The sequence below is a fragment of the Gottfriedia sp. ABJ_BB2_2 genome (assembly GCF_055484705.1).
Genome location: NZ_JBVFKR010000001.1, coordinates 288,356 through 749,728 on the forward strand (window position 1 = coordinate 288,356; position 461,373 = coordinate 749,728).

The following is a 461,373-nucleotide window of genomic DNA, read 5'->3' on the forward strand; positions in this document are numbered from 1 at the left end:
ATAGAATCGTTTTGTTTTCTTTTATATATTATTACTTTTGGTCAACTTTCTTTTTCCAAATACCAAGAATCAGAGCTGTAATAACAGAACCGATGAGTATAGCTAGTAAATACATGAAAGGTTTATTAACTAAAGGAATGACAAATGCCCCACCATGTGGTGCTGGTAAAGTAATACCAAATGCCATTGCTAAACCACCGGCAATTGATGAACCGATTACTGAGCTGACTATCACTCTGATCGGATCTGCCGCAGCGAATGGAATTGCTCCTTCAGTAATGAATGAAATTCCCATAATATAGTTAGTTACACCAGATTTGCGTTCTAATTCTGTAAACTTTGATTTAAAAATAGTTGTTGCTAATGCGATCCCAAGTGGTGGTACCATCCCGCCTGCCATAACAGCAGCATGAGGACCGAAATTTTGTGCAGAAATTGCAGCAATTCCGAATGTAAAAGCAGCTTTGTTGATTGGACCACCCATATCTACAGCCATCATACCACCTAATATTAATCCTAGTAAAATAGCATTTCCACCACTTAAACTACTTAGCCAATCCGTTAAAGCTGTATTTAAAAATGTAACAGGTGGATTTACAACAAGCTCCATTAATACACCTGTAATTAATAATCCAAACACTGGATAAAGTAAAACTGGTTTCATACCTTCAAGCGATTCTGGTAGTTTTGAAAATAGTTTTCGTAAACCAATTACAACATAACCTGCTAAGAAACCAGCAACTAAACCACCTAAGAAACCAGCACCAGCATTAGCAGCTAAAAATCCACCGACAACACCAGGTGCGAACCCTGGGCGATCTGCAATTGAACTTGCAATAAAACCAGCGAGAATTGGTATTAAGAAGCTAAATGCACCAGCCCCACCTATTTTCATTAATAATTCAGCAATAGGACCTTTTGTATGAATTCCACCAAATGCAAAAGCTAATGCGATTAGAATACCACCACTAACAACAAATGGTAGCATATTACTTACACCATTCATTAAGTGTTTATAGATACCCGAGCCTTTTTCCTTAGAAGCTTCGTCACTATTTCCTTTATCCGTTCCTTTAAATATTGGTGCATCTTGTTTCACAGCACGTTCAATCAATTCTTTCGGCTTACGGATTCCTTCTGCAACAGGTACTTGTATGACATGTTTACCTTCAAAACGATTGACATCAACATTTTTATCAGCTGCGACAATAATCGCTGTTGCTTTTCTGATTTCATCTAATGTAAGTTCATTTTTCACACCAGTTGAACCATTTGTTTCTACCTTGATATCTACATTTAGTTCTCTTCCTTTTGCTTTTAATGCATCTGCGGCCATATACGTATGTGCAATACCAGTAGGACAAGCAGTAACTGCAAGAATAAGAGTCTTTTTAGAATGAGTTGAAATAGACACTTCTTCTTGATGAATAGCATCTTCCTTTTCATTAATTAATGCAATCACTTCTTCTGCGTCGGCTGCACCTAATAATGAACTTCGGAATGCCTCATCCATTAATAAAGTGGATAATCGAGATAAAGTTTCTAAATGTGCATTATTTGCTCCTTCACTTGCTGCAATCATAAAAAATAAATGCGCAGGTTGTCCATCTAATGAATCATATTCAATACCTGAATTAGAGCGACCAAATGCTATTGCCGGTGTTTTAACTGCAGAAGTCTTGGCGTGTGGTATCGCAATTCCTTCACCGATACCAGTTGTGCTTTGAGATTCACGCCCTAAGATTGCTTCAATAAATTGATCTTTATCATGTAATCGGTTCGTTTCAAATAATACATTTGCTAATTCATCTATCACTGATGCTTTATTTGCAGACTGTAAATTGATGAGAACTGTATCAATTTTTAATAAATCAGTTATTCTCATTTTCTCTCCACCTTATCTCTTTTCGATCTTCACTTGATCGATAAGTTCTTCAATTTTTTCTCTATTTGTTAAATCTGATGAAAAGGCTGTTGCACTTCCTGCTGCAACTGCTGTTTTAAATGAAGTTTCTTTATCATTGGTTTTAACGAATGTTCCAATAAAACCAGCAACCAGTGAATCTCCAGCGCCAACAGAATTAATAACATTACCTTTTGGTACATTTGCTACAAAAATATCTTTTTCTGTAATAAGAATTGCACCCATTCCTGCTAATGATATACCAACATTCTTTGCACCTAGCTCAATCAGTTTTTTAGCGTATGGAATTGCTTCTTCGACAGTTGAAATTGTAACGTCAAATAATTCGCCAAGTTCGTGATGATTTGGTTTAATAAAAAATGGCTTATGTTTTACGACATCTAATAAAGCCTTGCCGCTTGCATCTACAACAATGTTTACGTCTTTTTCATTTCCCCATCTTGCAATTTTTTCATATAAATCCGCTGATAATGTACTCGGAATACTACCCGCCAGTATTAAATAGTCTCCAGGTTGAATTTGTTCTAATTTCTTAAAGAAATCAATTTCATTTTGTGTTGAAATTGGTGGACCCTGTCCATTTATTTCGGTTTCATATTCTGACTTTAATTTAATATTGATACGTGAATCCCCATTAACTCTTACAAAATCAGATAATACACTTTCACTTTTTAATACGTTTTCAATAAAATCACCAGTAAATCCACCTATAAAACCAAAAGCAATACTATTTACATTTAGTCTTTTTAAAACTCTTGATACATTTATTCCTTTACCACCAGGGAATTTTTGTTCACTGCTCATACGATTGATCTGGTCAATTTGAAAATGATCAACGTGTACGATGTAATCAATTGATGGGTTAAGCGTTACAGTATAAATCATTTATTTCACTACCTTTATTAATGTTGTAAGTTTCTCATATGTTGTTGTTAGTTCTTCGTCTAGTTCATCAGTAATGATATTAGCTTCATTAATATCAGCGATTTTTGCGAATGAAGTTTCAGAGAATTTACTATAATCAGCTAGAATAAATTTTTTTTCTGAGTAAGAAATGGCTGTTTTCTTCACAAATGCCTCTTCCGGATCTGGTGTCGTATAGCCGTACTTCGGATGAACACCGTTTGTTCCAATAAAACATTTATCAAAACGAAAACTTTGAAGATTTTCAGCGGCCATATTTCCGATCAAAGCTTTTGTATGCCCTTTCATTTTCCCGCCTAAAAGATAGGCAGTTACTTCATTTTCAAACAAAGCTTCAACATGCATTAAACCATTTGTGACAACAGTAACATCTAAGCCTTTAAGTAAAGGAATCATTTCAAAGGTAGTACTTCCTGCATCCAAATAAATGCAATCCCCTTCATTTATTTGTGAAATGGATAATGAAGCAATTAATTTTTTGTTTTGAACGTTTTTGGTTGTTTTTTCTGTCATGCTTAACTCTGTTGCTTTACTATTTAATGATGCTGCTCCACCATGTACTCTCTTTATTAAATGTAAGGATTCAAGTTCAATTAAATCACGACGGATTGTTGATTCAGAAGTGTTTGTAACTTCAACAATATCTCTTAGTTTTACGACTCCGTGTTCCTTCACCATGCTAATAATTAGTTGCTGTCTTTCAGGTGTTAACATATGAATCATCCTTTCGATATGTTTAGTATAAAGTAGCATTATCAAAAATTCAATCAAAAACTTTCAAAAACTATCATTATCATTCAAATGTGTTCAAATTTATAGAATTTTCATAATATATTAGTGAAATCTTTATCTTCTCATGGCAATATTTGACAAATATTGCTAGTTAGATTTGGTACGATGTAACTAGAATTGATTTTTAATTTTAGAAATGAGGGAATGACAATGAAAGAAAATATTCAAATCCGAAACGAACTTTTTGAAGCTGTTGGAGGTTTATCAAATGATCAGTTAAATCAAAAAGTGAATGACGATAAGTGGTCGATTATGCAAGTATTAGATCATTTATATCTTATGGAAGCTGGACTAGTAAAAATCATGACAAAAACATTTAACACAGCACCTTCTGAAGTAATTTCAGAAAAGCCGATCCATTTAACACTAGATCGAACTCAAAAATTTAATGCACCAAACTATTTCGTACCAACTAATGAATTTGTAACACTTGAAGAAATGAAGCAAAAATTAACGAATTCTAGAAATGCATTACATACGTTTGTAGAGGAAACCAAAAATCATCAACTAGAGGACAAAGGATTTCCGCACCCTGCTTTTGGTCAAATGAATTTAAAACAGTGGATTCCATTTATAGGATTACACGAAAAACGCCATCTTGAACAAATTAACGACATTAAAAATCAACTATAAAAGAAAAGGATGTTTACAAATATTGTAAACATCTTTTTTTTAAAACTAATTCTGATTAATTTTAATTAATTCTTCTTTATAAAGTTTTAATATTTGATCTTTATGTACTTCTAATTGATTGCTAACTTGCGAAATTGAGTAACCAATAAATAAAGGAGATACAACAAAACGAGGAATGACTTTACAAATGATGTTTCCATTCCATTTATAAAAAAATAAATTATAACTATTTAAACCATCATAAAAATTGTTTAATAAATAGTGTATAACAATCTGTAATAACCTAGCCATATCAGATAAATATGAGCGATCTTCAATTATGATATTAAACTCTCTAAACCCCATCATAGGATGTGTAGAAATATTCAATTCCACGCCCTGTTTTGATATAATTTTGATTCCTTCAAAATAGATATCCGTTATTTTCTTCTTATAATCAATATTTTTCAAACCAACAATTTGCATATGTGGATGGTTTAATGTACCACCAGATAATGGCCCATGATTTTTATAAAAGATGACAGATTTAAATTCTTCTGTTTTCTCCATTTCATCCCATTTTTGAACCGCGAAATTCAATAACTCTTTCATGTGGCTTTCTGTATATTTAGAAATATCCCCATTGCAATCATCACTTTCGATAATAACTGTTTGTAATGTATCCTCAAGTGTAGGGAATTTATTCTTTAGATAAATGATTGAACCAGAAGTATCTATTATATCGGTTAAATTTTCTCGATCACAAAATGGACATTTCGTTGTTTTATTGACAATATTTTCTGGTTTTTTAATACCTATATCCATTTTAAACTGAAGTATTTCATTTTGAATATCCATCCTAATTTTCCCCTTTGTACTTATTGAATTAAATACAACCTATTATTTTTTCTCGTTTTTACATTGTTCTAAATGATTTTAAAAAATATTTTCTGTTCAATTCAAATCATTACATAAATGTCTTTTTATATAGTAGTTACATGATAGTTATTCCTTAACCATTTTCTTCAATCATTTTGTCATATGAATTCATTCTATCCAATTTCATCATATAAAATGGAAACACTTTATTTCAATATTTACGCTCAAAAAAAATAGATAGGAAATTCCATTCAATAAGCAATAAAATTTTCCTGCCTTGAGTAGTATGCTTCATAAAATGATTTCAAACTTCTTTATTACTACCTGCATTAATTTGTAAATTAATCAAATACTATTGATGATATTCACTTGAATATCAGAGATATCCAATACTTCATCAGAGGTGAATCAAACATGACATTAAAAAATCATTTGGATCCACAATCTCAGAAGTTTTACCATAACTGGACAAGACCAAAGCATGCGAAGTCTCAAGTTAATGGACATACGATGATTTCACAAAATACAATCATCTTAAAAAGTAATGCTAAGGCCCACAGATGGTAATGGATAAATCAAAAAAGAAGACTATTTTTAGTCTTCTTTTTAATTAAGATTATTTATTTCAAAATAAATTCCATTTATAAAGAGTAATGCACCACATAATTTTTTGATCCAACTACCTCTATCATTCGGAAAATTAAAAACCATGACTATCGTCATGGCTGTTGACTTTATTTATTCGTACCGTGTTGTTTCGTTGGTAGCTTTTCATTAGGTGTACCATTACCTTGATGTTCTTTATTTTTTTGGTCTTTTCTTTGTCTTTCGTGAAGTTTTTCAACAAACTCATGTGTATCTTCCATATCATAACCTCCTTACTAGAATCTCAAGGTTACTTTAACCAAACCTATGTAAAACAATTCATTCTAAAACCGTTCAAATATTGTTCTGTTATGTATAATCTAAGAAAGAAAATTCAAGAGTAAAATAACACTCTTAACAATCAATATTGATTGAGCGATTCCAAATAATATGCCAGTGATGATTCGCAAACTATTATTACTTTCTCTCCACTTCCATTTTTGCGTAAAACCGTCAATAAGGAGTGGTATCATTAGTAATGGAATGAACCACCAATTTATCATTTGGGATTGTATAAATAATAAAGGTAAAATGAAATATCCAAGTAATATGCCAGAGCATCTCGCACAAAGTGGGAATGTATAATTAGATATTTTAATCGAACGATCTATTCTGCGATGACATGGTATCCATTGGAATAAAATCAATTTATATCCCCCCACATTAATTCGAACAATCAGGACTACAGTCACAATCTGGCGTACAGTCTAAACCGCCTTTTTTAAACTTGAAATCCAAAAAATCGCAGTCAGGTATAAAAGCATCACTACAATCGATGCAATCGCAATCTTTCTTATACTTATGTTTTCTTTTTCTTCGCTCATAATACATAATTATAAAAAGCAAGAAAATAATACTACCAATTAGAAAAAGCACTCCTTTTAAGACAAACCCTTTTATCAGTAATAATATTCCTAATACAAAAAGTATTATAAAAATACTTAATAAGAAAAATACCAATTTATCCCTACTTTCTGCACTTTACATAAAAAGTATTTCGTTTGTGCTAATGCCATAACAAATACTGAACTTTATCATTTGGACTTTTGCAAGAATGCACCAATTAGAATAAATACTGCTGAAAGCACATGCATAATCCAACCAAGTCCAGGAATCCACGCTAAACAAGAAGTAATAATTCCAAAAATATTACCATATGCCGTAAAACCAGCTTTTTTTGCTAATGCTAATGTAATAATATGAATGATCAGTGCTACAACGAGTGGAAACCATCCAAATCCTAAAACGATTGAAGCACCAATGATCGGAATCCCCAAAATCGCTTCATAGCCACCAGATATAAATTTTAACGTTCTTACGTTTGAATTCATAAAGATTCTCCTTTTAAAAAGTAATTTGTAAAATTTAGCCAATACCAAATTTAATTGTAGAGTAAAATGAACTGTATGAATAGGGTTAATTTATAATATATCGAATAGAAAAAAGCGCATAGAGTCAATTGAATTTTTTTTATCAATAAAAAATGACAACTAAATTAGTTGCCATTTTGTTTGTTATTTATTAACAGAATTATTTGTTGTTAATTATATTGTTGTAAGAAAGCTCTTAAGGTTGACGCTACTGCATGTGCATCTTTTAGTTGAGCATTTGTAAATGTCAGTGCAGTTTTCTTTTCGTCTAAGCCCAGAGATTCTTGTAATAATCCAGCTAAACCGCGGTGTGCCCCTGCTTTATCCACAGCGACTCTCATAAATAAACCGTCTTTATTTGGTTCAATCATACATTCGATTTCATCGAAGCGCCATTCTCTTTTTGAGTTAGGTACGAATTCCCATTCTTGATAGAAACGGCCATCTTGAGCTTCTACTTCCACTTGGCGTAATCTGAAGCCTAACAATTTAAATGCTTCTACAAAGTTTGATAATTCTTCATGAGCATTTATTTTTAAATAATCTACATCAGTAGGATCGAAACTTAGATCAATATCTAAATCAGTTTCAATCCATACTTGCCCATGGCCGATTGTAATTGGAGCATAGTATGGTAATTGGAATGAAAATGGAATAGATCTTTGTTCATTTGCTCCTATAATTAAGTTTCCACTAACTCGTTCTTCATGTAATTGAATTTTTACAGATACTTCGCCATCTCCACTTTTCTTTTTTGCATAAGCTTTTAATTTAAGTGCGATATGGTTAATTTCTTGAGCTACTGATCCACCATTGATTTCTACTGTTCCTTCAACTTTTTTTCCTGGATATAAATCTTTTGTATGTATAATTGTATTTACTGTGGCTGCGCCAATCCCAAGTCTTGCTAAAACTTTTTTAAACATCGTATCCCTCCATATTTTAGATGACTACATTCTCATTATATATTACTATGTTAAGATTTAATATTCTTTAAATAGCAATCACATAAAAATAAAATATTTCTTTTAGACATGCATAATTTACTTTTTTATTAGACAAGTTCTTGATCTCTTAAGCATATTCTATTAATAAAAAAGAGATTAGGGGGAACAATTATGCATTTCGTTGTCATTAAGAAAAAATGGATTCTTTTTAGCTTCGTTTTCATCGTTATGGGTTTAAGCGCATGGTATTATCTATTACCTAAATCGGCGGAAACGACAACAAAAGAAAAACCATTAGAAACTGTTGAGATACATATGGTCACAGGTGAATTTTCTACCAAGTTAGATAATGGTTCAGAAATTGAGGCTTATCGCTGGGACCCTGGTACGATCAATGTTGAGGAAAATCAAAAAGTTCTCTTACAATTACATGGTATTAATGGAATGGAGCATCATTTTCATATTGAAGGTACAAATGTTTCAGGAGTTGTAAAAAAAGGCGAAACAACAGAAGTTAGTGTACAGTTTAAAAAAGAAGGAACTTATCGTTTAATTTGTGATACGCACTCAACAACAGCTGACGCAGCTCCAATGATTGCTTATATTGTTGTAGATTAATAGGTATGTTAAAGATAGTATTGTTTAAATTACTATCTTTTTTTCTTTTTAATTCATACTTACCTTTCATGCTCATATTAATGAGTTGAAACGATAAATAATCATCAACTTTCATTTTTCTCTACTTCATCAAAGATTACCCATTAGAAGGGAATGATTTGAGTGTTGGAATGGGCGAGTATTATTTTAACTGTTCTATTATCAAGTTATGTCATCATTGTCGCAACTAAAAAGAAAAATAAACTGTCATGTACAGTAGGAAAAATGGCCAGTATGACAAATTCTATGATGGCAAGTGTTACGATTGGAACAGTCTTAGGAATCATGTTTCGATCGACAGATTTGTCCATTCCCACTATTATCTCCATCGTGATAGGAATGTCAATTGGATTTTTAACAGGCAAGCCAATCTCACAAATGGCAGCACTAGAAGGGATTACTGCAGGAATAATGGGTGGAATGATGGGAGCTATGTTAGGGATAATGTTACAAACAACTTATATGGAACTCATGATGTATTTTCTTGACGTCATCTATGTGATTGTTATGATTTTACTATTAAAAGTAATAGATAAGGAAGCAAATAAACAAGATGAAGACATTAAATCATATAAAACGATCTAATATATTGAAAAAAACACTCCTCATCCCTTTACTTTCATAAAAAATGAGAATGCTTGATAAAATGTTGATTTCACAAAAAATAAGAAGACCAAATCAAATACGATTTGGTCCTGTCCACTTATTACATTACTATTTATATTATTGTAATTTTAAGCCTAAGTTATTTATTTTTATTAGTGTTTTTGTAGATTAAATACTATCTTGTAAATGTGCCATGTCACATAATATTTTAATGTTTACATCCTCATTTTCAACATCTATTTCTATATGAGTCAAACTCGTTCCATGTACAAATGGAATATCCCAAAGTTTTTCAATAGGTACATTTTTAAAATATGCAATTATAGTCGCAACGATGACAGCGTGTGTAACGATTAATACATTGCCATCTTTATTTGTTTTGATGATATTTTTTAATACTTTTTCAACTCTTTTTCTTACATTACTTAGGCTTTCTCCATTATGCGGTTGATGGTCATATGAACTTGGCGATTCCCATAGTGATGAAAACTCATTTTCAAATCGTTCATTAATTTCAGCCTTCGTTTTCCCTTCCCAATCACCAAAATTTATTTCTCTTAAATTTTCATCTTGTATAATCGGAATGTCTTTATCACCGGATAAAATTTTAGCAGTGTTAAATGCTCTCATACTCGGACTTGAATAGATAGACTGATAACGAATTCCAGATATTTTTTGACTAAGTGCAATCGCATCATTAACACCTTTTGATGTTAAAGGTGAGTCCTTCCATCCTTGTAAGCGATGTTGAATATTCCACTCTGTTTCCCCGTGTCTTGTTAAATAAATATGTAACATTTTATATCCTCCGAACATGCACTATCGATAAACCTATTATCATTAAAACAATTATATTTTTATCTAAGTAAATTTAATGAATTAGCTATAATTTCTTCGTTCATTCCACTTCATCGCATCCTTCATACCTTCTTCTATTGATAAAGACGCGGACCAATTTAATAGTTTATTTACTTTCTCTACATTTGCAAATGCACCTGCAACGTCACCTAATCTAGGTTCAGCTTCAATTTTTTCAATTGTTTTTCCATATACACTTTCAAAAATAGAAATAAATTCTTTTACTGTGATCCCTTCGCCTTTTCCAATATTTAAGACTAGATACGGTTTTTGTGGTTCATCAGATAATTCAAATGCATTTTCAAAATTTTCAACAGCTTTTACGTGAGCCATTGCCAAATCCCAAATATGAATATAGTCTCTTATGCCAGTTCCATCTTTAGTTGGCCAATTAGTACCCGTAATCTTAAATAGTTCCCCTTCTTCTGAAACAGATTTTAATAACTTACCAAGTAAATGAGAAGGAAATTTAATTGTTGCACCTGTACGCATTTTCGGATCAGCACCAATTGGATTAAAATATCGCAATGACATGCCTCTTATTCCATATGCATAGCAAAAGTCTTCGAGAATCATCTCTGTCATATATTTAGTTCTTGCGTATGGACTTCTAGGATTTAACGGTGATTCTTCTGTTACGACTAAATCAATTGGATCATCATAAATTGAAGCCGAAGAACTATATACGATTTTGTGGTACCCAAATTCTTTTAAGTTTGTAAATAATGCAATTGATTTTGTCACATTTTCTGTATAATATTCACTAGGATCCTTTACAGAATCAGGAACAACCGTCATTGCTGCCAGATGAATTGTAAAATCTATATCTGGATGCTCGGTAATAATTTTTTTAAGTAGCTTCTTATCAGATATGTCTCCTTGATAAAAAATCTTACCGAAAGTAAATTCTTCACGATCGTTTTTGTCTAAAATGACTGGAACATGTCCGTTATCAATTAAAGCATAACAAACTGTACTTCCTATATATCCAGTGCCACCTGTTACTAATATTTTCATATGTATTTCTCCTACTTTTGTATAAAATTCATTTTATGATATTACTTAGCTGAATTTCTACGCTCAAATAACAACCCTGCGATTATTCCTAATAAAATATTTGTAATAAAAATTGGTTGAAATGGAGCTGATTCTGAGATTATAAAAGTTAACACACCTGCAATAACTCCCCATAAAATCGGCATAGAATTTTCTCCCTATAATAATTAAAATTAATTTGGTCAGAAATGAGTATATCACTTTAATATTGTACTAGAATGATTTCGTATAAACTGTTTATTTTTTGTCTCTGTTCAATTTTCACTCAAACAAGTATTGAATGAAAATATTCACCATATTTTACCACGAAATTCTTATTCCTTAACTGATTATTCTTTAAAAATGCTTACAGATTTCTTAAATTAGGTTGTTTGCATTTTAATATTATTTATGGCGGCATATTTTAAATAAGCAATTGTTAGTTTTATTATATCAATCGGATTCAATAAACCTTTTAATCAGCTTAAATATAGTCATGTAAGCTTTAATAAATGAGTCAAAAAAACGATTCAAAATAAGAATCGCCTGTAATTGCTATTACTACTTCATTTTTTATAAACCCATACTTCTTCATCATGATATTCGTCACAATTAGGTATAAAACCAAAATTTTCATATAAATTCTTGGCTAAATGATTATCTTTATGAACTGTCAATCGTATTTCTTCACAGATTGAAAATTTATCAAAAATCCATTTTACGATTTCATGTAAAGCGGCTTTTCCAAAACCATTTCCTTGAAACTTTGAATCTATTAAAAAGCCATTAATCCAATACATATTTGTAGAATCCTCTTCGTAAGCAAACATGATAAATCCTACTAATTCTTCGTCATGATAAATAGAAAAGGGAATATATTCAACATGATCACCATCTGGTTTTATATAAATTTTTGCTAAAGAAACCGACACTGATGGAACAAAGTTGCTTTGTTCCTTATTAACAGTAAGATTTAACGCTTTTTCCCAATTACCTCGTGTAACACTTTCTAAATGAATATTCATTTACACACCTTCTTTTAATTAGATGACGGGACAGCGAAGTATTTTAATGGCTCTTTATCATATTCAGTAATCGTTCCAAGTGCACGTAATACTTCCTCAGCAAATTTTAAATAATTGGATCCCGTTGCTGTAATAACTTTGTGATCATTCACTAGATAATCGTCCTGTTTATTTTCCCAATTTAATACATTAATGTACTCTTTATCATCCATAGAAAGAGAAGCTGTATAGCTTATTTCATCTAAAATACCTGCTGCTCCTAATAGCGCTGGTCCACCGCAAATTGCAGCAATCAATTTATTGTTAGTGTAAAAATCTTTAATCAACGAAAGTAGTATTTCATTTTCTAATAAAGGGTGAGGTGATCCTCCAGGAATTAATAAAGCCTCATAATCATTACTATTAACCTTTTCAACAGAGTGATCTGCTAATATTTTTAAATTTCCTGCAGAAATAATTGGTTTATCATTATTATTTATAGAAACAGTTTCTAATTGTATTCCTGCGCCCTTTAAACAGGTTATTAATATTGAGACTTCAAATTCTGCAAATGAGTCATAAACAAACAATAATACTTTTCTCATTATTCAATTCTCCTTAAATAATAGTTTTAAATAACACTTCAACAATAAATAATACCACAAAATATTCATTTTTCTAATTAATCTGACTACTAATCTTAAATAAAGTTAAAATGATTTATTTATTAGAGAACTGAGAAAATCCCGCTTTTTTTAATCTTTTTTCATAAAAAAATGTAATCATACCATGTAAAATCACTGCAATTAAAAACAAACAGATTGAAGCAACTATGATAATTTTTTGCAAAGAAACGCAATTTGTTAATGCACCAAAGAGTATTGTAAAAATAATGATGAAAAATGCTTGTAATAATCCAAATAGACTCCCCACTCTGCCCATTATTTCAACAGGTATTTGTTTTTGATAATACGTATCAAATCCAGTATTTGCAAAGGCAAGTGCAAAAGATAGTAAAAAGAATCCTAACGAAGCACTTTTAAATTCACTTGAAAATGCATAAATGATGTAACCACATGATAAAAATATAGATCCATAACCTATTAATTTAGTAGATTTGAAACGATTTGTAAAAATTGAATTAACAACTGAACCAAACACAAATCCAATTCCAGCTATACTAACTAGAAAACCGTATTTTGTATTAGATAAATTCAATACTTCTTTAGAAAATGCTGCCTCTAATGAATCAATGGTTTTTGTCATGATGATGATAAAGTAAAAAAGAGCAAAAACGCATAACATTTTAATTTGTGATCGACAAAATGTAATTACTATATTCCAATCTTTTTTTAGAACTTGATATCCAAATTTTGAATTGGAGAAATCTAGCTCTTCTTCCTTCTCAATGTTTGGTAAGAACATAGTTAATACGCCCGACAAAATTAATGCAATACCATTGATGATGATTGCAAATGCTGGTGTTCCCATCATAAAAAGTAACCCTGCAACCGATGGACCAAGTACAAATGCGCCAGAACCTATTAAACTACGGAATGAATTAAATCGCTGTCTCATTTCTTCTGGAACAAGCTTGGTCAAATAAACCATTGACGCTTGATAAAAAATGTCGCCAGCCATATTAATCAAAAATACACAAATATAAATAAACCATAAAGACGAAATCAAAGGTAAACATATGATAAATAATGCTCTAATAAAATCTAAAGCCAACATTACATTTCGTTTATTGATTCGATCAATTATGCTACCGCTCCAAAAATTAGTACATAGAGTAGCTAATGGTTTTAAAATATATAATAGTGAGACAGCAAACGCTGAAGAAGTTGTATCAAGAATAATTAGATTTAGAGCTATGAAATAAATCCAACCTCCAATATTTGAAAGTCCAATACTTGCTAACATAATAAAAATGGATTTCTGACGTTTGAAATAATTCCTAATATACATCCTGTCCCCCCTTAACAAAATTTTTCCTTTCCAACAAAAAAAACCTCACCTCCAAGACTAATGTCTTGGGGACGAGATTTGAAAGTCGCGGTACCACCCCAGTTTGTCAATATGTCACCATATTAACCTCCTTAGGTATTTAAATAAATACCTATGCTCTATAACAGGAGCACCTGTCACACTATCCTCTAATCATTCCGATTCCAATGTGAAGCTCAGAGACTTGCTTCAATCAATCAATCTTACTCCTTTTCAGCTTAACGGAGCTCTCTGTAAAGACATCATTTATCTACTCTTCTCTTCATCGCTAAATAATTTTTTCAATATTACCATTAATTTGATTAATAGTAAATTACTATTTAGAATTTTTTAAGTTAGCTGTTATCTTAATCATTAACTTCTAACTTTTTATTTCTATTTTTATCTAAAGATTTAATTAATTATTTAATAAAATTATAATTACAAAATTTTCGTTTAAAAATTGCATATTTTTTAGAGTTTAGGAAAAAACAACCATGGGAATATCTGTGATTTTACTTAAATTATTTCTGTTTATCAACCAATATGAAAGTACATATTTTTCTATTCAGATTGGTAACGTAATAACGTTTCTAATAAAATTAATTTTTTAAAAAGGAGACTATCATGAAAAAAACATTAGTTTCAGCTTCAATCATCGCTGCATTTGCTGTAGGATCTCTTACTGGAATCAATAGTAGTAGAGCCAATTTGCAAAAAAGTACTCAAGAACATTTAGTAATGGCTACAAACTGGTTCCAAACATCAGCAGAAAATAAGGCATTGCAAATTCAATCGTATAATGTTGCAAAAGAAGAACTTGCAGAAACTATGATGAAAAAGAATGCTAAGGAAAAGAAAAATAAGAAAAAAGGTAAACCAGCAGCAGTTGTTTTAGATATTGATGAAACAGTACTGGATAACTCGCCTCACACTGCATGGACAATTAAAAATAACGCTGCTTATCCAGAGGGTTGGGCTGAATGGGTTCAAATGGCTAAAGCGGATTTAATTCCAGGAGCAAAAGATTTCTTATTAACAGCTAAAAAATTAAAAGTAGATATTTATTATGTTTCTAACCGTACTGAAGCAGAACGAGCAGATACAGTTAAAAATATGAAATTACATGGTTTACCAAATTTAGATGAAAAGCACCTATTATTAAAATCTACTACATCTCAAAAAGGACCGAGACAACAAGAGATTGCGAAAACACATGAAATTGTGATGTTAATTGGAGACAATGCAAACGATCTTTCAGATATTTTCTATAAAGCAGATTTACATACTCGTTACAATAACGTAGATAAAATTGCTAAAGATTTAGGGGCTAAATATATTCAACTTCCAAATCCGATGTATGGTGACTTTGAAGGTGCAATTTATAACTACGACTTTACAAAGACAGAAGATCAAAAAGCAGCTGATCGTTACAACGCTTTAAAAACAATGAAATAAATAATTTCTAAGGGTTAGTGTGACTTTATGCTCCACTACCCTTTTTTGTTTTGTTAATTGCTATTCATCATTTACTTTAGGCATTATCCAAATAAATTTGTAATAAATTAATAGTAAATACAAATCCAAGTATGGGGGTCATTTCATGCCTTATATTGAAATTAACGCCAATACGAAACTACATTATGAAGAGTTTGGTGAAGGTCAACCTGTCATTTTTATACACGGTGTGATGATGAGTAGTAAATTTTTCTATAAACAAGTACCCTATTTTAAAGAACATTATCGTGTGATTACGCTAGATTTACGTGCTCACGGACAGTCAACGCATGTAATGGATGGACACACTGTTGCTCAATATGCTAAGGATTTGAAATACTTTATCGATAAGTTAGAATTAAAAGATGTCATTTTAGTTGGATGGTCAATGGGTGCATTTGTTCTATGGGACTATGTAAATCAGTTTGGTACAAATCAAATAAAAGCATTAACAATCGTTGATCAATCTGCGTCAGATTATATATGGCCAGATTGGGAATATGGTGCATTTGATTTCAATATCTTAAAAAATGTAATGCAATCTATTCAGGAAGATCAACATACGTTTAATAGCGAATTTATCTACGGTATGTTTAAAGAAAAACCTGATCCGAATGATCATAAATGGATATTAGAAGAAATGAACCGATTGCCAGCTGCAATTGCAAGTACGATCTTATTTAATCAAACTGCAGTAGATTATCGAGATACATTATCAAATGTAAATGTCCCAACTTTAATTTGCTTTGGGAGCGCTGGCTTCTTTCCATTAGCGGCAGGTGAATTTATACAAAGTAAAATGAAAGACGCTAAGTTTGTCCCTTTTTATAATAGTAGTCATTTATTATTTTTAGAAGAAACGGATAAATTTAATGCTGAACTAGATTTATTTTTTAAAAGTTTACCACAAAAAAAATCATAATAATAAACTAAAAAGCGATTCTATGAGGAATCGCTTTTTCATTCTACCTAAATTATTTAAACCAACCTTTTTCCTTTGACTGTTTAATTGCTTCAATCCTATTTTTAACCTCTAATTTATCTAAAATCATTGATATATAGTTTCTCACTGTGCCAGTTTTTAAGCTTAATTCATCAGCAATTTCTTTTGTGTTTTTACCGTCTGCCACAAGATTTAATACTTCTATCTCGCGTTCAGTTAAAGGATTCTCCTCGCTATACACATCGTCCATTAACTCCGGAGCATAGATTCGTTTTCCGTTCATAATACTGCGAATTGAGCTTGCTAATTCCTCACTAGGACTATCCTTAAGTAAATAACCCTTTACACCAGCCTTTAATGCTCGTTGAAAATATCCTGAACGAGCAAAAGTTGTTAATATAATGACTTTACAATCAAATTTTTTTAATTCTTCTGCTGCTTCAAGTCCAGTTTTATTTGGCATTTCAATATCCATAATGCAAATATCAGGTTGCAATTGATTTACAAGTGAAATGGCTTGTTCTCCGTCAGATGCTTTTCCGACAACTTCCATATCGTCTTCTAAATTTAACAAAGAACCTAAGGCCCCTAACAGCATTCGCTGATCTTCAGCTATCACTATTCGAATCATTTAAGTTACTCCTTTTCAATCTGTTTTACATCAATTGGTACTTTCATTATTAAAGTCGTCCCATTTTGGTTTATAACATCTAGAGAACCATTTACAAATTCAAGTCTTTCTCTCATTCCAATCAAACCGTAACCTTTTGTGAAATTCTCTTTTGATGTGCACCCTATCCCATTATCCATAACGTTTATGATCAGTTCATTTTTAGTTTGATGTAAAGAAATTGAACAGGTAGTTGCTTTACTATGCTTGACTACATTTGTAACTGCTTCTTTTAAACACATACTCACAATATTTTCAGTTAAAAGTGATACATTCGTAAGCGTCGTCTCTACATCACTTTCAAATTCGATTTGAGCTGCTAATAAAATCTGCTTCACTCTTATAATCTCGTCTTTGATGCGAATACCTCGCATCTGAGATACTATTTTCCGAACTTCATTTAACGCTGTTCTTGCAGTTTGTTGTACATCTTTTAATTCATTTTGTGCTTGTTCAGGATCTTTTGTAATTAATTTACGTGCTAAATCACTTTTAAGTCCAATCAAGGATAATCTCTGTCCGAGCGTATCATGTAGATCTCTGGCTATTCTTTGTCTCTCCTCTAACTTTACGAGATCAGAAATTCTTTTATTGGCATCAACAAGTTTTTCTTCTAATTGACCTCTTTCATTTCGACTATGGATACTAAAAGGTAATAAAATTACACTGATCCATGTAATAACAACAAATGGTAATTGTTTAATCATAAAATCTTCTTGAAATATGATTGTTAGGTTGATAGAAATTGTTGTGATTACTAGATGAATAATATATAAGGTTAAAAAAGTAACGCGGTTTTTCTTATTACCAATTAAATATGCGTTAAAAAAAGCAAAGTATACATAGCTAAATTGAATCGTCATAATGATTGAAATACTAATGAGGATGCTTGACCATAAATAAATTGACCAGCCTTTTGAAACGTATGCGATTCTATAAAGTACGAAAAATAATACTGTAAGAATGACTCCATAGACGATTTCAAACGTCGAAGGTGATGAAAGAAATATAAAATAAAATGGCAAGATACTTAAAACAGTCCAAATATATGGAGAGATTCCAGTACTTTTTAAGAAAAGCAAATATCTTTTTAACATGAAGTTGTCCTCTTTTTTTGAAGTGAAAAATTGAATCTTTTTTTAATTTTAACATAATTTCAGACTGTTCGTTTTACTTTAAATTTTTGATTCAAAGACATAAATCAAAAGCTCAGACAGAGTCTGAACTTTCGCGATTTACGTTATACATTGCTTTTAATTCTTTAAAGCTAATGAATTTTTTGTTTTCCTGATCCCATAAACGGAATTTTAAAGATGATAAGCTCGTTTTAAGTGTAATTGTTGGTACGTTTTGTAGTGGTAATGTGTTGTTATGCACATCTTCTAAATGATAATTTGGAACTCTTGGGCTTAGATGATGTACATGGTGATAACCAATATTTCCTGTTAACCATTGCAATAATTTTGGAAGTTTATAAAATGAACTTCCTTCAACTGCTGCTTTAACATAATCCCAATTTTCGTCTTCTTCGAAATAAGTATCCTCAAATTGATGTTGTACATAGAACAACCATATACCAAGTGCTGCACTTACAAAAAAGATCGGCCCTTGAATGATTAAAAAGTTTTCCCATCCGATTTGAATGCAAAATAATGCTGATAATCCTACGATAGCGATATTTGTTATATAAGTGTTTAATCTTTCTTTTAATTTTGCATTTTTTGCATTAAAACGATTTGCAAATAGTACAATGTAAATTGGTCCAAATCCAAACATAACAAGTGGATTACGGTAAAGTCGATATGCAAGCTTCGTCCAAGTTGATGCAGATACATATTCCTCAACAGTTAAAACCCACATATCACCAACGCCTCTTTTGTCTAAGTTACTACTCGTTGCATGGTGAATTGAATGACTATGCTTCCATTGACTAAAAGGGAATAAAGTAACAATTCCCGTGATAGTTCCTAAAACTTTGTTAGCTGTCTTATTTTTAAAGAATGACTGATGACAGCAATCATGAAAAATAATAAAGATTCTAATTAAAAATAAAGCTGCTGCTAAATCAAAGATCAATGTTAAAAAAATTGAAGTGGATAAACTTTTATAAGCAAGAATCCATAAAATAATAAATGGTACAAAGGTGTTAATCATTTGCCAGATACTAGCTTTTAGATTTGATTTTTCATAAGGAATAATTTGTTTTCGCAAATTTTTTTGATTTTGTTGTTGTGACATTTACTATTTCCTTCCTCAAGTTCAATACTTAGTTTCAAGATGTAATCCTAATTATAAATAGTAAGACATTACATTGGTAGTAGCATGCGTCATGTGTTCGATATGACAAATGTCATATTTCAGGTAATCGTTTACAAATTTTATACAGTTATTGACACAATATAATTTTTATTTTTTTCCACATATTTATGCTATTAAATTAAAATTAAATAGTGCATATCAAAATTTACTTCATTTAAAAAAGCAATACTTTTATAAGTATTGCTTCTTGTTAATTATAATTAAATCATTTCCACTTTCTTATATTTTTTAATTTTTCCAAAAGGTTTAAAGTACGTAACAATCGTCATCACTGTCATACAAACTAGATTAAAGCTACCTGTAATGATTAAAGATAACCAAGATGTCTTAAAATCTTCTGATGATAATGCATCTATTCCAAACTGGTTCGCTAATTTTATTAATAATGCAAACCAATCATTTATAAAAAAGATCCCTAAGAGGATAATTAAAATCGTTAATACAAGTTTAATCACAACCCAATAATATTTTACAAGACCCCATTGAGTCCAAATAGACAATAATATACCTGTAATGAGTGTAGCAAGTGCTGGAAATTTTAATAATGTTTCATCGATAATATGCATGCTTGATAAAGTATAAATTAGTTGATTCCCATTTTCAGCATTTTTCAAGTAAAACCCTAATAAAATAAGACTTAATGTTGCCCCGAACCAAGCGCAAAATGATAGAACATGTATACTTACTAAAATATTTTTTTTTGTTAAATTAATTTTCTTTATAGCCATATTTGTTCCTCCATTATTTATTTTTATGTCTCAAATCTTAATAGATAAATATAAAACAACTATTATGAAAACCTTAAATATTTCTTAAATAAAAATCAGTTAAAGTTTTCTGATTAAAGCTCTTTTATTGCATATCATTCTAAACATAAAAAAAACCACCAAACATTAGAGTTTAGCGGTTTTTACATATTTGATTTAAAGCGATATCCCGCGCCCCATACGGTTTCAATATAATCTGGATTTGAAGGATCTTTTTCAATTTTCTCTCGTATTTTACGGATATGCACGGTCACTGTAGAATTATCACCAATCGAATCAAACCCCCATATCCGATCGAATAAATGATCTTTACTAAACACTTTATTCGGATTTGAGGCAAGAAAGGTTAATAAATTAAATTCTTTTGCCGTGAAGATTTTTTCCTCTCCTTCAACGAAAATTTTACGAGACTGTTGGTTGATTACTAATCCTCTAACTTCTAATTGGTTGTCATTTTGATCTTTTTGTACTAAACGATTATATCTTGAGAGATGTGCCTTTACTCTAGCTACTAACTCACTAGGGCTAAATGGTTTGACAATAAAGTCATCAGCACCTAAACCAAAACCACGTATTTTATCAATATCCTCAGTTTTAGCTGATACAATTAAAATTGGAATCTCTTTACTTTCACGAATTTTTTTACATATTTCATATCCATTCAAATCTGGTAGCATGATATCAAGTAATATCAAGTCAAATTGTTCACGAAGTGCTTTGTTTAAACCTGTTTGACCATTTGTCTCAATTTCAACTGTCATTCCATTAATTTCTAAATAGTCTCTTTGAAGCTCAGCGATACTTTCGTCATCTTCAATAACTAAAATTCTGTTCATTCTATCTCCTTAATACCAGTGACCTTATTTAATGTAATATAGATACTTGTATATTCCCCTTCTTCACTTTCTGCCCAGACTTGTCCACCATGTTCTTCAATTATTTGTTTTACAATTGCAAGGCCAAGACCAGATCCACCACTCATTGAGTTTCTAGATTGATCAACACGGTAAAACTGATCAAAAATATAAGGTAGTACTTCATTTGAAATTCCTTTTCCATTGTCATTACATTGAATAATTACTTTTTCATTTTCTTCCATTAACTTTATTGATATATTTTTTTCTGACTTATCCAAATATTTTAAACTATTTTGAATGATGTTTGTAAAGACACGCTTAAATTGTTCTCTAGCCATAACAACGTTAATATCATTATTTTTGCTTACATTTTCATAAGTTATCATGACATGAATATTGTCTAATTCAAACTGTAATTCTTCTATCCGGTCTATTAAATAATGATGAATATTAACCTCTTCAAAATGAAATGGTACCCGCTTTAAATCTAATTTTGAATATAAGAAAAGCTCATCGATTAAATGATCCATGTGTAGAGTTTTAGAATGAATGGTTTGAATATACCTTTCCATTTTCTCTGGTGTATTTGCAATACCATCTCTGATGCCTTCTACATAACCTTTTATTGAAGTCATAGGCGTTTTAAGATCATGAGATATATTGGCTATTAATTCTTTGCGATTTTGTTCATACTTTTGTTGTATGTCAGAGGATTCTTTAAGGCTATGTCTCATTAATTCAAAACTTTGAGCTAGCTGACCAATCTCGTCCTTACGATCAGGCTCAATTTGAAAATCCATATTACCTTCTCGAATTTTTTTTGCAGCATCATTTAAACCTCTTATTGGTTTAATGATACTTCTTGATACAAAATAAGACAGTAAAGCATTTGTAATCGCAAAGATCGGGATGATAATACCAAAACGGAAAAAATAAAATGCATGTGGCCGATGACCGCTGTTTGTTGGATCAAATGAATTGAGGAAAAACATATCTAAGATAATTTGTAACAGAATAAAAGTTAAAATTGGAATAACAATCATTGCAATATTTGAAAATATTAACCGTTTTCGAATTGACAACCTACAACCCACTTTCTTGTTTACATATTTTACATGTAAATGTCTTAAAACTATTGTAAATCTTAATAAAAAAAAATTAAATGGACCTTATCCAAATCTTAAATAATTCTTAAATCTGCTCACTATAAAAATTAAGATTACAATTAATATATACTTAAAAAGAGCCTCACATAAGTCAGTTTGACATGTGATGCCTCTTTTTAAGTAAAGTTATGAATTGTCAACTGACTGATATTTTCATTGTTATCTAATTTTTTATAATGGTAATGTTTAACGAATGAATTTTAAATACATAGTTATTTAACCATTCGCCCAAACAATCACACCCAATTCCTCATACTTTATAAAGATTGATAATGAAGGAGTTGATATGAATGGATTATTTTCCACACTATAGAACGTTTCCAGGTTTCCCTGGGCAACCGGGTCAATTTCCGGGTCAACCTGGGCAGTTTCCAGGCCACCCAGGTGGTGGACAACAAGGTGCACCAACATCTCCTCCACCATCTTTTACACCTCAACAACCAGCTGCAACTGCATTTGCGGTAGATCCCGGAGCAATTGCAGGATGCCGATTTAGAAATACTTACGTATGGCTAAATAATGGTGAAGCATTTTGGTTTTTTCCGACATTTGTAGGAAGAAGATCAGTTGCAGGATTTAGATGGTTCGGATTTTTCTGGGCATACTTTGGAATTGATACAAACCGCATTAGATCGTTTACTTGCTTCTAAAAAACTATAAAAAATCCTTGTGCCTATAGCTCACAAGGATTTTTTTTTTAGTATTAGGCAAATATTTCATTGTTGATCTGATAAAAATGAACTTTGTTTCTTCCATTTAATTTCGCAGTATACAATGCTTTATCGGCGTAATCGATTGCAACTTCCTTTTCAATCGATTTGTTAGGAACCAATGACACCACACCAATACTAATCGTAACGAATTGATTAACACCTGAGTTCACATTTGGAATTTTAAGTTCTAGGACACTCTTCCTTATTTTTTCAGCTATTTCGTTTGCACCATATTCATCCGTATCACATACTACAATGAATTCTTCACCGCCAAAACGTGCACAAAAATCCGTAGTATTATCCACTATTTTAGAAATGGTTCTTGCAACAATTTTTAAACACTTATCGCCTTCTAAATGACCATATGAATCATTAAACATTTTAAAACAGTCTATATCAAAAATGATTAGTGAAAACGGCTTTTGTGATGCTAGTGCTTCATCCCATTTTAATTTATACATTTCTTCAAAATAACGTCTGTTAGGAATTCCTGTTAAACCATCAGAAATCGATAGTTGGTGAAGTAATTTATTAGCCTGTTGTAATTTTCTTTCTATGTTTTTTTGCTCAGAAATATCTCTAAATACGACCATGGTCGCTTCAGTACTTTCATATATAATATTAGACTCGGAGAATGATAAATCTACACCTTTTCCATCTAAACGAGTATATGTACTATCTTCTTGCACGATAAGGTCAGGATTTTGACTAAATTTTTCAATGTTATCAAATGTTCTTGATTTTAGATTTGTTAATAACTGAAATATATTAAGACCAATTAAATCATTTGATGTATCTGTACCTAATAATATTCCTGCTTTTTCATTCGCTAACATGATCATTCCATTCTTATGTACAAAAATCCCATCTGGTGAGGTTTCTATCAAGGTTCGATACCTTTCCTCACTTTCTTTTAAAGCGACCTTTATTTCTTCATTTCTATTTAAAAAGCTGATAAACACTGCAATCAGTATACCACCTATCAAAACAAAACTTTCACAGATCGGCATGATTGGGTAAAGTGGATATGAATTTTTCATATTTTGATATAAGAAGAACGAACTACTTAAAATCATTACGATTAGAATCATATTCATCCATTTAATCCAGTAATTTTTTACATACTTCGAAATGAATCCACTCATAATCACATTAATGGTAATCGTAATGAGTGCGAAAATTGACCCTTCATTAATTCCGAAGTATGACAAACGAAATGCTACAATGATGAAACCGGTCATGATAGCTGCTCTAAAGCCTCCAAAATACGCTGCTGATATAATAGCAAGTTGTCTAAAATCTAAGATGTTATTTTCAAATACACGAATTCCAAACAATATTAAGATATTGCCGAATACCCCATGTATCATACCTACTATAATATGATACCTATTTGGGAATCTTAGGCGTAATATGTTTTGAAGTCGATGAAAGCCAAACAAGAAAAATATGAATAAGGAAAAATTTAAAAATAAATCTCTGATCATCTTTAGCACCTATTTACATTTAATATAGCTGTTTTGAATACATTGTTCCTTTTGGAAAATCGTAAGTTGACGAAAATTCCTATTTAGCAACACACATCCATAAAAAGCTTTTAAAAATTATTACTTGTTCGATTTGAACTGCAAACAAGATTTTAAAGAAAGAGTCCCATCAAAACGGTATCATTGTAACGTCCTTCAATAAACGTATCTTCTTTTATGACGCCTTCAATCTCAAAACCTAGTTTTTTATATAATCGAATGGCTTTTGTATTGTCCTTATTACAAGTCAATTGAATTTTCCTCGTAATCGTATTTTGTTTTGCCCATTCAATAAGGTAGTCCATTAAACTATTACCTAATTGTAAACCCCAATACTCCTTTTTAATGACGATGCCTAATATTCCAACATGCATTGTACGTGCTGATTGATTAGAATGAATCGACGCTATACTTATGATTTGTTCATTTAATGTTACCAGTAGAATGATTGTATTTTGCTGTTCTTTAGAAGTAGTTAAGAAAGTTTCATATTCTTCTAAATCTCTTTTAAATTCATTTCCTCCAAAAGATAGAAAGTTTGTTTCTCCTCCGACTATATTATAAAAATCAATAATCGATTGAGCGTCATCTTTTGAAGCTTCGCGAACAGTTACAATCAGATCGTTTTTTAATTTTATTTCGAACATATTTATGACTCCTTTTCAAACAAAAAAGAGCCGCAATTGCAGCTCATACCTTCTAATTTTAATGGTAAATTATTTTTCATTATTTATCATATCATATTGTAAATGATTTTCCATTTTATTCTCTATCAATTTTTTCTTTTCACTTGTAATGACTACCAAAGCAGCACCAAGTAAAACAACTGCTCCACCAACTAATTGTAATAATTTCATATTTTCATTTAAAAGAATTGTAGAAAAAATTATCGTAATAACTGGTTCGACCATGCTTAATATTGCACTTTTTGTTGGTCCTATTAATTTAATGCCTGCAAAAAATGAGGCCATTGAAATGACACTCGAAATGATTGAAATACAAAGAATCGATAACCAACCCACAAAACTAAAATGAAATTGAAGTGTATTCGTAGTCAATCCAACAATTAAGAATGAAACTGCCGCAAATAATGCGATAAACGCACTTGTCACTAAAGGTGGAACTTGTAATGTCACTCTACCACCTACAATAATATAAATTGAATAAATAATAGCTGCACCTAATGCTAGTAAAATACCAAATACATTCATATGATCTGTTGGAGTCCCTAAAACGAAAAGTATACCAAAAAGCGAAATAATCATTGAAATGACCATAAATTTTGTTAATTTCTCTTTATTTACAAAAAATGAAAGGATTGCAACAAAAACCGGATATAAGTATAAAATCAATGCTGCTAAAGATGCAGGTATGTACTTAATTGAACTAAAATAAAAACTAGATTGTAAGGTATACAATATACTACCTAGCAGAAAAAACGTTGTGATTTGTTTCTTCGTGATTGAAACGAATCCTTTTTTCAAAAATAGATAACTAAAAAAGATGATTGCAGCGAATGAGAATCGCAGAAATAACAATGTATTTACACTAACTTGATGGTCATATGCATAAATTGCAAAAATAGGCATCAGTCCAAATGCGGTCGCTGACAAAAGAATTAAAAAATATCCTAAATACATCGATATTCCTCCTAGTTTATGTAATCTGATTAAGTATTTTGAATTTTTAAATTAATTAAAGTGTAACATACCTAATTCTATTTACAATTCAAATTTTTTGATCACATATAAACATGCGATTAGTAATTTAACCTTACAAAGCGTAAAATAATAATATAAATTCATAAAGGATTGGTGAAGATGGAATTATTAGGACTACATCATGTATCATTACTTACTGGAAAAGCAGAAAAGAACTTTGAATTTTATACAAAAGTATTAGGATTGAGACTTGTAAAAAAGACTGTAAATCAAGATAATACATCTAGTTATCATTTGTTTTATGGAGATGCCAAAGCGAATCCTGGTACAGAAATAACTTTTTTTGATATTCCGGGATTAGGTAATACATATCATGGTCATTCTAGTATTTCTACAACATCATTACGTGTACGATCAACAGAATCATTACATTATTGGAATAGCCGATTTAAACTGTTAGGAATTCATCATGAGGAAATCAGTAAAAGAGCGAATCGTGATACTCTTGCTTTTCAAGATTATGAAGGAACACGACTAATTTTAGTTGCAGATAATGGAGAGCCAGGTGTCCCAGCTGGAATTCCGTGGAATCAAACAGATATTCCGACAGAGCATGGAATAGTAGGATTGGGACCTGTAACCTTAACAGTAAAGGATGCTGCACCTACAATAAAAACGTTAACTGAAGTTTTAGGTTTCAGGCAAATCGGCACATATCCATCCCCTGCTGAAAATCAGCCTGATATTGAAGTATTAGCTACAGGAATTGGAGGTTCTGGTGCAGAAGTTCATGTAGAAAGTCGCCCAGATCTACCAAGAGAAAGACCTGGACGTGGAAGTGTTCATCATGTTGCCTTTCGAGTGCCAAATGAAGAAGAATTTAACAAGTGGGCTGAAAAGATTGAATCATTAGGTTTTATCAATTCAGGAAAAGTCGAAAGATATTACTTTAAAGCATTATATTTTAGAGAACCAAATCATATACTATTTGAATTATCTACCGATACGCCTGGATTTGCAGTAGATGAAACAATGGAATCTTTAGGAGAACAGCTAGCTCTACCTCCATTTTTAGAGCCAAAAAGAGCAGAAATCGAAGCTAGTTTACGTCCATTAGAATTTTAATCAATGAAAGCTAAAGAGAAGACATTGTATATGCAGTGTCTTCTCTTTCACTAAATGAATCCTTTAATCCCAATAATTCTCCATTAATTCAGTTGACCATTTTGGTTGTTTTATTTCACCTTTGGGAAGAAATTCTTTCATTATTGGTTTGATATCAATGATTGGTGTTCCATTTATTGCATCCAATCCTCTCACCGTAATTTTACGTTCATTATGACTCAATAGTTCGACTGAAGTTAGGCCTAATTTATTTGGACGATTTTTCCCTCTTTGAGAAAAAATCCCAACTTTCGGATAACTTAGATTATTCCTAGGATGTCTAGCATTATATTGAATTTTATCATCTGAAACTTTATCAAAATAAAAAATAATCTCTAAATGAGAAAAATCGGTAATCCCGCTAAGTGCTAATTCACTGACTTCTTCAACTAATTCAATTTCAGATATGATAGTACCCCAATGATCATCTTCTATTTCTTTTCTAGAATTCTTCACATAAGCAATTGGTTTAATTGTAAATGACATAAGCGTTTCTCCTATCGTTTAATATAATTTGATTATACAGAAATTTTACAGGATTCGCATAATTATACTCTACTTCATTTAACATTCGATATTAATGCCCCTAGAACCCTACACTTCAAAGTATGTAAAACGTATTTTTTATAAGAAAAAGTATGCCTTTACCGGCATACTTTTTTTGAAATTTATCCTCTGCTTTTCATTTTTAATGGCGCATTTTTCATCATTGGGAATGTTAATGACTGGAGTAGCATTCCAACAATACCTAAAATAGTAAAAGTCATTAAAACATTCGTGTCTAATATCCACCCAAAGATTGTTGAATTATATCCAGTTATTGAAGATAACGTAATGAGGATACTGATACCTACTAGTAAAATTAGAAAATTTAATACACCTAGTCTTCTAATCAGAACTGCAATTAGAGACGATATTCCAAGAATGAAAAATCCAATCATTAAATCAATCCAATAATAGGAGAAAAAATGATAATTGTTTGAATACCATTGACCTGCATGAAAAAATTGAAATTTGTTTATACCTCTATCAAATAATAAATTCATGATTAAATATAGAACATTCAAAAATGTAATACTACATACAACCATAAGAGAAGCCATCACATTATATGACTTTAAAAATTGTACTCTTGTACTCCCAAGTCCAATTGCAACCTGAATTGGAATGACTAGACCTGCGACTGCAAATGTACAAATACCGCCAAAAGTTGGCCCAAACAATGCAGCTTCCGTTCCTGAGGGAATGTTAAACATAACACTTATTAGAAGATAGATGAGTGATAATCCTAATGTAATTGTGGAAAATAACATAAAATACCAACGCAAATCATCAAATATTAATAGATAAGTACCCTTAATTGAATTCATGATTTCACCTCAGTCTTTTTACTCGTAACATTTATTAAATAATCTTGTAAACTAGCTTTTTCAATTGTTAAACCATTTTCTGACGCGATTGATTTCCAGTGATTAGAAAAGCTTTCATCTAGCATTACTTTAAGTGTTGAACTGATTCTAGATGATTCGATTATTCTTGCATTAGAAGTAACCTTTTCAATCATTTCACCTTTACCAGATAAAATAACCCCTTTTTCTCTCATTTCTTCAATTTGTTCGTGGAATAAAACTTTCCCATCTTGGATTACAATAAGTGATTCACAAAGTGGTTGAATTTCCTCTATATGATGCGTGGAGATTAAAAATAAACGAGGATGTTCTTCGTAACTCTCTAATAATGCATCATAAAATTGTTTTCGTTTTACTGCATCCAAACCATTTGTAGGTTCATCTAGAATTGTAATTTGAGCATTGCTTGCTAAACCTAAAATGATTTGAGAAGCAGATTTCATCCCTTTTGAAAATTTAGAGATTTTTTTCTTATACGGTAGTTCAAATAGATCGATGAGTTTTTCGGCAAACTTTTGGTTCCAATTTGGATGAAAATAGCGACCATATTTACAAACGTCTTCTATTTTCCAATTTTGACCAAATGGATGATTTTCTTGTATATAACAAATATTTTCTAAAGCCTTTAAATTATTATATGGTTCTTGACCTAATACATTTATTTGACCTACTAGTGGTTTGGAGTGCCCTGCAAGTAAACTCATTAATGTTGTCTTCCCAGATCCATTTCTACCCCATAAACCAATAATGCTTGGTTCCGTTTCATGTAAATTAAAATTTGATAAAACTGGTGTTTGATGATAACCATAAGTCAAATTTTTTACTTGAATCAATCTATACTCCCCCTATTTTGAATCCATTTTTGTTTTAATTAATTCAATGACCATTTGTTCATCAAGATGAATTCGATTTGCTTCTTTTAATAAAGGTGCGACATATTCTTCATAAAATTGCTCTTTTCGCTCTATCATTAATTTTTCTTTTGCTCCTTTAGAAACAAACATACCAACACCTCTTTGTTTATAAATGATTTCCTTGACAACCAATGCTTGGAGACCTTTTCTAGCTGTTGCAGGATTAATATTATAAAAACGTGATAATTCATTTGTTGAAGGAACTTGCTCCTCCTCCTTTATTCTGCCGTCAATAATTTCATCCATAATTAATGCGGCAATTTGCTGAAATAATGGCTGAGATTCATCTAATGTTGGTTTCATTAGCAGCTTCCTTTACTTGTTAGTTATTTGGTTAGTTACTCATGTAACTAACTATACTACCTAATAAATGATATGTAAAGACTTTCGAAAAAGTACGCCTAAATGAAAAAAATCTATTTTCAATTTGAAAATAGATCTGCAGTCTGCATGACAAACGCTCGATATCTTAACTTCCGTGCTCATAGCGGAGGTAACGCCGCTCCAAATAGGCTTATTTAGTTTTTTCTTTACATTTACAATTCTTATTTTAATGATGATAGCCCTACTCCAAAATGAAGTAGGGCCAAATTTTATTAAAAATGTAAACGGATAAGATCCCTTAAAGTTGATTGATAACTTTCAAGATCATAGTTAGAATTATTGACAACTTCCATTTTTATACTAAGTTCTTCTAAGATGTTTACTTCTAGCTGTTTTCTTGCCTCAAGAATCCTTAAAGTACCTTCTAATCCCGTAAAATTATTTTTACTTCCAAACGCTTGGTTAGCATAATAATTTACAAACCCTTCAAACCATTCTTTTGGTCTTTCGTTAATGGCCTTTTTAAATGAAAATGTTAGATCATCTTGATTAACATATAGTAATAATGGATTTAGACATTCAATTACATTTTCTAGCGATTTTATATATTGAATGACATTTTCTTTGCTTGTATTATATTTAATCATTCCAACTGTTATTGGATTTTGAATAAAACAACATTCAAATATCGTTATTTTTTCGCTTTTTTGTGCTTTTTCAGCAAATGCTTGCCATCTTTTTTCGATTAAATGTTGATTTTGCTTAAGGGGTAATTCATATATATCTTTATTCATTAATGCATCTAATAATTCAGGTGTAAGTTTTATACCTAATATATGTTGTAGTTTTTGATAAGGAATTAAATACCCAGATTCATATTCTTCCATATGAAGTTTAATTATTTCACTTTGATGCTCATGTTCTATTAATAATTGTTCCATTTCTGACTTCGTAAAGAAAGCTACGCCTTCAAAATCAGCAGGATGATTTAAATCACCTTCTAAGAAAAGTTCTGCTTCTACATTCAGTTCTTTTAAAATGTCATATACTAATCTAGCAGTAGTTGACTTTCCAAAACCTGGTAATCCCTCAACCAATATTAATTTTGTTTTTGTGCTCAATACAGTGTCCTCACTTTAACTTTTATTTTCTTTTATATTAAGTTTGTATACTCCACTGTATTCACCTCAAATTAATTTAATATACTACTAGTATACTAGAATACGCTTCCATTAATAAATAAAAATTTGATGTCAATTCAATATTTCAGCGTTACTTATTTCAAGTTTAAAGCTAATTCAATATCATCTAGTTCATTTTTTATGATCGGCAATATCGTTTCTAAACAACCGTTATCAAATGGTGAAATCATACTGGACTCTTCTATTATCGTTAAAAACGAATTGCTACCTCCAGCTTTACAAATTTTAAGAAATTTAGAGAAAGCTACTTGCTCATTCGCTTTAAATAATGACCAAAGTTGGAAGGCACAAACTTGAGCTATTGCATAATCAATAAAGTAAAAAGGTGTTTTATAAATTAGTGTCTGCTGTTGCCAGAATCCACCTCTTTCCAAATAATCATTTCCTTCATAATCGCGAAAAGGCAAATATTCTTTCTCAATGTTCCTCCACTTTGCTTTTCTTTCATTTGGAGTCAGTTCTGGATTTTCATAAACAATATGTTGAAACTCATCAATAGCAACACAATAGACTAACCAGTCAAGTGCTTCATGTAAGTGCAGATATTTATATTTATTCGCGTCTTTTCCGAAAATTCGATCAAGCGATTTCCATCCAAAGAGCTCCATACTCATTGAGAAAATTTCACACGCTTCATATGTGGGATAATGATAGTCAACTAATTCTAAATTTTGACTAGAATATAGTTGAAATGCGTGACCTGCTTCATGAAGAAAAACCCGAACATCATCGGAAGTTCCATTGAAATTGGCAAAAATATAAGGTGCTTTATATTTAGGAATATATGTGCAATAACCCGCTCTCGCTTTATCAATTCTAGTCTCTACGTCTAAAAGATTATTTGATTCCATAAATTGATAAAATTCTGCTGTTTCAGGTGAAATCTCTTTAAAGACATGTTGAAATTCATGAATAATCCATTTGATATCTCCATTAGGTTCGGGGTTTCCATCTTCAAACAATATATCTAAATCATAATAATGTAATATTTCAAGCTTTAAACGATCTTTCTGATTTTCTTTCAAATTTATTAACAAAGGAACGATTATTTTCTTCACTTGCTTTCTAAAGATACGAATCATTTCTGAATCATAACCAATTCTTAGCATGCGTGCATAACCTAATTCAATAAAATTTTTATAGCCTAACTTTTGAGCAATTTGTGTTCGCTTTTTAACTAAATGATTAAATATTTGATCTAATTCTTCTTCATGCTGTTCATAAAAACCATATCTAGCATGAACTGCTTGCTTTCTTATATCCCTATTGGTATTTTGTGAATACGCTCTTACTTGAGTTAAATTCATCTCTGTCGAAAGAAAATTTATTCTTGCAGATGAAATAAGTTTCGTATATTGACTAACTAATCTATTTTCTTCCACTAGATCTTCAATAATGTTTGCAGAAATTGTTTTCGTATGTAGCTCCGCAAGAGAAAAGAATTGTTTCCCAAAAATATCTTCTAATTGTTTTCTATAACCACAGTTCACAAGATTTCTAAAATAATCGATTAATAAATTTTGATATATAGGATAAGATTCATCATAAAATGTTTGTTCCGCGGAATAAAAAGAATCACTTGTATTTCTCATGAATTGTAAATAAGCCAGATTCATCATACTTTCGAATTTTGATCTTAGCTGATTTATTTCACGAATGATATTACTTAATTCTTCGGTATCATTTGACCGCTTGAATTGAAAAAGGAGTTGGTTTATATCTTGTTCCAATTTTTTAATATTTGGCCTTTCATATTTAAATTTCTCGAAATTCATTCTTTTTCACTACCTTTTGTATTTTATTGGCTGTATTCAACTCATTCACGAAACCCTCTACCAATCACCTTTAATGTTTCTGCATCAATATAAACCACAATATCACCTAAAATTTCTTCATTTTTTGTACTATATGTCACTTTAAAAACTTCATTCCCATCATATTTATCATTTACTAATCTAGCAGTATCTTTTGATACGAATGTTTTCTGAACCATACCTTTCGCATCATCATTCCTTAAATCTTTTATTTCATAACTTGTTAAATCACCTTTAGCAATTTTTTCTGCTTTTGCAGCTTCTGGAGAAATTTCTTTTGGTACAACACATTTTGTTTGTTTCGTATGTTGACCATATTTATTTTCATGAATATCTCGAGAATTCCATTCAATTAATCCAAGTGTTAAGATAAAAAAAATAATGATAAAGATAAATTTTAAATTCATTTAGTTCCCCTCCGATCAGTAAGGAATATATCAATATTTATTCCATATGAAATATAAAATTTCCTTTTATTGGAAGTGCACTTTCATTTAAGAACTTTTTGGCAATAATGAAGGTACTATAACTTTTTTACTATGTTGTTTCATCGAGAGAGTAATTCTTGTATAATAGAAAAGATGTGAAATAATTAACTTACTATTTTTGTTTTTAGAAAGGACTTTATAATAGATGGCAAATAAAGATTTAATCAACCAAGTTGCAAAGCGCCGTATTTTTGGGATCATTTCTCACCCGGATGCTGGTAAAACAACTTTAACCGAAAAATTATTATTACATGGTGGAGCTATTCGTGAAGCTGGTACTGTAAAAGCACAAAAAAACTCTAAATATGCAAAATCTGACTGGATGGAAATTGAGAAACAACGTGGGATTTCTGTTACTTCTTCAGTTATGCAATTCGAATACGATGAAAAAATGGTATCAATTATGGATACTCCGGGTCACAATGATTTCGGCGAAGATACATACCGTGTACTAACTTCTGTTGATAGTGCAGTGATGGTAATTGATGCTGCTAAAGGGATAGAGGCGCAGACGAAAAAGCTTTTCCAAGTATGTCGTATGCGTGGAATTCCAATCTTTACATTTATGAATAAATTAGATCGACAAGCAAAGGATCCATTAGAATTAATGGAAGAACTTGAAGAAGTTCTTGGAATGCCTTCTGTAGCTGTAACATGGCCAATTGGTAGTGGTATGCAATTTGAGGGTGTATATGATCGTCTTGAAAATGAGGTTCACCTTTTCAGAAAAGATGAAGTCATTAAGCTTGGAAAAGATGGTGTTCATGGACCTGAATTAGAAGCTCATCTAGAAGCAACAAACCTTGAGAACTTAAGAGATGAAGTTGATCTTTTAGAAGGTGCTGGGAATGAATTTAATCTTGAATTAGTACAATCTGGTGAATTAACACCTGTATTTTTCGGGACTGCATTAGTTGATTTTGGTGTTACACCATTCTTAAATCACTTCTTAGATATGTCACCTGCTCCTGGTCCACGTAAAACAATTAATGGTGAAGTCAATCCGACAGATGAAACATTTAGTGGGTTTATCTTTAAAATCCAAGCAAATATGAATCCGGCACACCGTGACCGAATTGCATTTGTACGTATTTGCTCTGGTGTATTTGAACGAGGAATGAACGTAATGCTTTCTCGTACTGGAAAACAAATCAAACTGAGTCAATCTACGCAATTAATGGCAAATGATCGTGAGACAGTTGATAAAGCATTTGCTGGGGATGTAATTGGTATTTATGATTCGGGAACATATCAAATTGGTGACACAATTACGGCTGGGAAACAAAAATTATTCTTCGAGCCATTACCTACCTTCCCACCAGAATTATTCTTACGTGTAAGCCCGGTAAACTCATTAAAGTCTAAGCACTTCCATAAAGGTGTCGAGCAATTAGCCCAAGAAGGTGCGATTCAAGTTTATAAAAATGAATTTAATGAAGTTATCCTTGGAGCAGTTGGTCAACTTCAATTTGAAGTATTTGAATATAGATTAAAAAATGAATATGGTTCTGATATTCGTAAAGATCATGTTGATTATAATATTGCACGATGGGTAAAAACTGATGATGTAAAAGGTTTAAAAAAATATCAAGATATGCGTAATATGCTTGTATATGACCGCTTTGAACGTCCTTTATTCCTATTTGCAAATGAATTTACATTCAATCGATTCCAGGAACGCCATGAAGAGCTTGAGCTTGTAGAAGCACTTGATGTGAATAATGAAATCGCTCCAGAATAATCAAAAAAGTGGCTGAATCATTCAGCCACTTTTTTATGCCTTTTTTGAAGAATAATTTATAGTCGATTGTTGTTTAGGCTCTTTTATCGATAAATAAACAGCTAAAATAATTAACAAACTACCTACATAAAATGAAATTTTTATCGATTCGTTCAATAAGAAAAAGCCAAAAATTGTTCCGATGAGTGGTTGGAAAAAGAAAAACAATGAACCCGTAGACGTATCAATAAATTCAAATCCTTTATTCCACAAATAAAATGCCCCAGCCGTAGCAATTGTTCCTAAAAATATAACACCCATCCAAATCCAAAAGTTAAGTGATAATGAACTAGAATTTTGAACTTGTTCAAAAACTGTAAATGGAATTGTAAAAATCACACCAAATACAGTAGCCCATGTAGTAACTGTTAGAGAAGAATATTTTTTAGTTTGTGCTTTACTTAAAACTGTATATAATGCCCATGTTATTGCTGCTCCAAATAAGATAATATTACCATAATAAGCACCGTAATCTGTGTTTCCTGTTGGTATACCAATCACTACGATTACACCTATTGTCGCTAACACCAATGAAATGATTTTACGATTATTTATTTTTTCTTTTAAAATGAGAAATGCAAAAAATGAAATCAATGCAGGTGAAGCTGACGTTATTAGAGATCCCATTGCAGCTCCAGAAAGCTTTGTTCCGATAAATTGAAGACCGATTGAACCTGAGTAGCCAACTAAACCAATAATTGCAATTGGTAATAAGTCTTTCTTATCTATCTTCCATGAATTTTGAATGATACAAATAATTCCTAAAGTAACTAGCGCTAATAAAAATCTCATTTCAAGTAAAAGCCATGGTGAAATATGATCTAATACAACCTTACTGACAACATAAGTCATACCCCAAATACTTGCAGCTGAAGATAAATAAACTGCACCTTTAAAGAAACTCATTCCTTTTTCTCATCTCCTACCCTACTCCATTCATTTTTTGTTAATTCGAAAACAAATTCGTTCACTATTTGACCTTTAAAGTGACTATTTTCAATTTTTTTCAATAGACGAAATCCCATTCTTTTTAGAAGTTTGATTGAGGAGTCATTCTGTTCAACAGCGATCGCTTGTATATTCTCCTTATGCAAAACGTTAAATAGATGATTAATTAACCCTTTTAATGCTTCTTGCGCATAGCCTTGTTTTTGATATTGTGGATCTAATGTGAATCCAATCTCAGTTGTATTTAGTGGTAGCTTTAGAGTATGGATACCAAAATCTCCTATCAGTCTTCCACTTTCCTTATGTTCAATTGCTACTTGTACCCATGAGTCTGGAATATTTGGGATTGCAATTTTTTGTTTTTCAATAAAAGTATTTGCTTGTTCGTATGTATAATTCTGCCAACCTTGATATTTTGCGACATCAGGATTAGCTCGATATTGATAAAAGTATTCTAGATCTTCATCTTTAAATCTTCTTAATTTTAATCTTTCGGTTTCAAGTTCAATAAAATTTTGTACCATGTAATCACCTCTAATGTTAAAAATCAATTCACGCTAGCTTTTTTATTATACTTTGAAAATTCAAAATAAGTATATCGATTTTATCATCATAACACGGCTCGTATAAAAAGATTGTTAAAATTGATAAAATCTTCTTACATTTCTTCAAATGAACCTCCAGTCCTTCACTTTTCTACGTCCATTTTTACGCATTAATAAACAAAAAAATACTGATCATTAATTGACCAGTATTTTATAGTTAATAGTTTGTTACTTTATTAAATGGCGTTTGAATAATAATTGGTTTTTTAGTTGGGTCGAGCCATTTTAAGATAGAAATTACATTTGTTTTAGAAGTTGCAGTACAACCTGCTGTATAACCAGAAGATCCAGCAATGTGGAAGAATATAGCACTTCCTTTATCAGGTGTTCTTGTTAGATTGTAATTGATCACAAATCCATAATCATAAAGGCTAATATTCATCTTTTCAGCACTATTCCATCTGCCATTGTTTTTAGAAGCTAATTGCCAAGTATTATAAAGTGTACTTTTGGAATCGTCTACCCACACATCATCAGCTGTTATTTTTCTATAAGGTAATTTCGTACCTGGATTACTCTGTCTTCCGAATGCTTTTGTGATCGTATATTTTCCTTCTGGGGTTTCATTATCACCTTCATGTTTATTAGAAATCATTCCATTTTTCCCAATAACGCCTGCAAATGTATTACGTTTTTTCCAACCACTTTCGTATTTTTCGAATGTCTCAATCACAACATTTCTTGTACTTTCATTATCTGCAGTAACAATAATTAGTTGTTTAGACGTACCAAGTGTTTTCATATTATTTACAGTTGAAGATGCTATTCTACTTGTAGACTTTCTGATATATTTACTTGAAGCCCACCCAGTTTTTGTACCAGCAGTTATTTTATACCAACCAGTTTTACTACTTATAATGCTTACAGTAGCACCTTTTTTAATTGTGCCAACAACCTTATAATCAGTACTAGGTCCACTTCTGATATTTAAGATAGTAGCAGTTACGGTACCTTTAATGGTAGCTGCTTCTACAGTTTTAACATTAGACGCTATCATATTTAGGTTTAATAATCCACCAGTAAATATAGATAAGGCTAATGCTGCTTTTAAAATTCGTTTGTTCATGCGATCGCTCCAATATGTATTTTATCTATGTTGCCTGAGCTTTCATTATACATAATTAATGTTTACAAACTGAGGACATTTTCATTACAAATTAATGTTCAAAATGCTTTTTACATTTTCTAGATAAAAAAACAGAAGCTCGTTTAAGCTTCTGTTTTTGAAAATATATTAATGACCAACCATCATGCTTGATTTTGTTTCTTCATCAAGTTCACCTTGATCAATATCACTTACCACTGGTTTACGTAAGATAATTGATAATACAGCACCTGCTAGAGCAATTCCTGCCGCTAGTAAGAATGTATCGCCGTATGCAGAAATCATTGCTTCTAAAGGATTTGCGATCTTCGTCATATAATCCTTTGTACTAGATGTTAGGAATCCAGCCATACCTGCAACCGCAAATGAAACCATTACTTGTTGTGCTGCTGATGTTAAAGATGTAACTCGACTTACTAAATGTCTTGGAGCAGATTGTAATACGTGAGTATTGATTGCCATCATTGAAATACCCATTCCAGCACCCATCATTGCAAGTGTAAGAATAATAAAGACATTTGTTGATTCAAGTGTGATTGTGGAGAATAAATATAATGAACCTGTAATCACTGTTAAACCAACTAATGCAAGTGGTCTTGCACCAACTTTATCATATAATTTTCCACCGATTGGCATCATTAAAGCAGATGCAACAGCTTGTGGAAGCATAATTAAACCTGTTTCAAAAGCGCCATAGCCTTTTACAGTTTGTAAATATAAAGGAACAATTAAGAATGAACCAAATAATGCGATTTGCATGATCCATGTAATTAAGATACTTCTTGTAAAATCAGAAGACTTAAACACTCTAAGTTCTAAAAGTGGTTGTTTTTGTCTTAATTCAACAATGATAAATAATAATAAAGCTACTCCACCTATAATTAATCCTGTTAATGTCCCAGTAGATGTCCAGCTAGTAGAACTTTCACTAACACCATAAGCTAACATTGAAAATGCGATTGGTGCAAGGATGATTCCAAATTTATCTAGTGAAGGAACTGTTTTTGTTTCGAAATTCGGTAAATATTTCATACCAACGATCAAAGCAATAATACCTATTGGTAAATTAATTAAGAAAATCCAGTGCCAAGTTGAGAATTCAACAAACCAACCTGAAATGACTGGGCCTAATGCTGGAGCTAATAGCATTGGGATTCCAAGCATTCCCATAATTGAACCCATTTTTTCTGGAGGTGCTAAACGGAAAATAATAGCCATACCAATTGGTGCTACCATTCCTCCACCTAATCCTTGAATAATACGATAAATAATAAGTTGTTCAGGTGACTGTGCTACTGAACATAACACTGAACCGATTGTAAAAAATAATATTGTAATTAAAAAGATACGCTTTGCACCAAAACGATCTGACATCCAACCTGCAAGAGGAATAACTGCAGATAAAGCTAATGTATAACCAGTAATCGTCCACTGCATTGTATCCAAGTCAGATTTGAAATACTCTACAATTCCTGGCATAGCTACGTTTACTACAGTACTATCTAAAATAACCATGATCATACCAATAATTACCGCCATTACAGGACCGATAATTGTTTTGATATTAAAAGGCGTTTCTACAGCCTCATTTGTCTTATTCATATGCCAACCCCATTTCCCCTAATATATAAAACATAAATAATGACATTCTGAAGTACTTTACCATAGATTTATGAATTGAATATGAACTGATGTTTTCTAATTATGAAAACAGAAAATTAATCATACAAAATAATACGATAAAAGTAAACAACAAAAAGTGTACTTGAACAAAGAACAGTATATAAGATTAGTTAGTTTACTTCAAGTATATTTTTGTTAATTTATTTAATAAAATTGTTGATTTATTTATTGCACCCTATCTGCTTATTCTCTTGTGTGTATCACTTAAAATCAAATTATTAACTAACTTATCGATCGATTTACAACTTTTCATTCAAATAAAAAATAAAATAGCCCCTGTAAAAAAATTACAGGGCTATTGTTTACTATATTATCATTTATCAATAATATTATTTATTTTTTACGTATTTAATCATTAAATTTGCAATTGTATGCTGCTCTTGCTCATCTGCAACAGTCCATAAATCCTTAAGAACTTGCTCTTCAGCATTTTTAGGATCTACTTCATTTGCTAAATAATCGCCTAAGCGATAAGCCATTTCAGAAACAGCTCCATCAGTAAGTCCTTTTTCGTTTGAAGCATCTAAACGATTACCTAAAAAATCTTTCCATTGATCCCAATTATCTAAAATTGACATTTTTTTCACCCCACCAATGTATTTGTAAAGATTACATAAATACTATTTACTTATTTAGAACTAAATATGTATGAATTATTGTCCGGGGAATATTTTCAGAATATTAGGAATACTTTCGACATAAAACAACCAATTTCATTTAAGTTCAACGAAATTGGTGTTTAAGTGCGTTTTGTGTTAGTTTTTGTCTGAATTCATAAAGAAAATTGCTAATGTTCCTGGCCCAGCATGTGCGCCAACTGCAGAACCAATCGAATGAATAATGAACTCTTTACATCCAAACATCTCGCTCATTGCATTTTTTAATTCGGTTGCTCTCTCAATATCATCACCATGGGAAATACCAATCAATTGATTAGATAAATTTACACCCCTAGACTCCATTATTTCAAGCATTCTTTTTAAGACTTTTTTTGATCCTCTAATTTTTTCTAATGGAATTAATTTCCCATCTTCAACATGGAGGATTGGTTTAATATTTAATAAATTACCAACAAATCCAGCAACTTTACTTACACGTCCACCTCTAACTAAATATTGTAAATCATCGACAGTAAAAATATGTTCAATATGATTGATTGAGTGATGAATTTGATTCATTATTTCCTCTTTAGACTTACCTTCACTAGCAAGGATTGCTGCCCTAACTGCAGCTAAGCCTTGTCCAATTGATGCACATTTTGTATCAACAATTTCTAAATCAAATGCAGGGAATTCATCAACAATTTCGTTTTTCACCATAACTGTAGATTGATATGTACCTGATAATTCAGATGAGAAGGCTAAATAAATACAAGGAATATTCTCTTTTGCATATTTTAAAAATGTACTATGTATTCGATCATAAGATGGCAAAGATGTTTTAAATACTTTTCCATTTCGCATTTCTGAAAATAAAGTCGATGAATTTAACGTCTCACCATCTAAATACTCTTTTTCATCTTCAGAATATACACGTAACGGGATCACATCGATTTGATATTGTTCCAATACTTCCTTAGGCAAATCTGCTGCGCTATCAGTTATTATTTTTACATTCATACTTCTTACCTCTATCTTTTTAATTTTATCTTTATTTTCTCATAAAATTGCTTAAATGAATAAAAAAATGTTTTTTAATTTTAAATATATCGTCAAAGTTGTTATAAATAAGTATTTACTATCAATTTTTTTACATTTTAATGTTACATTTCTCAATATTGATGATCTTATTCTCGTATTATTTTGGGTAATAACCATAATGAGGAGTTTTAATTTCCTCTTCCGATTCTATTGAATTGGTTACAGCTAATACGATAAGAATTGAGCCTAAAACTTGTACCCAACTACCAAAAAATAATAGTTGTTCTCCAATCGTGTCATGATCATTAAGAAGTGCGACATTACCTATGCCATCAATAAGTGCTCCTATCGCAATTAATTCATTTCCGAAGACTTCAAATTTTACTAATACACCTTCCTCATGTCTAGCACCTTTTGCTTCAAATGATGCACCTATTGTTTGGATGACACTTCCTAAAGCATTTAATCTTTCGCCTTGTTCGATTGCGCCACTGATTTCTAGTTCCGTTGCAAGTGTATTAGTTGCATTTCCTGCAGCTTGAATCCAACTGCCTAACAAAATTGTTAATAAATGCTCATTATTTCCTCTTTCACTTTTAATTAATTTTTCTCTACCAACTGACTGAATTGAATTTCCAAATGCTTCTATTGCATTTCCTTTTGCAAACAATTTTTTTCCAAAGTTTGTGCCTATATGATGTTTACTTGTAACGCCTACAGCTGAGGTCACTGTTCCAAATAATAAAAACCATGCGCCAGTTATAATAAGCTCCTCACCTGCATTCCTCATTCTTACACCTCCAAATGTATGTAGATATTTATCTTATTCAATATAAAATTTAATTGACAATATTTAATGTATTTAATATTAATATTTTGAATAAAGCTATGGTAAGACAAGTACTATCATTAAAATTAAAAAATTTTTTCAAAAAAAATTGAACTCTAATCTAATGTTAGAGTTCAATTTCATATTTACTGAATTCGGTTTTTAAACGCTTCTTCTGTTACAATATAATCTTCTTCACGATCTTCATGTTTGCGATCTTCTGGTTCTACAAGTGAACCTTGTGGATGAGTCGGTTCATGACCTTTTTTCTTATGATTAAAATGCTTCCCACGCGCCATTTTTTATTTCCTCCCTCTACAAAATAAATCATTAATAATATGGTTATATAGTTGTTATTTTATTGATGGTAAATGTTTCAATGAGTACGTGTCCAAATATTAGTACATTTAGTAAATAATGGAATTCAAACTTTTCTAATGATAAAAGAATTGATAAAATGAGAAGATAAAAATGAAGTTGAGGTATTTGGATGGATAAACAAATTGCAATACATATCGCTAACCAAATTGATCATTGGACGAAATCAAATCAGTCTTTATATGAAATCCAAAAGATTGAATCTAAATACAATACATTAATGAATTTCCAGCAATGGGCTGATGGCAAGCCTGTTATTGCAGCATATCATTTACAAAAAATTGAAGAAGAAAATTATTATTTATTATTAATTGATTGGCATAGAAATGATCAATATTATCTGGTCATATATGTAGGAAACAAATCAACGACTGCAGCAGAAATTAGAGAAGTAAAAAATCTAAATGGGAAAGACCATTTAGTTTGGAAATATAATCCACTTAAACGCGATGGTAAAAATGCTGAACGAAAAGCTTACTTTAAACAAGTTTTTGGGTCCCTTTTCGTTGAAATTCCATTACCTGATACAAAAGATAAAATTGAGGATTTCTTTCATCAAATTTATCAATTATGTAGAAATCGACAAAAAGCTGATCGTATTACAGAAGTTTTTGACTTTTAATTAAATAAAGAACAAATCAAAAAAAACAAATGAGTTAAATATTTCATTAACCCATTTGTTTTTTATTACTAACTAATTTTTAATATTTATTGTTTTCTTTACGGTTAAACATTCAAAGAATGCTTAAATGTTGAAGCTTTATTTAAAAGAAAAGGTGAAATCATAAACCCGATACCCATTCCAGCTAAATGTCCAGTTAAGCTAGATGAAGGTATAATAAATGAAGAAATTAAACCGATTGCTATAAATGTTAAGATAAATTTCCGGTCATCGAGTAAAAGCATACTCTTTCGAAATAAAATGATGAATAGATAGATTCCTAAAAAACCATACCCAACTCCTGAGGATCCCGAGCTCACAATATTTGATGAATAGACTAAATGAAGTACAATCCCTGTTAACAAAGCTGCAATTAAATAAAAGAATAAAAATTTTACAGATCCAATTGCGCTTTCTAATGGCCTTCCTAGAATAATCATGAATGTCATATTCATAAAAAAATGAGTATAATTTCCATGCATAAATGCATATGATAAAAGTCTCCAAAATTCACCATGTTTCACTAAGTCGTATTGATAGCCACCAAATTTTAAAATATTTTCCGTTGTATATCCCCCGGATATCGTTGTTAGTAATGCTATAAATGAACAGATACTAACCATAATCGTAATGATTGGATATTTTTTAATAAACGTTTTAAAATCTTCTCTAACTAAAAACATTCGAAGTCATCCTTTCAGGAACATTTCAACATTAGGCTTAAATCATTTCTTTTACATTTAATTCGACATTTATGATGTAAATTCCTATTTCCAAAATCTGCATAATATTATTAGATAGATAATTTTACCTTCTATTAAACCTACACATTATTTTTCATTGTTGAAAATATTTCCTGAATAGCTTCAATGGTATAAATGAGTCAATATACTTTGCGCAATTAAACACAACAACTAATTTTTGCTCTGGTGAAACGATAATATATTGACCTCCATATCCCATAGCAAAAAAGATTTGAGGATTATTTATTTTTAGTTCTTCATTTAATAAAACCCACCAATGATATCCATAAGAACCAACATGATCATACGTATGATATTTCGCTGTAGTTGATTTGTCTATCCATTCACTAGAAACCACTTGTTTTTCTAACCAAACACCTTTTTGCATCATTAAAATACCGATTTTTAACATATCTTTTGTAGCCAAGCTCAATCCAAATCCACCAATATTAATTCCTTTTGAATCTTCATGCCAGACATATTCTTGAATCCCTAAAGGCTTAAATAGCATGGTTTCTGCAAAAATTGATAATTTAGTTTTAGTTGCTTTTTGAATAATTGCACTTAAAAGTTGAGAGGCACCAGAATCATAATTCATTTTTTCTCCAGGCTGAGCAATTATTTTTTTCTCTAAAATATAGTTAATCCAATCCATACTATTGATCATCGGAAATGGTCTTCCATTCCATGCGCCCCATTCGGGCCATTCATAACCAGCAGTCATTGTTAATAAATGTTCAATTGTAATATCCTTTTTACTTTGATCAATTGTGGGAAAATACACTGAGATCGGTGTTTGAACACTCTCAATGATACCTTTATCAATTGCAATTCCAATTAATATGGATAGGATACTTTTTGTAACTGAATTAATTTTAAATAACTTTGACTCACTCTTTAGATTTTTATAATATTGAAAAGAAACTTCACTTTCCTTATAAATCAAGCAAGCTGAAATTCGTTCTTTTTTAATTTCATTTTCTAATTCTTTAAATATTGATGTAAAACTATTCAAATTCTGTCTCCTTTTAGTCAAATACGGTTTCTTTATTTGGATCCCTTAAATATTCAAAGAGTAATTGAATTTGAGATTCTGTTACTCTACTTACTGATAATTTAGGTAATGCATGTACTGAAAAAAAATCAATTTCCTGGGTTTCAATCCCTATTATCGGTTCTCCACCTATTATGTCACATTGAATAAACATTTTATAGTAATGATAGGCTTGAGGTGGATGTGGATGTTTATTCATATCAAGAATTGCGAGCAATCTTTTTGCTTTCACTTCATACCCTGATTCTTCTTTTATTTCTTTTATGATATTTTCAGAAGCCGATAAACCGACATCACAAAATCCACCTGGCAAAGACCATTTATTGTCATTTTTTTCTCGTACTAGCAAGATTTGATTGTCTTTAAATACAACTCCTCTCACATCAACTTTTGGCGTTTGGTATCCCTTATCTTGATGAAATAAATTTAATACTGACTCCATCTCTAATTCACTATATTCTGATAAAATTTCAGCACTTAGTTTTTGTAATTGCTCATATCGCTCAATGTCAAATACGTCTTTAGAGAAAGCTAATCCATTTTTTGAAATCGATTGAATTTTCATTGCCCATTCTATCCATTTATGACTCATTTTTAGACCACCTTATTGTTAACTTCGATCTGTTTAAAGTTTTTCCTTGTTTAATTCTCAGTGTTCTTTATAATTGGATCGAGAAGTAGACTTAAATCGCATTGCCGACATTTTCTTCCTGTGCTGTCACTTCAATCTTTCCAATCATTGTTTAAAGATAATCCACAAAAGCAATTTAATAAAAAAAGCTCTATATAAAATATGAGCTTTTGTACAAATTGTATAGCTTATTTAATTAGTTTATCGTCTAAAGTTAATATAATTGGACAATGATCACTTCCCATTATATTAGAATGTATTTCTGAATTTACTAAATTACTTTGAAGTCTGTTCGAGATGATGAAGTAGTCAATTCGCCAACCGATGTTTCTTTCTCTAACCTTATTCATATATGACCACCAAGTATATGATCCTTCTTTTGTAGGATTCACATATCGGAATGAATCAGTAAATCCATTTTCTAGAAGTGTTGTCATTTTCCCACGTTCTTCTAGTGTAAAACCAGAATTTTTACTATTTGATTTTGGATTGGCAAGGTCTATTTCTTGATGTGCAACATTTAAATCCCCACATAAGATAACAGGTTTATGAGCATCTAGTTTTTTTAAATATCCACTAAACTCATCTTCCCAGCTTAATCGAAAAGGTAGTCGGGCTAAGTCTCTTTGAGAATTGGGTGTGTAAACATTCACCATATAGAAAGTATCAAACTCTAACGTTAGTACACGTCCTTCAATATCTTCTTCTTTTCCATTAAAACCATAATATACATTTAGAGGTTTGTGTTTGGAAAAAATAGCAGTTCCAGAATATCCTTTCTTAACAGCGGAATGCCAAAACTGATGATACCCTTCAAAATCTAGCGTAATCTGATCTTCTTGGCATTTCGTTTCTTGAATACAAAAAATATCTGCATCTTGTTCATTAAAATACTCTAAAAATCCTTTTTGTACACATGCTCTAATTCCATTTACGTTCCAAGAAATAAATTTCATACTTTCTTCTCCAATTTTCGTTTCGGTTTTACAAGTGATGATCTATATTCAAATTGGTTGATTTGGCCAAAATATATATTGGTTTTTTCGTATAAATCTTCCAAGCTAATTATTTCATTTTTCATTGTAAGATGTAGAAAAATTCGTGCACAAGCTTCTGCATCTGCTAAAGCATGGTGATGATTTTTTAACATAATCCCAAATTGATTAGATAATACATCTAAAGAATATCGACTTTGTTTCGGTAAAACTTTTTTGGCTAATTGCAGAGAACATAATAAATTATTTTCAACAGACGGAATACCATACCTTGATAAATTATCCTTTAATGCATATCCATCAAATGGTAAGTTATGAGCTACTAATGTTTTTCCTGACAGTTTATCTTGTATCGAGCGATAAAATTCTGGAAAAGTAGGAGCATCCATTACATCACCTGGTCTAATTCCATGAATTGAAATATTCATAGAATAAAATTCTTCTTCTGGGTTTATTAAAGAGTAGATTTGATCAACAATGACTCCATTTTCTACAAATACAAAACCAGCCGCACAAATACTATGACGATTATAATTGGCTGTTTCAAAATCAAAAGCGACAAAAGAATTCATTATACAACTTCCCCTATATGTTTTAATAAATCTATTATAAACCGTTTTTCGTAAACATGCATTTTTTGTGAGGATAATACTGTATTCTTACAATTTCGTGCCATTTCATGTACAATATATAGATTATTATTTTCATAGAACAAATTCAGTTAAAAAGGATGTTGAATATGAAATATGCTTATATAATCGTTCAAATCGGTTTTCTATACTGTTTAAACTTTATCGGTATTACGATACAAAACAAATTTCATTTAATGATCCCAGGTAGCATTATTGGTATGTTTATATTATTTGCTTTACTAAACATCCCTATATTTAAAGAAAAATGGGTTCGAGAAGGAAGCAATTTTTTAAATAAGCACTTAACATTATTTTTCATTCCAGCAACAGTAGGTATCATTCAATATTCTTCTTTATTTAAAGGGTCAGGACTCATTTCAGTTATGATTGTCTTAATCAGTACGATTATTACAATGGTTTTTTCCGCTACATTAAGTTACTTTCTTTCTTCTCGTAAAGATCAGAAAAAGGAACTGTTAGTAAGGAGAGAGTTGAATGGCAAATAGTATACTGTTTATCGCTATCACGATTATTTTGTATTTATTAGCAAAAAAACTGTATTCACATTATTCATTTCCTTTACTTGTCCCAATTACGACATCTACCTTTGTCATTATACTTTTCTTAAGTAATTTTCATGTATCATATGAAAGTTATATGAATGGTGGTAAATGGATTCATATGATGCTAGGACCAGCAGTCGTGTCATTTGCTTATCCATTATTCGAGCATAAAGAACGTTTGAAGACTCATTTTCTATCTATTATTATCAGTGTTTTTACTGGAACAATCATTGGTTTAATTTCCGGGGTTTGTTTATCGATCTGGTTAGGGTTAAAGAAAAGCGTGATTCTATCATTAGCAGCTAAATCTGTCACTACACCAGTTGCGATGAGCATAACATCAATAATTGGCGGAATCCCATCACTAACAGTAGTATATGTCATGATTGCAGGAATTTTTGGAGCGATATTTGGACCTTATATTCTAATACTTCTTAAGATAGATCACCCAGTTGCGATTGGCGTTGGATACGGCCTTGCCTCGCATGGGATTGGTACTGTGAAAGCAGCTGAATATGGGGAAGTTGAACAAGCGATCAGTTCAATCACGATGACTTTGAGTGCTATTTTCGCTTCATTAATCTGTCCGATTTTTATCCATTTTTTCATAAAATAAATAAAAAATGCCACAGCTTGTGGCATTTACTTTTTTTTCGTTTACCAAGGTCTTCCCCAATATCCCCATCTAGGTCTTCCCCATGGTCTTCCCCAGTAACCCCAAGGACGATAATAATATGGATAGCCCCAAGGACCCCACCATCCCCATGGTCTAAATGCTCCAAAAGCTGCAGCTCCAAGTAAGAATGGAAAGAAGAAGAATCTCTCATCTTGATTTTGTGGATGTGTTCCTGTTGGATAATATGTTTGTTCAAAATTTTGTTGATCTTGATACATTTTATTTCACCTCCATACTATTTAGAGTACGAAGGGATGTGTTATTATGAGCAAGTTCGACTATCTAGGCAAACATACAATTACCTTAACTTTGCCTACTTATTATCTATATTAATCTCTTATACATTTCATATTGAGCCAATGTTTCTTTTTGAAAACCTAATGATGATAAAAACCCTTCCAAATGACTATTATTTGGAAAACCAGTTGAGAATGCTTTACATTTTAAATGTAAAAATGCTGTTTGTATTAGTTTTGTAGCAATTTGTTGATTTCTAAAATTTTGATCCACATATAAGAAACTGATTTTACCATTAGAATGTACTGCAGTAGCCCCTACAATTTGTTGGTCCTTATACGCCTCGAAGTAAGCAACATTAGGTGCCTTTTCTAAATATTCCACATCATTTTGCCAATTAATATGGTAGTTCCATCTCTTAACAATTTGAGCAAATGAATTGAAATCAACTTGATGGATTTCACACTCAGCAGTTGGTTTCAATTGTTCAAAATCTGTTAAATCTTTTTTACTAAAATATGAAATATCATAAATTTTTTCATAACCTATATTCTTATAAAACTTTATTGCTCGGTCATTCCCTACAATAACCTCAAGGAACAATTGTTTGCATCCGTGTTTTTTGGCTTCATCTTTATGTAAATCAAATAACTTTTGACTTACACCTTTCCCTCGATAATCTGGACTAATGGCAAGTGTACCACATCTCATTGTTTTCATATTTTCATATTCTTTCATACCACCCAAAATGACCCCAACTGCTTCATTTTCATGTATGGCAACAAAAGAATTTTCTAAATGATTGCCTTCTGGTCCAAAAAAATTGGCTATAAATTGTTCCTTGGATAATTCGAACTTTACGATATAATCAGAAAATCCAATTGAAAAAGCATTATATACAAAATCAATATCTACTTCTGAGCATCTGAAGTACTGAATAGTTTTTAATTCAACATCAGTTACTTCATTTTTAATATTTGTTTCCATTTTATGAGCACCCCTAAAATTTGATTTTACTTACTAACAACTAATTCGACCTCTTGTTTTAGTGTTGGATCATGATCAAATTGAAACATCTTTCTTGAAAATAGAATGATCGAGATGACTAGAATAATAGCTATCATACTACCATGAAATAACCATACAAGATGTGGCATTGTCATGACTTTTAATAATAGTGATGATGCGACAAATCCAAGTGTAAAACCTAGTCTATTTAATAGATTCGTTACGCCAAATATTCTTCCTCTAATTGTGTTTTCAGTTTGTTGAATCATCGATGAGAAGTACGTCCCTGCTGCAGCATCAAACAGTCCAGTGAAGAAAGCAAAAAATAAGATAAATGCTAGTAAATTTGCAGATAAAAATAAGATAAATCCTGTAGACATTAAAATTGAAGTACCAAAGTAGATGAGCAGAAAATGTTTTTTTAGCCAATCAAATTTAGGAATTAACCACGTTGAGATGATTCCACCAATCCCCCATATTCCCCAAATTAAACCTTGATATAAAGTAATATGGTCTGTACTAAGCTCTTCTGCCAAGATTGGTACACCAACATTATGAGAACTAGCAGTAAACGTTTGACATAAGAAGACAATAAAAATCAATAAAAGTAGTGGTCTTAAAAAAACATAGTTTTTAACTTCCTTCAAATCGGTGATCCACTCTCTCCAATTTGAATTCCCACTATTTTTTACACTATTTTCCCATTTAAATAAAAATAAAACATATGCTGATAAAAAATAGGAAAATGCATCAATCCCAATGATGACTCTGTAATCTACAACTGTAGACAATAATGCTGAGCCCAAAAACCCTATTACCATACTAATTGCAGCCAACCTAGAAATAAAAGCATTTACTTGTAATATTTTTTCTTCGCCGAATATTTGTGGGATTTCAGCACTGAAACTTACTGTAAAGAAACTCCCTAAAGCGCCTAACGTAAATGCAATCACTGCAAACATGGTAGGTGAAGGAAAAAAGCAAAGTATTAAAATACATAATCCTCTTGTAATATCACTAAATATCATTAATTTCCGTCTATTATATCGATCAGCTATTACACCTGAAAATAAGCTTGTGATGATTCCACCGCATACTCGAAGTGCTAATATTGCTGCTAACCAAGTTGTACTCTTGGTCATAGAATAAATTACAGCATTCATCACAACCAATTCCATCATATTTCCAATATCTGAAAAAGCCTTCGTGTATAAAAAATATACTTTTTTCCCCATTGTATCTCCTTCACCCTTATCAATTACTCACCCATTTAACAATGCAATGCTAAATAGATTAATTTTACTTGAACAGAATTCATATTTATCGCCTCCTTTAAATAAAACTGACTGTTAAGTTTATTTTATCTTATAAACATTGTATGTCAAATAAAAAAATTTAACATACTAAATTTTCAGTTTTCTTAATTTTATTTTTTAGGTAGCAAAGTTAATACTTCACTACCTAAATTTTACTTATTTCGTTAAAATATAGTTCATAATCATTTCTTCGGTTTGTTTAAATTGTTGTTTATATAATTCGTCTTCTTCAACAACTGAATAATGAAGACAAATTCCATCGATATATGCCCAAAAAATACTGGAAACAAGATCAGCTTGAATTTCTTTTTTAAATTCACCTGATTTCTTACCTTGTTCAATTATTTCATTCATAAATTGTAAATATTGCATTTTATATCGATCAAGCATAATGCTCTGAAGATTTTCATGCCTTGCAGAATTGATCCAAAACTCCATATGCACTCGAATTAAATGACGCCATTCCTCAGTAAGCGTAATTTCACGATACATTTTGAATAGCGTTCTCATTTTATCAGTTGCTGTTTCACAGTTTTTGAAATGCTCATTAATTCTTTCAAATGTAAGTTTTGTTCGTTCTTGCATTAATTCTAAATATAGTTCTTCTTTACTTTTAAAATAGTTATAAATTAATCCTTTACTAGTTTTAGAATATGCAACGATATCATCCATTGTTGTAGAATGGAAACCTTTCTCTCCAAAGCATTTTAAGGCGCTTTCTAATAAACTCTCTCTTTTGCGTTCTTTGTAATCATCAGAAACCTTAGGCATTAATTCTAGCTCCTTACATTTTATGAATTAAACTGACTATTTAGTTTAGTTTAACAATTCATACTATATTTTTCAATAGGTCAAATTTATTAGAAGTTTTTAATTAAAAAAAGTGACTTTACAAATTTAGGTTGTAAAGTCACTTTTTTGATTAATTTTGATCAAGTTTTGCTTGTACTGAAGCTAACTTACCTTCCATTGTACTCTTTTTGTCCCTACGATCATCTATTCTGATTGTAGTAGCAACTCGTGAAATACCATTTTCAAAAGGTACTTCATGCATTTCCTGAACAACTTGAAGAAGTATTGGTAATTCACCTTCAATAATTGTGTTCATCGGAGTCAATTGATACTTTACTTTACCATCATACTTTTCTAAAACCTTATGTATATTTGCCACATAAGCACTCACACTTGGCGTTTCTGTACCAATTGGCACAATTGAAACATCTATAATAGCCATTTTTCATCTTTCTCCTTTCAGAGTAAACATCTTGTTGCATTCATATATTACCATGATTTGATAAAAATGGAAAAATTAATAGCCTTTTTCAATCACAACTTTATTTTGAACAATCTCGCCTTTTTCTAATTTTGACAATGTATCAACAAAACATTTTACACCATCAATTGGAAGTGTTACTGCTGAAATATGAGGGGTAATGATTACATTAGACATCTCCCACAATTCAGAAGTTTCAGGTAACGGTTCGATACTAAAAACATCTAAAACAGCCTTTCTTACACTGCCATTTTGAAGTGCATTTATTAGATCAACTTCTGAGACTGTTGCTCCTCTACCGACATTAATGAAACCAGCACCATTTAAATTCTTAAAAGTAGACTCATTGATAATATTTTGTGTCTCTTTTGTAGATGGTAGAACACCAATTACCCAATCTGTTTGTTCTAATATCGTATGTGCGTTTTGTAATGTCACAACTTTTTCAAAGAAAGGTTTTTGTTCTCCGCTCATTGATACACCATATACCTTCATACCTAATAAGGATAAAGTTTTTCCAATATATCCACCAATTTCACCTGTACCATAAATAACAACTTTTTGTTCTTCTATTGATTTAGGAATATGAAACTCCCATTTACGTTCTCTTTGTAATTCAGAAAACTGCTCATGTAATTGAGCATCTTGTAATATGTAACTTAAACAGTACTGACTCATTTTTGCGCCGAAAACATCAATTGTTCGAGTAAGTAATACTTCTTTATTCCAGTCTAGTTTCATAAAACTATCAACACCTGCTGCTAAAGAGTGCACCCATTTAATATTTCCAAATTCAAAATTAGGAGTTGGTCTAAAACCAACAAATGTATCAGCCCATTCATAATCTTCTTTTGTAACCTGATCTTCAGGTAAAAAACGAAACTCTTTTACTATATCAAAAGATTCAATTAGCGTCTTTAGTTTATGATGTAATTTACTTGTTACCAGTATTTTTTGTGTTTCCATTTTGCCAACTCCTTCTCTCTCTTTTTACTTATTGTTAATTTTAACATAATTTTTTGAAAAGAATAAAAAAAGAACCCTTTTATGGAAAAGAGTTCTTTTTTTGGATAAATATTCTAATATGAATATATAAACATCGTGATTTCTGGAAGTTTATTCATCGATATGTATTATTATACTTCTAAATCATTTCCTTCTTCTATGATATGGAATAATAAATGTACTAAATGATGAATAGAATTTGACTCTTCTAGTTCAACTTCTTCTTGATCTTCAGTTTCATCAATGAATTCTAAATCATTTAAATAAAGTGCCATAAATTCATAGTAATCCTTCATTGCAAATGAGTAACAAGCAACTGGCTCTTCTTCCTCTTCTTCAAATTGAAGTAATAAGTGTGATACATTGCCATCTTTATCTTCTGCATCAAAAAATACAAAAAAGCCAATATTTGTATCAATCTCAAATAAATGTCTAGTGCCACCTATAGTTGCACTGTGATATTCTTCATCATTCAGCTTTTGAATTTGCATATTGTCGACATTGTCTTCTTTGTGAAAAGTCACATTAAATGATTTCATTTTTTTATCTCCTTATGTACATAAATTAATTGATATTAAATCCTTCTTTATGTAACATACCCTATTTACTAGTAATTATTTCCACAAGTTTAAAAATGAATATAGGGCAAAATACAAAAAAAGGAGTGAACTACTATGAGTAGAAGAAATAAAATTTTAGTGCCTGAATCAAGAAAAGCTTTAGATTCACTAAAGGCAAAAGTTATGAATACAACAAGCCCTGAAGATGCTAAATTTGAAGCTGCCAAAGAAGTTGGGGTTCCGTTAGCTGACGGTTATAACGGTAATCTAACATCTGAACAAAATGGAAAAGTTGGTGGCCGAATTGGTGGAAACATGGTCAAAGAATTAGTAAGAATGGCTCAAGAAAATTTAAATAAGAAACAATAAACAAAATTGATCTTTTCTTATATCACTAGTCTTCATCTTTAATATCTGGATCTTCAGGTATTGGTTCATTATAATAATCTGCAATCATTTTTTTCATTTTTTCAACTTGATCCAAATGATTATTAAATTGCTCTTTATAAATTAAAAATTGCTCACCATCATGAACAGCTCTTATTTTTTTGGCTTGAATTAATTGTTTTATATAAGCTACATCAAGTGATAAATATTCTGCAGTTTCTTCAATTGTTAAATACATGGGAATTCTCCTTAAAAAACATTGTTCGCTCTATTTTACCATAAATTGACTAATTACTATGACTTTAATGGTCAAAAAGCAGGGAATAACTGTAATATGAACAAATTGAAAAAGACATTGGGTATGAGTTTCCAATGTCTTTTTTAACTTGTTACCTTTATGTTCTACATATAAAGAGAAACTGAAAGAAGTCTCTCAAGTCGACACTATGATTTTTTAAATCTTCCAGGTGTAAACTTTTCGCTGGCCTTGAAGTTATAAACAGGTTTAATAAAGCTGGCAATCTCGCATGTTTCTTCAATTTTCTCTAAAATTTCATTCATTGGCTTGTAGGCCATTGGTGCTTCATCAAGTGTCTCTTTAGAAACTGATGTTGTCCAGACACCCTCCATTGTTTTATGAAAATCGTCTATGTTTAAGGTTTTCATTGCTTTTGTGCGGCTTAAGATGCGTCCTGCCCCATGTGGAGCAGAGAAATTCCAATCCTTATTACCTTTACCCACTGCTAGTATTGAACCATCTCTCATGTTCATTGGAATAATGAGTCGTTCTCCTTTTTGCGCAGAAACTGCCCCTTTACGTAAAATCAAATTCGCAGTATCAATATAATTATGCACCGTATCGAAGCGATCCATCTCCTCAAATTCCATATTCTCGATGATGGCTCTTGCAATCTCTTCACGGTTTGCTTTTGCGAATGCTTGAGCTAATTTCATGTCGTGCATATAATGATGGAAGTCCTCACCTTCCAAATATGCTAAATCATTTGGAATCACTGGATTTTTTTCTTTGTAGCTTTGAATGACTGTTTGGATTTCTTTTTCTTTATTCTCAGCTTTTAATTGTCCAATAATTTTCGTTAAATCATGATTACGAATATTTGAGATAGCTACTTTTTGATAGTATGTTGCAATCTTTGCCCCAACATAACGGCTGCCAGTATGAATCGTTAAATAATGGTGACCATCGGAATCTACAGATACTTCGATAAAATGATTGCCACCGCCTAGCGTTCCCAAACTATAAAGACTTCTATTCTGGCTCAGTATGTGCTTAGCCTTAAACTCTTGTGTGGCAGGAAAATTCGTATTTATAAATCTTGCCGTCTCATCTGTATGGAGCTCATGTCCGCTTGGGACGTATGTTCGGATGACGTTATCAAGCTTATTAAAATCAACTTTATTATTTTGAAGCTTGACAGTAAGGACACCGCAACCGACATCGACACCCACAAGATTAGGGACCACCTTATCTTTTAACTGGATGGTCGTTCCGATTACGCAACCTTTTCCAGCATGATAGTCTGGCATGATACTAATCTTTGTATCCTTTAAAAAAGCTTGATTACATAGCTCTTGTATTTGCTCAATCGCCGTTTCCTGTGGATAATTGGAAAACACTTTTGCCTCTGTTTGCGTCCCCTTTATATTTATCACTAGTTTTCCCTCCTCAAAACGCAGATTACAACTAGGCTATCATTTTAAGAACAATCTGACAACGAGTTTTGTGCGAAAATTTAAACCTAAAATGTTTCTCAACATTCTGACCCAATTATTGAGAAACGTAGAACACCTACCACTGCACATTACATTCATGACAATATCATCCCCTCTTGAATGTAAAGCTTTTCAAAATGGAAAGTATACTTGACATTATTTGAATACCAGCATAAACTCGCATTATGGAAAGTAAACTTTCCATAAAAATAAGGGGTGAACTTGTTGAACAATCGTTTAGAAGAAATCCGCAAGCAACGCGGAATTAAGCAAGAAGAATTAGCAACGGCTCTTGAAGTGTCAAGGCAAACTATCGGTTCACTGGAAAACGGACGCTATAACCCATCTATCCTTTTAGCGTTCAAGATTGCTCGTTTTTTCGGTATGAGTATAGAAGAAATCTTTATTTATGAGGAGGATGAAAATATATGAAAAAAACTACTCCGATTTATTTCCTTACCGCGCTAGGAGTAGCACTACTAGTAGGTGGACTTTACTTCATCAAAACAGTTGAAGATCCCCATGGTTTCCTGAGAGCGTTGCCATATATCTGTGTTGGGCTGGGCAGTAGCATATTCGGTCATGGCATGGGAGAAATTATCGTTCGAAGCGCTATGAAGAAGAATCCCGCCGCAGCAAAGCAGCTAGAGATTGACCAGAAAGATGAGCGTAATTTGGCAATCGCTAATCGTGCAAAAGCCAAAGCATATGACATGATGGTTTTTGTGTTTGGGGCCTTAATTATTTCATTTGCCTTAATGGATATAGATTTAATATTGCTGTTTCTATTGGTTTTTGCATATATGTTTTTCGTTGGTTATAACACATACTACCGTTTCAAGTACTATAAAGAGATGTAAAATATCCTTTTTATTTTTCTTTCTATTTTATGCTTTAGATATGTAAAGTCCTTATAGAACTTAAGTATGCGCTAGTTCTATAAGGACTTTACAATAAATTATGACAGTTGGGCTTGAAAACAATGTAATTAATTGATAGGTTACTTATCAGCTTTTAAATTGTAAATCGGTTTCATATAGAACTCAATATCAACTAGTTCAGTAATATGTTCGAGTATTAACTTTGGTTTTTTATATACCATCGGGGATTCATCAACAGTATGTTTGTTTACAGATGTTGTGAATACACCTTTCATTGCCTTTTGATAAACGTCTAAATCTACTTTATGAGCTGCGTCTGTTCGGCTCATAATTCGACCAGCCCCATGTGGTGCTGAATGATTATAGTTACTTGAACTTTTACCTTTTCCAACAGCACATCCGTATGCCATATTAAATGGTATGATTACTTCTTCGCCTTCAATAGCCGATATTGCTCCTTTTCTAAGGATATTGTTTTTAATATCGATATAATTGTGAATCGATTCGATCTTTTTTATATTATTAAACTCAAGTTTAAAATATTTTTCGATGATGATTCTAGCGATTGTATCTCGATTTAATGAAGCAAAATGTTGAGCAATCGAAAGATCCCTAATATACGCTTCTTTGTCTTCCTTTTTGGACAAATATTCAAATCCTTTATAACTTTCTCCGAATAATTGCTTCATATTTTTTTTCGCCACATTCATGTGATGTTGTGCAATTTCGAATCCAAAATGTCTTGAACCCGTATGGATTACTAGCCAATAATGGTTACTTTCATCTCTATCAATCTCGATAAAGTGATTACCAGAGCCAAGCGTTGCAATACTACTCATCACATATTTGTAGTTGAAACCAAGTCTCTTTATCGCTTCAGCAATCTCTAGCGGTTCTATTACTGGTTCATCGTGGATATTTGATCCAATCGGAATATTTTTCCGAATAAACTTATCAAGCTTTTCGCACTTTACCGATTTCATACGTCCAAGATGAAACGCACTAACTCCGCACCCAATATCCACTCCAACGATTGAAGGAATAATAAAATCATTCAACGTCATTGTAAAACCTACCATTACGCCTCCACTAGACATATGACAATCGGGCATGACAACGATGTTTGAATCTGAAAAACATTCCGTATCTAATATCGTTTTTAATTGTGAAATAACATTTGTATCTACATAATCCAGTAGAATTTTCCCTTTATTGTGTTTTCCTTTCAGTTCTAACATGTAAAATCCTCGCTTATATTTTTCTAGATTAAAAGTTGTTCCTTCTTCCTAGCACGGCAGTCTTTAATGAGAATTATAGCATCTCTTATTCAACTAAACTTCTAAAAATTAAATAAACAATGAGTCACCTAAGCAAATTCAACTAACATGTCAATTAACAAAATAGAGGATGATCGAATCATGATCATCCTCTATTTGTACAACTAAGGCATGCGTTTGATTTATACGAACAAGATTTATTAACTATTTTTTCTTTTGAAAAGATATATTAATAATCCTATCATTAAAAGTGGCGTCGTCACGATGATAATTGGCAAATATGCAGTAATGTAAGAAAAATATGTAGCAGATTCTGAAATTTCCAACCGAAAACCTCCTTTTATCAAATTTAATAATTATTTATATCTATTATATAGTTAATACATAATTCCCTTTTTTATTAACTATCCTTCCAATAACGTCTTTTAAATATATGAATACATCATCCAAAAACCAATATCCACAAAACCTATTCTCTTATAAATTGCTCCTGCTGAAGGATTATCATAGAACAAACAAAGTTCTTTTCCTTCTTCTAAAAGTTGATGACAAAGCACAAACATGCACTTTGTTGCATATCCCCTCTTCTTATAATTTTCAAGTGTAGCGACCGCTATAACCATTGCTGACAAAGAATTTTCTGCTGCTGTTGAAGCTGTTGATACCATTTTTCCATCTTCCTTAATAAAAAATGAGCGTGATGTACCATCAGACAATGTTCGATGTTTTCTTTCTACAGTAATGATAGAATCATTAAATTCCGGAACAGACTTTAATAATTGAACAAGAGCTTCTGCATCCTGGGGAGATGCTTGCTCGACATTTGAAAATTTCGCAATATTTTTATTCGATGCTAATTTAGCACACTTAGCGTAATATGTTTGCCTTTTTGTTTTTAGTTTTTTATTAAGGTATGGCTCAATTTTTTCAGTGATTTCCTTTAGACCTGACATGAACTTAAAATCAGGATCATTAGACATAATCTCTGCGAATTCCTTAGCATTAAATGAATTGGATGCATATGGAATATAGTTTTCTTGATATTTTAACAACACTGCAACAAGCTCACCGCTATCGTTAAACTCTCCCCAAACTTTTTGAAATTCTTGGTCATATCCGTAAGCCTCAATATCACCGATAATAAATAAATTTTCAGCACTTCTTGGCTTCAATAAATTAAAACAATCCTCATGATCATTTTGAGATAGTCTTCTGATCATTGTTCTCTCCCCCTTTAAATGAACTTTCCACTTAAAATATTCCCATCATTTTACAGTAAAAAAATCCTACTGAAAAGAACTTTTTTAATTATTAAAAAACTTGAAAGAAGCTCCTATCACTAAAACTATTTATAAAACAATTTGAGTTTTTATCTAAAATGGCTTTCTTTCTTTATTTGTAGCCAGTCTATTTGTAGAGTCTTCGAAGTACGAAAACAAAGGACAATCTATATAATCTACTCTCATAAAAGTTATTTCTACAAGGTAATTTCTATTCCTAAGTTAGCTAAAAACTAAAAAAAAGCCACGTTAGTGACTCATTTTCTGAAATTAATGCATGCATTAGTTGATTGACCATTCGAGGAACAACTAATGCAATACATACGTTCAGTTTTTCGTAATTAAAGTATTTTGATAAATAACGTTGATAACTTATGCATGTGATAGTTCTATAAAATCTTGTTTAATATTCAATGTTTATTTAAGAAGTTTACCATTTCGTTTAATGCTTTTTGGAATGATTTTTCATTAAATTTGGAAGAGTATGGGTCACTAAATCCGTGATGTCCATTGTATTTATATATTTCTATATTCTTTATTTGTAATCTTGAGATTAACTCATCCACACTAAAGGATTCTTCCTCTTCCGGAAAAAATAACATTGTATTGCATACTGGCACTAATTGAGTGTAATTCCTAATTCTAGATCCATAATATCCCACAACCCCATCAAGACATTCTTCCTCGCTACACAACCAAGCAACAGTTGCTCCAACACTAAATCCAATAAGATATATTTTCTCATATTTATCTTTTACATTGACTAATAAATTCTTTATTTTATCAGAAGCGGCAGAGAACCCTACATTCTCCATAAAATCGTAATAAGCAATCTCCTCTTCTGAATAATCAAATGATTGTTCACGTTCTAATAGGTTAGGACAAATAACATCAAAACCCTTTTTTGATAATAGATCACAAAAATACTTTATATGTTGATTAATACCATAGATTTCGTGTATCAAAATAATCAATTTATCTGATTTTTTCAGTATCTTTAGCATTTTTATCCCCCATAATAGTGATTCTATAATTATATAATTGCAATTATATCATTTCTAATTCAACAGATATCAACATAACTGTCAATCCACTTTTATATTGTGTAGTGTTAAATAAGAGCTTATATAGTAATAATTTAGTAGAAATGTTTTCTCATATGGGATTTTTGTTTAACAATGAAAAAAGCCCTACCTATATTTATTAGATAAGACTTTTCATTAAAGTTAATTAAAATATATCGTCTGCTTTTTCCTTGTTTTTCGAAAAAAGAAAAAAGATTACTTTTCTCTTTTAACGGACGATTCCTCGAACACTTAAAAACATTAATAGATTCTTTATGGCTCTTTGAGCTGTTAATAAGGCTTGATCAGCGTGTGAATGAATAGTTCTTACAAAGGCAATTCGAGAATAGGAGCTTTTCAGTTTGCTAACGTGAATTCCATCTGAAATGAGCTGACTAAATTCAGCAACCCCCTCCATATTTTTAATCTCATCTTTATTTTGAATCGTTTCAAGTACTCCATCAAAATTAACAAATGAATACCAAATAGCGGAAGTCTTTCTTTCCTCATTCACCGAATTTAAGTGATTGACTAGCTTTTCTTTTATCGGTATACCAGCTTCTTGTTCTACTAAATAATGAATGCAATCAATTCCGATAGAATCATAAATTAATTCTGGTAATTTATCACTAGGTGGTCTTAGTTGTGTTTCAATGATTTTAGGTCCATCAATTGTATAAATGATATCAGTGTGTGTAATACCATATTCAATATTTAAAGTATCTAAAAATGTAAATGTATATTGTTTAATTTTATCTTCAATATGAATTGGTAAATCCGCTGGAAAAACATGACCAATCTCAACTTTGCTATCTTGATCTACATGCTTTTCTACAATACCAATCATAAAATGTTCACCATTTTCCGAAATAACCTCAACGCTGAATTCTTGTCCGACTAAAAGTGGTTCAACCATTAAAGTCGAATAATCAAGACGCGGTGCTGCTGCTGATTCAGAAAATCCCATTGCTTCCTCAATGTCGTCTTCAGTATAAATGACAGAAATACCAGTACTTGCTTTCCCTTTTGATGGTTTTAAAATTAATGGATAACCAACCTTACTAGCAAATGTTTTGATTTCCTCTACTGAATTGACAAGTTCACAAGGAATATCTTCAAACTGTAACGCCTCTAATCTTTTTCTCATTGAATATTTATTATTAACCCAATCAATTGTACTAGGACTATGGAACGGAATATTAAGTGCTTCTGCAATAACACATGCTTTATCTTGATCCAATTCTTCAAATGATGAAACGTGGTGTATTGGATTTATGCTATGAAGATTTTTTGCATATTCTATCCACATTTCCGGAGTAGAATCATCCTTCATCACAATAATTGACTCATGACAGTGTGCTCTATGTAAAAACGGTAACTCAGATGCTCTACAAATAACGCTAGTTCGAATAGTAGAATGTATCTCACTTAGTTTAGAGGAATAATTAGATGTACCTATGATTAGTATATGTTTTTTTGCTTCGACTAAATTTTCCATTAAAAATCCTCCTTTGAAAAACAATTTAGATACTGAATATTTAGTCATATTATTCTATTTATATACGATACAGCCTAAAATAATATGAATATTGGCGAAAAAACGATATTTTTGTAGAAAAATATACAAATAGCTCATGACTTTTATTAATAATTAGACTAAAATAGAATTAAATTTCTGTAAATTGGGGTTTTGGAGTGGAATATATGTTCGATAAAGGATCAATTATTCAATATTTTCGTCAAAAAAAAGGTCTTACACAAGAAGAACTTGGTCATGGAATCTGTTCGAAGACTCATTTAAGTAAAATTGAAAGAGGTCTTACTGAAGTTTCTGATGAAACTATTTCCCTACTTTGCGCTCGAATGGGATTTGATATTGATGAAGAAATTGACATGCTTAAAAAGGTTGAAAAGATGCTTGAATCCTTGCAAAAACTGATTATTTTTCAAGATAAAGAAAAAGCACATGCCGTTATTAGCGAACTGGAAAAGCAAGAATTTAATTACATTACACCATTACATATTCGATATTTATTAATAAAATCTAGACAATTACTATTAGATCATCAATTAGAAGATGCTAAAAAAATATTGTTCTCAAAAGAAATTCAAAATTATAAAATACCCCAACTTGAGAAGAATTTACTAAATCATACTCTTGGCATATACTATATACAGACATATGAACTACATAAGTCAATTGAGTTTTTAAAAAAGGTATCTTTAGAATCATATAATAATCCCGAAATTCATTACCATCTTGCATTAGCATACTGTCATCTAAACGCACATATTTCTTCATATCATCATTGTCAAAAAGCAAAGGAATTTTTTGTACATACAAATAATTATCAAAGATTACTAGATACTGAGACAATTGCTCTAATACTTCTTGAAGAAGAAACACATCTTCTTTTCAGTGAAATAGAAGCAAGATATGAAAATCTACTCGACTCAGTTAGAGTCATAAAAGATCAAGAAAGGGAAGCGTTTTTATTACATAATTTTGCTTACCAACTATATAAATTTAAAAAATATAGTGAAGCACGTACTTTCTACGAACGCGCTCTGACTTTAGCACCAAAAGAAAATGTAAACTATCTAACTGCTCTTTTTGGATATATGCGTTGTCTGTATGCAGGGAATTTAGCTGATGAAGTTACTATTAAAGGGATTATTAAAGAAGGCATTGAAGAAGCTAAAATTAAAAACTTGGATTATTATTTTATGTTATTTTCGCTATACCACTATAAATTAAATAATGACGAATTATTATATTTTAATTATTTAAAAGATAGTGTTTTACCATATTTATATGAAGTCAAAAATAAAGAATTTTTTGTTCCTTTATCAAAAGAATATATTCAATATTTGATTTCTAAAAATGATGGGCATTCTTTACTAGAGTTTTTAAGTATTTATCAAATTAACTATACATTGGAGGACTAAGAATGAAAAAATTAATTTTAATTGTAGCCTTATCTGTAATTGTTACTTCATTTACATTCTTATCAAATGATTCAAGCTCTAATTCAACTGCAGCACTTTCTAATTATGAGAATGATTTTGTTTATCCTTTAAGTAATCGTATTTTACCTGGAGGCTGACAAAAGCAAAACACGAATCAATCGATTCGTGTTTTTTCTTTTTTAATAAGCCTTACCCCAATATACCATTGTTTCTGCCTTTTTACCGCAGCATATACACTCTTCTGTGATTTGCTCTTGTTCAAATGGCATACATCTAGAGGTTAAGCCAGCCTCTTCTTTAATTTTTTCTTCGCATGCTAAATCTTTACACCACATTGCTTTAATAAAGCCTTGTTTTTCATCGCTTAATTTTTTTAGTTCATTTAACGTTGTTGCTGTATATGTTTTTTCTGTTCGATTATTAAGTGCCTTTTCATATAAAGATTGTTGGATTTCTTTCAATAATGTTGTAATAGTTTCTTCTAAAGAATCTAATGATACAAATATTTTTTCACGAGTATCTCTTCTTACTATAACCGCTTGGTTTTTTTCAATATCCTTTGGTCCGATTTCAACGCGAACTGGGATCCCTTTCATTTCATATTCATTAAATTTCCAACCTGGCATTTTATCAGATATATCGATTTTCACACGCGCAACTTTTGTAATTCGTTTTTGAAGCTCTTTCGCTTTTTCAATTACGCCTTCTTTATGCTGTGCGATTGGAATGACCATTACTTGTGTTGGTGCTACTTTTGGTGGTAACACCAATCCACTATTATCTCCGTGAACCATGATGAGTGCACCGATTACCCTAGTAGTCATCCCCCATGAAGTTTGGTGAACATATTGCCTTTTAGAGTTTTTATCTGTGTATTGGATATTAAAAGCTTTCGCAAAGCCATCTCCAAAGTTATGTGATGTACCACTTTGAAGTGCTTTTCCGTCATGCATTAAACTCTCAATTGTATAAGTTGCCTTAGCTCCAGCAAATTTCTCTTTTTCTGTTTTTTGACCCTTAATAACTGGAATTGCCAAAAAGTTTTCTAAGAAATCTGCATAAACATTTAGCATTTGAATTGTTTCTTCTTGTGCTTCCTCAGCTGTTGCATGAGCTGTATGGCCTTCCTGCCATAAAAATTCAGTTGTTCTTAAGAAAGGTCTTGTTGTCTTTTCCCAACGAACAACAGAACACCATTGATTATATAGTTTTGGAAGATCATTATAGCTTTCAATCACTTTCGAATAATGTTCACAAAATAATGTTTCTGAAGTTGGTCGAACAGCAAGTGGCTCTGCCAATTCATCATGCCCACCATGTGTAACCCATGCTAGTTCTGGTGCGAAACCTTCTACATGATCTGCCTCTTTTTGTAATAATGACTTTGGTATAAACATTGGCATATATACATTTTCATGATCAGTTTGTTTAAATTGCGTGTCTAATTCTTTTTGGATGTTCTCCCAAATCGCATAACCGTATGGTCTTAAAATCATACATCCCTTTACACTCGAATAGTCTACTAATTCCGCTTTTTTTACAATGTCTGTGTACCATTGAGAAAAATCTACGTCCATATCTGTAATCGCTTCTACAAATTTTTTTGTACTCATTTTTTCTACCCCTTATCAAATTTTTTATACAAAAAAACGCCGAGAATAATCGAAAGGGACCATTCTCGGCGTTACCACCCTAATTATTATGTAGAATTATAAATGATAAATAAGATAAATAAAAAACGCCATGAATGACCTAAAGGGACCATCCATGGCGTTACCACCCTACTTATTATGTAAATTACTACATAATCTCTTAATATCTTTAACGGGAAAACCGCTGTAGCCTACTCTAGTTCGGTACAGTGACTCCAAGGCTGGTTCAGTCTACATACTTTAGGAATTTTCACCATCCATTCCCTCTCTATAAAAGCTGTTAAACCTACTATTCCTTTTCTAAGTCGTTTATTAATTTAAAAATATAATACGTTAAGTTAAATCATCTGTCAATGAGATGATTACCCATTTTTACAGTTTTTTCTACATTTCCTTATATATTGCTTCATCTTTTACATTTTTTGAACGTTTTGGCATCGGAATTTCAGATAATAACATACCACCAACGATAAATGTTCCACCGATTAATGTATGTGATGTTAAAGTTTCTCCACCAAATACTACTGCAGTAATCGCAGCAAAAACAGGTTCTAATATAAAAATAAGCGCAGCTTTTGTAGATGAGATATGTTTTTGTGCAAACATTTGAACCCAAAACGCGATACTTGTACAAAAGATTGCAGTTACGATTACAGCAAATATAAATGTAGAGTTAGTAAATAAATCTTTTGATAATGGCGCATTCGGAATTTCGAAAATAAATGCAGCGATTGTACTAAAAATACCAACTGTTGCTAATTGAATTGTTGTAAATGTTAGAGCATCCATTTGTTTCGTAAATTTACCTGTTAAAATGATATGAATGGCAAATGCAATTGCTCCAAAAAGGGTTAATACATCACCAATATTGACTGACAAACGATTTCCTAATGTTAAAAAGCTTAATCCAAAAAGTGCAATAAAACAAGCAAGCACGGTCGCCCAGTTCGAGCGTTCGCGATAAAATAAATATAAAAAAACTGGAACTAATACAACACATAAGCCAGTAATAAACCCTGATTTAGATGATGTTGTATAAATAAGGCCAAAAGTTTGGAGTAAATAACCGGAAAACAACATAAATCCGATTCCGCTAGTTATAAGAACCTGTTTTAAAGTGATAGCATTCTTATGTTTTCTTCTTAGTAGAAAAGGTAAAAGGATTAATGTTGCAAGGATGAAACGAAATGCATTAAATGTGAACGGTTCTACATACTCAATTGCATTTTGTACTACGACGAATGTTGTCCCCCAGAGTAGTGTTACAATGATTAGTGAAATGGTAGCAATTCTTTCAATTTTCAATCTCTCATACCCCTTTTCTTTGACTCTACTTCCCCAATTACAGAAAAAAGAGATGTGACATAACACATCTCAGTAATTATGATTTCAATTAGTCGTCTCAAATAATTATATACTTTATTTTACCATAATGTGAGGGCTTTTTGTCTTAATGTAAACAAATTTCGCTTGTTTTATCATTAGGTCAATTCACTTATAAAATTCGCACTATCTTCACATTGACTGAAATGAGTCACCTATCTATACTTAATTACAGAATAAAGAAAAAGGTGATCTTATTGGATTTTGAAATAACATTTCTATCATTTTATGTAGTAACAGTTGAAGGTAAAGGAGATCAAACTGATAAACGTTATAAACATTTTCAAACAATAGATGAGAATATGTATGAAGAAAGTGCCCTAAAAGCCTTTTTAGACGGTGAACTTGCTCGAATTGTTAATCGAAAAGTTGAACGTCATGCTAAAAATGATACTGTTCCTACTAAACTAGGACACTTTATCGTAGAAGAAAATCATTCACTGGATTCAAATCCAAACTATAATTTATTTCAAAGAATTCGACATGCAAAAACAACTGAAGACTTTAAAGCTGCAAATGAAACATTAGTGATTAATTATGTTGATACGAGTGCAGTTCGTGGTGGAGCATTTTTAGTGATACAAGCAAAATTAAGAAAGTATTACGATGATCCGATAGTGTTTGTATTAAAATGCGATTTTGAACCTAAGGTTGCATCCATTTCAGATGAATCTACTTTAATAAAATCGGTAGAAATGGCGATTACAACGAAAAATATGAAATCAATTCAATACCCATATATGGAAGAATTAGGATTATTATCTGAAAGTGAGCTAAAAATTCATCAAGCTTCTCACGCTCGATATTTTGAGGACTTTTTAAAATTTGTATCCTATGCTGAATCTATGCCAGAAATTGTAAAATCACAAGTTATGACGATGGTTTATGATCGAATCGACGAAGTTTTTGAAGAAGAAAGCGAAGAAAGGCAACAATTTGAAGCAGCAATGGAGGTTTGGGCTGCAAGCCCTAAGCGAGAAATTCAAGAGCACTTCTCTTCTGAAGAAGTGATTGAAGCGGCAGCACAAATTGTAGAACATACACCTGAAATTGAATTAGCATTTAAGGCTGATCACTTTTCAATAAAAGGAATGCTAGCAGACTTTGGAGAAAATTTACACATCTCAAAAGTAAATGGTCGCTATGTTGTCATGTTAGAAGCCGATACACTACAATTTGAAAAAGGCTTCTCCCCTATTGAATTTTTAAAACCTGATGAAATTCATCATGTTATTGATAAGATTAAACAAAAATAAAAGAGCCTAATGGGCTCTTTTTTGAGTTAACTAATATAAGTAGTAATGATTGATGTCAATAAACAAACGATAAACAAATGCCTCAACTTTACAGGTTTGTTATATCTACCAAGTACCTTTGACAAAATTTTTTCAAATAAACTTAATACTATTATGAAAATAAACAAAATGAAAAGAAAGTAAGAAAGATTTAAATACCATTTAGAAAAATGTCCAAAATCAATAAAATCTGATTTAATAAATAAAAGCATTAAACCATACACAATTAACCAACTGATATCTAATCCTTTTTTATCTCTTACAAATATACTTTTTAAAAATTGCTTTGCATTAGAAATATTACTCACCTCCAAAGAAGAGATTTTAATTTATATGAAAAATCATCTTAGGCATTAGCCGTTTCCATCCACATTTTGCCTACATATTGTATTTTGTATTACCGAAAAAGAAAGGAGCGACTCATTTATGTATCAGTATCCTAATTACTATCCGTATAATCAACAAACAGTATATCAACAACCTCAATATAATCAATACTCGCAAGCTACTTGGGAAGACCAATATGATATAGACAGACAACCACAGCAAATTCAAAATCTAACTAGACGAGTTAATGAATTAGAAAGACGCGTAAATCAACTAAATCAAACTGTTAATCGACTTCAACAAACTTCAGAGCGTCATACATTCCGTTTAAATAGGTTGAATCAACGCTTACGTAGAGTTGAGCAAAGATTAAACATTCCTTTTGCTGCAAGTGAAGATGGATTTTAAAAAACGAAAAACTATAAAAAGAGAGTGCGATACTCTCTTTTTTTTAATTTAATTTTATTGTACTTTTCATTAGTTCAATGACTTTATCTATATCTTCTTTCGTTACCCAATAATGAGTTGCAAATCTCATGTTCCCATTTTCATCAGGTGCAAAGATGGTGATATCATTTTCTTTAAATATTTGTTCGATTTCTTCTGGGGTTCTATTCGATTTTTCAATTTGAAAGAATACTAAATTAATATGATTGTTTGTTGAATCTACCTTAATTCCTGGAATTTCTTTTAATCTATTTGCTAAATATAGAGCATTTTCATGATCTTCATGTAGTCTAGTCGTCATTTTCTCAAGTGCTACGATTCCAGCTGCAGCTAAAAATCCAGATTGTCTCCATCCACCGCCTAATAATTTACGTTTTTTCTTCGCTTTTTCAATAAATTTAGTACTTCCGGCTAATATCGAACCTACTGGAGCACATAAACCTTTCGATAAACAAAACATTACACTGTCACTATACTGGGTGATTTCTTTCACATCTGTACGTAAATATGTTGCAGCGTTAAAAACTCTTGCACCATCTAAATGAATCGGTATATTTTTTTCTTTGGCAATACAATATACTTCTTTCATATAATCAATATCAACTACTGCACCATTGGAATATGCATTTTCTAAACAAATTAATGAAGTTTCAGGAAAATGCAAATCTTCAGGACGAATTGACTGTTTTATTTTTTTAAGCTCCATTTTCCCTGATTCTGTTTGAAGAGTTCGTAAATGTACACCAGCAATAATTGAAGCAGCCCCTACTTCGTGTTCAAATATATGACAGTCTTCACCTAAGATAACCTCTGTCCCACGATTACAATGTGTAAATAAAGCCAATTGATTCCCAAATGTGCCACTTGGGACAAAAAGTGCAGCCTCTTTACCAACCATAGATGCCGCTAGTTTTTCTAGTTTTTGAACCGTTGGATCATCACCATAAACATCATCTCCAACCTCTGCATTAAACATTGCCTGTCTCATTTCATCAGTAGGTTGTGAAACCGTATCACTTCTTAAATCAATTACACGAGATTTCATCATTTTTTCTCCCAACTCATTAAATTTCAGAATTATCTAAAACGACCTGTCAGACGCATCGAGATTGTTCGTAACGTAATAGTACTCATTAATTTCTTTGTACTAGTTTAGTAAGTTGTTACGAAAAGTCTAGTTTTTTTTCATATTCAGCTAACCCAATGCGTATCAATTTTTCAGTTACTTCTTCGATTCCTAAATGGTGATTTAATGCAATTTGCTTTATTTTCATTTTCATGGAATCTTCAACAAATGTTGTGACTTGTTCTTGATTACTTGAAAAAATAATAAATCCTGGTCTAGAAGATAATTTCCCTTCCAGTAAACAGTTTTGCAAGATTTCAAAATCTTGCTCTATGCGATCAGCTTGATATTGTAATTTAACTGGTTTTACCTCTGCAATGATTGTGTTCCCTTCAATATATATGTTCATATTTTGTATGCCAATTTTTTGATAAAAGTTATCAATTATACTAAAAATAGGTGCATTAATCGATTGAGGAAAAGGGAAACGAAAAATGATATTCCCCCTTTTTGTACTATGTTTAACTTGTTTCAGTTCATAAGCTCTATAAAAGCCACGTTCAATAAGCTCCTCTTTATTTAGAAATTCGCCCATATTTGTTTTTGCTACACTATCTCCCGTATCATTTAATTCAATGATTCTTGCTTTTTCATTTGAATCGCTTTTTATATATAATCCAAATAAACAGTTTGCAAGATCCTTCGAGAAGTACGTTTTTCTATTTTGATTACTTCGCAATGTCAATTGAAGTTTGTGAACTTCATCAGCAGGGATAAACGAAGTAAGTCTACCTTTAATATACACCTTTTCAGATGATAATTTACCAGATTTTATGTATTGATGAATTGTTGCTTTTGATACATTTAATTGATTAGCTGCCTCTAATACTGTTATTCCTGTTGGTCTTTCTGTTACAGAATGTAATCTAGTAATCTCGTCACGATAAAATTTCATCGTTCCATCTATTTGCCAATCCTCATAAACTAGTTTCAATTTACCATTTTTCACATAATTATATATTGTTTGTTTTGACAAACCCAGCATTTCTACAGCTTCATTTGTCGTCAAAACTTCTCTTTCGAATTGTACATTTTCTGACATGGTATGTACCTTCCTTTTATCATTTACAACTTATTTTAGTCTATTATATCATAGATATTTAACAAAATATTACTTAGTAGTTATAGGTAATTATATTACGTATATTTATTTATAAATAATTAAATATATAAAGTTTTATTCAAATAGAATAATATTGTATTTTTCTATCTTATAACAAAGATATATAATATAATTGGTAAATAACTAAACTCAATTTCTAATTGATAAAATACTTTTAAATACATACTAACTTTTTACTTCTAATACAATCTCAAGGGGGTGAATTTCATGTTACCGCTTAATCCTTACCTTAAAACTACAGTACTTCCAACTACATATGATGACACAAACATCGTTGAACTATTGTTGGATGAAACATACCATCTAACTCTTTTCCAAACAAAATTAGAAAATGAAAAACATAATCGCTCATTTTTTGAAGGATTTTCAGATTTAGAAATGATTTATTATTACGTTCATCAACGGAAAGATATTCAAACTTCAAAGCAAAGAAAACATAGTACAAAAATGGAATACATAAGAGAATTACTCCAATTTTATAAATATCTAATACAAAGTGAAGATTTTATCCGTCAAGATGTAGAGATCTATCATGAAACTTCCCTTTTTAAAAATTTAAAACAAAGGCATATTGAAGCTTATCAGCAATGGCTTTCTACCTATCAATATGATCAAAAGAAAAATGTATATCGAGTAACGACTCTTTCTAGAAAGCTAGTTATTTTAAAAAGTTTTTTCAGATTTCTATTGGATTCAAACTACATTCAAGAAGCACTTTTTACTCGTATTTTAGATGCGAAAATTACAAAGGATGATCTACCAAACCGCGATTTAGAAGAATCTGAAGTAAAGGCTTTGTTGGAATTTTATAAAAGTAATATTCTAAAATCTACTTTAATTAAACTTTTAGCGACAACTGGAATGCGAATCCGTGAGCTTTCTGAAGCAAAATGGTGTAATGTTTCAAAAGATACAAATGGATATTGGTTGCAAATAATTGGAAAAGGCAATAAGAAACGTGAAGTTAAGATATTGAATCATGTTTATATTGATCTATGTAGTTTAAGAGAGCGTCGAGGTTTATCAAATCTAATTAGCAAAACAGATTCCAATCCCCTTTTTCCTAATAAAATGAATCAGCATTATTCTTTTAAATATTTATCTAACTTTGTAGTTGATATGGTAAAAAATTCGAATTTGCCATTTGTAACAGAACGTAAAGACACCAATAATATAAGTCCTCACTTTTTCAGACATCATTATGCATGTCGTTCCATTGAAAAAGGTGCAAGTATTTATCAAGTTAGTCGTAGCTTAGGACATGAAAGTATTCAAACAACTGAATTATATTTAGCGAAAATGATGAATCGACAACAACATGCTAGTAATGTGTGGGATGAAGATGAATATTAATCTTTAAATTTTTCCTTTCTAGTAATCGTTCCAGAAATCAAACTGAAAGCCTAGGAATAATCCTAGGCTTTATTTGTGTATTCAAAAGATGAATCAATTTAAAAAGCTACTTACAATATTTCTACTTTTGTATCTTTTGTGATACCGGCAGCATTTCCTTCATCAACATCAACATGCATCTCAAGGGCAAATTGTTCATTTACTCTTACAAGTACGTTATCAAAGATTAGACCGCGATCGCCTTCTACTTTAACTTTGACAATATCTTTATCAGAAACACCAAACTCTGCAGCGTCTTTCGTATGCATGTGGATATGCCTAGCTGCTGCAATTAAACCATTTTCAATTGTCACTTCACCTTTTGGACCTACTATTTTACATCCCGCAGTATTCTTAATATCACCTGAATTTCTTAACGGTACTTTTACACCCAGCTTAAATGAATCTGTAATTGACACTTCAATTTGTGTTTCGTTTCTTACTGGTCCTAACACTCGTACACCAGACAATGTACCTTTATTTCCAACTACATCCACCTTTTCTTCTGCGGCATATTGTCCAGGTTGTGATAGGTCTTTCCATACTTTTAATTCATAGCCTTCTCCAAACAAAATATGTAAGTGTTCTTTAGTTAGATGTATGTGCCTATTCGATACACCAACTGGTATTTTTTTATTCGTCACAATACCCCTCCTTTTTTTCTTCTAGACATTCAAAATTTTTTGGCTTACTTATGACAGTTTTAACCACCTAAAATATTTCTAAACATTCACCATATCCCCTTTTAGTTTACATAATATTATTATTTGTGTATTATCACTAACAATTTCTCAAGATTTTAGAATAGTATTTAAATATAACAAAAATATCTGACACTTTAATGAGGTGTATACATGTCTATTCAAATTAATGCTTCTACAATTCAAATTGTTCCTTGGACAAGCTCCGATCTACCTTTACTTTATTTATTAAATACACCTAACATGATGAAATATCTTGGAGGACCAGAATCAAATCAACAGATTTTAAGACGTCACAAGCTTTATCTTGAAATGGCTAAACAACATAAAGGACAAATGTTTACCATTGTCATCCAACCGTATCAATTAAAAGTTGGTTGTGTAGTTTATTGGGAACGAGTTTGGCAAAACGAAAAAGTATATGAAATGGGATGGAATGTTCTCTCAAAATATCAAGGTAATGGAATTGCCACATTAGCAGTTGAAAAAGCTATTGCATCCCTTTCTCAAAATGCAAAATATCGTTATTTACATGCTTTTCCGTCAATCCACAATTTACCATCTAATGCAGTATGTCGTAAGCTAGACTTTTCTTTGATTGGTCAATGTGACTTTGAATATCCTCCCGGAAGCTGGATGAAAAGTAATAACTGGAGATATAAGTTGTATTAATAAATTAAAGAAGTTAACTCAAAATGAATTAACTTCTTTTAATTATTAAAATATGTTTAAAATTTATAGTTTTCTTACTTTTTATAATATAATGAGTTTACATGACTTTTTATCATGTAAAAAAAGCTGAACCAAAATTAATTGGCTCAGCTGATCTTTTAAAGTTATTCAAAATAAAATAAAGCATCGTGAGAAGTATTTGTTTGATAATAGTTCATTAATTCTTCTACTGTTATACCTCTTACCTCTGCTATATCATTAAAACTCATATCATAATGATAAGAGAGTTCATGAAGAGATAATGCAGGGTCATTAGCCAAATTTAAATAATCAGGTGTATTATTATCAAATTGTTGAGACATACTCATCACTTCCTTTAACAGTTTCTTACTATCATTCCCAAAAAAATACATTGTTAGTCAATAAATAACAAAGTATGCAATTGATAAGAACAGTTCTGTTAAAACAGTGCTAAATATATAAGTAGGTGATTAGATGATACAAACGATTTTACATGGGGTATTATTAGCATTTGGGTTAATTTTACCATTAGGTGTGCAAAATGTATTTATTTTCCAACAAGGTGCAAGTAGTAAAAAATTGATCAATGCGTTACCAGTAGTGATTACTGCCTCTATTTGTGACACGATCTTAATTACGCTGTCTGTGACTGGGGTATCTGTTTTAATTTTAGCTTCACCTTATTTAAAGACTGCTTTACTTGTATTTGGAATTTTATTTTTACTTTATATGGGATGGCAAACTTGGAAAAGTAAACCTAGTGCTATTGAGTCAAATCAGGATTCGTTTCCAATCAAAAAACAAATCCTATTTGCTACTTCAGTCTCACTTTTAAATCCACATGCCATATTAGATACAATTGGTATCATTGGTACTAATTCATTACAATATGAAGGAACTGAAAAATTCATTTTTGCTTTCACATGTATTCTTGTATCATGGATTTGGTTTGCTTCTCTTGCTATTGCGGGTAGAATGGTCGGTAAAATTGATCAAACTGGCAAAATCATGGGAATGATCAATAAAATTTCGGCCATCATTATTTGGGCTATTGCTATCTATTTATTGACTTCACTTTTTCATACATAATAATCGAAATCCCCCACTCATTAAAGTGGAGGGATTTTTATTTATCAATATGAATCTGTTCAGCTACCCGTTCTTCAAGTAAAATGATTAATTCTTCATCCATATATTGATAATCATCAGGTATATCGAGATTAACAATTTTTTTATCATTCAATAATATTCCGAATTTATCTCTAATTCTTCTCATATGCTTCTTTTCCATGACAAAAATGATATCTGCCCAACCGATATGACCTTCTGTTATTTTAATTCTTGCACCTTTCTCCGTACCAGCTGAACTTGCTTGAAAATCATTTCGTAGATGAAATATTTTCTCGGCAGTAGGACTTCGCCATTTGTTCTTACTACAAATAAACAATAACTTAATAACAATTCACACCTTATCATATAATTAATCGTTTAATTCTAGATTAGCTTTACATACTTACATTTTAAGTGGTTTCGATAGCTTTTACTATCTGTATATGGCCTAAGTGATGCTTACTATGCCAAGCATACAAGGCTACTAGATAATCTACACTCATCGTTATGTTACTTTCGGGATGGAAAACGGTTCTTTTAAATTGTTCTTCCGTTAAAGATTGAATCAAATTTACATACCGTTTGTGTACACCTTCTAGGATTTGAAGCGAACTTTCTACATCAATAGCTGAATCACTTAGCTTTATCCATTCATTTTCATCATAGGGCTTAATCGTAGGATTTTCTTCAGTCAAAGCCAATTTTATACGAATGATACTATTCATATGACTATCAGCTACATGATGAATGATTTGTTTTGGAGTCCAACCACCATCACGATAAGGTGTATTCAGTTGCTCGTTTGAAAGAGAATTTATAAGATTTGAAAATTCTTTCGGTGCATTCCTTAATATTTCGATAAATTCCAATCGAATTTCTTTTGAATAGACTGCTGGTTCTAAAAATCTTCCAATCGGATATTGTAGCTTCTCCATATTTCATCCCCCTATTTGGTTAAGTTTTCTTTCTTAAGTATTTATTAACAACAAGTAATACATGAAAATAAAGTAATGCAGCAGGCACAGTTATGTAAAGTGTTGAAAGTGCTGATTAAGGATTAAAATCTTTCGTGTTTGCTAATAAATCTAAACTGATTGCTGCAACTACATACATTAAAAATTGAAATACGTACTTGCTTCTAATTCTTAAAGTCTTTATTAACAAATCGACTAAATATGACCAGCTGATCGCAAATACTAAATAAACAAAACTGCTCATATATAATGCAATCATAAAAATTGGAGCAAAAAGTAAACTAAATAAAAGTGCAGATATAAGCGCTGCAATTATCTTATGGAATAAATTCTTCATTGATGTAAATACCTCTATGAGTTGAAATTAAATGATTAAAAAACAACAAAGCCTACGTAAGACTTTGTTGTTATAAATTAAAGTGTATTAAATGTATCAGTTAGTACCGGTACGATTTGTTTTTTACGAGATACAACACCTTTTAATAGAGCTGTATTGTTTTCTAATGTAACATTGTAAGCTTTTTCTACAGCGTTTGTTGCAGTACCTTTTACAACTGCAATTGAATCATTTGTTAAAATATCAGTTACGACAAATAAGAACAAATCTAAACCTTTGTTAGATACAATGCCTTCAAGTACAGCTTCTAATTCTTGTTGACGAGCAAGTACATCATTTGTATCAACTGCATTTACTTGAGCAATTTCAACTTTATAATTACCCATTTGGAATTCTTTAGAATCCAATGATACTAATGTTTCGATGGATTTGTCTGCAAGGTTCGCACCAGCTTTTAGCATGTCTAACCCGTATTCTTCTGCATTCACTCCAGCAATTTCAGCTAATTCTTTTGCAGCAGCTATATCTTGATCTGTACAAGTTGGTGATTTGAATAATAATGTATCTGAAATAATAGCTGAAAGCATTAAACCTGCAACTTCTTTCTTAATTGATACGTTATTTTCTTTATACAACTTATTTAAAATTGTAGCTGTACAACCAACTGGTTCGCAACGATAGTAAAGTGGATCACTTGTTTCAAAATTTGCAATACGGTGATGATCGATTACTTCAAGTACACGAACTTCTTCGATATCATCAGCACTTTGTTGACGCTCGTTGTGATCAACTAATATAACTTGATTCGTTTCTGTAGCAACTTTTTCTACTAAACGAGGTGCATCTGTTTTAAATGTATCTAACGCAAATTGAGTTTCAGCACTTACAACGCCTAAACGGATTGCCTCTGCATCTACCCCTAAAGCTTTCTTTAATTCAGCATAAGCAATTGCTGAGCAAATTGTATCAGTATCTGGGTTTTTATGTCCGAAAACAAGAATTTTTTCCATCGTAATTCTCCTATCTTTTTCATTATATTATGTTGGAATATTAATTGTTTTTATGTAAATATGTAATACCAAAGCTTTTAATGATAAAAACGGATAGAAAAATTTGGCTATTACATAAAACGCTTCAATAATAATACCATATCAACTAAAAAAAGAATAGCCAAATTGACTATTCTATACTAGTTAAGACTCTGATTTTTTATATGACATTGTTTCCGTAATTGGCTCATCTTTTGGTAGCCATTCAATCGGAATATCGTCCGCTGTATTAAGATCCTCAAGTAAAAGTTCATCTAAATTTTGATGATTAGTTACTTTACCTTTTGCTGATTTAGATTTTTTCATTTACCTTTCTCCTTCATCTATTTAACGTTTGTAATCTTTAATAGTTTATGGAAAGGTAGGCATCCTATTAATTTATTTTACATTTTTAATAATAATTTCAGGAATAGCAATGTTTTTGCGTGGTTTAATATTATCCATAATAATGTCAGCGATATCATCCGGATTCATCATTTTAGACGTTTTGTCTTGATCAAAAATACCTGCCCAAAAATCTGTGTTCATTCCACCCATATATGCTGCAAAAACAGAAATAGGTGTTCCTGTTAATTCAACAACTAAACTTTCAGTGAATCCCTTTACCCCAAATTTGCTAGCACAGTAAACTGATTCTGTCGCTTTTCCGATTAAACCTGCTGTCGAAACGATATTTACAATCGTACCACTATTTTGTTTTTTCATCTGTTTAAGAACTTCCTGTGAACAAAAGATAGTTCCTTTTAAATTGATATCGATCATATTATGTATGTCTTCTTCACTTAATTCTTCAGCTAAATCAAATGAACCTACTCCAGCATTGTTAAATAAAAGATCAATCTGTCCATATGTTTGAGTGATTGAATCAAATACTCTTTTTACATCACTTAATTTTGAAATATCAACAGTATGTATTGAATAATTATTTGGTAGTACTCTTCCGATATCTTTTAGTTTATTTTCTGTACGCCCTAACAAACAAATATGCGCACCAATATCTGAATATTTCTTTGCTAGTGATGCACCTAGACCACTTCCAGCACCAGTAATAACGATTACTTGATTTTTCAATTCAATTCCAACTTTCTGTTCAAAGTTAATTTATAAAGAAGTATTTACTTATAGCAATTAAACCAAAACATGATACAATTGTAAAAGTGTTTGTTTAGGAGGTCGATCAAATGAATACGACAAAAAAGGGAAAAATATCTCACTTTTTCACACTACTAATCCCAATTCTTGTAACTCAAGTGACATTATTTTCAATGTCATTTTTTGATACGATTATGTCTGGTAATAGTAGCCCACAAGATTTAGCCGGCGTTGCAATTGGTGTTAGTATTTGGGCTCCAATTAGTACTGGACTCACTGGAATTTTAGTCGCTCTCACTACAATGGTAGCTAATTTGAATGGTGCAAAGGAAGACAATAAAATTGCTCCGCTCGTTATGCAAGCTCTTTATTTGGCAGGGTTTCTTGCAATTTTCATTATCATCGTTGGAATGTTTACAATTCAACCAATCTTAGATCATATGAATCTAGAACCTAAAGTTCATCGAGTTGCACTTCATTTTATTTTCGCATTATCTTTTGGAATTTTACCTTTATTTTTATACACTGTTCTTCGTCAATTTATTGATGGATTAGGTAAAACAAGAACAACCATGATTATTACAATTGTGTCTGTTCCGATCAATGTAATTTTGAATTATTTCCTCATTTTTGGTAAAGCTGGTTTACCAAGACTTGGTGGAGTTGGTTCTGGTGTTGCATCTGCGATTACGTATTGGATCATTTTTGGTTTAGCTATTTATATTGTACAAACAAAGGAACCTTTTAAATCATTCCGTATCTTTAAGAATTTTGTTTCGGTTTCAATTGCAACTTGGAAAAGTATCTTAAAGCTTGGTGTACCAATCGGTTTAAGTATCTTTTTTGAAGTTAGCGTATTTGCAGTAGTTACATTATTATTAAGTGAATTTGATACAGAAACAATTGCCGCTCACACGGTAGCAATGAACTTTGCAAGTATGCTGTATATGGTACCACTTAGTATCTCAATGGCATTAACAATTGCTGTTGGATATGAAGTAGGTGCGAAGCAATTTCAAAATGCCAAGGAATACAGTAAGATCGGTTTAATAATGGCTTTATTAATAGCATCCTTCTTTGGTATTATTATCTACTTCTTTAGATATGATGTTGCAGGTTTATATACAAATGATTCGTCAGTTCAAGCTTTGGCTGGTGGTTTCTTAATATTTGCGATTTTGTTCCAATTATTTGATGCGTTCGCTGCTCCAATTCAAGGTGCATTAAGAGGCTATAAAGATGTGAATGTAACATTGCTAATGATGATTTTGGCATATTGGATCATTGCCCTACCTGTTGGGTATGTATTAAAAAATACAGAATTAGGCGCAAAAGGTTATTGGATTGGCTTAATTGTTGGTTTATCAGTGTCAGCAATCACATTAACTTACCGATTAATTCAATTACAAAATCAAAAGCTGAAACTAGCAAAAGATATAGCGTAAAAAATAAGACGTTTAATTCTCAATTGAATTGAACGTCTTATTTTTTGCTTAACACAGTGGTTGTAAGTATAGAAGTAAAATAAATGATGAAAATATTTCTGCGGAGAATATTTGTTTAGTAAGGAATATATACCGTATTTCATATCATATTTGGTATGAATGAAACTAGAATAACTTTTTAAAGTAAAAAGGATAGCCTATTTAGCTATCCTTCAATTCGAAATATGAACTATCTTGCTCGATGAACGGTCAAGTTAACTTTCTTAGTTTCACAAACAAAAGTGGAAAGATGCACAGGGTCATCATTTGAATCAAAAGCAATCTTTACAATTTTATAAAGATTTGAACCAATATCGCAATCTAATAATTTAGCATAGTCTGATGTTGCACCGATGACATCAATTATTTTATCATTTGAAACGATTTCTGTACGATATTCATCTAACAGTATTTTATATGTAGATTCATCTTTGGCAATTTTTTGTTCTAAATTTGGAAAACGCAGTAATGAATAGTATGCAATATCATAAAAAAGAGGATGATCATTAACATACATTAACCTTTCTAATTCTAATACAGGACTACCCTCTTCAATATTAAGACGATTGGCTACCTCATAAGAAGCTGCAATGATTTCACTTTTCAAAATTCGTGAGTTAGGGATCATCCCTAGTTGATGGCTAAACTCCGAAAAACCACTTACAGATATCAATTCATTATGAAATTTCTGATTTGTCACAAAAGTCCCTCTGCGTGGAATACGTGTCAAAGTACCTTCTTTTACTAAATCTTCAATTGCTTTTCTTATTGTAATACGACTTACATTATAAAAATCACAAAGCTCAGCTTCTGTAGGAATTTGTTCTTCAGGTTTATACTTGCCTTCCTTTATATCATCTTGTAGCATCTGTCTAATTTGCATATATAAAGGTAGAGTAGTTGAAGAATTTAATTTCATTTATCTTCATCCTTTTCCAATCTATTCATTTATAGATTGATTATACATCGATAACTTGATTACGTCACCATGCACCAAAATAACTAATTGTTTTTGCGGCTGTTTCTGATCCTAATTTTAAACATTCATCGATCTCATATCCTTTTAATCGACCAAATAGGAATCCGGAAATAAATGAATCTCCAGCCCCCATTGTATCAACCACAATTCCTTTAACGACATCACACTTATAAAATTGTTTTCCATCATAGGCTAAAGATCCATTTTCTCCTAATGTAGCTACTACTACTTTTGACCCTAATTTAAAAACATCCTTTAGAAACTCTCTGATAAAAGAGTTGTCATTCGTATATGAGAAAAATGAATAATCAACAAAACATGGTAATGTCTTGACTAGTTCGTGATGTAACTGATCAGAAAAATCGAATGAAGTAATTAATCCTCTTTCTTTAAACATTGAAAAATATGGATCCACATGCCCCCAGATACCTGCATGTACTAACTGGAATGTTTCTATGTAATTCATCTCTTTTGCTGTTAGAGAAAACTCCGCCATAACGCCTTCATCATATTTTCCAAACTGACGATCATTATCAACTAATTCGACATATGTTATAGCTGTATGACCTTCTTTTGTTGAAACAAAAGAAGTATCCACACCCCTACTTTGAATCGCTTTAATCATCTTATCACCATATGCATCAGTTCCGACCCAGCCTATATATGCTGAATCTACACCTAAACTCTGTAAATACACGCTTACATTAACTGGATTTCCACCAGGATATGCTTCACCTCTATTTTGATATACGTCCATACAATTATCTCCAACAGTTACGATTCTCACGTTTCCCCCTACTTCCACATATTATTTTTATTAAACTTTCTCATCAAGATAAATTAGTAAAAACTGTTCTCATTTTACCTTATTTGTTATGTCTTGTATTGTAACAATATATCACATTGTTCACAATCTTTTTTTTATAAAATATCATGATAAAATCCACATTTTTTCTTCTCTCATTCATCCCATACATTGCTTTTGTTAAATAGAAGAATAGACAGTTTTATCCTAATAAAATAGGAAGTCAGTTTATATTACAAACTAACTTCCAGCATTGATCTTTATGTTAAATTAAAAGAATAAAATACAAATCAGTCCATTTTTCTATACTCGTTTTACTCAATATACCTTTTAATTGTCTGGTTATAAATTACTTCTGCTAATTCTTTTTCAACATCAAACCTATTATTGCTTTGTAGGTTGAAATTTGCACCATTTAATACAAAAATAATGCCAAACTTCTTTTCTTCATTCCAATATAAATTACTAATCAAACCATATGCCTCACCAGCATGTCCAAACATCTCTTGATATTCAGACAGAAAGTCATGACTAATATGTAAACCTAATCCCATCTTAGAGAAAAAATGGTTCTCCTCTTCTCTATTCCAGTGAACTGATTTCATCAAATCCAACGTCTCAGGCTGAAGCAATCTTGTTTCATTGTATGTGCCATTCATTAAAGCTCTTAAAAACTTACTTAGCTCAAGTGCAGAAGTACGTAACCCTCCCTGAGGTTCAAATAAACCTCCGTGCGTACCCGGTAGATAATTTTTCAATGAAGCTATGTCAAATTTCTTTTCAGTATTGTCTTGAATTGTAAGCTTATATTTTTTCGTATTTTCATCTATTTCATATAAATTTCCAAATTCTTGGTTCTTTTTCATCCCCGCATATGAAAATGAAACATTCTCCATTCCGATTGGTTTAAATATATTTTCTGTTATAAATGAATCGAATCGCATACCTGAAACTTTTTCAATAATTGCACCGCAAATAATCGCACCAATATTAGAATATACCCAATTGATCGAAAGACCCGGCTGCCAATCTCCCCAAATTTGATGAGTATAGTATTTGCCTCCTGGTACTAATAGTTCTTTAAGGCTTACACTATGATCCGACTGACCATCCTGAATATATTTCGCATAAATACTATTAGATTCCTCATCTGAAGTAAGTGAAGATGTGTGTGTTAACAGCTGTTTTAATGTGATGATCGTTTTTGGATGATTTGGATTCCTTACTTCAAAACCAAGATAGTTACTGATATCAGCATCTAATTTTAATTGTTTTCTTTCAATTAATTGCATGATTGCCGTTGCAGTGAATAATTTTGAAATGGATGCAATTCTAAACATTGTATTTTCCGTTACTGGTTGATTCATTTCAACATCTCGATCACCAAAGGAATCAGACCAAATTATCTTGTCCTTATAAACAGACACTGCTTGACAGCCAATTATTTTATATCGTTTCATAATACCATCTATTTCTTGATAAAAAACTGTTGATCCATCGTTTGTGTTTGTTTTATGATTCATTTTTCTCTCTCCTGTTCAATAATTAATTGTATGATTAAATCGTTATTTTAAAGGGATTTTCTGTCACGAAAAATATTTTTTAAATGAAGCGTTTTCAAAACTATTTTGATATTGTAATAGAAACTTCATGTTGATAAAATGATTCTTATGAAATTGTTTGTTAGGGGATAGAGGAGAATGATTTTAATCGAGGTTTTTGTATATGCAGGAATTATAGCGGCTAGTATTTCTGGTACTTTAGTCGGTATTCAAAAGAAATTGGATTTATTTGGTGTTGTTTTTTTAGCTGCATGTACAGCTTTAGGTGGAGGATTAATTCGTGACATTATTTTAGGTCAATCCGTGCCTACCGCATTTGTAAAGCCTCAATACTTTATTGTAAGTACAGTCATTTCTATTTTAACATGGCTATTTTATCAACGTACATTACAGTTTCAAACTACTTTAATACTAACTGATGCAATTGGACTTGGTGTATTTACAGCTGTCGGTGCGTATTCTGCAATTGACCATGGATTAAAAGGCGCATTCTTAATTGTTTCAATGGGATTAATTACTGGAATCGGTGGTGGAATTATGCGAGATGTGTTCGCAAGGGAAATACCACTTGTTTTCCAAAAAGAAATTTATGCAATTGCTGCAATTATCGGCTCATTCTCCATACTATTTACAAGTGAAATGTTCTCAAAATTATCATCTCTATATATTTGTTTTGTCATTACAACGCTAATTAGAATCATTGCGGTTCGTTACAAAGTAAATTTCCCAATTCGTAACGTAAATGACAAATCATTCCATATGGAATAAAAATATACATTTAATGGCCCAAAACTAGTGTCTACTAGTAGTGGGCCATTTTTTATTAGAAACTTTTTGATTCTAAAAATTCTTTGTATAAAATTTCTTTTTGTACATATTCTTTTAATTCATCAATCACTTCAGAAACTTTTGTAAATGCATCCTCTTTAACAGTAAAATCATTTTCATTGAAATCAACTGGATCTAAAACTAGCTGTTTTGGAATCGCATTTCCATAAACACCTCTTACTACAGTTCTTGCATTATTTAGAGCATTAATGCCACCTTTTCCTCCACCAGCAACGGCCAATAAAGCAGTCGGCTTTTTCTTAAATGGTTCAGATCCAAACAGCTCGATTAAATTTTTCAATGTTCCGCTCATCGCATTATTATACTCAGGCGTACATAGCACAATTCCATCTGCTTGTATTAGCAAATTTCGAATTGATTTTACAGCATCTAATTCTTTTTGTTCAGCTTCGCCATTATATAAAGGTAATTCACCTAAAGCTAAATCTACTAAAGAAAAATTAAATACATCCACGATTTGTTTTGCTAATACACCAGTTCGTCCAATTGCTCTTGGCGAACCATTTACTACGACAATATTCAAAATAATTCTCCTCACTCTATTAAGATGATGTACAAGATTATGTTTCGACACCTTTTCTAAAAATCCTTCTATAAATCTTATATTAATATTATAAAAGAAGAATTTTGAAATACCATGTTATTCTATTTTAAATGAGAGATTTGTCTATAAATATATGAAGGTTGTATAAATATCATTATTGAATATAGATATTAAAAGGTAAAAAAACGGAGGAATCTATATGAAGAAACATTTTGGGAAACTATCTATTCTCTTCCTTTTAGCTGATATATTATTCGTACTTTCCATACATGGTAAGTATATAAATCATACATTTGCATATGTAACGATATTGATTTTATTTCTACTTTCGGTTTTATCAGCGCTTTATAGTAGTGGCGTATGGAAAACAATCACTTTAACACTTCTTTCCATTCTATTTCTGGTGATACTAGGATATTTCGTATTAGGAGTTTTGGCATTTTTATAAAAAATCGTTTAGAACAAAAACAATTTACAACGATTTAGTAATTGATACTTCAACCTATTTTCTATTATACTTATTTGACAGAATATTTAAATTAAGAAGGTGATGTCATGACAAAACAAGAAGTCAACAAAAAAGCGACCATTAGTATTATCATCGCAATGGCTATATTTGGAACTATTGGTTTTATTACGCCAAAAACGGGCTTAAAAGCAATTGATTTAGTATTTATTCGATGCATTTTTGCAAGTATTTTTTTATTTTTAGTTTGGTTTTTAACTGGTTTACATAAAAATGAAATCTATCATAAAAAAGATATTTTTCTATCACTGATTAGTGGCGTCTTATTAGTTTGTAATTGGGTTTTTCTATTTAAATCCTTTGAAAATTTATCAGTGACCATTTCGATCTCTATCTACTATTTAGCACCAGTCATTTTATTCTTAGTAGGAAGCCTAATTTTTAAAGAAAAAATAACGATTATACCGCTACTTGGTGTTTTTAGTAGTTTTATTGGTTCAATTCTACTATCAGGTATTAATTCAGATTTCACTTTGAAAACACTTCTATCTTCTGGTGTTATTTGGGCATTTCTTGCTGCAATTTTTTATGGTTTTTTAATGATCGTTAATAAAGGAATAACTCAAACAAGTGCCTATTTTACTACACTTTTACAAACTACTTTAGGCTTTATTTTACTTCTCCCTTTTGTAAAATTTAGTGCATTTCAAAACTTACATATTGAGAATTGGACATTTATTTTAATTATTGGATTCGTACATACCGGCGTAATTTATGCGCTATTTTTTGGTAATATTCGATTTCTTCCAGCAAATACGATTGCAGTCCTTACTTTTTTAGATCCAGCAGTAGCTATTGTTTTAGATACTATGATAACAGGCTTTAAACCAACCTCTCTTCAAATTGTGGGAATCTTCCTTACATTTTTAGGGATTGCATTAATCATGTTGCTCAATTCTACAAAAAAAGAAGTTAGAAATTCATCAAATAAGATTGCTAATTGATCATAAATTAAGTAAAAAGAAAGACAACTTCATTGTCAAATTATACTAAAAGTACTATAATAGTATCATTAAGAATATACTAAAAGAGATGTGCTGCATACACATCTCTTCCGAGTAGTAATTGTAAAGTTGCTTCCCTCGGACCTAGTGAATATAGCCACCACATCCATTCGAGGGGTAGGGTGGTTATTTTCTTTTATTCAAAGAAACGACGATACCGATTACACTCAAGATTACAGTCGATGTTATTCCAATACTTTGGATTATTAATGTTGCAATCTCATAACCATTCACCATATCACCTCCCTTCAACCGAAGAAAGGCACCTACCACAACTCTACTCTACCTAATTTTACCATAAAGAATCTTAGAATACCAGAATATATGTTCTGTTTTTTCCATAATAAACTGTTCAAATTTACTAGACTGATAAATTTATAGTTATAATACTGTACGTTACCTACCGTTTGAAAAAGAGTTTATCAATTTCAGCATTTATTCCGTTAATGTTATTCTCCCAATTTCATTACCTATTAGAAGTCCCACCTACCTCAATTCCCTAACCTTTCCATATATAAACAAACTATATTTTTGAAATTTCATTTCTAATTATTTTCAAAATAATTGAAATTTTATTTCAATTTTATATAGACAATACTTTCCAGTTTTGGTAGCTTTATATTATGTAAGCGCTACTAATTTAATAGAAAGCTAGGTGGATTACTTATGAAAAGAAGAAAGATTGGGAAATATGTACTTGCTTTATCAGTCGGAACATCATTATTACTACCAAATTTTCCAACTGTAAAGGCGGAAACATTTTCACAAAACATGATTCCTCCTAAACATGAACTACGTGCTGCTTGGATTGCTTCTGTTACAAATATTGATTGGCCTTCTAAATCAGGTTTATCGGTACTGCAGCAAAAATCGGAGTTTATTAAACTATTAGATGATGTTGAAAAAATGGGAATGAATTCAGTTGTTGTACAAATTAAACCAACAGCAGATGCATTTTATCCTTCCCAATATGGACCTTGGTCTAAATATTTAACAGGAACACAAGGTAAGGATCCAGGATATGATCCTCTTGCATTTATGGTCGAAGAAGCACATAAACGAAATATTGAGTTTCATGCATGGTTTAATCCATATCGTATTACGATGCCCCGCTCGACACCAGGAAACGCAACTTTAGAAGACTTAAATACATTAGCAGAGTCTCATCCTGCTAGAAAACATCCAGATTGGGTTATACCTTATGGCTCTCAGTTGTATTTTGATCCAGGTATTCCTGAAGCTCGTCAGTTTATTGTTGATGGGATCATGGAGGTTGTGAGTAAATACGATATTGATGCAGTCCATATGGACGATTATTTTTACCCATACCGCATTGCAGGTCAAGAATTTCCAGATCAGTTATCTTACGAAAAGTATGGTAAAGCTTTATTTACAAATAAAGACGATTGGCGACGTGACAATGTAGATGAGTTTGTAAAAGAGGTTAACGAAAGCATAAAGCAAGTAAAACCTTATGTTAAATTCGGAATTAGTCCATTTGGAGTATGGCGTAATATCGCTAAAGATCCAACAGGCTCAAATACAACTGCTGGTCAAACGAATTATGATGATTTATTTGCGGATACAAGAGAATGGATAAATAATGAATATATAGATTATATTACCCCTCAAATTTACTGGAATATTGGGTTTGAACCGGCAGCTTATGATATTTTAGCAGATTGGTGGACAAAGGAAGTCGAAGGGAAAAATGTTGATTTGTATATTGGACAAGCAGCTTACAAAATTAATGCCAATAATGAAGCATGGGCAAGACCAAACGAACTACCAAATCAAATTGCGCTAAATCGTCAAATCCCACAAATAAAAGGTAGTATGCATTTTTCAATAAAAAGCTTAAATAATAATCCACTAGGCATTAAAGATCGTTTAAGCCAAGTTGAGTATCAAACAAAAGCTTTGATCCCTTCAATGCCTTGGATTGATAATCATGCCCCAAAGAAACCGAAATTTAAAAAAGCGACAAGAACCGCTGAAGGAAATCTACTTACTATTCAAAATAACCCAAGTGATAAAGATGTTACTTATTATGTTGTCTATCGTTTTGAAGATACAAATGAATATAATTTAAACGACGCAAGAAATATTTTAACGACTGTTCGTAAATCTGTTGAAAAAGAAACTACTTATCTAGATCGTACAATATCACAGGATAAAGACTATACTTACGTAATTACAGCAGTTGATCGAAATCACAATGAAAGTAAAGAAACAAAAAAAATAATTGTAAAGGCAAATAAACATTAAAAACTTGTCCTTTACTATAAAGATAAAGAGCTTCCAACAGTGGAAGCTCTTTTTTAAAATTGAAAGGTATCTAACTTTATATTCCAGCTTTCATAATCGCCGCTTTGATCATGAAATAACTTATATCAGAATGAAGCTCTTCTTTTATTGGTTTTAGCTTTTCACTTCCAACCACTTTAATCGCAGCATTTATTTCTTCCTCTATATGAATTGGTAATATTTCATGCCAATCAAATGAAGTATCCTCGACTGCGCCTTGAAGTATATGACTTTCAATCGTTACGGGATTTAACCCTCTTTTTTTTGCAATTTGTTTAATATCTATACCTTCTTTATATAAATCATATGAAATTTCATGTGAAGGAATTTTCTCTTTCATTGTAGGGATGATAGGTTGAACTGTTTGTTCAATTTGATTCGCTACTTTATATGCCTTTATTAATTCAATAAATTGCTTACCAAAACGTTGTTGTTTTTGTAGCCCTACCCCTTTAGCTTCTAAAAATTCTTCGTCTGTTTCAGGAAGTATTTTACATAAATCTCGTAGAGTGCTATCAGAAAAAACAACAAATGGTGGTACAGCTAATTCAGTGGCAATTTCTTTACGCAATGTACGTAATTGTTCAAATAACTCACTGTTTGTAGTAGTTGCTTCAACGATAACTTCCTCTTTTTTCATTACCTGAACCTTATTTAAAAGCACTTCTCTACCTTTATTTGTTACCGTTAATAAAGGAAATTTCCCATCGGTTACACCTATATATTGTTCCGACGTTAAAAAGTCGATTAAGTCTCCTACATTTTTTGCTGTACGATTTTTTAAGAGTCCGTATGTTGATAATGTCTGGAAGTTAAAGTCTAGTAATTTTTTATTTGACGACCCTGTTAATACTGATGCAACCATTGTTTTACCAAATCGTTCACCCATTCTGATAATACATGATAAAACGATTTGAGCATCTTTTGTAATATCAATAGAGTTGCGTTGATCAATACAATTACTACATTTCCCACAGGTTTGATCAGTTTCGTCTCCAAAATAGTGAAGAATAAAAGCTTGTAAACATGTTTCTAGGTAACTATAATCCTTCATTGATTGTAGTTTTTGTATTTCTTGTTTTTCTCTATTAAAATCATGAGTAGACTGCTCGATTAAGAACCTTTGAATTTGTACATCTTGCGCATTAAAAAGTAAAATACACTCACTTTCTAATCCATCACGACCTGCTCTTCCAGCTTCTTGATAGTAACTTTCCATGTTTTTAGGCATTTGATAATGAATGACGTATCTCACATTCGATTTATCAATCCCCATCCCAAACGCATTTGTTGCTACAATGACATTTATATCATCCTGAAGGAATGCATCCTGTTGTCTTGATCTTTCAACATCGCTTAAACCTGCATGATATCTTCCTACAGAAACACCTTGTTTTTTCAATTGTTCTGTTACTTTATCTACTTCTTTTCTTGTTGCAGCATAAATAATTCCAGCTTCATTTTTATTCTTTTTCACATAATTAGTAATAAAATCAAGTCTATTTTGTCCTCTAATGACTTTAAAAGACAGATTTTCTCTTCCAAACCCTGTTATAATTGCACTTTCTTCGTCTATACCTAATTGAGTACAAATATCAGATTTTACATGCGGAGTAGCCGTTGCAGTTAGTGCTAGTATTGTAGGATTAGATGGTAATTCAGAAATTAAATCTTTAATTCGTAAATAACTTGGTCTAAAATCGTGCCCCCATGATGAAATACAATGCGCCTCATCTACTGCCACTAGTTTAATAGGTAATTGCCTTAACTGATTTATAAAAATTTCAGATTCAAGACGTTCTGGTGCAATATAAAGAATCTTATATTCGCCAATGCTTAAATCCATCAATCTTTCATCTACCTCATGATATGAAAGTGAACTATTGATAAATGTGGATGGAATTCCTACTTGATGTAGGGAATCAACTTGGTCTTTCATTAAAGAGATTAGTGGAGAAATGACGAGGGTAACTCCTTGGAGTATTGTCGCTGGAATTTGGTAACAAATTGATTTACCTCCACCCGTTGGCATGATGCCAGCGGTGTGTTGACCTGACAAAACTCTTTCGATAATTTGTTCTTGTCCTTTTCTAAAATGATCATATCCAAAATATTCCTTTAAGTTCTTCCTTGCTAAAGTTAACATGCGCTCCTCCTCTTTTTAGATTATTTTACTTCACTTATTGTACTACATTGTAATAGTTGTTAACATTTTTCTTAACCCAATTTCAAAATTTGTATTATCTTCTTTTTGACGTTTTTTAGGTCCTTTAACTCTTCCACCTGCATTACGAATTTTCTTAGAAACATAGCGAGAATGAAGGAGAGAATCTATGTTTTCGTTCGTATATTGATGACCATTTTGATTTAATACATATGCTTGCTTAGATAAAACCATGGCAGCAAGTCCATAATCCTGTGTAATGACTACATCACCTTTTGACACTCTATTCACTAATGCAAAATCCACTGCATCTGCGCCTTGTGAAATAATAATTGTTTCTGCTCCTTCTCTTTGCATAATATGGGCTGTATCGCATAGTAAAAGTACAGACACACCGAACTCTTTGGCGATCTGAATCGTTTCGTTTACAACAGGACATCCATCTGCGTCAATTAAGATTTTCATTTATTCTTCCTCTTTCAATTGATCTATTAGCATTTTTAATTCTAAATCTGATAAAGATCTCCATTTTCCAACTTCTAAATCCTCTAATTGAATGTTCATTATACGAATCCTCTTCAATTTTACCACTTTAAAGCCGAAATGCTTTGCCATCTTTCGGATTTGACGGTTTAAACCTTGTGTTAAAACAATACGAAAAGTTTGTTCATCTACTCTCGTCACTACACACTTTTTTGTTGTTATATCACCTATTGGTACACCGTTAGACATACTAGTTATAAATTCATCATCAAATGGCTTATTAACCGTCACGATATATTCCTTTTCATGTCCATTTTCACTATGTAGGATTTTATGTGCAATTGGTCCATCGTTTGTTAGTATAATTAACCCCTCTGAATCTTTATCTAGCCTGCCAACAGGAAATAATCTTTTCGGATAATCAACAAAATCGATAATATTCCCCTCTACAGTTTGTAATCCTGTACAAGTGATCCCAACTGGTTTGTTTAATATGATATAATCCTTTTCGTTTGATAATTGGATAACTTCACCATTTATTTCCACGATATCTTGACTGGCCACCACGCTATTTTTTTCGGCTATAATGCCATTTATTCTAACCTCACCAGCAGCAACTAGTCTTTCTGCTGCGCGTCTTGAACAATAACCTGATGCACTAATAAACACATTGATTCTCAAAACAATTCCTCTTTTTCATAACTTTTCTATCATCATAACAAAAAGTGTTGTGACAATACAGCTCTCACAACACAACAAATGTTTATTTATTAAATAATAATGGGAAAACCCAAAAGTCTTAAGAACCATTTTTTTAATTAATCAATTATGAAATATATTGACTAAATTCAGTGTGGCTACGTTCTTCTGCAATATGGATTGGTGTTTTTCCATTATGGCTTTTGTAAATTTTTGCGCCATTTTCTATTAATAGTTTTGCAATTGAAATATTCCCCTCGAACGCAGCGATATGTAATGGCGTATGTCCTTCACTATCTTTGATATTACAATCTGCTCCGTTAACAAGTAAATACTCAATCGTTTCTATTGACTTAGCCCCTGCAATTGATGCGTGAAGTGCAGTATTTTGAGGGATGAATGAAATGTTCGAATGTGAAACTGCATTGATTTCTGCACCATGTGATACTAAAGTTTTAACAACTTCAATTTGTCCATAATGAGCTGCAATGCCTAATAAAGTTAAGCCATTTTCATTCTCTTTATTTACTAAAACTGGTTGCTCATTTAATAGTTCATCTAATAATTCATGGTCTCCAATTTCAGCAGCTTGAAATAAGCTTGATAAAACTTCTTTCATTAATATCGCCCCTTTTTTATCTGTTGGATTTCTAAATGTAAATGTTTTAAGAATTTTCCAACTCTATATTTCGTTTTCTCGCATTCTCTATATCTATTGCGACTAATTTTATGTAGTCTCCTTGCTTTGCTTGAGAAAGCTTTGATAAATCAGAGTGAATAATCGTACCTAATGTCACATATCCACCAGTCGTTTGACAATCTGCCAGGAGAATGATAGGTTGCCCACTTGGTAATATTTGAATTGTACCAAATGTCGTACCCTCTGAAAGTATATTAGCATTAAACTCTTGGTTAATTTTTTCATTCGTACTTACATACATGCCCATCCTATTACTTGTTCCTATTAGTAAATTTGTGGACAATCGATTAATTAAATCAGTGGGTAGCAAATTAAAATGCCCACTCTTAATATAGTGAACTACTTTTTTATTCGAATAGTTTGGGTGCCACTTATTACTCAGGCTTATTAATTCACGCTTTTCAGTGCTGTAACCATGAATCATCATTCCTTTATGAATAACCAAACCTAATTTGGCAAGAGCATAAGAAGATTGGCTCTCAAAATCTACTTTACTACAAATCCCGTTTGGTACTGCAATGTAACTATAAACACCACTTTTTGCACCGTGAAAAGTTAACATATCATTTTGTTTCAATCTAATAACTTTATACATTGGAATTGTTTGGCCATTAATTGTAGGTGCTAGATCCGCTCCTGTAATAACAATATCTACATCGTGACAAACTTTTAAAATCGTACCTCCCATCGCAACTTCAATACTAGCTACATCACGTTTGTTTCCTAGCAATATATTGCCAATTTGATAAGCTAATTGATCCATCGCTCCAGAAACAGGAATGCCTAATTGTCTAAAATTCATTCTGCCCATATCTTGGATTGTAAGTAGTACTCCGACATTTAAAACTTCAAATAGTGAAATCAATGTCATTTACTCTCCAACTGTTTTGACGGCTATTTGATGTTGATGAAAGATTTTACGTAATTCAGCTGCAAGCTCCGTCCCTATCGCTGAATCACTATGTAAGCAGATTGTATCAGCATCTAACGTGATAATTTTCCCTGAAATTGTTGTAACTGTATTGGTTGTTACGATTTGAAGTGCTTGTTCTACTGCTACTTTCGTACTCTTATGTACAGAATAAGGCAGGCATCGATCGACGAGTGAACCATCCTCCTCATATGTACGATCGGCAAATACTTCAGAAGCATACGGGATATTCATTTCGATTGCTGCTTCGATTAGTTTACTTTTTGAAAGTCCATATAAAATTAAAGATGAATCAAAAGATTTAATTGCTTTTATGATTGCCAGTGCTAGTTTAATATTTTTTGCTGCCATATTGTATAATGCACCGTGAGGCTTTATATGGTGTAATTCTATTTTATGAGCTTTACAAACTGAAGATAGAGCACCTATTTGATAAAGTACTAGTTTATATACCTCATCTTCTGTAAAAGTCATCTCTCTGCGACCAAAACCAAGTAAATCTGGAAAACCTGGATGGGCCCCAACCGATATATTAAATTTTTTTGCAAGCTTAACCGTTTCATACATTGTAAACGGGTCTCCAGCGTGAAAGCCACATGCAATATTTGCTGAAGAAATATGAGGCATCATACTTTCGTCATCTATTTGATACCTACCAAAACTTTCACCAATATCACTATTCAAATCAATTTTCATATTCTTCCTGCACTTCCTTCTTCAGTGAAAATGAACCTTCTTTCATTGATTTTTCTATTTCTGCATATTCAAACTCATTAATAGCTTTAAAACGCAAGAAGCTACCTGGTTGAAACAATACTTTATCATCAAAATGATTTGAAAAGATCGTAATCGGTGTTTGGCCGATAATATTCCATCCACCAGGCGATTCAAACGGATAGATCCCAGTTTGTTCCCCAGCAATCCCAATAGCCCCTTGTCGAACAAGTTTAGGCTTTATCAATCTAGGTGTAGCTAATTTTGAGTTTAGACCTCCGAGATATGGAAAACCTGGCAAAAAACCAATCATATAAATACGGTATAAGTTTTCCTGATGCATCTGAATCACTTCATTAAGTGAAATCTGATTATGCTTCACGACATTCTCAATATCAGGACCATAATGCTTTCCGTAGCATACAGGAATTTCATATATCATTTTCTTATGTTTCATATGTAAAGTTTGCAAATTAAAAATTTGCTCTTCAACTTCTTTCTTTAATTCGAAAAATGAATATGAATACGAGTCATAATATAAGGTAACTGAATGATAGGAAGGAACAACTCCAGTAAATTTATGCTTCAATTTATGTTTTAAGTGGTTTGAAATAATATGTACTAAATCATTCGTTTCATCTGAAATCGAATCTCCTAAATAACAAACAATACCGGAACATCCAATTGGATGAATTGATACATTAATTTTCTTCATTTGTACTAATTACGTTTATGGCTAGCTTAATTGCATTTGTTAAATCTGTTTGTGACCAACCTGGTAAGTTTTTTTGTATAACCGCTAATTCATGAGAAGCTGGAATATGAATAAACCCACTTGGAATTGATTTTTCTTTTTTCTTTAACTCATTAAGTATTTGGTACATTATGTTATTACATAAATAAGTTCCTGCTGAATTCGAAACTTCTGCAGGGAAGTGATTGTCATTTAAATGATCCACAATTGCTTGTACGGGTAAAGTTGAAAATAAGCCATCTGGCCCTTCTTCATCGATTTTATTACCAATAAATTTATTTCCTTGATTATCTGCTGCACCATCATTGCAATTAATCGCAATACGTTCCGGAGTAATTTTATAGCGACCTCCAGCTAATCCTAAAGAAATAACTGCATTTGGATTGATTTCATGAAAATACTGAATGAGAAGATCTCCAGCGGATTGAAAATCAACAGGTAAAATTTTACCGATAATTTTATATTCACCTATATATTGTCCATCTAATTCTTTCACAATATTTTCCGTTGGGTTAATCGGAAAGTTTAAAAAAGGTTCAAAACCTGTTAATAGTAACGACTTCAAACTTATCAAAACCTTTCAAAAAAATGTATTGATGCAATATTCTACAAAAGAATTGGATTTCCCTTTCAATCAGTGATAAATACTGGTTTTCATTCATTTTTTATTTAGTTAAGAATCTAATGATCTGTGAATGGAGTTAACAATATTTAACAATTGTAAAATAGATGTAACAAAGACAACTTCTATACACATAGGATTAATTGATGATTATCATTATGATTCTATGGGGAGGAACGCGATTGATCAGAAAAATATTTGCGTTGTTAATGTTAACTTGTCTAATATTTGTAACTATAGGAATAAAGCCAAGTGAAGCGGCTGGCAGTCAATTTGTGATCATTAATAAATCAACAAATCAGCTAGCTTATTATGAAAGCGGGAAATTTATTAAAGTGTTTAAAGTAGCTACGGGTAGGAAACCTTCTTACACTCCTGAAGGTAAGTTTAAAATTGTAAATAAAATTGTAAATAGGCCATACTATAAAGAGGGTATTCCCGGAGGTGACCCTCGAAATCCACTTGGAAACCGATGGCTTGGTTTAAATGCTCGAGGTACATGGGGCACAACCTATGCCATTCATGGAAACAATAACCCTAGTTCAATTGGAAAATATGTTAGCTCTGGTTGTATCCGAATGTATGATAATGAAGTAGAATGGTTATTTGCTAGAATCAAAGTAAATACGCCCGTAGTCATAACAACATCTACAAAAGCTTTTAACACAATTGCAATAGCAAATGGATATAAGGTTACTGGCACAAATCCACCTATCCCTACTACAAATGTGGGAATATTAAAAATAGGCAGTCGTGGTACTAGTGTGAAATCGCTCCAGAAAAAACTTACAGCTCTTGGGTACAGTACAAAAGGAATTGATGGAATTTTTGGTTATCAAACAGATCAAGCTGTACGCAGATTTCAAAAAGACCATAAGTTAAAAGTTGATGGAATCGTTGGAGCTGCAACGATAAAAGCACTTGGCGGGTTATAAATTGAGCACATATTAGAGGAGAAACCTCTATTTTTTTTGCAAAAAAAGAGTTGCCTGTAGCAACTCTTTTGTTTGAAATATTGATTTAAAGTTGTGAAGTTTTAGTCAGAAATTTAGTAAATGCCTCAACAATCAATCCATGATCTTCTTCCTGAGACAAACCAGAAACTGTAATTACGCCAATGACACCTGTTCCTATTACAGCAATTGGAAATGCTCCTCCATGAATTGCATAGTCAAATGGACTAACTGAATAAAATTCAAAATATGATCTGTTTTTCATCTCGTTATATAATCGCATATAATATGAACTGTGATGATGACGAAGCACTACATTTGATTTTTTCTTAATCCATTCATCTTGGTCTGGCGTTGTGCCATCCATTGCGTGATGGAAAATAGTTTGCCCATTCTTCACGATATGAATAGAAACAGCTTTATTGATTTTTTTAGTTGATTCAATGATCGATAAGCCGATTTCTAGTGCATCTTCATTAGAAAAACACTTAAATACAAGTTTTTCTTCCTGTCTTTTGATGATGTCAAGCTTCTCTTGAATATTGGTATTTTCCACAGTAAACGCTCCTTGAAAAACAATTTAATCTAAATAGATTGCTTTCTTTTCTAAACTGCTTTTTTGTGCTGCTTTAATGATTTTTATTACTAATAAACCTTCTTCTCCAGTAACTGGTACACTTTTTCCTTCATTAATGCTTTCAGCTATTTTTTGATAATACGTTAAATAAGAACCATGTTTTGTTTCAATTGTTTCCGATTTAACTGTTTCTCCATCGATCGTATTGAGCATACCGTAAAATTGAGGTTCATCAGCCCCCCATGAATCATCCAATGGTTTTTTACCAGTTTTTAGTGCATCTTCCTGTCCATCTATTCCGTACTTTATAAAGCTTCCTTTACTTCCATATACCTGAAAACGTGGACCATTACTCGGAACGATTGAACCAGAATGTAAAATGACTCGTAGCTTCTCGTACCCTAATGTAAGATGGAAATAATCATCCGTTTCGCCATTTTCTCTTTGAGCAAAAACATCCGCTACAATAAATTTTGGCATCCCAAAGAGTTGTAGTGCTTGATCAATTAAATGTGAACCTAAATCATACAATGTACCAGATCCTGGCCCTTGCTTTTCTCTCCATCTATCTCTTACCTCTGGTCTGAAGCGATCAAAATGTACCTGATATGTATTAATCTCTCCAAGCGCCCCATCACTCACTAGTTTCTTAACAGTTAAATAATCATTATCCCATCGTCTATTATGATAAACACTTAAAAGTAGATTCTTTTCATCTGCTATTTTGATTAAATCCTCTGCCTCCCACGTTTCTACCACCATAGGCTTCTCCAAAATAACATGCTTACCGGCCATTAAGCTTCGTTTTGCCATTTCATAATGCAACCCGCTAGGTGTTGTAATAACAACTAAATCAATCGCTGAATCTTCAAGAACCGCTTCTAAACTTTTCACTACTTCAACACCGCTCAGATCTTGCAGTACTTTTTCCTTATTGGAACTTACAACTTTTTTAACCTCGAATTCCTCTAAAACACTTAATAATGGTGCATGAAAAGTAGCACCTGAAAGACCATATCCAACTAAACCAACATTAATCTTTTTCATCTTATTCACTCTCTCCTTCTTCTTCCGTAATAATTAAATGTACATTATTTTCTATTATCTTTTTCATCACAGCTTCATCTGGCTGCGTATCTGTAACAATTACATCAAAATCAGTAAGATCACAAACCTTGTGTAGAAATGTTTTTTCAAACTTTGACCGATCAGCTAGCAAAATAACTTGTCGTGCACGGCTCATCATTTTTTTCTTTAAGAAAGCTTCTTCTTCATCAGGTGATGTTGCGCCTTCAGAGCTAATACCACAAGCACCTATAAATAGTTGATCAACCATAAAGTCATTTAGTGTTTCAATCGTTCTAGGTCCAGTTAGATTTCTATTTTTTCTATTAAACTTTCCAGGAAGTAAGAAAGTTGGAATTTCGGTATATTCCCCAAATAAATCAACAATATCGATTGAATTTGTGATCACATTAACACGTTTGTTTTCCATGAATTTTGCCATAAGAGCACCAGTTGAAGATGCATCAATCAACAAATCATAATGATCGTTTATTAAGAAAGAAGCACTCTGTGCAATACGTTCTTTACTAGCAGTCACTGTTCGTTCTTTGTAATGAATTAAATTCTTATTAGCTGATGGAAGTGTCGCTCCACCCTTGATTCTGATTATTTCTCCACGGTCCTCAAGTTTGACAAGATCTCTTCTTGCTGTATCTTTTGACACACTAAGCATTTCACATATCTCTTCTAATGAAATACTTTTATGAGATGACAAATACTTTTTAATCAATGATAACCTTTGTTCTTGATACATAGACAATAGCCCCTTTAAAAATCTCATTACCTGATCATAAGCTTGAATTCTATTATATAGGATATATCACAATTTTTCTATGATAAAACTTAAATAACTTAAGTTTTTTAAGTCGTTTAAGTTATTTTTTTGAAAATAGATGTAGAGATGTTAAAGGATTGAAAGGGTAAAAAGAGCAAATAGAACTAAAATAATATTTAGACATAATGAAAGCTCAGAGTTATTTATATACCCTGAGCTTTTTTGATTCTTTATACTATGTAATTTTAAATGGTATTTAATACTATACATTTAATAGACTATGAAAATAGTAATTTGCATCATTAAATGAGTCATATAAATCAATAAATTTATTCACAGAATATAAAAGTGTGACTGCAATCAAACAAATAAAAAATATCTTTGGCTCATTAGGAATGATGTTTCCCTTCCTTTTTACCAAGAAAATAGTAATAATAATTAAGACTAAATATAAAATACTAAGAATAAATTCTAATTTTAGTAAACTAAGATCATTAACCGTTTTTCTAAAACGATCTAAATAATCAGCATTTTCTTTAGTCTCTATGATAAAAAACACATTATCTTTATGACCAATTTTCCATTTATATTCACTTTGTTCTTGTGTAATTTGATATTGATATCCACCTGCATTTTCTTCACGTAAAACGATAGTTGCACTCGCAAGTGTACTCGGAACATTCTTAAGGAACAAAATAAAAAAGATTAATACAAAAATCACTTTTTCCTTCTTCAATAAACTCACCTATTGCTATATTTATATTTATTTAACTCGGGCAAAGTGCCTATTACAATTGACTACCCATATCAATCATTTTCTGATTAACTTACTTCATTTTCGTTCACATGAACTTCACTCATTTATATTGCGTTATCAATTAAGGATTCGAACTTTGAATATGTAGAAAATCCTCGATTTGCTTTTTATGATGTTGATCATGCTCACTAAAATCTTCAATTAAATAGTAAAACGTATAATGCTGATCCGTATTTGGAATATGTGTTTTTCCATTCATGGAGATTTGTTTAAGGGCAAATTCCTGATGTTCATTAAAACATTTAACAAGATTTTTTCTAGATATTATTGCTTGAGTGATGACTTCTTGAATTCCTTTATCTAATACTAGTATTGCAGATTCATGGTTATAGTCATGAAAATTTGGGAAATTTATTGTACCACTTTCTAAAATAGAAGGAATTCCCACGTTCAATAAAAATTCATCCCATCTATAAAGATGAGCAATAATTTCTTTCACTGAAAATTTCCCTTCAGCAATTGGTTTGTTCATTAGCTCTTGATCACTTAATGGCAATGATTCATACCATTTAATTAAACTATTTAATTGAAACAATTGATCGTTCATTTCAATCTCCTTTTTTGTTTATAATCTATACGCTTATTTCCAAAACAAAAGTTGTTGCTCAATATTTTCTCTCGTTACATAATTTTTTTGCATTGCAAAAGGACAGGCCAAATTATATTGTTTTATTTCATAATTCACTTCATTAATTAATTTTGAAATGATTGAAGAATGTTCTTTTGTGTTAATCTGCGATACAATATGTTCAAGCTTTTCAAATATTTTTTTCTGCTTAGATAACCAATCTGGCTTATATCCTGATCTTTTAATGACAGTTGTTAATAAGTCATCCTTTAAATGTTCTTTTGGTAAAGGTTTTCCAGTTCCAGGTAAATTGTCAAATCCACCTTCTTTTTCATGACGCTTCACAATTTCATCTAACCAGTCTACATATTTTTCATTATCACTCATTATAATGATCACCTCGATTAGTTAATACTGTAATAGATTCGATTAATTTCTATAATTTTCCTTTTTTCAATTTTACAAAACAAGTTTACTTTATGATTTTTTGTCATTTTTGTGAACACTGAAAGTTTTAAATTCTAGATTCATTGATGAATTGTATTAAATAGTTAATTCTATTAAATTTCCTTCCGGGTCTTCTATTACACTCTCAAAATAACCATCTCCAGTCACACGTGGACCATTTACAATAGAGTAACCATCATTTTTTAACCTTGCTGTCATTTGATTAACAGAGTCCTCACTCCCTAAAGAGATAGCTATATGAGCCCAACCCAATTGATTACTCTTATTTTGTTGATCAATACCTACCTTACGCATAATTTCTAATCTTGCTCCTGTATGAAAAGTTAGAAAGTAAGATTCAAACTTCTTTTCAATATTGTGATATTTAAGGTTTGACTTACAATTAAAATACGTTTCATAAAACGCCTTCATACGATCCAAATCATTAACCCAAATTGCTACATGTTCAATTCGCATTCAGTTTCACCTCATAAATTTCAGAATTCGTTAAGTTGTTAAACAAAAACATGCGTTAGATTAAATAGTTTCTTTTTCAACTGGTGAATAGTTAAAATCCCCAAGAATCAACTTTCCATTAAACCTTTTCTATCTCTAATTAGAGTCCTACTCCATTTCATTGACGTTTATAATTTATTAAATTCTATTATTAAGGATAAAATTCCTGGTACTTGTAAAACTAGAGGTTTGCTCAACAAATAGACCAAACCTCGACCTTGTCCTTCCTAGATTAATAAGAAAATACAAAGAAACCCCATTTCAAAAGGAATTTAAAATGAGGTTTGTCTACAGTACTTGTACAATTGAGTTAATGTTTCTAATGTACATCATTGTGGAAGAAAATCTGCAAATTTTTGAATAGATGTTGGCATGCTTTTTAATAAAAATGAGGATAATCTGATTACCCCTAAATTTACAAACGCGAATACTTATCCTTATTTGACTTTGAAACCTTCATGCTCAAAAGTTTCTAGACTTATTGATATCGGTTTCCTAAATATCTTTTCCTGTACGTCTTGCCTTGGTCTGGAATATCAATGAAACCTTGTGCGCCCCAAACTTTATGCTCTGTAATTTTATCAATACTTCCACTTAGCTCTACTGTTTCTTTCATTTCAATATCATCATCTTTTGGAATGTCCATATCCATTGATGTATCATCCTTTCCTTATCGTCAAAATTTGTTCGATACACATTAAAAATTTATGTGATAATACTATAGTTTTCTCCCACAATTCATTCTTATTCCACTAATCTGCCAGAACGTAAATTGGGACCTTAGAATAACAATCACCCTATCATTTACTTTCCTGCCTATTTGCAAAAAAAAGACTGCTAAAGCAGCCTTCTTGATTTTAAACTATCACATACATACTTTAATTTGGTATAAATGCTTCGACCTCGTTTGACAATATAGATGTATCCCATGGAAGCCCAAAATAAGTTTTCCCGTCAAATTGGATATTAAATTGATATGCTACTGGTTCACCTGTATATAAAATAATATCAAAATTGGTTGGGTTACCTTTTGTTGTATCAGGTTGGAAATTCGAATTTTCTTTGCTGTTATTCAAAATTTTTAAGAAGACATTCAATTGCTCTTTGTCTTTTATCTCAGTTATCATATTCCCTTTGGCTGCATTGCCTTGATAAATTTCTATCGCACTCACTTTTTCTATTGGTACATTCTGAAATTCCCATCGATTGTTTGTTTTATCTTTTGAATAATAAACTCTATACCCGTTTATTGTACTCTTATCTTTTACGGCGATTAAATCAGAGTTTCCTTTAATCGTATAAATTTTTGTTCCTTTCTCATGAAATGCAGCATCTCCATTCTTGATCTTGTATCCCGAATTCGTGACATTGTCTGCAACTTTAAACTTTACTTTTCCTAATTTTTTATCAATGAACTGCTCATCGGCTAAAATGCCTGTTCTGATTCCCTCGTATACTATTCCATCCCATTTCACAAAGTCTACCCATTCAATGACTGATTGACCACCTATTAGGTTAGATCGACAACCAATTAAGAGAAATGGCAATAAGATAAAAAGCGCTAAGAACTTATTTAAACGACTCATCAAATCCCCCTTACACAAACAGCTTAGCTTATTTTTCTTTTCAACTTGTCTTATTGTTTTACATACGCTCAATTTCTTTTTTTTAATTTCTTTCTCAAATGCTTTGGTTAAAAAGAAGATATGTATTGTCTATACGTTAAACTAATATAAATGAACAATTTTCTCTCAAGCTTGTCTAATTGGGAACTTAGAGTTAAATGCATTTTATTTATTACAACATACACCAGCATAACGGATCACTTCCACCACAATGAGGGCAACATCCTCCTGAATAAGTAATTCTAACTTGATCTGAATGAAGTACATAATAATCAGTAATTGGTTTAACGCCAGGGACCGCTATCCCGCCTGGTATCGTCGGCTTATTAACCTCACGAACAGTCATTTCCGACCACTTACCGCTCCATGAACAAATACTGCACTGTAATATTTCTTCCGAAAAGTCCGAAGCATTACGGATGACAATAATACATTCTCTACTATAAGTATGACAATTAGGACAATCGTGTACTTTCATGAAACTCCCCTCTCGTGAAATTTGAATCCATTCATGCACCTTCTTTTATTATTCTTTTATACAGCCAATTTGTCCTTTTTATTAAAAAGAGGATAATCAAATGATTACCCTTCAAATATAAAAACTCATACATAGTTTTATAAAAATCAAATTCCATTTTATAGTTTTAAGATTTTTGGGTTTACTAAAATTTTTCTCCAGTCATAATTGACATAAAATCCTTATAAAACCCTTCATAATCTATGCCTACTGCAATATGTTGTTGTGGTCTCCCATCATATTTCTCAGGAGTATCAGTTACTCGAAAATCTGCAATACTTTGACCTCTAGCCACATCGGTTGTATCAATTACAACAGCAGATTGATAGAATGTAAATAAATCGCTACGAATGACTGCCATAAGAGTTACCGCATCATGAACAGGACTACCCTGAATGCCAGGTACTTTCTTTTGATAAAAGTTGAAATAATAGAAATCTAATAGTGGTTTTATAAGATCAGTTTTCCCTTTAGAGTGAATATAATTGACCATTGAAGGCGTAACAATGGCATTTTGCGTTACATTTAAAGGAAAAATATATGCACCTTTTACATACTTCATAACGATATTAGCTGCTATCGGGTCTCCATAAAAATTCGCTTCTGCAATTGGTGTAACATTTCCTGGATATAGAAAGGCCCCTCCCATGATATAGTAAGAATTTACACTTTTCATCAGATCTTCGTATAAGATAAACAGGGTGGCTAGTGAGGTTAATCTACCAGTAGTCACGATAATTAATTCATTCTTATACTTCTCAATCAAATCGATAACTTCACAAAAGTTTTCTAAGCTCTCAAATTTTAAACCTGGATCGATTGGACCTAAACCGAATGTACCATGTATTTCTGGGTAAAAGGTTGGGACATCTCCCGTCATTGGATTCTCAGCACCTCCAAAGACTTTAATATCTTCTTTTCCAGACCTTTTAAGTAAAAAACGAACATTCCTAGTCGTTTCTTTTTTAGATACATTTCCATATTCCGTCACAATTCCAATTATATCAATATCCTCTGTTAATCGTGCATAAACCAAAGCAATCGCATCATCAATCCCAACATCTCCGAAGAATAACACTTTCTTCCCCATTAGCTTAGCTCCCTTTATATCAAAACTTCATAATAATTCTTTTAAAATTTATTCCTTTGATATAATGGTATGTTGTTATGTATTTGAAAAGTATCATAAAACATCCTATATTTTTACTTCTGCAATTTTTAACTTACTTAACTGTTAGATTAATTTTTTTAGTTTTTAGTAGAAAATCGATAATAAAAAAGTGCTGCCAATGGCAGCACTTTTTGTACAACTAACTCATGATGGTATCAAATAGGCACATTTTAGAACTCGTAATCGTGAGCATGTTCTAATATTAGATTTTAAGAACCATTATCTATATTGTAAACAATTTATTTAAATTTCTAAGTTTTCCCTTATCACGATTTACAAACAAGCTTCTAATGCAAGTTTCATCATTTTATCAAAAGAAGTTTGTCTTGCTTCAGCACTAATCTCTTCATGTGTAACTAACGAATCTGAGATAGTAAGTAAAGAAGCTGCTTTCTTTCCTAATACTTTCGCATTGTGAAATAATGCATAACTTTCCATTTCTGTACAAATACACTTATGGTCATTATAAAAATCTACAAAATTTGGAACTGAACTTTCATAATAAAAGACATCACTAGAATGTATTCTTCCTTTAATAATTGGCGTATTGATCTGCCTTGCAGTATCTTCAATTTTGTTTGTTAATGTTTCGTTAGGGTACTGAATGTCACCTTCTACTCCTGCTTGAGTCTTAGCGAAAGTTGATTGACTCCAAGCACTGTCTACAAGCACAATATCATGAATATTAAGTTCATCTGTATAAGCTCCTGCACTACCAACACGAATAATATTTTCTACATCATAAAATTTATATAGTTCGTATGAATAAATTCCTATACTTGGCATTCCCATACCAGATCCCATAACAGATATTTGTATTCCTTTATAAGTTCCTGTATAACCAAACATATTACGAACAGTATTAAATTGTACTGGATTTTCTAGATATGTTTCCGCAATATATTTCGCACGTAGTGGATCTCCTGGCATTAAGACTGTTTTTGCGATTTCTCCTGCTATGGCAGTATTATGTGGCGTTGTCATATTATACTCTCTCCATTTCTATTCTTTTAATTTACTTAACCAACAAAACCTAGACAACTAATATTCTCTCAATTCACATGGTAATTTATTTGTAAAAAATAATGCATTTGTGCATATGTATTCGTTTACAAAATTGAACAAGCACAAAAGGTTCAAAACACTTCATTAATACCACGAAATACAGTTGTATACTTAGTTGTCTACTTTCGTTCAACTAAATTATATTTAAAGATAATAAATAAAGCAATAAAAACTTAAACTCACACAATATTTTTAACTTATGAAATTTTAAGTACTTGATTTAAGAAAATTTGATCGTATTGGCCATTTCCACTTAACAGACAAGTTTGCGAATAATTCATAACTCGATATAATACTTATAAGGAGTGTTGATATGTCCGTAGAAAATAAAAAAAAATTACCTCTATACGTAGAGATTTATGAAAAATTATTTAAACTAATTAATGAGGGAGTCTATCCGATTGGAAGTAAACTCCCTTCAGAACCAGAGCTTTCTAAGATGATGAATGTTAGTAGAATGACCTTAAGACAAGGATTGGGTTTACTAAAAGAGGACGGTTATATTGAAACAATCCATGGACAAGGGAATTTTATAAAACAAAATGTGAACATAAGAAGTGTTGGCTTAGAAAAAATAGATAATTCTGTTTTTCAATGCTGTACAGAACCAATTGATGATATAGATGCTTACTTAGAAGTAAGTTTTTCAGATGATTTTGATTACGTTAAAAAGATTTTTAATAAAGAATCATCAGTCATGATTAGGTTTAATAGATGGTACAAGTCTAAAAATAAAGTAGTCGCACATGCTTATACAATGTTTCCAAGTGAGACCGCTTCACTATATCAAATGAACCTAAACGACCAGCAAAGTGTCCTTAAAATGCTTGAAGAAGATATTTATAAGCTAATTCATTCATCAACGATTGAAATAAAATATACAGAATCAGTGCTTCCTTCTTCAAACCATGAATTACATTCAAATAATCATTTATTCGTACTACTGATTGAAAATCTACATGACTCAATGGGGAATATTGTACTTAAAAATAAGATATATATCCCTATCGAACTTAGTTCAATAAAAATTAATCGAATAAACAAATAGTGGAAAAAGCAGTTTATAAAGACATTAGGATATATCTGTAAGTTTTGAACTTTTGAACCGATAACATAAAAAAACAGCGAAAAATCGCTGTTTTTTACTTTGATAATACATAAGAATCTTGCTTTTCCTTCAATAAATCTGTTTTCCCATCAACTTTATTCACAAAATCGAAATCATTTAATGAACCAAAATCCTTATCAGAATTCTGTTTTAATTGTTTAGCAGGGACCGATTGGTTGTTAATGATTCTTTCAATGCCTAATTTGATTAAATTAAAGGCAAATATTGTTATGATAAAAGCGACACTCGGACCAACAATTACCCAAGGATCAATTGATAGTTCAAAGAAATTACTACCAATCATTGCTGCCCATTCATTTGCCTTTGACATATCTCTTCCATCGCCATCGTCTATGAATAATGTTACGGCTCCTCCGATAAACAATCTAAAAACACCGAGTTGAGTTAATAAGAATAGTACCTGAATCGTTTGTTGAACGAAAAGTAACAAAATTCTTGTACGTAGAAACGGGAATACATGTTTTCTTCTCAGCCACATATTACCTGCACCAATAACTTTTGAACTTAAGATAAAATCACTTTTCAAAAATTCTTTTACCTCGTCTCCTATCGTACTAGTTAAAATCGGTATGGCAATAAAAGATAACAATATTAATTGAAGGGTGATTGTTTTCATCTGATTTTCACCAATTCCAATTTGAAGCATTTGAAAAATTGGAAGTACGATGATAACTGCAGGTACAAAACGAAATGCATTGATGAAAGGATTCACAATTGTTTCAAATTTCTTTCCTGTAAATCCATAAAATATTCCAAATAATATACCGAATACAACGCGAACTAAGGCAACAACTAATGCTATTGCAATTGTATACTTTGCCCCATCTACTACCATCCAAAATACATCTCTACCAAACCGATCAACACCAAATGGATAGGTTAAGCTTGGTGGATATCCATATGTCCCAATCATTTTTCCTTCATCATTATAAAGAAACGTTGGCGGTGGTTTCAGTGTATCTTTTATAAAGTATGTATATATGAAACTAAATGCAATTAATCCGACAATGATAAAGCAACCAATCAAAATTGGTAAGTAATGTTTCAAATTTTTCATACGGATTCACTTACTCCTCTCAATCGATTAACGATATATTTAAAGATTACGTCTAATATAAAGAAAGGAATAAATAGTAAAACAAGTGACATGAAAAATATTTCTGGAGAGTTAGTATTTTTGAATAAGAATGAAAAATACCCTTTCATGTTTAATAAAAATTCTACAATAAATAAATTAGAAATAATCACCCAAAAAATTAATTTTGTATTTGTAAATAGGGTAATTGTAACGTTTCTTAAAATATGTCTAACTAATATCCAAGATTTAGATAAACCTTTTGCTCTTCCATATTCTACATATTCTTTTATTTCTTCTTCATTAATTGATAAGTAAATCATTAGAAATAATTGGATTGTTGGAATGATAGAAACGACAAAAATTGGGAGTATATAAACTTTACTCTCAAGACCCGCTACAGGATCAATAATCATGACACCCGTTTTTTTGAAAATCCAAAATAAGAAAATTTGTAAACCTGCAATCATTACAACATCTGGGGCTGATTGAAAGAAAAATAGCAAACTATGAATTATTTTTTTTACTATTTTAGGAGCAATGTATGTAATGTACGAAAGAAGTAAAGCTGCGATGATTGAGCAAATGAATGCACAGAATAAAATCGTTAATGAATAAACATAAGGTTCCTTCAAAACTGTATAAAATGGTACATAGATTAACTCTTGCACATTCATAAGAACTTCTAAATCTTTAAAATAAAAAAAGCTCCAGAAAAATATTTGTAATTGATTCCATAATTCAGTTAACCGTTCTCCTTTAGGTAAAAAAAGACTAAAAGATAAAGCAGTAATGAATCCAATTCCGACAATCGTTAACACAAATTGAAAAAAATGTTTTGTGATTAATTTACTAGTTTGTATCATATCCGCTTACACAATCTATTCATATAAGTTGTGTATCTACCCTCCTACTTCTAATTTTAAGGGTTTTTCATCAAAGAAAACATCTCCTCCTTTTAAGAGAGATCCATACTTAATAAAAGTCCCATATAACTTTATATAAAAATAGTTTTCATGATTCTTTTTGTCTTTTTGATAACCAAAAGCATTGTTTCTAATATTTTGACCATATTCTCCATAAATCGATTGAATTTCTTTTGTTTGTTTTTCAGGTTTAAAAAGTATCTGACCTTCTAAATTTTGCTTACCAACAACAAAAGCTATCCTTTTATCAACAGACCCTTTTTCATCCGTTACTAAAGTAGTTTCATAAACTAATTTTTTGCTATCTAGATCTTTAACGATGAAATCTAATTTTGCATTTTTTGGAAGAGAAGAAGTTACTTGAAAAGTAAATGTTTTCTCATCAAATTCCCCACTTGGTCTAATTTGTAAACTTTTAGGTGGCTTTTTAATTGTGCATGCCGTGAGTACCGTTACAGCAAACAACATGATCAGTATATTTCTGAATTTCTTCTTCAAATGGTAACTAACTCCTTTCTAACAAACTTTAAAAATATGACAAATTGTTACAATTTTGAAATAGATACATTTAATTTTACCAAAATTATGACAAAAGTTGCACAAAAAGTTATTTAAATTTTCTATTTTATCGAATAATTTTACACAGGTTGTCCATTTATTAAAGTATAATAGACTCGTAAGAATACATTTTTGAGGAGGAATTTTGATGGAAAAAACATTAGAAAAACGCCTAAATCGTTCAGAAGTACCTACTGAAATGACATGGAAGCTTGAAGATTTATTCCAAACTCGATTAGAATGGCTTGATGCATTAGAAGAAATAGAAAAAGATTTAGATCAAATCAATACTTTTAAAGGATCAGTTATTTCATCAGCAAACACTATGGTTAATGCCCTTTTAGCATATGAATCTATTATGCTTAAATTAGTAAGAACTGGTACATATGTAAGTCTTCGTCAGTCTGAAGACGGTACAAATTCTCAAAACCAATCAGATAGCCTTCAATATTCTGCATTAAGTACAAAAGTAAATACAGCTTTAACATTTATTCAATCGGAACTATTGCAATTAGATGAAGTATTATTTGAAGCGTATTTAAATGAAGAAAAAGAATTAGAAGTGTTCAAATTATCTGTTGAGGAAATTCTAAAGTCAAAACCACATCAATTACTTCCTGAAACTGAAGAAGCATTAGCTGCTCTTGGCGAAGTTACTTCTGCACCCTACCGTATTTATCAAACAAGTAAAGCAGCTGACTTAACATTTGATTCTTTTGTTGATGAAAATGGTAAAGAATTGGAAAACTCCTTTGCAATGTTTGAAAATTTATATGAATTTTCTCCAAATCATTCAATACGAAAAGATGCTTATCAATCTTTCACAAAGACTTTAAATCAATACAAAAATACATATGCTGCAGTATATGCTACAGAAGTAAAAAAACAAGTTGCTTTAAGTAAGTTACGCAAATATGAGAGTGTGACTCATATGTTATTACATTCGCATAAAGTAACTTTGGAAATGTACCATAATCAACTATCTGTTATTTTCAATGAATTAGCCCCTCATATGCGTAAACTTGCAAATTTAAAGAAAAAACAACTTGGACTTGATACATTACATTTTTATGATTTAAAAGCACCATTAGATGTAGATTTTAATCCAAATACTACATATGAAGAAGCAAAAGAAACTATTTTGAAATCATTAGAAGTAATGGGTCCAGAATATTTATCAATCATGGAAAAAGCATTTGATGAGCGCTGGATTGATTATTCCGATAATGTAGGTAAATCTACAGGTGCATTTTGCTCAAGCCCTTATGGCGTTCACCCTTACATTTTAATTAGCTGGCAAGATAATATGCGTAATGCGTTTGTACTTGCTCATGAACTTGGTCATGCGGGACATTTTTATTATGCAAATAAATATCAAAGAGTCGTAAATACACGCCCTTCTATGTATTTTATCGAGGCACCTTCTACATTTAATGAAATGTTATTAGGACAGTATTTACTTAAAAATACAAATGATCCACAAATGAAACGTTGGGTTATCCTTCAATTATTAGGTACTTACTATCATAATTTTGTTACACACCTGTTAGAAGGTGAATTCCAAAGACGAGTTTATGAGCTTGCAGAAAAAGGAACTCCTTTAACAGCTAATACTTTCTGTGAAGTGAAAGGAAATGTGTTAAAAGAATTCTGGGGTGACGCAGTCGTTATTGACGAAGGCGCAAGTTTAACTTGGATGCGTCAGCCTCATTATTATATGGGATTATATCCTTACACTTATTCTGCTGGATTAACTGCATCTACTGCGATTTCAAGAAGAATTGCTAGTGAAGGTAAACCTGTTATCGATTCATGGATTGAAGTCTTAAAAGCTGGTGGATCAAAAAAACCTGAAGAATTATTAAAAATGGCTGGAGTAGATTTAACAACTAGTGCGCCAATTAAAGAAGCCGTTGCATATGTTGGTTCATTAGTAGATGAACTAGATTCTTTGTTATAAAACAATCAAAAAACACCCAAATTATGATCTAATTTGGGTGTTTTTCTCATACTTATTTTTTACTTTTGGCTAGATTTCCATTTCTATATAAAATAAATCCGATGCAACCAAATAGGACTGGACCTAATACGATTGGTAAATACTCCAATAAAGTTGTACCAGGTGCAGGAATTAATGTTAATAAAATTGTGCCTACAACCGACAACATTCCAACTAAGGCAACCGTAATTGCAACTTTGTTATTTTTTATTTTAAATGGTCTTTCAATACTTTTTTCTGTCATTCTAAGCTTGATATATGCACTAATTAAGAATACATAAGGAATAAAAAATGCTAGAGTTGACATTAAGATTAACATATTTAATGCAGATGAAACACTTGGTACAAATGCAGAAAGTAATAAGATAAGCGTTACTGCAATCGCCTGTCCCTTCACTAGAGTAGCAGGCATCCCATCTTTATTTTTTCTCAATAGTTTTTGAGATAATACTTCCTTTGCACTTTCCGCAATCATTACACTAGGATTTAATATTAAAAATGAAAGTGAACCAACAAATGCTAAAACGAAGCAAATACCTAAAATCTGTGATAGTGAAAAATTAAGACCAAATTGATTCGTGATCTTATCAGCAAATAAATACAATGCTGTTGCTGTTTGGTCTGAAGAAATTGTAATGACAAATTGGAAAGCAATCGTTGCTAGTATATAAACTGTTGCAATAATAATTGATGTAATAAAGATTGCTCTAGGAAATGTTTTTTGAGGATTTTTTACATTACCTGCAATTGTTCCTAACATTTCCGCTCCAGAAAATCCAAACATTAATGTAGATAAAAACATGATTGTACCAAATGATAAATTATTTGGCATAATTGTTTCACTTGTAAAGTTTGTAGCACTTGTCTCCCCGCTGAGCATACTATAAATTCCAAAACCAAAAATTAATATTGCTGGTACTAAAACACCTAATGGTGCTCCGATTGAAGCTAGTCTCCCACTCATCTTAGTCCCTTTTAAAGTTAATAAAGTGACAATCCAAAATATAATACTAGATATAATGGCTGTTTTCATCGGATTATTGGCGATGCCTGGTTGATTGATACCATATGCAATGGCAATAGTTGTTGTTAATAAAAGTGATGGATAGTACGTAAAATTTGCGATCCAAAAAAACCATGAACATAAAAATGAAGCTTTTTCACCAAAAGCTTTACGAACCCATACACCCATTCCGCCTTGATTTGGATAAGTAGTAGATAATTCTGCAACTATTAATCCTAGTGGAATAAAGTAAATTAATGCTGCAAAGATCCAATAAAACATTGCAGATGGTCCGATTGTTGATGCAAATGCAATATTTCGTAATCCAAGGATTGAATTTATGCTTAGAAATGATAAGGCTAGTACACCTAATTTTTTTGATTGACCCATGTTGTTAACACCTTTCAAATAACAAATCTTTAATTTATATTTCACTCGAATTATTATACATATGCGTTAATATAAATTCAATTGTAATATTATTCCAAAATACTAAATTCTAAGTATTGGATAAAGAAAAAACAACAAAAAAAAGAGAAGAACGGATCTTCTCTTTTACAAACTTAAATATTTATTCAACATAACGAATAATATCTGATACTTCCTTACGAGCTAATTTTTTAGCTGCTTCAGAAGGATAACCTAGTGAAATAACCATATTGATTTCACGGTCTTCTGGAATTTCTAAGTAATCTCTTAGCTTATCTTGCGCTAGTAAAACTGGACCTGTCATTGGGCAAGTACCTAATCCTAAAGCATGAGCAGCTAACATTAAATTTTGTGATGCTAAGCAACTACTTTTAATTCCTTCTTCTGTCCATACTTCTGGTTCAACAAATCCAATTGGATCAAAGATTTTTGTTCGGAATTTAGACTCATACGGTGTAGCTAAACAAATAATTAAAACTGGTGCTTCACGAAATGCTGTTGCATACGGACCAAAAGAACGAACTAACAACTTCCCTTCTTTTTCTAATCCTTTTTCTTTTGCTTTTTCTGCGACTTCGTGTAATGAATCCCATGTCATTTCTTCAATCTTTTTAATTTTATCAGTGTTTTTAATAATAATAAATTCCCAAGTTTGAGAGTTTGTGTCACTTGGAGCATAACGTGCACAATCAATAATTTCTTCAATGATTTCATTTGAAACTGGCTGATCAGTATATTTACGAATACTTCTTCTACCGTGAATAATTTCTTTAAATGAATTGTAGTCCATATTTCCACCCTTTATTGTATATGCTGATCTTCATTCATCCCCTGATGATTCACTAATTCATAGTAAAATCCTTGATGATTTAGTAATTCGTCATGTGTACCTCTCTCTACACACATTCCGTTTTGTAAAACTAGAATTTGATTAGCATTTTTTATAGTATTTAATCGATGTGCAATAACAAAGCTAGTTCGACCTTCCATTAATCTTAGCAATGCTTCTTGTATTTTAATTTCAGTAATTGTATCAATACTACTTGTCGCTTCGTCTAAAATTAAAATTGCAGGATTTGCTAATATGGCTCTTGCAATAGAGAGAAGTTGCTTTTGCCCTTGACTAATTTGCCCGTCATCTTGCTGTAAAATTGTATCATATCCATTAGGAGTTTTGGTGATAAAACTATGGGCATTTGCTAGTTTTGCAGCTTCCATTACTTCTTCATCTGAAGCATCTAGGCGACCATATCGAATATTTTCACGAATGGTACCCTTGAATAAAAATGAGTCTTGAAGTACAAACGCCATTTGTTCACGCAAATTCTTCCTTGAATAATTTTCAATTTTCACACCATCTATGAGTATATCACCACTATTGATTGTATAAAAGCGTGAAAGTAAGTTTACAATCGTTGTTTTCCCTGCACCAGTTGGTCCAATTAAGGCAATTGTCTCTCCTGAGTTCGCCTTAAATGAGACATCTGTTAAAGTATTACTATCTTTTCCATATGAAAAGCAAACATTCTTAAACTCAACATCACCTTTAATTTCTTTACGGTGATCGGTAATATTTGCTTCATCGATTGCTTCAACATCTTCATCAAGTATTGAAAATACACGTTCTGCTCCTGCAATTGCAGAAAGAAGCGTATTAAATTGATTTGATAAATCATTTAAAGGTCTAGTAAATTGTCTTGAATACTCAGTAAAAATAACAATTGTACCAATCGAAATAATGTCTTTAAATGCAAAATATCCTCCAATACCTGCTATTATTGCAAAGCTTGCATTATTTAATACATTCATAAACTTTGGAATGAAGCCTGCAAAAATCAACGCCCAAAATCCTGACGTTTTTAGTTTTTCATTTTTAATTAAAAAATCACGAATCATTTTATCTTCTTGAGAGAAGGTTTTTATAATTCTCTGTCCTGAAATAGTTTCTTCGATAAACCCATTCATTTCACCTAAATTTCTTTGTTGAATCTTATACAATTGTCCAGTTCGATTTGTAATCCACTTAATGCCAACTACTAATATAGGTACAATTGACAGTGTTAAGAGTGTCAAGAGCGGACTGTAATAAATCATGACTGATACTGTTCCGACTAAAGTCAATATACTAGAGAAAATTTGGATTACAGAGCTGTTTAAGGTTGAACTTACATTTTCTAAGTCATTTGTGACACGACTCATTAATTCACCATGCTGTCTTTTTTCAAAAAATGATATTGGCAATTTATGAAATTGTTTAAATAACTCTGTTCTCATTTTATTAACTGTATTTTGTGCAATTTCAATCATCCAATAGTTTTGTAGAAATAATGATGCCGAATAACCTAAATAAATAAAAATAAGCGAAACAATTAACATACTTAAACCATGTAAATTATTTTTAATAATGAAATGATCGATTGCATATCCAACTAATACCGGTCCAAGTAAACCTAAAACAGAACTGATTAAAACTAATATCAAAACTATGCTTAGTTTTGCCTTCATGAATGACAAATAACTCCATATTCGTTTTAATGTTCCAGTTACATTTCTTGCTCTCGACTTTTCTTTTTCATTTTTCTTTAGTTGCAACGGTATATGTTTATATTGGAAAGGTTTAGTTAGCTCCTTTAACATTTGGAATTTCCTCCCTTCCATATTGTGAATAATAAATCGCTTTATAGAGTTTAGACGATTGCAGCAGTGAATCATGCGTACCTTCTTCAACTAAGCATCCATCATCTATAATTAATATTTTATCTGCATTTTTAGCGGAACTGATTTTTTGTGTGATGATAAAAATCGTACAATCATATTCCTTTAATGAATGAATTAATTTTGCTTCTGTCTTTAAGTCTAAAGCACTCGTACTATCATCCAGTAAAAGAATACTAGGTTTTCTTAATAAGGCTCTTGCAATTGCAAGTCTCTGTTTTTGGCCCCCAGATAGATTTACGCCCTTTTGTCCAATTTTACTTTCATATCCATTAGGGAAGGAAAGGATTGTTTCATGTATTTGAGCATGTTTTGCAGCAGTGAAAACTTCTTCATCTGATGCATTTTCTCTGCCCATTAATAAATTCTCTTTAATCGTTCCAGTAAATAGTAATGCTTCCTGAGGAACATAACCAATTTGACCGCGTAGCTCCTTGCTGTTCATTTTACGAATATCTTGATCATCGATTAAAATGGTCCCTTCGTTTACATCGTATAAACGTGGAATTAATTGAAATAAAGACGTTTTGCCTGCTCCAGTAGACCCTAAAATCGCAATTGATGTTTTCGGATGGGCAACAAAAGAGATATCTTGTAATACATCATTATCTGTATTTGGATAATGAAATGAAACGTCATGAAATTGAACTTTTCCTTCAATTCGATTTCTTAATTTATTTCCTTCATTCTTCTCAATAAAGTCTTCTTCAATTGTAAGTACCTCTTCTATTCGCTCTGAAGATGCTCTAGCTCTTGAAAATGCCATGATAATAAATGAAAATACAGAAAAAGTTGAGGTAATTCGTGAAATATAGTTAACTATCGCAACAATTTCACCAATATTAGATTGATTTGAGTGAACTTTGCTATTTCCATACCACAATACGACTAATATTGAAGCATTCATAAATAGCAATAGAACTGGCATTGTCACTTCCATCGTTTTCAGAGCAGTAGCGGTTTTTCTTTTTAGATTATTGTTAATGACTTGAAATCTTTCGTCTTCGAAATCATTTCGTACAAAAGCTTTAATTAACTTCATTCCCATTAAATTTTCTCGTAGTACACTATTCACTGAATCTACATTTTCTTGTACTCTCTTAAACAGCTCTCTACCTTTTTGAACCATCCAATTTAAGAAGAAAAATAGGATTGGCAATATAAAAAATAATATAAACGAAAGTTTCCAATCTAAAATGAGTGCCATTACAACACTACCGACAACCATAAGCGGTGCCCTTAGGATGATTCTTAAACTCATAAACACAGTATTCTGTAATTGTGTTACATCATTTGTAAGTCGAGTAATTAAGGAAGATGTAGGTAAAAAGTTAAAGGTTGTAAATGAGAAGGTTTGGACCTTTTCGAATAATGACTTTCTTAATCCAAAAGCAAAACTTTGACTAACATGCGTTGAATAAAATGTATTCAATACTCCGCCTATAAAAGCGACAATAGATAGAATCAACATGACTATTCCCCATTTTGTTACGTAGGCCAAGTCATTATTTAAGATCCCTTTATCAATAATTTTCGATAGAATATATGGTTGATATAGTACTACTATTAATTCGACAAGTAGAAAAAATATCGCAGAACCCATTGTTAGGCGATATGGTTTTAAAAATGTTAAACTTTTCATCATTTAGTCACTCCCTGACTAAAGAGGCAATCATTAAAACCCCTCCGTGTTTTCTTATCTATTTTTAATAAAAGCAATACAAATAGGAAAAGAACTCGTAATCAAACGAGTCCTCTTCTCCAAAAAGATATCATTTAAGTAAGGGATAAGAATTCTTCAACGTCTCTTAACGAAAGTTTTACTGCACTTTCCCAGAAATCTCGTTTTGTTAAATCCACACCTAAATGTTTTTGTGCCAATTCTTCAACTGTCATAGAAGCTGTATCTTTTAAAAGAGCAATATATTTCTGTTCGTAGCTTTTCCCTTCTTCTAACGCTTTCGCATAAATACCTAATGAGAATAAGTATCCAAACGTATACGGGAAATTATAGAAAGGTACGCCAGTAATATAGAAATGAAGCTTTGATGCCCAAAAATGTGGATGGTATTCTTCTAAAGCTCCGCAATATGCCTCTTTTTGTGCTTCTTCCATTAATTCATTCATTCTATTTTTGCTAACAATGCCATTTTTACGTTCTTCATAAAAACGTGTTTCGAATAAGAAACGTGCGTGAATATTCATATAAAATGCAACACTACGTTGAACTTTATCTTCTAATAATGCTAAGCGTTCTTCATTTGTACTTGCATTTTTTACTGCTGCATCAGCAACAATCATCTCTGCAAAAGTAGAAGCTGTTTCAGCTACATTCATCGCATAATATTTATTAAGTGTATGCACGTCCTTCATTGCATATGAATGGAACGCGTGACCAAGTTCATGTGCTAATGTTGAAACATTAGAAGCTGTGCCAGAGAACGTCATAAAAATACGAGATTGGCTGCTTTCAGGGAAACCAGTACAGAATCCTCCTGGACGTTTTCCAGAACGGTCTTCAGCTTCAATCCATGAATCTTCAAATGCCATTTTTGTAAAATCAGTTAATTCGTCACCGAAGTGTTTGAATTGATCTAAAATAAATTCTGCACCTTCAGAATAAGAAACACTTGAATCTGCATCTGCTACTGGCGCATCTAAATCATACCAGCTTAATTTTTCAACACCTAATAATTTTGCTTTTCGCTCTAAATATTCTACGAAGGGAGCTTTATTGTCAATAATCGCGCCCCACATTGCATCAAGTGTTTCTTGGCTCATTCTATTAATTGAAAGCGGCTCTTTTAGTACATGATCCCAACCTCGTTGTTTGTAAACACTTAAACGGAATCCTGCTAAATGGTTTAAGATTTTAGCAAAGTAATCTGCTTCACTACCCCAAGTTTCTTCCCATTTACCAAAGATCTCCTGACGAACATTACGATCTTTAGCTGAAAACAGATTTGATGCTTGACCTACAGATAATGCTTTTCCTTCATGCTCGATTTGCATTTTACCAACTACAGTATCGTACATTTGACCCCAACCATGGTATCCATCTACTGAAAGTGCTGTAATTAACGACTCTTGTTCTACTGATAATAATTCTTTTGCGTTTTGACGACGTTCATTTAATACATATGATATTTCTTTAAAATCGTCTCTTTCTAAAATTTCAGTCCATACAGAATCATTTACCTTTGTTAATTGATCATGGAACGTTGTTAAAGTCGTAGAGAATTTCGCATATAATGCAGTCAAAGTTCCTCGAAGCAAATTCGCTTTTTGATCAGCCATATTTTGTGCTTGTAAACAGCTAACAAACCCACTAGCTTGTGATAATTTTTTTCCAACTGTTTGAATGTTAACAATGATATTATGTAATTCTTCTACTTCATTACTATTATTTGGAGCAGTAAATTGTGAAACTTGGTGTTCAAGATTTTCTAATAGTCTACTAATCTCTTCTATGTATAATGCAAATTCTGGAGACTCGCTCCCGCCCTTAAAAAAAACATCTAAATCCCACGTTAATGAATACGTATTCGTTGACATACTATCCCACCTTTATTGATTATGTATTTACATTCTACATTATACATTATTCTAAATATTTAGTCTAATTATCTACTTGAGCAAATTAATTGATTACTATTTTTCTTTATGTCGAAACTGTAAGGCTATTTACACCCTCTTCCATATATTGCTAATATGTCAAAAGTAATATATTTGTAATATAATCTAAAAGCTCTTGAAATCTAACTGTCACATTTCCATGGTAAAGTATGAAACATAGAAATAGACAGGAGCGAAAAATATGAAAAAAATGATAACATGTTTTGTTACTACTGTTTTTCTAACAATGGGATTTACAAATCATACATATGCGTACTCTTACAAGGTTAAATCTGGTGATACTTTATCGGAAATTTCAAAAAAACATAAGGTTACTGTATCTCAATTAAAATATTGGAACAAATTGAAAACAGACCGAATTAACATTAATCAAGTACTACAAATTAAACCAGCTAAGAAAAGTACAACAAAGAAAACAACTTCAACAACTGCAAAACCTGTTAAAGTTTTAAAAATGAAAGCGTCTGCTTATACAGGAAACTGTAAAGGTTGCAGTGGTAAAACAGCAACGGGACTTAATTTAAAAAAGAATCCTGATTTAAAAGTTATTTCTGTTGATCCTAAAGTTATTCCATTAGGTTCTAAGGTTTATGTTGAAGGCTACGGTTACGCTATCGCAGGCGATACTGGTGGAGCACTTAAAGGCAACAAAATTGACGTATTTATCCCAAATCAGAAAAAAGCCCTTAATTGGGGAGTTAAAACAGTAACTGTAAAAGTATATAAGAAATAATAAAAAACGAGCCATTAGTATTGGCTCGTTTTTCTTGTTCTTAATCCATTTTTATTCAAATCAAAAAGCTTGCGTTCTAACTCATTTAGGAATTCAATGCGTTTTTCTTCATTTGAAAGAATTTCATTCATATTACATTTTAATATTAATTTGCGAATACTTTTCCTTTGTGCCATTTCAACCGTATACATTTTATATGAGTCAAACCACGGCTCAACTTCAAGTACAGCTATTCGTCCTAAGACTAACTCTTCGTTTTTATTTCGAATTGGAAAACCCAGTTTTTCAAATAGTTTGCTAAACGGTTTTTCAATTAAAAAGTGGAAAATAACTTCAAGCAAAATCTCAGCAAAGAATCTAAAAATCATTCCAATTACAAATCCGCCTATTCTAAGTAGCACTTCAAACATGAAAATAACCTCGATTTTATTTATATAAATATATATCTATCTTATCATTTTCATTTAAAGTTGCTAGTAATATTTCATTGATTTGAGCATTGTATGTATTCTTTAATTCTGCGATTAACCAACTTGTATCCTTGTTTATTTTCGTCAAAACCTCTTGTTCAATAGCGCCATCTTTAATGATTGGTTGATTAAAATGGAATGGTTTCTCTTTTAATTGAAGATCTTCTCGTGTTGGGTGCTCATATTTCGGATATAAAAATGTTGAAATAAAACCTCCAGCTTCCCAACAAGCTAACGCAACCTTCTTCGGATCGTCAATTTTTTCCTTTCTAAGCTCTGAAAGTAGTTCATCAATGGTAATTCGTGCTTTTTTTAAATTTTTATATTGTATTTCTCCATTAGAAATAAGATGCAAGGGATGTGGATTGACATAATGTTTAAACTTATTTGATCTAAAAGTTAAATAATTACACATTAAATATAAGATGACTAATACTCCTATTGAAATAAAAGAATCTGTTAATGATAATTGTTCATCTGATAATGGATGTGCAATGATATTTCCTACAATGAGGACGATGACAAAATCAAGCAATCTCATTTGCGAAATCGTTCTTTGCCCTAATATTTTCACACTAATTAACATAAAAATAAATCCTACAGCTGCTCTTAAAGTCCAGTCAAAAAAAGTTAAAGAATGATCACTAAATAAAAAAGACAAAGTTCTACCTCCGATGGTTTAATCAACCTTAGTATCAGAATAATTAAGCAAACTATACTACATAATAAACTGAATACATCTAATGTTTGGAGCTGATTTTTGTGGAAGATAAGAAATTAACAATAGCTGGAACTGATATTGAAGAAGTAAAAAATCAAAATGCAAATTCAGGCTTAACGTATAATCAAGTGAAACAATTACTAGCTGATCAATATAATAAAAAGCCAAACAAATAAAACCACTCATTCATGTGTACTGCCCCTATTTGTTAGCTTTAGTCTAACAATAGTTAGCAATGCATAAATGAGTGGTTTTTTAATTCATTTGCACAAAATGTACTACCTTAGCACCAGAATTTTCAACAGACAATTCGCTTACTTCATAGTGAGGGAATAAATTTCCAAAAAATTCTTTGGCATTTTGACAATATTCTTTCTCTACAAAAGCAAGGATTGTTGGTCCAGCACCGCTTAATACGTGACCATAAACATATTGTGGGAGTGTTTGATTTTTTAATACTTCTAATTCATTTACGATTTTACTTCGATATGGTTCGTGAAATAAATCCCGTTTCATCATATCTCCTGCAAGTTTCCAATTTTCACTTAACAATGCAGCAACGAGTAAATTACTAAAGCTACTAGATAAGATTGCATCTTTGTGAGGAATTTCCTTAGGTAAAATATTTCTAGCATGTTTAGTTTCTAATTCATATGACGGGATGATTGCAATGACTGAAACTTTATTTATAGTTGAATGTTGAATATATGCCTTTTTATCTATATAAGTCCCAATTACCAATCCACCATAAATTGATGCCCCAACATTGTCCATGTGTCCTTCCATGGATGTTGCAATTGATAGTTGTTCCTCTAACGTTAAGTTTAGATGACATAATTCATTCGCTAATAATATCCCACCTACAATTGCTGAAGCACTACTTCCAAGACCTCTTGTTAATGGAATATTACTCCTAAGCCTCATATGGCAGGTTGGTAAATTTTGATTATATTGTTTTGCTACCTCAATGGCCGTCTGAAAAATTAAATTGGATTCATCAGTCGGAATACCTGTTAAATATTCACCGATTGCCTCGCAGCTAAACGAACTATGTTGAAAAACTTCTATATTTAAAAATCTACCTAAAGCTATTCCAATTGAATCAAATCCAGGCCCTACATTCGCTGTACTAGCAGGGACTGTGATTTCAAATCGCTTTTTCATACTGTTACCACACCTTGTAAATGCTCTGCTACTATTTTTTGGTCATTTGGTAATAAAATTGGTTCAATTTGATTCGATTGGATAGCGATATCAGGATCCTTTAATCCATTTCCTGTTAAAATGGCAACAACTTTTGATCCACGTTTGATCAAACCATTCTGAATGTGTTTATAAACTCCAGCTATACTTGCACATGAACCTGGCTCAGCAAAAACACCTTCTTTTGATGCAATCAATTTATAAGCTTCGAGTATTTCAGCGTCTGATACGCTATCAATTTTTCCATCCGACTGATTGATGGCATTAACGGCTTGCTCCCAGCTCGCTGGATTTCCAATTCGGATTGCTGTCGCGATTGTTTCAGGATTTTCAACTTTTTGATTATTTACGATTGGTGCAGCCCCTTCTGCTTGGAACCCATGCATTTTTGGCAAAGAGTACCCTTTTGCATGGTTGTATTCAAGGAAACCTTTCCAATAAGCAGTTATATTACCCGCATTTCCAACTGGAATCGCTAAAACATCAGGCGAAGCATCTAATTGTTCACATAATTCAAAAGCGGCCGTTTTTTGACCTTCAATTCGATAAGGGTTTACAGAATTAACTAGCGTAATTGGTTCAGTTTCACTTATTTTTCTAACCATTTGTAATGCATGATCAAAGTTTCCATCGATACTAATAATATGGGCTCCATACATGACAGCTTGCGCTAATTTTCCATAAGCAATTTTGCCATTTGGAATAATGACGATACATTTCATGCCAGCTCTTGCTGCGTATGCCGCAGCAGCTGCTGAAGTATTACCAGTAGACGCACAAATAATTGCAGTACTACCTTCTTCCTTTGCTTTTGCAACTGCCATTACCATACCACGATCTTTGAATGATCCAGTTGGATTTAGCCCTTCTAATTTTACATAAAGCTCTATTCCCCATTCATTTGATAATGTAGGTAAATAAAGCAAAGGCGTATTTCCTTCATTTAAAGTTAGTAGTGGTGTATGTTCATTAACTGGTAAAAAATCTGTATATCGATTGATTAATCCTTTATACATCTCATTCTTCACCTGCAATTCGATAATAACTTCGAACTTCATCTACTACATCTGATGATTCTAAATCTCGAATGACTTTCTTAAATGCAGCACTTGAAGCTTGATGAGTCACTAAAATAATTTCAGCTAACCCTTGATGTTTTAAAGGTACTTGAATGATTTTTTCAAAACTGATATCACACTCAGTAAATAGAGACGTTATTTTTGCAAACGATCCTAATTGATCTTGAACTGTAAATCGGAAAAATGATTTAAAATGAATTTCATGATCATCTTTTAGCTCTTTTGGATATTGTGGTAATACTGCACTTGTTCCATTTACACCTAAACGCATATTTTTCATAACAGCAACTAAATCAGATACGATTGCAGTGGCAGTTGGTAAGCTTCCTGCACCCGGTCCATAAAACATCGTTTCGCCTACCGCTTCTCCATATACATAAACTGCATTAAATTCATTACTAACCGATGCTAATGGATGACTATGAGAGATTAAAGTAGGTCCAACACTTACTTCAATTCTATTTTCACTTCTTTTTGCATAACCGATTAATTTCATTGTATAACCAAAATATCTTGCATAATCAATATCCTCTGCCGATACTGAACTAATTCCTCTAACTTGAACATCTTCAAGCTCGACATCCATTGAGAAACCAAGTTTTGAAAGAATTGTCATTTTCCTTGCTGCATCAAGTCCTTCAACATCAGAGGTTGGATCAGATTCTGCAAAGCCTAGTTCTTGTGCTTCTTTTAAAACATCTTCATATGGTCTTCCTTCATTGCTCATTTTTGTTAAAATGAAATTCGTCGTACCATTTACAATTCCCATTAGCTTCGTCACACGGTCAGCTGCTAATCCGTCTACTAAACTACGAATAATTGGAATACCACCTGCAACGCTTGCTTCATAAAATAGATCACATTTATTTTCGTTTGCTACTCTTAACAACTCAGTACCATATAAAGCCATTAAGTCTTTATTTGCCGTTACAACATGTTTTTTATTTCGAAGAGCATGGAGAATGTATCTTCTAGCGTCTTCGATTCCACCCATTACTTCAACGACAACATCAACATCAGCATCATCTAATATTTCTGTCGCATCTGTCGTTAGTAAGTCTTTTTGAATCGTAATTGCACGTTCCTTCTCAAGATTCTTTACAAGTACTTTTTTAACCTCGACAGAACAACCAATTTGATGAGCTAAGCGATCTTGGTGGGCTTCTACAATTTTGACAACCCCACTACCAACAGTTCCTAGTCCTAATAAACCGATAGAAATACAGTTCTTCATGATAACTCCTCCGTTTTAATTTTAGATATAATTACCATTATGGTAATGTTTTTTGAAAATAGCAATGATAATTTTAAATTTTCTAATAATTTTACATTCTTTTTGAATTCTTTGTGAAGTATTTAGATAGCTTTACAATGTATATGGCGTTTCCTGATAAACATAGTAATTTAACCAATTTGAGAATAAGAGATTACCATGACTTCTCCAACGGACAATTGGTGGGTTTGCAGGATCATCATTTTGATAGTAATGTTTAGGGACCTGAATTGCTAAGCCTCTTTGTCTATCTCTATCATATTCATTTTTTAATGTGTTCTCACAGTACTCACTATGACCAGTAGCAAAAATTTGTTTCCCATCCTCACTTGAAACTAAATGTACACCAGCTTCATTAGACATACTTAAAATTTTCAAACCACTTACTTTATCAATATCCTCTTTTTTAATTTCAGTATGTCGAGAATGTGGAACATAATACTCATCATCAAACCCTCTTACAAGGTTTACAAAACGGTCTTCTAAAGTATGTGGAAAAACACCAAACATCTTTTGCTCTAAAGCGTGTTTAGGTATGCCATAATGATGATACAAGCCGGCTTGTGCGCCCCAACATATATGTAGAGTTGAGGTGACATTTTCCTTTGTATATTCCATTATTTCTTTTAATTCAGACCAATAATCCACCTCTTCAAATTCTAACGTTTCAACTGGTGCACCGGTTATGATAAAACCGTCATATTTCGTATCTTGTACCTGAGAAAATGTTTTATAAAAACTAGTTACATGTTCCTCAGAAATATTTTTAGGCTTGTATGATTCTGTACCAATTAATTCAACATCAACTTGTAATGGAGAATTTGCGATTAATCGTAGTATTTGTGTTTCAGTTTCTATTTTTGTTGGCATAAGGTTTAAGATTCCTATATTTAAAGGACGGATATCTTGTGTTTCAGCGCGTTCTTTCGTCATATAAAATACATTCTCTTTAGATAACACTTCAGTAGCAGGTAAATCCTTATTTATGATAATTGGCATGTTTTTAATCGCTCCTAATGTAGAATACATAGATATTTGGCAGAAATAGACATCAAATCATTTCTATTTACTGCCAAATTTTGATTATTTATATAGATATTACAGTATTCTAATTTGTTACACTGAGAAGTATCTTCCGTCTTTATGTGAGAATACCATTGCTGTTACTGATGCTTCAGGTAGCATCATAAAGCCCTCTGTCAGATTAATACCGATTTCATTTGGATTAATTAACTTAAATAATTTCTCTTGATCCTCTAAATTTGGACATGCAGGATACCCAAACGAAACTCTAATACCTTGATATTTAGCTTTAAATCTTTCCTGCATTGTAAAATCAGCTGCGTCTGGGAACCCCCATTTTTCTCTCATTAACATATGCGTTTTTTCTGCAAGACCTTCTGCTAGCTCTAAAGCTAAGGAAAATAAAACATGACTTTTTAAATATTCTCCTTCTTCCTTCCATCTTTCTGCAATGTTTCTCACCCTTGGTCCTGAAGTAACTGAGAAAAATCCAACATAGTCCATTTTTTCTCCGACAGGGTTTAAGAAGTCACTTATACAAAGACCTGGCTCCTTACTTTGTCGAGGAAATTGAAAACGTTCAATAGGTTTTGAAGTAATAGAATCATAAATAACCACGTCATTTCCTTCGCTTTGTGCAGGGAAGAATTGATAGATTACTTGACAGTCAAAATATTCGTTTCCATCTCTTAATAATTCTTGAACTAATTCATATAATTCCTGACCTCTTTCTTGTTTATCCCATTTACCTTTCACACCTAAATGGTGCCCAATCAACATTTGATAGTTTATAAATGGCGCAACTTGTGATACAGGAATATTTTTAATGACAGTCTTCTTTAATGATGACGGAACCAAACAATCAGACGGTTGAATGTTTGATCTAGTTGTATTTATTTCTAATTGAGGTAATTCATTCAATTGATTATCATTTTTTATTACCTTTTTATTTTCTATTAAACTTTGACGCTCAATTGGATTGACGATTTTATTTGCCAAATCTAAACCTGTCATCGCATCATTAGAATAAACAACTAAACCATCATAGATTGGTTGAATACGATTATCTGTAAACTTTCTTGTTAGTGCTGCTCCACCTACTAAAATAGGTGTATCAATACCTGCATTTTTCAAATCTCCCGCTGTAATCACCATTTGTTGGGCTGATTTGACTAATAAACCTGATAAGCCAATAATATCTGGTTCATTTTTACGAATTTGGGTAATTAAATCATCTGGTCGAATATTGATTCCTAAGTTGATTACCTCAAATCCATTGTTCGTCAAGATAATATCAACTAAATTTTTACCAATATCATGAACATCACCTTTAACAGTAGCCAAAATCACTTTACCTTTACGTGAACTCTCAGAAACTTCCATAAATTGTTCCAAAAATGTTACGGAAGCCTTCATGACTTCAGCGCTTTGTAATACTTCAGCAACGATTAGTTCATTATTGTTAAATAATCGTCCAACCTCGTCCATACCTGTCATTAATGGTCCATTAATGATATTTAATGGTGTATCACCGCGATCAATACAAAGTTGCAAATCATCAATTAAGCCTTGCTTCGAACCTTCTACAATGCATGCTGCCAGTCTTTCCTCAACTGGTAAAAGTTCCTTCGGTTTTTCTTCCTTTTTTACAGAATGACGAAAATGCTCTACAAATCGATCTAATGTTTCTTGAGATGTATTAAATAGTAGTTCTTCTGCTAATTCACGTTCGACTTGGGGTATTGATGCAAATCTTTCTAGTTTTTCAGTATTTACAATTGCATAATCTAAACCAGCTTTCGTTGAATGGTATAGAAAGACTGCATTTAATACTTCACGCCCACTGTTTGGAAGACCGAATGAAATATTACTTAATCCTAGAATCGTTAAACACTCAGGTAGTGCTTCTTTTATCAAACGTATGCCTTCAATCGTCGCTTTTGCAGAACCAATGTATTGAACGTCTCCAGTTCCTACTGGAAATACAAGTGGATCAAAAATGATATCTGAAGGTCGAATATGATATTTTTCAGTTAATAATTGATAACTACGTTTAGCGATTTCTAATTTACGTTCCGCAGTTACTGCCATTCCATCTTCATCAATCGTTCCGACGACTACCGCAGCACCATACTTATGAATTAATGGACAAATTTTTTCAAATCGTTCTTCAGCATCCTCTAGATTAATAGAGTTAATAATTGCTTTACCTTGGATATAAGTTAATGCGAGTTCAATTACTTTTTCATCAGTTGAGTCAATCATAATTGGAACTTTTATTTTATTAACCAATTGTTTTAGGAAATTTTCCATGTCAGCTAATTCTTCACGGTCAGGATCAGCCATACAGACATCAATAACATGTGCACCTTTTTTAACTTGTGCTCTGGCGATTTCAGCAGCTTCCTCATATTTCCCATCAGCGATTAAATTTTTAAATTTTCTAGAACCTATAACATTCGTTCTCTCACCAACAAATAGTGGTCTCATACTATCATCATAAATTAGTGATTCTAATCCACTAACCGCATGATCTGTTCGCTTTTTTAATTGACGCGGTTTGATTCCTGAAATAGCTTCTTTCATTGCTTTAATATGATCTGGTGTTGTGCCACAACAACCACCTAGTATATTGACCCAACCTTGTTCGGCAAAATCACGTACTTTGTATGCTAATGACTCTGGTGACTCATGATAATGTCCATCCTCATCTGGTAATCCTGCATTAGGATAACAAGATACATATGTTTCAGAAAGCTCAGATAATGATCTTACATGGTCTCGCATAAATTCAGGACCAGTCGCACAGTTTAATCCAATTGAAATTGGTGAAATGTGCTCAATCGCTAAATAAAATGCATCAATAGTTTGGCCAGCAAGTGTAGTACCCATAGGTTCGATTGTTCCTGAAATCATTACCGGAATTGTTTTGTTTAATTCTTTAAAAGCATTACTAATCCCGATACAAGCAGCTTTAACATTTCTCATATCCTGACATGTTTCAACTAAAAGTAAGTCAACTCCACCATTTAATAGTCCAATTGCTTGACGAAAATAAGCAGTAATTAAGTCATCAAACGTTACACCACCAGTGACACTAATTGCTTTTGTAGTTGGGCCCATTGCACCAGCTACAAACACATTTTTTCCAGAAGAATGTACAGCAGCTTTCGCAATTTGTGCAGCTTTTTCATTTAATTCGATATCTAAATGCTGCAAATTGTAATCAGATAAAACGATATTTGTTGCACCAAATGTGTTTGTTTCGATAATATCTGAACCAGCTAGTATATATTCTTCATGGATTTCTTGAATGACATCTGGACGAGTGACAACTAAATATTCATTACATCCTTCTAGTTCTTCACCTCCAAAATCATCAGCTTGTAGGTTTCGTTGTTGAATCATCGTTCCCATAGCTCCATCTAGGAGTAGAATACGTTCGTTTAATGCTGCCTCTAATGCTTTCATAATTGAATCTCCTCTTTTTTACGAGTTTTAGTGTATTGGATTAGTTCTTCAGTAATTTCATATTTTAAGAATGGAGTAATCAAGTAGATTCCATTAAATTTATCAATTGCATAATCTACAAGTTCTTTTGCAATTTTTTTGCCTTCTTCAATTGCTAATAAAGGATCATTGATGTCAATTCGATTTCTAACCTCATCAGTTAATGTAATACCTGGTACCTCATAATGAATAAAATCAGCGTTCTTTTTACTAATTAGTGGCATAATCCCAATAAATATTGGCTGATTGATATGTCTAGTGGATTCATATAAACGATCGATTGTTTCTAAATCATAGACAGGTTGTGTTAAAAAGTAATCTGCCCCCGCTTCAACCTTTTTCTCTAGTCTTTTAATGGCAGCATCCATTTTCCTAACATTTGGATTAAATGCAGCGGCTACTGAAAATCTAGTACCGTTTCCTAAACTTTTACCGGAATACAGTCTACCTTCATTCATTTCTTTGATCATGCGAATGAGTTCAAATGATGCAACATCATATACCGATGTAGCACCAGGGAAGTCTCCTACTCTTGCAGGGTCGCCTGTAATTGCTAAAACTTCATTTAAACCTAAAGTCGATAAACCCATTAAATGTGATTGAAGGCCAATCATATTTCGATCACGACAAGTTAAATGGGTTAGGACAGGTATATTTAATCGTTGTAACATGGACGCAATTGCTACATTAGATATCCTTGGTGAAGCTAATGGATTATCTGCTAATGTAATCGCATCTGCTCCTGCGTTATTTAAAGCCTTAGCCCCTTCAAAAAAACGTCTGGTTTGTAAAGTTTTTGGTGGGTCCAGTTCCGCGATTATCGTTGTTCTCTGTTTTGCTTTCTCAGCTAGTGTTTCATTTTTTTGTTCAGGCTGCTTTGGTATTTTTATTGTAATTGTTCGATTGTTGATTTCTTTTTGTGTGACAGGCTTTAAATTATCTATTTTATTGCGAAGTGCGGCAATGTGTGCGGGTGTTGTACCACAACAACCACCAATCAAACGAACGCCTTGTTCAATAAATGGTTTTGCCATATCTTCAAAATATTCTGGATTCGATTTATATACGTACTTACCTTCTTCATACAAAGGAAGACCTGAGTTTGGAAATGCTGACAAAAATCCTTTTTTCGGTAAAGCAACCGTATTTAACGATTCAATCATGTGTAGTGGTCCTAAATGACAATTAATTCCTACTACATCTGCTCCTAAATCAACTAATTTAGGGAGAATTTTTTCTATATATTGACCGCTTTGCATCACACCGATTTCTTGTAATGTTACTTGGGCAATGATTGGGATGTCTGTACGTTCTCTTAATAAGGAAACAGCATCATATAATTCATGTTCATCATAAAAAGTCTCTAGCATGATGCCATCTACGCCTTCTTCTAGTAAGGCAGAGGCTTGCTCTAACAACATGATTTCTCTTTCTAACGGAGTCGCAAAAGTTGAACCGATATATTTCATTCCACCAATACCACCAAGTATTAGTGCTCTTCCTTTAGAAGCTTCTCTAGCATTTCTGACAGCCATTTGATTGATTTGTTTAACTAGTTTTTCCAATCCATGTTGTCTTAGTTTTCCAGCATTTGCACCATAAGAATTTGTTTGAATGACCTCTGCACCAGCGTTAATATATTGTTCATGAATATGAATAATTCGATCTCGTTCAGTAATATTTAATTCTTCAAAACAGCTATGTAACCCCCCAGAATATAACAGAGTACCCATAGCTCCATCACCTAATACAATTCCATTATTTAATTTTTCCAACAAGCCCAAGCGATCACTTCCCTTACAAAAATAAAAACGCCATTCTTTCTAAAATGAAAGAATGACGTTATCTACAATCCACGCCTTATCTCTCATGTTAAAAACATGCTGGATTTAGCACTTTTTAGCTAAAGCTAAAGTTGCCGGGTTTCAAAGGGCCAGTCCCTCCACCACTCTCGATAAGGAATATTCAGTTATTTTTTAATATGACTAGTTTACTATAATTAACCAATTAAAGAAACATATTTTATGAAAATTTGAAAAATGGACATAATTTACTATTTTATGATAACACTAGTTTACATAATAATATTATTTGTTATGATAATGAGCCAATGCAAGTAAAGGATAAATATATTGATAACTATGGTAATGAATATAAAAACCACCTGGTAGACCTAGACCCGTAGGATATGCTAATTCTTTTTGTGTTTTTTGTTTTTGTGCCAATAAATATTGAATCCCTCTTTTTATCACTTCATCATCTTTATCTAGAATCGTTAATAAAGCGTCAACTGCCCATGCCGTTTGACTAGGGGTACTGTACTTTAGTGGTACATAACATTTTTTTACAGCCGAATAACCAGACTCTCCCCATCCTCCATCTTGATTTTGCACACTGATTAGCCATTTTGCAGCCTTTTGAATTGCTTCATGATTCTTTGGGATTCCGATTGATCTAAGACCAGTTATAGCCGCCCATGTTCCATAAATATAACAAATTCCCCATCTACCATACCAGCTACCATTTGTTTCTTGGTGCTCTAAAATCCACTCTATCGCTTTTTCAACCTGTTCATCTTCTTGCTTAATTGTAGTGTAGTTTCCAATAAACTCTAAAACGCGGCCAGTCAAATCAGCTGTAGAAGGATCAATGATAGCATCCTTGGCATTTTCAATTGGTAAATACGTTAACCATTTATTTGTGACGTTTTTTTCAAACGCGCCCCATCCACCATCATGATTTTGCAAGCCTAATAAAAACTGAATACCTTTTTGCCATTTTTCAAGTTGGGTTGGGTCTGACATAGCACTTCTTGTTAGCGCTCTTAACGCTGCACTTGTATCATCATTATCTGGTATAAATGAATTATCTTCCGAAAATCCCCATCCTCCAGGATTGATTTTTTTAGCATGTATTGACCAATCCCCTCTTAGTACTTGCTGTTTTTTATTTAAATATTCAACTGATTTTTTGATTAAAACATCTGTTGAGGGAACGCCTGCTTCTTGTAATGCATAGGAAAGTAACGCCGTATCCCAAACCTGTGAAGGTGAATTTTGAATATGGATTCCATCTTCGGTTTCAAATGAATATGAGATTAAACCACTTAATGCTTGTTGAATTTCTTTTGAGCTAGTTTCATAGCCAAGCGCCAATAAGGCGTAAATCATATAAAATGTAGAACTAGCGTAGCTATAAAATGTACCATTTGTTTCGATTCTGTCTAATATAAATTTTTCGGCTTTTTCATATCCTTTATTTTGAAAATATAGCGGATACGAAGCAAGCTTCTTACCCTCTTCTACTAAAAAATGAAAAAATGAATCTCTCTCATCATCAAACCACTCTATCTCTTCATTCGAATGTAAATGATTTAGATGAATTGTCTTATCAGATTTGGCTATAAATCGTTTATTAATACATAGAATCATTGGGATTAAATGAACTCGGGCATAACTACTTAGTTCAAATAAACTGAGAGGAAAATTGTTTGGGAGTAGAAAATAACTCATCGGAAAATGAAAGAATATTGGATATGGAATGAATCCATGTATCGCTAGTATCATTTTTGTCATAAAATGTACTTTTCCAATACCGCCATTGGTTTGAATAAAGGTTTCTGCTTTCTTCATACTTGGATGGTCTTTTTCATATGTTTTAGATACTAATAATGCAATATAAGCTTGAACGGTGGCAGATAGATTTCCATTTTTTTCATCTTCATATAATTTCCATGAGCCATTTTCTTCTTGTAACTTGATTAAGCGTTTTGCAATTTTTTCACATAACTCTTTTTCTTTATCTAATAAAGTTAAATCATTTAAAAGAATTAACATAAAGCAATCTGTTATGATTGAACCTTCAAAACAATATTCCCAAGATCCATCTGCTTTCTGATGTTCTCTTATTATATTAATGCGCTCATTTAGGTTTTGTAAGACTTCTTTCTCGAGGTCCAACTGTTTCACCTCAATCATAAAAAGATTTAAGTATGATATTTATCCATTCTACTCTTCTTTTCACTAGATTCTCCTTCAATGTCAACCAATCTCTTATTCTTTACTTTAATTTCAGAAATCAAGCTCAAAATAAACACAAATAGACTGAAAGGGAACACAATGATTTTATAGCCAAACAATGTAAAAGAAGGAAGAATATCTAAAAAATAACCTAAAGAAAATAAAACAATGACTAGTAATATATTAACTCCTATTACAGTGAGTAAAGCTTTAAATGCTGAGTTTAAGCTTATTGAATACTTCAAAATGATCACACTCCATTACAAATCTATGTTGATCATATGAGAATCATGAATGCAAAAACCATTTTCGTTAGGAATATGTGAACGTTTGTGAGACTATATAAAAAAACTCGTAAACAATTTGTATTGTTTACGAGCTCTTTTTATCGATTCAATTTAACTTTTTCAACTAGAAAATTTAATATGACATGGGCAGCAATTCTACTTGTCATATCACGGAAATCAATCGTTGGATCTAATTCTACAATATCCATCCCACATACTTTTGGATGAGATGCAACATAACAAATACCATCGATCAAAGTTTGACTATCCATTCCACCAGGGCCAATTGCTGGACAGCCTGGTGCAAATGCTTGATCAAGCACATCCATATCAAGACTAATATAAATAGCATCAACTTCTTCTGCTAAACGATTTACACTATCCTGAATAATTTTTTGAATACCTAAATCACGCACATCACGCATTGTATATATTGTGACACCATGATTAATACCAAACTCAGTATAAGGTGCACTATTGGAAAAATTACGCAAACCAATTTGAATTAAATGCTCACCATTTAATATACCTTCATCTATTAAACTACGGAATGGCGTTCCATTTGACCTGCCACCATCATTTATATTTCTTAGATCGTGATGTGCATCAAATTGAATGACCCCAATTTTCCCTCTAGCTTCTGCGAATGCAGAGATGCTTGGAAAGCTAATCCCATGATCCCCACCTAAAATTATCGGAATCGTATCTTTAAATTGGTTCAATAGCTCAGCAATCGTTGATTTAATACGATTTCTCGATTCTTCAAAATCAGTGACATGCATCGTGATATCACCAAAATCCGTAACGCGTAACGTTTTCAAGTCTATTCCATCTTCAATATGATACGTACTATAGCTACTTAGCATTTTTCGAATGGTTGAAGGTGCAAAGCTAGCTCCTGAATGACTAATAGAAGTTTTCGATAATGGAACCCCTATGATTGAAAAATTAGAAGCATCTTTTCCATCCCAAGCAGTAACTATTTCATTTGCTTTTGTAACAGATGAATCAATGAAAACTGCATCTCCTGCTTTTTTAAGATGTGATAGAGACATCATATACACCTCTATTTACAACTAACTTTCCATTCTTAAAGACTGATTCAACATGATTTACACCAAAATGATATGGTACATACGTGTAATTAGGCGCATTCCAAATAACAACGTCAGCCATACGTCCAACTTTAAGTTTACCGGCTTGTTCGCCGCGATTAATTGCATAGGAAGAATTAATCGTGACAGCATTCCAAATTTCTTCAGGTGTCATTTTTAACTTTAGCATAGCAATTGTCATGATCAATTGTAAATTCTCTGTCGGACAGCTACCAGGGTTAAAATCAGTAGCCAATGAAACAGCGGCATTTTGATCAATCATTTCTCTTGCCGGTGCAAATTCAGGTTTATTTAAATAGAAGGTTGTACCCGGTAAAATAACAGCAATTGTGTTACTATCACCTAGCATTTCTACCCCTTTAGATGATGCGCCACATAAATGATCAGCTGAAGTCGCCCCAATTTCTGTTGCCATTTCTGTTCCACCAAGTGGGTCTATTTCATCTGCATGAATTTTAACTAAGAATCCTTTTTCTTTTGCCTTTAAAAGAAATTCTCTTGATTGTTCAACAGAAAATACACCAGTTTCTGCGAAGATATCAACAAACTCTGCAAGTTCTTCTTCTTTAATTTGGTCTAAAAGTGACAGCATTTTTTCTAAAAATGCTTCTTCATTACCTTTATAATCCTTTGGTACTGCATGTGCACCTAAAAATGTAGAAACGATATCAATAACATGCTCAGATTGTAACTCTTTTGCAACTTTTAATTGTTTACATTCTGTTTCCTCATCAAGACCATAACCACTTTTAGCTTCAACTGTAGTAACTCCGTATGAAAGCATACGATTTAAATGTTGAATTGTTTTTTGTTTTAGTTCTTCATGAGATGCCAATTTTGTTTGACTAACAGTAGAGTGAATACCTCCACCCATTTCTAATATTTCTAAATATGATGCACCTTGTAATTTCAAGCTTACTTCATGCTCACGTGATCCTCCAAAGACCACGTGAGTATGAGGATCAACTAATCCAGGCGTAACTAATTTACCTTGGCAATCAATTACTTCATTTGCTTCGATTTTACTTTCATTCATTTGGCCAACATAAATAATTTGACCATCTTTCCATGCAATTTCAGCGTTTTCTATTACTGGTAATACGTTCATCTCTTTGCCACGTACTGGACCGTCACCGTGATCCATGGTCACAAGTTGACCAATATTTGTTAATAATATATCTGCTTTCATCATTTACACCTACTTCATCATTGGGATATTTACGCCTTTTTCTTTCGCCGTTTCAACTGCTAAATCATAACCAGCATCTACGTGACGAACAACACCCATACCAGGATCCGATGTTAATACTCTTTCAATACGTTTTGCAGCTGCATCTGTTCCATCAGCAACAATTACCATACCAGCATGTAAAGAGTAACCCATTCCTACACCACCACCGTGATGTACACTTACCCAGCTTGCTCCATTTACTCCATTAATCAGCGCATTCAGAATTGGCCAGTCAGCTACTGCATCACTGCCATCTTTCATACTTTCTGTTTCACGGTTAGGAGATGCAACTGATCCACAATCAAGGTGATCGCGTCCAATTACGATAGGCGCTTTTAATTCCCCATTTTTAACCATTTCATTAATGATTTTTCCAAATTTAGCGCGTTCACCGTATCCTAACCAACAAATACGTGATGGTAAACCTTGGAATGCAACCTTTTCACGAGCCATACGAATCCAGTTACATAAGTGTTCGTTATCTGCAAACTCTCGAAGAATTACTTCATCTGTTTTGTAAATATCTTCTGGATCTCCAGAAAGAGCTACCCAACGGAAAGGTCCTTTTCCTTCACAGAATAATGGACGAATAAATGCAGGTACAAACCCAGGGAAATCAAATGCATTTTTAACACCTTCATCAAATGCTACCTGACGGATATTATTTCCGTAATCAAATGTAATTGCTCCACGTTGCTGCATTGCTAACATTGCTTCAACATGTACAGCCATACTATGTTTCGCTTGTTTGATCATTTCATCTGGATTTTCCTTACGAAGTGTTTTTGCTTCTTCCAACGACATTCCAATTGGCAAATATCCATTTAATGGATCATGAGCTGAAGTTTGGTCTGTAATTAAATCTGGTACAAAGTTACGTGCTACTAATTCAGGTAAAATTTCTGCTGCATTACCAACTAAACCGATTGCAAGTGCTTTACCTTCATTTTTAGCTTCTGTAGCAAGTTGTAAAGCTTCTTCTAATGAATGAGTTAGAACATCACAATATCTTGTATCGATACGACGTTGAATTCTCGTTTCATCTACATCAATACCAATTACAACTCCACCATTCATTGTTACTGCTAATGGTTGCGCTCCGCCCATACCGCCAAGTCCAGCAGTTAGTGTGATTGTACCTTTTAAGCTGCCTCCGAAGTGTTGTTTAGCCGCTTCTCCAAATGTCTCGTAAGTTCCTTGAAGAATTCCTTGCGTTCCAATGTATATCCAGCTTCCTGCTGTCATTTGACCATACATCATTAATCCTTTTTCATCTAATTCACGGAAATGCTCCCAAGTAGCCCATTTAGGTACTAAATTTGAATTCGCTAATAATACACGTGGTGCATCTTCATGTGATTTGAAAATTGCGACCGGTTTACCCGATTGAACTAATAAAGTTTCATCATTTTCTAGCTTTTTTAATGATTCAACAATTGCATCAAAGCTTTCCCAGTTTCTTGCTGCTTTCCCGATACCACCATAAACAACTAAATCTTCTGGTCTTTCCGCTACTTCTTCATCTAAGTTATTTAATAACATACGAAGTGCTGCTTCTTGAACCCAACCTTTTGTATTTAATTCAGTTCCAGTTGGTGCTTTTAGTGCTCCTTTAATCAGTTCCATTTGATTACCCACCTTTTTTTATATTTGTTTTTGTCCTACAAAACGATCTGAGACGAAATTTTCTTTTAAATAACTAGTTAATTTTTCAATATCAGTTGAAAACACACGATCCTTCGTGATTGACGGTACAGTTTTGCGTGCATTCTCCATAAACCTACGTGTAATGACAGACATTTTTTCAACACCTTTATACTCAACGCCTTGCATTGCACAAATACATTCTATAGCTAATACTCTTCTTGCATTTTGCAGAATTTGATAAGCGTGACGTGCCCCAATTGTTCCCATACTTACATGGTCTTCTTGGTTAGCTGATGAAGGAATTGAATCTACACTCGCTGGATGTGCTAACGTTTTATTTTCAGATACTAAAGCAGCTGCAACATATTGCATGATCATTGCACCAGATTGTAAACCTGGCTCTGGACTTAAAAATGCAGGTAAATCGTTTAATTGAGGATTAACTAATCTCTCAATTCTACGTTCAGAAATATTTGCTAATTCTGCGATACCTAGTTTGAAGAAGTCCATTGCAAAAGCGATCGGCTGACCGTGGAAGTTTCCACCTGAGAATACATCATCACCAAATAATAATGGATTATCAGTTGCCGCATTCATTTCTATTTCTAATTTTTCTTTCACATAATTAAGTACTTGCCAGCTCGCTCCATGAACTTGAGGAATACACCTTAATGTATACGCATCTTGCACACGAATTTCACCTTGCTTTGTCGTTAACTGACTTGTCGATAGAATATTTCTATAACGCTCAGCTACTTGAATTTGTTCCTTGAATCCACGAGCAAAATGAATTCTTTCATCAAATACATCTGTAATTCCTTGTAAGGCTTCAAATGTAATAGAAGAAATTAATTCACTTTGGTAAGCGAATTCCTCACCTTCGATGTACGTTAAAATGCCCATCGCTGTCATTGCTTGCGTACCATTTATTAAAGCTAATCCTTCTTTAGCTTCTAAAGTGATTGGTTGAATTCCTTCTTTTGCTAATGCTTCTTTTGTCTCCATTCGGTTTCCTTTATAGAAAACCTCACCTTCACCAAGTAAAACAAGTGCTAAATGAGATAAAGGTGCTAAATCTCCACTTGCTCCAAGTGATCCTTGAGATGGAATCACTGGATGAATATGAGCATTTATTAATGAAAGTAATTTTTCAACAACAATTAAACGAACACCAGAATGTCCTTTTAACATTGTATTTGCACGAAGAACTAACATCGCTCGTGAGACTAACTCAGGGAATGGCTCACCGACTCCACAAGCGTGTGATGCGATCAAATTATACTGAAGTGCAGAAACATTTTCCTTTGCAATAAATACATCACTAAATTTTCCAAAGCCAGTTGTAATCCCATAAACAACTTCGCCATTATCAACGATTTGTTCAACTTTTTCTCTGCATTTTTTTACAGCATGTAAGCTTTCATCACTTGCTTGCACATAAACATTTTCAAATAAAATTCGTTTCATTTGATCCATTGTTAAACTATTTCCAGTTAACGTAACCATTCAAAGCACCTCCAAATTTGGTCAAAAAACACAGAAAGAGGCTATGCAACGTAAATAATCATTTACGAAACATAGCCCCCTATAATCTCTAATACACTATGGGCATTTAAATATGATTGATACCAAGACCGGCAGATTCATGCTCAGATCCTTTGATCGGCGCACCGATTGTACCGTATAACGCTACAGCAATCCAGTCACCTTCATTAGCATTTTTATAAGGCTTTCCTCTAACAACAGCAAATCTAAGTCCAACTGTTCTGAGAACGCCACCTAATTGCAAATGACCTCTTGTGACACCTTGAATTGCTTCTAAAATTGCATGATATAACGAATGAACTTCCCTATACAAAGCACCATTTATTACACCATTTTGTTTGGCAGCGGTTTCAATTGCAGCTACAATTTTTTGTGAATCCATTGTACCAACCTTGCCAACACACCAAACGACATTTTCATTCAGATTAATTAGTTCTTCTTCTTCAGTCAAAGCAAGCATCATTGCTGTTCGACCAATTCGTAGACTTTGCTCTGCCATGTGCTATTACCTCTTATGCTTAATCTCTAATAAACTAGTATCTATTTCAAGTATATGCTAATAATTAATAAACTTCAATATTTTCAGATTATTATTCTGAAAAAAATCGCAGTTCGTTCATTACAGCGATTTTTTATAGACTTTATCGAAGGTTTCTTTTTAATATTTTGCCTGTACTATTTTTAGGTAACTCGGCTACAAAATAGATTTTCTTTGGAACTTTATAATGGATTAAATATTTAAGACAAAAGTTTTTAATTTCTTCCTCTTTAACATCTTGGTTCACTACAATGTACGCACAAACACTTTCTCCTACTAGTAAATCAGGCTTGCCTACAACTGCAGCTTCAATAATATTTGGATGTTTATATAACTGTTCTTCTATTTCTCTTGGATAAACATTATATCCATTCGTTATAATCACGTCTTTTTTTCGGTCTAATAAAAATAAATATCCATCTTCATCCTTCTTACCAAGATCGCCTGTTTTGAACCATCCATTCGTAAATGCTTTCTCAGTTTCTTCTACTTTATTGTAATAACCCATCATCACATTTGGACCTTTTGCTACTACTTCTCCTAATTCACCAACTAAAACTTCTTCGCCTGATTCGTTGAAAATTTTTGTTTTTACACTCGGTAAATCAATTCCAACTGAGCCTGGCTTACAAAGTCCACCATAAGGATTAAATGTTAACACTGGTGATGTTTCAGATAAACCATAACCTTCTAATATATTTAACTGCAACTTTTCTTGTAATGATTGCAGTAGCTCAATCGGAATAGAAGAACCACCCGAAATACAAGCTCTTAAACTTGTAAAATCTTCAGCAGAGACATTAGATAATTGATTTATATAATTATAAATTGTTGGAACAGCTGCAATTAACGTAGCTTTTTCATTTTTTATGATCTCTACTAATTCGATTGGATTAAATTTAGGCACGATGATTGTTGTTGCACCATTTAATAATATCATATTGACACAAATTGTTAAGCAAAAAGAGTGAAACATAGGAAGTACCGCAATCATTTTATCTGATTCATGTAGTTTGATCATCGAAGAAAAATCTTTTACATTTTCAATTACATTACGATGTGTAATGATTGCCCCCTTTGGATTTCCAGTTGTCCCTGAAGTATATAAAATAACTGCAGGATCATTTTCGCTGAAAACTGGGCTAGTAAAAGAAACAGTACTATTTTTTTGATTTACTTGTTCGATTGCAACGACGTGCTCACAATTTGGACATGAACTCTTTACACTCAATAATTTAACTTCTTGTTCTTCTTTTGAAATGATCATTTTAACATTCGCATCATTTAAAATATAAATTATTTCTGTTTCTGTGAATGCCGGATTTAAAGGTATAGCAATGGCCCCAAGCTTTAATACTGCTAAATATGCCTGAATGAACTCAGGTGAGTTACCTAGTAAAATAGCAACCTTATCATCCTTTTTTATATTTCTATCGATTAATTCATTAGCAAAACAATTTGTTTTTAACATTAATTCATCATAAGTTGAACTCACACTCTCATATACATATGCAATATTCTTAGCTTGACTACTATTGGCAATGCTTTCAATTATATTATAAATATTCATTTTCTGTTCATTCCTTATTATGTATTCATAGATTGTTAATGTATTGATAGTTTATCATTTTTTGATAAAATTTAAAAAGTTACTATAGCAAGAACTAATATTACTAACTCATTATTAAATATGTTTTTTCAAACTAAATAGCCCCGAAAAAATTTCAAAACAGCATCCTTCTTGAACACAACCAAAATTTTATCATATTTCTCAAGTAGCATTATTATGTCGTTCATCAATTAAACTAGACTTTTCTTTTAAGAAAAAAGTAAGAACACAACAAATGAAAAGAAGAACCAATACGAAATAAACTGAATGAATCCAAGTAGATTGACTCCCTTTCACAATTTGCATGGCTGCAATAACAATGACTGCTCCGAGATTCCCGGCCATTAATAACAGACTTGTGGCTGCACCAGATTGTTTTTCACCTATAAACCCTTCGGTAACTGAAAGTAATAATGCAAAAGCAGGTAAGAAAAAAAATCCTAGCAAACTACCAAGTATCAGAAGTAGTGTGAAATGACCATTTGTACAAAGAGGATAAGTTAGTAGTAATGGAAAAATGACTGTTAATAAGATAAACGGTTTTCTCTTACCAACTAAATCAGAAAGTATTGGAATCATAATCGAACCGATGATTCCACCAATGATGATTGAACCTCCTACTAAACCAGCTTGTTCAGAAGAAACACCATAGGGTCTTAAAATTTGTTCGATCCAAGAGGTTACCCCATTAAAAACACCTAATCCTAAAAATGAGATGACATTAAGTAGAATAAACTGCTTATTTTTAAATAAAGCAAATTGGTCACGAAAACGAATACTAGCACTGATATCAATTTCCTGTACAGTTGTCGGATTCGGAAAACCAATACAGAAAAATATGAGTGTTGAGCTGACTGTTAGAATAGCCATGATCAATAAAGTTTGTTGAAATCCAAATTGAACGACAAAATAGGGTGTCAATGCGAGTGCGAATGCCATACCAATAAACATTCCCACAGTCCCTATCCCAGTAGCAGTCGCTTGTTGATTCTTAGGAAACCAATCAACAACTAACCTAGAAATCGCATTAAGAATATAAGGCTGTCCGATCGCAATACCAATTTGTCCTATAAGTATAATTGAAAAACTAGAATCAATAACTCGTAGACAGGCAAATACTGACATAAAGATTCCACCAATTAAAATACTGTATCTATATCCCCTACTATCAATAACTTTACCTGAATGGATAGATAGTAAAATATAAATTAGAGGAAACACTGTTAAAAGCCAATTAATATCTGATTCTGATACATTGTAATGAGTTTTTAAATAAGATATTAGAGGGGCAAAATTCAGCCAAAGCATTTGACTAACTCCTGCTAGTGATGCAAATGCCAATAAAACCGTCCAACGATTAGAAAGTGGTTTAAATAATTTAATAGGATTCAAACTACACACATCCTCGCGTTATATATATTCATATTTGAATATATGACTTGTTACAACTTGTCTAATACCTTTTAAACTATTATTTTATTTGTGACTAAAATGGAAGAACAAAAGTTTGGGTCTTTTCGAATTAGTCTCATTTTACAGATGATTTTTATATCACTTTTTCAAAAAAAAAAGCATTACTCCCTGTTGACTTGAAGTGATGCTTAAATGATGTTCCTGTCAACCAAGCCGATCAAACACTTATAATCGTGGAGAGTACTTTGTATATAAGTTATTTTCTTTTTGTGATTATCTTATGATCCTCTTATTTTTCTTCATACTCAATGAATGAATCAAAACCTGCTTTTTTTAATTCCTCAACTCTTTTTTCCGCATTTGCTTTTTCTTCGAATGAACCCGTAACAACTTGATAATAACCTGTCTTTGTGTCTGTTGATGTCTTCTTTTTTAATTTAAATGCTTTTGCAATGCCTTCAGCTGTAGCGGTCGCTAATCGTTTTAAATTCTCATCACTTTTTAACCAATTCGCATCTTCTTTATTATCGATGAATAAATTTTCAAGTAAGATTGCGGGCATTCTTGTTTCTCTGAGTACCGCAAAATTCGCTTCCTTTTTTCCTCGGTCATAAAATGCTAGCTGTGAAATAATTTCATCATGAATGATAGAGCGATAATTAATTGTATTGCTTGAAACACTCCCATTGTAAATATAACTTTCGAAGCCATGTCCTCCACCAGCATTGACATGAATTGAAACAAAATAATTCGCACCCCAATCATTAGCTAAGTCCGCTCTTTTATTTAATTCAATAAAAACATCTGAGTCTCTTGTCATTTGTACACTTACATTTTCATAGTCGTTTATCAGGATAGACTTTAGTTTCTTTGCTACATTTAAGACAATATCCTTTTCCTTTAATCCGTTCGCCGCTGCTCCCGAATCACTTCCTCCATGCCCTGGATCAATTGTAATTTTCATTTACTTCCCCCTATTGATACTTAATTTCAAGTGTTATTTTCCCTCTTAAAGCATGTAATAGGACTATTATGTCCTGTTTAGGCCACAATGTAGTTTGCGGTTTTCCTAAAAAGATGACGATTTGTAAGTGACTCCATCTTGATATTGAATTTTTGGTGTCAAACAATGAAAAATATCGCTTGTCTACTCATTTTATGTTTGTCAGATTCTTGTGGTGAGTAGAATTTTAAAATATAGTCCTGTGTATGTACATTCTAAAAGTTTAAAAACTGCACCTAAATTGTTAGATAGTTAACAATTTAGGTGCAGTTTAAGACAAGTATCTTTTATTTTCTATTACAAAACATTTAGAATAATCTTCTATATTCAACTAATATTCCGAAGAACCTACATTTCTAGGAAGGGTAACAAATGGGCTGTTTACTTTATTGCTTACCTTCAAATTTTGTTCCATTGTTTTATACCATTAATTAAAAAAAGATCTTCCATGAAGATCCTTTTTTTATACCTCTATACGTATCATTACTCATCATTTTCGCGTTTTTTAATTTGTAAAAGTGTATCTGTGATGGTTTTCAGTTCCTCTTTAAGTCGGATGGTTTCATTTGCTACTCGATCGGATGAAGTTTCTTTTATTGTCTTGTTTAGTACATCTACCACTTTACGTAACTTTCCGATGGTTTGTTCAAGTTGAACAGTTGATGTGGTTTTCATCATTTCCACTCCTTGATTCGTTTTACTTTTAGCATACCACAGTTTATTTTATATTGGATAAACACGATTTTCTAAGCCTCTTTTTAGAAATATAAAAAATAGCTATCTGTTAAATAGAAGGCTATCATTCTTTTTGAATATTAACTACTACTAGATACTTCTTGTGATTGCTTATAAGTACCCTTCTGACTAAACGCTACAATAATAAAACTAACAATGACAAGTAAAAACCATGAACTGATTTTTCCAACGTGGACGATTTGCCAATGGGCATGTTGATCTGGATATTTCCATGCTCCAAAAAATGTGGCTATATTTTCAGCAATCCAAATGAATAATCCAATTAAGAAAAACGAAATGACTAAATGCATCCTTAATACTGTTTTTTTCACTTTAAATTGTACTGTCGTTTTGAAAAAAACAAATGGTAAAATCAGAATGAAAAGCCATCTTAAGTCGTAAAAATAATGATGGGTAAAAAAGTTTAAGTAAATAAGGGTACCAAATATAAAGACGATGAATGGGTTTGGGTAATTTATTAGTTGTATATGCATCCTTTTCCAAGCTTGGCAAATATAACTTCCAACACTTGCATACATAAATCCACTATAAATTGGAACATCCATAATTCTAAGATACGATTGCTCTGGATATGACCAAGACCCCATACGTACTTTAAAGATTTCGAGTATTAATCCGATTAGATGGAAAATACAAATCATCAAAAATTCCTTTTTCGTCTCAAATTTGGTCAGAATAAACACAATTTGTATCAATAAGCAAACGATAAAAATAAAATCATATCTTGGTAAATTTGGAATTGTTACTAACTTTGATATTGCCAATGTAGCAAATATGAGTACAGGAAATAGACAAGATAGTGCCTCTTGAATCGTAAATTCAATTAATAGTAAAAAGTAATTTGACAATCTAGTTTTTGTTTTCATAATAGAATCCCTATTTTCTTTTAATTTAACAATTTTTTAATATATAATGTTATAATTTTAAAAAAATATTATCTTTTTAAGTTAGAAGGTGAAGTGTATGTCACAACCAATTATTAGTCAAAAGACGAAAAAAAATGCAGCTAAAATTGGGATAGCACTCGCTTTTATTGGAGCAAAATTCAAACTGATACTGCCCTTATTAAAAGCTGCTAAGTTTATGTCGTTTTTAAGTATGATTTTCTTTCTATTTACTTATGGATTAACATTTGGTTGGTATTTTGCATTTGCGATATTATATTTGTTAATTTGTCATGAAGGTGGGCATTTAATTGCCGCGAAGAGAAAGGGTTTACCAACTTCCCCTGCCTTTTTTATACCATTCGTCGGTGCCGTCATTTCTTTAAAGGAAATGCCAAAGGATGCAGTTACAGAAAGTTATGTTGCTTTTGGTGGACCACTTGTAGGTCTTATATCAATTCTTCCTGCAATCCCTTTATATCACTACACACATAATGAGTTCTTTGGTTTGGTTATTGCACTTGGTTGTATACTCAACTTGTTTAATTTAATACCAATTTCACCCCTAGATGGAGGTAGAATTTTAAGTGTATTGCCACCAATATTTTGGTTCATTGGCATTATGTTAATGTTAGTATATGTGTTTTACAACCCTAATTTTATCGCATTTTATATCATTTTCTTAGGTATCATGACGTTTATTAAACGTGTAAGAGAATCATTTACATTAAAAGTGATAAACGAAAAAATTAAGCTTTACGAACATACGATTAAACAATTTCAATTTGGTATTTTTAATTATCAATACGATCTACAAGTAAAGGATAGCTTTTTCTTTCCCTATTTTGAAGATCAAAAAAAATTAGAACATGAACTTCATAAAGAAAGATACTATATCAACAATTTCATTAGATCAGTTGGAATTAAAGTTGAGCAAACCGATAATGAGTGGCGTAGTCATATTGATCAAAAAATAGATGAAATAAGAAAAAATAAAATCCAACCTTTGTTTAAGGAAAAAGAAACGCTTGAAACATATTACGTAACAAGTAATCGTAAAAAATGGCAAATTTTCCTTGCTTATATCCTACTTGCTAGCTGTTTAACCCTGTTAGGCTTTTGGGGCTATGGTTTAATCGAGAATGTAATGATGTAAATATGGATCTAAATTTATATTGAGAAATGAATTTCAATTCATTCCTCTAATAAAACGCTTGGATTATAATAGTATCCAAGCGTTTTATTTTTTTGTTCAAAAGAAAAACAATCTATTTTACACAATAAGTTATTTTCGAACCGTCAATACTAAGTATTTTCAGCATCCTCATCAATTTGATACTCTAAAATATCTCCAGGCTGGCATTCTAATGCTTTGCAGATTGCATCTAATGTTGAAAATCGAATTGCTTTTGCCTTCCCATTTTTCAATATAGAAAGATTTGCCATCGTAATCCCAACTCGGTCTGTCAGTTCTGTAACACTCATCTTCCTCTTAGCTAGCATCACATCAATATTAATTATAATTGCCATGTTATTCACCTCAGACTATTAAGTCATTTTCAGATTTTATATCGATGGCTTCTTGTAAAAGCCTCTGAAGTACAGCTGCAAAAACTGCAATCACCATTGAAGCAAATATAATGACCAATCCAATTAATATGATACCAGGTGCGTCGTCTTTCTCTGCAATTAGATAGTAGATTGGCATTCCTAAAGTAATAATGGCACTAATTGCGATTGCACAAGATTTTATATTTTTTAATGCTCCTACAGATAATTCCGAGAATGCTTTGTTCTTGTCAATATAAATTAACAGTTTAAAAGCTTGGACAAGAGCAAAGTAAAATGGGATCGCGCCAGCATACAGATCAATAAAAACAAGATATTTTAGATAAGACATATTCGGATACAATTTTACAGCAAATCTTGCAATTTCTGGCACTATAAATATACATAAAGCTAGAACTGGTATACCAATCAGAACTACCGCTATTTTTAAGAAGAGCGTTGACACTTGTTTCATAAAAGCACCTCACTTATTTATTTTCATTTTGAATTTATCACACTATTTATCGTTTTACAATAAATATTTATTTATATTTATAACATTTTTATTGTTTAAAAAGCAAATCGGCTTAAATATACAATTTTCCCTTATTAGAAAACCTAATGAAAATAATTTGATTCGAAAGTATGTGAGCTTAGAAAAGTGTTGCAGGACAGATGTTATCTCGGAAAATATAAAAAAGATGTCTCATTGTCATAAAATCGACTATGAGACATCTTTTTTGTTTATTTTTCTTATAAAACTTTGATTTGCTTTAATTCAAATAATATCTCGCGTATAACTCTTTAAAAACAAAAATTGCATTATAAAACTGTTCATTATATGAATCCTCATCTTCCAAACTCCAACAAGTTGATAAAACTGAATGAGCAAATCCCCATGATAATATCCTTTTTTTATCTAAAGTCAATTGTTCAACCAGGAGATCAATTCTCTGATCAATGACAGTTAGTATATCTTTGTTTTCAAGGTTATTTAATAAAAATTGGATAGTGTCGTATTCTCTTTCACCAATTAAACCTTTTGGATCAATTGCCATCCATGTGTCTTTACTTGCTTTTAAAATATTATAATGATGTAAATCGCCATGTAATAAATAAATTTCAGATTGAGTACTTATTAACTCTTCGAATGTATCTACAGCTTCCTGGATTGTTTCTATCTTAATTGGTCCGATTCCTTCAGGATTTTGTTCAGAAATCCTTATTAAGCTTTTTTGACGATCAGTAATTGATTGCACATTACAGTTTTTCGGGACTGGTTTCCATAACTTTTTCATAATACATGAAGCAATTAAAACCGCTTCTTCTTCACTCTTTATTGAAATTAATGTATCACCTGGTATCAGTCTTTCAATAATGAGTATTCCCTTTTCGAGATCGTAATCTAATAACGAAACCATGCCACTTCCATTAAATTCTTTTAGAGCTGAAACCTCAGAAAAAAATTCTTCATTTGGAACAGTAAGCTTGATAACTATATTAGAACCATCTTCTAATATAGCAGGTGCAACAAAGTTATACGATAATTCAAAAGGTGGCATAATTCGCATTTTCCATCGTTCTTCACAATCATTTATTAAACGATCGAAATTTGCTAGCCACTTCTCTCCTTTTTCCTTATGTATATCTGTAATTGTTTTGACAAATTTTGAAGGTAAGTGAATCATATGAGCTCCTTTTATGAATTACTAATGATTAATGACCAGTACTTTCATAATGTTTTACACCAAAATTCCAAAACTTATATGCTACAGCAAAACTAATGATTGCGACCAATGGTGTGACAAAAGCTAAAATTGTAACGCCTTGTTCATCTAAAAAGTAATTTGCTGGATAAAATGCTGTAAATCCATAAGGTATAATCCAAGTAATTACTAATGTAATAGATTTATGATATATATTTACTGGGTAACGTGCAAATTCACTTAATCCGAAAACTGATACAACAATTGGTAAACTATCAACCATCCAAAATGAAAAAGTGATGAAGAATAAATTAATTGCTACAAATATCATTCCACTTGAAATGATAAATAAGATTAGCATTCCAATTTCAGTCATACCCCAATCTATTCCTATATGGCTAGCAGAATAAAGTAATATGATGATACCAATGATCAATTGGCCAAAACCGTCTTGCTGAAACCGCTCTGAAATGACTTGAAATAAAGGATTGACGGGTCTTAATAATAATCTTTCAAAGTTACCAGAACGTATATATTGCCATCCTAATGTCCATAAATTATCAAAAAAGATGTGATGAATTGATCTCCCTAGAAATGCGATCGCAAAGATAAATAGGATTTCATAAAAAGTCCATCCTTTTAATACTTGAATATTGCTAAATATAATTTTCAAAAATATAATGCTAATTCCCTGTTGGATAACCGTTGAGAACATACCAATCAAAAAATCTACTCGGTATTCAAGCATTACTTTGATATGTTTACTAGCATAATGGAGATATAGTTTTAAGTATCGAATAAAGTTTTTCATTACTAACCTCCAAATATTGTAATTTTTCGAATCGCAATAGACCATAGAAATCGAAGCAGTGCATACATGCTAATTAACCAAAAAATTTGAAGTCCAATTGAAGAGATTATTTGATTTGGATCATGTATTTGACCAGTAAAAATAGCCGTAGGAATATAGACCATTGCTTGAAATGGCAAGAACTGACTGACATCTTGAAACCAGTTAGGAAATAAGCTTAACGGAATTAATGCCCCAGAGAAGAATTTTATAATGGCTTCCCTTAATACCCTGACTCCCCAAACATTTACTGTCCAAAAGGCGACAATTCCAATCATTAAATCAATTTGTGCTCCTATTAATACACCTAGTACAAAACTAATGATGAAGTATAAATAAGTTACTATATTAGTAGGAAATGATAGCGATAAAAATAAGAAAGCGATTGCAATAATCGGTAATGTCGCGCGGAAAAATGAACTTATTTTTGAACCTATATCTAATGCTATCATTTTATTTAACATATGATATGGTTTTAATAGCTCCAATACGATACTTCCATCTTTTATTTGTCTAGCCAGACCATCGCCAACACCAGAAACATATTGTTCAATAATCATTGCTACCACAATGTAGGTTAGCATTGACTGAAAACCAATTCCTTTAATTGAATCATTATTTTCATAGACTGCAAGCCAAAAATAATAAGTGATTAACAGTCTTAAAATCGCCGAACAAGTTTCAGCCCAATACCAAGCTGTATAGGCCGAATCTACTTTCATTTGTGATTTTGCTAGTTCCCAGTATTTGACCATGAACTAGCACCTCTTTCATATATCTCTTTTACAATTGCTTCAATTCCAGGTTCTGTTAATGTAAAATCCTGAATTGTAAATTTTGACATGATCTCTTGAATGATATCAGTAGCGGATACGTTTGCACTATTGAACGCTAGAATATAACTATTTGGTTGTCCTTCAATTTTTTCAACCTTTATACTATCTGATAAATTACTTGGGATTTGGAATACTTGTTGTTTATCAATTTCAATTTGAATCATTCTGTTGTAAGTAACACCTTTTTTTAATTCTTCTAACAGACCATCAAACATAATTGTCCCTTGATCGATAACAATAATTCGATTACAAAGTTCCTCAATATCTTGCATATCATGTGTCGTTAAAATAATAGTTGTTTTATATAGGCGGTTCATATCTTTAATAAACTGACGAATTTTTTCTTTTACAACAACATCTAATCCAATTGTAGGCTCATCAAGATAAACAATTTTCGGATTATGTAAAAATGCAGCTGCTAGTTCACAGCGCATTTTTTGTCCTAAAGAAAGTTGTCTAACAGGAATATGTAATAATGGCTCTAAATCTAAGATTTCTTTAAATAATGCTATATTTTTTTGAAAATCTTGTTCGGGAATTTCATATACATGCTTTAATAACTCAAATGACTCTTGCACGGGAATATCCCAATATAATTGTGTTCGTTGACCAAAAACTGCTCCAATTGTATAAGCGTTGTTCATGCGATCTTTATAAGGTACAATTCCATTTACAGTGATAGACCCTTCATCTGGTGTCAACACGCCACTGATCATTTTAATGGTTGTAGATTTCCCAGCACCATTTGAACCAATATAGCCAACAATTTCTCCTTCGCTAATATGAAAATTAACATCTTTTACAGCTGTTTTTATTTCATAAACGGGTTTAAATAAAGCTTTGATGAACCCTCTTAAACCAGGGTCTCTTTTTAGGATCCGGTAATGTTTCTTTAAATCCTTAACTTCGATCATTTTGTCACCTACTTACCTTCTTCATTTAGTAAAGTCTATTAAATTAGTTGTTCCTTTAAAGCATATTCCTCGATTAGGCGATTATTGACATAATGTCCTTTTGCATAATCAATGATGTATTCTTTAATATTTGGAAATAAAACAATTTCATTTAATTTAGATAATGGAACCCATCGCACGCCTGATTGATTCGGGTCAGGATTAATTGGCATCGTTGGGTTCGATCCTTCTTTCAAATAACATCTGAACATTAAGCTTAATCCGTGAGGCTCATGTGATCGCCCTGTCATATGTGGCGCATTTTCTGAAACAAATACAAGCTCTCCGACTTCTACTTCGACGCCAGCTTCCTCGTATGCTTCTCTTTTTACAGCATCCACGATTGTTTCACCTGGTTCAGTTCCTCCTGCAGGTAAATTAAAGTGAACCCCATCTTCATCAGTAAATTCAATTAGTAAAACTGAATCGTTTTCGATAATTAAAGCACAAGCTCTTACTCGAATATGATACATTTTCATCCCTCCAAATACAGTGGTTATTTCATTATGTTTGAACCTGGTAAAATTTTCAATATATTTTTACAATAACATAAAAAAGCCTTGCACTGGCCTAATCGCCTGTACAAAGCCTTCTCTTTTAAATTACCTGTTCTGTGTTTAAACAAATTTGAGTCATTACCTCTTTGATACAGAAAACCGCTTCGTCTATTTCTTCCTGGGATATTGTTAAAGGTGGCAATAATCTTAGTGTGTTGGCACCTGCAGTTCCTACTATTAATCCCTTATCTAATAGCTGCTCGACAAGTATACTTACATTTTGATTACATTCAATCCCAATCATTAACCCTTTTCCGCGTATATCTTCAACTATTGGGAACTGTTCTATCATTTCACTTAATTTATTTTTTAAATAGTCACCTTTTTCTTTTACATTCACTAGAAACTCTGTTTGATTGATAATATTAACTGTTTCATAAGCACTTGTCATTGCTAAATAGTTACCACCAAATGTTGAACCGTGTGACCCATATGAAAACGCAGATGCTAATTTTTTATCGCCAATTAAAGCGCCCACCGGAATGCCATTTCCTAACCCTTTTGCTAACGTAATGATATCGGGCTTTAATGGTGTTTGTTCATAGGCAAACATTGACCCTGTTCTGCCAATTCCGGTTTGTACTTCATCAACAATGAGTAATAGTTCATACTTTTCACAAAGTGCTGCAATGCCTTCAAAAAAGTCTTCTTCACCAACGATTACACCACCCTCACCTTGAATGATTTCTAAAATGATTGCACCTGTATTTTCTGTTATTTCCGCCTCTAAAGCCTCTAAATCATTAAATGGTACATAAGTAAAGCCATTCAACATATCTCCGTAGCCTTCATGAATTTTTGACTGACCTGTTGCAGCCATTGAACCGAAAGTCCTTCCATGAAAGCTTTGTTGAAAGCTTATGATTTGTGATTTCCCTGTATATTTTCGTACTAGTTTAATAGCAGCTTCATTCGCTTCTGTCCCGCTATTACAAAAGAATGCAAGCCCATTTTCAAATGATTTACATAAAATTTTAGCAACTTCTTCTTGTTTTTTAATTGTAAAGAGATTTGAAACATGCCAGAGTGATTCGATTTGTTTATGTAAAGCACTTACTATTTTTGGGTGACAATGACCTAAATTACAAACTGCAATTCCACTTAAAAAATCCAAATAGCGTTTATTTTGATCGTCAATTAAATAGGAACCATTTCCATTAACAAAATGGATATCTTTTCTTTGGTAAGTTGGAAATAAATTACTCACTAAATACAACTCCTTTTGAAAACACAGTTCCATTCATTGATCCATCTTCATTTAAGAAGTTTTCTCCCACAATTGCTACTGATTGTACCTCATTCAAAGCTTCAATCGCACTTTGTACTTTAGGGATCATCCCACCAGTAATTGTCTTATTTTCAATTAAAGCTTGAACTTGATCCTTCGTAATCTTATCGATACTTTTCCCTTCACTATTTAAGACGCCATTTGTATTCGTTACATAGCAAAGTACTTCAGCATTTAATGCTTTTGCAATACTTTTTGCTGCTAGATCTGCATTAATATTATACTTTTGACCAATTTTATCAACACCAATTGGAGAGATTACTGGAAGATAATCATTAGAAAGTAATAATTCTAGTAAACTTGTATTTACATTCTCTACTTCTCCAACCCATCCTAATTTTCCTTTATCATATAATGAAGCTTCTAAAAGTAGATTGTCACAACCTGAAAGCCCAATTGCAGATAAATTAAATTGATTACACATAATGACTAAATCTTTATTTGTTTTGCCATTTAACACATATTCTACAACTTCTAAAACTTCATTTGATGTTTTACGAAGGCCGTCTTCCATCTCTACTGGAATTGAAAATTTTAATAGTAAATTATTAATTAACGGACCTCCACCATGAACAATGATTACTTTTTTACCGTTTCGATGCAGTAGATTAATATGTTCAAAAAAAGTATTTGATAAACCTTGTATTAAACTTCCACCTAGTTTGATAACAACAATGCTCATTTTCTTCCTCCTTACGTTCGATAACTTGCATTTATTTTGACATAGTCGTACGTTAAATCGCAGCCCCATGCTGTTCCACTCGCATTGCCATCATGCAAGTGAACATCGATATAGACAATTTCAGATTGTAAAGCAGCCTTCGCTTCAGTTTCATTAAATGCTACAGGTTTGCTATTATATAAAACAGTTACGCCATTTATTGAAATATCAATCTGATTATATTCGCCTTTTAGTCCACTATAACCAATAGCACCAATTATTCTTCCCCAATTGGCATCTTCTCCGTAAACAGCCGTTTTCACTAAGTTCGAACCTACTATTGTTTTTGCAATGATATTTGCCATTTTAGTATTTGATGCACCATTGACATTGACTTCAATTAGTTTTGTTGCTCCTTCTCCATCTCTAGCAATTTTTTTCGCTAAATCTTCACAAACTAGTTGAAAACCTGCTTCAAAGCTTTCCCAATCTGAATGATCCTCGGTTAATGCTTCATGTTGAATAGCACCATTAGCTAAAACTAGGACCATATCATTTGTAGACGTATCACCATCGACAGTAATTTGATTAAACGTTTTATCAGTTACTTTTTTTAATAAACTTTGTAATTGTTCAGAACTAATTGTCGCGTCCGTTGTAATAAACCCCAGCATAGTTGCCATATTTGGATGTATCATTCCTGAACCTTTTGCTGTACCTGCAATCGTAACGGTTTTCCCATTCACAAGAACTTCATAGCAAGTATGCTTAGAAACAGTATCGGTTGTTAATATTGCATTACCAAAGTTTTCACCATCTTCAGCTTGATTTCCAATTGATAGTTTTTTGATACCATTGTTCATTTTCTCCATGCTTAAAAATTCTCCGATTACTCCTGTCGAAGCGACCCCAACTAAATGTTCTGGTATATCAAAGTGCTCTGCACACCACAACCTCATTTGATAAGCATCATCTTCACCTTTTTTTCCTGTACAAGCATTCGCACAGCCACTATTCACTATTACAGCCTGAAGTGTATTGTTATACGCAATGCTTTGTTTTGTAATAGCAATTGGAGCAGCTGGAAATAAATTTTGCGTATAAACAGCAGCAACTGATGATGGTTTATCAGAATAAATGACGCCTAAGTCCATTCTTTTATAACGAAATCCTGCATGAACACCTGATGCAAAAAAGCCTTGTGGCGTTGTGATTGTGCCATTAATTTTTTTTATTTTTTTCTCTTTAGTTATCAATTCCACTCTCTCCTTATGGGAATACAGGCATAAACATCAAACCGGTTTCTTCTGGTAAACCAAGCATAATGTTCATGTTTTGAATAGCCTGACCTGCAGCTCCCTTTATTAAATTATCTATCACTGAAATAACAGTGATTCTATTTGTTCGCTCATCAAATGCAGGATAAATATCACAAAAATTAGAACCATAAACATCCTTTGTACATGGAATTGAATCTCTTATTCTAATAAAAAGTGAATCTTTATATATCTCTCTATACAATTCTTTTAATTCCTCATTAGAAATCAACGCTCTAGCAGTTGAATATGTTGTAACCATTATTCCCCGAGTCATTGGAACTAAATGTGGAGTGAACGTTATATAGTTTTCATTTGGATTGATTATTGATAAAAATTGTTCAATTTCTGGAATATGTTGATGGTCATGAATTTTGTATGCAGCAAAATTATCATTTCTATTTGTAAAATGAGTGACTTCATTTGAGCCTTTTCCAGCCCCTGATATACCAGATTTCGCATCAATAATAATTGAATTTTCTACAATTAGGTTTTCCTTTATTAGAGGTGCGATTGCTAATATAGACGCTGTTGGATAACATCCTGGATTAGCGATAAAATTAGAATTTTTTATCTCTTCTTTATTCCATTCTGCCAACCCATATGTAAAATTTGCTGCTTTAGAAAAACAAGGATGATTTGATTTATACCATTGATTGTATTTCTGCTCTTCTTTTAATCGAAAATCACCTGAAAGATCAATAAGTTTCACATGATCTTCACTTATATTCATGACAAGTTCACTACTGACACCATGTGGTGTGGCTAAAAAAACGATATTATTTTCATTTATCGATTTATCTGTATCCCATTTCTGTATTGGTCCGTTTACGATTGATTTTACATGTGGGTAATACTCGGATATATCATTCGCATTACTTGTTAATGCATAAAAATTCAACTGCTCTATTTTTGGATGCATATGTAGCATGCGAATTAACTCAAGCCCACTATAACCACTTGCACCTACAATACCTACTTTCATCTTTTATCCCCTTTGATATAAATTTATATTCTTCATTATAGTTATGAATAATTATAAAATCAATTGTATTTTTATTAAATTTTAAAAATGAAAAAAGATTAACCATTTTAAATGATTAATCCATTGTTATTTACTTTATATATTCATTAATGTGTTTTAAAGAACATTTCAAAATAAAATTTTCTTTCTTATAAATAAAACTCCACTAATTTTGCAATACGTTCTTTCATACGGTCTTTCCAGGATAAATTATTTAAATATTTTTCAGTTACTTGAAAGGTCTGATGAAACTCATTTTGTAATTTTGGTTCGACTGATTTAATAAATTCTTGATCATAAATATAACAATTTATTTCATCAGTTAAATGAAACGATCGCGAATCAAAATTTGAGGTTCCAATCATCAGTAGAGAATCATCTATTTTCATTACCTTTCCGTGGAATATGCCTGGTTTATATCCATAAACTTGAATACCATGCTTGATTGCTTGTCTGATATACTTGACTGCTGCTTGTTCAACTAAAATCGCATCAGATTTATGAGAATATAAAATTTTGACATCTACTCCTCTTTTAGGTGCGTCGAGTAAAGCATCCCAAATTACTTTATTATTAGGGATAAAATAAGGGGAATATATGGTAATTGATTGTTTAGCATTTTTAAATAGTTTTACATAATCATCCTGTATACCAAGTTTCGTATAAGAAACGAATTGGTGCTCACTTTTTCCGGCTTTTGATGTTATTTCCATTGGGCTGATTGGTTGAGACGTATTTCTTCTCCAATCTTTTACGAATTGATCCTCCAATCCTTTAACACCACTACCAACTAGACGAAGCTGTACATCTTCCCAATTCTTTAATTTCTTGTTTTCACTTATATACTTTTTACCTATATTGAAGCCGCCAATATAACCGATTTCACCATCAATAATCGTCATTCTACGATGGTTTCTATGATTGATGGATGAAAAAAAGTAACTAAGTGTCGGTTCATTAAAATAGGTAAAATGAACTCCATGGGCCTTCAATTCTTTTCTTTCTTTGTTTGATAATAATAATCCACCTAAACGATCGACACTATAATAAACAGGTATGCCCTCATCACTTTTCTCTTTTAAAATATCTAAAAATTGATGAGAAATTGTATCATTGGAAATTGAAAAAAAGTATATATGTACAGCTTGTTTTGCATTCTGAATATCAGTGAATAATTGCTTATTAAATTTTTTACCATTCGTATAAATTGATAAATCACTATAACCTATTGGGTACTTTACTGGCTTCTCTGCATTTATATTTTTCCTCATTGCGAAATGCATTTCAATTTCATGTAATGCTAAAAAGATGATTAGTAAACTAAAAATTGTTAACAACAAAACTTTCAAAAATCTAAATAACTTTTTCATCAAATTCCTCTAATCTTTTACAGGATATAGAGTATTTTTTGAAAATATTGGTTATATTATCCAAAGATTTTTTTATTTTTTTCGTTAATTACTTTGGTTGCATTCTAATTGCACCATCTAGTCTGATTACTTCACCATTCAGCATAGGATTTTCAATGATACTTTTCGCTAAATGAGCGTATTCCGATGGTTTACCAAGTCTAGAAGGAAAAGGAACCATATTTCCTAATGATTCTCTTGCTTTTTCTGGTAACACATCAAACATAGGTGTTTCAAATATACCAGGAGCAATACTCATAACTCGAATCCCGTACCTTGCTAATTCCCTAGCAATTGGTAAGGTCATTCCAACAACACCGGCTTTAGATGCACTATATGCTGCCTGACCAATTTGTCCATCAAACGCTGCAACAGAGGCAGTATTAATAATAATACCTCTTTCACCAAATTCATTTGGCTCATTTTGAATCATATATTCACTTACTAATCTGATTGCATTAAAAGTTCCAACTAAATTTACATTAATTATTTTTTGAAACGATTCAAGTGCATGTATTCCTTCTTTTTTGATGACTTTTTCACCTGTTACAATTCCCGCACAATTTACTAATGTATTGACTGGACCAAAATCGCTTTGGATTTTATCGATAGCTTCTCGAATACTTTCCTCTGAAGAAACGTCTGTTTTCACAAATAAAACATGATCTTCCCCTAGTTGATTAATTAATTGATTTGCTCTTTCTTCAGACAAATCAAAAATTACAGCTTTACCACCATTTTTTACAATCTCAATGACTGTTGCTTCACCTAAACCAGAAGCACCACCAGTTACTACAGCACGACAATCTTGTATTTTCATTTCAATTCCTCCAATCTATTAATCTAATCTTTCAATGATTGTTGCATTTGCCATTCCATGACCTTCACAAATTGCTTGCAAGCCATATCTACCGCCAGTTTTTTCAAGTGCATTACATAAAGTAACCATTACCCTTGCGCCACTCGCACCTAATGGATGACCTAATGCAATTGCGCCACCAAACACATTTAACTTTTCAAACGGTACATTGAATTCCTTTTGCCACACTAAAGGCACTGTTGCAAATGCTTCGTTTATTTCAAATAAATCAATTTGGTCGATTGTTAATCCAGTTTTTTGAAGTACTTTATTTGTGGCCTGGATTGGTCCCGTTAACATTAATGATGGATCTGACCCTACAACTGATCTGCCAATAATTCTAAATTTAGGTTTTAATCCTAGCGCCAGTGCTTTTTCTTTACTCATCAGTAATAGACCAGCAGCACCATCACTAATTTGACTCGCGTTACCTGCTGTTATCGATCCGTCTTCTTTAAATACCGGTTTTAAAGATTCTAATTTTTCAACTGAAGAGTTTTCTCTTGGACCTTCATCTTTTAATACTGTAACCATTTCATTTTCTTTATCTTTTACAACAATGGGAATGATTTCTTTTTCAAAATAGCCTTTATTTTGTGCTTTTAACGCTTTTTGATGACTATGATATGCAAATTCATCTTGTTCTTCGCGTGTTACATTCCATTTCTCATTCATTCTTTCAGCAGAAATCCCTTGATTGAACTCACCAAACATCTTTTCTAATTTTTCATTCCATTTTGATCCTTTTAAATTAGAAAACATTGGAACACGAGTCATACTTTCAACACCAGCAGCAATGACGATATCCATATCACCACTTAAAATCGCTTGTGATGCAAAATGCACTGATTGTTGACTTGATCCACATTGACGATCGATTGTTACACCTGGTACTTCAATCGGTAGGCCTGCAACTAAAGAAGCGACTCTTGCAATATCCCCAGCTTGTTCACCGACTTGGGTAACGCATCCCATAATGACGTCATCAATTTCTTTTGAATCAAATTCATTTCTAGTTACAAGCTCTTTTAATACAAATGCAGCTAAATCATCAGACCTTGTTTCACTAAAAATTCCGCCTCTTTTTCCGATTGGGGTTCTTAATGCATCAACAATCACTACTTCTCTCATACTATTTCTCCTTTTTATAGCAAAATTTAGTTTAATCCCATATTTTTTGCGATGATAGTTTTCATAATTTCATTTGTACCAGCGTAAATAGACATAACTTGAATGTCTCTAAATCGTCTAGCAATCTCGTATTCTTCCATATACCCATATCCACCATGTAATTGTAGACATTCTGAAGCTACTTTTTTGCCTAAATCTGTGATCCACCACTTTGCCATGGATACTTGCTTCACAATATCTTTTCCTTCCATATGTTCCATAATCAGTCTCTCAATAAAAGTCCGGCCTATTTCGATCTCAGTTGCTAGTTCTACTAGCTTAAATTGAGTATTTTGAAATTGTCCGATTGATTTTCCAAAAGCTTTTCTATTTTTAACATATTCAGTTGTTACTCTCACCATTTCTTCAGATGAAACAAGTGCTTCTAATGCTACTACTAAACGTTCCTGTTGTAATTTATCCATTAGATAATAAAATCCTTTTCCTTCTTCACCTAAAAGATTTTTAACTGGAACTCTTGCGTCTTGGAATATTAATTCTGCAGTATCTTGACTATGAAGTCCTACTTTGTTTAATTTTTTACCTCTAGAAAATCCTATCGTATCCTTTTCGACTACTAGTAAGCTGATCCCTTTATAAGCAGGCTGAATTGATGTATCTGTTTTCACTGCAATAATAACTAAATCTGAATGAATACCGTTTGTAATAAATGTTTTTTCGCCGTTTACAATATAGTGATCACCTTGCTTGATCGCTGTCGTTTTAATATTGGCCAAGTCAGATCCAGCACCTGGTTCTGTCATCGCAATTGCAGTTATATATTCGCCTGAAATACATTTTGGAAGCCATTCCTTTTTCTGTTGCTCATTTCCATACGCGTCGATATAAGGAACAACGATATCATTATGGAGAGATACACCAACTAAACTTGATCCAACCTTTTCTAGCTCTTCGATGATAATAACAGAGTAGCCAAAGTCTGTGTTTAAGCCTCCATATTCTTCATCAATATATGGACAGAGGAAACCTTCATTTCCTAATTTTAACCAGAATTCCCTTGGGACTATCCGATTTGCTTCCCACTCTTCGTAAAATGGTACTGCTTCTTTTTGTAAAAATTTTCTAAGAGACGTGCGAAAGATTTCATGCTCTCTTGTTAAGTAAAGTTGTTTCATAATTTTGCCTCCTAATCAAAAGTAAAAATAAAACGCTTACATTACACAAAATACTAAATATTACAAATTTTAAATTTGTTAATATCTTATGATTGAGTATTCATTTAATGAATGTACTATAAAAAAAGAACTGAAAATGATTCAGTTCTTTCTTTTTATTTATAAAGAGAACTCAATTGCAATTTTACCAAATTGATGACCTTCACCCATATGTATTAACGCTTTCTGTAAATCCGAGAAAGAATATACGGAGTCAATTACTGGTTTTATATTATGTTTTTCAAAAAATGCCAACATTTGTTCAAATTCTCTAGGGCTACCCATTGTTGTACCTCTAATATCCATATTTTTAAAGAATATTTTAGGTAATACTGTATGTGGTACAACTCCATTTGTTGCTCCATACGTTACGATTCTTCCACCTTGGGCTGTAACATCAATTATACGATTAAAAGATTCGCCACCTACACCATCAATTGTTAAATTTACCATTCCAATTTGGTTTCTAAGTTTTTTGTACCAATCTAGATCCTTATAATTAAATCCAGCAAATGCGCCAAGTTTTTTTGCTTTTTCGATTTTTTCGTCACTGCTAGATGTTACAATCACTCTCGCTCCATGTGAAGCGGCAATTTGTAAAGCATATAATGCTACACCACTACCGATTCCAGGAATTAAAACTGTATCAGATTCTGTTAATCCACCTCGTGTAAATAACGCGCGATAAGCCGTTAAAGCTGCTAAAGGAATGGCTGCCGCTTCTGACCAGCTCAAATAACTTGGTTTTTTCTTAACATTTTCTTTATGTACAATGATGAACTCTGCAAATGTGCCATTCTGAGGCATACCAAGGACATTAAAATGCTCGGAACAAATATCATCTCGTTCGCCCCAATTTATACTTGGATTAACGATGACTTCATCACCTACAGCTAGTTCATTTACTTCTTCGCCAACTTCGACAATTTCTCCTGCTCCATCAGAACCTAAAATTGAAGGTAATTTCATTCCAGGATACATGCCATGTGTAATAAAAAAGTCACGCCTATTTAAAGCAGCTGCTTTTATTTTAATACATACTTCATTTGGTTTGATTGTTCCTAGATCAAAATCTTCTAATTTTAGTGAGTCAGGACCTTTCGTCTCTCTCAATACGTAAGCTTTCAAAGCAATCACTCCTATGAAATTAATTTTAAACCATTAATGGCCAATAAAAAAGATGATAAAGAATACGTTTTCTTTACCATCTTATCAAATAGTCGGACGAAAGTTTCATGCAAAGTCTTTATTTAAGAAAAAAACGGCAAGTGTTCCAGGACCTGCATGTGCACCAACTGTTGCACCAATTGTTGTTATGACAAAATCCTCACAACCATAACGTTCTTTAATCATATTCTTTAACAAGTTTGCACCTTCAATATTATTTCCATGAGTAATCCCGATTAATTGATTTTGCAGATCACCGCCTCGTTCTTCCATAATTGAAACAAGACGTTCCTTCGCTTTCTTTGTACCTCTAGCTTTTTCGATTGGTGTTAGGATTCCTTCTTTTAAATGCAATACTGGCTTTATATTTAGCAAACCACCTATAAATCCTTGGAACTTACTAACACGACCACCTCTTACAAAATATTGTAGATCTTCAACAGTTACAATATGTTCCATATGTCTTGAAGCCATTACAGCATAATCAATAATCACATGTTTAGTAGCATTTTCTTGTGCCATTTTTGCAACCTCAATCACAACCAAACCTTGGCCTAGTGCACCACATTTAGTATCGATAATATCAATATCCCATTCTGGATATTCTTCTAACAATTCATTTTTTACTAAAACCATTGATTGATGAGTTCCTGATAGTTCAGAAGTTAAAGATAGATGTACTACTGGAATATTTAATTTAGCATACTTTTCAAAAGTTGAACGAATGGATTCATATGACGGTAAAGATGTTTTAAAAACTTTTCCTTCCTTCATTTCATTTAGTAGCCTCTCTGGTTCAAGTGTTACACCATCAAAGTACTCATTACCCTCTTCATCAAACACCCTAATTGGTATCACATCGATGTCATATTGTTCGTAAAGCTCTTTCGTTAAATCAGCAGCACTATCCGTAATAATCTTTACTTTCATTATAGAACCCCTTTAACATATTATTTATACCTTATATTATTACATGGTACTAAAAGTGTTGCAAACTTATTTTGGTTTTCATTTCATTCGTTTTAGTACGGTAATTGAAATTTCTAATTATGCCATAAAAAAATGCTCAAATATAGACTGAGCATCCATTACAGTAAATGAAATTTTCTAACAGCATGTAGCATTTTAGATATTAGTAAAATACTATTTGGATAAAAAGAATATCCCTAATGCACTCGGACCTGTATGTACTCCAACTGCTGAACCAACTGAATTGATCATTAGGTTTTGGTTACCTATCGATTTCTGTAATTGGTCTATAAAATTTACCACTAACTCATCCCGATCTCCATAAACAATACCGACTACTTCATCTTGATTGTCACTTTTTCGAAGTTTCATAATTTCAATGATTCGATTCAGTGCTTTTTTCCGACCACGAACTTTTTCTAATGGTTTAAATTTCCCCTCTGCTACTTCCATGATTGGATTGATATTTAACATGCCTCCAAAGAATCCCGCAAATTTTCCAATTCTTCCACCTCTGATTAAGTACTGCAAATCTTCTAAAGTGAAAATATGATTTATTTTTTGAATCTTTTCATGTAATTTACGAATGACTTCATCTAGAGAATTTCCATTTTGAATATTTTTTAGCAAATCCACTACTAAAACCCCGATTCCTAAAGAAACTGATCGTGAATCTATTACTTCTATTATTGCATTTGGATATTTTTCTAAAATATCTAATTTTACTACCTGGGCAAAATTATAAGTTCCCGATAAATCACCAGAACACGCTAAATAGATCGTTGCATTTCCTTCTTCACAATTTTGACTCAGTGCTTCGTATATTGACTCATAAGAGGGTAATGATGACGAAAAGCGCTCTCCATTTTTCATTCGTGATAAGAGTTCTGTAGGTTTTAAAGTGATTCGATCTGTATACTCTGTTTCTAATTCATCGTAAATCCTCAGAGGAATGACTGTTATATCATTTTGCTGTGCCAATTCCTCAGGTAAATCTGCCGAACTATCAACAATTACATGAATGTTCATTGTAAACCCCTCTCAATTAAACAATGATTTTATTTAAATATTATTGGTATAGCAGGTGAAATATTCAATAGAAAACGGCTAAAATAAATTAAAAGTGGAATTGCTCTTTATTAGAAACTCTTTAAAAAATATTGTTGAGAGTCGTAGGCTTATTAACTTTTTCATGGTAGGTCTAGAACCTTTAATAAAGATTGATAAAATTAAATTAGAAATTCTTTTAAATATTTAACTAATTCTTATTGTAATAAAGATATATTGATTGATAAATAATCTACTTCTAAATACATTCGTTTATTGATATAAAAAAAGGTAAAATCACTTCTATTTTAGAAGAGATCTTACCTTTCTAATTAACAAAACTTTCGATAACATCTGTTAAAGTGAATTTTCAACTGTAGTTGTTACTGAGACAATATTTTTTTATAAACTGATATGATACCGCAATGTAATCCTTCATGATACATATTATAACGGAGTAACTGTTCCGGATTATTTAAACCAAGTCCTATTGAAGTCATAAGAGTTGGTGTACTTTCATTTAAGCGACCAGTTAGCGCCTCACGAATTCTAACCCATTGTTCCCTCAAAAGACTCTCAAGCTCTGGTAACGTTGGTAATGGAACCGACTTGTCTATTTCATCTAATGGCGACTTTCCATTTGGAAAGCGATCTACAAACCCTTCCGGCAGATTCATAGGAAGATTTAATTTTAAAAACGCCAAGAATTCAGTTACAGTATAAATGTGACCAAGCTGCCAACGGATGTTATTGCGGAAACCAGTTGGAATTTGATCAGCTAACTCTTCTGTTATGCCCTCCATAATTTTTAATGTCTCAGTTCTGATAGCTTCTAAATCGTCAAAAAGAATTTTTTCCATTTATATTGCTCCTCTACTTTTTTATCAATTTTAGTAATTATCTTGTTTTCAAACATATTACAACATTACTTTTCAAATTATTGCTTAATCATATTGTTTACAAATACTGACCGTTTAAATTTACTCTTGAAAAGTTTAGTAGTCTGCTTTTGAATATTACATGTTAATCAATTGACAAAACGCTTTGCTGCTTCCTCAGCTTCATGGTAAGCATTTGCTAAGATCTCTTCTTCATTTAACAAAGCGGTACCTTGTGCTCTTATAAGCTGATAATCCTCTACTCCCAAGAAGTTAAACATAGATTTTAAATACTTATGGGCAAAATCAACATCTGTATACCAGTCATTATTCGTATAAATCGCACCACTTGCTTGGATAACCAATAATTTACGATCATCATACAATAATCCCACAGAACCAGATTCTGTATATTTAAATGTCTCACGTGCAATCATAATATTATCCATATAATCCTTTAATTTAGATGGAATATTAAAATTATGAAGAGGCATAGCAATGACATATTGCTTTATATCTTTAAATTGCTTTAATATTTCACTCATTCGATCTATTTTTATCTTCTCTTGCTCATTAATTGGTGTTGCTTCTCTTAGCTTACCCCAAGCAGATAAAACTGTTGCATCTACCATAGGGATATCATCGTTGTATAAATTTACTTGTTCAATTTCAACAGTAGGTTCCATACTTTTAAGTTTTTCCTTGAAGTAATCTAACAATTTCAAACTAATGGCTTCTTTAGAATTGAAATCAGGATGTGCATTTATTATTAGTACTCTGCTCATTAATTATGTCACCTCGTGTTGTTTTTGATTAATTAACGACTATATTTATCGCCGATTAACCTTATCTATAATATAAGCTCTACTTTTATTAATGTCAACGAAAATTTAGGTGATTTGTCTTAGGAAAGTTTCCCTTCTATATATTGTTTTGATTGCCATATAGAGTTTACATCCATTACCAAAACTAAGTTATTATTAACACAGACAATTAAATTTAATACAAATGAACATTACCCATTAATAAAAAAACAAGTAGCAAAATTCTACTTGTTTTTTTATTATTCATTAAAATAAATTAAACAAACTGGAGACTAACTCAAATAAATACAGATTATTTCAAATATTGCACACATTTAACTATTAACCTATTTTGCTTTTTATAAACCCGTTTTTAATTAATTTTATAACCAAAAGAAGTGGTATATAAATATAAATAAAGTAAAATCCTACATTTCCATTAAAATTTGCAAGTTTGTCTACACTTTCAAATTCCTTTAAACTAATCGAAGTGACGCCAATTAGAAAAAGAAAAACTCCTATTGATACTTTTGGTTTGATTGCAAATGTTCGTTTAGCTATTCTAGAGCATGACCATAACGATAAACACATTGGAGGTAAAATTACTAACAACCATATAAATATAAAGATATATTCAAACCTTTCCACAAATGAAAATTGTACGATTTTTACCATCATTAAAGTGGCCCAAGGAATATGTTGTAATACCTCTTGATTAAAATATAGAAATGATACGAACGTGATAATTAAATAAATAAAAAGTGAATAAAAAGTTCCAATGTGTGCCCACTTAGGAACTTTACTTGAACCTTTCAAAAAAGGAAAATACATTAATATCCATTCAAAACCAAGAAAAAGCATGAAGGAAGCTTTTGCTGATTGCAATAGATCCTTAATTGAATGACTAAAAGCAGGTAGTAAATAAGTAAAATCCATATGCTTCATTGGAAAATATATTAAACCAAATAAAAAAGAAGGTATAATAACTCCCCAAAAACTAAAACCTGCTATATTACGAAAACCATTTGATACGATATAATAAAGTGTTAAACCCAAAATAATGCTTAGTTGCCAAGTTTTTATTGTTGGATATACCCATTCTTGAATGATTTCTATGTAAGTTCGGAAAATGGTTAAATTCGATAACAAAAAATAAATTAGTACTAATAAAGACAATATATTACCTAATATCTTTCCAAAACAATAATGGTGAACAGCAACTAAATCATTATTGTTTTCATCCAATAACTTAAAAATAATAAAAAGTACAATATGAATAGAAACTCCGGTCATTATTAAAGAAATCCATGCATCCTGTTGAGCATTTTTACTAATTATCGATTGATAATTTAAAAGACCTACACTAGTTTGTGAAGCATGAATTAAAAAGAATGTGAAAAAAGTTGATACTTGAAATTGTTCTTTTACCTTGACGCCCACTATTTTCCCACACCAACTTGTCTAAAAATAATTTTTGTTTGTACTTCAAAATTTAATTTAGGATATATATTTTGATAGAAGTTATCTTCATTCCAACCCTTTTGTTTAATTCTATAAATTCTTCCAATTCCTAAAGGATCAACTTTATTTTTTTGGAACGACTTTAATAGATGTTCTGCTTCTCTAGAAATCGAATACTGTATATTATTTTTTAATGAATTAAAATCACTTTTATTTTGTAAGTCAATCCATTCAGGTAGTTCCTCAATTCTTATATTTAATACTAATTTTAGTTTTACCTTTTCAATATTTTTATTGCGAATAATATGTTTATTGTGTTTACCATAAAGAGTCTCGAATCCAAAATTTGTTTTATGCCCGTTCATGTTCAAATTGAACTCATATTTTCCATTTTTGTTTCTATCAGACATAAACTTTAGTAATAATGCTTCTTTGTCAGATATCATATATTGCAATTTATCCTTTTTAAAAATTGCAATACCATCAACGAAAATCTTTCCTTTTGGATCAAGATTTAGAGTAGGAAAATACATGTCTATCCCACTACCATAATGCTGATCAAACATAGTATGAAGGTCAATATTTGGAATTCCGCCATTTTCAATACTATTATCGATTATATTTTTCAAGTAGACAGGGCTTTCTTTAAGTGATGTTTCTAGTAATTTATCTAATGACCCTCTAGAAACGGCTATTCTAATAACACCTATTTTGGGATCCTTACAGACTGAGTCTAATAATTGTGATATACCAGATTTACTCAGTTTTTCACTTAACAACATTACCCTGACTTGTCCCATTTCTAAATGGCTTTGTATTTTAGCTGCTAGCTTACCTTTTAATGAAGAAGTGTTCTTTGCATATGCTGTTATTAGAGTAGGTTTATTTACTTCAGTATAGTTTGGGAATACAACACTTGCCTTTATCAAACCTTTTTCTCGATCAAATCCTACATTATGCATTAAAGAAACTTCATCGACAATACTTCTTGGTATACAACCTGAAAGCAGAAGAAGAGATAATAGAACACAAAACATTTTAACACTTGTGTTACTCCTCATTTATATCACTCTTTTTCTTATTTTTTTTAGGTTTATATCTTAAATTTTTATCAGTTTTTAAATATTCTGCCCTTTCATTTATCATGCTATAAGGCGGTCTAATAAAACTATCTTTAAAGCTATTTACTCGAAAAGGGTGTAATGGAACCATATAAGGTGTCCCAAAAGACTTTAATCTGAACAAGTGGCTCAGCATGATGGTAATTCCTAGAATAATACCTAATCCTCCTAGAATTGCGGAAAGTATGATAAAAGGAAACCGTAACAATCTAATTGTATTCGACATCGTTATGGTTGGTGTAGTAAAAGAAGCTAATGCAGAAAGTGCAATAATGATTAGCAAAACATTACTAGTAAGAGATGCCGCCACAGCTGCTTGACCAATTACAATGCCACCAACGATCCCCAAAGTTTGTCCAATCTTTGTTGGCAATCGAGCACCTGCCTCTCTTAACAGTTCAATTGTTACTTCTAAAAATATAACTTCCAACAAAGGCGGAAATGGTACATTTGCTCTAGAAGAAATTAGTGGACCTAATAAATCAATTGGAATCATTTCGTAATGAAAAGTTACTACGGCAACATAAAATGATGAAGAAAAAATTGAAAAGAAAATACCAAGTATTCGTATTAAACGAAATAACGAACCAATAATCCAGTTGTAATAGTAATCTTCTGAAGAGATAAAGAAATCGAGAATTGTTGATGGACCAGATATCGCGTATGGTGAACCATCACAAAATATTGCAACCTGACCACTGGAAATAGTATAAGTTATTCTATCTAACCTCTCTGAAGACAAATAAATTGGAAAAGGCGTATTAGAATTATCGCTAATAATTTGTTCTAAAACTGTTGTATCCCAAACTATATCAAAATCTATTCCTTTCAGTCTTTTTTTCACCGTTTCTATATGTTTTTTATTTGTTATCCCATCAAGATAAACAATCATTACTCTTGTTTTTGACATTGTACCAAGGACTATTTCTTCGGTAACAAGTAAAGGGGATTTTATTTTCCTGCGTAGTAAACTAATGTTTGTGTCTAAGTTTTCTACAAAACCGAGTTTAGGACCGGTAACACTAAATTCATTTTCTGATTCATTAAATTGTCTAAGACCAATTAATTGATTACTTATATTTAGTAAGATACAATCTTCTATTTTATCTTCAAATTTTAGTAATACATAACCATTATGTATCTTATCCTCTATTTCTTTTACATCGCTAGTCTTAACAACCTCTTCAAGGGGAAGTTGCCTATAAAATTTATCTTTGTCTAATTTTTTTTCTAGATTGTTTTCATATTTATCAATGTATGGAAGTAAAATTTTTTGCATAGTATTATGATCAATTAATGTATTAAAGTATGAAATAGAAAGTGAAGAACCAAAAACTATTTTTTTTATTTCTGTAAAGTCATTCGATTTTTTAGCACTTGTGATTACATCTGTAAGAGTTTGATGGTTAACTATAGGATTTTGATTATTATTTTTCTTAAACATTCATATTACTCCCTATATTTGTTATCAGTTAGTATACTTAATATAAAAAAATGTATTCGAATACATATTCATACTTTTATTAATGGTTTGTGTTCTAAAATGAATCAATACCGCGTCTAAAAAACACAAAAAAAAGACAAAACACTTTCCTAAGAAAATGTTTTGTCTTTACTTTATACTCTAACCGATTCATATTGTTCGATTTTATCTTCAAATTGCATTGTAATGGCAATATCATCTAAACCATTAAGCAATTTATCCTTCCAAACGGAATCAATTGTGAATTCATAGTTGCCAAATGGCGTTTTCACTAACTGATGTTCAAGGTCAATTTCAATTTCTTGATCCCCTTTTAATGTGACAAGTTTTTGACGAATAGTATCATCTAATACAATTGGAAGCATGCCATTTTTTATGCAATTATTATAAAAGATATCTGCAAAACTACCAGCAATAACGATGGTAAAGCCATAATCATTTAGAGCCCAAGGCGCGTGTTCCCTAGAGGAGCCACAGCCAAAATTATGTCCACTAATTAATATTGTCGCTGTCTTTCTTTCTTCATTATTTAATACAAACGTTTTATTAGGGCTACGATCGTCATGATATCGCCACTCGTCAAACAAGAATTCTCCAAATCCTGTCCGCTCGATTCGCTTTAAGTATTGTTTTGGTATAATTTGGTCAGTATCGATATTATCTAACATAATTGATACAGTGGTTCCTTTATGCGTACGTAACGGTTTCATTTGTTTGCTCCTTTCGAATGTCAATAAAATGACCATGTACTGCGGCAGCAGCAGCCATGACTGGACTTACTAAATGGGTTCTTGCCCCTTTTCCTTGTCTTCCTTCAAAGTTACGATTTGAAGTAGAAGCACAGTGCTCTCCAGCAGGTACTTGATCTGGATTCATTGCTAAACACATTGAACAACCAGCTTCTCTCCATTCAAATCCTGCTTCAATAAAGATCGTATGCAAGCCTTGCTTCATTGCAGCGTTTCGTACTTGTTTAGACCCTGGTACGACTAAAGCACGTACGTTTGAATTAACCTTTTTTCCTTTAATATAAGCAGCCGCTTCTTCTAAATCTGATAATCTTGAATTTGTACAAGAACCAATAAAGACATGTTGTACTGGAATCTCTTTTGGTGTTATTTCAGGCTGTAAGCCCATATATTCATATGCTCTCTCATCGTTTTCATCCTTAATTGAAGGAAGAGCTCCATCAATTCTAACTCCCATACCAGGATTTGTTCCCCATGTTACATAAGGTGCAAGTGAAGATACGTCAACAAAGATCTCTTTATCGAAATTTGCGCCTTTGTCAGTAAATAGTTTTTTCCATTCAACCAATCTTTCATTATATGAATCAACTGTATATCTTCTATCTTTTAAATATTCAAATGTCTTTTGATCTGGTGCGACAAGCCCTGCTTTTGCTCCACCTTCAATTGCCATGTTACATAATGTCATTCGCTCTTCCATTGACATATTGGAAATTGCTTCACCATAAAACTCAATAACATGCCCTGTACCCATTGAAACGCCATAAGTCGCTAATAAATGTAGAATGATATCCTTCGCATAAACACCTTTTGGAAGATTTCCTTCTAAACATACACCCATCGATTTAGGTTTTACCTGCCATAAGGTTTGAGTAGCTAATACATGCTCTACTTCACTTGTACCAATACCGAATGCTAGTGCACCAAATGCACCATGTGTTGAAGTATGGCTATCACCACATACAATTGTTTTTCCAGGTTGCGTTAATCCAAGCTCTGGTCCAATTACGTGGACAATACCTTGTTCCTCATCAGTAATATCTGCTAGAGGAATATTAAATTCTTGGCAATTATTACGTAATGTATCCATTTGCTGCTTTGCAATCATATCAGTAATGACTAATTGATTTTCTGTTGGCACATTATGATCCATCGTTGCAAAAGTTAAATCAGGTCTTCTAACTTTACGGTTTGATAATCTTAACCCTTCGAATGCTTGTGGAGAAGTTACTTCATGAACTAAATGTAAATCGATATACAATAATTGTGGTTTACCTTCTTCACCAGTAACGATATGCTGTTCCCAAAGCTTATCAAATAACGTCTTTTTCATCGGTTAACTCCTCCTACTGCAAATGCTTCAATGTGTGAAATAACATGCTTCGTAAATTCAGTCGTTGTTGTATCTCCGCCTAAATCACTAGTTAAATAGCCGTTATTAAATGTTTTTACAATTGCTGATTCAATTGAATTCGACTCTTCAAATAAGTTAAAGTCACGTAACATCATCGATACAGATTTTAACATTGCAATTGGATTTGCTTTATTTAATCCCGCAATATCTGGAGCTGATCCATGGATTGGTTCATATAATGAAGGACCGCTTCCTGAACGGCTTGCTGATGGTAACATTCCTAAGGAACCAGTTATCATAGAAGCTTCATCACTTAAAATATCTCCAAATAAGTTTTCAGTAACAATTACATCAAATCGCTTTGGATTTCGGATAATTTCCATTGCTGCGGCATCTACTAAAACATGTTCAACTTCAACTTCTGGATGCTTACTACTCATTTCATTGACAATTTTTCGCCAAAGCTTACTAGATTCTAGTACATTTGCCTTATCTACAGATGTTAATTTCCCTTTTCTAGTTTTCGCTAAACTGAAAGCATATTCTACAATTCTTTCAATCTCATCCCTTGAATAAGATAATGTATCTGTTGCCTCATTTTCAGTATGGAAACGAGGTTCAGAAAAATAAATTCCACCTGTCAACTCACGTACAACTACAAAACTTACATCCTTTACTCGATCCGACTTTAACGGTGAGTAATTAATTAGCTCATCGTACACTTCTACTGGACGAATATTTGCAAATAAGTTTAATTCTTTCCTTAAACGAAGTAATCCACTTTCCGGTCGTTCAACTCCTTGGTCCCATTTAGGGCCACCGACAGCTGCAAGTAGTACAGCGTCGGCAGTTAAACAATTTTGTAAAGTTTTACTTGGTAAGGCTGTTCCTGTTTCATCAATTGCATGACCACCAAATAAGTTATGAGTAAATGTAAATTGATGATTAAATGTTTCAGCAATTTTATTTAACACCTCAATTGCTGAAGCCATAATTTCCGGACCTATTCCATCCCCTTCAAGACATGCAATGTTTACGTTCATTTTAAAACCTCCGTTTCACTCCATTTACTAATAATTCTCATCAAATCTTCATTGGTAATGTCTTTCTTTTTATCTGTTAATGCTTTAAATTGAATGAATGCTTCATTAATAATTTCTGTGGAAAATTCATAGCCAAGTTCTTTTAATCTATCAGTAAATGCATGGCGTCCTGAATGTTTTCCTAACACTAATGAATTTGTCGAAAGACCGATTAAAGATGGTGGGATAATTTCATATGTTGTTGGTTCTTTTAATACGCCATCTTGATGAATGCCTGATTCATGTGCAAATGCATTAGAACCTACAATCGCTTTATTTTTCTGGACAACCATACCAGTTAGACGACTAACAAGTTCACTTGTTTTCGTAATTTCATGTAAACGTAAATTGGTATTTTTTCGATATACATCTTCGCGAATATGTAGCGCGACTGCAATTTCTTCCAATGCAGCATTACCCGCTCTTTCCCCAATTCCGTTTACTGTACATTCTACTTGTTTTACCCCTGCCTGAATTGCAGCTAGAGAGTTTGCAACTGCCATACCAAGATCATCATGACAATGACATGAGAAGATTGCTTTGTCGTATGAAGGAACGTTTTCCTGTAAATATTTAAATAAATCATAGTACTCAGATGGATTTATATAACCTACCGTATCAGGAATATTAATCACATCTGCTCCTGCATTAATTGCAGTTTCAACAAATTCAGCAAGAAAAGCACGATCACTACGACATGCATCCTCTGCGGAAATTTGGACTTTTGGAAAGAAAGATTTTGCAAGTTGGACACAATGTTTAGCAGTCTCCAAAACTTCGCTTCTAGTCAAATTCAATTTATGTTTCATATGAATATCACTTGTCGCTAAGAAAATATGAAGTCTTGGTTCTGCAGCCTTTTTTAGGGCATCCCATGCTGTTCGAATATCTGAATCCTTAGCTCGAGAAAGGCTTGAGATGGAGACAGATCGAATCTGTCTCGCAATCTCTTGTACTCCTAAAAAATCACCTTCCGATGAAGCAGCAAAACCAGCCTCAATGATATCAACACCTAAAGCCTCGAGCTGTCTCGCAATTTCGAGCTTTTCAAATCGATTTAAATTAACCCCAGGAGATTGTTCGCCATCACGTAATGTTGTATCAAGAAACTGAATTTTACTCATAAAGTTATTTCACCTCGACTTTTTCTTTTCTTTGGATAAATGGCATCATTGCACGTAATTTTTCGCCTACTTCTTCTAATTGATGATGTTTTTCGCTTTCATTCACTTTATTAAATACAGGTCGACCATTTTTATTTTCATTAATCCATCCTTTTGCAAATGTCCCATCTTGAATTTCTGCTAGAATGTCTTTCATTGCTGCTTTTGACTCATCCGCTACTACTCTTGGTCCAGATACAAAGTCACCCCACTGTGCTGTATCCGAGATTGAGTAACGCATATAGCTCATGCCGCCTTCGTACATTAAGTCGACAATTAGTTTCAATTCATGTAAACACTCGAAATATGCAACCTCTGGCTGATATCCTGCTTCGACTAATGTTTCAAAACCAGATTTTACAAGTGACGTTACGCCACCACATAGAACTGCTTGTTCACCGAAAAGATCTGTTTCAGTTTCTTCTTTAAATGTTGTTTCAAGCACACCTGCTCTTGTTGATCCAATGCCATCAGCATAAGAAAGTGCAACTTCTTTCGCTTCTCCAGTTACATCTTGATAAACAGCAAATAATGCTGGTACAGCAGCACCGTCTACAAAAGTGCGTCGTACTAAATGTCCTGGACCTTTAGGTGCTACTAAGAATACATCTACATCTGCTGGTGGGACAATTTGATCAAAATGTACGTTAAACCCGTGTGCAAAAGCTAGTGCATTTCCACTTTGTAAATATGGAGCAATTTCATTTTCATAGACTGCTGGTTGATGCTCATCTGGTAGTAGAATCATTACTACATCCGCTACTTTTGCAGCCTCTGCAACTGTCGTAACATGTAAGCCATCATTTACTGCAGCGTCCCAAGACTTCCCAGGTCGACAACCAACTACTACTTTATGTCCATTTTCATGTAAATTTAGTGCATGCGCATGACCTTGTGAACCGTATCCAATTACTGCAACTGTTTTACCTACTAATACGTTTTGCTTTACATCCTCACCATAATAAACTTTAGCCATTTTCCATTACCTCCGAATAATTTTTTAGTTTTTTAGTTTTTTAGTTTTTATTTTTAATAAGAGAGTAGCTTTTGGGCATGCTCCTTATGTTTAGCAGATCTAGTAAATGCTGTTACGCCAGTTCGGGCGATTTCCTTCACCTCAAACGGTCTTAATAGCTCAATTAATGCTTCCACTTTTTCTGAGTTCCCTGTAACTTGAACAACAATTTGATCTCGACTTACATCAATAACTGAGGCTCGAAACGGTTCAATTAAGCTATAAATCTCATTTCTTGTATTAGCATTTGTACTAACTTTAATTAATGCTAATTCTCTAGCAATCACTGAATCTTCAGTTATATCAGCTACTTTTATCACATCAATTTGTTTATGAAGCTGCTTAATTAACTGTTCGACTTGCTGTAAATCTTCAACATGTACCACAAATGTAATTCTCGAAATATGATCTTGTTCTGTATGACCTACAGAAATGCTTTCAATATTAAATCTTCTTCTTGAGATCACACCAGTAATACGATTTAAAACACCACTGTTGTTTAGAACTGTTGAAGTAATCACACGTTTCATTATTTCACCCCTTCCATCTCATGTATTCCTTTACCTGGAGGAACCATCGGTGTGACAATTTCTCCTTGGTGGATTCGACAATCAATTAAAACTGGACCATCGTATTCAATCGCTTCTTTTAATCGTGTTTCCAATAAATCAGGCTTCGTAATTGTGATTCCTTTAATTCCATATGCCTCGGCAAGTTTCGCAAAATCAGGTTGGCAGTCGATTAGAGAACTAGAGAAGCGTTCATTATAAAAAGCAGATTGCCACTGTCTAACCATACCTAGTGCTGCATTATTTAGAATCAAGACTTTCACTGGTAAATTGTGTTCCTTCATAATACTTAGCTCCTGCAATGTCATTTGAAATCCAGCATCACCTACAATGGCAACAACCAATTCTTCTGGGTGGGCAAATTGTGCACCAATCGCAGCAGGTAAACCAAATCCCATCGTTCCAAGGCCACCTGATGTGATCCATTTATGTGGCTTTTCTAGTGGGTAATATTGTGCTGCCCACATTTGATGTTGCCCTACATCAGTTGAGATGATTGCATTTCCATTTGTCATTTTGTGTAAGTGTGATAAAACAGTTTGTGGTTTGATCACTTCATTGCTCTCTTCAAAATGATAAGGAAATGCTTCTTTTCTATTTTTTAATAAGTTCAACCATTCACGATGATTTTCTTTCCCACCTTTTTGCTTCAATAAGACCTTCAAAACCTCTTTCGCACAACCAACAATTGGAATGTTAGTAGTGATTACTTTATTGATTTCAGCAGGATCAATATCAATATGGGCAACAACTGCATTCTTGGCAAAATGATCTAAATTTCCTGTTAAACGGTCATCAAACCTAGCTCCAATATTGATGAGTAAGTCACTTTCATACATTGCCATATTCGCTGTATACGTACCGTGCATTCCTCCCATTCCTAGGAATAATTCTCCATTCGCTGGGTATCCGCCAAGTCCAAGTAAAGTATGGACGACTGGCAGATTATATTTTTCTATGAATTCAGTAAATTCTTTCGAAGCATCAGCATGTAAAATACCTGCTCCTGCTAAAACGACCGGTTTTTCTGCACTTTCAATCGCTTGTAGTAATTTTGTAATTTGAATAAAATTCGGCTCATATGTTGGCTGATAACCTGGTAAATTGACTTCAACTTTTTCTTTAAGTGAGCCTAACTCAACCATCATATTTTTAGGTAAGTCAACAACGACTGGGCCGGTTCTTCCTGTTGAAGCGATATGAAATGCTTCTTTAACGATTTGAGGTATATCTTCTACATTTCTAACTTGATAATTGTGTTTTGTAACTGGCATTGTAATACCGATGACATCAGCTTCTTGAAATGCATCTGTACCGATCACACTTGTTGCAACCTGACCAGTAAATACGACAAGCGGTAAAGAATCCATCATTGCATCTGCTAATCCTGTTACGACATTTGTTGCCCCAGGACCACTAGTTGCAATGACCACTCCAACTCGGCCACTCACTCTTGCATATCCTTCAGCTGCATGAATTGCACCTTGTTCATGCCTTGCTAAAATATGCACAATGTCAGCATCATAAAGTGCATCATATAGAGGTAAAACTGCACCTCCAGGATAACCAAAAATCAGCTCCACATTTTCTTCTTTTAGCGTTTCAATTAATAAATTTGCACCGGAAATTTGTTTTGGTAGAGTTTTCATCGAATGATGACTCATCTTCTTTTTCCCCTCCTAATTTTTCCTTTGTTTTTTCCAATAAAAAAAAGCCATGACTCCACACTTCAGCAGATGCTGAAGGGGCGAAAGACTTTTCGCGGTACCACCCTTCTTCTTAGGTTAAAATAACCTAACTTTGGGATTTTGGATAACCAAAATCTGGCGATAACGTTGCCAACGTCCAGACTTACTTAAAAATATTTCAGTCTGTCACTCAAGAGTGAGTTTCATTAGACAAGGTCATCGGTTCTCACCAGCCACCGACTCTCTGAAGATCCTTGACATAACTACTTTTCTCTTTCATTGCTTTCATTATATTTTTAAAATTCCACCTGTATTAGCGGATGTAACTAGCTTTGCATATCTTGCTAAATATCCTGTTTTTACTTTTGGTTCCGGGAGGATGAATGAATTCTTTCTTTCATCCAACTCTTCACTAGGTACTGATAAAGTTATACTTCTTGATAATAAATCAATGATAATTTCATCACCGTCTTTCACGTAAGCAATCGGACCACCTTCAGCTGCTTCCGGTGAAATATGACCAATTGCAATTCCTCTAGTTGCACCTGAAAATCTGCCATCAGTGATTAAAGCTACACTTGTGCCAAGCCCTCTACCAACAATTGATGAAGTAGGTGCAAGCATTTCGGGCATTCCTGGACCGCCTTTTGGTCCTTCATATCGAATGACAACAACATGACCTTCTTTTACAAGACCTTGATCAATTGCGTCAACTGCTTCATCATGTGAATCGAAACAAATCGCTTCTCCAATAAAAACTTGAATTGAAGGATCGACACCACCGACCTTAATAACTGATCCATTTGGAGCTAGATTTCCATGTAATATAGATAATCCACCAGTTTGACTATATGGATTTTCCTTTTTACGGATTACTTCACTATTTAAAATGAAAGCATCTTCTACATTTTCAAGTAATGATTTACCTGTGATTGTGATTCTTTCACTATGAATCGCACCAGGTATTGTTGTTAACTCTTTTATAATTGCTGGTACACCACCAGCTAAGTGAACATCATGCATTGAGTAATGCGATGCTGGACTAATTTTTGATAAATACGGTACTCTTCTAGCAACTTCATTAATGTCCTTCATGTCATACTCAATACCAGCTTCGTTTGCGATGGCCATTAAGTGAAGTACTGTGTTTGTTGAACCACCCATAGCCATATCTAATGCGAAAGCATCATCAATCGCTTCTTTTGTAATAATATCTCTTGGTTTAATATCATTTTTAACACAATCCATTAAATGAACTGCTGCTTCTCTAATTAAATCATGTCGTTCTTCACTAGTTGCTAGAATTGTTCCATTGTATGGGAGCGCTACACCAAGCATTTCCATAATGCAATTCATTGAGTTTGCTGTGAACATTCCAGAACATGATCCACATGTAGGACATGCAGACTTTTCAATATCCAATAGTTCTTCTACACTCATTTTTCCAGATTTAAATGCACCGACGCCTTCGAATACTGAAGCAAGTGATAGTGCTTTACCATCTTTTGATAAGCCACCAGCCATTGGACCACCTGATACGAAAACTGCTGGTACATTCGTTCGAACAGCTGCCATTAACATACCTGGTGTAATTTTATCGCAGTTTGGCATATAGAATACCCCATCGAACCAGTGTGCATTTACAACTGTTTCAGCTGCATCTGCTATGATTTCTCGACTTGGTAGAGAATATCTCATTCCGATATGTCCCATCGCGATGCCATCATCAACACCAATTGTATTAAATTCAAACGGTACACCACCAGCGTCTCTAATGGCCTTTTTTACTACATCTGCCATTTCTCTTAAATGAATATGACCTGGAACAATATCAATATATGAATTACATATAGCTATAAACGGTTTATGAAAATCTTCTTCTTTTACACCAGCAGCTAAAAGTAAGCTTCTATGTGGTGCTCGATCAATACCTTTTTTTATCATGTCACTTCGCAAATTGTATCACCCTTGTTTTACGTAAATTTTTTCTCCATCTTCTACTACTAATTGACGAAATGCTTTTAATAAACGATTTGTATGTGCTCCGGGTTTACCTGTTCCAATAACACGACCATCAACTTTAGAAACAGCAATTACTTCAGCCGCTGTACCTGTTAAAAATACTTCATCGGCTACATAAACATCATGTCTAGTAAATAACTTTTCTTCTACGATAAAACCTAATGTCTCACCTAATTCCATGATGGCATTTCTAGTAATTCCTTCTAAAGCACCTGCTGAGCTTGGTGGCGTCACTAGCTTATTTCCTTTGATTAAAAAGACATTATCTCCAGAACCTTCAGCTACATAGCCTTGATCATTTAACATCAGTGCTTCTTGCACACCAGCTAGTTTTGCTTCAATTTTTACTAATATATTATTTAAGTAGTTTAATGATTTAATTTGAGGATTTAACACATCACTTCTATTTCTTCTAGTAGGTACAGTAACAATATCAATTCCATTTTCATATAGTTCATCTGGAAATAAAGATAATTGTTCTGCGATTATAACTAGATTTGGTTTTGGACAAGAGTCAGGATCTAAACCGAGGTTTCCCTCTCCTCTTGAAACGACGAGTCGAATATATCCACTATGTAAATTATTACGATTAACTGTTTCAACGATAATCTCAGTTAATTCTTCAATGGAATACGGGATCGTTAGCAAAATAGATTTCGCAGATTCATATAATCGAACTAAATGCTCTCTTAAGCGAAATACATTTCCTTCATAAACTCGTATTCCTTCAAATACTCCATCTCCATATAGATACCCGTGATCATATACAGATACTTTTGCTTCATGTTTTTGTACAAACTCACCGTTTAAATAAATCTGTTGGGCTGTCACGTTAAATCCTCCTAAAGTAGAGTTAAAATTATTAGTACTTACTTTATGCCAATCCAATAAATTAATCAACAAGTTTTTAGAAAATTTAAAATTCATAAATTATTCACAAATGGTACAAATACTGGTATATCAACAATGAAAACCTTTACATTTTTTTAAAATAATTTTTCGACAAAAAACTACCCTTGAAACTATGAGAGAAATAATTTATTATAGGTTTACTTTATACAGAATTTTCAGTTAATTAACGGAGGGATAAAAAATGGCTACTTTACACATTAACGGAACGATCAATGAAATCAATGAAGTATTAAAGGTAATGAGTAATCATTTTGATTTTCAAATGAAAAATCAAAAATCACCTACAAACGACTTTTTTGTTGAAACATCATCTAAAGAATGGGAGATTGATTCCTTTGTCAGTGAAATGTTAACTGGAGCTTATAATGATTAATAAGTAATTTTTCCTATATCATCATAATAAAAAAGGGATGTTCATTATTGAACATCCCCTTTTTCAAATCAATTATTGTAATAATCCTTCATTCTTTAAGAACTCTTTCGCAACACTTACTGCAGTTTTTCCATCTACATTTACTTGATAATTCATGTTTCTCATCTCATCATCACTAATTCTATTTTGTAATTTATTTAGTACTTTTTCAATCATTGGATACTTTTCAATTGTTTCACTTCTAACTAGTGGTGCACATTGATACGGCGGAAACAATTCTTTATCATCTTTTAATACTTTCATATCATAACTATCTAACTCACTATCTGTAGAATAAGCATCAATAATTGAAATTTCACCTGATTGAATTGCTTGATAGCGTAATTTTGGTTCCATTGTCTTTAAATTTGGCAAATTTAATCCGTACAGCTTCTTTAAACCGAGATAACCATCTTCACGATCTGAAAATTCTAATGTAAACCCAGCTTTTAATTGGTTCGCATATTTTACCGCATCAGATATTGTCTCTATTCCATTCTGATTGGCTACTTTTGTTGGCATTGCTAAAGCATAAGTGTCGTTAAATTTCATCGGTTCTAAATAAGTCATTTGATATTTTTTAGCTAAACCATTTTTAGACTGTTCATAAACTTCACTGGCATTTTTACTAACAGCATTTTCTTTCAAAAACGTCGATACTACAGTACCTGTATATTCAGGGTATATGTCGATATCTCCATTTTTCAGCGCATTAAAAACAAAAGTAGTTTTTCCGAAATTAGGCTTTACTTCAACTTTTAAATTTGTTTCATTTTCAATCATTAACTTATACATGTTCATGATAATCTCAGGTTCTGCTCCTAATTTACCCGCTATCACAATATCCGTTTTATTCCAAGCTTGGATCGTGATTGGAGAGATACATAATGCTAAAATGATAAAACCAGTTGTAACCATTCGTAATGAAAAACTTTTGAAGCTTGATTTTTCTAATAGTTTTAATAAGAAATCAAAGATTATCGCTAAGAAGGCTGCTGGAATCGCACCAATTATTATTAAATTCATATCGTTCCGATCAATACCGAGTAATATCAAACTACCTAATCCACCTGCCCCAATGAGTGCAGCGATCGTTGCAGTTCCAACGATTAAGACCATTGAAGTACGTACACCTGCCATAATAACAGGTAATGCTAATGGTAACTCCACTTTTACGAGTTTTTGAGAATTCTTCATTCCCAGTCCAGTAGCAGCCTCCAATAAAATTGGATCAATCTCCTTGATACCGGTATATGTATTCCGTAAAATTGGTAAAAGTGCGTATATACTTAATGCAATGACAGCCGGAATTTTTCCAATACCAACTAACGGAATTAATATTCCTAATAAAGCTAAGGAAGGAATTGTTTGGATGATCGCTGTACTGCCAATTACGTATTCCGATAAAACTTGCTTTCTTGATAAATAAATACCAAGTGGGACAGCAATTACAATCGCAATCATTAATGACAAAAGAGATAATTGAACGTGTTCAAACAAAGCTGTCACTAATTGCTCTTTCCTATTTCCAAAGGTATTCAAAAATGAAGTGAGAATCATAGTGATATTCCACCTTCCACTACATTCTTTTCCCTATACCGTCGTATAAATTGTTCAACAAGTTGATTTTTGGGTTGATTGATCAATTCTTCCTTTGTCCCAATTTGCACAAGTTCACCATTAAACATGATACCAATTCGATCTCCAATATAAAATGCCTCATCCAAATCATGTGTAACGAATAAAATTGTTTTCTTAATTTTTTCTTTTAATAACTTTAAATCCTTTTGTAATAGTTCACGTGTCAGCGGGTCTAAAGCACTGAAAGGTTCATCCATTAATAACACACTCGGATCTGCAGCCAACGCTCTTGCAACCCCTACTCTTTGTTGTTGCCCCCCTGATAAGTCTGCAACAGATCTTTGCTTAAATTCCTCAGGTACTAAATTTACTAATTTCAATAATTCGTCGACCCGCTCTTTAATCCGATTTTTATCCCACTTTTTTAACTGAGGTACAATCGAAATATTTTCTTCAACAGTAAAATGTGGAAACAATGCGATTTGTTGCATCACGTAGCCGAAGTCTCTTCTTAATTCATACACATCGGATTCAATTATATTTTCATTATTAAACAAAATCACACCTTCAGTTGGATTCAGTAATCTGTTTAATAATTTAACTGTCGTCGTTTTGCCACAACCACTTGGGCCAATTAATACTACGCATTCTCCCTTTTCGATCGTAAACGATAAGTCTGAAACTGCATATTTACCATTTGAATGTTTAAAGGATATCTCTTGAAATTCAATCATTGTTGTCCTCCCAAACTTTATACTTACTAAATATATAGTTTATGGACAAGTTTACTTATGCTACTTATCCATAAAAATAGGACATAGTAACATAAATTTTAAAATCTATTGAATATTAATTGAATTTTTTTATTTTAGTATAGTAATTGGAAAATATATTTGATAGAATGAAATCTACTTTTTATTTGAACTATAGATTGAGGTGAATTGTTTGAATTATTTAACAAAGAAAGAAATTTTATTTATGGGTTTTATGCTATTTTCAATGTTATTTGGTGCAGGTAATCTAATCTTTCCTGCGTATTTAGGACAAACTGCTGGTGAGAATGTTTGGCAAGCAGTTGCTGGCTTCATTATTTCAGATGCAGGACTTGCAGTACTGGCTTTTATTGCAATTGCGAAATCGGGTTCATTCGATACATTAGTGAACAGAGTAAATCCGATTTTTGCCTTACTTTTTCCTTTAGCAATTTATTTATCAATCGGGCCAGGACTTGCCATTCCACGAGCAGGTAGTTTAGCTTATGAAATGAGTATTAAACCATTTCTATCAAATTCAATCGAATCATCGCCAATCGGGTTAATGATTTATACCATTGTATTTTTTAGTATCGTTTATTGGTTTGCGAAATCTCCTTCAAAATTAATAGACAGGTTTGGCAAAATTTTAACGCCATCTTTGCTTATCTTAATTATCATTGTATTTATTAAAGCTTTGTTTACAGATTTATCAAGCTTTAACGACCCCACATCAGTCTATAAATCTCATCCTATTTCTCAAGGATTTTTAGACGGTTATCAAACAATGGATGCGATAGCTGCATTAATATACGGAATTGTGTTTGTTAATATTTTCAAAGGTAAAGAGATTAGTAATCAGAAATTACAAGTTAATTACTTGGCGATATTTGGGATCATTTGTGGCGTTCTACTAATGCTTACTTATTTAATCATTGCCTATTTGGGTGCTTCTGCACATATATCTGGTACAGTCGATAACGGTGCGATTGTATTAAGTACTGTTTTACATCAGTTATTTGGTAATAGTGGAACTATTGTTTTAGGGCTTATTTTTACGCTTGCATGCTTAAGTGTATGCATCGGTTTAATCACTTCTTGTGCACAATATTTTACAAGTATCTTTCCAAAATTAACTTATCTAAACTGGGTTGTCTTATTATGTGCGATTAGCGCCATTGTTGCGAATCTTGGTCTTACTCAAATTTTAAAAGTTTCAGTTCCTGTACTTGGTTTGTTATATCCAATGGCAATTGCTTTAATTGTACTTGGGTTAGTCCACGATAAAATTCCATTTAAAGATCGTCCTGTATATGTGATGACAATAGGTTTTGTTGGTTTATATAGTTTCATTGAAATGATTAATCATACATTTTTAAATGATACACTTTCTGATTCTTTAGCAATTATTCCAATGCAAAGCCAAGGTTTTGGTTGGGTACTCCCTGGTTTTATTGGGTTTTTGATTGGAGCTTCCATGAAAAGTAAAAATAATTCAAAACCGAATATTAAAAATGTAGCATAAAAAAAGTCCTAGTTAACGATAAAAGTTAATTAGGACTTTTTCTTATATTTCTTGTAATTGTTTTCGAATTGATCCTTTAATTAATAAGGATGAGTTCAATTCACTAATATTCTTTTGCCCTGATAATGCCATTGTTAGATCAAAGTCAGCAATGATATTTCTCATGACATGAATGACACCTTCTTTACCTCCAAGTGCTAAACCATACATAAACGGGCGACCAATTAATACAGCGTCAGCTCCAAGGGATAATGCCTTAAAAACATCTGCTCCTCTTCTAATTCCACTATCAAATAAAATTGATATTTCCCCTTTTAACTCATTACTAATCATTTCTAATGCGTCTAAAGAACTAATCGTTCCATCAACTTGTCGTCCTCCATGATTTGAAACAATGATTCCGTCCATCCCATACTCATAAGCTAGTTTTGCATCTTCTTTATGCAAAATACCTTTTAGTAAAATTGGTAAGTTTGTTTGCTTACGCAGGAAAGCTAAATCTTCCCAAGTAAGTGATGGGTTTCCGAATAATCTCGTCCAAAGGAGAATGGCTGATTCAATATCATCCTTAGGGGATACATTTAATCTTGAACAAAAAACTGGGTCTTCTAAGTAATTTGCGATGCCTTGTCCTTGTAAAAATGGTAAGTATGCATGTTCAATATCCTTTTCTCTCCAACCCATCATTGGCGTATCTAATGTTACGACGATTGCTTCATACCCACTTTTTTCAGCTCGTTTGACCATACTTGCAGTTATGTCCATATCATTGCTCCAGTACAGCTGGAACCATTTTGGCGAATCATCTAATACATCTGCTATTTTCTCTAATGAAAAACTTGCTGCAGTACTCGCAATATAAGGGATATTCAATGCAGCGGCTGCTTTAGCTGCCTCTAACTCACCATTTGGATGTGCAATCGTCTGAATCCCAATTGGAGCAAATAGGATTGGTGATTGATAAGTTTTTCCAAACAACTTGACACTTATATCACGCTCAGCTACATTTCGCAACATTCTTGGTACGATTTTCCACTGATCAAATGATAATCTATTTTCCTTCATTGAACGTTCTTTACCAGCTCCACCGGCTATATAATAAAATGAGCTTTCATCTATTTTTTCATGTGCTAATTGTTCCATTTCTTCAAAAGAAACAGGCAGTTCACTCTTTTTTCCACTACTATAAACTTGAAATTGAACATTATTTCCATAGTTACTCAACACGTACACACCCTTAGAATACAATTTTTTGTAAGCGTTTACTAAATTCTAAACATATTACTAAATTCCCTCTATTTTTGAGTGTAAATAATTCGACATACCTCGTGAATTGAAGTGTCATATTTACACTATTTAGTTCATAAAATGATTAAACATTTGACTATGAACGGTGGTGTTGTGAATGAAACACACTGATTGGATAAAACTAAGTGTTAGACTTGCTTATGAAAATTTACTAAATAAAAATGGCGGACCTTTTGGGGCTATAATTGTCAAAGATGGTAAAATTATAGGAGCTGGTGTAAACAGCGTGACATCCTTAAATGATCCTACAGCACATGCTGAGGTCCAAGCAATTAGAGATGCATGTTTAAATATCGGAACCTTTACTTTAAAAGATTCTGTTTTGTATACTAGCTGTGAACCTTGTCCAATGTGTCTTAGTGCTGCATATTGGTCTAGAATCTCTAAAATTTATTACTTCTTTACAAAAAAAGAGGCAGCTGAAATCGGTTTTGATGATGCCCATATTTATAATGAATTGTCGTTACCGTATGAAGATCGCTCAATTCCTAGTGAACATGTATTCATTCCAGTACTTGATAAAGAAAATCCGTTTCTTGTTTGGATTAACGATGAAAGTCGTACGAATTATTAATTATGTTCACATAAAAAAGGTTGTCACTATCAATGACAACCTTTCAGACAGCCCGCTAAACAATCGTTTTCTTCGTTGCTTCGCCCGCTTGCGGTGCTCATTACCTACACAAAGGCAACTCCGCTCCTATTGTGGCACCTGAGCCTATAAAGGCTAGTGTTTCAATCAGTCTGATTCTATAATTTTCTACTTTGTTTACAAACCTACTTAAGTTAATCGTATTTCAATGATTGTATTTGTAGTCGTTGTTGTTCCATCGTGTATTTTACAATTTTTTGTCTATCTTGATTAGACAAATTACTATACATTAATGAAATTAACTGCATTTCATTTGATTCTGACTCATGTATTCTTACTATTGTCGATTCAACTTTAACTTCTTCGTTTAGTGACTTTTCAAATTGTAAATTCATTTTTAATACCACATTCTGATTTACTTGTAATGGAATTGACTTCGGAATATGAATCGCAACTCCTCCAGCACTGATATCCTGTGATAAAGATTTAATTGACGTAAACTCTTCCTCAATTGGGAGAATAGTAATTTCGGTTGAAGATGGAATGCGAAAGAATCTTCTTCTTTGCTCGATTACCAATTCATTCTCGTTTGGTTTTGTGAAAACCATTACAGGGACAGTCTCATGTAATGTCTGGATATATGTTATGCTACAGGAATAAAGTACTGATTTTTTAGTTAGGAATAAAGCTTTAAAAGCTGAATTTCTTGAAAAAATAGCATTTCTACCAGTCATTTCATTAATTGGTATTTCTAAATGAAGTTGTTTGTCAAGTAAATCTACAAGTCTTGTTTTATAATATAAAATTTGATCATCGATCTTTTCTTCGATAAAGACCGTATCTCCTATTGATAGCACGTTATACATCCTTCCTTAGATAAAAAAATTACTACATGGTTATATAACGTTTATCGGCATAATTTATTAATTATTAATAAAATGTTCATTCCTCTTTATCAATTAGTTCATTTTCCTCTTGTTTTTTATTTTTCCAAATTTTATATTTCTCTATGTCTGTATTTAACTGTTTAAATGTGTAAGCTAAAATTGTAGCATCATCCAAAAGTCCCAATCCTACTAGGAAATCTGGTAATGCATCTATTGGACTAACGAAATATAGTAATGCTGCAATTACAGTTAATATTGATTTAGTAGAAATATCTCGATAGCTACCGTTAATATAGGCTTTAAATAGGTCAATAAATAAAATAACTTTTTCCCAAGCATCACCTAGCGCACCTTTTTTCTTTGGTGCTAGTTTCATTGCTCTTTGTAGTAAATCAGTAGACTTTTCTTTATTTCCAAGATAGGAAGAGGCTTTTTTTAAGTATTTTTGAAAAAATGTATTTTTATCTTCATTTGACATAGTTACTCCTCCTTTTTGTTTTAGTTTATCAAATTGTATACTAAGTGAAAAGTAATAAAAATCTTTACATTTTAAAGGAACAAATAAACTTTTTGAACTTTTGGGCAGTCCCCCTATATTGTAAAATTGTAGTTTAATTTCTTCTGATTGCACTAAAAACAAAAGGACCAAATCATAAACGATTTGGTCCTTTTACTACTTTACTTTAAAAGGTCAGTAGTTTTTCATATTATTTTTTATATAATGATTCTACTTGTTTTTGTAATTCTGTGTTCTCTAAGAATTCATCGTACGTACATTCTTTGTCAACTAAACCGTTCGGTGTTACTTCGATGATACGGTTTGCGATTGTTTGAATGAACTGGTGGTCATGTGATGTGAATAGAGCAGTTCCTTTAAACGCAATTAGACCATCATTTAGTGCTGTAATTGATTCTAAGTCTAAGTGGTTTGTAGGATCGTCTAATACAAGAACGTTTGCTCCGCTAAGCATCATTTTTGATAGCATACAGCGAACTTTTTCTCCTCCAGATAGAACCGAAGCTTTTTTCATTACTTCTTCTCCAGAGAATAGCATACGACCTAAGAATCCACGAAGGAAGCTTTCTGACTCATCTTGTGGAGAGAATTGGCGTAACCATTCAATTAAATTCATGTCGCTGTTTTCAAAGAACTCTGAGTTGTCTTTTGGGAAAAATGCTTGAGATGTTGTAATCCCCCATTTAAATGAACCAGTATCAGGCTCCATTTCGCCCATTAAAATTTTAAATAATGTCGTAATTGCAACATCATTTTTACCAACAAAAGCGATTTTATCACCTTTATTTACAGTAAAACGAACATTATCTAATACTTTTACTCCGTCAACAGTTTTAGATAGACCTTCAACTGTTAATAAATCATTTCCAACTTCTCTTTCAGGTGTAAATCCAACGAATGGATAACGGCGTGAAGAAGGTTTAATATCATCTAACGTAATTTTGTCTAATAATTTCTTACGAGAAGTTGCTTGCTTTGCTTTTGATGCATTTGAACTAAAACGAGCAATAAAGTTTTGAAGCTCTTTAATCTTCTCTTCTTTCTTTTTGTTAGCATCGCCCATTAATCTTTGAGCTAATTGGCTTGACTCGTACCAGAAATCATAGTTACCAACATAAAGTTGAACTTTACCAAAATCAAGGTCCGCCATGTGCGTACAAACTTGGTTTAAGAAATGTCGGTCATGCGAAACGACGATAACTGTATTTTCAAAGTTAATTAAGAAGTTTTCTAACCATTGAACAGCTTTTAAATCTAAGTTATTCGTAGGCTCATCTAATAAAAGAATGTCTGGTTGACCAAAAAGAGCTTGAGCAAGTAATACTTTTACTTTTTCGCCTGCTTGTAATTCACTCATTTTTTTATCATGAAGTGCTTCCGTAATTCCTAAGCCTTTTAATAAAATTGCAGCTTCAGATTCTGCTTCCCAACCATTTAACTCAGCAAATTCACCTTCAAGCTCAGCAGCTTTCATTCCATCTTCTTCTGTAAAGTCTTCTTTCATATAAATCGCATCTTTTTCTTTCATGACTTCATATAGACGAGTATGACCCATAATAACAGTTTGAAGTACTTCAAATTCTTCATATTCAAATTGGTTCTGTTTTAATACTGCTAAACGCTCACCTGGTGTAATGATAACATCGCCCGTAGAAGGTTCGATATCTCCAGATAAGATTTTAATTAGCGTAGATTTACCAGCACCATTTGCTCCAATTAAACCGTAACAGTTTCCAGGTGTAAATTTTATATTAACATCATCAAATAATTTTCTGTCCGCAAATCGCAAACTAACATTACTAAGTGTAATCATTGTTTTCCTCCAACTCTCTTTTGCTCTACTCTTAACAATACCATATTTTTTAGTAAAATTAAAACCTTTCTACAAGACTTACCTGTTATACGATGAAAAGTTTACATAATCTGATACAAATTTTTATAGTAAATATTTTCGTTTTTCACAAACACTCTATATAATAATCTTAAAGTAAAAATAATGAGGTAAGATGATGGCTCAAAAATTATATTATGTAAAGCCCACATTGAAAGAATGGACAACTTCCATCGTTGATATACAAGAAATAGATGGACTTTACCATGTTAAATTAGAAGATTCTGCATTTTATCCTGAAAGTGGTGGCCAGCCATCTGATTCTGGGACAATTGATGGAATTGAATGTATTGAATGTATTGATCATGACAGCGAAGTTATTCATGTTCTAAAAGAAAAACCGAGAAATGAAAATGTGAAGTGTATCATTGATTGGAATAGAAGACTTGATCATATGCAGCACCATAGTGGCCAGCACCTTCTTTCTGCTGCGATTATCGATTTATATGATATTCAAACGATTAGTTTTCATCTTGGTAAAGATACAGTCACAATCGATTTAGATACACCAAGTCTTTCATCAAATCAATTAATTGAGATTGAACTAGCAGTTTATCAAAAAATTATCCAAAATAATGAGATTAAAACATATTTCGTCAAAAAAGATAATCTCGATTCATTACACCTTCGAAAATTGCCAAAGGTTAATGATGAAGAAATTCGAATCGTAGAAATAACAGATATTGATATTTCAGCATGCTGTGGTACACATGTAAAACAAACTGGTGAAATTGGGTTACTTAAGTTGATGAAAACCGAAAAAGTTAGACAATCTACTCGCCTTCATTTTAAATGTGGGAATCGTGCACTTGAAGAATTTCAAAAAACAAATCACATCGTAACGAGCATAAATTTATTATTTAATACAAATTCGGATCAATTAAAAGATAAAATTGAACAAACCATTTCCGAATTAAAGGAAGCTCAAAAAGAAATTGATCGTTTAAAGGCGATGATTTTTGAATCAATCTCAAATGAATGTTTAGTTAATGCTAAAAACGGAATAATTTTCCAAACATTTACTGAAGAAGACATGAAGGATTTACAGTTACTAGCAAAAATCATACATAGTAAGCAACCTTCCATTATTATTTTTACAAGTTTAAAAGACAATAGACTTTTATTTTTGAATCAAACTGGCACTGAACTGCATTGCGGAAATGTCCTTAAAAATATTCTTTCTCAAATAGATGGAAAAGGTGGAGGAAGTGCACAACAAGCACAAGCAACCTTTGAATCTTCATCTAAATTAAATGAAGCAACTTATTTACTGCTTAATCATCTTGATTACGAGATAGAGGAATAAGTGCTTCCAACAGTCTGGCGACAAAACACTTCTTTCTTGATTCAGAGAGTTGAAACCTAAACTCCTCTTCTCAAGTGAATTTACATCTCGAAAAAAGCAATTTTTTATCAGCCTATAAACCAAATATTGAACTAATTTACACACAGTTTTAGAAGCTAAAAGGCTTCTTTTTTTTAACATTTTTTAATAGTTTTAATAGTTTTTTTATCCTATATTTGAGATAATAGCTAAAGTCTTAGAAATATATTTAGAAAAAGAGGTTTTAATAAATGTGGAGAAACCGTAACGTTTGGATTGTTCTAATCGGAGAATTTGGAGCAGGAATCGGATTATGGGTTGGAATTATTGGGAATCTAGATTTTATGCAACAACATGTCCCTTCCGATTTCTTTAAATCTCTTATTCTCTTTTTTGGATTACTAGCTGGTGTATTTGTTGGTCCATTGGCTGGTCGATTAATTGATCAATATCCAAAGAAAAAAATATTATTGATTAGCGGCCTTGGTCGAACATTAAGTACAATCATCATGTTTAGTGCGATTCATTATGAAAATATTATTTTTATGGTTTTATTTTTAGTTTGTTTACAAATATCGGCGGCATTTTATTTTCCAGCACTACAAGCTGTTATACCACTTATTGTGAAAGAAGATCAGTTGTTATCACTAAATGGGATTCATATGAATATTGCCACAATTGCCCGTATTGCTGGGACATCAATTGGTGGCATTTTAGTTGTCGCAACAAGTTTAACAAATGTTTATGGAATTAGTATGCTAGCATATGCATTTCTTTTTATCATGACATTCTTCTTACGTTTTGAGGAACAATCGAAAGTTCTAACATCAACAGAGAGTAAATCAAAGGAATCAAAACAAAAAGAAGGATTTACGGAAATATTTCGTTTAATTCGAAATACGCCAGTTGTCTTCAATTTAATCATTTTAAATATTATCCCCCTGTTATTTATTGGCGGTTTTAATTTAATGGTAATTGAAATCAGTGATCTACAACATAATGATTCAATCAAAGGACTTATTTATACATTTGAGGGTATATCGTTTATGCTCGGTGCATTTATCATTAAACGATTAACTAAAAAGTTCTCAAATACAGGGTTATTATATTTTTTCACAACACTGGTAGCATTTGCTCATTTAACACTATTTTTTGCTAATATTCACTGGATGCCAATTGTTTCATTTTCACTCTTTGGATTGGCAGTTGGATGTTTCTTCCCTGTTTCATCAACCCTATTCCAAACATCAATTGACAAATCATATCACGGTAGACTTTTTTCGTTTAGAAGCATGTATGAACGAGTCATGTTTCAAGTTGTATTATTAAGTACTGGCCTGTTTTTGGATACGATTGGACTACGATACATGGTACTCATATTTGGTGCTGTTTCATTAATCATAATTTGTAAGTTATATATAAATGAAAAAAAATACAAACAGGCAGAAGCGTTAAAAGATCCACAAAATATATCAGTCTAATAAAAAAGATGAATACAGTTAGTTGTATTCATCTTTTTCTGAGTGTAGAAAAATACAATTGTCATATGAAAGTAATATGTATAATGCAAAGAGTCATATCAATTATGACTGTAGAGATGGTAAAAAATGGGTTCAAATTATTATTAAGTTGTTTTAAAGGTTGATATTCCCATTTAATTTTATCAAAAACGTTAATAAAATCTTTTTTTAAGTTGATAGTTAGAGTTATCTTTAATGAAAAATCTTTTTTTATGAACAAGTTGATTGGAACGGAAGGATGATCGACTCCTGTGGGAAATGCGGGAAGCCTGAGACCCCGCAGGCCTGCCGAGGAGGCTCAGGTCTCGCCCCTAGGAAAGCGAGCAACCTGTAGTGGAAATCAACCTGATAATACTTTTTTATTGACAAGTTTATATTTCAACAAATTCAAAAAGATGAATAATCATTAGGTATTCATCTTTTTCTAATTTTAATATCCATAAGCTTTTAAAAACTCATTCACACTTGAAAATAAAGTAACGACTTCCCAACTTTTTTCAAATTCATACGCAGTACAAACTTCTCCGGTTAACTGGTTTATAAATATAACATCGTCTGTTTCATCTTCGAATCCTATGATTAACCAATTTTCATCCCATTTGATTTTTCTGCTTAAATCTTTCACAGCTTCTTCTAGGTTTTCTTCATTAATAAAGTAGATTGTCATATTTTCATTTGATACTTCATTTACACCAAGCCCATTAATTCTTGCAAACCATTCGTTTTTCAATTTCAATTCCCCACTTCCAATAAAGAAAGCCTGTAATCAAAGAAATGATAACAGGCACTCTTTTTTTACTGTTGCGCTTTATTTTTTTTTGACTCTGCTAAATTTGACTTATCTTCATAGTTAGGTTGTTTTTGTCCAGCGTTATTTGTTCTGCCGCCTTTTCCACGTCCCATTTTATATCGCCTCCTTACTAATTGCTATAAAATATTTTGTGCAATTAATAGAAGACTATCCGAAAGAAATTATAAAAAGAAAAAGTACAAAACACATTGAATAAATAAAATGATCCAGTATCCAAAAACGAATTTTGGATGCTTTGTTTTGTGACGGAAATAGTACATTGCTAAAATCGATCCGATTGAACCACCGATAATCGCTAATAAAAACAAGATCCGTTCAGGAATTCTCCATAGTTTTCGTCTTGCACGGTACTTATCGATTCCCATAACAGTATAAGATAGTATATTCACAATGATTAAATAACAATAAAAATAGTTCATTTTATATCCCTCAAAACTTCAGTCATTTTGCAACCTTTGCTAATTTGCTTCGAGTTGTTTGTATTAAATCATTCACATTCAGTTCAAGTTGTATACCTATCTTTCCACCACTAACAATGATCTCATTTAATTGGTCCGCGGATTGTTCAATAATAGTTGGAAATTGCTTTTTCATACCAATCGGAGAACATCCTCCACGTACATAACCAGTGTTCGTTAGCAAGTCCTTTACTGGTAATAATTCCAGCTTTTTTTCTCCAGCTACTTTTGCTGCTAGTTTCAAATCTAACTCTTTTTCTACCGGAATAACAAACACATAAATTGATTTAGATGGCGTAATGGACACTAATGTTTTATAAACCATTTCTGGTTCTTTCCCAATTTTATTTGCAACAGATACGCCGTCAATCTTTCCATCAGTTATTTCGTATGAGTAAGTTTGATATTGTATTTTTTTTGAATCTAATATTCTCATTGCATTCGTTTTACTTCCTGACATTTTAGCTCCTTTCAATGCATTCAAGCACATAAATCAAACTTATGCTGACATTGATTGTTTTTTATTTTGCTTTTTAAATTTTTGTTCAATTGATTTCATAAATGGTGTATTTGAGATAGAGAAGAATAAACATGCTACCCATATAAAAGTAAAAGAAATCATATCAGTATGAGTAAAGCTTTCACCGTACAATAGTACACCAATCAATAAGCTTATTGTAGGTGAGATAAACTGTAAGAAACCTACATATGTGTATGGGATTAATTCTGTTGCTTTTCCGAAAAATAATAACGGTAAAATTGTTACGAAACCTGCACCTATCAATAGTAGTTGTTCAATTGGTGCACTTTTAATGAAACCAGCATCCCCATTTGCCGATAAGAATATGAAATAAATAAGTGCTACCGGAAAAATTAATAAAGTTTCAATTGTTAAACTAAAAAAAGCTTCTATTTTCAGTAATTTCTTTAAAAGTCCATAAAAAGCAAATGTTAAAGATAAACATATTGCTATGATCGGTAATGTGCCAGAAGAAATTGTTAAGTACCCCACTCCAATCGTTGCGAGACAGACAGAAAAAATTTGCCAAAACGATAATTTCTCTTTTAACACAATTACTCCAAGTATTATGCTAACTAATGGATTTATATAGTAACCTAAGCTAGCATCTAAAATATGATTTGAGTTAACTGCCCAAATATATAATAACCAATTTGTACTGATTAACAATGAAACCAGAATCATTGAAAACAAGACCTTTTTATTACCAATGACTTGTTTCCATGTTTCTTTGAATTCGGTTACTTTTCTAACTAAAAATATAAAAATCAGTAATGTTACAAATGACCACATGATTCGGTGTGTTAATATTTCAAAAGGTGCAATATCTTGTACAAGCTTCCAATAAATTGGTAAAACGCCCCAAACGACATATGCAAATACGCCATACACTATCCCTTTCATGGTTGAGTTCATAGTTTCCCAGCTTTCTTTTATTTATTATTGAGCAAGTTCAACTTTTTTTTCTTCGGAATGTAATTTCGGTAAAAACATTACAAAAACAAACGTGATTACACTAAATATTGCCATTAAAAGGGTAATTGTTTGAAAGCCTTCCGTAACTGCATTTTTAATAGATTCAGATACCACATGTTCTCCAGGTTGACTATGTGCACCTAAAACTAATTTCTGACCATTTAAAAAGCTAGATGCTTTTAATGTGAAAATTGTACCTAATATCGCTACTGTAATTGTCTGACTAAATGTATTTAGAAAAGAATTCGCTGCAATAGCAATTCCTCTTTGATTCGTTTCAACTGCAGAAGAAATGATGATCATATAAATTGGAAATGATAATCCAAAACCTAAGCCTAAAAAAGCATTACAAACATAAACAAATAACTCTACATTATGCAGTTCATATAACCCTAATGAACCAATCATACAAAAGAAAGCCCCAAATAATATGATTTGCTTTGCCGATAACTGTTTAATCAATCGTCCGGATAAGAATGAGCCGATTGTCCAGGAAAACGATAATGGTATTAACATTAAACCTGACTCTGTAGCACTTTTTCCAAAGACACTTTGATTAAATACTGGTAAATACACTTCGATGCCAATTAATAATGCGTGTGCAACAAACATCGCTGCATATGTGACGACTAAATTTTTAATTTTAAATAGTGATAAAGGTAATAATGGTTCAATTGCTTTAGATTCAACAAAAAGAAACAGGACAAATAAAATGATTGCAATACTAAATAAAAATATTAGATTAGGAGAACTCCAATTCCCCTTCTCACCACCTACTACTAAAGCATATAAAACTGATAGTGTACTGATGATAAATAAAATTGTACCTAAATAATCAATCGAAATGCGTTTATTTTGTTCAATTTTTTGATGATAAAATTTCCACAAAATATAAGTAGACAACATACCAAACGGAATATTAATAAAAAAGATAAATCTCCAAGAAATAAAATCAACAAAAAAGCCACCAACTAATGGCCCTATTACACTTGAAACAGCCCATACTGCACTAATAAAACCTTGAACCTTTGCACGCTCCTGATATGGATATAAATCTCCAATTACTGTCATTGTAAGCGGCAAGGCTGCTCCAGCACCAATGCCTTGAATTGCTCGAAAAGTTATTAACTGCCCCATATTTTGTGCAAAACCACACAAAATTGAACCTATTACGAACATAAGTATTCCGAAAATCAGTAAATTTTTTCGGCCATATAAGTCAGATAGCTTCCCATAGATTGGGGTTGTAACCGTCATGGCTAACATATAAGCTGCAAAAATCCAACTCATTAAATTTACACCTGATAGATCTGACGTAATTGTAGGAGTAGCAGTCGTAATGATTGTTCCTTCAATTGCTGCTAATGTCACTGCTACTAGTAATCCAACAGTAACATACTTTCTATTTGTTTGTTTTAATTCCATAGTCGCTATCTCCTTTCAATTTTTAAAAAATGATTGCTCTTAAAATAATAGAAGCCCAAATGAGCTTCTAAAATGTAAACTTATTTCCAATTTTCGTTAATGAACTCATCTCTACCAGACATCGCACGATCTTCTTTATAGTGCTTTGGATTTTTCTTATGGTAATCTTGATGATATTCTTCAGCTTCATAGAATGTAGATGCTTGCAAAATTTCTGTTACGATCGGCTTCTTAAAACGTGAACTCGCAATTATTTCTTCCTTTGATGCTGTAGCTTCCGTAAGTTGAGATTCATTATGAATAAAAATGGCAGCTCGATATTGAGGGCCTCTATCTTGGAATTGTCCATCTGCATCAGTTGGATCAATTTGTGGCCAAAATAAATCTAATAATTTACGATACGGAAATACTTCATCATCAAATGTAATTTGAACGACTTCATAGTGCCCCGTGCTACCTTTTTTCACTTCTTCATATGTGGGATTTTCCAAGTGTCCCCCCATATACCCTGACACAATACCGTGTATGCCCGGTAGGTCTTCAAATGGTGTAACCATACACCAGAAACATCCACCTGCAAATGTCGCTTTCTGTAACATTTAAATATCCTCCTTTAAACGTCTTAGTTTACATAATATTTTTATGTATAACTACATTTTTTCTTATACTTTATCATATCGCTTTTACTGTTTATTTTAAATATTTTAGCTCATATTTCATTGATTTTTTAATGACCAATCGTAAACTGATCCTTAATCGTGTTTCAATCAGCTTAAGAATCAGATTATATATATTTCTAATCTAAAATTTCGTATAAATCAGTATCAAAAGAAGGTTATCATGCTTTCCTGTTGAATGTTAGATTAACAACTGTTTTGAAAGGGTGAAAATCATTGACTGATAACAAATTACAAAAACTACTATACGTTCAGCGCGAGTCAAGGATTCAGCTGCGCTATTAGATATTCAACGAGAAGTTGTTGCTGAAGGCCAATACTTTATTTCTATTTCTGAAGAATTTAATAAAACTGTTGAAGAACAACAAGTATGGGTAAAAAATAGTCTAGAAAATGATAGAGAAACATTGTTAGTAGCCGAAGTAAGTGGTGAAATCGTTGGATGGATTTGTTTTAATACACAGAATCGTAAACGTTTATCACACACAGGCTCGTTAGGGATTATGGTAAAAAAGGAAATGAGAAACGCAGGAGTTGGTAGATTATTATTAGAAGAATTACTATCATGGGCTAAGCAGAATCCATTTATAGAAAAAGTGAGCCTAGCTGTGTTTGCTACAAATACAAGAGCAATCACATTATATAAAAGCTTAGGGTTTGTTGAAGAAGGACGTAATATAAAAGAGTATAAACTAAATGAACATGAATATTTGGATGATATACTGATGTGTATATTCGTTTAATGTAAAAAACGAAAAGGACCTAATCAGGTCCTTTTAAAATACTTTTTCAAAAGGAGCGAATGTCCTAATCTTTTAAACCTTTTCCATCGAGGATTTGAGGTATATACTTTTCTACTCTTGATACTCGAGTTTTAGATTGTTTTGGTGCTGCAAAATAAAGAAGATATGCTCTCTGGCGACCAGGCGTTAATTCTTCAAAGGCAGTTTTCAATTCAGGGATTTCTTCTAACTTCAGTTGGAATTCTTCTGGAACTATGTATTCTGTATTCTTTTTAAACTCGACTTCCAGCCCGGATTTTTCAACTTCAATAGCTTCAAGAATATATGCCTTTATGATTGCTTCTATATCACTTATTTGTTGAACATTCGTAAATCGAATTTGGCGAGCCGCCTGTACATTCTCCGTTTGTTGGATTAAAATCCCCTTCTCATCCTTTAATAAGGCACCTTTGTGAAATAAAAGAGCACAATATTCTTTAAATCCATGAATTAAAACAATATTTTTATCTTCAATAGTGTAACAAGGATGCATCCATTTAAAATCTTCAGTCAGTTCACAATCAAGGACGATTTTTCTTAACATTTCAAATTCTGCCTGCCAATTTTTGGCTCTACTCAAAAATGCATCAACTTTGGGATTTAAATTTATTTCTGTCATAAAACACCTCATATTCATTCTTCTAGCAATTTCTTAAATAATTTTAATATACTTCAGCATTTGGATTGTCGATTGCTTACAAACATGTTTCCATCAAGTTCTATATCTTCATCTTTAAAAATTGTATCTACTTTTGAATTTTACTATACATATTTTTATTATTCTACTTGAATTCTTGTTAGTTTTTGAAAAAAATAATAAATAAAAAATGGTAACTAATTAAGATTAGTTACCATTTTTTGTAGTTCTCAAAATAGTGAACTTACTAAGCTGAGATCGATTGTTTTTTATTACTGATCTTTGTTCCTACAAATAACCAGATCACAAATACTATTAAAATGATCTGCGGAATTGCACTTTCGAATGAAGGATAAATCCCAATTTTAGGTATTGTTGGTAGTTTTGTAGACATGTGATTTGGTAAGTACCCAATTCCTTGTAGTGCATGTATACTTTGCCCGATAAATTTAAACGTCAAATAGTAAATACATAAGCTTGCAATTAAGAAGAATGGTTTTAATGGTATTAATTTGCTACCTTTCAAAAGGATGAAACCAATAACAATTAATATCAAGATACCTCCTGCAAATCCAATCAATAATTCTTTCATTGAAATTGATGAACTCATCCCAATGTAGAATACTACAGTCTCTGCACCTTCTCTGAAAACTGCAAAAAACGAAAGTAAGCTAATTGATAGAATTCCTCCACCTGCTAATGCAGCTTGTGCTTTTTCTTTCATTGTTTTGCCATATGCTTGTTGATTTGATTGTTTATGCAACCAAAGTCCAACTGTTAGCATAAAGACAACGGCAATTAAACCGGATACCCCTTCAATTAATTGATTGCTAATACCAGCGGAAATTTTAGATAATAAAAACTGGAATAATGCACCGGCAATTAAGCTTGCAACAACCCCAAAGGCACCACCAATGAAGATCCATTTTCGAGCAGAAACTTGATTATTTTTTGAAACTAAAGCTAGTAAAGCAGAAATAATAATCAAAGCTTCTAATCCTTCACGGAAAACAATTGTTCCAGCATCAAACATCGAATATGAATTTTTCTCCGTAGCCATATTTAAGTTTGATTGAATCTGTTTTAATGTTTTCATCGTTTGATTAGAGTTTGGTTGATCGGATATTTGTGATAAAGCGATTGTTGTATCATTTTCAATTTGTTTATAAAGTTCCATTGAATTAGCTTGAACAACTACTTCAACATATGGCCAATCCTGAACGAACTCAGTAAAAGCGTCTTGTGCTTTTTTGGGTTCATCTGAATGAATATACTCAATCGTTTGGTCAATCAATCCAATCGCTTTCTCAATACTTACCTCTTTATCTGAATCAGTTGTTGGATGATTTAAGACATCAATTAATTTCATTAATGTACTTGTTACTTTTTTACTGTCTTGCTCTGTTGAAAATAATGCAGATCTAGTTGTAATCATATTTGATTCAATTGCACCGTAGAAACCAGCATTCGCTTTTCTTAAATCATTCTCGATTTTATACCATTCAACCTCAAACAATTTATATTGTTTTTTTGCTTCAATCCAATCTGAATCAATTGAATAAGTCTGAACTTTTTCAAGATGGAATGTTAGTTTGGTTAAATCAATTTGAGATAAATCTTTTACCTCATTCGTATTTTCAATCCATTTTTCTGTCTCAAAAGCAATATCACGAATATCTTCAGTAATTGCTGTAATATCATTACTATCCAAATCTTTTAGTGCATTATTTACAAGTTTATTTAATTGATCAGTTTTTTCTTCCTTTACAATTAAACTTTGTATCGATTGTAAATCTGCTTTCACTTTATCTTTCTCACCGTTTTTAACTTCGGTTAAGGAATTCCCAATGTGAGAAAGTACTTGTTCTTGAGCGTCAGTTTCTGCAAATATTTTTTGAATTGGACTATTAATGAATACAATAAATAGTAAAGTAATTAAAACCGTTGTAATTTTCTTCATTGTTTTCACCTAGAATAATCCTTCTCCAATATAACTGCCCTTCTTTACACCGCCAAAACATGCAAAGACCGCACTTCCATTATGTTCAATATATTCATTTAATAAGTCCATTTTTGCTAATTTTTCTTGTAAAGGTATAAATTGTTTCTCAATATCTTTTTGGAAACTTACAAATAATAAACCTGCATCTAGTTTTCCTGTTTGAATATCTAATCCATCTGTATATGAATAAGATCTTCTTAAAATTTTCACTTTACCATTTCCTCTAGCTAGAGCAACGTGAGAATCAGCGGGAATCATTAAATTACCATTTACATCTTTTTTCTTTACATTTAATTCTGCAAATTCGTCCTTTTCGCCAAGAGGTGCACCAGATTGTCGATGACGTCCAAATGTAGCTTCTTGATCATTTAAAGTACTTCGATCCCATTCCTCTACTCGAATACGAATTCTTCTAGCCACTAAATACGAACCACCAGCTAACCATGTTGGCGTATTTTCATTTTGAATCCAAACATGCTTATTCATTTCATTTTTATCTTTCGGGTTTGGATTTGCAGTACCATCTTTAAATCCCATTAAATTTCTTGGGGTACTTCCAGATGGATCTGATCCTGCTGAACGTTGAAATCCATGTTGCATCCATTTTAACGAAACAATTCCGCGGCCAATTCTAATTAAATTACGAAGTCCATGAAATGCAACTTGTTGATCATTTGCACAAACTTGAACAACAACATCTCCACCATTCCATTCTTCTCTTAAATCGTCACCTGGAAAATGTGGTAAATCCTTTAATTGACTTGGTCGTTTTGATTGTAGTGATAGTTTATCGAAGAAACTAGGTCCTACACCAAAAGTGAAAGTCAGTTTCATAGGTTGAAGTCCAATCGCTTCTCCCGTATCTGCTGGAGGGGAAGACAATACATCTCCATCTCCAATCTCTTTTCCTTCACTAAGTGTAGCAGCCGCTTCCGTCCATTTTTTAAATAACGCTTTTATCTCATTTTTTGATGTCGTTTCTAGTTGAAATGATGCTAAGTACATGAAGTCTTGAGCAGGCGTAATAATCCCTTGTTGATGCTCACCGTAAAATGGAAGAAGTTCACTTGCGTCCACTTTATTTGGAGTAAAAAAATTAGTTACTTTATCAGTAGCAGCCTCTATACCAGTTGCACCAATTAATAATCCCGCTCCGCCTACACCGATTAACTTAAGTGCATCTCGTCTAGAAACTTTATTAGTTTCTAAGTTTGCCATATTAATTTACTCCTAACGTTGAACCAACTTGAGAAATAGGTTCTGCAAGCGCATCAACTTGTTGTGCTAGCTTCTTCACTTCATCTTCTTTTAACTTCGTGTAATCGATATATTGATCACCATTTTTATATGAGTCCAATGATGCCATTAACTCGTTAAAACGGTCATCAATTGTAGTCGCTAACTCAGCATCTTTTTCCTTTAATTTAGGTAGAACTAATTCAATTACTTTGTGAGAGCCTTCAACGTTTGCTGCAAAATCAGCTAAGTCTGTATGAGAATATCGTTCTTCTTCTCCTGTAACTTTTGAAGAAGAAACTTCATTTAATAATTCCACAGGACCTGTTACAAATAGAACTGGATCAATTTCAACCGTTTCTACTTTCGCACGTAAATAATTTGCGTCCTTCATTAATTGTTCAGTATATTTCTCTAAACCTTTTGTTGTTTTATCCACCCATAATACTTGTTCGATTTTGTGGAAACCAGTCCACTCCTCTGCAGGTACATCACCTTCACGTGCATCTATTTTCGGATCTAAATCACCAAAAGATTCTGCAACTGGCTCAATTCTTTCGAAATATGATCTGCTAATTGGGTATAAACGTTTTGCTTCTTCTATATTACCTGCATTGATTGCATCTACGAATAATTGAGTTGATTTTACAAACTCTTCCGTTTGTGAAACAACAAAGTCGCGATAACTATTAATCTCAGTATCTAGCTTTACTTTTTCTACTACATTTGTATCTTTTTTAACTTTACTAGTTTCTTCAGCTTTTTGTGAGCACCCCGCTACCATAAGGCTTGTTGCAATTGAAAGTGCGATCAAAGTTGTTTGCTTCTTCATTATTTTATTCCTCCAGAATGTATCATACTCTTTTGATTGTATGTATTGAAAACCATTATCATCTAACATCATATTATAATTGATAATAATTTTCAATTAAAATTTCATTAAAAAATGACAGAAAGTTACTACCTCCTGTCATTTATAAATTATCCTAAGTTAAATAACTTTCCTAAATATGCATTTACAAACAAGTTATTTGGATCTAGTTTGCTTCTAATTTCTAGAAATTGTGATAAATGAGGATATAGCTTATGCAATTGATCTAATGTCATACTGTGCATTTTCCCCCAATGTGGACGTCCACTATAGCTTTGGAGAATTTCTTCTATTCGATGGAAATAATCTTGATGTGGCATTCCTTTATACATGTGAATGGCAATATAAGCAGAATCACGTAAAGATGCGGGACTGATCATAAAATGATCACCTTTTACAAACCTACATTCAATTGGAAAATGAACATTGAATTTATTTTTTAAGATTTCCTCTTGAATCTCTTTCGTTGCATCAATCATTCGTGCTTTTGGAATGCTATATTCCATTTCATTAAATTTTACATCTCGTACTGTAGAAAACAGTTGAAAACTTGGTCCTACCATTTTAGAGTTTGGTACATTTTTGGCACTTAATCTACTAATCATCCTACTAGTTTTAGGTATATTTCTACTAATTTCACTTAAAAACCAGAAAGCTTTATTTTCAATTGTTGCCACTTTCCATTTTTCGAATTTAAATGAATGATTCTTAGTTCGCGTTTCATTCATCAGTTTTACTTGTATATTTTTTGAATAAGGAAACATATAAAATTCAAAATGCTCATTTTCATTTTTCATTTCATTTAGCTGATGATATAAATCATTTGTTTGAATTTTTTTACTTTCATATCGATAAGTTGTTGCAGGCTTAATCCTAATCTTCATTTTTACTACAATCCCGAGTAGTCCTAGTGAAACACCAATTGCTTTAAATAAGTCTATATTTTTTTCTTTCGAGCAAACTAACACTTCTCCATTAGGTATAACTACTGTTAGTTCTTCAATTTGTGTGGCTAAGATTCCATGCTGTATACCAGTACCATGTGTGCCTGTTAAAAATGCTCCGGCAAGAGATTGTACATTTATATCACCTAAATTTTCTTGTGCATAACCTGATTGATATAATTCTTGCCCAAGTCTCTCTAATTTAGTTCCAGCCCAAACTTCAGCTATTTGCTTCTCTTTATCTATTGAAATAATACCTTGTAAAAGATCTAAGGATACGAGGAAATCAGTTGTGGATATTAATGGGGTAAAGGAGTGACATGAACCTACTACTCTTATTTTCTTATTTTCTATGTTTGCTTTTTTAACAATCGAAACAACCTCTTCTATTGTAGATGGTGTAAATATATGCTGTGGATTAAACTTCACACTACCAGACCAATTTTGCCAATAACCGCTTTTCATCGGAAACACCCCTTTTCTCCTGTATGTTGTAAAACTATCGATGCTTCGCTATGGTTTATGGTGAATCACAATTGACAAAACGTAATATGTTTTAGGACTTGTACATTACTAATAGGATAATCCAGCTTGAATTTTTTCAGTTTAACTTCTTTACAGTATCAATTTTATTTGGATTAAAAGCATCTTCATTAAGAAAAAACATGGCATGAATAAGTTTCAAATTCGGTCTCTTCGACCAATTATTCCGTTGCAATTTTTTACTAATTTATGCAAAAAAACTTCGTAAAAGAATAAAAAAATTACATGGAATACAATCCATGTAATCTTAATAATCTATAAATCCTTTTAATGTTCGTAATGTATTTGGACTATTTAATCTAGCGGTAAAAATAGACTGATTCATCGTTTGGTGACAGTAAGGGTGTCCATACCAAAGGATCTCATTATCTATTATGATGAGCGGTTGCACAATTTCTTTATGAATAAATTTCCACTTTTTTTGATTTTCATAACTATTCTCACTAATAAAAGTGATTGGTACGTCAATTTCATTCAATAATTTTCGAAATTCATTAGACATTAGTGACAAGTTTGGCATAGATACAGTTAAACTTTTTTTGATATTTCGTAGATCATTTTTAAATTCTTCGTTCCAATCAAATTGATGATTCGGAAAGAACTTTAATCTTTTAGAAATACTATGTGAAAAGACTTTTTCAAATTCATTTTTTTCAATTTTATATTTATGCTCCATTTGATATTCTATTAATTTACGAACTGTTTTCTCGCGGTTTGTCTTTTGCTTCATAAATGGGATATCAGTTATATGAATAAATTTACCTTTGGCCCTCGTTAATGCTACATTAATTAATCGATCACTATTTTGGTCCGTTAAAATATAACCTGGAGAATATTGTGGCTTTGTATCAACTGTATCAAATATGATTACATCACATTCTGAACCTTGAAATCGATGCACTGTTGCAATTTGAATTGGTAAGTCTTTATATTTTGTTTTTCCAATAATATCTTTATGGAGTTCAGCTAATAGTTTTGATTGAGCTCTATACGGTGTTACAACGCCAATCGACTCAACCCCATCTATTATACTTGTGAGCATACATTGTGTGGCAATAATAGCTGAACCTAAATTGTATCTAGAGTTAGTATTTGTATCCTTCATAGCATATGTGTTTAAAAACTGTGCGTTTACTAAACAATTTGCTTTCATGGGGAATGGGCGGTGTTTGGAAATCTCTTCCCTCTTCTTAACAGATGGATGATCAAATACTAATGAATGATATATTTCCATATTGGTAAATCCAGATATATTCGGATGCATCCTTCTTTGCTTGTTCAATAGAACAAGATTTTCTAAGCTTTCACCATTATTTATTTTCTGAACAATCCCTGCATGATGAAATAAATCTTCCTGAAGCCATTTTTTTACATATTGATTTTGATAGTTAGAAGCAATCGGTGGTAATTGTTTAAAATCCCCACATACAACGATTCTTTTTGCTAATGTAGAAGCAAATGCAATTTGTGGTGTATAAGCCATACTAATTTCATCAACAATGACTAAATCAAATTGACGCAAATAGATTAATGGATCAATTGAACATTTTGATAATGTAGTACCTACTACCTTTGCTTGATCAATCAATTCTTTTTCTTTCTCTCGAATCTCAGCCCGAAGCTTATTCAGCTTATTTTGGATTTTACTTAACTCGTGTAAGTCACCTCTTGAAGCGACTCCTCTTTTTGCTTTTCTAATCATTGCAGATTTTCGATCATCCAAATTTTCTAGCTCAATTTGAACAGACTGATCCTCTATTTCGACAAGTTTAGATGAGAGTATATCATCATGTTGAAGCAGCACTTCATCTTTTGTATATCCATAACGAACAATATCTCCACTTTTCCATTTTGCTTTTTCTTCAAGCTGACCTATCACATTTTTCATTAAAACATCAACTGCAGCATTTGAATGCGCGATCACTAAGACAGATTTATTTTTTTCATAATGCTTTAAAATCATATTCGTTAAATTATAAGATTTACCAGTACCTGGTGGCCCCCAAATATAGGTTGTTGCATTATAGAACGAACGATAAATACATTCCTTTTGGAGAGAACTACCAGCTTTTAATTTTTCTAGATGTTTTGGCCTAGAATTTGCGTTCATTAGTCTCATAATTCGTTTTTGTTTGTCTCTATAGTCTTTTATTTCATCAAGTCTCTCTATTAATTGTTCTAGTAACTCCCAAGGCTCACTGAATAATTCAGCATATGGTATGTTCGACTTAAGATTTTCATTTACTTTAATTTCTAATTGTAATCCTTTACTAGACAGGATTTCGCCTTGATAATCTTGATTTTCAATTTTTATACGGACTGGCGTTCCATCCGGTACAAACACTTCAGAGTAGACAGTAAATAAGATAACTGTACTTTGACCTATTTCATATAGTGGTGTACCTTTAGTTAGTAAATGTCCTCTTCCGCCATGAAATTTCAAGAAATTCCGCTCAGCTTCTAATGCGATTTGCCATTCTTTTATTAATTCCTTCACATCGTTTGTATGTTTTACTTGCATCTCTTTCACCTAATTTGTTTTAAATTCCAAAAGTAATCTATTCGTAATTAAACAATCATACACTAGTTTTTCAAATAAATTAAATAAATTCATATGCAACAGTATGTAAATCATATTTTCATGAAGTTTTTAAAATATTCTTTCGCCTCTATATGTTGTATGATGTATTCATCAATAAATAAAGGATGGTTTTGCCAATGAGAGCAGTTCAAATAAATGTAGATTCAAAAGCATTATTTATTGGAAATGACAGAATGCCTACGATTGGTGAAGATGAACTTCTCATTAAAGTTCAAGCGACCGCATTAAATAGAGCAGATATTCTTCAAAAATATGGTAAATATCCCGTTCCTCCAGGTGCTTCACCAATATTAGGATTAGAGATGTCAGGAGTAATTGAACAAATTGGTAAATATGTTACTAATTGGAAAATTGGTGATAGAGTATGTGGTTTATTACCAGGTGGTGGTTATGCCGAGTATGTATCTCTTCCCTCACAACTTGCCATTCCAATCCCGGATGATATGTCTTTTGAAGAAGCAGCAGCCATTCCTGAAGTTTTTTTAACAGCATATTTAAATGTATTTGAACTTGGTCGATTAAAGGAGAAAGAAACTGTGTTAATTCATGCTGGGGCAAGCGGTGTCGGAACTGCGGCAATTCAACTTGCGAAAGAATTTGGTGCAAACTCTATTATCACAGCTGGAACACAGGAAAAATTAGATGCCTGTCTACAATTAGGAGCAAATCATGCCATCAATTATAAAAATCAAAATTTCCAAACGGAAATTGAAGATATAACCAATGGCAAAGGCGTAGATTTAATTTTAGATTTCGTTGGCTCAGATTATTTCCATCAAAATATTCAATCATTACATACGAATGGACGGTTAATTTTAATCGGAACAATGAGTGGATCAAAGATAAATGATTTCAATCTATTACCGTTACTAATGAAACGAATTTCTATTATAGGTAGTACTCTACGTTCACAAACACTTGATCAAAAGATTCATTTAACAAATCAATTCATAGAACATGTGATACCATTAATTAAATCTAAAAAAGTAAAACCGGTTATCGATTCAATTTTTAGTTGGAACGAAGTAAACGATGCTCATAACCGAATGGAAAAAAATCTAAATATCGGCAAAATTGTCTTAAAAATAGATTAATACGAAAATCATGCTCTGTTAATTCTGTTAACGGAGCATAGGATAAAAAAGAAATAAAGGGGATTATCATGGTATTACTAGGTTCAATTGTTAATGCAATCGCAATTATTATCGGTTCATTACTAGGTTTATTTATTAAAAGAATTCCTGAACGAATGAAAAATTTAGTTACACAATCAATCTCTCTTGTTATTATCGTCTTGGGAATTACATTAGCGATGAAAACGAATCAAGTTTTAATTGTCATATTCAGTTTAGCTCTAGGGGCTGTGGTTGGAGAATGGCTAGATATTGAAGAGAAATTAGATAAACTTGGGCATTTCATTGAGAGTAAAGTAAAAACGAAAAATGAAGGATCTATATCAAAAGGTTTTGTAACTTCAACATTACTTTTCTGTGTTGGAGCAATGGCGATTTTAGGAGCACTTGATAGTGGTCTTCGGAGCAATCATGAAATCTTATATACAAAATCATTGATGGATGGATTCCTATCAATCATCTTAACTTCTACTCTTGGCATTGGTGTTTTATTTTCATTTATTCCTGTATTTTTATATCAAGGCTTCATTGCAATTTTTGCTTCATTTGTTCCGAATCTTGTAACAGAGCATTTATTAAATGCCATTATTGCTGAAATTTCGGGTACTGGCGGGATCCTATTACTTGCATTAGGTTTAAACTCCCTTGGCGTAATCAAAATAAAAATTGGTAATATGTTGCCCTCAATTCTATTTGCACTACTATTTGTTTGTATCATTCAATACTTTTAATATAATTATAGAAAAAAGTGAAGTAGACTGTTTAATCTACTTCACTTTTTATTTACTAAAAAACTAGTTCTATTTATTTAATTACTTTTACCATATGATCCTCATCGTAGAATACACCATCAACACTTATCGCTCTCTTTTCTACTCCGAAGCTAACAAAATCTAAAGACTCATATAATTTTTTTGCAGGGATATTTGTAGAAATAACTGCTAATTCAATTTGTAGTATATCTTCAATTAAAACCGCTTGATTTATTGCATATTGAAGTAATTTTTTTCCTAAACCAGTACCTCTTTGACTAGGTGTTATATACATCCCCCAGATCGCACCTTTATGCTTCATCTTCTCAGCTCGCTTTTGAAAAAAACCTACAACTCCTACGAGCTTATTATTTTCAAAGGCTCCTATAATAAAATTATCATCTGTAGATGGAAAGATTGCTTTATGTTGCTCATATGTCTTAGTTGTATATTCTATTAAACTTTCACCAAACGCTTCAGGCGATAATGTTAACCCTTCACTTCTTAATTCAATAAATTCATCCAAATCTTCAATTGTTAATCTTTTAATTTCCATCTCATGTTCTCCTTTTAATATGGAATTTCACCTTTCAAGATCGGTATAATTAGAATGATGAAAGAAATAAATAAAACGACCCAAAAAAAGTAGCCCCTAATTCTTCTCTTTAACTGTTCCGAATTCCAAATTAGTAATCTGATAAGTGATTCAATCCCATAGATGATAAAACTAACACTAAACCATATCACACTGATATTCCCTAAAAATTGAACATCATTTATTTGATAAAGCTGTCTGATGATTACATTTGTTGTGATTGATCCGATGAGTAAAGCTAAAAATACTTCGAAGATTGTCCAATAGTAACCTTTCAATTGATCCATTTAAATACCTATCCTCTCACCTAGACAATGTATTCATTTTTAATTTTATGTGAAAACATCTACCTTCAATATAACATATAATTCAGAATGTTTAGTATATGTTTTTAATGCATGTTAACTAACTTGATTTCCTATCTATATTAGGAAAGAAAATTAGTTAAAGTTACTTATTCTATGTTCAGATAAATGTAAGGAAATCACGAAAAAAAAGACCTACCAAAGATGATTGATAAGTCTTTACATTAAATTTTTCACTTCACAGATACGATCACATTTTTATCGAAATTAATTTCATTTCAGTCATTTCTTGAATTGCGTATTTAATCCCTTCTCTACCGTATCCACTTTCTTTCACTCCACCATATGGCATTAAATCCACTCGAAAAGTTGGTACATCGTTAACGAGTACACCACCTACATGCAGTTTTTTTGTTGCATAAAGCGCACGATGGAGATTTTCAGTAAAGATTCCCGCTTGTAATCCATATCTACTGTTATTCACTTCATTTATTGCTTCATCAAAATCGTTATACGAATTTACGGATACAACTGGTCCGAATACTTCATTACAAGAAACCTCGCAAGTATTGCTCACATTGGCTAATACAGTTGGAGAATAAATACGTTCACTGATGATGTTTCCACCTGTAATTAACTTTGCACCATCTTCTAATGAGTTTTTCACCCACCGATCAATTCTTAATACATCTTGCTTTGTAATTAATGCGCTAATATCCGTTTTCAAATCTAGTGGCGAACCAACGACTAATTTTTCAACAGCTACTTTCATTTTACGTAAAAATTCCTCTGCCAGTGATTCGTGTACATAGATGCGCTGTAATGAAATGCAAACCTGACCATTATAAATAAAGGCACCCCATACACAGCGATTGATTAATTCATCCGATAAATTTACACCTTCATCAATGATTAATGCAGCATTTGATCCAAGTTCAAGCGTAACTCTTTTTAATCCAGCTTTATTTTTTAATGAAATACCTACTTCCGGACTTCCCGTAAAAGTAATTGCTTTCACATCTGTATGTTTAACGAGAGCATCTCCAATTTCAGAACCTTTTCCAGTAATTAAATTAAAAGCACCTTTAGGTAAATCAGTTTGATCAAGCATTTCTGCTAAAGCATAAGCAGATAAAGGTGTTTGGCTTGCTGGCTTCAATACGATTGTGTTACCAGCTGCGATTGCAGGTCCGACTTTATGTGCAACTAAATTAAATGGGAAGTTAAAGGGTGTAATCGCTCCAATTACGCCAATAGGCTCTCTAACAGTATATGTTATCCTTCCTTCTCCACCGGCTACAGCATCTAATGGCAAAGTTTCACCATATATTCTTTTCGCTTCCTCTGCGGCTATCTTATACGTCGCAATTGTTCGATCAATCTCACCTAATGCTGCTTTTAAAGGCTTTGCAGCTTCCAATGCAAGAATCTCAGCTAATCTACTTCGGTTCGCTTTAAATTGCTCTACTAATTGCTCTAAAATCACACTTCGTTCAAAGGAGCTGAGTTTTTCCATGTCATCTCTTGCTTTTTTTGCAGACGTGATTGCTTCTTCTAATTGTTCCAAACTAGCTAACGGAATTTCAGCTAATTTTACATCTGAATGTGGTGCGAATAGTTCAACATGATTGATTCCATCTATCCATTTACCATTTATATAAAGTTTCTTCCTCAATTTATTTCACCTCGGTTTTATGCTTGCCACTAACTTGATGTAAAGAATACTTTAGTATTTCTAGACCCTCTTTTAGTTCCTCATCAGAAATGGTTAAAGGAGTTAAAAAACGAAGGACATTACTATGAACACCCGCACTTAAAATGATTAATCCATTTTCATAACAAGTCTTTGTTAGTGCAGCTACAAATTCTTTGGCTGGTTGACGAGAGATTGGATCAACAAATTCAATCCCGACCATCGCTCCAAGTCCTCGTACATCATAAATAATTGGTAATTCCTCTTTCAATTCATTAAAGCAATTTTTAATTGTCATTCCAATAGTATTTGCTCTTTTCCAAAGTTTTTCTGTTTCAATTTGCTCTATTACCTCAAGTGCTGCAACACATCCTAATGGGCTCCCACCATATGTTCCACCAATTTCCCCTGGCGAAGGAGCGTCCATGATTTCGGAACGTCCAGTAACTGCACTAATAGGTACACCGGCAGCGATTGATTTAGACAATGTAATCAGATCAGGTTCTATTTCAAAATAAGTCGAAGCAAATAATTCACCAGTTCTACCAAAACCAGTTTGTATTTCATCAGCTATAAATAAAATTCCATGCTTTTTACAGATTGAAAATATTTCTTTTACAAAACGTTTAGGTGGAACAATAAATCCACCCTCACCTTGTACAGGCTCCATAATTACAGCAGCAACTTCATCAGGTGATACCTCAGTTAAAAGAAAATCATTAAACTGATGAATACAAAAATCAACATACTCTTCCTCAGTCTGACCATTTGGACGATTTGCTAGATAAGGAAATTGTGCTTTATATGTAGCTGGAGCAAATGGGCCCATTTTATATTTATACGGTTTTACTTTACTTGTTAATGACATTCCTAGCAGTGTACGTCCATGGAAACCTCTTGTAAATGAAACAATCCCGGAGCGTCCTGTATACTTTCTTGCAATTTTCACTGCATTTTCAACGGCTTCTGCACCACTATTCAATAAGATAGTTTTTTTAGAAAATTTACCTGGGGTTATGTTTGATAGTTTCATTGCTAAATCAATATATGGTTTATACATCCCTACATGAAAGCAAGAATGAATGAATTGATCTGCCTGCTGTTTAATCGCTTGTACCACATGCTCTGGTGTATGACCTACATTAAGTGTACCTATTGCACCTGCAAAATCTAATAAATTATTTCCATCAACATCCTCTATGATTGAACCATGGGCTTTTTCAACGAAAACGGGAGTATTGTTACCAACACCATTTGGTACATAATGGTTTCGTAATTCGATTAATTTTTTTCCTTTTGGGCCAGGAACACCAGCAGAAACATTTGTATATTTTCGATTGATGGCCATCTTTCATTCTCCCTTCAATTTTATTCACAAAAAGAAGTTTCATATATAAATTAGGCTTCATTCTAATATACTCGCATTTCAATTTTTCAGAATGGATAGATAAAAACTTATTGTTATAGTAAGGGAGTACATTCAAAAAATACCGCTCTATATGACAGAGCGGTAAGTTTAAATCATTAATATTTCTCTAATATCTTCTTCTGTTAGCATAGTGGAAACTTTGTCATCTGAATCAATGATTTCTTCAACCAGTTCTTTTTTCTTAGATTGAAGTTCATTCATTTTTTCTTCAATTGTACCTCTGGCAACAAGTTTAATTACCTGCACATCATTTTTCTGTCCGATTCGATACGCACGATCCGCGGCTTGTTGCTCAACTGCTGGATTCCACCATAAATCGTACAAGACTACCGTATTTGCCCCAGTTAAATTTAACCCTACCCCACCAGCTTTTAATGAAATCAAAAAGAAATTACATTCACCATCGTTAAATCGATTACACATTTCTAATCGCTTTTCAGAGCTTGTGCTCCCATCAAGATAGAAAAATTCATCTCCATTAATCGATAACTCCCTACCAATTAATTCAAGCATTTTCGTAAATTGAGAAAATATCAATACTCTTCTATTCGCATGTTTCGATTCTTCAACAATTTGCATAAGCTGCTCAAATTTTGCAGAACTTCCTTTGTACCCTTCAATAAATAATGCAGGATGACAACAGATTTGCCTTAACCTAGTGATCCCAGCAAGTATTCGAATTCTCGTTTTTCCGAATGATTTATCTTTATCTAAATGCTTTAGTGTTTCTTGACGTAGCTTGGCTAAGTATGCTGCATACAATTTTTTCTGTTCAGGTAATAATTCCTCTGATTCAATCAACTCTACCTTTTCTGGTAACTCTTTCAGCACATCTTCCTTCATTCTTCGTAATAAAAATGGACGAATTCTGTGAGCAATTGTCTTCTTAGTTAAATTGCTATATTCTTTTAATCCTTGAAACAGCTCTGGAAAGACAACATGATAAATTGACCAAAGCTCTTCAAGTGAATTTTCTACTGGAGTCCCAGTTAGCCCAAAACGATGCTTTGCATGAAGCTTTTTAACAGCTCTTGCAGTTTGTGTTAAAGGATTTTTAAAGTTCTGAGCCTCGTCGAAAAATACTGTATGAAATGTTTGTTTTTCGTACCATTTAACATCTTTTCGTAAGAGTGGATAAGAAGTAATTATCACATCAATAGTAGAAATATCTGCTTGTAGTTTCATTCGATCAGTCTTAGTGCCGTCCAATACAAGCGTTTTAATACTTGGTGCAAATTTATAAAATTCACTTAGCCAATTATAAGTCAAAGAGGAAGGACACACGACAAGGACAGGTAATTTTTTGCTTCGAACTTCTTTCAATATCGATAAAATAAATGAAATACTTTGCAATGTTTTACCTAATCCCATATCATCAGCTAAAATCCCACCGAATCCAAAATTTGCTAATGTTTTCATCCACTTATAACCATATTTTTGATAATCTCTTAAAATCGGCTCAACAGATTCAGGTATTTGAAAATCAATTTTTCCGGGATTATGAATTTGATCTAAAAACTCATGAAATGATTTTTCTAAATCAAATGAATTTAGATTCTCTCCAGAATCAATTATTTGTAGACCTTTTACAATCGGTAAATTCAAGCCGCTTAACAGATCTTCTTCTTGGTTTGGAACTTCTTTCAAGAAACGTTGGATTTCTTCAAATTCTCTCGTTTCAAGTGTAAATAAAGTCCCATTTTTCAATCTGTAATATTTTCTTTTTTCTTTTAATGCCGTAATAACTTCACGTATTTCATTTTCAGAAATACCGTCCAATTTAAACGTAAATTCCAGCCAATTTGTTCGTTCTTTTTTTACTTTTACATTTATTTTAGGGAATGAATTTCCTCTAAATATTCGATTTCTCACAGCAGTAGTAGCATGTATTTGGACAAACTTCTCTAGTTTTGGGATTTTATGATGCAAAAAGTCATACTCTAATTCTTCGTTATGCAAGTAATAGCCACCATCAGTTTTTGAAAATGAACATTCTTCCATTAACTGTAATATTTCATATTCCTTTTCTTCATCTCGCACTAAATTTGAATGTTTGATAAAATCGCGTTGGTCTAATGGATTTATTAAAATATGATCATAATGAAAATCTAGCCCTGCAAGTAAACGATTTTTCACACGATCTAAATATAATTTTGCAACTAAAGGAGGCCTGTCGAAATTCTTTAAAAACGCTTCGGAAATTTGGACTTCACCTAGTCTTTTCAAGCCTGGTATGACTGTTTCCATAAAAAATGTAATTTGCTTTGTTGGTATCGGAATAATGGTCGTACCTGAATCATGTAACATCGATTTTAATTCTGTTAATCTGATGAAATCTTCACTTTTCAGCTTGTAGAACTTCCCCATCGTGAGTACGTAAGAATAAGCATTCAATAATATGACATCTTCCAAACCGTACACATTTAATTGGAAATCTTTATTGTTGGCTTCAATAATATCAAATTGTAATGGCAGCAAATGAGCTGCAATTTGTAATTCATGATAAGATTTGTCAAGCGTTTCCAATTTTACTATTGATACTTTCAGTAATGAGTAAATTAACTGTTCCCAAGATGTTGTTGGAATAAATAATGTACCATGATTACTTTTCGAAAAAGCCTGATCATGAATATGCTCCAAAAATGATTTTTCGTCGTCCATTAACTGGATCAGTAATTTCAAAACATCATCTGTCTCTTCTAAAAAACAATGAAGATTTGGATCATAAGTAAATAACTTTGAAATTTGCGTAGGTTGTCCATTTTTAACATTCTCCAAAAACTCTCGTATCTTTTCCACTTTCGAGGGGCCAATACATATTTGAATCCCACATATATGACTGCCATTTTTTAAAGAAATAACCTGTAACGTAAATTCTGCATTGATGGTTTGTCTTGTTTCAAAAAGTCGTTGTTGTCGACTTGCTCGACTCGTTTTTTTGTGATTGAATAACTGAACAAGTCCTTCAGTAAGGTTTGAGTTTGATGAATCGAATTGAGCAAAATTGATATTCGTGCTCGGAGTTGTCCCTTTCTGAAGATGATCACAAACTGCAATTAATACAGCTGCAATATGCTGGCAATCTCTTTGATACGAAGCAAGTGATGGACAACTACATGTTTTATGAAAGGTTTCAAGATCTTGATCATCTCTTTTAATACTCACTTCAAAATCTTCAGTGCCTTTTACAATCGCATGACTTTCATCTATATTAAATTTTTTAAATATTACTTTATTAGCGCGAAAAAAGGATTCTCCTCGTTTGAAGGAGACTTCACCACACATTTCTTTAATTTTTTTATGATTTAATGTACTAACCAAATGTGCTTCTCCTCCTTACCGTTTTGTAAAACCATTATTCTATCTTACCATTTCTAATTCACAAGCTACATTTTTAAAGCTGAAATTCACAAAAAAAATTAAAATGATGAAAATCTGATACTAAAGTTAAATATGTGTTAATTGATTCCAACCCCAAAAACAACAATTTTTAAGAAAAGAACTTATAAAAAATGAAACCTATGGATTTCCATTTTCGAATGCTACTTTTCCATAGAGATATGATGAATTATATTGTCATTTCTTTAAAATGAAATAGTTCAATAAAAAAAGCAACTAATCTCTAAGTAAATTAGTTGCTTTTAGAATATTTATTTTATTTTTATTAAACATTTTTCTCGGCATTGCGTTTTACTTTTGTTCAACAATGCCATGTCTAAATGCATAAATAACGGCTTGTGTACGATCAACTACTTCTAATTTTGTCAGTATGTTACTTACATGGGTCTTGACAGTTTTTAATGATACAAAAAGTGCATCAGCTATTTCTTGATTTGATTTTCCTTCAGTCATTAAATGAAGTACTTCTTGCTCTCTTGCAGTTAAATCATCATGCAATTCACGATGAGTCGATTTTCTCATGCGATTCATCATTTTACCAGTTACAACAGGTTCTAGTACAGAACCTCCTTTATGTGTTGTACGAATGGCATTTGCGATATCACTTGCTCTAGATGTTTTCAACATATAACTGATTGCACCAGCATCGATTGCTGGGTATACATTTTCATCATCTATAAAACTCGTAACGATGATAATCTTCGCTTCTGGCCATTTTGCGATAATTTGTTTTGTCGCTTCAATCCCGTCCATAACTTCCATTACTAAATCCATTAATATAATATCGGGTTTAGTATTTAGTACCAGTTCAATTCCTTCTTTTCCGTTACTTGCTTGACCAACTACTTCGATATCGTTTTGCGTACTCAGATATGTAGAAACACCCATTCGTACCATTTCGTGGTCATCTACTAATACTACTTTAATCACTTTAAGCACCTCTATTCAATTACTGGAACTTTTACTTCAATTTGAGTTCCTCGATTTGGAATACTAACAATTTTTGCAGTACCTCCAATTTCAGAGGCACGTTCGCTAATAGACTGAATTCCATAAGAACCTGTTTTTCGTTTTTCAATATCAAAACCGATTCCATCATCAATCATGCGTACTAAAACAAAATCTTCAATACTTCTAATTCTAATTTCAAAAGTCTTTGCATTTGCATGTCTAAGTGTATTTGATAAAGCCTCTTGTATAATTCTGAATAAATGATCCTCAACACCTTTTGATAGTGAGATATCATCGATTTTCCATTTTAACTGGAGAGCTTGACGATTTGTTAAATCTGCTAGTAGCTTTTCTACACCTTCCTTTAAGCTTTTCCCTTCTAATTGGACAGGTCTTAAATGAAGTAATAAAGCTCTCATCTCAGATTGTGCATTTACAGCCATTTTTTCAATATATTGCAGTTGTTCTTGGTAGGTTGTATCACCTAATTCATTAATAGCAGAAATCATCATTGATATTGCAAATAATTGTTGGCTTACTGAATCGTGTAACTCTCGTGCTAATCGATGTCTTTCTTTTGTAACAACATCCTCAATTGTTTGTGATTCAATTAACTTCTTTTCATCTACTAATTTTTGAACAGTTTTTCTCGAATCCTCAATCTGTTTGGAAATTTTTAGTAGATTTGATTCAATATCATTCTCGATTGATCGAATGGAATGATTAGATTCCTTGTGATAAGTACCGTTTTCTGCTTTAATCATCCCAGTTATCAGTGCTTTTTCATTATGACGAATTGTACTAAGAACTGCTGTACTATATACGATTGCAATGATAAGAATCGCGATGAAAATGATTAATAATAAAGATAATTTCCCGATTTTATATATCATTAATTTATCAAATAGCGTTTGATCAATGAAATAATAAACAATACCACAAATTAATGCGCTGGAAGTCAGAGATGCCATACAGATTGATAAAAATATTCCCTTATCTATTTTCATCTGTTTGTCACCTCTATTTTTCCAGCAGCTAGTGACGTAATGATTTTTAATTTTCTTGATGCTTCTTTATAATCATTTGTAGTGAATTTGCAATTTTTATTAAACCCCTGCAACTCATTTTTTAAAATATTAACTTTTCCAAATAAAGTTGAATGATGTATGGATAACTCTACATCATATGGTATATATAATGTGATGTTTCCAATCAAACCATTGATTGCTAAAACTGTTTCACCTTCAGGTATAAAAGAATCAGTTAAATCAATCTCAACATCACCAATTCCAAAATAATAATCAACATCATCTAATTCAAATGTCGTATCATTTTTCATTCGAATATTTGAGAAGAAACGGTTAGAAATTACTGATTTCTCTTCAAATACCCCTGGACTTGTTTTCTCTTGTATGAGCGGAATCGTTAATTTTTCATTTAATTTTGAGTTGATAAAAATTAAATAACCTATATAAATGACGATAAATGCTAAAACACCTAAAATAGACTTCAATTGAAATACATTGCTAATAAATAAAATAATCCCACCAAAAAAAGCTATATTTGCTGAGGTTGATGGATAAACTTTTCGTTTTTTTGCACCGTATTGAATTAAATATATACCGACTCCTGCTGCAATAATTGCAAATGGATTTAAAAACAAATCAAATAAAAGCCCTATACCTGCAATGATAAATAATATTCCAATTAACTCATTGCTAGACAATCGTCTTAAATGCTTTAAATGCTTCATATTGCTCTCCTCTATTCACTAAACGTAACTTGTTAATAACAACTGAAAGCAAATTGTTAGTAACGCTTGTAATATGTAGTTTATCTATTTTTACGTAAATCGTTAACAACCTTAAGTATTGTTTTTTCTCAGTCTAAAGTCTGAGAGAAATTTGTAATAATCTACTGAATATAAAATATGGTTTTTCAAAAAGAAAAAGAAGAGTAGTAAACTCTTCTTTATTTATAAGATTTCGTATTCATCATCTTATGCACTTTTTTCCATTTGTCTTTTTCAATCCGTGCTAATGAAGCATCTTGCTTTCTTTCTGCATATGCCAACTCTCTCATCAATTTTCGATAACTAGTTAATCTTTGAGCGTCTAACACACCATTTGATATGGCTTCATTCACAGCACATCCAGGTTCATTTTCATGTTTACAATCGGAAAACTTACATGATTTCGCTAATTCATCTACATCAGAAAAAGTTGAGCTTATATGATCTTCTCCACCCCATAATTGAAGTTCTCGCATACCTGGTGTATCGATCACCATTCCGCCTGTTGGTAAGAAGAATAATTCACGATGGGTAGTCGTATGCTTGCCTCGATCATCGCCTTCACGAACATCCTGCGTAATTTGTATCGATTCTCCAATTAATGCATTTAATAATGTTGATTTACCTACACCAGATGAACCTAAAAGGGAGACTGTCTTCCCTTCTGTAACCAGATTCTTCACTTCTTCAATACCTTCACCGTTTGTACTGTTTACAGTAAAAACTGGAACTCCAAATGCAATTTCTTCAACTTCTGAAATTCTAGAAGCTAGATCATCACATAGGTCTTTTTTCGTTAGAACGATAATTGGGTTAGCTCCGCTTTCATATGCAACTAACAAATAGCGTTCTAATCTTCTTATATTAAAGTCATTATTTAAGGCCATGACTAAAAATACATAATCGATATTCGCGGCAACTACCTGTTCTTCCGTCTTTTCGCCTGCGGACTGTCTTGAAAATTGACTCATCCTAGGTAACACTTTTTGAATAATCGCTTTATTTTCGTCTTTAAGTGGCTCAATAACTACCCAATCTCCTACCGACGGATAATCACTTTTTACTTTTGCTTGAAATTGAAATTTTCCAGAAACTTCACCGTTCAATTCATTTTCACCATCATGTAATTTATAAATTTGTCTTTGTTCAGAAATCACACGAGCCACAATAGTAGATTGATCTTTTTCTCCAAATACATCTTTCCAGCCTAATTGTTCTAAATTCATTTTGTCCTCCTGAGTATAAGGACAATAATGAAGAATTACTTCATTTCTTGTCCCCTTGTAATTGCATTCTTATTTAGTAAACTCATTGAATTTCCCATATAACATCACTCCGTTTCATTAAAATTACTATTAGTATATCCAAATTTTAGAAAATCGTCCATATGAATTAATTGAATATTAAAACAGACTAAATACTTATTTTATAATTCTACAAATTCCGACATTTCCAATTATTTACTTTTATTAAAAATTATTAATCTAAGATAACAAAATTAAGAAAACCCTTGAAATATTTCAAAAACTTATTATTATTTAAATATAGGTCTTTTAGATTAGACATGTTTTGCCTTTTCTTTTGTGAAAAGTACTGATATACATATGTTTTTGCATGAAAAATCAGTATTGCAAAATTTGTCTGACAATACAAATTACTTTACAGTGTTGTGTTGTTTTGTGTTATACTACAAAAGTATTTATTATCCATATTTTTACACAATTCAAACAATTGAATTTTGTTTGTATGATTCTGTTTATATAGTAAGATCATCTTTTTTTAGGTGAAATTGTCGAAATTTGTAGAATTTAAATTATTTTTTACACCAAATTGACAGAATAGTGTATGAATTTGCGACAATAAATATTCAAACAGAAAACGACACAGAATAGCACTTAAGAGGGAGGAATTAAAATGAGCGTAGCGACTCAAAACGTATCATCAAATGAGCAACAACAAAAAACGAAACATCCGCCTGGCCTTTACTTACTTTTTGCAACAGAGGCTTGGGAACGCTTTAGTTATTATGGAATGCGTGCACTATTGGTTCTTTATTTGACAGCAACAATGGTTCAAGGTGGACTTGGATTTAAAGATGCATGGGCTCTTCAACTTTATGGATTATTTACTGGACTTGTTTATTTCACACCAATAGTAGGTGGTTGGATTACAGATAACTTTATTGCTAAGCGTACTGCTATCACTCTTGGTGGTATCATTATGGCACTTGGTAATATTACATTATTTGGTATCCATTCTACTACAGGTTTATATATTGGATTACTATTATTGATCATCGGTAATGGATTCTTCAAACCAAATATTTCAACTCTAGTAGGTGAATTATACGAAGGTGATGACCCACGTCGTGATGGCGCATTCACGATTTTCTATATGGGTATTAACTTAGGTGCTTTATTTGCACCATTAGTAACAGGTTATTTAGCACAAACATTATTCTTTGACGCTAATGGCCCTGGTAAAGCAGACGACCTATTCGGTTATAGATATGGTTTCTTAGCAGCGGCTATTGGTATGATTATTGGTCAAATTATTTTCAACCTATTAAGTAAAAAATACTTAGGTGATTTAGGAACAAAACCAAATGTAAAAGTTTTAAAAGAAAAAAATACTGTAGATAAGAGTATTCCTCTAACGAAGAAAGAGAAACAACGTACAACAGTAATTTTTATTCTAGCTGCATTCGTAGTATTTTTCTGGGCTGGATTTGAACAAGCTGGATCATCTTTAACATTATATACTGAGCGATTTATTGATTTAAAAGTTGGTAATTTTAATGTTCCATCAGCTTGGTTCCAATCAGTTAATCCATTATTCATCATTATCTTTGCACCAATTTTATCAACAATTTGGATTAAATTAGCATATTCAGGTGTTAAAATCAGTGTACCAGCTAAAATGGCAATGGGTCTAATTCTTTTAGGAATCGGATTTATTTTTACAATTTTAGCTGCTTTAAAAACTGGATCTGATCCAGAAAATATCACAGTAAAAGCAAATATGTTATTTATGGTAATGACATATTTCTTCCATACTATTGGTGAGTTAGTACTTTCACCTGTTGGTTTATCAGCAGTTTCACGTTATGCACCACTTAAACTTGCATCACTTTTAATGGGTGTATGGTTATCATCAAGCTTTATCGCAAACTTAGTTGCTGGTCAATTAGCAGCATTTACAACTACTCTTGGTATTCTTCAAGTATTCGTAGTTGTTGGTGGAGCAGCAATCGTTGTAGGCTTAATCTTACTTGCAATTTCTCCAAAATTAGCAAAAATGTTAGACTAATATTCAAAACAAAAAGCACTCGAAAATTTCGAGTGCTTTTTTTATTTTCCAGTGCTACCGAATCCGCTTGTTCTTTCTTCTCCAGCAATATCATCATCAGTTAATAAAAACTTTTGGAATACCGCTTGTCCAATTCGCTCACCTTTTTGAATAATAACAGGTTCATTTGTAACATTTAAAAGCTGCATCATAATATGCCCATCATTTGATGGATTACTGTAATAATCCGAATCAATGACCCCTACTCCATTCCCTTTTAATAAACCTTTTTTTAAAGGGGTTGAAGAGCGTACGTATAACGCTAGGAATTCATCTCTTTGCATATATGCTTTTACACCAGTGCCAACAAGTTTAAATTCATTTGGTTGAATGATTGTATCTTCAATACTTTCAATATCGTAACCAGCTGCGTGTGTTGTCGCTCTCTTCGGTAAATTAACGCCTTCCTTTTCAAAACCTTTTGCTATTTCAAAACCACGAATCTTCTCCAAAGTTTTCACCCTTTACCATATATTTCATTCCCTAGTTTAACATAAAAATGTTCAAGTATGAGTGATATAGAATTTTTAATGTTATTGTAAGAGTAATAACATTTACTTTCCTATTTGGTAACCTTCAAATCGTTTTCCTCCAAACGGTTTTAATGCCAATTCAACTACGTTTATGATTCCATTCTTTTCACCTGTTTGAAAATAGTTCTGAAATGCTTGAAACATTTCGTTCGTTAAGTCTGGATTAAAATGATCCATTTCTCGATAAATCCATTTTGATGAGCCCACCCAATGCTGGTTAGTCCTTAAAATGAATTCATGTAATTTATCTAGTAACGTAGCTGCAATACAAATACTTTCATTTACATGTTCTGAACCAATAAAATCATCAATTAGATCAGATAAAACATATTGATTGAATTCTATTGTCTTTTCATCCCATTTTGGTGGTCCAGCAAGCATCGTTTCTTTTGCATGTTCAACTAATTTTTCAATTTTAGGATGATGTTTTATCATCATACCTTCAGCTAGCATTCTTGGCAAAGTCGGTCGCGCTCTCTTTATATCGCTATCAAAAAACGGTTTATATGATTCTAAATCGTATACAAACACTTCAATCATCCACTCATATTTAATCACGGATTCACGATATGCATTTACTCTTTTTTCAAAGACCACAATATCTAAATCTGACGTAGATGTTTCTTTTCCGCTCATAACACTTCCGCTTAAAATTGCACCTAAACAATCTGAAAATTCTGTTTGGATAAACTTCTTTGCTGCCTCTATTGCTGATACTCTCATTTATAATGCCCTCGTTCATTCTGATATTTGATGTATTGATTGATTTTGATTATAGCTTTTTATAAATTTTTAAGACAGTCTCTATAAGTAGTATGAGTGCCTTTACAATAAAATAAATGAACACAGATTTAAAAATCGCTCCAATCACAGCGATTCCAATTGGCCCTGATACTTGACCAGTCGACCCAACAGAAGATGAGTTAATGATACTAACAGTAAAAATTGAGATGATGATTGAACCAATTAAATAAAGTATATTTAATAAACTTAATGTACTTAGCAACGGATGTTGAATATGATTATTCGGTTTTTCCACTTCTTTATTTCCTATCGCACTATTTAGACAATCATAGCAAAGAAATTCATCATTAAACTGTTTTCCATTTTCTATAACTGATGTAAATTTATTACATCTAGAACAGTTTTTATTTAACATATTTCATTCTCCAATCTAAAAAAGAATGTGTTTTACACATTCTTTTTTGAACATTGATAATAATCTTGTGTGTCATATTGTTCGAAGCCACAGTCAGTATATAATTTCTTTGCGTTTTTATTCTCTAAAGCAACTTCTAGATGTATCTCATTTCCTGTTTTGTTTTCCCGTTCTATAATTTGTAACAATGTATTCTTACCATATCCGAATCCTTGATACTTTGGTAATACCGCAAAACCATAAATCCAGCTTTCTTTATGTTCTCTTTGAACACTCAGTTTTCCGATTTTTTCACCATCTACCTCTATTATGAAACATTTACGATTTGGCTCATTTAAAACTCGTGCATTAAATGTTTGAGCATCCTTCACGTCAAAACCAAAGCACTCCACATCGATTCTTGAAATCAATTCAAAATCTTCTTTTGTAGCATCTGACAGATTAATAATTGGTTCAAAAGATTGTACATCTCTATCCTTCCAAACCATTTGATATTCTGAGAATGAATAGTCACATTTCTGAGCTTTTATAAACTCTTGTGCTGTAGTAGAAGCCGCTGGTGCATTCAGTAAGATTGATGTTGCATTCCTGCTACTTTCAAGACCTTCATTTAGTAATGATGTAAATATACCTTTTCTTCTATACTCCGGATGTACCATCCCACAAATTTCTACTTTTGTACCAAAATAATATTTACCTAAAAACCCAACTAATTTGTCCTCATCATAATAAAAGAAATCTTCTTTAACATCATTAGTTCTGTTTCTAAGCATATCCCAATTTAATTTTAATTTAATTTGATCATAGCTCTCGCAAGCTTCTTGCAATTCTTTTATTTGTACTTTTAACAACAAATTTTTCACCTTCTATTTTAAAATTACGTCACTCTCTTAATTTCAACAAAAATGAATTTAGTCCTTCTTGATTATGTACATTTCCAAAAATGAAAAAACATTACTCCTATATAGAAGTAATGTTTTTCATTTTATCTGTTAGTCCTAGGATCTACTTCAAACCATTCTGACATCGATAAGTTCGTTGTTTTATCCTCCCAATCGTCAATCGATAAATCTTCATAATTTTGCTCTAATTGATTTAAATCTTTTTGAATTGTTTGGTCGCTATTATTCCCATTTAATGTAGTCTGATTTAGAGTATGTTCTTGATTTGTTTGTTCATAAGCGTCTTGTATATAGCTCTGAGCTAAAAAGCTTTCATCATATGAATTAGAAACATTTGTATTACTTATATGATTTGCATTGGTCTGATGATTTGAGACACTTGCTGAATATTGTTCAGGGATTACATTTGGCATTGGGTTCAACTCTGAATCATCTTTGCGTTTCTTAGCATTCTTACTTAATCTGCTTTGTTGGTTATGATCATTTTGATTCTTTCTGTGTTCCTCTTCGTTACCGTTATTAAATATATTTGAGGCATACTCCTCTACATTATGAAGAATACTTTCTGCCCATTTATGCTTTTCTTCATGATGTTCCTGATTTTTGTGATGATGATTCTGTTTTTCGTTATGACCTTGGTCGTGTTGTTGATGTTCTTGATTTTGATGATTATGATCCTGGTGACTATGCGAAAACTCTTCTCGATTGATCATAGATAATGTGGATTTTAAGTCCTTTTCAAGACTCTCAATTTGATGATCAAAACTATGTAATTGTTTTTTCATACTATCCATATGTGACTCTATTTCATCAATTCTTTTATTAATTTTGTGCATGTTCCGTTGATGTTCATTTTTCTTTAAATCAAATTGTTCTAAAAGCTTATCAAAAGAAAGATCCATTTACACTCACCTATTTCATTTTTTAATTAGTATGTGTAAATAGACAATAATTATATGAAAAAGTGGATGTTTTTCTTCAAAAAATATCGATACATAGTAAGAATTAAGTTAATAAATTTCATCATTTTTGAACTTCTTTTTTTATATTCATTACATATATGTTATTCTGAAAATATAATTTAGCATTAAGGGGTTGTTGGTCATTCGTTTAAATAAGTTTATTAGTGAATCCGGAAAAGCATCAAGACGTGCTGCGGATAAATTAATCAGTGAAGGAAGAGTCAAAATAAACGGTAAAGTTGCAAAAATCGGTAGCCAAGTTGAGCCAGGTGATGAGGTAATCGTTAATGGAGAACATATTCGATTAGCACGAAATAATGTTTATATTGCATTAAATAAGCCGGTTGGGATAACAAGTACAACAGAAAAAGGTGTAAAAGGTAATATTATTGATTTAGTGAATCATCCACTAAGGATTTTTAATATAGGTCGACTTGATAAAGCCTCTGAAGGCTTAATTTTACTAACGAACGATGGGGATATTGTAAATGAAATTTTACGTGCTGAGAATAAGCATGAAAAGGAATACATCGTCTCAGTTGATAAACCAATCACGCCTGCCTTCTTAAAAGAAATGGCAGCAGGAGTTAAAATCTTAGGAACAAAAACACTACCTTGTGAAATTAAACAACTTTCAAAATATGATTTTCAAATCATCTTAACACAAGGTTTAAATCGACAAATTCGTCGCATGTGTGAAGCGCTTGGTTACGAAGTGTATCGACTACAACGTATACGAATCATGAATATTCATTTAAACAATTTACCAATTGGACAATGGAGAGACTTAACAAAGAAAGAAAAAACACAATTATTTAGAGAACTAAATTACGAGCCAAATGAATGGTAACATTCAATTTTTACATAAAAGCTTAAAATTTTTCATATCTAACTAAGGTTTTACATCATAAAAATAAAAAAAGGGTGAAACATTATGTAAGACAAATATGTTTCACTCTTTTTTTCTGGATCAACAATTGCTTAGAAGTCTAGCAATTATTGCTCAGCAAATACTTTTCCGATATTTATATTCTAATGCCACATCTGATTTTATTTTTTCCTCATTCTGTTTAATTTAATAAATCTTTATTTCCAGAATCCTTCGTAAAAAGAAACCCAATCTTTAATTTCTTCTAATGGAGCTGCATTTAATCGATACCGTGTTTCTCTACCTACTTTACGGTCAGCAACTAAACCAGCTTCTTTAAGGATTGCCAGGTGTTTTGAAACAGCAGTGCGCCCCATTTCAAATTGTGGAGTTAATTCGTGAAGAGGTAATTCATCTGCTTCTGCCAATAAACGAAGTATTTTACGCCTTGTTGGGTCAGCGATGGCTACATAAACATCACGCTCTTGATTTTTCTCGTTCAAAATCACCCTCTCCTTTTTATCGGACACCTATTAGTGTCTTTATTATAGGACACTAAAAAGTGTCATGTCAATTTTGTTTTGACAGTCTGAATTTGTTTTATTCTAATATGTACATTCTTTATTACATGTTCAATAAATTAAGGCTTTAAACCGATTAAATCCTTTTATCTCAAAATTGCCAAATAAAAAGAGTTGCTATAATCAAAAACAACTCTAGGTTTACTTGCTAATTTTATCGTTATATTCATTATAAACTTTTCAAATATACTACAACAATCTCAGGTCTATTAAACAATCTCTGCGGAATAATACTATTACCTAATCCTCTGTTAACAATCATTGTTGTATTTTTCATTTTGTATTTACCTGAAGTATATTTTGGCAAAACCCCTTGATTTGGCGCAACAACTCCACCAACAAATGGAATCCTAATTTGCCCACCATGTGCATGTCCTGAAAGAACTACATCAAAATCATAACTTGAATACAGCGAAAGTAATTCAGGTCTATGCGATAATAATACATTAAATTCACTCTCATTCATTTTCGTATTAAGTGAATGCTTTATATTAACCTCCGCCTGTTGTTCTTCGGTTAAATATTCGTTACCTACCTCTTTTTCTGCGGGGTCATTAATACCAAAGATTTGAATTGATTTACCCTTACGTTCTAAAACTAGACTTTCATTTTTTAACACTTTAACACCTAAATTTTCCAACTTACTCTCTAAACCTTCATATTTACCTGACCAATATTCATGATTTCCGGTTACAAAATATACTGGCGCAATTTTAACTATCTTTTCCATCAGCTTTAAACTATATTTTTCTACATATTTCTTAGAGTCAATTAAATCCCCAGTAAAGACAATCATATCTGGCTTTTCATTTTTGATTTTTCTTACTAGCTTGATCTGATCTTGTCCGAATTCTTTTCCATGAAGATCTGATAATTGAATGATTTTATAGTTATTAAACTGTTTCGGAACCTCACGCGATTTTATAGTTGTCTTATTCACTTCAATTGCATTATTTTGATAGTAACAAAACAATACAACTAACAAGAGAAGAATTAACAGTAAGATTATTTTTTTTCGCTTAATCTTTTTCACTTTTTTACCTATTAACCTTTCATGTTAAGCTATGTCTACCCAAGTAGTCTCTCCTATTTCATCTATAGACTTTAGTTAAATAAGCTTGTATAAATAGATACAAAAATATTAAATCCACCCACAAGTAAATACATTATTGAATTAGACTTTCTTCTTTCTTGAAAGTACATTACTAAAAACATTCCCCCCATAAATAAAAGCATATATGGAATCATAAAAAAATTCTGCGTTATTAATGAAAAAATTGCTAATGCTACTGCAATGATTCCAAAGGTTATTCTAATTATTTTTAACATAGTTTACTCTCCAAAATCTTCTGAAATATATAATTGCATATTAGTCTAATATTGGTTTTATACTCCTTTAAAAAAATCTCATATTACTTACTATATAATAACATTGTTTTTATTACAGTTGAATTCAAGTAAGACACTAAACTCATTTCTAATTTTCTATTTACCTGAAAAAGAAAAAACTGCAAAAACAGTTTTTTGAACAAACATATGATTTTCAAGTTCTTTAATTGTCAAGTTGTGCGTTCCCTTTTGGCAAACTCTCATTATTTAAGAGTTTTGAAAACTTAACAATTCATTCCCATCCGATCCTATAAACGATATGGCGAATCTAGTCCATTTAAACTGGTTTTTCCAGTTTTTTTGTCATGATAAAGTCTACTTGTTCTTCATCGCCCATAAAGAAAGAGTGGGCTCCAGTTTGAACAAATCCCATTTTTTTATAAAAAGCGATTGCCTTTTCATTCTTTTCCCATACGCCTAACCAGATTTTACTTTTATTTAGTTCCTCGGCAATTTGTATTGCTTTATTTAACAAATATTTACCAAGCCCATGCTTTTGATATTCCTTCTTAATATAAATCCTTTCAATTTCAAGGGATTCATCACCCATTTCTTCTGATTGGGCATCATTCGTATTGACCTTTAAATATCCAGTGACTTCATTATTAAGAGAAATTAAAAAGAATTGTGATGAAATATTAGACAACTCTTTTTCAACTTGGTTTATGTTAAATGCTTTCTCTAAGTAGGCATTCATATTTTCAGTTGAATTTTGATTCTTAAATGTCTCATTAAATGTTTCATAACTAATCTCTTGAAGTATACGTGAATCAACGATGTTACATTTTTTTATATTTATTGTCATAAAAATTTTTTCACTCCTTTAATACATTTACATTAAAAATCCTTATCTTTAATTTATCTTATTTTTGTTGTATTTACAACAAAAAACTTACAATAGAATAATAATCATTACTATAAACCATAGAATTCCTTAATGGACTATCCTAACAAATACATAAATAAAAAAGCAGCCAATCAGCTGCTTAGATCTGCAATTAACTCATGCTTTAGTTGAATTAGAAATTTCATTTAATAATGTAAATTCTAACTTCATTTATCCGATATATTCTAGAGTATCCACTTTAGATAAGTGCGGTAAAAGTTAAAACAAAGTTGTTTTATCATAAAGTGTCCTAAACAATTTAAAGAAGTTGAAAAATAGCGGATAGTTTTATAGTTTTATCTTCATTTGTTGAAAATGACTTTATCACCCTGTAAAACCCAGGATCAAGCGGTTTTGATAACATTGATGAACCAATTGTTATCTTTTCATCTTTTTGAACAGATTGGTTTATCGTCAACCCAATTTGTTCAAATCCGACATCTTTTCGGAATTTGACCTCTTTCCATGATTGTGATTTTTCATCGAACTGTTCGATTAAATACGTTGTTCCGTAAACTAATGGATCTCCATTATTAACGATAGAAAGAGTAATAGCTTCGGTTCCAGATGGATAATATTGTCCGTCAAGATTTATCGATACCTGAATCTCTCCATCTTGTATCGTATCTGGAATGGAATTATGAGTAGAATTAACAAAGGATTGAAACATTTTCTGACTAAATACATGTTCATCCGAATTAGTGGAACAAGCGGACAGGCAGCAGATCAAACTAATAATAAGAATCCAACCTTTTTTCATCTTTATTCACCTCTATTGTAGACAAATTCTACAGAAAAGAAGAAAGTCCTATCTAGATTTGTTTCATTGATACATTTTGGATGGTAATTTCACTTCTATTTCTTTCATATTTTGATATGCTCTTGTGATATTTTTTTACTGTCTTAATAATGATAATTTTGTTAGCGACCATTGATCTTGCTCAACTAATGCATGAGTTAGTTTCATCTACTCTATGGAGCTGACTGGTCGACTCACATTAATAAAGACTTTTTATTTTACATAATTTATATAGATAATTTTGTCCGCGTAATTGATCCTGATTGCGTTTACTCAACATGTTTTTTATTTCATTTATTGCTAATTTAGCCTTATGAGAGTCTCTTTCATTTAATTGTTTAATTATATTTTTAATATTAATAAGCTCGTTCGAGTATACTGCATTTTGAGTTATTTTCATTAAGTAAATTTTAAACAATTGAAATGAATTGAATAATCGATAATTGTTATTTGGATCTCTTATCGAATAAATATATCCTTCTTTTTCCCAAAATCTTATTGTAGACGTGGATATTTTAGTATCTATAGAGATTATCTGAGTCGTTTTAAATTCTTCTAACATTCCATTGCTATCAACTGACTTTTCATATAATCTAATTGCTTTTTGTAAAGTAGTTTTATCATGATGAGTTTTTACCTGTTCATAATTAATCAGCCATAGCGCAGATTCTAAATCATTTAATTGAATTTTTTTTAGCACCTCAGTCGTTGTTTCCATACCAAAGCCTGGAGACATTGCTAAAATACATTCAAAATATGCAATATGTTCCTCAGTGTAAATCCGATAACCTGTATCTGTTCTTTCAGTAGGAGGTATGAGGCCTTTTGCTTCATAATTTCTTAAAGTACTAGTACTAATTCTTAATTTTTTAGCAAGATCTATAGGTCTAATATTTTTTTTCATAATTACTCCATTATTGTTTAATATTTTACTACATTATAAAGTTTTTATTTTAGAAGTCTATTATATCAGTATTAATTTATTTAAACTTTAGCATTCGCTTTATTGTTGTAAGATGGACTTGTAAAATAAAATATTTGGAGGTCTTCATATGACAAATGGATTTTTTAATGAGACTATGACAATTTTTGAGGTAGGAGAAGTATTATCAAATTATGTAAATAAACAATGGGAAAATATTCTTGATGAAAATCGAGAAGAATTAGAAACACTTTTTCCTGAATTTGAAGATGCGACTTATGGAATGTATTTAGATAAGCTTTTACCTCCTATTTGGAAAGATCTTGTAAAATGCGGATTTCAATCAGCAGAGGAATCAAAAGAAGATGATTTTGTCATAGCAGGCTGTTTAAATTTTCGTCATTCCATTGAAAAAGCAAAATGGGGCAGACCTAATCATGAAAAACGTATTTTTTGGATTGTGATTAAGAATAAACTGGAAAATAAAATTGGTACATTACTTTTTGAACTCTCCCATTCACATGTAGAGTTTCACATTCCTGCAAAACCGATATTTATTCCTTTTGAAAGTACAGAAACAGACGAAATTAAATCTTTAATTCTTTCAATTAATGATATTTAATTCAAAGGCTGTAACTATTATTAATCAAAACTTAAGTTCGTAAATGATTTCAATTTAGTAATTCTGAACTCGTTATATTTACAGTTTGGTAGCATAACGGTTATTAAAAAAGGAACATATTCCGATTTAGAATATGTTCCTTTTTTGTATATACCTTCAATCTGGAAAATTAAAAAATATTCAAGGAGTTTTCTAATTTCAAAGTCCATCCCATAAAACTTTTATTTTCCCCTCAAATTAAAAGCTAAAAATAAAGAACTGATACCTGATACAAATTGAATACTAGATTGAAACCAAATTAATTTATAATTAAGGCCATTACCAATAGGCCCGACTTTTGGAGTATATGCATAATAAATAGTCCAAATAGATAAAAACACTAATAAAGTGCCGCATAGTAATAAAATCCATTTTTTCATTTTATCCACCTCAATAAAGCTATAATCGTCATTCATTTATATATTCCACTTGTAAAATTCAATTCCTTTTATTGAAGAGAACACAACGGACAGTTCATTTAAAAGATAAATATTTTATACCGGTTTCATTTGTTCAAAAAGCAATTTTCCACTATTGATTTTGAATAAATAAAAAAGCATCCAGAAATAAATATGGATGCTTTTTGGTCTACGCTTAGGTAACTCAATAGACTTAGATGTGATTCAGGATTATTCAGCTGTTGCTTTATTTCCCATCGCAATCGAGATTCTATTCCAGCTATTAATTTGGTTTATTAATACGACAAGATTTACATATTCTTTTTCACTAAAGTGGTTTCGAATACGATCATATAATGCTTCAGGCACTCCTTTATTTGGGATCAATGTGACATGTTCTGTTAACTCTAGGGCTACTTTTTCTGAATCTGTGTAGAAAGTACAATCATGCCAAGCACTTATACAAAATAAACGTTGCTCTGTTTCTCCCATTTTTCTTGCTTCAGTTGTATGCATGTTAATGCAATATGCACAACCATTTATTTGTGATGCACGTATTTTTACTAGTTCTCGAAGTTTACGGTCGATGCCTGAGGTTTTTGTATACTTTTCCATTTCCATCATAATATTTATTGCTTCTGGCGCAAGATTATAATAATCAACTCGTTTTTCCAATTAAATGACCCCCAAGAATTTTATTTTGTTATTAATTGATATGAAAACTGATTGAAGTTTCATTAGCGATAATATCAATCGCCGATTAACAATATCTATATTATGTCATATATAAGATTATGTCAACATGAATCTTTTAACCGGTAAACTTCAATATCAGTTGTTTGACAAAGAAATAAAACATATTTAAGATTAATGAATATAATCTGATTTAAAAAAGAAGGTGTCTTAATGCAGTATAGCGTTGGTGTTGAATATGCACTTCACTGCCTAGTTTATTTAATAGATAATCCTGATGATTCTCCGATTGGAATAAAAGATTTATCATCATTTCAAGGTGTTTCAGATACATATCTCTCAAAAATTTTTAGTAAATTAGCTAAGGCTGGAATTGTCAGTTCAGTACCTGGAGTAAAGGGTGGTTTTAAACTTTCAAAATCTCCTGATGACATTTCATTTTGGGATGTAATTGAAGCAATTGAAGGACCAAAGCCTATATTTCAATGTAAAAACATTAAGGATAATGGATATTTATATAGAGAAAAAGGCTGTACACCAGGTACCTCATGTACTATTAATTTAGTTATGCTCTCTGCAGAAGAAAAAATGCATGAATACTTACGTGGTAAAACACTTTCATGGTTAAACAATGAACTAGAGAATGTCTTACCTAAGGAAATTCGTGAAGAAACTCGGAAATATTTTACAAAGAGCACAATATAAAAAAACCTCTCATGTAATTCCTAAACTAAGTGGAATTTAGAGAGGTTTTTTATTTACGTTTTTTCAACTTTAAGATTCTAATGTTTTATTTCCTCCAAAAAGTTGAACATTCTGTCTTGTCTAGAATATTAAACTCGATCATGTTCTCAATCAATTTGTAATCAACTTCACTTCCCCATGGAATACGTACCAATTGTTTTGTGTGATCATAGCCAGCTTGTACAATTTCATCAGAAAAGCGATTGATTCCTACCGTTTCAGGGGCAACAGCTAAGTGTTGTTTCGATATGCTAAACCCTATAATATATGTACCATGATCGGTAAACATTGGTTGATTCCATGCAATTTTAGGCATTAAATTTGGAAATTTATTAATCACCCAATTCAAAACTTCTTCCGTTCGTTCCCGATGCAACGGGTTATCAATTTTTTCTAAAAACTCAGCAAAAACTTCCATTTCATTCACTCCTAACATAATAATTAATACCCTACTCCATAAAGCCATTTTTTATAATTTAAAGGACATCACTAATTTCTTATCCTAATCATATCCAACGTCATGAAACAGAGCAACTATTTAACAAAATAGTTATGTCTTTTACAGTTAAACTTTATATAAAAGTGAAAAAAAGATGCCTTGGTGGCATCTCCAATATAGATTGATTATTTCCAACATAAGACAATTTCTTAAATGTATTAATATTGTTTAAATATGATCTTTCCTTCTATCACCTTTTGATTTTTTTGGTTTGTAGCGTATACAGAAAAGTGCATCCTTTCTCCGTCGTTCTCTTTTAAAAAAGCATTTAGTGTAATGCTGTCATCAATAAACACCATGTTTTTAAACCTGATGGTATAATCTTCAATGAATCCATTTTCTATATAATCTGAGAAAAGTTTTGATAAATTTCCCATTGTCCACATTCCATGAGCAATGATTCCAGGAAGACCTGCTTTTTTAGCTTCTTCATCAATTGTATGGATCGGATTAAAATCACCAGAGGCACCAGCATATTTGATTAGATCCATTCTTGAAACTGGCTCTAAATTAACTGATTTGAGTGAGTCACCCGGCTTTAGTTCGGTTAAGATTGTCATACTGAAAGCACCTTCCTTACTTCTTCAGTAATGATGACTACTGCATTAGATTGAAATATGACTTGCCCTTTTTCATCTTCCCCGATATCTGAAACGACTAAAAATCCCATAAAGCCATGATTTCCTTTTTTTTCGTAATAATCCTTAATTTTGGTATAGCAAGTAATTTTTTCGCCAACAAATAACGGTCGTTCATAATGAAATGACTGTTCTCCATGGATTAATCCAACATTGGGTAAATGGAAATCTTCAATGATTCCATAGTCAAATACTCTCGGAAAAGTAGGTGGAGCTATATTTTGTTTATATCTAGATTTTTTTCCATATTCTAGATCCACATAGATTGGATGTAAATCTCCAATCGCTTCTGCAAACCTTTTGACCGCTCCTCGTTCAACGGTATTTTCTACAGCTTTTGAGCGTTTTCCAATAAAAGCTTTGAACATCACTTTCACCTCTTTCAATAGTATTTACGCTTTTGGCCCACCTGCCACATAAAGTACCTGACCATTTACGTAAGAAGATTTTTCATCGGCAAAAAATGCGACTGCGTTTGCAATGTCTTCAGGCTTCCCGCCTCTACCAGCTGGAATTTGACTTAAACTAGCTTCAATTAATTGTTCATATGTAATTCCAATGCGACTAGCTGTTTCTCTTGTCATCTCCGTTTCAATCAATCCAGGCGCAACTGCATTTGTTGTAATTCCAAATTTACCTAGCTCGATTGCTAGTGTTTTTGTAAGCCCTTGTAGCCCAGCTTTTGCTGTTGCGTAATTTGCTTGACCTCGATTGCCAAGTGCTGAAGTAGATGAAATATTGATGATACGACCATACTTTTGTTTTACCATGTATTCCTGAGCAGCACGAACAACATTAAAAGAACCTTTCAAATGAACATCCATTACCGTATCCCAATCTGAATCTGTCATTTTAAATAATAAGTTATCTCGAATCACGCCAGCATTATTAACAACGATATCTATTGATCCAAAAGTATCATAGACTTCCTTCATCGCAGTTTGAACTTCACTTCCGTCTACAACATTTGCTTTCTTCGTATAAATCTCAAACTGTTTTAAATCTTCAGCAGTTTGTTTTAACGCTTCAACATTCACATCAATGATTGCTACTTTTGCCCCTTCGTTTGCAAATAATTCTACAATCGCTTTGCCTATACCACGACTTCCACCAGTAACAAACGCAACCTTCCCTTTAAATCTTCCAGCCATACATTATCCCTCCATCATTTATTAAACAAATTGACCTACCTTCACGTGCCCTTTTAATAGATTTCTAGAGATGATTAATCGTTGAATTTCATCCGTTCCATCATAAATTCTCCATAATCTAGCCTCACGGTACCATCTTTCAATTGGTAATTCTCTCGTGTAACCAATTCCCCCATGAATTTGAAGGACTCGGTCTACAACCTTATTCCCCATATTTGAGCCATATAGTTTAGCAATGGATGCTAAATGGCGATTATCTTCACCTTGATCTAAAGTAAATGCTGCATTTAATACTAGCCATCTTGCAGCTTCAATTTCTACAGCTGAATCTGCAATTTGCCATTGAATTGCTTGACGTTCAGCAATTGGTTTTCCAAATGTTTCTCTTTCCTTTGAGTAATCAATTGCCATTTGCAACAAACGCTCAGCTGCACCAACTGCCCTTGCCCCAACAATCCATCTCGCAAAGCCAATCCATTCAAGCCCTAGATTGTAACCTCCATTTAATTCGCCCAAAATGTTTTCCTCAGGTACACGCACATTGTCAAAAACTAATCCAGCAGGTCCCCATTCGCCCATCGTATGAATGTATTCAGATTTCCAACCCATTTCACGGTCTACAATAAAACACGTTACACCACTTCGTCCTCCAGAGGCATGATGTTTTTCTTTATCTGTAATAGCAATTACCATTACAAAATCAGCTTCATTTCCTCCTGTAATAAACGTTTTTTCTCCATTTAAAATATATTCAGAACCATCTTTTATTGCAGTCATCTTAATATTTTGCGTATCAGAACCAGCATTTGGCTCTGTCATCGCAAAACATGATTTCTTATCACCATTAATAGTTGGTATTAAGTACTTTTTCTTCTGTTCTTCATTCGCATAAAATAGGATATTATCTGCAAAGCCTCCAAATGTAAACGGTACAAATGTTTTTGAAATTTCCATATAGACGATCGCTAACATCATTTGACCCAAGTCCGCTCCACCATACTCTTCTGGTGTATTAATTCCCCAAAATCCTGCTTCCTTTGCTTTTAATTGAAGGTCTTTTATAACTTCGGGAGATAAACTTGGTCGCCCTTCTCTTTCATTACGTAATACTTCATTCTCTAGAGGAATTAATTCTTTTTCAACAAATTTGCGTATCGTTTTTTGAATCATTCTTTGTTCATCTGTTAAACGTAAATGCATTGTCAATTTCCCCCGTTCCATTTGTTTTTCTGTTTATCCTTTTATCATTTTCAAACGCTAATTATTTTTTAGGCTCTAAAATAACTTTTCCTACTGTTTTCCTTGCTTGCATTAGTGTGTGTACATTCGCTGCTTCGCTTAATGGGAAAACTTCTCCAATTGTTACTCGAATTTTTCCTTCTGCCAAATACGTAAATAATTCATTTAAACTATGATTTATTAATTCTACTCTTCTCATAAGTGGTGGTAAGAAAAAACCAATCACCGACTGATTTTTAGCCATCAATGAAGAAGGATAAAACTTACTTTGTTGTCCACTTGCAACACCGTAAATAACAAGTCTTCCAAAGTATGCTAGACATTTTAAAGTCTTATAAAACACATCGCCACCAGCCATCTCAAGTGCAACATCTACACCTTTTCCATTTGTCGCTTCAAGCACTTTTTCTTCCCAACCATCTTCAGTATAGTTGATGAGTACATCAGCGCCCATTTCTTTCGCGAGTTGTAATTTCTCACTCGTACTAGCAGTTGCAATCACTTTTCCAGCACCAAATAATTTCGCCAGCTGAACTGCTAAAGTCCCTACTCCACCGGCAGCAGCGTGAATTAGCACAGATTCACCGGGCTCTAGCATCCCCATTGTTTTTAAAATATGGTACGCACTTAACCCTTGAACTGGTAAAGCTGCTGCTATTTTAAAGTCCAATTCAGCAGGAATAGGAATAATTGATCTCTCATCTGAAATTGCATACTCTGCATATCCACCAGATTCCATAATTGTCACAACTCGGTCACCAGGTTTTACTTTTGTTACATTTTCGCCTACTTCTACAACAAAACCAGCTACTTCTGCACCCGGAACATATGGCAAATTTGTTTTGACAACATACTGTCCTTCTCTTCTAGCTGTATCAGCATAATTGACAGCAGATGCATGAACTTCGATTAACACTTCTCTACCTTTTGGGACTGGTCTTTCTAATTCAACTCTTTCTAATACATCAGGACCTCCGAATTGTTTAAATTGAATCGCTTTCATTTTAACCCCTCCAATATGTTATCTTCCTGTAAAGACAGGCTTACGTTTTTCTTTAAATGCAAGAACTCCTTCGTGATGATCTTCTGTTGTTATCATTAGAGTTTGAATCATTCGTTCCTTTTCAAGTATCTCATCTAAATTCGAAGTAAAAGATTGGTCGATTAGTTTTTTCATCATGCCAAATGCTTTACCGGGACCAACTGATAATTTATGAGCATATTTAACTGTTTCTTCTTTTAATTCTTTTGCGGAAACTAAAAAATTAACTACTCCTAATTGAGCCATTCTTTCTGCAGAAACTGCTTCTCCACTAAAGAAAAATTGCTTTGCCAAATGAGGTCCAATTAATCGGGGTAAAAAGTATGAGCCGCCTCCGTCTGAAATAAGGCCGACTTGTGAGAAGCTTAAAGCAAATTTACTATCGTCAGAGGCAATAATCAGATCACAAGCAAGTGCTAAATTAAAACCCGCTCCAGCTGCAAAACCGTGAATTGAAGCTATAACTGGCTTATTTGACTCTTTGATTGCTTTAATACATTTATTTAGTACGCCAATATGTTCATACACAGCAGTGGTATTCGTATTTCCCATTGTTTTCACATCGCCACCTGCGCAAAATGAACGACCAGCTCCAGAAATAACGATTACTTTAATTTCAGGATTATTCTCGGCTTCTAAAATAGAATTTGTGATTCCTGTTAACATCTCTAGATTAAAAGAATTTAACGATTCAGGTCTGTTTAACGTTAAAAATAAGATACGCTCTTTTATTTCAATTAATAAAGACTCATTCATTTAATCATTTCTCCTTATCGTTTATTGTGATTAGGGAACGTTACTTGATGCCCTAACGTGATTAGGGACTCAGCAAACTGTTCAAACTTTGCAAAACGTTGATCATTTGTTTGCCCCATTTTAAATCGATAATAAATTTGCTGGACAATCACAGCTAGTTTAAAATACGCAAATGCAAGATAAAAATTTATATTGGAAACACTTCTTCCACTTTTCATTGAGTAAGCTTCTATGAATTCGGCTCTTGTCATAAAACCATCATTTATAGTAACTGGAGGCTTACCAAGTCCATATTTCAACAAATCTGGATCATCATTTTGTATCCAGTAACTCATCGCAACACCTAAATCTGCTAGTGGATCACCAATCGTTGTCATTTCCCAATCAAATAAACCGACCATTTCTGTTAAATCCTGATTAAACATTGAATTATTTAACTTGTAATCATAATGGATGATTGCCGCGTCGTGTTGATGTGGAACATGTTGATCAAGCCACTTCATCAGTTGTTCGACTTCTAAAATATCACTTGTTTTTGCTCTGTTATACCTAGTGATCCAACCTTGAACCTGTCGTTCCATAAAATTAGTCGGTTTACTAATTTCTAATAAATTTGTTTTTTGAAAATCAATTGAATGTAGCTCAACAAGTTTATCAACCATTACATTGGAAATTTTTCTGCAATCTTCTTTTGATACGTTTAAATGGTCAGGAAATACGGTATCAAAAACTTCACCTTTTTTTCTTTCCATTATAAAAAATGGACTACCAACAATTGTTTCGTTTTCTGAATATAGAATAGGTTTAGGAGCGATAGAATAATGCGGATGAACCTCTGATAAAATTCGAAATTCCCTGCTCATATCATGAGCTTTTGGTGCAACGGGACCAAGAGGTGGACGTCTAAGAACTGCTTCCCATTCTCCGACTTTCAGTAAATAGGTAAGATTAGAATGACCTGCCGAAAACTGCCTTACACTTAGCTGCTCATTTGGCAATTCATTTATATGTTGATGTAAGAATTCCTGTAAAACTGGTAGATTTAGTTCCTCCCCTTTACGAATCTGTATCGTTTCGGACTCTACTCTCTCAGCCATCATACTCCTCCTACTGAATCTATTTTTATCATTAATTTTCTAAATGATTTTCTAATTGAGATCGAAATAAGTCTGGTATATTTTCACTTCTTTGTTCCTGAAAATTAAAGTACACGATGATTGCATTTGCTTTTGCAATTAATACATTCGTTTCTTCACAAGAAATGTCATGCTCAAGCTGAAAACTTTTATTACCTATTTTTGAGATATATGTAGAGATTACTAGTTTTTGATTAAAGTAACCTTGACTTATGAAATCACATTTCGTTGAAGCCAATATGAAATTCCAGTCCTGTAGATTCATTCCATAACCAAGTTGTTGAAAAAATTTAATCCGCGCTTCTTCCAAATAAATGAAGTAGCTCGTATTGTTTATATGACCAAGCGCATCTGTTTCACAAAATCTAGTCGTGATTGTTAATTTTTCCATTTTACCCCTACTTTTTTATTAGTCTATGATTCAAAAGGAAATACTAACTAGTCGGTATGTTAAATGTTTGAAAAAGGTAGGAGAGATGACCTCTCCTACTACTAAACTTCAATACCTTTAAAAACCATTTCAGTAAAAATTTCTGCTAATTGATGATCGTCGATTGCCCCTTCAGGATTAAACCATTGATAGCTCCAATTTGTTATTCCTAAAATCCCAAAGGTAACAATTGGTACATTTAAACTTTCTCTTAATTCCCCATTTGCAATTCCTTCATTTAACAAGTTTTCAATATTAAATCGATATTGATCCCTCTTTGGATTAATTTTATCCAAGCTTTCAGGACTTAAATGTCGCATTTCTCTGAAAAATACTTTTGCACTTGCGCCTTGTTTTTTGATATCAAGTATTGATAAATGAATAATACTAAACAGTTTTTCTTTAAAGCTTTTGTCATGATCATCAAGTATGTTCATTTGTTTCGTTAATAGGTCATTAATATAACGAAGGTGAATTTCCATCAAAAGCTCCTCTTTACTTGAAAAGTAATAATAGAAAGTGCCTTTCGTTACGCCAATAGATTCGACGATATCCTGAATGGAAGTGACTGTAAATCCTTTTTTATCAAATAATTGTATTGAGTGTTCTGTAATTTTCTCTTTCATTGGAAATCCTCACAATCTAAAAAAATATCACTTGAATTATACCATAATCTATTCTGGTGAAAGTTAAAAAAACAGAATGTTCTATACTTTTAACATTGTACAAATTCTAACATTATACTGTTTTAGAATTTTCCGTTTCCCTTAATGCTCTTCTTAATATTTTTCCAACATTTGTTTTTGGTAATTGATCACGAAATTCAATCACTCTTGGTACTTTATAAGATGAAAGATTACTTTGGCAATATTGTAAAATCTCATCCTCAGATGTATTTGCTCCTGCTTTTAATACTAAAACAGCTTTTACTGTTTCACCTCTATACGTATCTGGTACACCTATGACTACTGCTTCTTGAACACTCGGATGTTCATATAGGATTTCTTCAATTTCACGTGGATAAATATTATATCCACTTGCGATAATCATGTCTTTTTTACGGTCTACAATGGATAGATACCCTTCATCATCAACTCGTGAAATATCGCCAGTAAATAACCACCCATCTTTTAACGTATGAGCTGTCTCCTCAGGCATATTCCAATATCCTTTCATGACCTGTGGACCTTTAACAATTAATTCTCCAATTTCACCAACTGGGACTTCAATCGTACCTGTTGCTAAATCTACAATTTTATAATCAGTCGAAGGTAGTCCAAATCCAACTGTACCTGGTTTACGTTCTGCGAATGCAGGATTACAATGTGTAGTTGGTGATGCTTCTGATAGTCCATAACCTTCTAGTATTTTTGCGCCGGTTTTCTTTTCAAATTGATTAATTAATTCTACGGGCATTGGTGCACTTCCACTATTGCAAACTTTAATACAGTCAATTCCATATTTTTCTGCATCTGGATGGTTAATAATTGCAACATACATTGTAGGTACACCAGGAAATAGCGTTGGTTGTTCATTTTTAATTGTTGTTAGAACCTCCATAATGTCAAAGCGTGGTAGGATGATCATTTCATTTGCCATTAGAATTGAGAGATTCATACTAATGTTCATACCATAAACATGGAAAAATGGAATAATGGATAAACTACGCTCCTTTGCAATCTCAATACTACCTTTAAAAAATTCTTGCGATTGCATCACATTTGCTAATAAATTGCGGTGAGTAAGCATTACCCCTTTGGATCTCCCTGTCGTCCCACCTGTATATTGAAGAACTGCGATGTCTTCACTTGAGTCTATCGAAACAGGTAAAACGATTCCGTTTCCTTCAGTTAAAAAGTTTTCAAATGTTGTATGATCATCAAAACTTTCTTCTGTTGGGGTTAAATTGACGACAATAACCTTTCGGAGCTTTGTTTCTGGTAAAATTGCCTTTACTAGAGGATAAAGACTTCCTAATACTATGATTGCTTCAGATTCAGAATCATTCAGCAGAGCTTTTAGTTCTCGTGCGACACTCATAGGATTTACCTGAGTTACGATTGCACCTGTCGATAAAATACCATAGAAAGCAATGACATATTGAGGACAATTCGGCAACATAATGGCTACACGATCGCCTTTTTGGATACGGTTTTGCTGCAATGATGAAGCAAATGCCGTAACGGCGTTTTGAACTTCATGAAATGACATTTTCTTATGATAAAAAGTAATACTGGTATGATTAGGATATTTTGAAACAGTATCTTGTAAGATTTGTGGAATTGTTTTGTCCGGTATTGTGATTTCTGGTGCAATATGCTGTGGATAGTGGGAATACCATATTTTATTCGAATTCATTTTATACCCTCCAATGTTATAAAAATCTATTCATTACATGAAATATGTAAACCTTAAAATATTAATCCCCCACCATCAACAGGAAGTGTAACACCTGTTATAAAAGAGGCTTCATCAGATGCTAAAAATAACGCGGCAGCTGCAACTTCTTCGGGATTCCCAACTCTTCCAAGTGCATTGGCTTTAGAAATAATCGGCCATTTTCGTTCATCTTTTTTCCACATTTCGATAATATTTGTATCAATTACACCTGGGGCTATAGCATTTACTCTAATTTGATATTTTCCATATTCTAAAGCTGCATTTTGTGTTAATAAAACAACCCCACCTTTAGATGCATTATACGCACTGACTAGTTTTCTACCTTTTAAACCTAGTAAACTAGAAGTGTTAATAATGACACCCTTTCCTGATTTGATTAACTCAGGCACAGCATATTTAATTCCTAAAAATACACTTTTTAAATTGATATCGATTACTGAATCCCATTCGTCTTCTTCTAAATCTACACTCCGAACCTCAGAGTTACCAACACCTGCATTATTAAACAAAATATCAAGTCCACCATATTGCTCTACAGTTGCACTTATTAAGTTTTGTACGCTATTTTTATCACTAACATCAGTATGAATAAAAATGGCATTTCCATTTTGCTCTTGAATGAGTCGTGCAGTCTCTACACCAGTTATTTCATTTCGATCTGCAATGACAACCTTTGAGCCTTCCTTTGCAAACCTGATAGCTGTAGAGCGACCGATTCCTCCTCCACCACCAGTTATGATTGATACCTTATCCTTTAATCTCATGATTCACCACCTATCATTTTTATTTTTCAATCGATACAAATTGATTAGATGTTTGATATTTTCGTAGTTCAAGTTTAGCAAGCTGTGCACGGTGTACTTCATCTGGTCCATCAGCTAAACGTAATGTTCTTGCATTTGCCCATTGTGCTGCTAGTGTAAAGTCATTTGATACACCTGCTGCGCCAAAAGCTTGTATCGCACGATCAATCACATTAAGAGCCATTGAAGGAGCTACTACTTTAATCATCGCAATTTCCGCCTTAGCGGCTTTATTACCAACTGTGTCCATCATATATGCAGCCTTTAAGGTTAGTAATCTAGCTTGCTCAATTTCAATTCTAGAGTTAGCAATCCACTCTTGAATTACCCCTTGATTTGCAATTGGTTTTCCAAAAGCAACTCGACTTTGTACACGCTTACATAAGTCTTCAAGTGCTCGTTCCGCTGCACCAATTAATCTCATACAATGATGAATTCGACCAGGACCTAATCGCCCTTGTGCAATGGCAAAACCTTTTCCTTCACCCAAAATTATATTACTCTTCGGTACTTTTACATTCGTAAAGGTAATTTCTGCATGTCCATGTGGTGCATGATCATACCCGAAGACTGGTAGCATTCTTTCAATCTTTACTCCTGGTGTATTTAAGGGAACAAGAATCATAGACTGCTGTTCATGTCGATTTGCCTCTGGATTCGTTTTTCCCATTAAAATTGCAATCTTACAACGCGGATCACCTGCACCTGATGACCACCACTTTCTCGCATTTAAATTGTAGTAATCACCATCCTTTTCAATGCTCGCTTCAATATTCGTAGCATCAGAGGAAGCAACATCAGGCTCAGTCATTGAAAAACAGGAACGAATCTCGCCTGATAGTAAAGGTGTTAGCCATTCTTCTTTTTGTTCTTCTGTCCCATATTTATCTAACACCTCCATATTTCCTGTATCTGGTGCACTACAGTTAAATATTTCAGGACCAATTAATGAGCGCCCCATAATTTCACATAAAGGTGCATATTCTAAATTTGTTAATCCTGCCCCGTATTTACTTTCTGGCAGAAATAAGTTCCAAAGCCCTTCTTGTTTAGCCTTCGCTTTTAATTCTTCAATAATCGGAGGAACATCACTCCATCTTGTTTCTTGTTGATTTAATTGCTCTTCATATAAGTTCTCATTTGGGTATACATATAGTTCCATGAATGTTTTCAATCTGCCTTGAAGCTCTTGTACTTTAGATGAAAATAAAAAATCCATTTCCTCATTCCTTTCATACTAACTAGTCGGTATGTAGTTATTTTTCATTACTTATATTCTACGTTAGTATCTTATTTAAAAGCAGTCTTCTCGGAATGTCTCACATCCACAATCCTTTTTCCACTTTCTAACATCGGAACAACGGTGAAAATACTTTTTTGGTTAACAAAATTTAGTTCTTCCTCGTATCCATACTCCAGCATCATTTTCCCAACTCTAGATTCTGCTAAAATATCAATCTCGTTTTCTTTGGAACCTCTATAAAAATGTAATGCAGCTAAAGAAGCATCCGTCATTTCAAAATGATTAGATGAACTTAATAAGCAATCAATAAAGTAACCCGCTCCATAAAAGTCTTCCAAATTAAAATGGCCAAATGAGCCTGCACAAACTAAAACAATCGTTTCATGATCACTTGTTTGATGAATATGATTAACAACTGATTGACTATTCAAAATCGAAGCAGCATATACTTTTTTCGCAGTCTTAGCTTTTTTTAGTGCAATCGTTCCATTTGTGGTTGATAAAATGATTGTTTTACCATTTACTACATTTCTTAGCGCTAATGGATTAGGTGATAAAAAGCCTTCTAAAGTTGTACCATTATATTCTCCAATTAGAATTTTATCATTATGTTTTATTCCCTCTGCGATTTCCATTGCTTCTTTTCCATCTAGGACAGGAATTACTTCTTTTGCACCAAATTCCAAGGCTGCAGTGATTGTAGAGGTTGCAAGTAAAATATCGAAAATAATAACTGTTTTATTTCCATTTAATTTTTGTTGATCAATTTCTTCTTTTTTCATTAATAAATGAATTTTCGCCATCATTAAACTCCTTTTTTATAACAAGAAATCTCAACAATTTACATAACTGAAGAACCACCGTCTACTACTAAAATCGCTCCTGTAACAAAGTCTGAAGCTGGTGCAGCTAAAAATAGCGCTGCGCCTTTTAAGTCATTTTCAGAACCGAACTTTCTAAGAGGTGTTCCCTCCAAGATTTCCTCACCACCATGTGCTATCACATCTTTTGACATCTTAGTTGGAAAAAAACCTGGTGCGATTGCATTTACATGAACACCACGCGAGCCCCATTTGACTGCCAAATCTCTTGTTAAATTAACAACTGCTCCTTTACTTGCACTATAGCCCACTGCATCTAAATATTTTGGATTTGTACCTTGCAATCCTGCAACAGATGCAATATTGATGATTTTCCCCTCATTTTGTTCAAGCATTACTTTCCCAACTGCTTGAGACATAATAAATGTTCCAGTCACATTTACATTTAATACCTTATGCCAGGCCTCTAACGGCATATCTTCAGCAGGTGCACCCCATGAAGCTCCACTATTATTGACTAATATATCAATTCGGCCAAATTTTTCTTTTGTTTGTTTCACTACATTTTGAACGTCTTCAGGATTTGTTACATCACATTTTAAAGCTAACGATTCAACCCCAATGCTTTTTAATTCTTCACTTACTTCTTTACATGCATTTTCATTTCTAGAACACAAAACAACATTTGCACCTGCTTCAGCGAATCCTTTTGCAATTTGCTCTCCTAGACCTCGACCGCCACCTGTCACAATTGCCACTTTACCTGTTAAGTCAAACAATTCTTTTACATGCATTCATAAACCTCCCAAAAACAAAATTTTAAACCTAATGTATGGATCAAAGCCGTAAAAATAAAACATACAATAAAATACTAACCAGTCGGTATGTTGTAATTTCATCATACAAAATATATTCTGAATATTCAATAAAAACTTTCTTTAAACTTATGTTAATTACGATTTATACACTTATATTCATTTGAAGGACAATCCATTCTAAATGTAAAAAACCATTTCTAAAAATGTAGAAATGGCTTTAGTGTGTAAACAAATTATATAAATTGATACAAATGGTATTTAACATTAATCTTCCAAAGATAGATGATTGATGACATCTTCAAGGGACTTTTCAGCCATTGAAGAGAGACGCAGACTATAATCTTCAAACCCTAAATGAGCAGTCACGCTGTTTGGTACGATTACGCAATGTAAACCAGCCTTACGTGCTGCTAGTAAACCATTTAGTGAATCCTCAAATGCAATTGCTTCTGTGGCATCTATTCCTAGTGCATCAATAGCTTTCAAATAAAGCTCCGGATCTGGCTTGACGTCCAAAACATCTTCTTTTGTTTTAATCACTTCAAAATAATCATATACATGTAGTTGCTTTAGAAAACCTTCAACCCATGCTCGTGAGGAACTAGATGCCAATCCAATTTTTAGTCCTGCTTGTTTTGCAAAAATTAAATAGTCTTCAACACTTTCTCTTAAGACAGGATCTCTTAACTTTACCTGTACTAACTCTGAGACTTTACTTTCTAAATTGTCTCTTTCAAAAGGTATTGAACAATTTTCTTCAATATATGAATATAGTACATCATCATGTGTACCAACCACTTCTGAGAATTTTTCAAGTGTTAATTGTATCTCATAATCTACCAAAACTTCTTTATATGCTTCAAACCATACAGATTCTGTATCAATAATTAGACCATCAAAGTCAAAAATAATTGCTTTAATCACCTGTTATCCCCCTCTTTTAAATCAAGATCGATACCTATTTAGTTTTAATAGAATCCTAGATAATGTTTCCTTAATTGCTTCATCTTGAGAATCAACTCTAAAATATAGGCTACGTAAAAAATGCTTAGCATTTATTTTTATAGAATAGTCAGTAATATAAACACCTGTTTTATTAACATACTGGAATTGTTCAATCCAATCACAAATTTCTTCACTAGATAATACATTACGTTTTAAAATTGAATGAGCTGCTGTTACTAATCTTTCGTCTTCTTCACAGTCAAACACATTTTGAGATTCCATTGCTCTTAATGAAATAATGTTCAAAATTGTTCTTATATCATTTTCGTTTAAATCATTACATTTTGCAAGTTCATCTAAGCAATCCGCTAAATGAGCTACAGAATGAGCCCAGCCTTTTTCTTCTACATAACCACGGACATCATGTTCACCTTTCGCAAATAAAAACACTTTCTCTTTAACAAGTTCTAACTCTTCTAATGGAATGAATTGTTTTTCATTATGCATCATTAAAATAACCGCGATTATTAAGACTGAAAATGCCCTCGTAAACACTGAATCTTTTTTAGTTTCACCTAAGCCGTACAGTAAATGTTCATCGTCTATACAAACCTGTAAAAATTCTCTTAATTCGTCAGTTCTGAATACACCATTTTTGATCCACTTAGAAAACGTTGAGTAAATTAAATCGTCTCGCAAATAAGGATTAACTGAACCAATGTGATGTAGCATTTGTTTTGCGATTTCATATTGACTTTCATTTTTTGGAATCATAAAATCATTTTTACTTATATTTTCTAGCTTATCTAATAAATACTGTTCATTTTTCATTTGATCACCTATACACTTTTCACTTTTTATTTAATGTGAACGAATTTATTTTCTTTCAAAATGAATTATGTTTGAGATTTTGCAAACAAATCGTTCCATTTTTTCCTACAGATCAATCATTCTCTATCCCAATCAGTTTTCAATAAAGAATAGACAAATACATTATGTGATTCTCCATTTTGATAGATATATCCCCGTAGTAGCCCTTCTTTTTGAAACCCAAATTTTTCAATTACTTTCGAGGACGCAATATTCTCAGGAAATATCACAGCACCAATACGAAATAATGAAAGCGTCTGAAAGCAATATGTAATTACTTCATTAATGGCTTCCGACATTATTCCTATACCCCAAAAAGTTGGAAGTAAATCATAACCGATTTCTGTTCGCTTACCTGAGAGTGATAAATTATTTAACCCAATTGTCCCGATTAAACGACCTGATTCCTTCTCGACGATTCCCCAGCGCATTCCAAGTTTATTTTCAAACCTAGTTCTGAAAGATTCTATCATCACTTTGGCTTGTGATTCATTTGTAAAAGGACTCATCCCATAATATTTCGTAACAGCTTCATTAGAGAAAATTTGATAGATTTCATCAAGATGTTTATCTTCTATTTCTATTAACATTAAACGGTTTGTTTCTAAAATTGGAAAAGTCATCAAATCACTCCTTATAAATTTTTTTGTTTGTTCTTTTATATAAAATTTTTGTACATCTAATCTTGACTGCTTTCTTTCTTTAGGATTAACATAGTCAACAATCACTATGGGGTTTCAATTTTTCCATCTCTCTCCAAAGCAATACATGTTCCACTACAAATAATCATTTTCATCTGTTTATGTTAAATTTTACCATACACTTACGAATATTGGTTATTTTCAAGAAATTCAACATAAAAAAGACGATTACAAAAGTAATCGCCTAAGTTTAAAGCTAATATATAAATCAAAATATATGTGATTCAGACTGATTTAACACACTTTTCTTTCAAGGTGCAAAATCTGAAGAAGAGCGGAGTTACCTTAAAAGGTAATGAGCACCACCGCAAGCAGGCGAAGCAACAAAGAAGCGTGCGTTTGTCAATAGTCCTGATCAGTCCACTATTTTAGCAAACTCATCTAATGTTGTTGAATACTTAATATAAATTCGAGGTAATAAATAGTTTTCGTCTTTCTTTCCTTTTTCTACGTACAGTTCTGGGATGGTTGTAATTCCATATGTATAGTATTTCTTAGTCTCTTCAATCACTTTTTTATCGTAAAAACTATAAGGATAAGCTAAAGCAATTACTGGCTTATTCGTAATGGTTTGTATTTTCTTTTTTGATTCATTTAATTCATACTCATAATTCGTTATTTTTGTTAAATTAGGATGGGTAGCAGTATGAGATTGAACCGAAAAGATTCCCGAATCGATCATCCTTTTCAAATCTGACTTTGACAATCTATTTGACCAATCAATATAATCAGAAATAACAAAAAGCGTTGCAGTTGGTTTAAATTTATCATCCTTCAATTTTTGTAAAATCGAAAAAGCAATTAAATTATTTTTATAACCGTCATCGAACGTAATAAAGATCGGTTTTTTTACTTTATAACGATCCTTCCAATTTTCAAAAGTTAATAAAGTGAAATCATGTTGTTTTAAATATGTCATCTGTTTTTCAAATTCTTTAGGATGTACGTAAAGATCCTCTACACCATGTCCCGAAAATTCATCAATTGAATGATAAATGAGGATCGGTATTTTTTTCTCTGCAAATACCTTCGAAGGCAGAAAAGTAATAACTAGTAAAAATAACAATAGTAAAATCTTTTTCATAGAATTCCTCGCTCTTCATTTTCTTCATGATTATTATTCCTAATATCCAAAAATCTATTATGTTCTTTGAAAGATGATCGAGCGAATCTGATAAATTGAGTAAAGTGTCATACAGTGAAATCGGATGTTATTAACTTTGTATAAATCCCATAAAGAAAGCAACTCTATTATTTCTACATAAGAAAAAGACATTGAATAAATGTTCAATGTCTTATTTCAATATATTTTTTACATTAATAAATGCTAATACTACATGGATTCTGCAGCTTTTTCAAATAACGTACTTTGTTCAATAACACCACAGGCACCACATTGGACTAAGTATTCAGGTCCTTTATATGGGATATAAAATGGGTCTAACCCACCTGAGATATATTCTTCTTGTTCAATATCACCACTTTGTGCATTTAACTTTACTGCTTTAGGGTGTTGTTCAATTAAATAAAATCTTGTTTTATTTGTTTTACAGCGTGGACATGCTAATTTAGACATATTTTCACCTCATTTTATTCATATAAGGTTACTTTTCCATATTTTTACTAAGTTTATTCATTTATTTACTTAATTTTCCTTCAAATACGATTTTTCTACCTGAAGGTTCAATTTCCATTTTACCATTAATCATTTGTTCTGAGAAAATTGGCACTTCCATTCTTTTTACTGGTGTATAGCCTTCTGCTTCCATTCTCTTTAAACAGTCATTAATTGTTTCATGATCTAATACTTCAAATTTTTTCTTACTCATTGTATTAACCTACTTTCTAACTAAATTTCATGCTATAAATCTTATGTAGAAAAAACCTTACTTCTATTTAAGAGTAAGGTTTTTAGCTTAATATTTTAATTTCTAAGTCTTGATAGGAATCTTAACGCTTCAACATAAATCCAAATGACAGTTACTAATAAACCAAATGCACAATACCATTCGAAATGTTTAGGTGCGCCATGTTTTATACTAGATGTAATCAAATCAAAGTCTAAAAATAGATTAAGTGAAGCAATGATTAAGATTGCTAAGCTTACAATTAAGCCAATCGTACCTGATTGGTGCATAAATGGAACTGGTACATGGAATAGCTGTAGAATCATTGTTAGTAAGTAAAATATCAAAACGCCAATTGTTAAACCAATTACGATTGATCTAAAACGATGTGTAACTTTCACAATACCAGTTGCGTAACAAATTAATGTACCAGCAATAATTGCAATTGTTAATAATGCAGCTTGTAAAACGATCATTCCATAAGTTGCTTCATATACTGCTGAAATGTTACCAATTAAAATCCCTTCAACAGCAGCATAAATAGGTGTTGTAATCGGAGCAATTCTTGGAGAAAAACTTGTTACTAAACCAATGATAAAAGCAAATATTAAGCATCCAATAAACACTTTTGTACTTAATGTTCCAGTTGCAGTTAAATAGTAAGAGTAACCCGCAGTTGCGATTAACATAATTAAAGCAATTAACGCTTTACGAATCGTCCCACCCATTGTCATTGCTTTTTCCGAGTGCCTAGATTTTGTTAATTGTTCAGAATTTAAGATAGGATTCGAACTCCTCATCGAAACTCCTCCTTGTTTTTTTATACATCGATTTTACCATTTTTAGTATATTAATGAAAATTTAAACAAGCTTTAATAAAATATATGAAAAAAGATGCCCAAAAGGACACCTATTTTCGAAAAAAGTATTAAAACTTTATTTTATTAGCTAAGAAAGATTGAAGTTCACTAATTGCTACACGAGTTTGTTCCATTGTATCACGATCACGAACTGTAACTTTTTTATCTTCAATTGACTCAAAATCGTAAGTGATACAGAATGGTGTACCAATTTCATCTTGACGGCGGTAACGTTTACCAATTGAACCAGTTTCGTCGAAATCTACATTGAAATCTTCAGCTAATGCCGCAAATACTTCTTGTGCATTTTCAGATAATTTTTTTGATAAAGGTAAAATTGCTGCTTTATATGGCGCTAATGCTGGATGTAATCTCATTACTGTACGAGAAGTTCCATCTTCTAGTGCCTCTTCTTCATAAGCATCAATTAAAAATGCTAAAGTAACACGGTCAGCACCTAATGATGGCTCAATACAGTAAGGAACATATTTCTCATTTGTAATTGGATCATGATACGTAAAGTCTTCAGTTGAGAACTCCATATGCTGTTTTAAATCATAATCTGTACGAGAAGCAACACCCCAAAGCTCGCCCCAACCAAATGGGAATTTGTATTCGAAGTCAGTCGTTGCATTACTATAATGTGATAATTCATCTTCACTATGGTCTCTTAAACGAAGATTATCTTCTTTCATACCTAATGATAATAACCATTTATTAGCAGTTTCTTTCCAATACGTAAACCATTCAAGCTCTTCACCTGGTTTACAGAAGAATTCAAGCTCCATTTGTTCAAATTCACGAGTACGGAACGTGAAATTTCCTGGTGTAATTTCATTACGGAAGCTTTTTCCAATTTGAGCGATACCAAATGGTACTTTCTTTCTCATTGTACGTTGAACATTTTTAAAGTTAACAAAAATACCTTGAGCTGTTTCAGGGCGTAAGAAAATTTCATTTGTACTTGACTCTGTTACACCTTGGAAAGTTTTAAACATTAAATTAAATTGACGAATATCAGTAAAATCATGACTTCCGCAATCTGGACAAGCAATGTTATGTTCTTGAATTAACTTAGCCATTTCAGAAAATGGTAGGCCATCAACAATAATTTCCATGCCTTTTTCATCAAGTGCATTTTCAATTAATTTATCAGCACGATGACGAGCCTTACAATTTTTACAATCAATCATAGGATCGTTAAAATTACCAATATGACCTGAAGCTTCCCAAGTACGTGGGTTCATTAAGATTGCAGCATCTAACCCAACATTATAAGGACTTTGCTGAACAAATTTTTTCCACCAAGCTTTTTTAACATTGTATTTTAATTCAATACCTAATGGACCATAGTCCCAAGTATTTGCTAAACCACCATAAATTTCTGATCCTGGAAAAACAAATCCACGATGCTTTGCATGACTTACAATGACTTCCATTGACTTTTCTGACATTTTTTTGCCTCCAATTTTTCATTCGATTCTATTTGAAAATGCAAGAATGAAAATAAAAAAGCTCTCATCCTTAGGCATTTTCTGCCTAGGGACGAGAGCTGTATATGCACCCGCGGTTCCACCCTAGTTGACAATTTTAGAAATTGTCCACTTTCAAACATAACTCAAGAATGCCTTTCACTAAAGGTTTTGATTGAGCTTCCACCGTCCTCAATTCGCTATGCAAATATTGCTTTAGTTACTTCTTTCCGTCATCGTTATAACTTATGTAATAATAATATGGTCTTAGTTTATCAAAGTGACAACTATTCCGTCAAATATTATTATTTTCATTTGTGTATGAAATAATACCATGAATTTTTAGAATATTTAATGGGAATCATTCATGTAAAGATAATATCTTTACAGTATTCTGATTAATTGGTATGATAGAAAAGTTGTTTTAAAAATATACCTATTTTCTGAAGAAGGGAGTGCTAGTTTTGAGTAGCAGCATATTTTTTAAGAAAAAGAAACGATCAGCAGTATTGCTTGATAAACATCATTCCATTCGTTTATTAAAAACGAACAAAAAGCGAATCGTAAATAAAAGAAATAATAAAATAAAAGGATTCGAACAAATTTTAGTTAAAGAATTAAACGATGAAATGATTTCAACTTCAAATAGTACGGTAAATGAAATTTCTGAACAAAAAGGAAATATCACGATTGAAAAACTTCCAGTAACATTTCTTCTAAAGCTTGGAAAAGAGTTTTTCTCAGATTTAGAAGCAGTGAAGTACTATTATAATAGCAATCAAGAAAACTATTATAAAAATCGTAGTTTACTAGAAGAAACTTTACAATCTTCTATTAATCAATCAAATGATGATGTTCAAGCAAAGATTATGGAATTTATTGCTAACAAATAATACATCAAAAAAGTGCCATTTGTAACTTATACAAATGGCACTTTTTTTTAAGCTAAGTAAGCTTTCTTTATTTCTTCATTATTCATTAATGTTTTACCTTCACCAACCATTTGAATTTCCCCTGTTTGAATTACATATCCACGATGGGCAATCTGTAAAGCTTGGTAAGCGTTTTGTTCAACTAGTAAAATCGTCATCCCTTGCTTATTCAATTGCTCGATGATCTCGAATATTTGTTCAACAATAATTGGCGCAAGTCCCATTGATGGTTCATCTAGCATTAACAATGACGGCCCCATCATTAATGCTCTTCCAATAGCAAGCATTTGTTGTTCTCCACCACTCATCGTACCACCCTTTTGGTTAATACGTTCTTTCAGTCTTGGAAAATAATCAAACGCCATTTCCATTCTGGCAGCAATTAATTTTTTATCTTTTACAGAGAAAGCACCCATTTCTAAATTTTCTTTTACGGTTAATTTAGAAAAGATTCTTCTTCCTTCTGGTACGTGAGCAATCCCTTTTAAAGCAATCTCATGAGATTGTAGTTTAACAATGTTCTCACCTTTATAAATTAAATCTCCAGTTTTTGGTTTCACTTGACCACTTATTGTTTTTAAAGTAGTAGATTTTCCAGCACCATTACTTCCAATTAACGTAACGATTTCACCTTCATTTACATCAATATTAATATTTTTCAGTGCTTGAATACCACCGTAAAAAGAGTTAATTTCTTTTAATTGTAATAGTGTCATTTTTTTTACTCCTTTCACTATGCAGTAGTCACTGCACTTTTTCCAAGATATGCTTCAATTACTTTTTGGTTATTTCTGATTTCTAATGGTTTTCCTTCTGCAATCTTTTCACCATGATCTAAAACGAAAAGGTATTCAGAAATTTCCATTACAAGCTTCATATCATGCTCGATCAAAACGATCGTTAAATTTAAATCATCTCGCATTTGATAAATTAAATCTGTTAGTTCCTTTGTTTCCTTTGGATTCATCCCAGCAGCCGGTTCGTCTAACAGTAGAATACTTGGCTTTGATGCTAGAGCACGTGCGATTTCCAAACGTCTTTGTGCACCATAAGAAAGACTAGATGATTCTTCGTTATATACATCGCTTAAACCTACATATTCTAACCATTTATAAGCCTCTTTCATTGCAGCCTTTTCAGCTTTTTTGTAGCTTGGTAAATGGAATAATGTAGAAAATATACCGTATTTTAAGTGTTGATGCATACCAACCATCACGTTTTCTAATGCCGTCATACTACTAAAAAGTCGAATATTTTGAAACGTACGAGCAATCCCTTTTTTAGACACAGCGTGAGGCTTTAATCCAACTAAGCTTTCTTCACCTAAAAGGATTTCTCCACTTGTTGGGGTATATACACCCGTAATCATATTAAAAAATGTTGTTTTACCTGCTCCATTTGGGCCGATTACCGCGGTAATTGAACCTTTTTGAATTTCGATATTTACATTATTAACAGCAGTTAATCCACCGAAGCTTTTCGTTAAATTATTTGTTTTTAACATTATGTTTGCCTCCTCTCCTAAACTGAAACTGAACGTTGGTTTTCATCTACTTCTGTTAAATCTACTACATCTTCTTTTGGCACCATCTTATTTTTGGCAGGCAATAAACCTTGTGGTCTAAAGATTGCTACTAGAATTAAGATTAAACCGAATATCATACGTTGCATTTTAGAAGGAGAAAGCGCTGATGGAATATCAAGAACGCCATCTAATGTTAATTGATTTAAATAGTTCGTTACTTCTGTTAAAACTTGTAAGTTAAGGATTGTAACAAGTGATGCACCTAAAATTACACCAGGTACACTACCCATTCCACCTAGAATGACCATTACTAGAATTGTAATTGACTCAAGTAATGTAAAGTTTGTTGGGTCAATGAACATTTGTTTCGCTGAGAATACAACACCCATCATACCTGAGAAAGATGCACCAATTGCAAATGCAATTAATTTTGTTCTAACTAAATGTATACCTGAAGCTTGCGCAGCAATTTCATTTTCACGAACAGCTTGCCATGAACGTCCAAGCTTAGAATCTTGTAATCTCGTAACGCCTAAAATAACAACTGCTAGAACGATCAGTACTACATAATAGAATTGACTTGAATCACTAATAACGTAACCAAATATTGTTGGTGAAGGAATTGAAGAAATACCTTGTGCCCCACCTGTAATATTGACTGGTTTATCTAAGTTATTAAATACAATACGAATAATTTCACCAAATCCAAGTGTAACAATAGCTAAATAATCCCCTTTTACACGAAGAACTGGAATTCCTAATAATACACCCGCAATTGCTGCTATAATTCCACCAATGATAATGAAAGCCCAAAATGAATTTCCAGTGAAAGGTAGAATGTCTAACTTTAAAAAGTTTGTAACTTGATTTGTTGAAAAAATAGCATAAGTATACGATCCAATCGCAAAGAATGCTACGAATCCTAAATCTAATAAACCAGCAAGACCAACTACTACATTTAATCCAAGTGCCATTGCTACATAAATTCCAACTAGCGTTGCAACACCCATATATGATTCAAATGCAGAACCTTGAGATGCTGCAAACGGCATAACAATCGTAAGAATCAGAATGCCTAAGCTCCATTTAAGCTTAACTGGAAAATTCGTTTTATATAATAGAAACAGAGAAAATAAGATTAATAAAAACGCAGTTACCGATTCTTGTAATAAAAACAGACCTAATACTGTTACAACGATATAGGAAGTTAAGAATATTGCTTGTAGCTTATTTGACTGTTTTACTTGTGCAAATAAATTATTCATACTTTTCACCTACACTTTCTCTGCCACTGGTTTACCGAATAAACCTTCTGGCTTAAAGATTAGGACAAGAATTAAGATACCAAAAGCAAAAACGTCTTTATACTCTGAAGGGAAAATTCCGTGTGTGATTGTTGATAAATTTGCCGCAGCAAACATTTCAATAATACCGATTAAAAATCCGCCTACCATCGCACCGCGAATATTTCCGATTCCTCCTAATACAGCTGCTGTAAATGCTTTTAACCCTAAAATAAATCCGATATAAGGATCAATTGTGTTATATTGTAAAGCAAAAAGAACGCCTGTTGCCCCACCTAGTGCCGAGCCAAGGAAGAATGTTAAAGAAATGACTTTATTTACATTCACAGACATTAATGATGCTGTTTCACGGTCTTGTGCTACAGCACGCATTGCAGTTCCCCATTTTGTTTTATTGATGAAGTAATCTAATGAAATCATCATTACAACTGCAACAACAAGGATAATAATCGATGCTGATTTTATTTGGGCATTTCCAAACGAAGAAAGGATAGAACTAGAATGGATTTGATGTTGTCCAGCAAATAGTGATGGACCAGTAATAATGTAATTTCCTTCTTTTAATTCAGCAATAAAACGAACGATATCTTGTAATAAGAATGAAATACCGATTGCTGTAATTAATGTAATTAGTTTTGGTGCCTTTCGGAGTGGTCGATATGCGACACGCTCGATCCCCATTCCGAGGAAACCTGTTAATACTGAAGCGATGATCAAAACAATTGCTAATAATAAAATTGCTGGTATACTACTTAAAAACCCAATTCCAGTAAAAGTAATTAATACTGCTGTACCAATAAATGCACCTGCCATAAATATTTCACCGTGGGCAAAGTTAATCAATTCAAGTATTCCATAAACCATTGTGTATCCTAGCGCAACAATTGCATAAACAGCCCCTAAGACAAGTCCATCAATTAATACTTGAGGCAATGTATGGATGATTTCATTCATGTACGTACCCTCCTATAGATAGTAAAATTCAATATTTCTCTTTCCAAAAATTGACAAGTTTTTTACGATATTTAGAGAAAAAGAGTATCACGATTTACGAGATACTCTTTTCTTTCACTAACATCCTTCAACCTTCATCGTCGTTCACAATTTTCATTGCTTTCGGCTGATTGGAGGTAATTTTAGGCGTTAGCTTTACTAATTATTTAGTAACTTCGCCTACTTGAGTACCAGGGTATTTAGCTTCTTTGAATGTATAGATAAATACTTTAGCGAATTTGTTGTCCCCTTTATCGTCAAAGCCAACTTCAGTTACTACACCTTTATAATCTTGAATTGCACGAACTGCAGCTGCTACATCTTCACGAGATGGAGTTTTACCATCGCTGCTTTCAATTGCGTCTTTTAAACCTTCTAATAATACGCCAGCTGAATCATATCCGTAAGAAGAGAAAGACTCAATGTTTTTCTTAAATTTCGCTTTATAGTCTTCAGCGAATTTTTTACCGTTATCAGTTTTTAATGTATCTCCAGCTACTGAAGTGTAGTAGAAGTTTTTAACAGCATCTCCTGCGATATCTACTAAACCAGAAGAGTCCATTCCGTCTCCACCCATGAATGGCATATTTAATTCTTTATCACGAGCTTGTTTTAATAGAATTCCACCCTCAGCGTATAGACCACCGAAGAATACTAGATCAGGATTTTTTGCTTTTACGTTGTTTAATACTCCGTTAAAGTCTTTATCTCCAACTGAAATACCTTCTTCACCTAGAATTTCAGCACCTAATTGCTCAGCAGCAGCTTTAAACTCATTTGCTAAACCAGTACCATAAGCTGTTTTGTCTTGAATGATAAAGATTTTTTTAGCTTTTAAAGTGTTGACTGCGAACTCTGCTCCAGCAGGTCCTTGGAAATCATCACGAGCACAGATACGGTTAACTACGCTTAATCCACGATCTGTTACTTCGTTAGCAGTATTTGAAGGTGATACCATTACAAGATGATCTTTTTCATATTTTACTGAAGCTGGAATTGCAACACCTGAGTTTAAGTGTCCAACAACACCTAAAATTGCTTTATCAGCACCTAATTGCTCAGCATTTGCTACACCTTTCTTTGGATCCCCTTGATCATCATAAGGAACAAGTTTCAAATCAAAGCCTAATTTTTTGAATGCTTCTTTTTGATCATCTAAAGCTAATTGAGCACCTAATTTAATTGAATCACCTAAAATTGCATTATTCCCAGAAAGTGGTGTATTTGTTGCAATTTTGATAACTGTATTTCCATCTTTCTCACCACCATTGTTACAGCCAGCTAAAATACCCGCTGCTAATGATGCAGATGTTAAAATTGCAAAACCTTTTTTCAAAACCATTATGTACTTCCCCCTTAATAACTTATTTTTTAGAAAATTTCAAATACTTAAGAAAATAGTAAGCGAAATTTTTGTATTAAACAAGTTCTTTTGGTTCAAAATATTTCGACAATTCTGTCGATTACTTGTTATTTTAGGAATTTTTTACCATTTGATTGCCAAATATCCCCTTATTTCTTTATAAATTAGACTTAGGAAAAGCCATATTTATTAGATAATTTCAAGTATTTTGCTCACAAATATTTTTTTTGAACTCTCGTGATATTTTTCGACAAAAAAACCTATTCCAGATGAATGGAATAGGCATTTTTTTAGTTATTTTCTTCTTTTTTGTAACGAATGATTGTTTTAATCTCTCCCGCTTCATCTGTATCCATTATAAATGAACCGTTACTATATTGATCACTATGACGAATTCCAGCAGGATCGACCATCTCAAATTGGCCTGATTTACTTAACAATGCGAACATATCCTTCTCGTTAATTGTATAAACCCCAATTAACTGGTGAGGATTATTTTTCAAATCTCTAATGATTTTCGCACCTCTAGTCCCTCTTGAACTTTGAGGTATTGTATCTAATTTCATTTTCTTCACTGCTGCTCTATGAGTTGCACAAAAAATGTCTTTTACAGTCTCTGAAACGATATCAGCAGAAACTACGAAATCTTGATCTTTTAAGTTAATTCCTTTAACGCCACCTGCTCTTAAACCTTGAACACTAATTTCATCTACATTAAATAATAGCGTATAGCCGTTACTTGTCGCTAATATAACGCGATCTGTCTCACCGGAAACGCCTGCATAAATTAATGCATCATCATTTTTGATCGACATACCAACAAGTGGTTTCGAATATCTTTGGACTTTTAATTGACTAATACTTGTACGTTTCACAATACCATTTTTCGTCACAAATAATATAAAATCTTTATTTTCTTCAAAATTATTTACAATCGTTGCCGATAAAATGGCTTCATCACGCTCAATTGGTATGATGTTGGCTATATGTTGTCCCATATCCTTCCATCTGATATCTTGCATTTCATGTATTGGTAAATATAAATAATTCCCTTTTGAAGTAAACAAAATTAAAGTATCTGTCGTAGTACTTTCTTTTTGATAGATTAAACGATCTCCTTCCTTCATTCCATAATCCTTACCATTTGAGGCAGAATAAGATCTAGGAGTTGTACGTTTAACATATCCTTCGCTTGTAACAGTGATGATGACATCTTCTTGAGCAATAATGTCTTCTCGAACGATTTTAATTTCTTCAATTTCACCTTCGATTGAAGAACGACGATCATCTGCATATGTTTGCTTAATTTTCTTTAAATCAGTTTTAATAACTGATAAAAGCTTTGTTTCACTGTTTAGAATGGTTTCTAATTGCTCTATTTTCTTGTTTAATTCCGCTGCTTCTTCTTGTAGTGCCGTGATATCTGTATTTGTTAAACGATATAACTGTAACATCACAATTGCTTCAGCTTGTTGTTCTGTAAAACTATACTGAGCAATTAATTTATCTTTTGCATCACGTTTATCGTTTGCAGAACGAATAGTTGAAATAACTTGATCAAGAATAGATAAAGCTTTCATTAACCCTTCAACAACATGTGCTCTAGCTTTTGCTTTTCGCAAATCATACTTAGATCGATTCGTAACGACTTCTTTTTGGTGCTCAATATAAGCATCTAAAATAGCCGGTAATGACATTTGCTTTGGCGTACGATTATAAATCGCAACCATATTAAAGTTATAAGGAATTTGAAGCTCTGTATTTTTATATAGATAATTTAAAATGGCTTCATTATTCGCATCTTTTTTTAATTCAATGACAATTCGTAGGCCTGTGCGATCGGTCTCATCACGGACCTCTGTAATTCCATCGACTTTTCGATCAAGACGGACTTCATCTATTTTTTTCACTAAATTTGCTTTATTTACTTCAGCTGGAATTTCAGTAATGATTAATGCTTGTTTCCCACCACGCAAATCTTCTGTATGAACTCGGCTTCTAATAATAATTTTGCCTTTACCAGTTTCATACGCTTTTTTAATCCCATCGACACCTTGAATAATACCGCCTGTTGGGAAATCTGGACCATGAATAACAGTCATCAAATCATCAACAGAACAATTATTACGATCAATTCTCATAATTGTCGCATCAATTACTTCTCCAAGATGATGAGAAGGTATTTCTGTCGCATAACCTGCAGAGATCCCCGTACTTCCATTCACTAATAAATTAGGGAACATTGAAGGTAGAACAACCGGTTCCATACTAGTGTCATCAAAATTTGGTACAAATTCTACTGTTTCTTTATCGATATCACGCAATAGCTCACTTGCTATTGCAGATAATCTAGCTTCGGTATAACGCATCGCAGCTGGTGGATCCCCATCAATACTACCGTTATTACCATGCATTTGAACTAGTACATTTCTTAATTTCCAATCTTGGCTTAATCGTACCATTGCATCATATACAGATGTGTCGCCGTGTGGGTGGTAATTACCGATTACATTACCGACAGTTTTTGCTGATTTACGGTAAGGCTTATCTTGTAAGTTTCCTTCATAAAACATTGAGTATAAAATACGTCTTTGAACTGGCTTTAAACCATCTCTTGCATCAGGTAATGCACGTTCTTGAATAATGTATTTACTATATCGTCCAAAACGATCACCTAAAATATCTTCTAAAGGGATATTATATAACTTTTCTGATGATACCATCAGTCTTCGCTCCCTTCTGAGTCAACCTCAACTTGTTCGTTATTTAAAATTTTATCTTCTTCATCTAAATCAAATACAACATTCGATTCAATCCATTTTCGTCTTGGTTCAACCTTATCGCCCATTAAAGTAGTTACACGGCGGTCTGCTCTAGCAGCATCGTCTATTTTTACACGAATTAGTGTTCTTGTAACAGGGTCCATTGTAGTATCCCAAAGTTGGTCGGCATTCATCTCTCCAAGACCTTTGTATCGTTGTAAAGTATACCCTTTACCAACCTTCTTAATTGCATCTTGTAAGTCTACTTCAGACCATGCATATTCAATGACTTCTTTTTTACCTGTACCCTTACTTACTTTATATAAAGGAGGCAGCGCAATATAAACTTTGCCTGCTTCTACTAAAGGTTTCATATAACGGTAGAAGAATGTTAGTAATAGCACTTGGATATGTGCTCCGTCCGTATCCGCATCGGTCATGATAACGATTTTATCATAATTCACATCTTCTAGATCAAAGTCAGAGCCAACTCCGGCTCCAATTGCATGAATGATTGTATTAATCTCTTCATTTTTCATGATATCAGCTAATTTTGCTTTTTCTGTATTAATAACTTTACCACGTAAAGGTAGTATCGCTTGAAAACGACGATCTCGACCTTGCTTCGCACTTCCGCCTGCTGAGTCACCCTCTACTAGGTAAAGCTCATTTTTTTGTGGATTTCGCGATTGAGCAGGCGTTAACTTCCCACTTAATGAAGTTTCAGAACGTTTTCTTTTTTTTCCACTTCTCGCTTCTTCACGTGCTTTTCTAGCCGCTTCTCTAGCTTGAAATGCCTTAACTGCTTTTCGAACTAGTGAAGTAGCAATATCTGGATTTTCTTCTAGAAAATATGCAAGTTGATCAGAAACAACCGAGTCTACAGCTGATCTCGCTTCACTAGTTCCTAGCTTTCCTTTTGTTTGCCCTTCGAATTGAAGTAGCTCTTCAGGAATTCTAACCGATACGATTGCCGCTAATCCTTCACGAATATCCGCGCCTTCAAGGTTTTTATCTTTTTCTTTTAAAATATTCACTTTTCTAGCGTACTCATTAAACGCTCTAGTAAGTGCCGTTTTAGCACCTACCTCGTGCGTTCCTCCATCTTTCGTTCGAACATTATTTACAAAAGATAGCATTGTTTCTGAATATCCATCGTTGAACTGAAAAGAAAATTCAACCTCGATTTTATTTTGAATCCCATCAAAGAATACGACAGGATGAATAGTTTCTTTTCCTTCGTTTAAGTAACTAACAAACGCTTCGATACCGTTTTCATAATAAAACTCTTCGAAAGCATCGTGTCGTTCATCTTTAATTGTAATTTTTAATCCTTTTAGTAGGAATGCAGACTCTCTTAAACGCTCACATAGCGTATCAAAATTATAGTTAGTTGTACTAAAAATGGTTGGATCGGGTTTAAATGAAATCGTTGTACCAGTTTTTTTCGATTTTCCAACAATTTCTAATGAAGTAACTGGTTTACCACCATTTTCAAAACGTTGTTTGAAAATAGATCCATCACGATGGATTTCTACAACAAGCCACTCTGATAATGCATTTACAACTGATGCACCAACTCCGTGTAAACCACCACTTGTTTTATAGCCGCCTTGTCCAAATTTTCCACCTGCATGCAGAACAGTTAAAATGACTTCAGGAGTAGGCTTGCCCATTTTATGCATTCCAGTTGGCATTCCTCGACCATGGTCTCTCACAGTTAAGCTATTATCTTTATGTATAATCACATCTATTTGAGTTCCGTGACCAGCTAACGCTTCATCAACGGAATTATCTACGATTTCGTAAACTAAATGGTGTAGACCTCTACTATCTGTGCTACCAATGTACATTCCTGGACGTTTACGTACTGCTTCTAAACCTTCCAGTACCTGTATCGCATCTTCGTTATATGCTGTTTCATTCTTTGCCAACACCATTTCTCCTTTCAATATTACACCTTACATAAGAACATCCGTTCCATTATATCATATACCGGATTAAAATGTTTCTTCTAATCGTTCATGTTAATGGTTTTTTCGCCAACTTACAAGTCGTTGAAGAAAAAAATAGTTAAATTGTCCTTTTTTTATCGTTATTTTTCTAAAAAGTTAAAATTTTTTAATCTTTCTAATTTTATCGTATTTTCTCTTTAGAAACTAAAAACTCACTGGGGTACAGTGAGTTTCTTAGACAAAGTAAAAAACAGATATTCAGACTGTCTGAAAAGTGAGTTTTCGTTCTATCTTGTCATAGCATGTTCTACTTTAATACAACGATTCATAATAACTGTTTTTCCATTTGCTTTAAGTAGGTCATAAGCTTCTTCATTTTCTATGCCTAGCTGAGCAAAAAAGACATCACAATCAATTTTTAGAAAATCCTGTGCAACTGGCAATAAATGCTCTGGTCTTCTAAAAACATTTACAATATCTACTTTTTCTTTAAGATCTAATAAACTTGGTACTGCTTTTTCTCCTAAAACAGTGTCAACAGTAGGATTGACTGGAATAATTTTATATCCAGCGTCTTGCATTGCTTTACTTACCATATAAGACGTTTTAGATGAATCCGCTGAAAGTCCAACAACTGCAATTACTTTACTGTTTTTTAGAATTTGGCCTATTTCTTCTCTTGATGGGTATTTACTCATTAACAAATCACCCTTTCATTTACATAAATAAGCGAAAAGAGCAATCTCTTCGCTTATTGGTTATATATTCATCTTATTTTGTAAAAAATTACCTGTCAATTACTTGATGCTAATGTTAACGTTATATCTTGTTTTTTACCATCACGATAGAATGTTACTTTTAATTTATCGCCGACTTTTTTATGAGAATATAGGTATTCTCTAATTTCAATCACATCTTCAATAGGTTGGTCATCTAATTCAACAATAACGTCTAATTGTTGTAAACCTACCTTCGCTGCAGGAGTACCTGGGTCCACATGTGTAACTACCGCACCCTTTGTAACAGATTCAGGTAATTTTAGAGATTCTTCAATATTAAATTGTGGAATTTCTTCTAAAGCTTTTAAACCAACACCCATTACTGGACGTGTTACTTCACCAAATTTCTCTAGTTGGTCAAAAACCGGTTTTGCAATATTAATTGGAATTGCAAATCCAATCCCTTCTACTGATTGCTCTGCTATTTTACTCGAGTTAATACCGATTAATTCACCCTTAGCATTAATTAACGCGCCACCACTATTACCTGGATTAATCGCTGCATCTGTTTGAATAACTTGTGTTTGATAATCTGCAACTCCATCACCATCAATATCTTGTGGGATTTCACGGGCTTTACTACTTACAATACCTTGTGTTACAGTGCTTTCTAAAAACCCAAGTGGATTCCCGATTGCAATTGCAGTTTCACCTACATTTATTTTTTCAGAATCTCCTAAATTAGCAACATTTGTTACATATTTTGCATCAATTGCTACGACTGCTAGATCTAATAATTCATCAGTTCCAACTAGTTTTGCATCTACTAATTTACCATCTGCCATTTTAACTTTTAATTGTTTTGCTCCTGACACAACATGGTTATTTGTCGCAACTAATGCTTTATTTCCTACCTTTTTATAGATTACCCCTGAGCCAGAACCAGCCTCCTGAGTGTCCATAGAGAAAGGATTAGAAGATTGATAATTATTAACACCCACAACAAATTTACGAGCAGTTTGAATTGTTGAAGTAACATCTTCACGTGACACGTTAATTACTTGTGCTGGAGTTTGGTTTTCATTACCGATTTCCGAATCATTTGTCGTATTAATTAAATTTGGCGAAACAAGTGAAATCGTCACTGCTCCAATTACAGCACCAATAAAACCAGTTAATACGTGTGATCCGCCTCTTCTGCCCTTATTATATCGTTTATGATTGTTTTGATGATCATTATTTTCATTTCTTAAATCTGTTTCATCATAATATCCCATATTTTATTGCCTCCAATATGTAATAAATTATCTTGATATTAATTTACCCTAGCAATGTGTATTTACTGTGAACTTTTTAATGTATTTTGGAATTTTTTTAGAAAAAATGAAAATTCCACTCCATTTTCTTTATTATGGACGTTAATTTTTGAATGATGTAAATCTACAATTGTTTTAACGATGGCTAAACCTAAACCTGTTCCACCGCTTTGTCTATTTCTAGATTCATCAATTCGATAAAAACGATCCCAAATTTTATCGATCTTATCAGCTGGGATTTGATTACCTTCATTAAAAATAGAGATGTTTACTCGATCATGTTCATCTTTTAAGTTCACAATAATATCACTTCCAGGTTTACCATAATTGATTGCATTTGAAAGGATATTAATCAGTACTTGCTCAATTCTTCTTTTTTCACCACTAACAGCTATATCTTCTTCTACATTAGAAATAAGTCTACATCCATTATCTGTTGTTTTATGATCAAAGATTCTATTTATCACATTCTCGACAGAGTCTACTATTAAGAAAGGTTCACTTTTCAGCTTGTAAGTACCTGATTGAAGTTTTGATAGTTCTAACATATCTACCACTAAATCATTCATACGATCTACTTCTTCGAGTATTACATCTGCATAATAACCATTTTTCTCAATGTTTAATCCATCTTTTAAACCTTCTGCATAACTTTGTACAATGCTTAGCGGCGTTTTAAGTTCATGGGATACACCACTAATAAATTCTTTTCTAATTTCTTCAAGCTGTTTTTCTTTTTCAATATCTTTTATTAATCTTTCATTTGCCTGTTGTAGATTATCGATTGTAGATGCAAGATTTTCAGATAATGTGTTAATTGATTTTGACAGTTCCCCAATCTCATCTTCTGACTGAATTTTTATTTTCTCATTAAAATTTAACTTCGCTAATTGATTCGTAACAGCATTCAATTTTAGCAATGGTTTTGTAATGACCTTCGAGTAATAAAATGAAACGACGATAATTAGTAATAAACCAACCATAAACGCGTATAAATAAAAATCTTTTAATACATACATCGCCTCGTTAACAGGCTGAAGTGATGTCATCGCAAATATGACTTCATTGTATCCTTGCTCATTTTTTAAAGGATAAATCAAGACTTTATTGTCTAATCCATTCACCTTATCTAAATAATTAAAGGTAATTGGAAAATCTTTTTTCGTATAATTAGAAAAGTCTTCATTACTCTTTGTCCATTCTGTGATTGCTTGCATTAACGAGTTCATTTGAGCTGAATAAGAATATTGATTTGCTAAAGGTAGGTGTAAATCAACTACTTTACCTTTTATTTCAATATTAATGAAATCATCCAGATTATTATCTTGAGTTGACAAATTCACAGGATTAGCTGATGGATTCTCTTCCTTCCATTCACCAAACTTTGTTTTAATATACATTGGAATAAAATAGTCATCTTGTATGTATCCGCGTATGACGATATTCTCGTTTTCTTTTATTCTCAAACTTAGGATTTCTTCAATCTGATCAGAATACAATAAATTATTTAATGGTACATATACTTTTTTACCTGAGGTTGTCTGAACTGTTAAATCAAAATTATTCTCAGCTTTTAAAACACCTTTACGATCTAATACCGCCAAAGAAGTATTATATTTGGTAAAAAATCTAGTTAATTCATTTTGAAACTGTAAGTCAGATAAATTTCCTTTTTCATATGCATGAACAAAATCCTTCAATTCTGCAGAAACAATATCAATTTTCCTTTTTGTATAAAAACCTTGTAGAAAAACAGATTGTCCAACAAACACAATCATTAAAAACACAATTAACAAAACGGTTATTGATAAAAAAAGTTTACTTACGATACTCTTTTTCATCGATTACTCCTCAAACTTATAGCCAACTCGTATGACGGTTGTAATATGTTTTGCTTTCTCTCCTAATTTGTGACGAAGTTTTTTTATATGTGTATCTACTGTTCGTCCATCACCAACATAATCGAAGCCCCAAATACTATTTAATAATTGGTCTCTCGTTAGAACAATGCCTTTATTTTCAATTAAATACACTAATAATTCGAATTCCTTATGAGTTAAATGAAGTTGTTCTCCATTTATATAAGCTAATCTTGATGAGGTATTGATCGTGATTCCACAAATCGTTTTTGCATCAGAATCTTCCTCTTTCATTTCCAACGTTCGTCTTAGAACACTTTTTGCCTTTGCAACAAGTATTTTTGGACTAAAGGGTTTTGTGACATATTCGTCGGTTCCCATTTCAAACCCTAGTAATTGATCTTCTTCCTCAGATCTAGCTGTTAACATAATGATTGGAATGTTCGATTTCTCTCTTATATACTTACACACATCTAAACCATCTATTTTTGGTAGCATCAGATCTAAAATGATTAAATCAATTTCATGTTCATCAAATTTTTTGATTCCTTCTTCACCATCAGCTGCCTCAATCACAATAAAATCTTCATTATGAAAATAATCTTTTACGATTTCCCTTAACCTTTTTTCATCTTCTATTAATAAAACAGTTGAGCTCATTTAGTTTCACTTCCATTTTTATTTTGAGATATATTACCATGTTATCATAATTATTTGAATCATTTCGAATAGAAGCCTTTGAAAAAGATTTATTAACGACCATTTCAAAAATCTATTTATTCATTTCAACATGTGATAAAATGAAGGGATAATGCACTTATATTATTACGTTTGTAAAGGAGCTAGAAAATGAGCTTGTTCATTATTGTACTAGCCTATTTAATAGGCTCAATTCCGTTTGGATTGGTGATAGGAAAATCCTTTTACGGAGTAGATATTCGCCAACATGGTAGTGGGAATTTAGGCGGTACGAATACATTTCGTACATTAGGTAAAAAAGCTGGAATTATCGTAACACTTGGAGATATATTAAAAGGTACGTTAGCAGCATCATTACCAGTTTTATTTCACTATTCTGGTCCTGAGTGGTTTAGTCCATTATTAGTCGGTTTATTTGCTGTTATAGGGCATATGTATCCTATTTTCGCAGGTTTTAGAGGTGGGAAAGCAGTTGCTACATCAGCTGGATTATTATTATTTGCATCACCTATATTGTTTCTAGCACTTTTAATTTTCTTTATCTCTTGCTTAAAAATTACAAAATATGTTTCACTGACTTCAATGTTATCTGCGATTGTAGGTACAATTGGAGCATACTTCGTTGGTGATCGAGTATTATTTATTATCATGATTGTATTGACAATCTTTGTTGTATATCGTCATCGTGCAAATATTACAAGAATTATCAATAAAACTGAACCAAAAGTATCTTTTTTGAGTAAAAAGAAATAGACATACAACGTTTTAAAAACCTTACAAATGAGTAAGGTTTTTTATTGTTCTCTGTTCATACACATTGGGAAAATATACTAGTTTTATCAATGTTCATTATGTAGATTATATTCTAATGAAGGGCTATTGCAGTTCAGTAGGAGGCTATCATGAAATATCATCCGTTTGTTTACTTTTCCGCATTAAAATGGTGTTCATTCGGGTTTGAATTATTTTTTGGAATGCCGATTTTTGGCCGCTTTCTTGTATTAATTACTGCTAATATTCTTCCACTCATTTTAGGAATTGTTTACTTGATCACATTATACCTTGCTAGAAGTCATGGCCAATTTACGATTGGCTCCATTGCAGGATTAATTACTCTTTTTATTGAATACATTTCACCTTTAGCATGGATTATGCATCTCATTACAGCTGTTATTTTACTATTCGAAAGTAGTCAAGCCACAGTATCGCTTAATAAGCAAGAGTATTTAATAAGGGATGACGATGAAGATGCGTTCCTAATAGAAGCATGAGTGTTCTGTAAAATAAAAGGTAGAAGGAAAAAACCTCCTACCTTGAGACTACCTGACAAACGCTCGCTTTCTTCGTTGTTTCGCCAGTCTGTGGTGCTCATTACCGTCTAAGGTAACTAAGCTCCTCATCAGGCTTTACGCCTTGAAAGACAAGCGTTATCTTGCAGTCTGATCATCTTTTTTTGCTTTCTCATCAAACTAAAAAAGGCAGAAGGAAAAACCCTTCTACCTTTTTTAGTTTATACCATCGCCTTTTCGTATGCTTCATACCAGTCAGGGAAGGATTTTTTAAATTTGATTGGTCTGAATGTATCCTTTGCTACTAAAACATGTGTAGAGCTTCCGATACAACAAATTTCGCCTTCTTCATTTAAAATCTCATAGTCATATATAACTTTGAGTGGACTTAATGATTTGATTTTTGTTTTAATCGTCGGACTTTGACCATAGCGTAAACTTTTTTTATACGATACATTCAAATCAATTACAGGAGAAATCACCCCTTGTGCTTCCATGTCCGCATAATTAAATCCTAGTTCTTTTATTAGGGCAGTACGTCCAATTTCAAACCATACTAAATAATTTGCGTGATAAACGACACCCATTGCATCTGTTTCTGCATATCTAACTTCAACCTTTTTTTCCGAAATTAACACCATACTCACCTCATATTCTTCTATAGAATACTTTACCAAAAAATACATTTTTGTTCTATTTTTAAACCTCGTGTAAACCGTAGGTGATATAATATAACTAACGGTAAAGGAGGTTTCATTCTTGAAAGTTATAATTGGTTCAGTCTTGATCATCCTTCTTTTTTTATTAGGTATATGGCTCATCCTATCTCCTACTTTTCAAAAAATAGGAGAAAAGTCAGTAAAAGTTAAAAACATATTAAAGGACAAGGAGGAAAAAAAAGAATGAATGTTCAACCAGTAGAGCAAAAAAAGTCATTCTTCACGAGAAAAGTAATAGGTGGGATTATCGCTGGAATTGCACTTCTTTCTGCAGTTGCAATACCTGCTTTATTTATTGAAAAAATAACACCTGGTTATGTAGGGGTCGTTTATTCTCCTAATGGAGGGATACAAAAAAATACATTATCACAAGGATGGAATTTTGTAGGATTATTCGATAAGGTCACTGAATACCCGATTCGTTTACGTACAGTTGAATATAAAGATGTTGCACTAGCTACTTCTGATGGAAAACGTATTGAAATGGACTTATCCTATACATATAAAATTGATCCATCGAAGGTTGTATCAATGTTTAATGAATTTGGACCAATTGCGATTGAAGAAATAGAAGATACATATTTAAAGAAAAGACTTCAGGATGCCGCTCGAATTGCAGTTTCTAAATATACTGTTCTACAGTTATATGGTGAGAAATCAAGTAATGCATCTGCAGATATTGAAACGCTATATAAGGACGATGTAAAGGTCCTTGGCTTCTTTGTAGAGAATCTGACATTAGGTACACCAAAACCAGATGAAAAAACACAGGAAGCAATTGATGCACGTGTTCAAGCAGCACAGGTAAACGATCGTATGAAAATCGAATTAGAAACTGCAAAAATAGAAGCTCAAAAGAAGAAAGTAGAAGCGCAAGCAGACGCTGATTCCCAGCTTATTCGTGCCCAAGGTCAAGCAAAATCAAATAAAGTCCTTCAACAATCACTTACAAAAGAATTAATCGAATATAAGAAAGCAGAAAAATGGGATGGTAAGCTTCCTACTGTTTCTGGTAGTGATTCAAATATTATTCAGTTCCCACTTCCACAAAATGAAAATAACGAAACGAAAAAATAAGCTCGTTAAAAACCTGGTCAATTGGCCAGGTTTTTCTTTTTACTTCATCCCTTAACCTTGTTTTTTTGTCCCCCTCTTCTAATTCAATAAAACCGGCATATAATTTTTAATAGCGTAATCCATCATTCCTGTGAAAGGAGATAGACGAAATGCAAATTCATGTCGTTAAAAGCGGCGAGACTGTTATGAGTATTGCCGATTTTTATGGTGTTGAAAGGCAAGCACTAATTAATTCGAATGCCTTAACAGCCCCTTATAAAATAATTAAAGGTCAAGCGCTAATTGTACCTACTACTGGGAATGAATATTTTGTTCAACCTGGAGATAATTTATATGAGCTTGGCTTAACGTATGGTGTGAGAGGTAATCAAATTGCAACGTATAGTGGCATCAGTCCGTATGCAACCTTACATGTTGGACAAAAATTAAACTTACCCCCTAGAAAAAAGAGAAATGTTGAATCAATTGGCTATTTACAACCTACATCTAATCCAATTAGACCTGCTTTAGAAGAAGCTGCTCGGAATGAAGGTAAATTTTTAACATACTTAGCGCATTTTAGTTTTGATGCGAAACGAGATGGGACTTTAACTGAACCGCCAATTGGTAACATCCCTCAAATCGTGAAAGAAAACCGAAATATTTATATGATGGTTGTTTCTAATTTAGAAGCAGGAAACTTTTCTACAAGCCTTGCAACAGACATATTACAAAGTCAGGCAGTTCAAGATACTCTAATTAATAACATTATTGCTACAAGTAATAAATACGGCTTTAGAGATGTTAATGTTGACTTTGAAGATGTAGCTGCAACAGATCGAGTGGCTTACATTAATTTTTTATCAAAATTAAAATCAAGACTACCTCAGGGGATAATACTGAGTGCAACCTTAGTTCCTAAAACGAGTTCAAATCAAAAAGGTAGATATTATGAAGCTCATGATTATGCTGGAATAGGAAAAGTTGTCGATTTTGTCGTCATCATGACATATGACTGGGGCTGGCAAGGCGGACCACCAATGGCGGTTTCTCCGATTGATCAAGTCCGTAAGGTTATTAATTATGCAAAAACAGTCATTAACCCTGCAAAAATAATGATGGGACAAAATTTATATGGATTTGATTGGAAAGTTCCATTTAAACAAGGAACTATGGCGAAAGCCCTTAGTGCAGAAGGAGCAACGAATCTAGCCATTCAAATGACAAACGAGATATTTTATGATACAAAAGCAAGAGCTCCTTATTTCCGCTATACAGAGTCAAATGGTCAAAGACATGAAGTATGGTTTGAGGATGCTAGATCAATACAAGCCAAATTTAATTTAATAAAAGAAGAAAATATTAGAGGAATTTCTTATTGGAAACTTGGCCTTCCATTCATTCAAAATTGGGAATTACTTCAAGCAAATTTTAATATTGTCAAAAGAGGATAAATAAATGCTAGGTATCAATGAGACATACTCATAATACCTAGCATTTTTTAATTAATCATTCGCGTCATTAAATGCTTGCTCGTCCTTTAATTCACTTTGCAGGGCAGCTAATGCTTCCTCACGACGTTCATTTTTGGCTAACACATTTTGACGATCTTGTTCATTTCCAAATTTCATTGAAGCTTCTGCTTCTTTCATATTTTCTCTTGTGTTGTTAATTGCATTTTGGATTTTGTTTGCGTTATCACTACGATCATCTGGATTCGGTTTAAATTCCATGATAAAATCCCTCCAATTATTTTCTATTTTTTAAATTAGCCGTTATCAACAATAGGTTGTTTCCCAGTAGGGTCTTTGTACTGCATTTGCTTTCCTTTATTTCCACCTGCAGCTTTTTTTTGTGTTCCGATATGATTCGGAACAAAGTCTTGAGGATGTTTTTTAGGATTTCCCATTATAATCGCCTCCTAGCGATAGTATGAGTTTTCTTACTCTAAATATGTACTTACAAACAAAAAATCATCGTAATAAAAATTAGAAAAATGAAATAGATGTGAAGACAGAAAATAAAAAAGAGAAGGTCCCCCTTCTCTACTTTTAAGTACTCTATTTCATTACTCTGCTTTGGCCTTTCTTTCAAGGCGTTCTTCAAGTCTGTCATATATTTTATTTAATGCTTCTTGATCATTTAACAGAGAGTTTTTATTTTCTAAAATTAATTCTTGAAACGATTTATGTCTTTTCTTACGCAAATTAATCACCTCTTCTTTTTAGATAGTATTGCCAAAAAAAAGAGTTTTCTTACATTTTAGTCAATTGAATTTTGTTATTTTAGAAATTGATTTAATTGTTTTTCAGTTAACGGACCAATTTGCTTATAAATTACTTCACCATTTGGATTGATAAAAAATGTAGTTGGTATTGAAATAACACCGTATTTTCGAAAATTATCGCCTGTTTCATCAAGTAATATTTGATAATGCATATTATTTTTTTTAACGAAGTTGTTTACAAAGTTAAGATCCTTTTTTTCACCAATAAAATCAGCTACTCCTAAAATAACAATATCATTTTTATTTTTCTGATAAAACTTTTCAAGAACTGGAATTTCATCCTGACATGGCGGACACCAAGTTGCCCAATAATTTAAAATGACCTTTTTCCCTTTATACGAAGATAGTTTCACTTTCTTTTGATCCAATGTCATAAGCTCAATATCTGGTGCCTGTTGCCCAACTTGAACACCCATCTTTTGAATTGATGCAATATAAGAATCATTTTTACTTACTTTCTTCTCTTCTTGCTTTTTTTCAGTTAACTGGAAAATTGAATATCCTAAAGCTATCACCAATAGAAGTAATGGTATGATTTTTTTCATGATTATAATCACCCTTTTAATGAACTAACTCTATTTAACCATAAATTATTGAAAAAACAAATTTCAAAAAGCAGTTTCATTCCGTTATCCTGCCATTTATCATGATAATCATACAAAAAAGCACAGTCATTTAGACTGTGCTTTTTACGGTGATGATTAGTGAGCTACTTTAGAACCATTTAATTTGTCACGTAGTACCATTTGAAGAATACCACCATGACGGTAGTAGTCAATTTCAACTTCACTATCGAAGCGAGCTACTACATCAAATTCTACAGTTGTTCCATCTTCTCTTGTAGCTGTTACTTTTACAAGATCACGAGGCTTAACATTTTCATCTACGTTAACTGCAAATAATTCTTTTCCAGTTAATTCGTAAGTTGCAGCATTTTCGCCATCTTTAAATTGAAGAGGTAAAACACCCATTAATACAAGATTACTACGGTGGATACGCTCAAAGCTTTCAGCTAGAACAGTTTTAATTCCTAATAAGTTTGTTCCTTTTGCTGCCCAGTCACGTGAACTTCCCATACCATAATCATTTCCTGCTAAAATCATTAAACCAGTTCCATCTTCTTTATAACGCATTGCTGCATCATAAATTGACATCACTTCATTAGTTGGCCAGTAAGTTGTGTATCCACCTTCTGTACCTGGTGCAATTTGATTACGGATACGGATATTTGCGAATGTACCACGCATCATTACATCATGGTTACCACGACGTGAACCATATGAGTTAAAGTCAATTGGATTTACACCCTTGCTTTGTAGGTAAAGACCTGCAGGAGTTGTTTTACCAATTGATCCAGCTGGTGAAATATGGTCAGTTGTAACTGAATCACCAAATTTACCAATAATTTTTAATCCAGCTAATGGTTTAACTACACCTGGTTCTTTTGATAATCCTTCAAAGAATGGTGGATTTGCAATATAAGTTGATTCAGAATCCCATTTGTATAGAGAATCATCTGTTGTTTGAATTTCGTTCCAACGTTTGTTATCTTCAAATACTCTTTCATATTCTTTCTTGAATAATTCAGGAGTAACAGTTGAAGCTACAACTTCTTGAACTTCAGCAGATGTTGGCCAGATATCTTTTAAGAATACATCATTTCCATCTTGATCTTGTCCGATTGGCTCAACAGAGAAGTCAATATTTACATTTCCAGCTAATGCGTAAGCAACTACTAATGGTGGTGAAGCTAAGTAGTTACCTTTAACTTGAGGATGAATACGTCCTTCAAAGTTACGGTTACCTGAAAGAACTGATGTTACTAACATATCGTTGTCAGCAATCGCTGCTTCCATTTCTGGAGCTAATGGACCAGAGTTACCGATACATGTAGTACAACCATAACCAACAATGTTAAATCCTAATTGGTTCATGAAAGGAATTAAGCCAGCCTCTTGTAAATACCCACTAACTACTTTTGAACCCGGAGCTAATGAAGTTTTTACATAAGCAGGAACTGTTAATCCTTTTTCTACAGCTTTTTTCGCAACTAAACCAGCACCTAACATTACGTAAGGATTTGATGTATTTGTACAGCTTGTAATCGCTGCAATTGCTACTGCACCAGTTTTAAATGTTGTTTCAGTTCCATTATCGAATGTAACAGATACTTCTTTATCTAAAGCATCTTTCGTTAAACCGAAACCTGCATTACCCACTGGAGCAGAAACTGCTTCTTGGAATGCTTTTTTCATTTCAGAAAGTGGAATTAAATCTTGTGGACGTTTTGGACCAGAAAGATTTGTTTCAATTTCAGAAAGATTAATTTCTACTAATGAAGTGAAAGTTGGATCCTCTAAATCAGGAGTATAGAATAAGTCATTTGCTTTGCAGTATGCTTCAACTAATTCAACTTGCTCTTCTGGACGACCTGTTAAACGTAAGTAGTTTAATGCTTCACCATCAACTGGGAAGAAACCACATGTTGCTCCATATTCAGGAGCCATATTTGCAATTGTAGCACGGTCTGCTAAAGGCATGCTTTGTAAACCTGGTCCAAAGAATTCAACAAATTTATTTACTACACCTTTTTTACGTAAAACTTCAGTAACTTTTAAAGCTACATCCGTAGCAGTAGTACCACTTGGAAGAGAACCAGTTAATTTAACACCAATTACTTCTGGTACTGGGAAATATGATGGTTGACCTAACATCCCTGCTTCAGCTTCAATACCACCTACACCCCAACCTAATACACCGATACCATTGATCATAGTTGTATGAGAGTCAGTACCTACTAATGTATCTGGGAATGCAACCATTTCTCCATCTTCATTTTGAAGAGCATGAACAACATTTGCTAAATACTCTAAGTTTACTTGGTGAACGATACCTGTTGCTGGTGGCACTGCACGGTAGTTATTGAATGCTTTTTGAGCCCAGCTTAAGAATTGGTAACGCTCTTCGTTACGTGAGAATTCTAAATCCATATTAAAATCTAGTGAATCCATCGTACCAGCTTTATCTACCATTACCGAATGGTCAATAACAAGGTCAACTGGAATTTCAGGATTAATTACTTCAGGGTCTCCACCCATATCTGCCATAGCTTTTCTTAAAGAAGCTAAGTCTACAACAGCAGGAACACCAGTAAAGTCTTGTAATATTACTCGTGAAGGTTTGAAAGGAACATCAACATCTTGTAATTCATTAGTTCCCCATTTTGCTAAGTTTTCAACATGCTCTTTTTTAATTACTCTGCCATCTACTTGACGAAGAACTGACTCTAATAATACCTTAATTGAATAAGGTAACTTGCCAATTTTGGCAACTCCAGCTTCCTCAATTGCTTTTAAGCGATAATAATGATAAGTTTTGCCGTTCGCATTAAAAGTCGAACGTGATTGAAAAACGTCATTTTTCCCCATGTTTCTTCCCCCTATTAAGCATAAAATGTCTGAATTTATTTTATATCCAAACTTTTCAATACCTTACAATAATATCTTATTACAATGTATATCATAAGTAAATAACAAGTAACTTATCATTTCTAATAAGTAAAACTTATGACCAATTATCAATGACAAATTTCGCGTATTAGATTAAAAATAGGTAACACTAATATTTGTAAAAGGAGGGATTATGATGTCGAGACGTAAGAATAATGTTGGTAGTGGTATGTCTGCCTCAATCGAACAAGGAAAAGCAGCTGGTTTTAATGAAGAAACTGCACAAGAGCCACTTTCAGCAGATTATAAATTAAACAATAAAAAAACGAAGAAAAGACAATAAGACATAAAAAAACAAGCAATTTCACTAAATGAGATTGCTTGTTATGTTTTCATTATTATTTTATCACAAGAATAAACAAAAAATTACTCTGCGTCATCTTTATGACGTGGGAATATTTTCTTATCCATCGATTTTGGTGGAATTAGATATATAATCTCCCCATTTCCTTTTGTATCCTTATTAACTTCATTATTTTTTCGATTATAGTATTGGTAAAAATTAACTACATTTTTTTGCCTCTTATTATATTGAAGTTTTCTAATCAAAAAATAGAGTACGATAATACCGGAATAAATGAGACAAATAGTTAAAGCTTGCATAATCAGTCTCCTCTTTCATTTTGACTACTACTAGTATTGGTCAAATCACTTGTTTCATACATAAAAAGAGTCAGACAAACAAAAGTTTTGAACTAATATTCTATTATTATAGGCTATTCAATATTTCTTCAAATAATTGATTGTCGCTATTTTTACATTTAATTCATGATATTGCGTTCCATGTTTACAGTTATGAAAAGCAATGTGAAGCTCATAATAAGAAACCTACTCTCCCCCTTTGTTATATGTATTTTATATATATGAAATTTGTTATTGAAAATTATAAGTAAAATTGATTAAAACGCTTTCAATTTTAAAATTAGTAAATTTTACATAGTAGCATATTTTTTCAATTAGAACTAAAGCTATTAATGAAGGTAGGTGACAATAATGGCAAACAAATCGGTACGCCGAAACAGTGCAATTGAAAATGAAAGTGGACAACCAAAACCATTAAGTGGTTCTCATAAAGTAAAGAACCAAAACCATACGAGACAGAAAAAACATAGTCATCATGACATGTAATTAAAATTTATATTTTTTGGAGGGCATTAACAATGAAGAATAAAGAAAATATTAACAATAAGTTTAACCGATATGTTGAGCCAGATGGTCTGGATGTAGAATATTCAGAGGAGTTAGCAGATCAAAATGATATTCAAGCACAAGAACGTTCTGCAGCCGCTGATGCTCGCGTAAAGAAAAAGTTGTAAAAAAAGGTATGCGTTAATCGCATACCTTTTTTTACATTATTTATTTAATTCTGCATCAATTGCAGCTTTAATTGACTCTAGGCTTGGATCAGCAGTTGCTTTCCCGTTTACAAAAACAGTTGGTGTACCTTGTACACCGAAGTGATTACCGATTGCAACATCACTAGATACTTGATTCATTGCTTCTTTTTTATATAAATCTTTTTTAAACTTCTCTTCATCTAAATCAGGCATAACAGATTTTGCAAGTTCAGTTAACTTCTCTTTTGTTGCCCAAGTTTTCGTTTCATCCTCTTGCTTTGCATAAATCTCTTCTTGGAATTTCCAGAATGCATCTTTATCGTAGCTATAAACTACTTCAGAAGCTAGTGCCGCTAAATTTGAATCTTTAGCGATAAAAGGATAATTGATAAAGGAAAAAGAAATTAACCCTTTATCGATATATTCCGATTTAATATCAGGAAAAACGATTCTCGTCCAGTCTGCACAAATTGGACATTTATAATCACCAAATTCTACAACTTCAATTTTTGCATTTTTATTTCCTAATGTTGGTTGGTCTTTTGTATTAAACCCGTCCACTTTTACATCATTCACACCGGAAATTGTAGGATATGATTCTTCTGCTTTTTTATCTTGAACTTTAGAGACATAAAACAATGCTCCTAGTAAGAGTATAATGCCAACAAAAACAGATATGGCGAATGTTTGATTATTATTCTTTTTTTTCATTACTACTAAGCTCCCCCTACTTTTGTAATGTATATTATTGTATCATAAAGTAGATGAAGCTAACTATTTATCTCTTTGAAATAGAAATATATGTAACGACTATTTAGACATAATTTAGACATATTTATCTCGAAAGGAAGATATTTTTTTGAAGAAAACAGAAATCATTATATTAACAGGTTTTTTAGGGAGTGGTAAAACAACATTACTTAAGCAATGCTTACAAACAGAGCTAGCAAATAATCGTAAAATAGCAGTTGTGATGAATGAAATAGGTAAAATTTCAATCGACTCTCATGAAGTTTCCGAGGACGTTCGCTTAAAAGAACTATTAAACGGCTGTGTTTGTTGTACGATGAAAGATCAACTTGAAATACAACTCTTATCTTTAGTACAAAATAATGAATTGGATTGTATTTATATCGAAACTACCGGGGTCGCAAATACAATTGATGTGATTGATGCGTGTACCTCAGCTCAAACTGTAGAATCACTTTTTATAAAAGGGGTTTTATCTACAATCGATGCAACACGTTGGTTAACAAAAAATGAATTAAGTCCTACAATTAGATATTTACTCATTCAACAAATTTCATATAGTAATTTATTATTTATCAATCGTTTACATAATTTATCTACAAAAGAAAAAGAAAATGTATTAAATGAAATAAAATCAATCAATCCAAACATCATGATTGAAAATGGGAATGCTAATGAATTTTTAACAAAGCTAAGCTTCTCAGCTACACCAATCAATCATGAAAAATTTGATGTAAATTCATCATTAAAAATCAAAACCTACACACATGAACAAAATAATCCTTATGATAAACAACGCTTTGAAGACTTTCTAAGAAATGCACCGAGTAATTTATTTCGTATGAAAGGCTATATATCATTTAAAGATGATCCATTTTTATATAATGTCCAATATTCAAATGGACTGGTTACATATGAAAAGGAATTAATGAAGCTCCCTAAAAGATTAGTATGTATTGGAGAAAATATCGATCAAAAGCTTTTAGAAAATGAATTAAATAAACTAGAAGTTAGCAAGTAACAGATTCTAAAAAGCCAAGTTTCTAATTTGAAACCTGGCTTTTCCTTCGTTTTCACTTAGTTTTTTTATTTACAAGAATAATTAATTCCTCATCAAATTTAATTTCCGAACTATGCTTTAATAATTCTTTAATAAATCCTCTAGGATTTTCTAGCGTTAGTAAAATCGGCTGAACTGATTCATTAATGTGAATTAATAACGTAATTAATTCTTTATTTCTACCATAAACCTCAACTAATTGTTTAATTTCAGTAATATCCTTAATTTTAACTTTTAAAGATACAAATCCTTTGTGAATGACTATTTCATCCTGATTGATTACGATATCGCTTTTAATTAAGCGATATGCAGTAATCATTAATACAACAATTACTACCCCCATCTGTAAATACCCCGTGTACTCATTCCCTGATCCAACTAGTAAAGAGATCAACTTGTACAGAAAGATTAGTAGCAGTGAACATGCTGCCATATAGAATAAAACACTCAGAAAAGTAAAGTGAGAAGAGAATTTCGCCTGTTCCACAATCGTTCGCCTCCTCTACGACTTTTTTAATTGTTTTTTCTACTATATGTATCAAATCCCCAAAATGAAACTAGTACCCTAAAAAAATTGGTCATTTTTTGACAAAATCACTCGTACTTGCTTGATAGTTCCCTCATTTTCTTACTATAATAGTGTTATGTTTATTGTTTAATGGAAACAAGGAGGATACATATGTTTTCGGTTTGGTCGCAAATTATGATTGTCATTTGGACAATTTTCTTATTAGGAATGATGTCAATTGGTGGATATTTCATGTTCAGAAAGTTTTTAAAAAGACTTCCAAAAGAAGATGGCAAATCCATTTTAGATTGGCAAGATGAATACTTACAAAAAACAAGACACTTATGGTCAACAGAACAAAAGGAACTTTTAGAAGAACTTGTAAAACCAGTTCCTTCATTATTTAGAGATGTCGCTCGCGACAAAATTGCTGGTAAGATTGGTGAATTAGCCATCATTACTAACGCAACACAAATTACACAAGGTTTAATTATTGAAGGTTATATTAAAGCAACCCCTAAAAGGGATCATGCATTTTTAGTAAAAACCTTAAAGAAAAAAGAAATTGATTTTACTGAGTATCAACATTTACTAGCAAAATAAAAAGTGTACCTTAATGGTACACTTTTTTTACGTAATAATTGTATTAGATGGAAGCTGTCTTCTCATTTTTGTATAAGATTTATACATTGCTAAACGCCATGGAACAATCATAGAGAAAGCAAGCAGGAAAAACATTCCACTCAATTGACCAACATCGATACTTGAACTTAAATAAAGCTTCATTATTATACGAACAATTAGTAAACCAAGTAAAATAAATACAAATGATTTTGATCTTTTTAAATAAATTTCATTATCTACAATTTCAAACTTTGACGTTTTAATTAAGAACAATGAAAAAAACATACCAATACAAATTGCCTCAAGAATTTCAGAACCATTTAATCTGAACTGTGGAACGATATACATCAGTGCCCCAGTACTCATAAAAAATGGTGGCAAAATTATTTTTTTTAAGTTTGTTGGTTTCTTCGCAGCTTTTAAGCGGACAACAATTACACCTAAAGCCATAACAGTCGCAATGACAGTACTTACAATAATACTCATATCCTTACTCATTTCTTCACTACCTTTTTATTTCAATCTTGAAGACTAAATATTCTCTCTAGTGCATTTATGATTTGTAAATCATGTACCGGCTTTTCAATAAAATCTAATGCACCATATTGAAGGGCTTCATTTACTACATTATCCTGCGTCATTGCAGATAACATGATAATTTTTGCATCATGGTGATGTTCTTTAATTTCTTTTAGTGCAGTTAATCCATCTTTTAGTGGCATCGTGATGTCGAGTAACATAAGGTCTGGTTTTAGTTGTGAATAAAATGTGACGGCTTCTTCCCCATTTGATGCAAACCCAATTACATCATAACCTGCATTTTTAACAACTTCTCCAATTTTCGTACGTATGAATAAAGAATCATCTACGATTAAAATCCTTGCCACTACTAAGCCCCCTATATTAGAGAATATCAGAATATACTTTAACTATAACCTATATATTTTCAGATTACAATTCAACTTCAATTGATTAAAACCCAGTAAATCCACCTGTAAATCTCGTAAAATAAATTGTAATTTTTGTAAGCCAATCAAAATATAACATAATCCCCATAAGAATCATAATGTAGCCGCCGAAAACGACAATTTTGTGTGAATATTTTTTAATCCAATTTAATGAGCCTAAATAAAATGAAAGGACAAAAAATGGAATAGAGAACCCAAGTGTATAAGCCAGCATATAAAATAAACTAGAGCTTGGATTACTTACAGCTAATGCAAAAACAGATGTTAAAATTGGTCCTGTACATGGTGTCCAACCTGCTGCAAAGGCCAAACCAATTAACATAGTTCCTAAATAACCACTTGGTCGTTTGGAAAATTGAAATTGGCGGTTATTCATTAAGAACTTTGGTTGAAAGATCCCCGTAACAACCAGTCCTAAAAATACAATTAATATTGCCCCTATTTGGCGAATAAAATCTTGATAGCGCATAAAAAACGAACCAATGAATGACGTACTAAATCCTAATACGATAAAAATAATAGAGAAACCTAATAGAAAGAATAATGTATGTAATAACGTTTTACTTTTATGTATTCTATTCTCACTTTTTAAATCACCTAAAGATACCCCTGTAATATATGATAAAAACGCTGGATAAATTGGTAAACAGCAAGGAGATATAAAGGAAAGAAATCCTGCTCCAAATGCAATACCAATATTTAAGTCCCCCATTAACAAACTCCCTTTCTCATTTAAACATTCTAAAGAACATTATAGTATAATCATATGATAATGTTAATTTTAAATACTTTAAAAGGAAGAAAAGAATATTTGTCGAATAGTAGTTCAAATATAATTTAATAGACCAGGCGCTGATTTTTATCCATCATGACTTTTCACTGTAGGGATTTAATGAATCAACTCCATAACTCTATGAAAGGAGATTTTTATGTCAACATTACTTCAGCAAACAAAAAGTACACCTGAAAAAATGAATCGTAGTAAAGAAATGAAAGAAGGCTTTTTAGCAGCTGTTCCTTTAATTATAGGCTATTTACCAGTTGCATTTACATTTGGATTAATTGCTAAACAATCTGAGATTGACATATTAAACACCCTTTCTTTTAGTGCACTTGTCTATGCAGGTGCAAGTCAATTTATGGGATTGTCAATGTATATTGCTGGGGTTAGTCTAGTTCAAATCTATATTGCAACGCTGATTTTAAATTTTAGGAACTTCGTCATGAGCTTATCTTTTAACAATCAATTTAAGAATTTACCTTTTTGGCATAAAATCTATTTATCTATTACATTAACCGATGAAAACTTTGCTGTAACAACACTCGGTAATAAAACAAATTCGGGTAGTCAATCTTCCATTTACTTAATCACCTTACATACAATTGCTTATGTAACATGGATTTCAGGGACATTATTAGGAGTTGTTTTTTCTACACTTATTCCTAAAGTAATTAGTGAAAGCATGGGAATATCATTATATGCTATGTTTATTGGATTACTTACGCCTGCAGTTAGAACAAATTGGCGTGCTTGTATGATTGTATTTGTAAGTATGCTATTAAATTATTCATTTTCAAAACTATTAAGTCAGGGCTGGTCACTAATTTTAGCATCAGTCATTGCGAGTTTATTAGCAATCGTTTTAATGAAAGGAGAAGACAATAAATGATCGTATTTCTTCTTGTTCTTGGAATGTGTTTAGTCACTATGATTCCTAGAGTACTCCCTGTTTTTATTGTAGATCGAGTTCAATTTCCAAACTGGGTTACATCATGGCTAAAAGGTGTGCCATATGCAGCATTAGGTGCACTAATTTTCCCAGGTATTTTAACTGTAGAAAAAGGAAATATGAGTGTTGGTCTAATAGGCGGTATTGTTGCCATTATTCTTTCAATACTTAGATTGCATATAATATTCGTAGTTTTTGGTTCGATTGGAACTGTACTCATTATGAAATTATATTTTATATAAAAATAGGCTCTGTAAAAATATGTTGATTTCCATTCCACGTACATCTCTTTCCATGGGAGTGACTTGAGCCTATTGGTCCACATGGTGTGGATCATGCATGATAGAAAAAACCTTCCAGCCGTTAAATGGTTGGAAGGTTTTTTGATTAGAAGCCGACACTCATTGTATCAAGATGAGATCCGGCACGACTATCACTGTTTAATTCACTGATTCGTTCCATATCTTCATCTTCTAAATGAAAATAAATCTAAGTAATCTAAAAAATTTTCTTTTACTCGGCTAGTTGTAGTGACCCTTTATTTTGCAATAAATACATATTGTAATATAAACCTTGTTTAGCAAGCAGTTGTTGATGGTTCCCGGATTCTACTATTCTACCTTTATGAAGAACATAAATACAATCAACATCTTGGATCGTAGATAGACGATGAGCAATAATGACAGTCGTTCTTCCTTTTCTCATTGCTGTTAATGCTGTTTGGATCGCTTCTTCAGTTTCACTATCAATGTTTGCTGTTGCTTCATCAAGAATTAAAATAGTTGGTTTCGCGGCAATTGTTCTAGCAAAAGTAATTAACTGTCTCTGACCACTAGATAAGGTTGAACCACGCTCCACAACTACCTCATCATAACCATTTGGTAGTTTTTCAATAAATTCATTTGCTCTAACTAATTCAGCTGCTTCTTTCATCTCAACTTCGCTAATAGCATCATTATACATCGAAATATTTCCTTTAATGTCCCCAACAAATAAGTAAGGATCTTGTAAAACTAATCCTATTTTTGAACGCAATTCACTTTCTTGAAAAGATGATAGCTTTTGATCATCAATGCTTATTTCCCCATCTTTCACATCATAAAAGCGTAATAATAAGTTCATAATTGTCGACTTACCACTTCCAGTGTGCCCTACAAAAGCAACTGATTGCCCTGGTAAAACAGAAAAAGATAAATCATGAATGACATTATGAACACCATCATATGCAAAAGAAACATTTTTAAAATCAATGCTACCTTCTACTATTTTCGGCGAATTCGATCCTACTTGAACTGGTGCTTTTTGTTCTTCATCCATTAAATCAAACACCCTTGCAGAAGAAACTACTGCTTGTTGTAATAACGAAAGCTTCATCATCATTTGCGTAATTGGCTCAAAAAATCTTTCTAAATAACTAACAAATGCATAAACAGTTCCAATTTCAACAGGATTACTGAATGATGCAATCCCAAAAAAGCTTAGTACAAACATTATACCAATCGTGTAAATTAAATCAGTTGCTGGTCTTAAAAATAGTGAATCTAATCGGATTGTTTTAACCCCGGCTTGGTAATGTGATTCATTAACATGTTCAAATTCACTTTGAAGTCGCTTTTGTTGATTAAATGCTTGAATAATAGACATCCCTTGCAAATGCTCATTCAGTTTTGCATTTAAGTTACTTAATTGCCCTCTTGTTTCCATAAAAAACGGAAAACTCTTCTTTCGGTATGTGAGGATTACAAAATAAACAATAAACACTAAACCTAAACAAATTGATGCAAGTTTTACATCTAAACTATACATCGCAATAATAATACCCACTAAAAAGACAATTTGCTGAATAAATGTTGCTAAAACACTTACGTAAAAATCCTTGATTGCTTCAGTATCGTTCGTAATTCTAGATACTATGCTTCCAATTGGTGTTTTATCAAAGAATGAAAATGCCAACGAATGAACATGTTCATAAACCTTCATTCGAATATCTTGAACTACTTTAAACGCAATTTGTTGAAACATTAATAATTGAAGATAAGATAATATAATTTTTCCAATCATTAATACTACATACACTGAAAACAGCATAAGAATTGTATCTTTTGGAAAGTATTGTTTCATTAAATGATCGTCTAAAAATCTTTTAACTAAAATTGGCCCATACATTTCACAAGCAGTTGCAAGGAATAGAAATACAAATGCGAAGAAAAGTAGAACTTTATATTTTTTTAAAAATGAAAGTAACCGAAATAAGTCTTTCTTTTGTCTTGAAATATCAATCTCTTGTTCCATTTATCTCCCTCCTTGCGAAACAAGTTCTTCCAATTGCTGTCTTTCAAACATTTCCTTATACCAACCATCAATTTGAACTAATTCTTCATGTTTACCACGCTGAATGATCTTACCTTCATCTAATACAATGATTACATCACTATGCATAACAGCACTCATGCGATGAGAAGTAATAAAGGTTGTTTTGCCATCACGTTCATCTTTTAATGAACGAAGTATCTTCTCTTCTGTTTTTGCATCAACCGCTGATAAACAATCATCTAAAATTAAAATGTTTGGATTTTTAATTAATGATCGAGCAATTGAAATCCTTTGTTTTTGTCCACCAGAAAGTGAAACACCTCGTTCTCCAACCACTGTTTGATAACCTTCTGGAAAATCTAATATATCATTGTGAATATTTGCTATTTCTGTAGCTTTATAAACATCTTCATCCGTTGCATTTGTAAAACTAAAAGCAATATTTTCTTTCACCGTACTCGAAAATAAAAAATGTTCTTGAGGTACATATCCAATATGCTCTCTTAAGGCATGTAAACTCACATTTTTAATATTCAAATCCCCAACAGAAATTCTTCCTTGGTTGACATCATATTCCCTTAATAATAATTTTAATAATGTTGTCTTACCTTGACCTGTTTTTCCAACAATTCCAATCGTTTGACCTTCTTTTACACGAAAATGGATATCACTTAGCTTAAAATTGGATTCTTCATTATATGTAAATGAATCAATTGAATAGTGAATTTCGCCCATATCAAGTTTTTGTAATGCTTGGTCAGAATCTTTAATTTCAGCTTCAATACTTAGTAAAGAGCGAATACGATCATAAGAAGCGCGACCTCTTTCAACAATATTGAATAACCAACCTATTGCAAGCATTGGCCAAATTAAAATACCCAAATATGTAACAAAAGTGATTAATTGTCCAATTGTAATGTCATCTGAAATGACTAATCTTGAACCATAAACAATTGAAATTAAGTATGAAATTGAAACGACAAGCATAATGGTTGGATCAAACAAAGCATCAATTCTTGCAACCTTCATATTGTTTTTAACAACTATGTCTGCTTGATTTTTAAAAGCACCAATATCTTCTTTAGCTTGACCTAAGCTTCTTATTACCTTTAAGCCACTCATACTTTCTTGTACTTTATTATTTAATTCTGAAAAAGCCTCTTGCGCTAAATGAAATCGTTGATGCAACAGCTTTCCATAGTATTGCGTTAAGATGGCCATGATTGGTAACGGTAATAGGCTAATTAATGTAAGTTTCCAACTAATTGAAACTGCCATCATAATTAACACAGATCCACCAAGTATAATCGAGTCAACGAAAGTTAAAATACCAGCACCTGCCGTTTCACGAACGGCCTGAACATCATTCGTTGCATGAGCCATTAAATCTCCAATACGATTTTTTTGATAAAAAGTTGGCGACATTCTAGTAAAATGATGATATAAATTATCTCTAAGTTGTTTAGCTAATTTTAATGAAGAGCCAAAAATTAATCTTCTCCATAAAAATCGAAATAAATAAAGTAGTAATCCATTTACGAAAATTAATCCTACCCAGAAGAATAATGTCTTGCCACTAAGTGATTTTTTTATCATTTCGTCGATTACATAACCAATAACCTTCGGAGGTAAAAGCTCTAATAATGCTACAATAATTAATAGAGATATACCCCAGATATAGCTTCTTTTTTCTTGTTTAAAAAACCATAATAAATCTTTAAAGACTGACATTTCCTCACCCCCGTTATGAACACATAGTTTGATTTTAACAAATATTATGAATACTTTACAGTTAAGGGTCAATTATAACATAAAAAATATTTGTAAATCTCAGGATTTTTAAAATGCACAAACAGTTCTCTGCTTGTGCATTTTAATAGAGATAGTTAAACTACCATAGATATTTGATTAATTCACCTTTAAATAAATTGGTATCAATATTACATTCACTTGCCTCTATACCATATTGCCAACCTAAGAGTTTTGAGTCACTTGGTCCACCAGCTGAAAATTCTGGTGCCTTTGTTTTTGTTGTTATACCCCGTTGTGGAAATGCAGACCATAAAATCGTTTCTATACCTAAAGTTTGATTTTCTTTTGCAGCTTGTTTATATGCCTTTGATAAATCTTGTTCATTGTCAAAAACACCATAGATCCCTGTAATATATCCAAGCTTTTTCATTTCATCGTAATACCCTTTTATGAACTCAGCATCGACTTCATATGTTGGTTCAATATCTGCAAAAATCGCAACTCCTTTTGGTACATCTAAACCCCTTGCTAGCTTCACCCCGACTTGTGCTTGCTTTACACCATTTTTGTAACCTGTTGCAGAAACAAATTGATTATTTATTAACAAGATTTTCATTTTGTTTGAATGCAAAAATGCTGCTTCTTCTTTTGTAATTCCCTTAGATACATCTTCTTTCGTGCCAAGATACCTACCCCAAATCTCAGGGGTTCCAAAACCTTTTTTCACACAAGATAATAATTGGTTCGTTGTATATGAAGCAGAATCCACTCCCCAATAAATGGATTTAGTAGAAGGAACTTTTTGCTCCTGCTTATCATGATTTCGAGACGAATCTTCTTTATTGCTCACTATTCCGAAGATTATAGAAAACAATAATACAACTGATACGAGAATAAAAATGATTGGTTTCCAATTCAAGCTACTCACTCCCCTTTTCAAAACATCCTATTCAAGAGTGAAAAGGAATGTTTGTGCTTCAGGGAAAGTGGAGTGAAATATAACTAGTTACATTCAACTAAAAAACCACTCTCCATTGGATTATTTCCAATGAAAAGCGGTTTTGGATTAGTTGTATGATTGATAAGACATTATCGCAGGTTAGAACTACTTACACAAGTTCTAATAAAAGCAATAAGATCTAGATACATAAAGACTAATTATTTTTGATTATTCATAGCCTTCATCATTTGATTAATTTTCTTTTGTGAAGGTTTTTGACCCATTTGTGCCATCATAACTTTTAACATTTGTTCATTGATTGGTGGATTTTTCTTTAGATAGTTCATTGTATATTGACGAGCTATGAAAAATCCAATCGCTACACCAGCAACTAATGCTAGTACTCCGACTAGAATATATAACCACATATTTATTGCTTCCTCCTTAAAATCATCTAGAACAATTTTACTAAAACAAACCTATTTATACAAGAGCATTATGCATTTTTATCTTATTAAATATACTTTTGGTACGCAATTGGTCGTAGCCAACCGAATCTTTCATCCTTAACATCTATTGCAAGAAACGTAGAGCGAAATTTCCTTAAGAGTTCAAAGAAGATCGTTTCAGCATCTAAGCAGCCATTTGCATACAAAATTAATTCACCTGGATTCATTTTTAGCTGCGCTTTCGCACCATCAGCTAGTTCTAGAAGATACTCTCCGGTTTCTTCATGAAAGTAGATTTGATAAGGATTATTTTTGCGAATAAATGTGTGTAGCTCAAATAAAGGTATTGGTTCTGTAATATATTGTAATTGTTTTTCAATTATTTTTCTCAGTTCTTTTGACGAGTAATAATATTCGTTCACTAGTTGATATATTTTATGCTCTCTACCATAAAATTCTATAGAAAGTGGTTCACTTATTAAATAAATTTTATATTCTCGCATAACTTGTCCACTCCTAACAACTATCAGTAAGGAAATTATATAAAATTCCACCTAAAATATTTGTCTTTTTAAGGAATAGAATATCAACTAGTTTTGTCGAATATTATTTTTTCGTTTACATTTTTAATTTATTTGACCTATTAGCCTAATACTTTTTTAGCAGCTTCAACAACATGATCTACAGTGAATCCAAACTTCTCCATTAATAATCCACCTGGAGCTGAAGCACCGAACGTATCAATCGCAAGTACTTCTCCTTCAAATCCAACATATTTATGCCATCCGAATGAAGAACCCATTTCAACAGCAACACGTTTTGTAACTTCTTTTGGAAGAACTGATTGCTTATATTCTTCAGATTGTTTCTCAAATAAATCCATAGAAGGCATTGATACAACTGAAGCCGAAATTCCCTCTGCTGCTAATTTTTCTTGTGCACCTACAGCTAATTGAACTTCACTACCAGCACCAATTAAAATTACATCCACTTTGTCTTGTTTAGCTGGTGAAATTACATAAGCACCTTTAGATACTTTCTCGTAAATATCAGATGTCGTACCTTCTAAAACAGGTAAATCTTGACGAGATAGAACTAACATTGTTGGTGTGTCTTTTGCCTCAACAGCAATTTTCCATGCAGCTGAACTTTCGTTTCCATCTGCTGGACGAATAACATTAATGTTTGGCATTGATCTAAATGAAGCTAATTGTTCTACTGGCTCATGTGTTGGTCCATCTTCACCAACAGCAATACTGTCATGTGTGAATACATAAGTTACAGGTAAGTTCATTAGAGCAGCAAGACGAATTGCTGGTTTTAAGTAATCAGAGAATACAAAGAAAGTAGCACCAAATACATTTAGTCCACCGTGAAGCGCCATTCCGTTTAATGCAGCTCCCATTGCAAATTCACGTACACCAAACCAAATATTACGACCATCATAGCTTTCTCTAGTAAAGTCACCTTTACCGTTCATATATGTTTTGTTTGAACCAGCTAAGTCAGCTGAACCACCGAAGAAGCTAGGTAATACGTTTGCAATTGCGTTGATTGCTTCACCTGATGAAGAACGAGTCGCAATTTTCTTACCTAATTCATATTTTGGAAGTGCATCTTCTAAATTAGTTGAAATGTTACCTTCAATTGCATTTTTTAATTGAGCTGCAAGTTCTGGATATTTTTCTTCATATTTAGCAAAAGTAGCGTTCCATTCTGCTTCTTTTTTCGCACCAGCTTCAACAATCACATTATTAAAGTGAGCATAAACTTCTTCTGGTACATGGAATGCATTTTCATATCCCCATGCATAAGCTTGCTTAGTTAAAATTGTTTCTTCCTTACCTAGTGGCTCACCATGAGATTTAGATTTACCTGATTTATTAGGAGAACCGTAACCAATCGTCGTTTTAACTTCAATTAAAGTTGGACGAGATAATTCTTGCTGAGCTTTTTGAACTGCAGCATTAATCTCATCTAAATTATTTCCATCTTCAACACGAATAACTTGCCAGCCATAGGCTTTATAACGATCTTCTACACTTTCAGAGAATGAGCGATTTAACTCTCCATCTAAAGAAATATCATTTGAATCGTAAAGAACGACTAATCTTCCTAAACCTAAGTGACCAGCTAATGAAGCTGCTTCAGCTGAAACACCTTCCATTAAATCTCCATCACCACAAATTGTATATGTAAAATGATCAACAACATTTAAATCTTCTTTATTATATGTACCTGCTAAATGACGTTCTGCTAATGCAATACCCACTGCCATTGAAATACCTTGTCCAAGAGGACCAGTTGTAGCTTCTACACCATGTGTATGTCCAAACTCTGGATGACCAGGCGTGTTACTACCCCATTGGCGGAAGTTTTTAATATCTTCAATTGTAACTTCATAACCTGATAAATGAAGCATGCTATATAGTAACATTGAACCATGACCTGCTGATAACACAAATCGGTCTCTGTTAAACCATTTTGCATTTTTTGGATTGTGATTCATAAATTTTGCAAATAATGCATATGCCATTGGTGCAGCACCCATTGGCATTCCAGGGTGACCTGAATTTGATTTTTCGATCGCATCAATTGATAATGTACGAATCGTATTAATTGCTAATTGTTCAATATTAGTAGACATAAATTTCGCTCCTTTAGTTTATTCATAAATATTATCATATAGTTTCGTATGATTTATTACAATAACTATCACTTAGTTTTAACAATTTTTAGAACTTCTTGTCATAAAATAGAAAAAAAGCAGAAATAAATATTTCCGCTTAGTGTAAATTCCTTTTTCGAATTGCTTTTGCAACTTTTAACTTTGCAGGTGTAATATCGTTACCTTTCTCGTCTACTATTTTAATAGAAGTTAATTCATCTACCATACGAGAACGAAAATCAGCTAAATATTCTTTTCTTAATTTTTCTTGCTCTATTTTTTCATCTGGAGTTAATCCATCAGTTTTAGACTTTTTTGATAATTCATTGATCCTATTTAAAGTTTTAGGTGAAACCATCTTACCTTCTCCTCTCATTGAATGATACGATTCAATTATCATATCTTACAATAAATTTGCTTAGCTTTCAATCCTTGATACTTCATCAATGTATTCATTATATCTTCTATTAACCGTTGCTTTAGAGACATCATAACCAAATCCTCTTAAAGTAGCTGCAATTTCCTCAAACGTTAAATTATTTTGACGTAAGCGAACAATCTCTGTAATTGGCAATTCTTTTTTCTCTCTTCCTCCGCCATTTATGCTACCTTTTAAGTTTCTCTCTGGTTTATAACCATTTTCAACAGCTTTTCTCATACCTCTTTTAATTTTCATATTATGTATTTTTCTTTGGTATTCTTCTACAATACTTAATATTTCAAGAACCATTTCATCACTTTCACTTAATTGAAATTCGCCATTTTGAGAAGATGTAAAAAGTCTAATTCCCTCTTTTTTTAGAAAGTGTAAAATGGCAATTCTAGCATGTCCACGACCAAGACGTGTTTCATCTTGAATAAGTATAGCGTCTATTTTATTTTCTTTAATGGTTTCAAATAATTCTATTAAACCTTCTCTTTCCACAACATAGCCGCTTGCTTGTTCGCTTATTGTTTTTAGAATACACATTCCCATCCGCTCACTTAAGTCAGACAGCTCAACTATTTGTCTATGTAGTGATGTTTCTTGTGAATCCTTTGCTGTACTTACTCTTGCATAGATAATTGCATTCATTAGCTGATACCCCCATACGAACATGAAAACTACTTTTCGAAAAAAACGAACTAACGTTTGTATATATTATCCTATCATGATATAATTAAAAAAATAAAGAGGAACGTATTATCTACTTTACAGGTAAGGGGGAAATTTACGTGAATAAGTTATCTAAAAGACAAGCTGAAATACTAGAGTATATTAAAGATGAAGTAAAAGTTAAAGGGTATCCACCATCAGTTCGAGAAATTGCTGAAGCTGTTGGACTAGCTTCTAGCTCTACTGTACATGGACATTTAGAAAGATTAGAACAAAAAGGATTTATCCGCCGAGACCCAACTAAGCCTCGTGCTATCGAAATTCTGGGAGACAGTAGCCCAGTAGTAAATGAAGCTCAAGCTGTTTACAGTGAAATATATAGCGACATTATGAATATTCCTGTGATTTGGAAAGTTACTGCCGGTATTCCTATTACTGCAGTTGAAAATGTTGAAGAATACTTTCCATTACCAACTAGTGTTGCACCTGCAAATGAACAAGTTTTCATGCTTCGAGTTGAAGGTGACAGTATGATGAATGCTGGGATTTTAAATGGAGATCTAGTAATTGTGAAAAAGCAATTTACTGCTGAAAATGGCGAAATTGTTGTAGCAATGACTGAAGATAGCGAAGCAACTGTTAAACGCTTCTATAAAGAAAGTGATCATTTCAGACTACAACCAGAAAATGACGCTCTACTTCCTATTTTACTAAAACAAGTATCAATTTTAGGTAAAGTAATTGGTGTATACCGTACATATCATTAATGAATTTGAAGGCAATGACATAAACTGTGATTGCCTTTTTATTATCTTTACATATTTCTAATTTTAAATAATAAGGGGTTTAAAATGAGTAAGTTTGAATGGAGAAAACATTTAAAAGAAGTTTATTTACCTAAAAACGATCCTGCCGTTATTGACGTACCATCGATGAAATATTTCACAATGAATGGAACTGGTAACCCGAATTCCGAACAGTTCACAAAGTATATTGAAGCTTTATATTCATTGTCCTATGCTGTAAGAATGATGCCAAAGAAAGGGTTTACACCCGATGGATATTATGAATATACAGTTTTTCCATTAGAAGGATTCTGGGATCTAGATGAACAAGGTAGGAAATTGAACTATTTAATTAAAGACCATCTCGTTTACAAACTAATGATTAGACAACCGGATTTTGTAACAGAAGAAGTTTTTGAGCTTGCCGTTAATAGTGTTAAAGAAAAAAAGTCTCAATTGGATATTGATAAGGTCTGTTTCGAAACGATAACAGAAGGACTATGTGTCCAAGCTATGCATAATGGAAGCTATGATCTTGAACCAGCAACTTTTGCTAAAATGGAAGAATTTTGTGCTCAAAACAACTTAGAAAGACTTGAAAAAACCCATAAGGAAATTTATATTTCTGATGCTCGAAAAACACCGCCTGAAAAATTAAAAACAGTTTTACGGTTTAATGTAAAGAAACTTTAATCTTAATTCAAAAAAATAAGAGCTTGGCGATCCAGGCTCTTTTGTTTTGATTTTTTTAATTCATGGAAATTATGACTTACTTAACTCCCCTAATAAATTTAATCAAGTTTGTGCGAATCATTAATGTTATTCAAAATTTTTTTTTGAAACATTTTTTTCTAAGTCTTCACGGAAAGCTACTGCTAAATAATTATCAATAATATTTCTAGTAATTGGAGATTGAAACACCTGACTATTATATGCACCATCTTTATATTCAATTATATCTATCGTTTTTTCTATATTCTCATTCGTAATATCATCAAAATACTTAACAAGAACTTCAATTAATGGTTCATCAATTTTAATTTCCAGCTCTCTATCGAAAAATACTACTTTTGTTGACGCAAATTCATCTATCAATATATCAAACTCACCATCAGCTGCTTCTATTTCTTTCTTTAAGGACACTTTCAAATCAGTAAAATAAGACTCGAATTTATTACAAAGTTTTGTATAGGCATGATTCTCTGATACTGTTTCTTTATAAATTTCTTTTGTTTTTAATATGAATTCCTTTTTAAAATCCATAACCTGCCCTCTCCTCCCCAAGTTTAATTGGAGTTTTTATATATTCTATTCATTTCACATAGATTAATAGAATAAAAGCAATAAAAGTTTTCTAAAAGTTTACTGTATTTCTAAATCTTCACAATAGAAAATAGCTCATAATAGGAGATTTGATAACTTTAGATGAATAATTAAAAAGGAATACATATTTTCAATAAAATTGAAAGGATCTTTTGTGATGACTATACTTTATGAATCTAAACGATTATCGATACGAACATTTGAAGATGAACATCTTGAAGCAACAAAGTTCTTTTGGGGTGATGACGATGTTATGGCCCTTTGCAGTGGTTCAACAACTGAGGAATTTTTATTTCAAATCATAATCGGATATCGTAAATGCCATGAAAAAACAGGTTTATCAGTTTATGCTGTGGAAGAAAAGATTTCTGGCAATATTATTGGTGCAGCAGGTTTTAATATATCTGGGAATCTCGACACAGTAGAATTAATTTACCATTTCAATAAAAACTCATGGGGAAAAGGATATGCAACTGAAGCAGTTAAAGCTTGCCTAGAACTTGCTAAACAACACGGTAGCGTCCATTTGATCACGGCTTCTGCAAACATTAAAAATGTTGGCTCCTTAAAAATCCTTGAAAAAGTAGGTTTTATTTATAAAGGAACAAAATACTTCGAAGACTCAAATCAAGATGAACCTTATTTTGAATACCCTATTGGAGATTTAAAAGAAAATAAGTAGACAAATCTACTTATTTTCTCAATTTGTTAAATAATACAAATGTCAAAATGGAAAATAAATGGTTATTGAACAATATAATGCTAAGAATCATGTTACTTATACCAGGTCTACAAATCCGCATGGTAAAAAATGAATTCAACTTTATTATTAAGTTTTGTAAAGGATGATATCTTTTTAAAATTAATAGTTAGAGGAAAGTTAAATCGAAAATCATTTTCTTATGAATAAGTTGATTGGAACGGATGTTGATCGACTCCTGTGGGAAGTGCGGGAAGGCTGAGACCCCGCAGGGGGCCCACAGGATGTGGGTCATGCATGCGTTACGACAGGACGTCGTGGTTTTAGCATGCCTACCTTTTTAGGAGGCTCAGGTCTCGCCCCTCGGAAAGCGAGCATCCTGTAGTGGAAATCAACATGATATTAATTTTTTCATTGACTAGTTTATATATCAACAAAGTCAGAAGATAAATTGACAAATCTACTTTTTTCTTTTTCCAATTTATTCATTCATTAGTCTTACATAAATAATTTCAGGATCCTCTACGTCCAAATTGTGAATAATCCCACTCTCTACATAACCTAATGCTTTAAATACTTCCTGCATTGGCAGATTTGATTGATTTGTTGATGAAAAAATTTTACTAGTTTGACAGTATTCTTCTATATATTTTAATAGGCATTTTGCAACTCCACGTCTTCTCTTCCTCGGACTCACAATGACTAACTCAACAAAAAATTGTCCAAAAAAATGATGATGAAATATCAGGAAGCCACAAATACTTTCATCAATACTTCCTACTACACATCTATTTTGAATAATGGACTTTCTAATATCATCTTCCTACTTTTGCTTTTTATGACTTCTTCCTCAATGAACATGATTTCTTTTAAATCTAGTAATGTTGCTGGTCTAATTTTCATTCTATTCTTATCCTTCTTTTTGGGTTATTTCATTTCATAGATTTTGTTTATCTCAATTTCTCTAATAACTGCATACTGCTCCCAAAAGATTAAACATATACAAAAAAGGAAATGCTAAAATAAAAAGGAAATGAGAACATATGGCATTAAATTTTATCATTGGATTTGTGATTCCTTGGATTATTTTTATATTTCATCTAAACCTTAAAGATAAAACTCTTTTAGTTCTCATCGCTCCATTTGGTTCTTTTCTTGCATATACAATAAATGATATTGGGATTTATTTTGAACTTTGGAAAGTACAGCCCTTTGATCACCCACTTTCCGAGATGCCATTTAATATTGGACTTTATCCTGTATTAGGTTGCTATTTAATTTACTTTATAAAAAAATACAAACATCCTTATATTTTGATTATTTTACTTTCACTATTTACAACAGGTTTAGAATACTGCTACCTGATTGTAGAAAATGTAAATTACGGAAATGGTTGGAGCATATATTGGACGATTTTGTCCTATGTAATTCCTTTTACAATAGCATATTGGTTTTATCTTTATTTAAAAAAGTTAAACCTCACAAATTAACAATTTCAACTTTTCTTACATGAAACATTAAACGCCTACTGATTCATAGTAGGTGTTTTTTTATTGAATGATACTAATACCTATATATTTATCATTGAACACTTGCCTAATTGACTTCATATACTAGTTAAAAATGGAGTTGATGATTTTGGGTATTTGGATTCATATATCAACGTCTCGACATCAGTTAAAACTTTTTGATGGCAGCCAACTACTAAAAACTTACCCTATTGGTGTTGGTAAAATGTTGACGCCAACACCAGCAGGAACCTATACAATTATCAATAAGGATCCAAATCCAGGCGGACCATTTGGGTATCATCCAGAGTTTCAATTGGAGCTGGCGTGGTCATTCAAAGATGATTCCAAACATAAACTACTTACATGAATATTGGTAAAGCAAAGCTCCCCATTACTTAAACAAGTAATAGGGGTTTTTTGTATATTAATTACATAATATGGTTCGTATCCAAACTAATCAATCTAATACTTTTTTTAATTCTATAAATATTCTATACTAATTTAATAGTAAACTTGAAACCGAATACAAACTGGGGGGAATCATTTGAAATCACCGCTTATATCATATGCTTTTTTATTTTTTGCAGTATTTGCACTTTCTACTTCTGCAATCTTTGTGAAATTAGCAGACGCACCTGCCTCGATCACTGCCTTTTACCGAATGCTTTTTGCAGCATTGATACTTTTACCTTTTTTAATAGGGAGCAAAAAGAATCAACAGGAATTAAAATCATTGTCAAAAAAACAATGGGGTCTCGGCTTATTATCAGGATTATTTTTAGCAACACACTATGCTTTATGGTTTGAGTCTCTACATTACACTTCTGTAGCAAGTTCAACCGTGATTGTTACTTTACAGCCACTTTTTTCAATGGTCGGCGGCTATTTTTTATTTAAGGAACGCTTTAGTTTTGGAGCAATACTCGGTTGTGTTGTTGCAATTGCCGGTAGTATTGTAATTGGTTGGCAGGATTTTCAGATTAGCGGCCAAGCTTTGTTAGGTGATATTTTAGCTTTTATTGCAGCAGGTGTCATTACTGCTTATTTCTTTGTTGGCCAACATTTTCGGAAAACACTTTCGCTTGTACCTTATTCAATTATCGGATATGCAAGTAGCTCTTTATTCTTATGTATTTATGCTATTTCACTCAATGAACCCTTCTTCAATTATTCAGAACAAACTTGGTGGTCATTTATCGGGATTGCATTCATTGCTACAATTTTAGGTCAAACCATTTTTAATTGGCTATTAAAGTGGCTAAGTACTACCGTCATATCTATGAGTATTTTGGGGGAGACTATCGGAACATGTATCCTGGCTTACTTTATTTTGGATGAAATCATTTCTTTACAACAAGGTATTGGCATCTCGATTATTTTATTCGGTCTAGCTATTTTCCTTCTAAAACAACGAAAAATAGAATCTAAGGAAGTAGCTTCATAAAGGTAAAAAAACAACCGCTGATTACATCTTAAAAATGTACAGCGGTTGTTTTTTATGAAAGTTTCGTAACTTTTGAAGGATTATTTAGCTTATATTTCACTTCTTTATTTAATTTTTTATCTACAACTTTTCCATCAAATTGATAAGAAACTCCCACCTCTAATTCTGCCGTTTTCAAGGATTTACTAAGTGAGCACCAAGCATCTCCAATCGTTAATTCAGGATCACTTTTCACAATGACATTTTCCCAAATGACAATTTCTTCTTCGCTATCATTAAAGTGATTGTATTTTGTTGAAAATTCCTTAACAGTTCCATTGAAATGAGATTTTTCTGTTGGAAGAACGATTGTGATCGTTTCTTTTTTCGCTTTTGAAGCCTTCGTTGTTGCCGTACTTTTCGTTTCTTTTGGCTTAGTATCTTCACTCTTAACTTCAGTTGTTTTATTTGCATTTTCATCAACAATATAAACCTTCTTAAAATTAGGAGACTGCATTTCTTTTAAATACGCTGGATGAATGCTCGATAAATGTCCATCTTCGAATTCAATAATAATTGTATGGTACTCAGCAGTGACGCCGTAAGTCTCATATCCAACAATTTTTACGATTCGTTGATAATCCTGACCTTTAAATAAAAATTCATGTTTTGGATTCTTATTAAATAGTCCCCACAATTGACCTTTTTCTAAATACTCTTCATCAGATGCAAATTTTGTAAATTCCCCTTTAGGCGGGATATATTTCGTTAGTTCACTCTTTTCAATATGTGATAAATTGTTAGCCATAAATATACTCCTTTTTTAAACAATACGCTTCTTTATTTAATAGTAATCTACTTATCATTTTTTCACAATCATCTATGTTTTAAAACAAATTAATGTTAAAGTACTAATTCCAAATAAAAAAAGCAACCTAATTGGTTGCTTACTTACTTTTCTTCTGGTTTATTCATAACATTTTTTGTACCACTATAAAGTCCAGTAGCTGATAATCCAATCATTAAGCCTACTACGATTCCTTCTTTTACACTACTTGCTATATAAAAGATTCCAAAAAGTAAGCCAAAAAATACACTTACAAATGGAGCGTATTTTGCTGGTAACCCGCCTCTTTTGAATAATTCAACAATCCCTATGATGAGTGGAATGACTGCTACATTATAGATTTCAAACATCCTACACCCCTCCTTCAATTCAATATATTCTATTTTATTAATGCATCCTTCAAAATGTGTCCAATCCAAAATAGTTCCAAGAAATTTTTTAAAATGAATTTATGTTTTTAATTTAACCTTCCTTTCAAACTTACACATTGACGAATACTATTTAATGATTAGAATAATAGTCTTTCATTACAAAGACATGTAGAAAACGTAACAAATCATTTAAATTTGTATTCAATAAAAATTTCTTGTCAAAACTATGATTAATGAAAGGAGTTGAAGAAAGTGGGATATAAATTAGATTCTAAAATAACTAACATCATGCATGACCTTGATATTGATGAACAAGAAGCAGCTAACATACTACAAATTCCTAGATCTGATATTTTTGATAGTGTAGATCAAAACGAATTTAGAACAACTCCATATTTAAAATTATTCAATATATTTTGACCTAATGACAAAAACCCTTGGACCAAATGGTATCAAGGGTTTTTTGAATATGCTTTAGTTATGTTTTAATGTTTTAATAGAAGTATAATTCGTAATTGAACTATATTAATTGCACATTGTGAGTAGATAATAAATCTTTAAAAGCAGGTCTTTCATTACCATCTCTTCCAACAACATGTGTTGCTGTTACTAAAGAGTTCAAAACAGCTTCTTCAGTAGCTTCTCCAATCGCTCTAAATGCTAGATCAATATCTTCTTCATGGATTACTGGAACTGAAATACAATGAGGTGTTTTTTCGTGCGGTATTTTAGTAGCCGTCGAAAATCCAATGACTACTTCTCCACTTCCAGTTGTGATAATAGAACCCGTTCTTGAAAGCCCTGTGATAGATCTTTTTATGATTCGGTTAAGTTGCCTTTCGGATACCGGTAGATCAGTTGCAATAATGATTATGATCGACCCTTTATCTTGTTCCTCTCGTGATTCAAGGATAGCATTACTCAAATCTTCTCCTACAGCCTTTCCATTTACTTTTAAATCACTCAATATACCAAAATTTGATAATACTAAAACACCCATTGTATATGTCCCATGTTCCATATTCATCAGTCTTGAAGATGTACCAATTCCACCTTTTAATGAATAACAGAGCATTCCAGTACCTGCTCCAACTGTACCCTCTTTCACTTTTGTTGATGTATTGTTTAATGCTTCTAGCACATGATATTTTGTAATATTTCTAGCTCTAACATCATTTAAAAACATATCATTACATTCACAAACGATTGGATTGACAGTTCCCGTCGTTCTACCTATTTCCGGATTATGATCTAGCATATACTCTATTAATGCATCGGCAGCTGACCCAATGCTTAGTGTATTCGTTAAAATAATTGGTGTTTCAATGGTACCAAGTTCGTTTATTTGAATTGTTCCCATTGTTTTACCAAATCCATTAATGATATGTGTTGAAGCAATTAACTTCTCCTTAAACATATTCCCTTGATGAGGTAGTATTGCAGTTACACCTGTTTGTATATCCCCATCACTTAAGGTAACATGTCCAACAGTAACTCCTTCAACATCTGTAATTGCATTATGTTTACCAGTTTCCAATTTTCCTATTTTCACACCATATTCTCTGATTCGTTTTTGATTCAACATACATTTTCCTCCAATATTTCATCAAAGATGTTCTACTTATTCTTCTACAATATTATTTATATTTCACAGAATCGTAAGTACAATTATTTCCCCTTCATTCACAAACATATGATGACGATGAAATTCTCTTACTTTCTATCTTTACATTCTACTTACTACTATAACAACCCTGCCTATCACATAATAAAAAATGAGTTACTAAATGTAACTCATTCCTCAAACAACTTTTTATGATCAAGTTTTTTTAATTCACATACTCATATTGATTTACTAGAAGATATCTAGTCATTTCATTTTTTAAACGATGTTAGCTTCAAAACTATTTTCATAAACTCCTCGTAAGATGAAAAATACTTATTCCGATGGTTATACCACTTTCGAATTGTTTCTAACACCCATGAAGGGACACTAGTACCATCAATTAAATGATAGTAATCGTCATAAGCTTTTTTCAAATGCTCCCATCTAAAATCATTCCCAGTTTGATTATACTCTGAGATATCTAGTATTTTTGCTCTTCCATTTTGTAATAAAATATTTTTCAAATGTATATCGCGAGGATTTAGCCCCTTTTGTCTAACAATTTCTCTAGCAGCTTCCACATCATCAATCACCTGCTGTGGAACGTGAATACCGAGTAAAAGGCAATCAAATAGCGTTTTCCCTTCTTCATAACTTAAAACAAGGAATTGATCATATGATCCAAAACACCTTGAGAAGAAAGGAGAGTCACCGATCTTATGATATATATTTTCTTCAACTTTAATTTTATGTACTTTATCCTTTGCATAAACTTTAAATGCATACTCCGGAACAAAATATGATTGAAATACTGCCGCATCGGTTCCCACACCAATACACTTTAAATCATCAGAGTCACCACAAATTGTTACAGGTTCATTGTTGGGATTTGAAAAAACTGTTATTTTTGAGAGTGAATCAATTGCAACTTCCCACTTTTTTTCCACAGTATCACTCCCTCCATATTCTCTTATTTTATCATTTACTTATACTAGTTAAAGATTCTTAATTCATTTTTAATCTTATTTTAATATTATTATAAACGAGAAAAGCTTCAAAAACCAAATTTAAGGCTATTTTTAGATGCATTCTTTTTGCCCCGCATCTTGTTGACAGTATATGTATTCTAATTGGACTCTATTTCTAATTAACTTTAACGTTCCTTCATAAGCATTCTTTACTTGAAACCGAATAAGCTTTTATATAAGTAAATAGAATAAAGGGTGATTTATATAGCCTACATTTTTGACCAAGGTCAATTTGTTGAAGAATCAACAACATCAATTAGTTTGAGAAATAAAGGTTTTAACTACGGATTAGGTTTTTTTGAAGGAATTCGAGCTTTTTGGAATGAAGAGCATCAACAATTATATGTTTTTCGATTATATGAACATTATCTACGTTTTTTCCACTCAGGCAGGTCAATACATATGGAGATCCCTTTTTCACCTTCGCAATTAAGTGAGTGGACGTTACAATTATTACGTTTAAATAATATAAAGGAGGATACGTATATACGACCAATCTGCTTTAAAGGTGGAGATACGCTAAGGCCTGACTTAAATGATCCATATAACCGAGTGATGATTTATGAAACGATAAGTCACTATCTACCACAAAAATCATTGAAAGTTTGCATTTCGTCTTGGATAAGAAATGGAAGCAATATGATTCCTCCTCAAGCTAAAACAACTGGTGGATATATGAATTCGGCACTAGCAACTGCCGGGGCTATTTTAAATGGTTATGATGAAGCAATTTTTTTAACTGAGGAAGGAAATGTAAGTGAAGGTCCAGGAGAAAATGTATTTTTAGTTCGAAACAATCAACTAATTACACCCCCACTTTCTGATGACATTTTAGCAGGTATCACTAGGGAAACTGTAATGATGTTAGCAGAAACTATATTTCGGATGACAGTGAAAGAACAAAGCGTTTCTCGAACTGAACTATATTCAGCTGATGAAGTCTTTTTTACTGGAACAGCAATTGGCATCAAACCAATTATAGAAATTGATCGAAGACAGATTGGATACGGACAAGAAGGACCAATTACAAAAATGATTCGCGAATTGTATAATCAAATTACAAAAGGGAATCATCCTAATTTTATGCAATATTGTACACCTGTATATTAGAAACCCGTTATGAGATATTAAACGTTTAATTTTAATAAATGAAAAAAGTAACCCTATAGCTTTAGTACAGGGTTACTTTTTTTCATTTATTTATGTTTTTCCAGATCGTCTATTTCCGGTGTTAATTCTTCAGATGCTTCAGTTTGATATCTTAAATTTCCATTGTGTACTCTCTCTGATTGTCCTTCATAATTTATCACGTGATTATAAACATATTTATGGAAGAAGTATTCAAATACACCCAAACATATTGCAGATATTAAAGATGGAAAGAATAAACTATTCCCATAGGTTAAATTTGATCCCATTACCCAAATAATTGCAAACGCTAAACCCATATCAGCTATTGTTGCAATTGTATTATTTGTTCTTGATAAGATGAACAAGTCACCAATTAAGTATGCACTTATACCAAGAACTAGAGAAATCAAAAAGACATTTGAAAATGACATGTCATAAAATAATCCAAGGATTATATAAAGTAAAATAAGAGTAGAAACAAATTTAATTGCTAGTGCCTTAACATGTTTCATTTTATCATCTCCTTTACCTTTATTATGATATCAAAACCCATTTGCTATGCTAAATTAATTTAAAAATCTCCCGAATAAATAACACGAAGTAACACATTCTAAAAGCATGGTTTACGTTTTATTATTTCATTACTTTTTTATGTAGGCTTTTCCCTGTCATTTTTTTGATAACTATAAACAAACACAAATAACCCTATGTTGACAACTTAGGGTTATTTATTGACTATTTCTTGCTGTATGTATGAAAGAGAATTACTAAAAGAGTATTTCTAATATTAACGGGTTCACCCCACAGGATGTGGGTCATGCATGTGTTACGACAGGACGTCGTGGTTTTAGCATGCCTACCTTTCGGAGGAGACTCAAGTCACGTCCCATGTAAAGCGAAGTACCTGGAATGGAAATCAACAGTCTTCTTTAACAGAAACGGAGCCAAATATAAAAAAGAGAATTGACTGTTAAATCAATTCTCTATAAGTGTTATTTATGGTGTTATTTTGTTGCGAAATACATAGCAATTCATACTGTAAAAAATTGTTTTCTCTCCTAGAAGAAACCCGTTATTATAATTTATAATTTATAATTTATAATTCTGCTTTTTTGTCTTAGTGACTTATAATTCACTTTTATTTGTACTAACCATTTTAATTAATTCATCTATTTTTTCATTTCTTTCTTTGTCTAAATTTATTTTCACATTCATGAATTTAATGATTTGAATGATAAAATAAATACCGATACAAAGAAGTACCAATTTTATGATTATTGGGAAGTAGACATATAAAACCAATGCGTCATCTGATGCAAATAAAGTCTCACCGTTAAACATTTAAAACCTCCAAAATTTTAAAAATACGATTCAAATGCGTTAATGAATCTTGATATTTTAATCAACTATTGACTACTCTACTTACGTACATTCAATCTAATGGATAAAATCGTATCATAAAGCCATTATTTCTCCTCGTAGAGTCTTGTTAGAAGAAAACATTTTTGTGATAAACAACTCTTTCACTAATCAAAACGGACTGTATCAATACCATCTATGATATCTTCTAGTTCTGTTAAGAAATTTATTTGTACAGGACCAGGAATTTGCTCCAACCATTTTTTTATTTCTGGTAGCTCTTCAGCTTCCTCAATATTCATTGGTTTTGGATCAAGAGTTTCCCACCAATTCTTCAATTCATCAATAAATTCATAAAAATAGCGTTCAAATCTTTCAGCCCATTCTGCACCTTCATCATCCGAAGTTTTTTGCATCATTCCCCAGGCTTCCATCGCAGTTTCAAAGTATTCATCTAACTTTTTCATTTTAAAACTCCTTTCTTTATACGACATCAGAATAGTAAGGAACTATCAAATCAGTCACCTTTAAATTAAGTTGACGAAATGATTTTTATATATTGATATTCCTTAGATAAGGATAAAAACTATTTCTTTACTTAAATATAATAACTCAATTTAGATGAAAATCCTTCTATTCTTTTGATTACAATAACGACAAATTGTATCTGATCAAGACAATTCATGAACCAATGTTATGCTTATCAATTTGTAAAGTGATGAAAATACATAATTGTAGAATGATTGATAAATAATAAAACAATATATTGGATTAAAAGGAAGGTTCGTGAATGGGTCGCTTTGGAACAAAGCTCAAAAAAATTTTCTTACAAAAAGACACAGATTTTGTTAAAGTGCCTAAAACGCAGCATTTGAATAGTGGTTCACAAGCTTCAAACGACGTTAAAACAATGAAAGAAGCTACTAATCAAATGAAATCTTTAGATGCATCTTACGAAAAAACACTTACTGAATTAGGAAATGGTTACGACCTCGTACATCGTTCATTCAATCAAGATGAAATTCGAATTATTTTTTTAAATTCGTTAGTAGATTCTCAAACTTTAGAGTGGGAAATCCTTTCACCCTTAAGAGAAAAGAATTTCAATATTTTAGATAAATTTTTTCAACAATCTCTATATAAACTTGAAAACAATCAAGAGAAAGTAATTAAAGGAATATTAGATGGTAATGTCGCAATGTTTGTTGGAGACAATACATACTTAATCAGTGTATCGGGATTCGAGGAACGTTCAATAGAACAATCTGAATCAGAAACAGTCATAAATGGGCCACATGATTCATTTAATGAGGCACTGCATACGAATGTCTCGTTGATTAGAAGAAGAGTCAGAACACCTCGCTTAAAAATGATAACTTTAACTGTTGGAGAAATTTCAAAAACAAAAGTTCTTTTAATCTATATTGAGGGTATTGCTGATATAGATATTGTGGATCATCTAAAAGCGAGAATCCAATCATTAAAAGTTGATTCCATAACAGATTCCAACGTTTTGATACAAATAATAGATGATCATCAAAATTCACCATTTCCACAATTTTATACGACCGAAAGACCTGATATAGCTGTATCAAAACTATATGCTGGAAAAGTCCTCGGACTTGTGGATGATAGTCCAAACATTTTTTGTACTCCCTCTAACTTCTTTGATTTTTTTGAATCACCTGATGACTATAATCAACGTTGGATAATAGGAACAGGCGTAAGGATTCTTCGGTACATGGCTTTATTTATTACATTAATCCTAACTGCTTTTTATGTTTCTATCTGTACATATCATTACGAAATGATTCCACAGTCTCTACTTCAAAGTATTATGCAGTCTCGGAGTAAAGTCCCTTTTCCGCCTATTGTAGAAGCTATTTTTTTGGAAATAGTTATTGAACTTCTAAGAGAGGCGGGTGCTAGATTGCCTACAAAAATCGGTCAAACAATTGGCATTGTAGGCGGTATTGTAATTGGCCAAGCAGCAGTTGAGGCTGGAATTACTAGTAATATCTTAATCATTGTTGTAGCAGTATCGGCCATTGCTTCATTCATAGTACCAAGTTATATTATGAGTTCTTCGATTAGAATCATTCGCTTTTTATTTATCGTAATGGCAGGATTTATGGGAAATATTGGGATATTTTTCGCTTTAGGTATTCTAACCATCCACTTAACAGGATTAACAAATCTATCTTCACCATATTTTATGCCAATTTCTCCAACCTTTGTGAAAGGATGGATGGATAGTATCGTAAGAGGACCTTACTATAAAATAAAAAAAGGTCAACCAGCGATGCAAAATGATGGAGATAAAGAGAGGACTTAATGGTGATCTTATGAAGGAACGACTTCATCCATTTCAACTATCAATTTTAATCTATATGATACAAAATAGTCTTATTTTATATAGTTTACCTCGATATACCGCCGAATACTTTGGAACGAATGGCTGGATTAGTATCATTTTCATTTTCGTACTCGTTAATATAAATATTTTAATGATTGTGTTAATTTATAAGCTTGGTAAAGGTAGGTCAATTTTTGAAATCATTGACACGACTGTTCCCAAATGGATTATGGTGCCCATCTATTTATTTATCATTTGTGTTTGGATTGGCATTGCAAGTATGATCATGAGATTATATATTTTCATATTTAAGATGATGTTTTTTCCAGATTTACCTGTCAGCTTATTTATCTTTTTCTTTATTTTACTAAGTTTTCAATTATTAAAAGGCGGACTCTACAAGATGTCTAAAGCGATCGTGGTTTTATGCGCAATCGTGCAACCGATGTTATTTTTGCTTTTTTATCTTATTCCAGAATTTGAATTTGCACGTTATACAACTTTCTTTTTTAAAGGCGGAACTGATTTTATTAAGGGGACACTTCATGTTTATACAGCTTTTTTGGGTATTGAAGTTTCCATCCTTTTTTTCCCTATGGTAGAAAAAAAATGGACAAAGGCCCTTTTTATAGGAAATTTACTGACGACGGTAGGTTATATCCTTGTCACAGCTATTTGCTATGGTTTTTTTAGCTTCAATCAAATACTGAATGATTTATTCCCTGTTATGACATTGTTTGAGTATACAGAAGTTAGTTTCCTTTCAAGAGCAGAAAACCTTTGTTTCTCAGTCTTTGCTTTCAAAATATTATCAATAATTGTCATCTATTTCTGGGGAGCCCAGCAGTTTTTAGGAAATATGATGAAAAAGATGAAGCCTAATGTTTGGATTTTCTTCATACTTGCATGTGGATTTATACTTGCAATGCTCCCAGATTCCATAGTGGATGTCGAAAAGTGGTTTAGCTTGCTAAGTTATTGTGCGATTGGAATCACTTGGGCATTACCGCTCTTTGTATTATGTTTACTTTTTATTCAAATCTTTAAAAACCTGATTGATAGGGAGACAGTTCATGCTAAATAAAATGACTGTATTGATCATCATATGTTGTTTATTGTTAACAGGTTGTGGAGGAAGTAAAATAATTGAAGATTTAGCTATTCTTGAAGCCGTTTCATTTGATCAATCAGACAATCAAGATAATCCAATAAAAACAACTGTCCTATTCCCCACTGTCTCTAAAGAAGGTATGGCTGGAACTCAGTTTCTAACTGCTAGTGGAAAATCATCACATGAAACTTTCATCAATCTTCAAAATTTAACTAATTTAAAGCTAGTTGGTGGACAGAGTACGCTTCTGTTTGGAGAAGAACTATCTAAAAAAGGGTTATATAAAATTGTTGAGTCACTTTCAAGAAATCCAGAATTCGGAACTCGTGTTAAACTTGCAATTGTTGAGGGAAAAGGTGAAGAATTGCTAAAAAAGAAAATTCCATCTATTCCAGATAATGCTGAGTACCTTTATACATTTATGGAGAAATTAGGAACTCAAAATAGAATTTTAAATACTGACAAATACCGATTTTTAAGAGATTATTACGACGATGGTATTGATCCTGTTTTACCAGTTTTTACTTATGAAAAAGACAATATTGAATTAAAGGGTTTAGGTACTTTTAAAGGTGATCAATATGTTTCACAATTAACTATAAGTGAAACGAATATTCTTAACCTATTATGCGGGAACATTCACAATGGCAGCTTGATGATCAATATAAATGATGAAAAAACAAGAAAAACGAATCAAGTTTTTTTAAGTGATATCAATTCAAAAAATGATAGAACAGTAAACATGAGAAAAAACAAGACGGTCGAATTCACGCTAGATATCCAAGGAAGCGTCCTTGAATACACAGGTACAATGGATATAAGTAAAGAAAAGTATCAAAGGGAATTAGAAAAACAAATTGAAAATTACATAAAAACTAATGCAATAAAACTGTTAATCAAATTACAAAAAGATCAGACTGATCCGATAGGAATCGGAACATTAATACGCAATCGTACTTCATATAAAAAATGGAAAAAGATAAAATGGAATCAGACCTATTCAGACTTGGATTTTAAAGTAAAAGTAAAAGTAGATTTAATTAATACTGGAAAATCAAAATGAATTTAGGAAAATTTAATTGGAACTCCCCTACTATACCAACAAAAATGTATTTGAAATAAAAAGGCTGCCGAGATATACTCGACAGCCTTTTCCTATTGGTACTCCCTATCTTCTTTTTATGAAGCAGGTTCAATTTTTGTTGCTGTATATCCTGTGCCATTCCATTGTAGAAATACACGATATTTTGGCGAGCCTTTTTCTTTTGCAGATACAGTCCCAACTGAGCCTCCAGGGTTGCTTTTGTCACTCCCTAAAAACCATACAGTCATATTGCTTTGATCAATTCCAGTAGAACTTGAAATCGCCTGTAGCATATCCTTCCAATCTTGAGAACTAGAATCATAGTTTGTAACATGCTGCATTCCAGTTTGTTCTGGTGTTTCCGGAGCTATTGTTGAATCTGACTGAGAGCTATCTGATGAAATTGAATTATCTCCAGTCATTGAATCACTACTTGATTCATCAGTTTGACTTTGATCTTCAGACACTCCATCATCATTTGTTTCATTGTTTGAAGAACCCTCTTCTTCAGTTGGCTTTTCCTGATTTTCTGTTGAGGCTTGAATGCTTGTTTTGGTATCTACCTCATTATCTTTCGACGAAAAAATCGAATACGATCCAAATGCAATCAGTATAAGTCCTATTGCAATAGATCCAATTAAAATCAATTTAGTTTTTTTTCTTTTTGCTCTAAATGTTGCACGTGAATTACCTTGATAATTATTCAATCTTTCCACTCTCCCAAATATGAGAATGTCAAAATTCTACCATGTATAGAGAAAAACTTGAAGCATTTCTCACAAAATTAACCATTTCGTAATACAACTGATAACTTACTTTTTCATTGAGGTTTACATCTAGATTAACTAAATCAAGTGCACACTTAGAAATAAAAGAAACAATATAATACTTTAGGTTATTTTGTAGTTTTAAAAAGTTTTTTTCCAATGTTGTAAATAATTCTATCAAATCTTGCCAATATTCCGTTCCCATTCTCACTTCGTTCTACTTCAGAAACATGATTTTTGTGAAGTTCATATATGTTAAAAAGTGCTTTTCCTTTGTTATAAACAAATTTCTCCCATCTAGCTAGTAATCCTCTTCCATTCTCAATATTATTTAAATGATTTTTATGGAATTCTGCCACACGCTCATTATGTTGTTTCTGCCATGCATGTAATTTATTAGATTGCATTGTAATTTCCACCTTTCATATATTTTAGTTTGAATGTTTCATTGAGACTGTTAAAACAGACCTACATCGCTATAATCAGTAGGTACTTTGTATTTGAAGATGATTTATGAAATAATTGAAGGTAAGCGTCGCTTCATATATTCAGAAAAAATGGAGGTATTGTAGAATGTCAGATAACACACCTATTCATGGTTCAGTTAAATTGCACTTTATGCTAAAATCTACTCCCCCAAGAATAACTTTTCAACAAGACATGACTGATGAAGAACGAAATATTATGGGACAACATATTGCTTATTGGACGGACAAGCAAAACCAAGGAATCGCTTTAGTCTTTGGTCCCGTTCGAAATCCTGCATCGCCCCATGGAATCGCTATCATTGAAGTTGAACACAAAGTTCAAGTCCCAAACCTAATTGCAGAAGATCCAGCCGTTATTGCTGGAATCATGACAACAGAATTTCATCCAATGCTCGCTGTACTTCCTAAACAAAACTCATGACAAGATAGTTAAATAAAAGCAAAGGGCTCATTATTGAACTAAGAATTTTGCTTTTTTCAAGATTTCGAAATGTATAATATCCTTGATCTACTGGTGGAATGCTTTACTTGCATTCCTACTTGGGTCTACTATCCAACCATCGCCTTTCTTTAGGGCCTGGAAACAAGTAAAATCATGTTATTCTGCATCTAAACTATCTTTAGTCTAAAAAGACTTCTATCATCTTGTGATTATCCTTATTAACTAGTATATTTTAAGGCCACAATAGGTTTTTTATCCACCTATCTCCATCAAGTTTATATTTTAATCTCCTATGCTTACGATCTTCATCTGCCTGCCAAAACTCTACTTCCTGTGCAACTACTCGATACAATGTCCATGTAGGTAGCACTAAATTTGGATTTTGTTGTAAATTTTCAATCTGTTTATTAAGTATCTCATCAAATTCAGATTGTGCTTTTAAAATCGAACCTTGTTTGCCAATCAAGGCTATTGCACGAGCTATTATACCTCGGCTTAAAAAATCTTGTGCACTTAATTCTTTTTCCATTTCAATTGCTCTTCCCCGTATTCTCACTTGTCTACCAATTATTGACCAATAAAAAGTCATTGCAACATTAGGATTATTATGTATCTGTTTACCTTTTTCACTCTGTGAGCTGGATGCAAAATACCACCCATATTGATCCACATCTTTTATAATTAGAATCCTTGCATCTGGAAACCCATTATGATCTATTGTTGAAAGTGTCATTGTATGTGGTTCATATACTCCATAATCAATAGCTTCTTGGAACCATTCCAGAAAAAAATCTTCCGGACGTTCTGATGCATTGTTAATATTAAAGTTAGGAAATGGTCCATTAAGTGTTTTACTTATTCTTATAACGTTCCTAATGTCTTCCATAAAAATCCACCGATTATTTTTCTAACTATATTTATTTAATTAAGACATTCTGCATTTTTTCCTACTAACCTGCTAAATCGTAAAAAGGAAATGAATAACAGCCCTCTCATTTATTGAAATAATCTTATAAGTTATAACATACTATTAAAATTTTATCTTAAACAATAAAGTATCGTTGAACTAATTAAAATAAATGCCTTTTTATTTCCATCTACTTTCGAATCTAATTACATTTCTAATAAGCTCTAGATATCAACCTAAAGTATTGACATGAAAAATAGTGCAATACAAATTAGAGAACATCCAAATAAAATTAACGCTCTATTTAAACTCCTCCTAATTTTAATACCGTATGCAAAAAAGAAGATAGCCGCTGCTAATTTAGAACAACCTTGCAAGTATACATGATGCGAAAAAATTGAACTGCTTAATATAATTGAAGCAAGGAAACATGTAGAAATGATTACTTTGAACCACAATGGCTCATTGTTAAAAGCTTTCATCATATATTTTAACCGTTTCAATAGCGTATAGCTCCCTTCAATAATATCTAAATATTCACTAATACATATGATTTTATATTAATTTTCATACAAAAAAGTCGATCTCCTATGTTGAGGATCGACTTTTTTCCATACCTTATTTATTCTATTACATTTAAACTCTATCAAACTAAATTTAATATATCCATCGGCTTGTTTAATACATAATCAGCTTTTTCAAAGCCTTCCGTTGTTTTTGATCCCCACAATGCAAGTGCGAATTTTACGCCAGCACTTTTTGCGCATTGCATGTCGTATATAGAATCACCGATGTAAATAGCATGCTCATTCGGAACACCTAATTTTTCCAAACAAGCTAGAAGTGGATCAGGATTCGGTTTATGTTTTACCGTATCACATGCACAAATTATGTGTTCAAAGTAACTATTTAACCCAAATGGTTCGAATCCCTCTTTAAGATCTTTTTTAGTTTTTGATGTAACGATTCCCAGTTTTAATTTACTAAGAGATAACTCTTTTATAACTTCCTCTATTTCTTCAAATACGGTAACTTCATGTAAAAAATCTAATTCAGCTTTAGACCATTTTGGATGAACTTCTTCAATATTAGATATGTTTAACTTCTTCAAAGTTTCTTTACCTGGAATTCCTAAGGCAAATCTTAATTCATGTAATTCAAATTCTTTATTTAGTTCATTCTTTAAAACCTTTTGCAAAGATTTTAGTACAATTTGCTCTGTATCCAATATTGTGCCATCAATATCAAAAATAATAGATGTTACCAAAACAATTCCCCCTATTTTTCGTCTTGATTTGCCATAATTACTTCAACACCATGTTCTACCATAATGTTATTTATATCATTAGGTAATTCTTGATCTGTAATAAATGTATCGATTGAATCAAGCGTTAAAGCTTTATAATGCTGTCGTTGTTGAAATTTAGTGTGATCTGCCAATAAAATAACTTGATCGGCATGCTTAATTAATTCACGTTTAAAATAAATATCTTCCTCAAATCCATAATAAATACCGTCTTCTGTAATACCCACAGCACCAATAAACACCTTATTAAAATGATAATCCTTCAGTTTCTCAGTGGTAGAATACCCAGTGACATGACGAGTAGATTTATTTAATACTCCTCCTAAAAAATGAATTATCGTATCTTCAGATTGGGCTAAAGTATAAGCACTATCTATCGAATTCGTTACAATCGTTACGTTCTTTAATTGCAAAAATTGAGCGACAAAATTAACTGTGGTTGAAACATCTAAGTAAATCATGTCATTATTTGTGATGAGATTTGCAGCTTTCATTCCAATTATTTTTTTACTTTCCATTTCAGTCAGTGACCGCTCTTGATAATTATCAATTTTCTTATGAAAAGTTGATAAAGCTACTCCTCCATAAGTTCTCACCACTGCTTTATTTTCCGAAAGTTTTACAATATCTCTTCTTGCGGTATCACGTGAGATATTATACATTTCACACATTTGTTTAATATTCATTGTTTTATGATTTTCTAAATAAGAAAGGATACGTATTAACCGTTCATCTTGATTCATATTTAACCTCCTCACATATATTATAAGTTATTTTAAGTAATTTGTAAGTTACTTTAAGTATTTCGCAAGTTGTTTTAAGTGAATTTTAGTTTACTCATAAATAAATTCGCAATACTTTTTCTCGAAAATTTCATCATTAACACTTTTGAACCAATTTACAGCCTTATCTCATAAAAAAAAGTCGCTTAGCGACTTTTGATTTATGTTGTAAAATGAAATAAAAATAAGAAATGTAAGATGACTAATTCACTGATTAAATAGTTAAATTTATTTATTATAAAATCGTTTATACATAAAAAATGAAACGAAAAACGTAATTAATGGAACTCCTTGAAAATAAAAAAAAACCGATCCAAAAATCTAAAATGTACTATTTGGAGAGTCTAATATTAATTATTTAAAGTCATCAAGCGAATTTTTACCATTCAATAATTTTTTCATTAAATGATTAGATATAGATAATGCCTCTTCTCTACTTTTTGCTGGGGCAGAGATCATTACTCCATCTCCAGCACTCCATCCATTACTCCCTTTTTCATCTTTTTCAAATACTAAAATTGTTAACTTACTAAAGTCATCACTTTTATAGAGAGTCCCATAGGTAGTAAAGTCTAGCCAATTCGAATAATCATTCAGGATTATTAACCCGTTATGATCATCATTGAAAACAATTTCTATTTCTTTTTTATCAATTTTTACAAAAGGAGGCACCTCTCCTTTTATATCAATTCTACCTTTGAAACGAACCTGATCAAATATTTTATTTCGCATCTTACCATGTACCGTAATTTTGACTTTTCCATTTACGCTATTCTTTTTTTCACCTAGTCCATATAAAATCCCATCAAATGACTGATTAATTTCTTTAGGCAGTGTATACCAAACAAAGTAAATTGTTAAACACATAAGGGTTAGTAATATAATGATTCCTTTCTTTCGTTTCATTTAATTCCATTTCCTCTCTTTGAAAATTACTTTCACATTTTAATTTTCTTTATCTTTCCAGCCACTTTTTGAATGCACTTGGGTGATTTTACTTTCACTAATAAACTCCACTGATTTTCCATCAAGTTTGTATGTGATTACTTTATAGTTAATCTTCACAGAATCATATTCTGGATGATTCAACATATAAGAATAGTCATTCAAAATAGTCCTTGATCCTTTACTAATTTCATTATGAAGCCATTGAGTATTCCATTTATTATACTTAATTGCTAGTCCATACCATTGTTTTTCTCTAATTAGACTCATTTCGTCTTTCGTTACAGTTTTAGTAACAGTTGATTCTTTTTTCGTCTTTTGAACAAAAAGTTTGTTTACCGAATTTCCTATTTTGGTGTAATTTACAACTATTAATAAAATAATAATAAATATGACAATTTTATAATTTTTACTAAGTTTCTTTTTTCTTTCTACTACTTCCATCACTAGAAACACTCTCCCTAATACATTGGTCCTAATTAATAGATATTAAATTATTAAGGTGAATAATCCTTTTTATGGAAGAAATTACTGCCTATTACATCAAAAAAAAGTGAGTCACATCAATGTGACTCATGATCTACAAACAAATTCCACAGTTAAAACAGTTCACTACTCTTTTATTTAATTCACCACTTAATGTAATCATTTTAGCAACTAAAAATTGGATTTGATGAAGAAAAATAAATAGATAAAAAAATTGAAATACCTATTGAACCTAACGTTACGTCAGGTTATATAATGTACTTGTCGACAATCAAATCGTACAAAACGAAACGAGGTGAAATAATGTCACAAACCTCTTGGAAAATAGGTGAGCTTGCAAGCCAGTGTGGAATAACAGTAAGAACACTGCACCATTACCACCAAATAGGTCTATTAATACCCTCTGAAATTACCGAATCTGGTCATAGGCTTTACACAAAGGCTGATGCGACAAAACTTCAGCAGATTTTATCCTTAAAGCAATTGGGACTTTCGTTAGAAGAAATAAATAACTTTATTGCAAATCCAAACTATGATCCAATGCTCGTAGTTCAAGCTCAACTCGAAATCATAAATGAACAGATAAGGTTAAAAGAAAAGCTACGCCATGAGCTTGAACAGCTACAAGCAATTATGTCATTAAACCAAAATATAAGTGCAGAACAATTATTTAAAATATTGGGGTTGATCAGAATGAATGAAAGTAATTTTTTAAAACCAGAGTTAGTAGAGAAAATGAGAGCTTTACTAGATAGCCTATCGGAAGAAAAAAAGTTAAAGATGAAAAAGATGCTTCCGCTAGTTGATGAAAAACAAAGACAAGCATTACAGAAAATGATTTTAAAATAAAAAGAATACTATCTAATATAAACAAAAAATTGGGCAAGAAAAGTGCACTTTTCTTGCCCAATTTTTTATGCGTTTTTTAAAGAGTAAGTAAATCTATTTTGTTCAAAACTTAGATTATTAATTAATAATGGTTCTATGGTAGGTACGTTATTACTAGTAATGCTAATGTTCCAAATGAGGTATTTCTTAATTTAACCATATTAATTTTATAAATACTGATTGACGATTGTTTTCACAATGCCAAAATACTCACGAATGAAATAATTCATTCTTACAAAAATAGGAGATTCTCCCCCTAATCCATAGCTCTCCAAGTCTAACTCTTTTCCAATCATTTTAGCTCTGGACACGTGGTAATCACTTGTGACAATTAATACAGTTGGTTCCTTAAATCCTAATTGTTCAATGATTTGCTTAGAATATTTAAGATTTTCATAGGTTGAAGTTGATTCACTCTCATAAAATATTCGGTTTTCTTCAATTCCTTTATTCTTTAAATACCTTCCCATAGCCTCAGCTTCAGAAATCGTTTCCCCATCACCTTGGCCACCTGAAACAACTACAGGTAAATCCTTTTTGTTCAATAAAAATTGTGTTCCTGCTTCCAATCTAGATTCAAGTGTCTTTGATGGAATGTCCCCATGTAGTCCAGCTCCAAGTATTATAACAAAGTCGACATTTTTAAAATCATTCTTATTACTTGATTTAGACTCTAAAATGATAATAGATTCTATTAAGAAAAAAGAAATTAAAAATACACTATACATTGTTACGCTCATGTTTCTAATCACATTAAACTTTTGATTACCCGATATTTGAGCTTTTTTAAATAAAAAGAATAGTAGAAACAAAACCAAAAAGTTAGCTAAAACAAATAAAACACCAAAACTATTTCCAAATATCGCTAGTAAAGCCATTATGATTAAAAAAATTAATATATAGATAGTTCTACTTGTTTAATACTACTTGTTAAAATTTCCATTCATTACCTCATATCATCTGTACTTTCTATTGTTGTAGATCTTTTTTTATTTTATCAACTTATAGCCCAAAATCATATGATATCTTTATGATTAAAAAAGTTGTTTTTAAACAAAATATGGATTATCTAAATCATCATTATTAATGACTACATCGGCTTTTAGTTGGGGACTATGTTCTTCTATATACATCTTAGAAGCAGCGTGATACCTCTTTTTAAACATATCTTCAGCTTTTTCATAGCTACCAAAATTACCTTCTTCTCTTTTAGCACCTCTTTTTCTCGCGATCTCAAAATCTGTATGAACAAAAATTTTATAATCATATAGGTTACTTAGATCATTTTTGAAAAGGAACGTACCATCAATCATAAAAATCGAATCTCTTTTCGCTACTTTTGATTCTGTATTTACAAATTCATCTTTCTCTAAATCTAAAGAAATTGTTTGATAATGAAGGTTTCCCCCTGGCCCTAATGGAATTAGAAGTTTTTGCATAAACGAAGTGTAATCGTGTGCATCCTCATAATAACCAATAGCTGATTCCTTACCTTGTCTATATCGAATTGCTCTTGGATTATGGAAATGATCTATGCTTGTTCTAACTACATCAATCTTTCTTTTTTGAAGTTCTTCCATCAGTTCATTCGCAAGTGTAGTCTTGCCAGATGCTGTTATCCCACTAACACCTACTCTAATAGGGTGGGCTACATTCAAACTTAAAATCTTATTTGCTATTTCTGATATTAATTCATTCCTTAACATATCGTTCCCACTTTCATATCATATTCTATTTATTACTTTTCAATCTAAACCTGGAATATCCTTTTTCAATTATTCTTTCATTTAGTGGAATAAAAAAGAACGCAAAATGTGTCGGTCGTTTTAAACTAAAATATATACAACTATCATATGCCATTTTTAAATGAGAAAAGATTTTTGCTATTAATTTTAAGTCCTTACAGTTAATTAAATTGTAGTGAAAAATAAATTAAGTTATCAAAAATTAAACTTTTTCATAAAAAAACCTTAGCTCTATAATATATAGAGCTAAGGCATTTGAATTTTAACTTTATACGAATAAGCTTAGTAATAGAATAAATCCTAATCCACAAACTGAAATGATTGTCTCTAGTAATGTCCACGTAGCGAAAGTTTCTTTCATACTTAAACCAAAATACTCTTTAAACATCCAGAAACCTGCATCATTAACGTGTGATGCTATTAAGCTACCTGCTCCTGTAGCAAGAACGACTAAAGCAAGGTTTACATCTGACTGACCTAGCATTGGAATAACTAAACCAGCAGTTGTTAAAGCTGCAACAGTTGCAGAACCTAATGAAATACGTAAAATTGCTGCGATGATCCATGCTAGTAATATCGGTGATAAAGAAGTTCCTTTGAATAACTCGGCTACATAGTCACCTACTCCACCATTAATTAATACTTGTTTGAAGGCACCGCCGCCTCCGATGATTAAGAGCATCATACCAATATGAGTAATGGCTGTAGTACAAGAATCCATCACTTCTTTAATTGGTATTTTTCTAGCCAATCCCATTGTATAGATAGCAACTAATAATGAAATCACCATTGCAGTACCGGCGTTACCGATAAAGCGGATCGCCACTACTAACCCAGTATCATCAAATCCAATTGTTTTTTGTAGTAAATTAATAATTGTTGCAATTGACATTAAAATAACAGGAAGTAAAGCGGTAAATACACTGATACCAAAACCAGGAGTTTCTTCAAGTTTAAATGATTTTTGTTCACCTAAAGAGGCAATATTCCCCATTTTAGTGAAAGATGCAGGTACTAGTTTTTTAGCAATCTTTGTAAACAAAGGACCTGCGATAATCACAGTTGGAATCGCAATAATAAAACCGTAAAGTAATACTTCACCAATATTTGCACCATATTCCCCAGCAATTACAGTTGGACCTGGGTGTGGTGGTAAGAAACCGTGTGTTACAGATAAGGCTGCTGCCATTGGAATTCCAAGATATAAAATAGAAACCTTTAATTGTTTTGAAATTGCAAATACGATTGGAATTAATAATACTAATCCTACTTCAAAGAATAAAGCGACACCGATAATGAATGAAGCAGCAACGACTGCCCATTGAATGTTCTTTTCACCAAATTTGTTAACAAGCGTCATCGCAATACGTTGTGCGCCGCCAGAATCTGCGATCAACTTACCAAGCATTGCACCAAGTCCAAAGATTAATGCTAAATGACCAAGTGTTGCACCTAATCCTGCTTCAATTGTAGTGACAATATCATCTGTTTTCATTCCAAGTGCTAAAGCAACACCAAATGAAACAATAATTAATGAGATAAACGTGTTTAATCTTAACCCCATGATTAAAATAAGTAATGCTACAATTCCTATGGCTACTATAACCAATGGCATGATAATTCCCCCCGAATATTTATTTATTTTTATTAATTAAACCTCTTTGATAATTAGCAATTCTTGTATAATCTGCTTCTAATACTCTCGATAAGTTTATAAAGATTGGCAGTAATTGTCTGTACTCTACTACTGCGTCTTCATTAGGCAAATGTTTGTGAGTACTACCGACCATATCAGATACTACTTCAAAAGATTCGATTTCCCCAGTTGCATAGAGCCCCAAAATGCAGGCACCTAGACAAGAACTTTCATAGCTTTCAGGTACGACTACTTCAAGGTCAAAAATATCGGACATCATTTGACGCCATACATCTGACCTTGCGAATCCACCTGTTGCTTGAATTCGTGTAACCGGCCCTTCCATGCATTCAATTAAAGCTAAAAATACAGTGTATAAATTGTAAATTACACCTTCAAGAGCAGAGCGAATCATATGTTCCTTCTTATGCGCCATCGTTAATCCGAAAAACGAGCCGCGAACATCAGGATTCCATAATGGTGCACGTTCTCCTGCTAAGTAAGGATGGAATAACAATCCATCAGCCCCTGGTTTTACCCCTTCAGCAATCTTAGTCAATACTTCATATGGATCTATTCCGAGTCTCTTTGCGGTCTCTACTTCTGACGCGGCAAATTCATCTCGAATCCAACGAAATATCATTCCACCATTATTTACTGGCCCACCAATGACCCAATGTTTTTCGGTTAATGCGTAGCAAAATATTCGTCCTTTTTCATCGGTTTGAGGCTGATCAATAATCGTTCGAATTGCCCCACTTGTCCCAATTGTGACCGCAATTTCACCTTTTCGAATTGCATTCACACCAAGATTAGAAAGTACTCCATCACTTGCACCAATTACAAAGGGCGTTTGTTGATTTATCCCCATCTGTTTAGCCAAATCGGGATTACAGTTGGTAAAAATATCTGTGGTAGGTACAAGCTTTGATAATTTCTCAGCTGTGATTCCAGAAATCTTTAAAGCTTCCTCATCCCAATCTAGTGTTTTAAGATTCATCATGCCCATGGCTGAGGCTAATGAATGATCAACAACATATTGGTCAAATAACTTTTTAAATATATATTCTTTAATCCCGATATATTTTTTCGCTTTGTTCGCTATCTCTGGTCGTTCATTCACAATCCAAGTAATCTTACTTAATGGTGACATTGGGTGTATCGGTGTTCCTGTTCGTTTGTAGATTTCATGACCATTCAATTCATCTTTAATTTTATGTGTCCAGGCTTCACTACGATTATCTGCCCAAGTAATACAAGGTGTTATTGGTTGATCATACTCATCCATAACAATGAGACTATGCATCGCACTACTAAAAGAAATAAACGAAATCTCTTTTTGCGGATGTTTTTTCATGATTCTAGAAATTGCTTGTATGACAGCCGAAAAGATCTCTTCCGGGTCTTGTTCAGCTGTAGAAATATCAGGTGTATAGAGTGGGTAACCGATATTCTCTTGTTGGATAACTTCGCCTTTTTTACTAAATAACACGGCTTTTGTGCTTGTCGTACCGATGTCTAACCCTAACATATAGCTATTCATTATTCTTGGTCTACTCCTTTAGAAAGCATTTGTTGAGACCTCCAAAGATCTTCTACTTTTCCTTGAACATCATCAAAGTTTTGATGTAATGATTGAATCATGAGGTCTCGATTCTTTGTATCGATTGCCTCAATATAAAGTTGATGATTCTCAAGTATGCGTTGAAAATCCTCATATCGTTTTTCGAATCGAACACGCATTGATAAAAGGATAAACGCTTCCATTACTGGTTTAGCATTATTCCAAATCATCATAATGTATGAATGACCAATCGCGCGAATAATCGTTTCATGAAATAAAACATCTTGAAATGAAAATTCATCGGCATCTCGATATTTTATTGCGACTTTCATCATTTCCAGAATTTTACTCAATTCCATTACTAATTCTTTCGTATCTATTTTTACTAATCGTTCGAAAACAAATGTTTCGATTAGTAAACGGACATCATAGATTTCTTCTATTTCTTTATCTGTTAATCCAATAACTACTGCACCCATTCTCTCTAAACGAATCAAATTTTCAGATGCTAATGTTTTTAGTGCTTCTCGAATTGGTGAACGACTCACCTCATAATCTGCAGCCAATTTATTTTCCGATAATGTGGTACCGCTTTCAATTAGACCTGAAATGATCTGCATTCTTAACTCGTATGTTACGCGATCGCCAGCTGAAGCTTTTGAAAGCCATTTTGAAGGATATAAATATTGCTTGGATTCTTTCATTTGTCCACCCTCTTGAAAATACTAGTATACTTGTATACAAGTATTATATAAATGTATTTCTAAAATTGCAAGCGCTTTATTTGGATTTTCATAACTGAATATGAATGTTTATTGATTATTTTTACAAAACTTTCTAGAAGTATCCAAAAAATGTATGAAAATAAAAACGTTAAAATATGTATCTGAACCTGAAATTACAAACTAATAATAGATTGTTTAGAGGAACTCATGTAATGGACATCAGCAAACTAAGGAGTATATCTATAGTAATAATAGAGGTAATAAAGACATCTGCTAACCAAATATCAGATGTCTCTATCATTTTTTATCTTTTTTATCAGAATACAAAAATAATACTTCTCAATTATGTGTGTAATGTTCCTTTCTCATCCCGACGTCCTTTATTTGTATATCAACAGTGATTATGAATTTTGACTTTTGAAATGTTTCATTCCAACTCTTTTTGTATTTTTGGAAAGTTCTAGGGTTACTAATATGTAATTGATCACCAAATCCAAAAACGTCTCCACCTATTTTTTTAGCTTGAGTCAAACCGTTCAGAATCATTTCTTGAACAACTTTTTCACTTTTATTTTCATATATGTCAAGTGTTTCCGCTTTTTCAAAATCATCATTACATAATATTTCATCAATATAACCAACTGCTTTTACCTTTACATGAATATTGGGAACACCTTTTATAACTTTAATATCATTTTTCGTTTTAACACGAATCAATTCCAGTGAGTCGTATTTTTCTTTTTCACATTCCATTTGAATATTTGTTTCTTTTATTACATTATCTATAAACTGAATAGATCTCGCTGGCGGTCCATCTAACCAACCAGTAAGCTTACCATCCTTAAATATGCCGATACCATTAAGGACAACAAAAGTTGCTTTCACTTTTTCGGTATTTTCTAATGAGCGTGCTTTGGGTGTTTCACTAACTAAACTTACTCCTGGAATTGAAGGTTCTCTGCCTTTACTTGAAATTCTAGTAATAATTTCTCGTATAATTGTTTCGTGATTTTCACCTAGATGATTTGCCGAATTGGTTACTTTTCCTGGAATTGCTTTAGCTGGTAATCTATCTAGTGGCGGTACATTATTTAATATATTGTAAACACTTTCCTTTCTGGCAATTACTACTGGTATATTTGTACGTATTTTTGCATCTCTTTCAAATACATCTAAAATAGTGTCCAAAGATTTTTCCGCTGATAATGTTTCACCTATCACAATAAGATTTACATGTGAATAAATACTTGTTCGTGAAATTCTTTTTGATGCAAGGCGTGCAGCTTCTGAAATTGTTCTCCCTTTTTCAACTATAGAAATCATAGGTATTTCCTGAGCTCCACTTTGTCTCTGTGTCGAAAGTGCATTAGGATTTAATATTTGTTCAATCATTATATACTTCTTTTCTTTTGGTAAATAATCTAACCCCATACCAATTACGATCGCAATGTTATTTAATTCTTTATAATTTGAACATCCTCCAGTTAATAAAGAAATCAAAATAAATATACTAATCCATTTTTTCATCAAAATTACCACAACTTTACATTTTTTGATTAGCATTTACATGGTCAATTGTAAACATGCATTAATAGTAGATATTTTAGTATGGAACACATTATTTAATCCCAGGAATTTTGGATATCATTCAACCGTTATACTTTTGACAAAAAAATAAAAAACCCTCAACGCATTTAGCGTCAAGGGGTGATTTTATTAATATACAGACATGTATTGGTCACGTTCCCAAGGGTGAACTTGAGTACGGAAGATGTCCCATTCGATTTCTTTTGCTTCAACGAAGTGTTCAAATAGGTGTTCACCTAATGCGTTTACGATTACTTCGTCTGTTTTTAATAGATCAAGTGCTGCTGCTAAAGTTGCTGGAAGGTCGATGATACCAACTTCTTCGCGCTCTTCTTTAGACATTACGTAAATATTGCGATCTACTGGAGCTGGAGCTTCTAATTTGTTTTTGATTCCGTCTAATCCTGCTGCTAATAATACTGATAATGCTAAGTATGGGTTTGCAGCTGGGTCAACTGAACGTACTTCTACACGGGTGCTTAATCCACGAGATGCAGGAATACGGATAAGTGGACTACGGTTTCTTGCAGACCATGCTACGTAACAAGGTGCTTCGTAACCTGGTACTAATCGTTTGTATGAGTTTACAGTTGGGTTTGTTACAGCTGTAAAGTTTGGTGCGTGCTTTAAGATACCAGCGATAAAGTGACGAGCTGTTTCACTTAAGCCCTGTTCACCAGACTCATCATAAAATGCATTTTTGCCATTTGTGAATAATGATAAGTTACAGTGCATTCCAGAACCGTTTACGCCGAATAATGGTTTTGGCATGAACGTTGCGTGTAAACCGTGTTTACGTGCAATTGTTTTTACTACTAATTTGAATGTTTGAATATCATCACATGCTTTGATTGCACCAGCATATTTGAAATCAATTTCGTGTTGTCCAGGTGCTACTTCATGGTGAGATGCTTCAATTTCGAAGCCCATTTCTTCTAGCTCAAGAACGATATCACGACGACAGTTTTCACCTAAGTCTGTTGGTGCTAAGTCGAAGTAACCGCCACTGTCATTTAATTCAAGTGTTGGTTCACCTTTTTCGTCTAATTTGAATAAGAAGAACTCTGGCTCAGGTCCTAAGTTGAAATCTGTGAAACCTAAAGCTTCCATTTCTTTTAACATACGTTTTAAGTTATTACGAGGATCTCCTTCGAATGGAGTGCCATCTGGATTATAAATATCACAGATTAAACGTGCTACTTTTCCTTTTTCAGCAGTCCAAGGGAATACAACCCAAGTATCTAAATCAGGGAATAAATACATATCAGATTCTTCAATACGAACAAACCCTTCGATTGATGAACCGTCGAACATCATTTTGTTGTCTAATGCTTTTTCAAGCTGACTTACAGGGATCTCAACGTTTTTGATAATTCCTAGTAAATCTGTGAATTGAAGACGTATGTATTTAACATTTTCTTCCTTTGAAATTCTGAAAATATCTTCCTTTGTAAACTTAGCCATTAGTAAAGTTCCCCTTTCGTATGTATCAAACAAAATTAGTCTAACACACTATAAAATAGAAAAGTAGAAGTTTTCCACTTTTCTATTTTTTTATTTAAATTTTTAGTGTCTAGCAGTTTAAATATGTTTCTTTTTCCCATTCTGATACACGTAAACGATATGCATCCCACTCGTCTTTTTTGTTTTGTAGGAATGAATAATATACGTGTTTTCCTAATACTTGCTGTAAAAATTCACTGTTTTCTAATTCTGAATATGCTTCTTGCAAACTACCAGGTAAAGTATCAATACCCTCCGTTTTACGCGTTACATCATCCATTAAATATAGATTCTCAGCTCGTTCAGATGGAGGTGTTAATTGTCTCTTAATGCCATCTAAACCTGCAGATAATAAAACAGCTAAAGCTAAGTATGGATTTGCAGATGGATCTGGATTCCGTACTTCAATTCGAGTACCTGCTCCACGAGCAGCTGGAATACGAATTGTACAAGTACGGTTACTGCGAGACCACGCTACATAAACTGGTGCCTCATAGCCTGGTACTAAACGCTTATATGAATTAACAGTTGGATTTGTTACTGAAGCATTTGCACGAGCATGTGTTAATACACCTGCAATAAATTGACGTGCTGTTTCAGATAATCCAATTGCATCATTTTCATCATAAAAGGCATTACCATTATCATTTCCTAAGCTCATATGACAATGCATACCTGAACCATTTTCTCCAAAAATAGGTTTTGGCATAAATGTTGCCACTAAACCGTGATTTTCAGCGATTTTTCTAACTGTATATTTAAATAATTGAATATTATCAGCAGTTTGTAAGCCTGGTGCATATTTCCAGTCAATTTCATGTTGTCCGATCGCAACTTCATGATGTAACGCCTCTACCTCTAAGCCTAAACGTTGAAGTGATTTAGTAATCTCACGACGAATCGCTACAGTTTTATCTAGTGGAGCAACATCAAAATAACCACCATTATCATTTGGTACTAGATTATTTCCTTCTTTATTAAATAAGAAGAATTCTGGCTCTGGACCTACATTAAATGATGAAAACCCTTGTTCAGTCGCATGATCAATTGCACGTCTTAAAACATTTCGAGGATCACCTTCAAATGGAGTTCCATCTGGGTAATAGACGTCACAAATGAATAATCCAACTTTTTCATCTGTATCAATTTTCCATGTACTGAAGTCTGGAAATAGCATCATGTCACTTGCCTCAATTTTTGTGAAACCATTAATACTTGAACCATCAAACATGATTTCATTGTTCAGTATTTTTTCGATTTGTGTAATCGGTAATTCTAAATGCTTGAATACCCCTTCCACATCCGTGAAAAATAATTGAACAAATTCAAGACCATGTTCTTCAACACTGTTTAAAATCGTCTCTTTTTTCATTTATATTTCCCCCTGTACAAATATAAAAGTCAGAATAAACCAGTTTTAAATAATAATTTAATGAAAGAATCTCGACATATCTCCCTGTCTTAGTGATGTTTTACCTAGCTTACCAGTTTGATATAACTCCTGGCGTAACATCTTTCTAAGCTGGTCATCTGAAATCGATTTTTCAACAATCACTTGCTGAACAACTGTCTCTTTTGTTTGATCTTGAGCTTTTAGGTGTAGCACTTCTTTAATACCTGCTAAATTTAAGCCCTGTTCAATAAATTTTTTTATCTCTAATAATCGATCCACATCGTTAAATGAATATAATCTACGTTTACTTTCAGTTCGAGCTGGATGAATTAAATCATGTTCTTCATAATACCTAATTTGTCTTGCTGATAATTCAGTTAACGAAATGACTATTCCAATCGGAAAAAGTGGCGTTGAGCGTCTTACTTGATCATTCATAGCAATGCTCCTTTCGTTCATCTATTAGTATTTTATTCCATGTCAGAAAAAGTGTCAATACAATGTTAGGAAATCTAACATGAAAAGTGTGATTTTTTTATTCTATGCTATTTCTAATTACTTTCTACTATTAAAATAAAAAAAATCTCCTGTTTAGGGAGATCTTTTCTAATTAATTAGTTATTTTTTTTAGCAAGGAAAATTGCACCTAATAATAATACACCTTTAATAATATCTTGAGCAAAATAAGGGACATTTAACATTGTAAATCCATTTAGTAAGATTCCCATTAAACACGCACCTAAAAATGTGCCAACAATATTTGGTTTTCCTTTCCCAAACATCGCAATTCCTATATAGGCGGCTGTAATACTATCCATTAATAATGGCGTACCTGCTGAAACTTGCCCTGTACCTACACGGCTCGCAAGTAAAATTCCACCTAACGCTGCAAATAACCCACTAATCACATAAGCATAAACTCGATATTTATTAACTGGCATTGCCGACAAATGAGCAGCAGTTTTATTGCCACCAATAAAGAAAAATACACGACCCCATGTTGTTTTTTCTAAAAACAAATGAGAAATGAAAATACATACGGCCATTATGATCACAGCTACAGGAATGTTAAATAATGAACCTTGCCCTAAATATAAGAAGGATGGAATAAAGTGACCAGTCGTTACTTCATTGTTAATTGTCATACCCTCATATATAGATGAACCTTTTGTTAATGTTAATTGTAATCCATTCACTACATACATCATCGCCAATGTCACTAATAAATCTGGTAATTTACCTTTTGTGATAAATAAACCATTCATAAGGCCGATGATTAATCCAATTACAATGGCTACGAGCAAGGTTACCCATAATTCTTGTCTCAAAACGATTAAACAATAGGCAGCCGAAACTGTACTTATACTTGCTGTTGATCCGACTGATAAATCTAATCCGTCGATAATTAAACTAAAGGTTACTCCAATCGCTAATAATGTAACAATTGAAATTGATCTTAAAATATCTGTGATATTACTATAAGATAAGAAAGAACTAGATGTCATTGAAAAAAATACAATAACAAGTAGTAGTAACCAAATTGCTCCAAAATCTAAAACGATCCTTTTACCTTGTGTTTGGGCCCACTGTGTCACTTGATTCCCTCCAATAATTCACCTTGCACGATGGTAAAGTGTTTATCACCAATAACATTTGCTTCCTCAATGTCATTTGTAAAATAGAAAACACATCCTCCATTTGAACAAAAATCGTCAATAAATTGGAAAATATGTTGTTTTGCGTAAATATCTACACCTTTTAATGGTTCATCTAAAATAAGACAGCGTGTATTTGGTGTGATCCACTTTGCGATACTAACTTTTTGCTGATTTCCACCACTTAGATGAATCACTTCTTTTTCAGTGTCTTTTGGAAAAATACTTAAAGTCTGTATAAAAGAGTTTGTTTTTACAACCTCGAGATTTTTCTGAATCCACCCCTGTTCATGAATCGATACATTTTCACGAATTGAATGATGAAGAAAAATCCCTTCTTTTCTTCTGTCTTCTGGTACAAACGCAAAACCTTGTTTTTTAGCGCTGATTGGAGAATGAATTGAGACCGTTTTATTTTCTTTGATCAAATCGTATGTTTTTTTATCTCCCCAAAGTGTTTTTGCAAGGGTAGATTTTTTATTTCCATTTGCTCCATAGATGACAATGACTTCACCTTTATTTATTTCTATATTAATAGAAGGTTTAGAATCAACTAGATTGATATGATGAAACTTATACGCAAGTTCATCATGTAATTTTCGCTTCTTTTGAAATGAAAAAGTCGATGAAGACATTATCTCTACTATTTTTTCTTTTGTAAAAAAAGAAGACTGAGATTGTTGGACGATTTCACCATTTTTTAAAATGACAATCTCATCACAATGAGTCAAGATTTCTTCTATTGAATGCAAAATAACGACAATTGATTTCCCTTGTTTTTTAAGTATCTTTAAGAATGAGAAAAATTGTTCTTTTTCATTTCTTCCTAATGATGAAGTTGGTTCATCAAATAAAAAGAACGATGCATCATTTAATAAAGCTTTTGCGATTAAAATCAGTTGTTTTTCATATATAGAACACTCACTAACCGTTTTTAAATAAGGTAAAGATAAATTCCAATTAGATAATCTTTGATTCGCGTACTCAATACTCTTCTTTTTCGAAAAAAATACATGTTTATTTTCACGGTGAATGGCAATCATTAAATTTTCGATGACTGTCAATCCTTGCACTAGTCCCTCATCTACCTCCTGAGGGACATATGCTACCGAGCTTAATTCATTAAATGAAATCTTTCCACTTGTAGGTAAGTGTCTTTTTGCGAGAAGTTTTAATAAAGTACTTTTACCAGCGCCATTTAACCCAGCAAATCCAACTACTTTACCAGATTCAACATTTAAATTGATTTCTCTTAGTACTTCTGTTTCTCCATAACTAAAAGATACGTTTTCTAGTTGAATTGTCATGTTTATTTCCCTTTCTCAAATTGCTCCATCCATTGTGATGTTGCAGCTGATGTTGGTGCCCAGTTTTTACTATATTTACTTAAGTCACTCACTTTAATAGGCGTACTTGGTAAATCCTCTTTTTCTATTAATTTAGGTTCCAATGAGTATATGTCAGGTGTATCTTCACCTGCAATTTTTTGATATAAGAATCTTGACTGAACTTCACCAATTTCTCCTGGATCACTTGCTGCCGATGCAACCCATGGTGAGTCTGGTTGTTGAATTAACTGTAAATCCTCATCGCTTAAGTCAATACCATAGACTTTGATTTCTGAGCGACCTGCTTGTTGAATTGCTTTTGTTGCACCTTTTGCAAACTCATCCCATGTCGCAAAAATGGCATCAAGTTCTCCTTTAGGATATTTCTTTAAAAGCGCTTCTACTTGTGCTTGTGTATCTAACATAGTATTGCTACTTGCTTTACCAAATCTAGCAACCTCTTTTATCCCCGGGTAGCGTTTATAGAATGCATCAATCATTACTTTTCTTCGCTCCATAGGTGTAAACCCACCAACCCAAATTGTTGCGATTTTACCTTTACCATTTAAATCTTCTGCTAAGATTTTTAAGCTTTTCCATGCAAGACTGTAATCATCTTGGTCAATAACTGTAACACCAGGAAGATTTAAATCACTGTCAAATGAAACGACAGGTATCCCCGCTTCTAATGCTTTTTTTACACCTTTTTCTAATGTTTCTTTACGGCCATGATCGATTAGAATGCCGTCTACTTTTGCATTAACTGCCGTCTCTAAATTTGCAGCCATTTTTGCTAAATCATTATCAGCATTGTATACCTGGACTTCTCCACCAAATTTCTCTACCTGTCTTTTTACACCATCAATGTATTGAGAAGAGAATGTTCCGATCGAAAATTCCATAACTAAAGCAATCTTTAATTTTTTATTAACAGCCGCTGGAATATCTGTAGCAGTGTTTGTTGTATTTGTTTTTTTCTCAGATGTGCTTGTCACTTGAGATTTTTGATTCGAAACAGCATTTTGCTCATTCCCACAAGCTGTTAATAAAATCGAAGCAATTGATAAAGTAGCGATTATTTTTTTCATTCTTCATTCCCCCATCGTAAAAATGTCTCACGATAATTACTTGTAACGATTCCTTTTTCTGTAATGATCGCAGTAATTAATTCATTAGGTGTAACATCAAATGCTGGATTTAAGACATCAATTCCATCTGGAGCGATTTGTAAATTTCCAATATTCGTTACTTCACTACGATCGCGCTGTTCAATCACAATTTCTTTTCCTGTGTCAATAGAAACATCAATTGTTGAGAGTGGAGCTGCTACATAAAATGGGATTTGATAATAATTTGCTAAAATTGCTAATTGTAATGTTCCAATTTTATTTGCCGTGTCACCATTTGCCGTAATTCTGTCAGCACCTACTATAATTGCATCAACTTTTTTATTTAGTAATAAATAACCGACCATATTATCTGTTAGAAGTGTAACTGGAATGCCACTTTGCTTTAATTCCCATGATGTTAATCTTGCCCCTTGAAAAACGGGTCTAGTTTCAGTAGCAAATGCTGATATTTCCCAACCCTTTTCTTTTGCCAAATGTAGCGGAGCAAGCGCTGTACCATATCGACTTGTCGCAATACTGCCTGCGTTGCAATGCGTCAATACAGCAGCACCGTCATGTAAAAGTGTTAAAGCATTTTCTCCAATTTCTTTACACGTTGCTTCGTCCGCTAAATGTAATTTTATCGCTTCTTCCATTATGATAAATTTTGCTTCTGCTACTGACTTTGCATTTGAGCTAATTTGTAGTAGTTTTTCAACAGCCCAAGCTAAATTTACTGCAGTTGGTCTTGCACTAATTAATTCATCAGCAAGATTTCTTGACTGCACATGAAATTCTTCTATCAAATCCGTTTCAATTTCACGTACACCTAAATATAGACCGTAAGCAGCTGCCAATCCGATCGCAGGTGCGCCTCTCACTTGTAGTTTTACAATTGCTTCTCTCACATCTTGTAAAGAAGTCGCTTCTAAATAAACAACTTCTAGTGGTAATTTTGTTTGGTCAAGAATATTTAAAGTTTCACCGTTCCATTGTAATGATTCAGGTATTTGCTGTAATGTAGCCATTATTTGTTACTCCAATCTGAAATTAAATTTTTAATATTTCCAATAGTAAATCTATTCTTTATACAATTTGCCCCAAATGCGAGGATTTCTTTTTTAACTGCAATTTTATGTTCTAGTTCAAGCGATTCAATATCTTCTACGTGTGCAAGACCAATTGTCCTTCTAATACATTCACACCCAATGACGCCAATAGCATCAATCCAGTAGCCTTCAAGTTTTTCTTTTATTAGGTCAGCTTGGTTAAATGGTCTCACACTATGCTCTTCCCATAGCCTGATAAATGTTTCATTGAATACTTTTTCAATCGAAACTAGCTGTTCAAATATCTCTTCTTTTTGTTCAGTTCTACTAAATATTTGGAACAATAAATTTGCTTGAATTTGCCCTAAATCAAATCCAATCGGTCCAACGAATGCAAACTCTGGATCGATCACTTTTGTTTCAGTTGCTGATGCAAATATACTTCCTGTATGTAAATCTCCGTGTAATAGTGCTTCCTTTTTTGATAAGAAATCAAGTTTTAGTTTAGCTGCTTCAAGTTGTAACTCATCATCGTTCCATAAAGCTTGAACTTCATCTAGTAATTCCTCTTCAAAACTATTTGTTTCGCTATTAAAAAATGGATCTGTAAATACTAAATCTTCCGTTATATCACATAGCTCTGGATTATGAAAAGTAAACTCTAGCTCCTTCTTTTTAGCAGGCGTCGTTCCGAAATCAGAAGTGAAAAATAAAGAATTTGCTAAAAACTTTCCGATGTGCTCTGCAAAAAAAGGAAAGCTTTTCTTTTCAATCAATCCTTTACGTAAAATCTGTAAATGAGAAAGATCCTCCATAACTGTTACTGCTTGTTCTTCATCATGGGCAAATATTTTCGGAACTAGATTTGGAATTAAATCATTATATATTTTTGTTGCATTACTCTCGATTGTTGCTCTTTTTAATGTAAGTGGCCAGCTTTCTCCTACTACTTTTGCATATGGTAATGCTTGCTTAATAATTAACCCTTGCTCTTGTCCAACAGGTCTTACTTTAAAAACTAAATTTAAATTTCCGTCCCCAATTTCAACACTTTCACAAACTTGATTCGTAAAATATCCCAACTTTTGTAAATACGTAATTGATGTAGCCTCTGTTAAAGGTCTATATTCTTTTTTCTGAATGACTGTCATTACAATTCATCCCCCTTAAAATAGTCAAAATAAAAAGCCCCTTCTCGAGACGAAAAGGGGCAATCGTAAATTGGCTTTCGTCTCTTATCTACCAGAAAATTTCTTTTCTGTTGGAATTAGCACCGTGCCTTACTGAGCATTTAAGCTCAGGCGTAAAGTTACGCCCCATTTCACAATGGTATTATGGTCGGTTGCTGGGCATCATCGGGCCAAATCCCTCCGCCTACTCGAAATAAGAGTTCGCATATTAAATTTTATAACCGTATTGTAGATGATTATTTTTTAGTTTGTCAAACGTTTTTTTTGAAACTTTTATAAATTCCATCTTTTCTGTCTTCAAAAATTGGGATCGTATTGCGGATTTCCTCTACCTTTTCTCGGTCGATTTCTCCATAAATAATTTCTTCTTTTGTTGAACCTTTCACTAAAATTTCTCCCCAAGGATCGATCACCATCGAGCCTCCACCAAAAGTATTCGCTAAATCTTTGCCTACTCGATTACATGCAACTACATAGCATTGGTTTTCGATTGCACGTGCTTTCAGTAAAGTTTCCCAATGCTCCATTCTTTGAATAGGCCACTCAGCTACAAAAAACAAAACCTTTGCGCCATTTACAGCATGTGTTTGAATCCATTCTGGAAATCGCAAATCATAACAAACAAAACCAGCAACATCTAAGCCATCAATGCTGAACAATCCATTTTCGGTACCAGACTGTAAATAGTGGTGCTCGTTCATCAACTGAAACAAATGGACTTTGTCGTATTCTTTCACTACATCACCTTGATTGTTTATCACGATTAATGTATTTGTTACACCATGATCACGCTCAATTGGAAATGAGCCACCTATGAATGTCACTTGATACTTTCGAGCAATCGTTTGAAGTTCAGAAATGATAGATTCCTGTTGTCCTGTATGCTTTGTAATTTCTTCTAAACAGTATCCCGTCGTCCACAGTTCTGGCAACACGATTACAGTTGCATGTTGATGTATAGCCTCTAAAATTTTACCCTTCATCTTCATGGAATTTGTAGTAGAATCCCCTAAAACTATGTCTGTTTGTATACATGCAATCTTAATCAATTTATATTCACCCTATTCTAAATTTTATAGACATTTTTAAAATGAGCATATATGATGGTGAAAGTTATTGCAATATTCATTATTTGAAACTTTCAACTTGTATTGATACAAATCATTGAACTATTTTTTTGGAGTGATGAACTTGAAACCTAGTAAATTATTAGAAAATCTACCAAAGCAATTCTTTGCTTCACTCGTTATGAAAGTAAATGAGTCTATTAAAAACGGACATGATGTTATTAATCTAGGTCAAGGTAACCCAGACCAACCAACACCAAATCATATTATAAAAGCTCTACAAAATTCAGTAGAAAATCCTAATACTCATAAATACTCCCCATTTCGAGGAATTAGCAGTTTAAAACAAGCAATTGTTGATTTTTATAAACGTGAGTATGATGTTGATCTTGACCCTGAGGAAGAAGTAGCCATTTTATTTGGTGGAAAAGCAGGATTAGTTGAGTTGCCACTTTGTTTATGTGATGAAGGCGATACAATTTTAGTTCCTGACCCTGGATATCCAGACTATTTATCAGGTATTGCACTTTCAAAAACAGTAGCTTATACTTTACCGTTGATTGAGGAAAATCATTTTTTACCAGACTATAACCTGATTCCTCAAGAAGTTTTAGACGCTAGTAAAATATTATTTATTAATTACCCTAATAACCCTACTGGTGCAGTTGCTACTTCAGATTTTTTTGAAGAAACGGTTCAATTAGCAAAAAATAATCAAATAACAGTTTGTCATGATTTCGCATATGGCGCTTTTGGTTTCGATGGTAAAAAACCAATCAGTTTCCTACAAACACCAGGATCAAAAGAATGTGGCATCGAGATTTATACTCTTTCTAAAACCTATAATATGGCAGGTTGGCGAGTCGGTTTTGCCGTTGGAAATAAGGAAGTGGTTTCAGCGATTAATTTATTACAAGACCATCTTTACGTTAGTTTATTTCCAGCAATTCAAGAAGCAGCTGCTGCTGCATTAACTGAATCACAGGAAAGTGTTAAAGAATTATTATCCCTTTACGAAGAAAGAAGAAATGTTTTAATCAATGGCTGCCGAGAAATCGGATGGAATGTAACTGCCCCAGCTGGTTCATTTTTTGCTTGGCTTAAAGTACCAAATGGATTTACTTCAACTGAATTTGCAGATTTATTACTTGAAAAGGCTCATATTGCTGTTGCACCAGGTAATGGTTTCGGTGATTTTGGTGAGGGATATGTAAGAGTTGGTCTGTTAACTGACACTAGTAGATTAGAAGAAGCCATTTCACGTTTAAAAAATCTCGAAATATTTTTAAACATTTAATGTTTGACAATTCCAATTGTTCGTGAAATAATGCGATTATGTTAAAAATTCAAAATTAAATATAAACTTATTCAGAGTAGGTGGAGGGACCGAGCCCGATGAAACCCGGCAACCGGCTATATTATATAGCACGGTGCTAATTCTCGCAGCATTTTGCTGACAGATAAGGTGTAGGTATACCTCTCCTTGTGAGAGGTTTTTTGTTTTTATTCACAAATTATCAAGGAGGTCATGAAATGAGTGGTGTAATTGCAACTTACCAGGTTTATGATAAAAATCATCATTTAGAAAAAAAAGCAGAGTCCATTGCACTTGGCTTAACAGTTGGCTCTTGGACATCTTTGCCTCAAAATGATCAAATTCAATTACAAAAACATAAAGGGAAAGTACTTTCAATTCGTGAAGTCGAATGTGAGGACAATATCGCCGAATACTTTGGTCACAGACCAGCGAAAGGCTTAATAGAAATCTATTATCCTAGTTTAAATTTTTCATTGGATATTCCAGCAATTTTAACAACTGTTTTTGGAAAATTATCACTTGATGGTGAAATTAAATTAGTTGACTTGAATTTTACTGATGATGTTTTAAAGCAATTTCCTGGACCAAAGTTTGGGATTAGCGGCATTAGAGAAAAAGTTAATGTGTATGATCGTCCGCTATTGATGAGTATTTTCAAATCAGTGATTGGTAGAGATATTCAATACATCTCAGAGGAATTAAAAAAACAAGCACTTGGTGGAGTAGATCTAATTAAAGACGACGAAATATTATTTGATACAGTGACTTCGTTAACTGAACGAGTTACGCAAGGAAAAAAAATCTTACAGCAAGTGTATGAAAAAACTGGTCATAAAACCTTATACGCAGTCAATTTAACTGGTCGTACATACGAATTAAAAGAAAAAGCAAAACAAGCTGCAGAAGCTGGCGCTGATGTATTTTTATTAAATGTTTTTTCTTATGGCATTGATGTATTACAAAGTTTAGCAGAGGATCCATCAATTCAAGTACCAATCATGGCACATCCTGCTGTATCGGGAGCATTCAGTGCTTCCCCTATTTACGGAATTGATGCCGGTTTATTATTAGGGAAATTATTACGTGTTGCTGGAGCAGACTTTAGCTTATTCCCTTCTCCATATGGGTCTGTTGCTTTACAAAAAGAAACTGCTTTAAAGATCGCAGAAAATCTGACAATACAAAATGGTTTAAAAGAAACCTTCCCGGTTCCATCCGCTGGTATTCATCCAGGCTTAGTTCCTAAATTAATTCAAGATTTTGGAATTGACCAAGTTATTAATGCTGGTGGTGGAATTCATGGACACCCAGATGGTCCGATTGGCGGAGGAAATGCATTTAGAGAAGCCATTACGGCAACACTTTCTGGCATTAATTTAAATGAATATGCACTTAAAGACACATCACTTCAAAAGGCTTTGCAACTATGGGGGTAAAAGAATGGCAATAAAAATATTTTGTGACTTTGATGGAACCATTACAGAAGGCGATAACATCGTAACTTTAATCAAAAAATTCGCTTCACCATCAGCAAAAGTCTTAACATCAGATGTTTTAAGTGGAAAAATTTCGATTCGTGAAGGTGTAGAAAAAATGTTTTCTACCATTCCTTCATCAAAAAAAGATGAAATGACGAGGTTTGTTATACAAAGCACTAAGATTAGAGAGGGTTTTCAAGATTTTATCCAATTTGTAAAACAAAACGACTATGATTTAAAAGTTGTTAGTGGGGGTCTAGACTTTTTTGTCCATCCAATTTTAGAAGACTTCCTCCCCTCTTCTGATGTGTTATGTAATCGAACTGATTTTTCGAGCGAAAATGTAATCATTCATTGGGACCATTCTTGTGATGAACATTGTTCAAATGATTGTGGTATGTGTAAGCCTTCAGTTATGAGAAAGTTTAGTAGTTCGGATGATTTCATTATTGTTATAGGTGATTCTATTACCGATTTACAAATTGCTAAAAAGGCGAACTTAATTTTTGCAAGAGACTTCTTAATTGAAAAATGTAAGGAATTAAGTCTACCTTATATTCCGTTTACAAATTTTCATGATATTCAAAGGGCGTTAAACAAGGAGGTTTTAGTTTGAAGGAATTTTTCAAACGTTACGATGAAATTCGCGACATAAAACAAACTCTAGCAAAAAGAGATTGGTTTTTAGGTACGAGTGGCAATTTATCAATTAAAGTAAATGATGCTCCATTAAATTTCTTAGTTACGACAAGTGGTAAAGATAAAACCAAACATACGGATGATGACTTTTTACTTGTAAACGAATTTGATCAATCCATTTGGGATGAAACGAAAAAACCGTCTGCCGAAAGTATCTTACATCGGTTAATCTATTTGCACACGAATGCGACTTGTGTTTTGCATGTTCATACTATAGCAAACAATCTAATCACAAAGGACTTTCCTGCAAAAACAAACTTATCTTTTTCAGGAATTGAAATTATCAAAGCTTTAGGTTTATGGGATGAAGATGAGGAAATCACGATTCCGATCATCAAAAATCATGCACACATCCCTACTTTAGCAGAAGATTTTCTACCTCATATTAAAAATGATCATGGAGCTGTACTTATCCATAATCATGGTATTACTGTTTGGGGTACATCAGCTTTTGAAGCTAAAAAACACTTAGAAGCATATGAATTTTTATTTCAATACTCATTACAAGGAAGCAATTTAAATAATCTTTTCATTAAAAATTAAATCTTATGGAGGAATGCAAAGTGGCAACTATTTGGGTAGAAAAAAAAGATTTTCACATTACGAATGAGGTTGAGGTTTCATCTTATTTAAAAGAACAAGGTGTTATTTATGAAAATTGGAATATTGAAAAATTAGATTCATCTTTAAGAGAAAAATTTATTCTTTCTGATGAAGAAAAAACTTCTATTCTTGCAACATTTAAAAATGAAATTGACAGTATTTCAACACGTCGCGGCTATTTAGCAAGTGATATCATATCACTATCTGATGCAACTCCGAACTTAGATGAGTTATTAAAGAATTTCAATCGTGAGCACCACCACACTGATGATGAAGTGCGCTTTATTGTAAGTGGTCACGGTACTTTTATCATAGAAGGAAACGAAGGATTCTTCCATGTTAACTTAAATCCTGGAGACTTAATCTCAGTACCACCAAATGTACGCCACTACTTCACCCTAGCTGAAGACCGCAAAGTTGTTGCAGTTAGATTGTTTGTTACAACTGAAGGATGGGTACCGATTTATGAAGAGGAAGTAACACAAGGCTAATAAAAAAGTTGAAAAATTTGGGAATGGGTTATAGATTGTATTGATCTTGATCTAATTCCCTTTTTTACTTTACTCCCCTCTCCTTAGCACCTCTTTTATCTTCTACACACTATATCCTTTATTACTCCCACATCTGTATTTTTTCTTTTTATTTTGAAGAAACTAAGCATACTCCTATATTTATCGGGACAATTTGTATTGTTGAGGTGATTCTCTCTGAGTAAAAAACTTTCGTTACTTGGTTTAATTTTAATGGTATTTACGTCAGTTTATGGTTTTGCTAATATTCCAACCGCATTTTATTTGATGGGATACAGTGCAATTCCTTGGTATTTAATATCTGCGATTACATTCTTTATACCCTTCGCATTTATGATGGCAGAATTTGGTGCAGCTTATAAAAAATCAGAAGGTGGCATTTATACGTGGATGTCAGATTCAGTGGGTCCTAGATTTGCATTTATTGGGACATTTATGTGGTTTTCATCCTATGTCATTTGGATGGTGAGCGTTGCTTCGAAGGTGTGGATTCCATTGTCTACGTTTATTTTTGGAGCTGATCGAACTCAAAATTTATCAATTCTTGGTCTTTCATCAACTCAGTCTATCGGACTACTAGCTTTACTATGGATGTTTGTCGTTACATTTTTTGCATCAAAAGGAATCGAAAAAATTAGTAAAGTGACATCAATTGGCGGAGTCGCCGTCACCTCTTTAAATTTAGTGTTATTAATTACAAGTATTCTCATCTTTTTATTAAATGGAGGAAAATTGGCGCAACCAATTAATGATTTTTCAGCTTTCACAAATTCTCCAAATCCTAATTATCTTTCAACGTTAGCGGTTTTATCATTTGTTGTTTTTGCAATTTTTGCTTATGGAGGATTAGAAGCAATCGGTGGATTAGTAGATCAAACAGAAAATGCCGAGCGTAATTTCCCAAAAGGTATTACAATTTCGGCAATCATCATTTCAATCGGCTATTCACTTGGTATTTTCCTATGTGGTATTTTTATTAACTGGACAAGTGCACTAAGTGCCGAAACGACAAATTTGGGGAATATAACATATGTATTAATGTATAATTTAGGTTTAGAATTTGGGAATGCTTTAAATCTATCAACTGGAACCGCAGATTTAGTTGGTACTTGGTTTGCAAGAATAACAGGATTATCAATGTTTTTTGCATATACCGGTGCGTTTTTCACACTTATTTATGCTCCTTTGAAAACAATCATCAAAGGTACACCAAAGTATTTATGGCCCTCAAAGTTATCAGCTACGAATCAAATTGGAATGCCAGTCAATGCAATGTGGGTTCAATTTTCAATCGTTGCGATCATCATTCTTCTTACCTCATTTGGAGGTGAAGGTGCATCATCATTTTTTAATAAATTAACATTAATGACAAATGTCTCGATGACACTACCTTATATCTTTTTAGGCATAGCCTATCCAATGTTTAAGAGAAACGAACAGATTGAAAAACCATTTGAAATTTTCAAATCTTACGCCTCTGCATTATTTGCTAGTATTCTTGTTATATTAGTCGTTGGATTTGCGAACTTTTTTACAATCATTCAACCAATGATCGACGGAGACTACAACTCGACGATTTGGATGATTGCGGGACCAATTTTCTTTTCAATTTTAGCTTTACTCATCTTAACTAGAAGTAGGAAAAAATCTCACGAACATAAAAATATTGCGTAATAAAAATAAGACCACTTATTGTGGTCTTATTTTTATATTTTCTTAACAAACTCAGATTTCAATTTCATCGCACCGAATCCTTCGATTTTACAATCAATATCATGATCGCCTTCTACTAAACGAATGCTTTTTACTTTTGTTCCGATTTTCACAACTAACGACGTACCCTTTACTTTTAAATCCTTAATGACAGTTACTGAATCACCATCATTTAGTACATTTCCATTTGCATCTTTTACAACTTTCACTTCATCATTTTCATTTGTCTGATCAAGTGTCCACTCATGGCCACATTCAGGACAAATTAGTAAACTTCCATCTTCATATGTATATTGAGAATGGCATTTTGGGCAATTTGGTAATTCTAGCATAGTTTCAAGTCCTCCGGTAATGAAATAAATAATACGTATCTTGCTTTTATTAATCTTCTCTATACTGTCATAATCTAAGAAAATTGACAAGTCTACTTACAAATCATCACATTTACTTCGTTTCGTTAAGGAAAAATTAAGAATTCGAATGTAATATTCTAAATAGAAAGTATAGCCCTATAGAAACAACCTTATGAAAGTATGCCCCCCATTTATTTTCATAAAAACACAGCCCATTCTTCTAAAAGGAAGGATGGGCTGTGTTTATTTATTTCATCGTTAATAGTTCTTTCTCGATCAAAGAATTAACTGCAGAACAAATCGCAATTTTAACATGTGCGTAAGTTAATCCGCCTTGTACATATGCAATATAAGGAGGTCTAATTGGACCATCAGCAGTCAGTTCGATACTTGCGCCTTGAATAAACGTACCTGCTGCCATAATGACATCATCTTCATATCCTGGCATGTAGTTTGCTGTTGGTGTAAAGTGGGCATTGATTGGCGAAGCTGATTGAATCGCTTGGCAGAATGCAATCATTTTATCTTTATCATCAAATTGTACAGATTGAATTAGATCTGTTCTAACAGCATCCCATGAAGGATTTGTATTCATTCCAAGCTTTTCTAAAAATGCTGCTGTAAATATAGCACCTTTTAATGCTTGACCTGTGATATGTGGCGCCATAAAGAAGCCATGGTACATATCCTGTAATGCATATAATGATGCCCCAGCTTCTCTACCGATACCTGGAGAAGTTAAACGATAACCACATTTTTCGACTAAGTCTTTGCGACCAACGATATAACCACCTGTTTTGGCTAATCCTCCTCCTGGATTTTTTATAAGAGACCCTGCCATTAAATCCGCTCCAACATGACAAGGCTCTAGTTTTTCTACAAATTCTCCATAACAATTATCTACAAATACAATTACATTTGGATCGATTTCTTTTACAAATAAAATCATTTCCTTAATTTGTTCAATTGTAAAAGATGGGCGAGTACCATAACCTTTTGATCTTTGAATCCCAATTACCTTCGTTTTACTTGTCATTTTATTGGCTACTTTTTCGTAGTTGATTCGACGATCATTCACTAATTCAATTGCTTCATAACCAATCCCGAAATCTTTTAATGAACCATTTCCACTTTCACCACGAATCCCAACAATTTCTTCAAGCGTATCATATGGTTTTCCGGTAATATAAAGTAATTCATCGCCAGGTCTAAGTACACCAAAAAGTGCAGTAGAAATTGCATGTGTTCCTGAAATGATTTGAGGTCTTACTAAACCAGCTTCTCCTCCTAATACATCAGCAAATATTTCTTCCAATGTATCTCTACCTATATCGTCATACCCATAACCTGTTGTTGGGATAAAATGACTATCACTTACCTTATGCTTACGGAAACTTTGTAAAACTCTAAATTGGTTATACTCAATTACCTCATCTATTTCTTTATGTCGTTCTGAAATCAGTTTTTCTACATCTGCTACTAATGGCGCAAGTTTTTCCCCATGTGTTAAAAATTCTAGCATTCGATTATTGCTCCTTATAATTTCGATATCTTTTTACAGTGTCGTATATTGAGTGTTCTTTAAACACATAACCAGTTAATTGATAAATTTCATTTTCTTCATCAAACGTAATCTCATCGATTAATGTAAGTTTTTTCATATCATGTATTAGCTTACCTTCAGTTGCTGGTACAAAAGCCTCATAGTGCTCCATATATTGCTTGCAATCTAATTCAATTCTTTGACGAAGTTTTTCAAGATCGTTTTCACTTAGTGCACTCATTTCGATAAAACCTTCTTCAGGCGAAGGAACAAAATCCTCATGTACTTGGTCGATTTTATTATAAACTGTAAGAATTGGGATATTTTTAACATCTAAATCATTTAATAATTTTGAAACTGTAATTTCATGACTTTTATAATTTTCATGTGATGCATCAACAACATGTAAAATAAAATCCGCTTCCGTTGCTTCTTCCAAAGTAGAACGAAATGCTGCGATTAAAGAAGTCGGTAAATCTTGAATAAATCCTACCGTATCAGTAAGTAATGTAGTCATCCCATTTGATAAGACAAATTTACGAGTTGTAGGATCTAATGTCGCAAATAGTAAGTCCTGTTCGTAAACGTCTGATTTTGTAAGTCGATTAAATAAAGTAGATTTACCTGCATTTGTATAACCGACTAATGAAATATGAAACATTTCATTTTTCTTACGACGTTCACGATATCTTTTTCTATGTTCCACAACAACTTTTAACTGCTGCTTGATATCATCTATTCGTTTTCGTATATGACGACGATCCGATTCTAGTTTTGTTTCACCAGGACCTCTTGTACCAATCCCTCCACCAAGACGAGAAAGCTCTGTCCCTTGCCCAACTAACCTTGGCATTAAATATTGAAGCTGGGCTAATTCAACTTGAAGTTTACCTTCCTTCGTTTTGGCTCTTTGTGCAAATATATCTAAAATAAGTTGTGTACGGTCGATTACTCTTATATCTAATCTGGCTGAAAGATTGCGAATTTGAGAAGGCGTTAATTCATTATTAAAAATAACGACTTCAGGCTCAAGCTCTTCAATTGCCGCCTCTAGTTCTTCTACCTTACCAGTACCTATGTATAAAGCTGAATGATATTTAGTTCTTTTTTGAGATGTTACAAGGACAACTTCTCCATTTGCAGTTTTCGTTAATGACGCTAATTCCTCCATCGAATAGTGGAATCTTTCGTCATCCACATTTTGAAGCTGACATCCAACTAATATTGCTCTTTCTCTCGATTCATTAGTCACAAAATTCCTTCTTTCTGTAAACAATTGTCAAACTAATAATTGTTCTTTACTCTTAACTATCTCTTTATTATAATGATATCTGGATTAATTTTCATCTTTTTATTCTATCGGGGGAATTGCTTCTTGGAAACATGGGAACTTTTTAGTATTATTGGAACTATTTCCTTTGCATTAAGTGGCGCGGTCGTTGCTATGGAAGAAGATTACGATTTATTCGGCGTTTATATATTGGGCTTTGCTACTGCCTTTGGTGGCGGTGCACTTCGTAATTTATTAATAGGTTATCCAATAAACTTTTTATGGAACCAAACAACTAATTTTACGATTGCACTTATAGCTATGACAATTATATTTTTCTTTCCACATCTTTCAATTAAACCGTTTAAAAAATTAGAGATACTTTTTGATTCGATTGGATTATCTGCTTTTGCTATTTTAGGTGCGAACTACGCTATGGAATTAAGGCTTCCTGTTAGTGCAGTCATTGTTGCTGCAGTCTTAACTGGAATTGGCGGCGGCATTGTTCGAGATTTATTAGCAAAAAGAAAACCAATGGTATTACATTCAGAAGTATATGCATTTTGGGCAATTATTGTCGGTGTATTAATTGGAAATGAATTTATTACAGGTAATCTTCAACAATTATTATTATTTTTTGCAATATTTATATTGAGACTATTGTCAGTACATTATAAATGGAGTTTACCAAAACGATCTAGCTTTCAAAATACTAGTGTAAACACAGACAGTCACCTATAGGTGACTGTCTTCAGACTATTGAAAAACGCTCGCTTTCTTCGTTACTTCGCCTACTTGCGGTGCTCATTACCCGTAAAGGTAACTCCGCTCGGCTCACGCCTTGAAATACAAACCTTTTCAATTAGTCTGATTCTCTATATTTTTGTACTTTGATTACAAACCGAGACAGCCACCTTTAGTGACTGTCTTTTTAATATAACCATATTTATTATTTGTTGAGATTAAATAAAAGTATGTGTTAGTTGATTACAACTCCAGGATGCTCCCTTTCCGTGGGGCGTGAGCTGAGCCTCCTCGGTTCCCTCCGGGGTCTCACCCTTCCCGCAATTCCCACAGGAGTCTCGCACCTTCCGTTGTAATCAACTTCTATCTTTGTAGTTTCAAATTTTTAAAGCTACTCTATATGATAATTGCCTTTTATTTTAACTACATACTTTCTTTCTTACTTTCTTTTTTATCGCTAATTGTTAAATCTTTTTCTTCAATTCTCATTAAGATTTCACGATTAAATTCAGATTCTAAAACTAATCTTGTTGCTTGAGATCGTATGGATTTTTCAACAATATTTCGAACAAAACGACCATTACTAAAATGTTGTCGGTTCTCAAGTTTTGCTTTTGAAATAAAATCCCTTAAACGAAATTCTGCTTCACGTGATAAGATATATTCGCGATCAACAAACATTTTTTTTGATATATCCATTAATTCTTTTACATTATAATCTTGAAACTCTAATATAAAAGGAAATCTTGATTTTAACCCTGGGTTTAAACTTAAAAAATAATCCATTTCAGAAGAATATCCGGCTAATATTAATACAAAGTCACCATGTTTATCCTCCATATGCTTTACAAGTGTATCAATCGCTTCCTTACCAAAGTCCTTCTCTCCACCTCTTCCTAACGAATATGCTTCATCTATAAAAAGGATTCCACCATTTGCCTTCTTGACTAAATCACGCGTTTTTTGAGCAGTATGACCAATATACTCTCCTACTAAATCCGCTCTTTCTGCTTCTATTAAATGCCCTTTTGAAAGAACGCCCATCTTAAGAAATAGTTGACCAATGATTCTCGCAACGGTTGTTTTACCAGTACCTGGATTTCCTTTAAACAGCATATGCAATACTTGTTTTTCAGCCTTTAAATTCAATTCTTCCCTTTTTTTATTAATAAAGATCCAAGCATATATTTCATGAATCATTGTTTTAATTTCTTCCATTCCAATTAAATGTCGTAGTTGTTCGTCAATTTCGACCAATAATTCATGTTTAGGCTTTTGGACTGTTTCAACGATGGAATTTGAATTTGGAGAAACCTCTCCTCTTTTCATTGTATTAAGCACAACATTTATTTGACCGTTATCCTTTAAACGAATAGGTTGCTCCAAACATGACACCTCTCTTTATTCTGCCGACAAAATCTGATTTTGTTTATGGTATTTCCTCGAAACAACTCACAAAGTATCGTATTTTGCGCTTTCCCGAGAAATTTCCTATTTACGTTTTTACTATTATATGTAGGAAAATAACGTTTCAAAACAATTATTCTCTCAAACAATGAGATTTATTGGATAAGTTTTCTAAACTTTACTAAATGTTCCACTTAATTTGTTATAATGAAAGCAAAAAGAGAAGAGTTGATTCATTTGACGTTGACAAATCAATTAAAGATAAACAGTAAAGATGTCATCTTGCAATTTGCCTCTCATTTAAATAGTAAAGGTAGGAAGGAATCTACAATCAAACGCTATTGTTATGATTTAGAAGATTGTTTTCGATATTTTAGAAAAAAAGAGATCAGCCTTGATGTCCTTACAGTTGCCCATTTTAATGAATACTTCCAATATTTGATAACTGAACGAAACTATAACGAAAAGACCATGCATCGAATGTATGTTGTATTAAATCAGTTTTATAAGTTCTTACAATTAAATGATTCAACCATTCAAAACATTATTCCATTCACAAACTATTCTGCAGGGCCATCTCGAGCCCTTTCAACAGACGATTTTATCTCGGACAGTGAAGAAAAACAATTGCTCTATATTCTCAAATCAACAACAGATTTATCAGACAAACAGCTAAAAGCTCGACCATATTTAATGGATCGAAATGATATTATGATTCGGCTTATGCTTTATTACGGTTTATCATTAAAGGAATGTATTGACCTCCAAATGAGAGATATAAATTTTGCACAAAATGAATTGACTGTACATAGTAAAGATGGCATAAAGAGGCTAATTCATTTAGAAAAGGAAGATCGTATCCGTTTGTATGAGTATTATGTAACGATTCCAGAGCCAGTAAGACCTCATTACCATTCAACTCATCCACTATTTGTTGCTTTTGATTTTAATCGGATGACTTTTCACTGGGTATACGATGATGATTCTCCGAAAGCACTTTCTGAAATAGCATTTCAAAAAATGTTAAGACTTGAAGTTAAAAGAGCAGGACTTAGGAAAGGTTTATGCTCTCAGCACTTACGTAATACTTTTATTCTTCGCAAAATGAAGGAAGGTCTGCAGTTAGAAGAAATTAAACAATTAGTTGGATTTAAAACATCAGTATCATTAAAGCGATTCTTTCAATTTTTAGAGGACCATAAATCAATAAACGAATAAAAAAGAGTTATGAATATCAATGGTTCATTTACCATCAGACTATTCATAACTCTTTTTCATCTTTAAAGTCTTTCTTTCATTAATTCTGCAATTTCTTTTGAATTATATTTCTTTTCATTTTCTAATGCAGATATTACCTTTTCTCTTCGATCAATTGAATGATTTTGACTTAATTTCTTCTTTCCAATACATTCAGTTACTTCGATTTTCAAACATACAATTCCTGATAATAATTTTTCAACATACTCAAGGTGGTCTTCATATTGCCATTTTTTAGCCATGTCTTTTTCAAAATAATCAGTAGTATGTAAGACTATTTCTCTCATCTTATTTACTTCGTTAATTACACTAACTTTTCCATAAACATGAATGGCAGTGTAATTCCATGTAGATACTGTATTCTTTTCCTCATACCAAGATGCAGAAACATATGCATGAGGTCCTTGAAAAATAACTAAGCATTCTTCTCCTTCTAATGTCTTCCATTGAGGATTCGGTTTTGCTAAATGAGTGATTAAATATAATTTATCTAACTCTTCATGAATGATAAATGGTAAATGTGTAGCAGCAATTCTATTTCCTTGATCTTGACTATTGGAAAGTAAAATACCAAAACCTGCTTGTTTTATTTCCTTAATCATTTGCTTCATATCTTCTTCTTTAAATTCTTTTGGAATATACACGATTTAACCCCCAAGCTCATTTTAGTTTACATAATAATGTTATCGTTCTTTATTTTCATCAATCAATAACGAGCGAAAACTAGATTTCAAGACTCACTAAGAAAATAGATTCAACAAATAAAAGCATTGACCATAAGATCAATGCTCTTTTTTGTACAATTTATATTACATTTCAATTTGTACGTTTTTTGAAGGTACAAACGTTGAAATTGCGTGTTTATATATTAATTGTTGTTTTCCTTCAACATCTAACAATACCGTGAAGTTATCAAAGCTTTTTACTTTCCCTTTAATTTGGAAACCATTTAGTAAAAATACTGTGACTGCTAGATTGTCTTTACGCAATTGGTTTAAGAACTGGTCTTGAATATTGATTGATGTTTTCATGTCCTTTTCCTCCTCTTCTACCTCTACCTATATTTATTCGAGATAAAATAACCCTTTCCTTCAAGTAGAGCGAAAATTTCCTGTTTTTTTATATTAAAATTATGTCCATCCATATCAAACCAATGAATGTTCATTTTATTTCTAAACCATGTCATTTGCCTTTTGGCATATCTTCTAGAGCTTTGTTTAATTAAATGAATGGCTTCATCCTCAGTTAGAATTCCGTCAAAGTAATCATATAGCTCTTTATATCCAATTGCTTGAACAGATTGACAGTTACGAATCCCCTTGTCATAAAGCATTTTTGCTTCATTCATTAACCCAGCATCCATCATCATATCTACTCTTAGATTAATTCGACTATAAAGTAACTCTCGGTCCATTGATAAACCAATTATTATAGCATCATATAAATATTCCGGTTCTTTATTAAAAGCGGTATCCGAAAATTTTTGTCCTGTTAATTTAAATACTTCAATCGCTCGAATCACTCTTCTAACATTATTCATATGTATTTGTTTAGCACTTTCTGGGTCAACCTCTTTTAATTGATCATGCAAAGCACGATTTCCGTATACCATTGCAAATCCTTCAAGCTGATTTCGAAGGTGCTCATCACCTTCTTGCTCCGCAAATTCATACTGTGTTAGGACGCTTTGAATATATAAACCTGTACCACCAACGATAATTGGTGTTTTCCCTCTTTTAGTAATTTCATCAATTTTTTCTCGTGCTAATGTTTGAAAATCCGCAACTGTAAAAGAAGCTTTAGGATCTAAAAAATCAATTAAATGATGTGGAATACCTTCCATTTCTGCTTCGGTAATTTTGGCAGCCCCAATATCCAATTCTTTATATACTTGTGTTGCATCTCCATTAATAATTTCACCATTAACAGCTTTTGCTAATTCAATACTTAATTTAGTTTTTCCTACAGCAGTAGGTCCTACGATGACTATTACTTTTTGCATATTTACCATTGTAATCACATATACGCCTTTCTATACAACCTATTGCATTATACCCTTGATCATTTTTTTAAATACATAACTTACTTTAGTTATACCATATTTATACAAAAACTCCAAATATTTGTGAAATATATCACATATTTTCTAATTGCATAAAACATGGACCTTACTCTCAAGTTTATTGTTTGGTAATTTTTCATAGATTCATTGAATGCCAATTTATAGAAAGTTCAAAAATTAGTATAATAAAAATAAACAAAATGATAAGTTAGAGGAGAATTTCAATGGAAATCAAAAAAGCTAACCCTAATAATGTATCCCCACCAATTGCTGCATATCATCATGTAACTGTCATACCTAAAGAAGCTGATTTAATTGTTCTATCAGGACAAATTGGCAATGACAAAGAAGGAAATTTACCTAAAGATATCGAAAGTCAATTTGCAAATGCATTGGAAAATATTAGATCTATACTTGAAAGTGAAGAAGTTGATGTAAAAAATATCTTTAAAATTAATTTTTGGTTGACTGAACCTGTAAATCGTAAATTTTATACTGAAAAATGGAATGAATTCCACAATGGAAATCCACCTGCAACAACATTAGCATACGTTACTGCGTTAGCTAATCCTGAAATAAAAATTGAAATAGAAGCTTGGGCTGCAAGATAATGGACAAAGAAGATCTTTCTGACTTTTTTACAAAGAGAAGTATTAGGGGGAAATTGAATGATTGTAAAAGCATTAAAAGGAGTTATGTATATAATTCTTAGTTTTACATTCCTATTCGCCGTTTTTTTGGCGTATGTTACTTTCACAGATTATAAGCCCAATGAAGTTATTCCGCTTAAAATCAAAAAAAATAAAGAACAGGTTTTGAAAAAAGGTGTGCCATTTACGATTACTACGTTTAATATCGGATATGCAGGATTGGATAAAAATCAGGACTTCTTTATGGATGGCGGTACGATGTCTAGATCTAGTAGTAAAGAGCAAACATCGACAAATTTAAAGGCAATTACTTCTTTTATTAAAAACGAAGAATCTGATATTAATCTAATCCAAGAGATTGATAGGAACTCTTCTCGTAGCTTTCACATTAACGAAGTAAACTACCTAACAAAAAAATTACCTGAATATAGCCAAACATTTGCAGTAAATTATAAAGTACCTTGGGTCCCTGTTCCAATATTGCACCCAATGGGTTCAGCAAATAGTGGCTTATTAACTTTATCAAAGTTCAACATTAAAAATAGTCATCGATATAAATTAGCAGGTCAAGAAAGTTGGCCGCGTCAGCAATTTGAATTAGACCGTGCTTTTATTGAAAGTAGAATACCAGTAGAAAACGGAAAAGATCTGGTCCTAATCCATCTTCATTTATCAGCCTATGATAAAGGTGGAAAAGTTCGTAAGCAACAATTGAAGCATTTATCAACTTACCTAGAAAATGAAATTAAAAATGGAAATTATTTTATTTTAGGTGGAGATTGGAATCACGAAATTCCGACAACAGACCCTACCATTTTTGAAACAACAGAAAAATGGCCTGATTGGCTACAAATATTCCCTTCTACCTTTAAACCAGAAGGCTTCCAATGGGTTACAGATAAAACGATTCCAACATCTCGATCAAATGACTTCCCTTTTAAAAAGGGACGAAATTTCCAAGCCATTATTGATGGATTCTTAGTTTCTCCTAATATTACAGTTGAAAATGTAAAAGGACATGACTTAGGGTTTGAAAATAGTGACCATAACCCAGTAACTGCTGAATTAGTATTAAAATAACTATATAAAAATATACAAAAAGCATAAAATGACCTAATTGGGTATTTTATAGTGTAAATTCCTTGTTCTTAATAAACTAAACTGCCAAATATTAAAATAGGAGCTAATATCATTAATTAGCTCCTAAGTATTATTGAACTTAAGCAATCGGACGTTAATTAAGAAAGAATAATTGGATTTTATTGATAGAATTTCTGCTCTATCTTATTTTTAAAATTTGTATCAAATAAAGTTAAATAACCTCATATGTTTCCCTTTAATGCCCTTCTTTTATTAACTTAAGTACTTCAAGAACTTAAACTAGCCCATGAGTTGTTACTTTAGAAATCAATTTAATTACAAAAATAACCATCCCATTTTAAATTCAATGTAAATATGTGAACATTATCATACCATTAATTTTAGTTAGTTATAAGATTATTTAGGAGGTGATTCGATTCGTAAATCACTTTTTCTTCATCAATAGTTAAGCATTTACCATCCTTTACAATTGTTTTACCATCGATGTATACATCGCATACATCACTTCCTCGAGCCGAATAAAGTAAATGTGAATATGCTGCAGTTATTGGTTGTAAATGCTCTTTATTATAAGGATAAATTGTAATAAAATCTGCCTTTTTATTTTCTTCAAGTGAGCCTGTATGTCCCATTCTTAACACTTCAGCTCCACCTCTAGTAGCCAATGTTAATGCTGTTTGTGCAGAGAATTTAGTTGCATCTTTATATAACCCTTTTTGTAGTAAAGCAGCAGTTCTAACTTCCTCAAACATATCTAGATTGTTATTAGAAGCTGTGCTATCAGTTGCAATTCCTACTTTAATACCGGCATCTAAAAGACTAACAACATCAGCAATTCCTGAACCTAACTTTAAATTACTAATTGGATTGTGAGCTACTCGTACATCATATTGCTTTAATATTGCTCTTTCTTCATCGTTAAGAACCACACCATGAGCCATTACTGTTAGTTGATCAAATAAACCTAGTTTACGAAGGTGCTCAACAGGTCGATTTCCATAGCGAGTTTCAATGTCTAAGATTTCATAATCAGTTTCTGAAACATGAATGTGTATCATTAAATCATTTTCCTTTGCAATTCGAGCACTTTCAATAAGTGCTTCAGGGCTACATGCATAAGGACTATGAGGTGCTACCATTGTTGTGAGTCGTCCATCTGCAAAATTTTTGTATTCCTTAGAAAACTGCTCAGCACCTATTAAATTCATTTTCTGTTCTTGTTCTGTACCGAAACTAAAAATTGAATAAGAAAATGCTCCACGAATTCCTGTTCCTGCAATGGTTTCCATGACAACATTTGGATCAATACCATTAGGATTAAACATATCTGAGAAAGTAGTGGTACCCGACTTAAGCATCTCCAAAATGCCCAGTTGTGCACTAACAGATCCAATTTCCGTTGTAAACTGCTTTTCGATTGGCCATATTTTCGTTTCAAGCCAAGGTTTTAGTAACATATCATCTCCAATCCCACGTAAAAGAGTCATTAATATATGCGAATGAGTGTTTACAAGACCCGGCATTACCCATTTACCATTAAGATCCACTACTTGATCTGTTTTTGCGAGTAGTTCTTCATTACGTTCTCCAATATAAATAATTGATTGATCTTGTACGATCATCATACCGTTTGCAAAAATTCTATTTTCCTTATCCATAGTAAAAAAAGTAGCGTTAATATATATTGTTTTCATCTCAAATTCCTCCTAATTCTTGTTAAAATAAAAAAATCCTGATTACGAAGAAAAATGTTAAAAAACATTTTTTTCGTAATCAGGATTTTACGGTTCCTGGTAGAGACCCTCATACCTTATCAATGAGGTTATACAATTGATTTATGAATTTATATGTCCAATAATAAATGAATTACGAGCAAAGTGCAATATTTTCTATAATTTAACAGATTTATTTAGTTGAAAACTGAATCAGATTTTATATTTATTCAATTAAGCTGTAAATAAATTAAAAATGACCTTCTCTATGAAGATCATCTTTAAATCATAATTACTTATTTTTTTGTTTAAGTAAATCTTTAATTTCATTTAATTGGTTTTCAATATTATGGAGACGACTTTGCATGTCATCAATCTCTTGTTCTGCTTTATAATTTATCGCAAAATCGATTACAGATTCATGCTTATCCCGTACTGCTTGACGGTTTTGACTCATCATAATGACTGGTGCTTGAAATGCTGCAATAAAAGACAGACATAAATTCAACAATATAAAAGGCGCAGAATCAAAATGAAATGTTTTTGTGATAGATAAGCTATTCCAAATCATCCAAGCTAGAAGTGTACAACTAAACCAAATAATAAACTTCCAACTACCTCCAAATTGGGCAATTTTATCTGCGATCTTATCTGACAACTTTGTTGATTGTTTGTAATCACTATTTAGATGTTGCAGGATCTCTGATTCATAACGGTCCACAAGTCGGTCAATACGTGATAAATTTTCTTGGTTTAAATCAATATCAAAACCTTGTATTTTATGGGGTTTCTCAATTTGTTTTTTAAAATTAATTTGTTTCCAAATGTTTTGTACCATTTTTCCAACCTCCTCTTTTTTAGAGGAAGCCATGTTTTCAAAATCTTATAGAAGTCGGAATACATTTTTATGCTGTAATCCGCCTTGGATATTCAATTGTATGACTTCCTCTGATGTCGGCAAATTATCCGACTCACTTATACTGGGACTACCCATAAAAATGTTCCACCTCACTTTTTCAAATATAAAATACTTTAATATTATATGATGACTTATCCATTTAGACTATACTATTTTAAATGTATTTTATTACTCTAACTATAATTATGAATATCTTCCTATGTTCTCATTAAAAAAGTCGCGAATGCGACTCTAATGTTACTGAACTATGTTAAAGATCTAACTCTCTCGTTAGTTTTTTAAGATTTTTTCTGTTGGAAGAATCTTTTTTTGTTATTAATATTACATTTAATAATGTGGGACCGTCAGGAAAATACGGTATTGTGCATCCGAGGAAAATATTGGTAAAATTAAGTTATTCTTAATTGAAAGAGAGGTATAGTCCAATGAATTTTTTATTAGTTAATTTATAAATTTATCAAAGGGGTGAGACCAATGATAAGTTAACACTTTCACGCAAATAACTTTTAGAATGTTCAATTACATTTTTCGAGGTGAAAGTGATGAGTTTTAAACAAATACACTCTATGAATGAAAAAAATATAATTACTTGGTCTATTCAGCCGAAGAGCACACCATTGGTTCTAAGGAACTGTAATAAATGTGGAAAAAAAACGGAATTTTATTGTAGTGAGCTTTTTAGAATGAATGCCAATAAACAAAAAATAGATGTATGGCTAATTTATAAATGTAATCAATGTGATTCTACATGGAACGTAACTATTTTTTCTCGCGTTAACCCAGTAGATATAGATAAAAGCCTATTTGACAAAATGTCAAAAAATGATAAGGAAACTGCATGGAAATATGCCTTCGATATGGACACACTTAAGAGTAATCAAGCGGAAGCCATTTTTAACATTGATTATTTCGCAGAAGGCGAAAACATTGATTTTTATAAAAACCAGTCACAAGCAGTATTTATTAATATTGCGTCAGAATATAGCTTTAATCTTCGACTAGTTAAGTTTCTTAAAGATAAATTAAACATTTCAAGAAAAAAGCTTTTGGAAATGATAGAAAACGGATATATATCCACAATTCCTGAAGTTAATATAAGAAAGCATAAAATAAAAGAAAAACAAATCAAAATTACGATTACTAACGATGCAATAAAAATGATTAATTCAACTTGCTCTTTAGAACATCACCAATAAATATCCCTTTTTTTGATTGTTGGGGCCATGATTATTCTTATTGTCTTTGTAAGTTGTCTTGAAATTGAGGTATTCCATTAAAGAGCTCTTTAATGAATAATTTAAAGCCTAATTTCTCAATTATGATACCGAGAAATTAGGCTTTATTAAATTGTTTTTTATTAACGCTGTAAATCCGTATTTTTTTGCTTATATCTATGGATTAAACTTTAACATTAAAATTTCTAATCGAACTTGTGAGTTGTTCAATAATCAATTAAAATTCATATTCGGGTATTATACTTTCTATCTAACTAATTTCAATCATTTAAAGTCCCATTCAATATCTATCAGATTTTCTCCGCCAATTCTAAAATAATTCCCTCTGGACCACGAACGTAGCATAACTTATAACTTTCTTCATATTGCTGTATCTCACTAAAGATTTCCGTGCCTTTTTTTTTCAACTTTGCAACAATAGCTTCAATATTTTCAACAGAAAAGCAAATATGTCGGATACCTAGCGTATTTGCAAAAGGTTGCTCAATTCCTTTTTCATCTGACGGCGTATAATATTTGACTAGTTCTATCCATGCCTTACCATCTGGCATCCCCAATCCTACACATGCTGTTTTAACATCTTTAAGCCCAACTATTCTGTCCAACTGTTCTCCTTCTAATTCCCATTCAGCTTGCACTTTAAGTCCTAAATCAAGAAAAAACGCTTTAGCCTCTGAAAGATCATTTACATTTATACTCACATGATCTATTCTATTGATTTTCAAATCTCATACCTCCTATATTCTTGTTATTTTTCGTGTAAGTTTAGTTTGAAACCTTTATTTCCACTTCCATTCAGGAAGTTTATGAAAAATCACATTATTGTAATTTTCTAAGTGGTAAACATGTAAAGTATTATTTTTGAACATTTCTATTTAATTATTATCAACTTCAAATTAAACTGTAATTAATAACAACTAGAAAAATGAGGAGTCAATTATGCCAGATTGGTCTTATCACACATTATTTAAACCTTTACTATCAAATTTTCCTGCTAAAAGATCTCGAGAATTTATTCATCAGAGTATGAGATTTATTTCTTCGATCCCACTTGGAACAAAGTTAATTGAATTTTTAGGTCATATGAAAACTGATCAAATTTTAAAACATGAATTACATCATATTACATTTGAAAACTCTGTTGGATTATCCGCTGCAATTGATCCGTTACTGAGTGGAACAAACGCGTTTATGAATTTAGGATTTGGCTGTATTGAAATTGGACCGATTACAGTCACTAAAGAATTTCATCAAACACCAAACATTCATTTAAAGCATAATCTTGTAAACGAATTTCAACTTGAGGAAACGCTAGATCTACATGAAGCAACTCAAAAACTTTCAAAGGTTAGAAAGAAACTTCCTTTATTTGCAAAAGTTCATGGTACAGTTGAAGAATTTCAATTAATAGATTCACAAATTTCAAAGTTTGCAGATGTTTATGTAGTTGATGCTCGTTTTTTAAAGCAATTCGATAAACATTCATGGCAGCCATCAAAACCAATTTGTCTTTCAATTGATGCAGGATCAATATCTAAATTTCCGTTACAAGAAGTAAACAATCTGATAAACTCCATCATGATTCAAAGTGATCCTCTTTTATCGGATGTAGAAAATAAACAACTGCTCATTCATGTAATTAAACAATTACATGCAATTGGCTTTGACAAACCGATTTTCACCTCTGGAGGGATTAGTGAACCGATTGATGCAGTTGAATTAATAGAGGCAGGATCAAAACTAGTATTTTTATCGCATGGATATGTTTTAAGTGGCCCAGGACTACCTAAGCGAATAAACGAAGCAATTCTCTTTCGAAAAGATCAGCCCATCAAACATAATAAGGATTGGATTTGGTATTTCTTATTTGGTCTCATCATGCTTGTTGGTGGATTTATCGCATTGTTGATTAGTTTAACATCTATTATTCTTCCATATGATGAATATTTTTTAAATACTAATAAAGAGAGCATTATCCAGTTTAATAATAGGATTCTACCGTTTATGTCACATGACCGGATGACTCTTTCAGGTACGATTATGTCCGGAGGAATTCTGTTTATGTCACTTGCAAGGTATGGAATACGCCCTGGCTATCATTGGGCTACAAAAGCTTCTAATATTAGTGCCATTATTGGATTTTTGGCGATATTCTTCTTTATCGGTTTCCAGTATTTCGATTGGTTACATGCTTTATTTTGGCTATTTTTATTACCACCCTTTCTAATAGGATACAAAAAAACGCGTAAATTAATGAGGAAACCCTCCTCAGAAAATTTACATAATCATCGATATTGGAAAAATAGTTTAATAGGTCAGCTCGCTTTTATCATATTAGGTTTTGCTCTTATATTAGGAGGCATATTCATATCCATAATCGGAATGACGACTACATTTGTAGAGACAGATTTGGCTTATTTATGTATAAGTCCTTCACAAATTGATCAATTCAACTTGAATTTAATACCCGTTATTTCACATGACCGGGCTGGTTTTGGAGGATCACTTGTTAGTGTTGGTTTACTCGTATTAATGATTTCCTTATGGGGATTTCATCAAGGGAAGAAATGGATTTGGTGGTCATTACTTTTTGGTAGTTTACCAGCATTTATTACAGCAATTGGTGTTCATATTTTAATAGGTTACACCGACTTTATCCATCTTCTCCCACCTATCGTTGCACTGCTATTATTAATTGGTGGTTTGGTGATGTCATATCAATTTTTCCACTTAAAAGAACAGTCCAAATCAAGAAGAAAGTAGGCTTCCAATGAATCAATTAGTGATTTTTGAATTACATAGTCCACAATTGAACCGAACGAAAACAATTCGTGTATTTTTACCTTTAGACTATGATGTAAATAAAACGAAAACATATGATGTAATTTATATGCATGATGCCCAAAATCTTTTTGATCCGAAAACCTCATCGTATGGACATCATTGGAAAGTTCCAGAAACATTAAATTCACTTCAATTATCGAATCAGATAAATGGATATATTGTAGTCGGAATTGATTGTAATCTTGAAGATCAAAGTCTTAAACGACTTGATGAATACTCTCCTTGGGTCAATTCTAATTTAAGTCAATTTTTTGGAGAAGAAACATCAGCAGGCGGTGAAGGTTTTCAATATGTAGAATTCTTAGTCAAAACGGTTAAACCGTATATTGATGAACATTATCGAACAAACCCTAATAAAGAAAATACTTTAGTTGCCGGAAGCTCGATGGGAGGTATCATATCTTTAGTTGCCGGATTTTTATACCCAAACATTTTTACGAAAATCGGGGCTTTTTCAACTGCAGTGTGGTTTGCAAAGAATGAACTATTTCAATTCTTGAATGACCATTTCGAGAAAACGTCTTCAAAAATCTATTTAGATATAGGTACAAACGAAGGAAGCAACGAGGATACATCAGGTACAAATGTTTATGTTACTGATACTATTGAATTAAATGAACTCTTCATCAACTTAGGTCAATCAAAAGATGATTTAAAGCTTGTAATCGAAGAACATGCTAAACATAATGAAATTGCATGGGCGAATCGTTTCCCTACTTTTATCCTCTGGATGACAAATTAAAAAGCTGATTAGTTAACTCAGCTTTTTGTTATTTAATCCATAGATTGTATATGCTTCTTACGTAAAAAATAATAAATTGGTAATCCAATTAATGTTAATACAATTCCATAAATAGCCAACATCGTTTGAGTGAATAAAGTATTGACGACTATGAATACCCCTCCTATTATCGCTATTGTGATGACAATCGGAAAAAAAGGAACTTTGTAAGGTCTGTTTAGATCTGGTTCTCTCTTGCGTAAAATGATAACTGCAATAAATGTCATTGTGTAGAAAATCCAAATTACAAACACAAGCATATCCGTTAATATTTCAAATCCACCTAGTAACATCATAATAATTGCTACGAGTAAGATAAATAATCCTGCATTGGAAGGAGCTCCTGTTTCTGAAAGTTTACCAAACCATGAACTAAAAGGTAATTTATGTTCTTTTGCCATCACATATGGAATCCTCATTCCAGTCATCGTATATCCATTAATTGTTCCAAATACAGATATTAAAATGCCAATTGATACGACTTTCCCTCCTATTTGTCCAAACAATATTTTAGAAACCTCTGATGCTGGAGTTGTTGTTGCTGCTAGTTGATTAGCTGTCATCACCAATAGAAATGCAATATTAATTAATAAATAAACCACCATGACAGCTGATAAACCTAATACAATAGCCCTAGGTAAATCTCTTTTTGGATTTTTCATTTCACCTGCAATATTTCCAACATGAATCCAACCATCGTATGCAAACATTGTTGCTAGTAATCCTGAACCTAATGCGGTCATAAAAGATTGGTCATTTCCTGCTTCGATCGGAAATAATTGAAAATGAACAGTACCTTTGTGGAGGAAACCAAAGATAATTAAAATAATCAGTGGTATTAGCTTACAAATCGTAAAAATTGTTTGTATTCCACCTGCTGTTTTTGCTCCTAAAAAATTCATAAAAGTAATAAATGCTGCAGTTAAAATTGCTATAATAATGACTTTAAATGTATTATCATCTGCACTTAATCCGAAAATTGTCACTGCTTGTGTGCCGAAAATAATAGAAAGAGCTGCAATATTTGCTGGAAAATAGATAATTGTTAGTGCCCATCCTAATAAGAATGCAGTTAAATCTCCATATGTATGCTTTAAATACGCCATCATGCCACCCGTTTTTGGGATTGCTGCAGCTAATTCTGCCCCAGACAAACCGGCACAAATCGTAATAATTCCACCTAATAGCCATGCTAATAATCCTAAACTTGCCGAACCAGTTGAACCATAAACGGCAGTCGCTTTAAAGAATACCCCTGCTCCAATTACTGTTCCAATTACAGTAGTTAACGCTGCAAGAAAACCCATTTCTTTTTTTAAAGCTTGTTCAGTCATCTAATCCCTCTTCTCGTTTAACTACTAAAATCTTTAATTAATCTCGTTCCCAAAGAAATGCTCACAAACGCTAGATATTCTTTCTAAATCAACATTCCCACCAGAAATGATTGCAACTACTTTTTTGTCTTTTACATATCGCTCTACTTTTCCAGAGAGTAATGCAGCCGTTGCTAATGCGCCAGCTCCTTCTACTACAACTTTTCCTCGTTGAAGTAAGTCTTTCATAGCTACTTCAAGTTCATCTTCACTTACTATGACAATATCATCTACAAGTTCTTTTACAATTTCAAACGTCATTTTTCCAGGTACCTTAACTGCACACCCATCAGCAATTGTCGGTGCAACATAATGACTAATAATCTCTCCTGCATTAACAGAAGCTTTCATACCATGAACATTCTCAGCTTGGACACCGATAATTTGTATTGATGGATTAAACGATTTTAACGCTACTGCAATCCCTGCGATCATTCCTCCACCACCGATTGGAACAATAACTGTATCAACATCCCAAAGCTCGTCTAAAATTTCTAAGCCTATCGTCCCTTGACCTGCCATTACATATAAGTCATCAAATGGGTGTATGAATGTTTCTCCCGTTTTGCTTCTGATTCTTGCACACTCTTCTTTTGCGTCATCGAAGGTCTCACCGAATAAAACAATATTAGAACCGTAACCTTGTGTAGCTTCAACTTTTGCTCTTGGAGCTGTTGCCGGCATGACAATTTTACTTTTCACGTTTAATAATTTAGAGGATAAAGCAATTCCTTGAGCGTGGTTTCCTGCGGAGCAAGCAATAATACCATGTTTTTTTTCTTCTATATTCAAATTTTTAATTTTGTTATAAGCACCGCGAAATTTAAATGAACCTGTTAATTGCATGTTTTCTAATTTTAAGTACACTTCTCCACCAGTTTTGGCAGTCATATAAAAAGATTTTACTAATGGAGTCACACGTACATTATCCCTTAAAACTTCTCGTGCATTTTTAATATCTTTAATCGTTAATGATAGATTTTTTTCTGAAATTGACGACACGAAATACACCCTTTTCATCATTTCTTTTTTACCAAAAAATAGCATATATAAACAGTTTGCTTCAAAACCGGACAAACCATTCGAAACAAAAAAAGAAGGAGAACAGTTTCTCCTTCTTTTTTCAAACATATTTAATTAAGAAATTACTTCGTTTGCAGATAATTTCACTGCTAATTTTTCTAACATATCTTCAGTCATTTTATCTAAATCAAATTTTGGATCAAAGCCCCATTCTTCTTTTGCAGCAGAACAGTCAATTGAATTTGGCCAAGAGTTAGCAATACCTTGTCTAATAGGATCTACATCAAAGTCGATTGTAAAATCAGGTATTTTCTTTTGAATTGAAGCCGCAATTTCTGTTGGTTCAAATGACATAGCCGTAATATTAAAAGCATTTCGGTGCTTTAATTTTTGCGGGTCAGCTTCCATTAATTTAATAATAGCGTCTATAGCATCAGGCATATACATCATATCCATATATGTTCCTGCAGAAATAAATGATGTATACTTTTTCTGTTTTAAAGCTTCATAGTAAATATCTACAGCATAGTCAGTTGTTCCGCCACCAGGAACTGTATCATAAGATATTAATCCTGGGAATCTAACCCCACGCGTATCTACACCGAATTTTTCAAAGTAATAATCACATAGTAATTCTCCAGCTACCTTTGTTACACCATACATAGTAGTTGGACGTTGGATTGTATCTTGTGGTGTTTGGTCTTTAGGTGTACTTGGTCCGAATGCACCGATTGAACTAGGTGTAAAGAATTTTAGGCCTAATTCTCTTGATACTTCCAATGCATTCACTAAGCCACCCATATTTAAGTCCCAAGCTAATTTTGGCTTTGCTTCGGCTACTGCAGATAATAATGCAGCTAAATGGATGAATGTATCAACCTCATATTTTTTAGCAATTTCTAACATTTTATCTTGATCCATCACATCTAAGATTTCAAAATGTCCTGTTTCAGTAATCGGACTACCTTCAATACGGCGTATATCCGTTGCGATTACATTATCAATTCCGTACTCCTGTCTTAGACGGGTGGTTAATTCTGAACCAATCTGGCCTAAACAACCTGTAATTAATATCTTTTTCATTCACTTACTCCACCTTTAACTATGATAAACAACTAGTAATATTATTGTATATGTTATTGAATTACGTTTAGTTCGCGACCAACTTTTTCATAAATAGCTAATACTTCATCAAGCATTTCTTTCGTATGAGCTGCCGTTGGCATATTACGAATACGACCTGTTCCAAGTGGAACTGTCGGGAAAACAATTGATTTTGCGTAAACGCCTTCTTCATATAAACGTTTTGAGAATTTTTGAGTCAGGTTTTCATCACCGATTATACATGGAGTAATAGGTGTTTCAGAATCTCCAATATTAAAACCAAGTTTTGATAGACCTTCTTTTAAATAATTCCCATTTTCCCAAAGTTTTTCTATTGTCTCAGGCTCTTCTGACATAATTCTAATCGCTTCAATACATGCCGCAGCTGCTGCAGGTGTTAATGAAGTTGAGAATAAGAACGGACGAGCACGAACTTTTAACCAGTCAATTAATTGCTGTGACCCTGCAACATATCCACCAACAACACCTACTGCTTTTGATAGTGTACCAATTTGGAAATCAATTTTATCTGATAATCCAAAATGTTTTACTGTACCTGCTCCATTTCCCATTACACCAGAACCGTGAGCATCATCTATATATGTAATTAAACCGAATTCTTCTGCGATTTTTACGATTTCAGGAATATTTGCTACATCTCCATCCATTGAAAAAACACCATCTGCTATGTACATTACTTTTTCATATTGTCCACTTGTAGTCGCTTCTCTAGCTTTTTCACGTAAATCATCCATATCTTGGTGTTTTACTCGAATAATTTTTGCACCAGAAAGTCGGCAACCATCAATAATTGAAGCGTGATTTAATTCATCAGAAAGGATTGCATCTTTTTTACTCATTACAGCTGAAATTGCACCCATATTACAATTAAATCCTGATTGGAATGCGATTGCTGCTTCTGTTTTTTTAAACTTAGCAATTGTTTTTTCTAATTCATCATGAATATCCATCGTACCGTTTATTGTACGAACAGCACCTGCTCCAACGCCGTACTTTTCTGTTGCTTCTAATGCAGCTTTTATTAAGCGTGGTTCAGTTGCAAAGCCTAAATAATTGTTTGATGATAAGTTAATAAATGTTTTGCCTTCAATTTTAATTTTCGATTCATTAGATCCTTGAAGTGGGTTAATCTCGTTGTAGAGCCCTTTCTCTTTTAACTCTTGTAATTGTGGAGTTAAAAATGCTTCCAATGTCTTACTTGACATATTACCAGCTCCTTCATCGTAATTGATTCATTTATTTTTTAGTTTAATGGTTAGGATTAGCCTCTTTTTTGTTTATTTTATACTTAATTAATTTAAATATAAAAAAATAATGAATAAAGCGCTTATTTATTTTCCAAATTTCTGTATAACTTAAAATAAAAATCAACTTGTAAACCGTTTTCTCGAGGCGTTCCGATTACAATTATAAATCGGACAACTAACATTAGGAATACTTTTGTCTAAATTTATAAGAAATAAATTAACATTTTTTCTATTTTTAGTTTTTCATGGGTTAATCAACTGAAATTTCCGAACAATTTATATTTTATTCTGAACATTAAGATTATTAACGCATACAAAAAGCTGAACGGTTTTCCATTCAGCTTCTTTAGAAAATATTATATTAGTAAATTAAATAAAGTAGGATTATTATTAATTTCCATGAATTGAATACCATGTAAATTCATTCGTTCTAATAATGCTGCATAATCAGATTTTGCTGCTAACTCGATCCCAACTAACGCGGGACCATTATCTTTATTATTCTTCTTTGTGTATTCAAATCTAGTAATGTCATCATTTGGTCCTAACACTTGATCAAGAAATTCACGTAATGCGCCAGAACGTTGTGGGAAATTGATAATAAAGTAATGCTTCAAGCCTTCATGAATTAGTGAGCGTTCTTTAATTTCTTGTAGGCGATCAATATCATTGTTTCCTCCACTTACAATACAAACTACATTTTTTCCTTTTATTTCGTCTTTAAAAAGCTCCAACGCAGCTACAGAAAGTGCTCCTGCTGGTTCTGCAATGATTGCATTTTTATTATACAGTTCTAAAATAGTTGTGCATATTTCTCCTTCAGGCACGGCAACAACTTGATCTAGTACTTCCTTACATATTTCATAAGTCAGATACCCAACCTGCCCTACAGCTGCACCATCTACAAATTTTTCAATTGTTGGAAGTTTTACGACTTGCCCATTAGAAATTGATTCTGCCATTGACGCAGCTCCGAGTGGTTCAACACCAATGATTTTCGTTGTGGGACTAATTCCTTTTATGTAAGTACCAACACCGGCGCTTAATCCTCCGCCTCCTATTGCAACAAATAAATAGTCAACTGGTCGATCAATCTCATTTAATATTTCTACTGCCACTGTTCCTTGACCAGCAATGACATCTAAATCATCAAAAGGATGAATAAATGTCATGTTATGTTGATCACAGTAGTCTTGAGCATTTTGATTCGCTATATCAAATGTATCTCCCACTAAAATTACTTCTACAAAAGGACCACCAAAGAATTTCACTTGAGATACTTTTTGATTTGGTGTTGTTGTTGGCATAAATATTTTTGCATGTACTTGAAGATGATTACACGTATAAGCTACTCCTTGTGCATGATTCCCCGCACTTGCACAAACAACACCATTTTGTCTTTGAGCTTCGGTTAAATTACTAATTTTATAGTAGGCACCGCGAAGCTTAAATGATCGAATGATTTGTAAATCTTCTCGTTTTAAGTACACATGACTATCATATTTTTCACTAAGCATGTCACTAATCTGCAAAGGAGTTTTGTTTGTTACCTCTTTTAACGTATTGTAGGCTACTAAAATTTCTTCGATTTTGACGTTACTTTTTACTTTTTCCATTTTACTACCTTCCCTTTGCAATTTATTAGATTCAAAATTTTATATAATCTCCATTATAGTAAAAGTTAACCGAATTATAAACAGAAAATTCAATATTTTTGTTACAATTTTTTTAATAAAATATATTTAATCTTATGAAATCAATCGGAATGTTATTTTTTTAAGATGTAATATGCTATGATTCTTATATGAAAATATAAATTTATAGGTGGATATAAAAAAATGGATCATAATACTTTATTATTAATTGATGGTTTCAATTTGTTAAGTAGAGGTTATTTTGCTACATCTTATGGCAGAAGCGATGACCAGCTTTCAAAAACAAAAGATGGGGTTTATACAAACGCATTAAGAGTTTTTATTCCAAAATTATTTAGTCTCATTCGTGAACATGAAGTTAGCCATGTGGCAATTACTTGGGATGTAAAAAGAGAAGAAACTGATCGTAGAATCAAGTATGATTTTTACAAAGCAACTCGCGGAGAACTACCAACACCCCTTATTGAGCAATTTTTAACGTTAAAAACTGTATTAGAAGAAATTGGCATTGCCCAATTAGAAATGTCACCATATGAAGCAGATGACTTAATCGGTACGCTTTCTAATAATTGGAGTCAATCCATTCAAAATAAATGTTTTATTTATAGTAATGATCGTGACCTACTACAACTATTAAATGAGCATACATCTCAAATTATTGCCCAAAAAACAGGTGAAATCGTTTATTCTATCGAGCATTTTAACAATGATTATGGAATCCATCCTAAACAATGGGTTGATGTAAAAGCATTATTAGGTGACTCAAGTGATAATATTCCTGGATGTCCTGGCGTTGGTGAAAAATCGGCGATTCCATTAATTCAACAATATCGTTCTGTTGAAGAACTATATGAAAATATGGAAAACCTAGACCCTAAATTTAATCGCTACAAAAAGAAATTAATTGCAGGTAAAGATTCAACCTTTATTAGTAAGGAATTGTCAGCAATTATGATTGATATACCTCATTTCGAAAATTATACTTTTGAGGATTTAAAGTTAAGTATTAATGAAGATAACTTAACAAATAAACTTCAAGAACTAGAAATTCGTATTAGAAGATAAATAAAATATTTAAATAGTTAGTTCTCTTTTTTTCTTATTATTTATAAATACACAAAAAACCTCTAATGTTAATAAGCATTAGAGGTTTTTACAAATATTGATTATTAAACTGTAACCAATTCTTTTTCTTTTACACTTGCTTTCTTTACGATATCACGAGCAATCCAAACGCCACATGCACTAGCTTGTGCAAGACCTCGTGTTATACCCGCTCCGTCTCCACCTAAGTAAAGACCAGAAATTTCGCTCTCGAAGTGTTCATTTAATTTTGGACGAGCTGAATAGAATTTCGCTTCAACCCCATAAAATAATGTATGTTCTGAAGCAATACCAGGAGTTACATGGTTTAGGGCTTCAACCATTTCAATTAAGCTTTTCATTGTATTATAAGGTAAGACTAAACCTAAATCACCAGGTACAGCTTCTTTTAATGTTGGCTCTAAGAAACCTTCCTTAATTCTTTTTTCTGTTGAACGTCTTCCTTTTAAAATATCTCCATATTTTTGAACAATTACGCCACCATGTGAAAGCATGTTTGCTAAACGTGAAACCTCGTGCGCATATTCATTTGGTTTATCAAATGGCTCTGAGAATTGGTGAGATACTAAAAGTGCAAAGTTTGTATTCGGACTTCCTAGCTTAGGATCTTTATAAGCATGACCATTAGCTGTCATAATACCTGAGTGGTTTTCAACTACAACATGACCTGAAGGATTACTACAGAATGTTCTTACTTTTGTACCCACTGATGTATTGAATACAAATTTACCTTCATATAAATGCTTATTAATTTCTTCCATGACAATATCAGAAGTTTCAACACGTACTCCGATATCTACTTGGTTTGTCGTCATTTTTAGACGACGTTTTTTCATTACTTCTGTTAACCATTTTGATCCGTCACGACCTGGTACAATGACAACTTTCTCAGCTGAGATTTCTTCACCATTTTTTAATTTGATGCCCTTAACAATATGAGATCCATCTTCTTTTACAGTGATTAAATCTTCAACCTCTGTTTTATATTTCATATCAATTTTCGTTTTTAAGTATTCAAATATGCTCTTCAAAATCTCAAGATTTTGTTCTGTACCTAAGTGTCGAACTTGAGCACGTAATAATTTTAAGCCTGCTGCGTAACCTCGTCTTTCAATATCTCTTACTTCTTCTGTAAGTGGGTCTGTAATTGTTTCTGTTGCACCATGCTGTAAGTTAATATCATCTACATATTTAATTAAATCTACTACATCAGTAGCTGATAAGTAGTCAGTCATCCAACCACCGAATTCACTAGTAATATTAAATTTACCATCTGAGTATGCTCCTGCTCCACCAAAACCATTTGTGATTGAACATGCTGGTAAACAACCTGAAAAATCTTTTTTACCTGCCGCTGGAGGACATTTCTCTATTTTCTTTTGTAGAATTGGACAATGTCTTGCGTATATATCATGACCTTTATCAACTAATAAAATTTTTGCATTCGGCATTTTTAACGTTAATTCATAACAAGTAAATACTCCTGCTGGACCTGCGCCAACTACTATCACATCATACATATATTAATACCCCCATTTAAGGTCTGAGTTTTTTAAATTTTAAGTTAAGTTCTGATCAACCTAAAATAGAATACCATCATTATGAAACGGTTTCAAGTAAAAATACGAACATTTTTAAATTTCTACTACAAAATATTCGTTAATACACAATTTCAACACAATAATTTATCTATAATAGTAATTTTCATTAAGTTTTCATCCATTATTTGAGAAATCAAAAAAAGTATGGAATATTGATTACCCCATACTTCTTCCCTTATATTAATGCTTTTTGGAAACTTGATATTAAATCCTCTACATCCTCTAAACCAACTGAAACACGAATTAATGTATCCTTTACACCAAGTCTTTCTCTTACATCCCTTGGAATTGCTGCATGAGACATCTTTACTGGATAAGAAACAATCGTTTCTACACCGCCTAGAGACACTGCTACTGCTACATTTTCTACATTTTTTAAAAAACGAATTGTTTGATCAACTGTTTTTAATGTAAATGACAATACCGCTCCTCCGCCACTTGCTTGCTCAAAATGTATATCGTGTCCCGGATGATCTTTCAGTCCTGGATAGTACACCTCTTCCACACATTCATTTGATATTAACCAATTTGCTAATTTTTGTGCAGTTTGTTCATATACATCCATCCGAACTTTTAATGTTTTCAGACCTCTTAATGTTAGCCAACAATCTTGTGGACCTAAGACTGCTCCAAATGAATTTTGAATAGTGTATAAATCCCTTGCTAATTCTTCAGAGTTCACAACTGCTAGACCACCAATTACATCGCTATGTCCTGCGATAAATTTAGTCGCACTATGAACGACGATATCCGCACCCAAGTCTAATGGTTTTTGAAAATAAGGCGACAGAAAACTATTATCTACAATGACAATTACATCATTTCTTTTCGCAATCTTAATTGCTTCTTTTAAATCTGTAATTTTCAATAAAGGGTTTGAAGGCGTTTCTAAATATAGCCCTTTTGTATTTGGCCTGATTGCTGTTTCGATTTCACTTGTATCTGATGCATCTACAAATGTAAACTCAATGCCAAATCGATTGAATACCTTAGTGGCAATCCGAAACGTTCCTCCGTAGACATCTTCACAAATAACGATATGATCTCCAGCTGAAAATAGAGAGAGAACTGAGGAAATGGCTGCCATACCTGATGAAAAAGCAAAACCTCTAACGCCGTTTTCTAATTGAGCTATCGTATTTTCTAAAGCTTCTCTCGTCGGATTTCCACTTCTTGCATAATCATATTTACCTAAATTTTCAATATTGGGTTGATGAAAAGTTGATGCTTGATAAATTGGAATACTTAATGCACCAGTATAAGGGTCAACTTCATTACCATTATGAATTAATTTCGTACCAAATTTCATACTCATCAACCTAATGCATTCTCTAAATCAATTAGTAAATCATCTATATGTTCTATACCAACAGATAATCTTAATGTATGGTCATCTAGACCAAGCTTTCTTTTAAAATCCTCAGGCATTTCTGAATGAGTTTGTGTATGCGGGTAGGTAATTAGAGACTCAACCCCACCTAAACTTTCGGCAAATGTAATAACTTTTACACTACTAAGTACTTTCTCTACAATACTTACATTTTTTACTTTAAATGAAATCATCGCGCCAAATCCGCTTGCTTGTTCTTTAATAATTGAGTAGCCTTTATGGTTTGGAAGTCCTACGTAAAATACGTCAGTTACATTTGGATGATTTTCTAGAAACTCAGCAAGGATCATCGCATTTCTTTGACAATATTCCATTCGTACATGTAATGTTTTAATTCCTCTTAAGATTAACCATGAATCGAATGGTGCTAAAGTTGCGCCAGTAGATTTTTGGTAAAAGCGGATTTTTTCATTTGTTTTCTCAGAATTCGTCACTACAAACCCTGCTAATGTATCATTATGGCCACCTAAATATTTCGTACCACTATGAACAACAATATCTGCTCCTAATTCAATCGGTCTAAAGAAATATGGCGTTAAAAAAGTATTATCAACGATGACAACGATATTTCTTTCTTTTGCAATTTCTACAACTCGTTTTAAATCAGTTACTTTCATCATTGGATTTGATGGCGTTTCAATAAAAATACCTTTTGTGTTTTCTTTAATAGTGTCTAGAATATTATCAATTTCTGTTGTATCAACAAAATTATGCTCAATACCATAAGGCGAATAAATTTCTTCGAATAATCGATATGTACCACCATATAAGTCATCTGAAACAATTACGTGATCGCCTTTTTTAAACAAACTAAGAACTGCAGTGACAGCAGCGTTCCCTGTAGAAAATGCTACCCCAAATTCTGCATTTTCTAATTTTGCTACAGTATTTTCAACTTCTTCTCTTGTAGGGTTTTGTAAACGAGCATAATCATAACCCGTTGATTGATGAAGTCCCTCATGTTTAAAAGTTGCTGATTGATAAATTGGGTAACTGATTGCACCTGTTAATGGATCATATCCTTTACTACCATGAACAGCAACTGTCTCAATTGATTTTTGTTTCGATTTTGAAACCACATTCGTATTTGTCATATTGTAATCCTCCATTTATCAAAATAAAAAAACCACTTCCTAAAAAATAAGAAGTGGTTATGTCTCAAAATAAACATATCGTCCTTATCTTCCAGGTTTACACCTGCAGGATTTAGCACTTTCTAGTATAAAACTAGAGTTGCCGGGTTTCGTCGGGCCAGTCCCTCCACCACTCTTGATAAGATTATTTAATTTTATAATTACAAGTATATTAATAAATCTGAAAATTATCAATCATTATTTGAATTTTTTATTTTTTAATACATTATTACCTATTTATTTCCATTCATCTGGCATTAAGCTCTGATAAAGCATACTTTGATATCGGTCATCGATTAATAATAATGTACCTTCATCATTTTCAGTACGGATGACACGTCCACCTGCTTGCATTACTTTATTCATCCCAGGAAACACATATGAATAATAATAACCGTTTTTACCAACTTCATTAAAATGATCTCTTAAAATATTTCTTTCTAAACAAAGCTGTGGCAAACCTACACCAACAACTACTACCCCATTTAAACGATCACCTTTTAAATCAATACCTTCAGAAAATATTCCGCCAAGAACAGCAAAACCCACAAGCGTTTCTGCATTATTTTGATCAAATTTAAGCAAAAAATCTTCTCTTTCCTCTTCTGTCATCCCATTTTCTTGAACAATTATGTCTATTTCTCCATACCTCTCAGTAAACAATTCAACACTTTGGCTCAAATATTGATAGGATGGAAAAAATACTAAATAATTGCCTTTTTTAGCTCTAATATTTTCATATATAGATGAAACTAATTCGTCTAATGTTTTAGAACGATCAGTAAATCTGGTTGATATCGGATTTACTTCGACCTTTAACTGTTCTTTTAAAAATGGTGAATCTATTTTAATGGTATAGTCGCGTTCAATATCACCAAGCATATCTTGAAAATATTGAAGAGGTGTTAATGTTGCTGAAAAATAAATTGTAGAATGAAATTTTTTAATCACATCATTTACGATTGTTGATGGATCAATGCAAAATAATTTCATATGAACTTCACTTTTATACATTTCTAAATACGAAACATATTTTTCATCATAATAACTAGCAATCTTTACAAAATTTTGGGATTCAAAATATGTATCTAATAGCAATTGCTTACGTTCTGAATCCTCTTCGTCTGGTAGACTTAATTCGGCGACTTCTACAAACTCCCTTACCAAATCCACAAATTCTTCATCTAATTTACCCCAGACTGGCATTTTTTGATCTTGCCATTTTTTTCGGAGAGTAATGAAATATTGATTGATTTGACTAACGCTCTCAACTATTGAGTTATTTATTCCTTTATAATGTCTTTTTAATTCTAGAAATTTTGATTTATATAAACTCGAAGAATACATTTCTCTAGCACGATCAACAAGATTATGCGCCTCATCTATTAATAAAACTGAATTTCGCTTATGTTCATCAAATAATCTTTTTAGTGATACTCTTGGATCAAAAATATAATTCACATCACAAATAATTGCATCTGCTGTATTTGTTAAATCTAGTGAATATTCAAAAGGACATACTGTATGCTTTTTAGCATATGCTTCGATTTTCTCTCGACTTAGCAATTTTTCATTAGATAAAATATCTAGCACTGCTTCATTGATTCGATCGTAATAGCCATTTGCAAACTCACAATAATCTTTCTCACAAATTGTTTCTTCTTTGAAACAAATTTTATCTTTTGCAGTTAGGGTTGTACATGACATGCACAAACCTTGTTCTGTCATTCGTCCAAATGCTTCTTCCGCAACCGTACGAGTAATTGTTTTAGATGTTAAATAAAATAAGCGATTCGTTGTAGCTTCACCAATTGATTTCACCGTTGGAAAAATAGTTGAAACTGTTTTTCCAATTCCTGTTGGAGCGACCGCAAATAAATTATTTCCATCTTGAATTGATTGATAAACGGCTCCTGCTAACTTTCTTTGCCCATTTCTAAAAGATGGAAATGGAAATTTCAATTCTTTTATTGAATCGTTCCGATTTTGGATGTGATCATACTTCCATTTAGCAAACGGGTAATAAATTTTGATCACATTTTGAACGAACTCGTACAATTCTTGCTGGGTAAAAGCTAATAAAAACCTCTTTTTCTCTTCAGTATGAATATTTACATATGTTAGTTGTATCGATATTTGTTCAAGGTTTAATTCTTCACAAATTAAATAACCGTAAACTTTCGCTTGAGCCCAATGAACAGGATAAGAATTTTCATTATATTTGTTAACATCTTTTACAGTAGATTTAATTTCTTCTATTATATATTTTTCATCCCTAAATAAGAGACCATCACAACGACCTTCTATTTGAAACTCAAATTCTTCATATTTAATTGTTCCCGAAGTTGTTCTTTCTTTACAATCTGATTCATTATATAAATTTTGAATTTTTTGATGTGCTTTTGTGCCTTCTACTAATGAAACAGTATTTTGATACCCTACATCAATACTTCCGCTTTTATGAGCATACTCAACTAGCGAACGTACAGATACTTTTATCATATTTTCCATTCAGAGTACACTCCTTTTGTATTATATTTTACCATAAATGGTGATCATATGTTCGGTCTATAAAAAAAACAATTTAGAAAAGAGACTTAAGAAATGGCAATGAAAAAGACTGCCATTTTTAGACAGTCTCATTCTAATCATACTTCATATTAAATTCATATCTCGTCAGTAAGGATTCGCTTATGTTTTTCATTAATTATTTTTTTGTTCAATATTCTAACTTCGCCAACCATTAGTAATCTCATATCTTCAACAATATACTTTGCTAGCTCTTCGTCAGAAATGTCATTTTCTTTAATATCAAGACGAAAATCCTGGCCTTGTAATCCACCACCGTTTGTAAAATCGATTTCAAAGTCGAATTGGACTCTTTTATCCATTTTTGATCCACCTTATTTAGATTTTTGTTGATTATTATATTCATATTCTAGTTAAATGAAACAATGACCTTGTGAACTACCTTACATGTGTCTTATCCTATTAAATCATGTGTAAATTTAAAAAAAGAATACTAGTTTGGAATAAATACTTCAACCTCATTTGATAATATAGAAGTATCCAATGGATGCCCAAAGTAAGTTTTCCGATCAAATAACATATCAAACTGGTAAGCTATTGGATCACCTGCATATAAAATAATATCGTAATTCTATTATTCTTTTTTCAGTCAATTAGTCCTTTTAATAAAATAGAGGTTTATCAAATGATTACCAGCTATTTTTTACAAATTAAATTCAGTTGTCCTTTAAAGGAAAATAGAAAAATCACTAATCCCAGCATATGGGATTGCATTCTTTATATTGTTCTCTAATTCATACAAGGTATATTTCTGCCATTCTTTTAAATTATTCTTATTCCAAATCTCTATGAATAATTTATATAAAAATATCTCTCGCAGCTTCAAGAAAATAGGAATTTGTTTAATCATATCATCATGAATTCGATTTTCTTCTCTATATCCCGCCAATAAATGGGACATGAACATCAAAGGAAATGTGTCTTTATAGCCATTGTAAGAGTTATTTTGCCAATTAGCGTGATAGAATAGTGCCGCAATATCCTGTGCGAACCAATTAAATGAGCATTCATCAAAGTCAATCGTAGTTAAAATACCTGCACTATTGATAATTAAGTTGCCTTGGTGGAAATCATTATGAATTATTCCAAATGTATCTCGAGAAATTTCATATGGAAATAGACTTTCCATTAATTTGTCGTAAATCTCTCTTATCCATGGACTTAAACTTTCTCTAATACTAAATACATCTGGATTTTCGACTGTCCATACCGGTCGATCTATGTCATCTACTTTGAACTCTTTAGATAAAGCATGCATTCTTCCCAAAATCCTACCCATTTGTTCAAATATTTTTACATTCCAGTGAAATTGGTTTGTCACATCAATGTTGTCACCCTTAACATAGTCAAAGTATGCTCTGACCCTATTATCTTCAGTATCTAAAAACATTCCTGGCTTCGCTACAGGAACTCCTTGTTCATATAAGAAATACATCCATTTCAACTCTTGCATAACCATTTTCTTTGTTTTCTTAATATCAGAAATTCTTACTACTTCACTTTTTTTCTCTATATAAAACACATCGTTATGAAATCCCCCGTTTAGTCTAATACGAATTTCTTCCATCCTATATACCTCCTTACACTCCACTTTTCAACTCACATTTTGTACTATATATGGATTGGTTTCAAAAGAAAATCCATAGCTATCCCTGTATAGGCAGCTTCATATTCCGATTTCCAGTTCCAAAACCTAAAGCAATTGCTGCACCTATACAGCAAAAAAGGCAACCTGCAAACAAATACACTGATGGATTAGACTCACCAATTACAACCGAGGCCACTCCACCAATTGCAGGGAAAAGGGCGACCATATAGCCACTTTGAGCTCCTCCAATTTTTTCTACTAGCTTCAAATAGAATAACCATGCAGCAAAAGAAGCAACCAGAGTTAAATATAGCAATGCAGATAAGTACGTAACAGATGTTGGAATTACAATTTCTTGTCCTTTAAACAATACGATTGCCGCCATCAATAAACTACCAACTGTGAATCCAATAGCATTTGCATAGATTGGATCGACCTTTCGATTTGCGTTCCTTGCCGAGCTGGCGTCACCAACCGCTGTTAGGAGAGTACCTATGACAGCGAACATAATTCCTTTTATGTCATGGAACCCTTGAAAGTTTTCCAATGTCGGATATATGAGAATACATACTCCCACTACACCTAGAATTCCTCCAATTAGAACACGGGAATGTAATTTTTCTTTTAAAAAAATTCGAAGAGCAATCGGGGTTACAATCACTTTTAACGAAAATACCAATGTTACGATTGCTGCAGAACTTAATATTGTAGCGTAATAAAGGCACAGATAGCTTAAAGCAAAGTTACATATACCAAACACTAAAACAAACGGGATGTCTTCTCTTTTCGGTCTCCCTTTTGGGCGGATGAACCAAACAAGAAGTAAAAATAAAAATGCTGTGATAACTAGTCGAAAAGTCAAGGATAATTCCAAGCTTACTGGAGTACCTTGAATTTTTACCGCAATAAAATTAAGTCCCCATACAATCAAACAAAAAATATACATAAACTTTGTCATTAACATTACCTCTTCCTACTGCGCCTCAGAAATTGTAAAATCAAACTTATTTATTTCAAAGATTCTCGATTTAATTCTTTTAATAAATTACTTTATAGTTCAGTAAAAAAGCGACCTTCTTTTGAAGTATCGCTTTAGTTTCACTAGAATAATTCAAGAAAATAATTGAAATTCCAAATAGTTCCTAAGCAATTTACTTGTTACTGTTTTTGGAACTTCATAATTTTTAAAGATATGTTTAAATTTGTAAGTTTTAAAAAGTGTAATCATTGGGAATCTAAGCACTTCACATTGAACTCTGGCATTGTCCCATAATCCCATATTGAATAGTTTAATTTAGAAGTTCCTTTACTTTATTAAGAACTCACATAATTAAGTACGATTAGCACTACAAAAACAGTACAATATAAACCAACTTTTTGAATTCTTGTTCTTTTCTTAAACCATTTCCATCTTTTGCTTTCAATATGAAACATTGAATAATCTACAATACTTAACAAAATTGCCCCAATTGCGAACCAAGTTATATTTGACATCACTTTCTCCCCAAAAATTCTTATATCAGTATACTTCTGCATACATTTTCCAATTCCTTCTTATTTAAAATTTGAAAAAGAAGAACTAACTAACTTTTGCTAACATTTTATTTATTAAACCTAGTTAAAAATAAAATGCCAAGGTAGTATAAAACTCCCTTGGCTTACTTTCAAGTTGTTATATTTTATAAATTACTATTATTAGACTTATATGTCTTCTAACATGTTTTGTCCTTCTTTATTCTCATTAAATGTAAGTACTTCATGAACTGGTTGATATGATTCACCATAAAAATGAGTATCCCTATATGTGTGAATCATATTGTATGTCTTCTTCATTGCTTTATATATGATATCTTCACTCTCATTATTAGGAGACCAATATAAAATCTCCATTGAATTTATTTCTTGCGTAGCAAGTGATCGTCTACTATATCCGATTGATTGAGCATGCTCAAAACCTTCTCTTTTATAAAACCGTAGCCTTTTTTCCGTATCAGTATCATCATAATTAACCGGCTCGACCTCTAAAATGATCGGTTTACCCTTTTTCTTTAGCTGATCAAGTAGCTTATTACCCAATCCTTGTCCACGAGCATCTTTGGAAACAAATAAATAATCGATAAATACAAAATCATCTAGTTCTGCATACATAAGAACATGATGAGGCCCTTCATCCTTATGGTAAATATCTGACCGCTCTTTTAATAAAGTCTCCATATGCTCCCTAGATTTCATTTCTTCTATAGGAAAATATTGATTCAGTTTTTCATACCAATGCATTTGTTTTCTCCCTTTCTGTCTGTTGAACAATAGTGCATGCTTTGGATAAGAATTAATTTAAATATCCTATTAATTCAACCTTCAAAGGAAGTATTTGAAGTATTTACCATTTTCATACATGAAAGTTCTCGTACAAAAGGAGCATTTTATAATATAAAGGATTACCATTAGATGATCCATTGTCTGTAAAATATTATGTCGCTACACCATTAACATCGGATGTAGCTTGTCCATAAATTACCAAATTACTCTAATATACTATGTACAGTTTATTAGTTTGTTTCATAAACGTACCTTGACGATTCTTTTTTAGATAAAAATAGGTACCCTCACTTGGAATAATTATCATCGTTCAATCTTTAATTCCTCTACCTTTTTGTCTCTGATCTAAACTACTTCTAAATACACAAAAAAAGGCTAGCATCGCTAACCTTTTTAATTTCGAAAACGTATCATTAAGACTTCTTAATTCTTTGGATAGAGAATTTCATCTATAATTCCGTATTTTTTTGCCTCTTCTGCGCTCATGAAGTAATCTCTATCTGTATCCTTCGCTACCTTTTCAACTGGTTGACCTGTTCTGTCAGCAATGATTTGATTTAGATGCTCACGTAACTTTAATATTCGACGAGCGGATATTTCAATTTCTGTTGCCTGGCCTCTTGCCCCACCTAATGGTTGGTGAATCATGATTTCACTGTTTGGAAGAGCGTAACGTTTGCCTTTTGTTCCTGCAAGTAAAAGCATCGCACCGAATGAGGCAGCCATTCCTGTACAAATTGTTTTAATTTCTGGCTTAATGTATTGCATTGTATCATAAATGGCAAATCCTGCTGAAGTTGACCCACCAGGGCTATTTATATAAAGAGAAATTTCTTTATCAGGATCATCTGCAGCTAAAAATAATAATTGGGCAACAACACTATTTGCAACATGGTCATTAATTTCATCACCAATAATAATAATTCGATCTTTTAACAATCGTGAATAAATATCATATGATCGTTCACCACGATTAGAATTTTCAATAACATAAGGAATTGTACTCATTTATAAATCCTCCTTAAAAGCTTTAATTGGCTATGCTGCCATACAGAGAGTGCTTGAAGGAGTTTGAGTTCGACATGATTGGAAATTACGTAATAACATTTTTGGACTTTCAACAATACAATCTAGTGAAGGAATAGCTTCTATGAGTACAGTAGGATCCTGTACTTCTAACGCTTCGTGAAACAGTTTATCAAGCTGTTCGCGGTCTTCAACATTCCAAAAATATTCTACAGAAATAGATTGTTCTTCTTTATTTAATTTTTCTAACCGCTTTTTTGCACGATGTAAGCTAGATTTTATTGCCATTTCTGTAGTTTCTAAAATATCTGCAATTTCCTTGGATTGATATTGAAAAGCTTCTTTTAGAAAAAAGATAATTGCTTGTTTTGGTGTAAAATACTTAAGTAGTAGATCTACACTATTCATTTTATCTGCAATTTGATCCTTTTCTTCAGTCAGTGAGTGTTCCAAATCAGGACTAATCGTTTCATCTTTTCTTTTTCGTAATGTATCAATCCAATGATTGTAAGCAATTTTATTTAATAAAGCTACAGTCATCTTTTCATGTTCATAATACTTTACTGCTTTAAAAAAGGTTTCCTGAGCGATATCGTCACCATCCCATTCATTTTGAGCAAGAAAACGACAATACCGTTGCAGTTTTGGATAATGTTCCATCCAATAATATTCATTAGACCTTTCAACCTGAATTCCCTTTTCTATGCTGTATAGGCCAAGCTTACTAGACATTATGTTCACTCCTTTTTCACACTCTCTATCCTATAAACGTTTTTAGAAGGATAAAAAGATACGGGGTCAAAAAGTTTTTTTATTTAATGTATGTATTTTTTAAAAAAATTCTTCTATCTTTATCATGTTTTAGACATAAAAGCAATTTTACTTCATTTAAGATGAATCTATACAAGAAGCATACATTAATTATCTAAGTTTTAGAATAGAATGCTTAGCGTTTTGCCAAAAACTTACTACTACAACTTGCGCCCTCATGGCATTTCCCAACCTCTCTTTGTACCTTTATTTATAAAATTTCAATTTGCTCGATGATACAAAAAATGTTCTTTATAAGATGTGAAGACTCCTGAGTTGGAATTATTAATTTTTTAATTTACCGAAAATAATAAATCTTATATAATTAAACACGTTGTACATCTTAGAATACTTACTGAAAGGAATTTAAATGAATGAAAAAATTAGTTTCAATGATTATTGTAATATTGCTAGTTTTGCCTGTTAGATTAATAGGGCATGCTGCCAGCGATGTTACTCCCCCAAAATTAATAAAAGCTTCAATTAATATGAATGAAGCTAAAGTTGGAGATAATATTGTCTTAATATTTGAATTAGATCCAGATGTAGAATCAGGATTAAATGAAGACACAATGAGTAGTGGAATCATCACTTTAAGACATACGTCAGGAGCATCAAGAACTACTGTGTATCATTATGTTGGTAATAATCAGTATCGCTTTGAGTGGAGTCAAAACTCCAAAATACTAAAAGGTAAATGGTATGTTGAAAATATAACCTTCAGTGATAATGCTGGAAATTTTTCAAGTTATAGTTATGACCACCCACTGATGAAAGATTTATACTTTAATTTAATCGATGGAGCAGAAGTACCAACTAAACCTGTTTTAATGGATTTTTCAATTCGTAATCCAGTTGTTACTCCTAATGAGAAAGTAATGATTGACTTAAGTATAATTGATCCAAGTCAAGTTGTATTATCAGGAGTTATCACATTTAGACATAAAATAACGAATGATTATTTTACTGGGTTTATCAAATTTAATAAGGAAACAAATGGTTGGGAAGGAAGTGTAGAAATTCCTAATTCCATGAAAAATGGTGAATGGAATCTATTTGATGTCACACTTAACGGTAATAATCAGAATTCAACTCGGCTTTATGCTAGTGACTACCCATTTTTAATAAATCAAAAATTTACAGTTTCTGGGGGGGTAGATGATTTTACTAAACCAATCTTTCATTCTGTAACATTATCTAAATCAGTTATTAAACCTGGAGACACTTTTATTGCATATGTTGATGCTGAGGACAACGAAACCGGAATAACTGAAGTAAATATTTCAATTAAAAATAAAGTTACAAGCCATGCAATTAGTACTAGAATGTCATGGAATGAAGATGAAAAGAAATACAAATCAATTATAAAATTACCTATCCAGTTTCCTCAAGGACAATATGAAATTAGTCAAATAGATATAACAGATGCTGTTAGGAATACTAGATTTATTTTACCAAGTGAGAATCCAGGAATTCTTCCAGAACTTAATGTTCAATCTGTATTTTATGGAACTGAAGGTGTCAATAATGTTTTACTTGGTGATAGTTTTAACCCTATGTTAAATGTTGGAGCAATATCCAATTATGAAGGTGATTTAACACCTGCTATTACTTATAGTGGGAATGTAGATACACAAACTAAAGGGGTATACTTAATTACTTATAGTGTGAAAAGTAAAAAAGAGTATTACAATTATAAGGACTACCGATGGATTAGTGTAAATGAAGATAAAAAAATGGAAAATAGTGAACTGGAAACAACTGCTTATTTTAAGTCAAACATAAATGTCGTAGTTCCAGAAGATGCTAGTGTAAATTTAAGTAATGGAAACAAAACAACAATAATAAAAGGTAAAAATCTATTAACAAATGAAGGTAAGTATTCAGTTGCAGTTAAATCAACTCAAAGTGGATTTACTCAATTTAGTTCTTCTCAAGTTGGATCAGCATCAAATGGACATAAACAATTTAACTTTGTTATAGACCGTACTGCACCTAGAACCACTTTAAATAAGGTTACAGCAACCTCTACTTCCATTTCGGGTGTAACAGAACGAAAAGCTACCATAAATATTAAAATCAATAATAAGTATTCGTATAAATCAATTGCAGACGATAAAGGAAAATTTGTTATTAAAATACCAAAACAAAAGGTAAATACTAAAATTTCATATCAAGCAACAGACTTAGCAGGGAATACTAGCAAATCACAAACTAGTAAAGTTATAGTCCCACTATCAATTAAACCTATAAGTGATAAATCAATATCAGTCTCTGGACAAACATTACCTAGCGCAACGGTTAAATTATATATTAATGGAAAGTACATTAAAAATGTGAAAGCTAACAATGTTGGAGAATATAAGATATCAATTTCAAAACAATCAGCAGGTAAAATAATAAAAGTTTTAGCTATTACAAAGAATAAAGAGATTAGCCCATATGTTCAAACAAAAGTCTCTGATAAAACTGCACCAGCCATTTCAGTAATTAATAAAATCACTAGCAACTCAACATACGTGACAGGAAAAGCAGAAAAAAATGCTATGATTATTATAGATGCATATGAACTTGAAAGTAGAATTGGTTATGGAAAAGTATCTTCTGATGGAACATTTAAAATAAAAATTTCCAAAGTGCAAAAAGGATGGACAGTTCGTGTTCGTGCAATAGACGGAGCAAACAATAGTAGTGAAAAAGTTATAAAGGTTAATTAAAAGAAAGGTATGACTTTAGTCATACCTTTTTATTTATAGAATATAGGGTTGATACGTATCTTAATATACATAAAATTCGTTTTCCTAGAATGAGAAATTATTTTTTAAAATACAAACATGTACCTAACATATTTAATGGCAACGGTCATCAAACCATCCGATTAAATGCTGCAAGCGTTCTAAGCGGTGTTTTGGCTTTCCAGAGCGAGAAAGATCATGGTTTTCATCCGGGAACCGTACTAGTTTTGTTTCCACTCCTAGACGTTTTAGAGCAACATACCATTGTTCTGCTTGCTCCATTGGACAGCGTAAGTCTTGTTCACTGTGTAGGATCAAAATCGGTGTTTTCACATTACGAGCATGATGAAGTGGAGATATCTCTAAAAGCTTAATCGCGTCGTCCCATAAATCTGCATGTCCGTGCTGCCATTCTGTGAAAAAGAAACCAATATCACTTGTACCATAGAAACTATGCCAATTACAAATACTGCGTTGTGTAACGGCTGCTTTGAATCGGTTTGTGCGAGTAACGATGACGTTGGTCATGTATCCACCGTAACTGCCACCGGTCACAAATAAATTGTCATGGTCGATGTAATTAAAGTTTTCCAGGCCATAATCTAGACCTGCCATTATATCTTCATAATCCATCCCACCGTAATCACCAATTACAGCATTAACAAATTCATGACCATAGCCTTGACTACCTCTTGGATTCGTATAAAGTACTACATATCCTTTAGAAGCCATTAATTGCATTTCATGATGTAATCCATTTCCATAAGCTGTTGCGGGCCCCCCATGAATTTGAAGTATCAATGGATATTTTTTTCCTTCTTCAAAACCATAAGGCTTCATGATCCACCCTTCAATTTCCTTATTATCCGTGCTCTTATAATGAAAATTTTCAGGAGAACTTAAAAAAACTTCGGCAAAAAGCTCTTGATTCCAATCTGTTAATTTACGAACTTTATTTATGTTATGTAAATCTTGAGTAACCAGGTCTCCTGTAGAATGAGGTGTAGCTAATACAAGTATAGCTTGTTCATCATTTACGATATCATAAGAAGTAACAACTGAATTGCCAGGAGAAAGTGGTGACGAAACTTCTCCATCTAAATTCACTTTAAATAACTGACAATCTCCACCAACGGTTGCATTAAAATAAATAGTCGAGCTAGCCTGGTCCCAAATAAGTCGTTGCTCTGCTGTGTCATACTTTGCATCAACACCAACAAGATTTCCAACTGTGTAATCAAAGGTTTCTGTTAAATTTGTAAATTCTCCGGACTCAACAGAAAACAGCAATACATTGGCATTCCCCTGACTTCTTTCGCCACGCGCATGACCAACAGCAGCGAGCCATTTACCGTCTGGTGACAGTGTAGGTGCCATTATATACCCATTTCCTTGATAGAAAAGTGTCTCTTCATTATTATCAATATCAAACTTCCAGATCGCAGGAAGGTAACCCCACTCTTTATCCTCTGCTTTCGTACCAATATAGAATAAGTTTTTCCCATCTGGAGTAAAGCGTGGTTGAGAAAAATCATGCTCCCCATCAGTAATCTTCCGGAAATCCTTTGACCCAATATCAAATAAATAAACATGCCTATGCTCGTCACTATAAATACCAGCTCCATCACCTTTATAACGAAGTCTAGAAATGACCTTTACATCACTTTTATCTTTCTTCTTTTCTTCTTCATTTGAAAGTTTCAATTCTCCATTAATCGTAAGAGCAAGCTGATTTCCGTCCGGTGACCATGTAAAATCACCGATCCCTTGCTTAACGTCTGTCAATTGGATTGCTTCACCGCCATCAATATGTAAAAGCCAAACTTGATTTTTTCCAGTTCGATTAGAACGAAATGCAATTTTTGTTCCATCAGGTGACCACTTTGGTGCTGTATCTTTTATAAGATTCTCTTTTACGTAATGAGAAGTATACTTTCTACCTTCTCCGTTTAAATCAGTTATGTAGATATAAGAGTAGTACCCATCCATTTCTTGATCAACATGTGTTAATACATAGGCAAACTTATCTTTCTTAGGGGATAATTGGGGATCTCCAACAAATTTAAATTTACATAAGTCCTCTGCGGTAATTGGGCGTTTTGTCATTCTACTTTCCTCCTTATTTAGGAATATACAAGTCTATCTTAGCATTTTGAAATGTGAAGTAAAGTAATTTATCTTAATTTTCTAAATAAAAAGATTTTTGCATTAGTTTGAATCATTACTCACAGTTTTCAAGGCTTGCGACATTTTTTTGGTATAATTACATTCAGTACATCTATTAGATATTTTATACTAACTTGCAGAGTAGTTGAAAAAGAAATGATAATATATATGTAATTATATTAGTGAAAAGTTAAGAAAGGATGTGCAAAACGATGGATTTAGAGACAGTTATGCAGGAATTAGAGGCACTCGGTAAGGAACGAACGAAAAAAACTTACATAAGTAATGGTGCACATGAGCCCCTTTTTGGCGTAGCTACAGGCGCTATGAAGCCACTTTCAAAGAAAATAAAGAAAAACCAACCTTTAGCTGATCAGCTTTACGCTACTGGAAACTACGATGCCATGTATTTTGCGGGAGTCATTTCCGATCCAATGATAATGACTGAAGCTGATTTTGAGCGATGGATTGATACTGCGTATTTTTATATGCTGTCTGATTATGTAGTTGCGGTAACATTAGCAGAAACTGATATTGCTCAAGAGGTTGCAGATAAATGGATTGCAAGCGGTGAAGAACTTAAAATGTCGGCGGGCTGGAGCTGTTACTGCTGGCTATTAGGTAATCGAGCTGACACAGAATTTAGTGCTGATAAGATTTCAGGTATGCTTGATTTAGTAAAAAACACGATTCTCGATTCTCCAGATCGGACAAAATCGGCAATGAATAATTTTGTTTACACAGTGGCTATTTCATATGTTCCACAACATGAGAAAGCAGTAGAAATCGCAATGGAAATAGGACCAATCGAAATCAAGCGAGAAAACAAGAAAAACGGCACCCTGCATGCTTCTCTAAATATTCAAAAGGATTTAGACAGAGGTTTGAAGGGCTTTAAACGTAAACATGTAAGATGTTAGTGTAAATGCTCATATTTAAAAAAGAAGAATCACATATGTGATTCTTCTTTTTATATACTCAATGGTTAGTCTTTTAAGAAATTTAACAGTAAAAAAAGCATGTTTTTATTTTGGTTTAATATAACATGCTCTTTTATTTAACTTTCTATTAAAAATTTACTTTTTCTCTGTTGTTATAGGTTCTACTTCATCTCCACTTTTTAAATCAATTACTTTCGTTGCATTTGTTGGTACTGGTATTGTTTTACTATTTGGTGGTTGCTTTTTCTTTTCTACCCATTCTTCAAGTAAATCAAATGATTGATAAACATATGGGAGAAGTGGTTGTAGCTCCTTCTTTTGATCGGTTGCCGCGTTCCAAACTAGACTATCAACATGATTGGCTTTTTCAATCGTATAAAGACGATGATTTTTTGCTTTTCCAGATTCCTTTACCAATTTTTCATACGGTGTTGCATGTACTGATGGGAAAATAAGTGTATCTAGTGAACCTGTTAAACTAATTAAAGGTACATCGATATCACCAGTATTTTCTATTTTCTTAACGTTTTCTATTACTGTTGATGGACGAGATTGATAGTTATAGTCTTTAAATATCCAATCATATTGACGATCTCTAAGTCCATTCGTAAAGTTCAAATAGTTTTTCCAAGGAATATGATTTTGAGCGTCTGGGTCAAATTCATCACGATAAATATTTAATGTAATAAACCAATAAATTTGATCATGGTAATTCCATAATTGCTCAGAGCCTTTCGGTAATCCTGAATTATACATTTCTTGAATTGCATTTTCTTTTTCAGTACCTGTTCCATATAAAGCTTTTTCAGCATTATTTACGACTGGTGTTAAGGAACTTATTAAATTAGGTTCATTCGATCTCCATAATACGCCTTCCCAATCGATTCCTCCATCATACAAAGCTGGCTCTCCGGTTTTCTTTTTCCCATCATTTTCAAGGGCGTAACGAACTACATAACCACCATTTGAAATTCCCATCGCATACGTTGGAACTTTATGTTTTTTATGTACGAGTTTACTAGCTGGATTACGCTTATCATTCTTATCAATTAGTTGTTCTGAATGGTTTTCAATTAAGTATTTTTGAGCAGCTTTTGTCACTTCTCGGAATCTTTTATTCCATTCTGCAACGCTATCTTCTTCGTCCCATAAAGCATTTTTAGATTTTGCTAAAGAATCTAATGGATCTACTTCACCTTGAGTTCCCTTATCGGAAGCTGCAAATGCGTATCCTTTTGCTAGGACGTAATCACTAAACAATAAATCAGTTGCAGTTTCACTTCGTGTTGCTGGGATCCCTGCAACAACCAATTTTCCATTCCAATTTTCAGGAACGCGAATGACAAACTTTGAATCTTCAAACATACCATTAATTTGAGTACCCTTTACTTCTGCAGGCTTATACATTTTATACCAACCAGTACCTGCATCTTTATTTCCCCAATTATATGGCGTCAATCCGAGGTTTCCAAATTCAATCGCTGCATTGTATTGAAGTGGATTTTTCGTTGTTAGCCAATTGCCACTTACTCCATCAAACTGCGTAACTCTCACATCATGTGCTCCTGGAATAATAGCTGCAGACATTGCAGAATAAGCTTTCTCATTAAAAAAACTTACAGATGGACTTGTCAATAATAGAATAGATGCAGCACCTAAAACCAGTAATCTCTTTTTCATCTCTATCAATCTCCCTTATACAAATGAAATCTAGTCCTATCTAATTTTCTATATCGTAGTTCAATTACCTTCATCAATCAGTACTGAGATAAAAATTGAGTCTTTATTACTAAGTAACTCTTACACAAAAAAAGCTGCACAAAAGCAGCTTTTTCTGTAATGAAAGTATTACTACATTTTAATAAATAAGTCTTTTTCTAATTGCTCATATTCCTTCATAATTAGATGTATTAACTCTTTTAATTCTGATAATTCAGAATATTTTACTAGCAACTCTTCCACAGAATGATCCTTAAGGAAACTTTGTAATTCAACCGCCTCATGATCATCATTATTTTTATATGATAAAGCAACGGCAATGGCTTTAGCTAAATATTTAGGCTGAATTTCATATTCCATTAATTCTCTTGCTGGTTTTATAAAACGGTCATTTGCTCCTAATTTACGAATTGGAGAACGTGCCACGCGACTTACTTCATCTGAAATGTGTTCATTTTCAAATCTATTGATCATTTTTTTAATGTATAAATTGTGTTCTTCGGGATCGAAATGATATTTCTTTACTAATAATTCACCAGTTTCTTTCATAATCTGCAAAACAATTTGTCTAATATTCCCATCAGCAATGGCTTCTTTAATTGTTTGTATCCCATAATAATTTCCTAGATAAGCAGTTGCTGCATGGCCGGTGTTAACAGTGAATAATTTTCTTTCAATATAAGGTAGTAAATCATCTACATAAGTTACCCCATCAATCGTTGGAATATCACCTTTCATTTTTGACTTTTCGATAACCCACTCAAAAAACGGTTCCACTGAGACTAATAATGGATCTTCATGACTTTGAATTGGAACGATTCTATCTACTGCTGCATCCGGAAAATAAACTGATTGGTCAGTTTTTTCTTTCTGTGAAGATGTCATAAATGAATATACTTCATCTCTTAAATAACTACTTCCACCTATCATATTTTCACAGGCAATAATATTTAACGGCTTATTTAAATTTTGCACTCTCTCTATTAATCCTTCTGCTAATAGCTTTGCTATTTTCGGAAGAATTGTTGGTCCTACCGCGGTAGTGACAATATCCGCTTGTGCAATTATTTTTGTCACTTCTTGAGGATCTTTTAGGCTATTAATTCCTCTTACATTCGTAATCTTTAATCTTTCTTGAGAGTGCCCAGCTAACATAATAGTGTAAGATTTCTTCTTATTCAGTTCGTCAATAATGTCCTCATTTACATCAACAAAACAAATCTCATATCCTGCATTGTGTAATAATTGTCCTATAAATCCTCTACCAATATTTCCAGCACCAAAATGTACTGCTAACATCTTACTCCACCTCACTAAACATCTTGATTAGTTCTTCTTTAGATGAAGCAGCAATTAATTTATGAACATTTTCTTCTTCTGAACAAAGAATCGCGATTTGAGATAACAAATCAAGATGTTCGTTGTTTTTACCTGCAATTCCAAAAACAACTTTTACAATATTACCATTACCAAAATCTACTCCATTTGGAATTTGTAAGACAGATATTCCTGATGTAATAACTTCCTCCTTTGATTCCTCTGTACCGTGGGGAATCGCAATAAAATTCCCCATATACGTTGTTAAGGATTGTTCTCTTTCAATCATTTTTTCAATGTAGCTGTCTTCAACGAAACCGTTTTTCACTAAAACACTTCCAGCTAATCGGATTGCCTCTTCCCTAGTTTTTGCTTCTACATTCAATAAAATATTATCTGTCGGTAATACTGTCTGAATCATTATGTTCCCTCAATTCTTAAATTTTTTCTGTAAGTTTTCATATAATGCTTTGCTAAGATTTTCATAGATATCACGATAATGATTAGATGAAAATATTTTTATTGATTTTTCATCTTCAATAATTGCAGAACTGATTGCACTTAGTACCTCTAATTGTCCAACTTGTAAATCTACAGGAGCGAGTAATAATAACAATGAATTGATTTTTACTGTTGACTGGTCCATGGCTTTTACGATCATCGATTCATGAAGTTGAAAAGATAAGAATAGTGGTTTCATCACATATTCAGATCGACAATGATATAAAGCAATGCTTGTACCAGGTATTCCTAGACCACCTTTTTTTTCTCTGTCCATTAGTTCATTAGATACCTCAAAATAATCTCCGATTAATCCTCTAATGTTAACTTGCTTGCAAACTTCCAATAATAAAATTGATGATGTAGGAATAAACGGTAAAGAAATCGTTTCAAATGTATTCAAAATATGAAGTACAGTTTCTGTATATTGATGTACTAGTTCTATCTTTTGTTTCATCGTTTCTGGTGTTTCTAGTAGGCTAGGGTTTTGCAGCTTTTTATTTTTGCTCTTCTTTAATAATGCTACTTCTGTCGTTAAGGAACTACGTTTTATTTCCTCACGAATTTGTTCAATTTCTTCTTTTGTTAATAAAGGATTTACTGTAATATATTTTTTCGAAAAACCGGGCATATCAACTGTTGATAAAATAATATCGTATTGTTCGAAATGAATATTTTTTAAGTTTGCTAATGATGATACTTCAATATCTGTTATTTCATTTATCTCTTTTTTGATTCGACTCGCTAACATTTTAGATGATCCGATTCCACTCGTACATAAAACTAGCGCTTTAACTTCTTTACTATTTTCATAGACTACCTGTGATGATCCAAAATGCAATACTAGATAAGCAACTTCTTCTTTTGGGAAAGTAATCGCTGGGAATGCAATTGTTAGTCCTTCTTGAATCATGTTAAACAAGACAGGATAATCCTCTTGAATTTGACTAGCTAAAGGATTGTTAGCTTCTAGCCTTTTTTGAATACGATAAATTGCTGGTTCAATATGTGTTATAAGCCCTTCAAATAAAGCGGGATCTTCCTCAAAATTTATATCAAGCTGTTTCGATACAAAATGAATCAACTTTTTTGAGCCAGCTACAATCTCCGTATCACTTTCCACTAACCAATCATTTTTCTGTTGGCGTAGCCTCGCACCTAATAAATGCATCGTTATATAGCCTGTTTCTGCATCTGGAATATGTATTTTAAACACGTCTTCCAACTCGTTAGCAATTTGACCAGCTATAAGAAATTCCTTAGACATTTTTAATTCTTCGAAAACTTCTTGCTCCATTTCAATGACTTCACCTTGTATTATTCTTTCTATGGCTAATGATAAATGGATCGTAAATGTCATAAATGCATTATCAGCTAAAGAGTATGGCAATCCTTGTTCAATATCTCGAATCATTTTTCCAATCATAGTGAGTTTTTCAAGTTTAATAATTTCTAATAATTCATTTGATAGTCTATTATTTGTCTCAAACTCTTCTTCTACTACTGATAAAAACTCATATTCGTTTAATTGCTGTGCGATTAAATGGCCTAAAGCCTTTCTTTTCCTTCTTTCAGAACCTTGTAAAGCAATACCGTAACCTTTTTTTCTAATGAGAACTAAATCGAACTCCTTTAACCATTCTTCGACTCTATTAAGATCATTACTTACCGTAGCAACAGTGACGTGTAATTCGTTTGCCAATGAACTTAATTTAATAGAATCTGACACCTTCAATAAGGAACAGAGAATTAATTCCTGTCTCTCTTTTTGTGTAAACTCTTGTCCGCTTTTCAAGATTGCGATTTGAAGCTCATTTTTCTGTTCAGGAGTACCTTCAATTGTCATGCCTATTCCAGACACTTTTTTAAATTGAAGTTGATGAGCTTTAACAATTTTTTCAATTCCTTTTAATTCTCGCTGTACGGTACGACTACTAACATGTATTTGCTCTGCAATTTCATGAACATTGATTCCATTTTGATTCTCTAATATCAAACGAATGATTTCTCTTTCTCTAGCTGATATATACATACATACCTCTATTAACCTTTTTTAATTTATTTTAACAAAGAATTTACTAACTCATCATACTTAGGACTGTTCAAGAAGTTTTCTACTGATATATGAACTGCATTTGGAACCTTACCTTTTGATCGATCTGTTAAATCTTTATGCGTTATGACAATATCTACATCATTAGGTAAATTATTTATTGCTACATTCGTAACTTCTACATCTAATCCGGCTGTTTTTACTTTTTTACGTAAAATGGATGCTCCCATCGCACTAGAACCCATACCTGCATCACAGGCAAAAATGATTTTCTTTACTTCTTTATCAACTACTAGAGAACTTGCTACTTCTTTTTCAATTTGTAACAGATTAGCTACTTTGCTATCTTTCCCTTTTAAGTCTTTTGACTTTTGAGCTGCTACTTCTAAATCCTCATCTGATACTGCTGACTTAGATGCTTTTAAAATGACTGCTGAAATGATAAATGAAACGGCTGCTGCTACAATTACACCTGCAAGGATTGGTAAGTAACCACCTTTTGGAGCCATTGCTAATATTGCAATCATACTTCCAGGAGAGGCTGCTGCTACTAGACCTGCGCCTAAAATGTTAAACGTAAATGTACCTGCCACCCCACCTACAATTACTGATAAAAGTAAAACTGGCTTCATTAGGATATATGGAAAATAAATCTCATGAATCCCGCCTAAAAAATGAATAATAACTGCACCCGGTGCTGTTTGTTTTGCAGTACCTTTGCCAAAAATCGTATATGCTAATAGAACGCCTAGTCCGGGTCCTGGATTTGCTTCTAATAAGAATAAGAGCGATTTCCCAACTGTTTTTGCTTGTTCAAGACCAATTGGACTTAGAATTCCATGATTAATTGCATTGTTTAAAAATAAGATTTTTGCTGGTTCAATAAATATATTTGCTAAAGGAATGACATTCGCTTTTACCATCATATCTACACCATTAGCTAATAATTCTGTAAGTGATGACACGACAGGATTTACACCTATTAAACCAATAATTGCTAAAATTGCTCCTAAAATACCGGCTGAAAAGTTATTCACTAACATCTCAAATCCTGACTTAATTTTCCCTTGGATTGCTTGGTCAAACTTTTTGATGCACAAACCACCAAGAGGTCCCATAACCATTGCCCCTAAAAACATCGGCATCTCTGCACCAACAATTACGCCCATTGTTGCAATAGCACCAACAACTCCACCTCGAATATCATGTATCATTCTTCCGCCAGTAAAACCGATTAACAATGGTAATAAATAGGTGATCATTGGACCAACTAATTCCGCTAATTTAGCATTTGGAATCCATCCAGTTGGAATAAACATTGCAGTTATTAATCCCCATGCTATAAATGCACCTATATTTGGCATGACCATACCACTTAAAAAACTTCCGAAACGTTGAATTTTTACTTTTAAGTTATTTCCTTTTTCTAAACTCAAATTTTTCCCCCCATTCATCTTTATAGTTAAATATTAAAACGCTTACAGTGACAACTCAATGAAATGAATATTGGTATTTGTCACGAACAAATGTGACAAAATTAAAAAGTGTGTGATTATTTTATATATTTCGTCCATATTCTTCAAGAAAAAAGAAACAGGCATTGTAAATTTACAACGCCTGTTTCATCATTATTTTTTAAATTTATATTGATTACAAATTTTGAACGTCCTTCATTTGTATAGCTTCATCATTCTTTTTATTCGAACGTAGTTTAGACAGAAAGTCCGGTATGGCAATCAGTGCCGGTACAAATATTGGCAAGAATACTAAGCACAGGGCTGCAATTCCTACGATTACGGCAGTTCCTAATTCTATTAAGAGTGACAAACCTGATGGTATAAGTGTAGCAAACGTTCCTGCAAGTATAATTCCTGCCGAGATTACTACTCCACCGATATGCTTGGAAGCTTCCACAATAGCATCCTTAGGCGAAAGATCAGGATATTCCTGGTATCGCATCATAAGGAAAATACTATAATCTACTCCCATTGCGACAATGATGATGAATGCGAAAAATGGTGCAAAAGAAGAAATGCCATCTAATTTTAGCACATCATACACAACAAAATTCATTGCATTCATCCCTATATAATAAGATCCGATTAATGACCCAACAATATAAAGTGGAATCCAAATATTTCTGATGACTAATACTAGTACTAAAAATACACTAATTAGAATTATGATTTTCGTACGATCTAAATCACTTTTTAAGACCTTATTCATATCATTTGTATTCGAACTTGGACCTCCAGTTCCAAACTTAGCGTCAGAAAGAACTGTTCCCTTTAGTCCAGATGATAGTGTATGATTAATCTTCTCTATTGTTTTTAATGCATTTGCTGAATAAGGATCGTCATTTAAAACAACAGTAATTTTAGCAATCTTTCTGTCTGATGACATGTAATTGTCCATTGATTTCTTAAAATCGCTGTTTGTTAAAGCGTCTTTCGGTATAAAGAACGTTTTATAGTCTGTTAATTGCGTCAGATAGTTGTTTGTCTTACCAAGTCCTTCTGCAATGTCATCTAGGCCATTGCCGCTTTTATCGATTCCACCTTTAAGCTGACCCATTCCTCCGGAAAGCTTAGATAACCCTTCATTCAGCTGTTCTTGACCATTTTTTATCTTCCCAACTCCAGAATTCAATTGAGCCATACTAGAAATAATCGTCTTCTGTCCAGCACTACCTTGCTTTAACCCATCTGAAAGTGAGGCTGCACCTTTTTGTAACTCATCCAAGCCACTTACCATCTGTTTTTGAGCTGATGCTAATTGTTTTAATCCATCGTTTGCTTTCTTAAAATTAGCATTTAATGTGTCATAGTTTTTACCTAACTCTACAATCCCGCCATTCATCTGAGCTAGACCTGTTGCTAATGCGGAACCATATTCTTTAAGTGTCAAATATTGATCATCGGTAGCTAATTGATCTGGATACTTTTCACCAAGTACATCGATTAACTGATTCATGCCTCCAAGACTCTGTTGTAACATTGGAAGTTGTTGCTCGATGCCTTTATATCCATCTCTTAATTTTGTGTAACCACTATGAAGACTCGATAATCCATTTGCAACCTCATTCGTTTTATTGCTAATTGTATCAATGCCTACTTTGACTTTGCCAATACCATCACTAATCCCAGCAGCACCATCTGCTCCTTGCTCTATTCCATTATCAATTTTAGAAAGTCCTTCACTAATACTACCAAGTCCAGTTTGAATTCCTCCAGTACCTTTTACAAGTTCATTTACACTTGAGAAGTCTGGTGTTGTTAAGCTAGAGCTCATTTGGTTTAACCCATTACTAATTTTGTTCACACCATCTTTTGTAGCATCCATTCCATTTGTTACAGCTACTGTTTGAGAGCTAATATAAAAATCATCAATTGGTTCAGCAGTTGGTTGCGTAACACTGGATACTTTTTTGACACCTTTAATGTCTTTTATCTCTTCAGTTAAATTGTCAATAACAGCTAAATACTCATTAGAATCCATTGGATGTTTACTTTCAATTGCGATTGTAGTCGGCATTGCCTGACCTTTATCAAAATGCTCCGCTACAATATTAAATCCTTTTGAGGCCGGTGTTGAATCGCCTAATTCCTTTAAAGTATCAAATGTCAGTTTTTGAGAATTAAACAGGATTGAAGGTACAGTAATAGCAAGTATGACAAGTGTTGCAATTACTGGATATTTAACTGAAACCATCGTTAATTTAGCCCACAATTTATTTTCTCCATGACCTGAAGCACCTTTTGATGGCCAAAATAGCTTATTACCAAGAACCTTCATCAATATTGGCGTAAACGTTAAAATTTCCAAAAGGAAAATGGCCGTTCCAATTGCAACGACTGTACCTGATTGATAGATTGAAAACTTTGCAAAGCTCAAACTTACAAAGGCAATAAAAACAGTAAGAATACTATAAAAAATTGTTTTACCTGCTGTTTTAAACGTATTTACGATGGCATCATCAACTGAATAGCCTTTCGTCAATTCCTCTTTAAAGCGATTAAATAGTAATATATTATAATCAGTTCCTACACCAAATAAAATTAAAATAAGGAGCAGCTGTGTAAGACTTGTTATAGGAAAATGAAGCTTTTCAATTAGCTGTGCAGCAATGCCCATCGAACAGAGATAAGATATACCAACTGCAAGTAAAGACACTAATGGAGTAACAATTGAACGGAACATAATGATTAATACAACAAGAATAAAGATAATCGTTAATGCTCCACTCTTGTCTACCCCTGCAATTGATACTTTTGTATAATCATCATTGATAAAGTCTTCACCTGTTAGATAATAAGTGACTTTAACATCTGCTAGCTTTCTATTAAATTCTTTTTTTATTTCATCAATGTCTCTTCCATTTATATTAAGCTTGAAAGATACTAATAAAGTAGTGCCATCTTTTGAAATTAAGGAGCTTTTCGCATCGGGTATATTAAACGGATCAATAATTTCATCCACCCCAAGCTCTTCTTTATTCTTTTGAATCTCTTTGATTCCAGACTCAATTTGATCCATGTCATTTGTTGATAATTTATTCTTGTCGTAAAAGACAATCAGTTCGTTATTTCCCTTAACCGTGCTCATTTTATTTAAAATTGAGTTCGCAATTTTTGAAGGGTTGTTATCACTTAACTCTCCCTGTCCTCTTTGTCTAAGAATTTCATTTATATCTGGCTGAAAAACTGTTAATAAAACTGTTGAAACAATCCATATTGAAAAAATAATCCAACGGAATTTTAAGATCTTTCTCATTAGAAGCCTCCTGTTTTTAAATACGTAAATTTATATTTTGCCTTTCATTTAAAAATGAACAATTGTTCACCAATGGGTAAAATGAGTTTCAAATTTGGGAATTTATATTCGTACTTTCATACGATTTGATCAACCAAAGTAATACAATAATGAACAATAGTTCACTAATGGGTAAAGAATATTCACATCAAAGGATGTGAGACATTTCTTCAAATCGTTTTTCTATATCCGTAAAAATGATATGTATTAATTGGTCAACTAAAATACTAATTCTAACTCCGTCTTCCTGAGTTCTTAACAGCGTATATACACCTTCAAGTAATGTCGTCGAAAGTACGTAGCAAATAAAAGGATCCTTAACCTCAATATCTCTTTCTTTCAGCTGTTGCATTAACTCCTTTTGAAGAATGATATGTATGACTGAGATCATTTCTTCTTTAAAGTTTTCAAATTTAGAGCCTTTACTTTTATCAAAGAGAATTAAAAGTTCTTTATTTTTCACTTTAAAAATATCTAGAATGACATCTTTAATATCTATTACTGTACAGATTGGATTAATACTACTATCTATGGAATCTTTAAGCGTTAATAATACATCATTATAAACTGGTTCGACTAAAGAATTAAATAGGTCTTCCTTATTCTTAAAATATTTATAAATAGTACCTAAAGCTATACCTGCACTACTTGCGATATTTCTGATAGAAGCTCCAAGATATCCTTTTTCTTTAAACTCCTCCAAAGCTGCAGCAATAATTCGATTTTTAATATCTTCTTTTAAGATTTGCATTCGTGAACCTCCGTTCATTTTTGAGGATATCATTGATCTAAAATTTTGTAAATTCTTTTTTATGATTTTTAAAAATTAATTTTATGAATCTATTTTCGAATGAATTTTCATCTACATAAAATAACAAGACAGGAGAAGAGTTCTGTCGTGATTTTCCTTTTAGTTTGTAGCAACATTTAATGTTAATTTACCCCATTCAACTACTATATAAAATGATCTTATTATAACTTTCAATTAAGAAACAATTCAATTGTACTAAAAAAGGATAGTAATAGCAGAAATTTATTCTGTCATACTATCCTTTTTCCAATATCAATTTTTAGGTTCTTGATCTGATTCATTCATTACATATTACATACTAACATCTGTTTCCTTACGTAATTTCTTACTTTTCTCACGTAATCCTACCCATAATAATAAACTCAGTACCAACAATACGCCTTCTAATGAAACTATATAATACGGATATTCTCCTAAATAATTTAGCACACTTTTTGTTTCAGGCTTCCCACCTAAGAACATATAATTTCCGCCTGTCTTTTTGTTTACTAACATAATAAATGGCATCAGGATATTTAAAAACAAAAATACCTTACCAATAGAATAAATTGTCGGTCGATAGCCTATAACCCAAGTAAAATATAAAGGTACTAATATGATTAAACTGTGTGTACCGAAGAAATGTATAAATCTAAAATGTGGAAAATCAAAAAATAAATACGGTGTTAAAACGGCTTGCATTGCACCTAAAATTCCAGTAAACAAAACAATCTCATAAACTAACTTATTTCTTGTTAACAATAATAAGATGACTAAATATAAGCTTATACTACATAACTGCAATGGTAACGAATCACTCGTTCTCCATATGTCATTCTTAACCATCCATAAATTATACAAAAGATCGGCTACAATCAGTAAGCCAGCTATCCCGAACTCTACCTTTCTTAGCTTCAATTCTTTTAATTTATTTCTACCTATATATAAACTGATCATACATAGAACTAATAAACTAATTACGATTAAATGACTTGTACCAAACGCTTCAAAACGTATCCCTTTACTACTTCCCCCAAATAAACTCATAACATCCCCCTGCAATTGATTTATCTTTTTATTTTAAATAGTATTCCTTGTTCAACAAATGCATGCATTTGTTTATAAAATCAGGATAATGTCAGTTCAATATAACTTGTCCTTTTTTTAAGCAGGAGTTTCTATTTAATTCACTATGTACTATTTTTTTGTTGATTGTTTTAATCTTATTACAAACTATTAAGATACAATACTGGTAAACATCGGCAAAGTTATTCCTTGAAAAAATAAAAATCAAAATAAAAATCCTAGCCACATTTCCACTTCATTAGTAGCTGAATCTGTCCCCATAAAAAAGCACTTTTAACATAAATCTTCCATCTTCAATTATACTCAAATTTGGCTTATTTTATATCCTTTTCTTAATCAACTGCAACGTAAGAACACTACGTAAACCTATATTTACTTTCCTTGTACTATCCCTGCTCAATTATTAACGAATAAAAAAAAGACCCCCAATTCTTCCTGAATTAAAGTAGTCTTTAGACAATGGATTATATAAAATCAAAAACGATACTTCTACTTTAGTGAGAGTGGCTCGCCCTTTTCATCAAATGCATTCTTAAAATTAAATGCAAAAGGCGTTGGGCCATTTTGTATGTAATAATCGTATCGCTTAAAGGCTTCTTCCCACGATACATCATTCAAATTCTCAGTCCACCATACTACATATGGCTGATGTTTATCTTGATAAGACTCCATCCATTTGTTTCGATCTCTCAATGCTTGCATATGATTACCCGAATATGTAAATTTGAATAAAGATTGAAGACTGTTCCACACAGTTAGTGTAATGACAGGGTCTCCCTCACCTTTTTTGATTTCTTCGGGGATTTTGACTCCAATTGGTGAAAAATCCTCTATGAGTTGTCCTGATTTTATTGCCTGACGAAATACATCATTTCCCACTCGATAAAATTCGCGTGAGGCTGGGTGGTCATTTGGGTGATTAAGTCTTCCAACAGTATAAATTGAAACCATTGCCATAAATAGACCTCCTTAAAGTTTTTTCTAATGTATATTCGAGAAGTTTGGTTAATCATTACTAATTTTAATAGAATTATAAAGAACTAGTCTTACAGTAAGAAATAGTCATAAAAGCTTTTCTTAGCCAATGTCTTAATTTAAGTATGCGTAAGTTGATTACAACTCCAGGTGCTCCCTTTCCGTGGGGCGGAGCTGAGCCTCCTCGGCATGCCTGCGGGGTCTCAGCTTTCCAGCATCTCCCACAGGAGTTGAGCACCTTACGTTGTAATCAACTTCTGGTTTTAAGAAAAAAAACAAAAGTAATCTTTTTGAGTATCAAAAAAGTTTCACTGAAATATTCTCCTTTGTTCAACTTTTTTACTTATAATGACCATACTTTTTAGTCAAAATAGAAATAATTAAAACACATATAAAACCAATAATAGTAATTAGATCTTCAAAACCAAGCAATTTATTTTTACAAAATATATTAGTGATGATTATAATGATAAAAATTAATATTACTATTAAATGTCTATTCTTAATTAATTGATAAATTAGGCTATTATCTGATTTATTTTTATTCATCTCAACTCTCCGGATAAGAACTCTAGTGGACCATAAAATGGATTTTTTTCTACAGAATTATATGGTATAAATTCAATTGTTTTTGCTTGATACATTTTATCGCGATGTTCATAAGTAATGATAATATCACCAATAAACATTGCTGGTGTTATTTGCCCGCTTACTCTTGCCATTAATTGTTTATTAATAACTTCATAATCAATAATTCCCCCAAAACCTATATCCTCGAAAAAATGTGAGGGTTCAATCATTCTCGTATCAACGGTAAATATTTTTTCTCCGATTTTAACTTCAGCTTTTTCAGTCGTTAACTTTGTTTTTACATTTTTATAAATAATAGCTAAAGGATTATCAACAAGTTCGTCAGTTAATCCGTTTGTATACTTGTAAACATATACCTCTTCATCTAATACATCTGTACCATATCCTTTGTTCAGACTAATGATTAATTCTTTCTTCGAATCTTCATTAATATCTTCATAGAATATTTTTGGAGCGAAAGTAGGATTATCTACATTCATCCAAAAAGGTCTATAGTATGTTTCTCCTTTAAAATAAATTTTAAATTCCCTAAACATGTCTCCGTCTTTTTTTGAATACAAAGTTATATTTTCCTTTTCTAACCTTGAAACTATCTCAAAATCCCCACTTTGGGCTTTTACTGGTTGGGGAATAGTCAGAAGAATAACTAACATGAACAAAATGAATCGTTTCATAGAAAACACCTCGTTTTAGTGTTCCCTATATGGTCAAAACATTCTATGTTAAAAAGAAAAAGAGCAAACCCAAAAGGATCTGCTCTTTTCATTTTATGCTCCATCATTAATGAAGCTATATTGTGCCATGTATAGTTTATAGTAGTGGCCTTTTAATTGAAGTAATTGTTCATGTGTACCACTTTCTTCAACATTTCCATTGCCAATTACCATGATTTTGTCGCAATCACGAATTGTTGATAGTCTGTGTGCAATAACAAATGAAGTTCTGCCTTCAAGTAATGTTTCAATACCATTTTGTACAAGCTTTTCTGTATGAGTATCGATATTAGAAGTTGCTTCATCTAAGATTAAGATTCTCGGATTTGCTAGTAATGCTCGTGCAAATGAAATTAATTGTCTTTGACCTAAAGAAAGTCTTGAACCTCGCTCATTTACGTCTGTGTCATAGCCTTGTTCCATTTTCATAATGAAGTCATGAGCATGAACAGCTTTTGCTGCAGCAATTACTTCTTCATCAGTTGCATCTAATTTACCGTATCTGATATTTTCCATGATCGATGTAGAGAATAGGAATGTATCCTGAAGCATGATTCCCATTTGACTTCTATATGACTCTAAATCTACATTTTTAATATTTTTTCCGTCTACTAATATTTCACCATTCGTTGGGTCATAGAAGCGACTTAGTAGTGATACAATTGTTGTTTTACCAGCACCTGTAGCACCAACTAGGGCAATCTTTTCACCAGGATTGATTGTAAAATTAACATTTCTTAATACTGTTGAATTTTCATCATATCCGAATGTCACATTATTAAATTTTACTTCTCCATTAATATGACCGATTGGTTGTGCATTTTCATGACTTATGATATCTGGATCAATATCCATAATATCAAAGATACGATCAGCAGCTGAGAAGTTTGAGATTAATGTATTATAGAAGTTTGATAAGTTCATAATCGGTCGCCAGAACATACCGATGTACATTGAAAAGGCAATTAACGTACCTACTTCAATTTCTTGGCTCATTACTAGCTTGTATCCTACATAGAATACAACTACTGTTCCGATACCCCATGAAAGTTCAACTAAAGGCCAGAAAAAGTCATTTAGTTTAACTGCTTTCATGAATGCTCCCATTAATTCAGAAACTTTTTCTTTAAAGTCTTTTTCTTTATCCTTTTCTTTCGCAAAAGATTGAACAACTTTAATTCCTGAAAAATCTTCATGTATAAAAGCGATTAAATTTGAACGTTTTTTACGATATACATCCCATCTTTTCCTTGCACGAGTTTCAATGTAAAACATTGCTGCAGCTAGAAATGGAAGGATTAATACCGATGCTAAAGCAAGCTTCACATTTAAAATAAACATTACAACCGTAACACAGACCAAACTTAATAATTCTGGAATTAATGTCTGGATACTTTGGTTAAATAAGTTTTGAAGTGCGTTAACATCACCCATTACACGAGCTAAAATTTTACCAACTGGGCGATTATCGAAAAATGTAAATGATAGTTTTTGAATATGTGTGTAAAGCTCATGACGAATATTTACTAAGATGTTGTTTGTAACAGAACTAATCATTGTCCATCGAATTCTTGATGAAATCATTGCTAAGTAATTTAAAGCAAGTAAAACGCCACCAATCATCATGAGACCTTTTACATCGTTATTTTTTATATTCGTATCAATTGCTACTTTCAATAAGTACGGGTTTAAAATACCAACGATCATAACAAATAACATTAAGCATATAACAATAAATGTTTTAAATTTATATGGTTGTAAATAAGTTCCAAGTCTGAGAATGATCTCGACTTTACTACGATTCAGTTGGTCTTCATCACGATTAATAGTATTCTGTGCCATTAGACCACCCCGCTTTCTACTGTTTCAAAATCTTTAAATTGCTCCTCATAAACTTCATAATATTTCCCTTTTAGAGCAAGTAATTCTTTATGATTTCCTTTTTCAACAATTTCTCCATTTTCAACAAATAAAATGATATCAGCATTTTTAACTGCCGAAATTCTGTGTGCAATAATGAATGTTGTACTATGAGAGAATCGTTTATTTAAGTTGTGTAATAATTCATATTCTGTTTCCATATCTAACGCTGAAGTTGCATCATCAAGTACTAAAATTGGTGCTCTACGCAATAGTGCACGTGCAATTGAAATCCTTTGTTTTTGTCCACCAGATAATCCGATTCCACGTTCTCCAATTTCTGTACTAAATCCTTCTTCAAGCTCTTCAATGAAATCTAAACAGCATGCAATACGGCAAGCTTCTCTAATTTCTTCCATTGTAGCTTCAGGATTTCCTAGTTTAATATTGTTTTCAATCGTGTCAGAGAATAAAAAAGTATCCTGAGATACTAGAGACATATTTGTACGAAGGCTTGTTAAATTAAAATCTTTCACATTAACACCGTCTACTAATAGTTCTCCCTCTGCCACATCATAAGAACGTCCAATTAAATGTAGGATTGATGACTTTCCTGCTCCTGTAGTACCCATAATCGCTACTTTACTGCCACTTGGAATATATAGATTAATATTTTTTAAGACCATTTCATCATTATATTTAAAACTAACATTTTTATATTCCACTGAACCGTCAACAAGGCTTGGAGTATAAGCGTCAGGTTTATTTTTAATTTCTGTTTTACGGTCTAAAATTTCAAAAATCTTCTTAGCAGATGCTTGGTTTTTAGAAAGAATATCAGTTAACCAACCTAGCATTCTCATTGGCCAAATTAAGTTCCAAATATACCCACTAAATGCAACTAACTCACCAAGTGTCATCGTATCTTGAAGTACGAAATAACCACCAACAATGATCATAGCCACTAATGCAATATTTGTTAGGAACTCAATAGAAGGAAAGTATTTACGCATTGTTTTCGCTTGAGCCATATTTAAATCATAATAACCACGATTCATTTTTAAAAATTTCAATGTTTCATGCTTTTCACGCGCAAATGCCTTTACCAATCTTACCCCAGCGATATTTTGCTGAGCTGTTGTATTGATTTCTGCAGTGTGATCACTAATCTTACCGTATCCGGCATTTAATAATCGATTTAATCTAGTACCCATATATCCGATTGGAATCATAATTGCTAAACAGATTAGAGCTAATCTCCAATCAATAAAAAATAAAATAATTGTACTAGCTACAAAATAAATGATGTTTTCTACGAATAATCGCAAGCCAAAACCAATTGTTTGCCAAATATTCTCTACATCTTCACCAATTCTTGAAAGCAATTCACCTGTATTCATAGAATCAAAGTATTTAAACTCGAAACTTTGAATATGTTGAAACATTTCGTTTTTGATGTCTTCATGTACTTTCGCACCAACTAGATCATATAAATATTCTTTTACATATCCAAGAACTGACTTAATCAATGTAATCGCTAAAATTCCTCCAATGATTGGAAGAATCACCGAGCCGTCTTTTTTAATAATTCCATCATCTACTAAAACCATCTGTAAGTAAGGAATTAAATGGTCAACCCCTATTACTAATAACATTGATAATGATCCGATAAATAATGATAATTTGTGTTTATAAACATATTTTAAAATTCGTAACACTATTGTACCTCCTTTGTATCAATCAACCTATTCTCTACGCAACCCTCCACAATTTTGACAAAAAAAGCCACGGGAATATTTTCCATACCCCATGGCCAAAAATTTCTGTACAAAAATAAACTGTAGCTTATTTTTTGCACAAAAAAGCCATGGGGAATATAAACCCATGGCTAGATCGTCATTGTATAATACGTTTTAACGTGGTCCGTCCTGCGCAGAGATAGGGTTCATGTTCATTATTAACTTGTAGTGTTTTTTTGCTTTTATTGTTACAATCATCATTTCAACCTACCTCCTTTTATATTTGATATTAACATCATATACGACTGACAAAATAAATGTCAAACAATTTTTAATTTATTTACAATTTTATTTTATATACAATCGTTTCATATGGTCTAAGATTAATTGAGTCGAGCTTTACTCCCGAGTCTTCATAGTTACTAAGTAATATCGTTGCATCCTCATAATTTTCAGTAAACTGGAATATTGTATGATTACTTGTAAAGTTAGCTACAATCAATAGTTTTTCTCCCTCTAACTCACGAGTATAAGCAAATACTTTTTCATCATCCTCAGCTAACATGGTAAATGAACCGTAAACAATGACAGGAAGTTGTTTTCTCAGTTCAATTAGCTTTCGATAATGATGAAAAATAGAAGATTGGTCATTTATTGATTCTGCCACATTAATCTCTTTAAAATTTGGATTCAATGCAAGCCATGGAGTTCCGCTCGTAAAACCGCCCTGCTCACTGTCACTCCACTGCATTGGCGTACGTGCATTATCTCTTCCTTTTGTATAAATTGATTCCATAATTTCTTCATGTGAATATCCTTTTGAAATTCGGTCATTATACATATTACGAGTTTCGATATCATCATAATCAGTTATTTTTTCAAATCGAACATTCGTCATACCAATTTCTTCACCTTGATAGATATAAGGTGTGCCTTGCATTAAGTGTAGGATTGTTGCAAGCATCTTCGCACTTTCTTTTCGGAACTCCTTATCATTTCCCCATCTAGAAACGATACGAGGTAAATCATGGTTATTCCAAAATAAGCTATTCCATGCTTTCCCGTCTAACTGAGTTTGCCATTTTTTAAATACAGCTTTTAAGTCAAGTAGGTTTAGTGGCTTTAAATCCCACTTTTCTTTCCCTTCTTGCTGATCTAAACTAATATGCTCAAATTGAAAGACCATACTTAGTTCATTACGTGCTGGATCAGAATATAATTTTGCGATTTCAGGTGTTGCGCCCCAAGTTTCACCGACAGTTAATACATCGTGATTTCCAAACGTTTTTGCGTTCATTTCTTGTAAATATTGATGAAGTTTTGGTCCATTGCCCGTAATTTCTTGATCAGGTAGCTTTCCGATTAAATCAATAACGTCCATTCGGAACCCACCAATGCCTTTATCTAGCCAAAAATTCATCATATTATATACTTCTTCATGGACTTTTGGATTTTCCCAATTTAAATCAGGCTGTCTCTTACTGAATAAGTGTAGAAAATATTGACCAGTCTCTTCATCATATTGCCAAGCACTACCACTAAAAACAGATTGTAGACCATTTGGTTCTGCATTTTTAACGGGATCTCGCCATACATAATAATCACGATATGGATTATCTTTACTTTTTCGAGATTCAATAAACCATGGATGCTCATCAGAAGTATGATTGACCACTAAATCCATTACAATTTTAATTCCTTTATCATTTGCTTCTGAAATTAGTCGGTCCATGTCTGCCATCGTCCCGAATTCTTCCATAATGTCACAATAATCACTAATATCATATCCATTATCATCATTAGGTGATTTGTATACTGGGCTTAGCCAAATGACATCTATTCCTAATAATTTTAAATAATCAAGCTTTTCAATAATACCGTTTAAGTCACCTATACCATCTTGATTACTATCCATAAAGCTTCTCGGATATATTTGATAAACGACGCTATTATGCCACCATTTTTTCTCCATTACATTAGCTCCTTACCTGATCGTACTTCGAATTCTAATTGACCTTCTATGCTTAATTCTTTATTTGTTCCATGTAATAAGACCGTGATTTTATTCCAGTAAGGTTTAAAATCTCCTTTACTTTCAAGCTTAACGTTTACAGTGTCATGATTAAAATCTACATTTACATGTAATTCAAATCGTTCACCTGATTGATAATTCGTTGTTTTGCCATCATCTTCGTAAATAACTGTATTTACATGGCCACTTTCTTGAGAATACAAGTGTAAGTAAAGTTCATCATCTTTTTGATTCGCTTTTTTCTTTTTATTTGTTAATGGAATGATACTTCCTGCTTTTAAAAATAACGGTATTTTATCGAGTGGTGCTTCAATTAAACTATCTTTCCCACCTTCAAAAACTTGATCAGTCCAGTAATCGTACCAAATTCCCTCTGGTAAATAAACCGAACGAGATCTCGCCGAGCGTGTAACAATCGGAGCAACTAATAAGTTTTCTCCTACTAAATACTCATCATTCAAGTCAAATGTACGTTGATCTGTCGGATATTCAAGTACTAATGGACGCATAACTGGTAGACCTGATTTTTCTGCTTCTATAAATTGTTGATATAGATATGTCATCCATTCGTAACGCATTTGAATGTAATCTCTATTTATATCTGTATATTTCTCTTCAAAAACCCAAGGTTCTTGTCGATCCATTCCAATTGAGCAATGATTTCTAAAGTATGGTAAAAAAGTACCCATTTGAATCCATCGAGTCAATAACTCTGCTTCTGTATCATTCATAAATCCACCAACATCCGGGCCAGAGAATGTAACACCAGATAATCCAAGATTTAAGCACATTGGAATCGTCATGGCTAAATGTTCCCAAAAACTACGATTATCACCTGTCCAAACAGCTGCATATTTTTGAATCCCTGCATATCCTGCTCTAGTTAATACAAATGGACGTTCATTTGTTAATTTTTGAATACCAATTGCTGTCGCTTTACTCATTTCATAACCATATAAATTATGATATTCTTTATGGCTAATTGGATTTCCATCATTGTCATGAACTGCATCTAAATCCATCGTTTTAGATTCATTGAAAATGGCTGGCTCATTCATGTCATTCCAAATTCCTTTAATACCTAGCTTTGTATAAAACTCGTGTAAATCACCCCACCAGTCTTTTACCTTCTGCTGACTAAAATCTGGTAATGCACTTTTCCCTGGCCACACATCACCTATATAAAGTGATTTATCTGGCATCTTTGTAAATGCATCTATTACGACACCATCGATGAAAACATCATATTGACCAGCAACTTTTACTCCTGGATCTACGATTGGTACAATATGAATTCCTTTTTCAAGTAATTGTGGAAGATATGTTTCATAATTTGGAAAACGTTCTTTATCAAAAGTAAAAACTCTATATCCGTCCATATATAAGATGTCTAAGAAAATGGCATCTACTGGAATTTCAAGCTTTTCAAAAGAATCAACAATATATTTTAATTCCTCTTCATTTTGATAGCTATGTCTAGATTGATGATAACCAAGTGCCCATTTTGGGGGAAGATATGGACGTCCAGTTATAAAGGTATGTTGCTCAAGTACTTCTTTCATCGATGGTCCTGTGTAGATAAACAGATCGATGATTCCTGTTTCAGTTTCTAATTTGTGCTCATCCTTGCGATTTTTAAAATCGAAAATTGTTCGACCTGTATTATTTAAAAAACAACCAAATGCATAATTCGGTGTAAATGATAAGTAAGTAGGGATTGATTCATACAACTCGCTAATATCTGGCGTATGAGGTGCAAAAACGTCAGTATTCCACATTGATAAACGTTCACCTTTTTTATTTAACCACCCACTCTTTTCTCCAAGTCCATAAATAAATTCATTTTCCTGGGCTCCAATAAGAGAAATCGTGCCTTCCTCAGTCAAATAAAAACCGTTACTGTAAATTTCGCCTTTAGCAGATTTGATTGTAAATTTACAATTTTGTTTATGTAGAAAAAATTCTACATCAGTTGTTTGCATTAATACATGCTCTTCAGTTTCTCTGATTGTAAACTCAGAGCTTTCATACGTTTCAATTGAACTATTATGGTGCGTGAAATTTTCATTTGTATGGTTAACAGTTATTCTAACGATATCAGGCCTTGGAAACTCTACTGTGATTTTTCCTTTATTAACAGTAAACACACATTTATTTTTTTCTTTTGAGTAAGTTGTAATCTGTTGAATTTGTAGCACATCAATTAATTGACTTGCTTCTGAAAATAATTCAGGTTTAACTGAAAAACTAGAATTTTCAAGCATAATTCCATCTCCTTTACCCTTCTCATTGCAAGCGGTTTCAACTTAGCATGTCGACTAAGGCAACCGTATGCACAATAATGGTCTATTATATAGATTGATTACCTATCTTAGGTAACGATAGGTAACCGGTTACATATCTTATTTTAACAAGTTACATTGGATTTGCAACCCTTATCAAACATTTATTGTTGATTCACGTTCAATTAATTCTACAGGTAAAATTGTTCGACTTGGCACCGCTTCTCCATTCATTAATTGTAATAGCTTGGCGATGGCATGTTCTGCCTGATGCGAAATCGGTTGTTTGATCGTTGTGATTGAAGGAAAAGTCATTTCGGCGAAAGCTAAATCATCATATCCAATAATTTGAAATTCTGTAGGAACTTTTACTTCATTTTCTTGGCAAACTCTTATAGCTGCCAATGCTAATGGATCTACTGTAAATAATCCTTCGAGTTTTTCGTATGATCTCAAATAGTTTCTAACTAATTCTAGATCAGAATGTTTTTGTCCATTGATATCCTTCTTATAATCTGGTTGATCTGCAATTACCTCTAAACCAAACTCATCACAATGCTTTTTAAAAGCATCATATCGAATGGTTGTTACATTTTGTTTGTCAGACATGAGCCCAAAATATCCTACTGTTCTACAACCAGATTTATATAATTTTTCTGCAGCTAGTTTCCCTCCAAGCTCATTATCACTTGTGATGAGTGGGATTTGATCATCTAGATGACGATCAATCGAAACGACAGGTAATTGAAGACTAATATATTTTTCTGCTGGTAATGTGTGACTCGCAAGTATAATGCCATCTATTTGATGATTTTTAAGCATTTCTAAATATTCTTTTTCTCTTTCGGATGAATAATCCGAATTGCAAAGTAGTATTCGAAATCCAATCTTACTTGCAAAGTATTCAATGTAATTAACGAATTCAGCAAAAAAGTAAATACGTATATTTGGAATGATGACACCAATCGTTTTTGTTTGTCTTTTGAATAATGCACGAGCAACTTCATTTGGCTGATAATTTAATTCCTGAATTGCTTGTTTAATTTTTTCCTTCGTAACATCACTTATATATCCTTTGTTATTTAAATATCTGGAAATTGATGCAACGCTCACTCCGGCAAGCTTTGCCACATCTTTAATAGTTGCTCTCAAAATAGTATCCCCTTCGATTCATGATCATAGTTAAGTTATACAAATAATTGAATCTTATTTCAACATTTTTACTATTTCCCTCTATCTTTTTCCTCATTTTCAAAGTTTCACTATATAGGACAAGCTATACTTTCATAAGATATTAAGGGTACTTATTTTTTTATTTTGTTGGGGGGAAAAAATTGTTTAAGCGCGTTTTTATGTTCGGTTTGATTATTTTATGTTTTTTATGTTCCAATTTTGTTCAGACATTTGCTGAAGAAAAACCAGTTTCACAATTGATTATTATCAATAAGGCGATTAACAGACTAGCATTTTATGAAAATGGCAAACTTGTAAAAGAGTTTAAAGTTGCTACTGGGAGAAGCCAAGAATTAACACCAGAGGGCAAGTTTAAAATTGTGAACAAAATTGTGAATAGGCCCTATTATAAAGAGAATATACCTGGTGGTGATCCGCGTAATCCATTAGGAAATCGCTGGTTGGGATTAAACGCAAGAGGGACATGGGGTACAACCTATGCAATCCATGGAAATAGTAACCCTGCTTCCATTGGGACTTACGCAAGTAGTGGTTGCGTAAGGATGTATGATGAAGAGGTCGAGTGGTTGTTTGACCACGTACAAAAAAATACGACTGTTTTCATTACGTCATCTAATAAAACCTTTAATGATATAGCAACTGCTAATCAACTATTTAAAGATGATTCAGGAAGCATTGTTGTCACAAATCCAAATGATATCCCAATTAGTTTAAAACTTGGAAGTGTTGGTAGTGAGGTTGAATGGCTTCAAGATTCACTAACAAAGCTTGGTTATTCCACTAATGGTGTTGATGGATACTTTGCAGAAGGAACGGATTTTGCAGTTCGAATATTCCAACAAAATCACGGATTGGAAGCCGATGGCGTAGTAGGTGCTGGGACGAAGCAATTATTATTAGATTTGCTACAAGAAAAAAAACGTGATGATAAACTCTCTGCTTACTTTTCTACATTTACATTAAAGAAGATTAATGCAAATGGCATTTTAAGAAATGATGATGATTTAAACGGCGTACAGCGTTTAACTTATTAATATTTTACTAAAATGAAATAAAGCGATAAGACATTGGGCCAAAAGCATACATTGTCTTTTTTTTTGAATTGATACCTCATTATTTTTACCAATAAAAAAGCTGTTTGAATTATGTTCAAACAGCTTTTACTCTTTTATTTTGTAACATATAAATACAATAATTTCATAGTGTTTTCCATTGCTTGATAATGTGTACGTTCCATACCATGAGACGCATGTACACCAGGACCAATTAATGCGCCCCTTATATCTTGACCTCCACGAAGTGCTGCTACTGTATCTGATCCATACATTGGGTAAATATCAACGGCATAATTTAAGTCATTTTGTTTGGCTAAATTAACTAAATCAGTCGTCATATTATAATCATATGGGCCACCAGAATCTTTCGCACAGATTGAAACGTCATATTCTGTACAGCTTAAATCATCCCCAATACATCCCATATCAACAGAAATTAGCTCCGTTATATCCGATGGAATATATGATGAGCCATGTCCTACCTCTTCATATGTAGAGATAAATAATTTTGTCGTATGTGTTGGGACAATATTTTCTCGTTTAAAAAGTTCTAGTAAGCCTAATAAGCAAGCAACACTTGCCTTATCGTCTATAAAACGAGATTTAATAAATCCACTTTCAGTAATCGTTGTTTTTGGATCAAAGAAAATAAAATCTCCAGGTCCGATTCCTAAATTAAGCACATCTTCTTTGTTTTTTACACATTCATCGATTCTAACTTCCATATTTTCAGGATCTCGTTTTTTAGTTTTACTATCTTCAAAAACATGAATTGATGGGCTTGTTGATAAAAACGTTCCGCTGTAAATTTTGCCATCGCGAGTTCTTATTTGGCAATACTCACCATCTAATGTTGGAACTATTGGGCCACCAATTACGGTAAATTTTAATGTACCTTTTCCAGTTACAGAGCGAACCATCGCACCTAAAGTGTCAACATGAGCAGATAATCCAACTACCTGATCATTACTTTTACCTGGAATTGTAATAACGCCACAACCTTTGTTCGTCGTTTCGAACTGATACCCTAAACTTTTTGTCCAAGACTGAATTAATTCCATAATTTCAAAACAAAAACCACTAGGACTATTAAACTCTAGTAATTGCTTCGCAGTATTAAGTACAAATTCCTTATTAATTCTGATATCCATATCCAATCCCCTTATTTCTAAAGTTAATTAAAGTCAACCCCAATGAATTTATCATACAGTTATTTAGTTTTTATATCAATTTACATATGAATGATTGATACAAAAATTTAAATTATTGATGATTTAAAGCTTCTACTGCTTTATATTCTAGTTCTTTTTTTACGTAGATATCATATTGTGTATTATCATAAAATCGCCCTACTCTTAGATTCATAGGTATTTTTGTTTTATAGGAAATTCCCTTTTGTTTTAATTTACCGATGATTTTAAAATAGTCTTGATAACCGTAAGCAGTATAGATACATTTCCAATTTCTATTCAATAAAATTTGAATGGTCGAAATCACTCCTACAAACAATAGTAAACACAATACTCCGATCCACATCGGTAACACCTCCGCTTTGGCTCTTACTATCATTTTAATAGAGGTCATTTGAATAATATGTCAGAATCCGCTTACTTTACACGTTACAATAATTCTATCTTTTTTCAGATGTAATAAATCGTTCAGTGACAAAGAAACACCTTAGCAAAAAATGCTAAGGTGTTTTTTCTTAAAAGAATCCTAGCTTACTTGGTGAATAGCTTACTAACATATTCTTTGTATTTTGATAGTGATCTAACATCATTTTATGATTCTCACGTCCAACGCCAGAATTTTTGTAACCACCAAATGCCGCATGTGCTGGATATGCGTGATAGCAGTTTACCCAAACTCGACCTGCCTCAACATGTCGTCCAAATCTGTATGCAGTATCCATATCACGAGTCCATACACCCGCACCTAAACCATAAGAAGTATCATTTGCGATTTGCAACGCTTCTTCCTTCGTTTTAAATGTCGTAACAGAAACAACTGGTCCAAAAATTTCTTCTTGGAATACTCTCATATCATTTCTTCCTTTGAAGATTGTTGGATTTACATAATATCCGTCACGAAGTTCACCATCTAGTACATTTCTGCTACCACCAACCAATACTTCTGCGCCTTCATTTTTACCGATTTCAAAATAAGAAAGAATTTTATTAAGTTGTTCCTGTGATGCTTGCGATCCAATCATCGTTTCTGGATTTAGTGGGTTACCTTGCTTAATAGCTTTTACTCGATTCACCGCTTTGTCCATAAACTCTTCATAAATTGATTCATGAATTAACGCTCTTGATGGACATGTACATACTTCACCTTGATTTAGGGCAAACATCGTAAAGCCTTCAAGTGCTTTATCTAAGAATTCTTCGTTATCCATTACATCTTCAAAGAAAATATTTGGTGATTTACCACCTAATTCAAGCGTAACTGGAATTAGATTTTTTGAAGCATATTCCATGATTAAGCGACCAGTTGATGTTTCACCAGTGAACGCAATTTTTGAAATACGATTACTTGATGCTAACGGCTTACCAGCTTCAAGTCCAAATCCATTTACCACATTCACTACTCCAGGTGGTAATAAATCTTGAATCAATTCAATTAATACTAGAATTGAAGTTGGAGTTTGTTCCGCTGGCTTTAATACAACACAATTCCCAGCTGCTAAAGCAGGAGCAAGCTTCCAAACCGCCATCAAAATAGGGAAGTTCCAAGGAATAATTTGACCTACTACTCCTAATGGCTCTTTATAGTGATATGCAACTGTATCCCCGTCAATTTCACCAAGTGACCCTTCTTGTGATCTAATACAGCCTGCAAAATAACGGAAGTGGTCAATTGCTAATGGAATATCTGCAGCAAGTGTTTCTCTTACTGGTTTACCGTTTTCCCAAGTTTCGGCAACAGCCAAATATTCCTTATTTTCTTCCATTCGATCTGCAATTTTATGTAGAAGATTAGACCTCTCTGTGACGCTCGTTCTACCCCATTTATCCTTTGCACGATGTGCTGCATCAAGTGCACGCTCAATATCTTCTTCTGTTGATCTTGCAACCTCGCAAAAAACTTGTCCAGTTACAGGAGTTACATTTCCAAAGTATTGCTCACGAACAGGTCGGACCCACTCACCACCAATAAAATTATCATAACGATTTTTAAACGTAATTAATGAACCAGGTTTTCCAGGCGTTGCAAATACCATTTCCCATTCCTCCTTAGATAGCTTGTCTATATAAAAATATGAAATCGTATACAAAATATGCCTATAAATCTATTTAATTAAAAATATTTTGCTTCAATTAATTGGTTTAGATAGAATAGTAGTTATGATTAAATTTTTTTAAAAAAGAGGGGTAACGTTGCGTAAATACATCATTGAAATAATTGGACTACTGATCGGCTCAGCTATCTTTGCAATCGGAATTAACTTCTTTGCAATTCCTAATAAATTAGCAGAAGGTGGCTTTATTGGCATCACGATGATAACCTATTACCTTTTTGAATGGTCTCCAGGTATCGTTATGTTTATATTAAATGCAACTCTTTTGATCATTGGATATAAATTATTAAAAAAGCAGCTTATTCTCTATACCATCATCTCAATCGTGGCAAGTTCTTTGTTCATACGATTAACTGAAGGATTAGGAGTTCCTACGGAAGAAACATTATTAGGTACTATTTTTGCAGGAATATTCATTGGCCTTGGTTTAGGAATCGTTTTTCGTTCAGGTGGTACAACTGGTGGCACCACTGTCATTGCCCAAATTTTTCATCAATACTTCGGATGGAGTATTAGTAAAACGCTATTAGCATTTGATTTAATCGTTGTTTCAGGTGGTTATTTTGTAATAGGTTTTGAAAAAACAATGTATACACTTATTTCTATTTATATAGGAATAAAAGTCATTGATTATATTATAGAAGGACTAAACCCTAAAAAAGCGATTACGGTTATTTCTGACAAAGCAGATGAAATAGCAGTTTTGGTATCAAATGAAATGAACCGTGGTGTAACGATTTTTCCAGCGAAAGGCCACTTTTCAGGTGAAAGAAAAGAAACGCTTTATATCATTATTAATAAGCAAGAGCTATTTGAATTAAAAAAAATTATTCATGGTATTGACTCAAAGGCTTTTGTTGTCATCCATGATGTACGTGATGTTTTTGGTGAAGGCTTTACTTTACCAAATGTATAAAAAAAGTGTGTTTTCACCAGATTGGTGAAACACACTTTTTTTGCTCACTTACACAAATACATCAGTTCGTTTTCTACATACTTTTCAATTTCAACTCAATGTCAGCAAGTTGTTGTTTTAATGTTACAATTTTTGTTAGTTGGGACGATTGTTCCTCTTCACTCTCAAGTTCCGCAGCTATCATTGCTGATATTTCAAGTTCAAGTCTTGTTCGGTCATTTAACAAGCTTTGTTGATCATTTGAAATAAATTGCCTTCCATTCCATTCCGCATACGAACCTTTAAATTCGTAAAACGTACCTTTTTCTATGTGGACTACACGATTTGATACTTTCTTTAGTAGATACGGGTCATGTGAAACGACTACAACTGCACCATGGTAGACAGCTAATGCTTCTTCAATTCGTTCCCTTGTATGAATATCTAAATAATTAGTTGGCTCATCCAAAACAAGTAAATTTGAATCTGAAAAATAAAGTTTCACAAAAGCAACCCTACATTTTTCTCCCATGCTTAACTGACCTATTTTTTTATATACATCTTCTTTTCTAAACAAGAAACAGGCAAGAATCGTTCTAGCTTCCGTTTCAGTCATATTTGGAAGGGATAATATTTCATCTAAAATCGTTGTTTCTTCATTAAGCGTTTCAAGCTCTTGCATAAAATAACCTATTTTCAATTGCGGATTATGACGTACAGACCCTTCAGTAGGTTCTAGCAAGCCAGTTAATAATTTTAAAAATGTTGTTTTACCAGAACCATTTTTTCCTATGACAGCTAATCGATCTTCACGATTCAATGTAAAGGTTAATTGCTCAAAAATATTCTTTTTGGTTTCATATCCAAAGTTGACCTGTTGAAATGTTATCATATGTTTTGCTGAAAAGGATTCACTTTCAAAATTAGCTGAGATTGATTTAACTTCTTTAGGTTTTTCAACTTTGCGTTGCTCAAGTCTTTCTAAATCTTTTTCTTTAGACTTAAATCGCAGTGCATTTTTACCCGCTTTTTTCTTAGCAAATGGATCACGTTCACTTGCTGCATTATGTGACTGTGTGAACCATTGTTTGTACTGATTAATTGTTTCAATTAATTTTTTCTTCTCTGCTTCTTGCTTGTCATACAATGCTTGGTTCGTTATTCTTTCATGTTCTTTTTGCTTTTTATATTCGGAATAACCACCATTATACTTATATGTTCCATTTTCAGTTAATTCAACTGTTTTGGTTGCAACATCATCAATAAACTGCCTTTCATGTGATATAAATAGCACTGTTCCCCTATAAGATTTTAGCCAGTTCGTTAACCAGTCAATTGACTCACTATCTAAATGGTTCGTAGGTTCATCCAAGATTAATAACCTCGGTTGCTTCAACATAATTTTAGCTAATTTCACTTTTGTTTTCTGTCCCCCACTTAATTGCGAATAAGGTATCTCCCAAACATATTGCGGTAATTGAAATTTTTTAAGTGATTGTTCTATTGTTGATTCCCACTCATATCCATTTAACTCAAGATACTCACTTAAATATTGATTAAATTCATTTAAGTGATGTTCATTCGATAAATCATTTGATAATTGATCTATTTTTCTTTTGAGAAAGAAAAGCTTTTCATCGGCAGATGCTACTACCTCTTTTGCAGACATCTGCTCAGTTTCGTTCTCATCATTTAATAGCCAACCTATTTCATCCTTTTTAAACTCAATTTGCAGACTCCCTTTTTGAATTGGCAATCTACCCATTAATGCATTAATAAAAGTTGTTTTCCCTATACCGTTCTCTCCGATTAATGCAACTCGTTCTCCTTCTTTAATGTCTAAGTTACCATTTTCAAAGATCATTAAACCATTTAACTCAATTCCTACATTATTTGCTTTTATAATAAACATACAAATCACTCCATCCGATTTTAAAAGTGGCTCTGTTTTCATTTTTAGAACAAAATTTTATGTTAAAGTTCAACATCAACAAAAATTTTCACAGAGCCGAAAAAATAAAAAACACACAAGCATCTGCCTGTGTGTAAATGGACGAATTGTTAATCATATTCGTTACATAAAAAACGAATACAAAAATGTCTAAAAAAGTTGCAATTAAATAAAACCACGTTTTTATACATTGCATATGGTTAATTATTTAATATTCACGGCACTAAATATAGACAGACTAATCCAATTTCTCTGACTTCAGGCAGAGTACTTTTTTGCTATAAAATTAATTAGCTTAAAAGTTATCGGATCATGTACATAGTGTCTAAATTTGATGCCTCCTTCAAAATATTAATTAAATAGTAGCTTACTTTTAAATACATTTCAATACTTAATTTTTAATATATCACAAAATAGTACGAATCATTCGTGGCGATTTATACAATACTCTATGTTCGTTCATGACTATTCGTGCTATTACGAAAGAATAGAATAATAGTGTTCTCGTACTTTCTTTGCTGAATTCACCATATTTGTAAGTGCTTGAATAACCTCGGTTTCATCACGAGTTTTTAATCCACAATCTGGGTTGATCCAAAATTGTTGAATATCACACACTTTTAATGAACCAACTATATTTTGCTCCATTTCTTGAACTGATGGGACACGTGGACTATGAATATCATACACCCCTAAACCAATTCCTAATGGGTATGGGTTTTCTGCTAAGTATGAAGAAAATTCTTCATGACTTCTTGCATGTTCAATTGAAATCACATCTGCGTCTAGTTCAATGACCGCATCCATTATGTCAGAAAAACTGCTATAACACATATGTGTATGAATTTGCGTCATTTTTTGAACACTTGCTGTAGTTAAGCGAAATGCACGAGTAACCCAGTTTAAATACTCTTCCCAATTTCGTTTTTTCAGTGGTAGGCCTTCACGTATTGCTGGTTCATCTACTTGAATAATAGAGATACCTGTTTCCTCAAGCGCCTCTATTTCTTTTCTTAAAGCAAGCGCAATTTCATTCGCAATATCTTCCTTTGCTTGATCTTCACGAACAAATGACCAGTTTAAAATTGTTACAGGCCCTGTTAACATCCCTTTTACAGGCTTTTCGGTTAAACTTTGAGCATAGCTAGTCTCATTAACTGTCATTGGTTTAACAAATTCTACACGACTATGAATAATCGGTGGTTTTACACATCTTGAACCGTATGATTGAACCCATGCATTTTTAGTAAAGGCAAACCCTTTTAACTTTTCACCGAAATATTCTACCATATCTGTACGTTCATATTCACCATGTACCAATACATCTAAGTTTAGTTTTTCTTGCAGTTCAATCCATTCCTTAATTTTCAAATTTATTAGATGACGATAGTCGGCTTCTGTAAGCTCCCCTTTTCTCCATTGTTGTCTAGCAATTTTGATTTCTTTAGTTTGTGGGAAACTACCAATTGTTGTGGTAGGTAATAATGGTAATTTCAATGCTTCCATTTGAAAATGATATCGTTCTTTAAATGGAATAGCTCTATTAAAATCTTCTTCACTTAAACTTCTTACATCATCTGTATTAGAAGTTAATTTATTAAGCTGTTCGAAATTTTGTTTCACTTTATCAATTTCTTGTTTTACGGCATCTCTACCAAACATTAAAGCTTTCTTTAACACGACTAACTCTTCTAATTTTTCATCTGCAAAAGCTAATGTATCAATTACAGTATGTTCTAACGAATCTTCTTTTTTCTTAGTAACTGGGACATGCAATAAGCTACATGAAGGCTGAATCCACCAATCTTTTGGTTGAATGAGTGATTGAAGTGTTTCGATCAATTGGATTGATTCGTCTAAATTGTTTTTCCAAATATTTCTACCATTTACAATCCCGCAGGCTAGTACTTTATCCGTTGGAAAACCAAATTTCTTTAATGCCTGTACATTTTCTTTTCTACCATGTACAAAGTCTAATCCTATTCCTTTAACTGGAATTGTTATCAACTCAGGATATTGTTCAATTCCTTCAAAATACGTTTGAAGCATAATTGATAATGATGGAAGGGCCTCACAAATTTCCGAATAAATGTCTTTTATTAACTGAATATCTTCATTTGCTTCTTCTAATACAAAAGCAGGCTCATCAATTTGCACCCATTCTACCCCCGCATCTTCTAGCTCTTTTAGCATTTGGATATAGACCGGAAGTAACTCTGTTATAACTGAATTTTTATCTTCTTCATTATATCCTTTTGAAAGCTTAGTAAACGTATAAATGCCTAATATAACAGGCTTCGTTATCATACCTAATTCATTTTTTGCTTCCAAAAATGACGCAAGTGGTTTGTTATATAATAATTTCGATTTACGATCAGATTGATATTCTGGCACTATATAGTGATAGTTCGTATTAAACCATTTTGTCATCTCACACGCTACAAGCTCTTTATTCCCTCTAGCTAATGCAAAATATGTATGTAATGAAGGTTGCTCAGTCAAATTTCCAAAACGAGTAGGAATCCAGCCAAACATTGTTGCAAAATCTAAAACATGATCATAGTAAGTAAAATCATTTACAGGAATGATTTCGACACCTAAACGAGCTTGTTTTTCGATAGATTGAAGTCTAATTGATTTCATTTCACTCTCAAATTGTTCTTCTGTGATATTCCCTTTCCAAAATGACTCTAATGTCTTCTTCCATTCACGGTTTTCACCAATTCTTGGGTATCCTAGATTACTTATGTTTACCATGTAAAACACTCCCTTTTTTGAAAATAAAAAAGCATTTTTATCTAATTGAGATAAAAATGCTCTTAAGTAGGAAAACACAAATGAACAGAATACTTACATGTCAGTTTCCAATACATAAGGCACCTCCCTATCTCTCGTAGGTCGAACAGCGTCGTTAGAATAGGCAGGTCTCCTGACTTTTGGATCAACGTAAATAAAAACCTTCCCTATCAATAGATAAGTGGTATGTATTTATTTACTCCTCAATTACAGTGGCGGGACCGTGTTGGAATTTCACCAAACTTCCCTTTTAAGTAAATGTTTTGAAGTTAATCAAACATTCACACCTATTCCCCACTATTTAGTTTTCATTATTTTGTCATAATTTGATTTAATAGTCAAAATATTTATTTTTTTCTTACTAAAGTCCTAGAAAAGGTCACTTCATTATTTGAAGTAAAGACTACTTATGATATAGTGAACTAAATTAGAAAATTTTAACAATACATAATATGTCATACTTTAAACAGTTCGATAAAAAATAGAGGTGAATATGAATGGTGAATATCTTACAAGTTTTTAAAAAAATCGGTTTGTTTCTCCTTGTCATTTCTCTAGTATCTGCTTGTTCAAATTCGAATGGTATGGAAAGTGAAAAATCAATGCAAATGGATACCGCTCCAAAACAAAGAGCAGACGTACAAACTGTCGATCAAAATGATTCAAAGGAAAGTATTAATGAACCTACTAAAGGAATCGTACGTAAATTAATAAAAACTGCTGAGCTTCAGCTTGAGACAAAAAAATTCGAAAAAACCATCGATGCACTAGAAAAATCTGTCACTGAATTTGATGGTTATATTGAGTCCAATCATATCACCGGTACATCAATGCTAGAAAAATATGACGATGATAATATTGACGAATTCCCATCTAGAACTGCACAGTATACTTTACGAATTCCTGCTAATAAACTAAACGCTTATCTATCAAAAATGAATACGATTGGAAATGTGACTTCCAAATCTATTTCAACTGAAGATATTTCAAATCAATACTTTGATACAGAAACTAGAATTAAATCTTTAAAAATACAAGAAGAAAGACTTCTAAGTTTATTGAAAAAATCAGGTTCACTCAGTGATATCATAGAGCTTGAAAAGGAACTTACAACCGTTCGGTTCGAAATTGAAAGTTTAACAACAACAATAAAGACATATGATTCATTAATCAATTACAGTACGATTAATCTTTCTGTTACCGAAGTAGCTGAAATAACAGACACTACGCCGCCTAAAACGGTAAGTGATCGAATTACTGCTAAATTTAAAGACAATCTTAAAAATATCTCAACAGGATTCAAAAATACTACAGTATTCATTATCGGTAACTCTGTATTCATTATCATCTGGTTAATCATACTAGTAGCTGGATTTTTTATCGCACGTAAAGCAGTGAAGAAATACCAAGACTGGAATATTCCGAAATAATAATGAATAAAAATAGAATAAATTACCAATCAAAATAAAACGCTGTACTATCAGCGTTTTACTTTGTTTTATCAACATAAACACTTCTATTCATGATTCTTTTATATTGATTTCTATCTAAAAACGTTATGATTAATATTGTAGATTACTTTAATTAGGAGAAAAAAACGATGAAACATTTCTTATTAAGCAAACTAGGTAATTGGAAAATACAAGTTGATTGTAATGATGGAGTAAGAATTCTAGGAAATGATCATGAAATAGTATTATTGGATGAAGATCATGATAAAATTGGACATTTTTCACTTGACCCAAAAGGTAGCATCATCATTCACGACATCCCTTATGGTGGTCAAGTAAAAGTAAAAGAAGGCTACCAAACAATCGTCGTTTATATTCCATATGAAGAAGACTCTGAGGATGAATAAGTTACAAAAAGAGTGTACCAATTCGGTACACTCTTTTATTATTTACGTAAAGTTAAAAACTCTAGTTGTCTTAATCGAACTGTATAGAATGTGATTGGATCAAAGTATCCACTTGGATTTGCTTTCATTTCTTCAAGAATTGCTACATAATTTGAAATCGATTCTCTTGTTTGATCAACAAGTTCATATAAATGTTCATATGGCGTTTGTAAGAACATTGATAAGTCTCTTGGTAATGTTTTTTCAAACATTTCAAACTGTAAAAAGAATCTTGTTGAAATTGAAGAAGATACTTCATCATAATTAACGTTATCAACATATTTCTGATATTGAGCAACAAGTTTAGATTTATTTTGAGGTAATAAACCTAATATTAAGCCCGAGCTTTTTAACAAGAACTGTGATGGAGAAGAATTCAATAAAATATTCATCTCATCTAATTGAATCATACTTGTCATACGATCTGCATCACGACGCCAATCATCTAAAACTTTGAAATCACATTCAAGACTTAACTGTTCACTTCCCATGTAAGTGTTTAATGAATCGCACATATCAGCTAGATAACTTTGTGTCCCTTCTAATAAAGAACCAGACTCTCTAATCCAACTTTGAAGTGCCGCATTTAACTTCGGTAATGTTGTTTGTCTTACATATTCTTGAATTCGATTATTCATTTCTTCATTTAGTGTTTCTAAGATCGAATTAAAATCACTATCTTCTTTTATTAATTCCTTGCACTCTTTTAACATAGCAGGAATGCTTAGTTTTAAATCGTACTTAATTTCATCTTTAAGCTCACGATATGTGCTAGAAATTGTATGTGCGTGTTCCATCTCTTTATCTTTTAAAGAGTGAAGTAAGCCATTTAATTTTTCATCTAATACTTCGTTCCATTGAACATTTGCATGTAAATCATTTTCTTTTTCAACACGTTTTTCTAATAAGAAATTAATTAACTTGCGGATTGCCAATAATAATTTCTCAGATTGCTTAGAATTTGCAGTTGTCGATAATACATTTCCTTCGATGAATCTTTCTAGTTCATTAAATTGATCTTGATTGCTGTAAATTGATGAATACGGTAGAACTTTCGCAGCTGGGAAGTCTAACTTAATTTTCTCTTCAATTTCAGCATGAACACGATCAACTTCATCATTACTATAGATTGAGTCCATTTTATTTAAAATGAAATGAATCGGTAATGTTGGTAATTGCTTTTGAATCGTAATCAATAATGATCTTTCAGCTTCTGTATATGGGGCTGTTGCATTTAAAACATATACAAGACGGTCAGCAAGCTTCACTGATTGAAGTAATGCTTTTGTATTTAAATCTGTTCCATCAATACCTGGTGTATCAATGATTGAGATTTTGTGCTTTTGTAAAAAAGGATTCGGTAATTCATAATGAACTAACTCGTCTCCTTTTAACAATTCATTTTCAACAGTAGTTAAATCATAAAAGTCTGCATATTCAGCAAGGCTAGTATCTCCTTCTTTTGAATACACTGTAATATTTGTATCAACACTTTGCTCAAATAAAACTGGCATTGTCGTAGAAGATCCCATCATTTTCTCACCTAAAAGTGAATTTACAAATGATGATTTTCCATTTCCAATTGTTCCAGCTACTAGCATCGTTGTATGATCAAAGTTTGTTAATTGGTTCGTCCACCAAACAAAACGATTGCCCACTTCAATTTCATTTATCAATGCCCATTGAAGGATATTTTCAAATAATTCTTTTCCATTTTCGAAGCAATCTGGCATTTGTTGTAATTGTTCAAATGCCATTTCAGCATCAACAACAATTTGATAATCTAATCTACCTGGGAATAAACGATCCCATGCAAGTGTTGCAGTTGTCGCTAAAACTGCACCATCAAAATCAGTAATTCTTAACCAGTTCGTTAAGAAACTTGGCATCATTTCCTCTAGTTGTGCTACTAAATAATTACCTTCAATTAATTCTTTATACGTATATGAGTAAATCGATGGAAGTCGTTTCCATTTTACCCCTGTTTCTACATTAATTTGGAACAACATTTGATTAAATGTATGTAACCAATTTACATATTCAGATTTTTCTCTATAACTATTCCAAAGTGCTTCAACCATTAGTTCAAAATGCTCTAAATCAACTTTTGCTAGTGATAATAAAGGCCCCATAAAATAGTTTGGTGACATTTCATTTGTTGCACCATTCTCTATGTATTCTCTTAAAACAATAAACCATTTTAAATCTTCCGTACGAATTGATTCATTTGAAGCTAAATCAACCGCACTATTCCAATCATGATTTTTTTCATAAAATTTACGAGCAATTTTCGTAACATTTGGATAGTCCGGATTATATTTTACTGCTTGTTTAATCATACGATCTGCTTCTTCATAATTAGAAATATCGATGTACAAAGAAAATAATTGAAGAAAAATTTCTGAAGTTAACGTTCTACTTTCAGTTTTTACATCTTTATACAGCTTTTCGGCCGTATCGAATGCACCAACCTCGTAATAAGCGTCAGCAATATTTTTCTTAGCCCAATCTTTATATTGATTTTCAACTTTTTCCCATTTAAACACAGCAGTCTCGAAATCTTTATTTTCAAAGTATACTTCACCTTGTGCAAAGCGAACTGATGAAAGGTCGATTTCTTCATCTGGCGTTCTAAAAATATTTGCTAATTGAGCAATCGGTTGTTTTTCAGTACCATTTAAAAACGTTTTATAAAATTCTTTCTCAATAAATTGTTGCTTTACTGTCATGTTGATCACCTACTATGTATAATAAATTGTATTATTTCTGAGTATAAGACGAAAAGGATACAATTCTCCTTTTATTTAGCAGTCTTATTCTACCAAATTAATGACGTATAAAATGTGACATTTAGATGTCTTTTTTTATACATTTTTGTTATATTTGTTACGATACTCACAAAACATAGAAAAATAACATTATTTTTGGAGGCAATATGCTAACTTACGAACAAAAACTTGAAATTATCGAATCATTCCCAGAATTAACAAAAAAATCTGTATCACTTGGTCGTACAAATTTTCAGTACGAAGAAAGTTTAACAGAAAAAAAGAATGTCGTCTTTCATTTACATCCAAATGGGAATGGTTTTGTATATGCAGAAGGAATAAAAGGCTATAGAACAAACGACAAAGGTATGGTTAATATTAGAGACTTTAGTGAAGACGAACTGCGCTCTATTATTACAAAATCAATCGATAAATTATCTTTTGAACCAAATTTTGAAGAAGACGATGAAGAAGTAGAAGAATTATGGGTGAACACTAGTGGACAGACATTAAAGCTAGTATCTGAAATGGATATGTGGAATGTATATGCTGGAGAAAATCTTGATGGCACATTCAATAGCTATGGTGAAGCTGCTGAGTATTTAGACGAAGAAGGCTTTAGTTTTAAGGAATAAATGTATAAATTTGTTGAAATAGCGCTAAAGTAACCATGGAGTGTTATTTTTTTATGGCGTATTACTTTTTACTCACTTAATTTCATTTAGATAAAAAAACGCCCGTTAAGGGGCGTTTTTTTAGTGTAATTCTATTTTTGATTTACTGCCTTTTTTAGAACGATAGTCTGTACCTTTGTTATTATCTCCACTTTGTGTTGCTTGTCCATGTAATCCTGGAGCGTTTTGATTTTTGCTACCTTTACTTCCATTTCTACTAGTCATTTCTTCTCCTCCTTAGCCTGTATTCATGTTTAGATTTCCATATCATGAGAAAGTTTATTCAAAATAAGAAATGGCAATATAGCACATAATAGCTAAAAAGGAGGGATTTGAAATGGCTAAAGGACATACAAACAAAGGACCACAAAAAAGTTCTGTTGATCAATTTGGACATTCTGAAGAATCAGCTTATTCAAAAAGTAAAAAAATGGAAGAGTTTCACGAGAAAAATAAAGAAAAACAAAGCTAAAAACCATTATATTTTATGTATTCTCTGAAACGGACTTGCTTATTTTCCTTCAACAAGTCATTATAAAAGTAAGATAAAATTGGAGGAAACATTAAATGAGTGAAAATATCAATGAACCAAAGAAAGTTAGTTTGCAAGAACTAATGAAACAAAAGCTTGCAAGTAAAAAACAACAGCAATCTTCAGGTAATACAGGATTAAATGCTGTTAAAGATATGACGAAAAAAAATCAAATAACAAAAAAGCCAAATAATCAACGTAAACGTATGGGCGTATAATGAACGGACAAATTCGTTCTACTATTCAAATTGGAGATCAAGTTCAAATTGTATTAAAACAAGACCAGCGTACAGGTAAACTAACTTCTGGAATCGTTAAAGACATTTTAACAAAATCTCCTTCTCATCCACATGGCATTAAAGTTAGGTTAGAAGACGGCCAAGTTGGAAGAGTGAAAGACATCATTAAAAAGTAAAAAACGACTGAATATCAGTCGTTTTTTTGTTTCATTACTATTATAATTGATTTCCCAAACTAGTAAATGATTGACAAGAGTAATGTCCAAATACTAACAAATGCAAGTAATCCAAAACTGTATTTTAATGTCATTTTTGTTAATAAAGACTCATTTCCAGTTTCTCCAACAGCTGCTGTTGCGATTGCAATTGATTGAGGTGAAACAAGTTTGGCCATTACTCCTCCAGCAGTATTAGCCGAAACTAATAATGCTGGATTTGTCCCAATAATACTGCTAGCATGCGCTTGAATTGGAGCAAATAATGTATTGTTATTTACAACGGAACCTGTCATAAACACTCCAATCCAACCTAAAATTGGTGATAATAATGGAAAGAAATCTCCAGTTGTTGCTAATGCTTGACTTATTGCAATTGTTAAACCTCCATAAGTCATTAATTTTGCAATACTAATAATCGCGCAAATCATTATGATTGGAATCCAAAATTCAGAAATTGTTTTCTTCAAAAGAGCAAGGCTTTCCTTGAAATTAATCGACTTTGTAGTTGTTAATGATACCAATGCCGCTAAAAGGATTGCTGTGCCAGTTGCTCCGATTATATCAATACTTACATTTATAGAAGATCCAGGAATGATAAATTTAAGAACACTTGATGCAAAAATTGCACCTTCAACAAATAATGCTTTAAATGATTTTAAACTCCATAATAAAACAAATAGTGTTAATAAGTAAAATGGAGACCAAGCTTTCAAAATATCTTTTTTGGAAATATTTTCATATTTGAATGATTTACCATTCATTAAATAAATATTTTTAGGTTGCCATTTTTTTGAAAATAGTGCCAATAAGCCCATTGTTAACAATGCAGGTATGATATCTGCTAATTCTGGTCCAATAAAAATTGTCATAAATGCCTGGGATATTGTATACGTTATTGAAGTTACTAAAATCGCTGGTAATACTTCTTTTATTCCCTTTATACCATCAATTAACCAAATTAATAGAAACGGTATCGTAAAATTAATAATAGGTAAAGTTAAAGCAGTCATCATTGAAACTTTCATAGAAGTTACATTACCTTCTAAACCAAATGTGTCTATAATTCCCACAGGAATACCAATTGCTCCAAAAGCTCCTGAAGCTCCATTTGCTATTAGGCAAAGCATCGCAGCCTGTAAAGGTTTGAATCCTACTGAAACTAATAAGACAGAACAAATTGCAATTGGTACACCAAAACCGGCTGCTCCCTCAAGAAAAGCGTTAAAACAAAATCCTATTATTAAAAACTGAATCCGTTGGTCTTGGGATATACCGACAATACTCCCACGCAAAATATCAAATTTACCTGATTGTACGGTTATTTTATATAACCACACTGCCATCACAATAATATAGCCAATTGGCCATATTCCTTGTATTGTCCCTTGTATTATACTGCCAATTGATTCTCCGATTGGTAATTTAAAGAAGAAAAGAACAATCAGGAAGGTTATCAATAAATTTATTAATGCAGCGTAAATACCCTTCATTTTAAAAACAGTCAAACATAGAAGGAATAAAAAAATTGGAATGGCTGCAACTAATGCTGAAATGCCAAGATTATTGAATGGATTAAAATCATCTACTAACATAATTTATGCTCCTCAAAATAACAATTTGTGATTTTTGATTTTAATTATTTCCATATTTGTGTTTGAATATCTTTAAGTGTTTTTATTGACTTGAAGAGCTTTTCATATTCACTTGTATCTAAAGAAAGTTCTACTATATTTCTTATACCTCTTCGGTCTATGACAGAAGGTACGCCAATATAAACATCTTTTTGACCATATTCACCATCTAACAGTGCACCTACAGGTAACACTACATTTTCATTCTTCAATATTGCCTTAGTAATTCTTGCTAATCCCATTGCAATTCCATAATAGGTTGCACCTTTTGACTCGATGATTTTGTAAGCAGCATCTCTTACTTGAATTGCTAACTCTATTTTTCGATCGTCTGATAATTGTGGAGCTAACATTGTACCTGAGATATTTGCTAAACTCCAAACTGGCACTTGAGAATCGCCATGTTCACCGATAATATAACCATGTACACTACTAGGCGCAGTATCAAATTCTTTACCTAAAAGATAACGAAATCTTGCTGAATCTAAAACTGTTCCAGAACCTATTACCCTTTCTTTAGGAAGACCAGAGAATTTCCAAGTTGCATAAGATAAAATATCGACTGGGTTTGTTGCTACTAATAAGATTCCATTAAATCCAGAATCCATGATTTTCTCTACGACTACTTCAAATATTTTTACATTCTTACTAACTAGGTCTAATCTAGTTTCACCAGGCTTTTGTGCAGCACCGGCACAAATCACAACAATTGCAGCATCCTCACATTCCTCATATGAACCAAATTTTATATTAATTGGACTTGGTGCATAAACGATACCATGGTCCAAATCCATCACATCACCTTTAGCCTTTTCTTCATTTAAATCTACTAAAACTAATTCATCACATATTCCCTGATTCATAAGAGCATAAGCATAACTAGATCCCACTGCACCTGTTCCAATTAAAACTACTTTATTGCCTAGTGTTATCTTCATGTTGTTTGTCTCCTATCTAATTATTTGTTAAAAATTCCACATAAGACTTTTTTAAATGCCTTTCTAAACTTTGTGATTATTTTCACATAAACAACTAAAAAAATTTGCAAATGATATACCCTGTCGACTTTAGTATGTGAAACTTTTCACAACTTGATTGTATTCCTTAATTACTCCTTATACAATCTTTAAATATTGTAAAATATGGAAAAAAATGTAATTCAATACTCAATTTAGACTATCCGCTTCAAAATCTCGATTTATGTTTCAACTATTGTACTTAAGTTAGAAAGATTAATCATTCTATTTATTATTTCTCTTACACATTTTGCAATAAAATGATCAACAAAAAAAATAAAGCTACAAGAGTAGCTTTTCATTCATAAAGAACTTTATGCCAATTAGCTTAAATCTTTACCCCATAAATTATTTAGCAATATCATATAAAGCGTTAATATAATTGATAAAACCGTAAAAATTATTGGGATGTATCTAAATTTGTCAACTTTTCTAATTGCTAAAATAAATAGAACAAAAGCAATCGCAGCAATCAAATAATACAGTGTAAATAAAGGATATTTTGTAAAAGGTCCTAAAAATAAACTAAGAACTGAAAATTGAATCATAAACGCAAGAATCGAGATTGAAATCCATTTTAATTTACTCTGAATTTTTACAATCCCTATAATTGATAAGATGAAAATACCAACTACAATTATTGAAAGGACCCATTCATAAATAAAAAATAAAGATTCATTGTACACTGCAAAATAATAACCAACTAAAGAAAGTGGTACAATTGCCAGCAGTAATAGTGAATTAATTGTTATGTATCTCAATTCTTTCAATCCCCTCACACCTTTAACCTTTTTCCATATTTTAACATATTTAAGTCACGTTAAAATGATTTTTTTAGATTTTTTCCCCTCCTAAAATACGACAAATACTCAGTTAACCTACTTTCCAATTTCAACTCTCCGTACTTTTCCCTTTAAAAACATTCAAAAAAAAGAGTTGCCTATAGCAACTCTGAAACATTAAACTTCAAATTATCATATTACGCATTGTTCTCGACTGACTTACTTGGAACATATATTGTTTCTCCATTTACACGTCGCTCTAATGCTGGGATGATTCGAACAAAAATAATGATACCAATAACCCCTAAACTTGTTAAAAAGACCGATGTTGCAATACTTGATAAAAAGGCACTGATTGCAACTGTAATCGAACAGATTAACATTGCTAAATTAAAGGTTAAACCAGCAACAGCCATATATGAACTTCTTGTTTCTTCTAAAGGTAAGTGCGCCATATAATTTTGTTGCACAGGGACACGTAATACTTCTGCTACTGTTGCTACAAACATCGCAGCAAATAATAACCAAATTGAATTACTATACGAGATAATTGCGTAACCAAATACAAATACTACGCAGCTCCAGATAAGTGTTTGCTGATCATTCATTTTCTTTACAATTTTTGTAGCAAATAATGCCATAATCACTACGAGAATTGTATTTTCAGTTCGTAGGAATCCAATCATTTCGATCCCTCCAAAATGCCAATTCATCAATTGCTGAGTTTGGAATTCATTTGTAATTCGAATACTAATATAATTTGTTAATTGAAATTCCATTGAAAGGACTAGTAAACCAGCTAAAACATAAAGAATAAAGAGCCTATCTTGGAATACATCCCGATAATTCGAAAGCATTTTATTCACATGTAGTCTAATTGTTTTCATCTCTGATTGCTGCGTTTTCATACTCTCATCAACGAAAAATGTAATTAAAAACCACGTAATGAATGAGGCAATTGAAAGAGCTAATAAAAGTTCAAATAAATACGTTTTGAATAAAAAACCACCCATTATTCCACCAATTGCAATAGATAAATTATTTGACCAATACATAATAGAATACATCAGTTTTCGTTCTTCGGGTTTACTAACATCAATTAGCATAGCTTGATTTGCAGGCCCTGCTAATCCCCAACAAATACTATTAATCGTCATCATGAAAAATGTAATAATCGGAGAAAAAAACCAAGGAGAATTACAGAACATCATTGCTATGAAAGCAAATAATCTTAAAGTTTCTGCAAAGACCATTGTTTTTTTTCGACCGAATTGATCTGAAAAATAACCTCCGAAAAAGTTCATTGCGATCCCAATAAATACATTTACTAGTAAAAGTAAACCAGCTAATTTCACACCAAAATGTTTAGATAAGTAAATGGCCATAAAGGGAAAAATCATACTGCCTATTGCTGAACTTAAAAACGATTCGAGTAGTCGAATCTTAATGTTTTTGTGAAATTTTAGTAATTCCATTATTATTCTACCTTCGTTTCTCTATTAAATTATTAAACTGACACAGATACTTACAATGATTCGTCTGCTAGTCTCTTTTCAAAAAAATGCTGGCTAAATCCTTCCGGATAGTCATTTAAAACGCCGAATTCTTTATATCCATGTTTTTTGTAAAATTCCGGTGCTTGAAAACTAAAAGAATCTAGCACAATTAACTGACATTTTTTCACTTTTGCAAGCTCTTCAATTTTATGTAATAGGTTACTTCCAAAACCTGTGCCACGTTGTGATTCATCTACCCATAAAAAATCAACATGTAAATGATTATATTTAATCGTACCAGATATACCTCCTAGTATCGTTTCATTATGATCTTTTAAAATGAAACTTACTTTTTCAACTGGCTTCACTAGTTTTTCTGGGAGTAGAAATATTATATTCAATTACTTTCTGTCTAATATAGTCAGTATCTTCTTGATTTGATTGCTGTATAATTTGCATGAAAATTCCCCCATTTCTAATTTTTCGCTTAATTATAATAACAGTTATTAAGAAAATTGCCAACCTAATATGAATGAAATAAATTGTATTTTTTTAATTGCCATTTTAAAGCAGAATTAAAAAAGGTTGCCAATGCAACCCTTGTTCCTCAAAAAACTTCTCCTTTATCATGAAAAATTTTATGCAATAACTCTTCAAATTTTTCATTTTCAATCTCTTCTTTCAAAATTGAGCCATTTTTCCATTGGGAAAATGAATGATTTGTTAATGTCACATTGCCTTCCTTTGTCAGCTTAGTGATTAAAGGCTTCTTATTAAATGGAGACTTCTCGTGATTTTTGATAATCGTTTGTATCTCATTTAGATCTGACATATCATTAATCATTCTCTTCGAATCAAAAGCATATCCAATTCTCCAGTCTGGATCTTTATGTTTTAATTTCATTTCCAATATATAGTCACCAAATGCAGTATTTTCTTTTTTTATACGAAACTCTCCATTATTAGAAATGACTATTTCTCCATTTAATGGTACTGGCTTTATAGGTAAATTTGCTCCAAATCCGGTATCAACTAAATAAGTTTGATCTTCGTGTGATAAAAGAATCGTAACATGTGTTCTTCCCATACTTTGGTAAACAGAATTGATGGGATCATAAACTACTCCACTTACAAGATTCACATTAAAACCATTTTCAAGTAGAAATAAGTACAAAATGGTATTTAATTCATAACAAAGTCCACCTTCATTATTTAATAATATTTTTTGAATCAAGCTATCCTTTGTTATCTCACTTGTATTATTATTAATAATGCATATATTTTCAAATGGTATGCTATATGCAGTTTTCATCAAAATATCTTCTAAGTCTTCGAATGAAATGTTGCTACTCTCATTCAAATCAATCCTTTTACGAAATAATGTATTTAATTGACTCAAATCTATTGCCTCCATTATGAAATGATAAATTGTCTCTTCGATTCTACATTGTATCTTATTATACTTTGGATAGAAAAGTGCGCTCCTGCTCAAGCCAGAAACGCACTTTTTCTATCCATTACTTTTGTTTGTAGCCGATGAAAGTAGTTGATTATGAGGTAAAATTGCGTGAACACCTTTTACTTGATTGACAATTTGGGTTATTTTTAGGTCAACACACACACTTGCTAATGCAACTGCCTCCGTTTTTTCTATATGATAAATCCTTTGAATTAACTCAACCATTCCTTCTAATGCCGTCGCCGTTGCAATGTTTAAATCCTCATCAAATCCAAAAGTAATCCACCCTGATGGTGTGTTAGCGAGAGGGTTTTTCAATTGCAAATCTTCTATAACTGTAAGTGTAAGATTTACTTGATCAAACGGTGATTCTATTGCTTGACCAGATACTTCACCATCTCCTTGTGCAGCATGACCATCTCCAGCCGAAAATAGTGCACCTTCAACAGTAATAGGAAGATAAATTGTGCTTCCCTCAACTAATTCCTTACAATCAATATTTCCTCCACAATATCTAGGGGGGATTGTTGAATGAACACCGGACTCACATGGAGATGTACTCAATAAACCTAAAAATGGATTAAGTGGTACAGTAAATTCTTGATCTTTTATATGCGTTTTTGCTGTTTTGTTTTCTTCATTAAGTATCCAATTTAGTGTTACTTCAGGTGACTCAGCTATATTTAACATATTATTCTGCCAGTTTATTTTACCTCCAGCACAATTCCATCCGTACCAGCTTGGTTTTATTTTATTTATTTTTATTTCTAGCGTCATTCCGGGTTTTGCATCTTTAATATAAACAGGCCCAACCATTGGATGTCCCCAAGCTTCTTCTTGTTCTCGTGATTGATAACTAACTCGCTCTCCGTTTTTTTTATTTAATCCCCAACCTATATCAATCGTATTAAATTCAATAGAATCTCCAGAATTAATTGTCAGGATTGGCTCGTATTCTTTACTAAAAGATGCATGTAAATGTTGATTGGAAATTTTCATTTTATATGTTTCTGGCATGCTATAATCCTTCTTTCAAATTTACAGATTTATATTATAGATTAAAATTCCTTCTATAATATTATTTCGGCATTTTATGATTTTTTTCCTTGTTTGCTCTGTATGTTCTAATTGCGTTTGTAAATTTATTAAACATGCAGTATATTTTCTACAAACGAAATTTCATAATAATGTAAGCAAGAATGTAAAAAAAACAGGCGACCATTCTAGAGTCGTCTGTTCAAATCATTACACTAGATTAACTGTTTTATAACCCCTACCAACATCCTCCACACTATGAGAATCCGAACCGTATACAAGGGGGATTCGTAATTGTCTTGCATATTCGATTAAATCAATTGGAGGATACGTTTCCCTACAATATGGCTTAAATAATCCAGCAGTATTTGCATCAAGTTCATAACGCTCTTGTTTGATTAGTTGTAAGAGATCGATTTGATTATGTTTTACATTTATCGTTTCTTCCCACTCAAGAAATTGTTTAAATTTATTACATAAAGTCACATGTCCAATGCGTTTTGGTTTATATTGACCTAAATCTACTAGTATAGATTGTTTTACAATTTCGTAATAAGCTAACTGGAAATCTTCAGTGCTTCCATAGTAGTTTACTAGTCCATCTAGCGTATCCTCTGCCTGATAGTCAATACAACGCCATCCATTTTGACCTTCTAAAAAGTGCACGGATAATATACCAGTATCACAGTATGATCCATATTCATTCAAAAAATGTTTTGTCCACTCTGTGTCCATTGGTAAATAATCTAATTCAAAACCGACTTTTACTCTTATTCTATCTTTATATTTTCTTTTTAAGTCAATCATTTCTTTTATATAATCGTCTACTTCTCCCTCATTCATTGCTAAAGAATCAATTACTTCCAATGGTTGCAAACGTCTTTTTAATGACGAAGGAATTGGAGAGTGTTCGGTGATATGATATTCGTCAAAACCTAATTCTATTGCTCTTTGAATCATTAACTCAACATAATCTCCACTTCCATGTGGACAATAGTGGGTATGTGTATGACCATCAATCTTCAAGAGCGAACCTTCTCTCTTCTATTTTCTAAAGCTTCTTTAATTTCTTCAAGCTTCACACCTTTTTCAACCATTAGTACCATTACGTGATAAACTAAATCACTTATTTCATACACAAGTTCATTTGTATCATCGTTTTTTGCCCCTATGATTACTTCACTTGATTCTTCTCCTACTTTTTTCAAAATCTTATCAATACCTTGATCAAACAAGTATGTAGTATAGGAGCCTTCAACAGGATTTGATTTACGATTAACAATTGTTTGATATAGTTCATTTAATATATTTACATTGTATTTCTCATCACTAGTTCTTAATTCAAACTGTTCATGAAAGCAGCTCCAGTTTCCCGTATGACATGCTACTCCATTTTGCTCTACTTGAATTAAAATAGTGTCCTGATCACAATCATAGGAGATAGATTTTACTGCTTGGCGATTTCCAGATGTTTCACCTTTTACCCAAAGTTTTTGACGACTTCTACTATAATATGTTGCATATCCTGTATGTAATGTTTGTTGAATCGATTCTTCATTCATATATGCAAGCATTAATACGTCTTTTGTTATCACATCTTGGACAATCGCCGGAACTAATCCTTTTTCATTAAATTGAATATTCTCAATCTGAAACATCTCATACTCCTCCTATTTTCGAATGGAAATTCCTTTCTTACTTAAATACTGTTTTAGATCACTTATTTGAATCTCACCAAAATGAAATACTGAAGCTGCTAAAACACCATCTACATTTGCTTCATCAATTGCTTCATAAAAATCGTCAAGTTTCCCCGCTCCACCAGATGCTATGACGGGAATATTGACTGTACTTGTTATTTTTTTCAATAGCTCTATATCATAGCCAGATTTCATTCCATCTTCATTGATACTATTGATAACAATTTCACCTGCACCAAGTTCAACTCCTCGTTTTGCCCAGTCAACTACTTCTAAATCAGTCTCTTTTCGACCACCATTTATATAAACCTTATATACGCCAGCATCATTTTTTTTGGCGTCAATTGATAGAACGACGCATTGTGATCCAAACCGTTCAGATGCTTCCTTAATTAAGTTTGGATTCAATACTGCCGAAGAATTAATAGACACTTTGTCTGCACCATTTCTTAAAAGCATTGTAAAATCATCAATCGTTCTAACGCCACCACCAACACAAAACGGAATTCTCAATTCTTTTGCTACATCTGAAACAAATTGAAGTGAAATATTTCTCTCTTCATTCGAAGCAGTAATATCGTAAAAAACAAGTTCATCCGCTCCGTGATTGCTATAAAACTTTCCTAGTTTTGTAGGCGAGTCAACATCCTGAATGCTTGAAAATTGTTTCCCCTTTACAACTCGCCCATTTCGAACATCTAAGCAAGGTATGATTCTTCTTGCAAGCATGTTAGCGCCTCCTCTAAAGAAAACTTCTTCTCGTATAATGCCTTTCCTGAAATTGCTCCATATAGATTCAGTTTTTGAAGTGAAAGTAAATCCTGAATCGAGCTCACTCCTCCTGAGGCAATAATCTGTAAATTCGTTTCATTAGACAGCTTTTTATATGCGTCTATATTTGGTCCACTAAGCATGCCGTCTTTTGCGATATCAGTATAAACGACTGATTTCACTCCTAATTTTTCAAGTTTTTTACAGAATTCAAAACTATTTTGAGCCGTAGCTTTTTCCCAACCATTGGTTGCAACAAATGAGTCCAACGCATCAACTCCGACAATGATTCGATCCCCGTAGCGTTCTACTGCTTCTTTTACTATGTTAATATTTTCAATTGCAATCGTACCTAATATCACATTATTAATTCCAAGCTCTAACCAAAATGAAATTGAATCTAAGGAACGAATACCGCCACCTAATTGAATGTTTAAGTTCGTTTTCTCTACTATTTCTCTAACGATTGATGCATTTAACCTTTCTCCAGTTCTCGCTCCATCTAGGTCAACAATATGCAGTACCTTTGCTCCAACTTTTTCAAATGCCAATGCAATTTCTAAAGGTGAACGACTATAAATCTCTTGTTTTGAAAAATCGCCTTGTTCTAAACGTACACATTTACCATCCTTCAAATCAATTGCTGGAAATAGAATCATATAAACACAGCTCCTTAAATGCTTTTAATAGCTTTAACCCCGTCTCACTACTTTTTTCTGGATGAAATTGCATACCTACAATATTATTTTGATTTACAATTGCTGGTATCTTGACACCATATTCACTAAAAGCTACTACTTCTTCATTTGTAGAATCCACATAATATGAGTGGACAAAGTATACATACTCTTTTTCATGAACGTATTTCAATAGATTTACATTTTTATAAAAAAATAGTTGATTCCATCCCATATGAGGAACCTTCACGGAATTAGGAATTTGTTTAACTGTACCTTTTAGTAAACCTAGTCCTTCACAGCCTCCATTTTCATCACTAAATTCATATAATAATTGCATTCCAAGACAGATTCCTAAAATTGGAATGCCATTTTTAGTTTTTTCAATAATCGTGTCTACTAAGTTCAGTTTCGTTAATTCATTCATAGCTGCTTCATATGCACCTACTCCAGGTAGAATAATAGAAGTTGCATTCATAATATCCTCAACTTTATTACTAACAACAACATCAAAATCTAGTTCTTCACATGCTCTTTTTAGTGAATCTAAATTTCCGACACCATAATCAATAATAATATTCATTTTATAGAAGTCCTTTCGTTGAAGGTAATTTAGTAGAATTGACCTCAATCGCCTGTTTGACCGCTCTTCCAAACGCTTTAAATAAAGCCTCAATTTTATGGTGGTCGTTTTCTCCATATAAAACTTCCATATGGCAATTCATTCTAGCTTCTGAGCTTAGTGCTTTAAAAAATTCTTTTATATTTTGAGTATCCATCGTACCAACCCTCTCTCGCTCTATTCGGGCATTGTAAACAAGATATGGCCTACCACTGAAATCAATAACAACTCTTGCTAAAGTTTCATCCATTGGAATATAGCTTGATCCATAACGATTAATACCAATTTTCTCTCCAAGGGACTCCAATAATGCTTTCCCAATTGCAATTCCTACATCTTCAGTAGTATGGTGATCATCGACGTCTAAGTCTCCAACACAATTAAGTTCCATATCAACTCCGCTGTGAAAGCAAAATAACGTCAGCATATGATCTAAAAAACCAATTCCAGTAAAAATATTGCTATTTCCGTCTCCGTCTAAATTTAATTTCAAATAAATATTTGTCTCTTTTGTTTGCCTTGAAATATTAGCTATTCTCAATTTCATTCCTCCTCAAAACGGATACTGATTGCTTTTTTATGTCCATATAATCCTTCTTCATTTGCAATTGTCTCAATGTGATTTCTTGCAGCTTTTAGTGCTTCCTTTGTGTAATAAACAACTGATGTTTTCTTTTGGAAGTCATTAACGGACAATGGAGATGTAAATCTAGCTGTCCCACTAGTAGGTAATGTATGGTTCGTTCCCGCATAATAATCACCTACTGGTTCTGGTGTATACTCTCCAACAAAAATTGCCCCAGCATTTTTAATCTTTGTCACATATTCATCTGAATTCTTAAGCAAAATTTCTACATGCTCTGGTGCAATTTTATTTACAAGCTCGATCCCTTCTTCGATAGAATTGACCTTTATAATCGCTCCATAGTTTTGAAAGGCTTTTTGAATGATCTCTTTTCGTGGTTGCTCATCTATTAAGTCATTTGATGCTTGTTGAATTTTCTCGGCTAACTTATTCGAGGTTGTAATCACAATGCTAGATGCCATTTCATCATGTTCAGCTTGTGCCATTAAATCTGCGGCGATAAATCTTGGATTTGCATGTTCATCTGCTAAAATAACCACTTCAGTAGGACCAGCAACCATATCAATACCAACAATTCCTGACACACTTTTCTTAGCCAAAGCTACATATAAGTTTCCAGGACCGACAATTTTATCGACTTTTTGGACCGTTTCAGTACCAAAAGCTAACGCACCAATTGCATGAGCACCACCTATTTTTAATACTTTTGAGACCCCAGCTAATTTGGCAGCAACTAAAATTGAGCTTTTAACTTTCCCTTCTTTATTAGGGGGCGTTACAATGACGATTTCATTTACTCCAGCAATCTTAGCAGGAATTGCGTTCATTAAAACGGTAGAAGGGTATGCTGCCTTACCTCCTGGGATATAAATTCCTACTTTTTCAATTGGATTAACGATTTGTTGAATAGATGATATTTTATTTTCAATTTTGTAACCAGGTTGTAGTTGTTTTTTGTGGTATTGTTCAATATTTTCCTTTGCAGCAAAAAGTGCTTCCAATAATTCATCATTTACCTCGTTCATTGCTTGTGCTATTTCTTCCTCTGATACTTCAAATGTTTCTAAAGTTACTTCATCATACATGAAAGAATATTTACGAATTGCACCATCTCCGTTTTCTTTTACATCTAAAAGAATCTCTTCAACTCTTTTTTCAACCTGACCGGTTGGAAGAACCGTTCTATGTAGAATTTGATCAAGCTTTTCGTTCTTTTGTTCAATCGATAGAATTTCCAGCATACACCATCTTCCCTTTCTTCACTTCTTCTAAAAATTGCTGTATTCGATCATGTTGAAACCGATAACTAACACGATTTGAGATGACTCTAGCACTGATTGACATCATTTCCTCTAAGATGACTAAACCATTTGCTTTTAATGTACTACCTGTTTCAACTAAATCCACAATGACGTCAGATAGTCCGACGATTGGTGCAAGTTCAACAGAACCATTTAAATAGATTAATTCAATTTTTTGACGATCTTGAAAATAATTTGTTGTGATATTTGGATATTTTGTAGCAATTCTTAATGGTTCTTCTCCTTTATCAATCAAAGTGTTTGGAAAACCTGCTACAGCAAATATACATTTACCAAATTCTAAATCCATCAATTCATAAACGTCTTTTTCTTGTTCTAATAAAACATCCTTTCCAACGAAGCCTAAATCAGCAACACCACTTTCTACGTATGTAGCTACATCAACCGGCTTAACAACCAAGTATCTGATTCGATTAATGTTATCCTCAAAAATTAATTTTCTTGAATCTGAATCAATTACTTCACCAAGCCCAGCTTGATTCAGAATCTTTTTCACTTCGTCTTCCAATCTTCCTTTTGCGACCGCAATGATGAGCCATTTCATTTGTATGCCACCTCCTGACATTCTATCCAAGCATTCGTATCAATCGAGAATCCAATCGCATCCATTATTTTTTCCGAATCTTCAGAAACTACTTTGTAGCGACCGCCCCTTAAAACCTCTTTATTTAGTCGATCGTAATATCCTTTAAAAATAATTCCATCGTAATAATCAAGCTCGTTAATCATCGAAAAATCAACATGTATATTTGGACTTATTTCTTGTAATCGTAAAATCTTATCTACTGCTTCATCCATTTGCTTGTTTAAAATACAACTGGTTAGCAATGAACTTATTTCTTTCCCCTTTCCTTGTAAATTAAATAATTCGTTTAGAACACGTTTTACTTCTTTTGGTAGATTATTTTTCTGAGTCCATATTTTTAATTCATCAGCATTTTTCAAGTAAATTAGTCGTTTGACTAAGTTTTTTTGTTCTTGTAGTAAATCACATTCATTAAATAATCCTTCTAAAAACCCTGTATGACCTATTTCTAAAATAAATGGCATTTTACTTAATAGATCAATCGCCATTACAATGATTTCAATTTCGGTAGAGTCATTTATTTCACCAAAATTCTCTATACCAAATTGATTGGTTTCCCTGATGCCTTCTTCATTATTCCGATAAATAATAGATTGATAAAAAATCTTACATTTTTCTTCTTTTAAGGCAATCGGATATATTTCCTTCATCAATGCACTCGTTATATCTGGTCTTAATAAAAGAATTTGTTGTTTGCCTGAAAGTAAAACGACTAGTTCTTCACGAGGTAGTCGCGGATTTTGAATTGCAAAATGTTCAAATTCCTCGAATAACTGTGGTTCGAAAGGTATATATCCACGTGCTATAACATAATCTTCCATTTTCCGCTTATAGTCATAGCTTTTCAAAGCCTGCAATAATTTTCCATTCACTTTCTCACTACCCCTTTTTTGAAAAATAAAAAGGCCATACAGGTTAATGCCTGCATGGCCTTTTGGCACGACACAAGCACCTTTTTCGTAACACGAAGAGGGCTTGTATCTACGGTCAATTTTTGTCCATAGATTCAAACCCTGGGTGGATGATGATGTTGTAACCCATTTATCGTGCGTGCGAAAAACATAGTTATGTCTCCTTCTTGTTATCATTTTTTTTAAATATTAAAGAATTCTGTTCGAATTGTCAATCCTTTATATTTTATTTTATGAAATATTAAAAAAATTACGTTTTCCCAAAAACTGATGTAAATAAACAAAAATCAATTGAAATAAAAGGGAATCAAAGTAAATATCACGAAGTCATTAAGTGGTTAAATTTTCCAATTGGAGGAAGTGTAATGAAAATTATAACAGAAAAAAAAATAATAAAAAATGAACTTATGTATTTTATTGGAGACTTTGTAACAACTTCAAACCAAAATGAAATGAGTGAAAAAGCTTTAATCCCAAAACAATGGGAAAAATTTTATTCAAATCAATTAGCGCAACAAATTCATAGTAAAAAGAACTCTACCATTCTAGCACTCTACACAAATTATGAATCAGATGAAAATGGATCATATTCTTTTGCCATTGGAGCAGAAGTAAATCATGTTGAACAGATTCCTAATGGAATGACAAGCTTTTCAATCGAACCAAGTCAATATGTTGTATTTACCACTAGGAAGGGACCCGTTCAAGAAGTGGTCGTCGAAGCTTGGCAACATATTTGGGAATGGTCCAAAACGAATAAAAGAGCATTTTCAACAGACTTTGAGTTATATGACGATCGTTCAATTGACCCTAATAATAGTCAAGTTGATATATATATTTCAATAAAATAATTCAGTTTAGAGAAAGGTATTATCTATAAACGAAATGTAAGAAAATCAACGTGACAACTATATAAGGGAATAGATGTACAAAAAAGGATAGAATAGCAGATAACACCTGCATTTCTATCCTTTTATATTTGTCATTCAAAAAAGACCATTATGATACAATCAAACTATTTTTTGTATATTAAAACGATTAGTAAATGGAGCATCTGAATAAAATGAAGTTGGATTTTTTATCCCACCATTTTCTTGTGGCTTTGTTGGTTTCGTTGGATTTGTAGGTAATGTTGGATTATTTGGATCTGTAGTTTCTGGCGTTATTGGATCACCATTATCATCTTCATTTCCATCATCCGTTCCATTCCCATTATCATTACCATCGTTATCATCTTCAATGTCGTCATCGTCCCCACTACCATTGTCATCCCCAGTTTGGGTGCCATCATCTGGTGGTGAAGTTGGTTCTTCAAACGTTGTCAAATCTACAGTAATTGTTACAGGATTACTCTTTCCGTCTTCACTTGTTGCAATTATTTTAATTTTTACGATATCCCCTGGAACAATTCCTGAAATGTTTGCTGAAGTCCCTTGAACTTTTTGCGTTTTCCCTGGAACTTTATTTGCTTCGTAACTTACTTCAAAAGTAGTAGCAGGTAGTAAGTCTACTGGATATTGCCAATTCAATAAAATAGTTCCTGTTGCTTCATCAAATTTCGAAGTAACCTTTTGTGCTGGTTCCAATAATTCATCCTTTGGGACCTCATCCATCTTTTCACCTTTAATAAACAATTCATCTCGTATTTCAACTACTGAATCTGGCTGTTGGAACTTTGAAGATGAATTCGCTGTTTCTTGTAACATATCTTTTGCAATATATTTTGCAATTTTTACAGAACTTTGACCTAAATAATGTTCTTTTTTATTTTTTTCATAGCCTGTCCAAACAGAAACTGTTACATCTGGCGTATAGCCAACAAACCAACTATCTCGTGTAGCATTTGATGGAAAACCATATTTAGCTTTTACATCTTCAGGATAGTTTGTTGTACCCGTTTTTCCGACCATATCTAGCCCAGGAATATTTGCCAATCCACCAGTTCCACTTGGTGATTTAACTACATCTCTAAGCATATCTGTAATCATATATGCTGTGTAATCACTCATAGCCTGCTTTGGTTCTGGGGTTAACACTTTTTCTGTTTTATCTTGATAAATAATTCTTGTTACTGCATGTGGTTTGATATACACTCCACCATTTCCAAATGTAGCGTATGCACCAGCCATTTCCATTGCGGACACACCAGTAAATCCACCGATTGAATGAGACTCATAAAATGTATCTTTTTCAAAATTAAAGCCAAGTCCATTACCAAATTCACGGGATTTATCTAATCCAACCTCTTGAATTGTTTTTAAGGCAGGTATATTCCTAGATCTTGTTAAAGCCTCACGAATAGATATTTCTCCTTTGTAATTTTTGTCAGAGTTTCTAATCGGAGTTCCATCAGAATATTGATAAGGTTCATCAACAATTTGATGATTCGTTGACCATTTTAAATTTTGGATTGCTGGTCCATAATCTAAAATAGGTTTTATTGTAGACCCAGGCTGTCTTTTAATATCTGTCGCAAAGTTTAATCCACCTGATGTTGTATTTCTACCAGCTCCTACTGCCTTGATTTCCCCTGTCTTTGTATCAGTTAAAACAAATCCTGTTTGAAACTCATCACTTGGATAAAATTCTTTTCCGCGATTAATGATTTCATCAGCCTTATCTTGAGCTTTTGGATCTAGGGTCGTTTCAATAATTAGTCCATCTGTATAAACATTTGCATCACCATTTTTTTCAACTTCATCAATGACTACATCTAAAAATGAATGATACTTTACACTTTCATCTTCTTGGACTTTAATTAATTTCTCCATAGGAATTGCTTTATTTTGATTAAATTGTTCCTCTGTAATATATCCGTATTTCTTCATTTGACTAAGTACAATATTGCGTCTATTTTCAGATGCCTTAGGATGCTTTGCAGGATTAAAATTATTTGGACTTTGTACCATTCCTGCTAAAGTTGCTGCCTCAGGTAATGTAATTTTTGATAAATCCTTACTAAAATATCGTTCACTTGCTTTTGCAATTCCATATACACCTTGACCTTTTAATCCGTTTGAAAAATAAACTTTGTTTAAATACATTTCTAGAATTTGATGCTTAGAGTACTTTTGTTCTAATTGGAAAGCTAAATACCATTCTTGTACCTTACGTTTGATCGTTTTTTCCGGTGATAAAAATGAATTTTTTACGACTTGTTGCGTAATCGTACTACCACCTTGGGAGCCAAATCCGCCAGTTATGTTTGCTAAAACAGCTCCAACGACGCGGCGAGTGTCTACACCTTTATGTTTATAAAAACGTATATCTTCTGTCGCAAGAAAAGCATCTTCTACAACTTTAGGAATCTCACTATAAGATACCTTTGTTCGACGCTCTTTTCCTAACTCTGCAATCACATTTCCATCTTTATCTAAAATGGTTGATGATAATGGAACTTGAAGCTTTGTTGTATCTAATTTAGGTGCATCACTAATTAAGTAGTAAAACGTACCGACAGCACCTAATAAACCTACTAAACCACATGTCAAAATAATAAGGATTATTTTTTTCCATATTCCTTCTCGTTTTTTAGGAGTTCCTTTTGAAGGCTTTTCCATTCGTTTACGTTCTTCTCGTGAACGATACTCTTTTGCCATCTTATTTTCCTACCTTTCAAAACTTATAAAAAATATTTTCATAGTTATATATTATTTTCTATAAAATGCTTTTTTAAATTTTTTTGTCTAAAACACGAATCACCATCTTTTCTCCTTATATTCTATTAGTGAGTTCTTATATCGTAAAATACGATTTACTCTACTAATATACTAATGGATTTTTTTCCCATCATAAATAATACTACATAGATAGAAAAATACCCTTTTTTGTAATAATTTGGAATATTATAAGTCTTTATGTTATGTATGTTTTTTTTATCTCTAATTTACGTTGAAAAGGAGCTGCAATCGCAACTCCGCCCCACTTGATTGTGTATTATTTCCTTAATTTAGTCTTTTAAAAAATTTAACAATTGACACTATGATTGCCAAAAGTAAAACAATTAAACTATTAATCATTAAATAATATCCGATTACATTTATTCCGAAGAAAAATGCGAATCCATCTTTTATGATCATCACAGCGATGATTCCCTCAACAATTGCTAAGATACATGCAAGATAAAGATGATAAATGCTGCAAGGTATAGATTCTTTGATTTTCTATAAATAAAAAAGGCAAATAAATTTACAAAGAAAATGTTTGCTAACAATATTAAAATTATTATTACATTACTAGACATTTTTACCCTCCTACTAATCAATTCCATTTTTTGGTAAAAAACTCTTTTAAATAATAGATACAAAAATACAAGTGATAAAGAAAGGCTTAAAAAATAAGAGAATGCGTTGATTTCCACTCCAGGATGCTCGCTTTCCGTGGGGCGTGAGCTGAGCCTCCTCGGCACGCCTCCGGGGTCTCAGCCTTCCCGCATCTCCCACAGGAGTCGAGCACCTTCCGTTCCAATCCGTTTGTGATAATGGGTGGATTCTAAGAAAACCAATCTTAATAATCTTAGCATTCATAAACTCTTAAAATATCCGTTTTATATTACAGACTATTAATCTTGTGATTTTAAGAAGTCAAAATATAATTTCGTTGTAATTCGTTCAAATTTATATTTTAAAAATAAATTCAAAAAAAAGAAGACCAAATCATATGAATTGGTCTTCTAATTACTTGGAAAATTAATTATTTATTTTCTTAAAATGAATTTAATACATTATTGGTATAGATAAGCTTATTTCTTATTTAATAGCAGACTTGTCTGTTAAGATCGCTTTTAAGTGTAAGATTAATCCTTCATTTTCCGCTGCAGTTCCAATTGTAATGCGGATTCCGTTCGGGAATGCGCGAATAATATAGCCTTTTGATTCTAACTGAGTAAAGATTTCTTGGCTATTTGATACTGGAACGTAAATAAAGTTAGCTTGGGATGGATAGTATTCGATACCATATGCATCAAAAAATGCGGTATATTGCTCCATACCTTTTTTGTTTTGTTGAACACAATTTTGAATAAATACTTGGTCCTCTAGTGAAGCTATCGCTGCAACCTGAGCAACCATTGATGTGTTAAATGGTAGTCTAGCAATATTAATTTCTTCAATTAGCTTACTATTTGCTACGCCATATCCAATACGGAAGGATGCTAGGCCATATGCTTTCGAGAAAGTACGTAAGACAATTAAATTCTCATATTTATTTAATAATGAGATTGTCTTAGGGTAATCAGATGCAGATACATATTCAAAATATGCTTCATCTACAACAACAAATGTTGAAGATGGAACATTCTCTAAAAACGCTGTTAATTGGCGTGTATTAATGTATGTGCCTGTAGGGTTATTTGGATTACAAATCCAAACTATTTTCGTATTTTGGTCAACCTGTTCAAGCATTTCATCTAAATCATGTACCCCATTTACAAGTGGTACACTTCTAACCTCTGCTCCTTCAATTACTGCGTGATGCGAATATTGGGAGAAAGTAAGAGAAGCTTGTACAATATTATGTTCTTTTGTTAATAAGGCTCTACTAATCATTTGAATGACTTCATCTGCACCGCTTCCGAAGATTAATTGATTAGGTACTACCCCTAGAAAACTTGCAACTTTTTCACTTAATATCTCTGTTGCGCCATCAGGATAAATGGCAAATTTACTGACTACATTTCTTAATTCTTCAAATACTTTAGGAGAACAACCAAACGGATTTTCATTTGAAGCAAGTTTTACAACCTTATCGAGACCATATTCTCTCATGACTACTTCACTAGGTTTTCCTGGTTTATAAGCTTGAAGTGTCAAAATTTGTGGTTTCACATACATGCAAAAATCTCCTTTTCATATTCAAAATTTTTGTATAATGTTGCTAGTTTAACATATTCATATGTTGTTTATCTAGTTTTATTTGCCCCGAGTTTTCTAAAAATTAATTCTAAGATCTTGTTCCGCTCTTCAAATAAAAAGTAGAATCATAAGACTCTACTTTTCTATCCAACTACTCATATAAGCTGGATCCTCATAGGCATGGGCATCCTTCACAACATAAAGTGGTTTAAATGTATCAATCATAACTGCAAGTTCTAATGTTTCTTTTTTGCCAATACTTCCTTCTGTTTTTCCTGGATGAGGTCCATGTGGAATGCCAGACGGATGAAGGGTAATTGATTCTTGTTCAATTCCTTTTCTACTCATAAAATTACCTTCTACATAGTAAAGTACTTCGTCACTATTTACATTACTATGAACATATGGTGCAGGAATTGCTTCTGGATGGTAATCGTATAATCTTGGAACAAACGAACAAACAACAAAATTATGTCCTTCAAATGTTTGATGAACAGGAGGTGGCTGGTGAATTCTACCAGTGATTGGTTCAAAGTCCTCTATATTAAATGCCCAAGGATATAAATAACCATCCCAACCAACTACATCAAACGGATGATGCGTTAATACATGTTTATATAAATTTCCTCTCGCCCTTGTTAATACAGTAAATTCACCTTTTTCATCAAATGTCTCTAATGATTCAGGTCCTCTAAAATCACGCTCACAAAATGGGCTATGCTCAAGCATTTGTCCATATTCATTTCGATAACGTCTTGGCGTAGTCAGCTGAGAGTTTGATTCAACAATTAATAATTTTGTATCCGAAGTTGGTACAAGCTTGTAAATTGTCCCAATCGGAATCATTAAATAATCACCTTTTCTGTACCTAATTGTTCCAAACATCGTTTGAAGTTCACCAGTACCATAATGTACGAATAACATTTCATCACCTTCACCATTGCGATAAAAGTTTTGACTTTCTTCCGTAACATTACAAACAGCGATTAATAGATCTGAATTACCTAATACGTACACTCTTCCTTCTAATGCATCGCCAGTTTTCTCTATATTATTTGTTCTAATATGACGATGTTGTAAAGAGGATTGCTCTTCAAACTCGATATTAAGTGATTTGTAAAATGAAGTTTCACTTACTGAAGTAGGCATATGGTGATGATACAAAATAGATTGTGTACCGGAAAATCCTTTTGTCCCCATTACCTGTTCTCTAAATAGAGTTCCGTCTTCTTTTTTAAATTGAATATGCCTTTTTCTTGGTACTGAACCTAAAGTGCGATAATACAATATCTTCCCCTCACTTCCTAACGATATTTCTTAGCGTTCCTAAACCAGTGATCTTAAGTTCTACCTCATCACCATCTTCTAACCATCTATGCTTCTCTTCACCTAGCTCTAAAATGCACCCTGTACCAACTGTTCCTGACCCGATGACATCTCCAGGATATAAGGTGACATTTTTTGATGCATGTGAAATTAATTCTGAAAATGAGTAATAGATCGAAGAAAAATTACCATTAGAAATGACTTTTCCATTTATTGAGGCAGTCATCTCCAAATCATAGCTTTTATTCTTTCTATATTGTTCAATCTCATCTTTCGTTACAATCCATGGTCCAAGTGATGTTGCAAAATCCTTACCTTTAGATGGGCCTAGACCGACCTTCATTTCATGCGCTTGAAGATCTCTAGCACTCCAGTCATTCATAATTGTGTACCCTAAAATAAAATCATCTGCTTCATCAACCGAAATATTACTTCCTGATTTTCCGATAATACAAGCAATCTCTAATTCATAGTCCATTCGCTGACAATTAGACGGAATAAATACACGATCCTCCGGTCCAATTACAGCTCTATGATTCGTGAAATAGAATACTGGTACTTCATACCATTCAGGGATCATTTCTAAACCACGTCTACCTCGAGATGTTTTAACATGTTCCTCAAAGGCATAAAAATCACGAATACTAGACGGCTTTGGCAGTGGTGATCGTAATTCAACAGAAGAAAGTGGAATTCCTTCTCCTGTTAATTCAGCGATTTCATTTTTATATTCATCATAGTTTTCTAGAATAGATAGTAAATCAGATGGAATTTTACCATTGCTCAATTTATTAATATCAAGCACTTGGTCATCTACTAATATTCCTGCTTTCTCTTTTCCTTCATATAAAAATGTAATAAATTTCATAATTCACCTTTTTCTTTCAATCGCAAATGTGTCTGTAATTGCTTTCGTATATGAGTGACCAGCCAATCGTCCAACTGGATTTAACTTTTCAGTATTGATTTTGCCATTTTCATATAAATCATCATTCACATGTACATTCACAACTTTACCAATAACTAAGCTACCAGCACCTTTGTTTTCACCAAAATGTAATAGCTCAAAAAGTTCACATTCTAGTCCTACTAAACTTTCTTTTACTCTTGGAACATTCACTGTTGTACCATCTATTTTAGTCAGTCCAACCATTTCGAATTCATCTATTCCATAAGCAAAATCAGTTGCAGCTTGATTTACTTGTTCGCAAATTTCTTCACTCACAATATTAATAATAAATTCTTTTGTGCTTTCAATATTCTTAAGCGTGTCTTTTTTATCACCGTCTGTTCCACGAATCATTGGAGCAAAACATACGAGCATTGGATCAGCACAAATTGCTGTAAAGAAACTAAAAGGTGCAACATTCGCTACACCTTCAGTATTCTTTGTTGACACAAAAGCAATTGGACGTGGTAAAACTGAACCAATCAACAGCTTATAAGCATCTTGCCATGGTAAAGTATCCGGTCTAATTTCCATTGTGACAGCCCCTTATAGATTTCCTCGCATCGCTTGTTCACGTTCAATAGATTCAAATAATGCCTTAAAGTTTCCATCACCAAATCCTTTAGCACCTTTACGTTGAATAATTTCAATAAATAATGTTGGACGATCAACGACTGGACGAGTGAAAATTTGTAATAAATAGCCTTCATCATCGCGGTCTACTAAAATCTTTAATTCTCTTAGTTTTTCAATATCTTCATCAATTTTACCTACACGTTCTGTTAACATATCATAATATGAATCTGGCGTTTTTAAGAATTCAACACCTAATGCTCTTAGCTTCGTAACAGTATCAACGATATCTTCAGTTAAAAGAGCTAAATGCTGTACACCAGGTCCATTGTTATAGTCTAAATACTCCTGAATTTGTGATTTACGTTTTCCTTCAGCTGGTTCGTTAATTGGGAATTTAATGCGGCTTCCATTTGTCATAACTTTAGACATTAGTGCTGAATACTCAGTACTGATATCATCATCATCAAAATGAATCATTGATTGGAATCCCATTACATTTTCATAATAAGCAACCCATTCTTCCATTTTTTCAACATTTCCAACAACGTGATCTACAGCAATTAATCCTGTTTCATTTACAGGGATTGTAAATGCACGATCTTTATATCCTGGTAAGAATACACCTTTATAGTCTTTTTTCTCAATTAATGTATGAATTGTATCACCATAAGTACCGATTACAGCTTTTTTCACTGTACCATACTCATCACTAACTTCGGTTGGAGGTAAGATTTTAATAGCTCCTCGACTTACCGCACCTTGATATGCTTTTTCAATATCATCTACGATTAAGGCGATATCTTTAACGCCATCACCATGTTTTTTTACAAATTCAGCAATTTTAGAATCTTCTTTTAAAGTTCCTGTAATGACAAGACGAATGCTACCTTGTTTTAAAACATAAGAAACTTTGTCACGTACTTTTGTTTCTAATCCTGAATATGCAACTGGTGTAAATCCAAAAGTGTTCGCAAAAAAATAAGCTGTTTGTTTAGCATTACCCACATACAATTCTAAATGATGTACTTCTTGAACCGGAAAGATATCATAGCTATTTTTTGCTTGTGTTAATTCATTTTGTTTCATTTTGATTTCCTCCTATAAATTACGATTTTTGTGAAGAAAAAAACTATGTAAGAACTTTAAGTAAACGCTTACAAAATAAATAAACTACATAAAAAAAACATTATCATTGTATGATTATTCAAAAGAGTATCATTTATGATGTTATGGACATTCCTCCTTTTTCTAACAAACAACCTTTACTACTATATGAATATTAGGATCAATCAATGATACATTTTATATTTTTTTATAGTAGCGACTAATAGAAGTAGTTCTACATCTTTTTAGTAATTCCTTCAAAAAAATCAAATTATATGAAATTTCTGTCGTTTTATATTATTCAAAAATGTAGGTTTGTTTACACCCAATAAGATACATTACTTTATTCTACTGCTTATTTAGTTCATAATATCAGTTAGGAAATATATGTATATACTTGAAGGAAATGGAGTGAAATAAACATGTTTATTATTCATGGTAGTTCAAGAGAAAATGGTAATACGGAACAACTGACAAAAATGATTACAGAAGGTATTTCAGTCTCTGAGGTCCAATTGCGAACGAAAAATATACGACCAATCAATGATCAAAGACATGCGGAATTAGGTTTTCAACCAGTTGATGATGATTATGCAGAAATTAGTAAGGAGATGCTTGAACACGATACGATTATTTTTTCGACACCTTTATATTGGTACGGCATGAGTGGACAGATGAAAAATTTTATTGATCGCTGGTCTCAAAGCTTAAGAGATAAAGATTTAAATTTTGCAGAAAGAATGAAAGCAAAAAAAATGTATGTAGTAATAGTTGGTGGTGATAATCCAAGTCTAAAGGCATTACCCCTAATTTTACAATTTAAGCATATTTTTGAATTTGTAGGCGCATCATTTGAAGGACATATAATTGGTAAAGCTAATTCCCCTAGTGATATTAGATTGGATGCTAACGCAATTCATCAAGCAAAGGCACTAAATTTGAAATTAAAAAATGAAAATTAAATAAAAAATACCCTTACATAGTTGTAAGGGTATTTTTAAGTGGGCTCTTATAGAAATATAGTGAATACCACTACAACATTACTTTTTAATTAAATGTAGTATGTTCCCACTCTAATTCGTTCATATGATGTAAAACAAAATCCGTGCACATTTTAGGGTTAATTGTATCAACATGTGAAATAGCAATTGATGACATTGTCACAGCATATTTAACCGTATCCGCCATACTCAATTGATTCATATAGCCATATCCTATTCCAGCTACAAGTGCATCTCCTGCTCCTGTTACATTCACAACTGATACTCCTTTGGCCTTTAATATGCCTTCTTCTACACCATTGTGGTAATAGATTCCTTCTGCATCTAAACTAATAAATACATTTTTGACACCTTTTTGCCTAAAATGTTCTCCAGCCTTTCGGACATCAGAAATCGACCCAATTTCAAATCCACATAATACTTCCGCTTCATGTCTATTTGGTTTAACTGTATGAAAATATTGAATTGTATCCTTAATTTTGCAAGCCTTTGCAGCTGATACAGGATCAAGAATAAAATTTGTTTCTTGATGAAATTCTGTTAATAAAAATTGAAGAGTGCTTGGATTATCAGCATCTACTACCATATAGTCAGCATTACGAATAACATCGGCTTTTGTTAGTATAAATTCTTTTGTAAAGTTGTTCGTTATCGTTAAGTCTACAACCGCGGAAACCATTTCTCCACTTTCATCTAAAATAGCTAAATATGTGGGAGTTGCTTCTCCTTCAATAATCAAGCTTTCACTCATATCCATACTAATTTTTTTAGCATGTTCTAACATATTCATTCCATTCATATCGTTCCCTACGACTGAAATAAATTTTGTATTTAGTCCAATTTTCGCCATATTTTCTGCAATATTTCTGCAAACCCCACCAAATGAAACTTTCACGCTACCTGGGTTAGAATCATATGGACGATAATTTTTCTTTGTAAATCCGATAATATCACATATTGAAACCCCAAAAACTAAAATATAAGGGTTATTACTATTGGTCATGCCTTCAGTCCTCTCACACAAATAAAAAATTAATAAAATTTAATAATATACATTATTTAAATATACCATAAAACCCATACGTTTATTAATAGAAAATCTTGCATTTTTTTATAATTAATTCATTTAGCCCTTGACGTATACTATACATACAGATAAAATAAAATCTTGTTTGTTAATATACGTGGTTCGTAACCCTCCCACGAAAAAAAACTAAGGAGAAATATGATGAAAATAAAAACGATTGCGATAAACGGCGTTTTTGCTGCTTTATATATTGCAGTTACCTTTTTTGTGCAACCATTCGGATTTTCGAATATACAATTCCGCCTTTCAGAAATATTTAACCACCTAATAGTATTTAATAAAAAATATTTCTTAGGAATTGTATTAGGAGTTATTCTTGCAAATTTTTTCTTTTCACCAATGGTAGCTTATGATTTAATATTCGGAGTCGGACAAACCGTTATTTCATTGTTCATTACAATCATTACTTCAAAATTTATCAAAGGTATTATTCCAAGAATGATCGTGAATACAATTGTCTTTACGGTTTCTATGTTCTTAATTGCGATAGAATTAAAATTAGCATTTGGATTACCATTCCCAATCACATATTTAACGACTGCAGTTGGAGAATTTGTTGTCATGGTCGTAGGTATTCCAGTTATGTATTACTTAAATAAACGTGTTAATTTTGAGAAACTAATCTAACATGTAAAAAGAGTTGCCCTTTAATAGGCAACTCTTTTTTTATGTAGTTCTCTTATTTGTCTTCTCTTAATAAATAATCATTTCCATCTTGATCATAAAATGAGAACATTGTTCCAAATGGCATTCTTAACATGTCATCAACCTTTACACCATTTTCTTGCATTTGTTTGTAGGCAGATTCTATGTCACTCGTACTGAATAATACAGATGGATGTGAAACCTTTTCTGGTTTAAATTGTTGCATTGATGATTTTGAATATAAAACTAATGTCGTAAATTCATCTTCACTTGGTCCAACTTCAATCCACTTAGCATCTGGTCCCATTGGCATCTCATGCTTTAATACGAAGCCAACTTTATTAATCCAAAAATCCTTCGCAGCTTCTTGATCCTGTACGTATATAGTAACTTTACCAATTTTATTAATCATTGTAATCTTTCTCCTCTATTTGATAATAGTCTGACTAAAATTTAGTATAACAAACAGATTTTGACAAAACAATGTCGCAAATAAAAATGCAAAAACTCAATTACGAAAAGCACTTAACTAGTAATGAACTCAGTTTCTTCATATAAAAACGACTCAATTACTTGAGTCGTCACATTATATAGGATAAAAAAATAGAAGACTTAATTTCTTAAGTTACATTACACGTTTAAACATTTTCTCAAGCTCATATGAACTAAAATGTACCACAATTGGTCGACCATGCGGACATGTAAAAGGGTTTGTTGATTTCCTAAGTGATTCTAGCAACCTGAAAATTTCATCATTGGTAATAAATTGATTCGCTTTAATTGAAGCTTTACAACTCATCATGATGGCTTTTTCTTCACGTAGTTTTTTGATATTAATTGTCCCTCGTTTTAATAACTCTTGGATCATCTCATCAATTAAAGTTTCTTCTTGTCCTTCTGGAAACCAATTTGGATGTTCTCTTATCACATAGCTATTACTTCCAAATTTCTCAATAAACAATCCCACTTCTCTTAGTTCATCAGTGTATTGATCTAACAGAATAGCTTGCTCAGGTGAAACATCAAACGTTATTGGAATCAATAAGGTTTGTAATTCCGCTGCAATTTCACCAATCTTTTCTTTAAAGTATTCATAGTAAATTCGTTCCTGAGCAGCATGTTGGTCAACTAAATATAAGCCATTTTCATTTTGAGCAACAATATAAGTACCATGCATTTGTCCAATTGGATAAAGTGGAGGTAACTGATCGACAGATTGTTCTTCTTCAAGATCATTGTCAATGAAGACAGTTGTTTCAACAGTTTTACTTTTTATCTCTTCTCTATTAAGCGCGTCATTTTCGTTTTCATTTGAATAAAATGATTGAAAATATTGGCTTTCATAATCAGCTTGAATTTCTGATTCAATGAAATCATTTATTTCCTGACTACTTGACGTTTCTTCAAATATCTTTTCTGATTGCAGGTTTGAACGATTCATAGAATCATTTTGTAATGAAAACGGCAAGCTCTTTTCTACATCATCTTTCGTTGTATGTTCAAAACTAAATGTAGATTGTTCACTTAACACCTTTTCTTTTGGAGCTGATCTTGTTATTTCTGGAATTAACGATCTACTTCTAAATACTTTTTGGATACTTTCTCTGATTAATGTATATAACTGCTCTTCTTTACTAAAACGTACTTCTTGCTTTGTAGGATGAACATTTACATCTACCAATTGGGGATCCATTTTAATAAATAGTGCAACAATAGGAAATCTACCGATTGGAAGTAAAGTATGGTAGCCTTCCGAAATCGATTTATTAACTCCATAATGTTTAACATATCGGCCATTTACATAGATTGATAAATAGTTTCTTGATGCTCGAGTATATTCGGGCATTGATAAATAGCCATCTACTTGAAAGTCTAATGATTCAGCTTCAAAATGGACCATGTTTTTAGCAATTTGAAGTCCGTATAATGATGCTAAGATTTGTCTTGCGTCTCCATTTCCATTACTTCTAAACATGTATTTATCATTATGTTTTAAATCAATTGCAATTGTTGGATTGGCAAGAGCAAGTCTATATACTACATCAGTCACATTACTTAATTCAGTTTGAACCGTTCTCATATATTTCAACCGAGCAGGTGTATTAAAAAATAAATTAGAAACATCTATACTTGTTCCAGTTGATTTTGCGATTTCATTTTGCGATTGTAAAATGCCACCTTTAAGAATCGTTTCAATACCTGGGCCATCAGAAGTTGATGTTTTTACGGTCACATAACTAACAGACGCAATACTAGGTAATGCTTCACCACGAAATCCTAATGTTCGAATTCGAAATAAGTCATTTTCATTTTTGATTTTACTTGTTGCATGACGTTCAAAAGCGAGTATACTATCTTCTTTAGACATCCCTTCTCCATTATCACTTATAAAAATTCTAGAGAGTCCACCGTCATTTATTTCAATCGATATTCGTGTACTTTTTGCATCAATTGAATTTTCAAGCAATTCCTTCACAACAGATGCTGGTCGTTCTACTACTTCACCTGCTGCAATTTGATTGGCAAGGATTTCATCCAATTTTTTAATTTTAGACATTTGTTTCCTCCTTTCCAAAATAAAAAGAAAGGCCACGTTCGGCCTTGTTGATTATTTCTTTACTTCTTTTTGTAATTCGTATAATAAATTAAATGCTTCCATTGGATTCAATTCTAATAAATTTACCTTTTTTAATTGATCTATGACTGGATGTTCTTTTTTCATTTCCTTCATCTTCGGTTTCTCAACATCAAAAAAGCTTAACTGCGCCTCGGAATCATCATTCGATCCGTCAAGTGTTTGTTCATTTCCATTTAATTCTCTCACAATACCACTAGAAAGAAAGTCTTGTTTTTTACGTTCTTCTTTTGTAATTTGTCTCTCGTTCGATTCTAAGTCACTTAATAGCTCCTTAGCTCTAGAGATGACATCTTTAGGAAGATTCGCAAGTTCTGCAACATGTATTCCATAGCTTTGATCTGCAGCACCTTCAAATATTTTATGAAGGAATAAAACTTTTCCATCTTGTTCTTTGGCAGCAACATGAATGTTTTTTAAATGTGTTAATTGTTCTGCTAATACAGTTAGTTCATGGTAATGTGTCGAGAATAAAGTTTTTGCACCAATATGATCATGAATATATTCAATCATCGATTGTGCTAATGCCATACCATCATAAGTTGAAGTACCTCTTCCAATCTCATCAAATAGAATTAAACTATTTTCAGTCGCGTTTGTAATGGCAAAGTTGGCTTCTAACATTTCAACCATAAATGTACTTTGTCCCGAAATTAAATCATCCGCTGCACCGATACGTGTAAATATTTGATCAAAGATCGGTATTTTCGCAGACTCAACTGGTACAAAACATCCGATTTGAGCCATGATACTAATGACAGCAACTTGTTTCATATACGTACTTTTACCAGCCATGTTTGGCCCAGTGATTAATAATTGATGGGTTGTTTCATCTAAATTTGTATCATTTGGAATATATTCAGTTTCAGTTAATACTCGTTCTACAACAGGATGTCGTCCATTTGTAACCTTATATTCACGTTTAGTCGTAAATATCGGTTTTACGTATCCGTATTTTTCACTTATTACTGAAAAGCTTTGTAAAACGTCTATTTGGCTAATAACTTGTCCTAATTTTTGAAGTCTTGTTAAATATTGCTTTACTTGCTCACGAATCGAAATAAATAATTCGTATTCTAAACCAATCATTTTCTCTTCAGCTTCAAGAATTAATGTTTCTTTTTCTTTTAATTCTTCAGTTATAAAACGTTCAGCATTTGCTAATGTTTGCTTGCGTTCATATCGCCCTTCTGGGAGCTGTGACAGATTAGACCTTGTTACTTCAATAAAGTAACCAAAAATGCGATTATAGCCTATTTTAAGTGACTTAATTCCGGTAATGTCTCGTTCACGTTGTTCTAGCTCCATTAGCCAATTTTTCCCATTTTTACTAACAAAACGATATTCATCAAGCGTTTTATGAAAACCATCTTTAATAATGTTACCTTCTTTAATCGATAAAGGTGCATCTTCTACAATTGATGATTCTAAAAGCTCCTCAAGTTCATCACAAGAGTCAATTTGGTCTAATAACAATTGAATCTCATCATGATCAATCATTTTTAATGTTTCTTTGATCGCAGGAATATTTTGAAGTGAACGCTTCAGTTGTAATAAGTCCCTGGCATTTACATTACCAAACGAAACCTTTCCTGCTAATCTTTCTAAATCATATACACCTTTTAGTAGTTCTTTAATATCTTCACGTATAAAATAATTTTCATTAAATAGTTCAACAAGTGATAAGCGTTTTTCTATTTGTTTAACGTCTACTAACGGTCTTTGAATCCACTTTTTAAGTAAACGTCCACCCATTGCGGTTTTTGTTTCATCTAATAACCAATTCAATGATCCTTGTTTATTTTTTGAACGTTGTGTTTCGACTAATTCCAGATTTCTCATTGAATACATATCCATATTTAAAAAGTCATGCTGGTGTATGACAATGATTGGCTGCAAATGTGAAAGAGTACGTTTTTGCGTTTTTGATAAATAGTTTAATAATCTTGCCGCAGATTTTTGCAGTTCAACACGTTCAATTGTTTTAACTACATTTGTAAACTCTTCAGTTAATGAATCATTTGTTTCAATTGACACTGTAATTGAAAAACTTTTTTCAAGCGTTTGAATGGCCTTCGTAGAAAAATGATCGGCAACTACGACTTCTTTTGTCCCAGTAGCAGCGATTTTTAAAACTGCCTCATCTAATGAACCCTTTAACAACATTGCATTTCCTTCACCAGTTGTAAGGTCAATCCAAACTAACCCGTATGATGTAGGTGTAAATTCCATCAATGAGGAAATATAATGATTTTGTTTCTCTTCAATTGTTCTTCCTTCCATTTGAGTACCAGGTGTAATCAGTTGAACAACCTCACGTCGAACAACACCTTTTGCAACAGATGGATCTTCTACTTGCTCACATATTGCTACTTTATATCCTTTTTCTACTAATTGTTCTATATAACCAGCAGCAGAGTGATATGGTACCCCACACATCGGTATTTTCTCTTCTGAACCACCAGCACGTCCAGTTAACGTAATTTCTAAAACTCTTGATGCTTTTATTGCATCTTCAAAAAACATTTCATAAAAATCACCAAGTCTAAAAAATAAAAATGCATCTTGGTAGTGTTTCTTTATATTTAAATATTGCTCTATCATAGGCGTATAAGTTGCCATACTATCCTCTCCATCAAAAAACATTCTTTGCATATTATATCACATTTTGACGAAGGCTTTTCGTTTACTTACTCGTATTGTTAAATGTTTCTTTTATTTTTAACAATAAGAAAAAGCTAGGAAGTTTCACCTTCCTAGCCTTCATTATTCTTCTTCGCCATCTAAAATAAAATCTGGATCTAATTCTTCAAACTCATCATCTAATTCATAGAAATCATCACCGTCGTAAGCACCATCTGGAGCTACGACAACAACTACTTTTGTTTCACCCACAACTTCAACTAATACCTCTTTTTCAACAGTCACGATAAAGCGATTGCCATTAGGTGAGATAACTGCATCTAAGCAATTAGGATGCTTTAATGATTTTGCAATTACTTCACAATCTTCTCCAGTAAAATTATCATCTCTGTATTTTAATTTTACCAGCTCATGATATTTTACTGATTCTTGTACAACCTCTGTTCTCGTATTGTCACTATAGGAGTACCAAATATTGATATCATATTTACCTGATACCTCTACTCCTTCTTTTACTTTTTTAGCATCATATACATGATTAATAACCCAGCAGCCTAGTATACTTGATGGTGTGTGACTTGGTGTGATTGTATGAGTGCTTCTATTGTATTTCTTGCCTTTTCCTACGACTGCCTTCGTTATGATCTCTCTGTATTCAGACATAGGTGTGACCCTCCTCGTTCCATTTTCATTTCATTCTATGCGTGACATTAGCGGAATGTGTTAATGACATGAAAATTCTTTTATACAAGTTAAAAAAACATGTGATGATAAATTGTATGACGAGTGCCTAATAAAGTTGACTGTTTCTTAAAGAAATTAAAAAATAAACATTTAAATTTATGATGAAACCGCATCATTCCTATGTTTTAAAGAGTTTTTGAAGTATCTTTCGTAACTTTTTTAAGAGATCAGAGAAGAAAAAATTGCTCGATCATGCACATTTCGTTTTGAAGACAAGTATGAACGAAATTGTCAGAGGAGGTTTTTTTTAATTATTTTCCGTTTATATATGAATATGAAAAGTGAATATAGTAGATGTTTAGGTGAATGATAGAAGAATTTTCATGAAGAAAATCAAAAAAAAGACACAACAGCAATCTCATTTAGATTGCATATTGTGTCTTTTTTATTAATGACTGCAGCCATCTGTTGAGCAACCTGCTCCAGCATTGCTTGCAATTTTTGAACCAGTTTCACCACTTAATAAGTTTCCACCAGTCGATTTAATAATTTCGTCTGTTACACCATTTGAAATTGTGTGTGCAATCAGTTGAAGTAAGTCATTCACTTCTACTTGAGAAGATTGAAATTCTTGAACGATCGGAATTGATTCTAATTGTTCATTCAGTTCTTCAAGCTCTTGTTCCACTTTTTTCAATGCTTCTTTCTTGCCCCAATGTTCAAGATTTACTGCTTGCTTTTGTAATGATTTAATTTGCTCTATATGTGTTTTAACAGTTTGGCTTTCATTGATTTGAGCTTCAGCTCGTTTAAAAAAGTCTACTTCTTCTGTTTCAGAAATCATGACAGCTAATTCTTTAGCACGTGCAACGATATCTTCTTTTGTAAATTTTCCCATTATCTCACCTCTACTGGTTCTTCTACTGGCTCTTCTACTAATTCACCGTCTAATGACCATGTTTTAGCATTTGTAACTTTAACTTTTACGATTTGACCTACAATAGATTTTGGCCCCTTGAAGTTAACTAGCTTATTGTAAGGCGTATATCCTGCTAGAACATCAGGATTTTTCTTACTTTCACCTTCTACTAATACTTCAAGAATTTGACCTTCGAATCGTTTATTAAATTCGTTTGCTTTTTGATTAACAACAGCATTTAAACGTTGTAAACGTTCCTTTTTCACATGCTCTGGTACATTATCAATCATTTTCGCAGCAGGCGTACCTTCGCGTGGTGAATAAATAAACGTGAATGCTAGATCGAAACCTACTTCTTCATATAATGTCATTGTTTCTTCAAACTGTTCATCAGTTTCATTTGGGAAACCTACAATGATATCTGTCGTAAATGAGATATTAGGCATTGCAGTTTTTAGCTTTTTCACTAAACCAAGATAATGTTCACGATCATATTTACGTGACATCATTTTAAGAACTTCTGAACTACCTGATTGTACAGGTAAGTGAATATGTGGCATTAAATTGCCACCTTTAGCTAATACATCAATTAGATGATCATCAAAATCGCGAGGATGACTTGTCGTAAAGCGTACACGAGGAATACCAATCTTACGGATTTCATCCATTAAATGACCAAGACCGTATGTCCCATCTTCAAAGTCTTTGCCATATGCATTAACGTTTTGTCCTAATAGTGTTACTTCTTTGTAGCCTAAACGAGCAAGTTCACGTACTTCATTAATAATATCTTCAGGTTTACGACTACGCTCTTTACCACGCGTATAAGGAACGATACAATACGTACAGAACTTGTCGCAACCATACATAATATTAACCCAAGCTTTAATTTCGCCACGACGAACTTTTGGAAGGTTCTCAATAACGTCCCCTTCTTTTGACCATACTTCAATCACCATTTCTTTACTAAACATAGCTTCTTGAATGATAAATGGTAGTCTATGAATATTATGAGTACCAAAAACCATATCTATGAAAGAATGTTTTTGAAGTATACGATTTACGACTGCTTCCTCTTGTGACATACAGCCACAAATACCGATTAAAAGGTCCGGTCTTTGAAGTTTAAGCGGTTTTAAATGTCCAATTTCTCCAAATACTTTGTTTTCTGCATTTTCACGAATCGCACAAGTATTTAAAAGAATAATATCTGCATCCTCCACAGATGTTGCAACTTCATATCCCATCGTAGTTAAGATACCAGCCATAACTTCTGTATCATGCTCATTCATTTGACATCCGTAAGTACGAATTAAAAACTTCTTACCAACACCAGAATTTCTCATTTCCTCTGGTATTTCGAAGCCTCTATCATACATTACTTCTTCCTTACCACGACGTTTTGCATCAGCTAAGGAAGGAGCTTGATAAACTTTTTCAAAGTACTTACTATAATCTTTATCATTTTTATCTTTTGAATTATTTATATTAGTGCCTTGAAGGCGTTGTTGTTCGTTCATTTAACAATCTCCTTTCATCGCAACATTACACATTACTCTAGTATATAACGTTATTCTACAATATACAATCTACGTTGCGCAAAAAGAAAGGTCTAAACAGTAAGTATTATCTTATAAAAATGATATAAAAGCGTCATTCACTATAAACCGTTTTCATTTATAGGTATTCATTATTAGTTCATTATTATTTATTGGGTTTTAACTCTCTTTAATTTTAGATTACTAATTTTATGTCCCCAATGAATCTCAGCATTGATATACTCTTGATGATTTAGCATTCGACATCCATAACATTCATTTGTTTTTATATGATATTTACCTTGACGATTTAATGTAAATGCTTAATGAACTCTAAATTGTTGATCTGATATAAATGTATGAGCTCTTGATGAAGGGATATTTAGTAAATGAATCGAGCCTTTGTATGCGATAAAAGATTCCAAACTGATTTCATTGCCAATTAAATATTCATGCAAATCTATTGACCAGTATGAATTTTCTCCTTTAAATCGAACCGTTTCAGTACTAATAAAATGCTTACTGCTCTCTTTAGCACTAAGTTCAATGTAAAAGTTAAGAAATAAATATAGAAAAAGGCAATACAGAATTGTTTTATTTTCATCCTAAAAATCTCCTGTTTTTCATACTATGCATCGATACTTAAATCCGTATACCATCGTATGAAAAACAAAAAAACTCCTCAAAAATGAGGAGTTCTTTTATATTACATAAATTCAGCAACTAATTTTTCGAATTGATCTTTTTCTAATTGAAGATCAGATTCTACTAGTGGATCTTCACTGTAACCAGAAATTAATTCTTGGTAAGATTTTTGTTCTTTGTTTTGGTAGATTAGACCAGTTACTAAACCTTTATTTTGCATTAATGT

Annotated in this window: 452 protein-coding genes, 4 pseudogenes, 7 riboswitches and 4 other annotated features (1 of these 467 running past the window's edge); of the genes and pseudogenes, 97 read left to right on the forward strand and 359 right to left on the reverse strand. The window is 32.4% G+C overall.

What is annotated here, in order from left to right; genetic code table 11:
• Positions 1-31: 31 nt before the first annotated feature.
• The 3 genes from ACX6U0_RS01565 to ACX6U0_RS01575 are packed head-to-tail and all read right to left on the reverse strand — an operon-like array spanning position 32 to position 3,562.
• On the reverse strand, positions 32-1,885 hold the full coding sequence (locus ACX6U0_RS01565; RefSeq protein ID WP_464958255.1) for a PTS fructose transporter subunit IIABC: 1,854 nt from the start codon (positions 1,883-1,885) through the stop codon (positions 32-34).
• Positions 1,886-1,897: 12 nt separating this feature from the next.
• Positions 1,898-2,809: a 1-phosphofructokinase gene (pfkB, locus tag ACX6U0_RS01570; protein ID WP_464958256.1), complete on the reverse strand. Its 912-nt coding sequence runs from the start codon at positions 2,807-2,809 to the stop codon at positions 1,898-1,900.
• Positions 2,810-3,562: a DeoR/GlpR family DNA-binding transcription regulator gene (locus ACX6U0_RS01575; RefSeq protein WP_464958257.1), complete on the reverse strand. Its 753-nt coding sequence runs from the start codon at positions 3,560-3,562 to the stop codon at positions 2,810-2,812.
• 228 nt (positions 3,563-3,790) lie between these two features.
• Here ACX6U0_RS01575 and ACX6U0_RS01580 point away from each other — a divergent pair, with 228 nt between their 5' ends.
• Positions 3,791-4,273 carry a DinB family protein gene (locus ACX6U0_RS01580; RefSeq protein WP_464958258.1) on the forward strand — a complete coding sequence of 161 codons (483 nt, stop codon included), beginning with the start codon at positions 3,791-3,793 and terminating at the stop codon, positions 4,271-4,273.
• 45 nt (positions 4,274-4,318) lie between these two features.
• Here the strand turns inward: ACX6U0_RS01580 and ACX6U0_RS01585 are convergent, their stop codons facing one another.
• Positions 4,319-5,110, reverse strand: coding sequence for a DUF4931 domain-containing protein (locus ACX6U0_RS01585; protein ID WP_464958259.1), 792 nt, complete (start codon positions 5,108-5,110; stop codon positions 4,319-4,321).
• 435 nt (positions 5,111-5,545) lie between these two features.
• On the opposite strand from ACX6U0_RS01585, the gene ACX6U0_RS01590 reads away from it, so the two are divergent.
• The gene (locus ACX6U0_RS01590; protein ID WP_087998003.1) at positions 5,546-5,698 is read left to right on the forward strand and encodes a YpzG family protein; all 153 of its coding nucleotides are present in this window, start codon (positions 5,546-5,548) and stop codon (positions 5,696-5,698) included.
• A 167-nt stretch (positions 5,699-5,865) separates the two neighbouring features.
• Here the strand turns inward: ACX6U0_RS01590 and ACX6U0_RS01595 are convergent, their stop codons facing one another.
• The 4 genes from ACX6U0_RS01595 to ACX6U0_RS01610 form a co-directional block, all read right to left on the reverse strand.
• The gene (locus ACX6U0_RS01595; protein WP_098862313.1) at positions 5,866-5,997 is read right to left on the reverse strand and encodes a DUF4023 domain-containing protein; all 132 of its coding nucleotides are present in this window, start codon (positions 5,995-5,997) and stop codon (positions 5,866-5,868) included.
• Positions 5,998-6,096: 99 nt separating this feature from the next.
• Positions 6,097-6,423, reverse strand: a complete 327-nt coding sequence (locus ACX6U0_RS01600; protein WP_464958260.1) for a DUF2085 domain-containing protein — start codon at positions 6,421-6,423, stop codon at positions 6,097-6,099.
• Between the two features lie 387 nt (positions 6,424-6,810).
• Positions 6,811-7,107: a hypothetical protein gene (locus ACX6U0_RS01605; protein WP_464958261.1), complete on the reverse strand. Its 297-nt coding sequence runs from the start codon at positions 7,105-7,107 to the stop codon at positions 6,811-6,813.
• Positions 7,108-7,316: 209 nt separating this feature from the next.
• Positions 7,317-8,072, reverse strand: a complete 756-nt coding sequence (locus ACX6U0_RS01610; protein WP_464958262.1) for a sporulation protein — start codon at positions 8,070-8,072, stop codon at positions 7,317-7,319.
• A gap of 192 nt (positions 8,073-8,264) precedes the next feature.
• Between ACX6U0_RS01610 and ACX6U0_RS01615 the strand changes: the two genes are divergently transcribed.
• Both ACX6U0_RS01615 and ACX6U0_RS01620 read left to right on the forward strand, forming a co-directional pair.
• A complete protein-coding gene (locus tag ACX6U0_RS01615; RefSeq protein WP_464958263.1) occupies positions 8,265-8,711 on the forward strand; it encodes a cupredoxin domain-containing protein in 447 nt (148 codons plus the stop codon).
• Positions 8,712-8,873: 162 nt separating this feature from the next.
• Positions 8,874-9,335, forward strand: coding sequence for a hypothetical protein (locus ACX6U0_RS01620; protein WP_464958264.1), 462 nt, complete (start codon positions 8,874-8,876; stop codon positions 9,333-9,335).
• Positions 9,336-9,524: 189 nt separating this feature from the next.
• On the opposite strand, the gene ACX6U0_RS01625 is transcribed toward ACX6U0_RS01620, so the two are convergent.
• The 6 genes from ACX6U0_RS01625 to ACX6U0_RS01650 all read right to left on the reverse strand — a co-directional run bounded on the left by ACX6U0_RS01625 (position 9,525) and on the right by ACX6U0_RS01650 (position 14,224).
• Entirely contained in the window at positions 9,525-10,154 is a 630-nt protein-coding gene (locus ACX6U0_RS01625) for a histidine phosphatase family protein (RefSeq protein ID WP_464958265.1), read from the reverse strand.
• 81 nt (positions 10,155-10,235) lie between these two features.
• Complete coding sequence (galE, locus tag ACX6U0_RS01630) at positions 10,236-11,231, reverse strand: UDP-glucose 4-epimerase GalE (protein WP_464958266.1); 996 nt, start codon at positions 11,229-11,231, stop codon at positions 10,236-10,238.
• Between the two features lie 41 nt (positions 11,232-11,272).
• The gene (locus tag ACX6U0_RS01635) at positions 11,273-11,416 is read right to left on the reverse strand and encodes a hypothetical protein (protein WP_464958267.1); all 144 of its coding nucleotides are present in this window, start codon (positions 11,414-11,416) and stop codon (positions 11,273-11,275) included.
• Positions 11,417-11,815: 399 nt separating this feature from the next.
• The gene (locus ACX6U0_RS01640) at positions 11,816-12,274 is read right to left on the reverse strand and encodes a GNAT family N-acetyltransferase (RefSeq protein ID WP_464958268.1); all 459 of its coding nucleotides are present in this window, start codon (positions 12,272-12,274) and stop codon (positions 11,816-11,818) included.
• 14 nt (positions 12,275-12,288) lie between these two features.
• Complete coding sequence (locus tag ACX6U0_RS01645; protein WP_464958269.1) at positions 12,289-12,858, reverse strand: DJ-1/PfpI family protein; 570 nt, start codon at positions 12,856-12,858, stop codon at positions 12,289-12,291.
• A gap of 115 nt (positions 12,859-12,973) precedes the next feature.
• On the reverse strand, positions 12,974-14,224 hold the full coding sequence (locus ACX6U0_RS01650; RefSeq protein WP_464958270.1) for an MFS transporter: 1,251 nt from the start codon (positions 14,222-14,224) through the stop codon (positions 12,974-12,976).
• Positions 14,225-14,288: 64 nt separating this feature from the next.
• Positions 14,289-14,538, reverse strand: a binding site (T-box leader).
• A gap of 331 nt (positions 14,539-14,869) precedes the next feature.
• Between ACX6U0_RS01650 and ACX6U0_RS01655 the strand changes: the two genes are divergently transcribed.
• Together ACX6U0_RS01655 and ACX6U0_RS01660 are read left to right on the forward strand one after the other, a co-directional pair.
• Positions 14,870-15,700: a 5'-nucleotidase, lipoprotein e(P4) family gene (locus ACX6U0_RS01655; RefSeq protein ID WP_464958271.1), complete on the forward strand. Its 831-nt coding sequence runs from the start codon at positions 14,870-14,872 to the stop codon at positions 15,698-15,700.
• A 145-nt stretch (positions 15,701-15,845) separates the two neighbouring features.
• Positions 15,846-16,661: an alpha/beta fold hydrolase gene (locus ACX6U0_RS01660; protein ID WP_464958272.1), complete on the forward strand. Its 816-nt coding sequence runs from the start codon at positions 15,846-15,848 to the stop codon at positions 16,659-16,661.
• 52 nt (positions 16,662-16,713) lie between these two features.
• On the opposite strand, the gene ACX6U0_RS01665 is transcribed toward ACX6U0_RS01660, so the two are convergent.
• The 6 genes and pseudogenes from ACX6U0_RS01665 to ACX6U0_RS01690 form a co-directional block, all read right to left on the reverse strand.
• Positions 16,714-17,313 carry a response regulator transcription factor gene (locus tag ACX6U0_RS01665; protein WP_087998019.1) on the reverse strand — a complete coding sequence of 200 codons (600 nt, stop codon included), beginning with the start codon at positions 17,311-17,313 and terminating at the stop codon, positions 16,714-16,716.
• Between the two features lie 5 nt (positions 17,314-17,318).
• On the reverse strand, positions 17,319-18,449 hold the full coding sequence (locus ACX6U0_RS01670) for a sensor histidine kinase (protein WP_464958273.1): 1,131 nt from the start codon (positions 18,447-18,449) through the stop codon (positions 17,319-17,321).
• Positions 18,450-18,561: 112 nt separating this feature from the next.
• The gene (desA, locus tag ACX6U0_RS01675) at positions 18,562-19,590 is read right to left on the reverse strand and encodes a Delta(5) desaturase DesA (RefSeq protein ID WP_464958274.1); all 1,029 of its coding nucleotides are present in this window, start codon (positions 19,588-19,590) and stop codon (positions 18,562-18,564) included.
• Between the two features lie 281 nt (positions 19,591-19,871).
• On the reverse strand, positions 19,872-20,399 hold the full coding sequence (locus tag ACX6U0_RS01680) for a hypothetical protein (RefSeq protein ID WP_464958275.1): 528 nt from the start codon (positions 20,397-20,399) through the stop codon (positions 19,872-19,874).
• 182 nt (positions 20,400-20,581) lie between these two features.
• Positions 20,582-21,274, reverse strand: a complete 693-nt coding sequence (locus ACX6U0_RS01685) for a response regulator transcription factor (protein WP_464958276.1) — start codon at positions 21,272-21,274, stop codon at positions 20,582-20,584.
• A pseudogene (locus tag ACX6U0_RS01690) lies at positions 21,271-22,179 on the reverse strand (sensor histidine kinase); the annotation flags it as partial. The gene ACX6U0_RS01685 and the pseudogene ACX6U0_RS01690, both read right to left, overlap by 4 nt.
• A 572-nt stretch (positions 22,180-22,751) precedes the next feature.
• Between ACX6U0_RS01690 and ACX6U0_RS01695 the strand changes: the two are divergent.
• Complete coding sequence (locus ACX6U0_RS01695) at positions 22,752-23,111, forward strand: collagen-like protein (protein ID WP_464958277.1); 360 nt, start codon at positions 22,752-22,754, stop codon at positions 23,109-23,111.
• Between the two features lie 53 nt (positions 23,112-23,164).
• On the opposite strand, the gene ACX6U0_RS01700 is transcribed toward ACX6U0_RS01695, so the two are convergent.
• The 3 genes from ACX6U0_RS01700 to ACX6U0_RS01710 all read right to left on the reverse strand — a co-directional run bounded on the left by ACX6U0_RS01700 (position 23,165) and on the right by ACX6U0_RS01710 (position 26,340).
• Complete coding sequence (locus tag ACX6U0_RS01700; protein ID WP_464958278.1) at positions 23,165-24,661, reverse strand: sensor domain-containing diguanylate cyclase; 1,497 nt, start codon at positions 24,659-24,661, stop codon at positions 23,165-23,167.
• A gap of 152 nt (positions 24,662-24,813) precedes the next feature.
• Positions 24,814-25,347: an N-acetyltransferase family protein gene (locus tag ACX6U0_RS01705; protein WP_464958279.1), complete on the reverse strand. Its 534-nt coding sequence runs from the start codon at positions 25,345-25,347 to the stop codon at positions 24,814-24,816.
• Between the two features lie 69 nt (positions 25,348-25,416).
• On the reverse strand, positions 25,417-26,340 hold the full coding sequence (locus ACX6U0_RS01710; RefSeq protein ID WP_464958280.1) for a DMT family transporter: 924 nt from the start codon (positions 26,338-26,340) through the stop codon (positions 25,417-25,419).
• A gap of 180 nt (positions 26,341-26,520) precedes the next feature.
• Here ACX6U0_RS01710 and ACX6U0_RS01715 point away from each other — a divergent pair, with 180 nt between their 5' ends.
• Positions 26,521-27,486, forward strand: a complete 966-nt coding sequence (locus ACX6U0_RS01715; protein ID WP_464958281.1) for a ring-cleaving dioxygenase — start codon at positions 26,521-26,523, stop codon at positions 27,484-27,486.
• Positions 27,487-27,549: 63 nt separating this feature from the next.
• Here ACX6U0_RS01715 and ACX6U0_RS01720 read toward each other — a convergent pair whose 3' ends face one another.
• The 7 genes from ACX6U0_RS01720 to ACX6U0_RS01750 form a co-directional block, all read right to left on the reverse strand.
• Positions 27,550-28,011 carry an SAM-dependent methyltransferase gene (locus ACX6U0_RS01720; RefSeq protein ID WP_464958282.1) on the reverse strand — a complete coding sequence of 154 codons (462 nt, stop codon included), beginning with the start codon at positions 28,009-28,011 and terminating at the stop codon, positions 27,550-27,552.
• Between the two features lie 182 nt (positions 28,012-28,193).
• Positions 28,194-28,895 carry a hypothetical protein gene (locus ACX6U0_RS01725; RefSeq protein WP_464958283.1) on the reverse strand — a complete coding sequence of 234 codons (702 nt, stop codon included), beginning with the start codon at positions 28,893-28,895 and terminating at the stop codon, positions 28,194-28,196.
• Positions 28,892-29,767 carry an ATP-binding cassette domain-containing protein gene (locus ACX6U0_RS01730; protein ID WP_464958284.1) on the reverse strand — a complete coding sequence of 292 codons (876 nt, stop codon included), beginning with the start codon at positions 29,765-29,767 and terminating at the stop codon, positions 28,892-28,894. Before ACX6U0_RS01730 ends, ACX6U0_RS01725 begins: the two co-directional genes overlap by 4 nt.
• A 12-nt stretch (positions 29,768-29,779) precedes the next feature.
• Complete coding sequence (locus tag ACX6U0_RS01735) at positions 29,780-30,151, reverse strand: GntR family transcriptional regulator (RefSeq protein ID WP_464958285.1); 372 nt, start codon at positions 30,149-30,151, stop codon at positions 29,780-29,782.
• Between the two features lie 293 nt (positions 30,152-30,444).
• Positions 30,445-31,293, reverse strand: coding sequence for a P-loop NTPase family protein (locus ACX6U0_RS01740; protein WP_464958286.1), 849 nt, complete (start codon positions 31,291-31,293; stop codon positions 30,445-30,447).
• A gap of 155 nt (positions 31,294-31,448) precedes the next feature.
• Complete coding sequence (locus ACX6U0_RS01745; protein WP_464958287.1) at positions 31,449-33,149, reverse strand: M3 family oligoendopeptidase; 1,701 nt, start codon at positions 33,147-33,149, stop codon at positions 31,449-31,451.
• Positions 33,150-33,190: 41 nt separating this feature from the next.
• Positions 33,191-33,595 carry a hypothetical protein gene (locus tag ACX6U0_RS01750; protein WP_464958288.1) on the reverse strand — a complete coding sequence of 135 codons (405 nt, stop codon included), beginning with the start codon at positions 33,593-33,595 and terminating at the stop codon, positions 33,191-33,193.
• Between the two features lie 226 nt (positions 33,596-33,821).
• Here ACX6U0_RS01750 and ACX6U0_RS01755 point away from each other — a divergent pair, with 226 nt between their 5' ends.
• Positions 33,822-35,417 (forward strand): peptide chain release factor 3, encoded by a 1,596-nt coding sequence (locus ACX6U0_RS01755; protein ID WP_464958289.1) that lies wholly within the window; start codon positions 33,822-33,824, stop codon positions 35,415-35,417.
• A 33-nt stretch (positions 35,418-35,450) separates the two neighbouring features.
• Here ACX6U0_RS01755 and ACX6U0_RS01760 read toward each other — a convergent pair whose 3' ends face one another.
• The 8 genes from ACX6U0_RS01760 to ACX6U0_RS01795 form a co-directional block, all read right to left on the reverse strand.
• On the reverse strand, positions 35,451-36,362 hold the full coding sequence (locus ACX6U0_RS01760) for a DMT family transporter (RefSeq protein ID WP_464958290.1): 912 nt from the start codon (positions 36,360-36,362) through the stop codon (positions 35,451-35,453).
• Complete coding sequence (locus ACX6U0_RS01765; RefSeq protein WP_464958291.1) at positions 36,359-36,928, reverse strand: GNAT family N-acetyltransferase; 570 nt, start codon at positions 36,926-36,928, stop codon at positions 36,359-36,361. Before ACX6U0_RS01765 ends, ACX6U0_RS01760 begins: the two co-directional genes overlap by 4 nt.
• A 238-nt stretch (positions 36,929-37,166) precedes the next feature.
• Positions 37,167-38,075: an SH3 domain-containing protein gene (locus ACX6U0_RS01770; protein ID WP_464958292.1), complete on the reverse strand. Its 909-nt coding sequence runs from the start codon at positions 38,073-38,075 to the stop codon at positions 37,167-37,169.
• Between the two features lie 168 nt (positions 38,076-38,243).
• Entirely contained in the window at positions 38,244-39,716 is a 1,473-nt protein-coding gene (locus ACX6U0_RS01775) for a DHA2 family efflux MFS transporter permease subunit (protein WP_464958293.1), read from the reverse strand.
• A gap of 410 nt (positions 39,717-40,126) precedes the next feature.
• Positions 40,127-40,375: a DUF3243 family protein gene (locus tag ACX6U0_RS01780; RefSeq protein WP_464958294.1), complete on the reverse strand. Its 249-nt coding sequence runs from the start codon at positions 40,373-40,375 to the stop codon at positions 40,127-40,129.
• A gap of 177 nt (positions 40,376-40,552) precedes the next feature.
• Positions 40,553-41,416 (reverse strand): DegV family protein, encoded by an 864-nt coding sequence (locus tag ACX6U0_RS01785; protein WP_464958295.1) that lies wholly within the window; start codon positions 41,414-41,416, stop codon positions 40,553-40,555.
• 178 nt (positions 41,417-41,594) lie between these two features.
• Positions 41,595-42,227 carry a DUF6944 family repetitive protein gene (locus ACX6U0_RS01790; RefSeq protein WP_464958296.1) on the reverse strand — a complete coding sequence of 211 codons (633 nt, stop codon included), beginning with the start codon at positions 42,225-42,227 and terminating at the stop codon, positions 41,595-41,597.
• 185 nt (positions 42,228-42,412) lie between these two features.
• Positions 42,413-42,565 (reverse strand): hypothetical protein, encoded by a 153-nt coding sequence (locus ACX6U0_RS01795; RefSeq protein WP_192601840.1) that lies wholly within the window; start codon positions 42,563-42,565, stop codon positions 42,413-42,415.
• Between the two features lie 191 nt (positions 42,566-42,756).
• Here ACX6U0_RS01795 and ACX6U0_RS01800 point away from each other — a divergent pair, with 191 nt between their 5' ends.
• Positions 42,757-43,266: a hypothetical protein gene (locus ACX6U0_RS01800; protein WP_464958297.1), complete on the forward strand. Its 510-nt coding sequence runs from the start codon at positions 42,757-42,759 to the stop codon at positions 43,264-43,266.
• Positions 43,267-43,370: 104 nt separating this feature from the next.
• Here the strand turns inward: ACX6U0_RS01800 and ACX6U0_RS01805 are convergent, their stop codons facing one another.
• From ACX6U0_RS01805 to ACX6U0_RS01825, 5 genes are all read right to left on the reverse strand, one after another.
• The gene (locus tag ACX6U0_RS01805; RefSeq protein WP_464958298.1) at positions 43,371-43,988 is read right to left on the reverse strand and encodes a rhomboid family intramembrane serine protease; all 618 of its coding nucleotides are present in this window, start codon (positions 43,986-43,988) and stop codon (positions 43,371-43,373) included.
• 154 nt (positions 43,989-44,142) lie between these two features.
• Entirely contained in the window at positions 44,143-45,063 is a 921-nt protein-coding gene (locus ACX6U0_RS01810) for a serine hydrolase domain-containing protein (protein WP_464958299.1), read from the reverse strand.
• A 13-nt stretch (positions 45,064-45,076) separates the two neighbouring features.
• Positions 45,077-45,694, reverse strand: coding sequence for an NUDIX hydrolase (locus tag ACX6U0_RS01815; protein WP_464958300.1), 618 nt, complete (start codon positions 45,692-45,694; stop codon positions 45,077-45,079).
• Between the two features lie 227 nt (positions 45,695-45,921).
• Positions 45,922-46,689, reverse strand: coding sequence for an exodeoxyribonuclease III (locus tag ACX6U0_RS01820; RefSeq protein WP_464958301.1), 768 nt, complete (start codon positions 46,687-46,689; stop codon positions 45,922-45,924).
• The gene (locus ACX6U0_RS01825; protein ID WP_464958302.1) at positions 46,686-47,300 is read right to left on the reverse strand and encodes a 3'-5' exonuclease; all 615 of its coding nucleotides are present in this window, start codon (positions 47,298-47,300) and stop codon (positions 46,686-46,688) included. The genes ACX6U0_RS01820 and ACX6U0_RS01825 overlap by 4 nt, the downstream gene beginning before the upstream one ends.
• Before the next feature lie 167 nt (positions 47,301-47,467).
• Between ACX6U0_RS01825 and ACX6U0_RS01830 the strand changes: the two genes are divergently transcribed.
• Together ACX6U0_RS01830 and ACX6U0_RS01835 are read left to right on the forward strand one after the other, a co-directional pair.
• Complete coding sequence (locus tag ACX6U0_RS01830; RefSeq protein WP_464958303.1) at positions 47,468-47,866, forward strand: CidA/LrgA family protein; 399 nt, start codon at positions 47,468-47,470, stop codon at positions 47,864-47,866.
• Positions 47,856-48,539, forward strand: coding sequence for an LrgB family protein (locus ACX6U0_RS01835; protein ID WP_464958304.1), 684 nt, complete (start codon positions 47,856-47,858; stop codon positions 48,537-48,539). The genes ACX6U0_RS01830 and ACX6U0_RS01835 overlap by 11 nt, the downstream gene beginning before the upstream one ends.
• 41 nt (positions 48,540-48,580) lie before the next feature.
• On the opposite strand, the gene ACX6U0_RS01840 is transcribed toward ACX6U0_RS01835, so the two are convergent.
• The 7 genes from ACX6U0_RS01840 to ACX6U0_RS01870 form a co-directional block, all read right to left on the reverse strand.
• Positions 48,581-48,817, reverse strand: a complete 237-nt coding sequence (locus ACX6U0_RS01840; protein WP_464958305.1) for a hypothetical protein — start codon at positions 48,815-48,817, stop codon at positions 48,581-48,583.
• A 106-nt stretch (positions 48,818-48,923) separates the two neighbouring features.
• A complete protein-coding gene (locus ACX6U0_RS01845; protein ID WP_464958306.1) occupies positions 48,924-49,823 on the reverse strand; it encodes a GNAT family N-acetyltransferase in 900 nt (299 codons plus the stop codon).
• Positions 49,824-49,849: 26 nt separating this feature from the next.
• Positions 49,850-51,079 carry an MFS transporter gene (locus ACX6U0_RS01850; protein ID WP_464958307.1) on the reverse strand — a complete coding sequence of 410 codons (1,230 nt, stop codon included), beginning with the start codon at positions 51,077-51,079 and terminating at the stop codon, positions 49,850-49,852.
• A 237-nt stretch (positions 51,080-51,316) separates the two neighbouring features.
• Positions 51,317-51,931 carry a TetR/AcrR family transcriptional regulator gene (locus tag ACX6U0_RS01855; protein ID WP_464958308.1) on the reverse strand — a complete coding sequence of 205 codons (615 nt, stop codon included), beginning with the start codon at positions 51,929-51,931 and terminating at the stop codon, positions 51,317-51,319.
• A 151-nt stretch (positions 51,932-52,082) separates the two neighbouring features.
• Complete coding sequence (locus tag ACX6U0_RS01860; RefSeq protein WP_464958309.1) at positions 52,083-52,394, reverse strand: MTH1187 family thiamine-binding protein; 312 nt, start codon at positions 52,392-52,394, stop codon at positions 52,083-52,085.
• 75 nt (positions 52,395-52,469) lie between these two features.
• Positions 52,470-53,399: a D-2-hydroxyacid dehydrogenase gene (locus ACX6U0_RS01865; RefSeq protein WP_464958310.1), complete on the reverse strand. Its 930-nt coding sequence runs from the start codon at positions 53,397-53,399 to the stop codon at positions 52,470-52,472.
• Between the two features lie 170 nt (positions 53,400-53,569).
• Positions 53,570-53,977 (reverse strand): cytosolic protein, encoded by a 408-nt coding sequence (locus tag ACX6U0_RS01870; protein ID WP_464958311.1) that lies wholly within the window; start codon positions 53,975-53,977, stop codon positions 53,570-53,572.
• 135 nt (positions 53,978-54,112) lie between these two features.
• Between ACX6U0_RS01870 and ACX6U0_RS01875 the strand changes: the two genes are divergently transcribed.
• Positions 54,113-54,367, forward strand: a complete 255-nt coding sequence (locus ACX6U0_RS01875; protein ID WP_464958312.1) for a small, acid-soluble spore protein, alpha/beta type — start codon at positions 54,113-54,115, stop codon at positions 54,365-54,367.
• A gap of 25 nt (positions 54,368-54,392) precedes the next feature.
• On the opposite strand, the gene ACX6U0_RS01880 is transcribed toward ACX6U0_RS01875, so the two are convergent.
• Positions 54,393-54,623 (reverse strand): excisionase family DNA-binding protein, encoded by a 231-nt coding sequence (locus tag ACX6U0_RS01880; RefSeq protein ID WP_087998063.1) that lies wholly within the window; start codon positions 54,621-54,623, stop codon positions 54,393-54,395.
• Between the two features lie 206 nt (positions 54,624-54,829).
• Positions 54,830-56,059 carry an RtcB family protein gene (locus tag ACX6U0_RS01885; protein ID WP_464958313.1) on the reverse strand — a complete coding sequence of 410 codons (1,230 nt, stop codon included), beginning with the start codon at positions 56,057-56,059 and terminating at the stop codon, positions 54,830-54,832.
• 285 nt (positions 56,060-56,344) lie between these two features.
• Here ACX6U0_RS01885 and ACX6U0_RS01890 point away from each other — a divergent pair, with 285 nt between their 5' ends.
• Both ACX6U0_RS01890 and ACX6U0_RS01895 read left to right on the forward strand, forming a co-directional pair.
• The gene (locus tag ACX6U0_RS01890; RefSeq protein WP_087998334.1) at positions 56,345-56,551 is read left to right on the forward strand and encodes a helix-turn-helix transcriptional regulator; all 207 of its coding nucleotides are present in this window, start codon (positions 56,345-56,347) and stop codon (positions 56,549-56,551) included.
• Entirely contained in the window at positions 56,548-56,979 is a 432-nt protein-coding gene (locus ACX6U0_RS01895) for a hypothetical protein (RefSeq protein WP_464958314.1), read from the forward strand. The genes ACX6U0_RS01890 and ACX6U0_RS01895 overlap by 4 nt, the downstream gene beginning before the upstream one ends.
• 140 nt (positions 56,980-57,119) lie before the next feature.
• Here ACX6U0_RS01895 and ACX6U0_RS01900 read toward each other — a convergent pair whose 3' ends face one another.
• The 5 genes from ACX6U0_RS01900 to ACX6U0_RS01920 all read right to left on the reverse strand — a co-directional run bounded on the left by ACX6U0_RS01900 (position 57,120) and on the right by ACX6U0_RS01920 (position 62,119).
• Complete coding sequence (locus ACX6U0_RS01900) at positions 57,120-58,238, reverse strand: RtcB family protein (RefSeq protein WP_464958315.1); 1,119 nt, start codon at positions 58,236-58,238, stop codon at positions 57,120-57,122.
• A 239-nt stretch (positions 58,239-58,477) separates the two neighbouring features.
• Positions 58,478-58,603 (reverse strand): hypothetical protein, encoded by a 126-nt coding sequence (locus ACX6U0_RS01905; RefSeq protein WP_464958316.1) that lies wholly within the window; start codon positions 58,601-58,603, stop codon positions 58,478-58,480.
• 99 nt (positions 58,604-58,702) lie between these two features.
• Positions 58,703-59,497: a GNAT family N-acetyltransferase gene (locus ACX6U0_RS01910; RefSeq protein ID WP_464958317.1), complete on the reverse strand. Its 795-nt coding sequence runs from the start codon at positions 59,495-59,497 to the stop codon at positions 58,703-58,705.
• A gap of 470 nt (positions 59,498-59,967) precedes the next feature.
• On the reverse strand, positions 59,968-60,561 hold the full coding sequence (locus ACX6U0_RS01915) for a dienelactone hydrolase family protein (RefSeq protein WP_464958318.1): 594 nt from the start codon (positions 60,559-60,561) through the stop codon (positions 59,968-59,970).
• A 289-nt stretch (positions 60,562-60,850) separates the two neighbouring features.
• Entirely contained in the window at positions 60,851-62,119 is a 1,269-nt protein-coding gene (locus ACX6U0_RS01920) for an ATP-grasp domain-containing protein (protein ID WP_464958319.1), read from the reverse strand.
• A 206-nt stretch (positions 62,120-62,325) separates the two neighbouring features.
• Here ACX6U0_RS01920 and ACX6U0_RS01925 point away from each other — a divergent pair, with 206 nt between their 5' ends.
• Together ACX6U0_RS01925 and ACX6U0_RS01930 are read left to right on the forward strand one after the other, a co-directional pair.
• On the forward strand, positions 62,326-63,570 hold the full coding sequence (locus tag ACX6U0_RS01925) for a helix-turn-helix domain-containing protein (RefSeq protein WP_464958320.1): 1,245 nt from the start codon (positions 62,326-62,328) through the stop codon (positions 63,568-63,570).
• A 2-nt stretch (positions 63,571-63,572) separates the two neighbouring features.
• Complete coding sequence (locus tag ACX6U0_RS01930; RefSeq protein WP_464958321.1) at positions 63,573-63,728, forward strand: hypothetical protein; 156 nt, start codon at positions 63,573-63,575, stop codon at positions 63,726-63,728.
• Positions 63,729-63,770: 42 nt separating this feature from the next.
• Here ACX6U0_RS01930 and proS read toward each other — a convergent pair whose 3' ends face one another.
• Positions 63,771-65,204 carry a proline--tRNA ligase gene (proS, locus tag ACX6U0_RS01935; RefSeq protein ID WP_464958322.1) on the reverse strand — a complete coding sequence of 478 codons (1,434 nt, stop codon included), beginning with the start codon at positions 65,202-65,204 and terminating at the stop codon, positions 63,771-63,773.
• Positions 65,205-65,344: 140 nt separating this feature from the next.
• Positions 65,345-65,555: a binding site (T-box leader), on the reverse strand.
• Positions 65,556-65,627: 72 nt separating this feature from the next.
• A complete protein-coding gene (locus tag ACX6U0_RS01940; RefSeq protein ID WP_464958323.1) occupies positions 65,628-66,548 on the reverse strand; it encodes a DMT family transporter in 921 nt (306 codons plus the stop codon).
• Between the two features lie 275 nt (positions 66,549-66,823).
• Here ACX6U0_RS01940 and ACX6U0_RS01945 point away from each other — a divergent pair, with 275 nt between their 5' ends.
• Together ACX6U0_RS01945 and ACX6U0_RS01950 are read left to right on the forward strand one after the other, a co-directional pair.
• Positions 66,824-67,882 carry a DUF3900 domain-containing protein gene (locus ACX6U0_RS01945; RefSeq protein WP_464958324.1) on the forward strand — a complete coding sequence of 353 codons (1,059 nt, stop codon included), beginning with the start codon at positions 66,824-66,826 and terminating at the stop codon, positions 67,880-67,882.
• 465 nt (positions 67,883-68,347) lie between these two features.
• Entirely contained in the window at positions 68,348-68,656 is a 309-nt protein-coding gene (locus ACX6U0_RS01950; protein WP_464958325.1) for a hypothetical protein, read from the forward strand.
• A gap of 43 nt (positions 68,657-68,699) precedes the next feature.
• Here the strand turns inward: ACX6U0_RS01950 and ltaE are convergent, their stop codons facing one another.
• Positions 68,700-69,740: a low-specificity L-threonine aldolase gene (ltaE, locus tag ACX6U0_RS01955; protein ID WP_464958326.1), complete on the reverse strand. Its 1,041-nt coding sequence runs from the start codon at positions 69,738-69,740 to the stop codon at positions 68,700-68,702.
• Positions 69,741-69,858: 118 nt separating this feature from the next.
• The gene (locus tag ACX6U0_RS01960; RefSeq protein ID WP_464958327.1) at positions 69,859-70,863 is read right to left on the reverse strand and encodes a helix-turn-helix domain-containing protein; all 1,005 of its coding nucleotides are present in this window, start codon (positions 70,861-70,863) and stop codon (positions 69,859-69,861) included.
• A gap of 288 nt (positions 70,864-71,151) precedes the next feature.
• On the opposite strand from ACX6U0_RS01960, the gene ACX6U0_RS01965 reads away from it, so the two are divergent.
• Positions 71,152-72,297 carry a tyrosine-type recombinase/integrase gene (locus tag ACX6U0_RS01965; RefSeq protein ID WP_464958328.1) on the forward strand — a complete coding sequence of 382 codons (1,146 nt, stop codon included), beginning with the start codon at positions 71,152-71,154 and terminating at the stop codon, positions 72,295-72,297.
• A 110-nt stretch (positions 72,298-72,407) separates the two neighbouring features.
• On the opposite strand, the gene pduL is transcribed toward ACX6U0_RS01965, so the two are convergent.
• Positions 72,408-72,980, reverse strand: coding sequence for a phosphate propanoyltransferase (gene pduL, locus ACX6U0_RS01970; RefSeq protein ID WP_464958329.1), 573 nt, complete (start codon positions 72,978-72,980; stop codon positions 72,408-72,410).
• Positions 72,981-73,190: 210 nt separating this feature from the next.
• On the opposite strand from pduL, the gene ACX6U0_RS01975 reads away from it, so the two are divergent.
• Positions 73,191-73,709 (forward strand): GNAT family N-acetyltransferase, encoded by a 519-nt coding sequence (locus ACX6U0_RS01975; RefSeq protein WP_464958330.1) that lies wholly within the window; start codon positions 73,191-73,193, stop codon positions 73,707-73,709.
• 164 nt (positions 73,710-73,873) lie between these two features.
• Here ACX6U0_RS01975 and ACX6U0_RS01980 read toward each other — a convergent pair whose 3' ends face one another.
• Positions 73,874-74,071 carry a hypothetical protein gene (locus ACX6U0_RS01980; protein WP_464958331.1) on the reverse strand — a complete coding sequence of 66 codons (198 nt, stop codon included), beginning with the start codon at positions 74,069-74,071 and terminating at the stop codon, positions 73,874-73,876.
• A gap of 133 nt (positions 74,072-74,204) precedes the next feature.
• Here ACX6U0_RS01980 and ACX6U0_RS01985 point away from each other — a divergent pair, with 133 nt between their 5' ends.
• Complete coding sequence (locus ACX6U0_RS01985) at positions 74,205-74,819, forward strand: LysE/ArgO family amino acid transporter (RefSeq protein ID WP_464958332.1); 615 nt, start codon at positions 74,205-74,207, stop codon at positions 74,817-74,819.
• A gap of 37 nt (positions 74,820-74,856) precedes the next feature.
• Here ACX6U0_RS01985 and ACX6U0_RS01990 read toward each other — a convergent pair whose 3' ends face one another.
• The 6 genes from ACX6U0_RS01990 to ACX6U0_RS02015 all read right to left on the reverse strand — a co-directional run bounded on the left by ACX6U0_RS01990 (position 74,857) and on the right by ACX6U0_RS02015 (position 78,271).
• The gene (locus ACX6U0_RS01990) at positions 74,857-75,186 is read right to left on the reverse strand and encodes a low molecular weight protein tyrosine phosphatase family protein (protein ID WP_464958861.1); all 330 of its coding nucleotides are present in this window, start codon (positions 75,184-75,186) and stop codon (positions 74,857-74,859) included.
• A gap of 64 nt (positions 75,187-75,250) precedes the next feature.
• Positions 75,251-75,775, reverse strand: a complete 525-nt coding sequence (locus tag ACX6U0_RS01995) for a YfiT family bacillithiol transferase (protein ID WP_464958333.1) — start codon at positions 75,773-75,775, stop codon at positions 75,251-75,253.
• 115 nt (positions 75,776-75,890) lie between these two features.
• On the reverse strand, positions 75,891-76,151 hold the full coding sequence (locus ACX6U0_RS02000; protein ID WP_464958334.1) for a hypothetical protein: 261 nt from the start codon (positions 76,149-76,151) through the stop codon (positions 75,891-75,893).
• Between the two features lie 77 nt (positions 76,152-76,228).
• Positions 76,229-77,161: a manganese-dependent inorganic pyrophosphatase gene (locus ACX6U0_RS02005; protein ID WP_464958335.1), complete on the reverse strand. Its 933-nt coding sequence runs from the start codon at positions 77,159-77,161 to the stop codon at positions 76,229-76,231.
• Between the two features lie 183 nt (positions 77,162-77,344).
• On the reverse strand, positions 77,345-77,506 hold the full coding sequence (locus tag ACX6U0_RS02010; protein ID WP_464958336.1) for a hypothetical protein: 162 nt from the start codon (positions 77,504-77,506) through the stop codon (positions 77,345-77,347).
• Positions 77,507-77,578: 72 nt separating this feature from the next.
• Positions 77,579-78,271: an SDR family oxidoreductase gene (locus ACX6U0_RS02015; RefSeq protein ID WP_464958337.1), complete on the reverse strand. Its 693-nt coding sequence runs from the start codon at positions 78,269-78,271 to the stop codon at positions 77,579-77,581.
• 110 nt (positions 78,272-78,381) lie between these two features.
• Between ACX6U0_RS02015 and ACX6U0_RS02020 the strand changes: the two genes are divergently transcribed.
• A complete protein-coding gene (locus ACX6U0_RS02020; RefSeq protein WP_464958338.1) occupies positions 78,382-79,737 on the forward strand; it encodes an MATE family efflux transporter in 1,356 nt (451 codons plus the stop codon).
• Positions 79,738-79,966: 229 nt separating this feature from the next.
• On the opposite strand, the gene ACX6U0_RS02025 is transcribed toward ACX6U0_RS02020, so the two are convergent.
• From ACX6U0_RS02025 to ACX6U0_RS02035, 3 genes are all read right to left on the reverse strand, one after another.
• The gene (locus ACX6U0_RS02025) at positions 79,967-80,695 is read right to left on the reverse strand and encodes a GntR family transcriptional regulator (protein ID WP_464958339.1); all 729 of its coding nucleotides are present in this window, start codon (positions 80,693-80,695) and stop codon (positions 79,967-79,969) included.
• Positions 80,696-80,759: 64 nt separating this feature from the next.
• On the reverse strand, positions 80,760-81,542 hold the full coding sequence (gene frlD, locus ACX6U0_RS02030) for a fructoselysine 6-kinase (RefSeq protein ID WP_464958340.1): 783 nt from the start codon (positions 81,540-81,542) through the stop codon (positions 80,760-80,762).
• A gap of 332 nt (positions 81,543-81,874) precedes the next feature.
• On the reverse strand, positions 81,875-83,083 hold the full coding sequence (locus tag ACX6U0_RS02035; protein WP_464958341.1) for a serine hydrolase domain-containing protein: 1,209 nt from the start codon (positions 83,081-83,083) through the stop codon (positions 81,875-81,877).
• A gap of 177 nt (positions 83,084-83,260) precedes the next feature.
• On the opposite strand from ACX6U0_RS02035, the gene ACX6U0_RS02040 reads away from it, so the two are divergent.
• Positions 83,261-83,890, forward strand: a complete 630-nt coding sequence (locus tag ACX6U0_RS02040) for a trimeric intracellular cation channel family protein (protein WP_464958342.1) — start codon at positions 83,261-83,263, stop codon at positions 83,888-83,890.
• 55 nt (positions 83,891-83,945) lie between these two features.
• Here ACX6U0_RS02040 and ACX6U0_RS02045 read toward each other — a convergent pair whose 3' ends face one another.
• Positions 83,946-84,494: an NADPH-dependent FMN reductase gene (locus ACX6U0_RS02045; RefSeq protein ID WP_464958343.1), complete on the reverse strand. Its 549-nt coding sequence runs from the start codon at positions 84,492-84,494 to the stop codon at positions 83,946-83,948.
• Between the two features lie 220 nt (positions 84,495-84,714).
• Here ACX6U0_RS02045 and ACX6U0_RS02050 point away from each other — a divergent pair, with 220 nt between their 5' ends.
• The 3 genes from ACX6U0_RS02050 (at position 84,715) to ACX6U0_RS02060 (ending at position 88,313) form a co-directional block, all read left to right on the forward strand.
• Positions 84,715-84,963, forward strand: a complete 249-nt coding sequence (locus ACX6U0_RS02050; RefSeq protein ID WP_464958344.1) for a hypothetical protein — start codon at positions 84,715-84,717, stop codon at positions 84,961-84,963.
• Positions 84,964-85,070: 107 nt separating this feature from the next.
• On the forward strand, positions 85,071-85,985 hold the full coding sequence (locus ACX6U0_RS02055) for a DMT family transporter (RefSeq protein ID WP_464958345.1): 915 nt from the start codon (positions 85,071-85,073) through the stop codon (positions 85,983-85,985).
• Positions 85,986-86,711: 726 nt separating this feature from the next.
• Positions 86,712-88,313, forward strand: a complete 1,602-nt coding sequence (locus ACX6U0_RS02060) for a glycoside hydrolase family 10-like protein (protein ID WP_464958346.1) — start codon at positions 86,712-86,714, stop codon at positions 88,311-88,313.
• Between the two features lie 76 nt (positions 88,314-88,389).
• Here ACX6U0_RS02060 and recQ read toward each other — a convergent pair whose 3' ends face one another.
• The 8 genes from recQ to ACX6U0_RS02100 all read right to left on the reverse strand — a co-directional run bounded on the left by recQ (position 88,390) and on the right by ACX6U0_RS02100 (position 95,362).
• Positions 88,390-90,498: a DNA helicase RecQ gene (recQ, locus tag ACX6U0_RS02065; protein ID WP_464958347.1), complete on the reverse strand. Its 2,109-nt coding sequence runs from the start codon at positions 90,496-90,498 to the stop codon at positions 88,390-88,392.
• Positions 90,499-90,540: 42 nt separating this feature from the next.
• On the reverse strand, positions 90,541-90,981 hold the full coding sequence (locus ACX6U0_RS02070; protein ID WP_464958348.1) for a YaiI/YqxD family protein: 441 nt from the start codon (positions 90,979-90,981) through the stop codon (positions 90,541-90,543).
• Positions 90,982-91,680 (reverse strand): pseudouridine synthase, encoded by a 699-nt coding sequence (locus ACX6U0_RS02075; protein WP_464958349.1) that lies wholly within the window; start codon positions 91,678-91,680, stop codon positions 90,982-90,984.
• Positions 91,681-91,825: 145 nt separating this feature from the next.
• Complete coding sequence (locus ACX6U0_RS02080; RefSeq protein ID WP_464958350.1) at positions 91,826-92,317, reverse strand: ankyrin repeat domain-containing protein; 492 nt, start codon at positions 92,315-92,317, stop codon at positions 91,826-91,828.
• A 46-nt stretch (positions 92,318-92,363) separates the two neighbouring features.
• Positions 92,364-93,269 carry a 5-oxoprolinase subunit C family protein gene (locus tag ACX6U0_RS02085; protein WP_464958351.1) on the reverse strand — a complete coding sequence of 302 codons (906 nt, stop codon included), beginning with the start codon at positions 93,267-93,269 and terminating at the stop codon, positions 92,364-92,366.
• Positions 93,270-94,025, reverse strand: a complete 756-nt coding sequence (locus ACX6U0_RS02090) for a 5-oxoprolinase subunit PxpA (protein ID WP_464958352.1) — start codon at positions 94,023-94,025, stop codon at positions 93,270-93,272.
• Positions 94,015-94,758: a 5-oxoprolinase subunit PxpB gene (gene pxpB, locus ACX6U0_RS02095; RefSeq protein WP_464958353.1), complete on the reverse strand. Its 744-nt coding sequence runs from the start codon at positions 94,756-94,758 to the stop codon at positions 94,015-94,017. The genes ACX6U0_RS02090 and pxpB overlap by 11 nt, the downstream gene beginning before the upstream one ends.
• A complete protein-coding gene (locus ACX6U0_RS02100) occupies positions 94,745-95,362 on the reverse strand; it encodes a pyroglutamyl-peptidase I (RefSeq protein ID WP_464958354.1) in 618 nt (205 codons plus the stop codon). The genes pxpB and ACX6U0_RS02100 overlap by 14 nt, the downstream gene beginning before the upstream one ends.
• Positions 95,363-95,601: 239 nt before the next feature.
• Here ACX6U0_RS02100 and ACX6U0_RS02105 point away from each other — a divergent pair, with 239 nt between their 5' ends.
• Complete coding sequence (locus ACX6U0_RS02105) at positions 95,602-96,354, forward strand: L,D-transpeptidase family protein (protein WP_464958355.1); 753 nt, start codon at positions 95,602-95,604, stop codon at positions 96,352-96,354.
• 85 nt (positions 96,355-96,439) lie between these two features.
• On the opposite strand, the gene ACX6U0_RS02110 is transcribed toward ACX6U0_RS02105, so the two are convergent.
• The 12 genes from ACX6U0_RS02110 to deoD form a co-directional block, all read right to left on the reverse strand.
• Positions 96,440-96,928, reverse strand: coding sequence for a heme-degrading domain-containing protein (locus ACX6U0_RS02110; protein WP_464958356.1), 489 nt, complete (start codon positions 96,926-96,928; stop codon positions 96,440-96,442).
• A gap of 24 nt (positions 96,929-96,952) precedes the next feature.
• Positions 96,953-97,996: an oxidoreductase gene (locus tag ACX6U0_RS02115; RefSeq protein WP_464958357.1), complete on the reverse strand. Its 1,044-nt coding sequence runs from the start codon at positions 97,994-97,996 to the stop codon at positions 96,953-96,955.
• A gap of 1 nt (position 97,997) precedes the next feature.
• A complete protein-coding gene (locus ACX6U0_RS02120) occupies positions 97,998-98,768 on the reverse strand; it encodes a DeoR/GlpR family DNA-binding transcription regulator (protein ID WP_464958358.1) in 771 nt (256 codons plus the stop codon).
• A 283-nt stretch (positions 98,769-99,051) separates the two neighbouring features.
• Positions 99,052-99,525 (reverse strand): hypothetical protein, encoded by a 474-nt coding sequence (locus ACX6U0_RS02125; RefSeq protein WP_464958359.1) that lies wholly within the window; start codon positions 99,523-99,525, stop codon positions 99,052-99,054.
• Between the two features lie 142 nt (positions 99,526-99,667).
• On the reverse strand, positions 99,668-100,153 hold the full coding sequence (locus ACX6U0_RS02130; RefSeq protein WP_464958360.1) for a DinB family protein: 486 nt from the start codon (positions 100,151-100,153) through the stop codon (positions 99,668-99,670).
• 33 nt (positions 100,154-100,186) lie between these two features.
• Complete coding sequence (locus tag ACX6U0_RS02135) at positions 100,187-100,561, reverse strand: DnaJ family domain-containing protein (protein WP_464958361.1); 375 nt, start codon at positions 100,559-100,561, stop codon at positions 100,187-100,189.
• A 156-nt stretch (positions 100,562-100,717) separates the two neighbouring features.
• A complete protein-coding gene (locus tag ACX6U0_RS02140; RefSeq protein ID WP_464958362.1) occupies positions 100,718-101,098 on the reverse strand; it encodes a VOC family protein in 381 nt (126 codons plus the stop codon).
• A gap of 517 nt (positions 101,099-101,615) precedes the next feature.
• Positions 101,616-101,789 carry a hypothetical protein gene (locus tag ACX6U0_RS02145; protein ID WP_464958363.1) on the reverse strand — a complete coding sequence of 58 codons (174 nt, stop codon included), beginning with the start codon at positions 101,787-101,789 and terminating at the stop codon, positions 101,616-101,618.
• Between the two features lie 226 nt (positions 101,790-102,015).
• The gene (locus tag ACX6U0_RS02150) at positions 102,016-102,723 is read right to left on the reverse strand and encodes a hypothetical protein (RefSeq protein ID WP_464958364.1); all 708 of its coding nucleotides are present in this window, start codon (positions 102,721-102,723) and stop codon (positions 102,016-102,018) included.
• Positions 102,724-102,934: 211 nt separating this feature from the next.
• Positions 102,935-103,240, reverse strand: coding sequence for a hypothetical protein (locus ACX6U0_RS02155; RefSeq protein WP_464958365.1), 306 nt, complete (start codon positions 103,238-103,240; stop codon positions 102,935-102,937).
• Positions 103,241-103,424: 184 nt separating this feature from the next.
• Positions 103,425-104,369, reverse strand: a complete 945-nt coding sequence (locus tag ACX6U0_RS02160; protein WP_464958366.1) for a nucleoside hydrolase — start codon at positions 104,367-104,369, stop codon at positions 103,425-103,427.
• Positions 104,370-104,723: 354 nt separating this feature from the next.
• A complete protein-coding gene (gene deoD / locus ACX6U0_RS02165) occupies positions 104,724-105,434 on the reverse strand; it encodes a purine-nucleoside phosphorylase (RefSeq protein WP_464958367.1) in 711 nt (236 codons plus the stop codon).
• 394 nt (positions 105,435-105,828) lie between these two features.
• Between deoD and ACX6U0_RS02170 the strand changes: the two genes are divergently transcribed.
• Positions 105,829-106,563, forward strand: coding sequence for a GntR family transcriptional regulator (locus ACX6U0_RS02170; RefSeq protein WP_464958368.1), 735 nt, complete (start codon positions 105,829-105,831; stop codon positions 106,561-106,563).
• Positions 106,564-106,657: 94 nt separating this feature from the next.
• Here the strand turns inward: ACX6U0_RS02170 and ACX6U0_RS02175 are convergent, their stop codons facing one another.
• The 3 genes from ACX6U0_RS02175 to ACX6U0_RS02185 are packed head-to-tail and all read right to left on the reverse strand — an operon-like array spanning position 106,658 to position 109,143.
• Positions 106,658-107,701 (reverse strand): ABC transporter permease, encoded by a 1,044-nt coding sequence (locus ACX6U0_RS02175; protein ID WP_464958369.1) that lies wholly within the window; start codon positions 107,699-107,701, stop codon positions 106,658-106,660.
• Positions 107,698-108,585: an ABC transporter permease subunit gene (locus ACX6U0_RS02180; protein WP_464958370.1), complete on the reverse strand. Its 888-nt coding sequence runs from the start codon at positions 108,583-108,585 to the stop codon at positions 107,698-107,700. Before ACX6U0_RS02180 ends, ACX6U0_RS02175 begins: the two co-directional genes overlap by 4 nt.
• Before the next feature lie 36 nt (positions 108,586-108,621).
• Positions 108,622-109,143 (reverse strand): hypothetical protein, encoded by a 522-nt coding sequence (locus ACX6U0_RS02185; protein ID WP_464958371.1) that lies wholly within the window; start codon positions 109,141-109,143, stop codon positions 108,622-108,624.
• Between the two features lie 208 nt (positions 109,144-109,351).
• Here ACX6U0_RS02185 and pepF point away from each other — a divergent pair, with 208 nt between their 5' ends.
• Positions 109,352-111,163: an oligoendopeptidase F gene (gene pepF / locus ACX6U0_RS02190; RefSeq protein ID WP_464958372.1), complete on the forward strand. Its 1,812-nt coding sequence runs from the start codon at positions 109,352-109,354 to the stop codon at positions 111,161-111,163.
• Positions 111,164-111,215: 52 nt separating this feature from the next.
• Here the strand turns inward: pepF and ACX6U0_RS02195 are convergent, their stop codons facing one another.
• The 5 genes from ACX6U0_RS02195 to ACX6U0_RS02215 all read right to left on the reverse strand — a co-directional run bounded on the left by ACX6U0_RS02195 (position 111,216) and on the right by ACX6U0_RS02215 (position 118,904).
• On the reverse strand, positions 111,216-112,595 hold the full coding sequence (locus tag ACX6U0_RS02195) for an amino acid permease (RefSeq protein ID WP_464958373.1): 1,380 nt from the start codon (positions 112,593-112,595) through the stop codon (positions 111,216-111,218).
• Between the two features lie 181 nt (positions 112,596-112,776).
• Positions 112,777-113,424: a nitroreductase family protein gene (locus ACX6U0_RS02200; RefSeq protein ID WP_464958374.1), complete on the reverse strand. Its 648-nt coding sequence runs from the start codon at positions 113,422-113,424 to the stop codon at positions 112,777-112,779.
• 11 nt (positions 113,425-113,435) lie between these two features.
• Complete coding sequence (locus ACX6U0_RS02205) at positions 113,436-115,271, reverse strand: ABC transporter ATP-binding protein (RefSeq protein WP_464958375.1); 1,836 nt, start codon at positions 115,269-115,271, stop codon at positions 113,436-113,438.
• Positions 115,252-116,994, reverse strand: coding sequence for an ABC transporter ATP-binding protein (locus ACX6U0_RS02210; RefSeq protein ID WP_464958376.1), 1,743 nt, complete (start codon positions 116,992-116,994; stop codon positions 115,252-115,254). Before ACX6U0_RS02210 ends, ACX6U0_RS02205 begins: the two co-directional genes overlap by 20 nt.
• Positions 116,995-117,125: 131 nt before the next feature.
• Positions 117,126-118,904: a M3 family oligoendopeptidase gene (locus ACX6U0_RS02215; RefSeq protein ID WP_464958377.1), complete on the reverse strand. Its 1,779-nt coding sequence runs from the start codon at positions 118,902-118,904 to the stop codon at positions 117,126-117,128.
• Positions 118,905-119,166: 262 nt separating this feature from the next.
• Between ACX6U0_RS02215 and ACX6U0_RS02220 the strand changes: the two genes are divergently transcribed.
• Positions 119,167-119,718 (forward strand): 3D domain-containing protein, encoded by a 552-nt coding sequence (locus ACX6U0_RS02220; RefSeq protein WP_464958378.1) that lies wholly within the window; start codon positions 119,167-119,169, stop codon positions 119,716-119,718.
• A 14-nt stretch (positions 119,719-119,732) separates the two neighbouring features.
• Here the strand turns inward: ACX6U0_RS02220 and ACX6U0_RS02225 are convergent, their stop codons facing one another.
• Positions 119,733-120,128, reverse strand: a complete 396-nt coding sequence (locus ACX6U0_RS02225; RefSeq protein WP_464958379.1) for a hypothetical protein — start codon at positions 120,126-120,128, stop codon at positions 119,733-119,735.
• A 16-nt stretch (positions 120,129-120,144) separates the two neighbouring features.
• Positions 120,145-120,849, reverse strand: coding sequence for a DUF421 domain-containing protein (locus tag ACX6U0_RS02230; RefSeq protein WP_464958380.1), 705 nt, complete (start codon positions 120,847-120,849; stop codon positions 120,145-120,147).
• A 101-nt stretch (positions 120,850-120,950) separates the two neighbouring features.
• On the opposite strand from ACX6U0_RS02230, the gene ACX6U0_RS02235 reads away from it, so the two are divergent.
• Positions 120,951-121,085, forward strand: coding sequence for a hypothetical protein (locus ACX6U0_RS02235; RefSeq protein ID WP_464958381.1), 135 nt, complete (start codon positions 120,951-120,953; stop codon positions 121,083-121,085).
• 79 nt (positions 121,086-121,164) lie between these two features.
• On the opposite strand, the gene thrB is transcribed toward ACX6U0_RS02235, so the two are convergent.
• From thrB to ACX6U0_RS02325, 18 genes are all read right to left on the reverse strand, one after another.
• A complete protein-coding gene (gene thrB, locus ACX6U0_RS02240; RefSeq protein WP_464958382.1) occupies positions 121,165-122,073 on the reverse strand; it encodes a homoserine kinase in 909 nt (302 codons plus the stop codon).
• Positions 122,070-123,128: a threonine synthase gene (thrC, locus tag ACX6U0_RS02245; RefSeq protein WP_464958383.1), complete on the reverse strand. Its 1,059-nt coding sequence runs from the start codon at positions 123,126-123,128 to the stop codon at positions 122,070-122,072. Before thrC ends, thrB begins: the two co-directional genes overlap by 4 nt.
• 1 nt (position 123,129) lies before the next feature.
• On the reverse strand, positions 123,130-124,425 hold the full coding sequence (locus tag ACX6U0_RS02250; RefSeq protein ID WP_464958384.1) for a homoserine dehydrogenase: 1,296 nt from the start codon (positions 124,423-124,425) through the stop codon (positions 123,130-123,132).
• A gap of 132 nt (positions 124,426-124,557) precedes the next feature.
• Entirely contained in the window at positions 124,558-125,463 is a 906-nt protein-coding gene (metA, locus tag ACX6U0_RS02255) for a homoserine O-acetyltransferase MetA (protein ID WP_464958385.1), read from the reverse strand.
• A 117-nt stretch (positions 125,464-125,580) separates the two neighbouring features.
• Positions 125,581-128,958, reverse strand: a complete 3,378-nt coding sequence (metH, locus tag ACX6U0_RS02260) for a methionine synthase (protein ID WP_464958386.1) — start codon at positions 128,956-128,958, stop codon at positions 125,581-125,583.
• On the reverse strand, positions 128,955-130,781 hold the full coding sequence (locus ACX6U0_RS02265) for a bifunctional homocysteine S-methyltransferase/methylenetetrahydrofolate reductase (RefSeq protein WP_464958387.1): 1,827 nt from the start codon (positions 130,779-130,781) through the stop codon (positions 128,955-128,957). The genes metH and ACX6U0_RS02265 overlap by 4 nt, the downstream gene beginning before the upstream one ends.
• A 73-nt stretch (positions 130,782-130,854) precedes the next feature.
• Positions 130,855-130,958: riboswitch (SAM riboswitch) on the reverse strand.
• Between the two features lie 126 nt (positions 130,959-131,084).
• Entirely contained in the window at positions 131,085-132,956 is a 1,872-nt protein-coding gene (shc, locus tag ACX6U0_RS02270) for a squalene--hopene cyclase (RefSeq protein WP_464958388.1), read from the reverse strand.
• A 26-nt stretch (positions 132,957-132,982) separates the two neighbouring features.
• Positions 132,983-133,261 (reverse strand): hypothetical protein, encoded by a 279-nt coding sequence (locus tag ACX6U0_RS02275; RefSeq protein ID WP_464958389.1) that lies wholly within the window; start codon positions 133,259-133,261, stop codon positions 132,983-132,985.
• Between the two features lie 140 nt (positions 133,262-133,401).
• Positions 133,402-134,361 carry a formimidoylglutamase gene (gene hutG, locus ACX6U0_RS02280; RefSeq protein ID WP_464958390.1) on the reverse strand — a complete coding sequence of 320 codons (960 nt, stop codon included), beginning with the start codon at positions 134,359-134,361 and terminating at the stop codon, positions 133,402-133,404.
• The gene (gene hutI / locus ACX6U0_RS02285) at positions 134,339-135,607 is read right to left on the reverse strand and encodes an imidazolonepropionase (RefSeq protein WP_464958862.1); all 1,269 of its coding nucleotides are present in this window, start codon (positions 135,605-135,607) and stop codon (positions 134,339-134,341) included. The genes hutG and hutI overlap by 23 nt, the downstream gene beginning before the upstream one ends.
• A gap of 9 nt (positions 135,608-135,616) precedes the next feature.
• Positions 135,617-137,275 (reverse strand): urocanate hydratase, encoded by a 1,659-nt coding sequence (hutU, locus tag ACX6U0_RS02290; RefSeq protein ID WP_464958391.1) that lies wholly within the window; start codon positions 137,273-137,275, stop codon positions 135,617-135,619.
• Between the two features lie 18 nt (positions 137,276-137,293).
• Positions 137,294-138,802: a histidine ammonia-lyase gene (gene hutH / locus ACX6U0_RS02295; RefSeq protein WP_464958392.1), complete on the reverse strand. Its 1,509-nt coding sequence runs from the start codon at positions 138,800-138,802 to the stop codon at positions 137,294-137,296.
• Positions 138,803-138,908: 106 nt separating this feature from the next.
• Positions 138,909-139,340 carry a hut operon transcriptional regulator HutP gene (gene hutP / locus ACX6U0_RS02300; RefSeq protein WP_087998142.1) on the reverse strand — a complete coding sequence of 144 codons (432 nt, stop codon included), beginning with the start codon at positions 139,338-139,340 and terminating at the stop codon, positions 138,909-138,911.
• Between the two features lie 142 nt (positions 139,341-139,482).
• A complete protein-coding gene (locus tag ACX6U0_RS02305; RefSeq protein ID WP_464958393.1) occupies positions 139,483-140,949 on the reverse strand; it encodes a long-chain-fatty-acid--CoA ligase in 1,467 nt (488 codons plus the stop codon).
• A 201-nt stretch (positions 140,950-141,150) separates the two neighbouring features.
• Positions 141,151-142,380 carry an MFS transporter gene (locus ACX6U0_RS02310; RefSeq protein ID WP_464958394.1) on the reverse strand — a complete coding sequence of 410 codons (1,230 nt, stop codon included), beginning with the start codon at positions 142,378-142,380 and terminating at the stop codon, positions 141,151-141,153.
• Between the two features lie 310 nt (positions 142,381-142,690).
• Positions 142,691-143,365 carry an N-acetylmuramoyl-L-alanine amidase gene (locus tag ACX6U0_RS02315; protein ID WP_464958395.1) on the reverse strand — a complete coding sequence of 225 codons (675 nt, stop codon included), beginning with the start codon at positions 143,363-143,365 and terminating at the stop codon, positions 142,691-142,693.
• A gap of 522 nt (positions 143,366-143,887) precedes the next feature.
• On the reverse strand, positions 143,888-144,079 hold the full coding sequence (locus ACX6U0_RS02320) for a hypothetical protein (RefSeq protein ID WP_464958396.1): 192 nt from the start codon (positions 144,077-144,079) through the stop codon (positions 143,888-143,890).
• 140 nt (positions 144,080-144,219) lie between these two features.
• On the reverse strand, positions 144,220-145,026 hold the full coding sequence (locus ACX6U0_RS02325; protein WP_464958397.1) for a DUF817 domain-containing protein: 807 nt from the start codon (positions 145,024-145,026) through the stop codon (positions 144,220-144,222).
• Positions 145,027-145,123: 97 nt separating this feature from the next.
• On the opposite strand from ACX6U0_RS02325, the gene ACX6U0_RS02330 reads away from it, so the two are divergent.
• Positions 145,124-146,200 carry a site-2 protease family protein gene (locus tag ACX6U0_RS02330; RefSeq protein WP_464958398.1) on the forward strand — a complete coding sequence of 359 codons (1,077 nt, stop codon included), beginning with the start codon at positions 145,124-145,126 and terminating at the stop codon, positions 146,198-146,200.
• A gap of 149 nt (positions 146,201-146,349) precedes the next feature.
• Here the strand turns inward: ACX6U0_RS02330 and ACX6U0_RS02335 are convergent, their stop codons facing one another.
• The 32 genes and pseudogenes from ACX6U0_RS02335 to ilvE all read right to left on the reverse strand — a co-directional run bounded on the left by ACX6U0_RS02335 (position 146,350) and on the right by ilvE (position 179,798).
• On the reverse strand, positions 146,350-146,574 hold the full coding sequence (locus ACX6U0_RS02335; protein ID WP_464958399.1) for a helix-turn-helix domain-containing protein: 225 nt from the start codon (positions 146,572-146,574) through the stop codon (positions 146,350-146,352).
• A gap of 10 nt (positions 146,575-146,584) precedes the next feature.
• Positions 146,585-147,067, reverse strand: a complete 483-nt coding sequence (locus ACX6U0_RS02340) for a DUF2975 domain-containing protein (RefSeq protein WP_464958400.1) — start codon at positions 147,065-147,067, stop codon at positions 146,585-146,587.
• 298 nt (positions 147,068-147,365) lie between these two features.
• Positions 147,366-148,280 carry an aminoglycoside phosphotransferase family protein gene (locus ACX6U0_RS02345; protein ID WP_464958401.1) on the reverse strand — a complete coding sequence of 305 codons (915 nt, stop codon included), beginning with the start codon at positions 148,278-148,280 and terminating at the stop codon, positions 147,366-147,368.
• Positions 148,281-148,308: 28 nt separating this feature from the next.
• On the reverse strand, positions 148,309-149,109 hold the full coding sequence (locus tag ACX6U0_RS02350; protein ID WP_464958402.1) for an ABC transporter permease: 801 nt from the start codon (positions 149,107-149,109) through the stop codon (positions 148,309-148,311).
• Between the two features lie 2 nt (positions 149,110-149,111).
• Positions 149,112-149,903, reverse strand: a complete 792-nt coding sequence (locus ACX6U0_RS02355) for an ABC transporter permease (RefSeq protein WP_464958403.1) — start codon at positions 149,901-149,903, stop codon at positions 149,112-149,114.
• Positions 149,882-150,898: an ABC transporter ATP-binding protein gene (locus ACX6U0_RS02360; protein ID WP_464958404.1), complete on the reverse strand. Its 1,017-nt coding sequence runs from the start codon at positions 150,896-150,898 to the stop codon at positions 149,882-149,884. The genes ACX6U0_RS02355 and ACX6U0_RS02360 overlap by 22 nt, the downstream gene beginning before the upstream one ends.
• A gap of 38 nt (positions 150,899-150,936) precedes the next feature.
• Positions 150,937-151,410 (reverse strand): NUDIX domain-containing protein, encoded by a 474-nt coding sequence (locus tag ACX6U0_RS02365; protein WP_464958405.1) that lies wholly within the window; start codon positions 151,408-151,410, stop codon positions 150,937-150,939.
• A gap of 124 nt (positions 151,411-151,534) precedes the next feature.
• Positions 151,535-152,734, reverse strand: coding sequence for an acetylornithine transaminase (locus tag ACX6U0_RS02370; protein WP_464958406.1), 1,200 nt, complete (start codon positions 152,732-152,734; stop codon positions 151,535-151,537).
• Positions 152,694-153,464, reverse strand: coding sequence for an acetylglutamate kinase (argB, locus tag ACX6U0_RS02375; RefSeq protein ID WP_464958407.1), 771 nt, complete (start codon positions 153,462-153,464; stop codon positions 152,694-152,696). The genes ACX6U0_RS02370 and argB overlap by 41 nt, the downstream gene beginning before the upstream one ends.
• Positions 153,465-153,475: 11 nt before the next feature.
• Positions 153,476-154,705, reverse strand: coding sequence for a bifunctional ornithine acetyltransferase/N-acetylglutamate synthase (gene argJ / locus ACX6U0_RS02380; protein WP_464958408.1), 1,230 nt, complete (start codon positions 154,703-154,705; stop codon positions 153,476-153,478).
• 7 nt (positions 154,706-154,712) lie between these two features.
• Complete coding sequence (argC, locus tag ACX6U0_RS02385; protein WP_464958409.1) at positions 154,713-155,744, reverse strand: N-acetyl-gamma-glutamyl-phosphate reductase; 1,032 nt, start codon at positions 155,742-155,744, stop codon at positions 154,713-154,715.
• A 188-nt stretch (positions 155,745-155,932) separates the two neighbouring features.
• A complete protein-coding gene (locus tag ACX6U0_RS02390) occupies positions 155,933-157,153 on the reverse strand; it encodes a phospholipase D-like domain-containing protein (protein WP_464958410.1) in 1,221 nt (406 codons plus the stop codon).
• Between the two features lie 88 nt (positions 157,154-157,241).
• Positions 157,242-158,012, reverse strand: coding sequence for a 3-hydroxyacyl-CoA dehydrogenase (locus ACX6U0_RS02395; protein ID WP_464958411.1), 771 nt, complete (start codon positions 158,010-158,012; stop codon positions 157,242-157,244).
• Positions 158,013-158,030: 18 nt separating this feature from the next.
• Entirely contained in the window at positions 158,031-159,182 is a 1,152-nt protein-coding gene (locus ACX6U0_RS02400; RefSeq protein ID WP_464958412.1) for a thiolase family protein, read from the reverse strand.
• 26 nt (positions 159,183-159,208) lie between these two features.
• Positions 159,209-160,357, reverse strand: coding sequence for an acyl-CoA dehydrogenase family protein (locus ACX6U0_RS02405; protein ID WP_464958413.1), 1,149 nt, complete (start codon positions 160,355-160,357; stop codon positions 159,209-159,211).
• A gap of 159 nt (positions 160,358-160,516) precedes the next feature.
• Positions 160,517-161,524 (reverse strand): zinc-dependent alcohol dehydrogenase family protein, encoded by a 1,008-nt coding sequence (locus ACX6U0_RS02410; RefSeq protein ID WP_464958414.1) that lies wholly within the window; start codon positions 161,522-161,524, stop codon positions 160,517-160,519.
• 105 nt (positions 161,525-161,629) lie between these two features.
• Entirely contained in the window at positions 161,630-162,493 is an 864-nt protein-coding gene (locus tag ACX6U0_RS02415; protein ID WP_464958415.1) for a DegV family protein, read from the reverse strand.
• Positions 162,494-162,706: 213 nt separating this feature from the next.
• On the reverse strand, positions 162,707-163,561 hold the full coding sequence (locus ACX6U0_RS02420; RefSeq protein WP_464958416.1) for a DegV family protein: 855 nt from the start codon (positions 163,559-163,561) through the stop codon (positions 162,707-162,709).
• Between the two features lie 401 nt (positions 163,562-163,962).
• The gene (locus ACX6U0_RS02425; RefSeq protein WP_464958417.1) at positions 163,963-164,439 is read right to left on the reverse strand and encodes a DinB family protein; all 477 of its coding nucleotides are present in this window, start codon (positions 164,437-164,439) and stop codon (positions 163,963-163,965) included.
• Between the two features lie 167 nt (positions 164,440-164,606).
• The gene (locus tag ACX6U0_RS02430; protein ID WP_464958418.1) at positions 164,607-165,242 is read right to left on the reverse strand and encodes an FMN-dependent NADH-azoreductase; all 636 of its coding nucleotides are present in this window, start codon (positions 165,240-165,242) and stop codon (positions 164,607-164,609) included.
• Between the two features lie 360 nt (positions 165,243-165,602).
• Positions 165,603-166,700 carry a GerAB/ArcD/ProY family transporter gene (locus tag ACX6U0_RS02435; RefSeq protein ID WP_464958419.1) on the reverse strand — a complete coding sequence of 366 codons (1,098 nt, stop codon included), beginning with the start codon at positions 166,698-166,700 and terminating at the stop codon, positions 165,603-165,605.
• Positions 166,700-167,782 (reverse strand): Ger(x)C family spore germination protein, encoded by a 1,083-nt coding sequence (locus tag ACX6U0_RS02440; protein WP_464958420.1) that lies wholly within the window; start codon positions 167,780-167,782, stop codon positions 166,700-166,702. Before ACX6U0_RS02440 ends, ACX6U0_RS02435 begins: the two co-directional genes overlap by 1 nt.
• Positions 167,772-169,286 (reverse strand): spore germination protein, encoded by a 1,515-nt coding sequence (locus ACX6U0_RS02445; protein WP_464958421.1) that lies wholly within the window; start codon positions 169,284-169,286, stop codon positions 167,772-167,774. Before ACX6U0_RS02445 ends, ACX6U0_RS02440 begins: the two co-directional genes overlap by 11 nt.
• Positions 169,287-169,459: 173 nt before the next feature.
• On the reverse strand, positions 169,460-170,035 hold the full coding sequence (gene leuD / locus ACX6U0_RS02450; protein WP_464958422.1) for a 3-isopropylmalate dehydratase small subunit: 576 nt from the start codon (positions 170,033-170,035) through the stop codon (positions 169,460-169,462).
• On the reverse strand, positions 170,013-171,407 hold the full coding sequence (leuC, locus tag ACX6U0_RS02455; RefSeq protein WP_464958423.1) for a 3-isopropylmalate dehydratase large subunit: 1,395 nt from the start codon (positions 171,405-171,407) through the stop codon (positions 170,013-170,015). The genes leuD and leuC overlap by 23 nt, the downstream gene beginning before the upstream one ends.
• Positions 171,404-172,471: a 3-isopropylmalate dehydrogenase gene (gene leuB / locus ACX6U0_RS02460; protein WP_464958424.1), complete on the reverse strand. Its 1,068-nt coding sequence runs from the start codon at positions 172,469-172,471 to the stop codon at positions 171,404-171,406. The genes leuC and leuB overlap by 4 nt, the downstream gene beginning before the upstream one ends.
• Before the next feature lie 29 nt (positions 172,472-172,500).
• Positions 172,501-173,634: pseudogene (locus ACX6U0_RS02465) on the reverse strand (2-isopropylmalate synthase); the annotation flags it as partial.
• Positions 173,635-173,638: 4 nt separating this feature from the next.
• A complete protein-coding gene (ilvC, locus tag ACX6U0_RS02470; protein WP_464958425.1) occupies positions 173,639-174,649 on the reverse strand; it encodes a ketol-acid reductoisomerase in 1,011 nt (336 codons plus the stop codon).
• Between the two features lie 53 nt (positions 174,650-174,702).
• On the reverse strand, positions 174,703-175,218 hold the full coding sequence (ilvN, locus tag ACX6U0_RS02475; protein ID WP_087998177.1) for an acetolactate synthase small subunit: 516 nt from the start codon (positions 175,216-175,218) through the stop codon (positions 174,703-174,705).
• On the reverse strand, positions 175,218-176,921 hold the full coding sequence (gene ilvB / locus ACX6U0_RS02480) for an acetolactate synthase large subunit (protein WP_464958426.1): 1,704 nt from the start codon (positions 176,919-176,921) through the stop codon (positions 175,218-175,220). The genes ilvN and ilvB overlap by 1 nt, the downstream gene beginning before the upstream one ends.
• A gap of 76 nt (positions 176,922-176,997) precedes the next feature.
• Positions 176,998-177,234, reverse strand: a binding site (T-box leader).
• Positions 177,234-178,901: a dihydroxy-acid dehydratase gene (gene ilvD / locus ACX6U0_RS02485; RefSeq protein WP_464958427.1), complete on the reverse strand. Its 1,668-nt coding sequence runs from the start codon at positions 178,899-178,901 to the stop codon at positions 177,234-177,236. It overlaps the preceding feature by 1 nt.
• 6 nt (positions 178,902-178,907) lie before the next feature.
• Positions 178,908-179,798: a branched-chain-amino-acid transaminase gene (gene ilvE, locus ACX6U0_RS02490; protein WP_464958428.1), complete on the reverse strand. Its 891-nt coding sequence runs from the start codon at positions 179,796-179,798 to the stop codon at positions 178,908-178,910.
• A 262-nt stretch (positions 179,799-180,060) separates the two neighbouring features.
• Here ilvE and ACX6U0_RS02495 point away from each other — a divergent pair, with 262 nt between their 5' ends.
• On the forward strand, positions 180,061-180,252 hold the full coding sequence (locus tag ACX6U0_RS02495) for a hypothetical protein (RefSeq protein WP_087998181.1): 192 nt from the start codon (positions 180,061-180,063) through the stop codon (positions 180,250-180,252).
• Positions 180,253-180,324: 72 nt separating this feature from the next.
• Here ACX6U0_RS02495 and ACX6U0_RS02500 read toward each other — a convergent pair whose 3' ends face one another.
• Together ACX6U0_RS02500 and ACX6U0_RS02505 are read right to left on the reverse strand one after the other, a co-directional pair.
• Entirely contained in the window at positions 180,325-181,851 is a 1,527-nt protein-coding gene (locus ACX6U0_RS02500; RefSeq protein ID WP_464958429.1) for an ABC transporter permease/substrate-binding protein, read from the reverse strand.
• Positions 181,848-182,606 (reverse strand): ATP-binding cassette domain-containing protein, encoded by a 759-nt coding sequence (locus tag ACX6U0_RS02505; protein ID WP_464958430.1) that lies wholly within the window; start codon positions 182,604-182,606, stop codon positions 181,848-181,850. The genes ACX6U0_RS02500 and ACX6U0_RS02505 overlap by 4 nt, the downstream gene beginning before the upstream one ends.
• Positions 182,607-182,817: 211 nt before the next feature.
• On the opposite strand from ACX6U0_RS02505, the gene brnQ reads away from it, so the two are divergent.
• Entirely contained in the window at positions 182,818-184,149 is a 1,332-nt protein-coding gene (brnQ, locus tag ACX6U0_RS02510; protein ID WP_464958431.1) for a branched-chain amino acid transport system II carrier protein, read from the forward strand.
• A 42-nt stretch (positions 184,150-184,191) separates the two neighbouring features.
• On the opposite strand, the gene ACX6U0_RS02515 is transcribed toward brnQ, so the two are convergent.
• Positions 184,192-185,373, reverse strand: coding sequence for an alpha-hydroxy-acid oxidizing protein (locus ACX6U0_RS02515; RefSeq protein WP_464958432.1), 1,182 nt, complete (start codon positions 185,371-185,373; stop codon positions 184,192-184,194).
• 181 nt (positions 185,374-185,554) lie between these two features.
• Between ACX6U0_RS02515 and ACX6U0_RS02520 the strand changes: the two genes are divergently transcribed.
• Entirely contained in the window at positions 185,555-186,031 is a 477-nt protein-coding gene (locus tag ACX6U0_RS02520) for a nucleoside deaminase (RefSeq protein ID WP_464958433.1), read from the forward strand.
• Positions 186,032-186,243: 212 nt separating this feature from the next.
• Here ACX6U0_RS02520 and ACX6U0_RS02525 read toward each other — a convergent pair whose 3' ends face one another.
• The 3 genes from ACX6U0_RS02525 to ACX6U0_RS02535 form a co-directional block, all read right to left on the reverse strand.
• Positions 186,244-186,906: a flagellar brake protein gene (locus tag ACX6U0_RS02525; protein ID WP_464958434.1), complete on the reverse strand. Its 663-nt coding sequence runs from the start codon at positions 186,904-186,906 to the stop codon at positions 186,244-186,246.
• An 85-nt stretch (positions 186,907-186,991) separates the two neighbouring features.
• Entirely contained in the window at positions 186,992-187,414 is a 423-nt protein-coding gene (locus ACX6U0_RS02530) for a YkvA family protein (RefSeq protein ID WP_464958435.1), read from the reverse strand.
• 229 nt (positions 187,415-187,643) lie between these two features.
• The gene (locus ACX6U0_RS02535; protein WP_464958436.1) at positions 187,644-189,266 is read right to left on the reverse strand and encodes an ABC-F family ATP-binding cassette domain-containing protein; all 1,623 of its coding nucleotides are present in this window, start codon (positions 189,264-189,266) and stop codon (positions 187,644-187,646) included.
• Between the two features lie 196 nt (positions 189,267-189,462).
• Here ACX6U0_RS02535 and ACX6U0_RS02540 point away from each other — a divergent pair, with 196 nt between their 5' ends.
• Both ACX6U0_RS02540 and ACX6U0_RS02545 read left to right on the forward strand, forming a co-directional pair.
• Positions 189,463-190,650 (forward strand): alanyl-tRNA editing protein, encoded by a 1,188-nt coding sequence (locus ACX6U0_RS02540; RefSeq protein ID WP_464958437.1) that lies wholly within the window; start codon positions 189,463-189,465, stop codon positions 190,648-190,650.
• A gap of 269 nt (positions 190,651-190,919) precedes the next feature.
• Positions 190,920-192,149 (forward strand): MFS transporter, encoded by a 1,230-nt coding sequence (locus ACX6U0_RS02545; protein ID WP_464958438.1) that lies wholly within the window; start codon positions 190,920-190,922, stop codon positions 192,147-192,149.
• Between the two features lie 469 nt (positions 192,150-192,618).
• Here the strand turns inward: ACX6U0_RS02545 and ACX6U0_RS02550 are convergent, their stop codons facing one another.
• The 6 genes from ACX6U0_RS02550 to msrA all read right to left on the reverse strand — a co-directional run bounded on the left by ACX6U0_RS02550 (position 192,619) and on the right by msrA (position 196,976).
• Positions 192,619-192,918, reverse strand: a complete 300-nt coding sequence (locus ACX6U0_RS02550; RefSeq protein WP_464958439.1) for a hypothetical protein — start codon at positions 192,916-192,918, stop codon at positions 192,619-192,621.
• 242 nt (positions 192,919-193,160) lie between these two features.
• Entirely contained in the window at positions 193,161-193,418 is a 258-nt protein-coding gene (locus tag ACX6U0_RS02555; RefSeq protein WP_464958440.1) for a DUF1294 domain-containing protein, read from the reverse strand.
• Between the two features lie 22 nt (positions 193,419-193,440).
• Positions 193,441-193,917: a Cys-tRNA(Pro) deacylase gene (gene ybaK / locus ACX6U0_RS02560; RefSeq protein ID WP_464958441.1), complete on the reverse strand. Its 477-nt coding sequence runs from the start codon at positions 193,915-193,917 to the stop codon at positions 193,441-193,443.
• 39 nt (positions 193,918-193,956) lie between these two features.
• The gene (gene rarD / locus ACX6U0_RS02565; protein ID WP_464958442.1) at positions 193,957-194,892 is read right to left on the reverse strand and encodes an EamA family transporter RarD; all 936 of its coding nucleotides are present in this window, start codon (positions 194,890-194,892) and stop codon (positions 193,957-193,959) included.
• A gap of 24 nt (positions 194,893-194,916) precedes the next feature.
• A complete protein-coding gene (locus ACX6U0_RS02570) occupies positions 194,917-196,377 on the reverse strand; it encodes an MDR family MFS transporter (protein ID WP_464958443.1) in 1,461 nt (486 codons plus the stop codon).
• Positions 196,378-196,457: 80 nt separating this feature from the next.
• Positions 196,458-196,976 carry a peptide-methionine (S)-S-oxide reductase MsrA gene (msrA, locus tag ACX6U0_RS02575; RefSeq protein ID WP_464958444.1) on the reverse strand — a complete coding sequence of 173 codons (519 nt, stop codon included), beginning with the start codon at positions 196,974-196,976 and terminating at the stop codon, positions 196,458-196,460.
• 323 nt (positions 196,977-197,299) lie between these two features.
• On the opposite strand from msrA, the gene ACX6U0_RS02580 reads away from it, so the two are divergent.
• Positions 197,300-197,797, forward strand: a complete 498-nt coding sequence (locus ACX6U0_RS02580) for an N-acetyltransferase family protein (RefSeq protein ID WP_464958863.1) — start codon at positions 197,300-197,302, stop codon at positions 197,795-197,797.
• Positions 197,798-197,861: 64 nt separating this feature from the next.
• On the opposite strand, the gene ACX6U0_RS02585 is transcribed toward ACX6U0_RS02580, so the two are convergent.
• The 6 genes from ACX6U0_RS02585 to ACX6U0_RS02610 all read right to left on the reverse strand — a co-directional run bounded on the left by ACX6U0_RS02585 (position 197,862) and on the right by ACX6U0_RS02610 (position 206,590).
• Positions 197,862-198,455, reverse strand: a complete 594-nt coding sequence (locus ACX6U0_RS02585; RefSeq protein WP_464958445.1) for a YdeI/OmpD-associated family protein — start codon at positions 198,453-198,455, stop codon at positions 197,862-197,864.
• Between the two features lie 265 nt (positions 198,456-198,720).
• Entirely contained in the window at positions 198,721-200,433 is a 1,713-nt protein-coding gene (locus ACX6U0_RS02590) for an FTR1 family iron permease (protein ID WP_464958446.1), read from the reverse strand.
• A 9-nt stretch (positions 200,434-200,442) separates the two neighbouring features.
• Positions 200,443-201,693 (reverse strand): iron uptake transporter deferrochelatase/peroxidase subunit, encoded by a 1,251-nt coding sequence (gene efeB / locus ACX6U0_RS02595; RefSeq protein ID WP_464958447.1) that lies wholly within the window; start codon positions 201,691-201,693, stop codon positions 200,443-200,445.
• A gap of 1 nt (position 201,694) precedes the next feature.
• The gene (efeO, locus tag ACX6U0_RS02600; protein ID WP_464958448.1) at positions 201,695-202,543 is read right to left on the reverse strand and encodes an iron uptake system protein EfeO; all 849 of its coding nucleotides are present in this window, start codon (positions 202,541-202,543) and stop codon (positions 201,695-201,697) included.
• A gap of 149 nt (positions 202,544-202,692) precedes the next feature.
• Positions 202,693-204,000, reverse strand: a complete 1,308-nt coding sequence (locus tag ACX6U0_RS02605) for a D-arabinono-1,4-lactone oxidase (RefSeq protein ID WP_464958449.1) — start codon at positions 203,998-204,000, stop codon at positions 202,693-202,695.
• Positions 204,001-204,316: 316 nt separating this feature from the next.
• Positions 204,317-206,590, reverse strand: a complete 2,274-nt coding sequence (locus tag ACX6U0_RS02610; protein WP_464958450.1) for an AAA domain-containing protein — start codon at positions 206,588-206,590, stop codon at positions 204,317-204,319.
• Between the two features lie 197 nt (positions 206,591-206,787).
• On the opposite strand from ACX6U0_RS02610, the gene ACX6U0_RS02615 reads away from it, so the two are divergent.
• Both ACX6U0_RS02615 and ACX6U0_RS02620 read left to right on the forward strand, forming a co-directional pair.
• Complete coding sequence (locus ACX6U0_RS02615) at positions 206,788-207,765, forward strand: NAD(P)H-quinone oxidoreductase (protein ID WP_464958451.1); 978 nt, start codon at positions 206,788-206,790, stop codon at positions 207,763-207,765.
• A 68-nt stretch (positions 207,766-207,833) separates the two neighbouring features.
• Positions 207,834-208,535, forward strand: coding sequence for a DUF554 domain-containing protein (locus tag ACX6U0_RS02620; RefSeq protein ID WP_464958452.1), 702 nt, complete (start codon positions 207,834-207,836; stop codon positions 208,533-208,535).
• 73 nt (positions 208,536-208,608) lie between these two features.
• Here the strand turns inward: ACX6U0_RS02620 and ACX6U0_RS02625 are convergent, their stop codons facing one another.
• The 9 genes from ACX6U0_RS02625 to rsgA form a co-directional block, all read right to left on the reverse strand.
• Positions 208,609-209,112 carry an N-acetyltransferase family protein gene (locus ACX6U0_RS02625; protein WP_464958453.1) on the reverse strand — a complete coding sequence of 168 codons (504 nt, stop codon included), beginning with the start codon at positions 209,110-209,112 and terminating at the stop codon, positions 208,609-208,611.
• Positions 209,113-209,126: 14 nt separating this feature from the next.
• On the reverse strand, positions 209,127-209,438 hold the full coding sequence (locus ACX6U0_RS02630; protein WP_464958454.1) for a hypothetical protein: 312 nt from the start codon (positions 209,436-209,438) through the stop codon (positions 209,127-209,129).
• A 268-nt stretch (positions 209,439-209,706) separates the two neighbouring features.
• Entirely contained in the window at positions 209,707-211,131 is a 1,425-nt protein-coding gene (locus ACX6U0_RS02635; protein WP_464958455.1) for an aldehyde dehydrogenase family protein, read from the reverse strand.
• Position 211,132: 1 nt separating this feature from the next.
• Positions 211,133-212,497 (reverse strand): 4-aminobutyrate--2-oxoglutarate transaminase, encoded by a 1,365-nt coding sequence (gene gabT / locus ACX6U0_RS02640; protein ID WP_464958456.1) that lies wholly within the window; start codon positions 212,495-212,497, stop codon positions 211,133-211,135.
• A gap of 168 nt (positions 212,498-212,665) precedes the next feature.
• Entirely contained in the window at positions 212,666-215,899 is a 3,234-nt protein-coding gene (locus tag ACX6U0_RS02645; protein WP_464958457.1) for a DEAD/DEAH box helicase, read from the reverse strand.
• A 369-nt stretch (positions 215,900-216,268) separates the two neighbouring features.
• Positions 216,269-216,907 carry a response regulator transcription factor gene (locus ACX6U0_RS02650; RefSeq protein ID WP_464958458.1) on the reverse strand — a complete coding sequence of 213 codons (639 nt, stop codon included), beginning with the start codon at positions 216,905-216,907 and terminating at the stop codon, positions 216,269-216,271.
• Positions 216,908-216,918: 11 nt separating this feature from the next.
• Positions 216,919-217,935 carry a sensor histidine kinase gene (locus ACX6U0_RS02655; protein WP_464958459.1) on the reverse strand — a complete coding sequence of 339 codons (1,017 nt, stop codon included), beginning with the start codon at positions 217,933-217,935 and terminating at the stop codon, positions 216,919-216,921.
• Positions 217,932-218,681: a cell wall-active antibiotics response protein LiaF gene (gene liaF, locus ACX6U0_RS02660; RefSeq protein ID WP_464958460.1), complete on the reverse strand. Its 750-nt coding sequence runs from the start codon at positions 218,679-218,681 to the stop codon at positions 217,932-217,934. The genes ACX6U0_RS02655 and liaF overlap by 4 nt, the downstream gene beginning before the upstream one ends.
• A gap of 218 nt (positions 218,682-218,899) precedes the next feature.
• Positions 218,900-219,946 carry a ribosome small subunit-dependent GTPase A gene (rsgA, locus tag ACX6U0_RS02665; protein WP_464958461.1) on the reverse strand — a complete coding sequence of 349 codons (1,047 nt, stop codon included), beginning with the start codon at positions 219,944-219,946 and terminating at the stop codon, positions 218,900-218,902.
• A gap of 688 nt (positions 219,947-220,634) precedes the next feature.
• On the opposite strand from rsgA, the gene ACX6U0_RS02670 reads away from it, so the two are divergent.
• On the forward strand, positions 220,635-222,029 hold the full coding sequence (locus ACX6U0_RS02670) for a peptide MFS transporter (protein ID WP_464958462.1): 1,395 nt from the start codon (positions 220,635-220,637) through the stop codon (positions 222,027-222,029).
• 41 nt (positions 222,030-222,070) lie between these two features.
• Here the strand turns inward: ACX6U0_RS02670 and ACX6U0_RS02675 are convergent, their stop codons facing one another.
• The 5 genes from ACX6U0_RS02675 to ACX6U0_RS02695 all read right to left on the reverse strand — a co-directional run bounded on the left by ACX6U0_RS02675 (position 222,071) and on the right by ACX6U0_RS02695 (position 225,564).
• The gene (locus ACX6U0_RS02675) at positions 222,071-222,520 is read right to left on the reverse strand and encodes a dCTP deaminase domain-containing protein (RefSeq protein WP_192601692.1); all 450 of its coding nucleotides are present in this window, start codon (positions 222,518-222,520) and stop codon (positions 222,071-222,073) included.
• Positions 222,521-222,622: 102 nt separating this feature from the next.
• Entirely contained in the window at positions 222,623-223,324 is a 702-nt protein-coding gene (locus ACX6U0_RS02680; RefSeq protein ID WP_464958463.1) for a nucleotidyltransferase domain-containing protein, read from the reverse strand.
• Positions 223,325-223,373: 49 nt separating this feature from the next.
• A complete protein-coding gene (locus ACX6U0_RS02685; RefSeq protein WP_464958464.1) occupies positions 223,374-223,760 on the reverse strand; it encodes a DUF3980 domain-containing protein in 387 nt (128 codons plus the stop codon).
• 32 nt (positions 223,761-223,792) lie between these two features.
• The gene (locus ACX6U0_RS02690; protein WP_464958465.1) at positions 223,793-224,611 is read right to left on the reverse strand and encodes a GNAT family N-acetyltransferase; all 819 of its coding nucleotides are present in this window, start codon (positions 224,609-224,611) and stop codon (positions 223,793-223,795) included.
• Positions 224,612-224,745: 134 nt separating this feature from the next.
• Positions 224,746-225,564, reverse strand: a complete 819-nt coding sequence (locus ACX6U0_RS02695) for a hypothetical protein (protein WP_464958466.1) — start codon at positions 225,562-225,564, stop codon at positions 224,746-224,748.
• A 193-nt stretch (positions 225,565-225,757) separates the two neighbouring features.
• On the opposite strand from ACX6U0_RS02695, the gene rluF reads away from it, so the two are divergent.
• Entirely contained in the window at positions 225,758-226,474 is a 717-nt protein-coding gene (gene rluF / locus ACX6U0_RS02700; RefSeq protein ID WP_464958467.1) for a 23S rRNA pseudouridine(2604) synthase RluF, read from the forward strand.
• Between the two features lie 236 nt (positions 226,475-226,710).
• Here the strand turns inward: rluF and ACX6U0_RS02705 are convergent, their stop codons facing one another.
• The 6 genes from ACX6U0_RS02705 to ACX6U0_RS02730 form a co-directional block, all read right to left on the reverse strand.
• Entirely contained in the window at positions 226,711-226,995 is a 285-nt protein-coding gene (locus tag ACX6U0_RS02705; RefSeq protein ID WP_464958468.1) for an ArsR/SmtB family transcription factor, read from the reverse strand.
• Between the two features lie 247 nt (positions 226,996-227,242).
• The gene (locus tag ACX6U0_RS02710) at positions 227,243-228,106 is read right to left on the reverse strand and encodes a metallophosphoesterase (protein ID WP_464958469.1); all 864 of its coding nucleotides are present in this window, start codon (positions 228,104-228,106) and stop codon (positions 227,243-227,245) included.
• A 71-nt stretch (positions 228,107-228,177) separates the two neighbouring features.
• Positions 228,178-228,402 (reverse strand): DUF3953 domain-containing protein, encoded by a 225-nt coding sequence (locus ACX6U0_RS02715; RefSeq protein WP_464958470.1) that lies wholly within the window; start codon positions 228,400-228,402, stop codon positions 228,178-228,180.
• A gap of 337 nt (positions 228,403-228,739) precedes the next feature.
• Positions 228,740-229,267 carry a spermidine/spermine N(1)-acetyltransferase gene (gene paiA, locus ACX6U0_RS02720; RefSeq protein ID WP_464958471.1) on the reverse strand — a complete coding sequence of 176 codons (528 nt, stop codon included), beginning with the start codon at positions 229,265-229,267 and terminating at the stop codon, positions 228,740-228,742.
• 340 nt (positions 229,268-229,607) lie between these two features.
• Positions 229,608-230,018 carry an immunoglobulin-like domain-containing protein gene (locus ACX6U0_RS02725; RefSeq protein WP_464958472.1) on the reverse strand — a complete coding sequence of 137 codons (411 nt, stop codon included), beginning with the start codon at positions 230,016-230,018 and terminating at the stop codon, positions 229,608-229,610.
• Positions 230,019-230,346: 328 nt separating this feature from the next.
• Complete coding sequence (locus ACX6U0_RS02730) at positions 230,347-231,051, reverse strand: MerR family DNA-binding transcriptional regulator (RefSeq protein ID WP_464958473.1); 705 nt, start codon at positions 231,049-231,051, stop codon at positions 230,347-230,349.
• A 148-nt stretch (positions 231,052-231,199) separates the two neighbouring features.
• Between ACX6U0_RS02730 and ACX6U0_RS02735 the strand changes: the two genes are divergently transcribed.
• Positions 231,200-231,691 (forward strand): DUF6022 family protein, encoded by a 492-nt coding sequence (locus ACX6U0_RS02735; RefSeq protein ID WP_464958474.1) that lies wholly within the window; start codon positions 231,200-231,202, stop codon positions 231,689-231,691.
• A 221-nt stretch (positions 231,692-231,912) separates the two neighbouring features.
• On the opposite strand, the gene ACX6U0_RS02740 is transcribed toward ACX6U0_RS02735, so the two are convergent.
• Positions 231,913-232,110, reverse strand: a complete 198-nt coding sequence (locus ACX6U0_RS02740) for a hypothetical protein (protein ID WP_464958475.1) — start codon at positions 232,108-232,110, stop codon at positions 231,913-231,915.
• A gap of 249 nt (positions 232,111-232,359) precedes the next feature.
• Positions 232,360-232,803 (reverse strand): carboxymuconolactone decarboxylase family protein, encoded by a 444-nt coding sequence (locus ACX6U0_RS02745; protein ID WP_464958476.1) that lies wholly within the window; start codon positions 232,801-232,803, stop codon positions 232,360-232,362.
• A 231-nt stretch (positions 232,804-233,034) separates the two neighbouring features.
• On the opposite strand from ACX6U0_RS02745, the gene ACX6U0_RS02750 reads away from it, so the two are divergent.
• The gene (locus ACX6U0_RS02750) at positions 233,035-233,526 is read left to right on the forward strand and encodes an RrF2 family transcriptional regulator (protein WP_464958477.1); all 492 of its coding nucleotides are present in this window, start codon (positions 233,035-233,037) and stop codon (positions 233,524-233,526) included.
• A gap of 85 nt (positions 233,527-233,611) precedes the next feature.
• Here the strand turns inward: ACX6U0_RS02750 and ACX6U0_RS02755 are convergent, their stop codons facing one another.
• The 23 genes from ACX6U0_RS02755 to ACX6U0_RS02865 all read right to left on the reverse strand — a co-directional run bounded on the left by ACX6U0_RS02755 (position 233,612) and on the right by ACX6U0_RS02865 (position 253,218).
• The gene (locus tag ACX6U0_RS02755) at positions 233,612-233,983 is read right to left on the reverse strand and encodes an iron chaperone (protein WP_464958478.1); all 372 of its coding nucleotides are present in this window, start codon (positions 233,981-233,983) and stop codon (positions 233,612-233,614) included.
• A 239-nt stretch (positions 233,984-234,222) separates the two neighbouring features.
• Complete coding sequence (locus ACX6U0_RS02760) at positions 234,223-234,624, reverse strand: MaoC/PaaZ C-terminal domain-containing protein (RefSeq protein ID WP_464958479.1); 402 nt, start codon at positions 234,622-234,624, stop codon at positions 234,223-234,225.
• Positions 234,621-235,070 (reverse strand): MaoC family dehydratase N-terminal domain-containing protein, encoded by a 450-nt coding sequence (locus tag ACX6U0_RS02765; protein WP_464958480.1) that lies wholly within the window; start codon positions 235,068-235,070, stop codon positions 234,621-234,623. The genes ACX6U0_RS02760 and ACX6U0_RS02765 overlap by 4 nt, the downstream gene beginning before the upstream one ends.
• 24 nt (positions 235,071-235,094) lie before the next feature.
• On the reverse strand, positions 235,095-235,853 hold the full coding sequence (gene fabG / locus ACX6U0_RS02770) for a 3-oxoacyl-ACP reductase FabG (protein WP_464958481.1): 759 nt from the start codon (positions 235,851-235,853) through the stop codon (positions 235,095-235,097).
• A gap of 21 nt (positions 235,854-235,874) precedes the next feature.
• Positions 235,875-237,053, reverse strand: coding sequence for an acyl-CoA dehydrogenase family protein (locus tag ACX6U0_RS02775; RefSeq protein ID WP_464958482.1), 1,179 nt, complete (start codon positions 237,051-237,053; stop codon positions 235,875-235,877).
• A gap of 61 nt (positions 237,054-237,114) precedes the next feature.
• Complete coding sequence (locus tag ACX6U0_RS02780; RefSeq protein WP_464958483.1) at positions 237,115-238,095, reverse strand: quinone oxidoreductase family protein; 981 nt, start codon at positions 238,093-238,095, stop codon at positions 237,115-237,117.
• Between the two features lie 18 nt (positions 238,096-238,113).
• Positions 238,114-238,890, reverse strand: coding sequence for an enoyl-CoA hydratase/isomerase family protein (locus tag ACX6U0_RS02785; RefSeq protein ID WP_464958484.1), 777 nt, complete (start codon positions 238,888-238,890; stop codon positions 238,114-238,116).
• 14 nt (positions 238,891-238,904) lie between these two features.
• Entirely contained in the window at positions 238,905-239,987 is a 1,083-nt protein-coding gene (locus ACX6U0_RS02790; RefSeq protein WP_464958485.1) for a phosphotransferase family protein, read from the reverse strand.
• Between the two features lie 31 nt (positions 239,988-240,018).
• A complete protein-coding gene (locus tag ACX6U0_RS02795; RefSeq protein ID WP_464958486.1) occupies positions 240,019-240,417 on the reverse strand; it encodes an acyl-CoA thioesterase in 399 nt (132 codons plus the stop codon).
• Positions 240,418-240,518: 101 nt separating this feature from the next.
• Positions 240,519-241,082, reverse strand: coding sequence for a TetR/AcrR family transcriptional regulator (locus ACX6U0_RS02800; RefSeq protein ID WP_464958487.1), 564 nt, complete (start codon positions 241,080-241,082; stop codon positions 240,519-240,521).
• A gap of 112 nt (positions 241,083-241,194) precedes the next feature.
• Entirely contained in the window at positions 241,195-242,814 is a 1,620-nt protein-coding gene (locus ACX6U0_RS02805) for a long-chain-fatty-acid--CoA ligase (RefSeq protein ID WP_464958488.1), read from the reverse strand.
• Between the two features lie 53 nt (positions 242,815-242,867).
• Entirely contained in the window at positions 242,868-243,620 is a 753-nt protein-coding gene (locus ACX6U0_RS02810) for an SDR family NAD(P)-dependent oxidoreductase (RefSeq protein WP_464958489.1), read from the reverse strand.
• 19 nt (positions 243,621-243,639) lie between these two features.
• On the reverse strand, positions 243,640-244,878 hold the full coding sequence (locus ACX6U0_RS02815; protein ID WP_464958490.1) for an acyl-CoA dehydrogenase: 1,239 nt from the start codon (positions 244,876-244,878) through the stop codon (positions 243,640-243,642).
• A gap of 71 nt (positions 244,879-244,949) precedes the next feature.
• Positions 244,950-245,705, reverse strand: coding sequence for a 2-phosphosulfolactate phosphatase (locus tag ACX6U0_RS02820; RefSeq protein ID WP_464958491.1), 756 nt, complete (start codon positions 245,703-245,705; stop codon positions 244,950-244,952).
• Between the two features lie 38 nt (positions 245,706-245,743).
• Complete coding sequence (locus tag ACX6U0_RS02825; RefSeq protein WP_464958492.1) at positions 245,744-246,517, reverse strand: SDR family oxidoreductase; 774 nt, start codon at positions 246,515-246,517, stop codon at positions 245,744-245,746.
• 288 nt (positions 246,518-246,805) lie between these two features.
• Positions 246,806-247,465, reverse strand: coding sequence for an HAD family hydrolase (locus ACX6U0_RS02830; RefSeq protein WP_464958493.1), 660 nt, complete (start codon positions 247,463-247,465; stop codon positions 246,806-246,808).
• A 21-nt stretch (positions 247,466-247,486) separates the two neighbouring features.
• Complete coding sequence (locus ACX6U0_RS02835) at positions 247,487-248,317, reverse strand: DUF2785 domain-containing protein (protein WP_464958494.1); 831 nt, start codon at positions 248,315-248,317, stop codon at positions 247,487-247,489.
• A gap of 116 nt (positions 248,318-248,433) precedes the next feature.
• Complete coding sequence (locus tag ACX6U0_RS02840) at positions 248,434-248,979, reverse strand: GNAT family N-acetyltransferase (RefSeq protein WP_464958495.1); 546 nt, start codon at positions 248,977-248,979, stop codon at positions 248,434-248,436.
• A 433-nt stretch (positions 248,980-249,412) separates the two neighbouring features.
• Entirely contained in the window at positions 249,413-250,141 is a 729-nt protein-coding gene (locus ACX6U0_RS02845; protein ID WP_464958496.1) for a polysaccharide deacetylase family protein, read from the reverse strand.
• A 249-nt stretch (positions 250,142-250,390) separates the two neighbouring features.
• Complete coding sequence (locus ACX6U0_RS02850; protein ID WP_464958497.1) at positions 250,391-250,633, reverse strand: DNA alkylation repair protein; 243 nt, start codon at positions 250,631-250,633, stop codon at positions 250,391-250,393.
• A gap of 61 nt (positions 250,634-250,694) precedes the next feature.
• Complete coding sequence (locus ACX6U0_RS02855; protein WP_464958498.1) at positions 250,695-250,886, reverse strand: NETI motif-containing protein; 192 nt, start codon at positions 250,884-250,886, stop codon at positions 250,695-250,697.
• Positions 250,887-250,981: 95 nt separating this feature from the next.
• Positions 250,982-251,704: a Bax inhibitor-1/YccA family protein gene (locus ACX6U0_RS02860; RefSeq protein ID WP_464958499.1), complete on the reverse strand. Its 723-nt coding sequence runs from the start codon at positions 251,702-251,704 to the stop codon at positions 250,982-250,984.
• Positions 251,705-251,832: 128 nt separating this feature from the next.
• On the reverse strand, positions 251,833-253,218 hold the full coding sequence (locus tag ACX6U0_RS02865; RefSeq protein ID WP_464958500.1) for a glycine--tRNA ligase: 1,386 nt from the start codon (positions 253,216-253,218) through the stop codon (positions 251,833-251,835).
• Positions 253,219-253,302: 84 nt separating this feature from the next.
• Positions 253,303-253,482, reverse strand: a binding site (T-box leader).
• 218 nt (positions 253,483-253,700) lie between these two features.
• Here ACX6U0_RS02865 and ACX6U0_RS02870 point away from each other — a divergent pair.
• On the forward strand, positions 253,701-254,129 hold the full coding sequence (locus ACX6U0_RS02870) for a hypothetical protein (RefSeq protein WP_464958501.1): 429 nt from the start codon (positions 253,701-253,703) through the stop codon (positions 254,127-254,129).
• 47 nt (positions 254,130-254,176) lie between these two features.
• Here the strand turns inward: ACX6U0_RS02870 and ACX6U0_RS02875 are convergent, their stop codons facing one another.
• From ACX6U0_RS02875 to ACX6U0_RS02925, 11 genes are all read right to left on the reverse strand, one after another.
• Entirely contained in the window at positions 254,177-254,884 is a 708-nt protein-coding gene (locus ACX6U0_RS02875; RefSeq protein WP_464958502.1) for an ABC transporter ATP-binding protein, read from the reverse strand.
• Positions 254,885-254,901: 17 nt separating this feature from the next.
• A complete protein-coding gene (locus ACX6U0_RS02880; protein ID WP_464958503.1) occupies positions 254,902-255,672 on the reverse strand; it encodes an ABC transporter ATP-binding protein in 771 nt (256 codons plus the stop codon).
• 17 nt (positions 255,673-255,689) lie between these two features.
• The gene (locus ACX6U0_RS02885; protein WP_464958504.1) at positions 255,690-256,958 is read right to left on the reverse strand and encodes an ABC transporter permease subunit; all 1,269 of its coding nucleotides are present in this window, start codon (positions 256,956-256,958) and stop codon (positions 255,690-255,692) included.
• A 9-nt stretch (positions 256,959-256,967) separates the two neighbouring features.
• Positions 256,968-257,951 (reverse strand): branched-chain amino acid ABC transporter permease, encoded by a 984-nt coding sequence (locus ACX6U0_RS02890; RefSeq protein ID WP_464958505.1) that lies wholly within the window; start codon positions 257,949-257,951, stop codon positions 256,968-256,970.
• Between the two features lie 202 nt (positions 257,952-258,153).
• Positions 258,154-259,332 carry a branched-chain amino acid ABC transporter substrate-binding protein gene (locus ACX6U0_RS02895; RefSeq protein WP_464958506.1) on the reverse strand — a complete coding sequence of 393 codons (1,179 nt, stop codon included), beginning with the start codon at positions 259,330-259,332 and terminating at the stop codon, positions 258,154-258,156.
• A gap of 311 nt (positions 259,333-259,643) precedes the next feature.
• On the reverse strand, positions 259,644-262,076 hold the full coding sequence (parC, locus tag ACX6U0_RS02900; protein WP_464958507.1) for a DNA topoisomerase IV subunit A: 2,433 nt from the start codon (positions 262,074-262,076) through the stop codon (positions 259,644-259,646).
• Positions 262,076-264,049, reverse strand: coding sequence for a DNA topoisomerase IV subunit B (gene parE / locus ACX6U0_RS02905; protein WP_464958508.1), 1,974 nt, complete (start codon positions 264,047-264,049; stop codon positions 262,076-262,078). The genes parC and parE overlap by 1 nt, the downstream gene beginning before the upstream one ends.
• A 308-nt stretch (positions 264,050-264,357) precedes the next feature.
• Entirely contained in the window at positions 264,358-264,768 is a 411-nt protein-coding gene (locus ACX6U0_RS02910; protein ID WP_464958509.1) for a CoA-binding protein, read from the reverse strand.
• A 95-nt stretch (positions 264,769-264,863) separates the two neighbouring features.
• Positions 264,864-266,066: a S1C family serine protease gene (locus ACX6U0_RS02915; RefSeq protein ID WP_464958510.1), complete on the reverse strand. Its 1,203-nt coding sequence runs from the start codon at positions 266,064-266,066 to the stop codon at positions 264,864-264,866.
• Positions 266,067-266,128: 62 nt separating this feature from the next.
• A complete protein-coding gene (locus ACX6U0_RS02920; RefSeq protein ID WP_464958511.1) occupies positions 266,129-267,946 on the reverse strand; it encodes a sensor histidine kinase in 1,818 nt (605 codons plus the stop codon).
• 3 nt (positions 267,947-267,949) lie between these two features.
• A complete protein-coding gene (locus ACX6U0_RS02925; RefSeq protein WP_464958512.1) occupies positions 267,950-268,624 on the reverse strand; it encodes a response regulator transcription factor in 675 nt (224 codons plus the stop codon).
• Between the two features lie 189 nt (positions 268,625-268,813).
• On the opposite strand from ACX6U0_RS02925, the gene plsY reads away from it, so the two are divergent.
• Positions 268,814-269,416 (forward strand): glycerol-3-phosphate 1-O-acyltransferase PlsY, encoded by a 603-nt coding sequence (gene plsY / locus ACX6U0_RS02930; RefSeq protein ID WP_464958513.1) that lies wholly within the window; start codon positions 268,814-268,816, stop codon positions 269,414-269,416.
• 149 nt (positions 269,417-269,565) lie between these two features.
• On the forward strand, positions 269,566-269,934 hold the full coding sequence (locus ACX6U0_RS02935; RefSeq protein ID WP_464958514.1) for a hypothetical protein: 369 nt from the start codon (positions 269,566-269,568) through the stop codon (positions 269,932-269,934).
• Between the two features lie 239 nt (positions 269,935-270,173).
• Here the strand turns inward: ACX6U0_RS02935 and ACX6U0_RS02940 are convergent, their stop codons facing one another.
• Positions 270,174-270,593, reverse strand: coding sequence for an acyl-CoA thioesterase (locus ACX6U0_RS02940; RefSeq protein ID WP_464958864.1), 420 nt, complete (start codon positions 270,591-270,593; stop codon positions 270,174-270,176).
• Positions 270,594-270,854: 261 nt separating this feature from the next.
• On the opposite strand from ACX6U0_RS02940, the gene ACX6U0_RS02945 reads away from it, so the two are divergent.
• On the forward strand, positions 270,855-271,748 hold the full coding sequence (locus tag ACX6U0_RS02945; RefSeq protein ID WP_464958515.1) for a prohibitin family protein: 894 nt from the start codon (positions 270,855-270,857) through the stop codon (positions 271,746-271,748).
• A 149-nt stretch (positions 271,749-271,897) separates the two neighbouring features.
• Positions 271,898-273,181, forward strand: a complete 1,284-nt coding sequence (locus tag ACX6U0_RS02950; protein ID WP_464958516.1) for a glycosyl hydrolase family 18 protein — start codon at positions 271,898-271,900, stop codon at positions 273,179-273,181.
• Between the two features lie 51 nt (positions 273,182-273,232).
• On the opposite strand, the gene tlp is transcribed toward ACX6U0_RS02950, so the two are convergent.
• From tlp to acnA, 5 genes are all read right to left on the reverse strand, one after another.
• A complete protein-coding gene (tlp, locus tag ACX6U0_RS02955; RefSeq protein ID WP_464958517.1) occupies positions 273,233-273,460 on the reverse strand; it encodes a small acid-soluble spore protein Tlp in 228 nt (75 codons plus the stop codon).
• Between the two features lie 35 nt (positions 273,461-273,495).
• Positions 273,496-273,636 carry an acid-soluble spore protein N gene (locus ACX6U0_RS02960; protein WP_464958518.1) on the reverse strand — a complete coding sequence of 47 codons (141 nt, stop codon included), beginning with the start codon at positions 273,634-273,636 and terminating at the stop codon, positions 273,496-273,498.
• A 159-nt stretch (positions 273,637-273,795) separates the two neighbouring features.
• Positions 273,796-273,933 carry an FbpB family small basic protein gene (locus tag ACX6U0_RS02965; RefSeq protein ID WP_087998271.1) on the reverse strand — a complete coding sequence of 46 codons (138 nt, stop codon included), beginning with the start codon at positions 273,931-273,933 and terminating at the stop codon, positions 273,796-273,798.
• Between the two features lie 74 nt (positions 273,934-274,007).
• The gene (locus ACX6U0_RS02970) at positions 274,008-274,559 is read right to left on the reverse strand and encodes a TlpA family protein disulfide reductase (protein WP_464958519.1); all 552 of its coding nucleotides are present in this window, start codon (positions 274,557-274,559) and stop codon (positions 274,008-274,010) included.
• A 156-nt stretch (positions 274,560-274,715) separates the two neighbouring features.
• Entirely contained in the window at positions 274,716-277,442 is a 2,727-nt protein-coding gene (gene acnA / locus ACX6U0_RS02975; protein WP_464958520.1) for an aconitate hydratase AcnA, read from the reverse strand.
• A 217-nt stretch (positions 277,443-277,659) separates the two neighbouring features.
• Between acnA and sspO the strand changes: the two genes are divergently transcribed.
• Positions 277,660-277,806, forward strand: a complete 147-nt coding sequence (gene sspO, locus ACX6U0_RS02980; protein ID WP_107900008.1) for a small acid-soluble spore protein O — start codon at positions 277,660-277,662, stop codon at positions 277,804-277,806.
• A gap of 83 nt (positions 277,807-277,889) precedes the next feature.
• On the opposite strand, the gene ACX6U0_RS02985 is transcribed toward sspO, so the two are convergent.
• On the reverse strand, positions 277,890-278,126 hold the full coding sequence (locus tag ACX6U0_RS02985; RefSeq protein WP_464958521.1) for a hypothetical protein: 237 nt from the start codon (positions 278,124-278,126) through the stop codon (positions 277,890-277,892).
• 390 nt (positions 278,127-278,516) lie between these two features.
• On the opposite strand from ACX6U0_RS02985, the gene ACX6U0_RS02990 reads away from it, so the two are divergent.
• Together ACX6U0_RS02990 and ACX6U0_RS02995 are read left to right on the forward strand one after the other, a co-directional pair.
• Positions 278,517-278,651 carry a small acid-soluble spore protein P gene (locus ACX6U0_RS02990; RefSeq protein WP_087998276.1) on the forward strand — a complete coding sequence of 45 codons (135 nt, stop codon included), beginning with the start codon at positions 278,517-278,519 and terminating at the stop codon, positions 278,649-278,651.
• A gap of 32 nt (positions 278,652-278,683) precedes the next feature.
• On the forward strand, positions 278,684-278,839 hold the full coding sequence (locus ACX6U0_RS02995) for a YfhD family protein (protein WP_087998277.1): 156 nt from the start codon (positions 278,684-278,686) through the stop codon (positions 278,837-278,839).
• A 36-nt stretch (positions 278,840-278,875) separates the two neighbouring features.
• On the opposite strand, the gene ACX6U0_RS03000 is transcribed toward ACX6U0_RS02995, so the two are convergent.
• On the reverse strand, positions 278,876-279,571 hold the full coding sequence (locus ACX6U0_RS03000) for a DsbA family protein (protein ID WP_464958522.1): 696 nt from the start codon (positions 279,569-279,571) through the stop codon (positions 278,876-278,878).
• A gap of 148 nt (positions 279,572-279,719) precedes the next feature.
• Here ACX6U0_RS03000 and ACX6U0_RS03005 point away from each other — a divergent pair, with 148 nt between their 5' ends.
• Complete coding sequence (locus ACX6U0_RS03005; protein ID WP_464958523.1) at positions 279,720-280,631, forward strand: CobW family GTP-binding protein; 912 nt, start codon at positions 279,720-279,722, stop codon at positions 280,629-280,631.
• A 52-nt stretch (positions 280,632-280,683) separates the two neighbouring features.
• Here ACX6U0_RS03005 and ACX6U0_RS03010 read toward each other — a convergent pair whose 3' ends face one another.
• A complete protein-coding gene (locus ACX6U0_RS03010; RefSeq protein WP_464958524.1) occupies positions 280,684-281,013 on the reverse strand; it encodes a hypothetical protein in 330 nt (109 codons plus the stop codon).
• Between the two features lie 336 nt (positions 281,014-281,349).
• Between ACX6U0_RS03010 and ACX6U0_RS03015 the strand changes: the two genes are divergently transcribed.
• Entirely contained in the window at positions 281,350-281,781 is a 432-nt protein-coding gene (locus ACX6U0_RS03015; RefSeq protein ID WP_464958525.1) for a DUF2621 family protein, read from the forward strand.
• Between the two features lie 27 nt (positions 281,782-281,808).
• Here ACX6U0_RS03015 and ACX6U0_RS03020 read toward each other — a convergent pair whose 3' ends face one another.
• The 3 genes from ACX6U0_RS03020 to ACX6U0_RS03030 form a co-directional block, all read right to left on the reverse strand.
• The gene (locus ACX6U0_RS03020) at positions 281,809-282,288 is read right to left on the reverse strand and encodes a CcdC family protein (RefSeq protein WP_464958865.1); all 480 of its coding nucleotides are present in this window, start codon (positions 282,286-282,288) and stop codon (positions 281,809-281,811) included.
• Between the two features lie 32 nt (positions 282,289-282,320).
• Complete coding sequence (locus tag ACX6U0_RS03025; protein ID WP_464958526.1) at positions 282,321-282,689, reverse strand: response regulator; 369 nt, start codon at positions 282,687-282,689, stop codon at positions 282,321-282,323.
• An 85-nt stretch (positions 282,690-282,774) separates the two neighbouring features.
• Positions 282,775-283,482, reverse strand: coding sequence for a cytochrome c biogenesis CcdA family protein (locus ACX6U0_RS03030; RefSeq protein ID WP_087998283.1), 708 nt, complete (start codon positions 283,480-283,482; stop codon positions 282,775-282,777).
• A 217-nt stretch (positions 283,483-283,699) separates the two neighbouring features.
• Here ACX6U0_RS03030 and ACX6U0_RS03035 point away from each other — a divergent pair, with 217 nt between their 5' ends.
• Positions 283,700-284,440 carry an AzlC family ABC transporter permease gene (locus ACX6U0_RS03035; RefSeq protein WP_464958527.1) on the forward strand — a complete coding sequence of 247 codons (741 nt, stop codon included), beginning with the start codon at positions 283,700-283,702 and terminating at the stop codon, positions 284,438-284,440.
• Complete coding sequence (locus tag ACX6U0_RS03040; protein ID WP_464958528.1) at positions 284,437-284,742, forward strand: AzlD domain-containing protein; 306 nt, start codon at positions 284,437-284,439, stop codon at positions 284,740-284,742. Before ACX6U0_RS03035 ends, ACX6U0_RS03040 begins: the two co-directional genes overlap by 4 nt.
• Positions 284,743-285,013: 271 nt before the next feature.
• Here ACX6U0_RS03040 and ACX6U0_RS03045 read toward each other — a convergent pair whose 3' ends face one another.
• From ACX6U0_RS03045 to ACX6U0_RS03080, 8 genes are all read right to left on the reverse strand, one after another.
• Entirely contained in the window at positions 285,014-286,792 is a 1,779-nt protein-coding gene (locus ACX6U0_RS03045) for an ABC transporter ATP-binding protein (protein ID WP_464958529.1), read from the reverse strand.
• Complete coding sequence (locus tag ACX6U0_RS03050) at positions 286,793-288,544, reverse strand: ABC transporter transmembrane domain-containing protein (RefSeq protein ID WP_464958530.1); 1,752 nt, start codon at positions 288,542-288,544, stop codon at positions 286,793-286,795. It abuts the gene before it with no gap.
• A 160-nt stretch (positions 288,545-288,704) separates the two neighbouring features.
• Complete coding sequence (locus tag ACX6U0_RS03055; protein ID WP_464958531.1) at positions 288,705-289,493, reverse strand: glycoside hydrolase domain-containing protein; 789 nt, start codon at positions 289,491-289,493, stop codon at positions 288,705-288,707.
• A 230-nt stretch (positions 289,494-289,723) separates the two neighbouring features.
• Positions 289,724-289,939 carry a YneF family protein gene (locus ACX6U0_RS03060; RefSeq protein WP_087998293.1) on the reverse strand — a complete coding sequence of 72 codons (216 nt, stop codon included), beginning with the start codon at positions 289,937-289,939 and terminating at the stop codon, positions 289,724-289,726.
• A gap of 80 nt (positions 289,940-290,019) precedes the next feature.
• A complete protein-coding gene (gene sirA, locus ACX6U0_RS03065; protein WP_464958532.1) occupies positions 290,020-290,457 on the reverse strand; it encodes a sporulation inhibitor of replication protein SirA in 438 nt (145 codons plus the stop codon).
• Positions 290,458-290,597: 140 nt separating this feature from the next.
• Complete coding sequence (gene tkt / locus ACX6U0_RS03070; RefSeq protein ID WP_464958533.1) at positions 290,598-292,601, reverse strand: transketolase; 2,004 nt, start codon at positions 292,599-292,601, stop codon at positions 290,598-290,600.
• Between the two features lie 139 nt (positions 292,602-292,740).
• Positions 292,741-292,980, reverse strand: a complete 240-nt coding sequence (locus ACX6U0_RS03075; RefSeq protein ID WP_464958534.1) for a DUF896 domain-containing protein — start codon at positions 292,978-292,980, stop codon at positions 292,741-292,743.
• Between the two features lie 60 nt (positions 292,981-293,040).
• Positions 293,041-293,697 (reverse strand): YneB family resolvase-like protein, encoded by a 657-nt coding sequence (locus ACX6U0_RS03080; RefSeq protein WP_464958535.1) that lies wholly within the window; start codon positions 293,695-293,697, stop codon positions 293,041-293,043.
• 140 nt (positions 293,698-293,837) lie between these two features.
• Between ACX6U0_RS03080 and lexA the strand changes: the two genes are divergently transcribed.
• Complete coding sequence (lexA, locus tag ACX6U0_RS03085) at positions 293,838-294,485, forward strand: transcriptional repressor LexA (RefSeq protein WP_464958536.1); 648 nt, start codon at positions 293,838-293,840, stop codon at positions 294,483-294,485.
• 84 nt (positions 294,486-294,569) lie between these two features.
• Positions 294,570-295,196, forward strand: a complete 627-nt coding sequence (locus ACX6U0_RS03090) for a GyrI-like domain-containing protein (RefSeq protein WP_464958537.1) — start codon at positions 294,570-294,572, stop codon at positions 295,194-295,196.
• 126 nt (positions 295,197-295,322) lie between these two features.
• On the opposite strand, the gene ACX6U0_RS03095 is transcribed toward ACX6U0_RS03090, so the two are convergent.
• Positions 295,323-295,766, reverse strand: a complete 444-nt coding sequence (locus tag ACX6U0_RS03095; protein WP_464958538.1) for a hypothetical protein — start codon at positions 295,764-295,766, stop codon at positions 295,323-295,325.
• A 217-nt stretch (positions 295,767-295,983) separates the two neighbouring features.
• On the opposite strand from ACX6U0_RS03095, the gene ACX6U0_RS03100 reads away from it, so the two are divergent.
• A complete protein-coding gene (locus ACX6U0_RS03100) occupies positions 295,984-296,508 on the forward strand; it encodes a GNAT family N-acetyltransferase (protein ID WP_464958539.1) in 525 nt (174 codons plus the stop codon).
• 499 nt (positions 296,509-297,007) lie between these two features.
• Here the strand turns inward: ACX6U0_RS03100 and ACX6U0_RS03105 are convergent, their stop codons facing one another.
• Positions 297,008-297,340: a GNAT family N-acetyltransferase gene (locus ACX6U0_RS03105; protein WP_464958866.1), complete on the reverse strand. Its 333-nt coding sequence runs from the start codon at positions 297,338-297,340 to the stop codon at positions 297,008-297,010.
• Positions 297,307-297,429, reverse strand: a complete 123-nt coding sequence (locus tag ACX6U0_RS03110; protein WP_464958540.1) for a hypothetical protein — start codon at positions 297,427-297,429, stop codon at positions 297,307-297,309. Before ACX6U0_RS03110 ends, ACX6U0_RS03105 begins: the two co-directional genes overlap by 34 nt.
• A gap of 140 nt (positions 297,430-297,569) precedes the next feature.
• Here ACX6U0_RS03110 and ACX6U0_RS03115 point away from each other — a divergent pair, with 140 nt between their 5' ends.
• From ACX6U0_RS03115 to ACX6U0_RS03125, 3 genes and pseudogenes are all read left to right on the forward strand, one after another.
• Positions 297,570-298,016 carry a CBO0543 family protein gene (locus tag ACX6U0_RS03115; RefSeq protein ID WP_464958541.1) on the forward strand — a complete coding sequence of 149 codons (447 nt, stop codon included), beginning with the start codon at positions 297,570-297,572 and terminating at the stop codon, positions 298,014-298,016.
• 142 nt (positions 298,017-298,158) lie between these two features.
• A pseudogene (locus tag ACX6U0_RS03120) lies at positions 298,159-298,332 on the forward strand (L,D-transpeptidase); the annotation flags it as partial.
• A gap of 249 nt (positions 298,333-298,581) precedes the next feature.
• Entirely contained in the window at positions 298,582-299,481 is a 900-nt protein-coding gene (locus ACX6U0_RS03125; RefSeq protein WP_464958542.1) for a DMT family transporter, read from the forward strand.
• A gap of 52 nt (positions 299,482-299,533) precedes the next feature.
• Here ACX6U0_RS03125 and ACX6U0_RS03130 read toward each other — a convergent pair whose 3' ends face one another.
• Both ACX6U0_RS03130 and ACX6U0_RS03135 read right to left on the reverse strand, forming a co-directional pair.
• A complete protein-coding gene (locus ACX6U0_RS03130) occupies positions 299,534-300,268 on the reverse strand; it encodes a hypothetical protein (RefSeq protein ID WP_464958543.1) in 735 nt (244 codons plus the stop codon).
• A 143-nt stretch (positions 300,269-300,411) separates the two neighbouring features.
• Positions 300,412-300,657 carry a hypothetical protein gene (locus ACX6U0_RS03135; RefSeq protein WP_464958544.1) on the reverse strand — a complete coding sequence of 82 codons (246 nt, stop codon included), beginning with the start codon at positions 300,655-300,657 and terminating at the stop codon, positions 300,412-300,414.
• Between the two features lie 273 nt (positions 300,658-300,930).
• Between ACX6U0_RS03135 and ACX6U0_RS03140 the strand changes: the two genes are divergently transcribed.
• The gene (locus ACX6U0_RS03140) at positions 300,931-301,098 is read left to right on the forward strand and encodes a hypothetical protein (RefSeq protein WP_464958545.1); all 168 of its coding nucleotides are present in this window, start codon (positions 300,931-300,933) and stop codon (positions 301,096-301,098) included.
• A gap of 100 nt (positions 301,099-301,198) precedes the next feature.
• On the opposite strand, the gene ACX6U0_RS03145 is transcribed toward ACX6U0_RS03140, so the two are convergent.
• Together ACX6U0_RS03145 and ACX6U0_RS03150 are read right to left on the reverse strand one after the other, a co-directional pair.
• Positions 301,199-302,263, reverse strand: a complete 1,065-nt coding sequence (locus tag ACX6U0_RS03145) for a DmpA family aminopeptidase (protein ID WP_464958546.1) — start codon at positions 302,261-302,263, stop codon at positions 301,199-301,201.
• A 290-nt stretch (positions 302,264-302,553) separates the two neighbouring features.
• Positions 302,554-303,231 carry a serine/threonine protein kinase gene (locus ACX6U0_RS03150; protein WP_464958547.1) on the reverse strand — a complete coding sequence of 226 codons (678 nt, stop codon included), beginning with the start codon at positions 303,229-303,231 and terminating at the stop codon, positions 302,554-302,556.
• Positions 303,232-303,507: 276 nt separating this feature from the next.
• Here ACX6U0_RS03150 and ACX6U0_RS03155 point away from each other — a divergent pair, with 276 nt between their 5' ends.
• The gene (locus ACX6U0_RS03155) at positions 303,508-304,422 is read left to right on the forward strand and encodes a branched-chain amino acid transaminase (RefSeq protein ID WP_464958548.1); all 915 of its coding nucleotides are present in this window, start codon (positions 303,508-303,510) and stop codon (positions 304,420-304,422) included.
• An 86-nt stretch (positions 304,423-304,508) separates the two neighbouring features.
• Here the strand turns inward: ACX6U0_RS03155 and ACX6U0_RS03160 are convergent, their stop codons facing one another.
• The 3 genes from ACX6U0_RS03160 to ACX6U0_RS03170 form a co-directional block, all read right to left on the reverse strand.
• Positions 304,509-304,955: a YndM family protein gene (locus ACX6U0_RS03160; RefSeq protein ID WP_464958549.1), complete on the reverse strand. Its 447-nt coding sequence runs from the start codon at positions 304,953-304,955 to the stop codon at positions 304,509-304,511.
• Between the two features lie 613 nt (positions 304,956-305,568).
• Positions 305,569-305,784, reverse strand: a complete 216-nt coding sequence (locus ACX6U0_RS03165) for a hypothetical protein (protein WP_464958550.1) — start codon at positions 305,782-305,784, stop codon at positions 305,569-305,571.
• A gap of 185 nt (positions 305,785-305,969) precedes the next feature.
• Positions 305,970-306,269: a hypothetical protein gene (locus ACX6U0_RS03170; RefSeq protein ID WP_464958551.1), complete on the reverse strand. Its 300-nt coding sequence runs from the start codon at positions 306,267-306,269 to the stop codon at positions 305,970-305,972.
• A 323-nt stretch (positions 306,270-306,592) separates the two neighbouring features.
• On the opposite strand from ACX6U0_RS03170, the gene ACX6U0_RS03175 reads away from it, so the two are divergent.
• The 3 genes from ACX6U0_RS03175 to ACX6U0_RS03185 are packed head-to-tail and all read left to right on the forward strand — an operon-like array spanning position 306,593 to position 310,332.
• Positions 306,593-308,137, forward strand: coding sequence for a spore germination protein (locus ACX6U0_RS03175; protein ID WP_464958552.1), 1,545 nt, complete (start codon positions 306,593-306,595; stop codon positions 308,135-308,137).
• Positions 308,138-308,147: 10 nt separating this feature from the next.
• Entirely contained in the window at positions 308,148-309,242 is a 1,095-nt protein-coding gene (locus ACX6U0_RS03180) for a GerAB/ArcD/ProY family transporter (protein ID WP_464958553.1), read from the forward strand.
• Positions 309,232-310,332, forward strand: coding sequence for a Ger(x)C family spore germination protein (locus tag ACX6U0_RS03185; RefSeq protein WP_464958554.1), 1,101 nt, complete (start codon positions 309,232-309,234; stop codon positions 310,330-310,332). Before ACX6U0_RS03180 ends, ACX6U0_RS03185 begins: the two co-directional genes overlap by 11 nt.
• A 116-nt stretch (positions 310,333-310,448) precedes the next feature.
• Here the strand turns inward: ACX6U0_RS03185 and ACX6U0_RS03190 are convergent, their stop codons facing one another.
• Complete coding sequence (locus ACX6U0_RS03190; RefSeq protein WP_464958555.1) at positions 310,449-311,060, reverse strand: YrrS family protein; 612 nt, start codon at positions 311,058-311,060, stop codon at positions 310,449-310,451.
• A 188-nt stretch (positions 311,061-311,248) separates the two neighbouring features.
• Complete coding sequence (locus ACX6U0_RS03195; protein ID WP_464958556.1) at positions 311,249-311,527, reverse strand: hypothetical protein; 279 nt, start codon at positions 311,525-311,527, stop codon at positions 311,249-311,251.
• A gap of 166 nt (positions 311,528-311,693) precedes the next feature.
• Between ACX6U0_RS03195 and ACX6U0_RS03200 the strand changes: the two genes are divergently transcribed.
• Positions 311,694-312,029 (forward strand): YciI family protein, encoded by a 336-nt coding sequence (locus ACX6U0_RS03200; RefSeq protein WP_464958557.1) that lies wholly within the window; start codon positions 311,694-311,696, stop codon positions 312,027-312,029.
• A gap of 253 nt (positions 312,030-312,282) precedes the next feature.
• Here the strand turns inward: ACX6U0_RS03200 and ACX6U0_RS03205 are convergent, their stop codons facing one another.
• The 5 genes from ACX6U0_RS03205 to ACX6U0_RS03225 form a co-directional block, all read right to left on the reverse strand.
• Entirely contained in the window at positions 312,283-312,936 is a 654-nt protein-coding gene (locus tag ACX6U0_RS03205; RefSeq protein WP_464958558.1) for a pyridoxine/pyridoxamine 5'-phosphate oxidase, read from the reverse strand.
• Positions 312,937-313,603: 667 nt separating this feature from the next.
• Positions 313,604-314,224: an HAD family hydrolase gene (locus ACX6U0_RS03210; protein WP_464958559.1), complete on the reverse strand. Its 621-nt coding sequence runs from the start codon at positions 314,222-314,224 to the stop codon at positions 313,604-313,606.
• Between the two features lie 11 nt (positions 314,225-314,235).
• Positions 314,236-315,006 carry a DeoR/GlpR family DNA-binding transcription regulator gene (locus ACX6U0_RS03215; RefSeq protein ID WP_464958560.1) on the reverse strand — a complete coding sequence of 257 codons (771 nt, stop codon included), beginning with the start codon at positions 315,004-315,006 and terminating at the stop codon, positions 314,236-314,238.
• A 393-nt stretch (positions 315,007-315,399) separates the two neighbouring features.
• Positions 315,400-315,951, reverse strand: a complete 552-nt coding sequence (locus ACX6U0_RS03220; protein ID WP_464958561.1) for a hypothetical protein — start codon at positions 315,949-315,951, stop codon at positions 315,400-315,402.
• Between the two features lie 39 nt (positions 315,952-315,990).
• Entirely contained in the window at positions 315,991-316,437 is a 447-nt protein-coding gene (locus tag ACX6U0_RS03225) for a hypothetical protein (RefSeq protein WP_464958562.1), read from the reverse strand.
• Between the two features lie 342 nt (positions 316,438-316,779).
• Between ACX6U0_RS03225 and ACX6U0_RS03230 the strand changes: the two genes are divergently transcribed.
• Positions 316,780-317,325 (forward strand): MerR family transcriptional regulator, encoded by a 546-nt coding sequence (locus ACX6U0_RS03230; RefSeq protein WP_464958563.1) that lies wholly within the window; start codon positions 316,780-316,782, stop codon positions 317,323-317,325.
• Positions 317,326-317,531: 206 nt separating this feature from the next.
• Here ACX6U0_RS03230 and ACX6U0_RS03235 read toward each other — a convergent pair whose 3' ends face one another.
• The 15 genes from ACX6U0_RS03235 to ACX6U0_RS03305 form a co-directional block, all read right to left on the reverse strand.
• Positions 317,532-318,104: a YdcF family protein gene (locus ACX6U0_RS03235; RefSeq protein ID WP_464958564.1), complete on the reverse strand. Its 573-nt coding sequence runs from the start codon at positions 318,102-318,104 to the stop codon at positions 317,532-317,534.
• Between the two features lie 309 nt (positions 318,105-318,413).
• Complete coding sequence (locus ACX6U0_RS03240) at positions 318,414-319,070, reverse strand: hypothetical protein (RefSeq protein ID WP_464958565.1); 657 nt, start codon at positions 319,068-319,070, stop codon at positions 318,414-318,416.
• A gap of 307 nt (positions 319,071-319,377) precedes the next feature.
• Entirely contained in the window at positions 319,378-320,724 is a 1,347-nt protein-coding gene (locus tag ACX6U0_RS03245) for a GntP family permease (RefSeq protein WP_464958566.1), read from the reverse strand.
• A gap of 19 nt (positions 320,725-320,743) precedes the next feature.
• The gene (gene gntK / locus ACX6U0_RS03250) at positions 320,744-322,288 is read right to left on the reverse strand and encodes a gluconokinase (RefSeq protein ID WP_464958567.1); all 1,545 of its coding nucleotides are present in this window, start codon (positions 322,286-322,288) and stop codon (positions 320,744-320,746) included.
• Positions 322,288-323,013: a GntR family transcriptional regulator gene (locus tag ACX6U0_RS03255; protein WP_464958568.1), complete on the reverse strand. Its 726-nt coding sequence runs from the start codon at positions 323,011-323,013 to the stop codon at positions 322,288-322,290. The genes gntK and ACX6U0_RS03255 overlap by 1 nt, the downstream gene beginning before the upstream one ends.
• A 360-nt stretch (positions 323,014-323,373) precedes the next feature.
• Positions 323,374-324,561 carry a Ger(x)C family spore germination protein gene (locus ACX6U0_RS03260; protein WP_464958569.1) on the reverse strand — a complete coding sequence of 396 codons (1,188 nt, stop codon included), beginning with the start codon at positions 324,559-324,561 and terminating at the stop codon, positions 323,374-323,376.
• A 189-nt stretch (positions 324,562-324,750) separates the two neighbouring features.
• A complete protein-coding gene (glnA, locus tag ACX6U0_RS03265; RefSeq protein ID WP_464958570.1) occupies positions 324,751-326,085 on the reverse strand; it encodes a type I glutamate--ammonia ligase in 1,335 nt (444 codons plus the stop codon).
• A gap of 109 nt (positions 326,086-326,194) precedes the next feature.
• Entirely contained in the window at positions 326,195-327,496 is a 1,302-nt protein-coding gene (locus ACX6U0_RS03270; RefSeq protein WP_464958571.1) for a glutamine synthetase family protein, read from the reverse strand.
• A gap of 57 nt (positions 327,497-327,553) precedes the next feature.
• Entirely contained in the window at positions 327,554-327,955 is a 402-nt protein-coding gene (locus tag ACX6U0_RS03275; RefSeq protein WP_464958572.1) for a MerR family transcriptional regulator, read from the reverse strand.
• A 176-nt stretch (positions 327,956-328,131) separates the two neighbouring features.
• Positions 328,132-329,022 carry an ABC transporter permease gene (locus ACX6U0_RS03280; RefSeq protein ID WP_464958867.1) on the reverse strand — a complete coding sequence of 297 codons (891 nt, stop codon included), beginning with the start codon at positions 329,020-329,022 and terminating at the stop codon, positions 328,132-328,134.
• Positions 329,023-329,108: 86 nt separating this feature from the next.
• Positions 329,109-330,479 carry an ATP-binding cassette domain-containing protein gene (locus ACX6U0_RS03285; RefSeq protein WP_464958573.1) on the reverse strand — a complete coding sequence of 457 codons (1,371 nt, stop codon included), beginning with the start codon at positions 330,477-330,479 and terminating at the stop codon, positions 329,109-329,111.
• Between the two features lie 2 nt (positions 330,480-330,481).
• Positions 330,482-331,588 (reverse strand): sugar ABC transporter substrate-binding protein, encoded by a 1,107-nt coding sequence (locus ACX6U0_RS03290; RefSeq protein ID WP_464958574.1) that lies wholly within the window; start codon positions 331,586-331,588, stop codon positions 330,482-330,484.
• Positions 331,585-332,637 (reverse strand): S-methyl-5-thioribose-1-phosphate isomerase, encoded by a 1,053-nt coding sequence (mtnA, locus tag ACX6U0_RS03295; RefSeq protein WP_464958575.1) that lies wholly within the window; start codon positions 332,635-332,637, stop codon positions 331,585-331,587. The genes ACX6U0_RS03290 and mtnA overlap by 4 nt, the downstream gene beginning before the upstream one ends.
• Positions 332,637-333,809 (reverse strand): S-methyl-5-thioribose kinase, encoded by a 1,173-nt coding sequence (gene mtnK / locus ACX6U0_RS03300; protein ID WP_464958576.1) that lies wholly within the window; start codon positions 333,807-333,809, stop codon positions 332,637-332,639. The genes mtnA and mtnK overlap by 1 nt, the downstream gene beginning before the upstream one ends.
• Before the next feature lie 81 nt (positions 333,810-333,890).
• A riboswitch (SAM riboswitch) is annotated at positions 333,891-334,048 on the reverse strand.
• 51 nt (positions 334,049-334,099) lie between these two features.
• Positions 334,100-334,894 carry a carbon-nitrogen family hydrolase gene (locus ACX6U0_RS03305; RefSeq protein WP_464958868.1) on the reverse strand — a complete coding sequence of 265 codons (795 nt, stop codon included), beginning with the start codon at positions 334,892-334,894 and terminating at the stop codon, positions 334,100-334,102.
• 136 nt (positions 334,895-335,030) lie between these two features.
• Here ACX6U0_RS03305 and ACX6U0_RS03310 point away from each other — a divergent pair, with 136 nt between their 5' ends.
• From ACX6U0_RS03310 to yjeM, 6 genes are all read left to right on the forward strand, one after another.
• On the forward strand, positions 335,031-336,212 hold the full coding sequence (locus tag ACX6U0_RS03310) for an aminotransferase class I/II-fold pyridoxal phosphate-dependent enzyme (RefSeq protein WP_464958869.1): 1,182 nt from the start codon (positions 335,031-335,033) through the stop codon (positions 336,210-336,212).
• A 64-nt stretch (positions 336,213-336,276) separates the two neighbouring features.
• Positions 336,277-336,382, forward strand: a riboswitch (SAM riboswitch).
• A gap of 66 nt (positions 336,383-336,448) precedes the next feature.
• The gene (gene mtnW / locus ACX6U0_RS03315) at positions 336,449-337,669 is read left to right on the forward strand and encodes a 2,3-diketo-5-methylthiopentyl-1-phosphate enolase (RefSeq protein ID WP_464958577.1); all 1,221 of its coding nucleotides are present in this window, start codon (positions 336,449-336,451) and stop codon (positions 337,667-337,669) included.
• A gap of 4 nt (positions 337,670-337,673) precedes the next feature.
• Positions 337,674-338,327, forward strand: a complete 654-nt coding sequence (locus ACX6U0_RS03320; protein WP_464958578.1) for a 2-hydroxy-3-keto-5-methylthiopentenyl-1-phosphate phosphatase — start codon at positions 337,674-337,676, stop codon at positions 338,325-338,327.
• Entirely contained in the window at positions 338,324-338,953 is a 630-nt protein-coding gene (locus tag ACX6U0_RS03325; protein ID WP_464958579.1) for a methylthioribulose 1-phosphate dehydratase, read from the forward strand. The genes ACX6U0_RS03320 and ACX6U0_RS03325 overlap by 4 nt, the downstream gene beginning before the upstream one ends.
• Before the next feature lie 20 nt (positions 338,954-338,973).
• Positions 338,974-339,504, forward strand: a complete 531-nt coding sequence (locus ACX6U0_RS03330) for a cupin domain-containing protein (RefSeq protein ID WP_464958580.1) — start codon at positions 338,974-338,976, stop codon at positions 339,502-339,504.
• Positions 339,505-339,720: 216 nt separating this feature from the next.
• A complete protein-coding gene (yjeM, locus tag ACX6U0_RS03335) occupies positions 339,721-341,217 on the forward strand; it encodes a glutamate/gamma-aminobutyrate family transporter YjeM (protein WP_464958870.1) in 1,497 nt (498 codons plus the stop codon).
• Positions 341,218-341,249: 32 nt separating this feature from the next.
• Here yjeM and ACX6U0_RS03340 read toward each other — a convergent pair whose 3' ends face one another.
• The 3 genes from ACX6U0_RS03340 to hflX form a co-directional block, all read right to left on the reverse strand.
• Positions 341,250-341,588, reverse strand: coding sequence for a zinc ribbon domain-containing protein YjdM (locus ACX6U0_RS03340; RefSeq protein ID WP_464958581.1), 339 nt, complete (start codon positions 341,586-341,588; stop codon positions 341,250-341,252).
• 268 nt (positions 341,589-341,856) lie between these two features.
• Positions 341,857-343,131: a methionine gamma-lyase family protein gene (locus ACX6U0_RS03345; RefSeq protein ID WP_464958582.1), complete on the reverse strand. Its 1,275-nt coding sequence runs from the start codon at positions 343,129-343,131 to the stop codon at positions 341,857-341,859.
• A 4-nt stretch (positions 343,132-343,135) separates the two neighbouring features.
• The gene (gene hflX, locus ACX6U0_RS03350) at positions 343,136-344,404 is read right to left on the reverse strand and encodes a GTPase HflX (RefSeq protein WP_464958583.1); all 1,269 of its coding nucleotides are present in this window, start codon (positions 344,402-344,404) and stop codon (positions 343,136-343,138) included.
• A gap of 123 nt (positions 344,405-344,527) precedes the next feature.
• On the opposite strand from hflX, the gene ACX6U0_RS03355 reads away from it, so the two are divergent.
• Positions 344,528-345,163: a trimeric intracellular cation channel family protein gene (locus ACX6U0_RS03355; RefSeq protein WP_464958584.1), complete on the forward strand. Its 636-nt coding sequence runs from the start codon at positions 344,528-344,530 to the stop codon at positions 345,161-345,163.
• A 426-nt stretch (positions 345,164-345,589) separates the two neighbouring features.
• On the opposite strand, the gene spoVK is transcribed toward ACX6U0_RS03355, so the two are convergent.
• The gene (spoVK, locus tag ACX6U0_RS03360; RefSeq protein WP_464958585.1) at positions 345,590-346,552 is read right to left on the reverse strand and encodes a stage V sporulation protein K; all 963 of its coding nucleotides are present in this window, start codon (positions 346,550-346,552) and stop codon (positions 345,590-345,592) included.
• Positions 346,553-346,810: 258 nt separating this feature from the next.
• On the opposite strand from spoVK, the gene ACX6U0_RS03365 reads away from it, so the two are divergent.
• Positions 346,811-347,791 carry a tyrosine-type recombinase/integrase gene (locus ACX6U0_RS03365; protein WP_464958586.1) on the forward strand — a complete coding sequence of 327 codons (981 nt, stop codon included), beginning with the start codon at positions 346,811-346,813 and terminating at the stop codon, positions 347,789-347,791.
• Positions 347,792-347,853: 62 nt separating this feature from the next.
• Here ACX6U0_RS03365 and ACX6U0_RS03370 read toward each other — a convergent pair whose 3' ends face one another.
• The 3 genes from ACX6U0_RS03370 to miaA all read right to left on the reverse strand — a co-directional run bounded on the left by ACX6U0_RS03370 (position 347,854) and on the right by miaA (position 349,847).
• Positions 347,854-348,474 carry an FMN-binding negative transcriptional regulator gene (locus tag ACX6U0_RS03370; protein WP_464958587.1) on the reverse strand — a complete coding sequence of 207 codons (621 nt, stop codon included), beginning with the start codon at positions 348,472-348,474 and terminating at the stop codon, positions 347,854-347,856.
• A gap of 165 nt (positions 348,475-348,639) precedes the next feature.
• Positions 348,640-348,861: an RNA chaperone Hfq gene (hfq, locus tag ACX6U0_RS03375; protein WP_056470298.1), complete on the reverse strand. Its 222-nt coding sequence runs from the start codon at positions 348,859-348,861 to the stop codon at positions 348,640-348,642.
• A gap of 23 nt (positions 348,862-348,884) precedes the next feature.
• Positions 348,885-349,847, reverse strand: coding sequence for a tRNA (adenosine(37)-N6)-dimethylallyltransferase MiaA (gene miaA / locus ACX6U0_RS03380; protein WP_464958871.1), 963 nt, complete (start codon positions 349,845-349,847; stop codon positions 348,885-348,887).
• Between the two features lie 269 nt (positions 349,848-350,116).
• On the opposite strand from miaA, the gene ACX6U0_RS03385 reads away from it, so the two are divergent.
• Positions 350,117-350,503, forward strand: a complete 387-nt coding sequence (locus tag ACX6U0_RS03385) for a RidA family protein (RefSeq protein WP_464958588.1) — start codon at positions 350,117-350,119, stop codon at positions 350,501-350,503.
• Positions 350,504-350,560: 57 nt separating this feature from the next.
• On the forward strand, positions 350,561-351,622 hold the full coding sequence (locus tag ACX6U0_RS03390; RefSeq protein ID WP_464958589.1) for an endonuclease/exonuclease/phosphatase family protein: 1,062 nt from the start codon (positions 350,561-350,563) through the stop codon (positions 351,620-351,622).
• Between the two features lie 401 nt (positions 351,623-352,023).
• Here ACX6U0_RS03390 and ACX6U0_RS03395 read toward each other — a convergent pair whose 3' ends face one another.
• Positions 352,024-353,337: an amidohydrolase family protein gene (locus ACX6U0_RS03395; RefSeq protein WP_464958590.1), complete on the reverse strand. Its 1,314-nt coding sequence runs from the start codon at positions 353,335-353,337 to the stop codon at positions 352,024-352,026.
• Between the two features lie 56 nt (positions 353,338-353,393).
• Positions 353,394-353,493, reverse strand: a riboswitch (purine riboswitch).
• 154 nt (positions 353,494-353,647) lie between these two features.
• Positions 353,648-354,193 carry a DUF1003 domain-containing protein gene (locus ACX6U0_RS03400; RefSeq protein WP_464958591.1) on the reverse strand — a complete coding sequence of 182 codons (546 nt, stop codon included), beginning with the start codon at positions 354,191-354,193 and terminating at the stop codon, positions 353,648-353,650.
• A 623-nt stretch (positions 354,194-354,816) separates the two neighbouring features.
• Here ACX6U0_RS03400 and ACX6U0_RS03405 point away from each other — a divergent pair.
• Positions 354,817-355,470 (forward strand): DUF1062 domain-containing protein, encoded by a 654-nt coding sequence (locus tag ACX6U0_RS03405; RefSeq protein WP_464958592.1) that lies wholly within the window; start codon positions 354,817-354,819, stop codon positions 355,468-355,470.
• A 329-nt stretch (positions 355,471-355,799) separates the two neighbouring features.
• On the opposite strand, the gene ACX6U0_RS03410 is transcribed toward ACX6U0_RS03405, so the two are convergent.
• Positions 355,800-356,234 carry a VOC family protein gene (locus tag ACX6U0_RS03410; RefSeq protein ID WP_464958593.1) on the reverse strand — a complete coding sequence of 145 codons (435 nt, stop codon included), beginning with the start codon at positions 356,232-356,234 and terminating at the stop codon, positions 355,800-355,802.
• A gap of 214 nt (positions 356,235-356,448) precedes the next feature.
• Between ACX6U0_RS03410 and ACX6U0_RS03415 the strand changes: the two genes are divergently transcribed.
• Together ACX6U0_RS03415 and ACX6U0_RS03420 are read left to right on the forward strand one after the other, a co-directional pair.
• Complete coding sequence (locus ACX6U0_RS03415; RefSeq protein ID WP_464958594.1) at positions 356,449-358,272, forward strand: dihydroorotate dehydrogenase; 1,824 nt, start codon at positions 356,449-356,451, stop codon at positions 358,270-358,272.
• A 7-nt stretch (positions 358,273-358,279) separates the two neighbouring features.
• Positions 358,280-359,095, forward strand: a complete 816-nt coding sequence (locus ACX6U0_RS03420) for an alpha/beta hydrolase (protein ID WP_464958595.1) — start codon at positions 358,280-358,282, stop codon at positions 359,093-359,095.
• A gap of 32 nt (positions 359,096-359,127) precedes the next feature.
• Here the strand turns inward: ACX6U0_RS03420 and ACX6U0_RS03425 are convergent, their stop codons facing one another.
• The 5 genes from ACX6U0_RS03425 to ilvA all read right to left on the reverse strand — a co-directional run bounded on the left by ACX6U0_RS03425 (position 359,128) and on the right by ilvA (position 365,518).
• Positions 359,128-360,468 (reverse strand): APC family permease, encoded by a 1,341-nt coding sequence (locus tag ACX6U0_RS03425; RefSeq protein WP_464958596.1) that lies wholly within the window; start codon positions 360,466-360,468, stop codon positions 359,128-359,130.
• Between the two features lie 33 nt (positions 360,469-360,501).
• The gene (gene tdcB / locus ACX6U0_RS03430) at positions 360,502-361,500 is read right to left on the reverse strand and encodes a bifunctional threonine ammonia-lyase/L-serine ammonia-lyase TdcB (RefSeq protein ID WP_464958872.1); all 999 of its coding nucleotides are present in this window, start codon (positions 361,498-361,500) and stop codon (positions 360,502-360,504) included.
• A 144-nt stretch (positions 361,501-361,644) separates the two neighbouring features.
• Positions 361,645-362,613 (reverse strand): L-threonine 3-dehydrogenase, encoded by a 969-nt coding sequence (locus tag ACX6U0_RS03435; RefSeq protein WP_464958597.1) that lies wholly within the window; start codon positions 362,611-362,613, stop codon positions 361,645-361,647.
• 53 nt (positions 362,614-362,666) lie between these two features.
• The gene (locus tag ACX6U0_RS03440) at positions 362,667-363,860 is read right to left on the reverse strand and encodes a glycine C-acetyltransferase (RefSeq protein ID WP_464958598.1); all 1,194 of its coding nucleotides are present in this window, start codon (positions 363,858-363,860) and stop codon (positions 362,667-362,669) included.
• Between the two features lie 398 nt (positions 363,861-364,258).
• Complete coding sequence (ilvA, locus tag ACX6U0_RS03445) at positions 364,259-365,518, reverse strand: threonine ammonia-lyase IlvA (protein WP_464958599.1); 1,260 nt, start codon at positions 365,516-365,518, stop codon at positions 364,259-364,261.
• Positions 365,519-365,740: 222 nt separating this feature from the next.
• On the opposite strand from ilvA, the gene ACX6U0_RS03450 reads away from it, so the two are divergent.
• Entirely contained in the window at positions 365,741-366,622 is an 882-nt protein-coding gene (locus ACX6U0_RS03450; RefSeq protein WP_464958600.1) for a 5'-3' exonuclease, read from the forward strand.
• A gap of 104 nt (positions 366,623-366,726) precedes the next feature.
• Here ACX6U0_RS03450 and ACX6U0_RS03455 read toward each other — a convergent pair whose 3' ends face one another.
• The 11 genes from ACX6U0_RS03455 to ACX6U0_RS03505 form a co-directional block, all read right to left on the reverse strand.
• The gene (locus tag ACX6U0_RS03455; RefSeq protein WP_464958601.1) at positions 366,727-368,181 is read right to left on the reverse strand and encodes an NAD(P)/FAD-dependent oxidoreductase; all 1,455 of its coding nucleotides are present in this window, start codon (positions 368,179-368,181) and stop codon (positions 366,727-366,729) included.
• Between the two features lie 256 nt (positions 368,182-368,437).
• On the reverse strand, positions 368,438-369,571 hold the full coding sequence (locus ACX6U0_RS03460; RefSeq protein ID WP_464958602.1) for a trans-sulfuration enzyme family protein: 1,134 nt from the start codon (positions 369,569-369,571) through the stop codon (positions 368,438-368,440).
• Between the two features lie 5 nt (positions 369,572-369,576).
• Entirely contained in the window at positions 369,577-370,746 is a 1,170-nt protein-coding gene (locus ACX6U0_RS03465; RefSeq protein ID WP_464958603.1) for a trans-sulfuration enzyme family protein, read from the reverse strand.
• Positions 370,747-370,827: 81 nt separating this feature from the next.
• Positions 370,828-370,931: riboswitch (SAM riboswitch) on the reverse strand.
• 91 nt (positions 370,932-371,022) lie between these two features.
• Positions 371,023-373,296, reverse strand: coding sequence for an ATP-dependent DNA helicase (locus tag ACX6U0_RS03470; RefSeq protein ID WP_464958604.1), 2,274 nt, complete (start codon positions 373,294-373,296; stop codon positions 371,023-371,025).
• Between the two features lie 155 nt (positions 373,297-373,451).
• Positions 373,452-373,676 carry a cyclase gene (locus tag ACX6U0_RS03475; RefSeq protein WP_464958605.1) on the reverse strand — a complete coding sequence of 75 codons (225 nt, stop codon included), beginning with the start codon at positions 373,674-373,676 and terminating at the stop codon, positions 373,452-373,454.
• A 365-nt stretch (positions 373,677-374,041) separates the two neighbouring features.
• Complete coding sequence (locus ACX6U0_RS03480) at positions 374,042-374,941, reverse strand: phosphotransferase enzyme family protein (protein ID WP_464958606.1); 900 nt, start codon at positions 374,939-374,941, stop codon at positions 374,042-374,044.
• A 79-nt stretch (positions 374,942-375,020) separates the two neighbouring features.
• Complete coding sequence (locus ACX6U0_RS03485; RefSeq protein WP_464958607.1) at positions 375,021-375,920, reverse strand: DMT family transporter; 900 nt, start codon at positions 375,918-375,920, stop codon at positions 375,021-375,023.
• 356 nt (positions 375,921-376,276) lie between these two features.
• Positions 376,277-376,456: a hypothetical protein gene (locus tag ACX6U0_RS03490; RefSeq protein WP_464958608.1), complete on the reverse strand. Its 180-nt coding sequence runs from the start codon at positions 376,454-376,456 to the stop codon at positions 376,277-376,279.
• Between the two features lie 207 nt (positions 376,457-376,663).
• Positions 376,664-377,239 (reverse strand): GNAT family N-acetyltransferase, encoded by a 576-nt coding sequence (locus tag ACX6U0_RS03495; protein ID WP_464958609.1) that lies wholly within the window; start codon positions 377,237-377,239, stop codon positions 376,664-376,666.
• Positions 377,240-377,704: 465 nt separating this feature from the next.
• On the reverse strand, positions 377,705-378,289 hold the full coding sequence (gene clpP / locus ACX6U0_RS03500) for an ATP-dependent Clp endopeptidase proteolytic subunit ClpP (RefSeq protein WP_464958610.1): 585 nt from the start codon (positions 378,287-378,289) through the stop codon (positions 377,705-377,707).
• 30 nt (positions 378,290-378,319) lie between these two features.
• Positions 378,320-379,039 (reverse strand): sigma-70 family RNA polymerase sigma factor, encoded by a 720-nt coding sequence (locus ACX6U0_RS03505; protein WP_464958611.1) that lies wholly within the window; start codon positions 379,037-379,039, stop codon positions 378,320-378,322.
• Positions 379,040-379,491: 452 nt separating this feature from the next.
• Between ACX6U0_RS03505 and ACX6U0_RS03510 the strand changes: the two genes are divergently transcribed.
• A complete protein-coding gene (locus ACX6U0_RS03510; RefSeq protein WP_464958612.1) occupies positions 379,492-381,834 on the forward strand; it encodes an Ig-like domain-containing protein in 2,343 nt (780 codons plus the stop codon).
• A gap of 132 nt (positions 381,835-381,966) precedes the next feature.
• Here the strand turns inward: ACX6U0_RS03510 and ACX6U0_RS03515 are convergent, their stop codons facing one another.
• Entirely contained in the window at positions 381,967-383,958 is a 1,992-nt protein-coding gene (locus tag ACX6U0_RS03515; protein WP_464958613.1) for a S9 family peptidase, read from the reverse strand.
• 272 nt (positions 383,959-384,230) lie between these two features.
• On the opposite strand from ACX6U0_RS03515, the gene ACX6U0_RS03520 reads away from it, so the two are divergent.
• Entirely contained in the window at positions 384,231-384,938 is a 708-nt protein-coding gene (locus ACX6U0_RS03520; protein ID WP_464958614.1) for a DNA alkylation repair protein, read from the forward strand.
• Positions 384,939-385,094: 156 nt separating this feature from the next.
• Here ACX6U0_RS03520 and ACX6U0_RS03525 read toward each other — a convergent pair whose 3' ends face one another.
• The 15 genes from ACX6U0_RS03525 to ACX6U0_RS03595 form a co-directional block, all read right to left on the reverse strand.
• The gene (locus ACX6U0_RS03525; RefSeq protein ID WP_464958615.1) at positions 385,095-386,639 is read right to left on the reverse strand and encodes an alpha/beta hydrolase; all 1,545 of its coding nucleotides are present in this window, start codon (positions 386,637-386,639) and stop codon (positions 385,095-385,097) included.
• A 171-nt stretch (positions 386,640-386,810) separates the two neighbouring features.
• Positions 386,811-387,977: a mannitol-1-phosphate 5-dehydrogenase gene (locus tag ACX6U0_RS03530; RefSeq protein WP_464958616.1), complete on the reverse strand. Its 1,167-nt coding sequence runs from the start codon at positions 387,975-387,977 to the stop codon at positions 386,811-386,813.
• A 1-nt stretch (position 387,978) separates the two neighbouring features.
• Positions 387,979-388,416: a PTS sugar transporter subunit IIA gene (locus ACX6U0_RS03535; RefSeq protein WP_464958617.1), complete on the reverse strand. Its 438-nt coding sequence runs from the start codon at positions 388,414-388,416 to the stop codon at positions 387,979-387,981.
• Between the two features lie 9 nt (positions 388,417-388,425).
• Entirely contained in the window at positions 388,426-390,528 is a 2,103-nt protein-coding gene (locus ACX6U0_RS03540; RefSeq protein WP_464958618.1) for a BglG family transcription antiterminator, read from the reverse strand.
• 26 nt (positions 390,529-390,554) lie between these two features.
• Positions 390,555-392,003 (reverse strand): PTS mannitol transporter subunit IICB, encoded by a 1,449-nt coding sequence (locus tag ACX6U0_RS03545; RefSeq protein ID WP_464958619.1) that lies wholly within the window; start codon positions 392,001-392,003, stop codon positions 390,555-390,557.
• Positions 392,004-392,199: 196 nt separating this feature from the next.
• Entirely contained in the window at positions 392,200-395,322 is a 3,123-nt protein-coding gene (locus ACX6U0_RS03550) for an MMPL family transporter (RefSeq protein WP_464958620.1), read from the reverse strand.
• A 187-nt stretch (positions 395,323-395,509) separates the two neighbouring features.
• Positions 395,510-396,112: a TetR/AcrR family transcriptional regulator gene (locus ACX6U0_RS03555; protein ID WP_464958621.1), complete on the reverse strand. Its 603-nt coding sequence runs from the start codon at positions 396,110-396,112 to the stop codon at positions 395,510-395,512.
• 351 nt (positions 396,113-396,463) lie between these two features.
• Positions 396,464-397,198, reverse strand: a complete 735-nt coding sequence (locus ACX6U0_RS03560; protein WP_464958622.1) for a YwaF family protein — start codon at positions 397,196-397,198, stop codon at positions 396,464-396,466.
• 528 nt (positions 397,199-397,726) lie between these two features.
• On the reverse strand, positions 397,727-398,194 hold the full coding sequence (locus ACX6U0_RS03565) for a DUF3291 domain-containing protein (RefSeq protein WP_464958623.1): 468 nt from the start codon (positions 398,192-398,194) through the stop codon (positions 397,727-397,729).
• 563 nt (positions 398,195-398,757) lie between these two features.
• A complete protein-coding gene (locus tag ACX6U0_RS03570) occupies positions 398,758-399,477 on the reverse strand; it encodes a hypothetical protein (protein ID WP_464958624.1) in 720 nt (239 codons plus the stop codon).
• Positions 399,478-399,570: 93 nt separating this feature from the next.
• Positions 399,571-401,358, reverse strand: a complete 1,788-nt coding sequence (locus ACX6U0_RS03575) for an ABC transporter ATP-binding protein (protein ID WP_464958625.1) — start codon at positions 401,356-401,358, stop codon at positions 399,571-399,573.
• Complete coding sequence (locus ACX6U0_RS03580; RefSeq protein WP_464958626.1) at positions 401,358-403,094, reverse strand: ABC transporter ATP-binding protein; 1,737 nt, start codon at positions 403,092-403,094, stop codon at positions 401,358-401,360. The genes ACX6U0_RS03575 and ACX6U0_RS03580 overlap by 1 nt, the downstream gene beginning before the upstream one ends.
• 361 nt (positions 403,095-403,455) lie before the next feature.
• Positions 403,456-405,087: a glycoside hydrolase family 13 protein gene (locus tag ACX6U0_RS03585; RefSeq protein ID WP_464958627.1), complete on the reverse strand. Its 1,632-nt coding sequence runs from the start codon at positions 405,085-405,087 to the stop codon at positions 403,456-403,458.
• Entirely contained in the window at positions 405,087-407,411 is a 2,325-nt protein-coding gene (locus ACX6U0_RS03590; RefSeq protein ID WP_464958628.1) for a glycoside hydrolase family 31 protein, read from the reverse strand. Before ACX6U0_RS03590 ends, ACX6U0_RS03585 begins: the two co-directional genes overlap by 1 nt.
• Positions 407,412-407,585: 174 nt before the next feature.
• Entirely contained in the window at positions 407,586-408,581 is a 996-nt protein-coding gene (locus ACX6U0_RS03595) for a LacI family DNA-binding transcriptional regulator (protein WP_464958629.1), read from the reverse strand.
• A gap of 182 nt (positions 408,582-408,763) precedes the next feature.
• Here ACX6U0_RS03595 and ACX6U0_RS03600 point away from each other — a divergent pair, with 182 nt between their 5' ends.
• Entirely contained in the window at positions 408,764-409,657 is an 894-nt protein-coding gene (locus ACX6U0_RS03600; protein WP_464958630.1) for a L,D-transpeptidase family protein, read from the forward strand.
• A gap of 134 nt (positions 409,658-409,791) precedes the next feature.
• Here ACX6U0_RS03600 and ACX6U0_RS03605 read toward each other — a convergent pair whose 3' ends face one another.
• The 3 genes from ACX6U0_RS03605 to exaC all read right to left on the reverse strand — a co-directional run bounded on the left by ACX6U0_RS03605 (position 409,792) and on the right by exaC (position 412,901).
• Complete coding sequence (locus ACX6U0_RS03605) at positions 409,792-410,829, reverse strand: M42 family metallopeptidase (RefSeq protein WP_464958631.1); 1,038 nt, start codon at positions 410,827-410,829, stop codon at positions 409,792-409,794.
• 112 nt (positions 410,830-410,941) lie between these two features.
• Positions 410,942-411,214 carry a hypothetical protein gene (locus tag ACX6U0_RS03610; protein ID WP_464958632.1) on the reverse strand — a complete coding sequence of 91 codons (273 nt, stop codon included), beginning with the start codon at positions 411,212-411,214 and terminating at the stop codon, positions 410,942-410,944.
• Between the two features lie 169 nt (positions 411,215-411,383).
• The gene (exaC, locus tag ACX6U0_RS03615; protein ID WP_464958633.1) at positions 411,384-412,901 is read right to left on the reverse strand and encodes an acetaldehyde dehydrogenase ExaC; all 1,518 of its coding nucleotides are present in this window, start codon (positions 412,899-412,901) and stop codon (positions 411,384-411,386) included.
• A gap of 157 nt (positions 412,902-413,058) precedes the next feature.
• On the opposite strand from exaC, the gene ACX6U0_RS03620 reads away from it, so the two are divergent.
• Complete coding sequence (locus ACX6U0_RS03620) at positions 413,059-413,895, forward strand: YitT family protein (RefSeq protein ID WP_464958634.1); 837 nt, start codon at positions 413,059-413,061, stop codon at positions 413,893-413,895.
• 73 nt (positions 413,896-413,968) lie between these two features.
• Here the strand turns inward: ACX6U0_RS03620 and abc-f are convergent, their stop codons facing one another.
• On the reverse strand, positions 413,969-415,786 hold the full coding sequence (gene abc-f, locus ACX6U0_RS03625; protein ID WP_464958635.1) for a ribosomal protection-like ABC-F family protein: 1,818 nt from the start codon (positions 415,784-415,786) through the stop codon (positions 413,969-413,971).
• A gap of 516 nt (positions 415,787-416,302) precedes the next feature.
• Positions 416,303-418,582, reverse strand: a complete 2,280-nt coding sequence (metE, locus tag ACX6U0_RS03630) for a 5-methyltetrahydropteroyltriglutamate--homocysteine S-methyltransferase (protein WP_464958636.1) — start codon at positions 418,580-418,582, stop codon at positions 416,303-416,305.
• Positions 418,583-418,727: 145 nt separating this feature from the next.
• Positions 418,728-418,927: riboswitch (cobalamin riboswitch) on the reverse strand.
• Positions 418,928-419,118: 191 nt separating this feature from the next.
• On the opposite strand from metE, the gene ACX6U0_RS03635 reads away from it, so the two are divergent.
• Positions 419,119-420,051 carry a DUF4349 domain-containing protein gene (locus ACX6U0_RS03635; RefSeq protein ID WP_464958637.1) on the forward strand — a complete coding sequence of 311 codons (933 nt, stop codon included), beginning with the start codon at positions 419,119-419,121 and terminating at the stop codon, positions 420,049-420,051.
• Between the two features lie 170 nt (positions 420,052-420,221).
• Positions 420,222-420,479 (forward strand): hypothetical protein, encoded by a 258-nt coding sequence (locus ACX6U0_RS03640; RefSeq protein ID WP_464958638.1) that lies wholly within the window; start codon positions 420,222-420,224, stop codon positions 420,477-420,479.
• 38 nt (positions 420,480-420,517) lie between these two features.
• On the opposite strand, the gene ACX6U0_RS03645 is transcribed toward ACX6U0_RS03640, so the two are convergent.
• A complete protein-coding gene (locus ACX6U0_RS03645) occupies positions 420,518-423,247 on the reverse strand; it encodes a dynamin family protein (protein WP_464958639.1) in 2,730 nt (909 codons plus the stop codon).
• Between the two features lie 206 nt (positions 423,248-423,453).
• On the opposite strand from ACX6U0_RS03645, the gene ACX6U0_RS03650 reads away from it, so the two are divergent.
• Entirely contained in the window at positions 423,454-423,921 is a 468-nt protein-coding gene (locus tag ACX6U0_RS03650; RefSeq protein ID WP_464958640.1) for a hypothetical protein, read from the forward strand.
• A 120-nt stretch (positions 423,922-424,041) separates the two neighbouring features.
• On the opposite strand, the gene ACX6U0_RS03655 is transcribed toward ACX6U0_RS03650, so the two are convergent.
• The gene (locus tag ACX6U0_RS03655) at positions 424,042-424,185 is read right to left on the reverse strand and encodes an imidazoleglycerol-phosphate dehydratase (RefSeq protein WP_464958641.1); all 144 of its coding nucleotides are present in this window, start codon (positions 424,183-424,185) and stop codon (positions 424,042-424,044) included.
• A 112-nt stretch (positions 424,186-424,297) separates the two neighbouring features.
• On the opposite strand from ACX6U0_RS03655, the gene ACX6U0_RS03660 reads away from it, so the two are divergent.
• The 3 genes from ACX6U0_RS03660 (at position 424,298) to ACX6U0_RS03670 (ending at position 424,907) form a co-directional block, all read left to right on the forward strand.
• Positions 424,298-424,432: a hypothetical protein gene (locus ACX6U0_RS03660; RefSeq protein WP_377896796.1), complete on the forward strand. Its 135-nt coding sequence runs from the start codon at positions 424,298-424,300 to the stop codon at positions 424,430-424,432.
• A 95-nt stretch (positions 424,433-424,527) separates the two neighbouring features.
• Complete coding sequence (locus ACX6U0_RS03665) at positions 424,528-424,710, forward strand: hypothetical protein (RefSeq protein WP_087998441.1); 183 nt, start codon at positions 424,528-424,530, stop codon at positions 424,708-424,710.
• Complete coding sequence (locus ACX6U0_RS03670; protein ID WP_464958642.1) at positions 424,710-424,907, forward strand: YwbE family protein; 198 nt, start codon at positions 424,710-424,712, stop codon at positions 424,905-424,907. Before ACX6U0_RS03665 ends, ACX6U0_RS03670 begins: the two co-directional genes overlap by 1 nt.
• Before the next feature lie 59 nt (positions 424,908-424,966).
• Here ACX6U0_RS03670 and ACX6U0_RS03675 read toward each other — a convergent pair whose 3' ends face one another.
• The 16 genes and pseudogenes from ACX6U0_RS03675 to ACX6U0_RS03750 all read right to left on the reverse strand — a co-directional run bounded on the left by ACX6U0_RS03675 (position 424,967) and on the right by ACX6U0_RS03750 (position 439,504).
• Positions 424,967-426,541, reverse strand: a complete 1,575-nt coding sequence (locus tag ACX6U0_RS03675; RefSeq protein WP_464958643.1) for an L-lactate permease — start codon at positions 426,539-426,541, stop codon at positions 424,967-424,969.
• A 44-nt stretch (positions 426,542-426,585) separates the two neighbouring features.
• Positions 426,586-427,518 carry an L-lactate dehydrogenase gene (locus ACX6U0_RS03680; RefSeq protein ID WP_464958644.1) on the reverse strand — a complete coding sequence of 311 codons (933 nt, stop codon included), beginning with the start codon at positions 427,516-427,518 and terminating at the stop codon, positions 426,586-426,588.
• A gap of 401 nt (positions 427,519-427,919) precedes the next feature.
• Positions 427,920-428,375, reverse strand: a complete 456-nt coding sequence (locus tag ACX6U0_RS03685; RefSeq protein WP_464958645.1) for a hypothetical protein — start codon at positions 428,373-428,375, stop codon at positions 427,920-427,922.
• A gap of 200 nt (positions 428,376-428,575) precedes the next feature.
• A complete protein-coding gene (locus tag ACX6U0_RS03690; protein ID WP_464958646.1) occupies positions 428,576-429,853 on the reverse strand; it encodes an MDR family MFS transporter in 1,278 nt (425 codons plus the stop codon).
• Positions 429,854-429,903: 50 nt separating this feature from the next.
• Positions 429,904-430,333, reverse strand: a pseudogene (locus ACX6U0_RS03695) (GNAT family N-acetyltransferase).
• Between the two features lie 148 nt (positions 430,334-430,481).
• The gene (locus ACX6U0_RS03700; protein WP_464958647.1) at positions 430,482-431,273 is read right to left on the reverse strand and encodes an arylamine N-acetyltransferase family protein; all 792 of its coding nucleotides are present in this window, start codon (positions 431,271-431,273) and stop codon (positions 430,482-430,484) included.
• 111 nt (positions 431,274-431,384) lie between these two features.
• Positions 431,385-432,350, reverse strand: coding sequence for an acetamidase/formamidase family protein (locus tag ACX6U0_RS03705; protein WP_464958648.1), 966 nt, complete (start codon positions 432,348-432,350; stop codon positions 431,385-431,387).
• 228 nt (positions 432,351-432,578) lie between these two features.
• Positions 432,579-433,394 (reverse strand): histidinol-phosphatase HisJ, encoded by an 816-nt coding sequence (gene hisJ, locus ACX6U0_RS03710; RefSeq protein ID WP_464958649.1) that lies wholly within the window; start codon positions 433,392-433,394, stop codon positions 432,579-432,581.
• A complete protein-coding gene (gene hisIE / locus ACX6U0_RS03715; protein WP_464958650.1) occupies positions 433,391-434,026 on the reverse strand; it encodes a bifunctional phosphoribosyl-AMP cyclohydrolase/phosphoribosyl-ATP diphosphatase HisIE in 636 nt (211 codons plus the stop codon). Before hisIE ends, hisJ begins: the two co-directional genes overlap by 4 nt.
• A 12-nt stretch (positions 434,027-434,038) precedes the next feature.
• The gene (gene hisF / locus ACX6U0_RS03720) at positions 434,039-434,797 is read right to left on the reverse strand and encodes an imidazole glycerol phosphate synthase subunit HisF (RefSeq protein WP_464958651.1); all 759 of its coding nucleotides are present in this window, start codon (positions 434,795-434,797) and stop codon (positions 434,039-434,041) included.
• Positions 434,767-435,498 carry a 1-(5-phosphoribosyl)-5-[(5-phosphoribosylamino)methylideneamino]imidazole-4-carboxamide isomerase gene (hisA, locus tag ACX6U0_RS03725; protein WP_464958652.1) on the reverse strand — a complete coding sequence of 244 codons (732 nt, stop codon included), beginning with the start codon at positions 435,496-435,498 and terminating at the stop codon, positions 434,767-434,769. Before hisA ends, hisF begins: the two co-directional genes overlap by 31 nt.
• Positions 435,476-436,099 (reverse strand): imidazole glycerol phosphate synthase subunit HisH, encoded by a 624-nt coding sequence (gene hisH / locus ACX6U0_RS03730; RefSeq protein ID WP_464958653.1) that lies wholly within the window; start codon positions 436,097-436,099, stop codon positions 435,476-435,478. The genes hisA and hisH overlap by 23 nt, the downstream gene beginning before the upstream one ends.
• A gap of 1 nt (position 436,100) precedes the next feature.
• Positions 436,101-436,679 (reverse strand): imidazoleglycerol-phosphate dehydratase HisB, encoded by a 579-nt coding sequence (gene hisB, locus ACX6U0_RS03735; protein WP_464958654.1) that lies wholly within the window; start codon positions 436,677-436,679, stop codon positions 436,101-436,103.
• Positions 436,680-436,681: 2 nt separating this feature from the next.
• Positions 436,682-437,965: a histidinol dehydrogenase gene (gene hisD, locus ACX6U0_RS03740; RefSeq protein WP_464958655.1), complete on the reverse strand. Its 1,284-nt coding sequence runs from the start codon at positions 437,963-437,965 to the stop codon at positions 436,682-436,684.
• Positions 437,943-438,590, reverse strand: a complete 648-nt coding sequence (gene hisG / locus ACX6U0_RS03745) for an ATP phosphoribosyltransferase (protein ID WP_464958656.1) — start codon at positions 438,588-438,590, stop codon at positions 437,943-437,945. The genes hisD and hisG overlap by 23 nt, the downstream gene beginning before the upstream one ends.
• Entirely contained in the window at positions 438,587-439,504 is a 918-nt protein-coding gene (locus ACX6U0_RS03750) for an ATP phosphoribosyltransferase regulatory subunit (protein WP_464958657.1), read from the reverse strand. The genes hisG and ACX6U0_RS03750 overlap by 4 nt, the downstream gene beginning before the upstream one ends.
• A 410-nt stretch (positions 439,505-439,914) precedes the next feature.
• Between ACX6U0_RS03750 and ACX6U0_RS03755 the strand changes: the two genes are divergently transcribed.
• Positions 439,915-440,394 carry a GyrI-like domain-containing protein gene (locus tag ACX6U0_RS03755; RefSeq protein WP_464958873.1) on the forward strand — a complete coding sequence of 160 codons (480 nt, stop codon included), beginning with the start codon at positions 439,915-439,917 and terminating at the stop codon, positions 440,392-440,394.
• Between the two features lie 159 nt (positions 440,395-440,553).
• On the opposite strand, the gene ACX6U0_RS03760 is transcribed toward ACX6U0_RS03755, so the two are convergent.
• From ACX6U0_RS03760 to hppD, 6 genes are all read right to left on the reverse strand, one after another.
• Positions 440,554-443,142: a transglycosylase domain-containing protein gene (locus tag ACX6U0_RS03760; protein ID WP_464958658.1), complete on the reverse strand. Its 2,589-nt coding sequence runs from the start codon at positions 443,140-443,142 to the stop codon at positions 440,554-440,556.
• Positions 443,143-444,291: 1,149 nt separating this feature from the next.
• The gene (hisC, locus tag ACX6U0_RS03765) at positions 444,292-445,374 is read right to left on the reverse strand and encodes a histidinol-phosphate transaminase (RefSeq protein ID WP_464958659.1); all 1,083 of its coding nucleotides are present in this window, start codon (positions 445,372-445,374) and stop codon (positions 444,292-444,294) included.
• A 156-nt stretch (positions 445,375-445,530) separates the two neighbouring features.
• Positions 445,531-446,682, reverse strand: a complete 1,152-nt coding sequence (locus tag ACX6U0_RS03770) for a homogentisate 1,2-dioxygenase (protein ID WP_464958660.1) — start codon at positions 446,680-446,682, stop codon at positions 445,531-445,533.
• A 10-nt stretch (positions 446,683-446,692) separates the two neighbouring features.
• Complete coding sequence (locus tag ACX6U0_RS03775; protein WP_464958661.1) at positions 446,693-447,589, reverse strand: fumarylacetoacetate hydrolase family protein; 897 nt, start codon at positions 447,587-447,589, stop codon at positions 446,693-446,695.
• A 3-nt stretch (positions 447,590-447,592) separates the two neighbouring features.
• Entirely contained in the window at positions 447,593-448,204 is a 612-nt protein-coding gene (locus tag ACX6U0_RS03780; protein ID WP_464958662.1) for a flavin reductase family protein, read from the reverse strand.
• A 12-nt stretch (positions 448,205-448,216) separates the two neighbouring features.
• Entirely contained in the window at positions 448,217-449,332 is a 1,116-nt protein-coding gene (gene hppD / locus ACX6U0_RS03785; RefSeq protein WP_464958663.1) for a 4-hydroxyphenylpyruvate dioxygenase, read from the reverse strand.
• Between the two features lie 440 nt (positions 449,333-449,772).
• Between hppD and ACX6U0_RS03790 the strand changes: the two genes are divergently transcribed.
• A complete protein-coding gene (locus tag ACX6U0_RS03790) occupies positions 449,773-450,312 on the forward strand; it encodes a flavodoxin family protein (RefSeq protein WP_464958664.1) in 540 nt (179 codons plus the stop codon).
• Positions 450,313-450,397: 85 nt separating this feature from the next.
• Here ACX6U0_RS03790 and ACX6U0_RS03795 read toward each other — a convergent pair whose 3' ends face one another.
• On the reverse strand, positions 450,398-451,354 hold the full coding sequence (locus ACX6U0_RS03795) for a carbohydrate kinase family protein (RefSeq protein ID WP_464958665.1): 957 nt from the start codon (positions 451,352-451,354) through the stop codon (positions 450,398-450,400).
• A gap of 175 nt (positions 451,355-451,529) precedes the next feature.
• A riboswitch (PreQ1 riboswitch) is annotated at positions 451,530-451,574 on the forward strand.
• A gap of 5 nt (positions 451,575-451,579) precedes the next feature.
• On the opposite strand from ACX6U0_RS03795, the gene ACX6U0_RS03800 reads away from it, so the two are divergent.
• Positions 451,580-452,065: a QueT transporter family protein gene (locus tag ACX6U0_RS03800; RefSeq protein WP_464958666.1), complete on the forward strand. Its 486-nt coding sequence runs from the start codon at positions 451,580-451,582 to the stop codon at positions 452,063-452,065.
• A gap of 52 nt (positions 452,066-452,117) precedes the next feature.
• On the opposite strand, the gene ACX6U0_RS03805 is transcribed toward ACX6U0_RS03800, so the two are convergent.
• The 8 genes from ACX6U0_RS03805 to ACX6U0_RS03840 all read right to left on the reverse strand — a co-directional run.
• Entirely contained in the window at positions 452,118-452,495 is a 378-nt protein-coding gene (locus ACX6U0_RS03805) for a VOC family protein (protein ID WP_464958667.1), read from the reverse strand.
• Between the two features lie 213 nt (positions 452,496-452,708).
• The gene (gene mutL, locus ACX6U0_RS03810) at positions 452,709-454,640 is read right to left on the reverse strand and encodes a DNA mismatch repair endonuclease MutL (protein WP_464958668.1); all 1,932 of its coding nucleotides are present in this window, start codon (positions 454,638-454,640) and stop codon (positions 452,709-452,711) included.
• Positions 454,641-454,691: 51 nt separating this feature from the next.
• A complete protein-coding gene (gene mutS / locus ACX6U0_RS03815; RefSeq protein ID WP_464958669.1) occupies positions 454,692-457,340 on the reverse strand; it encodes a DNA mismatch repair protein MutS in 2,649 nt (882 codons plus the stop codon).
• A 144-nt stretch (positions 457,341-457,484) separates the two neighbouring features.
• Positions 457,485-458,024 (reverse strand): outer spore coat protein CotE, encoded by a 540-nt coding sequence (gene cotE, locus ACX6U0_RS03820; RefSeq protein WP_464958670.1) that lies wholly within the window; start codon positions 458,022-458,024, stop codon positions 457,485-457,487.
• A 469-nt stretch (positions 458,025-458,493) separates the two neighbouring features.
• Complete coding sequence (locus ACX6U0_RS03825; protein ID WP_464958671.1) at positions 458,494-458,943, reverse strand: YlbF/YmcA family competence regulator; 450 nt, start codon at positions 458,941-458,943, stop codon at positions 458,494-458,496.
• Positions 458,943-460,484: a tRNA (N6-isopentenyl adenosine(37)-C2)-methylthiotransferase MiaB gene (miaB, locus tag ACX6U0_RS03830; RefSeq protein WP_464958672.1), complete on the reverse strand. Its 1,542-nt coding sequence runs from the start codon at positions 460,482-460,484 to the stop codon at positions 458,943-458,945. Before miaB ends, ACX6U0_RS03825 begins: the two co-directional genes overlap by 1 nt.
• Positions 460,485-460,962: 478 nt before the next feature.
• Positions 460,963-461,106, reverse strand: a complete 144-nt coding sequence (locus ACX6U0_RS03835) for a hypothetical protein (protein WP_464958673.1) — start codon at positions 461,104-461,106, stop codon at positions 460,963-460,965.
• 102 nt (positions 461,107-461,208) lie between these two features.
• On the reverse strand, positions 461,209-461,373 hold the end of the coding sequence (locus tag ACX6U0_RS03840) for a 2-oxoacid:ferredoxin oxidoreductase subunit beta (RefSeq protein ID WP_464958674.1). Its footprint extends 702 nt past the window's final position; the window shows 165 of its 867 coding nt (coding positions 703-867); its start codon lies off the right edge, out of view; the stop codon is at positions 461,209-461,211.

Coding starts and splice junctions, on each gene's coding strand:
- ACX6U0_RS01985 (WP_464958332.1), top strand. CDS start 74,205: ATGATACAAACGATTTTACATGGGGTATTATTAGCATTTGGGTTAATT.
- hisC (WP_464958659.1), bottom strand. CDS start 445,374: ATGTATGTGAAACCACAAATTTTGACACTTCAAGCTTATAAACCAGGA.
- ACX6U0_RS01720 (WP_464958282.1), bottom strand. CDS start 28,011: ATGTCATTTACAATTAAACCAATTGCTTATGTGAAGAATTCTAGAAAA.
- hutP (WP_087998142.1), bottom strand. CDS start 139,340: ATGGCAGAGCAAAGTCTACGAATTGGTCGAACAGCAATGATGCTTGCT.
- mutS (WP_464958669.1), bottom strand. CDS start 457,340: ATGGCAACTTATACGCCTATGATAGAGCAATATTTAAATATAAAGAAA.
- ACX6U0_RS03100 (WP_464958539.1), top strand. CDS start 295,984: ATGACTATACTTTATGAATCTAAACGATTATCGATACGAACATTTGAA.
- deoD (WP_464958367.1), bottom strand. CDS start 105,434: ATGACAACGCCACATAATACTGCCATAGCAGGAGAAATCGCAAAAACA.
- ACX6U0_RS03645 (WP_464958639.1), bottom strand. CDS start 423,247: ATGACAGTAAAGCAACAATTTATTGAGAAAGAATTTTATAAAACGTTT.
- ACX6U0_RS02985 (WP_464958521.1), bottom strand. CDS start 278,126: ATGCAAGCTTTAACTATTTGTCTCATTTATTCCGGTATTATCGTACTC.
- pfkB (WP_464958256.1), bottom strand. CDS start 2,809: ATGATTTATACTGTAACGCTTAACCCATCAATTGATTACATCGTACAC.
- ACX6U0_RS03800 (WP_464958666.1), top strand. CDS start 451,580: ATGAAAATAAAAACGATTGCGATAAACGGCGTTTTTGCTGCTTTATAT.
- ACX6U0_RS02010 (WP_464958336.1), bottom strand. CDS start 77,506: ATGAAAAAATCTAAATCAGCAAAAGGTAAAGTAACTAATCATCAAAAT.
- ACX6U0_RS02055 (WP_464958345.1), top strand. CDS start 85,071: ATGACAAAACAAGAAGTCAACAAAAAAGCGACCATTAGTATTATCATC.
- ACX6U0_RS02360 (WP_464958404.1), bottom strand. CDS start 150,898: ATGATCGAAGTTAAGGATTTAAAGAAACATTACCGGATCCTAAAAAGA.
- ACX6U0_RS02990 (WP_087998276.1), top strand. CDS start 278,517: ATGGCAAACAAATCGGTACGCCGAAACAGTGCAATTGAAAATGAAAGT.
- ACX6U0_RS03605 (WP_464958631.1), bottom strand. CDS start 410,829: ATGGATATCAGAATTAATAAGGAATTTGTACTTAATACTGCGAAGCAA.
- ACX6U0_RS01590 (WP_087998003.1), top strand. CDS start 5,546: ATGACATTAAAAAATCATTTGGATCCACAATCTCAGAAGTTTTACCAT.
- ACX6U0_RS02775 (WP_464958482.1), bottom strand. CDS start 237,053: ATGCATTTACGTTTAACAGATGAACAAAGAATGATTCAAAAAACGATA.
- hutU (WP_464958391.1), bottom strand. CDS start 137,275: ATGGAACTGATTAAAGGAGCACTAAAAGCACCAACTGGAACTGAATTA.
- ACX6U0_RS02305 (WP_464958393.1), bottom strand. CDS start 140,949: ATGAATATTTATAATATAATTGAAAGCATTGCCAATAGTAGTCAAGCT.
- ACX6U0_RS02370 (WP_464958406.1), bottom strand. CDS start 152,734: ATGGAACTGTGTTTTCAAAAGGAGTTGTATTTAGTGAGTAATTTATTT.
- ACX6U0_RS02060 (WP_464958346.1), top strand. CDS start 86,712: ATGAAAAGAAGAAAGATTGGGAAATATGTACTTGCTTTATCAGTCGGA.
- mtnA (WP_464958575.1), bottom strand. CDS start 332,637: ATGGCTACATTACAGCAAATACCTGAATCATTACAATGGAACGGTGAA.
- ACX6U0_RS02895 (WP_464958506.1), bottom strand. CDS start 259,332: ATGGTTTTGAAAAAAGGTTTTGCAATTTTAACATCTGCATCATTAGCA.
- ACX6U0_RS02215 (WP_464958377.1), bottom strand. CDS start 118,904: ATGTCAACGAATACGTATTCATTAACGTGGGATTTAGATGTTTTTTTT.
- ACX6U0_RS02325 (WP_464958397.1), bottom strand. CDS start 145,026: ATGAAAACAAAAACTAGATTGTCAAATTACTTTTTACTATTAATTGAA.
- ACX6U0_RS02945 (WP_464958515.1), top strand. CDS start 270,855: ATGAATGTTCAACCAGTAGAGCAAAAAAAGTCATTCTTCACGAGAAAA.
- ACX6U0_RS02680 (WP_464958463.1), bottom strand. CDS start 223,324: ATGAGAGTATCAGCAATAGAGGCAGCAAAGAAGTTTATCCAAACAGAA.
- hisF (WP_464958651.1), bottom strand. CDS start 434,797: ATGCTTGCAAGAAGAATCATACCTTGCTTAGATGTTCGAAATGGGCGA.
- ACX6U0_RS01595 (WP_098862313.1), bottom strand. CDS start 5,997: ATGGAAGATACACATGAGTTTGTTGAAAAACTTCACGAAAGACAAAGA.
- ybaK (WP_464958441.1), bottom strand. CDS start 193,917: ATGTCAGGAAGTAAAACGAATGCAATGAGAATATTAGATTCAAAAAAA.
- ACX6U0_RS03790 (WP_464958664.1), top strand. CDS start 449,773: ATGTTTATTATTCATGGTAGTTCAAGAGAAAATGGTAATACGGAACAA.
- ACX6U0_RS02430 (WP_464958418.1), bottom strand. CDS start 165,242: ATGAGCAGAGTACTAATAATAAATGCACATCCTGATTTCAATTCTAAA.
- ACX6U0_RS03455 (WP_464958601.1), bottom strand. CDS start 368,181: ATGTATGATGTGATAGTAGTTGGCGCAGGTCCAGCAGGAGTATTTACT.
- ACX6U0_RS03175 (WP_464958552.1), top strand. CDS start 306,593: ATGGGTCGCTTTGGAACAAAGCTCAAAAAAATTTTCTTACAAAAAGAC.
- ACX6U0_RS03205 (WP_464958558.1), bottom strand. CDS start 312,936: ATGGAAGACATTAGGAACGTTATAAGAATAAGTAAAACACTTAATGGA.
- ACX6U0_RS03235 (WP_464958564.1), bottom strand. CDS start 318,104: ATGAGCGTAACAATGTATAGTGTATTTTTAATTTCTTTTTTCTTAATA.
- ACX6U0_RS03285 (WP_464958573.1), bottom strand. CDS start 330,479: ATGACAATTCAACTAGAAAACGTATCTTTTAGTTATGGAGAAACAGAA.
- ACX6U0_RS03460 (WP_464958602.1), bottom strand. CDS start 369,571: ATGAAATTTGGTACGAAATTAATTCATAATGGTAATGAAGTTGACCCT.
- ACX6U0_RS03280 (WP_464958867.1), bottom strand. CDS start 329,022: ATGACATCTAGTTCTTTCTTATCTTATAGTAATATCACAGATATTTTA.
- ACX6U0_RS03090 (WP_464958537.1), top strand. CDS start 294,570: ATGAGTAAGTTTGAATGGAGAAAACATTTAAAAGAAGTTTATTTACCT.
- exaC (WP_464958633.1), bottom strand. CDS start 412,901: ATGGTATTTGCAACGCCTGGAAAACCTGGTTCATTAATTACGTTTAAA.
- ACX6U0_RS02335 (WP_464958399.1), bottom strand. CDS start 146,574: ATGGCAATTATAATTAATATTGATGTGATGCTAGCTAAGAGGAAGATG.
- ACX6U0_RS01625 (WP_464958265.1), bottom strand. CDS start 10,154: ATGTTACATATTTATTTAACAAGACACGGGGAAACAGAGTGGAATATT.
- ACX6U0_RS02885 (WP_464958504.1), bottom strand. CDS start 256,958: ATGAATAATTTATTTGCACAAGTAAAACAGTCAAATAAGCTACAAGCA.
- ACX6U0_RS03015 (WP_464958525.1), top strand. CDS start 281,350: ATGTTTTCGGTTTGGTCGCAAATTATGATTGTCATTTGGACAATTTTC.
- ACX6U0_RS02130 (WP_464958360.1), bottom strand. CDS start 100,153: ATGAACGATCAATTGTTTCAATTAAATAGTTTAATTAAATGGTATGAA.
- ACX6U0_RS02740 (WP_464958475.1), bottom strand. CDS start 232,110: ATGAAAAAATGGATTTTATTACTATGCGGCACTTTATTAGTGTTTTTA.
- ACX6U0_RS02585 (WP_464958445.1), bottom strand. CDS start 198,455: ATGACAGAAATAAATTTAAATCCCAAAGTTGATGCATTTTTGAGTAGA.
- ACX6U0_RS03010 (WP_464958524.1), bottom strand. CDS start 281,013: ATGGGGGTAGTAATTGTTGTATTAATGATTACTGCATATCGCTTAATT.
- ACX6U0_RS03525 (WP_464958615.1), bottom strand. CDS start 386,639: ATGAAAAAGAGATTACTGGTTTTAGGTGCTGCATCTATTCTATTATTG.
- ACX6U0_RS02195 (WP_464958373.1), bottom strand. CDS start 112,595: ATGGGTCAATCAAAAAAATTAGGTGTACTAGCCTTATCATTTCTAAGC.
- ACX6U0_RS01660 (WP_464958272.1), top strand. CDS start 15,846: ATGCCTTATATTGAAATTAACGCCAATACGAAACTACATTATGAAGAG.
- ACX6U0_RS02615 (WP_464958451.1), top strand. CDS start 206,788: ATGAGAGCAGTTCAAATAAATGTAGATTCAAAAGCATTATTTATTGGA.
- mutL (WP_464958668.1), bottom strand. CDS start 454,640: ATGTCTAAAATTAAAAAATTGGATGAAATCCTTGCCAATCAAATTGCA.
- ACX6U0_RS01805 (WP_464958298.1), bottom strand. CDS start 43,988: ATGTTTTTAGTTAGAGAAGATTTTAAAACGTTTATTAAAAAATATCCA.
- ACX6U0_RS02760 (WP_464958479.1), bottom strand. CDS start 234,624: ATGACAATCTTAACCGAACTAAAGCCGGGTGACTCACTCAAATCAGTT.
- ACX6U0_RS01895 (WP_464958314.1), top strand. CDS start 56,548: ATGAAAAAAACTACTCCGATTTATTTCCTTACCGCGCTAGGAGTAGCA.
- ACX6U0_RS03180 (WP_464958553.1), top strand. CDS start 308,148: ATGAAGGAACGACTTCATCCATTTCAACTATCAATTTTAATCTATATG.
- ACX6U0_RS02825 (WP_464958492.1), bottom strand. CDS start 246,517: ATGCATGTAAAAGAATTGTTTGACTTAACAGGTAAAGTGGCAATTGTG.
- sirA (WP_464958532.1), bottom strand. CDS start 290,457: ATGCGAGAATATAAAATTTATTTAATAAGTGAACCACTTTCTATAGAA.
- ACX6U0_RS03505 (WP_464958611.1), bottom strand. CDS start 379,039: ATGTCTAGTAAGCTTGGCCTATACAGCATAGAAAAGGGAATTCAGGTT.
- ilvC (WP_464958425.1), bottom strand. CDS start 174,649: ATGGCTAAAGTTTATTATGGTGAGGATGTAAAGCAAAACGTATTAGTA.
- ACX6U0_RS03080 (WP_464958535.1), bottom strand. CDS start 293,697: ATGAATGCAATTATCTATGCAAGAGTAAGTACAGCAAAGGATTCACAA.
- gntK (WP_464958567.1), bottom strand. CDS start 322,288: ATGAATAGCTATATGTTAGGGTTAGACATCGGTACGACAAGCACAAAA.
- ACX6U0_RS02820 (WP_464958491.1), bottom strand. CDS start 245,705: ATGGCGAAAATTCATTTATTAATGAAAAAAGAAGAAATTGATCAACAA.
- ACX6U0_RS02085 (WP_464958351.1), bottom strand. CDS start 93,269: ATGACATTGATTTCACTATTTGAAGTTTTAAATGTCGGAGTACTACTT.
- ACX6U0_RS01775 (WP_464958293.1), bottom strand. CDS start 39,716: ATGAATAAGACAAATGAGGCTGTAGAAACGCCTTTTAATATCAAAACA.
- ACX6U0_RS02865 (WP_464958500.1), bottom strand. CDS start 253,218: ATGTCAGAAAAGTCAATGGAAGTCATTGTAAGTCATGCAAAGCATCGT.
- ACX6U0_RS03425 (WP_464958596.1), bottom strand. CDS start 360,468: ATGACTGAACAAGCTTTAAAAAAAGAAATGGGTTTTCTTGCAGCGTTA.
- ACX6U0_RS03550 (WP_464958620.1), bottom strand. CDS start 395,322: ATGAGAAAGATCTTAAAATTCCGTTGGATTATTTTTTCAATATGGATT.
- ACX6U0_RS02445 (WP_464958421.1), bottom strand. CDS start 169,286: ATGTTTAAGAAAAATAATAATCAAAATCCTATAGTTAACCATCAAACT.
- ACX6U0_RS01770 (WP_464958292.1), bottom strand. CDS start 38,075: ATGAACAAACGAATTTTAAAAGCAGCATTAGCCTTATCTATATTTACT.
- ACX6U0_RS01855 (WP_464958308.1), bottom strand. CDS start 51,931: ATGCCTAAGGTTTCTGATGATTACAAAGAACGCAAAAGAGAGAGTTTA.
- ACX6U0_RS02420 (WP_464958416.1), bottom strand. CDS start 163,561: ATGAACATTCATGTAATTGTTGATAGTTCGGCAGATTTACCTGAGGAA.
- ACX6U0_RS03545 (WP_464958619.1), bottom strand. CDS start 392,003: ATGAATGGGGGGAAAAATTTGAGTTTAGAAAAAGGAAATAACTTAAAA.
- ACX6U0_RS03635 (WP_464958637.1), top strand. CDS start 419,119: ATGGTGAATATCTTACAAGTTTTTAAAAAAATCGGTTTGTTTCTCCTT.
- ACX6U0_RS02655 (WP_464958459.1), bottom strand. CDS start 217,935: ATGAAAATAGATAAGGGAATATTTTTATCAATCTGTATGGCATCTCTG.
- ACX6U0_RS02145 (WP_464958363.1), bottom strand. CDS start 101,789: ATGGATATGGACATTCCAAAAGATGATGATATTGAAATGAAAGAAACA.
- ACX6U0_RS01900 (WP_464958315.1), bottom strand. CDS start 58,238: ATGTTAGAACTGAAAGGAAAACACAATAAAGGGAAAATTCTACTGGAT.
- ACX6U0_RS01765 (WP_464958291.1), bottom strand. CDS start 36,928: ATGGTACAAAATTTTATTGAACTTGAAACCGAAAGATTAAAATTAAGA.
- ACX6U0_RS02795 (WP_464958486.1), bottom strand. CDS start 240,417: ATGGAAAAATTAACAATCACGACTAGATTTTGTGAAACAGATGCGCTT.
- ACX6U0_RS02180 (WP_464958370.1), bottom strand. CDS start 108,585: ATGATACAAACTAGTAAATTAATCACAAAACATTTTTTTCAATTTGTG.
- ACX6U0_RS03470 (WP_464958604.1), bottom strand. CDS start 373,296: ATGGAAAATATGATAAAAGTATCTGTACGTTCGCTAGTTGAGTATGCT.
- ACX6U0_RS02995 (WP_087998277.1), top strand. CDS start 278,684: ATGAAGAATAAAGAAAATATTAACAATAAGTTTAACCGATATGTTGAG.
- ACX6U0_RS01820 (WP_464958301.1), bottom strand. CDS start 46,689: ATGAAATTTATTTCTTGGAACGTAAATGGAATTAGAGCATGTGTACAA.
- ACX6U0_RS01725 (WP_464958283.1), bottom strand. CDS start 28,895: ATGAATTCAATTAAGGGTACTTATCTATTAATATTTGATGATTTGCGT.
- ACX6U0_RS03320 (WP_464958578.1), top strand. CDS start 337,674: ATGGCAATAAAAATATTTTGTGACTTTGATGGAACCATTACAGAAGGC.
- ACX6U0_RS01680 (WP_464958275.1), bottom strand. CDS start 20,399: ATGGCTATAAAGAAAATTAATTTAACAAAAAAAAATATTTTAGTAAGT.
- ACX6U0_RS02175 (WP_464958369.1), bottom strand. CDS start 107,701: ATGAAAAATTTGAAACATTACTTACCAATTTTGATTGGTTGCTTTATC.
- ACX6U0_RS02875 (WP_464958502.1), bottom strand. CDS start 254,884: ATGACACTATTACAATTAAAAGAAATTAACTCTTTTTACGGTGGTATT.
- ACX6U0_RS02040 (WP_464958342.1), top strand. CDS start 83,261: ATGATTTTAATCGAGGTTTTTGTATATGCAGGAATTATAGCGGCTAGT.
- mtnK (WP_464958576.1), bottom strand. CDS start 333,809: ATGACAGTCATTCAGAAAAAAGAATATAGACCTTTAACAGAGGCTACA.
- ACX6U0_RS02090 (WP_464958352.1), bottom strand. CDS start 94,025: ATGAAAATTGATTTGAATAGTGATATTGGTGAAAGTTTTGGTAGGTAT.
- ACX6U0_RS02815 (WP_464958490.1), bottom strand. CDS start 244,878: ATGGATTTTTTATTTTCATCTAAAGTACAAGAGCTTCAAGGCAGATTG.
- ACX6U0_RS02925 (WP_464958512.1), bottom strand. CDS start 268,624: ATGAGCTCAACTGTTTTATTAATAGAAGATGAAAAAAGGTTAAGGGAA.
- ACX6U0_RS02810 (WP_464958489.1), bottom strand. CDS start 243,620: ATGAGATTAAAGGATAAGGTATCAATCATAACTGGTGGTGGAGGAGGA.
- ACX6U0_RS01710 (WP_464958280.1), bottom strand. CDS start 26,340: ATGTATTTAGGATATTTTTTAATTCTTTTGTCAGCGACCGCATTTGGA.
- paiA (WP_464958471.1), bottom strand. CDS start 229,267: ATGACAATAAATATAAAAAAATGTAACATCGTTGATTCACGTATACTT.
- ACX6U0_RS02960 (WP_464958518.1), bottom strand. CDS start 273,636: ATGGGAAATCCTAAAAAACATCCTCAAGACTTTGTTCCGAATCATATC.
- ACX6U0_RS03050 (WP_464958530.1), bottom strand. CDS start 288,544: ATGTCAGTCTTTAAAGATTTATTATGGTTTTTTAAACAAGAAAAAAGA.
- hfq (WP_056470298.1), bottom strand. CDS start 348,861: ATGAAAACATCAATCAATATTCAAGACCAGTTCTTAAACCAATTGCGT.
- ACX6U0_RS03405 (WP_464958592.1), top strand. CDS start 354,817: ATGAGTTTTAAACAAATACACTCTATGAATGAAAAAAATATAATTACT.
- ACX6U0_RS02320 (WP_464958396.1), bottom strand. CDS start 144,079: ATGAAAACCACATCAACTGTTCAACTTGAACAAACCATCGGAAAGTTA.
- ACX6U0_RS02500 (WP_464958429.1), bottom strand. CDS start 181,851: ATGATTCTCACTTCATTTTTGAATACCTTTGGAAATAGGAAAGAGCAA.
- ACX6U0_RS02395 (WP_464958411.1), bottom strand. CDS start 158,012: ATGAAAATACAAGATTGTCGTGCTGTAGTAACTGGTGGTGCTTCTGGT.
- rsgA (WP_464958461.1), bottom strand. CDS start 219,946: ATGAATTTAGAACAATTAGGCTGGAAAGATGTATTTGGAGAAAAAGAT.
- ACX6U0_RS02765 (WP_464958480.1), bottom strand. CDS start 235,070: ATGTTCAAAGCTTTTATTGGAAAACGCTCAAAAGCTGTAGAAAATACC.
- ACX6U0_RS02440 (WP_464958420.1), bottom strand. CDS start 167,782: ATGAGGAGTAACACAAGTGTTAAAATGTTTTGTGTTCTATTATCTCTT.
- ACX6U0_RS02330 (WP_464958398.1), top strand. CDS start 145,124: ATGTCACAACCAATTATTAGTCAAAAGACGAAAAAAAATGCAGCTAAA.
- ACX6U0_RS02840 (WP_464958495.1), bottom strand. CDS start 248,979: ATGACTTTTCCAATTTTAGAAACAAACCGTTTAATGTTAATAGAAATA.
- ACX6U0_RS03570 (WP_464958624.1), bottom strand. CDS start 399,477: ATGAAACGATTCATTTTGTTCATGTTAGTTATTCTTCTGACTATTCCC.
- ACX6U0_RS02860 (WP_464958499.1), bottom strand. CDS start 251,704: ATGAGGAGTTCGAATCCTATCTTAAATTCTGAACAATTAACAAAATCT.
- ACX6U0_RS03555 (WP_464958621.1), bottom strand. CDS start 396,112: ATGCAAATCTTAAAAGAAGATATTAAAAATCGAATTATTGCTGCAGCT.
- metE (WP_464958636.1), bottom strand. CDS start 418,582: ATGGTAAACATAAGTAATCTAGGATACCCAAGAATTGGTGAAAACCGT.
- hisH (WP_464958653.1), bottom strand. CDS start 436,099: ATGAATATTATTATTGATTATGGTGTCGGAAATTTAGATTCACTAAAA.
- ACX6U0_RS02670 (WP_464958462.1), top strand. CDS start 220,635: ATGAGCGTAGCGACTCAAAACGTATCATCAAATGAGCAACAACAAAAA.
- ACX6U0_RS01700 (WP_464958278.1), bottom strand. CDS start 24,661: ATGATCAGAGATTTATTTTTAAATTTTTCCTTATTCATATTTTTCTTG.
- ACX6U0_RS02135 (WP_464958361.1), bottom strand. CDS start 100,561: ATGAGTGATAATGAAAAATATGTAGACTGGTTAGATGAAATTGTGAAG.
- ACX6U0_RS03385 (WP_464958588.1), top strand. CDS start 350,117: ATGGAAATCAAAAAAGCTAACCCTAATAATGTATCCCCACCAATTGCT.
- ACX6U0_RS03135 (WP_464958544.1), bottom strand. CDS start 300,657: ATGTTTGAAATCTATAATGTAGCAGTCATTCCACTCATCATAGGGATT.
- ACX6U0_RS02850 (WP_464958497.1), bottom strand. CDS start 250,633: ATGTCTAAATTAGCATGTCCACGCTGTAAAACAAATAAAACAAGATTT.
- ACX6U0_RS01965 (WP_464958328.1), top strand. CDS start 71,152: ATGTTACCGCTTAATCCTTACCTTAAAACTACAGTACTTCCAACTACA.
- cotE (WP_464958670.1), bottom strand. CDS start 458,024: ATGTCTGAATACAGAGAGATCATAACGAAGGCAGTCGTAGGAAAAGGC.
- ACX6U0_RS03775 (WP_464958661.1), bottom strand. CDS start 447,589: ATGAAATTTATTACATTTTTATATGAAGGAAAAGAGAAAGCAGGAATA.
- ACX6U0_RS02750 (WP_464958477.1), top strand. CDS start 233,035: ATGCAGTATAGCGTTGGTGTTGAATATGCACTTCACTGCCTAGTTTAT.
- pxpB (WP_464958353.1), bottom strand. CDS start 94,758: ATGAAGAAAATTAATGTATCAATTCATCCAATTGGATGTTCCGGTATT.
- ACX6U0_RS02855 (WP_464958498.1), bottom strand. CDS start 250,886: ATGAGTAAGAAAAAATTTGAAGTATTAGATCATGAAACAATTAATGAC.
- efeB (WP_464958447.1), bottom strand. CDS start 201,693: ATGGCAAACTTAGAAACTAATAAAGTTTCTAGACGAGATGCACTTAAG.
- ACX6U0_RS01755 (WP_464958289.1), top strand. CDS start 33,822: ATGGCAAATAAAGATTTAATCAACCAAGTTGCAAAGCGCCGTATTTTT.
- hutG (WP_464958390.1), bottom strand. CDS start 134,361: ATGATGTCTCTATCACATCTTAAAAAAGCAGGAGATGCAGTTTTCATT.
- ACX6U0_RS02545 (WP_464958438.1), top strand. CDS start 190,920: ATGTGGAGAAACCGTAACGTTTGGATTGTTCTAATCGGAGAATTTGGA.
- ACX6U0_RS01605 (WP_464958261.1), bottom strand. CDS start 7,107: ATGAATTCAAACGTAAGAACGTTAAAATTTATATCTGGTGGCTATGAA.
- ACX6U0_RS03020 (WP_464958865.1), bottom strand. CDS start 282,288: ATGAGTATTATTGTAAGTACTGTCATTGCGACTGTTATGGCTTTAGGT.
- ACX6U0_RS03610 (WP_464958632.1), bottom strand. CDS start 411,214: ATGTGGATCGGAGTATTGTGTTTACTATTGTTTGTAGGAGTGATTTCG.
- argB (WP_464958407.1), bottom strand. CDS start 153,464: ATGAGCATTGTTGTTATCAAACTAGGTGGAAGTTTAATACAAGGTTTA.
- ACX6U0_RS03035 (WP_464958527.1), top strand. CDS start 283,700: ATGTCAACATTACTTCAGCAAACAAAAAGTACACCTGAAAAAATGAAT.
- ACX6U0_RS01615 (WP_464958263.1), top strand. CDS start 8,265: ATGCATTTCGTTGTCATTAAGAAAAAATGGATTCTTTTTAGCTTCGTT.
- ACX6U0_RS03345 (WP_464958582.1), bottom strand. CDS start 343,131: ATGCTAGAATTTTTAACACATGGGGAAAAACTTGCGCCATTAGTAGCA.
- ACX6U0_RS03200 (WP_464958557.1), top strand. CDS start 311,694: ATGTCAGATAACACACCTATTCATGGTTCAGTTAAATTGCACTTTATG.
- ACX6U0_RS02685 (WP_464958464.1), bottom strand. CDS start 223,760: ATGTTAAATAAAAACTGTTCTAGATGTAATAAATTTACATCAGTTATA.
- hutI (WP_464958862.1), bottom strand. CDS start 135,607: ATGAAAGCAGATATATTATTAACAAATATTGGTCAACTTGTGACCATG.
- ACX6U0_RS03400 (WP_464958591.1), bottom strand. CDS start 354,193: ATGGTACAAAACATTTGGAAACAAATTAATTTTAAAAAACAAATTGAG.
- ACX6U0_RS02350 (WP_464958402.1), bottom strand. CDS start 149,109: ATGAAAAACTTTATTCGATACTTAAAACTATATCTCCATTATGCTAGT.
- ACX6U0_RS03275 (WP_464958572.1), bottom strand. CDS start 327,955: ATGAATGATCAAGTAAGACGCTCAACGCCACTTTTTCCGATTGGAATA.
- ACX6U0_RS02805 (WP_464958488.1), bottom strand. CDS start 242,814: ATGAATTCGAATAAAATATGGTATTCCCACTATCCACAGCATATTGCA.
- ACX6U0_RS03480 (WP_464958606.1), bottom strand. CDS start 374,941: ATGGAAGAAATTCGTATTAGACTAAACGGGGGATTTCATAACGATGTG.
- ACX6U0_RS01705 (WP_464958279.1), bottom strand. CDS start 25,347: ATGTTCGAAATAAAATTAAAAAACGATCTGATTGTAACTGTTCGCGAA.
- miaB (WP_464958672.1), bottom strand. CDS start 460,484: ATGAACGAACAACAACGCCTTCAAGGCACTAATATAAATAATTCAAAA.
- ilvB (WP_464958426.1), bottom strand. CDS start 176,921: ATGAGTCATCATTCGATGAAAACTCTACCAAAACAAATTTCCGGTGCA.
- ACX6U0_RS03705 (WP_464958648.1), bottom strand. CDS start 432,350: ATGCCAGAAACATATAAAATGAAAATTTCCAATCAACATTTACATGCA.
- ACX6U0_RS02715 (WP_464958470.1), bottom strand. CDS start 228,402: ATGTTAAAAATAATTAGAATAACCTTTGGAATCATTGCAGTAGCATTA.
- ACX6U0_RS03465 (WP_464958603.1), bottom strand. CDS start 370,746: ATGACAAATACGAATGTGGTTTCAAAATCGAAACAAAAATCAATTGAG.
- ilvA (WP_464958599.1), bottom strand. CDS start 365,518: ATGGAAAAAGTAAAAAGTAACGTCAAAATCGAAGAAATTTTAGTAGCC.
- ACX6U0_RS02970 (WP_464958519.1), bottom strand. CDS start 274,559: ATGAAAAAAATCATACCATTACTTCTATTGGTGATAGCTTTAGGATAT.
- ACX6U0_RS01875 (WP_464958312.1), top strand. CDS start 54,113: ATGAGTAGAAGAAATAAAATTTTAGTGCCTGAATCAAGAAAAGCTTTA.
- ACX6U0_RS03450 (WP_464958600.1), top strand. CDS start 365,741: ATGGATCATAATACTTTATTATTAATTGATGGTTTCAATTTGTTAAGT.
- thrB (WP_464958382.1), bottom strand. CDS start 122,073: ATGAAAAAGCGATTTGAAATCACAGTCCCTGCTAGTACAGCGAATGTA.
- ACX6U0_RS01665 (WP_087998019.1), bottom strand. CDS start 17,313: ATGATTCGAATAGTGATAGCTGAAGATCAGCGAATGCTGTTAGGGGCC.
- liaF (WP_464958460.1), bottom strand. CDS start 218,681: ATGAAGCATTTAAAGCATTTAAGACGATTGTCTAGCAATGAGTTAATT.
- ACX6U0_RS03130 (WP_464958543.1), bottom strand. CDS start 300,268: ATGGCTAACAATTTATCACATATTGAAAAGAGTGAACTAACGAAATAT.
- ACX6U0_RS01650 (WP_464958270.1), bottom strand. CDS start 14,224: ATGTATATTAGGAATTATTTCAAACGTCAGAAATCCATTTTTATTATG.
- ACX6U0_RS03835 (WP_464958673.1), bottom strand. CDS start 461,106: ATGAAAATAAAACAATTCTGTATTGCCTTTTTCTATATTTATTTCTTA.
- ACX6U0_RS03230 (WP_464958563.1), top strand. CDS start 316,780: ATGTCACAAACCTCTTGGAAAATAGGTGAGCTTGCAAGCCAGTGTGGA.
- ACX6U0_RS01950 (WP_464958325.1), top strand. CDS start 68,348: ATGTATCAGTATCCTAATTACTATCCGTATAATCAACAAACAGTATAT.
- ACX6U0_RS02025 (WP_464958339.1), bottom strand. CDS start 80,695: ATGAAATTAAATTCTTCAACTACTCTACCTTTATATATGCAAATTAGA.
- ACX6U0_RS03000 (WP_464958522.1), bottom strand. CDS start 279,571: ATGAAAAAAAAGAATAATAATCAAACATTCGCCATATCTGTTTTTGTT.
- ACX6U0_RS01865 (WP_464958310.1), bottom strand. CDS start 53,399: ATGGAAACACAAAAAATACTGGTAACAAGTAAATTACATCATAAACTA.
- ACX6U0_RS03825 (WP_464958671.1), bottom strand. CDS start 458,943: ATGGGAAAATTTACAAAAGAAGATATCGTTGCACGTGCTAAAGAATTA.
- ACX6U0_RS02170 (WP_464958368.1), top strand. CDS start 105,829: ATGTCCGTAGAAAATAAAAAAAAATTACCTCTATACGTAGAGATTTAT.
- ACX6U0_RS02950 (WP_464958516.1), top strand. CDS start 271,898: ATGCAAATTCATGTCGTTAAAAGCGGCGAGACTGTTATGAGTATTGCC.
- metA (WP_464958385.1), bottom strand. CDS start 125,463: ATGCCAATTATCATAAATAAGGATTTACCTGCTACTGAAGTGTTATCT.
- ACX6U0_RS01825 (WP_464958302.1), bottom strand. CDS start 47,300: ATGAATTCTTTTGTCGCTTTTGATTTTGAAACAGCCAATTATAATCGT.
- ACX6U0_RS02220 (WP_464958378.1), top strand. CDS start 119,167: ATGAAAAAAATGATAACATGTTTTGTTACTACTGTTTTTCTAACAATG.
- ACX6U0_RS03690 (WP_464958646.1), bottom strand. CDS start 429,853: ATGGAATTACTAAAATTTCACAAAAACATTAAGATTCGACTACTCGAA.
- ACX6U0_RS02725 (WP_464958472.1), bottom strand. CDS start 230,018: ATGTTTCAATCCTTTGTTAATTCTACTCATAATTCCATTCCAGATACG.
- ACX6U0_RS03805 (WP_464958667.1), bottom strand. CDS start 452,495: ATGATTAATAAAATTGGTAAAGTTACTATATACGTACAGGATCAAGAA.
- ACX6U0_RS01715 (WP_464958281.1), top strand. CDS start 26,521: ATGGAATTATTAGGACTACATCATGTATCATTACTTACTGGAAAAGCA.
- ACX6U0_RS02495 (WP_087998181.1), top strand. CDS start 180,061: ATGGCTACTTTACACATTAACGGAACGATCAATGAAATCAATGAAGTA.
- ACX6U0_RS03675 (WP_464958643.1), bottom strand. CDS start 426,541: ATGTTAGTAGATGATTTTAATCCATTCAATAATCTTGGCATTTCAGCA.
- ACX6U0_RS01795 (WP_192601840.1), bottom strand. CDS start 42,565: ATGGCGCGTGGGAAGCATTTTAATCATAAGAAAAAAGGTCATGAACCG.
- ACX6U0_RS02535 (WP_464958436.1), bottom strand. CDS start 189,266: ATGATTACACTTAGTAATGTTAGTTTGCGATTTGCGGACAGAAAATTA.
- ACX6U0_RS02910 (WP_464958509.1), bottom strand. CDS start 264,768: ATGAGTAAATACCCATCAAGAGAAGAAATAGGCCAAATTCTAAAAAAC.
- hutH (WP_464958392.1), bottom strand. CDS start 138,802: ATGGTTACGTTAACTGGAAATAGTTTAACAATGGATCAAATGAAACGA.
- ACX6U0_RS01735 (WP_464958285.1), bottom strand. CDS start 30,151: ATGAAACCAACATTAGATGAATCTCAGCCATTATTTCAGCAAATTGCC.
- ACX6U0_RS02800 (WP_464958487.1), bottom strand. CDS start 241,082: ATGAAAGAGAAAATTACAGAACACTCAATACAATTATTTGATAAAAAA.
- ACX6U0_RS03340 (WP_464958581.1), bottom strand. CDS start 341,588: ATGCTAGAATTACCAAATTGCCCAAAATGCCATTCTCAATATACATAT.
- ACX6U0_RS02205 (WP_464958375.1), bottom strand. CDS start 115,271: ATGTTAAAGGAGCTAACTAAACCTTTCCAATATAAACATATACCGTTG.
- fabG (WP_464958481.1), bottom strand. CDS start 235,853: ATGGCTGGAAGATTTAAAGGGAAGGTTGCGTTTGTTACTGGTGGAAGT.
- ACX6U0_RS01785 (WP_464958295.1), bottom strand. CDS start 41,416: ATGAATGTAAAAATAATAACTGATAGCGCAGCAGATTTGCCTAAGGAA.
- ACX6U0_RS03780 (WP_464958662.1), bottom strand. CDS start 448,204: ATGGAAATTAGACCGGATACTTTACCATGGCAAGATGCTTATAAGCTG.
- ACX6U0_RS02530 (WP_464958435.1), bottom strand. CDS start 187,414: ATGTCAAATGAAGATAAAAATACATTTTTTCAAAAATACTTAAAAAAA.
- ACX6U0_RS01580 (WP_464958258.1), top strand. CDS start 3,791: ATGAAAGAAAATATTCAAATCCGAAACGAACTTTTTGAAGCTGTTGGA.
- ACX6U0_RS01835 (WP_464958304.1), top strand. CDS start 47,856: ATGGCAAATAGTATACTGTTTATCGCTATCACGATTATTTTGTATTTA.
- ACX6U0_RS02005 (WP_464958335.1), bottom strand. CDS start 77,161: ATGGAAAAAATTCTTGTTTTCGGACATAAAAACCCAGATACTGATACA.
- ACX6U0_RS03795 (WP_464958665.1), bottom strand. CDS start 451,354: ATGACCAATAGTAATAACCCTTATATTTTAGTTTTTGGGGTTTCAATA.
- ACX6U0_RS01860 (WP_464958309.1), bottom strand. CDS start 52,394: ATGGCTATTATAGATGTTTCAATTGTGCCAATTGGTACAGAAACGCCA.
- pepF (WP_464958372.1), top strand. CDS start 109,352: ATGGAAAAAACATTAGAAAAACGCCTAAATCGTTCAGAAGTACCTACT.
- ACX6U0_RS01745 (WP_464958287.1), bottom strand. CDS start 33,149: ATGAATTTCGAGAAATTTAAATATGAAAGGCCAAATATTAAAAAATTG.
- ACX6U0_RS03270 (WP_464958571.1), bottom strand. CDS start 327,496: ATGAAAAAAGAGACGATTTTAAACAGTGTTGAAGAACATGGTCTTGAA.
- ACX6U0_RS01840 (WP_464958305.1), bottom strand. CDS start 48,817: ATGTATCAAGATCAACAAAATTTTGAACAAACATATTATCCAACAGGA.
- ACX6U0_RS03195 (WP_464958556.1), bottom strand. CDS start 311,527: ATGCAATCTAATAAATTACATGCATGGCAGAAACAACATAATGAGCGT.
- proS (WP_464958322.1), bottom strand. CDS start 65,204: ATGAGTACAAAAAAATTTGTAGAAGCGATTACAGATATGGACGTAGAT.
- ACX6U0_RS02050 (WP_464958344.1), top strand. CDS start 84,715: ATGAAGAAACATTTTGGGAAACTATCTATTCTCTTCCTTTTAGCTGAT.
- ACX6U0_RS03395 (WP_464958590.1), bottom strand. CDS start 353,337: ATGAAAACAATATATATTAACGCTACTTTTTTTACTATGGATAAGGAA.
- ACX6U0_RS03495 (WP_464958609.1), bottom strand. CDS start 377,239: ATGCATTGGTATGAAAAACTGAATCAATATTTTCCTATAGAAGAAATG.
- recQ (WP_464958347.1), bottom strand. CDS start 90,498: ATGTTAACTTTAGCAAGGAAGAACTTAAAGGAATATTTTGGATATGAT.
- ACX6U0_RS03585 (WP_464958627.1), bottom strand. CDS start 405,087: ATGGAGAAAAAATGGTGGCATAATAGCGTCGTTTATCAAATATATCCG.
- acnA (WP_464958520.1), bottom strand. CDS start 277,442: ATGGGGAAAAATGACGTTTTTCAATCACGTTCGACTTTTAATGCGAAC.
- ACX6U0_RS02695 (WP_464958466.1), bottom strand. CDS start 225,564: ATGGATCTTTCTTTTGATAAGCTTTTAGAACAATTTGATTTAAAGAAA.
- ACX6U0_RS03640 (WP_464958638.1), top strand. CDS start 420,222: ATGAAACATTTCTTATTAAGCAAACTAGGTAATTGGAAAATACAAGTT.
- ACX6U0_RS02845 (WP_464958496.1), bottom strand. CDS start 250,141: ATGAAAAAGATTTTACTATTGTTATTTTTACTAGTTATTACTTTTCTG.
- ACX6U0_RS03435 (WP_464958597.1), bottom strand. CDS start 362,613: ATGAAAAAGATATTAATTACAGGTTGTTTAGGCCAGATTGGTTCAGAA.
- ACX6U0_RS03530 (WP_464958616.1), bottom strand. CDS start 387,977: ATGTTAGCAGTACATTTTGGTGCTGGAAATATTGGTAGAGGATTTATA.
- ACX6U0_RS01980 (WP_464958331.1), bottom strand. CDS start 74,071: ATGTCTCAACAATTTGATAATAATACACCTGATTATTTAAATTTGGCT.
- ACX6U0_RS02400 (WP_464958412.1), bottom strand. CDS start 159,182: ATGAGAGAAGTAGTGATTGTTGATGCATTAAGAACCCCAATCGGAAAA.
- ACX6U0_RS03390 (WP_464958589.1), top strand. CDS start 350,561: ATGATTGTAAAAGCATTAAAAGGAGTTATGTATATAATTCTTAGTTTT.
- ACX6U0_RS02780 (WP_464958483.1), bottom strand. CDS start 238,095: ATGAAAGCGATTCAATTTAAACAATTCGGAGGTCCTGATGTATTAGAA.
- ACX6U0_RS03095 (WP_464958538.1), bottom strand. CDS start 295,766: ATGGATTTTAAAAAGGAATTCATATTAAAAACAAAAGAAATTTATAAA.
- ACX6U0_RS03075 (WP_464958534.1), bottom strand. CDS start 292,980: ATGGTTTCACCTAAAACTTTAAATAGGATCAATGAATTATCAAAAAAG.
- ACX6U0_RS02790 (WP_464958485.1), bottom strand. CDS start 239,987: ATGGCTGAGAGAGTAGAGTCCGAAACGATACAGATTCGTAAAGGGGAG.
- hisIE (WP_464958650.1), bottom strand. CDS start 434,026: ATGTTTCAGATTGAGAATATTCAATTTAATGAAAAAGGATTAGTTCCG.
- ACX6U0_RS03260 (WP_464958569.1), bottom strand. CDS start 324,561: ATGAAAAAATGGATTAGTATATTTATTTTGATTTCTTTATTAACTGGA.
- ACX6U0_RS03290 (WP_464958574.1), bottom strand. CDS start 331,588: ATGAAAAAAATAATCGCTACTTTATCAATTGCTTCGATTTTATTAACA.
- ACX6U0_RS02540 (WP_464958437.1), top strand. CDS start 189,463: ATGGCTCAAAAATTATATTATGTAAAGCCCACATTGAAAGAATGGACA.
- ACX6U0_RS02150 (WP_464958364.1), bottom strand. CDS start 102,723: ATGAGTCGTTTAAATAAGTTCTTAGCGCTTTTTATCTTATTGCCATTT.
- ACX6U0_RS01910 (WP_464958317.1), bottom strand. CDS start 59,497: ATGATCAGAAGACTATCTCAAAATGATCATGAGGATTGTTTTAATTTA.
- parC (WP_464958507.1), bottom strand. CDS start 262,076: ATGGTATCATCAGAAAAGTTATATAATATCCCTTTAGAAGATATTTTA.
- ACX6U0_RS02315 (WP_464958395.1), bottom strand. CDS start 143,365: ATGAAAATTACAATTGATCCAGGGCATGGAGGAAGTGATTCGGGAGCA.
- ltaE (WP_464958326.1), bottom strand. CDS start 69,740: ATGAAATCTCGTGTAATTGATTTAAGAAGTGATACGGTTTCACAACCT.
- ACX6U0_RS02210 (WP_464958376.1), bottom strand. CDS start 116,994: ATGATGAAAAGTTTAACATTTTTAAAACCATATCGCCTAACAATGGGT.
- ACX6U0_RS01850 (WP_464958307.1), bottom strand. CDS start 51,079: ATGGGGAAAAAAGTATATTTTTTATACACGAAGGCTTTTTCAGATATT.
- ACX6U0_RS02940 (WP_464958864.1), bottom strand. CDS start 270,593: ATGGTGTTAATTTCGGAAAAAAAGGTTGAAGTTAGATATGCAGAAACA.
- ACX6U0_RS03475 (WP_464958605.1), bottom strand. CDS start 373,676: ATGGATAAAAGAGTCCAATTCGACTTTGAAATCGATTTTACAAACGGT.
- ACX6U0_RS03590 (WP_464958628.1), bottom strand. CDS start 407,411: ATGCTTGAAAATTCTAGTTTTTCAGTTAAACCTGAATTATTTTCAGAA.
- tkt (WP_464958533.1), bottom strand. CDS start 292,601: ATGTCTACTAATATTGAACAATTAGCAATTAATACGATTCGTACATTA.
- ACX6U0_RS02000 (WP_464958334.1), bottom strand. CDS start 76,151: ATGAAGAATTTATTCCATAAGATAATTGCAGCGCTTATATCTGCACTT.
- ACX6U0_RS02755 (WP_464958478.1), bottom strand. CDS start 233,983: ATGGAAGTTTTTGCTGAGTTTTTAGAAAAAATTGATAACCCGTTGCAT.
- ACX6U0_RS03115 (WP_464958541.1), top strand. CDS start 297,570: ATGGCATTAAATTTTATCATTGGATTTGTGATTCCTTGGATTATTTTT.
- ACX6U0_RS03245 (WP_464958566.1), bottom strand. CDS start 320,724: ATGCCATTGGTTATAGTAGCCATAGGAATTGTAGCATTACTTATTTTA.
- ACX6U0_RS03240 (WP_464958565.1), bottom strand. CDS start 319,070: ATGTTAAGGAATGAATTAATATCAGAAATAGCAAATAAGATTTTAAGT.
- ACX6U0_RS03415 (WP_464958594.1), top strand. CDS start 356,449: ATGCCAGATTGGTCTTATCACACATTATTTAAACCTTTACTATCAAAT.
- ACX6U0_RS02140 (WP_464958362.1), bottom strand. CDS start 101,098: ATGCGAATTGAACATGTAGCAATTTGGGTTAATGATTTGGATCGTATG.
- ACX6U0_RS01750 (WP_464958288.1), bottom strand. CDS start 33,595: ATGAATTTAAAATTTATCTTTATCATTATTTTTTTTATCTTAACACTT.
- ACX6U0_RS03420 (WP_464958595.1), top strand. CDS start 358,280: ATGAATCAATTAGTGATTTTTGAATTACATAGTCCACAATTGAACCGA.
- ACX6U0_RS01845 (WP_464958306.1), bottom strand. CDS start 49,823: ATGGAAACAAATATTAAAAATGAAGTAACTGATGTTGAATTAAAAACT.
- ACX6U0_RS03650 (WP_464958640.1), top strand. CDS start 423,454: ATGCTAACTTACGAACAAAAACTTGAAATTATCGAATCATTCCCAGAA.
- ACX6U0_RS01780 (WP_464958294.1), bottom strand. CDS start 40,375: ATGTCAATTTTAGATAATTGGGATCAATGGAAAGATTTTTTAGGTAAT.
- ACX6U0_RS02630 (WP_464958454.1), bottom strand. CDS start 209,438: ATGGATCAATTGAAAGGTTACTATTGGACAATCTTCGAAGTATTTTTA.
- ACX6U0_RS03165 (WP_464958550.1), bottom strand. CDS start 305,784: ATGTTTAACGGTGAGACTTTATTTGCATCAGATGACGCATTGGTTTTA.
- ACX6U0_RS03575 (WP_464958625.1), bottom strand. CDS start 401,358: ATGGCACAGAATACTATTAATCGTGATGAAGACCAACTGAATCGTAGT.
- efeO (WP_464958448.1), bottom strand. CDS start 202,543: ATGAAGAAGCAAACAACTTTGATCGCACTTTCAATTGCAACAAGCCTT.
- ACX6U0_RS02160 (WP_464958366.1), bottom strand. CDS start 104,369: ATGGGGAAGAAAGTGTTATTCTTCGGAGATGTTGGGATTGATGATGCG.
- ACX6U0_RS03520 (WP_464958614.1), top strand. CDS start 384,231: ATGGATTTAGAGACAGTTATGCAGGAATTAGAGGCACTCGGTAAGGAA.
- ACX6U0_RS03160 (WP_464958549.1), bottom strand. CDS start 304,955: ATGAAACATGTTAAGGCACTAGCAATTAAATTTGTTTCTACTCTTATT.
- ACX6U0_RS03485 (WP_464958607.1), bottom strand. CDS start 375,920: ATGACAAAGTTTATGTATATTTTTTGTTTGATTGTATGGGGACTTAAT.
- ACX6U0_RS03670 (WP_464958642.1), top strand. CDS start 424,710: ATGAACGGACAAATTCGTTCTACTATTCAAATTGGAGATCAAGTTCAA.
- ACX6U0_RS01635 (WP_464958267.1), bottom strand. CDS start 11,416: ATGCCGATTTTATGGGGAGTTATTGCAGGTGTGTTAACTTTTATAATC.
- ACX6U0_RS01610 (WP_464958262.1), bottom strand. CDS start 8,072: ATGTTTAAAAAAGTTTTAGCAAGACTTGGGATTGGCGCAGCCACAGTA.
- ACX6U0_RS01695 (WP_464958277.1), top strand. CDS start 22,752: ATGGATTATTTTCCACACTATAGAACGTTTCCAGGTTTCCCTGGGCAA.
- ACX6U0_RS03110 (WP_464958540.1), bottom strand. CDS start 297,429: ATGAAAATTAGACCAGCAACATTACTAGATTTAAAAGAAATCATGTTC.
- ACX6U0_RS01915 (WP_464958318.1), bottom strand. CDS start 60,561: ATGCTAAAGATACTGAAAAAATCAGATAAATTGATTATTTTGATACAC.
- ACX6U0_RS02070 (WP_464958348.1), bottom strand. CDS start 90,981: ATGAAAATCTTAATTGACGCAGATGGATGTCCTGTTGTAAACGAAACG.
- argC (WP_464958409.1), bottom strand. CDS start 155,744: ATGAAAGTAGGTATTGTAGGTGCAAGTGGTTATAGTGGGCTTGAGTTA.
- ACX6U0_RS02405 (WP_464958413.1), bottom strand. CDS start 160,357: ATGAAACAACTTTACTTAACAAGAGAGCATGAAATCTTTCGCACGTCT.
- ACX6U0_RS02785 (WP_464958484.1), bottom strand. CDS start 238,890: ATGAATGAGTCTTTATTAATTGAAATAAAAGAGCGTATCTTATTTTTA.
- ACX6U0_RS02390 (WP_464958410.1), bottom strand. CDS start 157,153: ATGAAAAAGTTATTTAGATTTTTGAAAGTTTTGTTGTTAACAATTTTT.
- ACX6U0_RS02365 (WP_464958405.1), bottom strand. CDS start 151,410: ATGTATCATATTCGAGTAAGAGCTTGTGCTTTAATTATCGAAAACGAT.
- ACX6U0_RS02080 (WP_464958350.1), bottom strand. CDS start 92,317: ATGAAAGAAGTTTTATCAAGCTTATTTCAAGCTGCTGAAATTGGAGAC.
- hisG (WP_464958656.1), bottom strand. CDS start 438,590: ATGAAATGGCTCATCATTGCGGTCGCAAAAGGAAGATTGGAAGACGAA.
- ACX6U0_RS01960 (WP_464958327.1), bottom strand. CDS start 70,863: ATGTCAGAAAATGTACAATTCGAAAGAGAAGTTTTGACGACAAATGAA.
- ACX6U0_RS02415 (WP_464958415.1), bottom strand. CDS start 162,493: ATGAAAGTAAAGATTATTACGGATAGTGCTGCTGATTTAACGAAAGAG.
- ACX6U0_RS03045 (WP_464958529.1), bottom strand. CDS start 286,792: ATGGAACAAGAGATTGATATTTCAAGACAAAAGAAAGACTTATTTCGG.
- ACX6U0_RS01800 (WP_464958297.1), top strand. CDS start 42,757: ATGGATAAACAAATTGCAATACATATCGCTAACCAAATTGATCATTGG.
- ACX6U0_RS02570 (WP_464958443.1), bottom strand. CDS start 196,377: ATGGAATTAAAACAAACAAATAGAAAGTATGTTACTGTTGGATTACTA.
- ACX6U0_RS03535 (WP_464958617.1), bottom strand. CDS start 388,416: ATGATTCAGACAGTATTACCGACAGATAATATTTTATTGAATGTAGAA.
- ACX6U0_RS02355 (WP_464958403.1), bottom strand. CDS start 149,903: ATGGTCAAATACTGGGAACTAGCAAAATCACAAATGAAAGTAGATTCG.
- ACX6U0_RS03565 (WP_464958623.1), bottom strand. CDS start 398,194: ATGGCAATGGTTTCAATTTATACTGTTGGAAGACTTAATCACCCAAAT.
- ACX6U0_RS03660 (WP_377896796.1), top strand. CDS start 424,298: ATGGCTAAAGGACATACAAACAAAGGACCACAAAAAAGTTCTGTTGAT.
- ACX6U0_RS03040 (WP_464958528.1), top strand. CDS start 284,437: ATGATCGTATTTCTTCTTGTTCTTGGAATGTGTTTAGTCACTATGATT.
- hisD (WP_464958655.1), bottom strand. CDS start 437,965: ATGCTGGAAATTCTATCGATTGAACAAAAGAACGAAAAGCTTGATCAA.
- ACX6U0_RS01815 (WP_464958300.1), bottom strand. CDS start 45,694: ATGAGTCATAAATGGATAGAATGGGCAATGAAAATTCAATCGATTTCA.
- ACX6U0_RS03440 (WP_464958598.1), bottom strand. CDS start 363,860: ATGTCAAGTAAGACATTGGAAGCATTTTTAACTCCACAATTACAAGAG.
- ACX6U0_RS03560 (WP_464958622.1), bottom strand. CDS start 397,198: ATGAGTTTATTTGGGGGAAGTAGTAAAGGGATACGTTTTGAAGCGTTT.
- ACX6U0_RS02225 (WP_464958379.1), bottom strand. CDS start 120,128: ATGTTTGAAGTGCTACTTAGAATAGGCGGATTTGTAATTGGAATGATT.
- ACX6U0_RS02340 (WP_464958400.1), bottom strand. CDS start 147,067: ATGAAACAAGTGTCAACGCTCTTCTTAAAAATAGCGGTAGTTCTGATT.
- ACX6U0_RS02250 (WP_464958384.1), bottom strand. CDS start 124,425: ATGAAGAACTGTATTTCTATCGGTTTATTAGGACTAGGAACTGTTGGT.
- msrA (WP_464958444.1), bottom strand. CDS start 196,976: ATGTTACAGAAAGCGACATTTGCAGGTGGATGTTTCTGGTGTATGGTT.
- ACX6U0_RS02345 (WP_464958401.1), bottom strand. CDS start 148,280: ATGATTCACTTACCTTCAAAATTTGTCAAAACAATTACAGATATACAT.
- ACX6U0_RS02935 (WP_464958514.1), top strand. CDS start 269,566: ATGAAATATCATCCGTTTGTTTACTTTTCCGCATTAAAATGGTGTTCA.
- metH (WP_464958386.1), bottom strand. CDS start 128,958: ATGAAAGCATTAGAGGCAGCATTAAACGAACGTATTCTACTCCTAGAT.
- ACX6U0_RS02120 (WP_464958358.1), bottom strand. CDS start 98,768: ATGTATCAAGAACAAAGGTTATCATTGATTAAAAAGTATTTGTCATCT.
- ACX6U0_RS02520 (WP_464958433.1), top strand. CDS start 185,555: ATGAAACACACTGATTGGATAAAACTAAGTGTTAGACTTGCTTATGAA.
- ACX6U0_RS02835 (WP_464958494.1), bottom strand. CDS start 248,317: ATGAAAAATGAACAGTATTTATTAGATAAGCTAGAAAATATAAGTAAA.
- ACX6U0_RS03255 (WP_464958568.1), bottom strand. CDS start 323,013: ATGAAAGAATCCAAGCAATATTTATATCCTTCAAAATGGCTTTCAAAA.
- ACX6U0_RS03185 (WP_464958554.1), top strand. CDS start 309,232: ATGCTAAATAAAATGACTGTATTGATCATCATATGTTGTTTATTGTTA.
- ACX6U0_RS03515 (WP_464958613.1), bottom strand. CDS start 383,958: ATGACAAAACGCCCAATTACCGCAGAGGACTTATGTAAATTTAAATTT.
- ACX6U0_RS02590 (WP_464958446.1), bottom strand. CDS start 200,433: ATGAAGAAAATTACAACGGTTTTAATTACTTTACTATTTATTGTATTC.
- ACX6U0_RS02020 (WP_464958338.1), top strand. CDS start 78,382: ATGAATACGACAAAAAAGGGAAAAATATCTCACTTTTTCACACTACTA.
- desA (WP_464958274.1), bottom strand. CDS start 19,590: ATGTCACAACAACAAAATCAAAAAAATTTGCGAAAACAAATTATTCCT.
- leuC (WP_464958423.1), bottom strand. CDS start 171,407: ATGAAAAAGACGTTATTTGATAAGCTTTGGGAACAGCATATCGTTACT.
- ACX6U0_RS01640 (WP_464958268.1), bottom strand. CDS start 12,274: ATGAATATTCATTTAGAAAGTGTTACACGAGGTAATTGGGAAAAAGCG.
- ACX6U0_RS02625 (WP_464958453.1), bottom strand. CDS start 209,112: ATGGAAATTAAAAGATTAACAATTGAAGATTTGGATGAATTTATTGAA.
- ACX6U0_RS02555 (WP_464958440.1), bottom strand. CDS start 193,418: ATGAACTATTTTTATTGTTATTTAATCATTGTGAATATACTATCTTAT.
- gabT (WP_464958456.1), bottom strand. CDS start 212,497: ATGGCCATCAATCGAAAATATACAAATGTTTCTGCTGGTGTTCCTGGC.
- ACX6U0_RS01670 (WP_464958273.1), bottom strand. CDS start 18,449: ATGTTAAAAAGATATTTGCTTTTCTTAAAAAGTACTGGAATCTCTCCA.
- ACX6U0_RS02155 (WP_464958365.1), bottom strand. CDS start 103,240: ATGAAAGTACACGATTGTCCTAATTGTCATACTTATAGTAGAGAATGT.
- ACX6U0_RS02915 (WP_464958510.1), bottom strand. CDS start 266,066: ATGGGATATTATGATGAAACAGATTTAAGAAATGAAAATAATGATCAT.
- rarD (WP_464958442.1), bottom strand. CDS start 194,892: ATGAACTCAACCATGAAAGGGATAGTGTATGGCGTATTTGCATATGTC.
- ACX6U0_RS02115 (WP_464958357.1), bottom strand. CDS start 97,996: ATGAAAAAGATTAATGTTGGTTTAGTTGGATATGGTCTTTCAGGTGCT.
- abc-f (WP_464958635.1), bottom strand. CDS start 415,786: ATGTTTATTATAAAAGCAAATAATGTAGGAATTGAGTTAAATGGTTTA.
- plsY (WP_464958513.1), top strand. CDS start 268,814: ATGAGCTTGTTCATTATTGTACTAGCCTATTTAATAGGCTCAATTCCG.
- ACX6U0_RS03760 (WP_464958658.1), bottom strand. CDS start 443,142: ATGGCAAAAGAGTATCGTTCACGAGAAGAACGTAAACGAATGGAAAAG.
- ACX6U0_RS03170 (WP_464958551.1), bottom strand. CDS start 306,269: ATGAAAAAGTTAGATGAATACTTTGAAACTGCGATGGAAGCCTGGGGA.
- ACX6U0_RS02920 (WP_464958511.1), bottom strand. CDS start 267,946: ATGAAAAAGAGTATCGTAAGTAAACTTTTTTTATCAATAACCGTTTTG.
- ACX6U0_RS02425 (WP_464958417.1), bottom strand. CDS start 164,439: ATGGAAAAAATTCTTTTTGACGATTTAGAAGCTATCAGAACTGAGACA.
- glnA (WP_464958570.1), bottom strand. CDS start 326,085: ATGGCTAAGTTTACAAAGGAAGATATTTTCAGAATTTCAAAGGAAGAA.
- thrC (WP_464958383.1), bottom strand. CDS start 123,128: ATGTATAAAGGATTAATCAATCGATATACAGATTTTTTACCAGTTAAT.
- galE (WP_464958266.1), bottom strand. CDS start 11,231: ATGAAAATATTAGTAACAGGTGGCACTGGATATATAGGAAGTACAGTT.
- ACX6U0_RS02505 (WP_464958430.1), bottom strand. CDS start 182,606: ATGATTGAATTTCAAGAGATATCCTTTAAACATTCAAATGGTAAATAT.
- ilvN (WP_087998177.1), bottom strand. CDS start 175,218: ATGAAACGTGTGATTACTTCAACAGTTCTAAACAACAGTGGTGTTTTA.
- ACX6U0_RS03220 (WP_464958561.1), bottom strand. CDS start 315,951: ATGAAACGAAAGAAAGGAATCATTATATTACTAACCCTTATGTGTTTA.
- tlp (WP_464958517.1), bottom strand. CDS start 273,460: ATGGAATTTAAACCGAATCCAGATGATCGTAGTGATAACGCAAACAAA.
- ACX6U0_RS01995 (WP_464958333.1), bottom strand. CDS start 75,775: ATGGAGAAGCTACAATATCCGATTGGAAGATTTTTAGAACCAGCAGTC.
- ACX6U0_RS01975 (WP_464958330.1), top strand. CDS start 73,191: ATGTCTATTCAAATTAATGCTTCTACAATTCAAATTGTTCCTTGGACA.
- ACX6U0_RS01760 (WP_464958290.1), bottom strand. CDS start 36,362: ATGAGTTTCTTTAAAGGTGCAGTTTATTTATCTTCAGCTGCAAGTATT.
- ACX6U0_RS03655 (WP_464958641.1), bottom strand. CDS start 424,185: ATGACTAGTAGAAATGGAAGTAAAGGTAGCAAAAATCAAAACGCTCCA.
- ACX6U0_RS03665 (WP_087998441.1), top strand. CDS start 424,528: ATGAGTGAAAATATCAATGAACCAAAGAAAGTTAGTTTGCAAGAACTA.
- ACX6U0_RS03030 (WP_087998283.1), bottom strand. CDS start 283,482: ATGGGGGACTTAAATATTGGTATTGCATTTGGAGCAGGATTTCTTTCC.
- ACX6U0_RS01790 (WP_464958296.1), bottom strand. CDS start 42,227: ATGAGGAATGCAGGTGAGGAGCTTATTATAACTGGCGCATGGTTTTTA.
- ACX6U0_RS01880 (WP_087998063.1), bottom strand. CDS start 54,623: ATGTATTTAACAATTGAAGAAACTGCAGAATATTTATCACTTGATGTA.
- sspO (WP_107900008.1), top strand. CDS start 277,660: ATGTCGAGACGTAAGAATAATGTTGGTAGTGGTATGTCTGCCTCAATC.
- hppD (WP_464958663.1), bottom strand. CDS start 449,332: ATGAAACAAAATGAATTAACACAAGCAAAAAATAGCTATGATATCTTT.
- ACX6U0_RS01870 (WP_464958311.1), bottom strand. CDS start 53,977: ATGAAATCATTTAATGTGACTTTTCACAAAGAAGACAATGTCGACAAT.
- mtnW (WP_464958577.1), top strand. CDS start 336,449: ATGAGTGGTGTAATTGCAACTTACCAGGTTTATGATAAAAATCATCAT.
- hisA (WP_464958652.1), bottom strand. CDS start 435,498: ATGATTCTATTTCCAGCAATTGATTTGAAGGATGGTAAATGTGTACGT.
- ACX6U0_RS02620 (WP_464958452.1), top strand. CDS start 207,834: ATGGTATTACTAGGTTCAATTGTTAATGCAATCGCAATTATTATCGGT.
- ACX6U0_RS03540 (WP_464958618.1), bottom strand. CDS start 390,528: ATGTATATATCAGCTAGAGAAAGAGAAATCATTCGTTTGATATTAGAG.
- ACX6U0_RS02200 (WP_464958374.1), bottom strand. CDS start 113,424: ATGGACTACAATTCATTTAAAGAAATTATTCACGGTAGAAGAAGTATT.
- ACX6U0_RS03510 (WP_464958612.1), top strand. CDS start 379,492: ATGAAAAAATTAGTTTCAATGATTATTGTAATATTGCTAGTTTTGCCT.
- ACX6U0_RS01685 (WP_464958276.1), bottom strand. CDS start 21,274: ATGAACAGAATTTTAGTTATTGAAGATGACGAAAGTATCGCTGAGCTT.
- ACX6U0_RS01585 (WP_464958259.1), bottom strand. CDS start 5,110: ATGGATATTCAAAATGAAATACTTCAGTTTAAAATGGATATAGGTATT.
- ACX6U0_RS03490 (WP_464958608.1), bottom strand. CDS start 376,456: ATGTCAAATATAACTTGGTTCGCAATTGGGGCAATTTTGTTAAGTATT.
- ACX6U0_RS02610 (WP_464958450.1), bottom strand. CDS start 206,590: ATGCAAGTAAAACATACAAACGATGTGAAGGAATTAATAAAAGAATGG.
- ACX6U0_RS02730 (WP_464958473.1), bottom strand. CDS start 231,051: ATGAAAAAAAATATTAGACCTATAGATCTTGCTAAAAAATTAAGAATT.
- ACX6U0_RS02035 (WP_464958341.1), bottom strand. CDS start 83,083: ATGAATCATAAAACAAACACAAACGATGGATCAACAGTTTTTTATCAA.
- ACX6U0_RS03145 (WP_464958546.1), bottom strand. CDS start 302,263: ATGTTGAATCAAAAACGAATCAGAGAATATGGTGTGAAAATAGGAAAA.
- ACX6U0_RS01930 (WP_464958321.1), top strand. CDS start 63,573: ATGAAAAAATTAATTTTAATTGTAGCCTTATCTGTAATTGTTACTTCA.
- ACX6U0_RS03215 (WP_464958560.1), bottom strand. CDS start 315,006: ATGAATCAAGATGAACGGTTAATACGTATCCTTTCTTATTTAGAAAAT.
- ACX6U0_RS02735 (WP_464958474.1), top strand. CDS start 231,200: ATGACAAATGGATTTTTTAATGAGACTATGACAATTTTTGAGGTAGGA.
- leuD (WP_464958422.1), bottom strand. CDS start 170,035: ATGAAACCGTTACGTACGCATAAAGGAACCACTGTATCAATTATGTTA.
- ACX6U0_RS01655 (WP_464958271.1), top strand. CDS start 14,870: ATGAAAAAAACATTAGTTTCAGCTTCAATCATCGCTGCATTTGCTGTA.
- ACX6U0_RS01565 (WP_464958255.1), bottom strand. CDS start 1,885: ATGAGAATAACTGATTTATTAAAAATTGATACAGTTCTCATCAATTTA.
- ACX6U0_RS01645 (WP_464958269.1), bottom strand. CDS start 12,858: ATGAGAAAAGTATTATTGTTTGTTTATGACTCATTTGCAGAATTTGAA.
- ACX6U0_RS03680 (WP_464958644.1), bottom strand. CDS start 427,518: ATGAAGATAACACTAGGCAATAAAGTAGTTTTAATTGGAACAGGTGCA.
- ACX6U0_RS01830 (WP_464958303.1), top strand. CDS start 47,468: ATGAAATATGCTTATATAATCGTTCAAATCGGTTTTCTATACTGTTTA.
- leuB (WP_464958424.1), bottom strand. CDS start 172,471: ATGAACGTAAACATTGCATGTCTTGAAGGGGATGGAATAGGTCCGGAA.
- ACX6U0_RS01920 (WP_464958319.1), bottom strand. CDS start 62,119: ATGGAAAATTTAGTCGAAGCAAAAAAACATATACTAATCATAGGTACA.
- ACX6U0_RS01575 (WP_464958257.1), bottom strand. CDS start 3,562: ATGTTAACACCTGAAAGACAGCAACTAATTATTAGCATGGTGAAGGAA.
- ACX6U0_RS01925 (WP_464958320.1), top strand. CDS start 62,326: ATGTTCGATAAAGGATCAATTATTCAATATTTTCGTCAAAAAAAAGGT.
- ACX6U0_RS02880 (WP_464958503.1), bottom strand. CDS start 255,672: ATGTTAAAAACAAATAATTTAACGAAAAGCTTCGGTGGATTAACTGCT.
- clpP (WP_464958610.1), bottom strand. CDS start 378,289: ATGAGTACAATTCCTTATGTTATTGAAAATTCTAATCGTGGTGAACGA.
- ACX6U0_RS02890 (WP_464958505.1), bottom strand. CDS start 257,951: ATGAATGAAATCATCCATACATTGCCTCAAGTATTAATTGATGGACTT.